The sequence below is a fragment of the Pacificimonas sp. ICDLI1SI03 genome, from assembly GCF_054740865.1.
Map to the genome: position 1 here is coordinate 114,327 of NZ_JBSQAU010000001.1, position 458,420 is coordinate 572,746.

Genomic DNA, 458,420 nt, shown 5'->3' on the forward strand with positions numbered 1-458,420 from the left:
CCGCACGCGCGGGCGGGTGGCGATCCAGACGGGGTTTTCGGATGCCGGCCGTTTCATGGGCCAGATCCCCGCTTCCCTGAGTATCGAGCGGTTGCAGGGCCGGCTGGCGCGGCTGATGGCGAAGCATGGCCTCGCCGACGTCGACGCCGTCATTTTCAACACGCACGGGGAAAGCATGGGGCGCGGCGCGCATCCGCTGAGCATGAAGGAGCGCCTGTCCTACCCATTGTCGGCATGGACGCGGCGGCGCTTTGCCGAGAACAAGGTCGGCCTGGTCGCGGAGGCGAGTTTCCAGGGCGGCGACGGCTATGTGTTTTTTGGCTCGGACGAGCTTGCGTTGGCGACATTGACGCGCATCGCCTGTGAGGAAATCGGTCTGGCGCCGGATGCATCGAAAACCGACCCCTTCTATCTGGAAACGGATGTCTCGCTCGATTTCTATCGCGATGTCCGGAGGGTGCAGGCGCGCATGTTTCACGACCGCTCCTATAATCGCGCGCTGACTGCATTTGGGCTGGGGCTGCTGCCGCAGACGGGATCGCGAAAGTCGCGCAGACAGACTGACGTTGCCGCCGACCGCGACATGACGCTGCGGCGGATCCGTGCCATTCCGCATAATGGAGTCCTGCAGCAATTGGGCTATCCGGTTAACGTGATTGCGGGGATCGGCGACGCGACGGCCAGCGACCCGGACCGTTTTGCCGCGCTGTTCGAACGCTCTCCCCGCGCGCAGGAATTGATCCGCATGGTGCTGGCGTCGGATCGCCTGGCAAGCATCAAGACATTGGTGGCCTATGGCGAAATGTTCAACGGGGCCTATTGGGCGACGCGCCCCTATCGCGGCGCCGAACCGGAGCGGGAAATCGCCTGTCTCGATCTTGCCGAACGGCTGGCCGGCGACGACCGGACCATGGCCTTCCGGGAGCTTGCGACGGCATTGCGAGTGGACGGGCTGAAGCTGCGGCGCCTGATCGACCAATTGCCGCCGGAAACGCTGCCCGACCGCGACGAGGGCATCCGCCGCATGCTGGGCGTCTTGCACGCCCTTCGCCTGGCGCTCATGCAGCATATTTTCCTGAATGCGGCGGCTATCCCGCCCTTTTCCCGGCGCAACGACATATCCCGCGACGACATCATGGAAATGATCCTGTCGCTGCGCATCGACGATGCTTTGGAGCAGTTACGCGCCGCCTATCCGGTGGAGGCACCATCCCTGGCGCGGTTCGATGTTGAGGAGCCTACCGATTATCCCGATGATACGACGCCGGAATATGGCCGTATCAACGAGGATTTCATCGATCCGATCGACAGTGCCTACGATGTGGTGGTCATGATCTCGACGGCGATCGCCCATCAGTTCGGTGCAATCGGATAGATTAGCGCGCGCGGGCGGGGGTGGCATACGTCCGAAAACAGATTATCTTCCCGGCATGAACCGTGTTCGTGTGGGTCTGACGGGTCTTGCCCTTGTCTTTCTGATGGCGCTGCTTTTTGCGGCGCTTATCGGACCTGTGGGCTTCGTCGATCCGCGGGAATCGCCGAACGACACGCTCGCGACGATAGGTGTCGTGCCGGGTGGCGAGGACAAGGATCAGGATAAGGAGGGCGAACCCGAATTCGTGCCGCCGCCGCCTATCGTTGCCGACCCGCTGACGCCGCCCGGTTCGCGCGAATTTCCGCTAATCCCGGAAGATCCGAATGCGGAGCCGCTGCCCAAATTATCGACCGATGGGGAAGTGACGGAGATCTAATCCGTCACGGCGAAATACAGTCGTCTCCGCATAAATTCTAACAGACTTATCCACAGGCAATGGTTAAGCTGCGGCTTGGCCGGGGCTTTCACCGTCTTGCGCCTAAGTCATTGTATTCGTTATCGCGCCCACAGAAAACATTTTCATTCCCATGGATTCCAGTTGAATTCCCATGCCTACCCATATAGTCCCTTGTGCACATGGGATGTGGTGCGTTCCCCTTTGATAAGGGCAGTGAACAGGGGGCCTGACGGCAGGCCGCTGTTTTCACGGGCGTTTTACCATTGTCCCGGCCATTGGGAGGGTAATGCGCGTGGCCGCGGGTCGTTATGAAGGCATCTTTCTGGGCAGCGTGGACGGCAAGGGGCGTATTTCTATCCCTGCGGCTTTCCGCGACGTGATCCAGCAAAATGCCGGCGACCGCCGCGTCGTGTTCATGCCCAGCCGTTCCGACAAGGATTGCCTTGATTGTTTTGACAGCGCGGGCATGGCGCGTATCGACGCCGCCCATGCGGAGCGTTTTCCCGCCGACGAGATTTCGGAAGAGGAGGAGGAGGCGCGCTTCGGCACGTTCGGCCTCGCCCACAATCAGGGCTATGAGGAAACCGGGCGCTGCGTCATTCCCGAAGAGCTGCGCGAAATCGCCGAAATCGACACACTTGTGCTGTTCGTGGGCGGCGGCAGCCGCGGGTTCCAGGTGTGGAACCCCGATCTGTTCCTGCAGTACAATAAGCGGCCGATCTTCGATAAGCTGGTGCGTAACAAGCTGAAAAAGGCGCGCGCGAAATGAACGCTGCCGCTTTCGATGCCCCGCACACGCCCGTCCTTCTGGATGAAGTGATGGCCGCGATCTCGCCGCTGGACGATGCCGTCGTCGTCGATGGTACCTTTGGTGCCGGCGGCTATTCGCGCGCGGCCCTGTCTGCCGGTGCGGCGCATGTGTATGGATTCGACCGTGATCCCGATGCCATCGCGGCAGGTCGCGCGCAGGAAACCGATCGTCTGACGCTGATCGAGAGCCGCTTTTCGGCCATGACCGAGGAGCTTGCCGCGCGCGGCGTGAGCCACGTCGATGCCATCATGCTGGATGTGGGCGTGTCGTCCATGCAGATCGATCAGGCGGCGAGGGGCTTTTCCTTCAAGGCGGACGGGCCTCTCGACATGCGTATGGCGCAGTCGGGGCCGAGCGCCGCCGATCTGGTGAACGAGGCCGATGAGGAAGAATTGGCCGACATCATCTTTCACTATGGCGAAGAGCGCGCCGCCCGCCGGGTCGCCCGTGCACTGGTCGGCGCGCGCCCATTAACGCGCACGCATGAAACGGCCGAGATCGTGCGGCGCGCGGCAGGGCAAAAGCCCGGTGCCAAAACCGACGCCGCGACCAAGACATTCCAGGCCCTGCGCATCGCCGTCAATGACGAGCTTGGCGAACTGGAAATGGCGCTTGAAGCCGCTGAGCGCCTGTTGGCGACTGGCGGGCGCCTGGCCGTGGTCAGTTTTCATTCGCTGGAGGATCGTGTCGTCAAACGATTCCTGCGTACGCGCAGCGGCGGTGATCCGGGCGGGTCGCGTCACCAGCCGCAGGTAGAAGATAGCGCGCCGTCGCCGACGTTCGCAAAGCCTGCGCGCGCCGTTCGCGCAGGTGCGGCCGAGATGGCCCGCAATCCCCGCGCGCGCTCGGCAACCTTGAGATCAGCCGTCCGCACCGATGCGCGTGCCTGGACCGATGAAAATGATGGCGGGACGCCAGCAAGGGCCCTTTGGCGGCCAGGGAGAGCAGCATGAGCAGGTTCGGAACCATCGGATTGGGAGTGCTCACCGTCGGTGCGACGATGGGGCTTTACCTGTCGAGCTATCATGTCGCCGAAAAGCGCGAGGACATCGCCAAGCTGCAACAGCAGATTGACGAGGATGCCGAACTGGTCGCGAAGCTGGAGCGCGAGCTGGGCACGCTTGCCAATCTCGACAGGCTGGAGGCGATCAACGCCAGCGTCTGGCGCTACCACGCGCCCAAGCCCGGTCAGATTGTCGGCGGTCCGGTCCAGTTCGCTGCCGTAATGGCGGGTGAAGCTGCCCCTGAAATGCAGCTGGCCGTCATCCGCGATGGCGAGGATTCAGCCGTTACCGACAAGCCCGTAGTGCGCTCCATCGCGCTGGCGGACCGCAAGCCGGAGGTGCCGCAGCCGCTGACCGACAGCAAGCCGGCCAGTGCGCCCGCTCGCGCCAAGGCAAAGACGCCCGCCAACGTTGTCCTTGCGTCCTCCGACCCGGCGGACCTGCCGCCGCTGTCCACGCGAGCGCCGTCCGCATCGACGGCGTCGACGGCGGCGCCCGCGTCCGCCGACCTCTTCTCTGACGGGTTCATTACCGAAGTCGAGACCGCCGCCACTCTGGAACGCGCCGGTTTCCGCAAGGTCGTGCTAAGGTGAGTCCAGGTGCGCTTCGCACTTTAAGGATTCAGCTTGCGGGGAAACGGCAGGCACAGCTGCAGCGCGCCCGTCAAAGAATGGTGGTGGGGCTCGCTTTGTTTGGCGGGCTGACCCTGCTGACCGGCGCGCGTCTTGCCGATCTTGCCCTCACCTATCCGGCGGGCAGCGCACAGGTGGTCAATCAATGGCAGGGGGTGCGCCCCCGTGCGCCCATTCTCGATCGCAACGGCGTTGTCTTGGCGCAAAGTTTCGAGGCCTATTATCTCGCCGTCCGGCCGCATGACCTGCTGTCGGATCCGGCACAGCTGTCGCGCCAGATTGCCGCAATCATCGGTGAACGCGATCCCGCCGATATCGAACGCAAGCTGCGGCACGAAGGGAAGTGGCGTTATGTCGAGCGCCGCGTCCACCCCGACGATGCCATGGCGCTGCAGGCGCTGGGTGATCCCGGCCTTGAAATCGAGCGGGAATGGGAGCGTGTCTATCCAAACGGAACGCTTGCCGCGCATACGATCGGCTATGCCAATATCGACGGCAAGGGCGCCGCAGGACTGGAACAGCAGCTGGATACGCGCCTGCTTGATCCGGAACGGCTGGAACAACCGGTAAGCCTCAGTATCGACACGCGCGTGCAGCATGCCCTGGTACAGGAACTCGCCGCGCAGATGCAGAAGCACTCTGCTATTGGCGGCAGCGGAATCGTCATGGACGTACGTACCGGCGAACTGATTGCCATGACGTCGCAGCCGGTCTTCGACCCCAACTCCCCCGACGCGACCGGATCGGGCGGAGAGGATGATGTGCGGTTCAACCGGGCGACCTATGGCGTCTATGAGCTTGGCTCGACCTTCAAAGCGCTGACGATAGCCATGGCACTGGAAAGCGGCGTCGTCACCTCCATGGCACAGGGATATGATGCCAGCGCGCCCATCAAGGCCGGACGGTTCCGCATCACCGATTTCCACGGGGAGAACCGCTGGTTGAGCGTCCCAGAGATCTTTATGTATTCGTCCAATATCGGCACGGCTCGAATGGCGCTGGAAATCGGCCCGGGACGGCAACAGAAATATCTCGCCAGCCTGGGCCTTTTGGACAAGCCGGTGATTGAACTTGCTGAGCGCGGAATGCCCCTGAGGCCGGACAATTGGGGTGACATTTCGACGATGACCATTGGCTATGGCCATGGTCTGGCGGTGACGCCGCTGCACCTTGCGGCGGCCTATAGCGCACTTGTCAATGGCGGCATCTATTATCAGCCGACGTTGATGAAGCTGGGCGCCGACGACAAGCCGAAGGGGCGCCGGGTTTTTTCTGCCGAAACCTCAAAAAAGATGAACGCCCTGCTGCGTCTGGTGGTGATGCAGGGCACCGGCGGCAATGCAGAGGCGGAAGGCTATCGCGTCGGTGGCAAGACGGGCACAGCGGAAAAGCCTAAGAATGGCGGTTATGCACGGCGATCCCTCATAACGACCTTCGCGGGCGCGTTTCCCATGGACAATCCGCGCTATGTCGTGCTGGCAATGCTGGACGAACCGCAGGGAATAAAGGAAACATACGGCTATGCGACGGCGGGCTGGACCGCCGCGCCGGTCGTGAGCAGGGTGGTCAGCCGTATCGCGCCGATCCTGGATGTGGCGCCGTCCACGACGAAGGACGTCGACATGGCAGAAGTACTGGCGCAGGTGCGCGACGTGAAGGAAGCGGGGTAGAGCGGTGCAACTGGGAAAACTTCTCGGCAACGAAGATGAAACCCAGATCACCGGCTTCGCCATCGATCATCGCAAGGTCGCGCGCGGTGCAGTGTTTGGGGCGTTCCGGGGTGCGCGTTTCAACGGAGAGGATTTCATCGCCGATGCGGTGGCATCCGGCGCAGCGGCGGTGGTCGCGCGGCCGGAAGCCACGGTCGAAGGTGCCGTACATATAAAAGCTGACGAACCGCGCGAGCGTTTCGCCCGGCTGGCTGCGCGGTTTTACGGCCCGTTTCCGGAATACACGGTGGCTGTCACGGGTACGAACGGCAAGACCTCTACGGTGGAACTGGTGCGCCAGTTGTGGCGCTTTGCCGGACATAATGCCGCCAGCATCGGCACGCTGGGCGTCACGACCAGCGAAGGACAGGTTTCGACCGGCCTGACGACGCCCGACATCGTCACCTTCCTTTCCAACATGGCCGGTTTGCAGCGGGAGGGCGTGACCCACGCCGCCTTTGAGGCGTCAAGCCATGGCCTGTCGCAATATCGCACTGAGGGCCTGCCGGTCGCTGCTGCTGCATTTACGAACCTGTCGCGCGATCATCTGGACTATCATGGTACGATGGACGCCTATTTTGAGGCAAAGATGCGCCTGTTCCAAGAGGTTGTCGGCGATGGCGGCGCGGCGGTGATCTGGGCCGACGACGATCGCTCCGCCCAGGTGGCGCGGATCGCGCAAGAGCGTGGCCTTCACATCATTTCCGTGGGACGACATGGCGATACGTTAAAGCTGCGCGAACAGACACCGACGCACCTGGGGCAGATGCTGAAGATCGAGGCAGGGGGCGACGTTCACACCGTCAATCTGCCGCTGATCGGCGCATATCAGGCCGCCAACGCGCTCGTCGCCGCTGGATTGGCCATCGCGTTGGGAGCGGATGTTCGGTCAACGCTGGCCAATTTGCAACGTGTCGTGCCGGTGCGCGGTCGTTTGGAGCGGGTCGCGCTGTCTAAGGCCGGTGTGCCGATCTATGTCGATTATGCTCATACGCCGGACGCCATCGCTGCTGCGTGCGAAGCGCTGCGGCCGCATACCGACGCCCGGCTGCACCTGGTATTCGGTGCTGGCGGGGACCGCGACCCGGGAAAGCGCGGCCCGATGGGTGCGATTGCGCGGGAAAAAGCAGACGAGCTTTACGTAACCGATGACAATCCACGTGGGGAGGATCCTGCCACTATAAGGGCGGCAATACTGGCTGAGACCGGGCCGGCGCAGGAGTTTGCCGACCGTCGGGAGGCAATCCGCGCCGCCATCGTGTCCGCCGCAACTGGCGACGTCGTGCTGATCGCCGGTAAGGGACACGAGCAGGGACAGATCGTCGGCGATCGTGTCCTGCCCTTCGATGATGTGGCCGTCGCCCGGGAAGTGGCGTCATGAGCCCTGACCTGTGGACCTCCACCGAAATCGCTGCGGCGACGGGTGGGACCGCACACGGAGATTTTAGCGTCGATGCCGTGACCTTTGACAGCCGTGAAGTCATCGGCGGTGAATTGTTCGTCGCGATGAAGGGTGCCGAGACGGACGGTCATCGCTTTGTCGCCAGCGCGGTATCCCGTGGCGCCGCCGGATGTCTTGTGTCTCAACCCATTGAAACGCCTCATGTCCTGGTAGAGGATGGCTTTGCCGCGTTGCAGGCACTCGGCAGGGTGGCCCGCGCGCGCACGGATGCGACGATCATCGGCGTAACCGGCAGCGTCGGTAAGACGAGCGTGAAGGAAGCGCTGAAAATGGCGCTTACGGAGGCGGCGCCCGCTGCGACGCATGCCTCGGTTAAAAGCTATAATAACCATACCGGCGTGCCGCTCAGCCTCGCGCGCATGCCGACGGATACCAGGTTCGGCATATTCGAGATGGGAATGAATCATGCTGGCGAACTGGCCGCTCTGACCCGCCTTGTTCGGCCCAACATTGCAATCGTCACCGCCATCGCCTCTGCACACCGGGAATTTTTCGACAGCGAAGAAGCTATTGCCGATGCGAAGGCCGAGATATTCGAGGGGCTGGAACCCGGCGGTACGGCGATCCTTCCGTTCGACAGTCCGCACTTTGCACGGCTGAAGCAGCATGCCGAACGTTATGCCGCCCGCATCCTGACCTTCGGCCTGAATGAGGGGGCCGATGTGCGTCCGCTGCGGTCGGCGGAAATCGACACGGGAACGGTTTTGCAGATATCGATTAACGATCAGCAGATCGGCTTCACGCTTAGGCAACCGGGTCTTCACTGGCAGCGCAATAGCCTCGCCGTGCTCGCCACCGCTTATGCCGCAGGTGCCGATTTGACCGCCGCCGCGCTGGGACTGGCGCAGATGCGCGGGCTGCAGGGGCGCGGCGCCCAGCATGTCATCAATTGGCAGGGCGGCGAGGTGCGACTGTTGGACGAAAGCTATAATGCGAACGACGCCTCCATGCGCGCGGCCCTTGAGGTCTTGCGGGACGCACCAACGCCGGGACGCCGCATCGCCGTCCTCGGCGCGATCGGTGAACTGGGCACGGAATCGGAGAAGATCCACGGCGCGCTGGCAGAGCCGATTGCAGATTCCGGCGCCAGTCCCGTTCTGCTGCTGGGCGAGGAAATGCGCGCGCTGGCGGATGAGATTGGCGCCGAGCATCTGGAGAGCGCGGTAGGTGCGGAAGACTGGTTGCGCGATACGCTGAAGGCTGGTGATACGGTACTGATAAAGGGGTCGAACTATCACGGCCTCTCCCGCCTCGTTGCGGCATTCACGGGGGCCGATGCCTGATGTTCTACCACATTGCCGACGCGTTTCAGTTCGAGGGGGTATGGAACCTCTTTCGCTATATCACCTTCCGCAGTGGTGCGGCGGTGATGACGGCGCTGGCGATAGGGCTGTTGATCGGGCCGCGAATGATCCGCTGGCTGGCCTCCAAGCAGGGTAAGGGACAGCCGATCCGCGAAGACGGGCCGGCGAGCCATCTGCTTACGAAGCGCGGCACGCCCACCATGGGCGGCCTGATGATCCTGGTGGCCTTGACCGTTTCGACGCTGCTGTGGGCGCGGCTCGACAGTCTCTTCGTTCTGACATCCCTATTCGTCACGCTGGGCTTTGCGCTGATCGGCTTCTCCGACGATTACAGCAAGGTTTCCAAGGGAACGCACAAGGGCGTCAGCGGCCGGACCCGCTTATTGTTCGAATTCATTATCGCCGGGATTGCCTGCTGGCTGATCGCGGACAAGACCGACACGGCGCTTTATCTGCCCTTCTTTTCCGTGGGTCTCGAAATGGGGCCGTTTTATATCCTGTTTGCGGCCTTCATCGTAACCGGCTTTGGCAATGCGGTGAACCTGACGGACGGCCTTGACGGCCTGGCGACATTTCCTGTGATCATCGCGGTTCTGACATTTGGCGTCATCGCTTACCTGGTGGGGAATACCAGATTTTCTGACTATCTCGGCATTCTTTACGTAGAGGATGCGGGGGAACTCATCGTCTTCTGCATGGCCATTATCGGGGCATGTCTGGCCTTTCTTTGGTACAATGCGCCGCCCGCTGCCGTCTTCATGGGCGATACGGGCAGTCTGGCATTGGGCGGCGCACTTGGGACGGTAGCGGTCGTGACCAATCACGAACTGGTCCTTCTGGTCGTCGGTGGGCTCTTCGTGCTGGAAACGGTCAGTGTCATCGTGCAGGTCGCCAGCTTCAAGATGACCGGCAAGCGCGTATTCCGCATGGCTCCGATCCATCACCATTTCGAGGCGCTTGGCTGGGCGGAATCGACGGTCGTCATCCGTTTCTGGATCGTTTCCATTGTGCTTGCGCTGGCGGGCCTCGCGACTCTGAAGCTCAGATGATTACCAGCGCGGTCTTTTCCGGAAAGAGCTTTCACGTTCTCGGCCTGGCGCGCACGGGCCTCAGCACAATTGAGGCGCTGACGGCATCGGGTGCGAGCGTCGATGCGTGGGACAGCCGGGAGGAGGCGCGCGCTGCGCTGCCTGAGGGCGTCGATGCCGTCGATCCGATGGAGGCGGATTTGCGCGCGTACGATGCGCTGGTCGTCTCACCGGGTGTGCCGCTGAACACGCATCCGCTCAGCGACCGCGCGCGCCGCGCGGGTGCGCCGATCATCGGCGACATAGAATTGTTCGCCCAGGCGCGCGCTGACCTGCCGCCGCACAAGGTGGTCGGTATCACCGGCACGAACGGCAAGTCGACCGTCACTGCCCTTATCCATCATGTGGTGGCAGAGGCGGGGTTTCCGGCAATCATGGGCGGCAATATCGGGCTACCAATCCTGTCGCAGGAGCCGCTGACCCCGAATGCGGTGGGCGAGGGCGTCTATGTGCTGGAACTGTCCAGCTACCAGATCGACCTGACGCGCAGTCTGGCGTGCGATATTGCCGTGCTTTTGAATATCACACCCGATCATCTGGATCGTTACGATGGATCTGTGGCCGCCTATGCCGCGTCGAAGGCGCGCCTGATCCAGATGCTGAGCGGTAAGGGTAGGGCAGTGGTGGCCGGCCGCGATCCGTTCTCCACCTCTATCGCGCGCGCACATGACGATCGCATCCTTCCGGTGGGCGAGGCGCTTCTTGATCGGCAAGAGGACTGGCCCGGCCTGGCCGGGCCGCACAATCGACAGAATGCCGCTGCGGCGATAGCGGCGCTGCGTGCGCTGGGGCTTTCAGATCAGGAGATACTGACTGGATTTTCCAGCTTTTCCGGTCTGCCGCACCGGATGGAGCAGCTCGGCGTCGTCAACGGCGTTCGCTACATAAACGATTCCAAGGCGACGAACCCTGAAAGCGCGGCACCTGCGCTCGCTGCGTTCGAGCATGTCCACTGGATTGCCGGCGGACGGGCGAAGGGTGCCGATCTCGATGCTTGTATCCCGTTCCTGGGGAATGTCGGCACTGCTTATCTGATCGGCGAATCCGTGCCGGTTTTCGCCGAGGCGCTGCGGGGCAAGGTGCCAGAGATCGTAGAGGCGGGGACACTCGCCAATGCCTTTCAGATCGCGACTGCCAAGGCCGACGCCGGCGACACGATCCTACTGTCGCCTGCCGCAGCCTCCTTCGACCAGTTTCGCGATTTCGAACATCGCGGCGATGAATTCAGGACTCTCGTGGAAAGGTTGGGGGCGTGAAGCCGGGGGATATTTTCAGTCGCAGCGACCGGACGGTGTTGGGGCGGTGGTTCTGGACCATTGACCGGCCGCTGCTCGGCATGGTGCTTATTCTGATTGCGATTGGCATGATTGCCGTCGCCGCCGCGTCGCCCGCCGCGGCCGAGCGGCTGTCGGGCGCCAATTTCACCTATGACGCCATGTTCTTCCTGAAGCGGCAGATCATGTGGGTGCTGCTGGGCCTGCCCGTCCTGCTGGGTGTTTCCATGCTGCCAAAAGCCTGGACAAAGAGGCTGGCCATCATCGGCACGGGGCTTGGCATGCTGGCGCTGGCTGTGCTTCCGTTCGTGGGGGCGGAGGTGAATGGCGCGGTACGCTGGCTGACCATCGGCGGTCAGAATGTGCAGCCGTCGGAATTTCTGAAACCGATGTTCATCGTTGCGTCCGCCTGGATCCTGGCGCTGCGGTTCGACGATCCGAAGGTGCCTGCCCTGCCTGCCTCCGCTCTGGCGCTGGTGCTGGTCGCCGCGTTGCTGATGCTGCAACCCGATGTGGGGCAAACCGCCCTGTTTTCCGCCGTATGGATCGCGCAGGCCTTCATTGCCGGTCTCAGCCTGACCCTGCTGGCCGTGCTGGGCGTTCTGGCGGTGGCGTGCCTTGGCCTCGCATATTTGTTTGTGCCGCACGTCACCAGCCGTATCGACCGGTTCCTGACGGGGGAGGGCGACAATTATCAGGTCGAACGTGCCGTCGACGCCATTCGCTCCGGGGGATTTTTCGGTACTGGCCCCGGTGAGGGACAGGCTAAGTTCAGCCTGCCCGAACCGCACACCGACTATATCTTCGCGGTGATCGGTGAAGAGTTCGGCATGATTGCCTGCCTGCTGATCGCCTGCCTGTTCCTGGCAATCGTCGTGCGCGTGCTGACGCAATTGTTCGAGGAGGATGATCCCTTTGTGACGCTGGCGGCGACTGGTCTGGTAGTGCAGATCGGCCTGCAGGCCTTCATCAATATGGGTGTCGCGACGAATCTGTTGCCGTCGAAGGGCATGACCCTGCCGTTCATATCACATGGCGGCTCCAGCTTTATCGCGCTTTGTATTGGGACCGGCATGTTGCTGTCACTGACCCGGCGCAGCCGATTCATGAAGCCGATTTCCTCCGTCCGACTTGCGCCTGCATGAGTGGCGGCCATTTCCTTGTCGCCGCCGGGGGTACGGGGGGACATATGGTGCCCGCCCATGCCGTTGCCCGCGAACTGGAAAGACGCGGGCATCGTGTCAGCCTGATTACCGATGCGCGTGGAGCGCGCCTGCCGGGCCTGTTCGAGGGTAACGCCCGTCACATCGTCGATGCCGCTACCATCGGTCGCAATCCGCTGAAATGGCCAGGTGCCATGTGGAAAATCGCCAGCGGACGGCGCCAGGCGAAAAAGATTCTGTCCGACGATCCGGCGCTCGCCGTTATCGGGTTTGGCGGATATCCGGTTTTGCCTGCCATGTTGTCGGCTGCCAAGGCGGGCGTGCCGACGCTGATTCACGAACAGAATGCCGTTCTTGGCCGCGTCAATCGCGTCCTGCAGTCGCGCGTCGATGCCATCGCCACCAGCTTTGCAGAAACACGGCAATTGGCGGCGGTCGAAAAGGCGACGCTGACCGGCAACCCCGTGCGCGCGGACGTGGCCGCTCTCGCGGATGCGCCGTTTCCGCCCTTCGACGACTTGCTGCCTTTGCGCATATTGGTACTCGGCGGATCGCTGGGGGCGACCATCCTTTCGCAGGTGGTGCCGCAGGGGCTGGCGCTGCTGCCGCTGCCGCTGCGTCAGCGCCTGACCGTGACACAGCAGGCAAGGGAAGAGGATATTTCCGATGTCGCCGCCGCCTATCGCGACAGCGGCATCCCCGCGGACCTTTATACCTATATGGAGGATGTGCCCGCCGCGCTTGCGCGGGCGCATCTGTTCATAGGCCGCGCGGGCGCATCGACCATTGCGGAATTGACGGCGGCGGGGCGGCCTGCGATCCTTGTGCCGCTGCCGATAGCCACCGATGACCATCAGGCTGCGAATACAGCGGAAATGGTTGCCGCGGGCGGTGCTGCCATGCTCAGGCAAACAGCATTCACGCCAGAGGCGCTGGCTGCCCAGATTGCTGCGATGGTGGCACAGCCAGAGGCGCTGGCGAATGCCGCCGCCTGCGCCAAGTCGGTGGGACGGCCGGATGCGGCGTCGCGTGTCGCCGATATTGCCGAAGCGCTCGGCCAGTAAATGAAGGATAGATTGTGACCACTGCCGCACCCATTGTCGAACGCCGCGCCCAGGCGCGCTTTTCAAAGGCGATCGGAACGATCCATTTCGTCGGCATTGGCGGTATCGGCATGTCGGGCATTGCCGAGGTAATGAAGAATCTGGGCTATGACGTTCAGGGATCGGACATAGCCGAAAGCTCGAAGGTCGAATCCTTACGCGAACTAGGCATTCACGTTCATATCGGCCACCAGGCGGAGAATATCGACGGTGTTAGCGTCGTCGTGGTGTCGACGGCGATCAAGCGCGGCAATCCAGAGATTGTGGCGGCGCTGGAAAAACGCATCCCTGTCGTTCGCCGCGCGGAAATGCTTGCCGAGCTGATGCGCCTGAAATCGAATGTCGCAATTGCCGGCACACATGGCAAGACGACGACGACGTCCATGGTGGCAGCGCTGCTCGATTCCGGCGGCATGGACCCTACGGTCATCAATGGCGGTATCATCAACGTATACGGCACCAATGCCCGAGTCGGGAAATCCGACTGGATGGTGGTGGAGGCGGACGAAAGCGATGGGTCGTTCCTGCGGCTGCCGCCGACGCTGGCCATCGTTACCAACATCGATCCCGAACATCTCGATCATTACGGCGATTTCGACACGATCAAGCGGGCCTTCGTCGAATTTGTGGAGCACGTGCCCTTTTACGGGGCTGCATTTCTCTGCATCGATGACAAGGATGTGCAGGCCGTTCTGCCGCAAGTGCGCGATCGCCGCGTGGTGCCCTATGGTTTCAGCGCGCAGGCGGATATTCGAGGCGAGAATATCCGCCCTGAGCCCGACGGCAATCGCTTCGATGTGATCATCCGCGAACGTGACGGAGAATCACGAAAGCTGGAGGATATTTTCCTGCCCATGCCGGGCCGGCACAATGTCCAGAATGCTCTCGGCGCAATCGGCGTCGCGCTGGAACTGGGTCTGACTGACGAGGCAATCCGGGAGGGTTTCGCGCGCTTTGGCGGCGTGAAACGGCGCTTCACCCGCGTCGGGGTCGTCGATGGCACGCTGATCATCGACGATTATGGCCATCATCCTGTGGAGATAAAGGCCGTGCTGCAGGCCGCGCGCGAATCCGCGAAGGGCCGCGTCATCGCCGTGTGCCAGCCGCACCGCTATACGCGGCTGCGCGATCACATGGATGACTTCGCGACCTGCTTCAACGATGCCGACATCGTCTATGTCACGCCCGTTTACGAGGCGGGAGAGCAGCCCATCGAGGGAATATCCGCCGAAACGCTGGTCGAGCGACTGAAGCAGGCGGGACATCGCGAAGTGGCCATCGTTCAGAACGCCGAAGATCTTGCGAAAACGCTTGCTGGCGTCGTGCGACAGGACGACCGGGTTATCTGCCTTGGCGCGGGCGACATCACCAAATGGGCCGCCGGTCTGGCCGACACCATTCGTCTCGCGCGCGCCGGAACGATTTGAAGAGGGAGGGCGAACCGCACATCATGGCCACCCTTCCCCCCGTACGCGGCACGCTGGAGGCAAAGGCGGACCTGTCGGGTTTCATCTGGTTCCGGACAGGTGGACCGGCCGAACATTTGTTCCGTCCCGCCGATCTGGATGACCTCAGCAGCTTTCTGCGCGCGCTCGATCCCGCAGTCCAAGTCATGCCGGTAGGCGTCGGCTCGAACCTCATCGTCCGATCCGGCGGCGTTCCGGGGGTCACCATTCGTTTGCCAAAGGCGATGGGAAAGATCGCGGTCGATAACATGCTGGTCCGGGCGGGCGGCGCGGCGATGGGCATTTCCGTCGCATCGGCCGCGCGCGACGCAGGTGTTGCGGGGCTGGAATTTCTGCGGGGTATCCCCGGCACCGTTGGCGGCGCGGTCCGCATGAACGCCGGTGCCTATGGCAATGAGGTTGCCGATATTCTGGTGGAGGCGAAGATCGTGCGACGCGATGGCAGCGTCGATACGCTGGCCGCGGCGGGGCTCAATTATGAATATCGCCATTCCAATCTCGGCGCCGGGGACATCGTCGTAGAGGCGGTTTTCCAGGGGCGGCCCGGTGATCCTGCCGCTATTGGCGCCCGCATGGACGAAATCCAGCAACAGCGGGAAGCCTCTCAGCCGACACGCACGCAAACGGGCGGCTCGACCTTCAAGAACCCCCATGGGCGCAAGGCGTGGCAACTGGTCGATGCCGCCGGTTGTCGCGGTCTTGAGGTTGGCGGCGCTCAGGTCAGTGAGAAACATGCGAATTTCCTGATCAACACCGGAACGGCGACCGGCAATGCCATCGAGGATCTGGGCGAGGAGGTGCGCGCCCGCGTTCGCGATGAGTTCGGCGTCGATCTGGAATGGGAAATTCAACGGGTAGGGACGCGATGACTGCGAAGCTGAAGGTATGCGTCCTGATGGGCGGTTGGTCCGCAGAGCGAGAGGTGTCGCTATCGTCCGGGAAGGGCGTTGCAGATGCGTGCCGTTCGCTTGGCCACGATACGCATGAAGTGGATATGGGGCGCGACGTGGCGCGCACATTGTCCGACCTGGCCCCCGACATCGTTTTCAACGCGCTTCACGGAGTTCCGGGGGAAGACGGCGCCGTGCAGGGCATGCTGGACATGCTGGGCCTGCGGTACACGCATTCGGGCCTCGCCGCCTCGGTCGTTGCCATTGACAAGGAATTGACGAAGCGCGTTCTGGTGCCGGCCGGCATCCGCATGCCGCAGGGAAAACTGGTCCGTTCGGAAACCCTCTTCGCGGCTGACCCGCTGCCGCGCCCCTATGTTCTGAAGCCGGTCAATGAGGGGTCGTCGGTGGGGATCGCCATCGTCACCGATGAATCGAATTATGGTCAGCCGATCGCTCGCGGTACGCCCGGGCCCTGGCAGGATTTCGCGACACTGCTTGCGGAGCCGTTCGTCGGCACGCGCGAGCTGACGGTCAGCATTCTTGGCGACGAGCCGCTGGCCGTTACAGAGCTGGTGCCCGTGCGCGGGTTTTACGATTATGAGGCGAAATATACAGAGGGCCTGACCGACCACCGTTGCCCCGCCGACCTGCCCGCAGAGGTTCGCGATCGTGCGATGGCCGATGCCCTGAAGGCGCATCGCCTGCTCGGCTGCGCCGGGGTCAGCCGTTCCGACTTCCGCTATGATGATACCGGGCCAGAGGGGCTGTTCCTTCTGGAAACGAATACACAGCCGGGCATGACGCCGCTTAGTCTGGTGCCCGAACAGGCGCGCTATCGCGGTATCAGCTATGAACAGTTGGTTCAGCGCATCATTGACGAGGCGCTAAAGAGTGAAAACGCCTCATGAGCGAGCGCGTCGTCCTGAAACGCGGAAAGCCCGCACCGAAATCGCGCCGCGCGCCCGCTGCGGCGAAACGACCGCCGGTGCGCCGCAGGGTGAAGTCGCCGCGCCCCTGGCTGGCGCCGACGGTCGCCACCATCGTCGCCTGCGGCGCGCTGGGCGCGGCATGGCTGTATCAATTGCCTGAAAGGCTTTGGCTGGGGGCGGCGCGCGGGGTTGCGCTGGCAGGTTTCGAAGTCCGCGAAGTCGAAGTGACGGGCACCAAGGAAATGTCGCAGCTGCCGTTTTACACGGCCGCGCTCGATGGCGCATCGGATTCCATGCTGCTGGTCGATCTGGACAACGTGAAATATCAGGTCGAGCTGCTGCCGTGGGTCGATCAGGCAAGCGTTGGCCGCGTGCTGCCCGACCGCCTGCTGATCGACATTACCGAACGCAAGCCTGCTGCCATCTGGCAGAATGACGGTAAATACCGGCTGATCGATTTGGACGGGCAGGTCCTGCCGACCGATCATCTGGAGCGTTTCACGCACCTGCCTTTGATCGTCGACGATGGCGCGGACAAGCATGTGCGCGGTCTGGTGACGATACTGGCGCAATATCCGGCCCTTGCCGAACATTTCGAAAGCGCGGTGTGGCGCAGCGGTCGCCGCTGGGACATTATCCTGAAATCAGGCGAAACGGTCATGCTACCCGAGGGAGACGGATCAGTTCGCAGGGCGCTGGATGCATTCGTCCGCCTGGAACGCGACACGGGCCTGACCGGACGCGGCTTTCGGTCGCTCGATTTTCGGGTGGCCAAGCAGATGATCGTACGCCGCGGAGATTCCGACAGCGATCCGCTGATGACGGTAGAAGGTACGGAGATATGAGCCGCAAGGCACCCAAGCTGCGCGGAGAAAAAACCGTCGCGGTGCTGGATGTTGGTTCCTCGAAGGTCGCCGCCCTCATCGCGCTGGTGGGGCCGGAGGAGGATGCCCCCCGCGTGATCGGCGTGCATCAGCTTGCCTGTCGGGGCATGAAGAACGGCCTCGTTTCCGACCTTGGCGCCGTCGAGGCCGCCGTCAGGCAGGCAATGGCCAAGGCCGAGCAGAATGCCGGCGTTACCGTCAGCGATGTGACGGTGTCAGTATCGGCAGGCGGCATCGACAGCGATCTGGCGACGGTAGAGGTCGATATTGGCGGGCAGCGGATCGAGCGTGCTGACCTCGATCATGTCCACGCAGAGGCGAAGGCAGAGATCGAACCGGGTGGCAAGATCATCCTGCATGCCGAGCCCGCTCTCTATACGCTCGACGGACAGAATGCCGTAATGAACCCGCTCGGCCTGCACGCGGAGACGCTGGGCGTTGCAATCCACATTCTCAGCGCCGACCGGGCGCCCATGCAGAACCTGGAAACGGCGGTCAGAAGCGCGGACCTGAATGTCGCGCGACTGGTAGTGGCGCCGGTCGCTGCGGCCCGCGCTTGCCTGTCGGCGCAGGAGCGCGATCTTGGCTGCGCCCTGATCGACCTGGGTGCCGGCCGCACAAACATCGCGATTTTTGCGCAAGGGATGATGGCGGGGTTTTCCTCGATTCCGATGGGCGGTGAGGATGTGACGGCGGACATCGCGAGCGCGCTTGGCACGCCGCTGGTGGCGGCGGAACGGCTGAAGGCGCTGAAGGGCTCCGCCAATTCGGTCCCGCGCGACAATCATGAACGGATCGACGTAGAAGGGCTGGAGGGCGGCGGCGCGCTGTATCAGCGGCCGCGCGCCGAACTGATCCAAGCCATTCGCGGGCGTCTGGACGTGCTGTTCGGGCTGGTCGAGGACAGATTCGACGAACTGGGGTTCAAAGGACCGCGTGCACGGCAGGTGGTCCTGACCGGTGGCGGGGCGGCCCTTGCGGGTATCGACGATTATGCCGAAGGTGTGCTTGGCCGTCACGTGCGGGTAGGTTCTCCGTCTGGTCTGACGGGATTTCCGGAACAGCAGCGGGCCAGCGCATTCAACGTCCTGACCGGGCTTGCGCTGATAGCATCGGAGGAGGCGCCCCGTTTCTGGGATCGCCAGCAGACCAGTTTCGCACCCGTCGAAGGTACGGGCTTCCGGAAAATGCTGAAAATGCTGAAGCAAAACATTTGAACAGGCTCACTTTAGGGATTCACGGCGACTCGCGGAATTGCTACGGTTGCCAGGACAGGAAACGAGGAGCGCATCATGGTTGAGTTCGAGCGTCCGGAACTTACGGAATTGAAGCCCCGCATCGCGGTCGTCGGCGTCGGCGGAGCGGGCGGAAACGCGGTAGCGAACATGATCGATTCCGGCCTGGAAGGCGTCGAATTCTGTGTTGCGAATACAGATGCACAGGCGCTTGCCGCCAGCGCGGCTGCCACGCGGATTCAACTGGGGCACAAGATTACCCAGGGTCTTGGCGCAGGTGCGCGCCCGGAAATCGGCCGCGCCGCCGCAGAGGAAAATCTCGACGAGATCGAGGCGGCTCTCGGCTCCGCGCATATGTGTTTCATCACGGCCGGCATGGGCGGCGGTACCGGTACGGGCGCGGCGCCCGTAATCGCACAGCAAGCGCGTGAACGCGGCATCCTGACCGTGGGTGTCGTTACCAAGCCATTCAACTTCGAAGGCGCGAAGCGCCAGCGGGCGGCGGAAACCGGCATTGCCGAACTGCAAAAGCATGTCGACACGCTGATCGTCATTCCCAACCAGAACCTGTTCATGATCGCCAGCCCATCGACAACGTTCAAGGAAGCGTTCCAGATGGCGGACCAGGTTCTGCATCAGGGCGTTCGCGGCATTACCGACCTGATGATGATGCCGGGCCTCATCAATCTGGACTTCGCCGACGTCCGCACGGTCATGTCCGAAATGGGCAAGGCCATGATGGGTACGGGCGAGGCAGAGGGCGAAGGCCGCGCGATCGAGGCAGCGAACAAGGCCATTTCGAACCCGCTGCTGGACGAGGTTTCGCTTCGCGGTGCGAAGGCGCTGTTGATCAATATTACGGGCGGCGACGATATGGGCCTGATGGAGGTCGACGAGGCCGCCAATCATATTCGCGACATGGTCGATCCGGACGCCAACATTATTTTTGGGTCCGCGTTCAATGCCGAGCTTAACGGCAAGCTGCGCGTATCCGTCGTTGCCACGGGTATCGACGCCGAGGCGCGTGACGAGGCGGCGCCGGCGGCAACGCCGAAGCCTGCCTTTGGCACCGTGGCGGGAAGCTTTGGCGGGATGGCGCCCGCTAGCAAGGCGAGTTCGCCCACGCCCGCGCCGAAACCTGCGGAACCGGCGGTGGCCGAGCCTTCCGCTGCTGAGGACATGCCAGATCGGGATGATGTAGAGACGCTGCCAGAAGCAGCTTCCATGGCAGCTCCGACAGTGACCGCCGAGGAAGAACCGCTGCCTCTCGAAGCCGCGGTCGATCAGGCTGTTTCCGAGGAAGAGATTGTGCTGGAGGCACCGCCCTCCATTGCGGATGCTCCCCTCGTACACACCAATGTTACCCCGCTGCGCGCTTCCGAAGATGAGGTCGCAAACGAGGAAGCGGCGGCAGCCGAGCGCCCCTATTCCGAGGATATTCGTCCCACGCGTGAGGCCCCTCCCGCCGCGCCAACCCGCGGTCCCAGCCTGTTCGAGCGCATGACGTCGATCGGCAAGGGTAAGACGGAAGCGAAGCGTTCCCGCGACGACCTTTTTACAAGTGAAGGTGAAAAGGAAGAATCAAAGGGTGATGATCCGCTGGAAATCCCCGCATTCTTCAAGCGGCAGGTGAACGACTAGTTCGCCCTGTCTATTTTGCTCCCTCTCCGGAAGGGGAGGGGGTGTGCCGCGTAACCCGTGCTAATTGAGATGGGCGGCCCCTGATCGGGCCGCCGTTTCGTATTTTGTTTCAGGGAGCGCACCATGCCCGGCCCCCTTTCCGGTCTTCGCATCATTGAAATTGCCGGCATCGGCCCGGGGCCATTTTGTGGCATGATGTTGGCGGATCACGGTGCAGACGTCATCCGCGTCGAACGTGCCGGTGCCAGGCCTGAGCCTCTTCTGGGCCGCAATCGCCGCTCCATCATTGTCGATTTCAAGTCGCCCGAGGGCGCGCAATTGGTCCGCCGCCTGGCGGCGAGCGCGGATGGTTTGTTCGAGGGGTTTCGCCCCGGCGTCATGGAAAGACTGGGCCTCGGTCCCGCCGCCCTGCTGCAGGATAATCCCAGGCTGGTTTACGGCCGGGTGACCGGCTGGGGCCAATATGGCCCATATGCAGATGTCGCGGGCCATGACATCAACTACATCGCCCTGTCCGGCGCGCTCCATGGCTATGGGCGCGCTGGTGAAAAGCCGACGCCGCCCGCGAATATAGTGGGCGATTTTGGGGGCGGGGGCATGCTGTTGGCCTTCGGCATGGTATCGGCCCTGCTGCATGCCGGCAAAACGGGCAAGGGCCAGGTCATCGACGCAGCCATGACGGATGGCTCCGCGCTGCTTTCCAGCATGATCTGGGAATTCAGGGGCACGGGATTCTGGCGCGACGAACGTGGCGTCAATCTGCTCGACACCGGGGCGCATTTTTACGACACATATGAAACCGCCGATGGCAAATATATCGCCGTGGGTGCGATAGAACCGCAATTCTACGCCGAACTGCGCCGCATCACCGGCCTAGGGGATGACGCCGTGCTGGACGATCAAATGAATCCGGCCCACTGGCCTGCGCTAAAGGAGAAGCTGGCGGCGGTGTTCCTGACGAGGACGCGGGACGAATGGGAGAGTCTGTTTGGCAAAACCGACGTTTGCGTCGCCCCCGTCCTGTCGATGGAGGAGGCTGCAGCTCATCCTCACAATGTCACGCGTGAAACCTTTGTAGATGTTGGCGGCATAATGGGCCCGGCGCCCGCGCCGCGTTATTCGTCGACGCAGGTCGACGCGCCGACGCCGCCGACAAAACCCGGCAGCGCTACCCGCGAGATATTGTCGGAGGCAGGGGTGAGCGAAGAAGAATATCACGCGCTGCGTGCGTCGAAAGCGATAGAATAGCTCACCGGTCCGATCAGGCGCTGCTGTTGCTGGTGTCGCAAAGACGACCTGATGGGTCATAGCGTGGCCATGCCATTGCGGTGCCGCTTTCTACCATGGCGCAGTTGAGTTCTGTACCGTCGGGTCGCCAGCACCAGGCGTTGACGCGCCCATAGCTGCGACCGGTCGCTTCACACTGCAGGCGCTGCCTGCCCGCAAGTTCGTTCAAAGCGGCCTTTGCGGCGGCGCCGCTGGCGGTTGGGCAAGGATGTCCAGGACGGCAGGTTTCGTCTAATTCCCTAGCGGCAATTGCCGTCAGCCGTATCTTGGCTCCATTCGCGCAGTAGATCGGGCCATCGCCATCATGAACGCCAGTCACGTCGCAGGTGAAGCGGCCCGGCACCGACGCCTCGGCCGGGTTATCGAAGCGGACCGGCGTCAGCAGCAGAATGAGCGCGAACGTCAGCAGCGCCAGGGGCAGGGCGACGGCAACTGCAAAGCGCGACGTAGACATGGCTTTCGCCTGTGACAGACGTGCCTTAAGACTTCGCAAATGATTCCAGCCAGATTGAACCTGTCGCGCACCCGCGTGCGGCTTCGTTCGTCGTCGGCAAAGGTGGCGCTGGCACCTGCCAACAGGGCAGTGCCGCGAGTTTTGAAGGATGTGCCGAATGAGCAATATCGTGACGCGTTTCGCACCCAGCCCGACGGGCCGCCTGCATGTCGGCAATGTGCGTACTGCGCTGATCAACTGGTTGTTTGCCCGCGCGAATGCGGGACGCTTCATGCTGCGCCTCGATGACACGGACCAGGCGCGATCCCGCCCGGAATATGTCGATGCCATTCGCCAGGATCTGGACTGGCTGGGCCTGTCGCCGGATGGTGAAGTGCGTCAGTCCGATCGTTCGGCGCTTTACGATGCTGCCTTCGATCGTCTGGCGGCGGCGGGGCGCATTTACCCGGCCTATGAAACGGCGGAAGAGCTGGACGTAAAGCGGAAGGTGCAATTATCGCGCCGGCTGCCGCCGGTTTACGACCGTGCCGCCCTTCGCCTGTCGGAAGAGGATCGTGCGCAGTTGGAAGAGGCGGGCACGAAACCGCATTGGCGCTTTCGGTTGGATACCGACGCGGCGATCGAGTGGACCGACCTGGTCCGCGGCCCAGCGCATGTCGATCCGGCCTCGCTAAGTGACCCCGTCGTGCGCCGCGCCGACGGATCCTATCTCTACATGCTGCCAAGTGTCGTCGACGACATTGACATGGGCATTACGCATGTCGTGCGGGGCGAAGATCACGTCACCAATTCCGGCGTTCAACTACAGATGTTCGCGGCCCTGGACGCCCCGCCACCTCGGTTCGCCCATATAAGCCTGCTGACAGGCGCGGAGGGTGGTAAGCTGTCGAAACGTGCCGGCTCCCTCGGCATGGACGAAATCCGTGCTCTGGGAGTCGAGCCGGTAACGATTGCTGCTTTGCTGGCGCGCATCGGCACATCCCGGTCTATTGAACCGGTCGACGATCTGAGCGCGCTGGCGGAGGGTTTCGATTTCACCACCTTCTCTCGCGCGGCGGCCAGGTTCGATGTTGCCGATCTGGTCCCGCTGAACGCAAAGATTGTTCACGGGCTGAATTATGACCGGGTAGCGGACCGCCTGCCAACCGGCATGGATGAACCGGCATGGATGGCGCTGAGGTCGAATGTAGAGATTGTCGGCGACGCCGCCGCGCTTTGGCAGCTCGTGACCGGCCCCGTTAATGCGCAATTTGCGGCGGAGGATCGTGAATTCTTGACCGCTGCGCGCGAGACACTCGCAGCGCTCGATTGGTCCCATGACATATGGCAGCGGTGGACCACCGAGCTGAAGGCGAAAACCGGCCGTAAGGGCAAAGGTTTGTTCATGCCGCTGCGTCAGGCACTGACCGGGCAGGACCACGGTCCGGAGATAGCGGCGCTATTGCCCTTGATTGGCTGCGAGCAGGCGCTGGAGCGACTTGGGAAAGCAGGAGCGTAACGGGGAGCGCCCTTATATCCGGTGATCTCCGCCTATGTGAGAATGACCGGATATAAGGCTTATGCGGTGATAAGCTCAGTAGCCACCGCAGGTGGTGCTAGAGATCTAGCACAAGCCGCGTCGGATCTTCGATGGCTTCCTTCACGCGCACCAGAAACGTTACGGCTTCGCGTCCATCGATCAGGCGGTGATCGTAGCTGAGCGCCAGATACATCATCGGCCGGATGACGACCTGGCCGTCAATGGCAACCGGGCGGTCCTCAATACGATGCATTCCCAGAACGGCCGATTGCGGTGCGTTCAGAATGGGCGTCGACATCAGACTGCCGAATACGCCGCCATTTGAAATGGTGAACGTACCGCCCTGCAGTTCGTCCAGCTTCAGTTCGCCATCGCGGGCACGGCGGCCAAAATCGCCGATTGCCTTCTCGGTTTCGGCAAAGGTGAGAGCATTGGCGTTCTTCAGGATCGGAACGACAAGGCCGCCCGGAGAGGAAACGGCAATGCCGATATCTGCATAGTCGCGATAAACGATATCGTCGCCGTCGATCATCGCATTGACGCTGGGCACGTCCTGCAGCGCCAGGGAACATGCCTTCGTGAAAAACGACATGAAGCCCAGCCGGACGCCGTGTTTTTTCTCGAACGTGTCCTTGTACTTCTCGCGCGCCTCCATGACGGCGGTCATGTCAACATCGTTGAAGGTTGTCAGCATGGCTGCTGTATTCTGCGCTTCCTTCAGGCGGGATGCGATTGTCTTCCTGAGGCGCGACATGCGCTTGCGTTCTTCGTTGCGGCCCCCGTCAGGGGCGGGTGCAGCCGAGGAAGAGCTAGAACTAGAGGCTGCCGGCGCGGATTTCTTCGCCTCTGCGCCCTTGTCTCCACCGGCGATGGCGCGCTGCACGTCTTCTTTCAGCAGGCGGCCTCCCTTGCCGGTGCCCTTTATGTCGGCAGCGTCAAGCTGATGTTCGGAAAGGAGGCGCTTCACCGCCGGCGACAGGGTGTCGTCGCCCGCAGCGCTGTCGTCGTCCTCGGCTGCTTTTGTCTCCGCATCGACCTCCGGAGAGGATGTCGATTTCGCAGGTGAATCCGCTTTCTTCGCGGAGGCGGACCCATCCTTGCTGCCGCCAGCGCCTTCCTCGACGCGCGCGATGATGGCGCCCACCTCGACCTCGTCGCCGACCTCAGCCAGCTGTTCCGACAGGGTGCCGGCGACAGGCGACGGGACCTCGACGGAGACCTTGTCGGTTTCCAGGCTGACGATCGGCTCATCCACCGCCACGCTATCGCCCGGCTGTTTCAGCCATTCGCCGACGGTGGCTTCGGTAACGGATTCGCCGAGGGCGGGGATGGAGACATCGATGGGCATTTTCGAATTCCTTGGATCGGTTGCCATATTCTGGATCAGGCGGTCAGCGCGTCTTCGACCAGTTGTTTCTGTTGTGCGGCATGACGGCTGGCAATGCCAGTGGCGGGCGCCGCGGATGGCTTGCGGCCGGCATAGATCGGCCGCTGGGGCTTACTGTCCGCGCCGTCGAGCGCACGTTCGATATAATGTTCGGTAAAGAACCAATAGCCTTGGTTCTTTGGTTCCTCCTGCGCCCAGACCACGGTTTTCAGGTTCTTCATCCGTCTCAGGCGAATGACCAGCGGGTCGAGCGGGAAGGGATATAGCTGCTCGATCCGAACGATGCTGGTATTTTCAAGCCCGAGTTCGTCGCGGCGTTCCGCAAGGTCGTAATAGACCTTTCCGGTGCACAGGATCAGTCGCTCGACCTTTTCATCGGGAATGTCCATGCGGTCGGACATGATACGCTTGAAATGCGTATCGCCGGAAAGCTCGTCGAGCGTTGAGGTCGCCGCTTTGTTACGCAGCAGCGATTTTGGCGTGAAGATCACCAAAGGTTTACGGAAATCGCGGTGCAACTGGCGCCGCAGGACGTGGAAGTAGTTTTCCGGCGTCGTGGCGTTGACGACCTGCATATTGTCCTCTCCGCACAGCTGCAGGAAGCGCTCGGGCCGGGCGGAACTATGTTCCGGTCCCTGACCCTCATATCCGTGCGGCAGCAGCAGAACCAGACCGTTGGAACGCAGCCATTTGGCCTCGCCCGAGGCGATGAACTGGTCGATGATGATCTGCGCGCCATTGGCGAAATCGCCGAACTGCGCCTCCCACATGACGAGGGACTTGGGATCGGTCAGCGCATAGCCATATTCAAAACCAAGGACGCCATATTCGGACAGCGGACTGTCATAGACCTTGAAGGCGTCATCCACCTCCCTAAGCGGGACGTACTTCTCTCCACTTGCCTGATCGGTCCATACGGCGTGACGCTGGCTGAATGTACCACGGCCGGAATCCTGCCCCGACAGCCGGACGCCATAGCCTTCCGTCAGCAGCGATGCGAACGCCAGGGATTCCGCCGTTGCCCAGTCGATCCCGGCATTTTCCTTCACCGCTTTCACGCGCGCATCCATGACGCGTTTCAGGGTTTTGTGAATGGTGAAATTTTCCGGCACCGCACTGATCTTCGCCATCAGGTCGCGCAGCTTGTCGGCATCAACGCCGGTTATGGCCGCGCGGCGATCGCCTTCCTCTCCGCCCGGTAGTCCAAGACCGACCCAGCGCCCTTCGAACCAGTCCGCCTTGTTGGGCTTGTATCCCGGCGCAGCCTCGAAACTCTCTTCCAGTGAAGCCGAAAACTGATCTTTGACGCCCTGAATCCAGCTGTCGTCGATCAGTCCTTCTTCCTTCAGGCGGTCGGCGTACATCTGGCTGACATGGGGTTTGTTCTTGATCGATTTGTACATCAGCGGCTGGGTAAAGCTGGGTTCGTCGCCCTCATTGTGGCCAAAGCGGCGATAGCACCACATGTCGATGACGACATCGCGGTTGAAGCGGGTGCGAAATTCGGTCGCGACCTTTGTGACGAAGGTCACCGCCTCCGGATCGTCGCCATTTACATGGAATATCGGCGCCTGCACGATCTTGCCCATGTCCGACGGATAGGGGCTGGACCGACCGAATTGCGGGCTGGTCGTAAAGCCGATCTGATTGTTGATGACGAAGTGGATGCAGCCGCCGGTATTATAGCCCTCAACGCCTGAAAAGCCGAAACATTCCGCCACGACCCCCTGCATGGCAAAGGCCGCATCGCCATGCAGCAACAGTGGCACAACCTCGTCGCGCGTCAGATCGCCCCGCAACTGCTGAGCGGCGCGCGTCTTGCCCAGGACGACAGGATCGACAGCCTCCAGATGCGACGGATTTGGCGTCAGCGACAGATGCACCAGATTGCCGTCAAATTCCCGGTCGGTTGAGGTGCCCAGATGATATTTCACATCGCCGGAGCCGCCGACGTCCTCCGGGTTCGATGATCCGCCGGCAAATTCATGAAAGATTGCCTGGAACGGCTTTTGCATGACATTGGCGAGCACGTTCAACCGGCCGCGATGCGACATGCCGATGATGATTTCCTTGGCACCGCCAGCGCCGCCATATTTTATGATGGATTCGAGCGCGGGGACCATCGCCTCGCCGCCGTCCAGGCCAAATCGCTTGGTGCCGACATATTTTCGGCCCAGAAACCCCTCAAACTCTTCGGCTTCGATAAGCTTGTTGAGAATGGCCTTCTTGCCCTGTGGCGTGAAAGTGATTTCCGTGTCGCGGCCTTCGATACGCTCCTGAATGAAGCGGCGCTCCGTCCGGTCGTTTATATGCATGTATTCGGTGCCGACATGGCCGCAATAATTTGACTGCAGGATAGGCACCAACTCGGCAACGGTCGTCGCCTCCAGCCCCATGACACCACCAAGGTGCACGACGCGATGCTGATCGGCGCCGATGAAGCCGTGATGTTCCGGCGTCAGTTCCACCGGCATTTCCCGCTCCGTCAGGCCCAGCGGATCCAGGTCGGCCGCCAGATGTCCGCGTACACGATAGGTGCGGATCAGCATCATCGCGTTCAGGCTGTCGGTTGCCGCTCGCCGGATATCCTCATGGCTGATTTCCCGCCTTTGCGGGTCAGCCTCCGCCACGGCGCCGGTCAGTTTTGGCTTGGGTGCTGCTTCCGGCGTCATTTGCGTGGGGTCGAGCGCGGCAGTCAGCTCGTCGGTCGTCGCGACCGGCCAGTTTTTCTTCTGCCAGGATGGACCAGTCGAATCGGCGACCTTTTCCAGTCCGGCAAAGTATTCTTGCCAGCCCGCATCGACCGAGACAGGATTTTCCGCATATTTGCGATACAGCGCCTCGATAAACCCCGCACCGACGTTTTCCAGACGTTCGTCGAGGGGTGGATTGTCGTCCAGGGCCATATTCGCAATCTGCCTTTCAATTGGCTGGTCGGGCGCGTTCCGCCCTTTATTTCCGGGCGTCGCAATTCGTGGGTTCACTTAGCGTAAGGGGGGTCTGCTTCAACCGGGTTAATCGCCTTTTGATCACGCATCGGGCGTTACCCGGACACGCTCGACGCGGCGCTCATCCGCGGCCAATATCTCAAATCTCCAGCCCTCCGGGTGTTTCAGCGTCGTACCGACGGAGGGAACCTCTCCCGCCAGCATAAAGATCAGGCCACCAAGTGTGTCGATATCGCCGTCGACGGCATCGACTAAATCGCTGCCCAGCCGCTCCTCCAACACGTGAATATCCAGGCGTGCATCCGCCTCATACGCGCCATCCGGCAGTGCGACGATGGATTCCTCTTCCGGATCGTCATGCTCATCCTCGATGTCGCCGACGATTTCTTCGACGATATCCTCTACTGTCACGAGGCCGTCCGTGCCGCCATATTCGTCGACGACGATAGCCATGTGCGTCCGCCCCGCCCGCATCCGCGCGAGAAGATCGAGCACGCGCATGGCGAAGGGAACAAAGAGGACGGGCCGAATGATGGCGTCGAGACGCTGGTCCGCATTGCGTCCGTGCGCAGCCAAAACATTATAGGCGTCCTTGACATGTATCATGCCCAGGACGCTGTCATAATCGCCATTATAAATGGGCAGGCGGCTGTGACCTGCCTCGGCAAAGGCCTGCACCAGCCCGGCAAAGCTGCCGGACGCATCAAAGCCCATGATGTCGCTGCGCGGCACCATGATATCGCCCGCGCGACGCTCGCCGAAATCGAGCAGGTTGCGCAGCATGGTGCGTTCGTCGGAACTGAGGTCGCCGGCGACGGATGTATCGTCGGCGCCATGTTCGTCCAGCGCCTCCTCAATGGATTCGCGAAGCGTTGCATCGCGTCGCCCGAACAGCAATGTCTTCAGGAACCGCATCGCGGGGCGATTGGGGGTCTGGTCAGGCGGTGACGATGCCATGTCTATTGGTCCTCTGCCTCGTCCGGCGCGGCAGGGCGTTCGGCATAGGGGTCGGCAATATTAAGTTTTTTCAGAATGTCCGTTTCCAGCCGCTCCATCACGAGCGCATCAGGCTCATTCTCATGATCATAACCGATCAGATGAAGCGTCCCATGCACGATCAGGTGCACAGCATGATGTTCCAGGGAAACGTCCTTTTCCGCCGCTTCGCGTGCGCAGGTTTCATAGGCCAGGATGATGTCACCCAGCAGGACCTCGCCATCGTCCGAATTGGTCATCGCGGGCAGCAGATCCGCCTGTACCAGCGGAAAGGACAGGACATTGGTCGGCTTGTCCTTGCCGCGATATTGCGAATTGAGTGTCCTGACCTCCGCATCCGTTGACAGCTTCACGGAAACCTCAGTGGTCAGCCGCCCCTCCACCAGATGGGGGTGCTGACTGGCGAGGAGAGCCGCACGCACTGCGGTCGCCGCGCGTTCCCGCCACGCTAAATCGGGCCAGTCATCGCCCTCCGTACTCGCTTCCACCTCAAGCATCATTGCCCTCATATGCGGCGACGATGCGTGCGACGATGGGAGCGCGAACGACGTCAGCCGCGCCGAAGCGAACCGTCGCAGTGCCCTCTATCCCCTCCAGCTTTGACACGGCGTCCGCTAGGCCGGAGCGGCCTGGGTCGGACAGATCGACCTGCTTCGGATCGCCGCACACGACCATGCGGCTGTTTTCTCCGAACCGCGTCAGGAACATCTTCATTTGTTGCGGCGTCGTATTCTGCGCCTCGTCGAGAATTATGAACGAATTGGCAAGTGTGCGGCCACGCATGAAGGCCAGCGGCGCGATCTCTATCTCGCCAGAGGCGATGCGGCGCTCTACCTGATCGGACGGCAACATATCGTAAAGCGCGTCGTATAGCGGCCGCAAATAGGGATCGACCTTTTCCTTCATGTCGCCCGGCAAAAAGCCCAGGCGCTCGCCGGCCTCGACGGCGGGGCGCGACAGGATCAGCCGGTCGACGCTGCCGGTGATCAACTGTGAAACCGCCTGAGCGACGGCGACATAGGTCTTGCCGGTACCGGCTGGCCCCAGGGCAAAGATGATCTCCTCTGCCGCGAGCGCCTGCATATAATGCAATTGCATCGGCGTGCGCGGCACGATGGTTTTCCGGCGCGTGCGAATGACCACTTGCGGGCGTTTTTCCCGCTTTCTCTCAATACCTCCCAGCAAGGGAGCGTCCGCCATGGCAATGGCCGTTTCCACATCGGTTACCGACACGTCGCTGCCCTGCATCAGCTTCTGGTGTAATTCTGTCAGCACGTCGCGCGCCCGCGCAATGGCTTCGGCATTGCCCTCGATCGTGACCTTATCGCCGCGCGCGGCGATATAGACACCAAGCCGGTTCTCGATGGCGATCAGATTCTGATCATATTGGCCAAACAGCGGGCCGAGCAGTTCTGGCCGATCAAATGCGATGTCGAGCCGTGCCGCATCATTTGCCGTAACGACGTCGGGAGAAGAGGCCTTCCGCTTTGGCATTATCGGCCTCGTCCCGCACAAGGGCGGGCGTAACCACGGCCGTTCTGCCGAGGAGCGCTGCTCTTTCCTGACACTGTTCGATGCTGAAGCCGGTCCAGCATGACCACAGATATTGTCACTACGCCGCCTTTCTTTCCGCAAGAACGCCCGACAGGGAATTGGGTCCCGCGCTTTCAATGCGAACGTCGACAATCTCTCCTGTCTTCGCGCCGTGCGCGTGCAGGTGAACCGACTGCAACCAGGGGGTCTTTCCGATCAACTGTCCCGCATGCTTGCCGGCCCGTTCCAGTAGCACGCTTGTCCGCGTACCGACGCTGGCCGCGTTAAAGGCAAGCTGCTGTTCGTTCAAAAGCGCCTGAAGTCGCTGCAAACGGTCCGATTTCACCTCCTCGGCAATCTGATCGTCCATGTCTGCGGCCGGCGTTCCGGGACGCGGGCTATATTTGAAGCTGTAGGCCTGCGCGTAGTTCGTTTGGCGGACGATCTGCAGCGTATCCTCGAATTCCGCCTCCGTCTCTCCGGGAAAGCCGACGATGAAGTCGCCGGAAATCGCCATGTCCGGGCGCACCCGGCGCAGGGCAGCGATGCTTTCCAAATAGCTCTCAGCCGTATGGCTGCGGTTCATAGCCTTCAGGATGCGATCATTCCCCGACTGCACGGGCAGGTGCAGATAGGGCATGAGTTCCGGGATTTCGCCGTGGGCAGCGATCAGTTCCCCGGTCATGTCGGCGGGGTGGCTGGTGGTATAGCGGATGCGGTCGATGCCGGAAATGTCCGCCACCTTCGCGATCAAATCGGCAAAGCCGGTGCCCGCGCCGTCATCATAGGCATTCACATTCTGGCCGAGCAGCGTGATTTCCCGCGTGCCGCCGTCCGCCAGCTTGCGCGCCTCCTCCAGCAGGGTTGCCGCCGGGCGCGAAACTTCCGCGCCGCGTGTGTAGGGCACGACGCAATAGGTGCAGAATTTGTCGCACCCCTCCTGAATGGTCAGAAAGCTGGAGGGCGCCGCCTTGCGCGCGGTGCCGAGCGCGCGGAACTTCGCCAGCGTCGGCAGGTCGGTATCGACCGGACGCTCGCCGCGCGTCGCGCTGCCGACCATGGCGGGCAGTCGGTGATAGGCTTGCGGTCCGACGATCAGGTCGACGCCGCGCGCGCGGGCTGCAATCTCCGCGCCCTCCGCCTGCGCAACACATCCCGCCACGGCGATCATCGCCTTGCCGCCTTCGCGCGACCGGCCCGCCTTCTCGATACGCCCGATTTCGGAATAGACCTTTTCCGACGCCTTTTCACGGATGTGGCAGGTGTTCAGGACGATAAGGTCCGCTTCGCCCTGTGTCGACGCGCGCGACAGGCCGTCCGCCTCCAGCAACTCGCCCATGCGCTCCGCGTCATAGACATTCATCTGGCAGCCGTAGCTTTTGACAAAATAGGATTTGGGGGCAGTCACGGGTGCCGCGCGGGCTCCGTCGAAATAGGGTGATTCGTCATGCAGGCTTAATATAGTCGCGCATTGCCCGCCTGTAACCCCTTGCGACCGTAGCTGAGACGGCACGTGTCAATTGCTTGCGATCTTCAAACGCGGCGGGGTCCAGCGGTTCATGAAAGATGATGTCCACGCGCACGGCACGCAGGCGGAGAAATTGCTTCACCGAATCCTCAATGGCGAAATGCCCCAGCCAAGCGATTTGAGGGAAGCGGCCGCGCACTACCGGCATGGACCTGACGCGCGTATAGGCGATGGAGACAGGCTGGATGCGTACATGTTCCAGCTGCCCCTCGGTCAGACCGGAAAGCAGCGAGGATTTGAAGGGCAGGGGGCGTCGCAGGTCCCCCGTCGTCCCTTCGGCGAATACAACAACGCTGTCGCCTGCATGCAGTGCGGCGGACAGTTCGCTTGCCTGCCGCGCAGCGTCGCGGCGGCTCTCCCGCTTCACGAACAGCGTGCGCTGCTGCTCGCAAAAGAAGCGCATCATTCGGCTCTCGCCGATTTCCTCTTTTGCGACGAACCGCGCACGCATCAGGCAGCCGAGCGCAGGGATGTCCGCCCAGCTGATATGGTTTGGAAGATAAAGGACGGTTCGACGCGCGCGGCGGCCGTGCGTTTTCACGGTGATGCCGCAGGCCCAGCATATCAGGCGATGAAACGCCTTCGGCAACCACGGCTGGTGTTGCGGAAACAGTTTCCTGATCAGCCAGTTGGGAGGCACGAGAAGCAGTGCGATGAAGAGAAAAGGCGCAATCCTCTCCCAAGGGATGCGATGATGCGCCTCACTATCGTACGCCACAGGATCAGAAGGATGGTCCATCAAAAGATCGGTCGTGTCGGTCAGAAGGGCTTCCGATTCTTGACGTCTGGGCGGTCGTCATTTCGCTAGGATAAGCACAGGATAGCCCGGCGGCGGGGCGCAGGACAGTCCCTTCGCTCAACGCACAATGTGTTCAGGTCGATCCCTTTTTCAGCGCCCCGATGCGGGGAGGGCTGCTTCTTAGTCCGGCAGAAAAGCGTGGCTTTTTCTGCAGCGCATCCGGCCAGGGATAAATCCGCGCCCCAAACCCGGACGGTTAGGGGCGCGAGATGCGGCTACTTCTTGGGGGCGGCGCGGCCGCGCGTCTTTTTCGTGCCCAGGCCGATCTTCTTGGCCAGTTCGCGGCGCTGCTTCGCATAATTGGGGGCAACCATGGGATAATCGGAGGGCAGGTTCCATTTGCGACGATAATCGTCGGGGGTCATGCCGTAGCTTGTCATCAAATGCCTTTTAAGCATCTTCAGCTTCTTGCCGTCTTCCAGGCAGACAATATAGTCGGGTTTGACGGATGCACGCACAGAAACAGCGGGCTCCTGCTGAACTTCTTCCTGCGTTTCACCACCAAGTTTCGCCAGCGTCGTGTAAACCTGTTCGATAAGTGTAGGCAGGTCGCTAACTGCAACCGTATTGTTTCCGACATGGGCGGAAACGATTTCCGCGGTTAGTCCCATCATATCTTCGTGCGCGTTCAGTTCGTCGTCCATTGCAATTTCCTGTATTCAATTTGATGGAGGCGGGTAAGGCCCATAATGGGCGCATATGTCTCCATCAGAGAAAAAACGCAAATATTAATTCAAGCAGAAATGATCGGCAGTTCACGTTTCATCGTTACCGCATCATGTGCACGCCCATCCATGCCCCGGTAATAGGCAGTACGATGACCAACTTCGCAAAATCCTGCTGCACGATAAATATTGAGGGCAGGCAAATTATTCTTTCTGACTTCCAGGTGCATGAACCGGGCACCATTATTTACGGCGTGACCTGCAGCACGCAGTAATAGTTCACGACCAAGGCCTTGGCCGCGTTCCTTCGGGTGTACGGCAACAAGTAACAATTCGGCCTCATCCGCAGCAATACGGCTGAGGGTGAAGCCGAGGGGGGTATCGTTTCTGCTTGCGATTTCCGACCACGCGTGAGGCTGCGACAATGTGCCCGTCAATTGGGAGCTGGACCAGCCCTCCCCAAACATTGGATCAAAGGCCTCCCGGGCGAGAGACGCCAGCAACAGGGTGTCGCGGGCTGTGGCGGGGCGGAATTGCATGGTCATCGGGCGGCGGGGGGCTTCGCGTCCGGCGGGCGCACATAAACTGGCGTCGCATCGCGCGTCGACAGCCGGCCGGGTACTAGCAATCGTACATCGGCGGCGTCGGGAATATGTGCACCGAGATTGCGCACGCCAGCAGGCAGCATGATCAACGGTACACCCGTACCAATCGTCGCCTCTGCATCGATCGCGACGGAAGCCGCCGGTACGGCGCGGATATCGCCGATGGGGGACGTGCCCGTAAAATATTGCAGGAATACTTCGCCCCTGCCGCCGTCAAGCACGACGGCGATGCGGCTATCCCGGGCGAGTTCTGACGCAGCGCGGGCCGCCAGCACCTCCGTCGACAGAAATCCATTAACCGGCACGCCCCAAGCGAAGGCGAGCGCCTTTGCGGCGGCGATCCCGACGCGGATCCCGGTAAAGCTGCCCGGCCCTACCTCGACGGCAATGTGGGCGATGGCATTGCCACCAACCAGATCCGCAATCATTGGCACCAGCTTTTCGGCGTGTCCGCGTCCGATGATGTCGTGAACGCGGGCCGCGACGCAGCCATTCTGGATCAGCGCCAGAGAGCAGGCCCGATGTGCGGTGCCAATCGCAAGAATCATCCTTCCGGCTACTGAATCTCGCAGGCTTCGTTGAAGCTGAGGCGCGGCGACCGGGGGAAAAGGTTTTCCGTCGTGCCGTGCCCCAGCGAGCAGAGGAAGTTGGGGCGAATGGTGGTGCCGTCAAAGAAGGCCTGCTTCACCTTGTCCTTGTCGAACCCGGACATGGGGCCGCAATCGAGGCCCAGCGCCCGAGCGGCAATAATCAGATAGGCGCCCTGCAGGCTGGAATTGCGGAATGCGGTTTCCTCGATCAGCTCGGGGCTGCCGGTAAACCAGCTTTTCGCATCGGCATGGGGGAAGAGCTGGGGCAGCTTTTCATAAAATTCCATGTCCTCGCCGATAATGACGGTGACCGGCGCCGACCGGATTTTCTCCTGATTGCCTTCGGAGGCGCACTGAGCCAGTTTTTCCCGCGATTCCTCGGACTGGCAGAAAACCAGACGCGCCGGAGAGGAATTGGCGGATGTCGGCCCCATGCGCATCAATTCGTAAATGGCGTGCAATTCCACCTTGCTGACCGGCTTGTCAGACCAAGCATTATAGGTACGCGCCTCCCGAAAGATCAGGTCTAGGTCGCGGTCGCTCAACAGATGATCGGACATGAAAGCCTCCGTTTCGATTTTGCATCGCGGATAGCCACAGGTTCCGACACAGGCAACCGGCTTGGTCCAGATTTAGACGACCGGACCTAAACGGCGCGCACTTCCTCCACCTCTGGAACGTAGTAACGCAGAAGATTCTCGATGCCATTCTTCAATGTCGCCGTGGACGAAGGGCAGCCGTCGCAGGCGCCCTGCATCTTCAAATAGACGATACCATCCTGAAACCCGTGGAAGACGATGTCGCCACCATCGCCTGCGACGGCGGGCCGCACACGCTCGTCCAGCAGTTCGGTAATCTGATTGCGGATATCGGCCGTGTCTGGATCCTCGGCGATCGCGGGCGCTTCATAGCTTTCGCTTTCGATGATAACCGGCGCGCCGCTTGCAAAATGATCGACGATGATCGCAAGAACTTCTGGCTTAAGCTGTGCCCAGTCGGCACCCGCCGGGTCGCGGGTGACGGACACGAAATCGGCGCCCAAGAATACCCCGGTCACATCTCCGAGAGAAAAAAGCGCATTGGCCAATGGCGACGAGGCCGCATCCTCGGGGGAGGTGAAGTCGTGGGTTCCTGCCGGGCTGACTTGCCGGCCTGGCTGGAACATCAGGGTGGCGGGGTTCGGTGTGGTCTGCGTCTGGACGTGCATGATGAAATCTCCGTTCGCCCCGATGTGGCGATTTGGCAGGGCGGCTTCAAGCGGGCGGGTGCTGTGCGCCTTCCGCACGTCCGGTGTTTAGGCGCGGTGTCCGGTCAGACGATCAATCGCCTCCTCGTCGAGGGCGCCCGGCACGATGATGACGACGGCGGGCAGGGCGCCAGCACGTTCGCCGGAAAAATGCTGTACCAGTGTACCGGGGGCGCCCTTCGCCGCTGCGCCCAGCACCAGTGCGGACAGGGTTGGGTCGTCGGCGAGAGCCTTTGTCACCTCATCGACCAGCTTGCCTTCGCGGATCAGCAAAGACGGACGAATGCCGGACATGGCGATGACCTGCTCGGCGGCGCGGCCCAGCACCGCTTCGGCGTCTTCCTGCGCTTCCGCCTTGATCATTTCCTGAACACTGCCCCATTGCAGGAATTCCGGCGGCGCGATGACGTGCAGTAATGTGATGGAACCTGACATGGTCTTCGCTCGGCCTGCGGCATAGCGCAACGCGCGGGCCGATTCCTGGCTGCCATCCACGACCAGCAGATATCCCGGCCCCGTCAGGCTGGGGGCGGCGGGGTGCAGAACGTCATCCTCGCTCATTGCAGGCCGGCCCGGATTTGCGACAGGGAGCTTACCGCGCTACGCACCAGATAGGCCTGCTCGGTACGGTCGGCGTCGGTGAGAAACATCGGATCCTCGCTCGCGACGCGGTCCAGCGTTTCTATGGCTTCCACCAATACGGAGGTCAGTTCGCGGTCGCGCAGAACGGGTTCGAAATCGCTCTGGACGCCGCGCAGCAGGATTGCCGCAGCATAGGCCTTGCCGCGCACCTCTTGATAATCGACCGCAGCGATGCCGGCATCGCTGCGCAGGGCTGCGTCGAATTTCCGAATGTCGTTGGCCAGGCGCCCCCCGATCATTGTGACCAGCTGGCGTGCATTATTTGCCCCGGTCAGCCGTTCCGCATCGCCCTCCGACAGTCGGCTATTATAGCGGATCAGTGCCTCGGCTGCGTCGCGCATATGCCCTTCCGTGCTGCCGCCGATGAAGGGAAAATCACCGTGTAGCCAATCCCGGTCGGGGCCGACCGAAAAATCGTCGGCCACATCCATGAGATCTTCGTCGCCACTGGACCCCAGCACGGTCGCGACACCGGCAAGGACTGGATAGATTCCCCTTTGCAGGGCGGGCATCTCGGTCTGGAAAGCGGTTGGGCGCAGCCAGCTATTGTTCGGGCTCCATCCTGCACGACCCAGCTCCGCCTCAGTCAGCGCCGCCAGCGATCCAACGGTGACGCTGCCGCCGGGCGGCAGGGCATCTACGGAGGGGCGGAGCGTCAGGTCAGTCGACGTGTCCTCCAATATCCACCCCAGAATGCCCCAATAGAAAATAAGGAACAGGATCAGGGCTGCGAGGCCCAGTAGCCATCTTGGCACCCCCGCCACCCGCGCGGGCAGGCGCGACCGCCCGGTTTTTTCCTGCCGCTCCAGCGACCCGGCGAGCCATTTTCGGCGAAGATCGGCAAACATGGCCATCAGGCGTACTGCGCCGCTTGCTCGGCATAGGCCGGAATGATCCAATCCGCCGGCTCCTCGGCGGCTGCGGCGCACCATTCGACCAGCCATGGATGGTCCAGGACCGCGTGCATATACCCCTGCGCCTCGCCAGACGGTTTTACATCATAAGTCCGAAACCGCATGACGACGGGGGCGTACATCATGTCCGCTGCGCCAAAATCGCCGAACAAAAAGTCGCCGTTCTGACCGAATCTGCTCCGGGCCTCTGACCAGAGAGCCACGATCCGCTCCACGTCCAGTTGCGTACCGTCCGTCAGGCGATAGCTGGGATAATGGGCGAGCACGTCCATCGGGCATTGCTGTCTGAGGGAGGTAAAGCCGGCGTGCATCTCCGCCGCGATTGAGCGGGCAAATGCGCGAGCCGCTTCATCGGTCGGCCAGAAGTGGCGGTCGGCATGGCGCTCGGCCAACCAGTCGATAATGGCCGAGGACTCCCACACGGCGATGCCGTCATCCCAAAGCGTAGGCACACGCCCGGACGGCATCACATTCGGATCTGCGGCCTTTTCCTGCCATTCGGGCGTACGCAGCGGAATCACCATTTCCTCAAACGCCTGGCCGGATTGCTTGGCGGCCAACCAGCCGCGCAGGCTCCAACTGGAATAACGTTTGTTGCCGAGGATGATTTTCATGGCGGTAACGTCTAACTTGCTTTCGGGGACATGGAAACGCCGTTCGGGCGTTCCTGATTCAGTTTAGGCCCGTGTCTCAGGCCAGGGTTTTAGATGACAGGTGGACGGAAATGGTAGATTCCACATTTGACGCGCGTTCGTTTCGCGACGCTCTCGGCAGCTTTGCTACCGGCGTCACGGTGGTGACGACGGTCGACGCCCAGGGTCACGACGTCGGCCTGACGGCGAACAGCTTCAATTCCGTCTCGCTGGACCCGCCGATGATATTATGGAGCCTGGCGCGAGCCTCCCGCAACCTTCCCGCATTCAAGCAGGCGGATCATTTTGCGGTTCACATCCTGTCCTCGCAGCAGCAGTCTCTGTCGAACAGGTTCGCGACCAGCAAGGCGGACAAGTTCGCGGGGCTGGATTTATCGCGGGGTGACGGTGGCGTGCCCCTGATCGACGGATGCGCCGCACGTTTCGTATGCCGCACGGCGCATCAATATGATGGCGGCGATCATGTCATCTTTGTCGGGGAGGTGCTGGAGTTCACGCAGGCCGGGTCGGCGCCGCTGATTTACCATGGCGGCGATTACGTCCTGGCAGCGCGCATTGCCGACGCCCTTTCGGCGGACGGCATGTCGACCGAGGATTATAGTTTCGATCAGGATTTCGTCGGCCATTTGCTCGGTCGGGCACGGTTCCAAATATATCAGGATGTTCGTGTCGTTCTCGACCATCATAAGCTCAGCGAGGCGGATCATGTGCTGCTATCTGCGCTGTCTGCGCGGGATGGCTGGGCAGAGGCGGATATGGACGATCTGATTGAGGCCGCCGCCGCGACAGAAGGGACAGCGGAAATCGACAGGCTGGTCTATCGCGGCATGATTGAGCGGCGTGGCGATGCCCTGTGGATCACGGACGCCGCACGGGAGGCGCTCAAGGAGCTATCCGACGCCGCAAAGTCCGTTGAGGCCCACGTAGCAGACAGCATGACGGTTCACGAATTGCTCGCCCTCAAGAATCGCTTGAGAAACCTGATCCATGCGACGTCGGCAGAGGGATAGGCGACGTGCCCCCCTTTTCCGGAAAAACGTGGTCATAAGCGATATGATTTTTCCGAACGGCGGGTAAATTTTTGGCAGGCAGAGACGTCGGTTCGTGGAGGCGATCAGACCGACCTCCCCTGTCTTTTGTCCGGTCGCGCTGCCTTCGGCTATTCGTCCCGTCCTACGACGACCCTCATATCCGAGAGTGTGAAACAGAATGGGCCACCTTCCCCGAAGGAAAGATGGCCCATTGAAGTAAGGCTGTTTTGTTGCCGTTAGCTGGCGATCGCCTTGCGACGACGACGTGCGGCGGCAATGCCGAGTACGCCGAGGCCAAGGAGGCCGAGGCTGGCGGGTTCAGCGACTGGCAGTTCGAACGGGCCACCCGGAACATCCAGGAGGAGCTCGCCAATCTGCAGGTCGAGCGCATCGCCAGGGCTGATGCCAGCGCCCGAGTCGAGCGTCAGCGTGAAAACATCCGAACCCGTCAGGAAGGACGTGTCGAATTCCAGCATGACGTCGCGAACGAAACCGAATTCCGTATCTACGAGCGCGGCATCAGTATCCTGCTCGACGCCATTCAGGCTGAGCGTGAAGGTGCGCGGGCGATCCGCGAACAGTTCGCTAAGCGTCAGGACGCCGGTGGGGCCGGTCACGCCAGCCGAAAACAGGCCGGCCACATCATAGGACAGCGACAGGATCGACGTAACGCCGGTGTCGTTGGACAAGGAAAATTCGAAGCTGCCATCCCGCACGACCGTACGCGCCGACGCTTCGGAGGGCGCGCCATTCGCGTTGCCGTCGACCGTCAGCTGCGTCGTGCGATCAAACTGATTGCCACCAACGGTGATCATCTCGTTCGACGTAACGGTGGAGCCGCTCGTTGCCAGCGGAGAATTGGAAAGCTCGGTTTCGAAATCGTCCAGCGTGACGACTGCGGATTGAGCGGCGGTTGAAGCGGCAAGTGCCGCGGCTACGCTAATCAAATACTTCATTTTTCGCACCCTTTTGGAAAGCTATTATTACTCGGTCAAACATTTACCAGGCGAGTCGAAGCCGAGGGTTGGTAACGAAAGGTAAACGAAACGTTTACGTTTTCCAAGCGATAAATTCGGTAGTTCGCCTTGTTAACACGAGTTAAAGTGCTGTTCAGAAAGTGGGCAGCAGCCCGTGCCAAATCTGTCCCATGTTTTTTCCACGGCCCCCGTCTAGTGAAACCGCAGTGTCGCCGTTAAAGCGTTCATCCCATGGGCGAAGCGACCATTCACGATGAACGAACCGATGAGGGGCGACGGCTGACGCTGCACGGACGATTGACCGTGCGTTTCATTGAAAAGATTTCGCCGCGCCTTCGGGAAATGGAAGATGATCCTGTTCCCATCGTTCTCGACCTGAAAGACATGAAGCGCGTCGATACGACCGGTGCGTGGGTGCTTTATCGACTTATCGAAAATCGCCGCGAGCACGGGTATGAAACCGAACTGGCCGGCGCAGATGACCGCATTCAGGGCCTGATCGAGCAGGTCGGCAAGGCGAATCAGACCGTAAAGATCCGACCGCCCCAGATGCAGCGCCGATATGCGGTGCTGGCCCGCATCGGCGGGTGGATAGAGGGAGGCGTCCACCAGTTCGGGACGTTCCTTGCTTTCTTAGGCATGACGATGCTCGCGCTGGTCAAGAATCTGCGCCATCCCCGACGGCTACGCTGGCTTGCCATCATGCGGCAGGCCGAGGTGGTAGGGGTCAGCGCGCTCGGCATTGTCGGTCTGATGAGCTTCCTCGTCGGGATCGTTATCGCGCAGCAGGGGGCGGTACAATTGAGGCAGTTTGGTGCCGAAGTGTTCGTCATCAATCTCGTCGGCCGCATTACCTTTCGCGAACTTGGCGTTCTAATGACGGCCATCATGGTTGCCGGCCGCTCCGGCAGTGCATTTGCCGCACAAATCGGCTCAATGAAGCTGGCCGAGGAGGTGGATGCCATGCGCACCATCGGCATGCCGCCAATAGAGGTCCTGGTCCTCCCCCGGCTTCTGGCGACGACGATCGCCATGCCGCTGCTGGCGTTTTATGGTGCCATCATGGCAATTATCGGCGGCACGTTGATCAGTTGGTTGCAACTTGGCATTCCACCGGTGACGTTCATTCTTCGTATTCAGGAGGTGGTACCGATCACCGATGTGTGGGTTGGCCTGATCAAGGCGCCGGTGTTCGGAATCATTATCGCGGTCACCGGCTGTTTCCAGGGAATGCAGGTTTCCGGGAATGCCGAGGAAGTCGGCTCTCGAACCACGGCCGCGGTGGTGCAGGCGATCTTCCTTGTCATCGTGCTCGATGCCTTCTTCGCGATTTTCTTTTCGGTGCTGGGTTGGCTTTGATCATGGCAGCCGAAACAGCCGACATCGAGGATCATGAGGGGCCGATCATCGAGGTGAAAGGCCTCGTCAACAAATTTGGCGAACAGGTCGTGCATGACGGCCTCGATCTGACTGTGGAGCGCGGGGAAATCATCGGCGTCGTCGGGGGGTCCGGTACCGGCAAGACGGTGCTGATGCGGTCGATCCTCGGTCTGCAAAGCTTTACGGCAGGCGACGTGCACATTTTTGGAAAGCCTGTGAAAGGACTTGGCGAACAGGAGGAGCTGGAGGTTCGCCGGCGTTTTGGCGTCCTGTTCCAAAATGGCGCGCTCTTTTCCACTCTTACGGTTGCCGAGAACGTACAGGTGCCCCTGCGCGAATTTCACAAAATGTCGCAGGAATTGATGGACGAAATCGCCGGCTATAAAATTGGCCTGACGGGTCTGGGGCCGGAGGCGGGTCCGAAATATCCCAGCGAGCTGTCGGGCGGTATGCGAAAGCGCGCCGCTTTGGCCCGCGCGCTGGCGCTCGATCCGCGCTTGCTTTTCCTCGATGAGCCCACGGCGGGGCTCGATCCGATCGCCGCTGCGGCGTTCGACGAATTGATCCTGGAATTGTCGGAGGCGCTGGGGCTGACGGTGTTTCTCATAACGCACGATCTCGACACACTCTATACGATATGCGACCGCGTCGCGGTGCTGGCGGACAAGACCGTCCTTGCCGCTGCACCGATTGAGGAACTGCTTGAAATCGACCATCCTTGGATACAGGAATACTTTAAGGGCCCGCGCGGACGTGCGGCATCGGCCGCCAAAACGGCCAATCGCAACAGGGAAGCGGCAACCGCCTGATGGAAACGAAATCCAGCCATATCCTCGTCGGCGCGACGGCGCTCGTCCTCTTCGTCGCGCTCTTCGCGTTCATTCTGTGGATCGCCCGCGTCGATACCGGCAATGAGAAAAGATACGACATCTTCTTCGCCTCCGTCAGCGGTTTGGCGCAGGGCAGCGCAGTCAATTATTCCGGCGTCCCTGTGGGCAGCGTGCGGGAAATCGCGATACTTCCCAATTCACCGGAATTCGTCCGCGTCCGCATTTCCATTCGCGGGGACACCCCCGTCCTTGAGGGTACGACCGCAACGCTCTCCTCCGTGGGTTTCACCGGTGTAGCCATCGTGTCGCTGGAGGGCGCGGTAAAGGGTGCGCCTCCCATTACCGGTGACGGGCCGTTCGGCGTTCCCGTCATCCCGACAGCGCCCGGCACGCTTGATTCGCTGCTGAACGCGGCCCCGCAATTGCTGGAACGCGTATCGACGCTGACGGAGCGACTGGCCCTAATTCTGGACGAACAGAACCTTGAAACGATTTCCGGCATTTTGAAGAATACGGAAACGATCACCGGCGCAATCGCCTCGCGTGATGGAGATATAGCGCAGACGGTGACAGAGGCGCGCGCCGCCGTGGCGAGCATGTCGCGCGCCGCAGACGAAATCGCCACGCTTTCCGCAACCACCAACGAGCTGCTCGAAAGCGAAGGCCGGCCGATGATGGCGGACCTGCGCCAGACGCTTGCCAGTGCAAACACAGCCCTTGCCGAGATCGAAAGCGCCGCGGCCACCGCCAATGGCAGCCTGGATCAGGTGAACCAGCAGACCCTGCCGCAGGTCAACCTGCTCGTCCGTGATCTCAGGCAGGCGTCCACGTCCTTAGGCGCGATTGCGGCCAAGCTGGACGAAGATCCAGCCGGGGCGCTTCTGGGCGGCCGAACCCTACCCACATATGAACCGCAGGAGGCGGAATGATGCGCGCCGTTCGATGTCTTCCCGTCATTCTGGCTGCCGGCATCGCCACCGCCTCTTGCGGGCCGTTGGTTCAGCTGGGCGGCAATAATCCCGTACCAGATAGTCTGCTGACGCTTGCGACGACCGCGCCAGCCGTTGCGGAGCCGACCGGTGCACCGGTCCTGATCACACTGCCAGACGTACCCGGAAAACTCCGGACGACGCGGGTGGCCGTACTGACCACAAACAATGAGATCCAATATCTGCCTGCCGCTGGCTGGATCGAGCAGCCGAATATCCTCTTTCAACGTGTGCTACTCGACACGTTCGAAGCGCGGACCAGCCGCCCCGCGCTCGATGAGCGCAGCATCGATATCGTTCCGGCGGCGCGGCTGTCAGGTAATCTTGCTGCATTCGAACTCGATGTACGCGGCGCACCGCAAGTGCGTGTCGGGTACAACGCCACGCTGACCACTCCCGATGCGGGTTTGATCGCGACGCGCCGGTTCGAGGTGGTTGAGCCGGTTTCCGTAGAAACAGGGCCTGCCGTTGCTGCGGCATTGACCGTGGCCGCGAACCGGATTGCTGTTGAAATTTCCGATTGGGCTGGCGCCGCGACGTCGACGGCTCCTTAGGGAACCAGCCGCCACCCTGGCCGGTTGCTGCTTCAACAAATTCGTACAGGGAGAGTATCGTCATGTCCGCACCCCGTCAGCAGGGCCGCAAAGCCCGGCTCGTTGCCCTCGCTGCTGTGTCATCCCTGGCGCTGTCCTCGTGCGTGGGCAATTTCGATCCAAACAACCCGCGCCAGATCAGTGCGTCCGAGCGCCAGTCGGGCGCGCAGGCGCATCCACAGATCCTCGCCGAATTCGGCGGTGCCTATGATGGCCCGGGCACCGACATGGTGCAGCGCGTCGGGAAGCAGGTTTCGGTAGCATCCGGCCTCGCCACGACCGGCGAGGAATGTACCGTGACACTGCTGGATAGCCAGGTCGTCAACGCCTTCGCTATCCCCGGCTGCTACACATATGTCACGCGTGGCCTGCTCGCTATAATGGAAAACGAGGCGCAGCTTGCCTCCGTCCTGGGACATGAGGTTGGGCACGTCGCTGCACAGCATTCGCAGAGGCGCCAGAACGCGGCCCTTGGCGCTGGATTGCTTTCCGTTCTGGCGGGTGTCCTGACCGGCTCCGGCCAGCTGGCGCAGCTCGCGGGGCAGGTGGGCCAGGTCGCCACGCTGAAATATTCGCGTGATCAGGAATACCAGTCAGACGATCTGGGCATCCGATATATGTCGGAGGCGGGGTATGATCCCTATGAATCCGCAGACATTCTGGCGTCGCTTGGGGAACAGTCTGCGCTGGAGGCCCGCATCCGCGGCCAGGATGAAGCGGCGCAGATTCCTGCCTGGTCGCGCTCTCACCCGCTCAGTTCCGACCGCGTCGCGCGTGCAAACCAAAAGGCTCAGGAAACCGGGCTGTCTCCCGATCAGCTGGAGGAGGGCACGGCGCCCTTCATGAATGCGATCGACGGAATGCTTTATGGCGACTCGCCTACTCAGGGTTATGTGGACAAGCATCGCTTCCGGCATCCGCAATTGAAACTGGCGTTTGAGGTTCCGGACGGTTTTTATCTCAACAACAGTTCTCAGGCCGTTGTGGGAACCAGCGGATCTTCACAGACGCAGATCCAGTTCTCCGGCGGTCGCCTGGCTTCAGGCGCTAGTATCTCCAACCATGTGGATCAGGTGTTCCAGGGCCTTCTGGGGCAATCGGCGTCGCAGGCGCAGTTTACCAATGTGCAGACCACGACGATCAATGGGATGTCGGCGGCCACGCGTCAGGCGCGCGTGCCGGTGCAGGGCGGTCAGGCAAATGTGACCGTCGTCGCATATCAATTCGATGCCAATACGGCCTATCACTTCATCTTCCTCAGCCCCGCGAACGCGGATGATTCGCGCATTGTTAGCCAGACGGCGCAAAGCTTCCGGAAGCTTTCGAATGCTGAGGCGGCGCAATTGCGACCTAAAATTATCGATGTTGTGACCGTGCAGCGCGGCGACACGATTTCTTCATTGGCAGCGCGCATGGCGTATGATGATTACAAGGTCGAACGCTTCCGCGTGCTCAACAGTCTGGGCGAAGGCGACCAGTTGCAGGCGGGGCAGCGGATGAAGATCGTCGTCAACGGCTAGAGATCGGGACGACCGTTCAGGTGGTCAACGGGCCAGCGCCCTTGTGAACAGACGACGAAGAATGGGGCGCCCGGTTTTCCGGACGCCCCTTTTTTTATTTGGCCCCTAGGGTTCGATAATACGCCAGGCGTTAAGGCCCTGCGTTTTCGCCCTTAGCTGCCAGCGTTGGTCATGGCGGAACTTGCGTTGGTCATGGTGCCGCTGATCGAGCTGCCCAGGCTGCTCATGGCGGAAATTGCGGCGACGGCGATCAGGGCGGCAATCAGGCCGTACTCGATTGCGGTTGCGCCTTCTTCGTCGCGACGGAATTTACGAATGAAAGACATCAGAGTTCTCCAACTGGTTAGTACGTACTAATTGTCTCCAACCCTGTCCTCGGCCGGGTCAGTACGTAAATCTATACGGGCCCGCTCTTACGTATCTCTTAACTCGGTTGGTTATTGAGAAGTTAATCTTGCTAAACATGGAATAGGCAGGGAATTTGGCGCTCGAATGCTTGCCCGCCCGGTCGAGCGGGGGTTCAGCCCATCCGGCTCGTCGTTTCGGTGCTGACGCGCCCCCACATGTTGAACAGCCCCTCACCAAATGAGTTGAAGCCGGCGATTGCCGCAATGCAGATCAGAGCTGCCAACAGACCATATTCAATGGCGGTGGCACCGGAATCGTCACCTGTCAGTCTTCTTAGAACGCGCCGCATGGGGCCTCCGGGGGGAATGGTCCGAACATTCGCCACAGCCATATTGCGAGTTTCTTAATATTCCTTTGGCCTTGAGGGTGGTGCTTGCGTTAAGCATAGGCATGCCCGAACTTCCGACAGTCTTGGTCAGCGCAGCCGCGCTGATAGATCGCGACGGTCGTGTGCTGCTGTGCCAGCGCCCTCCGGGAAAGCACTTGGCCGGCACATGGGAATTCCCGGGTGGCAAGGTCGAGGCCGCCGAAACGCCAGAGGCTGCGCTGATACGCGAATTGTCCGAGGAACTGGGCGTCGACACGCAGGAATCCTGTCTCGCGCCGACAGGGTTCGCCAGTCATGGCTATGACAGCTTCCACCTTGTCCTGCTATTGTTCGCGTGCCGCAAGTGGACGGGGACTCCGCGCGGGCTAGAGGGGCAGGCGCTGCAATGGGCGCGCGTGCCGCAGATGTTCTCGCTCGACATGCCGCCCGCGGATCGGCCGCTGCTCGGCATATTGGACGCGCTGATCTAGGCCGTCGCCAATTCCAACAGAATGTCCCACTGCTCTTCGCTTACCGGCATGACGGACAAGCGAGACTGACGGACGAGGGCAAGATCGTCCAGCCTCCCATCGGCCTTTACCTGTTTCAGTGTGACGGGCGCGGGCATGTCGCGCTCTGTCTTCAGGTCTACCAGACCCGATTTCGGATCATCGACATCGTCATAGAATTCGCGCGCGACCGAACAGATGCCTACGATCTCCAGCCCTTTGTTCGAATGATAGAACATGACCTCGTCGCCCTTTTTCATGGCGCGCATATTATTCAGCGCCTGCGGCGAGCGGACGCCATCCCAGGACTCGACCCCCTTCTTTTTCTGGTCGTCCCAGCTCCATTTGAAGGGTTCCGATTTTACCAGCCATTTCGCCATCAGCTTGCATCCTCCTGCGCTTCCGGGCGGGCGGCCTGAAAGGCGTCCAACTGCATCAGGCGCTTGTCCATTTCGACGAGCGCCGGATAGGGCTCCAGGTTCATGCGAAACCGCCGTGCATTGTACATTTGCGGCGACAGGCACACATCCGCCAGTGTCACGGTATCGCCGAACAAATATGGTCCCTTTGACGCGCTCGCCAGTTCCTCCAGCGGTCGTAGCCCGGTATCGATCCAATGGTGATACCAGGCGTTCAGGGCGTCCTCCTCCTGGCTCAGGTCGTTTTTTAGATAACGCAAAACGCTCATATTATTCAGCGGGTGCACGTCGCAGGCGATGATCTGCGCTGCTGCGCGAATATGCCCACGGCGGGCGGCGTCACCCGGCAGGATCGAGGGTTCCGGGTGGCGTTCCTCCAGATATTCGCAGATAGCAAGGCTCTGGTTCAGGCCGGTGTCGCCGTCGATCAGATAGGGCACGCGACCGTGCGGGTTCAACATCTTGAACCCGACGCCGGACTGGGCGCCCGCCGCCAGGTCGATGCTTTTCTGTTCGTACTCCAGCCCCTTCAGGTTCAGAACGATACGCACCCGATAGGCAGCGGAGGAGCGCCAGTAATCGTAAAGGAGCCGATCGCCGCTCATTGGCCGCCCATTGCGCTCGTTTCCAGGGGGACGACGTTCTGCTCGATAGTGCCGAATATCGGCTTGCCGTCGTCGCCATCTACCCAGATGCGCACCGTGTCGCCGATCTTCATGAATTCGGTGGCTGGCTTGCCGTGGGCAATGGTTTCCACCATGCGCTGTTCGGCGATGCAGCTATAGCCCTTACCGCCATCGGCGACCGGCCGACCGGGGGAATTGTCGGGATCGCGGTTGGATACCGTGCCCGATCCGACGATGGTTCCCGCACACAGGCTGCGCGTCTTCGCCAGATGGGCGATCAGGACGCCCATGTCGAAGGTCATCTCCTCGCCTGCCTCGGCACGGCCAAAGGGACGGCCATTATAATCGACCTTCAGCGCATGGTGCAGCTTCCCGTCTTTCCAAGTATCGCCGAGTTCATCCGGCGTCACGAAGACGGGTGACATGGCGCTGGCGGGCTTCGACTGGACGAAACCGAAGCCCTTGCCCAACTCAGCGGGGATCAGGTTCCGCAACGACACATCGTTGGTCAGGCCGATCAGCGCCACATGGTCCAGCGCCTTTGCGGGGGTGATGCCCTGGGGCACGTCGGTCGTGACGACGACGACCTCCGCCTCCATGTCCAGGCCCCATTCCTCGTCGGCCAGGGGGATCGGATCGCGTGCAGCCAGAAAGCCATCGCTGCCGCCTTGATACATCAGGGGGTCAGTCCAGAATGTTTCGGGCATCTTTGCGCCGCGTGCCTGGCGGACAAGTTCGACATGATTCACATAGGCTGAACCATCCGCCCATTGATAGGCGCGGGGCAGGGGGGCATCGGCTTCGCGTTCGTGGAAACGTTCGCGCGGGATGGCCTCATGCTCCAGGTCCTCCGCCAGCTTTTCCAGCTGTGGCCGGATTTCATTCCAGCTATCCAGCGCCTGCTGCAGGGTTGGCGCTATGTGAGTGGCGTCTGCATACCAGGCCAAATCGCGGGAAACGATCACCAGGCGTCCGTCCCGTCCCTGCTTCAAACTTGCGAGCTTCATTCGCTATCCCCTCCGGCAAGAAATCGATGTATCGGCTTTGACGGCCATTATCGTCCCAGCCTAGCACCCGTTTTCACACAACGCACGTCGCCACCTGTTGGCACCGACACATGTGCGCGAACTATAAGTCCACTTTACCTTGGCGTAATTAGTTTCATTTGTCACCATTTGCATTGCCCACGGTGAAACTCACGCCGGCCGGGAACCGCTGATAGGCTCCAGCGCTATTCCTGCATGGCAACGCTCGGCGATTGGATCAAACCTCACCCCACCGGAATTTATGTGGAACCGGGCGATTTCTGGATCGATCCGTCGGAGCCGCAGCCGATGGCTGTCGTCACCCATGGCCATGCGGATCATGCGCGGTCCGGCCACGGGCATGTGCTGGCGACGCCTGAGACCCTGGCCATCATGGAAACGCGCTACGGTACCTATCCCGCTGCAACTCCTGCGGAGGTGGGGGAGGTGCAGCGGATCGGCGAGGTGGACGTCAGCCTTGTGCCCGCCGGCCACGTCCTCGGTTCCGCGCAGATCGTCATGGATTATCGCGGAGAACGAATCGTCGCATCGGGCGATTACAAGCGGCGGCCCGATCCGACCTGCGCGCCGTTTCAGCCCGTGCCCTGCGACGTTTTCATAACAGAAGCGACCTTTGGCCTCCCCGTCTTTCGCCATCCGGATACGGAGGAGGAGGTGGGGAAGGCGCTGGACGCCCTTCATTCGAATCCTGAGCGCTGCGTCCTGGTCGGCGCCTATGCGCTCGGAAAGGCGCAGCGAGTCATCCGCCATTTACGGGATCTGGGTCATGAAGATCCGATCTATATCCATGGCGCGCAGGAGCGGCTTTGCACGCTCTATCAGGATCTGGGCGTGGATCTTGGCCCGCTTGTTCTGGCGACGGGCAAGAAGAAGGACGAATTGAAGGGCAGGATCATCGTCTGTCCACCCGGTGCGCTGAACGATCGCTGGTCCAGACGCCTGCCCGATCCGATCACCGCCATGGCATCAGGGTGGATGCGTATTCGCCAGCGCGCGCGGCAGCGCAACGTCGAGCTGCCGCTTATCATTTCGGATCACGCCGATTGGGACGAACTGACCGAGACGATATTGGAAATTGCGCCGAAGGAGGTGTGGGTAACTCACGGGCGGGAGGAGGCGCTGCTGCACTGGTGCATGACGCGCCAGATAAGGGCGCGGGCGCTCAGCCTTGTGGGACGGGAGGACGAAGATGACTAGTCCTTGCGCGCGGTTCCGACTAGGATAGTTACTGGACTTGCAAGGGGTTGCGGTATGTTAACCGCGGGGGTGGCGATGTTTCTGAACTTTTTGACTGGTCTTGAACCCGCCTGATGAAGCGGGTTGGTGAACTCGATATCCCGGATCGCTTCGCGCCCCGGGTTCCCGTGGTGGTCACGCAAATTCTCGTTGCGCTTGCGGCCACGGTAATGGCGTTCGCCGTCCGCGAAAGCATTGATCTTGTCATGCCTACCGCTGGCCCGTTCGCCCTGATCTTTCCGTCGGTTCTTTTCGCCGCTTTGTTTGCACGCTGGTTGTCCGGTCTCCTCGCTCTCATCATGTGCGTAGTGTTCGTTTGGTATTTCGTTTTGCCCGTGCAGGGCAGCTTTACCCTAGAGGATCCGTGGAATCCGCTGCGCGTGGCGGTAAATGTCGTTTCCGGCGGGCTGATGCTGATCCTTGCGGAAGTCTTTCGCCGCGCTGTGCGTCGCGCCGTTCAGGAGCGCACCGACGCACTGGAAAAGCGCGACCTCTACCTTCGCGAATTCGACCATCGGGTAAAGAACAGTTTCAGCATGATCGTTTCGCTGCTGGAATTGCAGCGGCGGGAACTGGACGATGATGACCCCGCCGCCGATGCACTGGGTAAGGCCGCGATGCGTGTCGGCAGTTTCGCCCGTGCGCATCAGTCGCTCTATCGCGGCGATGGCTTGCCCGACCGCGTCGATATGAAGAGCTATATGGAGGAGCTTTGCGCTTCCCTTGAGGCGAGCTTGACCCTGCCGGAGGGCATCGTTTTCCAATGCTCGGCGGAGCAGATATGGCTGCCGCGCGACAGGGCTATTGCGGTAGGACTGATCCTGAACGAGCTTGCGACAAATGCGGCGAAATATGCGTTCGTGGGGCGGGAGACCGGACACATAGAAATCGTGTTCCGGGAAAATGAGGACAGGGAGATCTGCCTGGTGATGACCGACGACGGCGTCGGCATCCAGGATGAAGAGAGCGGCGGCGGCGGCCTGGGCCAGCGCCTGATCGACGCCTTCGCGCGGGAAGCGCAGGCCACACTGTTCCGGGAAAGCTCCGCCCGCGGCACCCGCTTCGTTCTCACTCTCGCGCCGGAGCGGGAGGAATAAGTGCGGCGGAAACGAAGCGGCGTTTCACGCATTGATCGGCGGTGAAAAGAAAACGACCCGACCGCATTACCCGCCGCGCCACCGCTGACACCCGCGTTGAGGGTCCCGGCGCATTTGCAGCAGCGTGAAGGCCTTTGCGGATCTTCTGGAGCGCTTGGTCTATACCCGATCGCGTAATGCCAAGATAAAGTTGATCGCCGATTATCTGCGCGGCAGCCCCGATCCTGATCGCGGTTGGGCGCTTGCCGCCCTTACCGGCGATCTTGATTTCCGTTCCGTAAAGGCAGGCCTTATCAAGACGCTGACAGAACAGCGTGTCGACCCGGTGCTTTTCAAGATGAGCCGGGCCTATGTCGGCGACATGGCCGAGACCGTCAGCCTGCTGTGGGAGCCGCCGCCGGGGGAGCAGGCGCAGGTGGAGGATGTGCGCCTGGCGGAGGTCGTTGACCGGCTGATGCACCTTGGCCGCGCCGAAGCCCCTGCCGCGATGGCGCATTATCTTGATGTGCTCAATCCCAGCGAACGTTTTGCGCTGATAAAACTGGCGACCGGCGCATTGAGGATTGGCGTGTCGGCGCGTCTGGCAAAAACCGCTCTGGCGCAGGCGTTCGATCTGGACGTCGATGCGGTTGAGGAGGTCTGGCATGGCCTGGCGCCCCCCTATCCGGAACTGTTCGACTGGGGGGAAGGGCGGACAGCGCAGCCGACGCACGAGGATATTCCCGTCTTTCGCCCTTTCATGCTCGCGCACCCGCTTGAGGATCTGCAGGTCGACCTCGCCGATTATGTGGCAGAGTGGAAATGGGACGGCATTCGTGTGCAGCTCAACCATGTAAAGGGCGACACGAAGCTGTTCAGCCGCACCGGCGACGATGTGACCGGCAGCTTTCCGGACGTGGCGGAGGCGTTCACCGAACATGGTGTGATCGACGGAGAACTGCTGGTTCGGGGCGAGGCTCAGGGCGGTGTGGAGGGCGGCGCAGCCAGCTTCAACGCGCTGCAACAGCGACTAGGCCGCAAGACAGTGACGAAAAAGATGCTGGCAGAGGCCCCGGCCTTTGTGCGCGCCTATGACATTCTTTTCGACGGTGCGGAGGATTTGCGCGATCTGCCGTGGACTGCGCGGCGGGAGCGGTTGGAGGCATTCGTGGCGCGGCTGCCGTCCGACCGGTTCGACATATCCGCAGTCGTAGCTGCCGATCATTTCCAGCATCTGTCCACCATTCGCGAGGGCGCGCGCGACGCGGCCATCGAAGGGTTGATGCTGAAACGCCGCGACAGCCGCTATGTGGCGGGCCGTAAGACCGGTCTGTGGTACAAATGGAAGCGCGATCCCCTGCTGGCCGACTGTGTGATGATGTATGCACAGCGCGGCTCTGGACGCCGCTCTTCTTTCTTCAGCGACTATACGTTCGGATGCTGGACGGAGGAGGGCGAGCTTGTCCCTGTCGGCAAGGCTTATTCCGGCATTACCGACGAGGAGTTGCGGCAACTCGACAAATTTGTGCGCGGGAACACGATCGCCCGTTTCGGCCCGGTCAGGGAAGTGGAAAAAAGCTTCGTTCTGGAAATCGCCTTTGACAGCATTCATCATTCGACCCGTCACAAGAGCGGCATCGCCATGCGATTTCCCCGCATCCATCGCCTGCGCACCGACAAGCCTGCGGAGGAGGCGGACAAGGTCGCCACCTTGGAAGCGATGATCGTCTGATCTGCGGAGAAGTCCAAGCGCAACTTCCCCTTTCCGCCGACAGCCCGGAGTCCTACGTCGTCCCGATGCCCCTTCTTGCCCCCTATGCCGCCGATCCTGCCTTCTCGCGTGGGCGGCAATATGCGACGGACCCGTCGAACCTGCGAGACGCCTTTGAACGCGACCGCGACCGGATCGTACACGCCGCCTCATTCCGTCGCCTGAAGCACAAGACGCAGGTGTTCGTTGCGCCCGACGGCGATCATTTTCGTACCCGTCTGACGCACAGCCTGGAGGTTGCGCAGATCGGCCGCGTGCTCGCTCGTGCGCTCAACCTGCATGAGGGACTGACAGAGGCGATCTGTCTTGCCCATGATCTCGGCCACCCGCCCTTCGGCCATGTCGGGGAGGAGGCGCTGGACGCGGCGATGCAAGCCTATGGCGGCTTCGATCATAATGCTCACACCTTGCGTGTGCTGTGCGTGCTCGAATCCGCCTATGCCGACCATGACGGTCTCAATCTCAGTTGGGAGGTGCTGGAGGGGCTGGCCAAGCATAACGGCCCTGTGACGGCTCCGACCTGGGCGCTGGCGCAGATCGACGCCGCCTGTCCGCTCGACCTTGGCACACGGGCGGGGCTGGAGGCGCAGATCGCCGCGCTCGCCGATGATATCGCCTATGATAATCATGATTTCGAGGATGGCCTGCGCGCAGGCCTGTTCAGTCTGGAGGCGGCGCTGCAGGTGCCCTTCATCGCCGCCAATTGGCGCACCGTCGAACAGCGCCATCCCCGCGCCCCGCAGGACCGTCTGATCGCCGAAATGAAGCGCCGGCAAATCGGCCTGATGGTGGAGGATGTGCTGCGCCAGACACAGCATAATCTCGCCGACTACGGTGAGGCTGGCCATGCCGACATCATTCGCGCCGCGCCGGAGCAGACGGCGGCATTCTCGCCGGAAATGGCGGCGGCCGAGCGTGACATGAAAGCGTTTCTTTACGCCAACATGTATCGTCACCCCGCCAGCATCGGTCCGCGGACAGAGGCGGCGGACACGATGACGCGCCTCTTTACAGAAATAAGCGCCAACCCCGCCCGCCTGCCGGAAAGTTGGGAACGAACCCTGCCAAAAGCGCAGCCCGAACGCGCCCGCCACATCGCCGACTTCATCGCCGGCATGACTGACCGCTATGCCCTACGGTTCGGCGAAGAGTTGCAGATGTTTCGCTAAGGGTCGCCGCTCTTGCGCGCTGCTCAGCCCAGATCGAACAACAGCAGTTCGGCGGGGGTCTTGGCCTTTACGGCAACCTCGGCCACTTGCTCAATTTCGGCGCCATCTCCTGCGGACAGGGACTGGCCGTCGATCTGCACGTCACCCTTCATCACCTGAACCCAGGCGCCGCGTCCGCTGCCCAGCCCGTGCGTCGCCGTTTCGCCCTCCCCCAGGCGGGCGAGCAGCAGCCGTGTGTCGGATTGCAGAGGCACGTTGCTGCCCTCCCCTGCAATCACGCCAAAGCGGTTCTCGACCGAGGGGGCATCGATCTCATGCTGGCTATAGCTTGCATTCGTGACAGGCCGGTCCGGCTGGATCCAAATTTGCAGCAGATGCACGGATTCGTCCGCTGGGTTAATTTCGGAATGTGTGATGCCCGGCCCGGCATACATGTGCTGGATTTCGCCGGGATGGATGATCGACCCGTTGCCGAGAGAATCGCGATGCGCCAGACCGCCGGCCAGGACGATGGTAATGATGTCCATATGCGCATGATTATGCGGCGGAAAACCGTTTTTGCCGGCGATATGGTCCTCGTTGATCACCCGCAGTGCGCGAAAGCCCATACGCGCTGTGTCGTGAAAATTGCCGAAGGAGAAGCTGTGTCGGCTATCCAGCCAGTCGATTCGCGTGCGGCCCCGCAACGAGGATTCATGGATCTTCATCATGTTACCTTGCTCCTCTTTGCAAAGCGCGGGTCCCGCCATCGGCCCGAATCCATGATTCCGGCCAGAACGGCAACCGCCCGCTCGACATCGTCCATCGAGTTATAAAGCGGTGCAAAGCCAAAGCGAAGTGCATCGGGGGTACGAAAATCGCCAACGACGCCTTCGGCAATCAGGGCCTGCATGATCTCAAAGGAGTGGTCATGGGCGAAACTGACATGGCTGCCGCGCTGTGTCGCATCGCGCGGAGAGATCAGCGTCAGATCGGCGCATTTGGCCTCCACGCCCTCAATAAAGGCATCGGTCAGGATATGCGAACAATGCACGAGATCGCTGAAATCCGCCTCTCGCATCAACTTCACCGCTGCTTCCAGCGCCGTCAGGCTCAGCATGGGCGGCGTCCCGGCGCGCCAGCGGGCAATATCGGCTGCCGGTTCATAGGCGTCGGTAAAATCAAAGGGCGCGGCATGCCCCATCCAGCCGGACAGCGGCGAGGCAAGCTTCTCCTGAAGATGTCTCGCAACATACAGAAATGCTGGCGCCCCTGGTCCGCCGTTCAGATATTTATAACCGCAGCCTACCGCCAAGTCGGCGCTCGCATGGTTCAGATCGACAGGTACGGCCCCAACGCTGTGGCTGAGATCCCACAGTGTTAGCGCGCCGACCGCTTGCGCAGCCTTCGTCAGGCGGTCCATATCGAAAATTTCTGCCGTCTTGTAATGCACATGCGTCAGCAGCAGCAGCGCGACCTCGTCTGACAGCGCGTCTGCCATGTTTTCCCGCCGGACGAGGCGCAGTTCCACATCAGGCCGCAGCCGCTTCAGCCCCTCGATCATGTAAAGGTCGGTGGGGAAATTGCCGGGCTCCGACAGGATGATGCGGCGCCCGGGCAGGGCGACGAGCGCCGCGGCCGCCAGCTTGAAGATATTTACCGAAACGGAATCCGCGACGACGACCTCCCCGTCCGTCGCGCCGATCAGCGGGGCGATCAGGTTACCGATGCGTTCGGGGGCGCCGAACCAGTCATGCTTGTTCCAGCTGGCGATCAGATCCTTGCCCCATTGGTTCCAGGTCATTTCCCGGATCGCCAGGGCAGCGTCCCTGGTCAGCGGGCCAAGGCTGTTGCCGTCCAGATAGGTGACGCCCTCTGGCAGTTCGAACCGGTCGCGAAAGGCGGCGGCGGTCACCACAAGCCTTCCTGTTGCATGGTTGACTTCACAGCGCGGTCCTTACCGTCAGCAATTCCGGAAAGAAGGTCTTTGCCACGACCTCGGCCAGATAGGGCACGCCCGGTGTTCCGCCCGTCCCCGGTTTAAAGCCGATGACCCGCTCGACTGTCTTCAAATGGCCAAAACGCCACAATTGGAAATGATATTGCAGGTCGACCAGCTTTTCCGCCAGCTCGTACAGGTCCCAATAGCGATCCGGCTCGCGATAGATGGCCAGCCATGCCGCCTCTATTTCCGCCGATGCCTGATAGCCTTGGGTGAAGTCGCGCTGCAGATGCGTCCCCGGAATATCTAGCCCGCGACGTGCGAGCAGGCGCAGCGCCTCGTCGTAGAGGCTCGGTTGCCGCTCCGCTGCGCGCAGCAGTTCGTAATCGGTGCCGCGCCCTTCATGCACTGCCGTCATCTTCGGGTTCTTGTTGCCCAGCAAATACTCGATCAGCCGGTATTGCGCCGATTGAAAGCCGGAGGAGGTGCCCAGATGCGGACGTACGACGGAATAATCCGACGGCGTCATCGTCGACAGTACCTCCCAGCTCTGGATCAACTGATGCTGAATCCGGCTGACACGGGCCATCATCTTGAACGCAGGGTCCAGATTGTCCGCAATAATCGCAGCGCGGGCGGCATTCAGTTCGTGCAGGGTCAGCTTCATCCACAGCTCGGACGCCTGGTGGATGGTGATGAACAGCATCTCGTCATGCGCGTCGGAACGGGGCTGGGTAGCCGATAATAGCTGGTCCAGACCCAGATAGTCGGAATAGGTCGTGTCGGCGCTACTCATGTTCGCAGGGCCTATTGCAAAACACGTCCATGCGAAAGAGGACGGGGCCATCCGTCCGGTCATTCCAGCCCGTTCTCGAGAAAGAGTATAATGTCCCGCAAGAGCCCCGCAAAATTGGAAGTCCGGAACGCCATACCGTCCGACGTGCCAGGCATCGTAGACCTGATCGGCCAAGTCTATGTCGGTGTCGAGAACTACACGCCCGGCATGATCCGCGGGCAGATCAACAATTTTCCAGATGGCCAGTTTCTGGTCATCATGGAGGGTAAGATCGTCGGATATTGCGCGTCGTCGCGCATCGACGAGGCGGTGGCTCTGGCGCCGCATGACTGGGAAACCATTTCGGGCAATGGCTATGGCAGCCGCCATGATCCCACCGGCGACTGGCTTTACGGCATCGAAATGGTGGTGGCCGCAAAGCAGCGCGGCCTGCGTATCGGCAGACGGCTTTACGAGGCACGCCGGTCTCTCGTCGAACGGCTTGGCCTGAAGGGTGTGGTCTTCGCAGGACGCATGCCCGGTTATGCCCGCGCGAACCGACGCTCGCGCAATCCCGTTGCCAGCCCCGCCGACTATCTGGCCGGCGTCGAGGCCGGAAAGTTGCGTGACACGACGCTGGGATTCCAGCTGAAGAACGGCTTCGAACCCATCGGCGTTCTGGAAAATTACCTGCCCGAGGATAAGCCGTCGGGCGGACACGCGGTCCACATGGTGTGGCGCAACCCATATCTGACGCCGGGTGAGGATCCCAAGTTCCGCATTCAGCGCAGCGTGCGCGGTGTCCGCCTGGCGACCGTGCAGCTGCAGGCGCGGGCGGTAAAGGATTTCGAGGAATTCGTCTCCAACATCGAATATTTCGTCGATGTCGCGGCTGATTACGATGCAGATTTCGTCGTCTTTCCCGAACTCTTCACCCTTTCCCTGCTCAGCTTCGAAAAGAACAAGCTGACCCCGATGCAGGCCATCGACAGGCTAAGCCAGCATACCGAACCCTTGGTAGAGGCGCTGTCGACACTGGCGCTCGCCTATAATGTGAACATCATTGGCGGCTCGCACCCCACGCGCACGGCCGACGGCGATATCCAGAACGTCGCCTATGTCTGCCTGCGCGACGGCTCCGTCCATGCCCAGGAAAAGGTACACCCCACCCCCGACGAAGCTTATTGGTGGAAGATAAAGGGCGGCGACGAGGTCGGCGTCATCCAGACCGATTGCGGCCCCATCGGCGTCCTCATCTGTTATGACAGCGAATTCCCCGAACTTGCCCGCCGCCTGGTCGACGAAGGCGCGCAGATCATCTTTACTCCCTTCTGCACCGACAGCCGGCAGGGTTATATGCGCGTGCGTTATTGCTGCCAGGCGCGCGCCATCGAAAACCAGTGCTTTGTGGTTCTGTCCGGCAATGTTGGTAATCTGCCCGGGGTGGACAATATGGACATTCAATATGCGCAGTCCTGCATATTGACGCCGTGCGATTTCCCCTTTGCGCGCGACGGCATCGCGGCGGAGGCGAGCGAAAATATCGAGACGCTGACGATTGCCGACGTCAATCTTGACGATCTGACATGGGCACGCGCGGAGGGGACTGTGCGAAACCTCGCCGACCGCCGCTTCGACCTTTACCGGATCGACTGGACGCGAAAGAGCAAGGCCGCGGCCCCGCCCGCGCATGGCCATCATTCACCGCACCGCGCGCCCGGCGGCGGTTGACGACCGGCAGGGGTTCAGTCGGCGTCCAGCGTATCAAGAAAATCCTGAATACGCTTGGCGTTGACGCCGAAGTCAGACTTCCCTTTGCGGGACTTGGACCTCATATCGACGCGGATCTCTCCATTGTCTGGGCTTAGTCGGATGACGATATCGTCCTTGAAGCGCAGGAAAGGCGTTGTTGCGACAGCCTCGATCTGCCCGCGCGCCGCATCGCTGGCGACTATATTCCACCCCTTTCCCCGCGCGGCCGCCAAAGCCCGCGCATAGGCCGTTGCGGCGTCGACATTCAGGCAGATGGGACCCAGCGTCTCATGTCGTTGCGCATGCTCTGTTACCGTCGCCGGATCGAAGTCCGCAGGCGGATCGTCCTGCAGGAAGAAGCGCGGCGGGTCTGCCAGATCAGTGGTTATGTCATTCAACATCTTATCTGATCCATTCAATCGCCCCTGATCTCGGCAAGCAAGTTGCGGATGCGCGCTGCATTTGCTCCTAGATCGCTCATACCCATCCGCGATTTCGAACGAACGTCAACCAGTGAAGAGCCGTCGTCCCCGGGTCGCACGCGGATCACCACATCGTCCTTGAATCCGAACCAGGCCGTCGTCGCGGTCGCCTCTATGCGGCCTGCGACGGGATCGCTCGCCACTAGTTCAAGCCCTTCTTCCTCGACCGCCGCCATCGCATCGCCGTAAGCGGCTTCAGGTGCCCTTTGCAGGCGCAGCGGCTCGATATCGGGATATGCCTCCAATTGTTGCGCCGTAAAGGCGGTTTCATATTCCGCCTTGTTGGGCGCATCGGCGCGTAGTGGCAGGATTTCCACGAACTGTGGCGGGTCTTGCGTATCGGTCGTTATATCGTGGATCGGCGGTACGTTCGCGCCTGTGCGAACGATCGACATCATGAACAGGAAAGGTGCGCCTGCAATCAGCAGGGCCAGCACCGCCAGGCCCGTACCCCGCCGCGCACGCCGGTCGATAATGATGGCGACAATGGCGAGCAGAGCGATCACCCCGGCTGCCAGCGTGCCGAATTGCAGCGGCGCCATGACGCTGCGGAACGGAACGCCCGCAAAACGTACCAGCGGTCCGCAAAGAAGGATGACGAGGGCTGCGACGATTGCCGCGACCAATAGTGTTTTGGTGAATTTTCCCGCCCGCTTCATATCGCGCCCTCTCGTGCTGGGCGGACATGCCGGCCCTTTGCATCCTGCCTCGTTGCGATGGGCCGTCGGATCCCGATCGTCAACATGTCCTATGTTATAATTTGTATCAATTTTAGCCATGCAATTCGCTATGAAACCAAACAAATAATGGTATGTTGTGGGTAAGGGCAATGAGGGGCAAAAAAATGGGTCCGACGCAGGGGGATCAAAGCTGCCTCGTCAGCAAATTACGCCATTTCGTTGAGCTTTCGGAGCAGGACAACGAACTGCTTATCCGGTTCGAGGAAGAGCAGCGCGAGTATAAGAAGCGCGATCTCGTTCGGGCGGAGGGAGACCCGATTGAGGATCTGTTCGTCGTCAAGAAGGGCTGGTTCATCGGCTATACGACATTGCAGAATGGAAAGCGGCAGGTGCACCGCCTGTATCTGCCAGGCGACCTGATCGGTACGCATGAGGTCGTGTGCGAGCGGGCGACCTATGATGTTGCCGCGACATCCGACGGCATTCTGTGCCCTTTTCAGAAAATCGGTCTTCGCCATGTGTTCAGTAACAGCCCGCGTCTGACCGCGCTCCTTTACTCGATCGAGGCGCTGGAGCAGGTCGCGCAGGATGATCGTTTCCGCGCAGTCGCCCGCATGGATGCAACCGGACGGCTATCCTACCTGCTGCTGCAGATCGTCAGCCGCCTTCGCCTGACCGAGGACAATATGCATGACCGGCTGAAGCTCCTCATCAATCAGGAACTGATCGGGGATATGCTCGGACTGACCGGTATTCATGTGAACCGGACCCTGAAGTATATGAAGGAAATCGGCCTGATCGATCGCACCGGCAGTGTCATCAACTTACTGCAGGAGGACCGCATGAAGGAACTCGCCAGTTTTGACGACCGCCATTACAAGATCGATACAAGTTGGTTCCCACCCCTCATCGAGTAGGCGGCCCGCGTCGGCGTTCTGGCGCCTGTCTTCAGATGCCCGCCCACCATTCATAGTTGGCGCGGTCTTCCCAATATCCGCCCTTGCCGCCGCCGATTGATGTGAAGTCCTCAACAGCCTGAATGGCCATCACATATTTGGCGTGCTTGTATCCCAATTGCCGCTCCGACCTCAGGCGCAGTGGCGCGCCGTGGGCGACAGGCAGGGTGCGGTCGTTCATGCCATAGGCAAGGATTGTCTGCGGGTGACGCGCCTCGACCATGTCGATGCTCTCATAATAGGGGACGCCGCCAATCTCGTCGGCGCAGCGGAACATGACATAGCGGGCACGGTTCGACACCTGAGTCAGGTCCAGCAGCCGCGACAATTGCACCCCCGTCCATTTGCCGATGGCGCTCCAGCCCTCGACGCAATCGTGACGTGTAATCTGCGTCCGGGCGGGCAGGGCGCGTAGCTGCGACAGCGAAAGATTCAGTGGTCTGGTGACCAGCCCTCCAACGCTCAGCCGCCAATTTGCGAACCCCTCTGCCTCGTGGCGTGCATAGCTAGCCGACGCCGGCTGTCTCGTGCCATTGGCGCGAAAGACGGGTGACATTTCCGCCTCGGTATATTCCCGTGCCAGTGCGCCGCGCGCTGTCACCAGGCGTTGCGCGTCAAGCGTTAGCCGTTCGACCGAAGAGAGAAGATTGTTCACCGGCTTCGTCGCGCCAATGCGTTCGCATCCGGGCAGCAGCAGGCTGGCACCCAACCAGGCAAGGATCGTACGTCGGTCAGTCATGCGGAGCCTCCTTGGGCATTTTCAGCCTTCCGGTGATCATCGACCGGATCTCGTTTATCGGCCCCGCCAGAATGACGAGCGCGATATGGATGAAGATGAACCCCACCAGCAGGAATGCCGCGATGAAGTGGATTGATCGCGCGGATTGCCGCCCGCCGAATATGTCCAGCAGCCAGGGCCAGGCCGCGTTCATATTCGGCGACATGGTCAGGCCCGTACCCACCAGCAGCGGCAGGATGACCAGAACGATGCCGGCATAGCTGAGCTTTTGCAGCAGGTTATATTTCTCGTTCCCGCCATGCAGGAAATTCAGCCGCAAATGCTGCCTTATGTCGTGCCACAATGCAGCGGGGGTCAGTTGTGACCTGCGCGGAATCAGGTCGCGCCAGATGTGACCGTTGAACAGGCTCCAGATGAAATAGAGGAGGCCCGCCACGCCAAAGATCCACGCGCCCAGGAAGTGAAACCGGCGCCCCGCGCTCAGGCTGTATTCCGCCGGAATGGTGATCCAGTGGGGAAATGCGCGGGTTCTCACCTCCCCGTCCTTCTCGAACACCCCAAGCACGCCCGTCGTGTCGATCTCGATGCCGGCGATATTGACGAACCCCTGCCGCTCGCCCGCATCGGCACGCGCACCGATGGTTAGCCAGGGCGTGTCGAAATTGGCGCCATAGTTGCCCCAGTAAAGTTGCGGGTGCGCGTTGAAGATGCTGGCGCCGCTGCCGATGAGCAGGAATACCGCGATCACGTTGACCCAATGCCAGATGCGCGTCGACAGACGGTGTCGCTTTACCAGGCCGCCCCCGGTCGTCCTCTTCGCCATCGCCGCTGCTCCCATAGGCCCGGCGCTTGATTTAACTGAGCGCCGAGGGTGACCACAAGTGCGGACGCCGGTCACATGTACGCGAGTGCCCGGGCAGAGCCCCTGTATTGCTTTGGTATGACACCTTGGTTAGTGTGCCCGTATGATATCTAACCATTGGAGTCGTATCGGCATGTTGCGCAGTTTCCGTCGTTCTTGCATGTCTGCGGTCGCATCCGTGGCTCTTGCCGCCTCACTTGGCCAGGCCGGTGCGGCGCAGTCCGCCAGGGCCGCCGCACAAGATGCAGACCTCATTCCGCGCCATGCCCTTCTGGGCAATCCCACGAAGTCGCAGGGACGAATCAGCCCCGACGGCAAGTGGGTCAGTTGGCTCGCACCGCGCGACGGGGTGATGAATGCATGGGTCGCGCCTGCCAACGACCCCGCCTCGGCCAGGGCAATCACGGACGACGCGAAGCGCGGCATCGCCAGCCACAGTTGGACCCCCGACAGCCGTTTCGTCCTGACACAGCAGGACAAGGGCGGCGATGAGAATTTCCACGTATATGCAACCGACGTGGAAAGCGGCACTACGCGCGACCTGACGCCGGTCGCGGACGGGGTCCGTGCCGCGGTCCAGTCCGTCAGCCGCGAGCGGCCGGGTGTCGTGCTGGTCGCCCTGAACGACCGCGATCCACAGCTGATGGACCTGTATGAAATCGATTATGCTACAGGCGAGAAGAGGCTGGTGGCGGAAAATCCCGGCTTTGGCGGCTGGGTCGTCGATCATCAGAACCGGCCGCGATTGGGCATGGTCAGCAGCGCCGGGGGCGGTGCCGACTATTTCCTCGTCGACGAACAGGGCGGCAAGGGCGAAAAGTTCATGTCCGTTGGCAGCGAGGACTATTTCAATACCCAGCCCTTCGCCTTTTCGAAGGACGGAACGCAGCTATACCTTGCGGACAGTCGCGACCGGAACACGTCGGCGGCCGCCATAATGGATCTGGAAACCGGAAAGCAGGTGGTTCTGGCAGCAGACGAGCGCGCAGACATTTCCGATATCCTGTTCGACCCGACGACGTACGAGCCGCTGGCTTACGCGGTAAACTATGAGCAGGAGGAATGGACCGCGCTCGATGATAGCGTGCGGGCCGACCTGGAATTTTTGCGATCGCGATTCGACGGACAGATCAACATCGCCGCCGCAACCGACGATAATCGGAAGTGGGTGGTCGTTGACGACGCCGCGCAGCAGCCCGGCACCTACATGCTGTATGACCGCGACGCCGGGACCCTGACCGAAATGTTCACCACTCGGCCGGAACTTGCGGACGCTCCGCTGCAGCCGATGCATCCGAAGGTAATTAAGGCGCGGGACGGTCTGGACCTCGTCTCATATCTGACTCTGCCACCGGGCAGCGATCCGGAAGGGACCGGTCGACCCAATCAGCCGGTGCCCATGCTACTTTGGGTACATGGCGGCCCGTGGGCGCGCGATGAATACGGCTATAATTCGGTCCATCAGTGGATGGCGAACCGGGGCTATGCTGTTCTCAGTGTGAATTATCGCGGCTCCACCGGCTTTGGGAAGGATCATGTGAACCGCGCCATCGGCGAATGGGCGGGCGCCATGCACGACGATCTGATCGACGCCGTCGACTGGGCGGTGGATGCGGGTATCGCGATAGAGGACAAGGTCGCCATCGGCGGCGGGTCCTATGGCGGCTATGCAACCCTGGTCGGTGTCACCTTTACCCCGGACAAGTTCGCCTGCGGTGTGGACATTGTCGGTCCTTCGAACCTGATCACGCTGATGGAAAGCTTCCCGCCCTATTGGCGTCCCATGCTTGAGGGGACCTTCTACCGCCATATCGGCGATCCTGCTGAAGAGGATGCGCGCCAGGATCTGATCGCCCGTTCGCCGCTGACCCGCGTCGACGCGATCAAGGTGCCGCTTCTGATCGGACAGGGCGGCAATGATCCGCGCGTCACGAAGATAGAGGCCGACCAGATCGCGAATGCCATGCAGGAGAAGGGTCTGCCCGTCACCTACATCAATTATCCCGACGAGGGGCACGGCTTTCAGGAGCCTGCGAACAGGCTCAGCTTCTTTGCCGCCATGGAGGGATTTCTGGGTCAGTGCCTTGGTGGTCGTGTTGAACCCATCGGCCAGGATTTTGAGGGCAGCTCCGCTGAAATTATCGCCGGGTCCGAATTTGTCGAAGGGCTGGACGATGTGGCGGGGCCGAATGACGCATTGGGACAGCGCGAATGAGCGCCGGTGGGAACCGCACTGCCCTTCCGACGCGTTTGCGCGTATCTATGCTGATTTACGAAGGCGGACATGACCATGGCTAGCGACACCTCCACCGAAGCTCCCGACGCGCCTGCCGCATTGAAGCTGGATGCTCCCGATCCCGTCGTGCGGGTGGATGCGGAGAAGGCTGCCGGTCTCGTACCCATTGATGATGAGAAAAAGACGAAGCTTGAGGAAAATGTCGACAGCTTCATCGCTGAACTGAGCCAGCAGGATGCCAACTCGCCCGAATTCGGGCGCCGCGTGGATCAATTGACGGCCCTCGGCCGCGCCGAAATCGAGGAGGCGGCGAATTATTCCAACCGCTTCCTCGACCGCCCGACGCGTTCGATGAATTCGGAAAGCGATATCGGCAAGGACCTGACCGAACTGCGCCGCACGGTCGAGGATCTGGATCCCGGCAAGCGCGGCAAGATGCTGACCAAACGTAAGTTGTTTGGCATCATCCCCATGGGCAGCAAGGCGCGGCAATATTTCGCCGGCTATGAATCCGCTCAGGGGCATATTTCCGCCATCCTGAAACGGCTTGCCTCTGGCAAGGATGAGTTGCTGCGTGACAATGCCGCGATCGATGTAGAGCGCCAGAACCTGTGGAAGACCATGGGCAAGCTGGAGCAGATGATCTTCGTCGCCAAGACGCTGGACGGAAAGCTGGAGGCAAAGGCTGCCGCTTTAGGCGCCAGCGAGCCTGCAAAGGCAAAGGCGCTGCGCGAAACGGCGCTGTTCTACACCCGGCAGCGCGTCACCGACCTGTTGACGCAAATGGCGGTCACTGTGCAGGGCTATCTTGCCCTCGATCTTGTGAAGAAGAACAATATCGAGCTGATGAAGGGCGTTGATCGCGCCTCTACCACCACCGTCAGCGCACTTCGCACCGGCATCACTGTCGCACAAGCGATGACCAATCAGAAACTCGTGCTCGACCAGATCACCGCACTCAACACGACGACGGCCGGCGTGATCGATTCGACGGGCGAGATGCTGCGTACCCAGACGGGCGAGATTCACCGCCAGGCCGCATCGGCGACCATTCCTCTCGAAACGCTGAAGCGTGCCTTTGAAAATGTCTATGCCACGATGGATGAGATCGACAGCTTCAAGCTGGAGGCGCTGGGCTCGATGAAGCAGACCGTCAACCTGCTGACCGACGAGGTTGAGAAGAGCCGGGGCTATATCGCCCGAGCCGAGGGGGTGGAGCAGGGGAAGCTCAACGGTTCGAAACCCGCCTTCACGGCGATTGAGGGATAGGCACATGGCGGGCGCGGTCGATCAGGTTCTTTCCAAATATGAAGATTTCACCACCCGTGCCGACCGGCAGCTGCGCGATCTGCAACGCAGCAATGCGGGACGCGCGGCAACCCGCCGGATAGAGGCGCGCGAACGGTCACCGTTACGGACGAAGGCAAAGCGCGCCGCGTGGATTTTCACTGGCGTCTTGCTCCTTTCGCTGCTCTTCGCGATGTTTGTCGGCAGCCTTGGCATTGACGGGTTCATACTCCTGATCCTCGCGCTAGCCGCCGCGATCATCGTTCCCTTCCTGATCCCCGACCGCACGCGTCAGGAGCCGGAGGTGACGCAGGACGTGATCCGTAATGCCGAACTTGGCGCGCTCCCCGTGCGCGTCGAAAGATGGCTCGCTGCGCGTCGGCACGAACTGCCTTCGACCGCGCGCGTTCAGGTGGACGAGCTTCTCCTGCGTCTCGAGGTGCTGGCCCCACAGCTTGAAAAAGTGGGCGGCGATGCGCCGGTCGTTACGGACGCGCGCAGATTGATCGGAGAGGAACTGCCCCGGCTCGTCACATCCTATATCGACGTGCCTGCCAGCTATCGTGAAGCCGGGGGGGATGCCGACCGGCAATTGCATGAAGGGCTGGCGACGATTTCTGCCGAACTGAAACGGCTGTCTGAACAGCTTGCCGCCGGCGATCTCGACCGCCTGGCAATCGAAGGCCGATTTCTGGAGATCAAGTATAAGGCAGGCGAAGGCGTGCAATAGGCTTTGCGCTGTTCCGCCCAATCCCTGTCCGCGCGGGACTAAGTGAGCCGAAGCGAGTTCATCAGACAGGGTCGGTCGGAAAGTCGACGAGATATTGTCCGGCCTCCGCATCATGCTTGAACTTGGCGCGCAGCTGGCGGACCATGCCTTGCAGAATGCGGGCACTTGCCGTGCGTTCGCTTACCGCAAAAATATCGGCTCCTCGAAATTCCTGGCTCGTCAGGGTCAGGCGGGCGCAGGTTTCATCCGTCCGCGACAGGGCGATATTGACGCTCATCTGATGGCCATCGCCCAACCGGGTCCCCGTCGCGGCAATCAGTTCCGTGATCAGGAAGGATACCGGGACTGCGGCATCCTGCCCCACGAACACACCATCCAGCGATGTCGAAATATGGGTGCTGACGCCTTCCGTCGATTCAACGCTCGTTTCCAGGCCGGTGGACAAATCGTTTATCAGGGCGGCCAGATCCACACCCTTGGTGACATCGTCGGCATATAGCCACCGATGCACGTGGGCGAGCGCCGTAACGCGCATCTGAATGGTGCCGTAGGCGCGCTGCTGCCCCGGATCGAGCGTTGCCCGCGATTTTACGCTGATGAGACTGGTGATGATTTGCAGATTATTTTTGACCCGATGATGAACTTCCCGGATCAGGCGGGACTGGGCGGCAATTGCCGCCTCGCGCTGCTTGCGCCCTGCCTTCTGATCCGCCGCGAGCCTGTCATAGGCGGCGGCGAACTCGAGGAATTCGCCTGTTGATCCCGCCCTATCGACCAGGGTGATGGTGTCATCGCCCGCCGCTCGTCTCTCCAGCCCTGCTCGCATGTTGCGCAGCGGCCTCAGGACACTTCGCCGCAGCGTCGCCCATGAAATCAGCAGCGCCGCAAGCCACATGAACGGCGGCACGAATATACCCGCGATCACGCTCCATCTGAATGGCGACAGCGGCTCCGAATAATTCACTGCCAGCCCACCCAAGCGCGTTGGCGCGATCAGGCCATAGCTGCCATCCTCCTGCAGCGTCGGCACCGTCGATTCCTCTGTGATCTCCATGCCGTCCGCCACCTGAATGGTGAGGGTCGACCCGGATGGCCGCACGACATTAGCCAGTTCCGCCCGCAGGCTGCTGATCGGCACCACGCCGACGATGCTGTCGCCCTGCGGTGCGTCGCTGCCGCCCCTTACCGCGAAGATCATATTGTTACGCTGCTCAGAGAAGAACAACGCACTGCCCAGCTCCGAAGTCTGAAGTTCGATGGATCGAACCCTGTCGATCTCTACCGGCGAAAGCGCGCCTCCCTGTGTCGACTTACAAATCACATTTCCATCACGGTCGAGACGGTAAAGCGCGGAAAACAGCCGGTCCAGTTCCACGAAACGCGACAATTCGCGCGCGCACGCACCTTCGATCCGCTCACGCGCGGGCCGCTGCAGTACCAATGCGCGAAGGACGAGGCCCCGATCCTGAAAGACATCGCTGACGACACGGGCCAGCTGTGTTCCCCTTTCCTCGACGCGCTTGATGGCATCGTCGCGCGCATTCATGAAGCTGCTGACCGACAGCAGCGCCGCCAGCAGCCCGATGGGCAGCAGGGCAAGGCTGAGCGCCTGCAGAAACTGCGTCGACAGCGAACGTCCGTGGATCTCTGGTCCGGACGTCTCTGAATCATCATGTCCGGGCGCGGGGGAAGTGCTCATGGCAAGCAGCCAACAAATGGGTTATGGGTGCGTTCCGAACGGGGCGTCCGAATTTGTTGGTTGCCCTCAGCCGAGAACGCTAGTCTAAGGGCGGCGTTCGCCAGTTCGAAGTCCAAGTTTGACGGAGTCATATCACCTTATGTCGCTCGCTACGGAAATCGCCCCTCATCTTCCCTACCTGCGCCGTTATGCGCGCGCTCTGACGGGCTCTCAGGCGGATGGCGACGCCTACGTTCGTGCAGCGCTGGAGGCAATCGTCGCCGCGCCTGACAGCTTTCCTAAAGACGTTGATGCCCGAATGGGCCTTTACAGAACGTTTCACGCCATCTGGTCATCTGCGAGTGTAGAAGTCAGCGACGAGCCCGGCGACGGGTCGGAGTTCGAGCGTGTCGCCCATGAACGGCTGAAGAATATAACGCCCTTGTCGCGTCAGGCACTGCTGCTGACCGCCATGGAAGGTTTCTCGAATGAGGATACCGCCTTCCTGATCGACCGCGACGCTGACGAGGTGTCAAAGCTGGTGCGGGAGGCTCTGTCGGAGATCGACGCCCAGACGAAGACGACCGTTCTCATCATCGAGGACGAGCCCATCATCGCCATGGATATTGAAAGCATCGTTCTCGATCTCGGTCACGATGTGACCGGCATCGCGACGACGCGCGACGAGGCGGTAGCTGCAGCATTTGATCAGAAGCCGGGGCTCATCCTCGCCGACATTCAGCTTGCCGACGATTCAAGCGGCATCGACGCTGTCAAGGATATCCTCGAAAAGTTCAGTGTGCCGGTCATCTTCATCACGGCATTCCCCGAACGCCTGCTGACGGGGGAACGGCCGGAACCGACATTTCTGATCACAAAGCCTTTTCAGCGGTCGACGGTCAAGGCCGCGATTGCCCAGGCATTGTTCTTCCGCTCGACCGCAGCGGTCCCGGCGTAAGTTGCGAAGGGCTTTTCAAGGCCCTATCTGATTAACTGGTTTAAGAAAGAAGTGACACATGGACGAGCGCCAAGAGGAACATGAAGAAGTTGCGAAGCAGGAAGCTCGTGCGGGCGAAACCCCGGGTATTGGACGTTATGTTCTCCTTATTTCGGTTGTCCTGATCGTGATCGGCATGGGTGTGTTGCTGGTTTTCGCCAGCTAGTATTTTAAGTTTCGAACCGACCGTTGGGGGGAAGAATGTCAGCATATCCGGCTTCGGAGCCAGTTTCCAAACCGGGCGACGAGGGCAGTGCTCTCGGGTCGGACGTTGGGGGCTATCTCCGCTCAGTATTCGCCGGTTCGGCGGCAGAAGCGTTGCCGCCCATGTTCCAGCAACTGCTGGACCGCCTGCATTCCGAACCCGCAAAGGCGGCGAAGCCCGATACCGAGCAATTGTCCGACGCCGATTTCAAGGGGGAGCTTGCCCTTGTCATTCCCCATCTGCGTGCCTTTGGTCGCTCGCTTTCCGGAAATGCCGACACCGCTGATGATCTGGTGCAGGAAACCCTTTTGAAGGCGTGGGCGGCACGACATCGGTTTCAGGCCGGCACCAATATGCGTGCGTGGACATTCATCATTCTCAGGAACCTGTTCCTCAGTCAGATGCGGCGTGCCCGGTTCAAGGGAGAATGGGACGATTTCACCGCGGCGAAGATCCTTGCCGCACCGGCGGGTCAGGACCAGCAGATCGAGCTCGCTGATCTGCAGCGTGGCCTCCTAGAGCTGCCCCAGGCACAGCGCGAGGCACTGATCCTGGTGGGTGCGGGTGGTTTCGCTTATGAAGAAGCTGCCAATATTTGTGGATGCGCAGTAGGTACGATCAAGAGCAGGGTCGCTCGCGGCCGGTCGGCGCTGGAGGCGATATTGGCTGACGGGAATTTGCCGTCGCGTACCAACAGCACGATGCGGCAGGATCCCGATGGTCCCCTGAAAAGCATCATGGGGCAGGTCGACGATCTTTCCAGCCGGTAGAATTCTATGGCCCGTTTCGCCGGGATATCCCCGGCAGCGCCACCGGCGGCGCTATTTCAGTTTTGCGAGCAGTTCCTGAAATTCCTGGGTTAGCGGCTCGTCGAGGGCATCATCATATAGTCGCCGCAGCGATGCGCCGAAAATACGATCCCTGTTCTGGTTTTCCATGTCGCGTTTCCTCTCCCGCTTTTTATCGTCTTCCCGCGCATCCCGGCCTGCAGCGTCGTCGCGCTCTTCTGGAATTTCACTCGCCATGATAATGCTAACGTCATGAACAGCCGCGCGTTCCCCTCAACCGAATGGTAACGGCGGAATCCTTCGCGGACTGTTGCAGCGAAGCCGCACTGGCCGACGCCATTGCGCTGGCCGAACGTCACGCACCTTTTCTGCGGGCGCTGATGAAGCGGCATCCGCATTGGGGGCGGGAGATTGCTGACGCGGGGCTGGCCGCTTTCATCGCGGCCCCCGTGGAGGCGGAAACCGTCGCCGTGGAGTTGCGCCAACGGCGTCAGAGGGTGGCACTTGGTACCGCGCTTGCCGACCTGTCTGGCGCATTCGATCTGGTGCAGGTCACCCGCGCCCTGTCCGATTTCGCTGACGTTGCCATAGATTCAGCGGTTCGGCAGGCCTTTGTCGAGCGGGTCGGCGAACCGTCGCCTCAGGGTTTCACGGCCATCGCTTTGGGAAAGCTCGGTAGCCGGGAGCTCAATTATTCCAGCGATGTCGATCTGATTTTCATTTACGATGGCGACCGCATCGCCCGGCGAGAGGGCGACGATCCAGACAATGCGGCCGTTCGCATCGCGCGGCGTACCGCGGAATTGCTGCAACAGCCCACAAAGGACGGTTATGTCGCGCGCGTCGATTTGCGCCTGCGTCCGGACGCAGAGGTCAACCCCGTCGCGATCCCGCTTCGCAGGGCGGAGCTATATTACCAGTCGGGAGCTTTGACGTGGGAACGCGCGGCATTTATCCGCGCCCGCGCCGTGGCCGGCGATATGGAAATGGGCGAGACGTTTTTGCGCGTGATCGACCCCTTCGTCTGGCGCCGCTCCCTCGACTATACGGCGATCCGCGATATTGAGGACATGTCGCTGAGGATACGCGATCATTACGAGGACCGGCAGACGCTGGGCCCCGGCTTCGACCTGAAGCGGGGCCGCGGCGGCATTCGGGAGATCGAATTCTTTGCGCAGGTGCAGCAGCTGATCTTTGGCGGACGCGACGAGAATCTTCGCATTCCCGATACGCCTGGTGCGCTCGCGGCGCTGGCGGATGCGGGTCAGATCGATCGGGCGCTGGCCGCTGATCTGTCGGCTAGCTACGAACTGCTGCGCAACGCGGAACATCGGCTGCAGATGCGGGAGGACGCCCAAACTCATTCGATCCCGACGCGAAAGGAGGACCGTAACGCCTTTGCCGCCCTGTGTGGAGAGGCCAGCTATGCCAGGCTTGAGGCGAAATTGAAGCCACGTCTCGATCGGGTCTCGGCAGCCTATGACGAACTGACCGCTCGTGCGGAACGGCCACCCGTGCCGCGTGGCAAGGCGCTCGCGGAATATGTAGCGAAGGCGGGCGTCGGGTCTCGACAGAGTATGGTGCGCTTGATCGAAAAATGGCGCGACCGTGCCTATCCGGCGCTTCGCAGCGATGCCGCGCAGCGGGAGCTGGAGCAGGCTCTGCCACTGCTAATTGAGGCATTTGCCGCGCTCCCCAGCGTCAGCAATGCGCTTAACCGGTTCGATGATTTTCTGGGGAGGGTGCCGAGCGCACTGCGCTTTTTCGCGCTGATCGCAGCCAATCCCCGCTTGGCCGGTCTTCTGTCACGCGTCATGGGCCACGCACCATTATTGGCGGGCAAACTCGCGCGCCGACCGGATCTGTTCGACGCCATGATCGGCGGCGCATCGGCAGACCTTGCCACGCGGGACGCGCTTTGCGAGCGGGCGGCGGCGGTTGTGGGGGCGGCGCCGGATTTCGAACGTTCGCTCGATGCCGCGCGGCATTGGGCTGGCGAACAGCGGTTCACCATTGGTGTGTCGCTGCTGGAGGGCAGGGCGACTCCGGCGGAGGCCGCGCGTGCCTATGCCGACACTGCCGATGCGGCGATCGCCGCCTTGACCAATGCTGTCGTCGACGATTTCGCGGAGGCGCATGGACGCGTGGCGGATGGCGATCCGATCGTGCTCGCCTTCGGTCGCTACGGCGGCAGGGCGCTTACGGAACGATCCGATCTGGACCTCGTCTTTCTCTTCTCCGGGGCGCACGAAACCAGATCTGATGGACCCCAGGCGTTGGGTGCTACGGGGTGGTTCAATCGCATGTTCCAACGTCTGGTATCGGCTCTTACCGTGCCGACTGCAGCCGGGCCGCTTTATGAAATCGACACCCGCTTGCGGCCTTCGGGCGCGCAGGGGCTGCTGGCGGTCAGCCTCGACACTTTCGCGGCCTACCAGGTCGAAACTGCCTGGACGTGGGAGCATATGGCGCTGACCCGTGCCCGTCTCGTCGTCGGTCACCAGCATGAGGATGCGGTGCGCATTGCCATTCGAGCCGCTCTCGATCTGGAACGCGACCCAGATGTTCTCCGGCGCGACGTCAGCCAGATGCGTGCCGACATGATGGCTGCGCACCCGGAAACGGGTCCGCTGGACGTGAAACGGGGGCGCGGGGGGCTTATCGATCTGGAATTCATCATTCACTATCGGCAGTTGCTGACGGGCGTGGCGCTCTCGCCGGAACTCGGCGTAGCGCTTGATGCGCTGATCGCCGACGGCCAAGTGGACGCAGCTCTGCTCGACGCGCATCGGACCTTGTCTGCTTTCCTCGTCATGTCGCGTCTGGTCGGGGATGCGATAGAAGGACCGGGCGCCGCCGCCACGCGGGGATTGGTGGCGGCCCGTTGCGATGCCCGCGACTGGACATCTTTGAAAGCGGACATCGCGTCTGCACGCCGCACTGTCGCTGCGGAATGGAAACGGCAATTTGGAAAGGACTGACCATGGCAACCGCACCGCAAGAGGGCGAAAAGGCCCCTGATTTCACGCTGGCGGGAGAGGGTGACCGGACGTTCAGCCTGTCCGATTATTCGGGCCGAAAGCTCGTTATTTATTTCTATCCGAAGGACGACACGCCCGGCTGCACGAAGCAGGCGATTGGGTTTACCGCCGATGCAGATGCCTTTGCCGCCGCCGATACAGCCATCCTCGGAGTGTCGAAGGACACGGTCGCCAAGCACGGAAAGTTCCGGGAAAAACACGACCTCGCCATCGACCTAGGTTCCGATCCTGAAGGCGAAGTGATCGAACGATATGGCGCCTGGGTGGAAAAGAACATGTACGGCCGCAAATATATGGGCATCGAACGGTCCACCTTCCTGATCGACCGTGACGGCACCATCGCCCGCATCTGGCGAAAGGTCCGCGTGAAGGGCCATGTCGAACAGGTGCTGGAGGCGGCGCGGGCTCTGTGAGCCGGACTGCGAGCAAGCATTTGCCCGCTACGCTCTCGGAAGCGGCGCGGGCGGTTCTCGGCATTGCCGATCCGGGCAAAAAGGCAGCGGAGAGTCGGCGTCTGGCGGCGGCGTGGCGCGCCGGAGAGATTGAGTGGGCGTTTACCGGCTCGCTGCCCGACAGGCCCGCGCGTCCGCCGCAACCCACATTGCTGCCGCCATCGCAAATGCCGCGACGGGGGAAAGCGGGGTCGCTTCGTTCCCGCGTCGCGCTTCTCCATGCGCTTGCGCATATCGAGCTGAACGCCATCGACCTTGCCTGGGATGCGGCCGCCAGATTCGGTGCCACCATGCCGCGTGCATTTGCCGATGACTGGGTTTCCGTCGGCGATGACGAGGCGCGCCATTTCGATCTGCTCGCGACGCGTCTTGCAGACCTGGGCGGCGCTTATGGCGACCTGCCGGCGCACGACGGTCTATGGCAGGCGGCGATGGATACCGCGCACGATCTGCCTGCCCGCCTGGCCGTTGTACCGCAGGTGCTGGAGGCGCGCGGCCTCGATGTTTCTCCAGCGACAGCCGAAAGGCTCGAACGCGCTGGCGACACGGCAAGTGCCCGCATCGTTGGGATCATCTACCAGGATGAAATCGGGCATGTGCGAATCGGCAATTACTGGTTCCGATTTCTTTGCAAATCGAATGGCCTCGATCCCGTTTCGACGTTCCGGGCATTGGTCGAAAAGCACTTCACCGGTCGGTTGAAGCCGCCGTTCAACGACTCAGCGCGCGAATCAGCCGGTTTAACGAAGGAATTCTACGCGCCGCTTGAATCGGGTTAACCATCTGGGCAGGTTTGACCGGTAAGCCGATCCGAATGTGGGTCATTTACGATTTGTTTGAGAGGAAATGTCGCCGCCGTCTGGACCGACGTTCGCGACTTGGGGACTGCCTGTTTATGAAACATTCCATTTCGTCGCTGCTCGGCAAGGTTTTTCAGGACCGTGAATTCCTGCACTATAATGGCGAAAAGGGGATGAGTGTTCTGAAGATCAGCGCGCGGACACAAATGTCTGCTGCCGCGGTCGGCGTAGCGCTTCTGGGATCGGTAACCGGCCTGGCTGCCACCGCCGGGCCAGATGAGGCACTGCTGCAGGAACTCGCCGAGAGCCGCGCAGAAGCGCGGGCCATGCGGGCAAAGGTCGCCACCATTGAAAACGATGTGATGATGCAGACGGCGCGCATGGAACAGCGCCAGCAATTCCTCGCCAGCCTGTTCGAAGGGGACGCCAGCCTCGATCAATTGGCCGCCATCATGCCCAAATCCGGGACTGCGGTTGTTGAGTCCGCTTCTCTGATGAAGCCATTCCAGAAGCTTGAGCAGGAGCAGCTCGCCTTCGTCGAACAGGCCGCCACCGCTGCGGAGGCCAGGTATCGGGACAAGAGCGCGTCACTGCGCGATCTCGGGCTGCGTCCGGAACGCTTCATGCGCCAGTCGCAGGCCATGGGCGGACCCGAAATCGCTGCCGATGCGCAGGGCGGCCCGCTGGAAAGCGCCGAGCCGCGTTTCGCGCAATTGTTCATGAGCTGGAAAAAGCTCGATCTCCTTGAAAAGGAACTCAGCGCAGTTCCCAGTTTCAAGCCTGTGAAGGCCTACACCTACACCTCTGGCTACGGTGTCCGCTTCGATCCGTTCAAGGGCACCACCGCCATGCACCAGGGCGTCGACATGGCTGGTCCTGTCGGAGAGAAGATCTATGCCGCGGCAGAGGGCAAGGTCATTCGCGCCGGGCGAACGGGCGGATATGGCAATATGGTCGAAATTGACCACGGCAAGGGGCTGACCACCCGCTACGCGCACATGTCGCGCCTGGGCGTGAAAGCCGGCGACCGTGTCACCCGAGGTGAAGAAATCGGCGGCATGGGGTCCACAGGCCGCTCCACCGGCTCGCATCTGCATTATGAGGTTCGCATCGACGGCAAGTCCGTCAATCCCATGCCTTTCCTCGAAGCGGCCGACTTCGCCGCCAATACATCGGGCACGATGACGGGCATTGGCGGCGGCGACGAGTAACGCGCCGCCAGCGTTCTTGCCTGGCCAGATCGGTCCGGCTCGCATTGCACCTGAGGCCCCGGCACCCTAAATCTGGGCCATGTCCCATGTCAGTCTTTCCCCCGCCGCCGCGTCCCGCATTGCCACCATTGCCGCAAAGCAAAACGCTCCCGCCATGCTCCGCCTCAGCGTAGAGGGAGGAGGCTGCGCCGGTTTTCAATATAAATTCGGCCTGGAAAGCGCCGCCGAAGAAGATGATCTGATCAGCGAGACCGACGGCGTCAAGCTGGTCGTCGATCCGGTCAGCATCGACCTGATCGACGGGTCAGAGGTCGACTTTGTATCGAACCTTGGCGGGTCTTCTTTTCAAGTGAAGAACCCGCAGGCTGCCTCCGGCTGCGGCTGTGGCACGTCCTTCTCCATCTGATGCGGATTGCCACGTTCAACGTCAACGGCATCAAGGCGCGACTGCCCCGCCTGCTGGAATGGCTGGACGAGACGAAGCCTGACATCGCCTGCCTGCAGGAACTGAAGTCGGTCACGGAAAACGTGCCCGTCGCCGACCTTCAGGATGCTGGCTATCATGCGCTGGTGCACGGTCAAAAGGGGTTCAACGGCGTCGCGATCCTCAGCCGGGAACCCGCCGAGCTCGTCATGGCGGGCCTGCCGGGCGAGGACGGGCTTGAGGACGGAAAGGATGATCACGCCCGCTATATAGAGGTGGACGTATCGGGTCTTCGCGTTGCGTCCATCTACCTTCCCAACGGCAATCCCGTGCCGGGCGCGAAGTTCGATTACAAGCTGCGCTGGATGGATCGCCTGCGCGAACGTGCGGCGCACTTATGGGACGCAGAGGTGCCGACCGTCCTTACCGGCGATTTTAACGTCGCCCCTGAACCGCGCGATGTATTCTCCGTGCGCGCGATGGCGGGCGATGCGCTGACGCAGCCCGAAAGCCGGGCCGCGTGGCGGTCGATCCTTTCTCAGGGCTGGCTTGAGGCGCTGCGCGCCGTCCATCCCCACGATGAAGAACTCTATACCTTTTGGGATTATCAGGCGGGCGCCTGGCCGCGAAATGCCGGTCTTCGCATCGACCACCATCTGCTGAGCCCGACCATCGCCGACCGCCTTCTCGACGCTCAGGTCGACAAGGAATATCGCGGCCGCGAAAAAGCCAGCGACCACGCCCCCGTCTGGATCGAAATCGCGGACTAGGTCTTCCAAAACCCCGGGGGATTCCAATCGAAGCGTTAGTAAAGGGGGCGACATCCCGGCGCGCAGATCCGTGCGCGTCTTGAATATGACGGTCGGAGATCCGCGATGCCAGGCGGCCTCAAACTATTATTTGGACCTTATCCCTGCTCTTGATGGGGATGGCGGCCCCGGCGGCTGCAGTATTCCAGACCGAGCGACCGGAAGGGGGCCGTCGAAACGCCCGTCAAGTTAGGAGAGGGCGAATGGGCGGATCCCTCCGCCGCTCCCGCACGCTGAAATTTCGTCGCGTTATCCGATATGTTCAGGCCGGCCGTGCGCGCAGTAACATCGCTCCAAATCCCATGAAGATGGTCCCGGTCGCGCGGTTGAAGGCGCGCTTGAGACGCGGCTTTCTCAGTTGGCGGGATAGCGACCCACCGGCAACGCCATAAATTAGATACCACAGCATTTCGATGAGCGAGAACGTCACCACCAGCACTGCAAATTGCGGCAGTTGCGGTGCATCGGGGCTGACGAACTGAGGCAGGAAGGCTGTTGCAAAGAGAAGAAGTTTTGGATTGCTGATGCCGATGATGAAGCCGCCGCGAAACAGCTTTCCCAAGGGCTCATGCGACTTCAGCGTGTCCTCCGCTACATCCAGCGGGGCGACGTCCGCCCGCCATGCCTGCACACCCAGAAACAGCAAATAGGCTGCGCCTGCATAACGCAGTATCTCGAACGCGCCCGGCAGCGCCATCAACAGAGCCGTCAGCCCTCCCGCAGAAGCGACCAGGATCAGAACGACTGCAGCCAGGCATCCCGCCATGGCAGCAATACTTCTGCGCAACCCGAACTCGGCGCTACGGCTCATGATGTGAAGCATGTTTGGCCCCGGCGTCCCTGCCAGAAGGAACACCGTACCGAAAAATAGCCACCAGGTTTCGCTTGTCACTACACGGCTCGTAGGGGGGGAGGGCAATGTTCCGGCGGGCTATGGACCCCCTTATCCGACGCTGCAAGGTGCGAACGGAACTGGGGTCATCGGGTAGCGAAGCCAACGTAGGAAGAAGCCCCCGCCGTTACGATCCGGCATCCATGGCCCGCAGCATCTGCTTTGCGATGACGAGTTGCTGAATCTGTGTCGTGCCCTCGTAAATCCGGTACAAGCGGGCGTCGCGAAAGAAGCGCTCTGCGTCATATTCCTTCAAATATCCGGCGCCGCCGTGGATCTGTACCACCCTGTCCACCACGCGACCGCACATTTCCGACGCGAACATTTTCGCGCAGGCAGCCTCCAGGGTGACGCGCGCGCCGGTGTCGGCCTTCGCGCAGGCGTCCCTGATCATGCATTCCGATGCGTATATCTCGGCCTTCGAATCCGCCAGCATCGCTTGGATCAACTGAAATTCTGCGATAGGATTGCCAAACGCCTTTCTTTCCGTGGCATAGCGCAGGCCGCTCTCCAACGCGCGCGTTGCATAGCCTGCGGAGCAGGCGGCGATGGACAGGCGGCCATTGTCCAGGCTTTGCATTGCCGTCTGGAATCCATGGCCTTCCGTTCCGCCCAACAGGTTTTCGGCGGGAATGCGTACGTCTTCCAGTATCACATCGGCGATCTGCGCGCCGGTCTGTCCCATCTTCTTGTCCGGCGGCCCGATGGTGACGCCAGCCGTGTCGACGGGCACCAGAAAGGCCGAGATATGGGCGTTTCGCGGCAGAGTGTCCGCATTTGTCCGCGCCATCACCAGTACCATATCGGCAAAGGGCGCGTTGGTGATGTAACGTTTGGTGCCGTTCAGCACATAATGGTCGCCATCCCGAACGGCCCGCGTCTTAAGGCTGGCGCTGTCTGAACCCGAATCCGGCTCTGTTAGGGCAAAGGCGGCGATCGTCCCGCTGGATGTCTTCGGCAGCCATTCCGCCTTTTGCGCGTCGGTCCCAGCGGTTTTGAGCGCGGTGGTGATCATCCCGACATTGATGGACAGCAGCGACCGGAATGCCGGCGCCGCCCAACTGATCTGGCGCATGGTCTCGATATATTGGCTGATCGACATGTCGACCCCGCCATATTGTTCGGGCGTGGTAATACCGAACAGGCCCATTTCCACCATTTCGCCGCGCACATCGTCGGGAACGCGGTTCAGGCGAATGACCTCCGCCTCTGCGGGGACCAGCCGTTCGCGCACCCAGCGCCGCAACTGATCGATAAAGGCCGCAAAACTGTCCTCGTCCATCGCCATTGCCGTACCCCTCGAAATCTACGGCTTTTTACCGCTACGCCTATTATGACGAGCGCATCACGGGCAGGCTCCCATGCAATATGGCAGCGTCGGCTGGCGGGGTAGGAGAGCGGCGCGCGCCGGGTCAGTCGGCGTCGGAGCCGATCTTGTCCTGTGTCTTGGTATCGAAATCCGATGCATCATGGCGCTCGCGCAGTTGAGAGGACGGGTCGCCCATCATGCGGTTTACCATGCGGCCGCGCTGCACGGCAGGCCGCTTTGCGATCTCGTCGGTCCAGCGGATAACATTCTTATATTCGTCGACCGACAGAAACTCCGCCGCGTCGTAAACCAGCCCTTTCACAAGTGCGCCGTACCAGGGCCAGATCGCCGTATCGGCAATGCTGTATTCGTCGCCGGCAAAGAAATGCCGGTCCGCCAGATGCGTATCCAGAACGTGCAATTGCCGTTTCACCTCCATGGCGAAACGGTCGATGGGATATTCGAACTTTTCGGGCGCATAGGCATAGAAATGGCCAAAGCCGCCGCCAAGATAGGGTGCGGCACCCATCTGCCAGAACAGCCAGTTCAGCGCCTCTGTGCGGGCACCGTGATCGCTGGGCAGAAACGCACCGAACTTCTCGGCCAGATACAGCAGAATCGATCCGGATTCGAATACCCGCTGCGGCGGTCCGTCGACGCTATGATCCATCAGCGCGGGAATTTTTGAATTAGGATTAGCCTCGACAAAGCCGGACGAAAATTGATCGCCTTCGCCAATATTGATCAGCCAGGCATCATATTCCGCGCCCTTGTGGCCAGCGGCCAGCAATTCCTCCAGCATGATATTTACCTTTACGCCATTGGGCGTTGCCAATGAGTAAAGCTGCAGCGGATGTTTCCCGACCGGGCGTTCCTTATCATGCGTGGCGCCCGACACCGGCCGGTTGATGCTGGCGAAGCGGCCGCCGCTTTCCTTGTCCCATGTCCAGACTTTCGGGGGTGTATATTCGGACATGGAGGGCTCCTTCGCGGCTATGGGTTGCGCCGCAAATGGGCGCCCTCCGCGCGCGATTCAAGCATTTGCGGCGATACCGAATCCCTGCTCGATCTTCACGCGCCACTCATCTCCGTTCAGGCAGCGATATCTCCGGCCACCCAAGCTCAGAGACCGGGCAGGGCGACGCGCGCTTCTGGGATGATGACCATCATCTTGAGTCCAGATTGGGCCGCCTGTCGGACCGGGAACGCCCTCTGTTCGTGCGCTCCATCCGCTGATTCCCCCGACGTTCCAACCTTTGCTGGCTAGGCGGATTGGCAACGCGCTGCTGTGTTTGCGCGCGTGCGCGTGCGGCGGCTGCCGCGGCGCGGTCCACATTGGAAAGCGAGCCTCTGCGTTCGTTTCGCTGACGCTGCCGGTCCATCATCCGCTCCGGGCGGTTGTTTGCCCGTATTTGGCGTTCGTCGCGGTTACCGTTCCACCGACCCGTCCGCGTATCGCGGCGGGCGCGATCGCCGTTCAGTGCCTCTCGAACGGCGCGCCCGGCATCGCGACCGGCAGCCGACGGGTCGCGGCGGCGATCAAATCTGTCGCCCCGTCTATCCCACGCCCGGTTGGCGTCGAACCGGCGATTGCCACGCTCCAACTGTGCCATGCGCCGGTCGATTCGATCGAGTTGAACATGGGGATTGCGGCTCCGCCAGCGTCGAAATTCCGCGCGCCGGCCTTCCCAATGGCGGCGATCATTGTCGCGCCAGCGGTGCCGATCCCCGCGCCGGTCGTAGACGTAGATGCCTTGACCGGGATAATAATAATTGTCGTACCAGCCATAATAAGCGGGATACCGGTAAGTGCGGTTGTAGCCGTAATTGTCATAATAGCGGGAATCATAGCCGCTGCCATAATATCCGCCCGAGGATATGCCGACGCTGCCATGTCCCAAGTCGCCATAGGCGCAGGCGCCGAGCGACATGCCGGCAACACCAATAATCACGGCGCGGATCAGTCTTTTCATAATTTCCTCTCCGAGCGGTCCCACGAAGTTCCAGCGTCACTTCTGACAAATGCGCGTTGAACCGGCCGTGAACCGATTGGAGAGATTGAAAAACAGGGCGTGAATCATAGGGCGCGCGGCCTCCAACCGGAAACCACGCCCCCTTGACGTCGATATTATGTCCGCGCCGCGGCCCGGACGGTTGTTCGCCCTTAGGCCTTTGTCAGGTGCGGCGAGATTAGCTTGTTCATCTCGAACATCGTGACCTTGTCCTTGCCGAAAATAGGCTTCAGCTTGTCGTCGGCGATGATTTCGCGCTTGTTCTGCGGATTCTGCAGATCGTTCTTCTTGATATAGACCCACATCGCGCTAACGACCTCGGCCCGCGTCATTGTGTCTTTGCCGGTCACGGCGGCCAGTTCCGGCGAAAGTTTCATCGGCTGCTGCAGGGCGTTCGGTGCTTTTGCCATTATCGTGATGCTCCTCAGGTCAAGTTGTCCGGGCCAGATGAGCCGCGCCGCACGCGCTTTCTCCCTCGCCTGTGCGCCCTCTAGAAGCGCACTCGGGCGGCGCGGTCAATGCTGCGTCTCGAAAAAGCTGGTGAAAACATATCCACATCCGACAGGTGACAGGGGCACGTGCACATGGTTAGGCAGCGCGCGACAAAGAATAAGCGAGAGGAGGCGGTCAGGTCCCATGCAACAGGTGCTCGAACAGCTTGAGGAAAAGCGTCAGCGGGCGCGTATGGGCGGCGGACAGCGCCGCATCGACGCGCAGCATGCCAAGGGCAAGCTGACAGCGCGGGAGCGGCTGGAGGTGCTTCTCGATCCCGGCAGTTTCGAGGAGGTGGGTATGTTCGTCGAACATAATGCCATCGATTTCGGCATGGCCGACAATATCATTCCGGGCGATGGCGTCGTCACGGGTTCCGGCACGATCAATGGCCGCCTGGTCTATGTTTTCAGCCAGGATTTCACCGTTTTCGGCGGTGCCCTTTCCGAACGGCACGCGGAAAAGATCTGCAAGATCATGGATACCGCCCTGAAGGTCGGCGCGCCCGTCATCGGCCTCAACGATTCGGGCGGTGCCCGCATTCAGGAGGGGGTCGCCTCCCTCGGCGGCTATGCCGAGGTGTTTCAGCGCAATGTGCTCGCGTCCGGCGTGGTGCCGCAGATCAGTCTGATCATGGGGCCATGCGCGGGCGGCGCGGTCTATTCCCCCGCCATGACCGACTTCATCTTCATGGTGAAGGATTCCAGCTATATGTTTGTTACCGGCCCCGATGTGGTGAAAACCGTCACCAACGAGGTCGTGACTCAGGACGAGCTGGGCGGCGCTGTTACCCACACCACCAAATCGGGCGTGGCCGATCTCGCGCTTGAAAACGACATCGAAACGCTGCTGCGGACGCGCGATCTGATCGACTTCCTGCCGCTCAGCAATCGAGAGGCGCCGCCTGTCCTGCCAACGATCGGCGATCTGGAGCCGGACGAAAGCCTCGACACGCTGATCCCGGACAGCGCCAACAAGCCCTACGATATGCATGAACTCATTCGGAAAATCTGCGACGAGCAGAATTTCTTTGAATTGCAGCCCGCCCATGCCGCCAACATTATCACCGGCTTTGGCCGCGTGGAGGGGCACAGTGTCGGCTTCGTCGCCAACCAGCCGATGGTGCAGGCGGGCGTCCTCGACATAGCGTCGTCAAAGAAGGCGGCGCGGTTCGTGCGTTTCTGCGATGCGTTTGGCATCCCCGTCGTCACGCTGGTCGACGTTCCCGGCTTTTTGCCCGGCACCGCGCAGGAACATAATGGTATCATCAAACATGGTGCGAAGCTGCTGTTCGCCTATGCCGAGGCGACCGTTCCAAAGATCACCGTTATCACGCGTAAGGCCTATGGCGGCGCCTATGACGTGATGGCGTCAAAGCATCTGCGCGGCGATCTGAACTATGCATGGCCGACCGCCGAAATCGCCGTCATGGGCGCGAAGGGCGCCGTCGAGATCATCTTCCGCAACAAAAGCGAAGAAGAGATCGAGGAGCGTACCAAGGAATATGAGGACCGCTTCGCGAATCCGTTCGTAGCGGCATCAAAAGGCTTCATCGACGAGGTCATCATGCCCCATTCCACCCGCCGCCGTATCGCCATGGGCCTTCGCCGCCTGCGGTCGAAGGAGCTGGTAAACCCATGGAAAAAGCATGATAATATACCGCTCTAAACACCCCTAACTCCTATACGCACCGGCATTCCCCCTTTTTGGCAGCAGGCAGATCCATGGCGACAGGACTCGTAGCTCTTCTCGATGATGTTGCCGCGATTGCGCGCGTAGCGGCGGCTTCGCTTGACGATGTCGCCCTCGCCGCCGGAAAGGCCGGATCAAAGGCGGCGGGCGTCGTCATCGACGATGCCGCCGTCGCGCCGCAATATGTCACCGGATTCAGCCCGGATCGCGAGCTGCCAATCATCTGGAAGATCGCCAAGGGATCGATCCGCAACAAGCTTGTATTCCTGTTGCCCGGCGCACTTCTGCTCAGCTATTTCGCGCCCTTTCTGATCACGCCTATTCTGATGGCTGGCGGAGGCTATCTCTGCTACGAGGCGGCGGAAAAGATCCTTGAGGTTTTCAACGTCGACAAGACCAATGCTCCGGGCGACAAGCCCGTGGCGATGGACCCGGGGGACAGGGAAAAGACGATGGTGTCGGGTGCCATCCGCACCGACCTCATCCTGTCCGCCGAAATCATGGCAATCAGCCTGAATGAAATTGCCGGGCAGGGGCTTGCGTCGCAGGCGGGCATTCTCGTCGTTATCTCGCTCGTCATCACCGCCGGTGTTTATGGCGCGGTGGCATTGATCGTTAAGATGGACGATGCCGGTCTGGCGCTTGCACAGCGGCCGGGGGCGGCGTTGCAGGCGTTCGGGCGCGGCCTCGTCACCTTCATGCCGACGTTGCTCAATTTCATTTCCATCATTGGCACCGCTGCAATGGCGTGGGTGGGCGGTCAGCTGATCCTGCACGGGCTTGCCGAATTCGGCGTGGTCGAACCCGAACATTTCGTTCACGGCATCGCCGTCGGCGTCGCGGACGCGATGCCCGCCACGCTGCAGGGCGTTATCGAATGGATCATCTTCGCCTTCGGGTCGGCTATCCTTGGCGTCCTTTTGGGCAGCCTGATCGCGGTCGTCATGCACAAGGTGCTGGGAAGGGCAGGGCACGGTCATTGACCGCGCCGGATGCCAAGCAGGCTTGGCAGCGCGCCCGCCCTGCGTTACCCCGCGCCACGATCCCATTTCGAAAGAGCGGAGACACTCGCGCATCATGAATATCCAGACGCCCTTTCCGACGACTGTTCGCACCGATTGGACGCGCGAGGAAATCGCCGAGATCTACGGCCGGCCGCTGATGGATCTCCTGCTTGAGGCGCAGACCGTTCACCGCCGCCATTTCCGCGCGAATGCCGTCCAGGCATGCCAGCTATTGTCCATCAAGACAGGCGGCTGTCCGGAGGATTGCGGCTATTGCTCGCAAAGCGCTTTCGCGAAATCTGGCGTGAAAGCGGAAAAGCTGATGCGCGCCGAGGCGGTGATCGAGGCGGCGAAGGCGGCGAAGGCAAGCGGCGCTTCCCGCTTCTGCATGGGCGCGGCGTGGCGCGATCTGAAAGATCGCGACACCGATGCCGTGTGCGAGATGGTTGCGGGCGTGAAGTCGCTTGGCCTCGAAACCTGCATGACGCTTGGCATGCTGTCGGGGGATCAGGCGCAGAAGCTGTCCGATGCCGGCCTCGATTATTACAACCACAATCTCGACACCTCACCCGAACATTATCAGGAAATCATCTCCACGCGGACCTATGCCGACCGGCTGGATACGCTGGAAAAGGTTCGCGATGCGGGCATGAATGTCTGCTGCGGCGGTATCGTCGGCATGGGGGAGGCGGAATCCGACAGGATCGGCCTGATCCACGCGCTTGCAACACTGCCCGCCCATCCGAAAAGCGTGCCCGTCAATGCGCTCGTCCCGGTCGAGGGTACGGTACGCGGGGACGCCATGAAGGCCGGGGATTATGAATCGATCGACGGCATCGAATTCGTTCGCGCCATCGCCACCTGCCGCCTGACCATGCCGGAAAGCTATGTGCGCCTGTCGGCTGGCCGCGAAAGCATGTCGATCGAATTGCAGGCGCTGTGTTTCATGGCGGGCGCAAACTCAATCTTTACCGGTGACACGCTATTGACCGCGCCCAATGCCGGCGAGGATAGCGATGGTGCCATGCTGAAATCGCTCGGTATCGACGCTATGGAACCGGCACTCGTAGAAGCGGGATAAATCGACATATGGGTCTCTTGCGGGATGCGCGCCGCGCGGTCGGCAATGCCGTGCATGCGCGTCTGGGCCAGCCGGGCCATCGCGACTTCTATTTGTTTCAGGTCGCCGACCGGAACCGCAATGCGGCGAAGGGCTATAGCGACGAAGACCATCTGAAACGGACGGCAGCCTGGTTGCAGGCCGCGCAGGATAGTCAGCAGGACGGCGGCTTTTCGGGCCGTTACAAGTTGCACGCTGGGTGGACATCCTCCTATCCGGAGACGACGGGCTATCTGATTCCGACATGTCTCGACCTCGCGAAGCGTCTCGCGGATCCCAGCTGGGAGACCCGCGCGCAGCGAGCCATCGACTTTCTGTTGCCGCTGCAACTGGCGGACGGCGCATTTCCCGGCGGAGAGATTGCCGAGAACACCGAGAAGCCGTCACCGTTCAACACCGGCCAGATTCTTAACGGCCTCAATGTCTGGGCGGAACATACGGGAGAGGCCGATGTGGCCGAGGCTGCGCGCCGCGCCGCGCATTGGCTGATCTCCGTCCAGGACGAAGACGGGGCGTTTCGCCAGCATTTCTATGCCAACCAGCCGTCCGCCTATTCCAGCCATCTGACCTGCTGGCTGGCGGAATATGGCGTGATGTTCGACGATGCAAAGGCGCGCGCCGCCGCCGGTCGCCATCTCGACTGGGTGCTGACATTGCAGGATCCCGATACCGGCTTCTTTGCGCGATCCGGTTTCTTTGATCGGGACCACGAAAACGGCACGGCCGTTACGCATACCATTGCCTACACGATCTGGGGCGTCCTTCTGATGGGTCTGCTGCTCCAGCGTGAGGACGCCGTCGACGCTGCAGAGCGCGCCGCCACGAAGGTCCTGGAGCGTCTCGAGATCCTCAAATTCCTGCCCGGTCGGATGAATTCGAACTGGCGTATCGACGAACGCGCCCAATGCCTGACCGGGAATGCGCAAATGGCGCTGATCTGGCTGCGGCTATATGACGAACGCGGCGACCTCCGCTTTGTCAACGGCGCTTGCAAGGCCATCGATCTCGTGAAGCGGGCACAGGCCATGGACAATCCCAATCCGGGCATTCGCGGTGGTGTTGCCGGTTCCGATCCCGTCTGGGGCAGCTATCTGTTCCACGCCCTGCCGAACTGGGCAGCCAAATTCTTTATCGACGCGCTGCTGCATAAGGAACGCGTGCTGGCAAAGCTCGCGGCAGGCTGACACCATGCGGATTTTCCTGCTCAGTCACGATCGCGCCCGTCGCGGCACCACGGTCGCCCGTGCCTTGGCGGAGCGCGGCATCACTCCCGATGGCTATGTGTTCGAGGCCTATCGTCCGCCCAACCTGCGCCGCCGCGTAGAGGGGCGGCTGGCAAATGGTGGCATTCCCGTTCTGGCCCCGCCGACGCTTCGGGTTCCGGGGGCAAGCTTAGCACCCGCTCCGTCCGGCCCTGACGTTCCGACGGCCGCAGAACATGCAAAGGCCCAGGGCATAGCGGTGACACATGTTCCCGACCTGACATCAGACGGCAGCCTCGCCGCCATCCGTGCACTCAAAGCCGATATTTTCGTTCACGCCGGCGCCGGCATATTGCGTGCGCCGCTGCTGGCTATTCCGCGCCTTGGCACGATGAACGCGCATATGGGCCTCCTGCCGCGATATCGCGGCATGAACGTCGCCGAATGGTCACGACTGGAGGGGCGCCAGACCGGCTGCACCGTTCACCTGCTGGATCCGGGCATCGACACGGGCGACATCCTCGCCACGCGCGATATTGACACCTCCGAATGCAGGTCCATCGCCGCTTTGCGGGAAAAAATGGACGCGGCGCAATTATCCTTCCTTGCCGAAATCCTGGCCGAGATCGTCCGCACCGGCGACCTCCCCCCGCGCCAGCCGCAACGGCATGAGGATGGCCGCCAATATTTCACCATGCACGACGATTTGAAGCGCGTCCTGGAACGGCGCCTCTCGTAAGGCGAAGCGGGCGCTCCAGCGCTGGCCCTCGGGGCGGAACCGCACTAGGGGCCGGCGTCGTCATGACCAGCGTACCTGCCTCCGACATCCCCACCGAGCGCACCGGCCTTGCCGCGCTGCTGACGCTTGCATGGCCGGTCGTCCTTTCCCGCCTGGGAATCATGGCGATGGGCGTGACCGATGTCATCGTCGTCGGTCGCCATTCGGCGCAGGAACTCGCCTATCATTCCCTCGGCTGGGCACCGACAATGGTCATCCTGACGACGGGTGTCGGTCTGCTGCTCGGCGTGCAGGTCTATACCGCGCAATTGCTGGGGGAGCAGCGCGAGACAGAGGCAGGTGCCATATTGCGGCGCGGAATCATCTTCGCCACCATTGTTGGAATTCTGACGATGGCGGCGCTTTATTTCGGCGCTGACGCTCTGATGCGCCTGATGCGCCTGCCGGGGGAACTGGGCGCACACAGCGCCGCAGCGGCACGCATCTTTTCCCTGTCGCTGCCGCCCTATCTGATCGCTGTTGCATGTCAGATGTGGCTGGAGGCGGTGAAGCGTCCCATGCCCGCCATGTGGATCATGTGGGGTGCAAATGTCGTCAATCTGGTCCTCTGCCTCTGGCTGGTGCCCGGCACGTCTCCGTTCGGGGTCCAGGGGGCGGTTGCAGCCGGATGGGCCACGCTTGGCGCGCGCACGGCTCTTATGGCGGCGATGATCCTCTACATCCTCCTTTGGCCGGGCAGCCGCCTTCTGGGCCTCTGGACGGGGGCAGTCGAGGGGATGGGTATTCGCTACTGGCGGGAGCTTTTGCGCATCGGCTTTGCAAGTGCGGGGTCGCTGTTCGTCGAAACGGCGGGCTTTGCCGGAATGAACGTCATCGCCGGATGGATCGGCGGTCTCACCGTGGCGGCCTTCGCGATTCTCCTGAATGTTTCCGCCGTCATTTTCATGGTCTCGTTAGGCCTTGCGGCGGCGACGGCGGTATTCGTCGGCAATGGCTTTGGGGAACGTAATTTTAACAAGGTCCGCCGCTATGGCTGGCTCGGTATCGGCTTTACCGCGGCCTTGCTCAGCGGCGTGGCGGTCATCGTCTGGCTGACGGACGACCTGATCGTCGGCGGCTATGCCACGCAGCCCGAACTGATCGCGCTCACCGTTCCCGCTGTGACTCTTGCCGCGCTGTTCTTCACGATGGACGGTGTTCAGGTGGTCGCCGCCAATGCCCTGCGCGCGATGGACGACGTCTGGGTGCCCACGCTGACGCACACCATTTCCTATGTCGGAGTCATGCTTCCGCTAGGCTGGTGGCTCGCGCTTCCCATGGGTCTCGGCCTTCAGGGGCTGGTCTGGTCCATCGTTATTACCAGCTTGGTCGCGGGCGCATTCCTGGTGGCACGCTTCAAGTGGCTGACCCGTCCAGGCGCAGCCCTTCGAGCGCGTCGCGCAGGGACTTAGGTAGCGCCGCGCCGCCCGGCCCCTCGGCCGCGCGGTTGACGATGACCGTATCGCACAGCGCGATGCACGCGTCCTTCTGGAACAGCGCCAGTCCGACGACGTACGAGCTGTTGCCGAACCGTGCAATGCCGACACCCACGGTCAGCGGGTCGGGCCAGCGTCCCTCGGCCAGATAGTCTACGGTCAGATTGGCGACAATGGGCCGGAACCCCGGCATGTCCAGCCCGCCCAGGCTGGCATGCAGCCGCACGCGCCCTTCCTCGAAGAAGCGGGCATAGGCAACATTGTTCAAATGCGCGTTGACATCCAGATCGCCAAATCGCGGGTCGAACGTAAAGTGAAAGGGGTAATGGCCGGGTGCGCGCCGTTGCGGATCGTGTCTCATGCGGTGACCCTCTATCGGCATGGCGGGGCCGCGCGGCACTGTCCGTTGCGTCAGGGTCGTGATAGATGTCGTGCCATGTCGGCGCTTCTTTCCGCGATTTTGGTATTTTCCGTTATTGTCGGATTGCGCTACCTCGCGGTCTCGGGTGCCTTCGCGTGGCTGACCCGGCGAGTGCGTCCCGGCCTCATCGACACGCCTCGTTCGCTGCGTCAGCAGGTTTCAGAACGTAAATGGTCGCTCCTCGCCGCCTTCATCTACGGTGCCCCGGGCGGATTTGCCTTTTGGACATGGGAGCAGTTCGGCTGGACCCGCGTATATACCGAGTTCGAGGCCTACCCGCTCTGGTATCTGCCGGTCAGCGTGCTTCTTTATCTTCTCGCTCACGACACCTGGTTCTACTGGACGCATCGGGCAATGCATGGCCGTCGGCTGTTTCCGGTGGTTCACAAGGTGCATCATGACAGCCGCCCGCCCACCGCCTGGGCGGCGATGAGCTTTCACTGGACGGAGTCTCTGTCCGGCGCGGTTCTTATTCCTGCATTGGTCTATATTCTTCCTATTCATTATGCCGCGCTGGGCGTTGTTCTGGCGATTGCCACCTTTTTTGGGGTCACCAATCATCTGGGCTGGGAGATTTTCCCCGCTCGTCTTGTTAACGGCACATTCGGACGATCGATGATAACGGCGTCGCATCATCACAGGCATCACCAGGTCTATAACAGCAATTACGGTCTGTATTTCCGGTTCTGGGACCGGCTATGCGGTACGGATCGTGGGATATCGGGGGATTTCGGACGTGAAGAAGTTCAGGCTCGCCGCCGTACTGCCGCTCGCCGCGCTGTTGATGGGGGCGGATGCGCCGCCGGTACCATTGCAGCATCCAGGGCAGAAGCAGGGCAGTCTGCATCTGACGCTTGAGGGGCTACGGTCTGAGGACGGGCATGTGCGGATCTGCCTGTGGGCGAACGGACGGGGCTTTCCCGATTGCAAGGGCAGCGACGCTGTTGAACGCATCCAGGCGCCTGCCGCGGCCACAGTCACGCTGGATGTGAAAGATCTCACCCCCGGCGAATATGGCATTTCCGTTATTCATGATGAGAACGATAATAAGCGGCTGGACAAAAGCTTCGTCGGCCTTCCCTTCGAAGGCGTCGGCTTTTCCAACAATGCCAGCGCACCGTTCGGTCCGCCAAAGTTCGAGAAGGTTCAGTTCACCGTGGCGGAGCAGGCGCGCCAGACCATCCGCATGCGCTATTATCTGTAAAAATACTTTTCCCGATCCGCCACCCCGTGGAAAGGGACGCGCATGGTGCAATATGAACGCAGCGACGTAAATCTGGGCGGTCGCGCCATGAAGGGCGCGGCATTCCTGGCTGGCGCGCGCCTGATCGTGCGCGGCATCTCGCTGATCAATATCGTCATTTTGGCCCGGCTGCTGTCGCCGGAGGATTTCGGACTTGCCGCACTGGCCTTTGCCGCGCTGGGCCTGATCCAGGTGTTCAGCGACATGCGCGTGACCGACGGCCTGCTCGCCCTCGACGATCTGACGCCGCAACATCTCGATACCGCCTTTACGATGCAATCGCTCCGCGGTTTCGTGATGGGCGGATTGCTGTTCCTTTTCGCGGCGCAGGTGTCCGCATTCATGGGCAGTGCAGAGCTAACGCCCGTCATGCAGGCACTCAGCGTCGTGCTGATACTCGATGGCCTGCGTAACCCCGGCTACTTCATGTATCAGCGCAACATCGATTACAGCCGTGAATTTCTGCGGGATTCGGTCAGCGCGGTCGTTGCATCCGCAGCTACCATCACCATCGCGTTTATGTACGAAAGCTACTGGGCTTTGGTGGCCGGAGCGCTGATTCAACGCATGATACAGACTGCGTTGACCTATTTTCGCATTCCGCACAGCCCACGCTTTACCTTGCGCTATTGGCGAGATTTCATTGGCTTCGGCGCTTGGTTGACGTTCACCGGAATGATCAGTCAGCTTACGGACTTCGCTCCCCGCTTCCTGATCGGCCGAATGATTTCGCCCGCGGCGCTGGGTACTTTCACGGTCGGAAAGGACACGTCTTCCCTTGTCACACAGGAACTGATCGCACCGCTCCAACGAACGCTTTTACCAAGCTTCAGCGCGATCAAAAATGACAAGGAGCGGCTTCGAAGGACGATCGTGCTGGCAAATCGGGTTTTGCTCACGGCCTCTTTGCCGCTTGGTTTCGGATTAGCCCTTCTTGCTCCCAATGTGGTCCTTATTCTGCTGGGGCCGGAATGGACGGAGGCGGTTTTTGTCTTGCAGGTTCTGGCACCTACTTCAGCAATAATGTTGGGGGTTGCGGCGACGAACCCGATGTTCATGGCCTTGAAGAAAGTACGGGCCATGTTTGCCAGGACGGTGTTGGTCGGGATATTGATATGGCCATTCCTGTACATCGGAATATCTACCTATGGACTTAAAGGTGCCGTCGTCGCATTGGCGTTGTCGCGTATTCCAAGTATTTTCATTAATGCATTCGCGATGAAGAAGTACGCAGGAGTAAGTATAGTCAGCTCTCTGCTGGGTGGGTGGCGCGCGTTTATTGCAGTAGCGGTCATGTCCATCCTAATAATATTGATACCTCACGAAACTTCGTTCGATCGAGACGCGGTCACTGCCGTTTTGGACTCTGTTCCGCTCGTCGTTCTGGGCGCTGCTGTTTATTGTTTCACTCACGTCTCGATCTGGTGGCTGTCCGGAAAGCCGGATGACCTGGAGACTTTGGCAGTCCCGCGCATTTCGCGTTTGTTTCGGAAATACTTCAACAATGGCGGTGCAAGATAGGAAACCGAGGCTTTTATCAATAATCGATAGCCCCTATCTGCCGTTTCACATCGCCGGTTCCGAAGTCAGTACGGATACGACCATGTCCTTATTGGGCAAACATGGCCGCGTGGCCGTGGCGTGTGGGTTTCCCGATAATGGCTCGAAGGCCTTTTTCATTCGCGCGCGTGCAAAGTTGGCACCGTCCGGCGTCTGTCGCGGGCGGCTGAACGGTTATGAAATATTCCGTGCCTGGGATTATCAGAAGGCCGCAAACTTCGCGATACGCCGGCTGAAGCCGGATGCCTTGCTGTTCCAATATGGACGCTATGATAAGTTTTATAATAAAGTAGAGACAAGAGATATTCCAGTCTTGGTCTTCCTGAGAATGACCAATTACAAGACATATGGAATGGATGCTGAACTGATCTCAAAGGCGAAAAACTGGCGATATTTCGCGGTGTCCGACTTTGTGTCCCAACGGTTTCAGGATGACTTTGGCATTCGACCTGCGGTTTCAGGGCCATTGATAAGACCGGAAAAAGTGGCGGTCGGGTCCACCGGGTCAAAGGTGCTTGTCGTCACCACGCACGCGCAGAAGGGCGGAAAACACGCAGTGGCGGTGATCGAAAGTCTGTCCCACTTTCCATTTCTTGTCATTGCGGGACGGGGCAAGGAAAGTTCGATAACTCAGAGATTGAAGGCACTTCCCAATGTGGAGTTTATCACTCGCCTCACCGACATGAGGGAGGCGTACAGCAAGGCACGCCTGCTGCTGCTGTGCACCGGTACCGGCACCGGGCTGAAGGATCCTGACCCCATTTACGAGGCCGCGGGCCGGGTGGTCACTGAAGCACAGATTTCAGGGATACCCTGCATAGTGCCCAAGGAAAGCGGAGCTCTCGAGCGGATTAATGGCGGTGGGGTCGGCGTTTCGGTTCATGCGCCCGTGTCGGAATGGGCGGATGCCGTTTCCAGCCTAATGTGTGATGAGAAATTGTGGCAGAAAATGTCAGGCGCCGCACGCTTGTCCAGTGCTAAAGCAGAAAACCATCATGAGCATGTGTTCGCCCGGCTTCTGACATCCATCAACACCTTGATCTCGGCACGCTCCTGATAGCGGAAGGGGGGGCAGATTGCTTGTTCGGCAGCCTGCGTCGCAAATGGCGCTGAATGCTATGACAGCGTAAACCGCCGCGCCAATGCTTCCACGGTGCGGTCTGCGGCGATCTTTGCAAGCGTGTGCTTGAACTCTGCTGCGTCACCCTGAAGCTGGTCCGGCGTCAGGCTGGCAATGAAGCCTGCCATGTCCTCTCCCCGTTCGACCAGATAGCCGAACCGGCCATAGCGCCGCTGCCAGTCGCGTGTAACCGCAGTCATCGTGGTCAGGACGGGGATGCCGTAGGCGACGCAGTCCAGCAGCGTACCGCTGGCAGCCAGCGAATAGCGCTTCGCATCCAGCGGCAGGCAGATCAGGTCGCTGACGCACACGGCCGCCTCGAAGGATGGCCTGTCGAACCGCTCGATGGCCGGTGGAACGGCAAACAGGGCGTCGTCCTTGCCGTCATATTTATCCGCGCGGGCGCCGACGACGGCGAAGTCGAATCGGTCCCGCCCGGCGCGTGCGGCATCGGCGAAATGCGCGAAGCCCTTTACGACGAAGGTTCCGCCGATGAAGCTGATGCGGGGGCGCTCTGGCACGGGGCGCTCCATTGCATGGGCCACCAGGGCCGGCACGGGATGCGGCAGGACCGTAACCGGCGGTCGGGGATGCACCGTATTTTGCAGGACGTCGACGATTGCGGGTTCAAGCACGACCAGCCGCAAATTCTTCATGTCCAGCCGCTTCAACGTGCCGAACATGTCCTTGCGCCGGTGAAAGGGATTGCGTGACCGCCAATGTGCCGGTTGCGCCAGTTCGCTGTGCGTGATCGCATCGATCGGTGGCCCCGCGCGCAGTCGCTTGTCCGCCGCCAAAGCGCGCAAATGACGTGCCTGTGCGCCCAGCAGGACAATGTTGGACCCATCGACGCCGCCTGCCACAGCCTCTGCATAGGCGGCGTCACTGACAGGTTTTACCTGCTCTTCCACGGTGGTGCAGCGATCCGGCAGGCCTGCGCCGATCAGACATTCGATATGGGACGCGCTGCCGTGAAATATCAGGTCCCGGTCCGGGTGCGCCAGCCGCAGAATGTTCAGCAATGCGCTGTTGAACGGCTGATGAGTCTGGCCCGTCACCTCCATATCGAAAATGTGGATCATTTGTCCGCCCTAAAACCTCATTGCCGCCCCCGCTACTCCCTCCTTCTTGCCATTGAGTTAGGATTGGTCCGCGTATAGCGGACGAATTGGTTGTAAAAGGGTCCGATATGAGTGGTTTTGCCGGATATCTCGAACGGGCAGGCGGTGCGGTTTCCGCGACGGAGCGCGCGCACCTCGATGCAGGCCTTGCAGGGCTCAGCCGCGATTCCCGCGATACCATCCGAACGCTGCGCGCCGGGCGCGTTGCCCTGGCGGGTTATATCCTGACCCCCGGCAGCGCGCATCTGCAGCTCGGCGCGGACACCGCAACCATGATCGTTGGCGACCCGGTTTACTGCGAATCCGATGATTCCGCCGCTGCCGACCCTACGGATGGTTTTGCCCGGCTCGCCGAATGTCTGGCGGGGCAGGGGGATGCGGCGCTTCTGCGGACGCGCGGAGAATTCGTGGCGGTCAGTTTGCGCGCCGACAGCAGCCTTCGGCTGGCGTCATCCCACTGCGGCACGCGGCCGCTGCACATCTACCAGGACGACGACCTCGTCGCCTTTGCCACCAATCAGCGGACGCTGGCGGCGATGCTGCCAACGCGTTTGCGAATGGACCCTATCTATGCGTCGGAAATCCTGACGACCGGCACGCGCAGTTGCTGGGGCACGCCCTTTGCCGACACGATCCGCCTGCGCGATGCGGAAACGGTTACTGTCGACGATGCAGGGTTACGGCGCCGCCGGTGGTTTGACTGGGCCGATCTGCAGATTGCCGATCGTTCCTATGACGATACGCTGGACCTGATCGAGCGTCGTTTTCTCAACGCGGTTCGGCGCCGCCTGCGCAATGCCGATGCGCGCACCTATGCCGCCCTTTCCGGCGGTCTCGACAGCCGCATGGTCGTGACTGCGCTCAGGAAACTGGGTGTTCCGGTTCGGACGCTCGCATTGGGCGGCCCCGGCTTTGCCGACAATGAACTCAGCAAGCTGGCGGCGCAGGCCCTCTCTACCGATCATCATATCTTTGCCGTCGATGCGGGACATGCGCTGACATATGCGCCGTTTTCCGGCCTCGTCGCCGCCAATATGCCGCGCGATCCAGGTCACGAAGCCGCGCCGCTGTGGTTCGGCGATGGCGGCAGCGTCATGTGCGGTCATGTCTATATGGATACGCAGTCCATCGACCATTTCGCCACCGCGTCAGCAGAAGCGCGCGCCGAGGAAATGATGAAGGAAACGGAGGAGACGGCGAACCTTCTCGATGCGTCCACGCGCGACCGGAATCTCGCCGGTCTCGCCCGCCGCCTGCGCGAAGAATATCAGGACGCCGACCGCGCCCCGCCCGATAATCGCCAGCGCCTTTATCTGCTGCGTACCGATCAGCAATGGCATGCCGACGGCTGGTTCGAACATATCGACATCTTCCGCAGCGCGGAGTGCATGCCCTTTTTCGACGCCGATTATATCCGCGCTGTGATGGAAAGCCCGCCGGCACATTTCCTGATGCACCGGCTGCAGAACGACCTGCTGAACCGGCTCGACCCCGCCGCATATAATGTCCCATGGCAGGTCTATCCCGGACATTTGCCCGGCCCCGCGCCATTGCCTGAGGGACTTAGGAAACAGTGGGATTCCGGCGTGCGCGCGCGCGACATGTTTCGCCAGGCATGGCGGGAAAACCTCGACGCCCTCGCCGCCTCTCCGCGCCGCGACATTCGCAGGCCGATTGCCCGCACACGCCTCGCCCTCGCGCGTATCCTGGTCCGTACACCGCTTTATCACCGGTTCTTCATCGAGCGGCTGGCGCTCTACGCCCGCTTCCTGCGCATCGTCCCCTTCACGCGCGCGACGATCAGCTTCGGGCCGGAAATCCCGCACGAACATTATCCGCCGAATTGACTTCCGGCCTTCGGGGGTCCATCTCTGTTCTCACTCCAAGGGGTGTCCTTAACGGGCTGAGACCGCGAATCGCGCGGGACCCTTCGAACCTGATCCGGGTCGCACCGGCGTAGGGATGGAAGCTGTCAGAGGCCCGTCATGCGCCGCCCCGCGTCCCGAAATTTACGAGGACACGGATAGATATGGCCGACATTCCCGCACGCACCGAAATGCCCGACGCGAACGGCTCCGCTCAGATGGACGCTCAGATGAACGTCACCACCGGCCCGCTGCCCGCCAGCCGAAAGCTGTACCTGCACGGACAGCAATATCCCGACATCCGCGTCCCGGTCCGGGAGATCGAGCTGGAAAAGTCCGCGATGGAGCCGCCCGTCCGCGTCTATGACCCCAGCGGCCCCTATACTGACGCCGACGCCCGCATCGACATCATGGCGGGCCTCGCCGATGTGCGCTCCAAATGGATTGAGGCGCGGGGCGACGTCGAACGCTATGACGCCCGCGAAGTCCGGCCCGAAGACAACGGCTTGCGCGCCGGCACGCGGAAGGAGGCGGTGCGCCCCTTCCCCAATGTCGTGAAGCGTCCCCTGCGCGCCACGGGCGGCGGCGCCGTCACGCAACTGGCCTATGCCCGGCGCGGCATCGTCACGCCGGAAATGGAATATGTCGCCATCCGCGAAAATCTGGGCCGCACCCGCGCCATCGAAAACCGCGACAAGGGCGAGTCATTCGGCGCGCAGATCCCCGATCTCGTCACCCCCGAATTCGTGCGGGACGAGATCGCCCGCGGCCGCGCCATCATCCCCGCGAACATCAATCACCCGGAACTGGAACCGATGATCATCGGCCGCAATTTCCTGGTGAAGATCAACGCCAATATCGGCAATTCCGCCGTCGCCAGCGATGTCGCGGCAGAGGTGGACAAGATGGTCTGGTCCATCCGCTGGGGCGCGGACACGGTGATGGACCTGTCGACGGGCGAGAATATCCACAACACCCGCGAATGGATCCTTCGCAACAGCCCGGTGCCCATCGGCACCGTCCCCATCTATCAGGCGCTTGAGAAGGTCGGCGGCGTCGCAGAGGATCTGACCTGGGAAATCTTCCGCGACACGCTGATCGAGCAGGCGGAACAGGGCGTCGATTATTTCACCATCCACGCGGGCGTGCGCCTGCCCTATGTGCCGATGACGGCAAAGCGCGTGACGGGCATCGTCAGCCGCGGTGGCTCCATCATGGCGAAATGGTGCCTGTCGCATCATAAGGAGAGCTTCCTTTACGAACGCTTTGCCGAAATCTGCGAAATCTGCCGCGCCTATGACGTCAGCTTCTCCCTCGGCGACGGCCTGCGTCCGGGCAGCATTGCCGACGCCAATGACGAATCCCAATTTGCCGAGCTGAAGACGCTGGGCGAACTGACGAAGACCGCCTGGGATATGGATTGCCAGGTGATGATAGAGGGGCCGGGCCACGTCCCCATGCACAAGATCAAGGAGAATATGGATCTCCAGCTAGAGGAGTGTCACGAGGCGCCCTTCTACACGCTGGGGCCGCTCACCACCGATATTGCGCCCGGTTACGACCACATCACCTCGGCCATCGGCGCGGCCCAGATCGGCTGGTACGGCACGGCGATGCTTTGCTATGTGACGCCAAAGGAGCATCTGGGCCTGCCCGACCGCGACGATGTGAAGGTCGGCGTCGTCACCTACAAGATCGCCGCCCACGCCGCCGACCTGGCAAAGGGGCACCCGGCGGCAAAGCTGCGCGACGATGCGCTTAGCCGGGCACGCTTCGATTTCCGCTGGCGCGACCAGTTCAACCTGTCGCTGGACCCCGAAACCGCGCTCAACTACCACGACCAGACCTTGCCGGCAGAGGGCGCAAAGGTCGCCCATTTCTGCTCCATGTGCGGCCCCAAATTCTGCTCCATGAAGATCACCCAAGACGTCCGCGACTACGCCGCCACCCTCAACACCGACGAGATGACGGCGGTGGAGGAAGGGATGAAGGACATGAGCGAGAAGTTTAAGGAAGAGGGCAGCGACATCTATATCCCGGCGCGGGAATGACTCCGCGGCAGCGGTTCAGCAAATAGCGGCCGCTGTCAAAATCGTGGGAACCGCGCAGCGCGGGGGGCGCCCATGTAGGCAAATTTATTATTGCGTCGGTAAATAAGCTTGATCGATTTGCGAAAAAGAACGTCACTCTGAGCTTATCTTTAATCCGAACATTCCAACAAACATTTTTATTCTATTAAAAAATTCGTCGAATGTGACAATGTCAACTCCTTTTAGCTCTTGCCTAAAAACTTCGAAGGAGCGTTTTTCCTCGTCTGTTTTAAGAGATCTATAGTCACCTGCTATAATAACCCTTCGAGGATGAAAGGCGGTAACCACTCTACCATCTAGGGATTTATCCGTTAACATAGAAATTCGTAGCTGCTCTAAATAATCGTTTACTTGTACTACAGCTCCGGAAATATCAGACGATGGAGAGTAAACGCTTCCTCTGTATTTTGTTTTATTAATTAGCTTCGTGGTAGGATTTTTAATTTCAACGATAAGTGCCTGTTTTCCGGCCCCGCCAGCAAGTAAAAAGTCAGTCATTCTTGCTCCTGTGCCATCAACTCTCTGCCCCCCAACATAAGCGGATTCTTCAATTACTGTTATATCTGCCGCAAATAGATGAGTAAAAATATAAGCATGCTCAGAGAACAGTTTTTGCCAAAATGCTTCTAACGATTCATCTTGATTCGTCGTCCATGTATTATAAAGCCAAATAAACCGAGCAACAGAATTTCCCATTTCTACCACGTCGGCAAATTCAGCTTCAAAAACGCCCATGGAGCGAAATCTTTCAGCATTTCCCGCCGCCCAGGCAGCTTCAACAGGACTATTATTTTCAATTGCTTCTAAGGTTTTTCCGTAAAAAATACTTGCATAAAAATACCATACATCTTTAGATGGTTTGTTATGATCTTTAATTATTGTTTCTATCATTTTCTCGTTATCATGATCATTTAAATTTATACCTTTAAAGATTCCAGAAGAACATAACATATTGTCGATGTCATTCATCATCTTTTCGGCATGGTCAGAAAAATCCGCAGAGTGTTTAGATAGGCCTAATTTGTGATTAAATACTTGAGAGGCAAAGCTAGAAACACCCGCCCTAGTCATTCTCAAACCCGCTTTGAGTGGGTTTGCTGATAGTACAATATCCGGCATAGCCAATCGGTCTCCCTTTCGTATTTGGATCCCGTGGCCGTTTATCCCCCGTTCATGAATATGAAGATCGCGTCCACATCCGGAGCATGGACGAATTACATGAGGAATATTAGTTGGTGCATCAACATGGCTTTCGCATATATGGCATTCGTCTTGTGGGGACACTCTGATTTCCTTTACCGAAATAGTGAACTCGAAAAGGGGATTATAATAATTCGCGTGATCTGTGCCAGAAAAATCGGAATGAGTGTGTAGCTGAACTATTAAATCAAATTATCCTTCAAAAAAATCGTCATGGAAGGCGCGATAAGTCACGAAGGACTCTTAATCGTATTTATCGGTCGCGTCGCTGTTTTGAGGCCATAGGATGCCTTATTGGTACGAGTTTATCTTTCCAATGCGGAACCGTTGCTGCGCCGTTCGCTAGATATTTCGACCATTTACATGGGAGCCACGATGAACGTTCATTTTAGAACTGGTGGGGCGATGCCAACCATCTGGCCATGAATGAAGGCTGTGCGGTTACGGGTTCGGTGCGGGGAGCCCCTGCACCCGCCTGATGAAGGCTTTTCGGCGCCCGCTGAATTCAGGCAGGCGCCGTCCTCCTACTTATCCTTGATCACGGTGCCCTTGGTCGAGGGATTGGAGACGTTCGTCTTTACCTTTTCCTTCTTCGGCTTCTTGGCTTCCTTATTGCCCTTGCGATTGTCGCCCTTACCCATGTGCTGATCCTCCGCGCCGGGCGCACGGCAGATGTGCGGGCCTACGGCGTCGGACTCTCTTACGCCGGGGCGCGGGCAAAGCGCACATGATTTCTTGCTGCCGCAGGTCGTGCCCCTATCCTTTGCGGCCTCTGTCGGGGCCATGCGGACGCGCGGGATTGCGCCGGGTCCGCCGGCCCGGCCCGCCGCCATCCGCCGCATTCGGCTTGCAAAATAGGATTTTTCCTGTCTTCTGGTACGGCTCCTTCGATTGTTGCGAACAGGGAGCATCCCAATGACCTCTCATCCCAGGACCCCGGCGGCACAGCCCGGCGAACCCGACCGCTTTGCCCGTTTCAACCTGACGCCAGAGGAACGCGCACTGGTGCTGGGCGGGGCAGGGACAGACTCACAGACCGGGGAAATGGCGAGGGCCCGGGCAGGCGCGGATACGCCGCCGCAGACTCCCGAACCGCCGCACGACCATGCCGACGCGGATCTGAACCCCACGACCGGCCGCCGGGCGCGCCCTCTGCAGGAGGATGGCACCCCTTTCGCGCCCGCCACCCCGGCGCCGCGCGTCGATGGCTGGACGCCGGAACGGCAGCGGCGCTTTATTGAGGCGCTGTCCGAAACCGGCTCCGTCGCCGATGCCTGCCGCACCGTCGGCATGGGCCGCTCCTCCGCCTATGAACTGCGCCGCCGTGCGGACGGCGAACAGTTTGCTGAGGCATGGGACGCTGCCCGCGCACAGGCGTGTCATGCGCTGCTCGACACGCTGATGGACCGGGCGATGAACGGGCAAAGCGAACAGGTCTATGATGCGTCCGGTTCGCTGCGCGGGGCACGCCGCCGCTTCGACAATCGCCTGGGCCAGTGGCTGCTGCGCCATCTGGACCCTGTCCGGTTCGGCGCGCTCGCCGATGTCCAGATCGATGGCGTACAGGATTCCCCCCGCCGCGCCCGCCGCCGCTTTCCCGCCATCCTGTCCGGCCTGTTCCGCACCCCCGCCGCGCCGGAACCGGACACCCGCTCGCCCGACGCGTCCCCCACCCCTGCGCCCACCCCAGCCCGCACGCCCTCACGCGTGTACGTGCCCGGGCACACACCCCCGCCCACACCCCCACGCGCGCCCGCACACACGCGCTGAGTGTGCACTTTGTCCGGTTCGGGGCAGTGTCCGGTTCAGCTTTCGCCGTCCAGTTCGGGATAATAGCGGAATATGCCGTCGCCAAAGGGCAGGCAGCGGTCGCTGGCGAAATAATCCCTCAGCTCGGGCAGGGCGGCGATGCGGTCCCAATGGGTAAACAGGGGCGAATAATCGCCGCTCAGCGCGACCATGCGCCGGGGAAAGGCGTGGTTCAGCCCGCTCATCAGAACAAAGAACCCCGTATCGGCATAGCTCCACCGGTCGCCGCCAAAAAATTCGCCGCCGTCCAGAGCCTTGGTGAAATGGTCCAGGAATTTGGGGATGCGCTGTTCGCGAAACACGGCGGCGGCACGCTTTGCCTCCGCCTTCTGATCGTCATAATAGGCGCTGTCGTCGACCGGGTGGTGGGTGTCGTGGGCCTCCGCCGTCACGTCCATGATGGTCAGCATCAATTGGCTGGTCCAGAACCGTCCCTTCACGTCGTCGGGTGCCAGTCCGTGCCGCTCGCCCAGGAACATCAGTATATTGGCCGTCTGCGCGATCACCAATTCTCCGGTATCCAGCCAGGGCGGCGCAAAGGGCGGCGTGCGGGAATAGCTGTCCCGCTTCGCCCATACATCGGCGTCCTCCTCTCGCCCGCGCTCGCGATAGGCGATGCCGCCGGCCTCCAGCGCGATGCGCACGAACTCGCCGCGTCCCGGAATCCCGGGCCAGTACCAGAAATCATATGTCATGGGGGTGCCTCCATCTCGATTCTTGTCCATGCTAAGCCTAACGGCCGGAACCCCGATCGGTGTCCGGCGAAGGGAGGCGCGGCATGGCCATTCATATCGGTGTCGGCGGGTGGACCTATGCCCCTTGGCGGGACAATTTCTATCCCGCTGACCTCAGGCAAAAGGACGAGCTGTCCTATGCCGCGGCGCATCTTACCGGGCTGGAAATCAACGGCACCTATTACCGCCTGCAAAAGCCGGACAGCTTCGCCAAATGGGCGGCGGCCGCACCCGATGGATTTCGCTATGCGGTAAAGGCGTCCCGCTATGCCACCAACCGCAAGAACCTCGCCGAAGCGGGGGAGGCGGTGGCGAAATTCTGCGGCCAGGGGCTGGTGGAACTGGGCGATCGGCTGGGGCCGATCCTGTGGCAGCTGGCACCGACGAAGCGCTTCGACCCGGACGAGATCGCCGCCTTTCTCGATCTGCTGCCCGCGCGGCAGGATGGCTGTACCCTCCGCCATGCGCTGGAGGTGCGGCACGACAGTTTCGCCTGCGACGCCTTCGTCGATTTGATGCGCGACCGGGGCCACGCCATCGTCGTCGCCGATCACCCCGATTATCCGCAGATTGCGGATCTGTCGGCGGATTTCGTCTATGCGAGGGTCATGCGGGCAGAGGCGCAGCAGCCCGCCGGCTACACCGACGCCGCCCTGTCGGAATGGGCGCAGCGGGCACATAGCTGGGCCGATGGCCATGCGCCGCAGGGCCTCGCCTATCAATCGGCCCGCGAACCGGCCCGCTCCTCCGGCCGTGACGTGTTCCTGTTCTTCATCGGCGCCGCAAAGGAGCGCAATCCAGCCGCCGCCATGGCACTGATGGAGGCATTGTAGATGGCACCGAAACCGCGCCGCGGCGTTGCCGCCTTATGAAAAAGACACTTTTGCTGCTCTCCGCCCTTGTCCTGGCCCCCCTACTCGGCGCCTGCGCCGAAGAGGCCCCGGTCCCGGAAACCGCGTCTGTGGAAGATGCAACAGCAGAAGCGCCGCCGCCGGAATCGGAACCGGCCCCGGCCTCTGCCCCGGCCCGGGCAGACGATACGCTCTCGGTCATGGGTTGGAACGGCATCCAATTGGGCGAAGCGCCCGGCAGTGCCGCCGCCGACCTGGGCTTCGCCGATGATGGCAGCTACACCGACAGCTGCCGTATCTGGAGCGCCGAAAACGTTCCCGGCGTCTATCTGATCGTCGAGCAATTCGATGTCGGCCCGCCAGTCGTCGCCCGCATCTCCAGCTCCGGCGACCCCGAAACCTCGCTTCGCACGGCAGAGGGTATAATGGTTGGTTCGACAGAAGAGGAGGTGCGCGCCGCCTACGATCCGTTGGGTGAACAGCCACACAAATATGATCCGGCGCCCGCAAAGAATCTCGTCTGGGGGCCAGAGGGAAGCGCCTCGGCCTTGCGTTTCGAAATCGGCGAGGATGGTCGAGTTATGGCTCTTCACGCCGGCATCAGTCCGACGTTGGGTTATGTCGAGCGCTGCTCATGACCGTCCCGGTCTCCCCACACAGGGAGGCATTTTCAGCCATGGAACACTTCGCCGTGTGGCGACTTGACTGCTCTAACTAGAGGAATTTGGCATGGCGGCACGTGCAAGCTGGACGGGGCAGATCAGACTGGCGCTCGTTTCGATTCCGGTCGAGCTGTTTCCAGCAACCAAAAGCGGCGCCAGTATACAGTTCCGCCAGATCCACGAGCCGAGCGGCAAGCGCATCAAGTATGAAAAGGTCGTACCCGGCATCGGCCCGGTAGACCGCGATGAAATCATCAAGGGCTATGAATATGAAAAGGACAGCTACGTCCTTCTGAATCAGGACGAGCTGGAATCGGTAAAATTGGAAAGCAGAAAGACGCTGGAACTGACCCAGTTCGTCGAGGCGCACGAGATCCCGGTACTGTATTACGAGAAGCCCTATTATGTCGTTCCAAAAGATGACCTGGCCGAGGAGGCCTATATCGTTCTTCGAGAGGCCCTTAGCAGCAGCGGCAAGGTCGGTTTGGGACAGTTGGCGATGCGCGGGCGAGAAACCATCGTCGCGCTGAAACCCTGCGGGCGCGGGATGATCGCCGAAACCCTGCGATATGCCGATGAGGTCAGGAAGGCAGCGTCCTATTTCGACGATGTCGGCGATGCCGAGCCTGCCGAGGAACTGCTCGAGCTGGCGGCCACGCTGATCGACAAAAAAACCGTTCCGTTCGATGCTGGCAAGTTCGAGGACCGCTATATCGAGGCCTTGCATGAACTGATCGACGCCAAGCTGAAATCGAAGGGTGGAACCGTCACAATGGATGAAGAGGCGGACGCGCCCGCCGGGGGAAATGTCGTCGACCTAATGGCGGCGCTGAAGAAATCGGTCGAGGGATCTTCGAGTGGCAAAGCGCAAAGCAAGAAACGCAAGTCCGCCTGATCCCGCCACGCTGCTGGCGGATTATAATGCGAAGCGCGACTTCAAGAAAACCGCCGAGCCGAAGGGGCAGGGCGGGGCCGGAAGCGGGCGCACCTTCATGGTGCAAAAACACGATGCCACACGGCTGCATTATGATCTGAGGCTGGAAAAGGACGGTGTCCTGAAAAGCTGGGCGGTGACGAAGGGGCCCAGCCTGAATCCTGATGACAAACGGCTGGCCGTTCAGACCGAAGACCACCCCCTGTCCTATGCGACCTTTGAGGGGACCATTCCAAAGGCGGAATATGGCGGCGGCACCGTCATGCTGTGGGACCGTGGCACCTGGGAGCCCATTGAGGGCAAAAGCGCTGCGGATCTGGAAGAGGGCCATCTGCACTTCCGCCTCGACGGCGAACGGATGAAGGGCGAATGGCTGCTGATCCGGATGAAGCGCCGGGAAGGCGAGAAGCGCGACAATTGGTTGCTGCGAAAGATAGACGATGCCGAGGCGGGCGCATCGGGCGGCCTGACCGAAGCCTATCTGACCAGCGTCGAGACGGGCCGCACCATGGAGGAAATCGCCGCCGGAAAATCGCAGCGAAAGACGCGGAAGAAAGGCGCAAAGACAGCCGCGCTGCCGGCCTTTTCCGCACCGCAACTGGCAACATTGTCCGATAGCGTGCCGTCTGGATCCGACTGGCTGCACGAAATGAAATATGACGGATATCGCGCTCTGATCGCGGCACGCGGTGAGGACGTAAGGATATTCACACGCTCGGGAAAGGATTGGACCGAGCGTTTTCCCGCCGTGGCACAGGCGGTTGCTGCCGCCGGGTTCGGCAGCGTCCTGATCGATGGAGAGATTGCGGTTCTGGATAAGGATGGGCGCCCCGATTTCGGTGCTTTGCAGTCCTCCTTCGACAATAAGGGAGCGGGACAGATCCTTTTCGCCTTTGATCTGCTGGAAAGCGATGGGGAGGATCTGCGCGGCCTCACCAACATCGAGCGGAAACAAAAGCTCGCGTCCCTACTGCCACCGGGAGACAAGGTAATCCGATATGCTGACCATGTCGTTGGCAAGGGGGAGGCATTGTTCGATGCCATGTGCGCCAAGGGGCTGGAGGGGGTCATCTGCAAAAAGGCGGATGCGCCCTATCGCAACCAGCGGACGCGCAACTGGCTGAAGGTAAAATGCATCCGCAGGCAGGAATTCGTCATCATTGGCCGCTCACCCTCATCGAAGAAGGGCCGGGACTTCGCGTCCCTTCTGCTGGCGCAGAATGAAGGGGGAAAGCTGGTCTATCGCGGCAAGGTTGGGACGGGCTTCGACGAAGACACCATGTCTGCACTGGCGAGCAAGCTGGACGGCCTGTCCCGCAAGACGCCGCCAGCAGAGGTGCCGAAAACCGCTGCCCGCGGTGCTGTGTGGGCGACGCCAAAACTGGTTGCCGAAATCGCCTTTGCGGAATTTACCGGTGAGGGCGTCCTTCGCCATGCCAGCTTTATTGGGCTGCGCGAGGACAAGCCGCCGGAAGAGGTGGTTACCGAACGCGCAGTCGCTGCGCCCACGGAAGCCGTTGAGGTGGCGATCTCCAGCCCGGACCGCGTCATTTTTCCGGATGCCGGGATCACGAAGGGCGAACTTGCGGACTATTATCGCAATGCCGCGCCCTTGATGCTGCCGTGGGCGGCACGTCGGCCGATCAGCCTGGTACGCTGTCCCGGTGGGCGCGCAAAGCAGTGCTTCTTCCAAAAGCATGATCCGGGCAGCTTTGGCGAACATGTTCTGGGCGTCGCCATTCAGGAAAAGGACGGCGGTACCGAGGATTATCTGTACGTCGAGGACAAAGCCGGACTGCTTGCCTGCGTTCAGATGGGGACGATAGAATTTCATGGCTGGGGCGCCCGCGTCGACGACGTTGAGCGGCCCGATCGGATGGTTTTCGACCTGGATCCTGATGAGGGCCTGGATTTCGCGGATGTACGCCAGGCGGCACTGGATATTCGGGCTCATTTGGCCGACACGGGCCTTGAAAGCTTCGCCATGTTGTCGGGTGGCAAAGGTGTGCACGTTGTGGTGCCGTTGAAGCCCGATGCCGAATGGCCGGCGGTGAAGGATTTCGCCTCTCGCTTTTCCCGGGCGCTGGCGGCAGCCGAACCCGAACGTTTTACCGCCACCATGTCGAAGGCCAAGCGAAAGGGGCGCATCTTTATCGACTGGCTGCGTAATCAGCGCGGCGCGACGGCGATCCTGCCCTATGCCGTGCGCGCGCGGGAAAACGCACCCGTGGCCGCCCCGGTATCATGGGCGGAACTGCCGAAGATGGACAGCGGCGCTGTCTTTACCGTCGCGACGTTCGACCGCCTGAGGGGGCGGGCGGGCGGTGCCGCCCTCGCCGGGTGGGGGGAAGCGGACCAGGTGCTCCCCTCCCTGTAGGCGGGAGCGCAGCCCACCGGTCCGCTAGCCTGCTAGGCTCGCTGCAGAATGATCTGCCAGCCTGTACCGCATGGCGGATAGTGACGATGCCACTATGTCGATGGACGACGTGGTGCCCGGCCCGTTGGAAAGACCCTGCTGGCGGTGAACCTTGCGCAGAAGGTGCAAATACTGCGCCCCAACGCGGGGCCAGGTATAGGGTCGGCTGCGTTTCCACGCGTCCCGCTCCGCCGCCTGCCGCGCCTCGGCATTGTCCAACAGGTTCAGAATGGCGGATGCCATCGCTCCGCTGTCGCGGAAAGGTACCAGCTGTTTCGGCTGATGAGCGAGCAGCTCCGCCGCATGCCAATAGGGTGTGGAGATGATCGCACGGGCAAGCCCATAGGCATAAGCAAGCGTGCCGGACGTGCTTTGCTCGACATTCGGATAGGGTGTCACATAGACATCTGCCGCTGTCAGCCAATTGCAAAGCTCGTCCAGTTCGACGAACCGGTCCTCGAAAATCACAGTGTCTTGCAGATCAAGCTCGCGGACCCGCTTTTGAAGGCCGGAGCGATAGACTTCGCCCCCCTCATGCCGGACCAGATGCGGATGCGTCGCCCCCAGGATGATATATTGCACGTCGGGCTGTCCGGCACGGATGGCAGGCATTGCCTCGATCATCGTTTCCAGTCCCTTGTTCGGCGACAACAGCCCGAACGTCAGCAGGGTGGGGCGCTCAGCCAGTCCGATATGCTGTCGCGCGACGGACGATGTGACGATCGCGCGGTCTGGAACACCATGGGCGATGACGCGGATTTTTTCTGTGGGGACCGCGTAGATTCTCTCCAGGATGTCCGCGCTCCTGACGGACATGACGATCAGGCGGCTGGAGCGGGCGCAGATGGCGCGCAGAACGCGATCCTGATCGGGATTGGGCGCATCCAGAACCGTATGCAGGGTGGTGACGAGCGGCACGTCATGTCCCGAAAGAGCGTTCAGCAGCAGGTCGCCTGCGGCGCCGCCGAAAATCCCGAATTCGTGCTGTAGCAGGATAACGTCTGCTTCCTGCGCGATCTGCTGACCCAGGCGGCAATAGGCTTCCGGGTCGTTTTGCGGAATGATCGAATCGACAGGCGCAGAATATGATTGGCCGAATCCGTCGTCCATCGCCGCAACGTCGATCTCGCAATCCGGAAACGCGGCAAGCGAGTCGAAAACATCTTTCGTAAACGTAGCGATGCCACAAAGGCGGGGAGGGAAATTGCCGATCAGCCGGATTTTGAAAGCAGGGGGTACATCGTGCATAGGGCATCCCATCTCCGTAAAGACTTGTTCTTTTTATCCCCCCGGGTGAATCGACCTCCGCCGGACATTGCCGCGAAGTCCGCTTTCTCTTAGTCCACAAATACGATTCGCGCGCGTCCATAAGTTAACCAAGGCTGATATGTCTGATTTGTCCGCGATCTCCCAGCATCTAATTGATCTTTCTGATGATACGGGTGTGTTTCAGCATGCGCGTTTTCACGTGCCAAATCGGGCACACGGCTATTGTACCGACGACAATGCTCGCGCCCTAATGGCCATGGCGATGCTGTCGGCCCTGCGGCCGCTTTCCGCGGCGGAGCAGCGCAACGCCCGTCTTTATGCGGCGTTCCTTGACCATGCCTTTCAGGAGGACGAGCAGCTTTTCCGCAACTTCATGTCCTATGATCGCCGGTGGTTGCCCGATGAACCGGCGGCAGACGCGGGCGCCCGCTCCGTCTGGGCCTTGGGCTGGGTGTGCGCGTTTCCCCCGGCCCCAAATCTCGATCGCTGGGCGGGAGACCTTTTTATCCGCGCCGTCGGTCCTCTGTCGCGTTCATCGTCGCCGCGCGTCTGGGCATTTTTGCTGCTGGGGCTGGAAAAAATCCGGGGCACCCCGGCGGAATGGCCGCAGGCGCGGGATATTGCCGGCCAATTGGCGACGCGCCTGATCACTCGCTGGCACGATGCGGCGAAACCCGACTGGCAGTGGTTCGAGGATGAGCTGTCCTATGACAATGCCCGCCTTTGCGAGGCGGCGCTGATCGCCGGGCAGGCGTTCGGCATTACGGAGGCGACCGCCATCGGTCTGCAGTCGTTGGAGGCGCTGTGGAACTGGCAGATTGAGGATGGCGTGTTTCACCCTGTCGGGCATGCCTCCTTCGGAAAGAGGCATGCGCCGCCCGCCCGGTTCGACCAGCAGCCGCTCGAGGCCGCGGCGATGGTAGACGCGTGCCTGGCGGCGGCCGTCAGCGAACCGGAACGCCGACAGATATGGACGGCGCGTGCGCGTCAGGCCTTTGACTGGTTTACCGGCGCCAACGCGCTCAACGTTCCGCTGATCGTGCCCGGCATTGGCCTGTGCCACGATGGCCTGCACCCTGAAAAAATGAACGAGAATGCGGGGGCCGAGTCGACGCTCGCCTGGCTGCAGGCCCTGTTCGCCATGAAAATCCAAGATAAAGGACGGTCTTTTGAAGCAGCCTGAAACAGCTTTCGGATCCGATCTGCCCGATTTCGTCAGGCGCCTGCCGGTATCGCTGACGCCCGATCCCTCCATGGTCGTGCTGCGGCCGTTTCGTCCTGCTGTTGAACCCAGGAACGACAATCCGCTTGATAAGAACAGGATCGAACGGATCGTTTCGCGCGTGGTCAGCATGCCCGCGGCCGAGGTGAAGCGGTCGCTCGCCCATGTCATGACCGGATTTGCCGACCGCCATGTCGACGTTCAGGCGTTCTTCCTGAAAAGCTACCGCAATATCGCGGAGCCTTATCTGAACGACATGCTGATCACCTTTGACGAGCAGTTGCTGGTCGGTGCCTATTTCAGTCATGAATATAGTTATCAGGCCGCTGCCCTGTTCAATCCGTCGATCGTTGCGCATCCCGACCAGTCGGAGGTTGAGGAAGGCGGCTTGCGCTTCGTCATGTCACTGCGCGCCGTGGGGGAGGGGCATATTTCCTCAATCTGCTTTCGCACCGGCATCATCACCGCCGGGGGCGACATGGTCTTCGACGAACCGCACGACCACAGCACGATCGCCGCGGCCAATCATGTCGAAGCCGACCCGGACGGGTTGGAGGATGTGATGCTGACCTGCGACGAGGCGCCGACTGTCGACGCCACGGTGATATTCCCGACCACGCCCGCACAGTCGAATGGCCTTGAAGACCTGCGCCTTCTGGAGTTCGAGCGGGACGAGGGCGGACCGCTCTATTACGGAACCTATACGGCCTATAGTGGCCGCGCGATCCGTTCGGAAATGATGGAAACGCGCGATTTTAAGAACTTTCGCCTGTTTCCGCTGGCGGGGGATGCGTCCGTCAACAAGGGCATGGGTCTGTTTCCGCGCAAGCTGGACGGTCGTTATGCCATGATCGGCCGGCAGGATAATGAAAATCTGTGGCTGCTCTATTCGGAGGATCTACGCACGTGGAACGGCGGTGAGTTGCTCTTACAGCCGAAATATGACTGGGAATTCGTGCAGATCGGCAATTGCGGTTGTCCCATCGAGATAGAGGAGGGCTGGCTGGTCCTGCTGCACGGCGTTGGCGCAGTCAGGAATTATTCCATCGGTGCCGCCCTGCTGGACAAAAAGACGCCGTCCAAGGTTTTGAAGAGAACGGCGCGGCCGCTGGTGGCGCCGACAATCTCTGAGCGCGAAGGCTATGTACCTAATGTCGTCTATAGCTGTGGAGGTATTGTCCACCAGCGGACGCTTTACCTGCCCTATGCGATTGCAGATTCGGTGACGTCGGCGGTGGCGGTCGAACTGGATGATCTTCTCGATTTTATGCAGCCGGTTTAATCAATTTGGAAATATATACCTAAGTTAATTCCATAGCTTACTTGGTTGCTGCGGGAACTCTGCGGAGGGTGCGCGGGTTGTGCTTCCGTCAGGACAGGAGCGCAGCGAAATGGAAAAACCTCCCCTTCGAAACCAAAAGGGCCTGCTCATCGCCTTGGGCGCGGTTGTGGGCATTGCTGGCGGCTTGGCGGGCGCTTCATCCCTCGCCCAGCGTGCGCGCATGCGGCATCCCCACGACGATGCGCCAGGGCGCACAGCCCGTCGCAGTCGCTTTGGCGGTTATGCAGTTACCGGCAAGACAGTGACCATCGCGCGGCCGCGTCACGAACTCTATGCTTTCTGGCGCGATTTTCAAAATCTGCCGAAATTCATGGAAAATCTTGAGTCCGTTCGGCCCACCGGCCCCGATCGCGCCGTCTGGACCATAGCGGCGCCTGGCGGTCGCACCGTGGATGTTGAGACGAGCATAGCCGAGGAAACCGAGAACGAGATCATCGCGTGGCGCTCTGTCGACGGATCCGACATCGATACAGAAGGCCGCGTAACGTTCAGGGAGGCCCCTGGTGATCGCGGCACCCATGTCGAGTTGGTCGTGGCGTGGAAGCCACCGGGCGGGGAGGTGGGGCGCATGGCGGCGAAGCTGTTTCGCCGCGAACCCCAGGTGCAGGCACGGCACGACCTGAAACGGTTCAAGATGCTGATGGAAACCGGCGAGATCGCCACCTCCGCCCATACAAGCGAAAAGGAAGGCTGAACCCATGCGCGCACTAGCTTGGCATGGAACCCACGATGTTCGCGTCGATACGGTTCCGGATCCCGAAATCATCAATCCCAAAGATGCGATCATCAAGGTGACGTCGACCGCGATCTGCGGCAGCGATCTGCACCTATATGATGGTGTGATTCCCTCGATGAAATCGGGCGACATTCTGGGCCACGAATTCATGGGAGAGGTGGTGGAGACCGGCCCCAAGAGCACGCTGGAAAAAGGCCAGCGGGTGGTGGTGCCGTTTACGATTGCCTGCGGCTGCTGCTTCTTTTGCGACAAGGAGCAATATTCGGCCTGCGACAATACCAACCCCGCCGAAAAACAGGACATGTCGGAAACGCTGTACGGAAAGGCGATGTGCGGCATATTCGGTTATTCCCATATGACAGGGGGCTATTCCGGTGGTCAGGCGGAATATGTGCGGGTGCCTTTTTCCGACGTTGGGCCGATCGTCGTGCCCGACGGCATGGAGGATGATCAGGCCCTGTTCCTGTCCGACATCCTGCCGACGGGATGGATGGGCGCCGAAAATGCCGACATAGAACCCGGCGATACGGTCGCTGTGTGGGGCTGTGGTCCGGTAGGCTTGTTTGCCGCTCAATCGGCGCTGCTGATGGGGGCGGAACGGGTCATTTCCATCGACCATCATCCCCAGCGCCTTCAACTCGCCAAGCAGATCGGTGCGGACATTATCGATTTCCGCCGCACCGACGTTCGCGAAGCACTGATGGAAATGACGGGCGGTATCGGTCCCGATGCCGTTATCGACGCCGTCGGCATGGAAGCACACGGGTTCGCCGTCGATAATATGATGGACGTCGCCAAGCAGAAAATCGGCATCGGCGCCGACCGCGCATCGGCACTGAAGCAGGCGATCCTCGCGGTTCGCAAGGGCGGCCGCGTGTCGATGCCCGGTGTTTATGGGGGCATGACCGATAAATTCCCGCTGGGCGCCTTCATGGAAAAGGGTCTGACCCTGAAAACCGGCCAGACACATGTGCAACGCTATCTGCAGCCTCTGATGGAGAAGATTCAGGCCGGGGAAATCGACACGACTTGGCTGATCAGCCATCGTTTGCCGTTGGAGGAAGCCCCCCGCGGGTATGATCAGTTCAAGAATAATCAGAATGAGTGGACGAAAGTCGTTCTGAAACCCGGAATCTAGGAGACATCATTTAATGGCAGCCCGCTCACTCGCCGTCATCACCGGTGCCTCAACCGGTATCGGCTACGAACTGGCGAAAATCGCCGCAGGCGACGGTTATGATTTGATAATCGCCTCCGATGAAGCCGAGATCAATGATCGCCGACATGATTTCGGTGTCTTCGGCGTTGAGGTGAAGGGTGTGCGGGCCGATCTGGGGACAGAGGCAGGTGTCGACAAGCTGCTCGACTGCATAGGCAATCGGCCCGTGGCGTTGCTGATGGCAAATGCCGGGATCGGCGCGGGTGGTGCATTTCTGGACCAGGATTTCCACCGCGCAAAGGACGTCGTCGACCTGAATGTGACAGGCACGATCTCCCTGATCCACGCTGTCGGGCGGCGAATGCGCGCCCGCGGCGAAGGGCGTATTCTCATCACGGGGTCCATAGCCGATGACATTCCGGGATCCTTCAACCTCGTCTACAATGCATCGAAGGCGTTTGTGGACAGCTTTGCCCAAGGTCTGAGAAACGAGCTGAAGGATAGCGGGGTCACTGTGACCTGTCTGATGCCGGGACCGACCGACACCGAATTTTTCGAACGCGCGGACATGCTGGATACGTCTGTCGGACAGGACGAGAAAAAGGACGATCCCACCGACGTCGCGGCGGACGGCTATCGCGCCATGATGGCGGGTGAAGCGGGTGTGGTCGCGGGCAGTTTCATGAACAAGGTTCAGTCGCTGTTTTCCAACATCCTGCCTGACAATATCCTCGCCCAAATGCACCGCCAGATGGCGGAGCCGAAAAAGGACGCTGAGAAACTCTAATCGCGTCCGACATCGAAAAGAATATTGGCGACCGCCGACAGCAGGGCAGCATAGCTGTCAGGGTGGGAAAAGGCGTGGTCCGCCTCTATCTGGTTGATTGTCGCAAAACGCGCGGACAAGCGCTTCGCGACGGGCCGAAATACGTCAGCTGTTCGATCACGAGAGGACAGCAACAGGTATGCGGGCGTTGCATGCGCTGAAAGCGCCGCGACCACGCGAAGCTCCAGATCCCCGGCGGAGGAGGGGGCGGCTGCATTAAAAAGTCCCTTCAGCGCTGCCAAGGGGTTGGCACGACCCGTAATGATGCGGCGCCATGCGGCGGGCTGAAGAAGGCGGCGCCGGTAATGGGCGGTAACTGCCGCCGCAGGGGGCGGCCCTTCCTCGTCGATGATCCACGGGTTCAGCAGGATCAATTCGGCGACCGGTCCCGGCGAGAGCGTGAGGGCGGTGGCGCCATCGCAAAGACCGAGCCCAAAAATGCGCGAAACACTCGGCTGCCGCTGCCGCAGGGCGGTCGCCGCGGCCTCTATATCTTGCGACGAGGCCAGAAAGCCTGGGTCGCCGCCGCCGCTGTCGCCGACGCCGCGCCGGTCAAAGCGCAGGACCGGGAACCCCGATGCGGACAGATCTTGACCCAGCCTGGCAAACAGCCGCTGAGGCCCGGCGCGCACTTGCGTGCCGCCCGTCACGATGATCAGCCCATTTGAGTGTACCCCCTCGTGCAGTGTGCCGAACAGGGTCTCGCCCGCGCAGGGGAAGTCGATAGGGGTCATCCGGCAAGCCACTTCGCGATGCGGGAGGCGGCTTCCTCGGCCAGATGCTGCGTTGCTTCGGGATCGGCCTGTCGCCATACGGGCGGCCCCGACAGGTCTGCGTCCCTGCCAATAGAAAGCGTCAGGGACGGTCGGTTCGCAGGCGGACGAGACAATTCCGAAGCCGTCGCGGCAGAAACATCATAGCCCGCCAGATGCACATGGCGTCCCTGTGCCCATTGCGCGTCTGCGTCGCTGCGGCGAAATCCGCCGCCTCCGGCCTCTTTCGTTGCGACGGATTGCGCCCGTATCAGGTCGGTCAGCAGGCGGCCGCCATCGATGACGGGGGCCAGCGCGACATGACGGCTGGCCGCAGGGACGAGCAGCGCGCCGCCGCGCAGACTGACGAAGCAGACCGGCTCGGGCTGCGCCGATGCGAAGGCTGCAAGCGATTCCCTGGCCACGGCCATGTCGAACGGCCCGAAATCGGCATGGTCGCCGGTGCGGGGCAGGTCGGGCAGCGCGCTGGTCAGGCCCTGCATGGCCAGCGCACGGCCAAGGTCGGCGAACAGGCGGCGTGCGCGATTATGCTCCTCGAACAAGGGCTGAGCAAAGACGACCAGCGGCGCATGCGCTTGTGACGCCGGGTGGCGCCGCAGCACCGGCATTTCAAAAGACCCGGCGCGCTCCAGCTGAAAGCGGAACGTTGGCCTGCCTGCCGTCAAGCGGCGACTTTCGTCCGGATGAATGCGGAGAGCGAACCGAAGGTTTCGAACATGTCGCCATCGACTTCATCGTCGTCGATCAGGATGTCCAGCCGGTCTTCCAGTTCCGTCAGCAGCCCGGCGACCGCCATCGAATCAAGCTCGGGCAGGGCGCCGAACAGCGGCGTGTCCGCGTTCATGGCAGCGGCCGTATTGGCATCCAGTGCCAGGACGTCGCGCAACACGGCGCGCACTTCGGCTTCGACATCCGATTTGCCGAGGGCGGACTGTGGTGCGGCTGTCATCTTCTTCCCATGACTGCTTCTTTGACAGGACCGGGCTTATACTGTCAGGGCGCGAAGGTGCAATCATTGGCAAAGGGTTGGGGAAATTCTGCGTTGGCGATGGCGGACAGGGCAATGAACGGACTGGGCAGTGTTGGGACGCTTTCCTACGCCGCAGCACGCGCGACAAATGGCCGGAAGGCGGTTGGCTGGCACAGATACCGGCTGCTTGCCGTGCCGCGTGCCGGCATGCCCGCCATGCCGCGCGGGTATGAGGTATCCGCAGCCTCGGACGCAGAACTGGCAGCGCTCGCGGATGTGGGGCCAGAGGCGCGGGCGTGGCGCACCGGACAGGGTATGACCCCCCTTATTGCGCGGAGAGGAGGGGCTGTTGTGGGCATAACCTGGCTGACCGACAGGGCATTCGATGAGGACGAGGTTCGCGCCAGATGGGTGCCGCCCGCCGGGTGCGCATGGGATACGGGTCTGTGGGTCGAGCCGTCGCAGCGTCTGTCGCGCGCCTTCGCGGCCTTGTGGGCCGGCACTGCGGCATGGCTGGCGGACAGGGATCTCGACTGGTCGGTCAGTCGGATCGCGGACTATAATCTGGGCTCGCTGGGGCCGCACCGGCGGATGGGCGCAATCGAACTGGGCACGGCCGCCTTTGCCACGCTGGGAAATCTGCAGATCGCCACCCGGGGTCGTCCGAAGCTGACGGGCGGGCGCACGACGGTTCCGCTGAAGCTGCCCGCCTGATGCGCGTCGATGAACTGCACCTGGGGCATGACCTGGCACAAGAGGCCCTTGTCACAAAGGGCGGTCGGCTTTCCTATGGAGACCTGGAGGAGCAGGTGGCGCACGTCGCCGCCGCGCTGCAATCCCGGAACCTGCGGCCCGGCGACCGCGCCTGTGTGTGGGCGCCAAAGACCGTGGAAACCATCGTCAGCCTGCTTGCCATCATGCGCGCAGGCGGTATCGCAATTCCGATCAACCCGGCCCTGAAGCAGGCGCAGGCGGAGCATATCCTGCGCGACAGCGGCGCTATCATGCTGCTGGGCAACCGCGCCCGCGTCGCGTCTATCGCGGTCGACGCCACGATTCTGTCGTTCGAGGATGACTGGCCTGCCCTGACAACAGCAGCTGTCGCAGGTGTCCCCGCCGTCCCGCGCGGGCCGGATGATCTTGCCATGATCCTCTATACATCGGGCAGCACCGGACGGCCCAAGGGCGTGATGCTGTCCCACGCGAACCTTTGCCTGGGGGCGGAAAGCGTTGCGGCTTATCTGGGAACCGACAAAAGCGACCGCATCCTCGGCGTTTTGCCGATCAGCTTCGATTACGGCCTCAATCAGGTTCTGACGGCGTTCCGGCAGGGTGCGACCGCAGTACTGCTCGATTATCTGCTGCCAAAGGACGTCGTGCGTTGGGTGGAGAGAGAGCGGATCACGCAGTTGCCGGGCATACCGCCGCTGTGGATGCAATTGGATGAACTGGACTGGAGCGGCGTCGGCGGCAGCGTGCGCACCCTGACGAATACAGGCGGGCACATGCCGGAGCGGTTGACGCGCGCCTTCTCTGCCCGGTTCCCCGCCGCACGACTGTTCCTGATGTACGGCCTGACGGAGGCGTTTCGGTCCGCCTATCTCGACCCCGCGCTGGCGCTTGAAAAGCCGAACTCCATTGGCCGCGCCATTCCCAATGCGGAGCTGTTCGTGCTGCGGCCCGACGGAACCGAATGCGAGCCGGATGAGGCGGGTGAGCTTGTCCATTGCGGTCCACTGGTGGCGCAGGGCTATTGGCAGGATGAGGAGCGGACGGCGCAACGCTTTCGTCCGGCGCCGTCCTTCTCCCGCTATGGCGGCAAGGCGGTGTGGTCCGGCGACCGCATGAGGCGGGGCACTGACGGCCTCCTCTATTTCGAAGCGCGCGCCGACGACATGATCAAGACCAGCGGCAACCGCGTCAGTCCCGGTGAAATCGAGGAGGCGGCGCAGGCGACAGGCTTCATATCGGAGGCGGCGGCCTTTGGCATAGCGGATGAGCGTCTGGGGCAGGCGATCCTCCTTTATGTGGTTCCCTCCGGCGACAAGAATGAGGAGGCGTTTCGGCAGGCGCTGGCGAAGACGCTGCCTGCCTTCATGCAACCTAAAGTTCTGCTGTGGGAAGCGCAGCTGCCGCGTTCGCCCAATGGCAAGATCGACCGCGCGGCGCTGAAGAAGGACCTGACCCGCCATGCATGACGATCCCCGCATCGCCGGTCTGTTTTCCGCAGCCGAGGATGGCGAACTGCTGATCGGGGGGGATCGCGCCTCCGCCCTCGTGGAGCGTGCGGGCGATACGCCGTTGTTCGTCTATGACCGCGCCGTGATCGACCGGCAGATTGCTGCTCTCCGCGCGGCGATGCCTGCGGATTTGGAACTGCATTATGCGGTGAAGGCAAATCCCTATCAGCCGGTCGTGGACCATATCGCAGCCCAGGTGGATGGGCTGGACATCGCCTCGGCGGGCGAACTTGAAATCGCGCTCGCCAGCGGGTGCGATGTTGCCGATATCAGTTTTGCAGGGCCGGGAAAGCGCGACCGGGAGCTGGAGGCCGCAATTCGCGCCGGCGTGACGCTGAACATCGAATCGGCGAATGAGCTGGAACGCGGTATCCGCATTGCGGAGCGCGTCGGCGCGCCCTTGCGCGCGGCGCTGCGAATCAACCCGACCTTTGACCTGAAGGGATCGGGAATGCGGATGGGCGGCGGCGCAAAGCCATTCGGCATCGATGTCGATCAGGTGCCTGGGCTGCTGCAGCGAATCGGGCAGGCGGGGGTCGATTTCCGCGGCTTCCACGTCTTTGCCGGTTCGCAGAACCTGAAACCCGACGCCATTATAGAGGCGCAGCGGCAAACGGTTGCGCTGGTGGCCGACCTTGCCGCCGAGGCGCCGGGTCCCACGCCCACCGCCAACATAGGCGGGGGCTTCGGCCTTCCCTACTTTCCTGGCGACGAGCCTTTGGACATCGTCAGCATAGGCCAGGCATTGGGCGAAACGCTGGATGTCCGGCCCGCCATTTTGCGAGACACCCGGTTCATTCTCGAGTTGGGCCGCTATATCGTTGGAAATTCAGGTGTTTATCTTACGCGGGTCGTGGACCGGAAAGTTTCCGGCGGGCAGACATATCTGATCGTGGACGGCGGGCTGCACCATCAGCTTGCCGCATCCGGTAATTTCGGCACGGTCGTCCGGCGCAATTATCCGCTCACGAATGCCGGGAAGTTTTCCGCGCCCGGCATTGAGAATGTCAATGTCGTGGGGTGCCTGTGCACGCCGCTCGACCGTCTGGGCGATAAGGTCGATCTGCCGGAAACGGAAATCGGCGCCCTGATCGGGATTTTCATGGCCGGTGCCTATGGCCGCTCGGCCAGTCCGGAAAGGTTTCTTGGCCATCCCGCGGCGATGGAACTGCTTGTCTAGCCGATCGCCGCGTCGGGCGTTCCCATGCCCCAAAGAGTTCCTTATAAGCGCCGACAAATATTAGAACGTCGGAATAATGCCTGGTTAAGGCGTTCTTGTTATAAGGCGGTGATACGACCGCCACGTGTTGGATATAAAAGGGATCATCGCTCAATGAATAAGCTCGTCCTTCAGCCCGTTTTGCGGACCTTGTTTACCGGCGCCTGCGCGGCAGCCGTTGCGGCGTGCGGCGCCAGCAATTCCGGCCTGCCGGAACTTCCTTCCGCAAAAATGTCGAGCGTTAACGAGACCGAGCCGGCGCAGGATTATGTTATCGGCCCGCTCGACACGTTGCAGATCTTCGTGTGGCGTAACCCGGAACTGTCCACCAGCGTGACCGTACGGCCCGACGGACGCATTACGACGCCGCTGATCGACGACCTGAACGTGACCGGCAAGACCCCCGCTGCTTTGGCGACGGAAATCGAAGAGAAGCTGGGAACGTACATTGCCGATCCCATCGTTCAGGTGATTGTCACCGGCTTCCAGGGTCCTCTCTCAAAGCAGGTTCGCATCGTGGGAGAGGCGACTCGCCCCTCCGCGCTTCCGTACCGCAACAAGCTCACATTGCTGGACGTCATGGTACAGGTCGGTGGGCTGACGGAATTCGCGAACGGCGACGGCGCGCGTCTGGTCCGGATTGACCCGGAAACCGGCGAACAGAATGAATACAGGCTTCGCATCGAAAGCCTTTTGAAGGATGGCGATACCAGCGCGAACGTCGCCATTCAGCCTGGCGATGTTATCATCATTCCGGAGAGCTTCCTCTAAGAGAGGCTTTTTTGTCTGCACTGAAGTCCCCGGATAGGAATCGGCCAAACCCTGATGAGAAGCCTTCAAGAAGAATTGATGACCACACTTTACGGGGTGTGGCGCAAGCGCTGGCTGGCGCTGGTCCTGGCGTGGATCGTGTGTCTGGGCGGCTGGGCTTTCGTTGCGACGATTCCCGACACCTACGCCTCCTCCGCCCGTATCCTGGTGGAGAGCAGCTCTCTCATCCAGCGGGAGATGGGGGCCACGGGCGGTGCGAGGGGTGTCGACATCGTTCGTCAGACCCTGACGAGCCGGCTGAACCTCGAAAAAGTGCTGCGGCGGACCGAGCTCGATATCGGGCTGGAGGACGAGGCCCAGATCGACGCGGCTATTGCCACCCTGTCGGACAACATCACGGTCGGCAGTCAGTCGGGTAATCTGTTCACGATCTCCTACAGTTCCTCCGACCCGGATCGCACCGACCAGGAAAATGCCGACATTGCGCGCAACGTCGTCGACAATCTGCTGCAAATCTTCATGGAAGAGAACGTCACCGCGGATCGTGACGATATCAATGAGGCCATCCGGTTCTTCGAGGACCAGCTGGCCCAGCGGGAACGCGAGCTTGAGGCGGCTGAAAGGCGCCGTGCCGAGTTTGAGGAAACCTATCTCGGCCGTCTGCCAGGCGAGGGAAACATCGCCTCGCGGCTCAGCCAGGCGCGCTCTGAACTGGAAAGCGTTGAGCTTGAGCTTGCGCAGGCGAATAGCAGTCTTGCAGCGCTGCGCGGACAAATCGGCGGTACATCGCCAACCGTGGACCAGCCGGGCAGTGGTAGCAGTCGCTTCATGAGTTCGGGTATGCAGACCCCTGCACGCCAGCGCGCCAACGCCATGGAACAGGAAATCAGCGATCTTCGGGCAAGCGGTCGTCTCGATACCCATCCGGACGTGATTCTCGCCCAGCGTCAACTGGCCCGGCTGGAAGAGCAGGCGGCCGAGGAAGAAGCTGAATTGGCGAGAGAAGGCGGCAATAGGAGCGCCGCTGCATCGAACCCGGTTTACGTGAACCTTCGCTCGATGGTCTTTACCCAGCAGTCCGCCGTCGCGGCCTTGTCTGCCCGCGCGAACCGGCTGCGTTCTGCCATCAATGACCTGGAAACCAAGCAACAGGAGCAGCCGGGCATCGCGGCAGAGCAGTCGAAGCTCAATCGCGATTATGGCGTGCTTCGGAGCCAATACGAAGCGCTGTTGCGCAGCCGCGAGGAAATTCGCCTGCAATCCGACGTGCAGACGCAGACGCAGCAGGTCCGCTTCAGCGTTGTGGATCCGCCATCGCAGCCGCGCCAGCCGGTGGCTCCCAATCGTCCGTTGCTGCTTTCGGTGGTGTTCATCGTGGCGGTCGGCGCAGGCCTAGCCCTCGCCTTCCTGGCGAGCCAGCTGAGAGCAAGCTTCGTAACCGCAGGTCAGCTGGAGGGTCAGTATGACGTTGCCGTTCTCGGCTCTGTCAGCGAGATCGTCAGCGAACAGGACCGTGCACAAAATCGCCTGCGGCTTGCCGGTTTCACCGTCCTTTCCCTTGGATTGGCGGCGATTTACGGTGCCCTGCTGCTCTATGAACTGATTTAGGAATCGCCATGAGCGAAGATGATGACAAGAAAAAGCGGCGTGCTTCCCTGCTGGAAAGAGCCGCTGCGGAGTTGGGCGGCGGGCCTTCTACGCCGATAGTATCGCGTGAAAGCCAACCATTGTCCCGGCAGCCTGGTGTCGACTCCCGGGTGGACTCCCGCGGCGTCGCGGAAACGGAGCATGCGGATCTGCCCGCCGGCGCGCCGCCCGTCATGGACGCGGTCGAGGAAGAGCCGAAGACCAGTCGTCAGGGGCATATCGACCTCGCAGCGCTGCGCGATTTGGGCTATGTCGTTCCAGACAGCCCGGCCACGGCGACGGCGGAGGAATTCCGCATCGTCAAGCGGCAGCTGCTGATCAATGCCATGGCGGAGGGCGACCGCCACATTGAAAACGGCAATTTGATCCTTGTCTGCTCTTCGCAGCCGAATGAGGGCAAGACGTTCTGCGCGACCAATCTCGCCCTATCCATCGCGTCGGAACGCGATTTGACGGTTCTTCTGGTCGACGCGGATTTCGCCAAGCCCGAGATTCTCTCAACGCTTGGGCTGGAGGGCGGCAAGGGCCTGATCGACGTGGTTGCCGATCCGTCAATCGAACTCAGCGATTGCTTGATCAAGACGAATATCGAGAATTTCTCGGTCCTGCCGGCAGGACGCCAGCATAATCTGACGACGGAGCTTCTCGCATCCGAGCGTATGGGCGGCATGATCGACGAGATCGCGCGCCGCTATTCCGACCGTATCGTGATTTTCGATTCGCCGCCGTGCCTCGCATCCTCCGCGGCATCGGTGCTTGCGCTTCACGTGGGCCAGGTACTGTTCGTGGTAGAGGCGGAAACGACGCGCGACGCGGAATTGCGTGACGGTTTGCAGATGATGTCCGTGTGCGACAACGTCTCGCTGCTTTTGAACAAGGCCCGTTATGCCGGTATCGGTCGCCGCTTCGGCACCTATTATGGATACGGAACCTGACAGGTATGCGCACCTCCACCGCCATCGGGGCCGTTCTCGTGCTCGCCGCATCGCCGCTTCATGCGGAGGTGGATCTTAGCGGCTTTGGACAGGTGCGGCAGGTGATCAGCACCAACAATAATCTCGGATCCGGCACCGCGGGCTGGATCGAGACCAGCGTCGGGGGCAACGCGGACATTCAGACCCGCCGCGTCAACGGCTCCCTGAATGCTGTAGTGGCTCGCCGTTTCGAGGAATTCGGCGATATCAATCGCAATTACCGCGTCAACGGCAATGCCAACATCATCGGCGAAGTGCTGGACGATCACGTCTTTCTGACCGTGGGCGGCACAGCCCAGCAATATGACCGTGACCTGCGCGGCTTCGTCGGCGGTGATCCGGACGCATCGAACGGCAATCGCGTGCAGGCCTATGCCGGCTATATCGAGCCAAGCCTGATCGAACAGTTCGGCAGCGACTATGATCTGGCGGCCAGTTATCGGCTGGGATACACCACCGTCGATGGCATCGATGGCCGTGCCATCCTTCCCGGCAATATCGGTCTCGACGGCCGGACCAACGCGGCGCGCGGCCTGACCGACTCCGTTTCGCAAAGCGCCAATGGCAGCATCGGCAGCACGCCGGGACGGCACAAGCTGGGCATCCGCGCGCTCGGCAGCTGGATGCACGAAGACATCGAGCAGCTCGATCAAAGATACACCGCCTATAGCGGCAGCGCGCTCGCCACCTATCAGGTGGACCGTAAGCTCAGCCTGACCTTCCAGGGCGGCTACGAGGATATCAGCAATACGCAGCAGTCGATCCTGTTCGACCCGGACACAGGCTTGCCAGTCGTCGGGGAGGATGGCGAGTTCGTCGCCGATCCCGCCGAGCCGAGACGCACTGCGTTCGAAAGGACGGGGCCGTTTGGAACCGCCGGTTTCCGCTACGTGCCGAATTCGCGAATGGAGCTCAGTTTCGAGGGCGGCTATCGCTATGGCGATCCCAATTTCAATGCTTTCCTGAACTACCAATTGGGGCCACGGACGGTTGTCAGCGGGCGTTTCAATCAGGGTCTTTCCAGCTTTGGACGGCTGTTGACGCAAAGCATTGACGGCCAACTCGTCAACGTCACGAACATCAATTCTCAGCAGCCGGTCAACCAGTGCATCCTGGGCGTCGATCCGATCACCGGCGGCTGTGTCTTCGATGCGACGCAGGCTGTGCTGCCCGCCACCTTCCGAAGCCGCCGGGGCGAGCTGTCCATCGACCGCACGGGGGAGCGCCTGTTTCTGCGCGGGTCGCTATTCTATTATTCCCGCGGATATGTCGATTTGCAGCAATTGCAGGTGGCGGGCGAAGAAGACGTGACGATGCAGGGCTTTGGCGGCAGTGATGACAATTATGGTGCGCGTATCTTCGCGGGTTATGATTTGTCGGACGAGGAATCGGTGCAGGGCGGCCTTACCTACACCCGCTCTGAATTCGCGCTAAGCAATGGCCGCAGCGACAATCTGTTGGGCGGCACAGTCTCTTATTCAAAGGATCTCGGCCAGTCGCTTTCCCTGATCGCGCGCGGCAACGCCACATTCCGCCTGTCGAGCGGCGGGTTCGGGAATAATGATAGTAATTACAATGCCTCTGTCGGAATCAATTACAGGTTCTGAATGTGAGGGGCGAAGGAATGCGGCATGTATACGGACTTTTTCAACCTTAACGGCAAGCCGTTTCAGTTAACGCCTGATCCCGATTTCTATGTCGATACGCGTACCCACCACAAGGCGATGGCCTATCTAACCTACGGCCTTGCCCAGGGTGAGGGGTTCATCATCGTCACAGGTGACATTGGCGCCGGAAAGACGACGCTGGTGGCGCGCGTTCTGCAGCAGAATGCGGGCAAGGGCATCGTCATTGGCAATATCGTCACGTCGATGATCAATGGCGAGGATCTGTTGCGTCTGGCGGTCGACGCCTTTGGCATGGAACCCCGGTCAGAGGACAAGGCCTATCTTCTGAACCAGCTGGAGCAGTTCTTTCGCTCCAAGCAGCGTGAGGGCAAGCGCGTCGTCCTGATCGTCGACGAGGCGCAGAACCTGCCGTTCGCGGCATTGGAAGAGCTGCGCATGCTGTCGAATTTCCAGGAGGGCGGCACCCCCCTTCTGCAGACGGTTCTGCTGGGCCAGCCGGAGTTTCGCGCACGGCTGTCGACCGCCCCCAATCTGGAACAGCTGCGGCAGCGCATCATCGCGTCCCATCATCTGGAACCGATGAGCCGGGAGGAGGTCGATTCCTATATTGAAAGCCGTCTGGCGCGCTGTGGCTGGGCCGGCGACCCCGCCATTACCAGCGCCGCCTATGATGCGCTCTACGAGGCGTCGGGCGGCGTGCCGCGCCGCATCAACAATATCATGTCGCGCGTGCTTTTGTTCGCCGCGCTGGAAGAAGCGCACGAACTCGACCGCGACCTGGTTACCGAGGTCGTCGCCGATTACGACGCCGACAATGCCATGCCCGACCGCGCCAGTTTCCATCGACAGGTAGAGGCCGCCCGCTCCGGCAGTGCGCCGCAGAGCGGTGGCAATTCCGGCGGCACGTCCGATGCGGCCTCGACCGAACGGCTGGACCGGCTGGAGCGGCAGGCAGAGGCACATGACAAGGTTTTGAAACAGCTATTGTCGCTGATGTCGGACATGAATGAACAGTTGGAGGGGCTGTCGGCGGGCGCGGTCGTTCCCGGGAATCCAATCGCGGAATGAGTATCGTCAATGCCATGTCCGTCGATGTGGAAGAACACTTCCAGGTCGGTGCCTTCGAGCGGGTGATCCGCCGCGAGGACTGGTCCGCCCATGCCAGTCGGGTGGAGGCGAATACGCGTGCCTCGCTCGACATGTTCGAGACACATGGCGTTTTCGCGACCTTTTTCACACTTGGCTGGGTGGCGGAACGTTCGCCCGCTTTGATTCAGGAAATTGTCGCCCGCGGGCATGAGATCGCCAGCCATGGCTATCAGCATGATCGTGTGCACAGCTTCACAGCTGACGAATTTCGCGCCGACCTCAGAAAGGCGAAGCGGCTGATCGAGGATGCGGCAGGTGTTGCCGTGACCGGCTATCGCGCGCCCAGTTTTTCCATCGGCCGCGACAATGCCTGGGCGCTGGAGGTGCTGGCGGAGGAGGGCTATCGTTACTCGTCCAGTGTCGCGCCCATCCAGTCCGATCATTATGGCTGGCCAGAGGCGCCGCGCTTCCCCCACCGGCCCGTCACGGGCAGCGACATGATCGAGGTGCCGGTGACGACGGTCGAATATATGGGACGTCGCATGGCCTGTGGCGGCGGCGGATTCTTTCGCCTGCTGCCCTATAAATTTTCCACCTGGGCGATCGATCGCGTCAATCGTGTCGAGAAACAGCCCACCTTGTTTTACTTCCACCCGTGGGAAATCGACCCGGGCCAGCCGCGCATTCCGAACGCACCGCTGAAATCGCGTGTGCGGCATTATACCAACCTGTCTGTCATGCAGGCGAAGCTTGAAAAGCTGCTGAAGCGCTTTCGCTGGGACCGCATGGACCGTGTCTTTCTGCCGGAGCAGGAGCGGCTGGTCGCATGAACGCACTTGGGGGAAGTGACCTTCGCATCGTCACCGATGATGCGGCCTATGACGCGTATCTTGCGCGTGCGAAAGGCAGCAAGCCGTTCCACCGCCGGGCATGGGGCGATGCTGTCTCCGCGGCCTGCGGACACCGCACGCATAATCTGGTGGCGCTGAGGGGCGACCAGCCCGTCGGTATTCTGCCGCTGACGGAAATTCGATCTCTTCTGTTTGGCAAAAGCCTGGTGTCCAGCGGTTTCGCGGTCGAGGGCGGGCCCTTGTTTGACGACGAAGCGGCGCTCACCGCGCTGGATGACGCGGCGTGGGACATTGCCCGCCGCGCCGGCATCGCCGTACTGGAATATCGCGGGCCGGGGCGTATCCATCCGCAATGGCAGGAAAAAGCCACCACCTATGCCGCCTTCGTCCGCAATCTTGATCGGGATAGCGAAGAAAACCTGAAGGCGATTCCCCGGAAACAGCGGGCGGAAGTTCGTAAATCCCTGAAGCTTGGTCTTGAAGTCGCGATCGGGCGTGATGCGGCTGCCCTTGATGAACATTACCGCATCTACGCCACCAGCGTTCGCAATTTGGGAACCCCGGTGTTCCCCCGCGCTCTATTCCGGGGGATGCTGTCCCGTTTTGGCGAGGATGCCGATATTCTGACGGTGCGAAAGGATGGAGAGCCGGTCGCTTCCGTCCTCTCTTTCTATCATGACGGAACGGTCTATCCCTATTGGGGCGGCGGTGTCTTTGCCGCGCGGGCGCTGCGCGCGAACGAGCATATGTATTGGATGCTGATGGAGCATGCGCGGGAGCGCGGCTGCACCTCATTTGATTTCGGCCGCTCGAAGGTCGGCACCGGCCCCTATTCCTACAAGAAGAATTGGGGATTCGAGCCGCAGCCGCTTGTTTATGAATATCGCCTGGGCGAGGGGGCGACGATGCCCGACCTCAATCCTAACAGCCCGAAATTCAAGATGATGACTGATATGTGGCAGCGTCTGCCGCTGTGGGTTGCCAATGGCGTCGGGCCTTTCATCGCGAAAAATCTCGGCTGATGGCCAAGCCCGAACTTCTGTTTCTATCGCACCGGATCCCCTATCCGCCTGACAAGGGCGATAAAATCCGGTCGTGGAACATCCTGAAGCATCTGACGGAACGATTTGACGTGCATCTGGGCGCGTTCGTGGATGATCCCGCCGACCGCCAGCACGAGCCCTTTCTGCGATCCATCTGCAAGGATGTGTGCCTGCTCGACGTTGCGACGGGCAGGGCGCGCGCGTCGCGTTTGCTCGGCGGGCTTGCTTCGGCAAAGCCGCTCTCCATCGCCATGTGGGAGGACAGGGAAATGCACCGCTTCGTGCGCGCTCTGCTCGACCGGGGCGGCGTCGATCATGTGTTTCTGTTTTCGGGGCAGATGGCTCCCTATGTCCTGAAGCACACCACGCGTCGACGCCTGATCGTGATGGATTTCGTCGACATCGATTCCGACAAGTTTCGCCAATATTCCCGGCAGTCGTCCTGGCCCAAGTCAAAGATCTATGCGCGAGAGGCAAAGCTGCTGGCGCAGTTCGAAAAGAACGTCGCGCGTAATGTCGATGCCAGCCTGTTCGTTTCCGAGGCGGAGGCTGCGCTCTTCAAATCCTATGCGGGCTCATACGCCCATACCGTCTATCCGCTGAACAATGGCGTCGATCTGGATTATTTCAGCGCCGATGCGGATTTCACGCCGATGACGCCGGGGCAGCCTGCATTCGTCCTGACGGGCGCGATGGACTATAAGCCCAATATCGATGCCGCCATCTGGATGGCGAAGGATATTCTGCCGCGGGTACGCAAGACACTGCCGAAGGCCGAATTCTGGGTGGTAGGTTCCTCTCCGTCAAAAGAGGTAAAGGCCTTGGGTAAGCGTGAGGGCATCAGCGTTACCGGGCGCGTGCCAGACGTGCGGCCCTATGTTGCCGCCGCCGATATTGCCGTTGCGCCAATTCGTATCGCGCGCGGCGTTCAGAACAAGGTTCTTGAGGCCATGGCCATGGGACGCCCTGTTGTCGCGACACAGCACGCATTTTCCGGTATTCACGCGGAACCGGGAAGGGACCTGTGCATCGCCGACAGCGCGGAGGATTTCGCCGCGCAACTGATAGAATTGATGCAGGATGAGGTGCGCCGGCGTGATCTGGGCGCCGCAGCGCGCTCACGCATGGTGGCCGAATATAGCTGGCCGCACCAGATGCAGCGGCTCGATGCGATCATAGAGCGGCACAAGGTAAGCTGAGGAGCGCCTGATCATGAATGAGGCAACGGCCATCGATAGCGCGCATGCGACACCTCTCGTGTCGCAATCCCCTGCCTGGCGTCTGTCGCTGACGGTCTGGGGCGGCCTGGTGCTTGCCATCCTCGCCTTGTTCTGGCGCGACGCGCTCGGCATTTTCGACGCATGGTGGAATAATTCCATCTATCAGCACTGCCTGCTGGTGCCTCCCATCATCGCCTATCTGGTATGGCAGCGCCGCAGGGAAGTGGCCGCGCTGACGCCGCGCCCGTTCCTGCCCGCTGCGGCCCTGTTGCTGCTGGGCGGTGTCGGCTGGCTGCTGGGCGAGGTCGCGGGCGTGGCGCTCGTGCGTCACACGGCGCTCGTCGGCATGCTGATGGTCAGCGTGCCGCTGGTGCTGGGCCTGACAGTCGCGCGCGGCCTTCTGTTCCCGCTATTCTACGCGATCTTCATGATCCCCTTCGGTGATCAGCTTGTCCCGTTTCTGCAGATGATCACTGCGGAAATGAGCATTTTCTTGCTCGACCTGTTCGAGGTGCCGGCATTCATCGACGGCGTCTTTATCCAGATCCCGACTGGCGCCTTTGAAGTGGCGGAGGCGTGCTCCGGCGTCCGTTTTCTGGTCGCCATGGTGGCGTTCGCCACGCTGGTCGCGCATCTATGCTTCAAGAGCACGTTTCGGCGCATTGCCTGCGTGGTCTGTGCGGTGGCGCTGGCGATCATCGCCAATGGCATTCGTGCGTGGGGCACCATCTATATCGCCCATCTGACCACCCCGGCCTTTGCGAAGGGCGTCGATCACGTCGTCTATGGCTGGTTCTTCTTCGCCATCGTCATGGCGGTCGTGCTGGGGGTGGGCTGGTTCTTCTTCGACCGGCCGGTCGACGATCCGGCCTTCGATCCCGCCCGCCTGCAGCGTGTGGCGCCGCGTGTCCCGGCCCCGCCCGCATTCATGATTGCGGCAATTGCAGGCCTCGTCGCTATCGCTGCGGCACCCGTTTACAGCATGGTAGTGGTAGAGGGGGGCACGGACGATATCGTCGCGCGCGTCGACATGCCGGAGGTGCCTGGCTGGACCAAGGTAGCGCGCAATGGTTCAGACTGGACCCCGCTCTATGACAATTCGGATGCGCAGGCGTGGCAAAGCTATGCCGATGGGGAGGGACGCCGGGTCGACCTTTACATCGCGATCTATGACAGCCAGGGCCCGGATCACGAAATGATCGTCTATGGCAATGGTCTGATCGAACCGGATGGCGACTGGAGCTGGAGCCGCGACATCGCCAATCCCCCCGGCGGCCGTGGTGTGCAATTGCAACGGCGCCCCTGGATTCGCGACGTCTGGCAATATTATCTGATCGGGGACGAATTGATGGGCAGCGACTATGCGGCGAAACTTGCCCTGCTGAAAACGCGGCTCTTCGGCGGACCGGGCCGAGTGGCGACGTTGGTTGTTTCCACGGAGCGAACCGACGCGTCGGATCGAGGGCAGGACGCCATTGCGGATTTCGTCACCGCCATGGGTGTCCCGGACAGCGTCATCGACCAGGCGGCGATTACCGGCTGATGTGCGGCATTGCAGGCGCCTTCGACCGCCGGGACCGGCGCACCCTGCCGCCGCAGGTTCTGGACGCCATGACGGACGCGCTGGAACATCGCGGGCCAGACGGGCGCGGGACGTGGAGCAAGCCGGGCATCGCGCTCGGTCACCGGCGACTTTCCATCATCGATCTGACGCATGCAACGCAGCCCATGCCCAGCATGGACGCCCGCTTCCAGATCGTCTTTAACGGAGAGATCTATAATTTCCGGGAACTGAAGGCGACGCTGGAGGCGGCGGGGCACCAGTTTCGCTATGACAGCGATACCGAAGTGCTGATCGAGGCATATCGCGCCTGGGGACCGGACATGCTGCCGCGCCTGCGCGGCATGTTCGCCTTTGCCATATGGGACGAGGCCGAACGGTCGCTGTTCCTGGCACGCGACCGTTTCGGGGTAAAGCCGCTCTACATGGCGCATCTGGCGGACGGGCGCACCTTGTTCGGCAGCGAGATGAAGGCGCTGCTGGCCTATCCCAACTTGCCCACCGACATCGATCCGCGCGCGGTCGAGGACTATTTTGCCTATGGATATGTCCCCGACGACAAGAGCATCCTGAAGTCGGTCACGAAGCTGCCGCCAGCACATCATGTGACGCTGAAGCAGGGCATGGATGCCCCTACGCCCGTCCGCTATTGGGATCTGGAGTTTCGCCCGAAACACCGCGGATCCTCGGCGCGTCTCGCCGATGAACTCATTCAGCGGCTGGAGGTCGCCGTAGGTAGCCGGATGGTCGCCGACGTCGAAGTGGCGGCCTTTCTGTCCGGCGGCGTCGATTCATCGGCGGTCGTTGCCCTGATGGCGGGCATTTCCGAACGTCAGATCAGAAGCCTGTCCATCGGTTTCGACGAGGGCGGCTTTGACGAGACATCGCATGCGGCGGGGGTTGCCAGGCGTTACGCGACGGAACATCACACGCGGACCGTCACCGCCGATGATTACGGCCTGATCGAGACCCTGGGCCGCGCCTTTGACGAACCCTTCGCGGATGCAAGCGCGGTTCCCACATACCGCGTGTGCGAACTGGCGCGCGAACATGTGAAGGTGGCTTTGTCCGGCGACGGCGCCGACGAGGCGATGGCCGGCTATCGCCGTTACCGCCTGTTCATGAACGAGCAGAAAATCCGTGGCGTGCTGCCAGCCGGGCTGCGGCGCAGCGTCTTTGGCGCCATGGGCCGCGCCTATCCAAAGCTGGATGGCGCGCCGCGTTTCCTGCGCGCCAAAACCACATTGGAGGCGCTCGCCATGGCACCGGGGGAGGCATATTATCACGCCGTCTCCGTCACCTCGGACAATGCGCGTGCCTCCTTATTCTCGGACCGCCTGAAATCATCGCTGGGTGGGTACGAGGCGCGGCATCTTTATGCGGATACCTTTGCCGCGGCGCCGGCATCGAGCGCGCTGGGGGCGGCGCAATATACCGACATCCGCCACTATCTGCCCGGCGACATACTGACGAAGGTGGACAGAACCTCCATGTCTGTGGGGCTTGAGGCGCGCGAGCCGCTGCTGGATCACGAACTGGTCGAATGGATCGCGGGCCTGCCCCCTTCAAAGCGTCTGCAAGGCGGCGAAGGCAAATGGCTGATGAAGCGCAGCCTCAAACGGCACCTGCCGGACGATATTCTCTATCGAAAGAAAATGGGCTTCGTCGTCCCCATCGAACGCTGGTTTCGCGGCGCCCTGGCGGACCGGGTCGCATCGCTCAGCCGTTCATCGCGGGTCGCGGACAGCGGCTGGTTCGACATGCAAAACTTCTCAAAGCTTGCCGCGGATCATCGCAGCGGAAAGGCTGAACACAGCCGCACCTTATGGCAGATGATCATGCTGGAAGAGTCGCTGCGCCGCCTATAATCCACCGCCCTGCTCAACCTGATCGCAGGACCGGCTTTCGCTACATTTCCGGCACTTCGACAGGTGCGGACGATGCAGGCTCGGCATCATTGCCCGCTTCCTCGCCCGGAACGCTGACAGGATTTTCGCCGCCGTCGCCTGTGGCGGCTGGTGCGGCGTCCTGACCCTGCTGAGAGGTGTCGGCGCCCGTTTCCGTTCGCCCGGCCGCCAGGGCGGCCTGATGCGCGCGGGCTATGGCGCTTTGCGCTTCGGGCGACAAATTGCTGGCTTCCGCATCGATGCCCAGCTCCCGCAGCGAATTTGCCGTTTCGCGGGGGACGGTACTCGATGTGGACGTCGTTGATGCGGCTGCCGGGCTGGATACCGGCGAAAGGTTGCTCGCCCTAAGGGAACCGTAAAAATAAATGAAGATGCCGCCGATGACGAAGATCCCGACGCCCAGCCACAGCAGGAGGGCATTGCCGGGAAAGAAATTTCGCGGCTGCCGTTTTCGCATCACCATGGTCTCTGCCTTCCCGCCCCAATTCGGGTGGATCCGTGCTGTGGATCGCTATGCATCAATGTCCCTCAGAATTCGCCGAATCGAAGCAAGAATTAAGCCAATCTGTATAAGCGTTCGGAACCGTTAAGATTTATTCCCGTGCCGTTTAACCTCTCATGAAACCAATTACAAATCTGTCAAGGAAACCGACACTTTTCTCAATATGTTGCGCATACGAAATAAAGTCCATCCGGAGGTGCGTTAAGCCCTAGCCGGGACCGGTCGCGAGCAAGCAGCGCCTGCTTCATGTCCTCCGGCGTCCAGCGGCCGTCGCCCACCATGGCAAGGCAGCCGGTGATTGATCGAATCTGGTGGTGCAGGAAACTTGGCGCCTCCGCATCGACGATGATTCGGTCGCCCTCTCTTCGCACGGCCAGATGCGACATGGTCTTGATGGGGCTTTTCGCTTGGCACTGTGCCGCGCGAAAGGTGGTGAAATCATGTTTGCCGATCAGATGCTGGCTGGCGGCGTGCATGGCGGCCTCGTTTAGCTGTTGCGGCACGCGCCATTCGCGCCCGGTGGTCAGCGTCAGCGGCGCACGGCGATTGCGGATGACGTAGCGATAGGCGCGGGCCCTGCAATCGAACCGCGCATGAAAATCCTCTGGAACCTGGGCGCACTCCAGAATCGCGATGGGATGCGGGCGCAGCTTTGCATTCAGCGCCTCTGACAGGCGGAACGGCGTGAAGTCGCGCTGCAGATCGACATGGGCGACCTGACCCAGCGCATGGACGCCTGAATCGGTGCGGCCACAGCCGAACAGTGTCGGCGTCTCACCCGCAAACTCTCCAAAGGCATCCTCGATCGCCGCCTGCACGGTCGCGCCATGGGCCTGCCGCTGCCAGCCCATGAACGGGCGCCCGTCATATTCAATTGTCAGGCGGTAGCGGGGCACGGATCGATACGCGCGGGCATGGCAAAGCCGTTCAGGAAATCCTTTATGCCGACGGGGCGTTTCCCCGGCCGCTGCACTAGGCGCAGCCGCAGGGCATCGGTGCCACAGGCGATGACACGTCCCTCGTCCAGAACCGTACCTGCTGCACCGCGGTCGGCAACCACTGCGGCCTCCAGCACCTTGATCCGTTCGCCATTGGCGAGGAACCAGGCGCCGGGGGCGGGATTGAACGCCCTCACGGTGCGCTCCACGTCCACGGCATCGCGCGTGAAGTCCAGCTCGGCTTCCGCCTTGTCGATCTTTCGCGCATATGTCGCGCCCTCGTGCGGCTGCGGTTCGGCACGCAGCGCGGCAAGATCGCCAAGCGCCTCGACTGTCAGCTCGGCCCCGACGAGGGCCAGCTCGTCTGTCAGCATCCCTGCCGTCTTTCCCGCGATTTCCACCTGCCGCGTCAACAGCATCGCCCCAGTGTCCAGCCCCGCATCCATCTGCATGATGGTCACGCCCGTCACCCTGTCGCCATCCAGAATGGCGCGCTGCACCGGCGCCGCACCGCGCCAGCGCGGCAATAGAGATGCGTGTATGTTGATACAGCCGTGGCGGGGGGCGTCGAGGATCGCCTGCGGCAGGATCAGGCCATAGGCAGCGACGATGGCCACATCCAGATCCAGCCCTGCAAAGGCGGCCTGCTCCGCCGCCCCCTTCAGGGACTCGGGATGGCGCACCAGCAAGTCCAGTTCCTGCGCCAGTTCATGCACGGCAGAACGCTGCACCTTCTTTCCGCGCCGCGCGGCGCGGGGCGGCTGTGTGTAAACGGCGGCGATGTCATGCCCCGCCGCGTGCAGCTGCCGCAGGGCGGTCGCGGCGAAAGGAGGGGTTCCCATAAAGGCGAGGCGCATGCGCGCGGGCTACGCCGCCGGTGACTGTTGCGCAACCTTTGTCGCGGGCGGGCGGGCCTGCCGATGCCTTGCCCGCCGGGCATCAGAACGGCCGCTTCAATTGGCGCGCTTGTTCACTTTGCGTCCCGCCCTAAATGTACATCATGTCATCTCCTGAAATCGAAGCGCTGACCCAGGCTCTCTCGCGTCTCCCCGGGCTTGGCCCCCGGTCGGCCCGGCGGGCGGTCCTGCACCTGCTGAAAAGGCGAGAGACTGCGTTGAAGCCCTTGCAGGCGGCGTTGCAGGCCGTCGATCTGCGCATGTCCACCTGTTCGATCTGCGGCAATATCGATACGTCCGATCCTTGCCATATCTGTACCGATCACCGCCGCGACGAAACGTTGCTGGCCGTTGTGGAGGAGGTGGCGGACCTGTGGGCGATGGATCGCGCGCGCCTGTTCGCTGGGCGCTACCACGTCCTTGGCGGCAGGCTGTCCGCGCTGGAGGGCGTCGGCCCCGATGATTTGTCGGTGGAACCGCTGCTGGCGCGCGTTCGCGGCGGCGTCGTCAGTGAAGTGGTCCTCGCCATGAACGCCACGATGGAGGGGCAGACCACGCTGCATTATCTTGCCGAACGGCTAGAGGATGCCGGTGTGTCGGTAACCACTCTGGCGCATGGCGTTCCGGTCGGGGGCGAATTGGACTATCTGGATGAGGGCACGATCGCCCAAGCCTTGCGGGCGCGGCGGCCGCTTTCTACATAGGCCGCTATGGCTATTCTTCCTATTGTCGAGACCCCGGATCCCCGCCTGAAGCAGGTGTCGCAGCCCGTCGATGCCGTCACTGACGAGCTGCGCCGTCTGATGGACGATATGCTGGAAACCATGTACGCCGCGCCCGGCATCGGCCTTGCGGCGATACAGGTGGGCGAACCCGTGCGGGTTCTCGTCATAGACCTGCAGGAACTGCCGGAGGGCGAGGAAGACGAGGAAGACGAGGATAAGCGCGTGCGTGCGCCCCTCTATTTCGTGAACCCGGAAATTCTCGAACGGTCGCAGGAAATGACGACCTATAATGAGGGCTGCCTGTCGGTGCCGGAGCAATATGCCGAAATCGACCGCCCCTCCGTCATTCGCGCCCGCTGGCTCGATTATGACGGTAATGCCCACGAACAGGAAATCGACGGGTTCCTCGCCACCGTGCTGCAGCACGAGATGGACCATCTGGAGGGCATCCTCTTCATCGATCATCTGTCCAAGCTGAAGCGCGACATGGTCCTGAAGAAGCTGACGAAGATGCGGAAGCTGGCCGCCTGATCAGACGGCTGCCTCGCGGGCGGTTTCAATTTCCTCCTGTGCGGGAATGACGGCCTCTTGGTATTTGTAGGGAAGCGCACAGCGAACCGCACAGATTAGTGTCCGTGCCGACACGGTGTAGGATAAATCGACCGGAATTGGCTGAAATCTATTTGGAAAATAGGATTTCAAATGAGACTCTTCCGCTCGTTCCTTCTCATCGTCACGTCGGAAAAACCCCCACCTCGCTTTGCGGGCGGGCGCACCGGCCCCCGTATAGGTACGCGCGCGCGTGCGCGCACATGCGCGCTGAGTGTGCGTTTTGTCCGGTTCGCCTGATCGGTGGGGGGTGTCCGGTTTGTGCCGCCGCACCGGCGTCGGCGTGTATCGGCTCGAAAATCGACGGTTGAACTAGCGGCGCAGTTTTCCGGCGATTTCGTCCGCTACGTCCTCAGGCGACCTCAGCTTCGTCTGGTCTTCTCCGGGAAAGGCCTTTGCCCGCATCGCCGTCGCGGTACCGCCCGGATCGACGACATGGGTAAGGACGTCGGCCAGGCCGTCCATCTCTTCGCCATAGCTTTGCACCAGGGTGACCAGCGCCGACTTCGATGCCGCATAGGGTCCCCAAAAGGCGCGCGGCGTCTTTGCGACAGAGGATGTGATCGCAACCACATCCGCCTTTGGCGCGGCGCGAAGCAGTGGATCGAACGCCTTCAGCAGGCGAAAATTGGCGGTGACGTTCAGTTTGAACAGCGTCTCGAACTCGTCGGGATCGCTATGGGGCAGGGGCCCAAGGTCGCCCAGCATGGCCGCGTTCAGGATCAGGGCGTCCAGCCAGCCCCAGCGGCCGGCAACGGCCTGCGCCAACCTGTCCACAGCCTCGAAATCCGACAGGTCGAACGGCGCAAGCGTCGCGGTACCCCCGGCGGCGTGGATCTCGTCCTCGACTTCTTCCAAACCGCCTTCGGTGCGGGCGGTCAGGAGAACATGATAACCCTGTGCCGCCAGATGTTTTGCAGTGGCGGCGCCAATGCCGCGGGACGCACCGGTGACGAGCGCGAGAGCCTGGGGAGACGCGCCAGTCATTCCGCGGCCTGCGCTGCCAGCAGGCTGAACTGGTCCGGTCCCGCTTCATCCTCCTGATCGGTCAGGCTGGTGGGATAGGCGCCGGTGAAACAAGCGTCGCAAAATTGCGGCTTGGTATCATCGCGCGATGCAAGGCCGAGCGCGCGGTAAAGGCCGTCGACAGTGATGAACGACAGGCTGTCCGCCTTGATGAAGGCGCGCATCCGTTCGATGTCCATCTGCGCCGCCAGCAATTTGGAACGATCCGGCGTATCGACGCCATAGAAGCAGGGATTGCGCGTCGGCGGGCTCGCAATGCGCATGTGCACCTCCTTTGCCCCGGCATCGCGCATCATCTGCACGATCTTCAGGCTGGTGGTGCCGCGCACGATACTGTCATCGATCAGGACGACGCGCTTGCCCTCGACGACGCCGCGATTGGCATTGTGTTTCAGCTTCACCGACAGGTCGCGAATGCCCTGACCCGGCTGAATGAAGGTGCGACCGACATAATGGGATCGGATGATACCCTGTTCGAAGGGGATACCCGCTTCCTGTGCAAACCCCAGCGCGGCGGGGTTGCCGCTGTCCGGGACGGGAACGACGACATCGGCGTCGACCGGACTTTCCTTCGCCAGCTCGGACCCGATGTTCTTCCTGACCGCATAGACGCTGTTGCCGTCCAGCGTGCTGTCGGGCCGCGAGAAATAGACATGTTCGAAAATACACGGACGTGGGGCGTGATCGCCAAAGGGGCGCAGGGACCGGATGCCCTTTTCGCCGATCACAAGCAGCTCGCCGGGATCGACCTGGCGGATGAAGGTCGCGCCAACGATGTCCAGCGCCACCGTTTCGGATGCCACGATATAGGTTTCTTCCAGCTTGCCCAGAACCAGCGGGCGGATGCCCAGCGGGTCGCGACAGGCGATCAGTCCTTCCGGCGTCAGACAGGCAAGGCTGTAGGCGCCTTCCACCTGCTTCAGCGCGTCGATGATGCGGTCGAGAAGCGGCCGATACGCCGATGTCGCGACCAGGTGGATCAGAACCTCCGTGTCGCTGGTCGACTGGAAGATGGAGCCGCGCTTGTTCAGCGCCTTCCTAAGGTGCAGCGCGTTGGAGATATTGCCGTTATGCGCCACCGCGAAGCCACCCGAAGACAGTTCGGCGAACAGGGGCTGCACATTGCGCATGGCCGTCTCGCCCGTTGTCGAATAACGCACATGACCGATGGCGGCATGGCCGGGCAATTGCCGGATCGCTTCCTCCGAATCGAAATTGCCGGCGACGTGACCCATTTCCCGCTTGGTATAGAACAGCGTACCGTCCCAGCTGGAAATGCCCGCCGCCTCCTGCCCGCGATGCTGCAGCGCATGCAGGCCCAGCGCGGTCAGCGCCGCGGCCCCCTCGGCGCCATATACGCCGAATACGCCGCACTCCTCGCGCAGCTTGTCGTCGTCGAAAGGATTGGTTGTGAGCATGAACAGAGGTTCCGGACGGCTGCGGAGTAGCCCGCATATAGGCGCGTCGCATGCGAATGTCACCAAAGGGACTGCCATGCGTTGGGCGCATGGTAGCGCGGGGGTTGAAAATAGTGCCAAGCGTTTGATGAATATAGAGAACCGCCTCCCTTGGCGCTTATCCTTCCGACATTTAAATGTCGGAAGTTCCGACATTGGCGTGGGGAGCGCCGATTTTTTTGCTGCCGGTCATTCTTTTTTGGCGGTGAGGGCGGCGGTTCTTCGTGCTGCATCGGCCGTCAGTTCGGCGTGGTTCTTGAGCGCGGTGATGCGGCTGCGCGCGGCGGCGGGGATCGTCGTCGGCATGTAGGTTTTCAGGATATCGGTCACGTCGTCGAGGGAGTGGCCGGTGGTGGCGCTGATCCCCGGAACGTTGACGCCCAGGCGGTGCAGATGCACCACGGCGCTGCGCCGATAGTCGCGATATTGAATGCCGGTCAGGTCGGTCGCCAGGTCGCTGTCCCCCGACCGTATCGCGCGCTGCGCAGCGGCAATCCGGGTCGTTCTGAACAATTCCTGGAAGCGCCAGCGGTCATACATCAGCCCGGTGCGCCAGTCGCGGATCAGGAGGGTGCTTCCCGCCTGCCTAGCTTCCTGTGCCGCCATTTCGATGCGGATGCGGGCCTCTCCATCGACGGGGATGCACACCCAGGCCTCCGTCTTTTCCTGACGGATTTCGAAACCGCGCACATCCTCGTGCCCCTCGCACAATATGGCATAGTCGGCATCCGAGACGTCGGTCAGTTCATAGCGATGGATGATGCGCCATTTGCTGAGGGACATGCGGCGCACGTCTCCGGGGCGCTGGCCCAGCTTTTCGGCGATCATGCAGGCAAGGGCCATGCCCTTCTCTCCCAGCGCATCGAATTCATTGACCAGCGCATCATGGGCGGCATGGGAAATGAGCGTGCGGCGCGGGCGCGGTTTCGAGATACGCGCCTTCGCCGCCGGATTTCTGTCGATCCATCCCAGCACCTCCTGCGCATAGGTGAACAGGGTGCGCAGATCCTTGACGGTGTTGAAGGCGCGCGTGTGGCGCACCACGCCGTTCTTGTCCGGTGTGAGCAGCAGCGCCACAAGTTTCTTTACCTGGCGGTTGTCGATGGCGCTGATCGCGACGTCGCCCGCCCATGCCTCGATATAGGACCAGCTATATTTATAGGCCTCGATCGTGTTCGGTTTCAGGAAGGTGCCCGGACTGCGCACCGATGGATAGCCGGCGTCCACGAAATGGTTCCAGACGTCGCGCAGCGTGTGGCGGCGCGCGGCGGCGCGTACCTGCGGCAGGGTCAAATTGCCCTCCTGCCACGCGTCGACCTTCTCGTTCAGGCGCTTCGCCTCTGCGCAGGCACCCTCGAAATCCTTGCCGAGCGCGCGGCTTTGCCAGCCATGCTGCCGCATCGAGCGGCTGGGTTCCCAGAAATAATTGACCGTGCCGTCCTTGTTCGGCTTTGGCCGCAGGCGCGGGATGGTGATTTTCATTCAGCGGCTCCCCTGTGGGCCAATTTGCGGTAGGCGGCGGCGTCGCGGGCGTCGACGGGGCGGCGCGGGCGGGGCGGTTCGGGCAGGCTGGTGCCGTCTTTCAGGGTTTCGGCGGCGCGGGCGATGCGGCGCAGGCGCGGCAGCATGTCCTCCGCCAGCGCGCGGCGCAGGCGCTCCAGCTCCTCATCGGTGACGCGGCGGCGGCTGCCGTCCTGCACGATGCGCTGCACGTCGCGTAAGCCCAGGCCGGTCAGCTGCGCCACGCCGGCGGCGCCGATCAGGTCGCGCGCGGCGCGGACCGTATCGATGCGGGCGGCGTTGTTAGGGGCAGTGCGGGAAGGCATGGCGGGGGGTCCATGGATAGGGCTTTAGTTCAGGCGGCGGGGCTCGTCGTCCGTGTCAGCGGCTTTTGTCAGGTCGATGGCTGTATTGATCATGTTGGTGCACCAGGGCAGCAAGTCTTCCTTCGGGATGCCGAACCGGGCCTCCATATCGATGGCCCAACGGTGCGGGTTCGTACCCCGCGACATCACCGGCCCGGTATATCCCTCATCATCCATCCAAAACTGCGATGCATAAACTTTCTCGTCGGCCATCCTGAACGCCTTTCCTGTGATCAATCGTTAAAATCGGGCTCGCCCTCATCATAGGCGCCATCCTGGCGGTACGCATAGGCATCGGGATCATATTCGCGATCATGGCAGTCGGGGCACAGATCGGCATCGTCGACGTGCAGCGGCTCGCCGCATTCATCGCACAGGGGGAAGTCGTCGAAATCTTCGGGGGTCATCTATTTGCCCTCCTTCTTGGGCAGGGGCGGCAGGTCTAGGTTTGCATCCCACATCGCCCGGTAAACCCAGTACGAGGGGTTGTGGCCGAGGCGCGCGCCTAGCCAGACGATCCGGTAGGCGAGCCGAATGTGCAGCATTCCCAGCCATGCCAGTGCCCGGTCCATAAATGTTTCCGAATTCATGACGATTGCTCCTCTGTGGGGAGGGGTGGGAGAGGCATCCAGTGCGAAACAAGATTGCTGACACCCCAAATATCATTCAGAGGCTCGTCGGCAAATAACCACCAGTCTCCATCCCACTTTGCTGGGAACGGGTATTTCCACAGCGGGGAAACGCTGGTTATCAGGATGATGCTGCCATCTTTCGGCGCGTCCTCTATCGGCCTCCATCCACTGACTTGTTCGGCTGCGAGGGCTACGGGTTCATATTTATTCCTAGCAGTGTCGTACCCCGCCATGATCGCGTTGCAGAACCAGCCGAGCGCATCGTCCAGTTCGACCGATGGGAAGCGGTGGCAGAAAGCCTTTGCCCACTTCATTCCATCTATGTCGTCGTGTGCTGGAACTTCAACCTGTTCATCCGTCACCATGTCACCACTCCAATCGGCGCCGGCCAGCAGGGCAAGGCGGACACGCTTGCCGGAGGGGCGTTCGTCGACGTGCTGGCCGGTGTGGGTGTCGAGGGTGCCGGAGGTGGTGCTGATGTAGCGGGCCATCTTTCGGCGGCGGCGCTGTTCGGCGGCGATGCGGGCGCTTTCGTCGCCGTCCATGGCGGACAGGCCGTCCTGCCAGTCGTCGTTCGGATCGGGTGTGCGGGGCGTCTGGGGCATTATGCGGCTTCCTCTCTCTGGGCGCGATTTTGGCTGTTCCCGGTCGCGGCTTCATGGGCGGCGATCAGGGCGTCGCCGCGCGCGAACCATTGGCGGAACGCGACGCGGAAAAAGGCGGTGCGGACGCGGAGCCAGTCGCGCTCCGTCGCGTGGGTGGTGAGCCAGCGGCGCGCCGGGGCGCCGAAGCGGGCGCCGCAGGAACCCTCGGGCAGGTCGGCGCTGGTCCTGATCGTCTCGTCATCGGGGATCATGGCGCGCATCACGGCCTCGTCGGCCGTGCCGAGGCGGGCGAACAGCCACCAGTGCACCCCCTGCATGGCGTCGAGCCGTTCGCGCGCGGTGGCTGCGGTCATGCTGCCGCCCTCTACCAGGCGGGCATAGCCGCGGCGTTTCTGCGTGAGCGCGCGGCGCGCCCAGTCGACGCGCTGTGTCCAGGTGGAGCCGCAGGCGGCAAGGTCGATGGTGTCGCCGTCGGGATCGAGGCGCTGCAGCAATGTGCCGATGATATCGGTGTCGCGCTCCACCGCCTCTGCCGTTGTGCGGCCGAGCGAAATATCGCGGTCGCGATGTTTCAGCGCATAGCTGCGTTCATGGCCGAGTTCGTCGCGCATCGCGCGCGCCGTGACGCGCCAGGGCAGGGTCCGCGCCTTGGGCATCGCCCAATCCCAGTCCCAGGTGGGGAGGGTCACTGGTTGTCGTCCGAAGCAGGGGAAATCAGAAAGCCCGCGCGGTATGCATTGACGAGGGCGGCAACAAAGCGGGCCGTCGCGCGCGCTTCGGCTTTTGTGACGGAGTTGCCATCGAAACCCATCCAGTTGATGATTTCGCTGTCGTCGGCGTTTTTCACACATACCGTGTCGGCCTGCCCGGCGTGCCGCCAGACCTTCGCTGTCCATTTGCCAGCGGGGGCTTCCGCGTCGAGGCGTTCCAGCTCGCGGGCGGCAACCGTCGCTTTGCTCATCGCCATCAGTCGGGCCATTCGTCGGGGAGCAGGCGGTAGGTGGTGCCGCGCACGATGGCGGTGCCGGTGCGGCGCAGGGTGGTGACGGCAACCACGACATGATCGGGGGAGATGCCGGCGGCGGCGGCGAGGTCCTCGACGCTGACCGGGGCGCCGTTCGCGGCGGCGAGCGCCTCGTACAGGCGCGTTTTCGTGGGCTTTTCCAGCGGCGTGGCCGGGCCGGTGCTGCCGTGCGGCCCGTCCCCGTCCTGTACCGCCAGTTCGGGGTGGATCAGGCGGCTATGGGGGAAGCGCCAGCTGGTCATGACAGCAACAGCGCCAGCAGCAGCGCGAGCCCGGCGATCCCGATGCCGATGCGGCCCATGCGCAGGCGGCGTAGGCGGGTGTCGTCGGGGTGGGGGTGATGGTGGGGTTTTGAGAGGGTCATGTGTCCATGCCCGCAAAGCGTTCCGCCGCGACGTCTTCGTCCCAGTCGTAATTGTCCGCGTTGATGGCGGTGGCGACGGGCTGCTGTTCGACGTGTACGCGCAGCTGGTCGCCGCAGTTTTCGCAGAGCAAATAATCTGCGCCTGCGTCCTCATCTTCAATATCGTGATTGAAGTCCTGATAGCAGGACGGGCAGGTAAACCGGTCGTCGAACCCGGCATTGCCGCAGCTGTCCGAGTTGCGGCACCGCTCCTTCGCCGGGGCGCTCATCCTGCCAGCCTTTCGGCGAGGCGGCGTTCGCCCTCGGCGAGGGCGGCGGTGTCCTGGGGGGTTGCCGCCGGGGGGGCGGCGGCGGTCGCACCGCCGGGATCGCCACCGTCGCGGAAGCGGGCCAGCCATGCCTCGTACGCGTCGCGCGGCCAGCGGCTGGTGTGGTGGACGTCGCGGGTCGTCAGGCGGGCTTCGCCGCCACCGCGCACCAGGCGCGGCAGCGGCAGGGGGAAGCCTTCGTGGGCGCACAGCCCCTCTATGTAGCGGACTGCCTTCGCCGTGCTGCATTTTGGCGTGCCGGGGACGCGCTGGTCGCCCAGCAGGTCCATCTTGATGGCGCCGAAAGAGATGGTGCGCTGGCCGATGCCGCCAGTGCCGTCGGCGGCCTGTGTCAGGCGCTGGAACAGGGTTGCCGGGGTTTCCCGGCCTTCGGTGGGGGTGGTGCCGCGTCCGGGGGCCGCGCGGAAGGCGCGGGCCGGAACGGGTAATGCGTGGACGTTGGTCATGCTAGCCTCCGTTAGTTCGGAGGCCCAAATTTCACAAAAAATGTTAAATCGTCAAGTCGGAAATAACATTAAATGAAAATGACAGGAACGTTAGGCGAACAGAAATGCGGTGAGTTGAGTGATTTTCAGACGAACGGTGCCCTCCCGCGCCCGCGAGGCGGACGGAGGTCGTGGGAAAGGCGGGGGAAGCAGGCGGTTCGCGGCACACGTTTCCGGGATTGCCCGGCTTAGGCGGCGTCGGCGTCCTGTTGGTCCGCGTCGCGGCCATTGCCCTGGCCGTCGATATTTTCCGCGATGACCAGCAGATTGCTGCGCGTGCGGCCGTCCATCTGGCGGTAGCGGCGCAGCAGGCGCACTTCATCGGGCGATCTGGGGCCGTTGGGGTTGTCGGCGGGCGACAGCAGGTCGACGGGCGCCATCTCCAGCGCCTCGGCGATCTGGCGCGCATGCGACATTTTCAGTTCCGAGCCGCCGGTTTCCAGGCGGTGCAGCGTCTGCATGTGCATGCCGGTCTTTTCCGCCAATTGTTCCAGCGTCAGGCCCAGCGCCAGGCGCACTTCCCTGATGCGGTTCGGGCAGTCTTCGGGCTTCGTCCATGCGCTCATGGGGCGAATAGGTATTACATTTCCCGTCATATCCGAATTCCACTTTCCGAAATTGGTGCTTGCCCATTTTTAACAAAAAAAGTTAAAACCACAATATGAACCCTCCCTCTCCATTGCATCCGCTGGTTTCATGGCGCATCCGTAATGAATTGACAATCGGGCAGGCGGCGGCGCTGGCCGGGGTCGTCCTGACGACGTGGAGCCGGTGGGAAAAGAGCCCGTCGCCGCCGCCCATGGCGCAGCTGGAGCGCGTGGCGCAGCTGACATGGGCGGAGGATGTGGCCGGGCGCGGTGTCAGTGTTGCCGACTGGCTGGGCTGGTGCATCCGTCAGTCGACGGTGTTGCGCGCCGATCCGGGGGATGCGCCCGTGCACGAGGAACGGGCGGCGGCGCGATGAGTGGGGGCGCGACGAGCGGCGCACCTTCACGGCCGCGCGTGGAAATCGAATTGTCCGACCTGGCCGACATGCTGGCGCAGGAAGTCGATGCGCTGGTCCGCGATCTGCTGCCCGGCGGGCAGGCGCGCGGGCGGCATTATTACGCCAGCGGCTTTCATGGCGGCCCCGGCACCAGCCTGGTGGTCGACCTGTCGGGCGGCATGCGGGGGCGCTGGACCGAATTCGCGGCGTCGAAAGGATCGAAGGGCCGCGCGGGCGATATGCTGTCGCTGGTCGCGGAAGTGAATTTCGGCGGCGATCTGAAACGCGCGATCCAGTGGGCGCGCGCGCATCTGGGCGTCGACGATCGCGACCCCGACAGTATCGCCAAGGCGCGGGCGCGGCGCGTCGCGCGCAAGGCGAAGGATGATGAGGCGCGGGCGCAGCGGCAGGCATGGCTGCGCGGGCAGGCGGAGCGGATATTCCTGTCAGCCGGTTCGGGTGACGCCTCGCCGGTCGCGGCCTATCTGGCCGGGCGCGGCATCGTGCTGCCGCGCTGGCCGCGCGCGCTGCGGTTCGATCCGGCCTGCAAATGCGGCGAGCTGGCCGCCGGGGCGCATGTGCCGGCGCGCGCCTGGCCCGGCGTGCCCGCCATGGTGGCGCGGGTGCAATGGCCGGACGGTAAGTTCGCCGCGGTTCATCGCACCTGGCTGGGCGTGCCCGAGGATTGGGCGGATGGCGAGGTGGTGACGAAGGCGGCGCTGGCGCAGCCGAAAATGGTGCTGGGCGATTATCAGGGCGCGCACATCCCGCTGTGGAAGGGTGCGGCGGGCGATATGAAATTGTCCGACGTGCCGCAGGGCACGGAATTGACCGTGTCGGAAGGGATCGAGGACGGCCTGTCCTGCGCCGTGCTGGACCCGGCGCGGCGCGTGGTGGCGGGCGTGTCCGTCGGGGCGATGTTCAGCCTGGCGCTGCCGCCACCGCAGCAGATGGGGACGATCTGGTTTGCGGTGCAGAACGATGCGCCCGGCAGCGCGGCGGCAAAGGCGACCGAGGACGGCCTGCAGGCGATGCGCGCGCGCGGCTATGCCGTCGCCGCCCTGACGCCGCCGGAAGATTTCAAGGACTGGAACGACGTGCTGACCGGCAAGCGGATGGCGGTTCCTGTGGTGAGCGGAGGGGATGGGACATGATCGTTGTAAAAGTTGAATTGTGGAGCGCAATTTCCGGCCAGGTAACGACGCTGGCCAGAATGGATATCGATAATATTGGCGGTTGCCAGAACAAAGGCGACTATCGAGTTCGCACGTTTAAAGGACGTTCCGACGAAGCGTTGGCGAGGCGCACGGTCCAGCGCGAAGGGCGTGTGTTGCAGCACCCTCGGTTGCGAGAGCACGTCTGGAATCTGGTCGCCAAGGCGCTTTCGTCCATGGATTATGGCAAGAACGGCTGATCCTTGCCCACTCCACAGAATATAGACCCGAAAGATACGTTCGCGCAGGCGGCGGCGGCGGCGAAGGTGAAGCCGCCGCTGGCGGTGGCGTCGTCATCGGGGGCGGCGGAAGGGGTGGGGCGGGACGAGCGCCCCGTGCCCCCCCCGCAGGAACCGGATGAGCAGGAAGCCCCTAAGGGAGCCGCCCGCAAGGCGTCACGGGGTGGATCGAAAAGCGATCAGCGCAGCACTGTCGCGGAGGATGACCGCTGGTTTCGACCGCCAACAGAGCTGGACGATTTCGGCAAGCCGCTGTGGATCGACAGGGACGATGGCGTGCTGCCCGACAGGTGCCCGGTGAAGCCGCTGGGCCAGCTGGGCGACATCTATTTCTATCTGGACGCGATGGGGCAGGTGCGCGCGGTCAAGGACAAGGACCATAAGAACAAAATGGTTTTGCTGGGCCTGTTCGGATCGCAGGCCAAGTCGCTGCCGCAGAAGCTGTGGCCGCGATCGACGCGATTAAGCGACAAGAACGATCTGGAAACGCTGTGGAAGCACAACGGCATGGCGGTCGAGGATGCCGGCGCCGATTTGATGACCGCCTGTTCGTACCAGGGCATATGGTCGCCGGAGGACAAGGAACGCGGGCGCGGCGCGCATCGCGGGCCGGATGGCGAGCTGATCCTGCATTGCGGCGACAAGATCTATATTCACGGCGACCGGCCCCAGTGGCGCGATCCCGGCATGATCGGCGACATGGTCTATCCGGCGGCGCCGAAGGGCGCGCGGCCGCACGAGGCGCCGGTGCCGGAACGCGAACAGGTGGGGGCGGCGGCGCTGACCCTCCTCAAGACATGGCGGTTCAAGCGGGCAGAAATGGACGCCATGCTGCTGCTGGGCTGGGTCGGGGCGGCCATGCTGGGCGGCGCGCCCGACTGGCGGCCGATGATCTGGCTGACCGGATCGAAGGGGACCGGCAAGTCCAGCCTGCAAAAGCTGCTGGAACATTGGCTGGGCGGGCGCAATCGCGGATTACTGTATGCATCCGACGCGACCGAGGCGGGCATCAGGCAGATATTGGGTCACCAGACTTTGCCCGTCGCGCTCGACGAGCAGGAAAGCGAGGAGGATAATCGCAAGCTGCAGTCGCTGGTGAAGCTGGCGCGGCAGGCGGCGTCGGGCGGCAATGCCGTGCGCGGCGGGCAGGACCATAAGGGCCATAGTTTCACCATTCGCGCGGCGTTCCTGTTTTCCAGTATCCTGATCCCGCCCATGCAGGGGCAGGATCTGTCGCGGCTGGGCGTCCTTGAACTCAACCGGTTCGAGGCGTGGGATACGCCGCCGCCGACGGCGGAGCAGGACATGCTGGACATGGGCGCGAAGCTGCGCCGCCGCATGGTCGATGGCTGGGGCCGGTTCGATGCGACGCTGCGGCAATATCAGCTGGCGTTGCAGGCGAACGGCCATAATGGACGCGGCCAGGACCAGTTCGGCACGCTCCTTACCTGTTGCGACCTGATGATGTTCGACCGGCGCGACGATCCCGAAAGCCCCGCGCCCGTCGATGATCCCGACGACAGCCCGCTGTCGACCCGGTGCGAGGAATGGGCGGAAATGTTCGCGGCGCACAAGCTGGCCGAGAAGCAGGAGGATGTGGGCGACGAGGAACGCTGCGCCATATTCCTGTCGACGACGCATTTGCCGTCATCGGGCGGGCGGGAGCCGCGCCCGGTGGCCGACTGGATCGTCGAGGCGCTGACCGCCACAGACATGGACGGCCATGCCGCCACCGATGCGGCGGTGAAGCGGCTGGGCAATAATGGCATGCGGGTGATCAGCGTCGTGCGCAAGGATAATGGCCAGTACAGCTATGGCCCGCCCGTCAAAGGCGACGGATCCGAGATCATGCTGGCGGTGGCGAGCGCCGATGCGGCGCTGGCACGGCTGTTCCGCGACGAAATCTGGCAGGCGCGGTCGGGCACATCCGGCGTGTGGCGGCAATCGCTGTCGCGCCTGGACGGCGCGATCGGCGGCCGCAAGACGCGCATCGGCATGGCAGATGCGCGCGGCGCCGTGTGGGTGCCGCTGCGCCATTTCGTCGAGGTCGACGCACAGGGATGGCCGGTGGCCGACAGCGATGCGCGGCGGGAGGGGTGACATGGCGTTCGGCGGCATGGTGCGAAGCGGCTGGGACAGGGGGCCGGAGAGCGCGCGGCACATCGCGTCGGGCAAGCCATGGCTGTGTTCTGACTGGAACTGTCCCGCGCGGGTGAGTTGCGACCGTCATTTCGGCCGGTCCGAATATTATGCGGAAATGGCGCGGAAGCATCCGATGACTGCATTTCCGGATCGCGCGGCGGATGAAGATTATTGCGGGCATTACGAATATGCGCCAGCGCGGGACTGGGAGGGGTGAGATGGCGTTCGCCGTCGCCTTTCCCTAGCGCCTGCCTCTTTACGGATCGTTTCGCCTGCGGCAGAGAAATACGACAGGGGAGATTAAATATGACAGGGGTGTCACCGACGATCGAGAAATGCGCGCATTGTTCCGGCGATGCGCTGATCAATGCATGGAATGCGGCGCTGGACCAGGGCGCGGCGGGTGTGGTCCAGCACGAATATAAGGTTGGCCATCTGGCGCTCTCCCGAGAGCACCGGGAGCTGCGCACGAGAACGTGCACGGAAATGATCCGCATGCTGCGCGACATGAAGATCGCGCCGCCCGGCGTGCCGCATTTTGCGCCAATCCCGCGAATGGAAAGCGCGTTGTGCCGCCACGACCTGGAGGCGAAGCTGCGGAGTGCGGGCCATCAGGTGTTCAGGAAGCGGCTGTTCGGTCCATTTCTGGCGTTCGCCTATGGCGGCGAGTACCATGCGGTATGGCGCAAGCGGGGCAGATTTTCGTTCTCGTCCCCTAAGACGGAGCAAATCGTGCGCGGCTATGCTCGGCGAAATCCGCTGGATACCAGGTGAACGGGAGCGCGCTGGCCGCGACATTCCTGCTCGTGCTGGGCTTCTATCCGGCGTTGATCGGCATAGATAAGATTTCCTATTCCGCGCCGCATTTCAAGTCGACGCAAGAAAAACGGCAGGCGTTTCGAATATTGATGGCGATCGGTTATCTGGTGCTGGGCAGCGTGATCGTGGACGCGCTGGGCTGATCCCGCGCCCTGTCCGGGCGGCAGGCGGCTTGACAAGTGTTCGTGTAATGTTCTGGTGTCGCGCATGAGCCTTGCCGCCCTCTATCGCTTCGCCAACATGAACGGCGCCACCGTGCGATCGGAGATGCGGTTCGTGGCGCGCATCGTGCAGGTGCGGCTGCGCCTGATCCCGCTTTACGGCGATGCCGTGACGCGCGGCCTGGATGCGGCCGGGCTGCACGACCTCGATGCCACCGTCGACCGCGTGGCGGCGCTAGTGCTGCAGCTGGCCGAGGCGCAGGAGGCGGCACGGCCGGTGCCGAACGTTCACCGCAACCGCCTGGCGGAGCGCGACCAGGACAATTAGGCGCTGGCCCTCGCCCGTCAGGCGATGCGCCGCCACAGCGGCGCCACAACAGGTCGCGGCATCGCCGCGTCCTCATCCCGCGCCCCGCGCCCTCTCATATTCTCGATTTCCGCTATTTCCCTCCCGTTCCACTCCATCCCCGCGCCCGCGCCCTTTTGGTCAGTCAGGAAGGTTGGGGGTGGACGTCGGGCGATGGTTCCGGCATGGGACTAATCCGCCTCCGGGCGCGGGGGAATGCCTGCTTCCCGTACCGGAACGGGCGCAGGAACGGGCGGCGGGCACGAAAACCGCCACGCCTTTCCCCTTGATCTTCCTCTCTTCTTTTCCGTCGTTGCGCTCGTTCCGGGCTGTTCGCGCGCGCGCATTCCACACATGTGCGCGCGCGGCCATGCGCGTACATGCGCGTGGTAAAAGGGGGGGAACGACCGGAACGAGTTTTTTAATGTATATCTATCATTAAGTTAGGCGTGTCAATTTTCGTTCTTAGGCCCGTTCCGTGCGTTCCGGCAGCGGTCGAGGGCTTGCCAAGATTTAACATTAATCGTTAAACCTGCGGCTTCCTTCGATGGGACCGCAACGTGTTTTCCAATGAAAACAATAAAATAGGGGCTAGATAATGGCGACGGCCTCCGGTCTCGCCAAGGTCACTGCCGATGCGGTCGACGAACGGGCGGAACCGTTCTCCGACATGCCGACGCGGCAAGAGCCGCTGTTCGGTGATGAGCCGAAAGGCGCGAATTGCCCTTCATCGCGGGGGAAAGGGCGGCCTCCTGGCGCAAAAAATCGCGCGACCGAGGACTGGGCCGAGTTCATCCGGCGGCAGCATGGCGATGTGCGGGTCGGCCTGGCGCAGGTCGGGTTCGCCGATACGGATCATCTGGCGGCGAAGCTGTCGGGGATGGCGGCGTTCGACCAGGTGCTGGCGAAGCTCGATCTGGACGACAAGCCGCGCCTTGTGGCCGATCTGGTCGAGCGGGCGGCGCGTCGCCTGGGGCGCGGCTATCACGATGCGCTGAAGCTGAAGACGACGGCGCTGGCGCAGCTGGCGCCCTACGTCGCCAGTCGCATGCCGGCAGAGGTCGAGGTCAAATCGCAGGGCGGCGTCGTCTTCCTGATGGCCGGGACGAACGTACCCGACATGTCGAGCGAGGATCTGCGCAATGTCGTCGACAAGGCGCAGCGTCCGGTCGACGTGTTCGATATGTTGCAAGACGTGGATTATCAAAGGGTTAGCGACGACGACGACAGGGCGTCGGAAGGATGATGTCGGAAGGATTGTCCTATGCCGTTGATCCTGCACGGCTTTCCGTCCCTCGTGCCATGCTTCCGAGGTTGAAGCGGCGGGCAGGGTGGGGGGTGTCGATCGAGCCTCGCCCGGCGGCAGGGGGTGGGGCCCCCAACGCGGCGAATTTTCCCTCCGGGGCAGTCGCGCGAGACACAGGCCGGATCTTGGAAAATCGCGGGACGAATTCGCCCCCAGCCCTTCTGGTGGCCCTGCGGGATCGCCGGAAATCAAATTTTCGCCTGTCGGGGCGCGGGGAAGAGGGGCGGTTCTCCACCCGTATGAACCAGGGGCGCGGGGAGTGCGGGAGTTTCCGCCCTGGCACAACGCGCCAAGCCACGATCCCTAGCGCGCGCGCCTCGGGCTGGGAAGCCTGTCAATGACGTCAGGTGCGCCAGATTTGAAGGCGGTCCGCCCGATCGAGTTCAAGCGGGCTGGTCCGGTGGCGGACGCATATCGCACGGATTTGCGTTTCATCACCAACATCATGGGGCCAGTCGGTGGCGGAAAAACGACCGAAAACTTCAAAAAAATCATCAATATAGCGTTGATGCAGGGGCCGGGGACAGACGGTGTTCGCCGTGCCCGTTGTGTCGCGATCCGCGACACTTATCCAAATCTGGAACGCAGCGTAATGAAAAGCTGGTTCCAATGGTTTCCCAAGGGTGGGCCGGGAGAGGTTCGCTTTTCAGGTGCGACGCCGATCACGCATGTGGTGCGAATGGACTTCGGGCCGCTGGGGGTGGTGGAGCTCGAAATGATCTTCGCGGCGATCGGCGATCATGACATCGAGAATTTCATGCGCGGCTTCGAGCCGACGATCTGGTTCTTCAACGAAGTCGACACGCTGCCGCTGCTGGCCTTCTCGCTCGCACTGACCCGCACGGGCCGTTATCCGAACGGACAATGGGGCAAATGTACCTGGTCCGGCGTCCTGTCGGACATGAACGCGCCGGATACGGATAACTGGACGTACGAAAAGCTGGTCGAGGGTCGGCTGGGCCTGGACGAAATGACGGTCCAGATGCTGCAGGAAGAGCTGGGCGACCATTTTGGCGTCGGGTTCCACCGTCAACCGCCTGCCATGTTGCGCGATGCCGAAGGGCATTTGAGCGTCAACCCCGATGCAGAGAATTTGCAGAATTTGGAGAATGGCCGCGGCTATTACGCCAAGGCGCTGATGGGTCTGGCCGGTGACGAAAACATGATCCGCCGCATGATCCTGAACGAATTCGGCGCGGTGCAGAACGGGCAGCCGGTCTATCCCGAATATAAGGATGAGTTTCATCTGGGTGTTGCGCCGCCGGTCGCGAAACAGGGGCTGTTCCTGGGCGTCGACGGCGGCCTGACGCCTGCGGCGATCATCGGCCAGCGGACCAGCCTGGGGCAGATCCGCGTGCTGGATGAAATTGCCGTGCAGCCGCAGGGCAATGACAAGCACCTGAACCAGATCAGCGCCTACGAATTCGGCGTGCGGGTCGGCGAGCATTTGCTGGGCCAGTATCCCGATAATCCGCTGGACACCGCCTATTGCGATCCCGCGACGGCCGCCGACAGCGGCGTCGGCACGAACGAACGCAGCTGGATGGACTGGTTCAAGAAGGGGCTGGCGACGGCGCTGGGCCATTCGAAATTCAAGGTGCGGATTGCGCCGGGCGGGAATGGGCTGGAGGGGCGCCTGCAGGCGGTCAAGCAACCGCTGCACCGTGTCGTCGATGGCGGACAACCGGGGTTCCTGCTGGCCAGCAAATGCCGCTGGCTGCGGCGCGGGTTCAACAATGGCTATGTGTTCCAGCGCGTGAAGGTCGGCGAGGGCGACGGCCATTACAAATCCGAGCCGTTGAAGAACGACTATTCGCACGCGCACGATGCGCTGCAGTACCTGTGCCAGGGCCTGTCGAAGGCCGGGCGCACCCGCGACGATCTGGACAGCGTGCGCGCCGCGAAGGAGCGGCGGGCGTCTGCGCGGCGTCACTCTCCCCCAGTTGTCAGGAGCTATGGCTGATATGGACGTTCCCGGAAAAATTCTGACCCCGGTTCTGAAACTTACGGGTCTGGTCAAGACACCCCGCAAGCCGCCCTCGCCGCTGTCGAGCCCGACGCGGGACGATGCGCGCATCGACGCCATGGACCGTGACGAACTGCGCAAGCGGCGCGGCGGGGCGGCGGACCTGATCGCTGGTGCGGGCGGCGGCGGCGAAGCGTCGGCATCGGCGGTCGGCAAGGCGACACTGGGCAGTTGATCCCGAAAGAAACACCGAAAGAGGAGGTTATTATGGGCGGCAAGGAACAGGCGAAATCGGAATTTCCGATCAAGATCATGGAAACGACGGGCGGCTATACGCTGACCGAAACGGAGGCGGGGAAATTCGTCGTCACCGGGCCGTCGCTGGACGAACCGGAGACGTTCTCCGATCGCGAAGCGGGTAGGGTGCGCACCGAAGTGCTGTTCATCCAGGCGAAGCCGGAAGATGCGCAGCGCGAGGCTGCGTCGCTGCGGCATGATCTGTCGACCATGTGCAAGGAACGCGACGAATATCGCGACGATGCCATTCTGGCGGAGAGCGCGCGTAAATCCGCCGAAGATGCGCAGAAGGTGGCGGAGCAGGAACGGGACGATGCGCTGGCGAATGGCGACGAAGTGCTGCGCGCCCAGGTCGAGGAATTGACCAAACAGGTCGCCACGCTGGAAAAGGCGGCGAAGAAAGCGGCGTCGGTCACTGCCGCCGGCAAGGCACCGAAGGCGGCGAAGGCCGGGCCGATGACGGGCAAATCCGCGCCCGACACGGCGGCGCGCAAGGCGTTGTTCGACAGCGGCGCCGCACATTATCTGGTGCTGTCCGATGGCGCGACCGCCATTGGCGAATTCGAGCGCACCCGCATTTCCGGCAATGATGCCTGGCGCCAGCGCGGCGAGCAGTTCCTGTTGGCCAAAGACAAGAACATTACCGTGACGGGGCACCCGCAGCGCCCACTCGTCATCAAGGGGTTCGCGCTGTTCGACGAAAAGGACAATCAGGTCGATTACGGCGCGCTGCCGTCGCCGATCACCGTGCCGGCGGGCCAGCAGGTCAGCCTGGACGGGCAAATCGTCCTGTAATCACCCGATCCCCGCGAGGGGAGGGGCGGCGGTTTGTCCCTTTTTCCGCCGCCCCGCATTTCCGGTCCCGTCATTTCAGCGAAAGCGCGCATCATGTCCGACGAAAGCACTGTCACGACCCTGCTGGCCGATCAGGCGCGCATGGAAAGCGAGCGTTCGGAATATGACGCGACGAACCGGGAAATCGAATATCTGTACGATCCCGGCGCGTCGGGCGGCTATCGTCACCGGACGCCGGGGCGGAACGGGTCGCAGCTGTTCGACATGACTGGCGTTGAGGCGGCGCAGAAATATCGCGCCGCCGTCACTGGCCTGATGTTCCCGCGCGGGAGCCGCTGGGGATTTCTGACCACGACCAGCGGCGAGTTGAACCGGGATTATGAGGCGCGGCGCTGGCTGACCTATGCCAATGACCGCCTGCATTCGATGCGCGCCAGCCCCTATGCCGGGTTTCAGGCGCAGGCGGCGCAGAATGTCCACCAGGGCGGCCTGTATGGGATCATGCCGTTCCTGGCGGACGAAGTGCCGGGGCGCGGATATTATTATCGCACGCTGCACAGTTCCGCCGTGTGGATAGATGAGGATTTTCGCGGGCGTCCCGACAAAGTTCACCTGAAACGCGAATGCACATTCACCCAGCTGGAACAGGAATTCGGCCTAGAGGCGCTGCCGGATCAGGCGCGCAAGCGTATCGCGGAAAATCAGGGCCACGAAAAAACATGGGTGCTGCGCGTTATCCGCCGCAACCCGGACAGGCGTCGCGGCCAGATCGGCGCGAACGGCATGGCGTGGGAAAGCCTGCACATCGCCATGGACGAAAAGCATATTCTGCGGCGAAAGGGCTATTATTCCAAGCCGCTGATCGTGGCGCGCGCAGACGATGGCCCGAACGACGCCTATGGCCGCAGTCCGGCCATGTCGACGCTGCCGCAGGTGCGCATGTTGCAGGAAATGGCGCGATCCAATTTGCGTGCTGCGCAGCGCATGGCGGAGCCGCCGCTGCTGACATCCGACGATGACGAATTGATCGGCGTGATCGTCGCGCCGGGCCAGGCCATTCCCGGCGGCCTGGACGAACGCGGCAATCCGCTGGTGCAGGAAATGCGCAGCGCGGCCAATATTCCGATCGGTCTGGAAATGCAGGACCGCGAACGGCGGCCGGTACAGGAAATGTTCCTGTCCTCCGTGTTCGAATTGCTGATGAACAGCCGCGATCGCATGACGGCGACCGAGGTCCTGCACCTGAAAGAGCTGTCCGGCCTGCTGGTCGGGCCGGTGCTGGGCCAGCTGGAAACCGAATGGGTCGGCCCGATGATCGAACGCGAGCTGGACATCGGCCTGCGCTCCGGTGCGATCCCGCCACCGCCGCCGGTGATGCGTGAGGCGATGCGCGCGGGGCAGGCGGGCATTCGCGTCGAACTGGAAAACCCGCTGACCCGCATGGCGCGGGCGTCGGAGGCGACGGGGCTGGGCCAGCTGCTGGACATCACGACGCCGATTGCGAACATCGATCCCGGCGTGTGGGATATTTTCGATACCGAGAATATGGGCCGCGAACTGGCCGACGTTCTGGGCGTGCGGCCGACGTTCATCGCCAGCCCCGACATGGTGGCGGCTAAGAAAGCGGCGCGCGAGGACAATCAGGCGCAGGCGGTCAGCATGGAGGCGCTGGAACAGGGCGCCGGCGCGATCGAGAAACTGGCGCGCGCGCAGGCGGTGGCGGCATGATGCGCGCCACCGTTGAACGATGGCAGAAGCTGAAGCGGCAGGCGCTGCGCAAGCATTATCAGGCGCTGTTCGATCCCGAGGCGGAGGCGCCGCACCGCGCCGATGCGGAGCGGGTGCTGGCGCATCTGCGCGCCTATGCGCGGCGCGACCAATCGAAATTCTATCCCGGCGAGGGCGGGGCGCTGGAGACGGCGCGCATCCTGGGCCGCGAGGAAGTGGTGTTGCTGATCGAGGAATATCTGGGCTGGCGGCCCGAGAAACTGGCGAATTTAAACCGTGTGGAGGATGATTATGGCAGAGGAAGTGAATGATGGCGGTGCGGCGCCCGCAGCAGCGGTGGCGACCGAGATCGGCGCATCGGCGGCCGCTGCGGCAGCTGGCGGCCCGTTCGACGGGATTGGCGGGGCTGCTGCTGGTGGCAATGCTGCAGCGGGCGGAAGTGGTGCAGGTGACGGGGCAGCGGCAGCGGATGCTGGCGCGGCGGCACCGGCAGGCGATGATGCTGCGGCGGCGGACCCGAAAGGCGCTGATGCAGGCGGCTCCGAATGGCTGGACGGCCTGATCGAGGGCGCGTCGGATGACGACAAGGCCAATCTGGAATGGCTGAAAGCCAAGGGGTATAAATCCGTCTCCGGCCTGGCGAAAAGCTATCGTGAGGCCGAACGGCAAATCCGCAATGGCGGTGTCGAGGTGCCGGGAGAAAATGCCACGGATGAACAGCGCGCGGCTTATCGCGAGAAGATGGGTATTCCCGACAAGCCGGAGGGGTATGAATTCGCGATCCCGCAAAATCTGGAATTGCCCGAGGGCGCCGGGCTGAATGACGATCTGGTCGCGTTCTATGGCGATGCGGCGCACAAGCTGAACCTGCCCAAGGATCAGGCGCGGGCGCTGTTCGATGCCGTGGTCGAAAAACAGGTCAGCGACCATATGGCGGAGGTCCAACGGAATGACACGGCGGCGGCGGAATTCCTGAAATCGCAGCCGGATGGCGGCGTGGCGGCAAAGGCGCATGCGAACCGTGCCTGGCGCAATCTGGGGATCGAACAGAAATTCGGGACGGAGTTTCTGGGCAAGCTACAGGCGGGCCTGGGCGCTGCCGATACGTTTAAATTCATGTCAATGCTGGGCGAAATGACGGCAGAGGATACGTTCGGCGCCGACGGCAAGACCAAGCAGCTGGGCATGAACGCGGCAGAGGCGCAAGTGCAGCTGACCGCCTTTGAAAATGACAAGGGCAAAGCCGAGAAACTGCGGCTGCGCGACCCGGCGACCATCGCGGAACATGACAGGCTGACCCGCGCCGTGGCGGCGGGGATGCCCGCAGTTTAACGATATCTGTTATTTTTCGATTGACGGGGTGCGTCGTCTGGCTATTTTCGCATCCCACGAGGTTTGGGGGAACCTCTTCCCAATCCCCCCCTCCGGCCAAGCTGCTGCGCAGCCCCGGACCCTGGGCAGGAAAGCCTCGCCGACGCGGGCGTTAAACGTCAGACTGGCCCGGCCCCATGGTCGCCAAGCCATTCGCACCGAACCGATTTTCGCTGTGAATGAAAGGCAGGACCATGGAGAGTATCGACGCAACCTTCTACACCAAGTTTTCCAGCAATGTGCGCATGGCCCTGGGCCAGCACATGTCCCTGCTGGCGGAAAGCGTGGCGTGGGAACATGGCAGCGGTGAAAGCCAGCTGCTGACCGGCATCATCGGCCAGCGCAAGTTGACCACGATCACGTCGCGCAATGCCGACACGCCGCTGTCGCAGGGCAAGCACGACCGTATCTGGGTATTCAAGCCCGAATATGCCGCCGATGGCGAGATCGTCGACAATATCGACCAGCTGGCCAGCATCATCAGCCTGGAAAGCGCCAATGTGCAGTCGCAGGCGGCGGCGGTCAAACGCTATTGGGACGATCAGTTCCTGCAGGGCTTTTTTGGTCTGATGCACACCGGCAAGACCGGCGCGGTGCAGAAGGCGTTTCCGGCGGCGAACGTCGTGCCGAAAACGGTAGGCGCCACCACGGGCCTGAACGTGCGCAAGATCCGCACCGGCGTCAAGCTGCTGCGGCAGGGGTTCGTCAATCTGCAACAGCCGATCTACATGCCGATCACGGCGGAGGCGCAGGACGATCTGTCGCAGGATGCGAAGGCGGAAAATTCCGATTTCCTGAACGCCAACAAGGCGCGCTGGAGCGCGGACGGCAAGATGCTGGAAGGCATCGCCGGCGTCACCTTCATTCCCATGGAGCTGGGCAATCCGATGCTGGATGCCGCGCCCCTGACGTGGAACGAGGGCACGGAAGCACGCCGTCTGCCGATGTACACGAAAGACGGCATGACGATGGTGGACTGGGAGAAGGAATATTCCTCGATCCGCGTCCGCCCCGACAAGAACGACGGCATCCAGGCCTATGTCCGCAGCGCCGTGACGGCGTCGCGCACGGACCAGGCGCGTGTCGCCATCATCGAAGTGACGGAAGGTGCAGGCGGATAATTCCGCCTGAGGGACCGGGGCGGGCCGCGAGGTCCGGCCCGGCTCCTGCGGATGCCGGGGAAATCCTCACCCCCTCCGGCATCCACATGAGCCGGGAGTTTTCACGGAGTTTCCCAAGAGGAGAGAGACAATGAAGATCGATGCCGATTTCTACGCCCGCGAACAGGTGGGTGTGCTGGACGGAACCAAGCAACCGCCGACACCTGCGGATTTCCTGAAAACCGGCGGCACGCTGCACCGCCTGCAGGCGACCATCGACTATGCGGCGCAGGCATCCGGGTCGGTGATCGCGCTGGGGTCGCTGCCGTCGGGGTCGCGCGTCGTTTCCGTCAAGGAGGAAACGACCGTCACGCGCAGCACCGCCACCATGAAGATCGGCACGCAGGCCGATGACGACGCCTATTCCGCCGCCGCGGTGCTGACCACGGCCAATGCGGCGACCGAACGGCTGACCACGGCGGCCAAGGCGGCGATGGAAGAGAATGCCGAACAGGTGTTCCTGATCGCCACGACGGGCTCCGCCGCGCTGCCATCCAGCGGCACGGGCATGATCATCATCGAGTTCGTCACGCGGAACTAGCCGGGGGGCTGGACTTCGCGATGACGGGGGGCGCGGCAGCTTACACGGGGCCATGCCGCGTCCCCATCCCCTCTGAACCTGCGAGGCGCGCATGGCTACCAGCATAATCAAGGCAGACGGCACGGGCGATTTCACGTCGCTTTCGGCGTGGTATGCAAGCCTTCCTTCGGTTCTGATCGAAGAAGAGGTAGCGCAGATTTCCGGGGATCTGGGCGCGCAATCTCGTCTTACGAATATGACGAAGACCACAGCAGCCGACAAAGGGTTGGTCATCGAAGCAGCGCCTGGCGATGAATGGTTCGTCGGGGGCGAGGCCGCCGCATCCTTTTCTCTCGTGGACAGTGACGGAATTTTTATTTTGGGCGGGTCTACAAGCTCGCACCATATCACCATACGGAACCTACGGTTTTCCGCTGCTGGCGGCAATACAACGTCATCATTACTTCGCCAATCGTCAGGCGGCCTACCTGCCGATAGCAATATACTTATAGAAAATTGTCGAATTTCACTGCCCCCTCCAAGTGCAATCGTAGATAATGACGGCTCAGAAGATCTTAGAATTACTGTTCAAAATTGTATTCTCACAGGGGTGGCTTCGCAATCTAGTGGGCGTGTAAAATACTTCAATAACACGGTGCTCTATAGCCTTGCTACTAACTGGGGTGATAATGGCACAACAGGATTTCGCTACGGATTGGCGCAGAGAAATGCGATCTTCGGTTTCGGTCCAACGTCGAGCAACAAGAACTACCTCAATCTCGCCTCTGGTTCCGCCGATAATGTCGCGGACGATACGAGCGGTAACATCAATAATGTCGTGCTCGTTGATCAATATACCGATCCGCTGAACGAAGATTGGTCGCTGAAAGCAGGCAACGTGCTTCAAGGCGCGGCGGCAGGTGGTCTGAACATTGGCTTCGTAGCGCCGGGGTCCGCTGGCGCTGCGCCGGTACTGGCAAAGCCGACGATTATAGTTACCACACCCGCGCGTCCCCGCGGCTGGACGGGACTCGACGTGTTGGTGTCGTCCGCATCAACGAACTTTGCCGGCCACAAGATTTACCTGAACGGCGAACTATACGCTACGCTGACTTCTGATCAGGGAGCGGCACGGATCACGGGCTTGGCTTCGAACACGACAGATTACGAAGTCACAGCGCGGGCATTTTACGTTGACGAGGAAACCGAGCAGGATGTGCTTGGGGAGGTCAGCGACACGGCCACTGGTGACACGCTGTCTTACGTCGCGGACTTTTCGTTTACCACCGCAGGGCTCCCAGCAGCCTTCGAAACTGTGACCACACCCGCGGGGGATTTTCCGGTCCAACTAGCGTTCGATGACGGTGAATATTTCGGATGGTACTGGACCCGCACTGGCCACCCTGGCCGGACCCTCACGATCTTCCGCCGCCCGAATGCCGGTGGTGTGGGCAATGTGAACTGCCCATTCAAGATCGTCGAATGGGATGGACAGCCGTGCGGCTTTCGCTGCTTTCAGGGTGGTGGGGTCGTCTTTGGCGATGATCTTGTTCAACCAGAATATGCGCGTGTTCAAGCAGCGCTCGCCCGTTATGATTTGCCGCCCTATGATGAAGATGAATTTGCGCGCATTAAAACGTCTCAGTCCTACGACGGCATTTCTTCGCCGCCGTCCATAGTTTACCAGCCTCATGTACCGTTCGGCTCCGGGACACAGAACGGAACGCAGGACCCGGTTTTCGGCGGACACGACGGCGGCACTGGCGAGCGCGGCAGTTCCCGTGGATTTTTCTCGTCTAATGACGCCCTGGCGGCCCGGCATGCCTATAAAGGCACTCAGACGCAGTTCGATGCCTATGCGCCGACGCTTCGGTTGCAGGCTCTTTATGCCATGTCTTTGCCGAAAATGTTCATCTGGTCCCATAATCACGATCAGTTGCGAGACCCGATGAAGCCGTTCCCCGGCGATGACATCTATGTAACCAGCGGAACGCAACCGATCGCGAAGTTCGCGACTGAGCCGATGACATGGATCGTCGATCAGGACTTCACCGACGAAGAACTTGAAAACCTAGGCGGAATTTCACGCGGCGAAAGCCGCCCTGTGTCGCGCGATCTCGAACACACTTTCAACCATGGTTACGTCTATTGGCTAGCGACAGATAACCCTATCCACGCTCTGATGCACGAGGCTATGTTCGCCTTCGCGCTTGCTTATCCCTATGAGGGTGGCCCCGACGGGCTCGGACGGTACCGGATACGTCAATCAAACAATATCACGGATCGGGCAACGTGTAACCAGTTCTCCACCCTCTTCCGCGCGCGGCGCACTTTGGAGAGGATTTCCGCTGAAAATGGGAAGATCTTCTGGGAGCCCAGCCGGATCGAAACGATGGAAGAGGAATGTTTCGCCAACCATGCAGATTGGGTGGCCGATCAGCAGGCGGCGCTTGCTGATCCAAACGGGCCGGCATCGAAAGCCTACATCGCTCTTGCTCACGCGATTGATGGCGGCGGGCTCTCGCCCTTCATGTATACCACCTACGGGCAAGAAATGGCCTATCTTTGGGCGATCCATGGCCGCCCAATCTTATCCGAGAGGTTGGCCTCCCACGTCATAATCCGCGCGCATTACGGAGGCGGTGACGCCGCCTTTTCACCTCAAGGGGGTACGTCAGAAGGTTGGGGCATTCCGGCCATGAATGGCTCTGCCTATGCAACAGGGTTAACGGCTGATATGCCATATCAGACAGCTGTAGAGCTGGGTGAATATTGGCGTGATCTGGGTATCTCAAGTGGCCAGCCCGCAGATCAATATGTCTCTGGCCCCGCGTATATCTTGCAAATGTATAGTGTGCTCGCCAGCGCGAAGCAATTGCGCGACCTGGGGCTGATCGACAGCACAAATTACCTACTCGCCGATCTGGATGCTGCAGAACAGTCCATGGCGACAGCTATGGCCGCCTCCACCTATGCTGCAGGCTACACAACTCTTAACATTAAACACGCCGCCACACAATTTCCCTCAATAACTGTGGGATTAGGGACAAAGGTCGTGACGTTCAATTGTACGGCAAGCACCGGTGTTGCGCTTGCCGATGCAACCGGCGTCGATTGGTGGTTCCATCCCGGCATTTACAACCAAGATAACCTGCCGACGGAGTCGGACAGAGGGACGGTGGATACCGATGCCAGCGGAATGGCCACGGTCACCCTGGAGAATACCACCATGGATGTCGGGCAGGAGGGTACCATGCGCGCCTTCTATGATGACGGCGAGGGTGGCCTGCCCGTTCAGGTGTTCTTTGGCGAAGCGGTAATTTCCAGTGGCGAATGAATTCAAATTCGCTGCTGCTTCGCCAGCGTCCGATGCGAAATTCTGGACGTTTGAAGACGGCCCCGCGCCTGATCCGATCCTGCAAATCCAGCTCCGTCGCCGGCGGCGATATCTACTCCAGATGGGGACTTCGAGATGATCTATCTTCGTGCCGCGACCGCTTCGCAGGAAATCATGCTGGGGCCGTTCTATGACGAGACGGACGCGCTGACGCCGGAAACCGGGCTGACGATCGACGCCACCGACATTCGTGTCTGGAAGACGGGCGCCAGCGTGCTGACCGCCAAGAACAGCGGCGGTGCCACGCATGTCGAGAGCGGCCTGTATGTCGCGGTGCTGGACGCGACTGACACCGCCACGCCGGGGTCGCTGTCGATCCATGTCAATGCCACGGGCGCGCTGCCGGTGCGGGTGGACTGTCTGGTCCTGCCCGCGTCCGTCTATGACGCCATGGTCGCGGGCAGTTCGCCGCTGGGCGTCAATGTCCTGCTGATCGAGGGCGGCGATGCCACCAGCGCGATCGCGACGCATACGACGGTCGCGCTGGGCGCCTATGATCCGGCGACGACAACCGCGCTGAATGCGGGGCTGTCCGCCCTGTCGTCGAACCTGGGTAGCGTGGAAACCAGTCTGGGCGCCGCCATCGCCGCGCTGAATGTCGGATCGGGCCTGTCCGCATCGGAAATGCGCGAGGCGCTGGGGCTGGCGACCGCCAATCTGGATACGGTGCTGGGCGGGGTGAAGGCGCAGACGGACAAGCTGACATTCGGCACCGGCAATGCGATCAGTGCCAATATCACGCGCGTCGCGGGCATCGTCGTCGGTGGACTGGGCACGTCGGGATCGCCCTGGGGGCCGCAATGAGTTCGGCCTGGGCCGCCGCATGGGGCAGCAGCTGGGGCGGCGTCTGGGGAGATATTGGCGTGCCTGATGGTCCCGGTCTGCCCTTGCCCGTGCTGTCGCGCGCCTATCTGGCGGCGCCCGCGTCGGGCCGGTCGCGCGTCGACGTGCTGAATGCCGCCTGGTCGCATCTGTCGGGTGTGACGCCGATCCGCGATCCCAATGAGGACAGCGCGGCGGCGCGCGCCTTTGCCGCCATCTGGACGGTCGCGCGGCAGGCTGTTCTGCGCGAAGGGCAGTGGAATTTCGCCATGCGGCGGCTGCAGCTGCAGGCGGCAGCGGGCGTGGACCGGCCCGAAACCTATCCGTTCGAACAGGGCTATCGTCTGCCGCCGGACATGCTGCGCTTCGTCGAAATCCTGGACGAACGGGTGACGACATGCGGCTATCAGATCGAAGGGCAGTATCTGCTGGCGAACAGCGGCGGGCCGGTGCGCATCCGCTATGTCGTCGACGTGGAAGAGGTCGCCGAATGGGATGCGAGCGCGGTGGACGCGCTGGCGCTGCGCCTGGCGCACGATGCCTGTGAACCGCTGCAGTCCGACCCCGAACGCCGCGACCGCCTGTGGGGGCGTTACCAGGATACGCTGAAAGGCGCGCGGCTGCGCGATGCGCGCGAGAACCCGGCCACGGCGCGCAATGAGGGCACATGGATACGGGCGCACACGGGCTATTTTCACCCCGGTTACGATCTGAACTGGACGCATCAGTGAGGCGCGCGCGATGAGCCGAATGCATCTGAACCAGGCCAGTTTCAACGGCGGCGCCTTGTCGACGCGCATGCAGGCGCGCACCGACACCGCCGTCTATCGCATCGGCATGGCCGAGATGCTGAACTACGCGCCGACGGTCGAGGGGCCAGCGGTCAAATGTCCCGGCTTTCGCTATATCCGCCCGGCGGACCCGTCGGCGGCATGGGTGTCATCGTACATTTTTAACCGTCGGCAAGCCTATTTGCTGGAATGGTCCGACAATGCGGTCCGCTTTTACACCAATGGCGGCCGCATCGAGGGCGGGCTGAACGACCCCTACGAGGTCGCCGTGCCCTATATGGCGTCGGATGCGCCGCGCATCAGCCAGCAGAAAAGCAATGACCGGCTGTATCTGGCGCGCGCGGGATTTCCGTTCGGCGCCCTGCGCCGCGATGGCGCCACCGATTTCGCCTATGAAACCGTCACGCTGAAAAACGGGCCGTTCGGCGATCCCAATATCGACCGGACGAACCGCGTCGTCGCCTCGGCAGTGTCGGGCAGCGTCACCCTGACAGCGGATGACGATGCATTCCTGCCCGGCCATGTCGGCGCGCCGTTCCGGCTGGAGGCGGAGGATTTCGCCGACGTGCCGGCATGGGAGCCGGGCATCACGGTGACGGCGGGCCAGCGGCGGCGGTCGGACGGCAAGGTCTATCAATGCGCGCAGACGGGCCGCACCGGCAGCGTGCAGCCGATCCATGACAGCGGCACCGAATATGACGGCATGGCGACCGGCGAGGACGTCAACGAGCTGGCGGCGGGCGGGGTGCGGTGGACCTATCTGCACGGCCGCTTCGGCGAACTGACGATTACCGGCTATACCGACGCGCGTACCGTATCGGCGACCGTCACGAAGCGTCTGCCCGACAGCTGTGCGTCGACGGTCGATTATGGCGGCTATATTCCCGGCGAACCCGACATCATCTTTCCCGGCACCGGCGGATCGTGGAAATGGACGCACGGCGCCTTTTCCGACGCGGCGGGCTGGCCGCATCATTGCCTGATCTGGGCCGGGCGGCTGGTGCTGTTCGGCGAACGTGACATTTATGGCAGTGTCGCAGGCGATTATCTGAACCATCAGGATGAAACGTCCAGCGGCCTGGTGTCGGCGGATCTGGCGTTCCATTACCGGCTGGCGGCGACCGATCCGATTGTGTGGGTGGTTGCAGATACGCAGCTGATCATCGGCACGGAAAGTGAAGAATATGCCATCGGGCCGCGCGATGCGGGGCAGGCAGTCGGACCCGGAAACCTGAATGCCGTGTCGCAGGGCGCTTATGGCAGTGCGGAGGTGTGGTCCCGGCGCATCGGAAAGCATGTGCTGTTTGTGCAGCGTGGCGGGCGCAAGATGCGCGAGGCGAAATATGAATTTTCCGAGGATCGCTATGTTGCGCTGAACAAGACGATTTTCGCGCGCGACATTGCCGGGGAAGGGCCGGGCGCCGGGTTCGTGCAGATGGCCTATGCGCAGGAACCCGAGGACATGTTGTGGGCGGTGCGGAAGGATGGGCGGCTGGCCTGTCATGCCTATTCGCCGGAACAGGAAGTCAAGGGGTGGGCGGTGCGCGAACTGGGCGGCGGTGCCAGGGTGCTGTCCGCCGCCGATCTGCCCAGCGAGGATGGCAGCGTCGACGAATTGTGGATCCTGGCGGAAGACGCCAAGGGGCGCCGCTCGATCGAGGTCATGGACCCCTGGTGGATCGATGCGCGGTCGATCGAAAGCGCGTTCTTCGTCGACAGCGGCCTGTCGCGCAACACCGCGCCCTCCTCTCTGGTCGCGGCGGCGCATCTGGCGGGGGAGACGGTCAGCGTCCTGGCCGACGGTGTGGTTTATGAGAAGATCAAGCTGGACGTGAACGGCTGGGGGCAATTGCCGAAGGCACATGCAGAGGTGCATCTGGGGCGGCCCTATACGGCGCGGCTGGTGACGCTGCGCCCCGATACGCAGGATGACCGGCTGGGATTTCCGGGCGCGCGGGTGCGCAAGGTACTGAACGTCATGGCGCGGGTGCTGGAGGCTGGCGGCCTGTGGGGCGGGCCGCTGGCGGGCGCCCTGCGCAAATTCGATCCGCGTCCGCTGACCGTGCCGATGGACACGGCGCAGCGCCTGAAATCCGGCCTGCTGTACGATCTGGCGGCGCCGGGCGATCCCGCGCGCGGCGAGGGGCAGGTGGTCATCGAAAGCCGCGATCCGCTGCCCAGCATCGTTCCCAATATCGTTTCCGTGCTGGACATGCAGGGTGATTAGCGTCCGCCCCCTGCGCGTCGAGGACGCCGTGTTCTTTCAGCCGAGCGACCGCGCGCACGGCCTGGTGCATGCCGGACTGTCGCCGGATCATGCCGCCATGCTGATCGAGAACGGGTCGGCCTGGGCGATCGAGCAGGACGGTGTGCCGGTCGCGGTGGGTGGTTTCGTCGAGATGATGGCGCTGCGCGCGACGGCCTGGCTGATCCTGTCGCGGCATTTCGACCGGCGTCAGCATGGCCGCCTGCTGGCGCGCATCGCGCGCGGGAAGGTCGGGGCGTGCGGCCTGGCGCTGGATTGCGTCGTCAATGACCGTCTGCCGCTACTGCGCTTTGCCGCCTGGCTGGGCTTTCAACCGTTCGGCCCGGCGATCCCCTATGGCGATGACGATGCGCCGCACATCGTCCTGGAAAGGAGGCGCGCATGAGCGACCCCGGATCGATCATTGCGGCATTCGGCAAGATCATCGGCGGTGTGCAGGCCAATGAAATGGGCAAGCACAATGCCCGCGTCGCCGAAGCCAATGCGCAGGAAAGCCTTCGCGGCGGCGTCATGGAGGCGGCGATGCTGCGCGAACGCGCACGGCGCGCGCGCGGACAGCAGGCGGCGGCGCAGGCGGCGGGCGGTTTCGAAATCGGCATGGGCAGTGCGCGCCGCGCGCTGGAGGAAAGCGCGATCAACGAAGAGCTGGACGCGCTGATGATCGGCCGCAGCGCCATGACGCGCGCGCGCGGATACCGCATGCAGGGGAACGCGGCGAAGGTCGCGGGCCGCAATGCCATGACGGGCGGATTTTACGGGGCGGCGGCGGAAATCCAGAGTGGCATGGGGGCGTTTGCCGCCGTCGACGAACAGACGGGCTATGGGGGCGGCGGCTGATGGCGTGGGAACGGCAGGTCGGACCGGGCGGCAGCGCATTGCCGCAGGCGGGCGCGGATGCGTTCGGCGTCAATATCGGTGCAGAGATTTCCCAGATCGGTCAGCAGCTGCGCGGGACCGAACTGCGCCAATATGCGGTCGACCGGCAACGCGAGGCCGGGCGCGAAGCGGCGCGCGCGACGAAAGACCTGTCGGCGCTGCGCGCGGAGATGGACGAAGCGGCGGACATAGCCGCCAATGACGGCAGTCTGGCGGACAGCCCCGATTATCTGACCGAGCTGGACAAGACGTTCGAGGATCGCCGCGAAGCGATCATGGGGCGGGTGTCGAACAGCAATGTGCGCGAAAGCCTGGATACGAATTTCGCCAGCTATCGCGATGCGTTCATGTCGCGGCAGAAAATCGCCCGCAACGGCGCGATACGTGCCGGGCAGGTGGCGGATATCGAAGTGGCGATCGACACCAGCGCCAAGATCCTGCGCCAGGCGCCGGGCGACACGCAGGTGTTCGCGCGCGAAATGGAGGCGCTGTCGATGGCGCTGTTCGCCGCGCCGGGGGATGAGGCGACCGCCGAGCAGCTGCGCCGCGGTGCGGAAAGCGCGCTGGCGAGCAGCTGGGCCGAAGGCATGCTGGCGGCGGGGCAGGTGGAGAAGGTCGAGGCGTTGCTGTCCGGCGAGACGTTCACGCGGCATCTGGACGATGCGTCGCTGCAGCGCCTGCAGGGCCAGCTGCAGGTGGCGGCGAACCGCGTGGCGGTGCAGGCGAAATCGGAAATCAGCGCGGCGCAGGCGTCGGTGCGCGAGCAGGTGTCGATGCTGCGCGAGCGGGTCGGCGCCGGTATCGTGCCCGAGGATGGCGAGATTGAAAGCCTGATCCAGGCGACGGGCGATCTGGACCTGAAAAGCGAAGGGCAGACGCTGCAGCTGATGCGGATCGCGGCGACGGTCAACGAAACCTATGAGACGGCGGCGCCGCTGACCATGGATGCCGATATTCGCGCCCTGTCGCAGAAGGCGGGCAAGACGCCGGCGGAACAGGCGATGCTGCAGCAAATGGTGGCGAAGCGCGATGCGAACGCCGCCGCCATCGAAAAGGACTGGACCATCTGGGCGGCCAAGAGCGGCGCGCGCATCGACCCGCTGGACATGGGCGATCCGGCGACGTTCCAGCGCCGCCTGTCGGCGATGCGGGCGACGCAACAGGCGACGGGCGTGCCGCTGCCGGGGCCGCTGACCGGGGACGAAGCCGAGCTGTACCGCGCGGAGGCGGACGGCGGCGCGTCGCAGCGCGCATCGCTGGCGGCGGCATTCAGCCAGTTTGGCGACGCCGGCGGTGCGGCGGCCATGGCGCAGATCGCGCCGGACGATCTGGTGCTGCGCGGTGCGGCGACACAGGACCCGCGCACGTCGCGCGCGATGATGATGGGCGAGGAACTGCTGAAAACCGCGCCGGGGATCATGAAGAAGGCGGAGGCCGAGCTGGTCTATCTGGAGATGATGCCCGCGCTGGAGGGCTTTGACGATCACGACATGATCCGCGCGAGTGCGGAGGCGCTGTTCGCCGGCACGATGCGGCACGGTGCGCGCGAGTGGGACAGCAATAGCGAGGATCAGCTGAAACGCGCCTATGAAGTCGTTCTGGGCGGCACGGTGGAATTTCAGGGCCGCAAGGTGCTGCGTCCGCGCGGCATGCGGGAAGACGATTTCAAGCGCCGCATCGCGCGTGCCGACGATGCCGCGTTTCAGGCGGCGGGAAATGGCGTGCCCATTGACCTGGGCGGCAATCCGGTTCCCGCGCGGCGGTTGAAGGCGATGCAGATGGTGGCGCGTCCGAAGACCGACGGGTCCGGATATGCCTATCGGTTCCTGCGCGGCGGCCGGTTCGTGATGACCGGACCGGGCCAGCCCTATGAACTGGACGTGGCGAAGCTGGGGGCGGCGCGCGCGCGCGGTCGCGGGGACGGCGGCTGATGCCAGTCACCGCCGCTGCCCGTCCTGCACCCGAGACCGTCGAGGCGTTTACCCTGCCAGCGGAGGCCGGGGAATTGTTCGGCGCGGCGTGGGAAAGTGTCGCGCTGGGGGAGCGGTCGACGTCCCGCCTGGACATATTGGGCGACGCCTACGCGCCCGTCGTCGACGAGGTTATCGCCGCATCCGGCGGGCGTCTGCAAAATCCGTTCGATGCGGCACCGGCAGCCACTGTGGAGCGGCGCGGCCTGATGCGCGGCACGTCGCTGACCGAAGACACGCGGGAAGCGCGCATGGCGGCGTTCTGGGCGGAGGCGTCCCGGCTGGCGACAGCCGATCCGCAGACCTATGGCCATTTGCCACGCGACCGGGCGCAATTCGAGGAACAGGCATTCGCGTCGGCGGCGGCCCGGCGGCAGGAACTGGCGCGCACCATGGCGCGCGGCGAGGGCGCCAGCGGCACGGCGGCGACGCTGGCAGGCGGCATGGCGTCCAGTATGGTCGATCCCGTCAATGTGGCGGCGTCGCTGTTCGGCGCCGGTGGCGGCACGGTTCTGCGCGTCGCGGCGCGCGAGGCGCTGTTGAACGGCGCGGCGGAAACGGCGCTGCAGCCGTTCATCGCGCAGAATTACGAGGCGCTGGGGGAAGAGTATACGGCGGAAACATTCATGCAGAATGTGGGGTTGGCCACCGCCGGCGGCTTTCTGCTGGGCGGCGCGCTGGCGGCAGGCGGCAAGGGTGCGTCGCGGCTGTCGGAAATGAACGCCGGTCAGCTGCGCAATGTGTTTGCGCCCGCGCTGGAAAAACTGCCACAGGGTCTGCGCGATCGCTGGGCAGCGGCACCGGCGGATACGGAACCCCATGACCGGCTGGTCGCCGATACCATGCGCGCAACCGTCGACCGGGCGGACATGACGGCGGAGGAACGCGGCGCGCTGGACGCGCTGGACCGCGCCGCCGACGTCGCGGATGCCAACCCGTTCGAAGGATCGGGGGCGGCCGAAACGCACGAGGAACGGCTGGCGGCGGCGCTGGACGCAATGCTGGCAAATGCGCGCGATCCGAGCGCGACGCGGCGGGACGCGGCCATTGCGGCGAACCCCTATGTCGAAGGTGAGGTTTCGGAATTCGACAGCCTGATCGATTTTCTGATCGACGACATCGAAGGCGGTGACGAACTGATCAGCGACAGCGGCGGCCTGACCAAATTCGGTATTTCGCAAAATGCCTATCCCGATCTGGATATTGCGAACCTGACGCGCGAACAGGCTGTGGCGCTTTTCAAGCAGGATTATTGGGATGCCATCGGTGCCGATCGGCTGGCACCCGATCTTGCGGCAGCGGCATTCGATGCAGCGGTCAACCATGGCGTCGGCAAAACACGCGACCTGCTGTCCGCCGCGAACGGCGATCCGGTGCGGTTCATGGCATTGCGCCGTGTGGAATATGCCCGCCTGGCGAAGGCCAACCCGGCGAAATACGGTGGCAACGTGAATGGCTGGGAGAACCGCCTGCGCAAGGTGGAGAACCGGCTGGGTGTGCCGCGCCTGAAAGAGGGCGTGGCGGATGCTGGCGATTATGCCGATCCCGATTTCCAGCGGGATGCGGAACTGGCGGCGCTGCTGGGGGTGGAGGGCAACCCCTATGCCGGGCCGCGCGGCGGCGAACCGGAACGGGGGCCGCGCTTTTCCACGGTGATCGCGCAGCATCTGGCGGAGCTGAAAGCGCGCACGGGGCGGACGGTGCGGCTGGACGCGGAGGATGCCGAAAATATGGGCGTGCCGCGCGACATGATCTGGAAGCGGGGGCAGGGTGCCGGGCAGAATGGCCGGGGCGAAGTGCTGCGCAATCCGCTGCTGTTCGCAAGCCGCCATGGCGGCATGGATGCCGTCGACGTGGAGCGTCTGCCGCTGGACGAACTGGGCGACGTGATCGAGCGCAACGACTGGGACATGGACGGCGGCGAAGGGCCGGACGGCTATGCGTTCGGCGAGCGCGCCAGCCCCGAATGGATCGGCGAGAAGCTGGCGACCGACCTGCAGGCGGGCCGTGACAGCGACGTGCGCGGCGGACCCGATGTGGAGCGCCGCTGGCAATCCTATCATGAATGGGAGGCGGGCCGGGAGGAGTTGCTGGCGCGCATCGAGGTCGATGATCTGGACGACGAGATGCTGGCCGAATTCGCCGCGCGCGAATGGGCGGCGATTGCCGATGCGAATTATCCCGACGTCGATTTCGACGAATGGAGCGCACGTCAGACCGAGGCGGCGCGGGCTGGCGATCCGGGACCGGCCATGATAGAAAGGGCGGACGATGGCAGCGACACGATCTTCGATGACGGTCCGGCAGCGGGCGCAGAAGGCGCTGGCGAGCGCGGACGCGATGGAGCGGGCGGCGCAGACGGTGCTGGCGCACCCGAACCCCGCGCCCAACAGCGTCAGGATGGCGGAGGGCAATCTGCAGCTGGTCGCGAAAATGCGCGAGAAGTTCCAGCCATTGCTGGCACAGAGCCCCGCCTAGACGCCCCCGAAGACGCGGACATTGTGTCCGCGCTCGACAGTTTCGAACATGATCTGCGGCACCAGGCGGAGGATTTCGCCGATGTAAGTTTTGACCTGGGCGACGGCACGTCGCGCGGTGCTGCCGACATATTGGCGGACATCGACGCAGAGGCGGCAATGCTGAAAGCCGTGGAGGACTGCGCATGAGTTTACGCGCCTGCATTCCGGGCCTTGTGGCCGATGGGGCGCTGACCCGCGAGCGGGCGGCGGAGCTGACCGGCGATCTGGACCGGCTGGAGGCGGAATATGCCCGCACCTATGGCGAGGCGGCGGCACCGCACATGGCGTCGAAGGCGGTCACGGAGGCGATGGCGCGGCGGTTCGCGCGCGAGCGCAAGCAGAAACTGCTGACCGTGCAGGCGCAGGCGCAGGCGATGGCGAACGTGAAGCGGTACAAGGCGTCGGACCGCATGCGCGCGAAGGGCGACGTGATGGGCCGCGCGTTTCAGACGATGATCGAAACCGACGATCGCGCGCCCTATGGGTCGGTCGCCTATCGCATACGGTCGCTGTCATCCATGGCGCACGGCCGCATGACGGAATTGTACCAGAAACATTCGCGCAATCTGTTCGGCAAGATCCGCGACGAGGAAGGCATGAAGGACGTGCTGCGCGCCGCCAAGGGCGAGGCGACGGGCAATGCCGCCGCCAATGCCATGGCGAAAACATGGGGCGAAGTGACCGACGAACTGCGGCGGCTGTACAATGCGGCAGGCGGCGATATTGGCGAGCTGCGCGACTGGGGCATGCCGCACGTTCACAATGCCGGCGAAATCCGCCGCACCGGGTTCGAGGCCTGGCGCGCGGATATCCTGCCCCGGCTGGACCGCGAACGCATGATCGACGGCGAGACGGGCCTGCGCTTTTCCGAGGAACGGCTGGAATTCGCGCTGCGCGACGTGTTCGACACGATCACGACGGCGGGCGCGAACAAGATGGTGCCGGGTGCCGCCGGAGCAGGGGGTGGCGGCAAGCTGGCGAACGGCCGCACGGCGGAGCGGTTCCTGCATTTTCGGTCCTCGGATGACTGGCTGGCCTATCATGAGCGCTTTGGCGACGGCACGATTTTCGACACGATGGTGTCGCACATTGACGGCATGGCGCGCGACATCGCGCATATGCAGATATTGGGGCCGAACCCGGATCACACGATCCGCTGGATGCAGGACCATATCCAGAAGGAAGCCAAGATCGCGGGCCGCGACGGCAAGGGGCAGGCGGCGGTGCTGGGCCGCATGTACGACGTGACGTCGGGCCGGGCGGCGGTGCCGGAGAATGAGAAGGTCGCGCGCTACATGCAGGGCGTGCGGTCCTGGCTGACCGCCTCCTATCTGGGCAGCGCGGTCATATCGGCGGTGGGCGACCTGGGCTTTGGCGCGCTGACGCGCAGCTATACCGGGGCCAAGGGCGGCGCGGTGTCGAGCCTGTTGACGCAGGCGACGTCGGACCTGACGCGCAAGCAGGCGATGCGCATGGGGTACGGCGTCGAGGAAGCGACGCGGACAGCGGCAAGCCATGCGCGCTTTACCGGCGAGCATCTGGACCTTGGGTGGACGTCCGACCTCGCCTCGGGCGTGCTGCGCGCCAGCGGCCTGACGGCGTGGACGGAGGGCGGCAAGCGCGCCTTTGCGCTCGACCTGCTGGGGGCGCTATCGGATCAGTCGGACCGGGCATTCGCCGACCTGGAGGCGCCGCTGCGCCGCACGCTGGAGCGGGCGGGGATTGGCGCCGATGGCTGGGACGTGGTGCGCGCGGCCGAACAGATGGAAGGGCTGTATGTCTGGCCGGAAAAGGTCGGCGGCGAGCTGGGCCAGCGGCTGAACGAAATGGTGATCTACGAAGGCGATTTCGCGGTGCCGACAACGACGGTGCGGGGGCAGGCGATGTTGTCCGGCCCTGCGCCCGGCACGCTGATCGGCGAGCTGTTGCGATCGGGGGCGATGTTCAAATCGTTCGGCGTGTCGCTGGTGATGCTGCACGGGCGGCGGATGGTGGGCCAGCAGGAATGGAACCCGTGGGTGTATGGCGCCTATATGATCGGCACCACGACGCTGCTAGGTGCGCTCGCCGTGCAGGCGAAGGAAGTGGTGAAGGGGCGGGATCCGCGCCCGATGTTCACACCGGAATTTCTGGGCGCGTCATTGTTCCAGGGCGGCGGACTGGGCATTTTCGGCGATTTCCTGACATCGGCGGAGAACAGATTCGGCGGGGGATTTGCGCAGACGGTGGCGGGGCCGGGCGTGCAGCTGGCCGGGGATGTGGCGTCGATGCCGGCGGGACTGGTGATGGACCTGGCCGAGGCCGAGGATGTGCGGCTGGGCCGCGACCTCGCCAAGTTCGCGCGGCGCAACGTGCCGGGCAGCAGCCTGTGGTATGCGCGCGCGGCCTATGAACGGGTAGTGGTCGACAGTTTCCAGCAGCTGGTCGACCCCGACGCGGCGCAGTCGTTTCGCGCCATGGAGCGGCAGGCAAAGGATTTCGAGACGCAATATTGGTGGCGACCAGGCGAGACGGCGCCGGACCGCGCACCCGATCTGGCGGCGGCATCGGGCTGACGTCCGGCGTCTGACGGCTTGACAGCCTTGCGCGCCCGCGCGAAATAGCGAGACGAAACCGGGCGATGCGGCCCCGAAGCCAGCGCATCGCCCGCACCCATTCGCAGGGCCAGCCCCCCGTGGCCCCATGCGGAGACGGCGTGTGACGGTAGCAGCGGGGCCAAGTTCCTATGATTATCTGGTTGCCGGCACTGGTCCCTATGTGGCGCCGGTGCATGACGATCCCGTCAATATCGCCGTCTTTGCGCTGGAGAACGGTATTGAAGTGGCCGAGATCGGCGGCTTTGCCCTGACGGCACAGGGCGTCGTCTTTGGCGCCGCCCCCGATATCGACTATATCCGCGTTCGGCGCCGCACGCCGCGCGCGCAGACCGCCAGCTATACGCCGGGAGGCGCGTTTCCCGCAGACACGCACGAAGCGGCACTGGACCGCATGATGCTGGTCAACCAGGAGCAGGATGACGATATCGCCGATATTGGCGCTCTGCTGTCGGCGACCAGCGCGCGCGCCTTGCTGGCGCCCGTGGGCGAAACATTGTCGCTATTGCCGATCCAGTCTGCCCGCGCGGGCCGGTTCGCCGGGTTCGACGCCGCCGGAAACATGATCGGCCTGACCGGCGCCGCCTCTGCGCCCGGCGCGCTGGCGCTGATCGATGCCGCCGCCCCGACGGGCGCGCAGCTGATCGGCTATCACGGCCGCCGCGTGTCGGACAGGCTGGCCGATTTTCCCGTGCCGCAGGATTATGGCGCGCGGGGGAATGGCGTCACGGACGATACGCTGGCGATGCAGGCGTTCGTCGACGCGGCGGAAACGGGTGTGACCAACGAACTTTACGAGGGCGGGGCGCGCCTTTCCATTCCGCGCGGCCGTTATCCGGTCAGTGACCCCATCGTGCCGAAGAAGCGCGGCATGGAAATCGTCGGCAGCGGCAGGGGAACGGTGCTGTTCTGCACAGAAGATTTTCCGGATCACCGGGCGATCATCCAGAGCCGCGCCACATCGGACCGGGGCACCGGCTATACCAGCAATCTGATCGTGCGCGACCTGGCGCTGTTCGCCACCGACCCGGCGTCGGAGAGCTTTGCGGCGCCCTATAGCTCGAACCGGCGGGGGATCTGGGCAACGGGGCTGGACGGGTCGAACGGTCCCTGCGCATTTGAAAATCTTTACATGCGCGGGTTCGGCATCGGGATCGCGCTGGCCTCCGCGTTCCGTGTCGCCATCAATTATGTGTCCATCCAGGGCGGCCGCAACGGCAATCTGATCGGCACCGGCCTGTCGCTGGGTGATCCGCAGATCGTGGATGCGGAAGCCTATAATGCGTGGCAGTGCAATGCCGTATCCCTGCTGCACAACCGGTTCCAGTACCTGGCGGAGGCAATGAACTGGGATACGGGGCTGGGCGGCACGGTATTTCAGAACACGATCGAAAGCTGCTCCAGCGCCACCGGGATCGTGAAGCTGGGCGGCATCGAGGGCGTGATGTTCGCCGGAACCTATAGCGAGGCCAATGTGGGACCGCTCTTCCGCCTGGGCACCGCCTCTGTCCCGAAGAAGGTTCAGGGCTGCGAATTCGTCGCGAACTTCCACGCGTCCCGATCGGGCACGGATCTGGGGAATTGCGACTATCTCGTTCAGAACGTCGACAATGTCCGCATAGACTTCAACCGGCACCGCGACGGCGGCGCCGGCTATTCGCTGCTGACGCCCAGCACGGGCATGCTGTGCACGAACAGCGAAATCCGCCACCAGAGCATTTTCGAGAACACGGCGATCGACCGCGAAAGCAATGTGGTGGCGGCTTATGGCGCGCGCCCGACATCGCTGGCGACGCCGAACCGCTATACCCGCCTGACGCTGGGGGCCGACGTCTCGCTGTCGGCGGTCCATGCGGGCAGGATGTTCGACCATTCGTCCGCCAGCGCACATAATATCACCGTGTCGACGGGCAATGATTTTCCGACGGGCGGAACATTCCGGGTCGTGAATAGCGGTTCGGCAAACGTCGTCATCGCCCGCGACGGTATCCAGCTGCTGTTGCTGGACGGGTCGTCGTCGACCGACAAGAGCGTTGCCATCGCCCCCGGCGGCCATGCGGAGATATGGAAACGGAGCAGTTCCGTCTATGTCATCCATGGCGCCGGCCTGTCGTGAGGCGGGCGCGATGACCGGCACCCTGCATCCCATCGACCAGGAGCAGCTGGTGCTGTTTGGCCGCTCCATCGGCGAAAGCATCTATGCCAAGATGAGCCAGACCGCCTCGCATGCGGAGCGCGACCTGCAGGAGCGGGTCAACAAGCTGGAGCGCAGCCATGAACGCTTCGACGAGAAGATCGACGGCATGGCGAATACGCTGGTGGAGATAAAGACGTCTCTGGTCGCGCGCGACGCCGATCAGAAGAGGGTGGAGCGGGCAAGCCGTTTCGATATTTACAAGCTGCTGGGCACGTCCTGTTCAGTGTGCCTGGTCTTCTTTGGCATCGGCGCGGCGGTCGTTGCCGGGCCGATGGACCAGATCCGGCAGAATACAAGCCGGCACGGCGAGGTCACGCGCTTCATGGAGGCGACGCAGGCGGTCGATGCCCGTCAGACCGCGCTGATCGAACGCAACAGGGACGACATCGAGGCGCTGGCGCGATCGAGGTCCGGCGGATGAGCCGCTGGCTGATCGACAATTGGCGGCAGGCGCTGCGCTTCTGGTCCGTGCGGCTGAATGCCGTCGGCGCGCTGATCATGGGCCTCGTCTTCTGGTCGCCCGATGCGGTGCTGATCCTGTGGAACATGCTGCCCGATGCGGTCGCGGACCGCCTGCCGCAGCACATCGTGACGATGGTCGGCGCCGTGCTGTTCGCGGTCGCGATCCTGGCGCGTGTCGTCGACCAGGAAAAGGTGAAGCCGGGCAAGGGGAAGTCGCATGAGAAAAACTAGCAAAGCAGGCGTCGGCGTCTTCGTCGCGGGCGCCGTCGCGATGGCCGCTACCGTCATTGCGCCCTGGGAAGGCAAGCGCAACGATCCCTATGTCGACATCGTCGGCGTCGAGACGGTCTGCTATGGCGAAACCCGCGTCGACATGCGGTTCTATAGCGACGCCGAATGCCTCGCCATGCTGCAGGATGCCGTGAAGGGCTTCACCGCCGCCGTTCTGCAATGCTCGCCGACGCTGGCCGACAGGCCGGTGCAACTGGCGGCCGCGTCCAGCCTCGCCTACAATATCGGCACGGGCGCCTATTGCCGGTCGACCGTCGACCGCCGGTTCGACCGCGGCGATTATGCCGGCGCCTGCGATGCGTTCATGATGTGGGTGAAGGCGGGCGGGCGCACGGTGCGCGGCCTCGTCAATCGCCGCACGGCCGAGCGGGAGCTGTGCCTGACTGGCCTGAACCGCGCATGATCGGGTTCGGCCTCAAAATGCTGGGTTGGGGAAAGGCACTAGGATCGGCGCTGAAGGCGATCTGGCTATGGCTGTGGTATCGGCCTAGCCGGATGGTCGCGTTCGTGCTGCTGCTGGCGTTCCTGTGGGCGCATGGCGGCAAGCGCGCGGCGGCTGAACGCGCCGAACGCGCCATCGCCAATACCGAACATGCCATCAAATGGGCGCGCGCCGAACGCACCGCGCATCTGCGCACCAAGGAAAATTACCGCGTCGCGCAAAAGGTGGCGGCGCAGATGGACCGCGCCAATGTCGCGCGCGTCGAAAGTGAAGCCGATGCCCGGATCGAGGAGGTTCTGAATGAAAATGCTGTTCTGCGGTCACGTCTTGATGCTGACACTACTGACTGGCTGCGCCGCCGGCGGGAAGCCGGTCGCGCCGCTGGAAGTGCGGGCGGTCCAGCGCCAGTGCCCGGCGTTCCCGGCGCTGCCGAACGAACTGGCGCAGCCGCTGCCGGAACCGTCCTGGTTGAGGAAGCCGATCTCTACCGCTGCAATGCCTTCATCGCCCGTACCCGCGCGCTGCAGGATGCGTGGCGCGGTGTGGCTGCCATCGACGTAAACGCCGCCGAGGGGGCTTCCGACACGATTGCCGAAGAATAGGTAAATCGGAAGGTTTTAGCGCGCTAAGTTATTGAAACTTATTGTACGGGTAATGCGTTGGGCGCATGAAAGGAGAGAGGAAATGGCAAAGGACCACGGTTCACAGATCAAGAACGATGAGACCTATGAAGAGCTGAGGGATCAGGGCGCTTCGAAGGAGAAGGCCGCCCGCATCGCAAACGCGCAGGCCAGCGGAAGTGTGGATCAAGACAGCAGAAAATATGAGGACCGCACAAAGGACGAGCTGTACGAGGAGGCCCAGGAAATCGGCATAGAGGGCCGGTCGGACATGTCGAAGGACGAACTGATCGAGGCGCTTCGAAATCATTGACGGCTGTCATTGAAGGCTTACCCGGACGCCATTAGTCTCTCGCCATGAACATGCGCGAAGAGGGCGACACGCTCGACCTGAAATTCAATGCCGATGGCCTTGTGACCGCCGTGGCCACCGATGTGGCCACGGGCGAAGTTCTGATGCTGGCCCACATGAATGCAGAGGCGTTCCGCCTGACGCAGGAAACCGGGAAGGCGCATTTCTGGTCCCGTTCCCGCAAATCATTGTGGATGAAGGGCGAAACCAGCGGAAATGTCTTGCGTGTCCGCGAAATCCGCGTCGACTGCGACCAGGACGCGGTGTGGTTGCAGGTCGAGCCAACAGGGCCAGCCTGTCACACCGGGCGGCGGAGCTGTTTTTATCGCAGCGTCGACAAAGACGGATCGCTAACCCACGAGGCATAAAAATGGGGCGCGTCTTCGCCGCGCCCCATTTTTAACGATGGCGACCTTCAGGCGCGGCGACGGCGCGCTGCGATCAGGCCCGCGAGACCCAGGCCGAGAAGACCCAAAGCCGCGGGTTCCGGCACGTCTTCGACCGCCGGGGCGACTGCCAGACCCAGCAAACCGCCAAGACCGGCCTGCAGATCGCCGAGACGAGTTGCCTCAGCCGTCGTCAGGTTGATGCTGAACAGTTCGAAGTCGATCTCGCCGGTGTCGAGGAGCGCGTAAGCCGTATTGGACGAACCATCGACCGACAGAATATCGAACCCGGCATCTTCACCGAAATCCAGCATCATGCCGTCGATCATCAGCGTTCCGATGGTGTCGAGGATGCCCGTATTGTTCGCCAGCGTTGCCAGCGAGTTTAGGTCGGAATCGAGGACGTACTGCGTCGTGTTGCCCGCCACGCCGTTATTGGCGGCAAAGCTGTTCGTATAGGCATTGCCGACGATGGAGGGGATGACGCCTTCGTTCTCATCACCTGCGTCGTAGGCCAGCATGGTCACTCGCGTCGTGCCGCCATCATTCGGATTATATACGATATTTTCGCGGTTCGTATTGACGGTGCGCAGGCGGTCGATGGTCGGGTTGAAATCGATGTCGCCGCTCATCACCCCGGTAGGCTCTGCCGCAGGAGATGGGCTGGCCAGCGTCGCTACACCTGTCGTGGAATTGATGGTGTAGTAGCTGTCATTTTCGTCCGAATAGCCGTAAAGTTGTCCGTCCAGAGGACGGAAATCGACACCCATCAAATTGGCCGCACCCGAAATAGCCGTCTGGTTGACGGTCCCCGGCGCATCGACATCGAAGCTGACCAGCGTCGTGCCATTATTGCTGAGCGTGTAAGCGGTGGGGCCTGCCAAGGCCGAAGTGGCTATGCCGGCAAGCAGGGTGGCGGCTGTCTTTGTGATCAACTTCATTACGATACTCCCAAATCAACACTGTTCCCCGCCGTTACGAACACGCAATCATTGTGCCAGTTAGAAGTTAACCTTGGTTAGCAACCACTTCCGCCGCACTCCGCCGCTGGGTTAACCATAAGTGTAAAGCAGGCCGACAGCTACGACTCCTCTTGACGTTTACGTCAACGTAAATTAGACGAGGATGATGATGCCCGCTGCACTGCTTAGCAAAATCAGCCCCGCCGACGCCGCATCGTTCACGATCGCGGATCTTGCGCGTGAGTTCGATGTAACGGCGCGCACGATCCGCTTTTATGAGAGCGAGGGACTTCTCTCTCCGGAACGGGAGGGGCAGAACCGCATCTACTCGAAACGCGACCGTGCCCGGCTCGGGTGGATCTTGCGGGGCAAGCGTGTGGGCTTCAGCCTGGCCGAAATTCGCGAACTGCTGGATATCTATAAATCCGACGGCCCAGCGAAACAGCGAGTGGCGCTGGTCGGCAAATGCCGCGAACGTGTGGACGCGCTGAAGCGCCAGCGCATGGATATCGACGATACGATCGCAGACCTGCAGGCGTTTCTTCATGCCGTTGAAGAGATGCCGGATTTGAAGGAAAAAGCCGCAAATGCCTGAATATACCGCCCCCGTGCGTGACACGCAGTTCGTGATGACAGACGTTCTGAACCTGCAAAAATATGCCGACCTGCCGGGCTTTCGGAATGCTGACGGCGACACCATCGCCGCGGTTCTGGAAGAGGGCGGCAAGTTCGTGTCCGAGGTTCTGTTTCCGCTGAACCAGGTCGGCGACCATGAGGGGTGTACGCGGCAACAGGATGGCAGTGTTACCACACCTGCCGGTTTCAAGGCGGCATATGATCAGTTCGTCGAGGGCGGCTGGGGCACGTTGGGCCAGAATGCCGACTATGGCGGGCAGGGCCTGCCGCACGTCGTGTCGATGGCGTTCGAGGAATATATGTGTTCCGCCAACATGGCGTTCGCCATGTATCCCGGCCTGACCGCGGGGGCGATCGCCGCCATCAACGTCAAGGGCAGCGACGAGCAGAAGCAGACCTATATGCCAAAGATGATCTCGGGCGAGTGGACCGGCACCATGAACCTGACGGAACCGCATTGCGGCACCGATCTGGGCCTGATCCGCACCAAGGCAGCAGATGCGGGCGACGGCAGCTACAAGATTTCCGGTCAGAAGATCTTCATTTCCGCTGGCGAGCACGACCTTTCAGAAAACATCATTCATCTGGTTCTCGCCAAGCGCGAGGGCGCGCCCGACAATGTGAAGGGCATTTCGCTGTTCATCGTGCCCAAATTCCTGGTGAACGAAGACGGTTCGATCGGAGAGCGGAACGGCGTCATCTGCGGCTCCATCGAGGAAAAGATGGGCATTCACGGCAACGCCACCTGCGTGATGAATTATGACGAGGCGACCGGCTATCTGGTCGGCGAGCCGGAAAAAGGGCTGGCCGCGATGTTCATCATGATGAACGCCGCGCGCCTGGGTGTCGGCCTGCAGGGGCTGGCGCAGGGTGAGGTCGCCTATCAGAACGCCGTCACCTATGCGCGGGAACGCCGTCAGGGCAGGGCGCTGACCGGTCCGGAAGACAAGGATGCGAAAGCCGACCCGATAATGGTCCATCCCGACGTGCGCCGCATGTTGATGGATGCCCGCGCTTTTACGGAGGGTGCCCGGGCGCTGACGATGTGGGCGGCGCTGCAGATCGATCTGGCCCACCATGCGGAAACGGAGGAGGAACGCGAAGAGGCGGATGAGATCGTCGGCCTGCTGACCCCGGTGATAAAGGGATACTTCACCGACAAGGGGTTCGAGACGGCGGTGAACGCGCAGCAGGTATATGGCGGCCACGGGTACATCACCGAATGGGGCATGGAACAATATGTCCGCGACGCCCGCATCGCCCAGATATACGAGGGGACGAACGGCATCCAGGCGATGGACCTGGTGGGGCGAAAGCTGGGCCGGAACGGCGGCAAGGCGCTGATGCAGTTCGCGGCCATGGTCACAGAGGAAATCGAGGCGGCCAAGGCGGACGAGGTTCTGGCGCCGCTGGCTGCCAAGCTGGAAAAGGCCGGGGGCGAATTGCAGGCCGCGACCATGTGGCTGATGCAGAACGGCACCGCCAATCCAAACGATGCCGGCGCGGGGGCCGTGCCCTACATGCACCTGATGGGCGTGGTATCGCTGGGACTGATGTGGCTGAAAATGGCGCGGGCGGCGCAGGCCCGTCTGGCCGATGGCGCATCGGACGACGGTTTCTACACCGCCAAGCTGATCACCGCCCGCTATTATATGGACCGTTGTCTGCCCGACGCCGGCGCCCTGCGCCGCAAGCTGGAGGCTGGCGCGGAGAGCATGATGGCATTGCCGGAAGAGGCGTTCGCGCGCGGATAAGTAGTGCCGTCCCTCCCCTTTCGGGGAGGGGTTTGAGGCGGGGCATCGTCCCTACCTAGCGAGCAGATCGAATGAAGGCGCGCGCAGTCGCGCTACCCGCAGGCCGGATAGCGGCGCGGGTTATCGAGGAGGACCGAGATATGACCGAAGCCTATATCTACGATGCCGTTCGCACCCCCCGCGGGCGGGGAAAGTCCGACGGCGCCCTGCACGAGATTACGCCGGTCCAGTTGGCGACGCAGGTCCTGCAGGCACTGCGGGACCGTACGCAGGTCGACACGGCGGACATAGACGATGTCGTCCTGGGCTGTGTCAGTCCGGTCGGCGAGCAGGGCGGTGACATCGCCCGCACCGCCGTGATTACCGCCGATTATGCGGAAACCACGGCGGGCGTACAGGTCAACCGCTTCTGCGCGTCCGGGCTGGAGGCGACGAACATGGCTGCGGCAAAGGTGATGTCGGGCGAGGCGATGTTCGCAATCGGCGGCGGCGTTGAAAGCATGAGCCGTGTTCCAATGGGCTCAGACGGGGCGGCCTGGGCGACGGATCCGGCGGTCAATTTTCATGCCTATTTTGCGCCGCAAGGCATTTCCGCCGACCTGATCGCGACGAAATACGGGTTCAGCCGCGATGATGTGGATGCATATGCCGTTGAATCGCAGAGGCGCGCGGCGAATGCATGGGAAAAGGGTTATTTCAAAGGGTCCATCGTACCGGTGAAGGACGTGATCGGAGAGGTCGTTCTGGACCGGGACGAGCATATGCGCCCTGGCACGGACATGCAGGGCCTGGGCAGTCTGAATCCCTCTTTCGAGGCGCTTGGCACGCAAATGCCCGGATATGACGACGTCGTGCTGCAGAAATATCCCGAACTGGAGAAGATCAACCATGTGCACCATGGCGGCAATTCTTCCGGTATCGTGGACGGCGCCGCCGGTATTCTGATCGGTTCGAAGGAAATGGGTGACAAATACGGTCTGAAACCGCGCGCCCGTATCCGCGCAATGGCTTCCATCGGGTCGGAACCGACCATCATGTTAACCGGACCGGAATTCGTGACGCGAAAGGTGTTGCAGCGGGCCGGCATGGATGTGGGCGACATCGACATCTACGAACTGAACGAGGCATTTGCCGCCGTCGTCCTGCGCTACATGCAGGCCCTCGACATTGATCATGATCGTATCAACCTGAATGGCGGTGCCATCGCCATGGGGCATCCGCTGGGTGCGACGGGCGCCATGATTCTGGGTACCGTTCTGGACGAACTGGAGCGGACCGGAAAGGGCACGGCCCTCGCCAATCTCTGCGTCGGCGCCGGCATGGGCACCGCGACCATTATCGAGCGGGTATAGGACGGGAGCAGGACATGAACACCGATACGATCAAATTTGATCTGGACGCCGATGGCATTGCACTGCTGACCATCGATCTGCCGGGCCAGTCGATGAACGTCATAACGGCACAATTCCAAACCGACCTGCGCACCCTGGTCGAAAAAATCGCCGACGATGATGCGATCAAGGGCGCCGTTATTACCTCGGGCAAGCCATCCGGCTTCATGGCCGGGGCTGACCTGAAGGGCATGGGCGACTTTGGTGCGGATCAGCAGGAAAGCGGCGCGACAGCAGGCAAGTCCCGAATGGCGCAATTGTTCGAGGCGGTTTGGCCCGTGAACGAAATCCTGCGAAAGCTGGAAACCTGCGGAAAGCCAGTCGCCTGCGCCATTAACGGCCTGGCGCTGGGTGGCGGGTTGGAGGTCGCCTTGGCCTGTCATTACCGTGTCGTCGCGGATGATCCGACGATAAAGCTGGGCCTGCCAGAGGTCATGGTCGGGCTGATGCCTGGCGGTGGCGGTACGCAGCGCCTGCCGCGCCTGATCGGCGTACAGCCTGCGCTGATGTATTTGCTGCAAGGTAAAACAATGTCGCCGCAGGAGGCACAGGGTTTTGGCGTGGCGCACGAAACTGCGCCCCTGAAAGAAATCGTCGAGAAGGCAAAAGCCTGGGTAAAAGCAAATCCAAAGGGCGGCGTGCAGCCCTGGGATCAGAAGAAGTTCAAATTCCCTGGCGGCCCTGCAAGTGCCATGAGCCCCGGCTTCGCCCAGACCTTCATCGGCGGCACGGCGATGACCATCAAGCAGACCAACGGCAATATGAACGGACCCTTTGCGATCCTTTCGGCCGTTTACGAGGGCACGCAATTGCCGATGGATACGGCACTGCGCGTGGAATCGAAATATTTTACCCGGCTGGTGGCGGATCCGCAGGCCGCGAACATGGTCCGCTCTCTGTTCGTATCGAAGCAGGCGGCGGAAAAGGGCGCGCGCCGTCCCGAAGGCATTCCGCCGATGAAGACCCAGAAGTTGGGGATGCTGGGTGCCGGCATGATGGGCGCAGGGATCGCCCTGGTGTCTGCCCGTGCGGGCATCGACGTTGTCCTCCTCGACCGTACGCAGGAGGCTGCGGAAAAGGGCAAGCAATATACCGCCGACAAGCTGGGCAAGCGCATGTCAGCCGAGAAGGTGCAGCCGATCCTTGATCGCATCCACCCCACGACCGACTATGCCGACCTGGCGGGATGCGACCTGATCGTCGAGGCGGTTTTCGAGGACCGCGAGATCAAGGCGGAGACCACGAAGAAGGTAGAGGCTATCGTCGGTGCCGACACTATATTCGGGTCGAATACATCGACGCTGCCAATTACCGGACTGGCCAAGGCATGGTCGCGGCCGGAGACGTTCATCGGCATTCATTTCTTCTCCCCGGTTGAAAAAATGCCGCTGGTTGAAATCATCGTCGGCGAAAAAACCGGTCCGGAAGCCATTGCAAACGCGTTGGATTACGTCGCGCAGCTCCGGAAAACGCCTATCGTGGTCAATGACAGCCGCGGCTTCTACACTTCACGCTGTTTCGGCACCTATGTGCAGGAGGGGACGGCCATGCTGGGCGAGGGTATAAGCCCGGCGCTGATTGAAAATGCCGGCAAACACATGGGTATGCCCGTCGGCCCGCTCGCTGTATCCGACGAGGTGTCGATCGAGCTGGGCCACAGGGTGATGCAGCAGATGAAGAAGGATATGGGCGACGCCTATAAACCCGGCGCAGCCGACGACGTCGTCGAGAAGATGATGGCGGAGGGTCGCACCGGACGCAAATCGGGCAAAGGCTATTACGACTATGGCGAGGGCGGCAAGCAGCTGTGGCCTGGTCTGCGGGAGGCATTCCCGCCAGCGGATGGCCCCGCCGATCCAGAAGTGCAGGAAATACAGGAAAGGCTGAAATTCCGCCAGTTGGTCGAATGTGCACGCTGCTTTGCCGAGGATGTTCTGGAAACGCCGGAAGACGGAGATTTGGGCGCGATCCTGGGCTGGGGGTTCATGCCGTTCACCGGTGGGCCGTTCAGCCATATGGATACGCTGGGCCTGGACCGGGTCGTGCAGATACTCGACCGTTTGGCTCAGATGCATGGAGAGCGCTTTGCGCCGCCGCAGATGCTACGCGACATGGCGGAGAGGGGCGAGACCTTTTACGGTGGAAATACCCGGCGTATGGCCGCCTGACCCCTATCGGAGGGGCTTGATGTACCGCGTCTCGCCGATGCGCGCGCGCACCGGTTGTTGCCGAAGTTTCAGGCTGGTTCCCTGGCTTCTCTCGGCTCACCGCACAGGGGACTCGCTTCATCGACGGCAGGCCGCTGATTTCTTTTATATTAATGTTCCATCTGTCATGGTCGCGCGGGACAGGAGGAAAATGAAATGCGGGCAGCGGCCACCATGATGAACCACTTTAAGTTGCGGCAGACTGTGTCTGCGGCGTTTTACGTCGCGACGATGCTGCTCCTGCTTGGCATGTGGCAACCCGCCGAGGCACGCTCTCTCAGCGACATCGAAAAATATGCCGCCATCGTGGTGGACGTCGATACGAATGAAGTCCTCTATGCGCACAAGGCGGATGCCGCTCGTCATCCCGCCTCCATCACGAAGGTGATGACGATGATGCTGGCCTTCGATGCGCTCGACGCCGGCAAGATCAAGATGGACGATCGGGTCGTCATGTCGGCGCATGCGGCGGCGCAGCCCCCCTCGAAACTGGCACTGGGCAAGGGCGGATGGTTGACGGTCGAGGAGGCCATCCGCGTCCTCGCCACGAAATCCGCGAACGATGTGGCGGTTGCGCTGGGCGAACATCTGGCAGGTACGGAAGTCGCCTTCGCACAGGAAATGACGGAGAAAGCCCGATCGATCGGTATGAATGCAACGGCGTTCTACAACGCCTCCGGACTGCCTAATCCGGCTCACTCCACGACGGCGCGCGATCTGGCCACCATGTCGGCCTATCTGATTCAGCATTATCCGCATTATTATGCGTTTTTCTCGCAGCAGCAGTATAATTTCTACGGCAAGGTGTTGCCGAACCATAACCGGCTGCTCGGTAAGCTGGTGGGCCTCGATGGGATCAAGACCGGGTTTACCAACGCGTCTGGCTTCACGCTCGCGGCATCGGCTCAGCGCGACGGCAAGCGTCTGGTCGGTATTGTGCTGGGCGCACCGTCCACGAAGCTGCGCAACGACAATATGGCAAATCTGATCAATGCCGGGTTCGATGTTCTGCGGCAGCGGAAGTTTGGTCGCAACGTTACGGTCGCCAGCTATATGAGTGAACCGGATCAGGCGCTGGGTAATTGGAACCCGGTCGTCGCGCAGGGATCACTGGATGAAGCTGAAGAGCCGGACTTTCAGCCCACCGCGGGAAATTAAGCTAAACAGCCCGGGGGCAGTTAAACTTCGGGTTCCAGCAGTTCGTGCAGGTGCACGACCAGATATTTCATCTCCGCATCATCGACGGTGCGCTGTGCATGAGCGCGCCACGCCTTTTCAGCGGTCTTATAGTCGGGGAAGATGCCCACAATATCGAGTGCAGAGGAATCTTCGAACTCCAGTCCGCGTGGATCCTTGACCCGACCCCCGAACACGAGATGCAATTTGCTGTCTGAAGCGTCGTGCTGTTTCATATCCGCCGCTATAGCGCCGCCTGCTCGGCCTGCAAGCGCCTCATTGTATCCTGCATGAAAGCGTCAAAGTCCTCGCCGGTCCAGGCGCGGTGGTCGCCTTCGGCATAAGCGATGGCGTTCCGGTGATAGATGGCAGCATTCAACCGGTTCGCGAGCCAATTTTCGCGCGTACGAATGACCTTTGCCGGGCTGCCAACGACGATGCTGTTCGGCGGGACGATCGTGCCGTCCTTCACATAGGCGTGTTGCCCGACGATGGAGTTGTTCCCGATCACAGCGCCGCCGTAAATGGTGGAATTGATGCCGATCAGGCAATTATCACCTATCGTGCAATTATGAAGGGTCGCCCTGTGGGTGATCGAACAATGTTCGCCTACCGTGACAGGGCCGCCTGGATCCGTGTGGATCATGACGAAGTCCTGTATGTTCGTCATGGCGCCGATGCGGATCGACGCTGCCTCCGATCGCATGACCACATTCATCCAGACGGATGAACCACGGCCCAGCTCTATGTCGCCATAAAGCTGGGCCGACGGGTCCACATAGGCGGCCTCACCTGTCGAGAGGCGGGACCTCAACTGATGCGTTTCTTCATCAATGTGACAAGGCCGTCAAAGCCATTGCGGCTGATATAGGCGTTGAAATCCTGTTCCTGCGTCAGCGCCATATTGACGCCGGAAACCTTCAGGTTGCGGATTTTGAAATCACTGCCGCCCTTTTTACGGACCTGCCAGACGGCATCGACCGGGTTGCCCGATTTCGGCGTGATGCGCGTGTAGACTTCAACATCGCCGCGGCTTCCCCGCGGAACGGCACGCGTTACCGACAGTTCGGAATCCTCAAAAGCGAACAGATTATTCGTGTAGGTAGCGACGACCCATTGCGGGAAGACCTTCATATACTCACGATACTGTGTGTCGCTGATGTCCTGACGGTGGCGGCGGATCAGATACTGGCCAATATAGTTCACGTCGAAATTGCTGGCGAGCATCTTGCGCAGTTCTTCCTGCGTCTGCGGCGACTGCGCGTCGCCCGAGCGGATCACGCCAAATGCGTCTTCCGCCAAACCGTCGATAAAGGCCGACGCGGCCTTTGTGTCGCTATCGGTCGCGGCCTGCGCTGAAGCGGGCGTCGCAACAAGGATGCTGAGGGGGGCTGCCATCGAAACGAGGGCGGCCGCTATGAAGGGCTTATGGAATTTCATGGAAATACTCCTACTTACCGGCGCGCAGGACATAGGATATGACCGCCGCGCGCTCGTCTGGTTTCTTCAAACCGGGAAAGGCCATTGTGGTTCCCTTCACGGTCTTTCTGGGGTCGTTCAGATATTCGTCGAGGCTGTCGCGCCCCCAGACGATATTCGATGCCTTCATGGCCGGGGAATAGCGCTTGAAATCAGCGGTTCCCGCTTCGCGACCGGACAGGCGAGTCAGCGAAGGACCCAGACGTACCTTCTCTCCGGGAACGTTAGGATCCCAGTGGCAGGCGCCGCAGCGTGTCTTGAACAGCGCTGCGCCATCAGGCGCGGATAGGGCAGGGATCGACATGAAGGCCGCAATGCCTGCGGCAATGGCAAACTTTATATGACCGTACATCGAAAAGGCGATTCCTCACTCTAGGTAGCTATTCCTATCGCAAGAATCCGATGAATTCGCGGTGAATTTCTCAAATGAATTTTCGGAGTGCCACGCAGATGCCCGCGCCGGCCCCGGCGTAGCTGTATATCGCGGCCGAAAGCTCGGTCAGTACCGCCGCAGCAGTCCAACCAGCTTGCCCTGCACCTTCACCTGGCTGGCGCGGTAGTTTTGCGGCTTGTAGTCCTTATTGGCAGGATCAAGCCGGATCATGTCGCCATTCTTGTTGAGCGTCTTCAGGGTTGCATCATTATCGTCGACCAGGGCCACGACGATGTCACCCGTGCGGGCATCGTCGCACCGTTCGATAAGGGCGTAGTCGCCGTCAAAGATCCCGGCCTCGATCATGGAATCGCCGGACACCTCCAGCGCATAATGATCGCCCTTCCCCAGCAGGGACGTAGGCAGACTCAGGGTTTCCGTGGTCTCTAGCGCTTCAATGGGCTGACCTGCGGCGATACGGCCGTGAAGCGGGATGTCGACGATATCCGGTTCTGAATCGTTGGCCGCCCGAACACTCTTCGGCTTGGCGCCGAAATCGACCTTTCTTACTTCGGCTTCGGGCATACGCAGAACCTCCAGCGCACGCGCGCGGTTCGCGAGGCGGCGAATGAACTTCCGCTCCTCGAGGGCGCTGACAAGCCGATGAACGCCACTTTTCGACTTGAGATCGAGAGCTGCCTTCATTTCTTCAAAAGAAGGAGAAACGCCGGTCTTCCGCAACCGTTCGTCGATGAACCTCAACAGTTCGAATTGCTTCGCCGTCAACATCGTTCGCGCTCCGTTCCCATGAACAATAGAAGAACGGGTAGGGGGTAAATCAGGTCCTGTCAAGTATCAGGACGGGCACCGACTCGCCGGTGGTGGCGGGTTTTGCATGGGACGGACGTATGATCAGCGCATTCGCGCGTGCCAGGGCCGCCAATTGCGCACTGTCCTGTGTTGCGAGCGGCGCCACAACGTCGCCGGAGAGGGTGGCACGCAGATGATCGCGCCTGTCCCCGTTCGCCGGAAGGGGCTGGCCAAGCCGTGCATTGGTCTCGCCCAACGCTGGATCCGCACCGCGAAGGGCCAAAACCATCGGTCTGACAAAGAGAAGCATGCAGACATAGGCGGAGACCGGGTTGCCCGGTAGCCCGACCAGGCGGGCAGCGCCGAGAGTTCCTGCAATCAGAGGTTTGCCTGGCTTGATGGCGATGCGCCAGAAATCGAGCGTGGCGCCGGCGTCATCGAGAGCGTCCTTGACGAGATCATGGTCACCGACGCTGGCGCCGCCGATGGTGATGATGATGTCGAATTTAGATGCACGCATCAATGCGTCGCGGATTTGCGCGCGATCATCCGGAACGATGCCGAAATCTTCAACATCTGCGCCTGCCGCGGCCAAGGCCGCGGCGATCATTGGGCCGTTGCCGGCGACAATCTGGGATGGTCCCGGCGGCGTTCCGGGGGGCACCAGTTCGTCACCGGTGGCGATGATCGCGACGCGCGGGGCGGCGTGCACCTGAAGCCGGGCATGTCCCGCACTGGCCGCCAGACCAACGACAGGGGCAGATACGAGACTGCCGACAGGGAGCAATTCCTGGCCGTTGGAATAGTCATTGCCTTCGGGCCGTATATGTGCGCCGATTTCTGGCGGGCCGCCCCCCTTCAGGGTCAGCGTATCGCCGGATCGTTCCACATCCTCTTGAACGATCACGGTATCTGTGCCGCCCGGAACCGGAGCGCCTGTAAATATCCTGATCGCGGCGCCCTTTTCGACGGAGCCGGCAAACCCCGCCCCGGCTGCGCTTTCGCCCCGAACTGTCCATGGGCCGGGCATATCCGCCCATCGGATGGCATATCCGTCCATTGCCGAGGCGGCGAAGGGCGGTTGTGTCAGTTTTGCAATCAGCGGCGCCGCAAGAATCCGTCCCCGCGCCGCCTCAAGCGGCACATCCTCTGCGGCAAGTGGTACAATTCCCGACAAAAGCCGGTCGTACGCATCCTCGAAGCTAAGCATTCTCCGCGCGCCAGTCCCCCGACTTGCCACCGCTTTTCGATTTCAGGTGCAGGTTTTCTATCCGCATTCCCTTATCGATCGCCTTGGCCATGTCGTAGATCGTCAGGAGTGCGACCGAGCAGGCGGTCATCGCCTCCATCTCGACACCGGTGCCAAAAGTGGTGGTCGCCATTGCCTCTGCCGACACGCCGCCATCATCCACCTGCAGCTCGATGGTGACGCTGGTGAGCGGCAGGGGGTGGCACAGCGGGATGAGTTCGGATGTTTTCTTGGCCGCCATGATGCCGGCGATACGGCCCGCGGCCAGAACGTCGCCCTTTGGCACCGAACCGGAGGCGATCGCATCGCGCGCCTCCGCAGACATCGAAATCCGACCTGCCGCCACGGCGATACGCTTGGTCTGGGCCTTCGCCGAGATGTCCACCATCTGCGCCGCACCGTCCGCGTTCAGATGCGTCAGATCAGGCACCGATCAACCTCCGCGTGGCGGCGGTGACATCATCCTGCCGCATCAACGTTTCGCCAACCAGAAATGCCTTCGCACCGGCATTCGCCAGGCGGTCCAGATCATCGATGCGGGCAAGCCCGCTTTCCGCGACAATCAGCCGATCGGCGGGAACAAGGGGGGCGAGGCGCTCGGTCGTCGACAGGTCGACCTCCAGCGTTTTCAGATTGCGATTATTGATGCCGATCAGGCGCGATTTCAGGCGAAGGGCCAATTCAAGCTCTTCTTCGTTGTGCACCTCTACGAGCACATCCATGCCCTGCTCCCGGGCGAGCATTTCCAGGTCGCGCGCCTCATAGCGGTTAAGCGCCGCCATAATCAGCAGGATGGCGTCCGCCCCCATCTCTCGGCTCTCGATGACCTGATAGGGGTCGACGATGAAATCCTTGCGCAGGATCGGCAGGTCGACACCGCCGCGAACCGTACGCAGAATTTCGTCGGATCCCTGGAACCACTTATCCTCTGTCAGAACCGAAAGGCAGGCGGCGCCCCCGTTTACATAGGCGCGTGCCAGCTTTGCCGGCTCGAAATCCTCGCGGATGAGCCCCTTGGACGGGCTGGCCTTTTTCAACTCTGCGATCAATGCGTGCCGGCCGCTCACCGCTTCGAGAGCAGCGATGAAGCCGCGCGGTGGGTGTATGGTCGCCGCCTTCGCCTCGAGGATCGCCTGCGGCACGGCAGTTTTGCGGGCAATCAGTTGCTCTCTCTTATAGGCGATTATCTCCTTGAGCGTGTCGCTCATCGAAAGGCCCTCCATTGATCCAGCTTGTCGCGTGCCGCGCCCTCGTCGATGGCGGCGGCTGCTTTTGCGGCGCCGGATTTCAGGTCGCCGGAAACGCCCGCGATGCATAGGGCCGCCGCAGCATTCATGACAGTGATATCGCGATAACCACCGTGCGCACCGTCCAGCAGGCGGATGAGCGCATCGGCGTTCTCCTTCGGTGTGCCGCCGCGTATTGCGTCGATATCGTGCTGTGCCAGCCCGGCCTCGGCGGGGGTGATGGTCTTCGTCGTCACTTCGGCCTCGGTCAGGCTACTGACGCGGCTACCCGTGGTGACGGTCAGTTCGTCCAGCCCATCGCCCCCGTGGACGACACTGGCGCTGACGGCGCCCAGATCGCGCAATGCCTCTGCTAGCGGCTCTGTCCAGCCGGGGGCGAACACGCCGACCAACTGCCGCTTCACGCCAGCCGGATTGGCGATTGGTCCCAGCAGGTTAAAAATGGTTCGCCGCCCCAGTGCCCGCCGCACGGAGGCGACCCGCGCCATAACCGGATGATGACGGGCGGCGAACAGAAAGCCGATGCCGACCTCCTGGATTGAAGCCTCGACGCGGTCAGGGGCGAGATCAAGATCGAGGCCAAGGCAGCTGAGCACATCCGCGGCGCCCGACTGTGATGATGCCGCCCGGTTGCCGTGCTTTGCGACCGGAACTCCGCAGGCGGCAACGATGATCGCCACGGCGGTCGAAATGTTGCGGGTGTGCATACCGTCGCCGCCGGTGCCGCACACGTCGATGGCCCCCTCCGGTGCGTCGACGGATATCATGCGCGCGCGCAGGACGCGCGCGCCTGCGACGATTTCTGCCACCGTTTCCCCACGCTTCGCCAGTTGCAAGAGAAAGCGGCCGATTTCGGCATCGTCCAGACCGCCGGATAGGATGGTGTCGAAGGCAGCTTCGGGATCGTCGAGCGGCCGGGAAGGGTCGGGAAGCTTCATTCCGCCAGTCCCGCAAGCTCCAGAAAGTTCCTGAGCAGTGCATGGCCGTGCTCGGTCGCAATGCTCTCAGGATGGAATTGTACGCCGTGCAGCGGCAAGTCGCGGTGGCGAAGTCCCTGGATGATCCCATCGTCTGAATGGGCATTGGCGACAAAAGGTGCAGGCGTGGCCTCGACAATCAGCGAATGATAGCGCGTTGCCAGATAGGGCGAGGGCAGTCCCGCGAACACGCCGGTGCCGTCGTGGATCACGGGCGACGTCTTGCCGTGCATAACCTTTGGTGCGCGGATGACGTTGCCGCCATAATGCTGCGCCATCGCCTGATGGCCCAAGCAAACGCCTAGCAGGGGAATGCGCGCCTCTGCGAGGAGAGGAATGATGTCGAGCGAGATCCCTGCTTCGTCAGGCGTGCAAGGGCCGGGCGAGATGACGACTGCATTGGGCCGTCTTGCGACCGCCTCTGCTGCGGAAAGCGCGTCGTTGCGCTCTACCGCCACCTCGGCCCCCAATTCCTGCAGATAGTGGACCAGATTATATGTGAAACTGTCGTAATTATCGATGACGAGGATCATGACGCGGCCATTTCGTCAAAGAAGTTCAAGACGATGGTGGTTTCCGTCATTGTCCGAAGCCCGTGTCGGCGGCGCGGCGAAGCGCCTCCCGCGCTGCGGCGACCAGCGCGCCCGCCTTAGCCTCGCACTCGCGTTGTTCGGACGCTGGGTCGGAATCGGCAACAATGCCGGCGCCCGCCTGTACATGCATGCGACCATCCTTGATCACCGCAGTTCGCAGAACGATGCAGGAATCCATGTCCCCGGCAGGCGAAAAATAGCCGACGCCACCTGCATAGGCACCCCTGCGCTCTGGCTCCAGTTCGGCAATGACCTGCATTGCGCGCACCTTTGGCGCGCCCGAGACGGTACCGGCGGGGAAGCCGGCCATCAGGGCATCGATGGCATCATTACCGGGTGCCAGGTCGCCGCGAACGTTCGAAACGATGTGCATGACGTGGCTGTAAAATTCGATGGTCTCGCGCTCCGTCACTGCAACGCTGCTGCGGGCGGCGACGCGTCCAACATCGTTGCGGCCAAGATCAAGCAGCATCAGATGTTCCGAGCGTTCCTTTGGATCGGCGAGGAGGCTTTCGCGATTGGCGGCATCCTCCGCCGCATTCTTTCCGCGCGGGCGTGTACCGGCGATGGGGCGGACCGTGACCTCTCCATCCCGCACCCGCACGAGGATTTCCGGGCTGGAGCCAACCAACGCGAAGTCCGGCATGTCGAGCATGTAGAGGAAAGGCGAGGGATTGATGCGCCTCAGTGCGCGATAAAGCTCCAGCGGTGGCAGCGGGAAATCCATGGAGAAACGCTGTGCGAGGACCACCTGGAAGATATCGCCTGCGAAAATATACTCCTTTGCGGCGGCCACCATTTCGGCATAGCGTTCCGGTGCCACATTGGGGCTGAGCGCGCCATCCGGGAGGTCCGGCAGATGCGTTCGGTCCTTCAGCGGGCCAGCAAGTTGCGATTGAGCGGTTTCAATGCGCTCCACCGCCCTTTCGCGCGCTTCCTCTGCCGTCAGGTGGGATGGGTAGACGGGGGCGGCAATAAACAGGGCGTCGCGCAGACGATCGAATACCAGCAATAAGGACGGGCGCACGAACATCATGTCGGGCAGGGCCAGCCCCTCGCCTTCGGCGGGGGGAACCGGTTCAATCAGGCCGATGCTTTCATAGCCAATATGACCGACAAGCGTAGAGAAGGCGGGGGGCAGCACCTCTGGCACGTCCATCCTGCTGCCGGCAACGAGGTCGCGCAGCACGGCCAGCGGATCGCCCTCTGCGGCGGTCCACGCATCCTTGTCTTCGCCGAACCTGCGATTGATCCCGCACTGCTTTCCCTGCGCGCGAAAGGCGAGGTCGGGATCGAAGCCGAGCATCGAATATCGGCCGCGGACCGTTCCCCCCTCTACGGATTCGAGAAGGAAGGAGCCGGATTTGGCGCGACCCAGTTTCAGCATCGCGCTTACCGGCGTATCGGTGTCGGCAACCGCCTCAGTCCATAGGATTTGCGGTGTGCCGGCATCATAGGCGGCAGCAAACGTGCCCCGGTCGGGCGCGATCATTCCCATTTTTGCCGGCATATTGCGATCTACTCGCCCGTCAGTTGAACGCCGCGATATTGCGCCTCTAGCGCATTGAGGGCATTCGGAAACCGCTCGACACCCACATGTTCGGTGACCGCTCTTGCAAAGGTTTGCTGCAATTCCTGCGCGCTCACCTGCCGCAGCTGTGATCTGATGGTCGTGACGAACCCGGGGGCATCCGCGAGCTTCCCGGGCACGATGTCGCTGGTCTCCACCACGACAACCGCACCGCGTTGCGGGTCGGGAACGGCACGGACCTCTCCCTCTTCCTGCACAAAGCCGAGCGCCAGGGCTGTCGGCACCTGCCCCTCTTGTGCCGCAAGTTCCACACGCCGCAGCGTCAGATCCTGAACGGGTGGCAGGCCGCGGCTTTGCAGTTCGGTCGCCAGTGTAGCTCCGCCCTCTACCGCGGCAACGATCTCCTCGGCAGCCTCTTCCGCAGCCTCTATCTGTCGTTCAACGCGCAATTGCTGACTGACCTGTTCGCGGATCTGCTCGAGCGCAACGGGTGCTGGCGCGATCACTTCCTCCGTATGGACGAGCGCGAAGACTCCATCACCGATTTCCGCTGCGATGGGCTCCTCGTCCGGGCCATAGTCAAAGACGACGGGCAGTACGGGCGCAGCATTGTCGGGCAATGTGAATTCGGGTGCGTCCGGTGTCTGGCCGGTATCGGTAAGAGGCGGCGGCGATTGAAGTTGCAGATCCAAATCTTCTGCCACCTCGGCCAAAGATGCGCCATCGGCAAAGGCATCTTCTGCCTCTCCAACCAGGTCCGCCATTCGCGCCTCCGCCTTTTCTCTTCTGAGGCGAGTCCGGATTTCGTCGCTGACGTCTGCCAGCGGGCGCCCAGGAACAGATTCTATCGCGTCGACGATCCCGACCCGGTAGCCATATTCCGATTCGACGGGACCGAATACCTGCCCCTGCGGCGCTGCGAATGCGGTATCGGCCAGCGCCTCGTCGGCACTCGCCGTCAGTTCGATCCGGGAAAGCGTCCCCAGCTCCAGGTCCTCTGGGGTGAGTTCGAGCATGTCTGCAGCTACCTGCGCGAAGGATTCGCCGGCCTTCACCCGGTTAACGAACTCAGCCGCCTGTGCCTGACTGGGGATGATCGCCTGTCGCACTGACCGGCTTTCGCTGGCGCCGTAAAGGTCATCTCCCGCTTCATAGGCGGCAGCAATTTCCTCGTCTGAAACTGCAATCTCTTCGGCCAGCGCCGAACGGTCGATCAGCGCATAAAGGAATCTGCGTCTCTCCGGGACTGTGAAGCGCTGGAGATTTTCCTGATAATATGCCTCCACCTCCTGCTCGGACGGGGCGGGACGGTCGGCAAAATTCTGGAATGGTACAAACCCGACGTTCAGTGTGCGTTGTTCCAGTTGATACAGCGCAATCGGTTCCGCCAGGCCGCGCGGAACCTGGGGCGTCTCCGCGACCGTCGCCAGAAGATGGCGGCGTATAACGTCGTCCCCCAAATCCGTACGTAGCATTTTCGGGTCGATCCGCTGCTGGGCGAGGACCTGCTTATAGGTGGCCTCATCGAATTCGCCGGTCGGTCCCTGAAATGCCGCCATGCTCGCGATTTCGCCATCTACCAGCCTCTTCGACGTGCCGAGGCCCATTTCCTCACCAAAAATTCTGAGGGCCACGGCGCCAATCAGGCGTTCCAGCGTAGCGTTCAGTCCCCCTTCTTGCAGGATCTGTTCGGTCGTAACCTCTGGATTTTCCTGCCGTACGATCTGCAGGGTGCGATCGAACTGGTCCTGCAGCCGGGCCTGGGTAATCGGTTCGCCGCTAACTTCTGCGACCGTATCGGACGGCGGGCCACCCAGCGGATTTCCCATGCCGACGATAACGAAGGCAACGAGTACCAGTGCAAGAAGCCCCAGCATAAGGGGATTTCTAAGGGCACGGCGAAGGGCGGAAATCATCTGGGGACCTGCCTCGTGTCGATGGGTGGCGTAAAACTAGAGGTGCTTATAGACGCCATGGCCTTATCGGCAAGACGAAGGGGAATCATGCGCCATGGCGGACCGGAAATTGATCGCAGGTAATTGGAAGATGAACGGCACCCATGCCGATCTGGAGAGGTTCGGCGCCTATTCGGAATTGGCCGCAGATGCTCCGCAGCAGGTTCGCGTTGCGCTGGCAGTTCCGCACACGCTGCTGTTCTCGGCGGCGGAACGGGCGGCCGATAGCAGGCTGGGTATTGGCGGCGAGGACTGCCACGCCAATGAAAATGGTGCCCATACAGGTTGTGTCTCTGCCCCCATGCTGCGCGCGGCCGGGGCAAGCTTCACGATTCTGGGTCATTCAGAACGCCGTGCCGATCAGGGCGAAACCGACGCCGACGTGAAGGCAAAGGCCGAAGCGGCGTTGCGGGCCGGTCTGGACCTGATCATTTGCGTCGGCGAGACAGAGGCCGAACGTGATGCCGGCGATGCGGAGTCCGTCGTGGGCAGGCAATTGGCCGGGTCGATTCCCGAATGCGATTCCGCCCGGCTGACGATTGCGTACGAGCCTGTATGGGCAATCGGCACGGGTCGGACGCCTACTGTTGAGGATGTGGCGGCCATGCACGACCATATTCGCTCGGCTCTCGCAGCTCGCTTTGGCGAGGCTGGGCAGGGCGTGCTGATCCTTTATGGCGGTTCGGTAAAAGCTTCCAACGCGGCAGAGCTGCTTTCCGCCAGCAATGTCGGTGGTGCGCTGGTCGGCGGTGCAAGCCTGAAGATCGAGGATTTCCGGCCAATCGTGGAGGCGGCGGCATAATTCTGCCCCGTTTGGCGACGGCGGCGGTACGGACAGAGCGTCCCGCCGCGTCGCAAACCTTGCGTAGCATCCCAATCCCATTATATCCGCGCGCATCATGTCACCTGCCGTACACACCTTCGTCCTCGTCGTTCACGCGATGCTTGCCATCGCGCTCGTCGCTGTCATTTTGATGCAGAAGTCGGAGGGCGGTGCCCTCGGTATCGGCGGGGGACCAGGCGGGCTGATGACGGCGCGCGGTGCCGGCAACCTACTGACGAAGGCCACGGCGTGGCTGGCGGTGGTATTCATCGGCACCAGCCTGATGCTGGCAATTCTTGCTGCCCAGGGCCGCGATGTTAGCGCGATCGATACCAGCCTGGCCGCCGATCCGACGGCCCTATCGCCGGGAATCGCGGACGAGGTGCAGGGCGATCAGCCGCAGGACCCGGCACTGTCGACCCCGACAGAAGAAGTTGACGACGTTCCCTTTGCCGTACCCGGCGGTGCAGTTGACGATAATGCCGAGGACGTACCGCTGGCGCGCTAGCCAGATCGGATCGTTGCCGCAGTAAAGTTCGATGTCGCAACATTCTAGGCTAGCGAATCCCGCGCGGTCCGGACTATAGCCATCCTCCCATGGCGCGGTTCATTTTCATCACCGGCGGCGTGGTTTCCTCGCTTGGCAAAGGTCTTATGGGCGCGTCTCTCGCGGCCCTTCTGCAGGCGCGCGGCTATAAAGTCCGCATCCGCAAATTCGATCCCTATCTGAACGTCGATCCGGGGACGATGAGCCCCTATCAGCACGGCGAGGTGTACGTCACCGACGACGGTGCGGAGACTGATCTCGACCTGGGCCACTATGAGCGCTTCACCGGAGTGCCCGGCCGCCAGTCGGACAATATCACGTCCGGCCGGGTCTATTCCGACATCATAGCAAGGGAACGCCGCGGCGACTATCTGGGCGCGACGGTGCAGGTCATCCCGCATGTCACCGACGCCATTCAGTCCTTTGCAAAGAACCTGACCGACGATCTGGATTTCGTGATTTGCGAGATCGGCGGCACGGTCGGCGATATCGAATCGCTGCCCTTCATTGAGGCGATCCGGCAGCTGCGGAACGATGTTGGTGTGGAAAACACCGTCTTCATCCACGTCACGCTGGTTCCCTATATCGCGGCAGCGGGCGAGCTAAAGACCAAGCCGACGCAGCACAGTGTGCGCGAGCTGACCTCTCTGGGGATCCAGCCGGATGTGCTCGTCTGTCGCTGCGAACATGAACTGCCCGAGGAAGAACGGCGCAAGATCGCCCTGTTCTGCAATGTCAGGAAAGAGGCGGTCATTCCCGCACTCGACGCCCGATCAATCTACGAAGTCCCCCTAAACTACCATGATGAGGGACTGGACCGGGAGGTGCTGCGCTCCTTTGGCGTTGCGCCGCGCCATGCGCCGGACCTGTCGCGCTGGACGGACATATCCGACCGGTTCCGCAATCCCGAAGGTGAAGTCACGGTGGGCATCGTGGGCAAATATACCGGCCTGCAGGATGCCTATAAGTCATTGCAGGAGGCGCTGGTCCACGGCGGCTTCGCGAACCGGGTAAAGGTGAATATCCGCTGGCTGGACAGCGAACTGTTCGAAGGCGACGAACCCGACCTGGACGCACTGGAACCGCTTCACGCCATTCTGGTACCCGGCGGCTTTGGCAGCCGCGGGTCGGAGGGCAAGATCGCCGCAATCCGCTTTGCACGCGAACGCAAGGTTCCGTTCTTCGGCATTTGCCTTGGCATGCAGATGGCGTGCATCGAGGGTGTCCGCGCCGCCGGAACGATGGCTGCATCGACCACCGAATTTGGCACGACGACGGAGCCCGTAGTCGGCCTGATTACCGAATGGATGTCGGAAAAAGGCCTGGAAAAGCGCGAAGAGGGCGGGGATCTGGGCGGTACGATGCGGCTTGGCGCTTATCCCGCAATTCTGGAAGCCGGCAGCCGAATTGCGAATATTTACGGCACCACGGAAATTTCCGAACGGCACCGTCACCGTTATGAGGTGAATAATGCCTATCGTGCGCCTCTGGAGGCCGGCGGTCTGGTATTTTCCGGCAACAGCCCGGACGGCCTGCTGCCCGAGACGATCGAACGACCCGAACATCCCTGGTTCATCGGCGTACAGTTTCACCCGGAACTAAAGTCGAAGCCGTTCGAGCCACATCCGCTGTTCGCAAGCTTCGTTAAGGCGGCGGTGAAGCAGAGCCGCCTGGTATAAAACCGTTCCTGCAGCGCGCGAGCGCTTCTTCGGCGCGCAATTCATTGAAAAGGGCCGAAAAGCAAACGGGCCGCCCACTCCCCCAAGTGGACGACCCGTATCCCCCGCTCTCGCAGCGCGACGAGTAACTGTCTGTCCACAGGGGTGCCACCTGGGCCCTTGTTCATCAAGGGGAAAGATAAGAGGCGTTGCATTTCATTCGAGACCTGTGTCCTTGCAACCACACCGCTTGCGCGGCGCCGCGCGCATGCTATCAGCCGCGCACCATGAAAATGTCCCGCACCTTCGTTCCCGTCCTTCGCGAAACTCCGGCCGATGCGGAGATCGTCAGTCACCGACTAATGCTGCGCGCTGGCCTGATCCGGCAGACGGCGGCAGGTATTTATGCCTGGCTGCCCCTGGGTCTGCGTGTGCTGCAGAAAATTTCGGACGTTGTGCGCGCCGAACAGGAGAGGGCCGGTGCGGCGGAAATGCTGATGCCGACGATCCAGTCTGCCGATTTGTGGCGCAAGTCCGGGCGCTATGATGCCTATGGGCCCGAAATGCTGCGGATCGCAGACCGGTCGGGGCGGGAGATGCTTTACGGACCGACGAACGAAGAAATGATAACGCAGATCTTCATGTCCGAGACGAAGAGCTATCGCGATCTGCCGAAGACCCTGTTCCACATTCAGTGGAAATTCCGTGACGAGGTTCGCCCCCGTTTCGGCATCATGCGCGGCCGCGAATTCCTGATGAAGGACGCCTACAGCTTCGATCTGGACGAGGCGGGCATGAAGGAAAGCTATGAGGCGCAGTTCCGCGCCTATCTGCGCACGTTTGCGGCACTGGGGCTGAAGGCCGTTCCCGTGCGCGCGCCCTCGGGCCCGATCGGCGGCGACATGAGCCATGAATTTCATGTGCTGGCGGAAACGGGCGAAAGCGCGATCTTCTACGATGCTGCGCTGGAAGAGATCGATATCGATGCTCCCGATGCCGTCGAGCGGCTGTCCGCCACCTATGCGATGGAAGAGGAGGAGCACGCGAAGGTCGCTGATTGCCCCGTGCCGGCCGACCGCCTGCTGAAGCGGCGCGGCATTGAGGTCGGCCACATCTTTGCCTTCGGCACCAAATATACCCAAAGCATGGGCTTCAGCGTGCAGACAAAGGATGGCGGCACGATTCACCCGCTGATGGGCAGTTACGGTGTTGGTGTATCGCGTCTGATGGGCGCCTTGATCGAGGCCAATCACGACGATGAAGGTATCGTCTGGCCGGACCAGGTGGCGCCCTACCGCGTTGGCCTCATCAATTTGCGTCAGGGTGACGCGGATTGCGACGCCATGTGCGATGATCTTTATGAGCGCCTCTCCGCCGCCACGTCCGTGTTGTACGATGATCGGGACGAGCGGGGCGGTGCGAAATTCGCGACGATGGATATGATCGGATTACCGTGGCAGGTGATCGTCGGGCCGCGCGGCGTAAAATCCGGTGTGGTGGAGATGAAAAACAGGCGCACGGGCGAGAAGATGGAATTGTCGCCGGATGACGCCATGGCGAAAATCGCCTCCTGATGCTTGCCTCCTACGAACGGGCTCTCGCGCGTCGGTATTTGCTGCCGGGCCGGGGAGAGGGGTTCATCTTTCTAGTTGCCGTCATCAGCCTGATCGCGGTGGCGCTGGGCGTTGCTGCCCTGATCAGCGTGACGTCGGTGATGAACGGCTTTCGCACCGAATTGTTCGAAAGGATCAATGGGCTGAACGGCGATGCCGTCGTCCAGGGATTCGGCGGGCGACTGCCGGACTGGCAGCCCCTCCTTGAGGACATAGAGGCGACGCCAGGTGTCACCCAGGCCGCGCCGATAATCGAGCAGCCCCTGCTCGCCAGCTATCGAAACCGCGCCGAGGGTGTGCTGCTGCGCGGGACGCGGCAGGAGGATCTGAGCCTGGTACCACAGGTTCGCGATGGCGTGGTGGCAGGTCGGCTGGCAGACCTTTATCGCGGGGAGGAGCCGCGGGTGGCGATTGGCGCGCGCCTTGCCGAAGCAATGGGTGCAACCGTCGGCGACACGATCAGCCTGATCTCTCCCGAAGGGCAGACGACTCCGTTCGGCACCACGCCGCGCATCGTGCCCTATCAGGTGGCGGCGATCTTCGAAGTCGGCATTTTCGAATATGACAAGGCGATGGTGCTGATGTCGCTTTCCGACGCTCAGCTTTATATGCGCATGGGCAACGATGTCGGCGCGATCACCATTAACACCGTCGACAGCGCAAGGGTGGACGAGATTCTGGCCCCCATTCCCGCCCTGCTGCAGGGCAGGGGGGTGATGATGGATTGGCGGCAGATGAATGGCGTCCTTTTCCAGACGCTGCAGATCGAACAGACGGTGATGTTCGTCATCGTCGGTTTCATCATCCTGGTTGCCTGTTTCAACATCCTGACCAGCCTGATCATGCTGGTACGCGCCAAGACCAAGGACATCGCAATCTTGAGAACGATGGGGGCGGGGCGCGCGGCGATCATGCGTGTGTTCGTTACAGTGGGTACGCTGATCGGCACCGCTGGAACCGGGCTGGGCGTTATATTGGGATTCGGCTTCCTGACATTTCGTCAGAACGTGGTGGACGGGATCGGCACTTTGACGGGCGTGGACCTGTGGGACCCCTCGATACGCTATTTGACGGAGCTGCCAGCGCGCACCGATCCAGTCGATGTGACGGTTACAGTGGTTGCCGCGATCGTGCTCAGCTTCCTTGCGACCCTCTATCCCGCGTGGAAGGCGGCAAACACCGATCCGGTCGAGGTGCTGCGGTATGAATGACGGAAACGCCATCCTGCAGGTCCACGATCTTGCCCGCAGCTTCAGGCAGGGAACTGCAACGATCGAAGTGCTGCGTGGAGTCGACCTGTCAATCGCACCCGGCGAGATCATTGCGCTGCTGGGCCCGTCTGGCAGCGGAAAATCGACCATGCTGCAGGCAATCGGCCTTCTGGAAGGCGGGTTTCAGGGGACAATCCGCATCGCGGGCGAGCAGGTAGAGAAGGCGGACAGCGCAACGCGAACGCGCGTGCGCCGCGAGCGGCTGGGCTTCGTTTATCAATTTCATCATCTGCTGCCGGATTTCACCGCTGAAGAGAATGTGATCATGCCGCAGTTGATTGCGGGCATCGACCGTACGGCGGCGAAATCGCGCGCCCGTTCCCTGCTGACCGAATTGGGACTGGGCGAACGCCTTACCCACCGTCCCAGCCAGCTATCGGGCGGAGAGCAGCAACGCGTTGCGGTTGCGCGCGCGCTTGCGAACAATCCCGCACTGATTCTGGCCGATGAGCCCACGGGAAATCTGGACGAAGCCACGGCGGGGCGCGTGCTTGCCGAATTCCTTAAAGTGGTGCGCGATCGCGGTCATTCAGCTCTCGTCGCGACGCATAATGTCGCACTTGCCCAGCAGATGGACAGGGTAGTGGAACTACATGAAGGGCGGCTCGCCTGACGCGTTGCAGCAACGGTGACTGGCTCACCTCGTCGTGTCGTGAGCAACCTTTACCTCTAGTTACTTGACGACGAACTCTTTGCGTGATTCAAGGCACTTGAGATGAACGTTTCAATCCGCTTCGCAGACGCTTACCAAAGCTATGTGCGCCCCATTCTGGCGCCGACCATCTGTCTGCTGACCATCTTGTTTTTCGGATGGCATACGCTGGCTGGCGAGACGGGTTTGCTGGCGCTGGGTGGATATCAGGAGCAGCAGGTGCAGCTTCAGAAACAGGCGCAGGCGCTGGCAGATCGCCGCGCCGATCTGGAGCGCAAACGCGCCATGCTGGGCGACCGGATAGAGCCGGATTATGGCGAGGAACTGGTCCGTGAAAAGCTCGGCCTGGTGCATGACGACGAGATCATTGTCCGTCTGGAAGATTGATCGCGGCAAGCTGCACCGCATCCGCAACTTCGCCCGCTTTTTTGCGTTGGCCCCTCGCAATCATCGAAACGGCGCGTTACAGCCGGGACGGTTCCTCGATCCGAAAGGCTTCTAATGGCGGCTAAGAAGACGGCAGCAACACCGGAGAAGGATGCACCCCGCGTCCGTGTCAGCGATGCGCGTCCAGGTCTGGATCCCATCTCCGCACCCGACCGGTACGAGGCAAACCGGGAGGAACTGACCGAATTCTACCGTCAGATGCTGACCATCCGCCGTTTCGAGGAGAAGGCGGGTCAGATGTACGGTATGGGCCTGATCGGCGGGTTCTGTCACCTTTACATCGGTCAGGAGGCCGTCGTCGTTGGCCTTCAGGCTGCGGCAAAGGAACAGGATAGCGTCATCACCGGCTATCGCGACCATGGCCATATGCTTGCCTGCGGCATCCCGCCGAAGGTGGTGATGGCGGAACTTACCGGCCGCGCCGCCGGCATTTCAAAGGGCAAGGGCGGCTCCATGCATATGTTCAGCGTGGAGCACGGGTTCTACGGAGGCCACGGTATTGTCGCGGCTCAGGTGCCGCTGGGCACCGGTTTGGGTTTCGCGCACAAATATAAGGAAGATAATGGCGTCTGCGTCACCTTCTTTGGCGACGGCGCCGCCAATCAGGGGCAGGTGTACGAGAGCTTCAACATGGCGGAGCTGTGGAAGCTGCCCGTGCTCTACGTCATCGAGAATAATCAATATGCGATGGGAACGTCCGTCAATCGCGCCAGCGCCGAGAACGAACTGTTCCGTCGCGGCGAAAGCTTCCGGATCGAGGGGATGCAGGTAAACGGCATGGACGTGCTCGACGTTCGCGGCGCCGGCGATGCGGCCTTTGAATGGGTTCGCAGCGGCAAGGGGCCGCTGTTGATCGAGATGATGACCTATCGTTACCGTGGACATTCCATGTCCGACCCGGCGAAATATCGCAGCCGAGACGAGGTGACCGACGTGCGGACAAAACGCGATCCCATCGAGGCGGCAAAGCAGCTTCTTCTGGAGATGGGAGAGAATGAAGACGGTCTGAAAGAGATTGAAAAGGGCATCCGCGCGGAGATCAACGAGGCGGCGGACTTTGCCGAACAGACGCCGGAGCCTGAGCTGAAAGAGCTTTATACCGACGTGCTGGTGGGGACATATGGATCATGATGAAAGCCGATCCACGTTCCCGCCATGCTGAAGCAATTTTTAAGGTCTGCATCTGATGCCCATCGAGATCAAACTGCCCGCAATGTCCCCGACCATGGAGGAAGGGACGGTTGCGAAGTGGCTGGTGGAAGAAGGGGATCAGGTCGAACCCGGCGCGCTGCTCGCGGAGATTGAAACCGACAAGGCCACCATGGAATTGGAAGCCGACGAGGGTGGCACGGTTGCCAAGATCCTCGTCGAGGCCGGTACTGAAGACGTGAAGGTCGGAACGCTGATCGCGATCATCGCGCGGGAAGACGAAGATGCCGACACGATCGAGGCACCCTCTGGAACATCGGATGACACGTCCCCTGAGGAGGATAACGAAGCATCGAAAGAGGAAACCTCCGCCGCCACCGCGGATGCGGAAACCGTGAAAGCGAAAGACGAGGAACCCGCCAGCCTGGCCGTCGACCCGGAGGTTCCCGAGGGCACCGAGATGAAGCGCCAGTCAGTGCGCGAAGCCCTGCGCGACGCGATGGCCGAGGAGATGCGCGCGGACGACACGGTCTTCGTCATGGGCGAGGAAGTCGCGGAATATCAGGGCGCCTATAAGGTGACGCAGGGCCTGCTGGAGGAATTCGGCGGCAAGCGAGTTATCGATACGCCGATTACGGAATATGGCTTTGCCGGCGTCGGCACGGGCGCGGCAATGGGCGGATTAAAGCCCATTGTGGAGTTCATGACGTTTAACTTCGCCATGCAGGCGATCGACCACATCATCAATTCCGCCGCGAAGACGAACTATATGTCCGGGGGTCAGATGCGTTGCCCCATCGTGTTCCGCGGCCCGAACGGTGCGGCATCGCGTGTTGGTGCGCAGCACAGCCAAAATTACGCGGCATGGTATGCCAGCGTGCCCGGCCTGGTGGTAATCTGCCCTTATGACGCTGCAGATGCGAAAGGGTTGCTGCGCGCCGCGATCCAGTCGCCCGACCCGGTGGTTTTCCTGGAAAACGAACTGCTTTATGGCCAAAGCTTTGACGTTCCCGCAGTGGACGACTGGGTATTGCCGATCGGCAAGGCCCGCGTCATGCGCGAGGGCAGTGACGTATCGCTGGTCAGCTATTCAATCGGTGTCGGCGTTGCCCTCGACGCGGCTGCGAAGCTGGCAGATGAGGGTATCGAGGCGGAAGTCATCGACCTGCGTACACTGCGGCCGCTGGACCGGAAGGCTGTCTTGAAATCCCTGAAAAAGACGAACCGCATGGTCGTTGTCGAGGAGGGATGGCCGACATGTTCGATCTCGGCGGAAATACAGGCACTGTGCATGGAAGAGGGCTTCGACGATCTTGATGCCCCGGTCCTGCGCGTTACGAACGAGGATGTGCCGCTACCCTATGCGGAAAATCTGGAAAAGGCCGCGCTCGTGAAGGTCGCTGACGTGGTCAAGGCGGCGAAACGGGTTTGTTACAAGGATTGATGGCCGCCGCCTCCTTCCGACTGTCCGTCTCGCCCCGAACGTGCCGGGCGACGATGCCAATTGAGGTGATATACTGATGCCGATTACCATCACCATGCCTGCACTGTCGCCCACGATGGAACATGGCACGCTGTCCAAATGGGTTGTGAAGCCAGGCGACAGCGTTGCACCAGGCGACCTGCTGGCGGAAATCGAAACCGACAAGGCCACCATGGAAGTGGAAGCCGTCGACGAGGGTACGGTGGCCCAGATCCTGGTCGAGGAGGGGACCGAAGAAGTCGCCGTGGGAACCCCGATCATGCTGTTGGCCGAAGAGGGTGAGGACGCCGAGGGGATCAGCGCGAATGATGCCGAGGCAAAGGCGCCTAAGGACGATGCGTCCGATAAGGAGCAGCCGCCTGCGAAGAAAACAAAAGATGCAGAGCCCAAACCTGAGCCGCAGCCTTCGAAATCAAAGGCCGCAAGTAGCGACGCCGACAAAGCTGGCAAGTCTGCCGCCAAGAAAGACGAGGATTTGCCGCCTGCAGGACCTGCACCGGAAGTGGACGGTGAGCGCGTCAATGTCACACCGCTTGCCCGCCGTATTGCGGAAGCAAAGGGCCTAGACCTATCGGCGGTCAAGGGAAGCGGTCCGAAAGGACGGATCATCAAGGCGGACGTAATGGATGCGCAGCCGACTGCTGCTGCGCCCCGGGTCGGCGCATCCGATGCTGCGGCGCCCAAGCCCACCACCCAGGATGCCGGTTCCGACGCGCCACATGAGGCGATCAAATTGTCGAACGTTCGCAAGGTCACGGCGCGCCGCCTGACCGAATCAAAGCAGACCGTTCCGCATTATTATCTGACCATCGACTGCAACCTCGACAGGCTGCTGAAATTGCGCAGCGAGCTTAATGCCGGGCTGGAAAGTCGCGGCGTGAAGCTGAGCGTGAACGACCTGCTGATCAAGGCGCTGGCGGTGGCGCTGACGGAAGTTCCGGATGCCAATGTTCAGTTCGCGGGCGATACACTGATCAAATATAGCCGCGTCGATGTTTCGATGGCGGTTGCGATCGAAGGCGGCCTGATCACGCCCATCATCCGTGATGCCGCAGAAAAGCGTCTTTCATCGATTGCGACGGAATCGAAGGACCTTGCGACGCGCGCACGGGACGGCAAGCTGAAGCCCGAAGAGTTTCAGGGCGGCACCTGCTCGATCTCGAATTTGGGCATGTATGGGATCAAGCAGTTCGATGCCGTCATCAATCCGCCGCAGGGCATGATCCTGGCGGTTGGTGCGGGCGAAAAGCGCCCCCATGTCGTGGGTGATGCCATTTCTATTGCGACCGTTATCACCGCCACCGGCAGCTTCGATCACCGGGCCATTGATGGTGCCACTGGTGCACAGCTGATGGCGGCGTTCCAGCGGCTGGTGGAAAACCCGATGGCGATGCTGGCCTAGGCGGGTGGCTGACAGCACTTCCCCAACCAGGGACCCCGCCATCCGCGTCACAGCCATGCCCGCCGATGCCAATGTCTATGGTGACATCTTTGGCGGCTGGCTGATGAGCCTGATGGATTCCGGGGCTGGATTGATTGCGGCGCGTCGGTCCAGCGGGCGTGCGGTTACGGTCGCCATGAACGGCATGCAATTTCATCATCCCGTAGGCGTGGGTGATGAGGTTTCGGTCTATGGCGAGATCGAGAAAGAGGGTCGCTCATCGATGACGATTACCGTCGAAGCGTGGCGTCGGCATCGGCATGAGGAGGAAGCGGTGAAGGTGACGCAGGCCGTCTTTATCTTCGTGGCCGTGGACGACGACGGGCGGCCGCGTCCGCTTGAAGACTGAAGGAGCTCGCAATGGCGAATAGCTATGACCTGATCGTTCTCGGTTCCGGCCCCGGCGGCTATGTCGCCGCCATCAGGGCTGCGCAGCTGGGCCTAAAGACAGCGATTGTCGAGCGTGAGAAGCTGGGGGGCATTTGCCTGAATTGGGGCTGCATCCCGACAAAGGCGCTGCTTCGCTCTTCCGAGGTCAAGCACATGATGGACAATGCGAAGGACTATGGCCTCAGTGCGAAAGACGTTGGCTTCGACCTCGCAGCCGTCGTCAAGCGCTCTCGTGGTGTGGCAGGGCAGCTGAATTCCGGCGTCAAGCATCTGATGAAGAAGAACAAGATCGACGTTCACGAGGGCGAGGGAAAGATTGTCGCGAAGGGCAAGATCGCCGTGACGAAGGATGGCAGCAAAACGGACCTTGCCGCCAAGCACATTATCGTCGCTACGGGTGCGCGGGCGCGGGAACTGCCCCATCTGAAGGCAGATGGAAAGCGCATCTGGACCTATCGACATGCCATGACACCTGAACAAATGCCCGGCAAGCTGCTGGTCATCGGATCTGGTGCGATCGGCGTGGAATTCGCCAGCTTCTATAGCGACATGGGCGCCGATGTCACCATTGTCGAAATGTTGGACCGTATTGTCCCGGTCGAGGACAAGGACATTTCCGCGCACATGCTGAAGCGCCTGGAGAAGGACGGCATCAAGATACTGACCGAAGCGTCGGTCGAAAAACTGGATGCATCCGGCAAGGGCGTGACGGCATCGATCAAGGACAAATCAGGCAAGACCGCGACGACGGAATTCAGCCATGTGATCCTCGCCATCGGCATCGCCCCGAACAGTGAAGATATCGGCCTGGAGGATCTAGGCGTGAAAACGGATCGCGGCCACATCGTCAACGATGCTTTTGGCAAGACGAACATTGACGGCATTTGGGCGATTGGCGACGTCACCGGGCCGCCCTGGCTGGCACATAAGGCAAGTCACGAGGGGGTTGTCGCGGCGGAAAGCATCGCCGAGGCACTGGGCAAGGGATCGGGGCATGCACCGCACCCGATGGACAAGTCGAACATTCCCGGCTGCACTTATTCTCGCCCCCAAATTGCGAGCGTTGGCCTGACCGAGGAAAAAGCCAAGGAGGCCGGCCATAAGCTGAAGATCGGCAAGTTCCCCTTTATCGGCAATGGCAAGGCAATTGCGCTGGGCGAAGCGGACGGTCTCGTGAAAACCATCTTCGACGCGGAAACCGGTGAATTGCTGGGTGCCCATATGATTGGCGCCGAAGTTACCGAGCTGATCCAGGGATTTGTCGTGGCCCGGCAGTTGGAGACGACCGAAGAGCAACTGATGCAGACGATCTTTGCGCACCCCACCCTGTCAGAGATGATGCATGAAAGCGTCCTCGACGCCTATGGCCGCGCGATCCATTATTGAAGATTCAAACCTGGCTCGTGGAACGAGTAGCGCTCGTGACACGTTCGTCGCAAAGTTCCAGATTTCGGAGACGTTTATGCGGCATGTCCTTGGTTATACGCTTCCCTCCGTGTTGCTATTGTTAAGTGCCTGCAATTCCGAGCCGGAACCTGCCCAGCAAACTTCGGACGAGTTGGTTGCCGATGCGGAAGCGGATCAGGCCGAAGCACTGGAAACGATCGCCAGCTCCGAAGAGCTTACAGACGCACAGTCATTTCTGGACAATGTGGTGGCGATCAACACGCTACAGATGGGTCTTGCCGATATTGTAAAGCGCGACGGCGAACGCGAGGATGTACGTGCCTTTGCCGAGATGATTGTCGCCGACCATCGGCGATTGCTGACTGATCTGAAAGAGGCGGCTGCCGAAACGTCACCCGACCTGGTGTTCAACACCTCCCTGTCGGACGATCAGCAGGAGGCACTTGCTGAAATGCGTGGAGCACGGAGCGCCGATGATATGTTTTTGGAGCGGGTTCGCGAGGGTAACCGCGAGATAGCCGCGTCCATTGACGAAGAAATCGCGACTGGCACCTATCCGGCGCTTATTGATTGGGCGAACGCGGCAAAAACGGATGTGACCGCGCATGCGGAAGCATTATCGGCCCTCTAAGGGTCGGAAAATCAAATAGTCCGGGATGGGCCTCGTTAGACGCCAGGGTAGCGCAGTCTGCCGAGAAAACGCACCAGGCTGGGGCGTCGCCCGCGTGCACCGGTCAGGCGGGCTTTGGCTTTTTCGAATTGCATAACGTTCTCGATCCGTCGGGCCAGGAATGCACGCGTATCGGCAAAATTCTCGCTATCGTCTTGTAACCAGTACAAGAGCGTCGTCGAATAGACGCCGGACAGCGTGGTTCGCTTTGTGTAATGACTCAGGTCGGTGGCGCTGTCCCCGGCGGCGCGCCACATGGCATCGGCGGTTGTCCACAATGAGCGAATGGACGTTAGTGCATTTTGCGGCATCGCCAGCAGTTTCGATGCCTCTCGCACAGCCTCCTTATGCGGCTGCGCCTGTTCCAGGCGAATTTCGACCGCACGGCGGATTCGGTCGCGAATGGGCATGTCCGTGATTTTTTCGTCGTGCAATCCTGAAAGCATGTCGCTGTCGGCCACTCGCAGCCACGCCTGTACCATGTCGATGGCGCCGGCGGGATATACCAGCCGCACCCGCTCCGCCGGCACATCCAGACGCGCTGAGGCGGCGTCGGCCGCCGTCCAGCCCCAGCCATCGAACACGACGTCGGTCAGCATCTCTCGCACCAGAACCGGACGCAGTTCGTCCAGCGTCATTTCAGAGGGTGGTATTGGGTCTGTCTTCATCTTTTCGGCTTGGGTCATGCCCCATGATGCGCCACGCGCAGCCGCGACTCAAGGCTGGCGCGGCAATGCGTAGCGGCGCCGGTTGCCCTAGCCGCCATATTTCACCGAACAGCCATAGGCGCGGGTGGCCGCGGGTGAGGGCGCCTTGCCGGCTGCAACGGCGGTAAGCGCGCCCGACACGTAATTGGTCGCGCCTTTCACGTCCTCCAGCTTCGCGGTCGGCTTATCGTCGATGGCGCCCATATAGCGGAGTACGCCTTTCCCATCGATGACATACATGTGCGGGGTTGCGCTGGCATCATAGGCGCGCCCGACCTTTCCGTCATGGTCGAGCAGATATGCGGCCTGCGTCGTGTCGTTTTCGGCCATCTCCGCCTTTGCGGCGGCGCCGTCGACATATCCCTGCTTTCCGGCCGAAGACGAGTTCACCGTCAGCCAGACAGTGCCGTTCGCGGCCGCATCCTTTTGCAGGGCCTGCATATTGCCAGACTTATAGTGCTTTTGCACATAGGGGCAGCCCTTGTTGGTCCACTCCAGAACAACTGTTTTTCCGCGATAATCGGATAGCGAGACGGTTTCGCCCGACGCGGAGGTCGCGGTGAACGCGGGGGCAGGGGCGCCGACGCGGGGGGCGGCAAACGCAGGTGCCGCGATCAAGGCGGCGCATAGCAACATGGTCCTCATTTCGGTCCTCTCCTCCAGCTTTATGCGGCGCTACGCCGCTCCTCCATCATCCTTCGCGAGCGCTGTCAGCATGTCGGCACTCAACAATTGCGGCAGAATCTGCGCATCTTCGCCCGGAGCGAAGTAAACGTAAAGGGGCACGCCGGCGCGGCCATATTGTGTCAGGAATTCCGTGATAACGGGATCTGCGCGGGTCCAGTCACCCATCAGGGTGACGATCCCCGCATCATCAAATGCCTTATGTACGCTCGCCTCGGACAGCGCGCCGTTTTCGTTAACCTTGCACGTGATGCACCAGTCAGCGGTAAAATAAAGAAAGGCGGGCGTCTGCTCGGCGCGCAACTCCGAAAGGCGGTCAGGAGAATAGGGGCTGCTTGCGAGAAGCCGCCCGCTCGCTGCTTCAGTCACTGCCTCGGTTCTTTCAGCGGGCACCAGCAGGATAACGGCCAGCGAGGCGAGGACGGCCCCCATCGGTGCGGGTGTCCTGCGCGCATTACCCAGCCACCACAGGGCAAGCCCGATAAGAACGGCGCCGGACAGCCCGATGATCAAGCCATCTACGCCTGCCTGTTGCCCCAAGACCCATGCGAGTGCGAGCGCCGTTGCAAACATCGGCAAGCTGAGCAGTCGCCGCATCCGCTCCATCCACGGGCCGGGCCGTGGCAGGCGGTCGCGCAAGGCCGGTACGAAACCGATCAGCAGGAAGGGCAGCGCCAGACCCAGGCCCAGGCCCAGAAAGATCATCATGGCTGCCGGTGCGGTCATGATCAGCGCCGCGCCAAGTGCGGCGCCCATGAAGGGGCCTGTGCACGGCGTTGCGACCACGGCGGCGAGTGCGCCGGTCCAGAAGGCGCCGGATTTTCCGCCGGCGGCAGCGCGACCGTCCCCGGAGAAGGACAGGCTGGGAAGCTCGAACAGGCCTGCCAGATTGAGCGAGATTGCGGTGACGAGCAGCAGCAGGAAGGTTACGACGCGCGGGTCCTGCAGCTGAAAGGCCCAGCCGATGCTGGCGCCGCCAGCGCGCAGGGCGAGCAGTGCGCCGCCCAACAAAAGAACCGTCAGGACAACACCTGCGGAATAGAATGTCGCCTCTTCCCGCGCGGCCTTGGGAGACGCGCCCCCCTTGGCAAGACTCAAGGCCTTCAGGCTGAGGATCGGGAAAACGCATGGCATGACGTTGAGGAACAGTCCGCCCAGAAGGGCCAGGCCGAAAGCCAAGAGCACCGGGATGGTTCCAGATGTCGGAGCCGCCGCAGGGTTGTCTCCAGCGGCGAGGGGGATGCCAGCGGCGGGGACATCCCCGGGGGTGAGAATGATTTCGCTGCCCACGGATTCCTGACCATAGGTCAGCTTCAGCACGCCGGGAATCTCCGCCACATCCGGATTGAACCCGTTGATCGTTTCCACAATCAGGCGAGAATCGTCCAACGTCACCGCCTGCGGCGCGTTATAGTCAATGGCGCCATCGACAGCCGGGAAGAAATAGGCGTCGGTGACGTCTTCCGCCCGAGGCACCTCGACGGCAAAGCGGATCTGGTCCTGATCGATGGAGAAACTGGCGGGCCAATCGGCGGGCGCGGGCAGGGCGCTGCGATACTCCCCCAACTGACGTTCGCCAATGGCGACATCGTTCAAATCAACCGAAAACTGCGCATTTTCCGGCACGCAGATGCTATCGTCGCACACCAGATAGTCGAATGTCACCTCGGCGGGTTGTGCGCCCGTTTCAGGCAGCCCGGTGATGTTGACCAACAGCGCCGCTGGCTGTTCGAAAACATAGTTCATGATGCCGGAAACGACAAAGCGGGAAGGTGTGGGATAGACGATCCCGCCCGCGCTGGCGCCCGACGGCAGCGTCCATTCAGCGGTGGATTCGACCCCTGCCGCGCCGGGGTTCTTCCAATAGGTGTGCCAGCCCTCCTCCGGCGTGACCAGGATCACGGCTGTGCGAGCGTCGCCGGTCTGCGGCCCCGCCTGCAGTTCCACGCGTGCGTGAGGGTTGCTGACGATCTGTGCCGCCACCGGGAAAGCGATCAGCGCCAAAAGCGCGGCCAGCAAAGGACGAAGTACCCGCATGTCGGCCATGCTACCTGTTTCAGCGTACCGCTGCAAAGCGTTCAGTAGCATGGGCGCGGTTTATGACGTTCACTACGCCGACTGTTCACACGAGGGGGCCTTGCCAGTAGCAGCCCTCTCGTCCGGTTTCACGAATTTTCGAAAGGGTCGGTTTCTTCGGCGCCGCTACGGGCGTTGAGCTTGTTCAAAAGGTGAATAGCCTGATCTATTTCCGCATCGGAGAGCGAGACGAACATATTATCGACGATCTCCTCATGCTGTGCGGCAAGTTTGTTAAAGGTGGCATGGCCCTGGGGCGTTAGTGAGACATAGAAGGTCCGGCGGTCGTTCGGCGCCGTCCGCCGCGCAACCAGCCCATCTTCCACCAGCCGGTTAATGATGCCCGTAACGTTCCCGTTCGACACCAGCATCAGCTGGGAAAGTTCGCCCATAGACAATTCCGCCTGAGCGCGGTCGAGCGCGGCGAGCACGTCGAAACGGGGCAGAGTGCTGTCGCAATTGGCCCGCAGGTGCGAACGAATCTTCTTTTCAATAATTCTGGTGGAGGCGAGCATGCGCAGCCACAACCGCAGAGACTGTTTCGAGTGTGGCTGGGGGGCCTCGAACTTCAATATCTCGGCGTCTGTCATCGAACCCGCTTTCCTTACCTACCTGCAATCCAACCCATGCCGTGCGTAGCCTTTCTTGTCACTAAGGCTACGACGTCAATAGGCTGGGTTTGGCAAACGCAGGCAGTCAGCGCGTTATTCGGGTACCACCGCCGTTGTTTCGATTTCGATCCTGGCGGCCGGTTCCATCAGTCCTGCCACACAGACCACCGCCATTGGTGGAAAGTGATTGCCGATCAGCTCCCGGTAGACGGCGCCGACTTCACGTGCCGCATTTATATATTCGTCGCGGTCCAGAATGTACCAGGTCATCCGGACGATGTGTTCCGGCTTCGCCCCGGCCTCGGCAAGTATGGCGAGGGTATTCTCGACTGTCTGCCGGAACTGTCCCACAAAATCTTCAGCTGCGAAGCGCTCTTCCTTGTTCCAGCCTATGACGCCCGCCGTAAAGACGAGGCGACCCGACGCGGCCATGCCATTTGCATAGCCCTTGGGCCGTACCCAACCCGGCGGCTGCAGGACCTGATGTGCGCTCATCGACCGTTCCCCTTGCAGACAGCCTGTAGAACATCACGCCATTCCTGCGGCCAATTGGTCGATTTGGTTTTACTCATGTCGATAAGCACCTGCTTGTAATGAACCACGAACCGCGTCTCTCCGCCGGAGGTCACGGTAATGACGAACTGGACCGAACTGTTGCCGTATCCTTCCACCAGCAATTCGAAGTCGAGAATGTCGCCCAGCCTGCTGACGGCGGTAAATTGCGCGCGGACGTCAACGGTGGGTAGCCCCATGCCGAGTTCGAGATGAAGCCGCCGGCGGGACACGCCCAGCACCTGCTCGCACCAATCTTCGATGACATGATCGCACAGCTCGAAATAGCGGGGATAATAGGCGATACCCGCCGGGTCGCAGTGGGAAAAGCGCAACGGCAAGGAGACGTGAAAGGATTGCTGTGAAGCCTCGCTCACGCCTTATATCCCGCCAGATGCTGGCGCGCGATGACGATCTTCTGAACCTCTGATGCGCCTTCGTAGATGCGCAGGGCGCGCACTTCGCGATATAGTTTTTCGACCACGGCCCCGCGTGTGACGCCAAGGCCGCCGAAGATCTGCACGGCCTTGTCGACAACGCTCTGGGCGCTTTCGGTCGCGTCGAGCTTCGCCATGGCGGCTTCGCGGCTATTGCGCTGTTCTTTTACGTCGCGCAGCCAGCCAGCACGATAAATGAGCAGCGCCGCGCTATCGACGTCCAGCGCCATATCGGCGAGCATCGTCTGAATGACGGCATTGTCGGCCAATACGCCGCTGCCGAGCCGTCGCTCGATCGCACGCTCCGTTGCTTCGTCCAGCGCGCGTCGCGCAAACCCAAGTGCGGCGGCGCCCACCGTGGTACGGAATATGTCCAGCGTCGCCATGGCCTGGGCAAAGCCCCTGCCGCTCTCTCCCAGAAGGGCGCTTTGCGGCAATTGCATATCCGTGAATTCAAGCGTGGCCAGCGGATGCGGGGCAATGACATCGATCCGCTCCGTAACTGCCAGGCCGGGGCTGTCGGCGGGAACCAGGAAACAGGAAATGCCGCGTGCGCCGGGCGCTTCGCCCGTGCGGGCGAAGAGGACGTAATAATCCGCGATCCCACCGTTGGAGATATAGGTCTTGGCGCCGTTGATGCGGTACCCGCCGTCAACCTCCTCAGCCGCGGTTTCCATCGATGCGACGTCGGACCCGGCCACGGGTTCGGTTAGTGCGAACGCGGCGATTTTTCGGCCAGCGGCAACATCCGGCAGATATTCACGCTTCTGCTCGTCCGTGCCGAACAGGCTGATCGTCCCGGAACCCAGACCTTGCATGGCGAAGGCAAAATCGGCAAGGCCGGAATGTCGTGCCAGCGTTTCGCGGATCAGCGACAATGAGCGTACGTCGAGCGCTTCGTGAATGCCGCCCTGCGAGGCGGGCACGCAATATTTCAGCCATCCCCCCTTTCCGAGTGCGGCGACGAGGTCACGGCAGGCCCGGTCCGTATCGGTCTTGTCGATATGTCCCAATTCGGCCTGGCACCAGTTTTCCAGGCGTTCGGCGAGCGCGACGTGCTCGGCGCTGAAGAAGGGCCATTCGAGGAAGCTGCGGTCCACGGCTAATCTCCTTGAAAAACGGGCTTTTTCTTCGCCGCAAAGGCCTCAAAGGCGCGCCGGAAATCTTCGGTTTTCATGCAGATCGCCTGCGCCTGCGCCTCCATCTCGATGGCGGTCTCCAGGCTGACGTTCCATTCCGTGTTCAACTGGGTCTTTGTGATGCCATGCGCGAATGTCGGCCCCTCGGCGATGGACCTCGCCAAAGCAAGTGCATCGTCCATGAGCGTATCCGACGCAACGAGGCGGTTGTAAAAGCCCCACCGCTCGCCCTCGTCCGCGCTCATGGATCTACCGGTAAACAACAAGTCCGATGCGCGTGTCTGGCCGATGATCCTGGGCAGGATCGCGCAGGCACCCATGTCGCAACCGGCAAGACCAACCCGCGTGAACAGGAATGCCGTTTTCGCCTCTGGCGTAGCGAGACGGAGGTCGGATGCCATCGCCATGATCGCGCCGGCGCCGACGCAGATACCGTCCACCGCGGCGACGATCGGCTGCGGGCAGTTGCGCATTGCCTTGACCAGATCGCCCGTCATTCGTGTGAAGGCGAGAAGTTCAGGCATGGTCTGTTCAGTGAGGGGGCCGATAATTTCATGCACGTCGCCCCCGGAGCTGAAATTTCCGCCTGCTCCCGTGACGACCACGGCCTTCACGGTGGGTGTCGCGGTCAGTGCACGGAACGTATCGCGCAGCTCTGCATAGGAATCGAACGTTAGAGGATTCTTGCGCTCTGGCCGGTTCAGGGTCACCGTCGCGACGCCTGCGTCAAAGCTCCAGCGGAAATGTTCGGGCGTAAAATTTTCGGGGGTCACATGATCTCTCCACCGGCCACCATGATCGATTGTCCCGTCACCGACTGGGATGCGGGCAGGCACAGCCATAGCACGGCTGACGCTACCTCCTGAGGCATGATGAGCCGCTTTTGCGGGTTATGGGATGCGAGCGCTTTACGCGCTTCTTCTTCGCTGCGGCCTGTCTTGGCCGTGATGTTCTTGACGGCGTCTGCGACGATGTTGGTATCCGTAAAGCCGGGGCAGACCGCGTTGACCGTCACGTTCGTATTCGCCAGTTCCAGCGCGAGCGCGCGGGTAAGACCAATCGCGCCGTGTTTCGCCGCAACATAGGGCGCGGTGTAGCGATAACCCCGGTGACCGGCCGTGGAGGCGATGGTGACGATCCGTCCCGCGTCCGCCTGCAGCAGGTCGGGCAGGGCGGTCTGGCTGCACGTGAACACGGCATCCAGATTGACCGCCATCGCATCGCGCCACTGCTGCTGGGTAACGGACGCAATCCCGGCGCTCATCGCCGCCCCGGCATTGTTGATCAGGATTGTGGCCGGGCCATGGGCATTCCGCGCCTGCGCGAATGCAGCCTCGACATCCTGGGGCTGGGTGACGTCTGCCTGGGCAAGGCAGGCACCGTTGATCTGTTCGCCCACCGAACGCAGCTTCTCCCGGTCTCGGCCGACGATGGTGATCGCGGCGCCCGCCTGTGCGAGTTCCAGCGCGATGGCGGCACCGATCCCGGAATTGCCTCCGGTGACAATGGCATGATGGCCAGAAAGAGAGGTCATGCTTTCAGCGCGGCTTCCTGCTCTGCGGCCCGCTGAAGATTGCGGGTCAGTTGGCTCTGACCGCCGGTATAGGGCTTCGGGACGAAAATGCCGCGATAATCCTGTTGGGCAGCGGCACGCAGCGTCCAACTGGGCTCTATCAGATGCGGCCTGGCGAGGGCCACCAGATCAGCACGTCCCGCCGCGAGGATCGAATTCGCGTGGTCGGTTTCATAGATATTGCCTACCGCCATTGTCGTCAGGCGTCCCTCGTTACGGATCTGGTCCGCGAAAGGCGTCTGGAACATGCGGCCATAGATAGGCTTGCAATCGGCCCAGGTTTGTCCCGCTGATACGTCGATCAGATCGGCGCCCGCTTCTGAAAAGGCGCGGGCGATCTGCACGGCTTCATCGGGTGTTACGCCCAGATCGCCCATCCAGTCATTTGCCGATATGCGCACCGACATGGGCCGCTCGCCCGGCCATGCCGCGCGCATCGCCGTGAACACTTCCAGCGGAAAGCGCAGGCGATTTTCGAGGCTTCCGCCATATTCATCCTCTCGCTTATTATGCAGCGGGGTGATGAAAGACGAGAGCAGATAGCCGTGGGCAGCATGCATCTCGACCATGTCGAAGCCGGCCTGAACGGCCATTTCGGTTGAAGCGACGAACTGGTCGCGCACCATGTCCATGTCTTTGCGGCTCATGGAATGGGGGACCTGATTGCCCTCAGCCCACGGGATGGTCGACGCTGACAGGAGCGGCCAGTTGCCGGAATCGAGCGGCATGTCATACCCCTCCCAGCCGACCTTGGTGGAACCCTTGGGTCCCGAATGACCCAACTGCAGGCAGAATTTCGCTTTGCTTTGTGCGTGGACGAAATCGGCGATTCTGCGCCAGGCGTCGACATGTTCCGGTTCATACATGCCGGTGCAACCTGGCGTGATCCGTGCCTCCGGCGAGACGCAGGTCATCTCGGTATATATCAGGCCCGCGCCACCCAGGGCGCGCGCGCCATAATGCACCAGATGGAAATCGTTGGGCAGGCCGTCCTCGGCTGAATACATGGCCATGGGAGAAACGACGATGCGGTTTTCCAGCTTCATTTCACGCAGCGAGAACGGCGCGAACATCGGTGCCGCGGGCTGCGTCACCTCTTCGCCACGGGCGCGAGATTGGAACCAGCATTCAACCGATTCCAGCCATTCCGGGTCTCGCAGGCGCAGGTTTTCGTGACTGACCCGCTGTGACCGCGTCAGCAGGGAATAGGCGAATTGCAGCGGATCGAAGTGAAGATAGCGATCCAGGGTCTCGAACCATTCTGTCGAGTTGCGTGCGCTGTTCTGAAGCTTCAGGACTTCCAGATTGCGCTCCTCCTGATATTCATTCAGCGCGCTCTGCCGGTCGAGACCAGGGCGATGCAGCACCTCCGCCAATTTTATCGCGTCCTCCAGCGCCAGCTTCGTGCCCGATCCGATCGAGAAATGCGCTGTATGGGCCGCATCACCCAACAGGATCAGATTTTCATAATGCCAGCGGTCGCAGATGATGCGATGAAAATTCAGCCAGGCAGCAGATCCAACCAAATGCTTTGCATTGGTCATCAGGGCGTTGCCGTCGAGATATTTCGCAAAGATCTCCTCGCAGCGGGCGATGGACTCATCCTGGTTCATATTCTCGAAGCCGAGCTTTTCCCAGGTATCGGGTTCCATCTCGACTATGAAGGTCGAAAGGTTGTCATCGAAGCGATAGGCGTGTGCCCAGACCCAGCCTGCTTCCGTTTCCTCAAACGCAAAGGTGAAGGCGTCGAATACCTTGTGCGTGCCCAGCCAGATGAACTTGTTCTTGCGCACCTGATCGTCGACGCTGAAATGTTCTTCATAACGGTTGCGGATCGCGCTGTTCACGCCATCGGCCGCGATGACGAGATCATATCCCTTCCAGTCGGCGAGATCGGAACTCGCCTGGTGTCCGAAATGCAGATTTACGCCGAGCTCGCGGGCGCGTTCCTGCAGGATCTGGAGCAGCCGCTTGCGGCCGATACCGATGAAGCCATGGCCGGACGATCTGATACATTCGCCGCGAAGGTGAACGTCGATATCGTCCCAGTGGGTGAACTCATCGCGAATGCGCTCGCCGCTTATCGGGTCGTTCGCCAGCAGGTTTTCCACCGTCTGATCGGAAAAAACCACACCCCAGCCGAATGTGTCGTCCGCCTGGTTCCGTTCAAACAGGTCGATGACATGATCCGGATTTCGGAGCTTCGCCGAAATCGCAAAATATAAGCCCGCAGGCCCTCCGCCCAAACATGCAATCTGCATCGGTTGCCTCCAATTTGTTTTAGTCTTAAAATAAAATCTGAGCCTTGGCAAGATTGTCCAGATATTTGGGAGCAAACCGATGGAAAACAAAATAAATGCATATGACTGGGAAGACGCGCTCGGGCTCGAATCCGGCCTCGAGGAAGTCGAACGCATGGTTTTCAAAACCGCGCAGGACTATGCGCAGGCCTCTCTCGCGCCGCGTGTAACTGACGCATATCTGAATGAAGAATTTGATCGAGAGATCATGCGTGAGATGGGCGAACTCGGTTTGCTGGGTGCCACGGTGCCAGAGGAATATGGCGGCGCAGGTTTGGGATATGTTTCCTACGGCCTGATCGCCCGTGCCGTCGAAGCGGTGGACAGCGGTTATCGTTCGGCACTTTCCGTGCAGTCCTCGCTGGTGATGCATCCGATCAACGCCTATGGCTCCGAAGAGCAAAAGCAGCGTTGGTTGCCCGGTCTGGCAAGCGGGGAACTGGTGGGCTGTTTCGGGCTGACCGAGCCCGATGCCGGTTCGGATCCAGGCTCAATGAAAACGCGCGCGCAAAAAAGCGCTGGCGGCTATCGCCTGAATGGCGCGAAGATATGGATCACCAACGCGCCGATCGCGGATGTTTTTGTTGTCTGGGCCAAGTCCGAAGCGCATGACGGTCGTATCCGCGGCTTCCTGCTGGAAAAAGGCATGAAGGGACTGTCCGCGCCCAAGATCCCGCAGAAATTGTCGCTGCGCGCCTCGATTACGGGCGAGATCGTCATGGATGATGTGGAGGTCCCGGAGGAAAACATGTTACCGAACGTTTCCGGACTATCGGGTCCGTTCGGCTGTCTGAACCGGGCACGCTATGGCATCGCCTGGGGCGCTATGGGCGCGGCGGAGGCCTGCTATCGCGCGGCACGCGGTTATACGCTGGAGCGTTTCCAGTTCGGCCGCGCACTCGCGTCCAACCAGCTCGTGCAGCTGAAACTTGCCAATATGGCGACCGAGATCGCACTGGGGCTGGAGGCCGCCCTGCGTGTCGGGCGCCGCATGGACGACGGTATTCTGGTCCCGGAAACAATCAGCATGATTAAGCGCAACAATGCTGGCAAGGCGCTCGACATCGCGCGCACGGCGCGCGACATGCATGGGGGAAATGGCATCAGCGCCGAATATCATGTCATGCGCCACGCGGCGAACCTCGAAACCGTGAACACATATGAAGGGACGCATGACGTTCATGCGCTAATCCTCGGGCGCGCGATTACGGGGATTCCGGCGTTTTAGCGTGAAATGAGCCCTGTGGGGGAGAGGAAGCCACTTACCCATAGCGGCCGTTCCCACGCTTAGCCGGAGGCGATTTAGGGGTGGCGGGCGCATTATTGCGACCGCCACCCCTAGGCGACGAGCCGCCTTTTCGAGGCTTCAAGAAGCTCCGGAATCTTGTCAGCCCCGACGGGCCTGCCAAAGTAGAATCCCTGACCCAGCGGGCATTTTTCCTCGATGAGCATGTGTGCCTGCTGTTTGTTTTCGATGCCTTCGGCCACGACGTCGATCTTCAGGCTGCTTGCCAGGTCGACTACGGCAGACACAATGGCCCGCACCTCCCTGTCGCTGGTCATCTTCTGGACGAAGGACCGATCGATCTTGACGACGTCAACCGGATAGTCCCGCAAATGGGTGAGCGAGGAGTGGCCGGTGCCGAAATCGTCCAGCGCAATTTTCACTCCTGCTTCATTGAGAAGCCTGAGCGCACCGGCCACGTAATCCGCGCCCTGCTGCAGAAATACATGTTCGGTTATTTCTACCTCGACCATGGCTGGTGGAATCGAACATTCCTGCAGCCTGCCTAACAGGCGTTTTGCAAAGTCATCGCGCAGGAATTCGGCCGGTGCGGCATTGATCGCCACGAAGCCGACATCCAGTCCGCGATCAAGCCAGCCACGCAGGTCGCCAAAAACCTTCCGCTGCATGAGGTCACCAATCTTCGTGGCGAGCTCGTAATCCTTGAACGCCTCGGAAACCGTGTCGGGAAACTGAAGGCCGCGAACGGCATGACGCCATCGCAGCAGCGCTTCCAACCCTGTGATCCGTCCGGTCTCCAATTCGACCTTCTGTTGGTAATGAGGTTCGACCGACGTTTCTGAAAGCGCCACTCGCGCCATCCTCAGTTGCGAGGCCACGAGCTGCGCGTGTTCCCGCATGTGGCTATGGAACATCTGCGTGCCGCCGCGGCCACTGTCCTTCAGGGCGTAGAGGGCAATATCCGCATTTTTCAACAGCTCGTGCGCGTTGTCAGCGTCGACTGGAAACACGGCGCCGCCAATGCTCGCCCCGGCCCTTAGATACCGGCTTTCAAAACGAACCGGTTGCTGCACGCGGCTCACCAGCTCTGCGCCGACGCGCAATGGATCCAGGTCTCCCTGGGGAGCTTCCAGGATGACGGCAAACTCGTCGCCGCCAAGCCTCGCCACGAAATCGTCAGGGCTGAGGGCTTCCCGGAGGCGCCGGGCGAAGACAGTCAACAGGTGGTCGCCCGCCGCATGGCCCAGCGTGTCGTTGACATGTTTGAAATGGTCAAGATCCAGCAGAAGCAGGGCCATCTCTCCCCCCGACTGCATCGTGCGTATCGCTGCCGCCTGCAGATGAGCCTCGAACGCCCGGCGGTTTGGCAGGTTCGTCAGGCTATCATGCTCGCTGGTCCATTTTAGCTGCTGTGCTGTCTGCCGTTGTACCGTGATGTCGCGGGCAATGGACAGAAGACGTCTGACCTTGCCTGCCTCGTTCTTGATCGGTGTGATGACGACGTCCAGCCATTTCGGATTGCCGGTGACGGTGGGGCAAAACCCGGTAAAGCGGGCGGGTCGGTCGGAAAGGGCATCCTCGATGGCCTGCTGTACGAGGCCGCGACCCTCCGGCGGCCAGAAGGAGTCCCACTTCTGTTCCAACACTGATTCCATGGAGGCGAGGTCCATGGCGCGCATGCCGGGTTCATTTATGAACTCAATCGTGCCGTCCGGGAGAAGAATCTGAATGCAGTCTGCGCTCGCCTCGAGCACGCTTTGCTGCAGCGTCCGGCTTTCATATAAGGCATTTTGAGCGCAAACCCGGTCGTGGATGTCCGTGCAGGTGCCGTACCATCGAACGCTTTTTCCGTTCGCGTCCTTTTGTTGCCAGGCGCGCCCGAGGACCCAGCGATACTCCCCACTATGGTGCCGCAGACGGTATTCTATATCATATGGTTCGCCTGTGCGCAGAGAGCGCCGCCACACCTCCCACGCGCGTTCCCGATCCTCGGGGTGGAACATGTCATTCCACCCCGCGCCATCGGTTGCACCTACCGGCATGCCGGTGAATTCATACCATAGGCCGCTATAATAGTCGTGATAGCCGTCCGCGCCGGTAGACCACACCATTTGTGGAATATGATCCAGCGTATTTCTCAGTTGAGATTCGCGCTCTCTTAGTGCCTCTTCTGCCTGTTTGCGGCCATCGATATTACGGAAGAAGATTGTGATTCCGTCGTCTATTGGGGCTGCGTGAACGTCGTACCAATGATCGAGGCCGGGCAGGAATGCCTCGATCTGCCGAGGCTTACGTTCGCTCATCACCTCCCGATATGCGTCCCAGAAGGGAGTTTTTTCCAACTGCGGGAACGCATCCAATATGTGGCGTCCCACCAGATCTTCTGTTGAAGACAGTTCGTCCTGAGCTCTTTTGTTCAGATAGATCAGCTGCCAGTCAGAATTCAGGACGAAAACACAATCAGTCGTACTTTCAAGAACCTGCGCTAACCGGGCAGCGTAACCTAGGGCCTCCGACTGAGCTGCAGCACTCCTCTGCCGAAGCTTTTGTTCCTCGGTGACATCCGCAATCATGCCCTCTAGATAAAGAGCTTCGCCATTCGCGCCGAAGACGGCCTGACCCTGCTCCCGTACCCAGCGTAATTCCCCGCTTTGATGACGCAGCCTATAGGTGACTGAGAAAGGCCACTTGTTCGCGACGGCGCTCGCTACCTGCGCTTCTACACCCGCCACGTCGTCGGGGTGCATGAGACGTTCCCAGCCGAGCGTTTTTATCGTCTCCAGGTCGAAACCTGTGAGTGCCTTCCCTCCTTCGCTGACGAAAGTCATTCGCCAGGGCGACGAGACCTCGCAACGATAGAAGGTGCCGGCGAGAATATCGAGTAACGACCAAAATTCTCGGCGACTTTCCATGAGTGCTGCCGCGTCGTCATCCGTCTGGCGCTCTTCGTTTATCAGGCGGTATTGGCGCGCGGAGACTTTCTCCGAATGATAATCATCCCGCTGTTCGGCGGCAGCGTGAGCTGAGGTCTCATCGTGCATTCTGCGTCTCCCCGAGATGCAGCTGTTACCTGCTTCGACGTAAAAATCCCGTATATCTTTACCTGCGGCCAATGCCGGCTTTGGAATTAGTCCGTACGCACGCGTTGGCTGACACATTTGATCAAGCGGATAAGATCCTAGCCGCTATGCTGCGAAAGACGCTATGAAATATTGATAGCGGACCCCAACTGACAATACCCAATCGGGATCAGGAAAGACTGCGTCTATCGGCCGCGCCGCAACATGATGCGGGAGAAGGCGGCGGCAATCAGGCTCTCATTGGCCGCGAATACTGCTGATTCTTTCTCGCGTACCATCCGCAATGGCTTGAAATCCCATCAGATAAGCATCGAATTCTGCATCACTTACGCTTTTGCCGTCCAGGAATCTCTTCAAAGCCAGGGGCGGCGTGTTCCGGAAATTCAAGCCCGCCACACATGTGGTCGCGGACCGAACACCCCGCTGCTGCAGGACGTTGAAATGTTCAGTTCGGTAATTTCCGCTGGGATAGCAGAAATGCTCCAGCCGGTTATTCTCAAAACCCAAGCGGGCGAGAGCGTCTGCATTATCCTCAAGCTCGCTGGCCAGATTGTTCATATTATGCCGATGTGTGTGCAACTGGATGTCCATGCCCAGCGCCGAGACCCTTGCGAGTTCGTCCGGCGTCATCAGGTGAAATTGTCTTATTCCGTGCCAGTCGCCTGGCACGGCCGCGTCCTTCCCGAAGCGCAAAAGAGCCGCTTCACGCTGATTCCGGGGCAGGAACATCAGATCGTCGGGAACTGGTTGGCCCGATATCGACGAGATGTAATCCGCGGCTACCTGGATGATCGGCGCGGGGTTATCGATGTACCAGGTGGTGACGTAAACTGTGGAGGGCAGCCGATATCGCGCCAGTATCTCCGCCATGCGCACGGTTGATGCCCATCCGTCGTCGATGGTGATGACGGTTGCCCCTCTCGGCAGAGTGCCGGCGCCGAGGCGGCGCACCGCATCATCCAGTGAAAGAACCGGTCGACCAGAGCGCGCCAGATACTGCATTCGCGCCTCGAACTGCGCGACAGGCATGAACAGCCTGTCCCCATAACCCAGGCCGGGCGTTTCCCACAGGCCGTGGTAACACAGGATGCGAAGGCCATTTCGTGTCAGGTGATTGGATAGCTTGAAGAGGCCGCTTGCACGCAGCGCGCTGTAAATTGCGTCTTTAGCCATTTAGCGCACCGCAACACGGGTCTGCATGTGCGCGTTTCCCAGAGGGAAAGTAGATTAAAGTTGTGCCCTTATCGGCCGCGCGTCGAACGCGTCGAGCAATCAAGAACTTGTGATTTATATCCGATAAGTACTCGGCATAAAAGAAACTTAGAAAGTACAGAATAGGAATTCCATGTATTTGCTAAGTGAGCAAATATTATATCAAGAAAATATCTGTCTTTCTGTCGTAACCATGTCCAATTTGGATATATATTGAATGATCTGTCGAGGGGTCTGCCGCTTGCGCCCACGATGGGGGGAGCCATCTACATCCGTTACGGGGGCCTGGCTGCGTTCCCGCAGGCCAATTGGGGAACCAACGACATCGCCAGCAGTAGGGTGAATGCGACCCTTGCACAGACCAGACGGGCGATCCGCGTATGCCGAAGCCGATAGTTCTGATCACTGGCGCCGCCGGCAATATCGGACGCACGCTGGCCGCTGCATTCAAGGACGATTATCGCGTCGTCGGGCTGGATATGCAGGCCGGGGACACTGACTATCCAATTCTGGAAGTGGACCTGACCAGCCAGACCAGCGTCGAAGAGGCAGTCCGGCGCGTGAGAGAAGAGCATGGCGCCCGCATAGCGAGCGTCATTCATCTGGCGGCGTTTTTTGATTTCAGCGGAGAGGACAAGCCGCAATATCGTTCCGTCAACGTTGAGGGCAGCCGCAATCTGGTGCGGGCGCTTCAGGCGCTAGAGGTGGAGCAGTTCGTCTATTCCGGCACGATGTTGGTCCATGCTGCTACTCGGCCGGGGGAGCGCATCAGTGAGGATACTCCAATCGAGCCAGGTTGGGCCTATCCCAAGTCGAAGGCGGAGACAGAGGCGGCGATCCGCGCAGAGCGCGGCGACATACCCGTCGTCTTTCTGCACCTGGCCGGCATTTACGATGCGCAGACGTCAGTACCCACTTTCGCAAACCAGGTCGCGAGGATCTATGAGCGCGACCTACAGGGTCATTTCTATTCCGGAGATACCGACGCCGGGCAGTCAATGGTGCACCGCGACGACATGGTCGATGCATTTGTCCGCACTGTCGACCGGCGCGAGTTCTTCTCTGGAGAAACCGTTATCCTTGTCGGCGAGGAAAACGCGCTGGGCTATGCAGATCTTCAGGACAGACTTGGCCGTCTGATCCACGGAGAAGATGAATGGAAAACCCTTCGGCTGCCGGCGCCCCTCGCCGAGGCTGGAGCCTGGGCGCAGAACAAGGCCGAACCCGTCATTCCCGACGCCATCGACCATGGCGAAAAGCCATTCATCCAGCCTTTCATGACGCGCATGGCCAGCGATCATTACGCGCTGGACATTACTCGCGCTCGTGAATTGCTCGGTTGGGAACCGAAGCACCGGTTGGCAGAAGAACTCCCCGCCATCGTCGAGACGCTAAAAGCGGATCCCGCAGCCTGGTACGAGGCGAACAAGATTCCCGCCCCCGCCTTTGTCGAGGAGACGGAGGCCGCCGGGCCGGACCCGGAGGCGCTGCGAAACCGTTACGAAGAATGGCGTCAGGCCGAACATGCCGGTTCACGGTGGGCGCATTTCGTCAACATTGCCCTAGGCTGCTGGATATTGGCGCAGCCGGTCATGATTGAAGTGAACGACCCTTGGCTATTCTGGTCCGAGGTTCTGCTGGGGGCGGCGCTGATCCTTTTTGCCAGCCTGTCTCTTTCGTGGCGCTTTACCTGGGCACGCTGGGCGTCGGCGGGGGTCGGCGCCGCAATCATGGCTGTGCCATTCCTGTTCTGGACGGAGAATCCGGCGTCCTACCTTTCCGACACGCTGGTCGGCGCCCTGGCATTTGGCCTGGCGGTTGGCACCCGGCCCGAACCTGGACCGTCAATGGTCGCGAGCATGACGGGGCCAGAGGTGCCGCCCAATTGGTCGTTTAACCCGTCCGCCTGGACGCAGCGCATCCCGATCATCTTCCTGGCCCTGATAGGGCTCCTCGTGTCGCGCTACCTTACAGGATATCAGCTCGACCATGTGAGTGGCGTTTGGGATCCGTTTTTTTCCGGTTTGCCGGGGGAGCCGGCGAAGAACGGCACCGAAGCGGTCGTCACCTCCTCCGTGTCCGAAGCCTTTCCCGTTCCAGATGCTGCGCTGGGAGGGTATACCTACGCGCTTGAAATCGTAACCGGCCTCGTCGGTTCGCGCGCACGCTGGCGAACCATGCCCTGGCTGGTGTTTCTCTTTGGGCTGATGATCGCTCCGCTCGGTATCGTATCAATCGCTTTTGTGATCATCCAGCCGATTGTGATCGGCACCTGGGCGACCCTGACTCTAGTGGGGGCGGCAGCGATGCTGATCCAGATTCCCTATTCGCTCGACGAATTGCTGGCGACGATCCAGTTCATTCGCCGACGCGCGAAGGCCGGTCGCCCGTGGCTGCGCGTGTTTCTCTTTGGCGATACTGATGAAGGGGCTCGTACTTCACCAGAAGATGAATTCGCCCAAGGTCCGCGCGCCGTTCTAGCGGATATGTGGGCGGGCGGCGTCAGTGTGCCGTGGAACCTGGGACTGGCCGGCATGGTGGCCCTGTCGCTGTTGTTCACGCGTCTGACCTTCGGTGCTGAAGGCGGAATGGCGGATGCGGATCATGTGATCGGTTTCCTTGCCCTTACCGTTATTTCGATTGCTGCAGCAGAGGTGGCGCGGGCGCTACGTTATCTGCTTGTGCCCCTGGGTGCCGCCCTGTTTGTCACACCCTTCGCCTACGAAGCGTCGGCCCCCCATATGATTGGCAGCATCGTTGCGGGCGTCGCCCTTATCGCACTCAGCTTCCGGCGCGGAGCGGTGCGTCAATCCTATGGGCAATGGGACAGTCGCATCGTCTAAGATAGTGCAGAGCCTGGCTTTCGGACTGTTGTCAGAGGATGGGCGGGAGTAGCGATTGTCCGTGGTCCAGCTAGCCAAGAGCCGGGCCCGGGGATACTAGACCGTCATGAAAATCGAGCAGGCCAGCAAGGTGATGGATCAAACCATGCCGAATGCCTTGGGGGCGTTGGTTCGCAGGCTTCGGAAGCGTCAGAAGATGACGTTGGGACGGCTCTCGGAACTGACGGGCATTTCGGTCTCTTCGCTATCTCGCATCGAAAACACGCAGCTTCGCTTGACGGTCGACAGGATCGAGGTGCTGGCATCCGCCTTAGGCGTCCTTCCGGAAGACCTGGTTTCCGGCAACATGCTGAGGATCCGTGAACGGATGCGGCCTGAGAAGCCTGTTTCCGGGTCGGGGCCGCGTATGGTGGTCGACCGGGCCAATAAGCGAAAACCCGTCATCGATCGGGAGTTGAGCTTCAATTATCTGTTCGGAAAGGACAGCGACCGCTCGTTCGAGTGCATGCATCTGGTGGTTCAGGCGGTCAGTATCTGGGATACCGATTTCGTACGGCATCCATGCGAGAAGATGATTTACGTGATTCGGGGCGATGTGGTGCTTTACTGTCAGGACAGGGAACCTGTCATCTTGCAGCCTGGCGATGCGCTTTTCATGGACGGCGCCGTTTGGCACAGCGTCGTTGCAGGGAATAATCAGGAGGCGGAATTGCTCTCCGTCTATTTTCACGGCGTGGAGGCCCAGGAAGGGCTGCTGGAATCGCGACCTTTTACTCCTGAAAGCTGGAAAGCTGTTCAACGCAACTGAGCCGGGCGGAGTGCTATCTTTATCATCGCAAATCCACCGGATCGTTGAGCGCTGCTCGCGCAATTTTTTTGCTTGATCTGCAAACTTTGTTCTTTATTGCTTGATGTGCAAATATGGCTGTGGGGGCGGCCTCTGGGGGAATGCCGGACCGGATATCGGTTTGAAAGCACCCGAATACATTCGCGATGTCGCTCCTCGACCAAGGCTGCAAAGCTCATCCAAGGGAGACTTACGTCATGTTTTCGAGGCATCTGGTGGCACGCGCGTCCTTGTCGGCTTCTGCTGCAGGCATTGCTATAATTGCCGGCACGGCAGCTATTGCTCAATCGACCGCCATCATCGCACAGCCTGATGACACGCCCGCCGAAGAAGCCGGCGTGGTCGACCAGGAAACGATTGTCGTGACTGGGTCGCGAATCAATCGCGCCGGCTTTGACCAGCCGACGCCTACGACCGTTATTGGCGATGCCGAGATCCGCCAGGCGGCACGGCAGAACCTGCAGCAGGTGCTCAACGACCAGCCACAGTTTCGCAACACCATATCACCCAGCGGAACGATCGCTGATTTGAGGAGCGGAACGGCCCCGGCCGATCTGCGGGGTCTGGGCGCGGATCGGACGCTTACGCTTCTCAATGGCCGGCGCTTCGTCGGTGATAATAATCTCAACTATGTCCCAACCAATCTGGTCGAACGTCTCGAGGTGGTCACCGGGGGTGCGTCGGCTGCCTGGGGCTCTGACGCGGTAGCAGGCGTCGTCAACATCATCCTGAACGAGGATCTGGACGGATTTTCGGTCGGCGGCCAAACGGGAATCTCGTCCCGCGGGGACGGTATGCGCTATGGCGTCGACGCGTCGTTCGGCACCGATTTCGCCGATGGCAGAGGCCACTTCATGATCGGCGCCGAATATCTGGACGATAAGGGGATCGGCATTACCGGGCGGGGAGACCGTCCGTGGCTGGGCGCCAATCTTGTTCCGATTGAGGGTGGTCAGGTAGAGCTGCAACCCGACGTAAATGGCCTCGGCCTTACCTTTCCGGGCAATATTCTCAGCGGCTCGCTGGCCGGGCAGGTCTTCAATCCTGACGGCAGTCTGCGGCCCTTCCAGGCGTCGGACGATTTTGGATTTTACGATACTCTGATCGTAGGCAGTCCGCTGAAGCGCCTCGCGAGCTATGCACGGCTCAGCTACGATGTCGGCGGCGCCACGATCTGGCTCGATGGGACCTATGGCCGCGCAGATGTGAATCAGCCGTTCCTGCCCGATACGGCACAGAGCATTCTGGTGTCGCCCATCAGCGCGACGAACCCTTTCCTGTCGGCCAATATTCGGCAGCAACTGGCCGCTGCGGGAGAGCCGTCGTTCCTTCTCGGTCGCGTATCTCGCGATGCGTTTCTGCTGCAATATGACCATCTTCGCGAAAACAAGGAGGTCGCTGTCGGCGTGAATGGAGAGTTCGGCGCCGGCTGGCAGTACGATGCCCATTTCAGCCATGGCGAAGTCGACAGCGACGCGAAATTCTACAATTCATCGATTCCCGCCAACTTTTCACGCGCCCTGGACGCGGTGCGGTCAGGCGGTGAGATCGTCTGCGCAGTCAATGCCGATGCCGATCCCACGAATGACGATCCGGCATGCGTGCCCTTCAACCCCTTCGGTGAAAATGCAGCCTCTGCCGCAGCCGTGGATTACGTCAGCGGCACGCAGATGCAGCACACGGTTAACAAGCTCGACTCGGCTGCAGTACGGCTTCAGGGCGAGCCGTTCTCGCTTTGGGCAGGGCCGGTAAGTATCGCGGTGGGCGCAGAATCCCGTTGGGAGGAACAGCAACAGGACGTCGGCGAACTGGATGCAGCCGGTGTCTTTGGAACGGCAATTTACGCGAACCCGGTCGAGGGCAATATCGATGTGCAGGAAGGCTTTGGCGAACTGCTGCTGCCGCTGCTTGATGTGGAACAGATGAATGTCGAGTTCAACGGCGCTGCCCGCTATTCCGACTACAGCCAGTCCGGCGGGATCTGGTCGTGGAAACTGGGCGGAACCGCGCGCCTGTTCAACGATATTTTGCTGCGAGTTACCCGCTCCCGCGATATACGGGCGCCTGGCCTCAGCGAACTGTTTTCAAGCTCCCAGATCGGCATCATTACGGTTAACGACAGCGATAGCGCAGGTCGCAACGACCCTGATTACAATCCAAATCCCCGCATCACGAGGTTAAGCAGCGGTAATCCGAACCTTGTGCCAGAGGTCGGCAAGACGTGGACCGCCGGCATCACACTGTCTCCATCGTTTCTCTCAGGCTTCAACCTGTCAGTCGACTATTATGACATCAAGATCGGCAACGCCATCACAACGCCCGAAGCGACGGACGTCACTGCGGCTTGTGCAGCGGGCGACTCTGCGGCGTGTGACCTGATCGTTCGCGACGATACGGGAACGATCACGACCTTTTTTGCCCCGTCGCAGAATATTGCTCAATTTCAGACATCTGGCGTAGATGTTGAAGCATCTTACAATATGCCCCTGTCGCGCATTTCAAACCTACCGGGAACTCTGGGCGTCCGGGCACTTGCAACCTATGTGGACGAGCTGGCGTTCAATAATCGGGATGTCGCCGGGGACGTAGGCGACACGGTGCTGGACGGCGTACCGAAATGGCGTGGCAATCTGAGTTTGACATATCAGAGCGATACGATCGGCCTCGACGCGCGCATCCGCTATGTGGGCGGAGGCGATTTCGACAGCAGCCAGCCGATCGTCAACAACGATATAGACGCACGGACCTATGTGGATCTCGGCGCGCAGTTCAAGGTCGATGAAAGATTCACTGTTTTCGGTAACGTCAACAACCTCTTTGATGTTGATCCGCCGCTCGTCATCCAAACGACCAATACCCATTATAATGGTGTAGGTACCTACTACACGTTTGGCGCTCGTATCAGCCTCTGATCTGGTTGGGGCGCTGAACCGTGCTGCCGCGTTCCCGAAAATGGGGCCGGCAGTGCGGTCTCGCCTACGCTCTGCGGCTACGCTGGCAATGGCGTTCGCCCCAAAGGTATTTTAGACACGTCGCCGCCGCCGAGTACGTCGTCACCGCGCTGGCCGGGGGCAATGCCAAGAAAATCCAGCCAAGTCAGTGGCGGGCTTGCCCACCTTACTTTTCTCTGTGGCAGAGCGCCGCTATGGGTGTCGCCTCGATGTAAAGGGTGTCCCCATGAACCGTTCTGTCATTTCCCTGCTGGCTGCCTTGCTGAGCAGCAGCGCCAGCGCTCAGGCCCCCGCTCCCGAAGGCGAGCCCCGGCCGGTGGAGCAGAGCGAGGCACCCGAGGACCAAAACACGCGCGAGGTTCTGCCGCCAGATGCAGCGCCGCGCCCCGCGCCTGAGGATGACGCGACCGTAGCTGCCTCCGACAATGACGGGCAGGGCGCGCCCGATGCGGATGAGCAAGAACCGGAGTGGGACGTCAATAATCCTCCTGGCGCCACGATCAGGCAGGTGCCGATCCGCGTCGACGAAGGCACGTGGATGGACCTGGATGTCTCCCCCGATGGAGACATGATCGCGTTTGCTCTTCTCGGCGACATTTACACCATGCCCATTGCCGGCGGTACGCCGAAACGCATTGCTGAGGGCCTGGCGTGGGAGGTGCAGCCGCGGTTCTCCCCCGATGGCACGCGCATCGCCTTTACCTCCGATCGGGGCGGCGGCGACAATATCTGGCTGATGAATGCCGACGGGTCGGACAAGCGGCAGCTAACGAACGAGGAGTTTCGCCTGCTGAACCAGCCGACCTGGTCGCCCGATGGCCAATTCATCGCGGCCAAGAAGCATTTCACCACCGGCCGCTCGCTCGGAACGGGTGAGGTGTGGCTCTACCATGTATCCGGTGGCAGCGGCGTGGCACTGGTGGAGCGACCCGACGAGCAGCATCAGAAGGAACTGGGCGAACCGATCTACGCCCCCGATGGCAGCGCCATTTATTATACGCGCAACATCACGCCGGGGCCGATCTTTGAATATGCGCAGGATTCCAATCAGGACCTGTTCAACATCGAACGTTATGACCTGAATACGGACAAGGTCACCACGGCGATCAGCGGCTATGGCGGCGCGGTCCGCCCCACGCCTTCGCCAGATGGAACGAAGATCGCCTTCGTCCGGCGCGAGGCGACGCAGTCGCGCCTGTACGTCAAGGATCTGGCGACCGGGGAAGAGCGCAAGATCTATGATGACCTGGACAAGGATGTTCAGGAGACCTGGGCCGTTACAGGTGTCTATCCGAACATGGGCTGGACCCCGGACAGCCGATCAATCCTGTTCTGGGCGGGCGGCAAGATCAGACGGATCGATGCGGATGGATCGCGCGCGGGCGTAATCCCATTCGCTGTAAATGACACGCGCGGCATCGCCAACGCACCGCACCCGGTGATTCCAGTTGAGCAGGATCAGGTGCAGGCGACCATGCCGCGCTTCGCCGAAGTCTCGCCCGACGGCAGCACGATCGTGGTCGAGAGCCTGGGCAAGTTGTACACCATGCCAGCCGGCGGCGACACGATGCGGCGACTGACAAATGGTGAAGATGGCATGGAGCTGTTCCCCAGCTGGTCGCGCGACGGATCACGCATCGTCTATGTCAAATGGACCGATGCGGGCCTGGGCGAGGTGCGAACGATTGGGGCAAATGGGCGTGGTGCACAGTCCGTCACCAGCGTGCCAGGCCATTATGCGCGGCCGCACTTTTCTCCCGATGGCGAAATGATCGTTTTTGAAAAGGGCGAGGGCGGCTTTCTGACCGCGCCAGAATTCAGCGACAATCCCGGCGTCTATCGCATCGCCGCGTCCGGTGGCGATGCCGTGCTGATCAGCCGCGACATGGCCCGCCCGCACTTCGGTGCCGATAATGACCGCATTTTCATGACCGGTTCGCGGGAGGGAGCTCACATTCTCGTTTCCACCGACATGAACGGCAGTGACGAACGTGTGCATGCAAAGGGCGATCTCGTCACCGGCTATATGGTGTCGCCGACCGGGCGATATGTCGTCTTCACCGAAAATTACGACGCCTATGCCATGCCGCTGATGCCGGGCGGGCAGGCGATCACCATATCGGCAGAGGCAAAGAGCCTGCCGATGGTCGAAATCTCTGACTCCGGCGCAGAATATGTGCATTGGTCCTCTGACGGCGACCGGCTGCACTGGTCGCTTGGCCCGACGCTCTACACGGCGCCGCTGGCGGACCTGTTTGCTTCGGCCCCTCCTGCGCAGGGGGAAGAGCCGGCAGCGTATCAGCCGCCCCAGACCGGGGTGTCCATGCGGCGCAGCATGCCGGCGGGAAAAGCCGCGGGCACACTCGCCATTACCGGGGCGCGGATCATTACCATGGCCGGGAGTGATGGGGCCGTTGCGGACGGAGGTATCATCGAAAATGGCACGATCCTAATCGAAGGCAACAAGATCGCCGCTATCGGACCGACCGCTGCGATGACCTATCCCGCCGGAACGCCTACCATCGATGCAGCGGGCAAAACGATCATCCCCGGCCTGATCGATGCACACGCTCATGGTAGCTATGATGAGGACGAGCTGGTTCCGCAGCAGAATTGGAATCTGGTTCAGAATCTGGCGCTTGGCACGACCACGCTTCACGATCCGTCGAGCGACACCGCCTTTTTCGTGGGCGCGGCGATGCAAAAGGCCGGGATGATGCTGGCCCCGCGCATGTTCTCCACGGGGCGGATCATCTATGGCGCACGCAATCCCTACGCCTATGCGCAGATCGATACGCTGGAAGATGCGCTGGACCATGTCCGCCGGCTGAAGGCGCAGGGCGCCCCCAGCGTTAAGAATTACAACCAGCCGCGCCGCGACCAGCGGCAAATGGTCGTGGAGGCGTCACGGCAGGAAAATATGCTGGTGGTCGCCGAGGGCGGGTCCCTGTTCGGGATGGACATGAACCTGATCGCCGACGGTAATTCTACGCTGGAGCACAATGTGCCGGTGATGGTCATGTACGAGGATGTTTTGCAGTTCTTCGAACAATCGGACAGCAATTACACACCTACGCTGGTGGTGGGCTATGGCGGGCTGGCCGGTGATCCCTATTGGCGGCAGGCGACGAATGTGTGGGAACAGCCGCTGCTGGCGGCGCACACGCCGCCGGCCATCTTGCGCGCTCAGACGGCTCGCCGCGTGACAGCGCCCGAAGATGATTTTGTCGATGACGAGGTCGCTCGCGAGGCGGCGAAGCTCGCACGGCGCGGGGTAGAGGTGTCGATCGGCGCGCATGGGCAGCAGGCCGGGATCGGCGCACATTGGGAGATCTGGTCATTCGTGCGCGGCGGCATGACCCCGCTGGAGGCGCTGCAGGCCGCGACGATCGTCCCCGCGCGGTCTCTTGGCATGGACCGGGAAATCGGCTCGCTGGAACCCGGCAAGCTGGCCGATCTGGTAATCCTCGACGGCAATCCTCTCGATAACATCCGTAATACGGAACGGGTCGAGACGGTAGTCCTGGGCGGCCGCGCCTATGACGCTCCGACAATGAATGAGATCGTCACCGGCGATGCCCGGCGCGCCGCTTATTGGTGGGAATAGCAAGAACCGCCCTGCCTACGATATTAGCATTGGCAGGCATCGACGCCGGTCTGCTTTCATCGGCGCTGCAAGAAAGCCATGCAGCGCCGTATGAAGGTTCACTCAGCCGGCGCTCACATCGGCGGTAAACATGTATCCAACCCCGCGCACCGTCCGAATGATCTCTCCCCCCTCAGCCGCACCCTCCAACTTCCGTCGCAGTCGGCTGATCAGAACGTCGATACTGCGATCAGTGGTATTGCCGATCCGCTGGCGCGACAATTCCAGCAGACGCTCACGCCCCAATGTACACTGGGGGTTGCGCAACAGTACCAGAAGCAAATCGTTCTCTGCCGCCGTCAAGACCACCCGGACGTCGCCGGGCGCGTAGAGCTGCTGACGCCCGACGTGGTATCTCCAGCCTGCAAAGCACAGCCATTTGCAACCCGGCCCCTGCTGCGGCGTGGCCATGGCTGCGCGGCGCAGTACGGCGCGCACGCGTGCGAGGAGTTCGGAGCGGCTGAAAGGTTTTGCTAGATAATCGTCCGCTCCCGCGTCCAGGCCGGCGACCCGGTCTGCCTCTTTCCCACGCGCACTGATCATGATGATGGGCATAGGACTGGTGGCGCGAATACGCTGGCACAAGGTCAGTCCGTCCTCACCTGGCAGCATGATATCCAGCAGCAACAGATCAATCTGATGGTCGGCGGCACGGTTCATCAGCCTGCTTAATTGGCGACCGTCCGCCACACCTGTGACGCGATGGCCGCCCTCTCTCAACAGACGCGCGATTAAGGCCCTTAGGGGCGCATCGTCTTCAACAACTACAATGTGGGCAGGGGTCGAGAGATCGGCGGCAAGCGCATTACCAGCCGCCTGAAGCAGCGCGGACGCCGGGCTTTGTAACGAAGTGTTGCGCCCGCCTTTCTCCGATTGACCGTAGCAAATCATTCCGCTCATTGCGCCCCAAATTTAAATGCGAACCATTAGCAATACAGGGGGCTTCATGATCTATTCCTTTACGCGGCGCAACATGCGTCTGGCCGGGGGTGCTGCGCTCAGCACATTGGCACTTTGCCTCGGCGCACCTGCCATTGCGCAGGATCCGTCCTTGGATGAGGAGATCGTCGTCACCGCTTCTGGGTTTGAACAGAAGATTACCGATGCTCCGGCTAGCATCAGCGTCGTCACGCAGGAGGAGCTGAAGCAGCGCCCCTATATCACCTTGATTGACGCCGTGCGGGATCTGGAGGGCGTCGATGTGGGCGAAACATCCGACAAGACCGGACAGCGCACAATCAGCATTCGTGGCATGGGGTCCGACTACACGCTGATTCTGATCGACGGGAAACGTCAGAACAATCACGGCGACATCTATCCGAATAATTTCGGGGGCAACCAGTTCAACCATATCCCGCCGCTCGACACGATCGAGCGGATAGAGGTCATTCGCGGGCCTGCCTCCACGCTTTACGGTGCAGATGCGCTGGGCGGCGTCATCAACATCATTACCAAGAAAGTCGCGGACCGCTGGAGCGGATCCGCGACTTTCGGCCGTAACTTTCAAGAGGACGACAATTTCGGCGACGACACGACCATCGATGCCGGCATCAGTGGTCCGATCGTCCCCGGCTTGATCGGGATCAGCCTGCGCGGATCGATCTATGAAAGAAATGCATCTACACCTGATTTCGAACCTGCCGTCGACCCGGCCGGCGTGGTGCACGTGCGCGGACTTGGCTTTGGCGGCGGCGGCAAGACCACCGATAATACAAATAAGAGCGTGGGTTTCACGCTGGGCTTCACGCCCACCGACAATCAGAGCCTGAGCATTGATTTCGACATTTCGAAGCAAGAGTATGATAATACGCCCATTACCGACCCGGCCACCGGTACGACCAGCTTTCCGCTCGGCGCGGTCGACAGCATCGACACCATTTGGCAGGCGCGCGGAGGAATGGTCGCACCGCGGGTAGGCTACAGCGCGGATCAAACCTTCGAACGGATGAATTGGGCGTTGACGCATCAAGGCGACTGGGGCTTCGGCAACAGCTTCATCTCACTGGCCTATGTCGAAACCGACAATAATGGCCGCACCGTACCCTTTTCCGTCGCCGAGCGTGTGTTGTTGCAGGATATGTATGACGGCACGGGCGAGTATGCCGGCCTGCCCGAAGAGGAGCGCAGGGGAATTGCCGAGGAAACGTTCCTCCCGCGGCCGAAAAGGACGCTGCAGAGCAGTCAATATACGCTAGACGCCCGGCTGGACATTCCGCTTGAAGACTTGGCAGGGACGCATCGTTTCGTGGTCGGCGGGCAATATATCGACGGCGAACTGGAAGACAGCGTGTTCGGTCTGGAGGCGAGCGCCGAAGGGTTGAGTGCGGTTCAGCCGCAAAAGCAATGGTCGGTATTCGCAGAGGATAATTGGTCGCCGATCACGCCGCTGACCATCACCGGCGGTGTCCGTTATGACGAGCATGACGTGTTCGGCGGTCAGGTCAGCCCCCGCTTATATGCCGTGTTCAGCGTTACGCCGACGCTGACTGTCAAGGGCGGGGTGAGCACTGGCTACAAGACACCCAAAACCACCGATCTCTATGATGGAATTACCGGTTATGGCGGCCAGGGAACCAATCCATGGGCCGGCAATCCTGATCTGGAGCCCGAAACCAGCGTCAACAGCGAAGTCGCCGTCTATTGGAACCCGACGAGCGCAAGCGGTATCAACATCACGTTGTTTCAGAACGATTTCGAAGACAAGATCATGCGGCAGGCTGTCACTGGCACCTGTTCAGAAACCGGCGGTGTGCGTCCCTGCGCCAATTTGGGCGCGTATTGGGAAATTCTGGGCATTGGCGGACTGTCCCAGCCGGTCAATATCGACAAGGCCAAGATCAAGGGTGTCGAGGTTGCCGGGCGCTATCAGTTCCTGCGCGGCCTGTCGCTGCGAGCAAATTACACCCTGACCGACAGCGAGCAGAAAAGCGGTGCCGATCAGGGGCTGCCTCTGGCCAATACGGCGCGCCACATGGCCAATGCCACGTTGGACTGGAACGTAACCAGCCGCCTGAGTGTCCAATTGGTAGGCGAATTGCGCTCCCGCCGGTATCGGGGTGTCGATGCGATCACAGGCCGACAGCTATATTTCCGCGACTATGAGGTTTTGCATCTGGGCGCACAGTACCGCCTGAACGATTTCGTCACAGTAGGCGGACGGATAAACAATCTGCTCGACCAGGATTTCACCAGCTATTCCGTGGATTTCGCCGATAATGGCGATGGGACATGGACGCCCAGCTTCACCGATCACTACAACAACAAGGATAGAACGCGCAGCTATTGGGTGAATCTAACCGCGCGATTTTGAGAAAGGCCGTCTGGTTTACCCCGTAGAGGGCGATGGCCCTGCGAAAGGCGTGGGGGACGTTCGTATATGGCGAAGTCTCGGAGACGATGAGGACGAGATGAACACCGGAGCATGCTGTGCCGGATCTGGTCTTGCACTCTCGGTTCCAGCAATTAATGACACTCCTGCTAATGAAAATGCGAATGAGTCGCACAGAAGGGGGGTGGCATGAAATCCTTGTTGGTCGGGACGAGTACGATCGTTCTCAGCGTATGCGCGCAGGGTCTCTACGCGCAGGAGATGACGGCCTCTGATCTGCGCCGGGATGGAGGCGATACCCGCGAGGAAGAAGTCGCGGAAGACGAAACGATCGTCATATCCGGGAAATTTCAGAATTCGCTGATCAACCGGCTGCCGATTGAACCGGTCGAACTGCCATTCAGCCTGGAAACTATTGACGCCGATACGATCAGGGAGCGTGGGTTCATCAACCCGTTAGATTTCCTGGAAACTCTACCGAACGTGGTCCGTCGGCAGACGCAATTGCTGCCGGGCGGCGGCTCATATCTTATCCGCGGTTTGTACGGCACGGTTCTCACCGACAACCGGCCGGAAAATGACAGCCGCGGGGCTGGTCGCCGTGACATCTCGCAGATCGAGCGGATCGAGGTCATCAAGGGGCCAAGTTCCATCTTGTTAGGGCCGGTCATCCCCGGCGGCGTCATAAACCAGGTTACAAAGGCGCCAAGGCCGGGCAATTTCGTGAATCTCGTCGCCCGGGGCGGCAGCTTTGGAACCTATCGCTTGGAGGGCGATGCCAATACGGGGGCGCTGCTGGGTTCGGACGTCTTCAGCGGCCGGGTCACGCTGGCCTATGAAGACCAGCAAAGTCCGCAGGATCCTGAGCATACCGAGACGATTGCGGTACGACCCGTGCTGGAAGCCAGTTTTACCGACAGAACGCGTGTGCACGCGTCTGCTTCCTATACAAAGAGGGACAGTGTCCCGGGCTCCGTATTCCCGGTCTTTACCGACGGCACGGTGCCCGATGAAATTACCGCCGAGACCTATATTGGCATACCGGGCAATCAGAGCGGCGAAGACACCTATCTGGAAGCCGAGTTCCAGCATGAGTTTCTGGACAATCTGAAACTTGTCATGCGGGGAAGCTATCAGGATACCAACTTCGATTATCAGACCAGCCAGGGCGCATATAATTATAGCGGCGGAAGGGGCTTCGATCCTGGTGAAACCAGCGCCTATGTCTATTTCTCGGAAGGCTATCGCGACACCAACGTCACCTATGGCGACGCCCAGTTGGTGGGGGATTTCCAATTATTCGGTCAGCGGCAGGATTGGGTAATTGGAGCGACGGCACAGAAAACGAAATTCGCCAGCTTTTTTGCATTTGGCGGGGTGCTCGGCATCGTCGACATCACCGATCTGGAGGCAGCAAACTACGCCGTTCCCGATTTCAGCACGCCGCTGGCGCCCTTTTCCGACACGGAGGACGAGCTTCTTTCGACTTATGCCGAGGCAAGCCTGCGTCCCACAGATCGTCTGACGATCGTCGCGGGCCTTCGTTATGACGATTATAAGCGCCGCAATCTCACAACAGGGGAATCGGCACCGGACGACCATGTTTCGCTGCGTGTCGGTGGAAGCTACCAATTGGTCGATGGTCTGAACGGCTATGCCAGCTATGCAGAAAGCTTCATTCCGCAAACGGGCGTGCAAAGCAGCGGCGATCTGATCGATCCTGAAACCGCAGTAAATTACGAGATCGGCATAAAGGGCAGTCTGCTTGACGGCCGCGTCAACCTGACCGCCGCGGCATTTTCCCTTACGCGTCAGAACGTGTCCACTCCGGATCCGAACAACGTGCCTGGCGGACCGTTCTTCGTAGTCGCCACCGGCGAGCAGAAGCACGAAGGCTTCGAAATCAACGCGGGCCTCGAACTGACACGTGCCTTGTCGCTGGATCTGTCCTACGGATATGTCGACGCAAGTATCACGGAAGTGATCAATAGCAGCAGCGGAGAAGATGTCGGCGATCCGGTGGCGCTCGTTCCCAGCCAGACGTTCAGTGTCTATGGGTCCTACACGGTCCAAGAGGGCGCGCTTTCCGGCTTCAGGACCGGTCTCGGCGTGAGAGGTATCAGCGAGCGACCGGCACCCCGCTTCGGAATCGATTATGAAGGATACACGCTGGTGGACGCGTCGATCGCCTATCCCGTGTCGGAATCGTTCGAGGTGCAGCTGAACGTCCTGAACCTGTTGGACGAGGAATATCGCGATAGCATTGGATTTAACTCCGGCACGCCGGCGGGTGGGCACCGCTTTGGCAATCCGCGCGCTGCCTACGTTACCTTGCGCGCGAGTTTATAGATTGATGACATGAGCGAAGCGGGACGTGAATTGTACGAGGCGGCTGTCGCCTGCGAGAGGGCAGGGGACATGGCGGGCGCGTTCGAAGCGTTTCGCGATGCGGCCAAGGCGGATGAGAACGTCGCGGCGCCCTATGTCGGCCTGGCGCGGATCCTGACGCGCAATCACCAGCGCGTCGACGCGATCGCATGTCTTTGGCGTGCTTCTGCATGTGAACCGCGCAATGTGTCCGTCTGGAATGCGCTTGGGCAGACATTGGCCAGCGAAGGAAGGCTCGATGAGGCCGAGCAGGCCTACCGGCGGGCCCTGGACTTGCAACCGGAGGCGCTGGTGCCCGCGCTGCGGCTGGCGCAACTTTACGAGGATAAGGGTGATCGCCGTGCCGCGAAGGAAGCATATGAACGGCTGCTGCGAGGTCATGCGGATGAGGCGGAAGGGCTCGTCGGCCTGCTGGCCGTCGCCGAGGGAGCTTCGCTGGCCTCTGCAATTGAAAGCGCACGCAGGCGCATCGCCAAGGTAGATGAGCGCGACGCGGCGCTGATCGGCTATGCGCTGGGCAAGGCTTTGGCGCGAAGCGGCGAACATGAAGCGGCCTTTGCTGCATGGCGTGCCGCAAATCAGGCGCGACAGCGGCAGGCCGGACTTTTTGACCGGAATGGCTTCGACAGGCGGATCGACCGCCTGATTGAGCTTTTTTCTTCCGAATTCTTTGCCGCGAGGGAGGGTTGGGGTACGGCATCGGAGCGCCCCGTTTTCATCGTCGGCCTCCCGCGGTCCGGCACCACCCTCACCGAACAGGTGCTGGCCAGTCACCCCCTGATCCACGGAGCGGGTGAACTCGATGTGCTGACAGATATGGCGACAGGAACGCCTGACCGTTTGGGCGGGAACGAACTGTCATGGCCGGAAACCGCTCCACATCTTTCGAGGGAACATGTGGACGCGATTGGTGCAGATTATCTTCAGCGACTCGCTGCAGTTTCGGATCCCGGCGCGGCTCATGTAGTCGACAAGCAACCGCTTAATTTTTGGCATCTGGGGCTGGTGGCGCTGGCGCTGCCCGGTGCCCGGATCATCCATTGCACGCGCGATGTTCGCGACAACGGCCTCTCCATCTATGTCGAGAACTTTGCGCTTGACCAGCGGTGGGCGACCGACCTCGACGACATTGCCCATTATTGGCGCGGCTATCGGCGGTTGATGGGGCACTGGCAGGAGGTGCTCGGCCCGCGGATGGTCGAAGCGCGGTACGAGGATATGATTGACGGGTTGGAGCCGCAATCGCGGGCGCTGCTGGATTTCTTGGACGTGGAGTGGGACGAGCGGGTCCTCTCCTTTCACAACAGTAAACGTGCAGTGCAGACGCCCAGCCGCTGGCAGGTGCGTAGGCCGATCTACGCAAGTTCACAGGGACGCTGGCGTCGATACGCGGCCAATCTGCAACCGCTGATCGACGTTGCTGAGCCGGGGAAGCAGTGATCATGACCCTTCCCGCGCCCCTGCGCACCACGATCCGTTGTCTTGCCGCAATCATCCTTGGATATTTTGTCACGGCGGGAACAGCCGCGCTTGCCGCAGTGCTGATGGTTCGATTTGCAGGATGGGACAGGACGGACGCTTTCGTCGTTGCGGGCAGCTATTCGTGGATCGTCTGGGTGGCCTGTTTCATGTGGGCCTTTGCCGCACGGCAGCTTTGGTTCATGCCGCTGGGCATGGCGATAATGGCGACCGGCACGATGGCGGGGGCGAAGGCCATCGAACCCTATCTGCCTGTGCTGGGCGCTCTTTGAGATGGCGGCGCCCGCGCAGCCTGACGAGCCCGGCGGTGTTCGGCTGGCGTTGAACTGGCTTCACACGTGGTTTGGGCTGCTCAGTTGCCTGCTCCTGCTGGTGATTTTCTGGACTGGGACGCTCGCCGTGTTCGATTGGGAGATCGATCGATGGATGAAGCCCGCCACGCGATTTACAGCACCCACGGAAATGTCCATCGATGCCTTTCGCCCTGTCGCAGAGGCGTCGGCGCCAGGAGCCGAATTCTGGCAAGTGCAGTTTGCCACGGACCGGGCGCCCGCGGAATTCTATGCTCAGTTAAATGATGGGACACACTTTTACCGCACCATCGGTCCGGATGGGCTGACCCTGCTGCCGGACCAGGGGACCTATGGCGGCACCCAATTCTTCTATCCATATCACTTCACCCTCAACATCGGCTTTGCGAACATCGGCCTGATCCTCTGTGCCTTTGCAGGCATAATGATGATGGTGTTGTGCGTCTCAGGCGTGATCATTCATCGCCGTATATTCGCCGACTTCTTCACCTTTCGAAAATCGAAAAAAAGCCAGCGTAGCGTCCTCGACCTGCATAACCTCACCGGCGTGCTCGCTTTGCCGTTCCACTTCGTCATCTCGCTGTCAGGCGTGGCGCTGTTCAGTGCAATGTATCTACCCACCGCGCAGGAAGCCGTCTTTGCGAGCGATCCGACCGCCTTCGATCAGGATTATTTCAGCCGTCCTGCGACAGGCGAAGCTGGCCAGAATTCGGCGTCTCTGGACGTGATGGCGGAGGAAGCGGCGCGGCGCTGGGATGGCGTCCGGCCGGGTCATCTGCGCATATATTATCCCGGCGACGCCAACTCCTATGTCGAAGCGCGGTGGCCGCTCCATGGTTCGCTGGCCGCGCGATACCATAGTATCTGGTTCGATGCGGCGACGGGCGACGTCTTAGCTGCGCCTCAGCCCAGTGCCGCCAGTGCGGGCTACGCCGTACTGTGGGGTCTGCACGTTGTGCAGTTCGACCATCTCACCATCCGCTGGCTATACTTCCTGTCCGGTCTGGCTGGTTGCGTGCTGATCGCCACCGGGCTTCTGTTCTGGTCGCAGTCTCGCCGGAAGCGCCACGCGAAAACGGGAAAGAAGGGTGCGGAAATCGTCGCGGTGATTGCGATCGGTGGGACGACCGGGCTGATTCTGGCGACGCTCGCCTTTCTGATTTCCAACCGACTGCTGCCGTTAGATATGGAAGGGCGCGCAACGCTCGAAACCTGGTGTTTTCACGCCGGTTGGCTGGCGGCGTTCGCCCATGCAGGGGTTCGCCGGGGGGCGGCTTGGCGAGAGCAGTGGATCGCGATCGCCATCGGCGGCGTTGTCGCCGTCGCTCTGAATGCGGTGACGACCGGCGATGCGATTCCCGTGGCGATCGCGCGCGGGCAATGGGGTGTTGCGGGGATCGATATCATGCTCCTGCTTGGCTCCTTTTTGGCGATTGCCGCCGCCTGGCGAATGCGCAATTCGCAAGTCAGGACAAGAGAAGGGCATGAGAAGCAATTCTTACCGGCGGAGAAGAGCTGAATGTCGGGACTGCCAAGCTTTATCGTGGTATTGGCGCTGACCTACGTCGGCTTTTTACTGTTGGCGCGAAGCCAGGCAAAATACCGCCCGCCGCCGGTTTGGGCAGCTCGGATCCCGCCATATCGGCTGCGGCTATTCGGGGGCTTCTTGCTTGTCCTCGCTCTTGCCGTAGCCCTGCAAATGCAGGGGGTCGGCTTTGGCAGTCTTTTATGGGTCCTGACGCTCGCCGCAGGAGCCGGAATGGTGGTGCTCCGGCTCGCTACCTCGGCGCGCTAGGAGTGTTAAGCTCTTAGTTGAGTTTGGTGACAGGTCGACGGCTTCCCTGGTCTCGCTAAATCGCTGACAAGCTGAAGCGATGGCGCGTATGCCCGTCAAAGTGACAGCGGTGTACAAGATATTGAAATATATGGAATGGTGACCCCTACGGGAATCGAACCCGTGTTTCAGCCGTGAGAGGGCCGCGTCCTAACCGCTAGACGAAGGGGCCGTCTGCGAGAGCGCGCGAGATATTGCGGGGAAGGGCCGGTGTCAACCGAAGAGCCCTCTCCCTTTTCCGCTGCGTGGATGCCAGACCCGTGCGGTCAAGCAGCGGCGGCTATCTGATCCTTGTCAATTTCCTCGCGAATGCCCTCGGCCAGCAGGAAGGCAAGTTCGATAGACTGACTGGCGTTCAGCCTTGGGTCGCAATGGGTATGATACCGATCAGCCAGCGTTTCGTCCGTCACTGCCGCCGCGCCGCCCGTGCATTCCGTCACGTTCTGGCCGGTCATTTCGGCGTGGATACCGCCCGCATGGGTGCCCTCGGCCCGGTGCACGGCAAAGAAGCCGCGAACTTCGGCAAGGATACGTTCGAAGGGGCGCGTCTTGAACCCGGATGCAGCCTTGATGGTATTGCCGTGCATGGGGTCGCAGGACCAGACGACGTGACGGCCCTCTGCCTTCACACGGCGGACGAGCCGGGGCAGACCGGCCTCCACCTTGTCATGGCCGAACCGCGCGATCAGCGTCAGGCGGCCGGGATCGTTCGTGGGGTTCAGGACATCGATCATGCGGATGAGGTCGTCAGGCTCCAGCGAGGGGCCCGCCTTCATTGCAATTGGATTATTGACGCCGCGCAGGAATTCGACATGCGCCGAGCCCGGAAAACGCGTCCGGTCCCCAATCCACAACAGATGCGCGCTGGTATCGAACCAGTCGCCGGTCAGCGAATCCTGCCGCGTCATCGCCTGCTCATAACCCAGCAGGAGCGCCTCGTGGCTGGTATAGAAGTCGGTGCCCTTCAGTTGCGGCACGCTTTCTGGATTGACGCCGCACGCCTCCATGAACGCAAGCGCCTCGCCAATGCGGGTTGCGACGTTCTGATATTTCGCACCCGCTTCTGACGCGCCAACGAAATCCAGGTTCCATTTATGGACCTGGTGCAGATTGGCATATCCGCCCTGCGCCAGTGCACGCAGCAGGTTCAGAGTGGCAGCAGCCTGCATATAGGCACGCTGCATCCGCGCTGGGTCGGGCTCCCGTCCAACTTTGTCGAAGCCCATGTCGTTGACGATATCGCCGCGATAGCTGGGCAGGGAGACGCCGCCCTGTTCCTCGGTCGGGCTGGAGCGGGGCTTTGCGAACTGCCCGGCCATGCGGCCCACCTTAACGACCGGCATCTGGCTGCCGAAAGTCAGGATAACCGCCATCTGCAAAAGTACGCGGAACGTGTCGCGAATATTATTCGGATGGAATTCCTTGAAACTTTCGGCGCAGTCGCCGCCCTGCAACAGGAAGCCCTTGCCCGCCGCAACCTGAGCGAGGTCGGCGCGCAGCCGGCGCGCCTCGCCCGCAAAAACCAGCGGCGGATAGGAACCAAGTAGCTGTTCGGTTTCTGCCAGCGCGGCACCATCGCGATATTCCGGGATGTGCAACGCCTCGAAGTCGCGCCAGCTGCCCGGCGTCCAGTTTGAAGAATGGGTCATAGGGTCATTCTGCCTTATAGAGGCGGCTGCGGCAACTGCGCCGGGCACTCGCCCAATGCTAGCGCATCAGCACCAGTTCTTCCGCCATCGTCGGGTGGATCGCAATTGTCTCGTCCACCTGCTTTTTGGTGAGGCCCGCCTTCACAGCAATCGCCAGCCCTTGCATGATTTCCGGGGCATCCGGGCCAATCAGATGCGCACCGACCAGCTTGTCTGTCGCGGAATCGACGATCAGCTTATAGAGGCTGCGTTCGTTCCGATCGGCAAGAACGTTCTTCATCGCGCGAAAATCCGATGTGAATATCTCAACCCCGCCCAGCGTGTCGCGCGCCTGCGATTCGGTCAGCCCCACGGAGGCGATCGGTGGGTGAGAAAAAACTGCGCTTGGTACGCAGCTATGGTCCACCGTCCAGGGATTGTCGCCGAACAATGTGTCCGCGACGGCGTGGCCCTCTCGGATCGCAACCGGGGTCAGCTGGACGCGGTCGGTGACGTCGCCCACCGCATAAATATTGTCGATATTGGTGCGGCTTGCTTCGTCGACCTTGATGGCACCGTTGTCTTTCAGTTCGACGCCGACTTCCTCAAGTCCAAGTCCCTTCGTATTGGCGGGCCGTCCGATCGCCGCCAGCAGCAGGTCCGTCTCCAGCACTTGTCCCTCTTTCTCGCCCTCACCAGGGATGTCGATGCGGATAACGCCGTCCGCGTCCCGGGTGATCTTCTCGAACGGGGCATTGTAGAGGAATTTTATGCCCTTCACGGTTGAGATGTGCTGTAGCCGCTCGACCACGGAGTGATCATAGCCGCGTAGCAGTCTGTCGGACCGATTGGCGATCGTGACGTCGACACCCAGTTCGTTGAAGATTCCGGCGAATTCGTTGGCGATATAGCCACCGCCTGCGATGATGATGCGCTTGGGTAGCTTTTCCAGATGGAAAACGTCGTTCGATGTTATGGCCAGTTCGCTGCCTTCGCACGGGAAGGTACCCGGATGCGATCCGGTGGCGATCAGTATATATTTTGCCGTGAAGCTTTTGCCGTCCACCTCGACCGTGTGTTTGTCGGCAAGAATGGCGCGCCCCTCGTGAAGGGAAACATCGTGGCTGGTGAGGGTCGACTTGTAGGCGTCTTCGAGTCGGTCAACTTCAGAAAGTACATTGTCACGCAGGCAGTCCCAATCGAAGCTCTTGCCTTCGATGTTCCAGCCAAAGCGGCGCGCGTCGACCAGATCCTCTGCGAAGTGCGCGCCGTAAACGAGCAGTTTCTTTGGTACACAGCCGCGGATGACGCAGGTGCCGCCGACACGATGTTCTTCCGCCAGGCCAACGCGCGCACCATGACCAGCTGCGATCCGGCTCGACCGAACGCCACCGGAGCCTGCGCCAATTACGAAATAATCATAGTCGAATTCTGCCAAGGGGGACCGCCATCCTGATTAGGGGAAACATGAAAATAGGTTCGTAATTGCGCCTAGCAAGATGACAATGGCTTTGCGATAGCCGCCTCGCATCACTAGAGGCGTAGGCGGGGACGGAGCGGAATAAGAGTAAAGGGGGTAATGCGTATGGCCGACCCACGTCGTGTGTTCGTCGCCGAGGATAATGGACTTGTAATGATGTCTCTGGAGGGGCTGATCGAAGACATGGGGTGGGAGCTTGTCGGACCAGCCACCACGGTCCCCGAAGCGCTGGAACTGGCCGCCGCGTGCGAGGTGGATGTTGCGCTGTTGGACGTCAATCTTGCCGAGGAACGCAGCTATGCCGTCGCGGCGCTGCTGCAGGAAAGGGGCGTCCCCATCCTGTTTGCCACGGGCTATGACAATGATCTCGGCATGCCGGAATCGTTGAAGGGCGCGCCTGTCATCATGAAGCCCTATGCGTTGGATGACATGGAGGAGAAGCTGCGCGAACTGGCCGGCTAGTTATTGAGCCGCGCCCCTCCCGGCCGCAATATCCAAACTGGCTGGTGCAGGAGGGGCGCGGCGCAAGCGGGCATTTCATGCTAACCTCGCGAGACGTCGGCGTGGCGGTGCCTCCCGCCCAAGCCTCGTTGGCGGGGCAAGTTCAGGCAAGTCAGGTATAAGGTATATGGCCCGCAAACATTCGAAACATGGTCCTATTGAGGAAGTGCGGGACGAGGAGGAGAATACCCCGCCAGCGGAGGTGTCCTGCTGGTTATGTGGTCGGCCCACCGGGAAGATCATCGTGTGGCACCATCCTGTGCCCAAGAGCCGCGGCGGGCGCGATGTCGTTCCCATGCATCCAATTTGTCAGCAGACCTTAATCGCCAATTTTACCAATTCCGAACTGCAGCGGCATGCGATGGATGTGGACGCGCTTTTGGCCAATCCCAGCGTTCGGAAGTTCGTCGACTGGGTAGCCAAGAAAGATCCGGATTTTACCGCCACTATGGCGAAAAAGCAGCGCTGATAAGCGTATATCGTCGGTGACGAACCGTTTTATCCTTGCAAGCCCAGCCTGGCGGGAGAGCGGTGCGCTTGCACGAGATCATCTGGTGGGCGGCGTATGGGCTGATCATATTCCTTGCTAAATGCGCAACGCACTGATTGGCATCTCTTGCAATGACTGAAGGATAGACGGCTGAAGTATTCAAGGGATTGAGGCGGATAGGCGGACGGGGTGACGCACGTTTTCCATGGTTTGACGTATATGACTATGCGTGCGCCTACCTGTTCAGAGGTGACGACAAGTTGACCGGCCCCACCGCCGCTCTATCACTTCGAAACCCTTATACTTGAAAGGAGTCTTCGGAGCATGCTGTTTGACACCTTGAGTGCGAAGTGCGGATGTTCGAGGGATGGCAAGAGCCAGGCGATGCTGCGACCGGTTGTCAGATCGCTGGCGGCCGTGGCGTTCCTTCTTTCGAGCCTGACCGTGGCGGGGGCGCCCAGCGTGGCGCAGGCGAATCTTTCGGATCAGGTTGATCTTTCGGACGCAGCCTGTTCCGAACTGTCAGACGCGGCATTTAATTTGCCCAGGGAAGTTGCGGTTTCCATCGGAGACGCCCGGCGCGTTGCTGCAACATCGGACCGACCTGAACTTTGCCGGGTGCAGGGTTATGTTACGCCGAACACCGGTTTTGAATTGGTTATGCCCATTTCGGGGTGGAATGGTAAGTTCTTTCATGCCGGCTGCACAGGCTCTTGCGGTTTTGCGGCCGAGTCCGTCTGGACAAAGGAATGCGACTATCCGCTGACGCGCGGCTATGCCTGCGTAATTTCCGACATGGGGCACCGGGGCACTCCTGCTGACGGCCTGTGGGCATGGAAGGATCTTCAGGCGAAGCTGGACTTCGCTTACCGCGCCACCCATCGTACCACGCTTGCGGGCAAAGCCATCGCCTCGAAATTCTATGGTCAATTGCCGCGCCACTCCTATTTCATGGGCTGTTCGACTGGCGGCCGACAGGGACTTGTTTCAGCTCAGCGTTTCCCCGACGATTTCGATGGCATCATCGCCGGCGCTCCCGTCGTAAGCGAGGCGGGAACCTCGATGAGCTTTGTGTGGACCCTGCAAAGCCTTCAGGATGAAGATGGCTCACCAATATTCGACGATCGCAGCCTTGGCGTGCTCCATCGCGGGGCGATTGCAACGCTGGACGCGCAAGATGGACGGCGCGATGGCGTTATCGATGATCCACTTGGCGGCTTTGATCCTGTGGACCTGCAATGCCGGGACGGCGCTGCCGATGACTGCCTGACCGCCGAACAGGTGGCGGCTGCTCGCGCCGTTTATCAGGGGCCCGTTAATTCGGACGGTCGCCCTGTTTATTTCGGCGGCGGTTTCCTTCCCGGATCGGAAATGACCTGGCGCAGCTTTCTGCCGATCGATGGGCCTGCGGAGGCGACGCAATCGGGCACGGATACGACCCGCTTCATCCAGTCCGACTTTGGCCCAGGCTGGAATGCCATGGACTTTGATTTCGACAAGGACCCTGATCGCCTGCGCGAATATGAGGTGCTTTACTCCGCCTCCCACCCGGACCTGCGAGCCTACCGTCAGGCGGGGGGCAAGCTGCTGATTTATCATGGCTGGGCCGATGCCCGGGTCGCACCGCTGAACAGCGTAGATTATTATCGGATGCTGACGCGCACCATGGGTGGCGCACAGGAAACACGCGCCTTTGCAAGGTTGGTGATGGTGCCGGGAATGAACCATTGCTGGGGCGGCAACGGCGCCTTTGCGATCGACTATATCCGCGCGATGGAGGATTGGGTTGAGCGCGGGCAGGCCCCCGACACGCTCAGGGCGGCACATCGCGTGGCGCAGGAGGCGAGCGAGGAGGGGCCGACGTTCATCCATGCATTTCCTGCCCCCGCAGAGACGGAGCGTGACGTCCGCATGCTGCCGACCTGGAACGAGGCAGATTAGACGCCCGAAAACGGGCGGGCTCTCGTCACACGGCTATCCGGTATTTCCCCAGGCAGCGCTGCCCGCCATGAACGCCAGCTCAAACAGGCCGTTTTTTGGGTTTGCGAGGCTTGGGCTTTTTACCCGGAACCGCGTTCCGCTCCGGCGAGTTTGCGGGCCGGTCTTTATGGGGCTTCTTGGCGTAGGAAGCTCCCTTCTTTCGACCCGCAGACGGACCGTTGTTGCGCGAAGGGCGAGTGGAATCCTGGGGAGCGTCGGGAGACAGTTCGATATGGACATCCCCGCCGTTCTCATCTCCCGCAGTTCGCCCTAGCGCATCTGCAAACTTGTCCGCAGCGGCGCGCGGTATCTGGAAGTGGGTCACCCTCGGCCCGATGCGGATTGCGCCGATCTGGTTGCGGCTAATGTGCCCGCGGCGGCACAGCAGGGGCAACAGCCAGCGCGGATCGGCCTTCTGTTGTCGGCCGATATCCATGCGAAACCAAACCACGTCGTCAAACCCCGGCCTTTGACGCTCTTTTCTTGCTGCGGCCTGCGCTTCCGGTGAATTGATCAGCAATTCCTCAGGCTCCGGCATTTTGGCCCGGTGCGCCTGGATTAGCATCGCGGCGAGTTCCTGCGGCGTACGCTCGCTCAGCAGGCGTTCGGCCAGTTTCCGATCGGTCTCGTCCACTTCGACAGGCATTAGCAGCGTCTTCAGCAGACGCTCGCGATCCATTGCCAGGATCGCCTCCCGGTCGGGCGCGTCGATCCATTCGGCATTGATGCGGGCGTTGCGCAACATGGACTCTACCCGGCGGCGGCGGGGAAACGGGACCACGATGACCGCCGTGCCCTTTTTTCCCGCGCGGCCGGTTCGGCCAGATCGGTGTTGCAGCGTCTCTGCATCGCGTGGAATTTCGACGTGAATGACCAGGCTGAGGTTCGGCAAATCGAGACCACGGGCGGCGACATCTGTCGCGACGCACACGCTTGCCCGTCTGTCGCGCAGGGCCTGCAGCGCCTGATTGCGCTCTGACTGGGAATGTTCACCGGACAGAGCCACGGCTGAAAAGCCGCGTTCCTGCAGGGTTGCATGCAGATGCCGCACGTTCTCTCGCGTGGCGCAAAAAAGGATTGCGGTGTCCGCTTCGTGAAAGCGGAGCAGATTGATTACTGCGTTCTCGATCTCGGAAGGCGCCACCGTTACAGCCTGATAGGCTATGTCATTATGGCCGCGCTCGCCGCCGCCGGTCGCGATCCGCAGGGCATCGCGCTGATAACGACGCGCCAGTGCCTCCATGGGGCGCGGCATTGTCGCCGAGAACAGCAATGTGCGCCGGGTTTCCGGCGCGGCGTCGAGAATTTCCTCAAGTTCTTCGCGGAAGCCCATGTCGAGCATCTCGTCGGCTTCATCGAGAACGACAGCGGCCAGTTCCGAAAGGTCAAGCGCACCGCGCTCCAGATGGTCGCGCAGACGGCCCGGCGTACCGACGACGATTGTTGCGCCCGATTTCAATTCCCTGCGTTCCTGCGAGGGGTTCATTCCGCCGACGCAGGAAACGACGCGAGCCTTCGAATTTTGATACAACCATGTCAGTTCGCGACTGACCTGCAGTGCGAGTTCACGCGTGGGCGCGATCACCAGCGCACCCGGCTTACCGGTCGACTGCACCTGTCCATCACTGCCCAGGATTTGCGCTGAAAAGGCAAGCCCGAATGCCACGGTCTTGCCCGAACCCGTTTGTGCGGAGACGATCAGATCGCGTTCCCGCAGATCCGGATCCAGTACGGCGGCCTGGACCGGGGTTGGCGCTTCGTAGCCTCGTTCCGCCAGGGCATTGGCAAGGCCGGCGGGCAAATCGGAAAATGTCATGAACTTGGCTTTCGGAAGGCAAAAGGGGTGCCGGCTTCGCGGCGCGCAAGACGCTGCTCATTTCGGAATCGCATCTGCGGGATCGGCCCGCATCGCGGGATGACGCGCCCCTATAGCCGATTAATTCGTATTTGGCTGCGATTATTATACGCAGCCCAGCGCAGCCACCCGCGATCCGGCTCCGCTGCTGCCGATCAGTCGGCCCTTGCAGATTCCAGCGAGCCGAGCGGTGTAATGGGTCGGAGGGAAACGAGAGAGCTTTTCGGCCGAAGAAAGCTCATTCCTGCCGTCACTCCACGGTAACGGACTTCGCCAGATTGCGTGGTTGGTCGACATCCGTGCCCTTTGCCACCGCGACGTGATAGGCGAGGAGCTGCACCGGGATTGCGTAGACCAACGGCGCGATCAGCGGATGCACTTTCGGCATGCGGATCGTCGCAAGCAGGCCGTCACCGGCCTCCGCAAGCCCTTCGGCATCCGAAATCAGCACTACCTGCGCACCGCGTGCCTGCGCCTCATGCATGTTCGAAACCGTCTTTTCGAACAGCGGGCCGGATGGCGCGATCACGATCAGCGGGACACTCTCGTCAATAAGAGCGATCGGACCGTGCTTCATTTCGCCCGAAGCGTAGCCTTCTGCATGGATATAGCTGATTTCCTTCAGCTTCAGCGCCCCCTCCAGCGCCATGGGATAATCCGGCCCGCGGCCCAGATAGAGGACGTCTCGCGCCTTGGCGATGGTGCCTGCCATCGCCTCAATCTCGTCATCATGGTCCAGCGCCTCGTTCATCGCCGCAGGAACTTCGGATAGGTGACGAACGATATCGCGTTCTTCTTCCGGCGACAGTTTCCCCTTTGCGCGAGCGAGGTTAGTGGCGAACGCCGCCATGACCGCAAGTTGGCAGGTGAACGCTTTTGTAGACGCAACACCGATCTCGGGTCCGGCATGCGTTGGCATCAGAAGGTCGGCCTCTCGCGCCATGGTGGAGGTCGGCACGTTGATGATGCCCGCCGTGGTCGCCCCCGCGTCGCGGCAGTGGCGCAGGGCGGCCAGCGTATCGGCGGTCTCCCCCGATTGAGAGATGAAGAGCGCGAGTTGCCCCTTCTCTATGACCGGATCGCGATAGCGGTATTCCGACGCGACATCGACCTCGACCGGGACGCGCGCCAATTGTTCGATCCAATATTTGCCGACCATGCCGACATAGGAGGAGGTGCCGCAGGCGACGATGGTGACGCGGGTGACGGAGGAAAGATCGAATTCCATGTCGGGCAGGGCGACCTGCTCTTCCAGCGGGCGCAAATAGCTTTTCAGGGTTTGCGCCACCACGATCGGTTGTTCGAAAATCTCCTTCTGCATGAAATGCCGGTAATTGCCTTTTTCAACCGCCGCCGCGCTTGCGCCGCTTGTCGAAATGGCACGTGTTACAGGCTTGTTTTCAGAGTCGAAAATCTGTGCGCCATCGCGGCGGACGACGCACCAGTCGCCCTCTTCCAGATAGCAAATGCGCTGCGTCAGGCCAGCCAGCGCCAGCGCATCGGAGCCGAGATACATTTCGTCGTCGGCATAGCCCAGCACCAGCGGCGATCCCAACCGTGCGCCGATCATCATGTCGGGGTGGGATTTGAAAATGATCGCCAGTGCAAAGGCACCGCGCAGCAGCGGCAATACGGCCTTCACCGCCTCTTCCGGCGATGCGCCGTTCTCAACCTCGCGGCTGAGGAGGTGCGCGACGACCTCGCTGTCCGTCTGACTTGTGAAGGTGCGCCCATCGGCGATCAGTTCATCACGCAGCGGCTTGAAATTTTCGATAATGCCATTGTGCACCAGGGCGACGTGATCGGTCGCATGTGGATGGGCGTTGCCAACCGTCGGCGCGCCGTGCGTAGCCCAACGGGTATGGGCAATGCCCACCTGTCCAGGCAGCGGGTCGGTACGCAGCTTTTCTTCCAGATTGCGCAGCTTGCCTTCGGCGCGGCGGCGTTCCAGCTGATCATTGTGCAGGGTGCATATCCCCGCACTGTCATAGCCCCGATATTCCAGCCTTTTCAGGCCATCAAGCAGGTCCTGGGCAACGTCGCGTTCGCCAATGATACCAATGATTCCGCACATGGAGCTTAGCCTGCTTTCTTCTGTTCCTGGATGGCACGGAAACGCGCCGCCCAGCCGTCTTTCATTTTCTGCTCGCCGCGCGTCAGGCCGAGCGCATCCTGTTCTACATCACGCGTCACCACAGAGCCGGCGCCGATAATCGCACCGTCGCCGATGCTCACGGGCGCAACCAGTGACGAATTGGACCCGATGAACGCGCCTGCACCGATCCGGGTCCGATATTTGAAAAAGCCATCATAATTACAGGTAATCGTGCCCGCTCCGATATTCGCGCCGGCCCCGACATCCGCATCGCCCAGATAGGTCAGGTGGTTGGCCTTGGCGCCTTCCCCCAGCGTGGATTTTTTCATCTCCACAAAGTTTCCGACCTTTGCCTCTGCCTTCATGATGGCGCCGGGGCGCAGGCGCGCGAACGGGCCGACCTCGCAATCCCGCCCTACATGCGCCCCCTCAAGGTGCGAATGCGCGCGGATTCGTGCGCCCGTCTCGACGACGACACCGGGGCCAAAAACAACATTGGGTTCGATCAGCACATCGGGTGCAAGCTGTGTGTCGTAGGAGAAGAACACGCTGGAGGGATCGCGAAGCGTCACCCCTTCGCGCATGGCGTCGGCGCGGCGTTCCTCCTGCCACAGCGCCTCCGCAGCGGCGAGATCCGCGCGGTCATTAACGCCGACGACTTCGCGTTCTGGAGCCTCCACTACGGCGGAATGGCGCCCATCGCCCCCGGCTACAGTGACAACATCCGGCAGATAATATTCACCTTGCGCATTATCATTGCCGATGCGCTCCAGCAGCTCGAAGACGTCCTTGCCGCGCGCGAGAATCGGACCGGCATTGCACAGGTCTACGGCCCGTTCGGCTTCATCTGCATCCTTATATTCTACCATCTTTGAGATCCGGCCATCACCGTCCGCGATGATTCGGCCATAGGCTTTTGGATCTGCGGGGCGGAAGCCCAGCACCACGGCGGCCGGGCTGTCCCCATCGTGCAGGCGCGCCTGCATGTGTCCGATGGTATCGGCCCTCAGCAGGGGGACGTCGCCGAAGCAGATCAGCACGTCGCCATCAAAGTCGACAAGTGACTGCTTTGCCTGCAGCGCTGCATGAGCGGTACCGAGCTGCTCGTGCTGATGGGCGAAAACGACGTTCATGTCGGCCATTTCTGCCGCGACGCTCTCGGCGCCGGCGCCGACGATGACGACAGTCTGTTGCAGTTGCAGTCGGCCAAGTTCCGTGACCAAACCCTTCAGCATTGGTCGGCCACCAATTGGATGCAGCACCTTGTGCAGGGCGGATTTCATGCGCGTGCCCTTGCCGGCGGCGAGAATGATGGCGGCAATGGGGTAGGGGGTCATCTGTAACAATCTCCAGCAATTGTGGCGCGTTTAGCGGAGAGTCCTTGCCAATTCTACAAAGCTGCGAAAGGGAGTGCGGGATGACCGTTTCCCGCCCCTGCATCGCCTTCGACCTTGATGGAACCCTCGTCGATACCGCCCCTGATCTCAGTGCCGCCATGAACGCCGTCTTAAGGCATTTTGGCCGCAGGGAGGTCGATGCGGCGCAGGTACGCGACATGGTGGGGCATGGCGCCAGGCGTACGATTGAAAAGGGTCTTGCGCTGACCGGCGGCGCCACCGAGGCGATGGTGGACGAGGGGCAGCCGATCTTCCTGCAGCACTATGCGGACCACATTTGTGATCTGTCCCGACCCTGGGACGATGTGGAATCGGTGCTGGACGAACTTTCGGAACATGCCGTCCTCGCCATTTGTACGAACAAGCCGATCAGACTGGCCGAATCCCTGATCGCCGCGCTTGGTTGGCAAGACCGGATTGCTGCGATCCTCGGCGCCGACAGCCTGGACGTTAAGAAGCCGCATCCGCGCCATTTGACGGAAACGATCCTGCGGGCAGGCGGATCGGTGTCACGTTCCGCCTATGTCGGCGATTCGGGGACAGATATGAAGGCCGCGCGGGGCGCAGGTGTGCCATCCGTATTGGTCAGCTTCGGTTATCTGGATGCGCCCATTCACGAACTTGACGCGGACATCGTCATTGATCGTTTTCGCGACCTGCCTGCCGCGCTTCAGCGCGTCGCGCCCGCCATTTGGTAAACAGGTGCCGGGTTAGCATTGGTAGCGGCATTCTCAGCCAATGACCGCGCAGAAACAGGATGAAATTGCTGATCGGAGTCGTCGGTGCGCCGTAGCGATCGTGCCCGCGAAGCTTTCCTAGCGCCAGTCGATCGATGAGGTCCGGCTTGCCTCTTAGCGCCGCCGGAGACGGCGTCCCATAAAGGCGGTGGGACAGCCGCAATGCCCGCGCCAGCGGCTGCGTCAAATCATGTGCCATCGCGGCGGATTTCAGATCGTCCCAGAAATCCGGCTGCTCCGCAAAATGCCGCACCAGGCGATCAATATCCCACAAGTTGCGCGCACCGCCCTGAAGGTCGCCGTCATAGGCGAGATGGGTCGCCGAGTGCAGCAGCATTTCCGCCGGCGCCATGATGTAGGCGCCGCAATTCGTCGGAATGGCGTTTGCCAGCATACGCTCTGGCCGCGGCGTCAGGCGCGCAGTGCGCGGCAGGATGGTGTGGTGCAGATCGATGACTCCCCCGCGCGTTTCGTGCGCGAGCGGGGGCAGTTCGTGCATCCACTCACGATAATAGCTGTCGTCATAGGTGCCCTTCGCCTTGATCGACTGCCAGCCATGGCGTTTCAGGGCAGTCTCGGCCTCGTTCAGGCGGTCGAACGGCACCATGATGTCTAGATCGCCGATATTCCTGCCGGGGCAGGGTGGCAGGTCCGCCATCAGATAGGCGGACCCTTTCATCAGGACGACCGGCATTCCTGTGGGTGCCAGCGCCTCTACCATTCGTTGCACTTCATAGCGGGCGGCGTTCTGCCGGACGCTTGCGATGGCTGCGGCCTCGTCCAGCAGCAGGCGCGCCTTGTCCGGCACGTGCATTCCAGTGGACAGCATGCCGATGGTGCCCATCAGCATTTCGACGCGGGCGACACGGATGAGCGCGTTCCACTGTTCATCGGTGAGGCGCTCCATCCTCTGCGGTTCGCGCAGAACGGAGTGCAGCAGAGTAGAGGGGGTCACTCGACATCACCCCATAATTTTTCCACCAGCTGCAGCCCCTCCTCGCTGGTGCCATAGGTTATGTCATAAGCAGGAACCGACCGGATCAAACGTACCAGGGCGTCAAAGCCCGGCTCCCCCAGGGTCAATTGGTTCGTCGAGGCGACGGAGAGGCGGAGATATGCTTCCGACTGCGTCATGCGACGTATCTCGGGTGAGGCGCCCACCGTAAAATGCGGCGACACGATAAGCGCCGGGCGCGCGGGCCGGTCCATGGCCTGTATTGCGTCCACAGGCGGCAGCAGATGCTGCACCGTACCCTTCATCGTCCCTTCCAGGCGGGGACCGAAGCGGTCGGCCGATACGCGTTCGCGCATGACGGGGATGGATTGATTCTTCAGGCCGATCGGGCGGGGGTAGGGCGTCAGCGAATAATCGTCTGCCAAGCCGATCAGGGCCAGTTCGTCACCGCAATGACGCCATCCCGCGCTCCACGACAGAAGCGCCGAGAGAGTGCTCTTGCCCGATCCTGAGTCGCCGACGATTACGACAGCCCGGTCATCGCGTGCGGCACTTGCCGCGTGCAGGATGATATCGCGCCGATAACCCAGCGCCATCTGCATGTTCACGCCCATTTCGAACGCCAGCAGTGCATGGCGCAGCGCGACGGGAACCGCCTCCTCAACAGTAAAGTCCGCTTGCAGCCGGATCGATGGGCGAAACCACCGCCGCCATGGCGTTGTCGGCAGGGCAGCCACGGCGAAATCATAGATTTCATCCGGCATTCCCTGGGGGTAGTCGCGATAAAGGTGCCCTAATGAGGCAATGGCCCCTCGAAAAGGGGAGCGGATGTCGAAGATTGCGGGGCCAATTCGCAACCGCATGTGCCCCATCGTCATGAAATATGTCGAACGATACCGAGTTCTGTCAATTGATCGAGCCGCAAGCAAAGCGCGCTGGCGGGGTCGCCTTCCTCCGCCTCGACCAGTCCGTGCACAGCTTCCAACCGAAGGAGGATTTGCTCCGCATCGGCGCCCCCGGCGGGGATAGCTTCGTAAATGGCTTCCATCTCAGGCGACAATATATGTGTCTCACCTGACAGGCGATGGAAAACCAGACTCAGATCGTCCAGCTTCTCGTACCGTACGGCTTCGACCGGCACATAAAGCGCCATTTCGACCGTTCAGGTTTTATAAGAGCTGTTGGTGATGGACATCAGGCAACTGATGCCCGCGCCCCCCGTGCCGCTATTCCGCATCTTCTGCAGATACTCGACATGCGCCTTGAACTGAGCGTCGTGAATATAGCGCCGGTTGATATAGCCGTCCTTAATTTCCTGACCGCTATAATGACCTTGAGATGGCGCATTAAAGACATCCACCTTTTTGCCATTCTTATAGTAATAAGCTTGGCCCCTATAATCAGTCTTTAACTGTTTATTCGGCGGAACTTGCTCACCATTTTCATCGATATAGTCGGGAATAGGAACCTGACACGCAAGGATTGAAATATTAGCCCCGCCGACACCACCGCCCGTCGCCATCGCCATTGATGGCGTCAGCGTGGCGATGGCCGGAACTGCAATGGCGCCCAGCTTCAGGACGCGACGGCGCGCATTCACCTCTGGCTCTTGCGGCTGCATCATGCCTTCCTGATCGCTATTTTGGTCGGTCATGTCATTCACCCTGCCTGCATTCTGTCCGTTCGCAATTCCGGAAATAGTCACGAAACGTGAACGGAACAAGTTTTCTCAGTCTAAGCAATAATCGTACCAGACCGCTAAGCGATTGAAACCACAACCTACGCCGGCACCTGGCACGAAATGATGTAAAATAAATCGACACATCGCCGCTCGTAAGGCATCCAGATCCCCGTAGGTTCTGCGTCGTGACGCGGCGGACTCAGTTGGTAGGAAGAAGTGACGGTCATGATCCGGCGCGGTCCACGCATTTATCTTATCGGCCTCTGCTGCCTTGGTCTCGGATATGGACTCGGCGTGGGAGAGATGATCCTGGCGGTCGTTTCGCTGGTCGCAGCGATTTGTCTGCTGCCGGGCATGATCGCTGCGGAGCCCAGGCGATCGCCTGCGGAGCAGCCATCCGAGGTGGCCGCATTATCGGAGTCGTCCGCAAGCGGGCAGATTTCGCTTTCCGATCTGGAGCCTGCCGCGGTCCTATTGAGCGGCGCCGGCATCATTACCGCGATGAATGCGGCGGCCGTTGACCTGCTGGGGCAGGGGACGGGCGAAACCGTAAGGCTGGTTCTGCGCGAGCCCTCCTCACTTGATGCGGTTCAACTCTCCCTTGCCGAGGGGCGCGAGATGGTACGCGAGGTGGAGGGGATCGGGCGCGGCAATACCGTCTATCGCCTGCGCGTCGCACCGGTGGAACGCGGCGGTTATCTTCTGACCCTTGCCGATATTTCGCCTGCGCGCGCAGCGGAACGCATGCGCGTCGACTTTGTCGCCAATGCCAGCCACGAACTGCGCACCCCGCTCGCCACCCTGGCCGGCTTTATAGAAACATTGCAGGGACCTGCTGCCGACGACCCGGAGGCAAGTAAGCGATTCCTGGGCGTAATGGCGGACGAGGCGGCACGCATGACGCGGCTGATCGACGATCTGCTCTCTTTGTCACGAATCGAACTGGATAAGAGCCTTCGCCCCCGCACGGCCGTCGACCTTGCAGAGACGGTGGATGAATTCTCGAAAACCGTCGACCTGAAGATGAAGGAGGCGCGTCGGCCCCTCCTTGTAGAGATTCAGCCGGGACTGCCTCCCGTCCTTGCCGATCGTGACCAGCTGCTGCAGGTTCTCAACAATCTCGTCTTCAACTCCATGAAATATGGTCGACCGGAAACGGCCATCAAACTGGCGGTGAAAACCGTCGGTTCTGCTGCCTCTATCAGCGTGCAGGACGAGGGGGACGGTATAGAGGCCGAGCATCTGCCGCGCCTGACCGAACGATTTTACCGGGTAGATGCTGGCCGCTCACGCAAGATGGGGGGGACGGGTCTCGGTCTTGCTATCGTAAAACACATCGTCGAGCGGCATCGCGGTCGCCTGGAAATTCGGTCTGTGCCCGGCGTCGGCACCCGCATCGCTTTCTCGGTTCCGCTGGCAGACATTCCGGCGTCAAACGGGGAGTCACAAAACTGACAAATCTGCGTGGCAAGGGGCCGCCACGGCGCGTTGAAGTGATGCGGGCGCCGACGCAGTTTCTATTGCAACGCCCGGCTTGCAGTCGTTGCCAATCAACCGGAGGACGCACATGTCGCTAGGCGCGCTCGCCCTGGTCCTTTTGGGGCTGACGGCGGTCACCTTCGCGATGACGCGAATGCGCGCGAATGCATTTGCATCCGGTGCACGTCCCAGGGATGTGCATTCCCGACCTGCTTATCACGCCGTGCGCGCGGGACTTCTTGCCCTTGTCCCCGCGCTTTTCCTATTGCTCGTATGGCTGGTCATCGGCGACGGTATCGTTGCGGACCGAGCCCTCGACCAACTACCGCAGGCGGCCCAGCCGGAAGCGGGCATCGAGCGCCAGGCATTTCTTACCGAAATGCGGTCCGTTGCCAGGGGGGATCTGCCCGCGGCGTTCAACCCAGCGGTAAATGAAGCGGTACCCATCTATCGCGAAACGCAGGCAAGCTGGACATGGCTGATCGGTGGGCTGGTCGTTTTGCTGGCCCTGATCGGTGGTGGGTATGGCTGGTTGAAGACGGCACCCGATCTGCGTGCCCGCACGCATGTGGAGCGTTTTGCAACGATCATCCTCGCGCTGGCTTCGCTCATTGCCATTCTCACGACATTCGGGATTGTTCTTTCCCTTCTCTACGAAAGCCTCGACTTTTTCAGCCGCGTGAACCCGCTTGAGTTTATTTTCGGCACACACTGGAGCCCGCAAACGGCGATCCGTGCTGATCAGGTCGGATCGTCCGGCGCATTCGGTGCTGTCCCCCTGTTTTGGGGCACAATATTCATCGGCGCGATCATTGCGATGGCGGTGGCTGTTCCATTGGGGCTGATGTCGGCAATCTTCCTGACGCAATATGCCCGTCCTACGGCGCGGAAAATCCTGAAGCCGTTGTTGGAAATTCTCGCCGGCGTACCTACGGTGGTCTATGGCTATTTCGCTGCACTGACCGTCGCACCGGCCGTTCGTGACGCCGCCATCGCAATCGGGATCGACAGCGCCTCCTCGGAAAGCGCCTTGGCCGCGGGGGTGGTGATGGGGATCATGATCATTCCGTTCGTATCGTCCATGGCCGATGATGCCCTGTCGTCGGTTCCTGGCGCGATGCGGGACGGTAGCCTGGCCATGGGGGCGACCCCCTCTGAGACGATCAAGAAGGTGCTCGTACCGGCTGCTCTGCCTGGTATCGTGGGCGGCATCCTGCTGGCCGTCAGTCGAGCGATCGGCGAGACCATGATTGTCGTCATGGCGGCGGGCCAGGCGGCGCGTCTGACCATCAACCCCCTGGACAGTGTAACGACCGTGACGGCGCAGATTGTCCAGCTGCTCACAGGCGATCAGGAATTTGACAGCGCCAAGACGCTTTCGGCCTTCGCGCTGGGCCTCGTTCTGTTCGTGGTGACGCTGCTTTTGAATATCTACGCTCTTGCGATCGTGAAGAGATACCGGGAGGCGTACGAATGACCTCTGCGGACGTCGCCCGCACCGGCACCGTGGACTGGCGCTCTGCGCAGATGCAGGCCCGTATTCGCAAACGTTATGCGAAGGAGCGCCGGTTCAGGTTCCTTGGCCTCGGCGCGCTGGTTTTCGCGGCAGGATTTCTGTTGTTCCTGCTGACGACCATCGTTTCGGATGGTATTGGCGGGTTTCAGAGGGCGGAAGTGCCGCTGGATATCGAATATTCCGCCACCACACTTGGTCTCGATCCCGCGCAGATGTCTGGCGATGGGGCAGATTATGCCATTAACCGCGCCGACTTCCGATCCTTGGTGAACGCTGCGGCGGAAGCGCAATTGGGCACGAGCGAGATGATCAGTGAAGGGGCATGGCTGGATGTCCGCGATCGGCTCCGCGACGACCCTTCGCTGCTCGGTAGCCGGGAACGCGTTTGGGTGGTCGCCGCACCAGAGGTAGACTTGCTTGCAAAGGGTCAGATTTCCTTCGACGTGCCTGCTCAGCGCAGAGCGGTCTCCCAGGAGATGATCAATCAATATGTCGTTCTGAATGATCGGGGCGATGTTCAGCTGTCTCTCAATACCGGGTTTCTGACGAAGGCCGATTCGACGAGTGCCGAACTGGCGGGGATCTGGGGGGCGCTGCTCGGCTCGCTTTTGACGATGGCGATCACCTTGGCGCTCAGCTTCCCAATAGGTGTCATGACGGCTGTCTATCTGGAGGAATATGCGCCCCGGAACCGATTTACGGACATGATCGAAGTATCCATTAACAATCTGGCCGCGGTCCCCTCCATCATTTTCGGCCTGTTGGGTTTGTCCGTATTCCTGAACACCTTTGGCATGCCGCGGTCCGCCCCCGTCGTGGGCGGCGTCACGCTCGCGCTGATGACCCTGCCTGTCATCGTCATCGCGTCGCGTGTGTCGCTGCAATCCGTTCCCCCCAGCATTCGCGACGCCGCGTTGGGAATCGGCGCATCGCGGTTGCAGGTCATTCTTCATCATATCCTTCCCGTGGCCTTGCCAGGTATCCTGACGGGAACGATCATCGGGTTGAGTCGGGCGCTTGGCGAAACTGCACCACTATTGCTGATCGGCATGCGCGCATTCGTATCCGACGTGCCGGGCGGGGTAACGGATCCTGCGACCGCATTGCCCGTCCAGATATTTCTGTGGTCGGACGAAGTGGGGCGCGGCTTCGTCGAGAAAACAAGTGCCGCAATCATGGTGCTCTTGGCCGTCCTCCTCAGTATGAACGGCGTGGCAATCTATTTGAGAAACAAGTTCGAGAGGCGCTGGTAATGGCGACGCAAGTGAAGGAAGCGGCAGCCGAGGAGGCGCATGTCAGGGAGCAGACGCTGGTCCACGACGAGATCGCGTTCGCCAATGACGCGAAAATGACAGCTCGCGATGTCGATGTGTTCTATGGCGAAAAGAAAGCCGTAGACAGCGTCTCCATCGACGTCGATTCCCATTATGTCACGGCTTTCATCGGCCCCTCCGGCTGCGGCAAGTCGACCTTTCTTCGCTGCTTCAACCGGATGAACGACACAATCGATATTGCGCGGGTGCAGGGGCGGATCGAACTGGATGGCGAAGATATTTATGATCCCCGCATGGATGTAGTGCAGCTGCGCGCCCGGGTCGGCATGGTATTCCAGAAACCGAATCCCTTCCCGAAATCGATCTACGAAAATATTGCCTATGGCCCCCGTATTCACGGGTTGGCCAGCAACAAGGCGGACATGGACGGCATTGTGGAGGCCAGCCTGACGCGAGCGGGCCTTTGGAATGAGGTAAAGGATCGCCTGGACGACAGCGGCACCGCCCTTTCCGGCGGGCAGCAGCAGCGTCTCTGCATCGCGCGCGCCATTGCTGTGGATCCCGAAGTGATCCTGATGGACGAGCCCTGTTCGGCGCTTGATCCCATCGCAACGGCGAAGATCGAGGAACTGATTGAGGAGTTGAAGGGGCGCTTTGCGATTGTCATCGTGACCCATAATATGCAGCAGGCGGCGCGTATCTCGCAGCGAACGGCCTTCTTTCACTTGGGCAATCTGGTTGAATATGGCGATACGGAGACCATCTTTACAAATCCCCGTGCGGATCGAACGCGCGACTATATTACTGGTCGTTTCGGGTAATTAGGATACCAGCATGAACAGTACGACGGCCCATACGGTAAAATCTTTCGACGACGACCTGCGCCTTCTCCGGTCGATGATCGGCGAAATGGGCGGTCTGGCGCGTTCGCAGGTGAACGAGGCGATTACGGCGCTTCTTTCGCATGATGTGGAACTCGCAAAGCGCGTGGTCGAGGCGGACAAGCGCATCGACGAATTGGAAATGGAGGCCGAGTCCTTCGCAATTTCGATTATCGCGCGCCGCAGCCCGCTGGCTCAGGACCTTCGCGAGGTTATCGCAGCCCTGAAGATTGGCGCCGTCATCGAACGTATTGGCGATTACGGCAAGAATATTGCCAAGCGTGTGGAAGCGCTTTCATCGAGCGGATATCGCGGGGCAAGCGCCGGTGTGGAACAGATCGGCAGCATGGCATCGGCGCTGGTGGACGACGCCATGCGCTCTTTTGCCGAACGCGATCCTTTCCTCGCCCGCGCAGTCAGCGATGGCGATGAGGCCATTGACGATTATTATGAAAGCCTCTTTCAGACCCTGTTGGGCGAAATCGCCGAGGATCCGGAGAACACCGCCCCGGCGACGCACCTGATTTTCATCATCAAGAATCTTGAGCGCATCGGCGATCATGCGACGAACATAGCGGAAATGGTACATTACAGCGCCACGGGCGAGCATCTTGAGGACAGACCAAAGGGCGGCGACGCGACCGGCCTGTCGCTGCCTCTCTGAGCCAGAAGCAAGGAGTGCGGAAATGAACCCGAAAGTGCTGATCGTCGAGGATGATGCAAACCTCGTCGAACTCCTGACCTATAATTTTCGGAAGGAAGGGTTCGATACCGTTCAGACCGAGGATGGCGAAGAGGCGCTCGTTTTGGCGCTGGAAGAAGCGCCAGACATCATCATCCTAGACTGGATGATCGCAAATCTGTCGGGCATCGAGGTATGCCGCCGCCTGCGGCGTGATCCGGAAACCGCAAACCTGCCTGTCATCATGCTGACGGCGCGGACGGACGAGGCGGACCGTATTCGCGGGCTCGATACCGGTGCCGACGATTACATCACCAAGCCGTTCAGCCCGCGCGAGCTGATTGCACGCGTCAACGCCGTATTGCGGCGGCTGCGTCCCGCCATTGCCGGGTCCACACTTGAATATGCCGATATTGAGATGGATCTCGGCGCGCATAAGGTGACGCGTGGCGGCCAGCGTGTGCCCCTGGGCCCCACTGAATTCCGGCTGTTACGCCATTTCCTTGAGCATCCCGGGCGTGTGTTCAGCCGCGAACAATTGCTGGACAGTGTCTGGGGCCGCGACGTTTATGTCGAGCAGCGCACGGTCGACGTTCACATTCGCCGACTGCGCAAGGCGATCAATGAAGGCGGACGCCCCGACATGATCCGGACCGTCCGCTCTGCCGGATACGCCCTCGATGAGGCCGCCAAGGTCGGCTAGTCTGCTGCCGGGGGCAGTAAATTATTGCATATAAAAGCTGACTAGGCGCGACGGGGGTTGCTGCGCTAATATGTGCCGGTAGCGTATGTATGGGGGGAGTTAATTTGATGGGTTGCAGCAACCGTCTTGCGGGTGCCGTCAAAGTGACGGACCTGCATTCTTCCCACAGGGACCAACTGAATTAGCATCGCCATGCGTGATGGGCGCGATCCCTCTTCGCACGGATTCTGCTCTTGCGTGGCGGTTTTCATGGCGCTGCTCATGCTGTTCTATTTTTCCGGCCCCTATTGGACCCTATGGCGCATGGGAGCAGCGCTGCAGGCGGAGGACGAGGACGAATTTTCCAACTATGTCGACTATGAGGCTATCCGCGCCTCGCTGAAGCGGGACATACTCGCCGACATCGAAAAACGCAGCGGTCTGCGCGGCAGGACTTTCTCGCCCGGCCAAATGGCCATGGCGGAAAATATGGTCGATCCGATTCTCAACCGCTTCGTTAGTCCGACGAGCATCGAGATCCTCCTTGCCGAAGCACAGAAGGCCAATTTGGCGGCTGGCGCATCGGACAGTTCCTGGAGCGGCATCTGGAACTTGGTTGATGTCGAACGCATAGGCCTGATCGGATTTTCGGTGGGAACCGAAGAACGGCGGCCCCTGATCTTCGAACGCCGCGGATTCGGCTATCGCCTTGTCCGCATCGATCTTAGCGGGGCCGCTCTTCAGTCTGACTGAGCCATGGGTATGACGGGCGAAAACGTGTCGTCGTCACGAAGCAGATGCAGCATGCCATGCGCGACAGCGAAATGCCCACCGTGCAGGCGCAGCCGCCCATCAGCCATGCGCTCCTGGATAAAGGGGAAGCTTTTCAGGTTCTTCAGACTGACGCGCACCGCCTCATGTTCCAGGGCGAGCAGCGCCTCTGCATCGTGACGGCCGTCATGGGCTTTCAGCACGCGATCGCGCGCCTCGTCCAAAAGGGCGATCCAGCTTGCAATGAAATATCCTTCGCCCGGCGCATTCCCCGCGAAATGATCCGTCAGCGATGCCTGGCAACCGCCACAGCCGCCATGCCCAAGAACCAGAATGTCCTGTACTTCAAGCTGGGTAACGGCGAATTCCACCGCGGCTGAAACGCCGTGCAGACCGCCGCCCGGATCGAAGGGGGGCACAAGATTGGCGACATTGCGGACGGTAAATATCTCGCCAGGGCCCACGTCGAAAATCAACGACGGAGAAACGCGGCTGTCCGCACAACTGATAACCATCGTTCCCGGATTCTGGCCCTTCGACAAGGTATCGTAGCGCGCCTTCTGTTCAGGATAGGCAGATGTACGAAAGCGAGCGTAGCCGTTCAGCAACTGTGTAAATTCTGTCATGCGTGACGCCCTACCGCAGTTGTTTCCCGCGCTCCAGCCGCTATCTGTCCCTCATGGCAACAGTACCCGAAACAACTTCCGAGCCTGCCCGGCGCGCCCGCAAACCTGACTGGCTGCGCGTCAAGGCGCCCACAACCGTCGGTTTTGCGGAGACGCGCAAGCTGATGCGGCGGCTGAATCTCAATACTGTATGCGAAGAGGCGGCATGTCCGAATATCGGTGAATGCTGGACCCAGAAGCACGCAACGGTGATGATCCTGGGCGACACCTGCACCCGGGCATGCGCTTTTTGTAATGTAAAGACGGGCATGCCGCAGCCGGTCGATCCGCTTGAGCCGGAGCATGTAGCCGTTGCCGCGGGCGAACTTGGCCTGGAACATATCGTCATAACCTCCGTCGACCGCGACGATCTGCCGGACGGCGGCGCGCGGCAATTTGTAAAGGTTATCGAGGCGCTGAGAAAGAATGCGCCGAACACGACGATCGAGATTCTGACGCCAGATTTTCGTAATAAGGCCGACGAAGCGGTGAAAATGATCGTCGAAGCGCGGCCCGACGTTTACAATCATAATCTGGAAACCGTTCCACGGCTGTACCCCACGATCCGGCCAGGTGCGCGCTACTACCATTCGCTGCGCCTGCTGGAGCGTGTGAAAACCCTCGACCCGACCATCTTCACGAAATCCGGCATGATGATGGGTTTGTCGGAAGAGCGTCTGGAGGTTCATCAGGTGATGGACGACATGCGGTCCGCCGATGTCGATTTTCTGACGCTGGGACAATATCTGCAACCGACGCCGAAACACGCCAAGGTTATGGATTTCGTGACGCCTGATCAGTTCAAATCCTATGGCGACATTGCGCGGGCGAAGGGATTCTTGCTGGTATCGTCGACGCCGCTGACGCGCTCCAGCTATCACGCGGGCGATGATTTCGCGAAGCTGAAGGCCGCACGAGAGGCGAAGCTCGCCAGGCGCTGACCGTTAGGCGGCCAGCACCTGCAGGAACGTTCCCACCCTTTCATGCAGGCCGCCAAGCTGTTCGTCGACGGTGCCGCTGGCGCTTTCCACGCTGGCCATATGTCCGCTCATCGCTTCGGTCGTTTGGCGGATGCTCGCGATGGCGGCCGACATTGAATCAGCGCTAAGCGCCGTTTCGTCAACTGCGCCGGTGATCATGGTGACCGTTTCGGACTGACGGTCCATCGCCTCGCGTATGCGGGCCGCGGAACCGCGTACGCTTTCCACCGTATCGAGAATCGAGCGATTTGCGTCGACGGCCAGCCGTGTGGACTGCTGAATCGCGCCGATCTGCTTGGCGATGTCATCCGTAGCCTTCGCTGTCTGACCGGCAAGGTTCTTCACTTCGCTTGCAACTACGGCAAAGCCGCGTCCGCTTTCGCCTGCTCGCGCGGCCTCGATCGTGGCATTTAGCGCCAGCAGGTTCGTCTGGCCCGCAATGCTGCGGATCAGGCTGACGCAGGATTCAATGGATTTGGCATGATCCGCCAGAGTATCGGCGGTCTGCATGGCACTACGCGCTTCCTCGCTGGCTTTTTCGATGACCAGCGTGGCGCCGTCGACTTCCCTGCGGGTGTCTTCGATGGCGTGGATCAAGCCTGTGGACGTTTCCGCCGCCTCGCGCATGGCCGTTGCCGATTGTTCGGCGGCTGCGGCGACTTCGGCGGCCTTGCCCAGCATACCTCGCGTCTGATCTGCGGCCGAGCCGGCCTGCTGGCGCGCGCCCCGGCTCTGGACAGAGGCGCTCTCCACAACCGTCGCGATCTGCTCGCGGAAGGCGATGCTCTGCTCGGCAATGCGGTGTTTGGCATCGCGCATCATCAACGTTCGCATGAACGTCATGATTACTTCGACCTCCATCATGTTGATTCGCGCAAAGGACTGCACCAACCGCGCCGCCTCTGCGGGGTTTTCCGCCCGCTCCAGCAAATATTGGGTGGCCAGCTGATTCGCGGCTGCGAAGGCGCCGATCATCTCCAGTGGCTCATAGCCGCCCCGGTCGATCTCGCCGCCCAGATTAGCGGTCCGCTTCATCCATGCGGCATCGATGGGCGGCGATAATTTTTGCCGGATATAGGCAATGCTCCTGTCATAGGCGCGTTGCTGTTCGGCCCCTTCCAGATTTTTTCGCAGGGAGGATGAGCGTGCGAAATGCTCCCAGAAGGCCGTGGCGAGCTCTTCCGTGGAATCGATCAGCAGGTCGCAGATGATCGCGAAATCGGCCTGTGCCGCGCCATCGATCTGATAGGCAAGCATCCGTTCGGGCAGGAAGATCTTGCTTCCGAGAATATGATCGGGATCTTCGTGATGGAGATAATCCATATCGGCGGCCATTGCCGTCATACTCCTATTGATGACGCTCGCGTGTCGGTGACATTCGCGCCCTATATGCCTAGGGTTAAGACCATCTAACCAAAGCGGAGGAGCTGATTTTTTGTACGTAGAATGATGCATCCTTTTCAAGTTCATCGTTGCTTCCCGCACGATTGCGGCGCTTTGACGGTTGCGATGAGCCGTGCCCTCGGTAAAGACGGGGCGTTCAAAGTCTAAGGGATCATGTTCATGGCTTCACGGCCGACAGTCGGGGCACGGCCCCGGCCACTTTCGCCGCATCTCTCTATCTGGCGGTGGCGCGTCCACACGGTCACGTCGATCATGCATCGCGCGACCGGTGACGGTCTCGCCATTATCGGCGGCAGTCTTTTCACCTGGTGGCTGGTTTCCGCCGCCATGGGTCCAGAGGCGTATGCCAGCTTTCTTTCGATTGCGACGGGGCCGATCGGTCTGGTGGTGGGCATCGGGCTGACCTGGGGCGTTTTCCAGCATGCGTCGTCCGGCGTGCGTCACCTTGTCATGGATACGGGCGCAGGTCTTGAAATCCATACATCCAAGACGACGGCCACGCTGACCTATTTCGTGTCCACACTTCTCACCGTCGCCCTTTGGGCGTTTATTCTGCTGGGGTAATCATGGCTGTTTCTCGAGGTACGGAACTCGGCCGCGTGCGCGGCCTCGGCTCGGCGAAGGGCGGGGCGCACCATTGGTGGGTGCAGCGCCTGACGGCGGTATCTAATCTTCTTCTGCTCACATGGTTCATCGTGTCCCTGGTGACCCTTCCCCGGCTTGACCATTTCACGATGGTGGAGTGGCTGCGGCAACCGTGGGTCGCGGTGCCGCTCGCTTTGATGACGATCAGCATCTTCTATCATCTGCGCCTGGGCCTTCAGGTGCTTGTGGAAGATTATTCCGACGGTGGGACGCGCATCGCGCTGCTGCTCCTCATCAGTGCTTTTGCCATCGTGGGCGGCGCCCTTTCACTTTTCTCCATCTTCACCATCGCGCTCGGCGCGTAGGATTACGAGACCTTCATGGCCAGCAAGTTTAACGAAACCTATCCCATAACCGATCACACCTACGATGCGGTCGTCGTCGGCGCCGGCGGTTCCGGCCTGCGTGCCGCGATGGGCATTGCAGAAACCGGTCTGAAAACCGCCTGCATTACGAAGGTGTTTCCGACGCGCTCGCACACGGTGGCGGCACAGGGCGGCATTGCTGCCAGCCTGGGGAATATGGGGCCGGATCATTGGACCTGGCACATGTTCGACACGGTGAAGGGCTCCGATTGGCTGGGCGATCAGGATGCCATCGAATATCTGTGTCGGGAGGCTCCTGCCGCGGTTTTCGAGCTGGAACATTACGGTGTGCCATTCAGCCGTACGGAGGAAGGCAAGATCTATCAGCGCGCGTTCGGCGGCATGACCCAGAATATGGGCGAGGGGCCGGCTGCCCAGCGCACATGTGCCGCCGCCGACCGTACCGGCCACGCCATGTTGCACGCGCTCTATCAGCAGAGCCTGCGCTACGACACGGATTTCTTTATCGAATATTTCGCGCTCGACCTGATCATGGATGCCGATGGGACCTGTCGCGGCGTCCTGGCAATGGACATGGAGACGGGCACGATCCACCGCTTCCGCGCTCACAATACCGTACTTGCGACGGGTGGCTATGGTCGCGCCTATTTCAGCGCGACCTCGGCTCATACATGCACCGGTGATGGCGGCGGCATGGTACTGCGTGCCGGTCTGGCGATGCAGGACATGGAATTCGTGCAGTTCCATCCGACGGGAGTTTACGGTGCCGGTGTTCTCATCACCGAGGGCGCGCGCGGCGAGGGCGGCTATCTGACAAACTCCGAGGGCGAACGCTTTATGGAGCGCTATGCCCCCTCGGCAAAGGATCTTGCCAGCCGCGACGTCGTGTCCCGCTCCATGGCGATGGAAATGCGGGAGGGGCGTGGCGTCGGTTCCGAAGGCGACCACATCAACCTTCACCTCGATCATATCGACGCGGATATTCTGGCCGAGCGTCTGCCGGGTATTTCGGAAACCGCGAAGATCTTTGCTGGTGTCGACGTAACGAAGGGACCGATCCCTGTTACGCCGACTGTCCATTATAATATGGGCGGAATACCGACGAATTATCATGGCGAAGTCGTTACCAAACGCGACGGAAATCCCGACAGTGTCGTACCGGGGCTGTTTGCCGTGGGTGAGGCAGGGTGCGTGTCCGTCCATGGTGCCAACCGACTAGGTTCCAACAGCCTAATCGATCTGGTCGTCTTTGGCCGTGGCACGGCGCACCGCATTCACGAAATCACCAAGCCCGGAACAAAGCATGGTGATATCGACACGGCAGCGGACGAAAAGGCGCTGACGCGTCTCGACGGGTTCCGAAATGCAAAGGGCGGATCACCGACGGCGGAAGTTCGGCTGGCGATGCAGAAAACGATGCAGGCCAATTGTGCGGTTTTCCGTACTTCCGAGGTGCTTGAGGAGGGCAAGACCAAGATCAACGCCGTTTATCAGCGGATGGCTGATCTTGCGATTACGGACCGCAGCATGGTGTGGAATACCGATCTGATCGAGACGTTGGAACTCGACAATATGATCGGCCAGGCCGTTCTGACCATGAACATGGCGGCAAATCGTACCGAAAGCCGCGGTGCCCACATGCACGAGGACTTCCCGGATCGGAATGACGACGAGTGGATGGTCCACAGCCTTGGCTGGTTCCGCGATGGTCAGGTGGAACTGAACACCAGGCCGGTGCACAGCTACACGCTGACCGACGACATCGACTACATCAAACCGAAGAAGCGGGTCTATTAAGCTGCGGAGGCCGGGTGCCTCCGTAGCTTAGCCATCCTGACTTCTGGCGCTGCGGCGGGCAGGTGATGCTGTTGCGGGGACGTTGTTTCAATTTAGTTATGGCTTGCGAATGGATTTGTTTCAAAACCGTTAATTCTCAATAATATACCGTTGCCTATGCAATGCCTGCATGGCTGATGCATGTTTAGACGCTCTGCTCAAACGCGGTTGTTGCCCCCAATTAGGCTGCAGTCGCCGCGGCTCTCCCCTCTCTCCCTCCCCGGGCCGCGGCGACATTCGCAAGGAGACGAGATATGCAACCGCAGAACAACCAGACGATCGACGCCGCGACGGCCAGCGTCCGTGTGAAGCCGAGCCGCCGTATGACCACCCCGCGTCCGACGGCGAACATGCCGCTGTTCCACGCATGGCGCCCGTAACGCGGGCCAGCGAAGAGGCGGGCGCTAGCCTGTAGGGCGTGACAGAACGAGAATCGGCCATCCGACGTTCTCGTCTGCGCCCGACAGAACAAGGCCCGCTTCTTCATAGGCGGCCTGTACAGCCGCCGCCTGATCCGCGAGCAGACCCGCCAGGATCAGCGTACCACTATCTGCCAAGGCTCCGGAAATATCCGCTGCCATGTGGATAAGCGGCTGCGCCAGAATATTTGCCAGGATCAGGTCATAGGGCGCCCGTTCCGACAGGGAAGGGTCCTGCAGCCCGTCGGCCACGACCAGCGCAATCTCGCCGGCACCGTCGCCCTCCCGCTCCGCATTGATGTCGATATTTTCCCGTGCCACATCGATGGAGCAGGGATCAATGTCGCTGGCGATGACGCGCGCGGTGGGAAACGCCTTCAACGCGCCCAGCGCCAGCAACGCCGTACCGGTTCCCAGGTCGAGAACGTTCTTCGGTGATGCCGACAGGCGGTCGATTGCCCGCAGGCAACCTGCCGTTGTCGGATGATGACCGGTACCGAATGCCTGACTCGCTTCGATCTGCAGGCCGATGGCGTCGGCGGGTCGTCGATCAGCATCCTTCGCGGCATGTACGAAGAACCGCCCGGCCCGTATCGGGTCCAGCCCGGTTTGGCTGAGCGTCACCCAATCCTCGTCAGGAAGCAACTCTACTACCGCGTCCACATTTGGCGATCTGGGCAGAAGCGTCCGCACCAACGCGACGAAGTCTCCGTCCGGCCTGTGCTCCAAATAGACGTCGAGCTGCAATTTCGCGGGGTCGTTTGGGTCGATCTCCACAATGGTCACGGCTGGTGGCGGGTCCATGTCGGCAAAGGCCGGGATATCCGCTTGCAACTCATCTGCATCGGCCTTTGCGACCGGGAAGGTCAGTTTCCAAGTTTCTGGCATGCCGCGCCTTATCGTGGGGATCGCAGCAGGAAAAGCATGATCAGGCGCGCAGGAAGGCGACCATGTCCTCTGCCAGTTTTTCATGATGGGTGGCGGTCAGGCCATGTGGGGCGCCGTCATATTCAATCAGCTTTGCATTGCTACCGATCATCTTCGCCGTCTGGCGGCTTGACACATCGATGGGGACGATCTTGTCGCCCGTCCCGTGCAGCACGAGTGTAGGGACGTTAAATGCTCTGAGATCGCTACGAAAATCCGTGTGAGCGAACGCATCGCCGCATGCCAGGGTGGCCCTGGGGCTGGCCATCATGGCCATCATCATCGTCCAATCCAGTGCAGCATCGCTAAGCGGGTGCTTGACCATGCCGATGCCATAGAAATCCTTGAAGAAGGAGCGAAGGAAGCCCGGGCGGTCATCCTTCAGGCCGTCGGTAATCTCCTTGAAAGTCTCCTCTGGAACACCATCGGGATTGTCGTCGGTTTTCAGCATGTAGGGAACGACGGAGGAAATCAGCATGGCCTTTTCGACGCCCTTGCCGCCATGGCGGGACATATAGCGGGCGACTTCGCCGCCACCCATGGAAAAGCCGGCGATCGTCGCTCTCGTCACGCCGCATCCGCTCATCACGTCTGCCAAATCGTCCGACAGCGTATCATAATCATACCCCTGCCATGGCTGTTCGGAACGTCCGAAGCCGCGCCTGTCGTAGGAGATGACGCGATAGCCTGCATTGGCGAGCGGTACGGCCTGATACTCCCAACTATCCGCGTTGAGGGGCCAGCCATGGATAAGGACGATCGTTCCTTCTGTCCCGCCGCTATTCCAGTCCTTTACGTAAAGGGAAGTTCCGTCGCGCGTTTCGATCATTGGCATGTGCCATTCCTTCCATCTGCTGGGACATTCGTTAACCAAACGAGCGGGACGCCTGCTTGTTTCGTCCATCGCCCCGATCGTCGCACCGTCCGAGGGGGTTGCGTCGATCTCGTCCTGAATAGATGGTGCCGCCTGAAATCAATTATCCGGGCCTGAACATGAGCGATCTTCGCACCTTCTATCCTCCGATCGAACCGTACGATGCAGGGATGCTGGACGTGGGCGATGGCCATAGTGTCTATTATGAGCGGAGTGGCACCAGGGGTGCGAAGCCGGTTGTATTTCTGCACGGGGGGCCGGGGGGAGGGTTCGCGCCAACCCATCGCCAATTGTTCGATCCGGCGCTTTACGACGTCATGCTGTTCGACCAGCGCGGGTGCGGCCGCTCTCGTCCGCACGCGGAGCTTCGCGCGAACACCACCTGGCGTCTGGTGGAGGATATTGAGCGGCTCCGGCGCCTGATGCAGGTCGACAAATGGCAGGTGTTCGGCGGCTCCTGGGGTTCGACGCTCGCCCTTGCATACGCCGAAACGCACCCGGAACGGGTCAGTGAACTGGTGCTGCGCGGCATCTATCTGCTGACGCCCGCAGAGATGCACTGGTATTATCAAATCGGTGCCTCCGAACTGTTTCCGGCGGAGTATGAGGCGCTGATCGCGCCGATTCCGTCAACTGAGCAGGGCGACATTCTGGGGGCTTATTATCGCCGGTTGACTGGTGATGACGAGGCGGTGCGGCTGAGCGCGGCAAAGTCATGGTCGGTGTGGGAAGGAAAGACGATTACCCTTCTGCCCGATCCGACTCTCGCCGATTCTTTCGAGGACGGCCATTTCGCGCTCGCCTTCGCACGGATCGAAACACATTATTTCACCAATGGCGGCTGGCTGGAGGAGAACCAGTTGTTGAGAGATGCCGGCAGGCTGGCGGATATCCCTGGAGTCATCGTTCACGGCCGGTACGACATGCCATGCCCGGCGTCGAACGCGTTCAAATTGCACAAGGCCTGGCCGAAATCCGAACTGCACCTGATCGAGGGGGCGGGCCACGCATTCAACGAACCCGGCATTCTGGATCGCCTGATCCGGGCAACCGACATGTATGCGGGGAAGGGCGGCTGAAATCAGGCCGCCCTTCTGGGGCTATTTCATGACCCAGCCATGGCTGACCAGAAAGGATTGGCCCGTCAGCGCATTGGTGTCGAAACCGGCCAGGAAGACGGCCATGTCGGCAACATCCTGAACCGTGGTAAACTCACCGTCGACCGTGGCGCCGAGCATGACATTCTTCACGACTTCCTTCTCGGTAATTCCAAGGTCACGCGCCTGTTCGGGAATTTGTTTATCGACGAGGGGTGTTCTGACGAAGCCGGGGCAGATCACATTCGATCGAACACCGTGCTTTGCGCCTTCCTTGGCCATAGTGCGGGCCAGGCCCAAAATGGCGTGTTTCGCCGACACATAGGCGGTTTTCAGGGGCGATGCCTCATGTGAGTGCACCGATCCCATATAGATCAGCGATCCGGATTTTTGCGGATACATATGTTTCACGGCGGCTTTGGTCGTCAGGAATGCGCCGCCCAGATGGATATCGATGATCTTCTGGAACTCTGCATAGGGGAAGTCCTCAATCGGGTGGACGATCTGCACGCCAGCGTTGGAGACCAACGTGTCGAGACGACCGAAGCGTTCAACGGCCGCATCGGTGGCACCGTTCACCTGATCCTCGTTCGTGACGTCCATTTCAAAGGGAGCAGCCTCTCCGCCGGCCTCTTCGATCATCTTCACCGTCTGCGCGGCACCGTCCATATCGATATCACAAATGGCGAGGCGGCCACCGGCCTTTGCCATTTCAATGGCAATTTCTCGCCCGATCCCCGAACCTGCGCCGGTGACGAGCGCGACATTATCCTTCAATTTTGCCATGGTGATGCGTCCTTCTTCAACATTCCAGCTTTTGCGTGCCGGCGCGGCGTTCCTGATGCGCGGGATCGGACAGATCGTAAACAGCAATTGCTTCCTCGGGCGGCGGGGGCGTCCGCCATTCGTCGCTGGCGAGCGTCGTGGCGGCGTCGGCGCGCCCCGCCTCCCAATGCTGCAACATAGACCCGCGTGAGAATTCGAAATCCTTCGACGCCCCACCCCATCCCTGGTGGCGATAGATCAGTTGCACGACAGAGATGGCATTCCACTCGGCCAGCTCCTCCGCTTCCTTGAACTCGGCGGAGGCGCGCACATCTTCGGGCAGCGCGTCCAGCACCCGCCGGAGCGTTGATTTCAACACATGGCGAGTACGAAACGCATCGGTATTCATGCGCGTGCGGCTGGAATAGACGATGTCCTTTCGCCGCTCCTCCACCTCCACCATGGTTTGCGGCAAATGGCCCCGTGCGGGAAACAGGTCGACCTGAAAGATCAGCGTGTCGCGGCGCGACCGGTTCATCACATAGCTGAGCGGGGTATTGGAGACGAGGCCGCCGTCCCAATAAAGCGTTCCATCGACCTCTACCGCAGGCAGGCCGGGCGGCAGCGCGCCGGACGCCATGACATGTTCCGCCTCTATGCGCATGTCGGACGTGTCGAAGAATGCGAAATTGCCTGTTTCGACCTGAACCGCGCCCAGGCTGACACGGATGTCGCCGTCGTTCAGCCGATCGAAATCGACAAATTCCAGCAAGGTCTGGTGAAGGGCGGAGCTGTCGTAGAAGCTGGTCGCTCCCTCCGCTCCAGGTGCCTGGAAAAACGGCGGGACCAGCCTTGGTTTAAAGAAATGCGGCGCGCCCATGACCAGGCTGCTCCACGTCGCGGTCAACGCCCTGATATGCTCGCTGAGTGTGTTGGTCCGGGTGGGGAAAAGTTCTGGCAGGCGGTTGGTGATTGTCTGCCAGAAATCTCGCAGCTTCGCGACGCGCTGGTCGGGTGGATTTCCCGCGATGATCGCGGAATTGATAGAACCGATGGAAATCCCCGCGAGCCATTGCGGCACCATGGCCGCACCGGCCAGCGCCTCATAGGCGCCCGCCTGATATGAGCCGAGCGCACCACCGCCCTGCAGAACGAGTGCTATCTGATCGTGAGAATGCCCCTTTGTCATAACCAGCGAACAGACCGGCGAAGCGATCGTTCCGGCGCTGAACCGCGGCATTTGGTGCCGGCCACGACAGGGGATAGCAGCTAACCGGACACCCGCGTGGCGCGAACCGGACAGACCAGAACCGGACTAACCGCACATTCCTGCGTGCGTGCGCGCGGCCACATGCGCGAATCTAAGGTCGACGATCGGACGGAACAGCAGCGAAAATGTGGAATTATCTCCTATTTCGCAACCGACACCGGCAATCGAACTGTCGATTTATCCTACAGCGTGTTTTTTCGGTACCGCCATCTTCATGCGCCGGCTGGCTCGACGAAGCTGTCCAACACACGCTTGCTGCCGGCCTTGTCGAATGAGATTTCCAGCTTGTTGCCTTCGATGCCGACGATCTCGCCATTGCCAAATTTCTGATGAAAGACGCGCTGGCCGATTTTCAGGTCGGTGCGGGCGCGCTGGCCGACGGTTACGCTGACGGGTTTCGATTCTATCTGATGCGTACCGCGCGGCACTTTTCCCATGGCGGCGGCGCGTTGCCAGCCCGGACCCCTGGTGCCGCGGCGCTCCACCTTTGCAAAGGGGTCCGCATCGTCGAGGGCGGCCCGCCACAGGCTGGCGCCGCCCGACATGGTGGTTTCCTGGTCGACATGATCCTCTGGCAGTTCGGCGACGAAGCGGCTGGGGATGCTGGACGTCCACTGACCATAGATGCGGCGATTGGCGGCGTGGGTAATCTGTGCGCGCTGTTTTGCGCGGGTAATGCCGACATAGGCGAGGCGGCGTTCCTCCTCCAGGCTCTTCGTCCCGCCCTCATCGAGGCTGCGCTGCGACGGGAAGACCCCCTCCTCCCAGCCGACGAGGAAAACATGATCATATTCAAGCCCCTTGGCGGCATGCAGCGTCATGATGGTCACCTTCGGCTCTTCCCGCGCGGCATCGTTTTCCATGACGAGCGCGACATGCTCCAGGAAGCTTTCCATGGAGTCGAAATCTTCCATGGCGCGGGTGAGCTCGTTCAGGTTTTCGACGCGCCCCTGCGCCTCCGCGCTGCGGTCGGCCTGCCACATGGCGATATAGCCGGATTCCTCCAATATGATTCGCGCCAGTTCCGCGTGAGGCAGGGTGCTTAATTGCTCGCGCCAGCGGCGGAAATCCTCGACCAGCTGGGCCAGCGCCTTGCGCCCGGCGCCGGGCAGATCGTTGGTCTGAACGATCCGCCCGGCCGCCACGGATAGCGGGACGCCTTCCGCGCGGGCTAGCTGGTGGACCTTTGCAATGCTCTTGTCGCCCAGGCCGCGCTTTGGCGTATTGACGATGCGTTCAAAGGCAAGATCGTCGGCTGGCTGGGCGAGCACGCGGAAATAGGCCAGCGCGTCGCGGATCTCCGCCCGCTCATAAAAGCGGAAGCCGCCGACGATGCGGTAGGGTAGCCCGATATAGATGAAGCGATCCTCGAACTCCCGCGTCTGGAACTGGGCGCGGACGAGAATGGCCACATCGTCCAGAGAGACGCCGCGGCGTCGCAGGGCTTCTATGTCTTCACCGACGCGGCGAGCCTCCTCCGGCCCGTCCCATACGCCGACGATCTTGACCGGCGAACCGGCGTCGTCCTCTGTCCAAAGGGTCTTGCCGAGGCGTCCCGAATTGCGGGAGATGAGGCCACCCGCCGCCGCGAGAATATTGCCGGTGGAGCGGTAATTCTGCTCCAGCTTCACGACGGTGGCGTCCTCGAAATCCTTGTCGAAGCGCAGGATGTTCGCGACCTCTGCCCCGCGCCAGGAATAGATGGACTGGTCATCGTCGCCGACGACGCAGATGTTGCGGTGTCCCTGTGCCATAAGGCGCAGCCAGAGATATTGGACGGTGTTGGTGTCCTGATATTCGTCGACCAGAATGTAGCGGAAACGCTGCTGATATTCCCGCAGCACATCGGGGTGGCGGCGAAAGATCGTCAGCGGCGCGAGCAGCAGATCGCCGAAATCGGCCGCGTTCAGCTCCCGCAGGCGGGCCTGGTAGGCGGTGTATAGCTGGGCGCCCTTGCCATCGGCATAGGCATAGCTTTCCTCTCGCGGCAAATCGGTGGGGTTGAGGCCGCCATTCTTCCACCTGTCGATCAGGCCGCCGAGCATTTTCGCCGGCCAGCGCTTTTCATCCACGCCGGCATCGCGGATCAGCTGCTTCAACAGGCGCAGCTGATCGTCCGTGTCGAGGATGGTGAAATTGGATTGCAGCCCGGCCAGCTCCGCATGTTTTCTGAGCATGCGGGCGCCGATGGAGTGAAACGTGCCGAGGTATCGCAGCCCCTCTACCATGTCGCCAATCATCGCGCGCATGCGTTCCCGCATTTCGCGCGCGGCCTTGTTTGTGAACGTCACCGCGAGGATCTCGGACGGCCATGCGCGCTGCGTGTAGATGATATGCGACAGCCGCGCTGTCAGTGCCCGCGTCTTGCCCGTGCCCGCGCCGGCCAGCATCAGGACCGGCCCCTCCGTCGTCAGTACGGCCTCCCGCTGGGGCGGATTGAGACCGTCCATATAAGGTGGCTCGGTGTTTTCTGGGGCAGGAACGGTCATGCTGATAAAGTGGGTCCGGTCGGGCACGGGGTCAACTCGGCGGCATAGAACACAGCGCGAACGAAGCGACAATGCGCGAAATCAGGCTGGTGCGCGCAGCAATGTGATCTTTGCCTTGCCGTAGGCCTTTTCAGCGACGGTCGTCAGGTCACCATGTTCCAGAACCTCCGCGCGTGATGTTTCGACTGCGAGCCAGGCATCGGGCGCCAGCCAGCCGCCGGTGGTCAAAGCGTGCAGCGTCGGCGCACTGGCGCCGCTATCATAAGGGGCATCGAGAAAGACGAGATCGAATCGGCGCGGGGCAACCGCCGGACGTGTGGCGTCGCGCTGCAGTACTTGCGCGTCGGCACCCAGGCGCGAGATATTCTGCTGCAGCAGGCGCACAGCCGCGGCATCGCGCTCTACAAACAGCGTGTGCGCCGCCCCGCGCGACAGCGCCTCCAGCCCGAGCGCGCCGGTGCCGGCAAAAAGATCGAGCACCTGCATGTCGGCAAAGGAGCCGATGCGGCTGGTCAGCATGGAAAACAGCGCTTCGCGCGCGCGGGCGGAGGTGGGCCGGGTGGCCAGACCCTCCGGTGCGAGCAGGGGTCTGCCACGCCATTTTCCCGCGATGTTCCGCACGCTGCCTTCGCCCCTCCGTCAGGGACGCCAGGGCGCTGCGGTCGGGTCCACAGCCGAATCGGCATCACCTTCGGCCTTGCCGCGCGTTGACTCCCACGCTGCCTGAACAGCCTGCTGGTTCAATTGCGCGATCTGGCCGACGGGCAAATCCTCCAGCTCGAAAGGGCCATAACCGGTGCGAATCAGGCGCGCGACCTGCAAGTCCAGATATTCCATGACGCGCCGGATTTCGCGATTCTTTCCCTCCGTCAGCGCGACGGACAACCAGGCATATTTGCCCGACTTTCGATCCAGATTCGCCTCTATGGAGCGGTAGCGGACGCCTTCTATAGTGACGCCGTCCGCCAGATGTTCGAGCGAATCCTGATGCACGTCGCCAAACACGCGGACGCGGTAGCGCCGCTCCACGCCGTGTTTCGGCAATTCGAGCGCGCGCTTCAATTCGCCGTCATTGGTAAAGATCAGCAGCCCCTCTGTATTATAGTCGAGGCGACCGACGGTGAGGAGGCGCGGCAGGTCGGGCGGCAGCAAGTCGTACACCGTTTTCCGCCCCTTCGGATCCTGTCCGGTGGTCAGGCAGCCGGCGGGCTTGTGGAACAGCCAGAGGGAGGTATTTCGTTTCTGCTGTAATGGTTTGCCGTCCAGCGTAACGCCGCTTAACGATGTCACGTTCAGGGCGGGGGATGTCAGCACCTTGCCATTGCGGGCGACGCGGCCCTCCGCGATCATGCGCTCCACCTCTCGCCGCGAGCCGGCGCCCGTGCGGGCCATCAATTTTGCAATGCGTTCACCGTCAGACATGATTTGATCCCTACGCCCAAACGCCGTATCACGCCACCTGCCGATGGCAGGCCCCCGTGGCGGAATTGGTAGACGCGCTCGACTCAAAATCGAGTTCCTACGGGATTGCCGGTTCGATTCCGGCCGGGGGTACCAGAATGCGCGGCGCGCCCGTGTCTGGACGAGTGCGCCGGACGTCCTTATTGTCCACCAGAAATCGTGTCCAAGCCAGGGGTGACCCACCAAATGTTGAAATTTCTGACGAAGTCCGTCGCCCCGATCGCGATCGTCGCGGCCCTTGCCGCGTGCGGTGAAGCAAATGACGGCGCCGCCACGGCGCCGACGGCGGGGGGCGATGCATCCGGTAGCGCCGCCGCAGCCCAGACAGGCGCGTCGGCGGAGAAGAGCTGGGTACGGACGATGACGAAGACCGCAGAAGGCGGATATCGCATCGGCAATCCGGATGCGCCGGTGAAGCTGGTAGAGTTCGGTTCGCTGAGCTGTTCGCACTGTGCCACATTCCACGAAGAGGCGATGCAGGAACTGAAGGGCGAATATATCGCGTCGGGCGACGTGTCGTATGAATTGCGGACGTTCGTCCTCAATCCGCCTGATCTGCTGGCGACTCTGCTGGCGCGGTGTTCCACCCCCGAAGCCTTCTTCGCATTGTCAGATGCGTTCTTTGAGAATCAGCAAAGCTGGTTCGAGCCGTTCACCCAGCTGACCGAAGCGCAGCAAAATGAGCTGCAGTCGATGGATCCGAAAGCGGGCCGCGTCCGTTTTGCCGAGATGGGGGAACTGGACGAGTTCGTTCGCGCGCGTGGCATTCCGGCATCGAAATTCCGGTCCTGCATCGATGACGAATCGGGCCTTGAGGAGCTGGATGGTATCCGGCAGTCCGCCATCGAGGACTATGAGCTGACGGGAACACCTACCTTTGTCCTGAACGGTGAGCGCATTGATGCGAACCGCTGGGATCAGGTGAAGACGGCGATCGACGGAGCGCTGTAGGACGGCGAATGCAGGCAAGCCCCCCGATCCCCAGGGCTGACAGCCGGTGAAATTCCGGCGCCTGCGCGTTTCCGGCTTCAAGTCGTTCGTCGACCCGGCGGAACTGCGTATAGAGGAGGGGCTGACGGGTGTCGTCGGCCCCAATGGCTGCGGCAAATCCAATTTGCTGGAGGCGATCAGGTGGGTCATGGGCGAAAGTTCGCCCAAAAGCCTGCGCGGCGGCGGCATGGAAGATGTCATCTTTGCCGGTACGGACCGCCGGCCCAGCCGCGACGTTGCGGAAGTGCAACTGAAACTGGACAATTCGGCCCGCAAGGCCCCCGCCCAGTTCAACGAATCCGATGAAATCGACGTCAGCCGCCATATCGAGCGCGACCTAGGCAGCGCCTATCGCATCAACGGACGCGATGTGCGGCAAAAGGATGTGCAATTGCTGTTCGCGGACGCCGCGACAGGCGCGCATTCCCCCGCCCTCGTCAGCCAGAATCGCATCGGCGCGATCATCAGTGCGAAACCGCAGGACCGGCGGCAGCTGCTTGAAGAAGCCGCGGGCATTTCCGGGCTGCACGTGCGCCGCAAGGATGCCGAGCAGCGCCTGAAGGCCGCGGAAACCAATCTCGACCGGCTGTCTGATCTGCTGAGCACGATGGAGGCGCAGGCCGCGTCGCTGCGCCGCCAAGCGCGCGCAGCCGAACGATATCAGCAAATATCGGAGCGCATCGCCCTGGCGGAGGGGATGCTGCTATTTGCGAAATGGCGGTCTGCCAAGGCGGATGCCGATGCGGCGCGCGAAGAACTGAACGGCCTGGCCCGGAAAGTGGAAAATGCGGTTCGCGATTCGGCGCGGCTGACGGCGCTGCAGGAGGAAGCGAAGTCCGGCTTGCCGGCGCTGCGCGCTGCGGAAGCGCACGCCGCCGCCCAGTTGCAGGCGCTGGCCCACCGGGCGGACACGCTGACTGCGGAACTACGGGATGTCGAACGGCGGCAGCGGGAGACGGGGGTCGCCATTCGTACCGCCGAAGCCGATATCGAACGGGAGGGGGAGGCGCACGCCGATGCACAGTCGGCCATGGCGCGGCTGGTCGCGGAGCGGGGGGAAATCGAGGCGCAGCTGGACGAAAACAGGGCCGCCATTCCAGAGGCCGAGGAGCGGGTTGCGCAGCTGGAGGCGGGCGCCGCCGAGAAAGAGGCGGCGCTGAGCGAGGCACTGACCGCGCATGCGGATGCCCGTGCCCGACGCCAAGCGGCAGTGGCGGCGGCATCGGCGGCGACGGACCGGCTGAAGCGGGCGGACGAGGATGTGGCGAAGGCGGCGGCAGCCTGGTCTGCGCTGGCACCCGTGGAGGCGCTGGTCGCCGAACAGGAAGAGGTCGAGCAGAAGCGTGTGAGTGCGGAGGCGGCGCTTTCCTCCGCTATCAGCGAGATCGAAACTGCTGAGGCCGCGCGGGAAAGCCGGGAAGCCGAAAAAGAGGATGCGCAGGCTGAGCTGGCGGCGGCACGCGCAAAATTGAGCGCGTTGAGGGCGGAACGGGATAGTCTGCAGCGTTTGACCCGCAGCGAGGAGAGTGCCGCGACGGCGCCGTTGATCGATGCCGTCATAGTCGCGGAAGGATATGAAGCCGCCTTCGCCGCTGCGTTTGCGCACGTAGCGCAGGCGGATCTGGAGGGAGACGCGGCGCGGCTGCAATGGCGGTCGCCCGGAAATGCGGCAGATGACCCTGTGTTGCCGTCATTTGCCCATCCGCTGGCCAAACATGTCGATGCGCCGGAGCAACTCGCGCGTCGCCTGGCGCAGATCGGTGTCATCGACGAAGCCCCCGAGCCGGCAATCGTCGCCCAGCTGGCGGCGGGGCAGTCGCTGGTAATGCGCGATGGCAGATTATGGCGATGGGACGGTCTGGTCGCCGCGCCTGACGACAGCGATGACACGGCGAGCCTGCTGGCGCGGAGAAACCGCCTGAAGGTGCTGGAGCAGGCTCTGCCCGGCGCGGAACAGACCGAAGTCGACGCGACCGCGAAGGTAGAAGCCTTGCGGGCCGATCTGGCTGAAATGGCCGATGCAATTGCCGCCGCACGCCGCGCCCGCGTCGATGCCGAACAGGCCCGCAGTGCGGCAGGTAGTCGCCTGGCGCAGCTGGAGGGGAAGATCGAGCGCGCCCGGGCACAGGCCGATGCCGCAGAGGATCGGCACAAAAGGGCGCTGACCGAAAAAGACGAAGCCGCAAATGCCGCGTCGAGCGCATCGGCGGCGGTGGAGGCGTTGCCCGGTCTGGATGGGCTGGCAATCGCCGCGGAGGAGGCACGCCGCGCCTCTGAGTCGCTGCGCGCGAAGCTGGCCCAGTCCCGCGCCGACCATGTCACCCTGCTGCGCGGGCTTTCCGGCGGGGAGGCGCGCCTGAACGCCATTGCCGCGGAAAGTGCCGACTGGACGCGCCGCCTGGAAACCAGCGGCGCGCAGACGCATGCGCTCGCGGAGCGGATGAATTCCGCACGCGAGACGCTGGCAAGGCTCGCCGCACGACCGCCGGAGATCGAGGCGGCGCAGGTCGAGCTGACGGGGGAGCGGCAGGCTGCAGAGGCGCGGCGGCAGCAGGCGGCGGACGTGCTGGCGCAGGCAGAACGTGCGGCATCGCTGTACGATACAGATGCACGCGAGGCGGCCGAGCTGATGGCGGAACTGAAGGAAAGCCGTGGCCGCATCGAGGCACAGGCCGAAAACCACGATCAGCGGCGGATGGAATTCGCGCGTACCGCGGCTGAGAAATTTCGCGGCCCCCCACATATCCTGCCCGCAAAACTGGGGTTCGACGAGGATGAGGTCGACGATCAGGAGACCGTGTCAGCAGCGCTGTCGAAACTGCAGACGGAGCGGGAGCGCATGGGACCGGTCAATCTGCGCGCCGAGACCGAACTGGCGGAGATACGCGGGGAGCTGGACGCGTCCAATGCGGAGAGCGAGGACCTGCATGCGGCGATCGCACGCCTGCGCGGGTCCATCGGGGCGCTGAACCGCGAAGGCCGGGCACGCCTGCTGACCGCGTTCGAAGAGGTCGACCGGCATTTCCGCAGCCTGTTCAGCGGGCTGTTCGGTGGCGGTGAAGCGCGGCTGGAGCTGGTTGAATCCGACGATCCATTGCAGGCCGGCCTGGAAATCATGGCGCAGCCACCGGGAAAGAAATTACAGTCGATGAGCCTTTTGTCGGGCGGCGAACAGGCATTGACCGCCGTTGCGCTGATCTTTGCAATCTTTCTGACCAATCCCGCGCCCATCTGCGTGCTGGACGAAGTGGATGCGCCGCTGGATGATGCGAATATCGAACGATTCTGCGATTTGCTGGACCGTATGACCACGCTGACCAACACGCGGTTCCTGATCGTCACGCATAATGCGGTCACGATGAGCCGCATGCACCGTCTATACGGTGTGACCATGGCGGAGCGGGGCGTCAGCCAGCTGGTCAGCGTCGATCTGGGCGGGGCGGAGACCCTGCTGGCGGCGGAATAGAGCCACAGGCTGCGCCAGCTTGAAAAGGCGCGGAACCTTCCTACTTCAACCACTTGACCGAATAAGACCGGGAAAGCGAAAGATGGCGACGGGTTGGGCGCGCGATGGCGCGGTACAGGACCAGATAGACGATACGGTGAAGGATGCCGTCACCGCTGCGCGCGCGCGGATTGGCGGCGGCGAGAGCCGTGAATTCTGTGAGGATTGCGGAGAGCCGATCCCCGAACGCCGACGTGCCGCCCTTGCAGGCGTTCGCACCTGCGTCGCCTGTCAATCGGTACGCGACAGCGATCGGCGTGCCAGCGGCATCAATCGCCGTGGCAGCAAGGACAGCCAGCTGCGCTAGGTCAGCTGCGCCGTAAAAGCGGGCGCAGGCGGGCAGGTGCCCCCGTACCTATCGAACGAAACTGGCGCCGTTGACGTCTATCACTGACCCGGTCATCGATGCTGGTGCCTCCAGCGCGAGATAGCGGACGAGAGATGCCACCTCCTCTGGATCGGCGACGCGACCAAGCGGGATGTCGGCAAGCAATTTTTCACCGCCGCGCGAGGCAAGATAATCCTCTGCCATGCCCGTCATCACATATCCCGGCGTGACGGTGTAGACGAGGATCTCCTCCGCCGCCAATCCACGTGCGAGCGTCTTTGACAAGCCGACAAGACCGGCCTTTGCGGCGGCATAATGGCCATATTGAATGCCATCGCCGCGATAGGCGGCCCGGCTGGCGATGTTGACGATCCGTCCGCCCACGCCGCGTTCCCGCCAATGGGCGATTGCCAGACGGCAGAGGTCCGCCGGTGCCTGCAGATTGATGGCGAGGCCACGCGCCCAGCCCGTCGACCAGTCGGCATCGTCTGCATCGAGCGGCACCTGGTCGAACAGTCCGGCATTATTGACGAGAACGTCAATCTGGCCGCCGGCGGCGTCGACGGCGGCGTCCCACAGCGACGCCACGGCCTGTGGATCGGTGAAATCCCCCCCCAGGATTCCGTCGCCATCGCGGGTGCCGTGCCGGATGACGGTTTCCGATGCCAGTCCGTCGGCAATGGCGACGCCGATTCCGCGTGTGGAGCCCGTTACTAGAATTCTTTTTGCCATCAGCGTTCTCCTCGGTTCGTCGTTCGCGGGTTTCGGCCCCGGCGCAGCTACAAAGACAAACGCGGGGCGTAAACAGCTGATGTTTTGCGCCGATGCTACCCGAACTCGATGCCGTATGTTAATCAAAGGGGTGCTTTACTGCTTGGTGGCAGGCCGCGTGCGGAACTGCACATGGCGAACGGCTTTGGCAGAGGGCGAGTTTTTGGAAATGAATCTGATCGCTGAGGATGACGAGGAAAGGGGGCCCGCTCTATCAGAGGCCGGGGCAGCGCCGGGCGGTGCCTTGGCTGCGAAGCCTGCCGCCTCTCGCCGGGTGGAGAGCCGCCGCATCGCGCATCGCCGTGACCGGCTGCTCAGCGCCCTGAACCTGATCACCGCGATGGCCCTGCTGCTTGCCCTGCCATTTGCGCTGCAGGCGGGATCCGCCTTTTTCCTGCCGCTGACCACGGGCCTGACGCTGGGGCTGATGCTTGTTCCATTGCAGATGAAGCTGGAGCGTTTTCTGCCCAGCGTCGTCGCGGCAGTGACGAACCTGGTGTTGTGCCTGGGGGTTGTGTCGGCGATCAGCTATATCATCCTGACGCCCGCGCTCGTGTGGCTGAACGATCTGCCGTCGCGCATGTACAATGTGCGGACCAATCTCGATCCTCTTCTGGATCTGTTCGACAGCGTCGATCAGTCCGTGGACCGGCTGTCGCGCGAGTTGGGCGTCAACACGTCTGCAGGGCAGGAACCGACGATGGTGGTGGATGCGCCGCGTTCGGTGTTCGAGGCGGCGTCCACTGCGGCGCCCAGTGCGATCATTCAGACCTTCTTCGCGCTTTTGATCATGGTGTTCTTCCTGTCCAGCTTTAGCCGGATGCGCGGCGCCCTGATGCGCAGCGCCGACACGAAACTGGGCGGCGACACCGCGAACCGGCTGCTTAGCGACGTTGCCAGCGATACCGGCCGCTATGTCGGCATGATTTCCATCATCAATATCATTCTGGGCATCGTGGTGACGGGCATTTTCTGGGCTTTGGGCGTCGAGACGCCGTGGATGTGGGGCGGCCTTGCGGCGCTGTTGAATTTCGTGCCCTATGCGGGGCCAGTGGTGTTCTTTTTCCTGGCCATTCTGGGCGGGATGACGGTTGCGACGGACCCGCTGGCGGGCATGATACCGGCGCTCGCTTATCTGGGCATCAATCTGGCCGAGGCCTATGTCTTGACCCCGCTGATCCTGGGGCGGAAATTTCTGGTCAATCCCCTCCTTATCATGGTGGCGCTCAGTTTTTGGGGATGGGTCTGGGGAACCGTCGGGGCGCTGCTGTCGGTGCCCCTGCTGATCATCACGAAGTCCCTGATCGAGCGCATTGGCGGCCCGAATATTGCAGGCTTTCTGCTGGACCAGACGACGCTGATCCGCGAGAGTCCCGGCCGTCAGCGCCGTAATCTGGACAGGGAGCCGTCATGACAGTTCTGAGAACGCCTGAAAGTCGGTTCGAAGGGCTGGCAGGCTTCGACCATTCGCCGCATTTTACGGAAATAGAGGATGAGGCGCTGGGGACGATCCGCATCGCTCATGTCGCGGCGGGTCCGAAGGACGGGCCGGTTGTCCTGTTGCTGCATGGGGAACCCAGCTGGTCATATTTGTACCGCGACATGATCCCGCCGCTGGCGAAGGCCGGCGCGCGCGTTCTGGCGCCCGACCTGGTCGGCTTTGGCCGCTCCGACAAGCCGGACCGCATTGACGATTACAGCTATGCCAAACATGTCGCGTGGATGCAGGCATGGTTCGACAAGCAGAAGATCGGTAACGTGACGCTGTTCTGCCAGGACTGGGGCGGGCTGATCGGCCTGCGGCTGGTTGCGGCACAGCCCGATGCCTTCGCCGCCGTCGCCGCGTCCAATACCTTCCTCCCGACGGGGGATCGGGAACCGTCCGAAGCCTTCCTGAAGTGGCGGGGCTATTCCCAGAAAATTCCCGAGTTCGATTCGGGGCAGATCATTCAGGGCGCCACCGTGAGCGACCTGAGCGCCGAAATCGTCGCCGCCTATAATGCGCCTTTTCCAGACGATAGTTTCAAGGCCGGCGCGCGCGTTTTTCCGATGTTGGTGCCGATCAGTGCCGATGATCCCGAATCGGCGGCCAATCGACAAGCGTGGGAGGTCCTGGAATCTTTCGAAAAGCCGTTTCTGACCCTGTTTGGCGACAGCGATCCGGTCACCCGGGGCGGCGATCAATTGTTTCGCGCCAAGATACCGGGATGTGCGGGACAGCCGCACCAGATCGTCGAAAAGGGGGGCCATTTCATTCAGGAAGACGCCGCTCCGCAGCTTGCAGAAGCAATCATTTCACTGATGCAGCTGAAATAGGCGTTCGACCGCTTGACAGATTCGGGTGCGCCTCATAGGGACGCGCCTTCGCTTCACCGCCCAGCGCGGTGTATGCGACCCCAGGATGCGCGGGTGTAGCTCAGTTGGTTAGAGCGCCGGCCTGTCACGCCGGAGGCCGCGGGTTCAAGTCCCGTCACTCGCGCCATCCTTTCCCTTTCATTTTGCCGCATTGCCCGCCGCCATGGCGCGGCTAATCGGCATGGCATGAAGCTTGTCTATATTCTCGGCGATCAGCTGACTCGTACGCTTGCGAGCCTGCGGGGATGCCGCAAGGACGACACCATCATTCTGATGGCGGAACTCGACGAGGAAACCACCTATGTCGGCCACCACAAGCAGAAACTGATCTTTATCCTTAGCGCGATGCGGCACTTTGCCGAGGAATTGCGCGCGGACGGCTGGTCGGTGGACTATGTCGACCTGGAGGCGCCCGGAAACAGCGGGACGTTCAGCGGCGAACTGGCGCGGGCGCTGGAGCGGCACCGCGTCGACGAAGTACGTGTCGTAAAGCCCGGCGAACGGCGCGTGCAGGCGGCCATGGATGAATGGTCGGGCAAGTTCGACGTATCCATTCGTTTCTTCGACGATGATCGCTTCGTCTGCTCGTTGGCGGAGTTCAACGACTGGGCGGAGGGCAGGTCCGCACTGACGATGGAATATTTCTATCGGCAGATGCGGCGCAAAACCGGCCTGTTGCTCGACGGGGAGGCCGAACCCCTTGGCGGGCGCTGGAATTACGACAAGGACAATCGCAAGCCCGCCAAGCCCGACATGTTCATGCCGCAAGCGCTGCGCTTTGCGCCGGATGACGCGACCAAGGCCGTCATGGGCATGGTCGCGCGCCGCTTCCCAGACAATGTCGGCAAGCTGGAGCCGTTCGGATTTGCGGTGACGCGCGCCGATGCGGAAAAGGTGGTGGATCATTTCATCACTCATGCTCTGCCGCGCTTCGGCGATTTTCAGGATGCCATGCTGACCGGCGAGGCCTTCCTGTATCACGCGGTCATATCGCCCTATCTGAATATCGGGCTGCTCGACCCGCTCGACCTCTGCCGCCGGGTGGAGGCCGAATATGTGGCGGGCAGGGCGCCCCTGAACGCAGTAGAGGGATTTGTCCGCCAGATCATTGGCTGGCGGGAGTTCGTGCGCGGCATCTACTGGCGGGAAATGCCGGATTATGTGACGCGCAACTTCCTGGCGGCAGACCGGCCACTGCCACCCTTTTACTGGACCGGCGAGACCGACATGCACTGTCTGGCGGAGGCGATTGGCCAGACACTGGATCACGCCTATGCGCATCATATTCAGCGTTTGATGGTCACGGGCAATTTCGCCCTTCTGATCGGCGCCGACCCGCGGCAGGTGCATGAATGGTATCTGGAAGTTTATGCCGACGCCTATGAGTGGGTGGAGCTGCCCAATACGCTGGGCATGAGCCAGTTTGGTGATGGTGGTCTGCTGGGAACAAAGCCCTATGCGGCGTCAGGCGCCTATATCGACCGAATGTCGGATTATTGCACAAGCTGCCGCTATGATGTGACGGAAAAAACAGGTGAAAATGCGTGCCCATTCAACACGCTCTACTGGCACTTTCTGGACCGGAACCGGCAGAAGCTGAAAGGCAACCGGCGGCTGGCCATGCCCTACGCGACCTGGGACAAGATGGAGCCGTCGCGGCGCCGGCAATATTTGGAACGGGCGGAAAGCTTCCTCGCAAGCCTGTAGGGACCGCCCAGGCTTCGTGTCGCCAAGGGTCGATGCCTTGACGCGCGCCATTGCGAATTGGGCAGCGGTAGGTGAAAGGTAGGACAAGCCAAAGAAGGAACGCCCGTGCATCATAGTGCCCCCCTGATAGCCATGGTTGTGGCGGGTTTGGTGGGCGCCTTTATCATGGGAGCGCTCGCACACCGGCTGAAGGTGTCGCCGATTGCAGGTTATTTGCTGGCAGGTGTGCTCGTCGGTCCGTTTACGCCCGGCTATGTCGCCGACATGGGGCTGGCGAACCAACTGGCCGAACTGGGTGTGATCCTCCTGATGTTCGGCGTTGGCCTGCACTTTTCCTTGCGCGACCTGCTATCCGTCAAGAATATCGCCATTCCAGGCGCCATCGGACAGATCGCATTGGCGACGCTGCTCGGCATGGCGCTGTCATGGGCCTTGGGATGGAGCCTCGCCGGCGGTTTTGTTTTCGGCCTTGCCCTGTCGGTTGCAAGTACGGTCGTGTTGCTGCGTGCGCTACAAGCACGGAACCTGGTCGAGACGGAGCGGGGTCGCATCGCCGTCGGATGGCTGATCGTCGAAGATCTCGTCATGGTTATGGCTATGGTTCTGCTGCCGGCGCTCGCCGACATCCTGAATGGCGGCGGCGCCGGGGCGGGATCGGGTGCGATCCTTATTCCCATCGGCATCACCTTCCTGAAGGTGGCGGGCTTTTTCGCTTTCATGCTGCTGATCGGGCGACGCCTGATCCCGCTTCTGTTGCATTGGGTTGCACATACCGGCTCGCGGGAGCTGTTCCGTCTGGCGGTTCTGGCTATTGCGCTAGGCGTGGCCTTTGGCGCTGCATATATTTTCGATGTATCCTTTGCACTGGGGGCGTTCTTTGCGGGCATGATCCTGGGCGAAACGCCGCTCAGCCGCCGGGCGGCAGAGGAGACGCTGCCGTTGCGCGATGCATTTGCGGTGCTGTTCTTCGTATCGGTGGGAATGTTGTTCAATCCGGCGGTCGTGATGGAACAGCCGCTTCCTCTGATCGCGACGGTTGCCATCATCATCGTCGGCAAGTCGCTGGCGGCGTACTTCATTGTCCGTGCCTTCGGACATTCCAAGGGCAAGGCGCTGACCATCGCGGCCAGCCTTGCGCAGATCGGCGAATTCTCCTTCATCCTCGCCGCGCTGGGTACCAGCCTGAACCTGCTGCCCGCCGAAGGACGCGACCTGATCCTGGCAGGGGCGATCATTTCGATCTTCGTCAACCCGTTCATCTTTGCCGCCATTATGCGCCGGCCAGAGGTGGCTGCCGCTGCAAGCGCGGAAGCCGCCGAAGGCGCTGGTCCGGCGGAGCATGTCATCCTTGTCGGTTATGGCCGCGTGGGTCGGCTGATAGCCGTAAAGCTGAAGGCGGGCGGCATACCGTTCGTCATCATCGAGGATCAGATCGACACTGCGCGGCAGGCGGAAGAGGACGGTTTCGATGTCGTGCGCGCAAACGCGCTGGAGCCCGGCGTGCTGCAACTGGCGGGGATTGACCGTGCACAAACGCTGCTGATCGCCATTCCGGAAGGGTTTGAGGGCGGCGCCATCTATGCGCGCGCGCGCTCGCTCAATCCCCAGATCCACGCCATCGCGCGGGCGCATTCAGACGCGGAGGTGGAGCATCTGGAGAAGCTGGAGCTACCGGACGTCGTTATGGGCGAAAGAGAGATTGCGGCACGCATATTGGAACTGCTGGGCCGTGTACAAAGGCGCTCCACGAATGTGGCGGCACATTAAGCGCAGGTGCACGTAAGCTGAATTTAAAAAGGGGTAAGCAAGGTCCCGCGCTCCTTAACGAGAGGTGTCTTCGTCAAAGCGTTCAAATTCGTGCGCAATGGAGCGTTCGACGAGGAGTTCGTAGAGATCCTCGACCAGATTGGTGTCCAGCCCGCTCGCCTCGGCGGTGCGGCAGGCATTTGCAATGACTGCGGCCTTGCGCGCTTCATCGCGCACAAGGTCGCGCTGTTGCTTTACGCGCGCTGCCGCCTCGATGTAGCGCATGCGTTCTGCAAGCAGCGTCACGATATGCTGATCCAGCGTATCAATGCCGTGACGGATGTCCTCCATCCGTGCGCAGTCTTCAGGCGGCACGCGTTCTTTCATCCGGCTTTCCATTGTCCCGTTTCGATCCATCGGATGAGAGGTTTGGCTGGGAATATCCATAGGATGCCAAGGAAAATCCAGATGGGGAGTTGTACCAGAATGGGTAGGCCGGCGATCGGATCGGCAAGGGCGGTTACGATCAGGGCGTAAATCGCAATCAGGACGATCATCAGCAATATGCCGAGCGGCTTTCTGAGCTTTGGGGTAGGGTCCGTCATCGGCATCTATATAGCGCTGTCGGTGTCGCAACGTAATCGAGCGTTTCGTCCCAGGGGTCCGTCGGCAACGCTTCGACGATCTGGCAATCCCAGGCAAGGCCGACCGTCGTCAGCGACCCGCCGGAGCGCAAATCCGCGATGCATCGGTCGAAATGACCCTGACCCTGTCCAAGGCGGTCACCCGCCCGCGTCGCACCGACCAGAGGGACAAGAATCACGTCCGGGCGTGCCAGTGGCGCGGCAAAGGGCGGCTGCTCGACGCCCCACGGGCCGGATTCGCGAAAGTCACCCTCCATTCGGAATTCCATGTTTGTGGACCGGTCGGAGAACCAGGGCAGGGCAACATTTCTGGCCGCGCGCTCAATAGCGGCGGGGTCGATTTCGTTCCCCATGGGTGCATAGCTGGCGATACAATCCATCCCCTCGATTACGGCGGCAATCTGTCCGGCAAGATCATCTTCCGCGCGGCGGCGCTGCTCCGGCGCCAGCGACCCGACATATTCGGAACGGGCTTTTCGCAGGTCGCGCCGCATGCGGCCCTTCGCGCTGAGATCATGCATGAAGGGGGCAGGCTTTCATCTGGTAGTGAGAAGGGTGACGGAACCACCCTGGCCGTTGCCGGAAGATCCTCTGACGCCTAGAACGTCAGGTGGGCGCCATGTGCGTCGGGGCAAGACCCCGGGCAGGGATAGCTCCCTATGTATCCTTATCGCCTCAGGGATGTTCGCTACGCTCGTACCGGGCAGTGTCCGTCGCTCTTCTACTTAGGTACTTGCGTCGGCTTTCTCAAGCGCGGCTGCGGCGGCCTCTACCTTTTCCGTTGCACGCAGCACAGCCTGCGCGGCGCGCGCCTCTGCGTCAGGAGATTCTTTGTTGGCCTGGACCTTCCCGCCCGCTGCCAGTTCGGCATTCTCGTCTGCCAGCATGATTGCCGACATCAGCAGCAGGCGCGTTTCCGGCAAATGCCCAAGCTGGCGTGAAAGCTTCTCTGCCTTTTCATTAACATGGGAGGCGAGGCTCTGAAGCAGCTTCTCCTCCCCATCCTTGCATGTGAGGGAATAGGAACGGCCGCCGACCTCTACGCGAACCTGTGCCATCAGTCGCCACCTGCCGTTGCGAGCAGCCGGTCAAGTTCCTGTAGCGCGCCTTCAGTCTCTCGCACCAGATCGCCGTGCTTTTGCTTAATCAGGTCGCGCTCCGCCATTATGCCGGCCGCATCCGCGGTCGATCCAGACGCAGCATCAGAGGCAAGTGTCTTGCCTGCGCTCTCGAGTCGCGCCAGCGCCGCGTCCAACCGTGCCACAGCCTCGTCCAGGGTAACCGCATCTTCCGCCAACGAAAACCCTCACGAAACAGTGATTTGAAAGGGAACCATAAGACGCCCTGTGACGATTCGTCAAATCCAGCGGGCGCCTGTGGTTGACGCTTTGCGACGCTCCCTCCAGAAGGCGCCGAGCACAGCCGCGAAGGGCCCCTCTTGACCGTCACGAATACCGATCTCGCCAACGCCATCAGAGCGCTTTCCATGGACGCCGTCCAGGCCGCGAACAGCGGGCATCCCGGCATGCCGATGGGCATGGCCGACGCTGCCACCGTTCTGTTCACCAAGCATCTGAAATTCGACCCAAAACAGCCGGACTGGGCAGACCGAGATCGGTTCGTGCTGTCTGCCGGCCATGGATCGATGCTGATCTACAGCCTTCTCTATCTGACCGGCTACGCGCATCCCACGCTGGATGACATCCGCAATTTCCGTCAGATCGGCAGCCCCTGTGCCGGCCATCCGGAAAACTTCCTTCTCGATGGCGTAGAAGCAACGACCGGCCCGCTGGGCCAGGGCCTTGCCATGGCCGTTGGCATGGCGATGGCGGAGCGCCATTTGAACGCTGAATATGGCGATGCACTGGTGGATCACCGCACCTGGGTCATTGCCGGTGACGGATGCCTGATGGAGGGTATTAATCACGAGGCCATCGGCCTGGCCGGCCATTTGCGGCTCGGTCGTCTGAATGTGATCTGGGACGACAATAATATCACTATCGATGGCCCCACTGGCTTGTCGACCAGCGAGGACGTGAAGGCGCGTTTCGCCGCCGCAGGATGGCACGTCGCGGAATGCGATGGGCACGATCCGGAGGCACTGGACGCTGCAATGAAGGCGGCGAAGACGGATCCGCGGCCCAGCCTGATCGCCGCCCGCACCATCATCGGCTATGGCGCGCCGAACAAGCAGGGGACGTCCGGGGTGCATGGCGCGCCCCTTGGTGCCGAGGAAATCGGCCGCGCACGTGAATCGCTTGGCTGGACAGCCGAACCCTTCGTTATTCCCGACGAGATTCTCGCCGCATGGCGAAAGGCAGGCGAGCGCGGCACAGACATGGCGACCGCGTGGCAAGCCAAGGCCGAACGCCAGCCGGAATTTGCCGAATTTTCTGCCCGCATGGCAGGTGAAATCCCCGCCGCGCTGGAAAGCTCGATCGAAACGCATGTCGCCGCCTTGATCGACAGCCCCGTCAAGGAAGCAACGCGTAAGTCGAGCGAAGGCGCACTGAAGGCCATCAACCCGGCGATGCCTGCGACGATGGGCGGCTCGGCAGACCTCAGCGGTTCCAACAATACCAAGACGCCGGACCTGGGCGTTTTCGACCGGGATGATTATTCCGGCCGTTATGTGAATTACGGCATTCGCGAATTCGGCATGGCCGCCGCGATGAACGGCATGGCGCTGCACGGCGGCGTCGTTCCCTATGGCGGCACGTTCCTGATCTTCAGCGATTATATGCGTGCGGCGATCCGGCTGGGTGCGCTGCAACAGGTGCGCGTGGTTCATGTCCATACGCATGATTCCATCGGCGTCGGCGAAGATGGCCCGACGCATCAGCCGATCGAGCAGGTCATGTCGCTGCGCATGATCCCCAATTTGAACGTCTTCCGCCCCTGCGACGCGGTGGAAACGGCGGAATGCTGGCAGTTGGCCCTGTCCACGCCGAAGACGCCGTCGGTCATCGCGCTGACGCGGCAGAACCTGCCGCAGATGCGGACGGAGGGCGCGGTCGGCAATCTGTCCTCGCGCGGGGCATACAGGCTGAAGTCAGCGGATGCCGCGCGGAAGGTCATCTTCCTGGCCACGGGCTCGGAGGTGCATGTCGCCGTGGAAGCGGCCGCGAAGCTGGAGGCCGATGGCATTGGCTGCGATGTCGTCTCCATGCCCTCATGGGAATTGTTCCGTGAACAGCCAGACAGCTATCGCGAAGACCTGCTGCCCAATGTCAATCCCGGCGACGTACTGCGTGTCTCGATCGAGGCAGGTGTCACGATGGGCTGGGCGGAGTTCACCATGGCCAATGGCCTGAATATCGGCCTCGACCGTTTCGGCGCATCCGGGCCGGGGGATCAATTGTTCGACAAGTTCGGCTTTACCGCCGAGGCAGTCGTGAAACGCGTAAAAGATAAACTGAACAAAAGCTAAGCGAGCGGAGTTTTCTATGAGTGTAAAGGTTTCGATCAACGGGTTTGGCCGCATCGGCCGACTGGTAGCCCGCGCCCTTCTGGAACGCGACGACCATGATTTCGAACTCGTCGCCATTAACGATTTGGCGGACGCAAAGGCGAACGCGCTGCTGTTCAAATATGATTCGACGCATGGCCGTTTCCCCGGCGAAGTCACCTCAGACGGTGACAGCATCACGGTGAACGGCAAGAAGATCGCCGTCACGAAGGAGCGTGAGCCGGGCAACCTGCCGCACAAGGCGATGGGCGTCGAACTCGTTCTGGAATGCACCGGCTTCTTCCAGTCGAAAGATGCCGCAAGCCCACACCTGGACGCAGGCGCGAAGCGCGTCCTGATCTCTGCCCCCGCAGGCGGCGTCGACAAGACCATCGTCTATGGCGTCAACCATGACACGCTGACGGCGGACGACATCGTCGTTTCCAACGCCAGCTGCACCACGAATTGCCTGGCGCCGGTTGCGAAGGTCCTGCACGAAACCGTCGGTATCGAGCGCGGCTTCATGACGACGATCCACAGCTATACCAACGATCAGCGCATGCTGGACCAGATGCACAGCGACATGCGCCGTGCCCGTGCCGGCGCGCAGAACATGATCCCGACGACGACGGGCGCTGCGCGCGCGGTTGGCCTGGTCCTGCCGGAACTGAACGGCAAGCTGGACGGCAGCTCTGTCCGCGTGCCGACGCCGAACGTCAGCCTGATCGATCTGGTCTTCACGCCCAAGCGCGACACCAGCAAGGACGAGCTGAACAATGCGCTGAAGGCAGCAGCCGAGGGCGCAATGAAGGGCGTGCTGGACTACACCGACGAGCCGCTCGTCAGCAGCGACTTCAACCATTATCCGGCCAGCTCCACCGTCGACAGCCTGGAAACCGCGGTCATGGAAGGCAAGCTGGCCCGCGTCGTCAGCTGGTACGACAATGAATGGGGCTTCTCAAACCGCATGATCGACACCGCCAAGGTGATGTCGAGCTTCTGATCAGCGCCGGCGGGGTTTTGGACACTAGGCCGTTTCTACGGACGCAGTCAGAACCCCGCAGCCATCAGCATGGCCTTATGAAATTGGCACGGCAGCCTGCTGGAATGCGCTGTTTTCGCTTGGGCGGGACGCCATAGGCGCGCGGCTATTCGGATGTGCCGGTCTTTTCGCAAACTGCGAACTTTTGAGAGAGATGGAATGGCCAACTTCAGGACCCTGGACGACCTTGACGATCTGAACGGCAAGGTTGCGCTCGTTCGTTGCGATCTGAATGTGCCGATGCAGGAAGGGAATGTCAGCGATGACACCCGCCTGCGCGCCGCCATTCCCACGCTGACGGAACTCGCAGACAAGGGCGCGAAGGTTCTGGTACTGTCGCATTTCGGGCGGCCCAAGGGCGAAGATCCGATGCTGAGCCTGTCGCCGATCTCAAGTGCGCTGGAAAAGGTTCTGGGCCGCCCGGTGACTTTTATCACCGATACATATGGCGATGCGGCAGAGCAGATGGTCGGCCTGATGGCCGCTGGCGATATTGCCGTGCTGGAAAATACGCGCTTCAATCCGGGCGAAACGAAGAACGACCCGGAACTGGCGAAAAAGATTGCGGCGCTGGGCGATATCTACGTCAGCGACGCCTTTTCCACCACGCATCGCGCCCATGTGTCGACCGAGGGTCTGGCGCGCCTGCTTCCTGCCTATGCCGGGCGGGCCATGGAGGCGGAACTGAAGGCGCTGGAAGCGGCACTGGGTGACCCCGAACGTCCTGTCGCGGCGGTTGTTGGTGGTGCAAAGGTATCGACCAAGCTGGACGTGCTGACCAATTTGGTCGCAAAGGTCGATCATCTGATCATCGGTGGCGGCATGGCGAATACCTTCCTGGCGGCAAAGGGCGTCGATGTCGGCAAGAGCCTGTGCGAACATGACCTGACGGACACGGCGCTGAGCATTCTTGCCAGCGCCGATGCCGCCGGCTGTACCGTGCATTTGCCCTATGATGTCGTGTGCGCACGCGAATTTGCCGCCAATGCCGATAATCGCACCGTCAATGTCCATGAAGTTGCCGAGGATGAAATGATCCTGGACATCGGCCCGGCGGCGGTCGAAGCACTGGCGGATGTGCTGAAGAACTGTCGCACATTGGTGTGGAACGGACCACTGGGCGCGTTTGAGATCGAGCCATTCGACCGCGCTACGGTTGGGTTGGCGAGGACGGCGGCGGCCTTGACCCGTGACGGATCCCTCGTGTCGGTCGCGGGCGGTGGCGATACAGTTGCCGCCCTTAACCATGCGGGCGTTGCCGATGATTTCAGTTTCGTGTCGACGGCTGGCGGTGCGTTTCTGGAATGGATGGAAGGCAAGGACCTGCCGGGCGTCGTCGCCCTGAGCGCCTGATCCCGACCATCAGCCCTTTGTCTTTAGGCAGCGTCAACCATAGCGGTTAAGGCTGAATCCTAGGCGGACGTTAAACACGCGCGCGCAATAGTGGCGCATGGTGAATCTTGCGCGCATTCCTGCAATTTTATCGGCGATGGCCTGCATGAGCGCTGCGTCCGTCGCGCATTCCACGATCACCGACCGCATGAACGATCAGGCCGCGCAGTGCGCCCTATCTGGCGATGACCTTCAGTCGCTGACGGCGGAGGTCAATCGCCTGCGTGCGCATCATGGTTTGAGCGCGCTGGCGACCGACGGCTCCCTGAGCGAATCTGCCTTTGATCATGCACGCGACATCGCGGCCATGAAACGCCTGTCGCATGAGGGCAATGATGGCGCGACCTTCGATATCCGGGCGGAGCGCCGCGGCTATGACGCCTTTCCGCTGGCCGAGAATATTGCCTATAATCAGCGCGACGTGCCGCATGTCGTTCGGGCGTGGCGTGACAGTCCCCCGCATTTGAAGGCATTGTTGGTCGATGGCGCGGACGATGTCGGTTTCGGACGCGCATGCAGCGACGATGCCGAACCCTATTGGGTGATGGTCGTGGGCGGCTAAGCCGCCGTCTGCATTCTCATCCTTGTTGCGCGTCCTATGCCCGCGCTCGCCGATAGGCGACGGCGGGTATCGCGAAGGCGAGGGCAAGGCCGAACAATCCGATGGTCCCTGGCGCCGATACTGCGGCGTCGGGCAGGACGCAAAGTTCACTGGCGTTGGACTTATTGACCCCCACCGACCCGTCCAGATTCCCTTCTATGGTGCAATAGACCCCGCCATCGGCCTGCCCCGTGAAGGAAACCTCATATGAGAAGCTGCGCGTTATATTCGTATCGAGCTGAAGCGGCGGCAGTTCGCCCGCTATGAGTTCGTAGGAGCCCACCGCAACCACGAAATTGCCCATGGCAAGCAGAATATCGTCGAAACCGACGAAATTTTCATTCGGCATGCCGGGCAGGCTCGCGATCAGGGCGCCGGGCGCGCCGCCCGCAGTAACCTCGTAAAGGTTCATCCCGACCGCTTCGTCAGTGATGACGTCGCACAGACCGCAGCGGGCCACGAATCCGATATCACTGGTCCCGGCGGCTTCGGTCCGAAAAAAGACAAGGTCCACGGTACCCGCATTTCCTGCGGTTTCGATTGTGCCGCCGACGATGGTGACGGCGTGAGCGGTAACGGGAACAAAGGCAAACGCAACAGCACAAAAGGATGTCAGAGCGCGCTTCATGGCGACTCTCCCTGGGGATTGCTGTCTGGCCATCATAGCAAAAACGGCGGGCGCGCGCGAGTCCACGCGTTGTCCTGCGACTCATTCCGTTGCCGTCCGTCGGACAGTTAGGTAGAGGCGCCGGGAACTTAGCACGGCAACCCCGGAGACAGATTCGATGCACGACCCGATCATGATGGCGCAGATTGTCGGCGGCGCAGGCTTTATCGCCGCGCTCGACCAGAGTGGCGGGTCCACGCCAAAGGCGCTGAAGGGCTATGGTCTGGAGGAGGACGCCTGGTCCACCGAGGACGAAATGTTCGATTTGATCCACCAGATGCGCAGCCGCATCGTCACCGCGCCGTGCTTTTCCGGCCAGAAGGTGCTGGGTGCGATCCTGTTCGAAAAGACGATGGACGGCGATGCGGATGGCAAGCCCCTTCCTACATTGCTGTGGGAACGCGGCGTCGTGCCGTTCCTGAAGATCGACAAGGGCCTGGAGGACGAGGCGGACGGCGTTCAGCTGATGAAGCCCAATCCCGGCCTGGAGGATCTGCTGGACCGCGCGAAGGCGAAGGGCGTCTTTGGAACGAAAATGCGGTCCGTCATCAACAGCGCCGATGAAAAGGGCATTGCCGCCATCGTCGATCAACAGTTCGAGGTTGCGAACCGGATCATCGACAAGGGGCTGATGCCGATCGTCGAGCCAGAGGTGAACATCAAGAGCGATACGCGCGCAGAGTGTGACAAGATCCTGCTGAAGGAACTGACCCGCGCGCTTGATGCGCTGCCGGATGGCCGCCGCGTTATGCTGAAACTTTCCATTCCGGCCACTCCCGACCTCTATGCGCCGCTGGTTGCGCATCCTCGCGTCGCGCGCGTCGTGGCACTGTCCGGCGGTTTCTCTCAGGACGAGGCGTGCGCCAACCTGGCCAAGAACCGCGGCATGATCGCCAGCTTCAGCCGCGGCCTGTTGCAGGATCTGCGGCACCAGATGGATGACGGGGAATTCGACCGCACACTTTCGGGCGCTATCGATCAGATCTATTCCGCTTCAGTCGCGAACGGAGTTTAAGTGATCCCGGTCACTCCTCTGCCGCTCTATGCGCTCCACTGGTCGTGTCCGTGGAGCGCTGATGGCGGGATCCGCCTGAAATGACGGCCGTGGAGTTGGACCCGGCATTTGCCGACCGCTTTGGCGGCGCGATGAAGAACAAGGGCGGCGAGGGCCGGCCGCCCTGTCAGCTGTACCTGATTTCTCCCCCTGCTTACGATCCCGGCTTTCCGGAGGTTTTGAAGGCGGCGCTGGATGCGGGACCGGTGGCCGCGTTCCAGCTGCGTCTGAAGGGCGCCAGCGACATGGAAATCCTGCGCGCCGGGGGCGTGCTGAAACCCATCCTGCAGGCTTATGATGTCGCGCTGATCATCAACGATCGTGCGGATTTGGCATCCAGCCTGGAGGCGGACGGCGTGCATCTGGGGCAGGGCGATGGCAGCGTTGCCGAGGCTCGCACCTTGCTGGGTCATGAGGCTCAGATCGGCGTTACCTGTCATGCCAGCCGGCACCTTGCCCTGGAGGCGGGCGATCAGGGTGCCGACTATGTCGCCTTTGGCGCGTTTTACGATACGGCGACCAAGGAGACCGCACACCGGCCGGATCCGTCATTGCTGGGCTGGTGGACCACGATCAGCGAGGTTCCCTGTGTTGCCATCGGCGGCATAACGCCGGGCAATGCCGGACCGCTGATCGAGGGCGGCGCGGATTTCCTTGCTGTCAGCGGCTCGGTCTGGAATGCGGCGGATGGCCCGGCGTCGGCAATTCGTGCGTTCGCAGGGCTGCTTGAGGCGGACCGGGCGGCCTGATAAGGCGGCGCCATATCTCCAACATTCAGGTGACCCCATGAAAATCTCCGGCGTGGACATTCGTCCGGGCAATATCATCGAGTTTGAGGGCGGCCTGTGGCGCGCCGTGAAGATCCAGCATACGCAGCCCGGCAAGGGCGGCGCCTATATGCAGGTGGAAATGAAGAATCTGATCGACGGGCGGAAGACAAATAACCGCTTCCGTTCTTCGGAGACTGTCGAGAAGGTACGTCTGGATACGAAGGACTTTCAGTATCTCTATGCAGAGGGCGACATGCTGACCTTCATGGATACGGAAACCTATGAGCAGGTGACCTTGCCGACCGACCTTCTGGGTGACCAGGCCGCTTATCTGCAGGATGGCATGCAGGTCATGCTGGAAATGTACGAGGAACGGCCATTGTCGGTCCAATTGCCGGAGCAGGTCGAAGCCGAAATCGTCGAGGCGGATGCAGTGGTGAAGGGGCAGACGGCCTCCTCCAGCTATAAGCCGGCCGTGCTGGACAATGGCGTCCGCATCATGGTGCCGCCGCATATTACCACCGGCACCCGCGTCGTGGTCGACACCACGTCAAACGAATATGTTAAGAGGGCTGAATGATGCGCAAACCCCTGATATCCTTAATCGCCCTTGCCGTGTTGTCCGCTCCGGCAGCCGCGCAGGAAGCCACGCCGACACAGCCGACACAGCCGACAAAGGCCGAGGTCGAGGCGGCGACGGCAACATTTTCCCTTATCGCGAGCGCCCTCAATTCCGAGCAGGTGCCCGGCCCGGTCAAAAGCGCGCTGTTCGGTTGCATGTATCAGGCCCCGCTGGGCGAGATCAGCAAGGCGCTGACCGCCGCCACAGAGCAGGCGGATATCGCCGCCGACGATCATAATAAGCGCCTGGTCGCCCTCGCCGCGATCTGCGGCGCGCGTGATCCGTCACAGACGCCCCCGGCAGAATAAGTGCCCGCACGTCCCGCACTCGTTACCGTCATGGACAAGGCGGCGCGCAAGGCTGCGCCGAAACTGCGTCGCGATTTCGGTGAGATTTCGCAATTGCAGGTCAGCCGCAAGGGGCCGTCCGATTTCGTGTCCAATGCCGATCGTGAGGCAGAGGATACGATTGTCGAGATCCTGCAGCAGTCGCGGCCCGAATGGGGATTCGTGCTGGAGGAACGCGGCATTATCGAAGGCAAGGAGGGGGAGCCGCGCTGGATCATCGATCCCATCGACGGCACGTCCAACTTCCTGCACTCGATCCCGCATTTTGCAATTTCCATTGCCGCCGAAATCAGGGGCGAGATCGTTGCGGGCTGCGTCTATCAGCCGCTGACGGACGAGTTCTTCTGGGCCGAGCGCGGCAAGGGCGCCTTCTTGCATAACCGCCGCATGCGTGTTTCCGCGCGCCGCGACCTCGGCGAAGCGCTGATCGCGACCGGCATTCCCTATCGCGGGCATGGTGATTTTTCGGTGTGGGACCGGCAGGTGAATGCCGTCGCCCCGGAAGTTGCCGGCATTCGCCGTTTTGGCAGTGCCGCGCTTGACCTCGCCTGGGTGGCCGCCGGACGCTATGAAGGCTTCTGGGAAAAGGATTTGAGCATCTGGGATGTTGCGGCGGGCGTCTTGCTGGTGCGGGAGGCCGGCGGCTTTGTCACCGACTATCGCGGCGGCGACGCCAAGGTGATGGAGGGTGAGATCGTTGCCGCCAACGGCGCGCTGCATTCGAAGCTGCACAAGCTGGTCGCCGGGGCGCTGCGTAAGGGCTGAGCCTTGATCCCGCGCGGTGGCAACCCCATCCTTGCACCTATAGCCATGGCCTTCTATTAGCGGGCCAGCCTGAAAAATCGAAAGTGAATCCATGGCCTCGGTCGCGGCGGAATATCTGCCGATCCTCATATTCCTCGGTATCGCCGTCGCGCTGTCCTGCGTGTTCGTCGGTCTGCCGGTGCTGGTCAGCAATCTGACCGGCACGAACCGCCCCTATGATGCAAAGCTGGCCGAATATGAATGCGGCTTTCCGGCATTCGAGGATGCGCGGCGGCAATTCGATGTGCGCTTCTACCTGGTGTCGATCCTGTTCATCATTTTCGATCTGGAGGTCGCGTTTCTGTTCCCCTGGGCAGTGTCGCTGGGCGTGACGGGCGTCTTTGGCTGGGCGTCGATGATGGTGTTCCTGGGGATCCTGACCATCGGGTTCATTTATGAGTGGAAGAAGGGAGCGCTGGAATGGGAGTAGACGCACCGGTCATTCGCGTTCCCGAAGATCAGCATGTCATTCCGCACGACCAGTTTGTCGAGGATGTGAAAAGTGAGCTGGACAATAAGGGGTTCCTGACCACCACCACGGAAGATCTGTTCAACTGGGCGCGCACGGGGTCGCTGTGGTGGATGACATTCGGCCTGGCCTGCTGCGGTGTTGAGATGATGCACACCAATATGCCGCGCTATGACATGGAGCGCTTCGGCGCGGCGCCGCGCGCCAGCCCGCGCCAGTCGGACGTGATGATCGTCGCCGGTACGCTGTGCAACAAGATGGCGCCCGCTTTGCGTCGCCTGTACGACCAGATGCCAGAGCCGCGCTACGTGATCTCTATGGGCTCGTGCGCCAATGGCGGAGGCTATTATCATTATAGCTATTCGGTCGTGCGCGGTTGCGATCGTATCGTGCCCGTCGACATCTACGTGCCCGGTTGTCCGCCGAGTGCAGAGGCGTTGCTGTACGGCATCATGGCGCTGCAACGCAAAATCCGCCGCGTAGGGACGTTCGAACGGTGATCCATTCTGCGCCGAAGATGAATCCTGCCGGCGATCTGGCATCGCACTTCGGTGCGGCGGAAGTGGTCGAACATCGCGGGGAGACGACCCTGATCGTCACGCGTGAGGATCTGTACGCGACAATGAAGGCGCTGCGCGACGAGCATCAGTTCCAGCAATTGATTGAGATTGCGGGCTGCGATTTTCCGGAGCACGCGGAGCGGTTTGAGGTGAATTACCACCTGCTGTCGCTGACCAAGAATGCGCGCGTGCGCGTTAAGGTCTCCACGAACGAAAAGACGCCCGTGCCCTCCATGACAAGCCTTTGGCCGGTCGCGAACTGGTTGGAGCGAGAGGTATGGGACCTTTACGGTGTAATGTTCGAGGGGCACCCCGACCATCGCCGCATCCTGACCGACTACGGCTTTTCCGGTCATCCTTTCCGCAAGGATTTCCCGCTGACCGGCTATGTCGAATTGCGATGGTCCGAGGAGCAGAAGCGGGTCGTTTACGAACCCGTCAAGCTGCAGCAGGATTTCCGTACGTTCGATTTCGAGAGCCCTTGGGAGGGGCCGGACTATAATATCTACAACCTTCCCGGTGACGAGAAGGCGGAGGAACAGACGTGAGCGACGACGCGACGCTTCTCGAAAAGACAGCGGCCGAGGACGATCCCAACGTCGGCACCGTGACGTTTGATACCGAGACGGGCGACCCCACGGAGGGTGACGTCGAGATTCAGAATTATTCCATGAATTTCGGGCCGCAGCATCCTGCTGCCCACGGCGTTCTGCGCCTGATCATGGAAATGGACGGCGAAATCATCGAGCGGGTAGACCCGCATATCGGCCTGCTGCATCGCGGCACCGAAAAGCTGATCGAATATAAAACCTATTTGCAGGCGCTGCCCTATATGGACCGCCTGGATTACGTGTCACCGATGTGCATGGAGCACAGCTATGTGCTGGCCATCGAAAAGCTGCTGGATCTGGAGGTGCCGATCCGGGCGCAATATCTGCGGGTCCTGTTCGCGGAACTGACGCGCATCACCAACCACATCATGAACACGACCGCGCATGCGATGGACGTTGGCGCGATGACGCCGATGCTGTGGCTGTTCGAAGAGCGCGAACATATCTGCGAATTTTATGAACGCGCATCGGGCGCGCGTTTTCACGCAGCCTACTTCCGTCCCGGCGGCGTGCACCAGGATGTGCCGCCCGCGCTGATCGCGGATATCGCCGATTGGGCCGATCGCTTCCCTCAAGTTCTGAAGGACTTCGAGACGCTGGTTGTGGGCAACCGCATCTTCAAGCAGCGCAATGTCGGCATTGGCATGATCAGCAGGGACGATGCCATCGCGTATGGTTTTTCAGGCCCCTGCCTGCGCGCCTCCGGCGTCGCCTGGGACCTCAGAAAATCGCAGCCCTATGACGTCTATGATCGGATGGAATTTGACGTTCCGATCGGTACACAGGGCGACTGCTATGACCGGTTCATGGTACGCATGCAGGAAATGCGCGAGAGCCTGAAAATCGTGAAGCAGTGCATCGCCGAACTGCCGGAAGGTCCGGTGATGTCGTCGAATCCAAAGATCAGTCCGCCGAAACGGGGCGAGATGAAGCGGTCGATGGAAGCGCTGATCAACCACTTCAAGCTCTATACCGAGGGCTTCCACGTCCCCAAGGGCGAGGTTTACGTCGGCACGGAAAGCCCCAAGGGCGAGTTCGGCATCTATCTCGTTTCCGACGGCTCGAACAAACCCTATCGCTGCAAGATCAGGCCAACGGCCTTTTCCCACCTTCAGGCGATGGAGTTCCTGTGTAAGGGACACATGCTGGCCGATGCGCCTGCCGTGCTGGGCAGCCTCGACATCGTGTTTGGCGAATGCGACCGGTAATTTCGGCGGTATTATTCGGAAGCATGGCTCTCGCGGCCTGTGACAATGCGGAACCCGGCCCGGCCCGATATGCCGACACGGGTATAGCCCTTCGCGATGTTCCCCCCGCCTTTCGCGGGCCGCTTGCCGCCATGAGCGCCATCGGGCGCGGCGGTATGACGGCCAGCATGGATATTTGCGATGACTTCGTCCTGCGGCACGATGGCGTTCCAGTGGAAGGTGAAGGGCTGACTGCGTTCCGCCGCGACGTGAACCGGCGGCTGGGTGAGCGCGCGGGCGTCGCCACCGATATCTCCGCCATCGACCGCAACCGCGCGACCGTGACCATCCTTTCGCGCGCCATTGGCGGGGACGAGGCCATGTTGCAAACGGACTGGGCCTTGCGCCTTTATGACAATGATCGGCTGAATTGCGTTGCGGGCGTCAATCTGCGCCAGACGGCGTGAGCGCGCCCCTGGCCATTCGTCTAGCGGATAAGCTGGCGAGCTTTTCCGATCATTGGAACCCACGTATCGTCGGCCGCTATAATGACAGCGAGCTGCGCGTCGTGAAACTATCCGGCGAATTCAGCTGGCACGCTCACGATGCGACGGATGAGCTGTTTCTGGTCATTCAGGGCGTCATGTACATTGATTTTCGGGACGGATCCCAAAGGCTGCAACAGGGTGACGCCATCATCGTGCCCGCCGGGGTCGAACATCGCCCGCGGGCGGAGGCGGAGTGTCATGTCCTGTTGATGGACCGTGCGGGCGAGCCGAATACGGGCAACACGCCTTCCGCGTTGACAGCCGGCGACCTCAAGGCCATCTGAAGGCGGCCGTTGCGGCAGGATATCCCAACCGGCAGACTATGTTCGGACTTCTTAAACATGGACGTCTGCGCGATCAGACGTTAGGGCGGCGCCAAACGCCGGCACCGCCCGCTATCGGCGCCGGGCATTGACGCGAAATTACGGAATCGACCCGAATGACATCTGCAACCTATTCCAGCGTTGCCCACACGCACGACCTGGCTCCGGACCGGCCGGATCACAGGGCCTTTGACGGCTTTCGCTGGACGGACGAGAATGCGGAAACGGCAAGGGCGCACATCGCGAAGTATCCGGCGGGGCGCCAGGCATCTGCCGTGATGCCGTTGCTCGACCTGGCGCAACGCCAGATTGGCGCGCAGACCGATACTCAAGGGTGGCTGCCGATTCCGGTCATCGAATATGTCGCGAACCAGTTGGAAATGCCGTACATGAGAGTGTACGAGGTCGCGACCTTCTACACGATGTACAACCTTGCACCCGTGGGCAAATTTCACGTCCAACTGTGCGGTACGACGCCCTGCATGTTGCGCGGATCGGACGATGTCATGCGGATCCTGAACGAAAAAGGTATCCACAAGGGCAAGACGACCCCCGATGGGCTGTTCACGCTGACCGAGGTTGAATGCATGGGCAATTGCGCCAACGCGCCCATGCTGCAGATCAACGACGATAATTATGAGGATCTGGATGCGGAGAGCACGGCGCGCGTCATCGATGCGCTGGCCGCCGGAGAGCAGCCGAAGCCGGGGTCGCAAGTCGGCCGCCGGTCATCCGAGCCCGTGGGCGGTGTGACCAGCCTGCACGAGTTTGCCGCATGAGCGATGTTGTCACCATCGTTGTCGCACTTTTGGCTGTCCTGCTCGTCTGGAAACTGTTGAAGGGGGCTGCGAAGACGATCGCGCTTCTCGTTATTCTGGCCGCAGCTGCGCTTTTCATTTTCGGAGTTGGCGCATGACCTTCCTTGAAGACAAGGACCGCATCTTTACCAACCTTTACGGATTCCAGTCTCCCGGACTGGATGCGGCGAGGAAGCGCGGTGATTGGGACGATACGAAGAAGCTGCTGGCGATGGGCCAGGATGCGATCGTCGATGCGATCAAGGCGTCCGGCCTGCGCGGGCGTGGCGGCGCCGGCTTCCCGACCGGGGTCAAATGGTCCTTCATGCCGAAGGAGCCGACACCGGAGCGGCCCTCCTATCTGGTTATCAATGCCGATGAATCCGAACCTGGATCGTGCAAGGATCGCGAAATCCTGCGGCACGATCCGCATAAATTGCTGGAGGGGGCGCTGGTCGCCTGCTTCGCGATGCGGGCGAGCGCGGCCTATATTTATATTCGCGGCGAATATATTCGCGAGGCGCAGGCAATGCAGGCCGCGATTAACGAGGCTTATGATGCGGGCCTGATCGGCAAGAATGCCTGCAAGTCCGGTTATGACTGCGATGTTTATCTGCATCGCGGCGCCGGTGCCTATATTTGCGGCGAAGAGACCGCGATGATCGAAAGCCTTGAAGGCAAGAAGGGCCAGCCACGCCTGAAGCCGCCTTTTCCCGCGGGCGCCGGACTTTACGGTATGCCGACGACGGTCAACAACGTGGAAAGTATCGCGGTCACGCCCACCATCCTGCGGCGCGGCGCCGAGTGGTTCTCAAGCTTTGGGCGGGAGAATAATAAGGGCACGAAGCTTTTTCAGATTTCCGGTCATGTCGAGCGCCCCTGCGTTGTCGAAGAGGCGATGTCGATTCCGTTTCGCGACCTGATCGAAAAGCATTGCGGCGGCATTACGGGGGGCTGGGGCAATCTGCTGGCAGTGATCCCTGGCGGGTCGTCGGTGCCGCTGGTTCCTGCAAAGGACATCATGGATTGTCCGATGGATTTTGACGGTCTGCGCGAACAGGGCTCCGGCCTTGGCACGGCTGCGATCATCGTCATGGATAAATCCACGGACATCGTGCGCGCGATCAGCCGTATCAGCTATTTCTACAAGCATGAAAGCTGCGGTCAGTGCACGCCATGCCGCGAAGGCACGGGTTGGATGTGGCGCGTGATGGAGCGCCTCGTCACCGGTCAGGCCGAAATCGAAGAAATCGACATGCTGCACGACGTGACGAAAGAGGTTGAGGGGCACACGATCTGCGCCTTGGGCGACGCGGCGGCCTGGCCTATCCAGGGACTTATCCGCCATTTCCGCCCGGAACTGGAGCGCCGCATCCGCGATTATCGCGGAGAGGCGATGCTGGAGGCGGCGGAATAATGGCGCATCCCGTTATCTTGGGCGTTGCGGGAATCACGGTCGTTGGCCTGGCCGCCTTCCGCGTGCTGTTCCCCTCCGATGATTCCCGTCACAGCAATGAATCCAATGGCTGGATGAATGCGGATCACGCCGCACGTCTGAAGGCCCAGAAAAAAGCGGAGCGCAAGGCCGCTCGCAAGGCGAAGGGGCGTACCGATGCCTAAGCTTACCGTTGACGGTATCGAGGTCGAGGTTCCGGCCGGCGCAACCGTGTTGCAGGCGTGCGAGATGGCAGGGAAGGAAATTCCCCGCTTCTGCTACCACGAGCGGCTGTCCATTGCCGGTAATTGCCGCATGTGCCTGGTGGAAATGGAGAAATCGCCCAAGCCCATCGCCTCTTGCGCGATGCCGGCCGCGGATGGGCAGGTGATCAAGACGGATAGCGCGACGACGAAGAAGGCGCGCGAAGGCGTCATGGAGTTCCTGCTGATCAACCATCCGCTCGACTGTCCGATCTGCGATCAGGGCGGTGAGTGCGACCTGCAGGATCAGGCGCTGAATTACGGGCGCGGGCGTTCTCGCTATCAGGAGAATAAGCGCGCCGTCACAGAAAAATATATGGGTCCGATCATCAAGACGGTGATGACGCGCTGCATCCACTGCACCCGCTGCGTGCGCTTTGCCGAAGAAGTCGCCGGCGTTGAAGAAATTGGCGCGGTCGGTCGCGGCGAAAACATGCAGATCACCACCTATCTGGAAAAGGCGGCGACGTCGGAACTGTCCGGCAATGTCATCGACCTGTGTCCGGTGGGTGCGCTGACGTCGAAACCCTATGCGTTCGAGGCGCGGCCCTGGGAGTTGGTGAAGACAAACGGCGTGGATGTGATGGACGCCGTCGGCTCCAACGTCCGCTACGACGCGCGCGGGCCGCAGATCCTGCGCGTACTGCCGCGCGTCAATGACGACATCAACGAAGAGTGGATTTCGGACAAGAGCCGCTATGGCCCCCTCGGCCTGATGAAACGCCGTCTGGACACGCCTTATGTGCGCGAAAATGGCAAGCTGAAGCGGGCGACCTGGAACCAGGCCTTTGCTGCGGTGGAGGCGGGACTTTCCGGTCTTTCCGGCGATCAGATCGGCGCGATAGCCGGCGACCTGCTCGACGTTGAGAGCATGGTGGCCATGAAGGATTTGCTGGGGAAACTGGGATCGAGCCGCCACGATTGCCGCCAGGACGGCGCCCAGCTGGGCGGCGAGATCAGCGGCGCACGGGCAAGCTATTTGTTCAATGTCGGCATTGCCAATTTGGAAACGGCGGATGTCGTGCTGCTGATTGGCACCAATCCCCGCTGGGAGGCGCCGCTTGTTAACACCCGCATCCGGAAGGCGGTTCGCAGGGGTCGCGCAAAGGCTTATTCCATCGGCCCCGACATCGACCTGACCTATCCGGTTGAATTCCTCGGCACGGACCTGACGCAGGTCGGCAACCTTCCGGCGGCAGTGATGGAGGCGCTGAAGGGCGCTGAACGTCCCGCGATCATCGTTGGCCCGGGCGCCTTTGCCCGCGCCGATGGGGCGGCAGTTCTGGGCGCAGCGCAGAAGCTGGCGACAAATGTGAATGCGGTGCGTGATGGATGGACGGGGTTTGGCGTGCTGCACACTGCGGCGTCGCGCGTCGGCGGCCTCGACATCGGTTTTACCAGCAAGGGCGGTGTGGATGCCATGCTGACCGAGGCGGAGAATGGTACGCTGAAGGCGCTGTTCCTGCACGGCGCGGACGAGATTGATACCGGGCCACTGCCCGGTGTGTTCAAAGTCTATATCGGACATCATGGCGATCGCGGCGCCCATGTCGCCGACGTGATCCTGCCGGCCGCAAGTTTTGCGGAAAAATCCGGTACCTATGTCAATATGGAGGGCCGTGTGCAGCGATCCCTGCGCGCCGTGTTCCCGCCGGGCGACGCGCGCGAAGACTGGGCAATCCTGCGCGCCCTGTCCGATGTTCTGGGGCAGACGCTGCCCTATGACGATCACGATGCCTTGCGTGAGCGCATCGCGGGCGAGTGGGCGCATCTCGGCCGGACGGCGCTTGCCGCTGCCGAGTGGACGGATTTTGAAATTTCGGCGTCCGGCACGATCGGCGATACGCCGGTCGCCTATGCCATCGACAATTTCTATATGACGAACCCCGTCGCGCGTGCTTCGGAGGTTATGCAGGAGTGTGCCGCCATCGTCCTGGGCGACGGCGAGACCGTGCGGGAGGCGGCGGAATAATGACCGAAGCCTTCCAGAACAGCTTCCTGGGGCCGATTGCCGGCTATTTGCTGGCGAACATCCTCCTGATCCTGGCCATCGTGCTGCCGCTCCTTATTGGCGTCGCCTATGCCGTCTATGCCGACCGCAAGATCTGGGCCGCGGCCCAGATGCGGCGCGGCCCCAATGTGGTCGGGCCATTCGGCCTGTTGCAGAGCTTTGCCGACGGTCTGAAGGTATTCCTGAAGGAAACCATCATCCCGGCCGGCGCGAACAAGGGCGTTTTCCTGCTGGCGCCGGTCATCATGTTCACCGTCGCGCTGCTGGGCTGGGCGGTGATTCCGTTCAGTGCTGAGATGGTTCTGGCGGATATCAATGTCGGCATTCTCTACATTTTCGCCGTTTCCTCGCTCGGCGTTTACGGCATCATCATGTCGGGCTGGGCCTCGAACAGTAAATATCCGTTCCTGGGTGGCTTGCGCTCGGCGGCTCAGATGGTTTCCTATGAAGTTTCCATCGGCTTCATCATCATCTGCGTCGTCCTCTGGGCATCGTCGTTCAACCTGAACGCCATCGTGCTCAGCCAGAAGGGAACGATCCTCGGTATCGTCAACATGCACCTGTTCAATCCGCTGCTGTTCCCGATGGCGATCATGTTCTTCATCTCGGCGCTGGCGGAAACGAACCGGCCGCCGTTCGACCTTCCTGAGGCCGAGGCGGAACTGGTCGCCGGCTATCAGACGGAATATTCGTCCATGGCCTTTGCGCTGTTCTGGCTGGGCGAATATGCGGCGATCCTGCTAATGTGTGCGCTGATGAGCGTCCTGTTCCTGGGTGGCTGGTTGCCGCCCATCGACTGGGCACCGCTTTATTATATTCCCGGTGCGATCTGGCTGATCCTGAAGATCTGCTTCATGTTCTTCTGCTTCGCCTGGGTGTTCGCCACGGTGCCGCGCTTCCGCTATGACCAGCTGATGCGGCTGGGATGGAAGGTTTTCCTGCCCCTCTCGCTGTTCTGGGTCTTCATCGTCTCCGGCTATTTGATGTTCTTCACCGACAGGTTTTCCACATGAGTCTCGCACAAGCCGCGAAATCGCTGCTGCTCCTCGAATTTATTCGGGGAATGGGGCTGACACTGAAATATATGTTCAAGCCGAAGGCGACGCTGAACTATCCCTATGAAAAGGGTCCGGTCAGCCCGCGCTTTCGCGGCGAGCATGCCCTGCGGCGCTATGCCAATGGTGAAGAACGCTGCATCGCCTGCAAACTGTGCGAGGCTGTGTGCCCGGCGCAGGCAATCACCATCGAGGCGGAACCGCGCGAAGATGGCAGCCGCCGGACAACGCGCTACGACATCGATATGACGAAGTGCATCTATTGCGGCTTCTGTCAGGAGGCGTGCCCGGTCGATGCCATCGTCGAGGGGCCGAATTTCGAATATTCGACGGAAACGCGCGAAGAACTGATCTACGACAAGCAAAAGCTGCTGGAAAATGGCGAGCGCTGGGAACCAGCACTGGCGGCGAATCTTGCGGCGGATGCGCCCTACCGTTAGGGGCGCCACCATTCATGGGGGCGGCTGGCCCGGCGCAGACCGGAAGCCATCTCCAAATCTGAAAAGCACGGAAGAGGCGAGGGAGCGAATTTCCCGCCGCATCCGGGAAGAACGATAGAGAAGAGGACTGAAGTCGCAGCATGGTTGAAGCCATTATCTTCTACATGCTGGCCGGGATCATCCTCCTGAGCGGGACGGCCGTGATCCTATCCAGAAATCCCGTGCACAGCGTGCTCTGGTTGATCCTCGCCTTTTTCAACGCGGCGGGGCTGTTCCTGATGCTGGGGGCGGAGTTTCTGGCGATGATCCTGGTCATCGTTTATGTCGGCGCGGTCGCGGTTCTTTTCCTGTTCGTGGTCATGATGCTCGACATCGATTTTTCGAAATTGCGGGAAGGCTTCGTCAGCTATCTGCCGTTCGGCCTGATCCTCGCGGGCGTCCTGGCGGCCGAACTGATCGTCGCGGCGACGGCAGCCGTGGTCATGGGGTCTCCAGCCGAACCGCTGGCACCCGCCATCGCCACCGTTACCCAGGTTTCCAATACGGAGGCGCTCGGCGCGTTGATCTATACGCGCTATGTCTATGTTTTCCAGGCAGCGGGCATGATCCTCCTGACCGCCATGATCGGCGCCATCGTCCTGACCCATCGCCAGCGTGGCGGCGTCAAGCGGCAGAATATCGGCGATCAGGTTAACCGCCGTCCAGAGGATGCAGTCGTCATTACAAAGCCTGGCATCGGGCAGGGGGTCGAGCTGTGATCGGTCTCAACCATTATCTGGTCGTCGCGGCGATCCTGTTCGTGCTGGGTGTGATCGGCATTATTCTCAATCGCAAGAACGTCATCATCATTCTGATGTCGATCGAACTGATCCTGCTGGCGGTGAATATCAATATGGTGGCCTTTTCCAGTTACCTTGGTGACCTGAAGGGGCAGATCTTCGCGATGTTCATCCTGACCGTCGCAGCCGGTGAAGCCGCCATCGGCCTTGCCATTCTCGTTCTTTATTTCCGCAATCGCGGCACCATCGCCGTCGACCAGATCGACCAGTTGAAGGGGTGATGACGGACATGCGTTGCGATCGCCACATCGTCGTTTCGGCGCAGGCCGGGATTCGGTTCCGGTATCTTCTCGCAGGGGAAGCGGTTTCAAACCGCGCTACCTGTGCGGGCCTGACGGGGGCGCGCGCCTGACATGCTTCAGATCATTGTCTTTCTGCCGCTGCTCGCAGCGATCATCGCCGGCCTCGGCAATCGGGCTCTCGGCAATAGCGTCGCGAAGTCGCTGACGACCGGCGCGCTGTTCATTTCCGCGATTCTGTCCTGGATCCTGTTCTTTCAGGTGGGATTTGGCGACACCAGCTATACCCAGCCCGTTTTCGAATGGTTTCGCTCGGGCGACCTGATCGTCAATTGGAGCCTTCGGCTCGATACGCTGACGGCCGTCATGCTGATCGTCATCACGACGGTCTCGGCGCTCGTTCACCTCTACAGCTGGGGGTATATGGCGGAAGATCCCGACCAGCCCCGCTTCTTCGCATATCTCAGCCTGTTTACCTTCGCGATGCTGATGCTGGTGACCGCGGACAATCTGGTGCAGATGTTCTTCGGCTGGGAAGGGGTCGGCCTCGCCTCCTACCTGTTGATCGGTTTCTGGTATCATAAACCCTCCGCAAACGCCGCCGCCATCAAGGCATTCGTCGTCAACCGCGTCGGCGATTTCGGCTTCTCGCTCGGCATTTTCGGCGTGTTCCTGGTGTTCGGCACAACCGACCTTTCGCTGATCAACGGCACGGCTGCGGAATGGCAGAGGCAGACCTTCGAATTCCTCGGGTATCAAGTCGATATTCTGACGACGCTCTGCTTGCTGCTGTTCGTCGGCGCGATGGGCAAGTCGGCGCAGTTGGGTCTGCACACCTGGCTGCCGGACGCCATGGAGGGCCCGACGCCGGTATCCGCGCTGATCCACGCCGCGACCATGGTGACGGCGGGCGTTTTCATGGTCTGCCGCCTGTCCCCTCTGTTCGAGGCGGCCCCCGCCGCCCTGACCGTCGTGACCTATGTGGGCGCCGCAACGGCGTTGTTCGCGGCCACCGTGGGCACTGTCCAAAACGATATCAAGCGCGTGATCGCTTATTCCACCTGTTCGCAGCTGGGGTACATGTTCTTCGCCGCGGGCGTCGGTGCCTACAGCGCGGCGATGTTCCACCTTTTGACCCACGCATTCTTCAAGGCGCTGCTGTTCCTGTCCGCAGGCTCGGTCATCCACGCCATGCACCACGAACAGGACATGCGCTATTATGGCGCCCTTCGTAAGGAGATCCCGGTCACCTTCTGGGCAATGCTGATCGGCACGGTGGCGATCACGGGCGTTGGCATTCCCTTCACGCTGTTCGGCTTTGCAGGCTTCTTCTCGAAGGATCTGATCATCGAAAGCGCGTTCGCCTCCGGCACGGATGCGGGCACCATCGCCTTCGTTGTTGGCGTGCTCGCGGCGCTTCTGACCAGTTTCTATTCATGGCGACTTATGTTCCTGACCTTCTGGGGCAAGCCGCGCTGGGCGGGCAGCGAGCACATCGCCCATCACCATGACAGCGATCATGCCGACCCAGTGGCCGAGGACAGCGGCCACGCACCTCATGCGCCGGTCGAACCGGTCGTTGCTACGGGCACGGGTGGGTATCATCCGCACGAAAGCCCGCTGTCCATGCTGATCCCCTTGGCGGTTCTGTCGCTGGGCGCGATCTTTGCCGGCTTTGCATTTCATGGTGCCTTTGGCGAACCCGCTGAAGCGCTGGAATTCTGGCGCGGCAGCATTGCGTTTTCTCCCGCTCTTGCAGAGGCGGCGCATCATGTTCCTGCCTGGGTGAAACTGTCGCCCTTCATTGTGATGCTGCTGGGCCTTTTCATCGCATGGAATAATTATATTCGCCGGCCAGAGGCACCGTCCGCCTTCGTCGCGCAGTTCCGCGGCCTGCATAATTTCCTCGCTCACAAATGGTATTTCGACGAGCTGTACCACTATGTCTTCATCGTCCCGTCCATGTGGCTGGGCCGCATGTTCTGGAAGCGGGGCGACCAGGGTACGATCGACCGCTTCGGGCCGAACGGGCTTAGCAGCCTTGTCGTGCGGGGTTCTGGCGTCGCACGCAGCCTGCAATCCGGATATGTTTATACCTATGCTCTCGTCATGCTGATCGGTCTTGCCGCTGCGGCCGCCTGGTTCCTGCCGCAAATGATGGGAGGGGCGTAACCGACATGCCTATTCTTTCCATCATGATCCTGTTGCCGCTGCTTGCGGGCGCGGCTTTGTTGTTCATTCCCGGTGAGGAAGGCGCGCGCGCTGCCCTCGCACGCACGATCGCACTTGGCACCACGCTCGTCATGTTCGTGCTGGGCCTGATCCTGTGGATAGGCTTCGACAATTCGACGGCAGCTTTCCAGTATCAGGAAAATGTGCCGTTGTTCGCGCCCTATTTCAGTTGGGCGCTGGGCATTGACGGCATCAGTCTGGTTCTGATCATGCTGTCGGTGTTCCTGATGCCGATATGCATCCTTGCCAGCTGGGAAAGCATCAAGACGCGCGTGCCGGAATATATGGCGGCGTTCCTGTTGATGGAGGCGCTGATGATCGGCGTCTTCGCGGCGACCGACCTTTTCCTGTTTTATGTGATGTTCGAGGGCGGCCTGATCCCGATGTACCTGATCATCGGTATCTGGGGCGGCGTTGAGCGTATCTACGCCAGCTATAAATTCTTCCTCTACACGCTGCTCGGTTCGGTGTTGATGCTGCTCGCCATGATGTACATGGTGTCGGTTGCCGGAACGACGGACATTCCGACGCTGCTGACCTATGATTTCAGTGAGACGGCGCAAACCTGGCTGTGGCTGGCATTCTTCGCCAGCTTCGCCGTGAAGATGCCGATGTGGCCGGTCCACACCTGGTTGCCCGATGCGCACGTGCAGGCGCCAACCGCAGGCTCGGTCATTCTGGCCGGTGTGCTCCTGAAAATGGGTGGCTATGGCTTCATCCGTTTCTCGCTGCCCATGTTCCCGGACGCCAGTGTCGACCTGACCTGGCTCGTATGGGGACTGTCGATGGTTGCCGTCGTCTACACCAGCCTTGTCGCGCTGGTGCAGACCGACATGAAGAAGCTGATCGCCTATTCATCCGTCGCGCATATGGCGTTTGTCACCGTTGGCCTGTTCGGCTTCAACGCGCAGGCGATTGAGGGCTCCATCGTCGTCATGCTGTCGCATGGTCTGGTATCTGGTGCGCTATTCCTGTGCGTTGGCGTTGTCTACGACCGGCTCCACACGCGGGAGATCGCGAAATATGGCGGCGTTGCCAATGTGATGCCGCGCTATGCGATCTTCTTCCTGCTGTTCACCATGGCGGGCGTCGGGCTGCCGGGCACCTCCGGCTTTGTCGGCGAATTCATGGTCATGCTGGGCGCGTTCCAGGCATCGACCTGGGCGGTCTTCATCATCTGCACTGGCATCATTCTTGGCGCGGCCTATATGCTGTACCTGTATCGCCGCGTGGCCTTTGGCGTCATCACAAATGATGCGGTGCGCACGATGAAGGACCTGTCGTTGCGCGAATATGCGACGCTCGTTCCCATTGCGATCGCCGTGCTGTGGATGGGCATTGCCCCGAATATCTTCATCGACCCCGTCAGGGCGCCTGTAGAACGCATCGTCGCCCGGCTCGCCGCGGCGCAGGCACCGCAGCAGGTCGTCACGATGAATCCAAATCTCCGGCCGGTCGCTGCCGCGCCGGCACCGATCAGCGAAGGGACGGCACACTGATGCAGCCGCTAGCCGACTCAATCCGCATCGCGGCGCCGGAACTGGTCCTTGCGACGGGGACGATGGTCCTTCTCATGCTGGGCGTATTCCGCGGCAATAAAAGCCTTCATGGCCTGACGTGGGGCGCGGTGATCATCTATGCCATTGCGGGCCTGTCGCTGTTGAACGATCCGGCCAGCCGCGTGGCATTTGACGGTTTGTACGTCGCCGACAATTACAGCGCCTTTCTGAAGGTTCTGATCTTTGCCGCCGCAGCCGTGTGCAGCATCATCGCGCTGCCCTATCTGGTGCGTGCGCGTTCGGACAAGTTCGAATATCCGGTGCTGATCATGCTGGGCGCGCTCGGCATGTCGATGATGGTTTCGGCAGCCGATCTTTTATCGCTTTATATTGGCCTGGAGCTGCAGAGCCTCGCGGCCTATGTGCTCGCGGCCTTTCATCGCAATGAAGCGCGCTCATCGGAAGCAGGCCTGAAATATTTCGTGCTCGGCGCGCTCGCATCGGGAATTCTGCTGTACGGCATCAGCCTGGTCTATGGCTTCAACGGCACGACGGATTTCCGCGTATTGCAGGCCGTTCTGATAGAGGCGCCGTCCATTGGCACCGTCATCGGACTTGTCTTCATTCTTGCCGGTCTGGCGTTCAAGGTCAGCGCTGTTCCATTCCACATGTGGACACCGGACGTCTATGAAGGCGCCCCGACGCCCGTCGCAGCCTTTTTTGCCAGTGCGCCCAAGGCGGCGGCCATGGGTCTGCTGGTTCGCGTCTGCATGGATGCGTTTGGCGGCATGGCTGGGGAATGGGTGCAAATTATTGCCTTTGCGGCAGTCGCGTCGATGATCCTGGGCGCCGTGGGCGCAATCGGACAAACATCGATCAAGCGTCTGCTTGCCTATTCCTCGATCAACAATATCGGCTTCGCGCTGATTGGCCTTGCCGCGGCTTCGGCTGCGGGAGTGTCCTCCGTGCTGTTCTATATGGCGGTTTATCTGCCGATGACGATCGGCGCGTTCCTGGTCGTTTTGGGGCTGCGCGATGCGAGCGGACGGCCGCTTGACACGATGGACAGCCTTGCCGGTCTTTCCAAAAGTCGGCCGGGCATGGCCGCCGCCATGGCAATCTTCATGTTCTCACTGGCAGGCATTCCGCCGCTGCTGGGCTTTTGGCCGAAATTCAGCGTCTTCAATGCGGCGATTGAATCCGAAATGTATGTCCTCGCCGTGATCGGCGTGGTGACATCGGTTGTCGGCGCCTTTTATTATCTGCGGATCATCAAGCTGGCCTATTTCGATGAGCCCAACGCACCGCTCGCCCCCTCCGAAAGCCGAGTGAATGGTGTGGTTCTGGCGGCGGCGGCGATCTTTTGCTCGCCCATAGGGATGCTGGCTATTCCGCTGATCGTCCCGGCTGCCCAGGGCGCCGCACAGGCGATGCTCGCCTTTTGACGCTCATCCACCTGGAAGAGGTGGGCAGCACCAACGACTGGATCGCCAGCGCAGCAGCGCGCGGTGAACCGGACGGCCTGTGGGTGCGCGCCGACCGGCAGACGGCGGGCCGGGGGCGGCGGGGCCGTGCCTGGACCTCGGACACGGGCAATCTGTTTACGTCGACGCTGGTGCGTCCCCAGCCGGGCGAAGGCCCGCCGCAGCAGCTTAGCTTTGTGGCGGCACTGTCGCTTCACGACATGGCCACGCAATATGTGGCGGCGGAGCGTCTGGCGCTGAAATGGCCGAATGACCTGTTGCTGGACGGCGTAAAATGCGCCGGCATTCTGGTCGAGGGCAAGGACGGTACTGTAGTGGTCGGCATGGGTGTGAACCTGTCGCACCACCCGGCGGCGACGGAGCGTCCCGCAACCTCCTTTCCGGCAGCAGGCATCGCAGCCCCGCCCCTTGCCGAAGCGGCGGAATGTCTCGTCGCCGCCTTTGGCCGTCGCCGGTCTGAATGGCATCAGAAGGGATTTACCGCGACCCGGGCCGCATGGCTGTCGCGCGCTGCGAACCTGGGCGATGTTATAGAGGCGCGTCTGGGTACGGAGACGCTGACCGGTACCTTTGAAACTATCGACGAAGCGGGTGCGCTCATGCTTAGGCTGTCGGACGGTTCTGTACGCTCCATTCACGCGGGCGAGGTTTTTGCGCTCGCCCTTTGAACGCGTCTGCTAATCGGGAAGGATGACCGGGCATGCTGCTTGCCATTGATGTCGGCAATACGAACACGGTTTTCGCGCTTGTGGAGGAGGGCGAGATCCTTCACCGCTGGCGCATCTCGACGCACGCCCAGCGGACGAGCGACGAATATATGGTCTGGCTGTCGCAATTGATGGAGGTGGCGAGCGCGGACGGACGCCGGATTAATCGCGGCGATGTAAACCGCATCATCATCGCCAGCGTGGTGCCGCCGACGCTGTTCAACCTTGTTCGGCTCGCGCAGACCTGGTTCAACGTGGAGCCGCGGATCGTTACAAAGGACCTGGATCTGGGCATCGGCGTCGACGTGCCGAATCCGTCCGAGGTAGGCGCCGACCGTCTGGTGAACAGCGCGGCGGCCTATCACGAACATGGCGACGGCCTGATCCTGCTGGATTTCGGTACGGCGACGACGTTCGATGTCATTCTGAATGGCAGTTACTCTGGCGGCATTATTGCGCCGGGTATCAACCTGGCCGTCGATGCGCTCTATTCCGCCTCTGCCCAGTTGCCGCGCGTGGCCGTTGCGCCGCCGCAAAATGGCCGCGCCCTTGCCAAGGGAACGGTCGACGCGATGCAGTCCGGCATTTTCTATGGTTACATTGGCCTGATCGAAGGGCTATGTACACGCCTGAAGCAAGAGGCGGGCCGCGACATGAAGGTCATTGCGACCGGCGGCCTCGCTCCCATATTCGATAAACACACAGATGTGATCAGCCTGGTCGATACCGACCTGACCGTGCGCGGTCTGATGCTGATCGAACAGAGGAATCCCTTTTGAAACCTAAAAAAGAACTGATCTTCCTGCCGCTTGGCGGCTCAGGAGAGATCGGCATGAACGTAAATCTCTACGGCTGCGACGGCAAATGGATCATGGTCGACCTGGGCATGACCTTTGGCGACCCCAGCTATCCGGGCGTCGAGCTTGTCCTTCCCGACCTGACTTTCATCGAAAAGCACCGCAAGGATTTGCTGGGCGTCGTACTGACGCACGCGCATGAGGATCATATCGGCGCCATCCCCTATCTGATTCAGGATCTCAACGTCCCCCTTTACGCGACGCCGTTCACAGCAGGGCTGATCGCCAAGAAGCTGCAGGAAGAGGGCATAGAGGACGAGATCGAACTGAACATCATCGAGAATGAGGGCAGCGTTGAAATTGGGCCGTTCCATTGCCGCTACGTCCCGCTTGCCCACTCCATCCTTGAGGGTAATGCGCTGCTGATCGACACGCCCTATGGCAAGATTTTCCATACCGGCGACTGGAAACTGGACGAAAACCCCGTCACGGGCGAGCCGACGACGCCTGCAGAACTGAGCGCCATCGGCGACGAAGGCATCCTCGCCCTGGTCGGTGACAGCACCAATGTCTTCAACAAGGAAGCGAGCGGCAGCGAAACCGGCGTCCGGGAGGGTCTGGAAGCTGTCGTGCGGGAGCAGACGGGCCGGGTGCTGATCACCACCTTTGCCTCGAATGCGGCGCGGGTGAAAACGATCGGCGACATCGCGAAGGCGACGGGCCGCCAGCTGTGCATGGTGGGCAGGTCGCTGCACCGCATTGTCGAGGTCGCGAAGGCCAATGGCTATCTGAAGGACTTTCCGACCTCCATTCGCGAAGACGACGCCATGAAGCTGCCGCGCGATCAGGTCCTGATCCTGTCCACCGGCACACAGGGCGAACCGCGCGCCGCGCTAAGCCGTATTTCCGACCGCAGCCATGCCCGCATTCAGCTGCAGGAAGGCGACACGGTCATCTATTCGTCGAAGCAGATCCCCGGAAACGAAGTCGGCATCAGCGTCGTGCAGAATGCGTTGGCGGAACAGGGCGTCCACATTGTTACCGAGCGTCAGGCACATGTCCATGTGTCGGGCCATCCCGGCGTCCCCGAACTGGAAAAGATGTACGGCTGGATCCGTCCGCAAATCGCCGTGCCCGTTCATGGTGAGCGGCGGCATATGGAAGAACATGCGCGCCTTGCCGCGCGCGTCGGCGTTCCGCAGCAGATCGTCCCGATCAATGGGTCAGCCATCCGCCTGGCCCCCGGTGCGCCAAAGGTGATCGATCATGTCGAACATGGACGACTGGTCCTCGATGGCGATGTCATCGTTCCCGCCGACGGCCAGACGATGGTCGAACGCCGGCGCCTGACCCATGGCGGTTTCATCGGCGTCGTGCTTGCCATGAAGGGCGGCAGGCTGGCCGCCGACCCGCTCATCCAGATTCAGGGCGTGCCCGTCGAGGATGAGGTCGAGGACTTCATCGAAGACTGCAAGGACGCCGCCAAGGCGGCAGTGAAAAAGACCGCTGGCAAGCCGGTACATGCCCTTTCAGAGGCGGTGCGTGTTTCCGTACGCCGGATCGCCCGCGAATGGACCGGCAAGAAGCCCGTAACGAAGGTCGATATTCTGGAGGTTTGACACCATGGGACTGGGCAGCGCCTTTGCCATCTACTTTCTGATCTGGACCGTCACCTTTTTCATGGTCCTGCCCTTCGGAGTGAAAACGAGCGAGGAGGCAGGTCAGGAAATCGGCAAGGGACATGCGGAAAGCGCGCCCACCCATCCCATGCTGCTGAAGAAATTGCTGTGGAACAGCCTGGTTGCGGCGATCGTCTTTGGCATATTGTGGCTGAACTATACTTTTGGCTGGATCACCCCCGCCGACCTGCCGCAATTCTAGCGCGGCGCTTGCCTCTTGGTTGCCGCTTTGTTCTGCCCTAGACAGCACCCATGCTGACGGCGCTGACCATCGACGACGTGCTTCTGATACAGGAGCTCGATCTGGAATTCGGCACCGGCCTTTCGGTGCTGACCGGGGAAACGGGGGCAGGCAAGTCGATCCTGCTGGATTCGCTGGGGCTGGCGCTGGGCGCGCGGGCAGATAGCGGCTTGGTGCGCAGCGGTGCCGATCGCGCACAGGTGTCGGCCTCTTTTCATGTCGCTGTCGATCATCCTGCGAACCAGCTTCTGGTTCAGCAGGATGTTGAGGCTAGCGAGGATCTTGTCCTGCGACGAACCGTAAAGGCGGATGGCGGCAGTCGCGCCTGGATAAACGATCAGCCCGTCTCTGCTGCCCTGCTGAGAGAGGTGGGCGCCAGCCTCGTCGAAATTCACGGCCAGCATGATGAGCGCGGCCTGCTGGATCAGAAGGGCCACCGCGCTTTGCTGGACCTATATGGCGGCCTGCAGCCGCAGCTGGATGAAACCGCCGCCGCCTATCGGGCCTGGCGGCGTGCCGTGGCCGACCTGAATGGCGTGCGCGAGGCGCTGGCGAGGGCTGCCGAGGACCGCGAGTGGCTGGACCTTTCCATTGCAGAGATAGAGGCGTTCGCGCCGGTCGCGGGCGAAGAGACCGATCTGGCAAAGGAACGCTCCGACATGCTGGCGGGGCAGAAGATTGCCGAGGACCTGGCGCAGATTGACAGCGAGCTGAACGGATCGAAGGGCGCGCTAGCGGCGCTGCGTGCGGTTGCGCGCCGCATGGAGCGGGTCGCAGAGGTGCACGAGGCGCTGGCAGAAGCGCTCGCGGCACTCGACAGGGCATTGATCGAAACGGACGAGGTGGAGCGCCAGCTGACCCGGGGTGCCGAGGCGATGCACTATGACGAGGCGCGGCTGGACGATGCGGAGGAGCGCCTGTTCGCCCTGCGCGCGCTGGCCCGCAAGCATCAGGTGGCGCCAGAGGGGCTGTCGGATCTGCTGACGCAGTTGATCGCACGGCGGGCTGCCCTTGATGAAGGCGATGCGAACCTGGCGGCGGCAGAGGCGAAAGCGTCGGCAATGCGGGTGGCGTTCGAGGAAATTGCCACGTCCCTTACCCGCGCCAGAATTGCGGCGGCCGAACGGCTGGATGCGGCAATGGCGTCGGAGCTTCCGCCGCTGAAGCTGGATGCGGCGAAATTCCGGACCGTCATAGACACGTTGCCAGAGGCATCGTGGAGTGCCCAAGGGGCGGATTCGGTGCAGTTCGAAATTTCCACCAATCCCGGTGCCCCCTTCGGGCCGTTGATCAAGATTGCGTCTGGCGGAGAATTGTCGCGCTTCATCCTCGCGCTGAAGGTGGCGCTGGCCGCGACGGGCGCCGCCGGAACGATGATCTTTGACGAAATCGACCGGGGCGTCGGCGGTGCGACCGCCAGCGCCATCGGTGATCGTCTGGCGCGCCTGGCTGCGGACAGCCAGGTCGTGGTGGTGACGCATTCTCCCCAGGTTGCAGCGCGCGGCGCTGGCCATTTCCGCATATCGAAGCGTCAGGAGGAACAGGGAACGTGGACCAGTGTCGTGCCGCTCGCACCGCATGATCGCCAGGAAGAAATCGCGCGCATGTTGTCGGCGGCCGATGTGACGCAAGAGGCGCGCGCGCAGGCCGCCCGCCTGTTGGGATCAATGCCATGAGCAAGAATGGAGGCGCTTTGCAGGGTGCTGAGGGCCGCCTGAGCGAAGCCGAGGCCAGGCGCCAACATGCGCGGCTAAGCGATGAAATCCGCGCCGCGAATATCGCCTACCACGCCGAGGATGCGCCCGAGATTTCCGACGCCGCCTATGACGGGTTGCGTGAGGAGCTGCGCCAGCTGGAGGCGGACTGGCCGAAACTGACGGAAGCAGGCTCGGCACTGGAGGAGGTGGGCGCGATCGCGTCCTCCAGCTTTGCGAAAGTCACCCATGCCCAGCCGATGCTGTCGCTGGACAATGCCTTTTCGGACGAGGACGTGACGGAGTTCGTGGCGCGTGTCCGCCGCTTCCTCTCCCTTGGCGAAGATGAGCACGTGACGATCCTTGCCGAACCGAAGATCGACGGTCTGGCGGTGTTGCTTCGCTACCAGAACGGCGAGCTCGTTCAGGGGGCGACGCGTGGAGATGGCCGCGTGGGCGAAAATATCACCGCCAATTTGAAAGCAGTTTCGGACATTCCGCAGCGGCTGCAGGGCGCCCCTGAAACGCTGGAGGTGCGCGGCGAGGTCTATATGGCGCGGGCGGATTTTATCGCCCTGAACGCGCGTCAGGCGGCGGCGGGGGAGAAGCAGTTCGCGAATCCGCGAAATTCCGCCGCGGGATCGCTGCGACAGCTCGACGTGTCGATCACCGCGTCGCGCCCGCTGCGCTTCTTTGCCTATGGCTGGGGCGAAATGACGGAATTGCCCCGGGAAACGCAGAGCGGGGTCATGACATGGCTGCGCGACCTGGGGTTCAAAACGACGGACAGCCGGTTGGGCGACGCCGGTGCCGCATTGGAATTCTATCATGAGGTGGAACGCCAGAGGGCGGACATGGCCTATGATATTGACGGCGTCGTCTACAAGCTGGACCGGCTGGACTGGCAGCAGCGGCTGGGCAGCGTGGGACGATCGCCGCGCTGGGCGATCGCACATAAATTCGCTGCCGAACGGGCGGTCACACGGCTGAATGCCATCGACATTCAGGTGGGGCGCACAGGAAAACTGACGCCGGTGGCGCGGCTGGAGCCGGTCACGGTTGGCGGGGTCGTCGTTACGAATGCGACGCTGCATAATGAGGATGAGATCGAGCGGCTGGACGTGCGGGTAGGCGACCGGGTTGAGCTGCAGCGCGCCGGCGACGTCATTCCGCAAATACTGGCGCAAGTCAGCGATCCGGACGAACATGCCGCCCTGTCCAAATTCGAGCCCCACGAGACCTGCCCGGTCTGCGATTCGCTCGCGGTACGAGAACCGGGAGAGGTCGACCGGCGCTGTACGGGCGGCCTGACCTGCCCGGCCCAGCGCGTGGAACGCTTGAAGCATTTCGTGCAACGCCGCGCCGTGGATATTGATGGTCTGGGCGAACAGTCGATCCGGCTTTTCTTCGAAAGGGGCTGGCTGGAGGGGCCGGCGGACATATTTCGGCTGAAGGACAAGGCGGAGGAAATCGCTGCACTGGAGGGATGGGGTGAGCAGTCGGCCGCGAACCTGATGCACAGCATCGAGACGAGCCGCAGCGCCCCCCTGTCACGTGTGCTGTTCGGGCTGGGCATCCGTCATATTGGCGAGATCACGGCCCGCGACCTTGCCCGTGCTTATTCGGACTGGCCGGCCTTCTCTTCACTTCTGCAGCGCCTGGTCGACTTGCGCGAGAGCTTTGGGCCCGCTGTCGGCGAAGCTGAGGAGAAGGCTAAAAAGCGGCTGAACGACGCCCTTGCAGCTGAAATTTCCGTGTCGGGCATAGGTCCCGAGGTCGCAGCTGCTCTGGCCGATTTCTGGGCGGAGGGGCACAACAGGTCGGCGGTTGGCGAACTGATGGACCTGATGGACGTCCAGACGGAGGCGTTCAAAACGATCGCCTCGTCCGTTTCGGGCAAGACCATCGTCTTCACTGGCAAGCTGGAGGCGGTGTCCCGCGACGAGGCAAAGGCGCAGGCCGAGCGGCTGGGAGCGAAGGTGGCGGGTTCCGTCTCCTCGCGCACGGACATATTGGTCGCGGGCCCGGGGGCGGGATCGAAACTGAAAAAGGCGGAAAGCCTTGGCATCGAGACGATGGACGAGGCCGGGTGGCTGCGCATCGTCGCACAGGGGCAGGGATAGCGGACCCTCTTGTCCGTTCGTCCGTTCAGGCTGCGGGATGCCAATATAGAAGGATAAGCGGCGGGCAGATGAAAAGACCGGGATTTGTGGATTCACTCGGGGAATCGCTGACCGCCGACGATCCCATAGCGCGTAACCTGTTTTTGTGGGCGCCGCTGGTACTGGCGGGGATCATCGTGCTTTCGGCGCGCTACTGGCCCCCCATCCTCATGCTGCTCCTGTTCGTGCTGCCGCCATTCTTCGTGGCGATCTACGATCTGTTTCAGCGCAAGCACACCTTGTGGCGCCTTTATCCGTTTGCCGCGCGATTTCGTTGGTTTTTCGAGGATCTGCGGCCGTTCTTGCGTTCCTACATGGTCGAGGGCGACCATGAGGGAATGCCGTTCAGCCGTGACCAGCGCGCGCTCGTCTATGCGCGGGCAAAGGGGCAGTCCGACGATCAGCCGTTCGGCACGGAACTGGATGTTTACGGCCCCGAATTCGAATGGCTGTCGCATTCCATGGCACCCGACATCGACGCGGTACACGATCCCCGCGTACAGGTGGGCAATGGACAGTGCAGCCGCCCCTATTCGGCAAGCTGCCTGAATATATCCGCGATGAGCTATGGCTCGCTGGGCAGCCATGCCATTCAGGCGCTGAACCTGGGTGCCAAGGCGGGCAATTTCTATCACGACACGGGCGAGGGCGGCATCAGCCCCTATCATCGCCGTGGCGGCGACCTCGTATGGGAATTGGGCACCGGCTATTTCGGCGCGCGAACGCCGGATGGTGCTTTCGACCCTGATCAATTCGCGGATAAGGCGCAGGACGATCAGGTGAAGATGGTCGAGATAAAACTCTCACAGGGCGCGAAACCGGGAAAGGGCGGTATGCTGCCCGGCCCCAAAGTCACGAAGGAAATTGCCGAAATTCGCGGTGTTCCCGAACAAAGGGATGTCCTTTCCCCCGCCGCGCATTCGGCATTTACGACACCGATAGAGTTGCTGGAGTTTGCCGCGAGGATGCGTGATCTTTCCGGCGGCAAGCCCGTCGGGCTGAAGTTCTGCGTCGGTTATCCGCATGAGCTGTTCGCCCTTTGCAAGGCGATGCTGCAGACCGGTATTCGGCCCGATTTCATCATCGTCGACGGCGGCGAAGGTGGCACCGGCGCCGCACCGCGGGAGATGTCGGACAGGGTCGGAATGCCCCTTCGCGAAGGGCTGATCATGACCCGCAACGCGCTGGTGGGATGCGGCCTGAAGGATGATATCCGGCTCGCCGCCGCCGGGAAGGTCTATTCTGCGGCTGCTTTGGCGATGAACTTCGCGCTGGGTGCCGACTGGTGCAATGCGGCCCGCGCCTTCATGTTTTCATTAGGCTGTGTGCAGTCCCAGCAGTGTCATACCGATAAATGCCCGACGGCCGTGGCAACGACATCTCTTGCTCGTCAACGGGGTCTTGTGATCGACGAGAAGGCGCCGCGCGTCGCCCAATTCCACTTGAAAACGGTACAGGGACTGCGGGATATCATGGTTGCGTGCGGGGTTCGCGAGCATACCGACTTCCGGCCTTTCCATCTGAGGATGAGGCTCAACCCGGCAGAGATGCGCTCAATAGATATGATCTATGAGTTCCTCGAACCCGGACAGTTATTGGCGGAGCCCGGCGGCACCCGCTATGCACGGCACTGGAAAATGGCCCAGGCAGAAAGTTTTCGCCCGGTCGTTTAGGGCGGGGACACGCTATCCGCCGCCAACGTCTTCCCTAGTGCGGGTGTGCACATTAAGTGCCCGTCCATGACCTCAACCAACGATATCCGCGCCAGCTTCCTCGACTATTTTGCAAAGCACGGCCATGCGCGCGTGCCATCTTCACCGCTGGTGCCGCAGAATGATCCGACGCTGATGTTCGTCAATGCGGGCATGGTACCGTTCAAGAACGTTTTCACGGGGCGGGAGACGCGGGATTATTCCCTGGCGACCTCTGCCCAGAAATGCGTGCGAGCGGGTGGCAAGCATAATGATCTGGAAAATGTCGGCTTTACCGCCCGGCATCACACCTTCTTCGAAATGCTGGGAAATTTTTCCTTTGGCCAATATTTCAAGGCTGAAGCGATCGAGCATGCATGGAATCTCGTCACGCGGGAATGGGGCCTGGATCCGGCACGTCTGACCGCCACCGTTTTCCACACGGATGACGAGGCGTTCGACCTGTGGAAGAAGATCACCGGCCTGCCGGAGGAGCGCATTATCCGTATCGCCGGCGCGGACAATTTCTGGTCCATGGGCGATACAGGTCCGTGCGGTCCCTGTTCGGAACTGTTCTACGATCATGGCGATCACATTCCGGGCGGCCCCCCGGGATCGCCAGACGAGGATGGCGATCGCTTCGTCGAGATCTGGAACCTGGTCTTCATGCAATACGACCAGGCCCCGGGCGGTGTACGTACTGACCTGCCTAAGCCCAGCATCGACACGGGCATGGGACTGGAGCGCGTCGCGGCGGTCATGCAGGGCACGCACGACAATTTCGAAATCGACCTTTTCCGCGCCCTGACCGATGCAGCGTCCGAACTGGCGCACACGCCGCGCGAAGGGGAGTTCAAGACGTCTTTGCGGGTAATCGCCGACCATGTGCGCGCAGGTGGCTTTCTGATCGCGGACGGTGTTCTGCCCGCGAATGAGGGACGGGGTTATGTGCTGCGTCGTATCCTTCGCCGCGCCATCCGGCATGCCCATATCGCGGGCGCGAACGATCCCCTGCTGCATCGCCTGGTGCCAACGCTGACGGGACAGATGGGCGCCGCCTATCCGGAACTGGTCCGCGCACAGCCGCTGATCGAACAGACGCTGGAGCAGGAGGAGGTCCGCTTCCGCCAGACACTGGATCGCGGCCTGAAACTGCTCGACGAGCGCGCCGGCGATCTGGGGCAGGGCGACACGCTGGATGGCGGCGTCGCCTTCCAACTATATGACACTTACGGCTTTCCCTACGACCTTACCGAGGATGCGCTGCGTATGAAGGGCGTGTCCGTCGACCGGGCGGGCTTCGACGCGGCGATGGCCGAGCAGAAGGCTGCCGCGCGCGCGGCATGGGCGGGTAGCGGCGGCGCGGTTGAAGAAACGCTCTGGTTCGACATTGCGGATCGGGAGGGTTCAACGGAATTCACCGGCTACGCGTCTGACAATACCGACGGCAAGATCGTCGCCCTGGTGCGCGACGGTGTCGAGGTCGACAGCGCGTCGGCGGGGGACGAGGTGCTGATCATCGCCAACCAGACGCCCTTCTACGGCGAAAGCGGCGGCCAATCGGGCGACGCCGGTACCATCGAAGGCCGCAACGGTGCCCGCGCCGAGGTGTCATCCACGTCGAAGCCGCTGGGCCGCCTGCATGTGCATGAGGCCAAGATAATTGAGGGCACGCTAAGCGTTGGCGACACGGCACATTTTGCCGTCGATGCGGAGCGGCGCGCGCGCATTCGTGCCAATCACAGCGCGACGCATCTGCTGCACGCGGCGCTGCGCCACGCTCTGGGGGATCATGTCACGCAAAAAGGGTCTCTGGTTGCAGAGGAACGCCTGCGCTTCGACTTCAGCCATCCCAAGGCGCTGACTGCCGAAGAGATCGGCGCTGTCGAAGCGGAAGTGAACGCGCAGATTCGCGGCAATGAAGCAGTTCTGACGCGCCTGATGACGCCCGACGCTGCAATAGAGGCAGGCGCAATGGCGCTGTTCGGCGAGAAATATGGCGATGAGGTTCGCGTACTGTCGATGGGCAGGCGGGACACGGGCGACTATTCCGTCGAACTATGTGGCGGCACGCATGTGAACGCGCTCGGCGATATCGGCCTGTTCAAGGTTGTTGGCGAAAGCGCGGTTTCGTCAGGTGTCCGCCGTATCGAGGCACTGACCGGTGAGGCGGCCCGCCTTCATCTGCAGCGGCAGGAAGATCGCCTGCTGGAGGTCGCAAATGCGTTGAAGGCATCGCCCACCGACGTTCCCACGCGCATCGCTGCGCTCGTCGAGGATCGCAAGCGTCTGGAAAAGGAACTGTCCGACGCAAAGAAGGCGCTTGCCCTTGGTGGCGGCAATGGGGCCGCCCCAGGGCCGGAAATTGAGACTGTGGGAACCGTCAAGTTCATCGGCCAGGTTGCGGACGGCCTGGATCCAAAGGGGCTGCGCGGTGCCATCGACGATGCAAAGTCGAAGCTGGGGTCCGGCGTCGCGGCGATCGTCGCCGTGAACGATGGCCGCGCGAGCGTTGCGGTCGGCGTGACAGACGATCTGAAGGGCACTCATAATGCCGTCGACCTGCTGCGTACCGCGGTGGAAATTCTGGGCGGCAAGGGCGGCGGTGGACGACCCGACATGGCGCAGGGCGGCGGCCCGGATGGTGCGAAGGGCGCCGAGGCGCTGGGCGCGATCAAGGCAGCGCTGGCCGCCTGATCCGATCCGGTCAGACCGTCTCGGCGCCGTCGACGTTACCGATGCGGCTGGCAGCCTTTAGCGGGCTCTTGGCCAGGCCGGGGACGGCAGCCTTGATCCGCTCTCGTTCCTGTTCCCGTATTTCATGAATGCTGGCGATGACCGGGCCCATCGGGCGGCCAATGTCCACCAGGACGGCTTCGGCAAGCTGAAGGGAGCTTTCCAGCGTTTCGGGAACCGCGTCGGTCGCGCCCGCCCGATATAGCTCGGCGGCATGGGCAGTGTCACGTGCGCGTGCGACGATGCAGAGATCGGGATATTCCTTACGCACGGCGCGCGTCGTTTTTACCACCTGAACCGGATCATCCATGGTCAGGACAAGCGCTTTTGCAGTGTCGAGGCCCATCAGTTCCAGGATCTCATGCCGTTCCAGGTCGCCAAAGGCAGTTTCATAACCTGCGGCTCGGGCGGCGCGGACGACATCGATATTCGCATCGACGATCGCGAATTCCTCGCCATGTTCGGTCAGCATATCGGCCACCAAACGGCCGACGCGGCCATAGCCGGCGACGATGGTGCGCGGGCGGTCTGGATCGGCGCTCAACATCACCGGCGTCTCGTCCTTCTCGCCCCCCAATTGGCGCTCGGTGTCACGCCCCAGCCGCGCCAGCAATGGTGTCGCGGTCAGGCCGATGGCGGTGACAATCTGCCAAAATGCGGCGGTATCCGAATCGATGATCTGCGCTGAGGCAGCAGCGGCCAGGACGATCAGGGTGGTTTCCGACGGCGATGCCATCAGGATGCCGACATTGGCGGAAATACCCTTGGGCGCTCCGCCAAGACGCAACAGAGCCGCCGTCACCACGGCCTTCAGCGGAATGATGGTAACGACCGCAGCCAGGATCAGCAGCCATTCGGAAAATGAAAAAGCGAACGACACGCTCATGCCGACGGTGATCAGGAATATACCGAGCGCCAGGTTCTTGAACGGCTCCATCAGCATCTCGACCTGCTCGCGATACTCCGTTTCCGCGATAATCAGCCCGGCGACGAGGGCGCCCATGATCGCGCCGATGCCGGCGACGCTCGTGGCGAGACTGGCGGCCATGACGATGACGAGGGTAGCCGCCAGAAACAGCTCCGGCCGCTTCGTCAGTGCGGCCTGATGGAACAGCCGCGGCAGAATGAACCTGCCCGCCAGCCAGATGACCGCCACTGTAATACCGCCCGTGATGACGGCAGACATCAGGCCACCCATGGCGCTGTCCTCGGCCATGGATGTGCCAAGAATGCCGATCACGAAAACAATGGGAACCAGCGCCACATCCTCGAACAGCAGCATGGAAAATGCCGCCCGTCCCACAGGGCTTTTCGTACCGGTCATCGGCAGCACGAGTGCAGTGGAGGAGAGAGCGAGCGCCAGGCCGAGGGCGACCGCCGCAGTGGTTGGATAGCCGAACATGATCAGCGCGAAACCGATGATGCTCGAACCCACCAGCACTTCGCCTGTGCCGAGCAGGAATACGAGCTTTCGAAGCTCCCATAGCCTTGCGATGCTTAGTTCCAGGCCGATGCCGAACAGCAGCAGGATGATGCCGAACTCCGCAAAGGGTTCGATCACCTCGGGATCGCTGATCGTCACATAATGAAGTGGATTGAAGAAGGGCTGCAGCTGGGCCAGTCCCGACGGGCCGAGCAGTAGCCCGACCAGAATAAATCCAATGACCGGGTTTACCTTGAAGCGGGCGAAGGCCGGAATGATCAGCCCCGCCGCGCCCAGAATTAACAGGGCGTCACGAAATCCGGCGGAATCGAGGGAATCAGCTGCCATGTAGTATTATTGGCAGACCGATAGGGATGCGTCAGGCATTTTCTTGACGGATCCCCAACCGGTGCAGCTTCGCCCTGCCACGCAGGTACAGCTCGCCAATCCCGATGCGGATGGGCGGCGGCCGGCGTACCGGACCGCCGCTAGAATGTTCAGGCCATCGCCTTTTCGAGATTGCGGACGATCGCCTCGAAGAACTGCTCCGTCGTCATCCAGCTCTGATCGGGACCGATCAGCAGGGCGAGATCCTTTGTCATCTCGCCGCCCTCGACGGTCTCTACGCAGACGCGCTCCAGCGTTTCGGCGAACTCGGTCACTTCCGGCGTCTCGTCGATTTTACCGCGATGCTTCAGACCGCCGGTCCAGGCGAAGATGGAGGCGATCGGGTTGGTGGAGGTCGCCTTCCCCTGCTGGTGCATGCGATAGTGGCGGGTGACGGTGCCGTGCGCCGCTTCTGCTTCGACCGTGTTACCATCGGGCGTCATCAGCACACTGGTCATCAGGCCGAGCGAGCCAAAGCCCTGCGCGACCGTGTCGGACTGTACGTCGCCGTCGTAATTCTTACACGCCCAGACAAACTTGCCCGACCATTTCATCGCCGCAGCGACCATGTCATCGATCAGGCGGTGCTCGTAGCTGATGCCCGCAGCCTCGAACTGCGCCTTGAAATCCTTCTCATAGATTTCCTGGAACAGATCCTTGAAGCGACCGTCATAGGTTTTCATGATCGTGTTCTTGGTGCTGAGATACACCGGCCATTTACGCATCAGGCCATAATTCAGACAGGCGCGCGCGAAATCGCGGATGCTGTCGTCCAGATTGTACATGCCGAGCGCGACGCCCGCGGACGGGAACTGGAAGATTTCATGTTCGAACTCTTCGCCGTCCTCACCCTCGAACTTCATGGTCAGCTTGCCGGGGCCGGGAATATACATGTCGGTCGCACGGTACTGATCGCCAAATGCGTGACGGCCGATCACGATGGGATCGGTCCAACCCGGAACCAGGCGTGGTACCGATTTGATCACGATGGGTTCACGAAAGACGACACCGCCCAGAATGTTGCGGATCGTGCCGTTCGGCGATTTCCACATTTTCTTCAGGCCAAATTCCTCGACCCGGTCCTCGTCGGGTGTGATCGTCGCACATTTGACGCCGACACCATATTCGCGGATCGCATTGGCCGCGTCGACGGTGATGCGGTCGTCAGTTTCATCGCGCTTCTGAATGGAGAGGTCGTAATATTTCAGATCGACATCGAGATAGGGAAGTATCAGGCGCTCACGTATCCATTCCCAGATGATCCTGGTCATCTCGTCGCCGTCGAGTTCGACGATAGGGTTCTTGACCTTGATCTTTGCCATGGGGGTTGGCTCCTTTATCTTGCAAACGTCTGAATTTTGTCACCGCCCTATGCGGACCGGCGGCGGGAATCAACGCTGTTGCGGTCTGTGATTGCGGTAAGGCGTATGTCCCTGCTACAACGGGACGGATGGATGACAAGACACCCCCGACCGAGCCCGTGCCGCCACGCCCTGCGTCGCCCGCGGTGGAAACGTCTGCCGCTCCTGCGTCTGCGCCGGCGACGTCCGCGCAACGAGATCCGACGGGCGAGATGCCGCCCGCCAATGATCTGCAGGCAGCGAAGTACGAGTTTCCGCGCATGCATCCGGAGGGGACGAAATTCGTCATTATTGCCGCCGCGATCACGCTGTTCCTGTGGTTCGTTGTTGATTGGGACATTCTGGGCTGGCTGATGGCCGGTCTTACCGTCTGGGTATTTGCATTTTTTCGCGATCCGAAGCGCGTGACGCCGGTGGGCGAGGGCATGCTCGTTTCACCCGCAGACGGCATGGTTTCCCATATCGTCACCGTTCCCGCGCCGCGCCAATTGGCGGCAAGCGGCCTGCTGGAGCAGGAAACCTATGTGCGGATCAGCGTTTTCATGTCCGTATTCGATGTGCACGTGAATCGCGCGCCGGTCGCGGGAAAGATCAGCCGCGTTGTCTATGTTCCCGGCAAATTCGTGAATGCCGAGACGGACAAGGCGTCGGAAGATAATGAACGGCAATATTTCGTCATAGAGACAGAGGACGGTACCCGGATCGGCATGACGCAGATCGCTGGTCTGGTGGCGCGCCGTATCGTCAAGTTTGTGCGCGAGGGGCAAAGCGTCGGCGTGGGAGAGCGCATCGGCCTGATCCGTTTCGGCAGCCGCGTCGACGTCTTCCTGCCGCAAGGATATGCGCCAAAGGTTATCGTGGGGCAGCGCGCCGTTGCCGGTGAGACAATATTGGCCGCAAAGGGGGGCAGCGCGCCCGTCGGCATCGTAAATTGAGGATCGACACGCCAGAAGGCCTTCGGCCGGTCCGTAAAGTCCTGCCGATAAGAGCCTTGATTCCCAACGCGATCACGATTGCGGCGCTTTGCACTGGCCTGACGGCCGTGCGCTTTGCGATCACCGGAGAGTTTGAAAAGGCCCTGCTGGCGATCTTTCTAGCCGGCGTTCTTGATGCGCTGGATGGGCGGATCGCACGTTTGCTGAAGGGCTCGACGCGTTTTGGCGCGGAACTCGATTCGCTGTCCGACAATGCCGCCTTCGGCGTGGCGCCGGCCCTGATCATATATTTCTGGATCCTGCAGGAACTGCCGGGTTTCGGCTGGTTGGTGGCCTTGGCACATGCCATATGCGCGGCGCTGAGGCTTGCGCGTTTCAATTCGCAACTGGACATGGATGATCAGCCGCACAAGCGGGCAGGTTTCTTGACGGGCGTCCCCGCCCCCGTGGGCGCTGGACTGACGCTTGCGCCGATGTTCGTCTATTTCTGGCTGGAACCAACAGGTATCAATTACCCGACCATTGGGGCCGGGTTCACGGCAATCGTGGTCGCGGTGTCCGCATTCCTGATGATCTCGAACCTGCCGACCTACAGCTGGAAATCGGTCAGTATCCCACGCAGCCTGCGGCTGTTCGCCCTTGTCGTCGTCGCGCTGGTGCTGGGCGCGTTGCTGTCTGCCCCGTTCATGACGCTGTCGCTGATCACCATCGCCTATGCGGCAACAATCCCGTTCAGCATTCGCGCCTATTCGAAGGTCAAGCGGCGCGAAGCCGCGTCCCAGCAATAGGCATTGCCAGGATGACCGGCCAACGCGGCCCGCGCCGCCGCACAGGCCGCACGGGTGTTGCGGTCGGTCGCAGTTCGGAAAGCGAATCTGACGCGAGCGGAACGAAAGCGGCTGCCATCACGTGACGTGCCTGCCACAGCATGAACATGATCGCGCATGCGGAAAGAGCAAGAAGCAGCAGACTGGCTGCGGAAACGGAAATGTGCATATTGCGAACTCCCTTTGTTCGTTTCATGTTCCACAAATGTTCCAACCTGTCAAGTTGCGGGGTGTGCTCTCTTTGCGCGTTGACCGCTCTCCGCCGGTTCGCCTAGCTGTCGGCAAGAGGATCGGGAGGAGTATATAATGCTGGGAGGCATGCAGGACTGGCCGTTGCTGGTCTGGAAACTGATTGATTTTGCAGCGCTGAATCACGGCAGCAGAGAGATTGTGTCGCTGACCTGCGAGGGCGGCGAGCACAGATCCAATTGGGCGGAGGTACACCGCAGGTCGAAGGGGGTCGCCCAGGCGCTGTCGCGCCTGGGATTGAAGCAGGGGGACCGCGCCGCCACGCTGGCCTGGAACACGCACCGCCATATCGAATGCTGGTACGGCATCAGCGGCATGGGAGCCGTCGCCCATACGGTGAACCCGCGCCTGTTCGAAGATCAGATCGTCTATATCATCAATCACGCCGGCGACCGTGTCCTGTTTCTGGACCTGACCTTTGTCGGTCTGATCGAGAAGCTGGCCCCAAGACTGAACAGCGTCGAGCATTTCGTTCTGATGACCGATGCGGCGCACATGCCGGCAAATGCGAGCGTGCATTTCCTGTGCTATGAAGAGCTGGTGGCCCAATCCGACGGAGATTTCGCCTGGGCGCGGGTCGAGGAAACGACCCCGGCAGGGCTATGCTACACCAGCGGGACCACAGGCAATCCGAAGGGTGTTCTGTACACGCACCGGTCGAACGTGCTGCACACGCTGGGGTCCATCACGAAGGACGCGATGGGCGTGGGGTCGGAGGATGTCGCCCTGCCGGTCGTGCCCATGTATCACGCCAATGCCTGGGGCCTGCCCTATAGCTGCGCCGCCGTCGGGGCGAAAATGGTGATGGGCGGCCCGCATTTCGATGCGCCGACATTGCACAAGCTGCTGATGAAGGAGGGGGTGACGTTCACGGCGGCGGTTCCGACGATCTGGCTGGGAATGCTGCAGCACCTGGAAGAGACCGGCACGGATCTGGGCGCCCTGAAACGCGTGGTCATCGGCGGCAGCGCGGCGCCGCGTTCCATGATCGTGGATTTCAAGGAAAAATATGGCGTCGAGGTCATTCATGCATGGGGGATGACGGAGATGTCGCCCCTGGGCACTGTGGGATCGCTTTCAGCCGAGGCAGCGAAGCTTTCTCAGGAAGAGCAGTTCGACCTTAAAACAAAGCAAGGCAGGGCGATCTTTGGTGTTGAACTGAAGGTCACAGACGATGCCGGCGCGACACTGCCACGGGATGGCGAATCCTTCGGTCATCTGATGGTACAAGGCCCCTGGTGTGTGGGCGAATATTTCGGCGGCGAGGGCGGGCACATCCTGGACGCGGAAGGGTGGTTCGATACCGGCGATGTCGCGACCATCGACCAGGGCGGCTATATGCAGATCACCGACCGCGCGAAGGACGTCATCAAATCCGGGGGCGAGTGGATTTCCTCCATCGAGCTGGAAAATGAGGCAATCGGTGCCGCGGGCGTTGCGGAAGCGGCAGTCATCGGCATGCCCCATCCGAAATGGGACGAGCGACCGCTATTGGTGATCGTGCCAAAGGCGGGTGCGACGCCTCGGAAGGAGGATGTGCTGGCGCATCTGGAAGGGCGAATCGCCAAATGGTGGATGCCGGACGATGTCGTTTTCGTCGACGAAATCCCCCATACGGCCACCGGCAAGATCCAGAAAACCACGCTGCGCGAGCAGTTTGCCGATTATTCCTTTCCAGCGGTGGACGGCTAGAGAAGACGCAACTGGGCGCCCGGCGGCGCGAAGAGGTCGGTCCGAAGGTTGATGGAGCGCCCCTTCAGCCCCAGCCGGGAGGAGGCTTTGTCAAAGCGAGCCTTCAGCATGGCGGCATAGGCCCCCTTCGGTTGATAGCGTTCGAAGAAGCGCGATTCATTGTCCTTGCCGCCGCGCATTTCCTGCAAATGGTTCATCACGCGGCGGGCGCGATTGGGAAAATGGGTGGCCAGCCATTCGCGGAAAATCGGCGATACCTCGTGCGGCAACCGGACAACGATCGAGAAAGCGCCCACCGCACCCGCAGCGGCGGCAGCCTCTAATATCGCCTCTATTTCATGGTCGTTGATGGCGGGAATCACCGGTGACACGGATACGTGGACGGGAATGCCCCGCTCGCTGAGCCGTCGAATCGCCTCTATGCGGCGCGCGGGGTAGGAAGCGCGGGGCTCCATCTTTCCGGCAAGGCGCGGGTCCAGCGTCGTGACGGACAGCATGACGGCGGCAAGGCTTTGTTTCGCCATGCGTGCGAGAATGTCGATGTCGTCGCAGACGCGGGCGGATTTCGTTGTGATGGTAACGGGGTGGGAGGTCGATTCCAGAACCTCAAGGATGCCGCGCGTGATTCGATAGCGTGCCTCTATGGGCTGGTAGGGGTCCGTGTTGGTACCAAGCGCGATCGGGCGGCATTCGTAGCCAGGCCGGGCAATCTCCCTTCGCAGCAGATGCGGCACGGTCGGTTTTGCGGTCAGCCGCGTTTCAAAATCCTGACCCGGAGAAAGGCCAAGATAGGCGTGCGTGGGGCGGGCAAAGCAGTAGACGCAGCCATGTTCACAGCCGCGATAGGCATTGATGGAACGGTCAAAGGGAACATCCGGCGATTTGTTGCGGGTGATCGCGGTCTTCGGGCTTTCCAATGTTACCTGGGTGCGAAGTTGCCGAAGTTGTCGCGGATTCGCATCGCTATTTTCGGCATCGAGAAAATCGCCGTCGGCGTCGCGCTCTATGTGGTCGAAGCGCTGGCTGAGCCGGTTCGCGACCGCGCCACGGCCGGGGGCAAGAGAGGGGGGTGGGGGTGAGTCCATGGCAAGAACATAACACGAACGATATGGCGACGGGAAGCCCGGTACAAGTTCGTGCCAGGGTAAATCGAAGTTGGTTGGGAGCCGCCCCCGGCGCGGTACCCCAACTCAGCTTTCCTGCAGGCGCGGCATCAGTTCGACGAAATTGCAGGGCTTGTGACGATTGTCGAGCTGGTCCTTCAATATGCCGTCCCAGCCATCCTTTACCGCGCCGGTGGAGCCGGGAAGCGCGAAGAGATATGTGCCCGCCGCCACGCCGGCAGTGGCGCGCGACTGCACGGTCGACGTGCCGATCGTCTGATAGCTGAGCATACGAAACAGCTCTCCAAAGCCGGGAATATGTTTCTCGCACACCTGGTCAAATGCCTCTGGCGTGACATCGCGCCCGGTCACGCCGGTCCCGCCCGTGGTAATGATGCAGTCGATGGCAGAATCGTCGATCCATGCCTGCAATTGCTGGACGAGGGCGGGGACATCGTCCCTGACGATTGTTCGGGTGGCGAGAGCATGACCGTAATCCGTAAGGCGCGCCGCGAGAATATCGCCCGAGCGGTCGTCTGCGGCGGTGCGGGTATCGCTGACCGTCAGGATCGCGATGTTGATCGGCGTGAAGGGCAGGGTTTCGTCAATGGGCATGGCGCAGCCTTAGCGCCAATTAAGGGACGATCCCAGCGCCCCCTTGGTTTCAGCCGGGGGCGGCGCCGATATGCGGATGTATCACCCGGCGACTGAGCGCACGGCGTATCGCGGGGCGCAGGCGCCGCCCGACCCGGTGCGTGGCGATGGTCACGAAAATGACGGCGCCATACACGTGAACAAGCCGCGCTATGCTGCCCGCCGGTGCGGGGCTGATGGCAGCAATGAAATAGACGGTTGGGATGTGAACGAGATAGAGTTCGAACGTGTGATCCGCGACTGTGCGTATCCGGCGGACGAGGCCGTCTGAAGGGCGCCAATAGTGGCTGAGCGCCCCGACGCCGGCGATGATCAGGATCGTGAACAAACCAGCCCAATATTCACGCAGCAGGGGGCCATAGGACATCCCCTGGTCAATCCCGGCAATCCACGGCTTCAGCGCGGCGTAGGCAATGGCAAGCGCAGTCCCGCCCAACAGGCAGACGGCGCCCCGGAAAGGCGAAATGCGCGGCCGCTGCTGCCAAAGGGCAACGCCCGCGAACCAGATCGGCGCAAGAAGGGCGATGCGCGGGCCGGCGGCGAGCAGCAGGAGCGCAATTCCAGCCCATGCCAATTTTGGCCGCAGAAAGACGAGCATTCCGAACATGGCGTAATAGGCCGCCTCGTACGACAGTGACCAGAAGGGGCCGTTCGACCCCGGCGTGCGCGGGCCGCTGACCGTCCAGAATTCCTGGATGTGCAGGAGGTTGATGAGGTAACGCCAGGCCGGTGCCGTGGTCAGGTCCGTGCCGCCGCCGGTCGCCTGTGGCGCCGTGACCAGATAAAATTCTGCATTGGCCCAAAGACCGATGCTGTCGAGGAGCGCCGTGACCGCGAGAGCCGGGATCACCACGGAAAGCAGGCGCGAAATGCGCGCCGCCGAATAGGCCGAACCGCCACGCGCGCGCTGCGTGGTTGCCGCAACGACATATCCCGAAAGCACGAAGAAAATCATCACGGCGGCATGCAGATAAATGCCCGCCTGCCAGAAATATCCACCGGTCAGCCAGCCGCCGGACGCATGGCCGACACAGACGACAAGCGCGGCCAAAAAGCGGATGATGTCCAGCGACACCGACAGTCCGGGATCGATGGTCTGCGGCGCTTCGGCTTGGCCTACCGCTTTCTGTCTATTTGGTGCCCCCACCATGAATTGCGGGTGCCCCGTTTCGTGCGCCAGGTCAAGGTTTTGTAGCGACCGGAATCGGCGAGGCGGTCTGCGTGACGATCAGGGCCTTCGCGAATTGCGTTTGTTCCTCGTCGGCGACAGGGGCGCGGCGGGTCATGCGGAACATGGTGAAGGCGAGAAGGACGAGGTGCACCCCCAGCGTCCAGGCGAACAGCGCATCGAGGCTGCTGGCGTTGATGAGAACGGAGGCCGCGATGGGACCGACAACGGCACCAATGCCGTAAAGGAGAAGAACGCCGCTGGCCGTTTCAACGAAGCCGGATGGTTCCGCATGGTCGTTCAGATGGGCGGTGGCCAGCCCGTTGATGGGAAAGCCGAAAAACCCGTAGAGAAATCCGGCGATGAAAACACCGTTGGTGATGAGCGGTGCACCGAACAGCATGAAGAGCGCCGCGCCGATGGACCCGAGCGTTGCGATGATCAGTACCTGCCGTCTGTCGATGCGGTCCGACAGCAGACCGAGGGGCGCCTGTCCGGCAGCGCCACCCACGACCACCACGCTCATGAAAATAGCGACGGATGCGGCCGCGCTGGCGGCGTCGGCCCTGCCGGCGGCATAGATGGGCCCCAATGCCCAAAAGCTGCCATTGGCGAGTCCGACGGCGAGAATGCCGGCCGCGCCGACGGGCGATTGACGGTAAAGCTTTCTGAGATTCACGCGCGTCTCGACAATAGGCGCGGGCGCGTCGGAAGCGCTGAGCGTCAGCGGGATCGCTGACAGGGAAACCAGGATGGAGGCGATGGCAAACAGGGGAAATTGCGCCGGGTCGCCGAGCAGCAGCATCATCTGGCCGAGCGTCAGAACGGTAAGATTGATTACGGTATAGACGGAAAAGATCGCGCCCCGGTTTTCAGCGGTCGCCTTCTCGTTCAGCCAGCTTTCGATGACGGTGTAGAGAATGGCGAAGCAGAAGCCGGTCGTTCCCCGGAGCAGCCACCAGATGACGGGATCGTCAATCAGGGCGTGTACGAGGGTCATTGTGGAGGCGAGCGCCACGGCCGCGGCGAATACGCGGATATGACCCGCCCTGCGCATGAAGCGGGCTGCTGTCAGACAGCCGACCCCGAACCCCAGGAAGTAGGACGACCCAAGGATGCCGATTTGCACCGCCGTCTGCGCATTTATGTCCGCGCGCAGCGGCAGCAGCGCCCCCTGCAGGCCGTTGCCCATCAAAAGCAGCGCGACCGACATCAGGAGCGCCCCGACGGAGGCCAGTGTAGCGCGCATGGTCAACGAAGCTTTTGATGGGCGGACATGCCGCCGAACTTAGGTTGCGCGGCGACGAATTCCGAGGGCCAATGCGCCAATTCCGAAAAGAAGCAGCGCACCGGGGGCGGGAACCTCCTCAGTCAGTCCGACCAGCAGGCTGACCTCGTCGGCCAGCGCCCGATGGATGGGCGCCGTAAAATGCGTGCCGTCGAAGGAGAAAATCCCGGTGCAATCGATATCGCCGTTCACCACCGGGCGAACGTCGATGCAGCTGTCCGTCAGATTCTGCGCCGGAAGGCCAAAGACGCTGGGGTCGGTCATCAGGGTGCCGAAGAAACTGAAATAGTCGAACGAGAAGATTTCTGCCTCCAGGCTGGCGGTCGCAAGGCCGGCGAGGATCGCGCTTTCAAGGTCGGCCGCGACCGGCGTGGTCGCATTGGGAACGCCCATGACGAGAATGTGCCGGGCGCCGGCTGCATCGAGCGCCGCGACATTCGCCACCAGGCGTGTGGCGGCAAGCGCGATATATTCTTCCTGAGTATATGGCCCGGTTTCGCCGCGTCCGATCGCGAAAATGTCATTGCCCGCCGCGCTGATCGTATAGAGCGCGTCGGGGTCGGCATTTCCGCCCACCGCCGCCAAATAAGTCCCTACCTGAAAATCGAGGTCGGGGATGGGGTCGCCGCCTGCGGAGAAACCCGAATTGTTGACGATGCGGGCGCCGCCAAAGGCATAATTATCGCCGCCAAGAAGCGATGGGCTGGTAAAGCCTCCCTCAATCGGGACATTTATCAGGTCGGTGAAATCCGGGCCGTTGGTGAAACGCCCCTGGAAATAGCCGGTCGAGGGGTTCGGAGTCGCCCCGCCCGTAAGGGTGAAGATGTTGCCCGCGTCGACCAGACTGTCGCCAAAGACGATCTGGTTTGAATAGGCCATCGTTGCCGCAGTTGCGGGTAGAGCGAGGGCGGCAGCGCCGAGCGTGCCAGCCGCGCCAAGAAGGCAAAGCTTTACGTAGTTCATCGTTTTCATCCTCCCAAGGAACGGGCAGGATTAGCGCAGTTTCGCCGAATTATGTTAGCTGTTTGTTTACCAAGGTTCTTCTTTGGATCGGGCGGCTTTTTACGTGTCGCGCAATAAGGTCAGCCCTGGTCGAGGGACCTTAGCGCCGACTGGAATGCGAGAAGGTCGATCCATGCAAGTCGTTTCTGTTCCGGCTGCCTGAGCAGATAGGCGGGGTGGAATGTGGGCATCACCCGGTAGCGTTCCCCCTCTATCTCCACATCGGCCCAGCGGCCGCGCAGGCGCATGATGCCCGCATCCGTCCCCAGCAGCGCCTTGGCACTGGTGCCGCCGACGCAGAGGATCAGGCGCGGCCTGTGGATCGCGATGTGCCGGTGAAGCAGCGGCAGGCATTCCGCCGCCTCCTGCGGGCTGGGCGTGCGGTTGCGCGGCGGGCGCCAGGGGCTGAGATTGGTGATGTAAACGCCGTTTTCTTCGTCGGTCCGGTCAAGGCCGATGGCGGCGAGCATTCGGTCGAGAAGCTGGCCGGCGGGACCGACGAAGGGCTTGCCCTCGCGCTCCTCCTGCTGTCCCGGTGCCTCTCCGACGATCATGACTTTCGACCGCGGATTGCCGTCTGCAAACACGAAGGCGGAATTGGGCGCATTGAGGCTGCTTGCAAAACCGCGCGCCTCTGTCGCCAATTCGTCCAGAGTGCGGGCGCTGAGCGGCGCGGCGGGGGCGGTCTGTGGAGCAGGGGACCCGCCCTGAAGTGGAAGGGGCGGGGGCTGGTCCTGGGGTGCGGGTCTTTCCCCTGGCGCCGGCTTTGCCGGCCGTGGGGACAGGGAAGGGGCGGGCGCCTGCAGCCAATTGCCCGGCCGGTCGGCAATCAGGGCGTCGGCACCGGCATCGACAAGCCAGGCAAGTGTGGCTGCGGCCTGTTGAGGGGTAAGGGAAGCAGGACCAGTCATTGCCCCCCCTTATGTGCGACTGTGCACCATCTGGCAAAGTTCGCCGGGAACCCCTAGGTAACGTGACTGAATTTTATAAAGGGGACTTGGGCGTGAGCGAACCCGAACGCGAATCGATGGAATATGATGTCGTCATCGTCGGCGGCGGACCAGCAGGCCTGTCAGCGGCCATCAGGCTGAAGCAGCAGGCTGCCGCCGAGGGAAAAGACATTTCCGTCTGCGTTCTGGAAAAGGGGTCCGAGATTGGCGCCCACATCCTGTCGGGCGCGGTCGTCGATCCGCGCGCGCTGGACGAATTGCTGCCCGAATGGCGCGAGGAGGACGGCCACCCGCTGACCGTGGAGGTCGAGGACAACCACCACTGGGTGCTGACGAAAAAGGGCAAGTTCGAATTTCCCCATATCCTGTTGCCGCCGTTCATGGGGAATGAGGGTTGCTATACGCTGTCGCTGGGCAATTTCTGTCGTTGGCTCGCCGAAAAGGCAGAGGCGATGGAGGTGGAGATATTCCCCGGCTTTGCAGGCGCGGAAGTGCTGTTCAACGAGGATGGCAGCGTCCGCGGCGTGGCAACCGGCCCGTCCGGCATCGCAAAGGATGGCGAGAAGAAACCCACATATGAAGACGGCATGGAGCTGCACGCGAAATACACCCTGTTCGCAGAGGGCGTGCGCGGACATCTGTCGAAGGAGCTGAAGCGCATCTTCAGCCTGGATACCGATTGCGAGCCGCAGATCTATGGGCTGGGCGTGAAGGAATTGTGGGACATTGACGATGACAAGCACGTCCCCGGTACCGTCATCCACACGCAGGGCTGGCCGCTGGACGATGCCAATGGCGGCGGCTTCATCTATCATCAGGACGACGGGCAGGTCGCGCTGGGGTTCGTCACCTGGCTAAGCTATAAAAATCCGCACCTTTCGCCGTTCCAGGAAATGCAGAAGTGGAAGACGCACCCGGCGATCGCCGAACTGCTGAAGGGCGGCAAGCGCGTCAGCTATGGCGCGCGGGCGATCAACGATGGCGGGTTCCAGTCCGTGCCCAAGCTGGCATTCCCGGGGGGCGCGCTGATCGGCTGTTCGGCAGGCTTCGTCAACGTGCCGCGCATCAAGGGCACGCATACGGCCATGAAGTCGGGCATGATGGCGGCGGAGGCGGCGTTCGAGGCGGTGATGGCGGGTCGCCAGCATGACGAGCTGACCGCCTATCAGACCGCTTATGACAATAGCTGGGCGCGCAAGGAATTGTCGAAGGTTCGCAATACCCTGCCGCTGGTGAAGAAATTTGGCGAGGTCTTTGGAACGGGGCTGGCCGGGTTGACCATGTGGCTGGAGCATCTGAACATCAAGATGCCGTTCACCATGGGCCACAAGCCGGACCACGAGCAGATTGGTCGCAAGGAACATTATAATCCACCCGTCTATCCGAAGCCGGACGGCGTCCTGACCTTTGACCGTCTATCCTCTGTTTTCCTGTCGAACACCAATCACGAGGAGGATCAGCCGCCGCACTTGGTGCTGAAGGACAAGTCGATCCCGATCGAACATAATCTGCCCCTCTATGACGAGCCGGCGCAGCGTTACTGTCCGGCGGGCGTCTACGAAGTGGTGGGCGAGGAAGAGGGCAACCCCCAGTTCGTCATCAACGCGCAAAATTGCGTGCACTGCAAAACGTGCGACATCAAGGATCCCACCCAGAATATTAACTGGGTCGTGCCTGAAGGCGGCGGGGGACCGAACTATCCGAACATGTAAGAAGGGGTAGGGCGCGCCGGTCTGCGTGCCGCCCCTGTCCAAGTGGAGTCAATATGCGCGGTCTCATCTTCCTTTCTCTGCTGGCGGGTACAGCTGCGCCCGCGGCGGCCTCGACGATCATCGTCGAGGAACGCGGCCTGTCCGATTATGTGCAGGGGCGTTACGCCGCCGCGACAGGCGAACTGGAACAGGCCGCCGACCTTTACGAAGGCGCGCTCGGCTATGCGCCCGAAGATCCCTATTTGCTGAAACGAACGTTCGACCTGGCTGTCGAGGCGGGTGACGAGAAACTGGCGGTCGGCGTGGCACGGCGGCTGGTCGATGAAGCGCCGTTCGACAGCGCGGTTGCCATGCTGCTGACGGCGGATGCGCTGCAGCGTAAGGACTGGGACGATTTGAACAGCCGGCTGGACGGGCTGGCATCGTCTGGATTTGGTTCCCTGGTCGCGCCCATCGCACGGGCCTGGGCGCTGGAGGCGCGAAGCAAGGAAAAGGACGCGCGCGCGGCGCTGGCCGGTGCGTCGCCGGAAGGACTTGCAGAAAGCTATTGGGTGGAACATCGCGGCCACGTCGCGCTGGCGACAGGCAAGGAGGAAGAGGCGATTGCCGCCTATCAGCCCCTGATCGAGGGGGATGAGGGTGCCAATGTTCGGATCCGCCTGGCACTGGCCGAAGCCCTGCAAAAGGACGGGCAGGATGCCGAGGCGAAGGTCGTGCTGGATGCGGCGCTGGACCATCCCGACGTACTGGCGGCGCGAAAGCTGCTGGCCGATGGCAAGAAGCTGCGCTTCGCGCCTCAAGATGCGCGCGAGGGGGTGGCGACCATGTTGCTGCGGATCGCCGCCGATCTGTCGAACCAGCGGACGGTGCCCATCGCGTTGACCTTTGCGCGGATCGCCACCTGGCTGGCGCCAGATAATTCAACCGCCTGGCTGATGACGTCGCAATTGCTGGCGCGTAGCGAAGAATTGGCACCGGCGCTTGCCGCCGCACGGCAGATCGATGACGAGGATCCCTCCGCCGGTATGGCACGCGGACAGGAAGCGGCCCTGCTGTCCGGGCTGGACCGAAAGCCCGAAGCGCTGCAGATGCTGGAACTGGCCGCATCGGCGCCGGGAGCGACGGCGCGCGATCACATGCTGCTGGGCGATGCCTATCAGGATGCGGACCGCTTCGACGACGCGCTGGTGGCGTACCGCACGGCGCAAACCATGCCCATCGAGAGCGACGATGTTCGCTGGCAATTGTTTTTCCTGATCGGCGCGGCGGAAGAGCAGCGCGGCGACTGGCAGGCGGCAGAAGTGGCGCTGCGGCAGGCGCTGGCAATTGCGCCCGACGAAGCGATCACGCTAAATTATCTGGGCTATACCCTGCTGGATCGTGGCATGAAGATGGACGAGGCCGTTGCCATGATCGAGGAGGCGCACCGGCTGGAGCCGAATGACGGTCATATCACCGACTCTCTCGGCTGGGCACAATATCGCGTCGGCGATTATGAGAAGGCGGTTGCGACGCTGGAAGAAGCGATTCGAAGCGTACCGGGAGACGCGACCATCAACGACCATCTGGGCGATGCCTATTGGCAGGTGGGCCGTCGGATCGAGGCACGCTTTCGCTGGCAAGCCGCGCTGGAGGGCGAGCCGTCGGATAAGCAGATCGCGGCCATCAACGCGAAGCTGCGCTATGGCTATGAACGCGGGGTTGCGCTGGCGCAGGCGGACGGCGAACCGCGTTTGTGACGCGCGGGCGTGACAGCTCTTTGCACGAGATAGCCTATGCAAAGCTGAACCTGGCCCTGCACGTCAGGACCAGGCGCGAAGACGGATATCATGACATTGAAACGCTGTTCGCCTTTTGCGCGGACGGCGATGTGCTGCGCGTTTCCCCCTCAGACGATCTGACGCTGGACATGGAGGGGCCGTTCGCGGCCGTGCTGGCAGGCGATGCAGACAATCTGGTACTGCGCGCCGCGCATATTCTGTCGGAGGCATGTGGCGAACGTCGCGGCGCGGCGCTGACGCTCGACAAGCGCCTGCCAGTCGCCAGCGGCATTGGCGGAGGTTCTGCCGATGCGGCGGCTGCGCTGCGATTGCTGAACCGGCATTGGGGGTTGAACTGGTCATTGTCGCGGCTGGCGGAGATCGGCTTTTCCCTGGGCGCCGACGTGCCCGCCTGCGTCCATAGCGTCGCCGTGCGGGGAGAAGGCGTCGGAGAGCGGTTGGACCCCGGCGCCAGGCTGACGGATTTGACGGACCTGCCGGTGCTGCTGGTGAATCCGCTGACCGAGGTTTCGACAGCAGCGGTGTTCCGAAACTGGGACGGCGTGGATCGGGGGGCGCTGGGGGGCGGGCCGGCGCTGCCGACGGCGCTGGCGGGGCGGAACGACCTTGCCGCCCCCGCCAGAAAGATCGCCCCTGTCATCGACGATGTCCTGAACATGCTGGAGGCGGCGCCCGGCGCCACGCTGGTCCGCATGTCGGGGTCGGGGGCGACCTGTTTCGCGCTGTTCGAGTCCGGCGCCGCACGCGATGCGGCACAAACAGCAGTTCGCAGCCAGGCGCCGGAATGGTGGTCAATGGCCAGCCACCTGCATAATTTTTGCGAATGAGTTGCAGCAAAAGCCGCGTAAAGGCCAAAAGCTGTATGTAGATCGGATTGTGAATGTCGCGTAAAATTAAGGCGTTAGGGGCGGCGCTGCTGCTGGGCTCCGCGCCCTCCGCCTGGGCCCAGGAAGTCGACGAAGTCGTGGTGCCGGACGATTCCGAAACCATCGTGGTCAGGGCCTATAGCTCTCGCGGGACAGTGCGCGGAAATATACCCTCCGAACTGGAACTGGATGCGGAAGATATCGCCGCCTATGGCAGCAGCTCCATCGACGAGCTGCTGGAGGCGCTGGGGCCGAGCGTTTCGTCGGCAAGAGGACGCGGCGACGGCGGAAGGCCCATTATCCTGATCAACGGCCAACGGATTTCGGGCTTTCGCGAAATCCGGGATTTGCCGCCGGAGGCAATCGAGCGTGTGCAGGTATTCCCGGAGGAACTGGCACTTGCCTACGGATTCCGGCCCGACCAGCGCGTGGTCAATTTCATCCTGGTAGAGAATTACCGCTCCATCGCAGTAGAGGGGGAGCATGGCGAATCCACCGCAGGCGGCTATGCCGTCAGCGAGATCGATACCACCCTGACGCGGATCAGCGATGCGGGACGGCTGAATCTGGATGTCGAATATCAGCGGTCCAGCGAGTTGACGGAGGCGGAGCGCGATATTGTGCAGCCGCGAACGTCAGATTTCGGCATTGTCGACGATGGGCAGTTCCGGTCCCTGATCGCATCGTCAGACCGGCTGGAGCTGACTGCCAGCTGGTCCAGCAAGCTGTCCGATACAACCAGCCTGTCGTTAAGTGGCGAATTTCAGCATCAGGAAAGCGAAGACCGACTGGGCCTGACCGACGTAGACCTTCTCGTGCCCGCAGACAGCCCGTTTGCGCAGGGGGCGCAGGATCAATCGGTCTATCGATTCCTGCCCGCCGCTGGTGCGTTGCAGCGTAACGTGTCGCAGGACGGCGGCGAACTGGGCGTGACGGTCAATGGCCTTCTGTCCGACTGGGCATGGACATTAACGGGAAATTATACCCGCAATGAAACCAGAACCCGCACGGATCGCGAGCCCGATACCAGCGGCCTGGCCGCCGCCATTCTGGCCGGGGATGCGGCGGTAGACCCGTTCGATCCTGCACTGGGCGCCGCGCTGGTCCCGGATCTCGATACGGCGCGGAGCACCAGTCAGACGGCCGACGGAGAGCTGACCGTGTCGGGATCGCCGCTGATCCTGCCGGCGGGCGAGGTTTCGGTATCGGCGACGACGGGCGTGGAATGGCTGGCCGTGGATAGCCGCGCGGTCCGAAACGGCATCGAGACGAGCACCGATCCGGAGCGGTCCCGCGCCTTTGCCCGGGGCAATGTCGACATTCCCCTGACCAGCCGCCGGGATGACGTGCTGGCCGGCATTGGCGACCTGTCCGTCAATGCCAATGCGGGCTATGCCGAGCTGAGCGACTTTGGCGGGCTGACCGAATATGGCTATGGCCTGACGTGGGAGCCGACGGAAAGTCTGACACTGATCGCCAGCGTCATCGGAGAGGAAGTCGCGCCCAGTGTACAGGATCTGGGCGGTCCGCTGATCGTGACGCCGAACGTGGCGACGTTCGATTTCACCCGCGGCGAAAGCGTGCTGATCGACCGGATCAGCGGCGGCAATTCCGCACTGATTGCGGAATCGCGCAAGGATCTGAAAATCTCTGCAAGCTATGCGCCCGGTGGATCTCGTGATCGGCGCTTTTCCATTGAATATGTGAGCAATCGCAGCGACGATGTGACGAGCGCGTTTCCTGCCCTGACCGCCGAAATCGAGGCGGCCTTTCCGGACCGGGTCGTGCGCGATGCGGGGGGCGGGCTGGTATCGGTAGATGCGCGGCCGGTAACATTCTCTGAAGTCCGCAGCGAGCGGTTGCGTACGGGAATCGATTTCAGCGGACGTATCGCTGGCGGCGGAGAGAACGAACGGAGCAGCGGTGCGGCACGCCCTGGCCGGACGCGGGCGGCACCCCCCACGCCCCCGCAGCGATCAGCGGCGGCAGCTGACGGAGCCGACGCGACACAAGACGAAGAACCGCCGACCAACCGCGGAAATCGGGGAGAGGGCACCCCCACCGAACCTGGCAGATCGTCCGAGGATCAACCATCCTCCGATGGTGCCGCACCCGCTGCGCCTGCACCCAATCCGCGGGCCGCCATGTTCGGCGGTGGCGATCGGGGACGGGGCCGCTGGCAATTGTCGCTGTATCATACATGGCGCCTGTCGGAGACAGTGTTGATCCGTCCCGGAGTTGCGGAGCTGGACCTGCTCGGCGGATCGATTACGGACGGCAGAACACCGTTGGCCGAACATTCGGTGGAGCTGACCGGCGGCGTGTTCATGGACGGTTTCGGCGCGCGGCTGTCGGGTAATTATACCGGATCGGCGCGCATCGACGGCAGTGAGGTAACGGGATCGACCGACCTGTCGTTCGGCGACATATTCACCATGGATCTGCGCACTTTCTACACGCTGGACCGCGATCCGGAGTGGGTGGAGAGATTCCCGTTCCTCGCAAATAGCCGCATCTCCTTGAACATAGAAAATATATTCGGCGGCGTCAGGCGCGTCGAGGATGGGGCCGGCAACGTGCCGCTGAATTTCCAGCCGGGATTTCTGAACCCCGAGGGGCGCTTCGTGGAACTGAGTTTCCGCAAGCGATTCTAGCCTGCCACCTGTTCCGGCTGTGCCAATATGGCACAGGAGAAGCGGGGCGGGCCGCGCCGGCGGGAGGGCCGCACCTCGGGCAAGTCCAATTGGCATAAGGATTGCTAAGTGATTGTTGCGGCTGAATCTCCGCATACACGTTGGGGATTTGGCGTCGCGCCGGTCACGTACGTCCGTCAGGACGTGACGCATCGGCGGACTTGCGGCGGCGGACCCAGGCGGGCGCCGCCGCTTTTTTTATCTAGTGTCGGCAGGCGGGCAATATCGCTATAGCGTGCAACATGACTAATGTGATGGAAACCCAAACGCCCCCGCCCGCAGCGCCGCTGGAAAAAAGCCCCGCCTTTGACTGGGCGGACCCCTTTGGCATGGAAGAATTGCTGACCGAAGATGAGGTGATGATCCGCGACACCGCGAGATCCTTTGCACAGAAGGAACTGGCGCCCATCGTGCGGGAGGCGAACCGCAAGGAAAGCTTCGACCCCGCACTGATGCAGGCGTTCGGCGCGGCGGGCCTGCTGGGGTCTACCATAGAGGGCTATGGCTGCGCCGGGGCCAGCTATGTCGCCTATGGCCTGATCGCGCGGGAGATCGAGCGGGTCGACAGCGCCTATAGGTCCGCAATGTCGGTGCAGTCGTCATTGGTGATGCACCCGATCCACGCTTATGGCACAGAGGAGCAGCGGCAACGCTATCTGCCGAAGCTGGCGTCCGGCGACTGGATCGGCGCCTTTGGCCTGACCGAACCCGATGCAGGGTCGGATCCCGGCAGCATGAAGGCTCGGGCACGCAAGGATGGTAGCGGTTATATCCTGAACGGTGCCAAGATGTGGATCACGAATTCACCGATCGCACATGTCTTTGTCGTGTGGGCCAAGGATGATGAGGGCGATATTCGCGGCTTTATCCTGGAACGCGGCGACGAGGGACTGAAAACGCCGAAGATCGAGGGTAAATTTTCCCTGCGCGCCTGGGTCACGGGCGAAATCGTCATGGAGGACGTGCGTATCCCCGCCGACCGCCTGCTGCCCGGAGTAAAGGGCCTGAAGGGGCCGTTCGGATGCCTGAACAAGGCGCGCTACGGCATCGGCTGGGGCGCGATGGGCGCGGCGGAATTCTGCTGGCACGCGGCGCGGCAATATGGGCTGGACCGCCATCAGTTCGGCAAACCGCTGGCGGGAACGCAGCTGTTCCAGAAAAAGCTGGCCGACATGCAGACGGAGATCACGCTGGGCCTGCTTGGATCGTGGCGTGCGGGCAAGTTGATGGACGAGGGCCGGCTGGCGCCCGAGGCGATCAGCATCCTGAAACGCAATAATTGCGGCAAGGCGCTGGCCATTGCGCGGGAGGCGCGCGACATGCACGGCGGCAATGGCGTTTCCGACGAATATGGCGTTATTCGCCACGTTATGAACCTGGAGGCGGTGAATACCTATGAAGGGACGCACGACATTCATGCGCTGATCCTTGGGCGGGCACAGACGGGGTTGCAGGCGTTTTTCTGATGCGGAAGATTTTGTGCGTTGCGTTGCTGCTGGCTGCCTGCGGGAACGAGCCGGATTCCGAAGAGGCCATAACGCCGGAGCCTGAGCCGTCGCAGGATCGCCTTGACCCCGCGCCCATTCCCGTGGAGCCCGAAGGCTGGACGATGATCGGCATTGGGGCTGTCGCGGAACGTATAGGCTATTCATCCGGTACCGGCGGCATGGCGATGGAGCTGAGTTGTCTGTCCGATCCCGCACGGCTGGAGGTGGAGGCAACGGCCCTGACGCGGGTTGGCAGCGAGGAACGCCTGGTCCTGCGGCTGGGGAGCCGGCAGGTGCCGCTGACCGCCGTGCTGGAAGACGGGGCACCGGTCGCCGCGGATGTGCCCCTGACCGCCGATCTGATCGCCGCGCTGGAAGCTGCGAACGAGATCACGTTGGGCTATGGGGCGACCTGGAACGACCCACTGCCCGCCCCGCCAGAGGATTTGATGGACAGTTTCGCGACTGGCTGCTCCGCCGCAATGAATGATGGCGCGGCAGAGGCGCAGCGCGAGGACCTCTAAGGCCGCGCGACGGCTTCGAACTAGCCCAGGCGGCGTTCGAACTCCGTCCAGTCGAAAGCGCGTACCCTTTCCAGCTTGTCCGTGCCTGAATCCCACAAATAGATCGACGGCAGGGGAACGCCGTTGAACGTCGTCGTTTTCACCATGGAATAATGCGCCTGGTCGAGAAAGGCGAAGCGCACGCCGGGTTCAGGGGCCTGCGCGAAGGCATAGTCGCCGATGACGTCGCCCGCCAGACAGGACGGCCCACCAAGGCGATGCACCTGTCCCGATGTCGCCTCCCCCAGCATGGCGGGACGATAGGGCGCCTCGATCACGTCGGGCATGTGGCAGGTCGCGCTGATATCCGTAATGGCGATGTCGGTATCGCCGTTGCGGAATGTATCGAGCACCTGGCCAACGAGGATTCCTGCGTCGAGAGCGACCGCTTCGCCCGGTTCCAGCCAGACCTGTAGATCATATTTATCGGCAATGGCAGTGAGCAGGCGCACGAGGCCGTCACGGTCATAATCGGCGCGGGTAATGTGATGACCGCCGCCCAGATTCAGCCAGTCGAGACGCGCGAGATAGGGCGCGATCTGCGGTTCCAGCCGCTCCCATGTTTCAAGAAGCGGCTCGAATCCCTGCTCGCACAGGCTGTGCATGTGAAGACCGCTGATCCCGGAGAGATGCTCCTCCCGCAGCTGGCTGACCGGGAAGCCAAGACGGCTGCCGGGGCTGGCCGGGTCGTATTTGGGAATATCGCCGGTGGAATGCTGGGGGTTGATGCGCAGGCCCACATCGAAATCCTCGCCCGTCCGGGTCAGCAGGTCGCGGAAGCGGGCATATTGCATCGGCGTGTTGAACACGATGGTATCCGACAATGCGGCGATTTCCGGCAAATCTGCGGCCTTATAGGCGGGGCAGAAGGTTTCAACGTGGCCGGGATAATGTTTGCGGGCGAGGCGCGCCTCCCACAGCCCCGATGCGCACGTACCGTCCAGCGCGGCCTGCGTCAGCGGCGCGGTCTGCCACATGCTGAACGCCTTCAGGGCAAGAAGGATTCTGGCGCCGGAACGTGCCTTTATATCGGAAAGTATGGCGAGGTTTCGCCGCAGCGCTGCTGCATCCACCACGAAGGCGGGGGTTTCGACACGCGTAAGGTCGAAGCGAGCGAAGGCGGCGGGATCGCCGGCCTGAGTGGCCATCATCGCGGTCATGGTCAGCTCCCCCGCGAGCGCGAGAAGGAGAGGGCGGAAGACATAAGAAAAGAACGCATGCGGAGAGTGTCGCCGATCATACGGGAAGAAGAAAGCGCTTTCCTGTCGTCAGTCATGCCTCTGGTGGGTCGATCGCGTGACGGCGGCGAAGAATATAGGCACCGAGGGAGAACAGGGCGGCCAGTGCGGCGCCGACGCTCCAGCCTGCAAGAACGTCACTGGGATAATGGACGCCCAGCCAGACGCGGGAAATGCCGATCAACAGGGTCAGGGCAATGGCAGCGCTGAGAATATAGATACGCTCAATGAAGCGGGCATGGGTACCGGCGATGATGGCACCCAGTGTCAGATAGACAATGGCGCTGTTCATCGCATGGCCGCTGGGAAAGCTGGCCGAACTGACCTCTACCAGATGCGGGACCACATCAGGCCTGGCACGAATGAAGATGTCCTTCAGAAAGGCGCTGGACATAGCGCCGGCGACAACGGCGAACACCGTGTAGAGTGCGGTTGCGGCGCGGCGTGTGACGAGAAGGTAAAGCGCGCTCCCCATGGTGATGAGCGTCAGGAGAGACACGCCGCCAAGTGCGGTGACGTCGATCATCGCCCGCGTCAGCCAGCGCGGGCCGATCGGCGTACCGGGATCCGCGACGCTGCGAAGTCCCGAAAGGATTTGCCGGTCGAGCGCCAGCGTGTCCCCCTCTGCCATTTCGGAAGCGAGTTGCAGGAATGCGAGCGCGGCAAGCATCACGACCGTCAGGAGGACAAGCAGACGGCTGTCGCGGCGCGCGAAGGCGCGGAGTCGCGTGATAAGCGGCGTGTGTGAATGGGGCAGGGTAGGCAGTCTTTCGGCCGATGAAACTGACCCCCGCGCTGTCACGACAAAGGCCAGGGTGCAAGGGGGGACGTCGCAAGTGGTAGGTGCGCTGGTTCGCCTTACGGTCAGGCAGTTATGCTGAGCGCACCCTGAAAGGCGGCGACAGCAGGATCGTTGAAGCAGACGAACAGGATGCGGTCGAACGGATCCGGATCATCGTGGACCGAATCCATAACTGCCTGCGTTGCGACCTGTGCCGCCTGGTCCAGGGGATAGCCATAGACGCCCGTCGAAATCGCCGGGAAGGCGATGCTGCGCGCGCCCACCTGCCGCGCGCAATCCAGGGCGTTCCAGTAACAGTTCGCCAGCAGATTCGGCTCGCCATGATCCCCGCCCTGCCAGACCGGACCGACCGTATGGATCACATGGCGCGCGGGAAGGCCGTACCCCCGCGTCAGCATCGCCTCGCCCGTCGGGCATCCGCCCAGCAACCGACATTCCGCGAGCAATTGGGGTCCGGCCGCCCGGTGAATCGCTCCATCCACGCCGCCGCCACCCAGCAGAGAGGAATTGGCGGCATTGACGATGGCGTCGACGGAAAGGGTCGTGATATCCGCTTGAAGGACTTCGAGTTGGGGGCGCGGGCGGGTGATCGTCGACATCCGGAATTGTGAGGGCAGGATATTAATCCAATCCCCGACCATCATTGCAGTTCCGTCAGCTGCAATTTTAGGATCACTGCGGCGCCGAGGACCGCCTTCTGTGCGAAGATAGCGCGCTCAGAGGGAAAGAGCCGCTCCAGCCCCGCCCGAGGGCGAATTAGCCGGGATGAAATTCGTCGAGCCGCCAGCGTGCCCACCCAAAGCGGTTCTAAAACTCCAGCGGTCCGTTCAGCTCTACCAACTGCCATGGCAGGCCGTGCCGGTTCAGCATTTGCATGAAGGGGTCCGGGTCGAACTGTTCCATGTTGAACACGCCCGCGCCCGACCAGTCGCCACGCAGCATCATGGCGGCACCGATCATGGCGGGGACACCGGTAGTATAGCTGACTGCCTGATTGCCGGTTTCCCGATATGCTTCTTCGTGGTCGCAGACATTGTAGAGGTAGACCGTCTTTTCCGCCGCGCCGTCCGCCTGCTCTCTGGGTGTGCCGGTCGCGATGTCGCCGATGCAGGTCTTGCCCTTCGTCGTGGCGCCGAGGCCCGCGGGTTCGGGCAGGACCGCCTTCAGGAATTGCAACGGGACGATTTCGCGCCCCTCGTACATGATCGGCTGAATGCTGGTCATGCCGACATTCTGCAGGACCTCCAAATGGGTCAGATAGGCATCGCCGAAGGTCATCCAGAAACGCGCGCGCTCCAGCTCCGGCAGGTGCTTGGCGAGGCTTTCCAGTTCCTCGTGATACATCAGGTACATGTTGCGGGCGCCGACTTCTGGAAAGTCGAACGTCTGCTTGTGGCTGAGGGCGGGGGTTTCTACCCATTTGCCGCCTTCATAATGGCGCGCGGGGGCGGTCACTTCGCGGATGTTGATTTCCGGATTGAAATTGGTGGCAAAGGCCTGACCGTGATCGCCGCCATTGCAGTCGAGAATATCGAGCGTGCGGATGCTCTCGAGATAGTGTTTCTTGATATAGGTGGCGAAAACGGACGTTACGCCGGGATCGAAGCCGGAGCCGAGCAGCGCCATAAGGCCGGCCTTTTCGAAACGGTCATGATAGTCCCACTGCCAGCTATATTCGAACTTGGCGGTGTCGAGCGGCTCGTAATTGGCGGTATCGAGGTAATTGGTGCCGATTTTCAGGCACGCCTCCATCAGGTTCAGATCCTGATACGGCAAAGCGAGATTGACGAGGAGGTCGGGCTTTACCCGGTCGATCAGCGCGCTGGTCGCGTCCACGTCATCAGCGTCGATCGCGTGGGTTTCGACGGTCTGGCCGGTGCGCTCGTGGACCGATTTCGCGATCGCGTCGCACTTTGAAATCGTGCGGCTCGCCAGCGTGACCTTGCCGAAAATATCAGGGTTCATCGCCATCTTGTGCACGGCAACGGAGGAGACGCCGCCCGCGCCGATGACGAGCGTGTGACCGGGAATTGGCATTGGAGGGCTCCTTTGTCTTGCGCCCCTCTAAAGGAGGGGGCGGGGTGGGGCCATGCGGCCATGACCCGTGTTTTGCAACGCGGGACGTGCCGTCCACGGGGGAACCCACCCCTGCCCCCTCCCCCGAAAGGGAGGGGAGGTTCTAGTTTTGCCCGAAAATGGGAACCACGTCGCCGGTTCCGGGCCGTTCGGTCAGGTCAACGTAGAGACTGGCCATCGGTTCATCCTCGACCTCGACAGTTTCGGAATCACCGAAGCCGTTAAAGGCCGTGCGCATGGCCGCGCCATATGCGCCCAACATGCCGATTTCGATATAGTCGCCTGCGCGAACATCCTCTGGCAGCAGGAAGGGACCCGCCATGAAATCGATATCGTCGCAGGTCGGGCCGAAGAAGCTGAATTCCGCCTCTGGCGCGTCGCCGCCCTCAGGCCGGATCAGCCGGGTCGGGAAACGCCAGTTCACATGTGCGGCATCGAACAGCGAGCCATAGGCGCCGTCGTTGATGTAGAGGATTTCGCCCTTCTTCTGCTCCACGCGGACCAGAACGCTGGCATATTCGGCCGAAAACGCACGGCCGGGTTCGCACCAGAGTTCCGCCGAATAGCTGATCGGCATATCTTCATATTCGCGCTCGATGACGTCGAAATAATGCTGCAGCGCCGTCGGCTCCATACCGGGATAGACGGATGGGAAACCGCCGCCGACATCGACGACGTCGACGGTGACCGCCGCTTCTGCAATCGCCTTCCTGACGGTGCGGATCGCATCGACATAGGCCTGCGGTGCCATTGCCTGGCTGCCGACGTGGAAGCAGACGCCGAGCGCGTCGGATGCCTGGCGCGCAGCCATCAGAAGCGGTGCGGAATCCTCTGGCCGGATGCCGAATTTTGATGCCAGGCTGAGCTTTGAATGTTCCGAAGATACACGCATGCGAACGCAGAGCCACAGATCGTCGGCGGCCACGCCCTCAGCCGAACTGGTGGCGGCTACGATCTTGTCGAGCTCCTCCTGGCAATCGAGCGAGAAGGTGCGAACGCCATGTTCGAAATAGGCCTCTGTCACAGCCTCCGCCGATTTGACGGGGTGCATGAAGCACAAAGTCGCCTCTGGCAGGACAGCGCGAACCAGGCGCACCTCGTTGATCGACGCCACGTCAAAATGCGTGACGCCCGAGGACCAGAGCGTGCGCAGCAGGTCAGGCGACGGATTCGCCTTTACCGCATACAGGCACTTGCCCGGGAAGCGTTCGGTAAAGAAACGTGCTGCGCGCGCCGCCGCGTGCGGGCGAACGAGCGTTACTGGCGAAGTCGGCCGCGTCGCGGCCGCTACACCGAGTGCGTTATGAAACTTTCGCAAGGCAAGGGACCTCCAAGGGGCGTAAGGGAACATGTACGCCGCCTTGCCGGAGGAAAGGCCCTTGAGGCAGCGAGCGCGATATAGGAACCAACGAGGGGCAGGTAAAGATGCAGAATGATGCAGACGTGCAGGCGGCCGCCGCCCGAATTGCGGGAAAGGCCGTTCGTACGCCCTTGCTAAGGTCGGACATGTTGGATCAGCGCACCGGCGGGCGCATATTCCTGAAGGCGGAATGTCTGCAGATTACCGGGTCTTTCAAATTCCGTGGTGCGTACAACCGTTTGTCCGCGCTTTCCGAGTCGGAACGCGAAGCCGGCGTGGTCGCGTTTTCGTCCGGCAATCATGCCCAGGGGGTTGCGCGCGCGGCGCGGATGCTGGGGATGCCGGCGGCCATCGTGATGCCCGCAGATGCCCCCCGCGTGAAGGTGGATCGCACCCGCGCCGATGGAGCGGACATCGTCACCTATGACCGACTGTCGGAGTCGCGGGAGGATATAGCGCGCGGTCTGGCCGCCGCGCGGGGGGCGGTGCTGGTCCCATCCTTCGACGATCCGTTCATCATTGCCGGGCAGGGTACGGCGGGAATGGAGATCGTCGAGCAACTGTCCGCGTTGGGCGAGGAAGCAGACCTGGCGGTGGTGTGCTGCGGTGGCGGTGGGCTGTCGAGCGGGATTGCGCTGGCCATGCCGCGCGCGGAAATCGTGCTGGCGGAGCCTGAAGGCTATGGCGATGCGGGCGAATCGATGCGGACCGGGCGAATCGAGCGCCTCACCAATCCGGGGCCAACGCTGTGCGATGCGCTGCAGACATTGGAAATTGCGCCCTCCACCTTCGATATTCTGGCCAGCAGAGGCGCACGCGGTGTGACCGTCAGCGATGCCGATGCCCTCGCAGCCATGCGATTCGCGTTCGAGGAGCTGAAGCTGGTGGTGGAGCCGGGCGGCGCTGCTGCACTGGCGGCGATCCTGGCGGGGAAGCTGAGCGTCGAAGGGCGTACCGTCGCGGTGACGCTGTCGGGGGGTAATGTGGACGCGGCGATATTCGCAAAATGCCTGGCGTGACCGCTGGTTAGCGCCCCCCGCCTAAAAGCCCTTAGTCCAGGGAGTGTTGCGGCTCGATCTGCATGAGAAGCGCGCCCTCGGCGACCTGATCGCCCTTCGCAACCGCGATCTTCGTGACAGTGCCCGCGAAAGGTGCGGACAGCCGGTTTTCCATCTTCATCGCCTCCAGCACGCAAAGGCGCTGCCCGGCGGTGACGCCCTTGCCCTCTGCCACGTCCAGCGACAGGATGCGACCGGGCATGGGCGCGCGGATGCTGCCGTCACCGCCGCTGCCGGCTGCAACCGCGTGGTTGGACAGGGCAAAAACATAGGTTGCACCCGACAGACGAACCTCGATCCGGTCGTCTTCGCGAATGACGGCGGCGCGGATGGGGGTTTCATCGACGACAGCGTGAAAGAGCGTTTCGCCGCGCCATTCGCCGCTGGCGGTAAATTCCTCCCCCAAGCCGCCGATGAGCCAGGTTTCCCCTTCGCGGCGCAGATGCAGGGTACGGATGTTTCCGCCCGCATCGAACAGGTCCACATAGCGAATCGCGGGCAGGTTCATGCGCCAGCCCGGGAAGCGCCCGAACATGGTTTGGGGGGCGGAGGGTTTCTGCGCGACGACCTCCGATAACGCGGCGATCACGACCGCCTGTGCCGGGATGCGTGCGGGCGGCGCGATGTCGTCGGCATGGTCATCTATGAAGCCGGTAGTGATGTCGCCCGCACGGAAAGCGTCGGTGTCGAGCAGCCGGGCAAGGAAGGCGCGATTCGTTTTGACGCCCTCCACGACCGTTTCATCGAGAGCGGCAATCAGCGTGTCGATCGCATCCTGTCGAGTCGGCCCATGCGAAACGATCTTCGCAATCATTGGATCGTAATGGACGCTGACCTCGCCCCCCTCGATCACGCCTGCATCGATGCGCAGACGGGAGGTTTGCGATGGTATGCCAAGGCGCGAGAGCGTCCCGGTTGAAGGGAGGAAGCCGGTGTCGGGGTCCTCCGCATAAAGCCGCGCCTCGACGCTATGGCCGGATAGCTCGATCTGGTCCTGCGTAAGGGGCAGGGGCTCTCCGCGGGCGACGCGAATCTGCCATTCGACGAGGTCGGTGCCCGTAATGAACTCGGTCACCGGATGCTCCACCTGCAGACGGGTGTTCATCTCCATGAAGTAGAAAGGATGATCGCCACTTTCATCGGTGGCCTCTGTGTCGAGAATGAATTCGATGGTCCCCGCGCCGCGATAGTCGATGGCGCGAGCGGCCTTGACCGCGGCCTGACCCAGCGCCGCCCGCGCGCGTTCGCCAAGACCGGGGGCGGGCGCTTCCTCGATCACTTTCTGGTGGCGCCGCTGCAGCGAGCAGTCGCGTTCGAAGAGGTGGACGACATTGCCGTGATTATCGGCAAATATCTGAACCTCGACATGGCGGGGGCGCCGGATCAGCCGTTCGATCAGGATCTTTTCATTGCCGAAGCTCGCTTCTCCCTCTCGCTTTGCAGCGATCAGTGCCTCTGCGAATTCGGCAGGCGAATCGACGCGGCGCATGCCCTTGCCGCCGCCGCCCGCCACAGCCTTGATGAGAAGCGGATAGCCGACAGCCTTCGAGGCCTGTTCGAGACGGGGTAGAGACTGGTCGTCCCCCTGATAGCCGGGAGTTACGGGAACGCCCGCCTTTTTCATCAGGACCTTGGCGGCATCCTTCAGCCCCATGCTGCGAATCGCGGCGGCGGGCGGGCCGACGAAGATTATGCCTGCATCCGCAAGTTTGCTGGCGAAACCGGCATTTTCCGACAGGAATCCATAGCCCGGGTGAATCGCGTCGGCACCTGTCTTGCGCGCAGCCTCTATGATGCGGTCGGGCAGCAGATAGGATTTCGCGGCCTCCGAAGGGCCGATGTGGATCGCCTGCGTCGCCTCTTTCACATGCGGGGAATGGGCATCGGCGTCGGAATAGACGGCGACGGTTTCTATGCCCATTGCATGCGCGGTGCGGACGATGCGGCGCGCAATCTCTCCGCGATTGGCGATCAGGAGTTTGCGGATCGGTTTCACCACCGGGGTCGGCGCTTCTCGAAAAAGGCGGTCAGCCCTTCCTTCCCCTCATCGTCCGCGCGGCGCGCGGCGATGCGACGGGCGCTGTCGGTGCGCAGATCCTGCGTGATCTCTCGGCCAGCATAATCGAGCACCAGCGCCTTTGAATCGCGCACGGCACCCGGTGCCGCCTCTATGATCAGCTTTGTCCACTCGGCAATCTGTTCGTCGGCCTCTGCCTCCGTCATCACGGCGGCGTGAACGAGGTCGATACGCAGCGCCTCAGCAGCGCCAAAGGGTTCGGCAGCCGTGAAATAACGGCGGGCATGCCGCGCGCCCATGGCCGCGATCACATAGGGGCTGATGGTGGCCGGCGTCAGGCCCAGGCGAACCTCTGACAATCGGAACGTCGCGCCCTCAATCGCCATCGCCATGTCGGCGCAGGCGATGAGGCCGACACCGCCGCCATATACGCCGCCCTTTGCCACGGCGATGACCGGGACGGGGCAGGTGGCGATGGCGTTCAGCATGTTGGACAGCCGCTCTCCGTCGGCGATGTTTTCCTCCGCCGACCAGCCGCCCGCCGCCTTCATATAGCCAAGGTCGGCGCCCGCGCTGAAGCTCTTGCCCGCGCCCGTGAGGACAACGGCGCGAACGGCGCGCATATCGGCAATGGCGGTAAAGGCAGCATGCAGGGCGGCGATCAGTTCCGGCGTAAAGGCATTGTGCCGTTCCGGACGGTTCATCGTCAGGCGGACGACATTATGTTCGTCAATATCCGCAAGGAGGACGTCGGAGGTCGGTAGCTGGGCAAGGTCATTGTCGTTCATGATTACATCCGGAACACGCCGAAGCGCGTCTTCTCGATCGGTTGTTGCAGGGCTGCGTCGAGGCACAGGGCGATAATCGTGCGCGTATCGGCAGGGTCGATGATGCCGTCGTCCCATAGCCGCGCGCTGGAATAATAGGGGTGGCCCTGCGCCTCATATTGGGCGCGGATCGGCGCCTTGAAGGCTTCGCGCTCTGCTTTGCCGGCAAAGCCGCCACGCTTTACCTCGGCCAGGACGGATGCTGCCTGTTCGCCGCCCATTACGCTGATACGGGCATTCGGCCACATGAAAAGGAAGCGCGGTTCATAGGCGCGTCCGCACATCCCATAATTGCCGGCGCCATAGCTGCCGCCGATGATGATCGTCAGCTTCGGAACGGCGGCGCAGGCAACGGCGGTGACCAGCTTTGCGCCGTGCTTCGCGATCCCTTCATTTTCATATTTGCGGCCGACCATGAAGCCCGAGATATTCTGCAGGAACAGCAGCGGGATCTTTCGCTGGCAGCATATCTCTATGAACTGGGCGCCCTTTTGCGCGCTCTCGGAAAAAAGGATGCCGTTATTGGCCAGAATGCCGACGGGCAGCCCCTCAATATGGGCAAAGCCGGTGACCAGGGTTTCGCCGTAGAGCGGCTTATATTCATCGAAGGCGCTGTCATCGACCAGCCGGGCGATAATCTCGTGCACATCGACCGGGTGGCGCGCGTCGGTCGGAACCAGACCGTAGAGATCCTCGGCGGGAAAGCGGGGCGGCTGCGGTGCCTGGCGGTTCACGCCGGCGCCGGGGACGGGGGGGAAGGTTGCAACGATCTCTCGCATGGTACGAAGCGCGTCCGCCTCGTCGCGGGCGAGATGATCGACCACGCCCGACAGCCGCGCATGAACGTCGCCGCCGCCAAGATCCTCTGCCGTCACCTCCTCGCCCGTCGCCGCCTTTACGAGCGGCGGGCCACCCAGGAAGATCGTGCCCTGATCCTTCACGATGATGGACTGGTCGGACATGGCGGGAACATAGGCGCCGCCTGCGGTGCAACTGCCCATCACGGCGGCGATCTGCGGAATATCCTCTGCGCTCATCCGCGATTGGTTGAAGAAGATGCGGCCGAAATCGTCCTTGTCGGGAAAGACTTCGTCCTGGTTCGGCAAATTGGCGCCGCCCGAATCAACCAGATAGAGGCAGGGCAGGCGGTTTTCGCGCGCGATTTCCTGCGCGCGCAGGTGCTTCTTCACGGTCAGCGGATAATAGGTGCCGCCCTTCACCGTTGCATCGTTGCAGACTATGACGCAGGTGCGCCCTGCGACCTGTCCCACGCCGGTGATGATGCCTGCGGCGGGAACGTCCCCATCGTACATGTCATGGGCGGCGAACAGGCTGAGCTCTAGAAAGGCACTGCCCGGATCGAGGAGGCGTTCGACCCGCTCCCGCGGCAGCAGCTTGCCGCGTTCCACATGGCGGCTGCGCGCATTCTCCGACCCGCCAAGCGCGATGGTGGCGGAACGGTCTCGCAGGTCCGACAAGAGATCCGCCATTGCGCTGGCATTGGCCTTCGCGTCGGTGTCGGTCTGGGCAAGGGGGGTGCCGATATGGCGTGTCATGGGGGGTGCATAGGTCGCGCCTGCGCGCGCCTCAAGCATGTTACGGGCAGGATCTCTGCGCCTTGCGTCGGGACGGCTGAACTTGCATCTGCCCGCCCAGCGGATTATGGGGCCGCCATCTCGCAATTACGCGATCCATTTTGGCTGGCCGGTCTGCAATCGGCGGGCGCACGGAGAATATTCACGCCATGAAGACCGACATTCATCCCGACTACCACCTGATCAACGTCGAAATGACCGACGGCACCACGTATCAGACCCGCTCCACCTGGGGCAAAGAGGGCGATACGCTGAAGCTGGAAATCGATTCGGCATCGCACCCGGCATGGACCGGCGGCAATAAGAAGTTGCTGGATACCGGTGGCCGCATGGCGCGCTTCAACAAACGTTTCGGCAATATCTCGCTGGGCAAGAAGGGCGGCTGAACCCCGTCCTTGCTCCCGCTCGACACGGGAAGCGGTACGCGATTTTAGGGGAGTGTCGGCGATCCAGTCGACGCTCCCCTTTATCTGTGTGCGTTCAGATATGATCCGGCATGAAGCTGAGGTCAGTGTCGTCGGGCGTCATTCCGAAAGAGGTCAATATCGCGTGCGCCTGACCGCGATGATGCGTCTGGTGATTGAAGACATGTGCCACCACGATCCACATGGGCTTTGAAACGTCACGCTTCAGAATACCGGAATACCAGCTGAGATCGCCGAGAAGATCGGCGTCCTCCAGCCTGTCCGCCCATTCGGCGATGCGCCGGTCGGCCTCTGCCCGCGCCGCCTTCAGCCCCTCCCAGTCCAGCCATTGCTCTCCGTCGGCGGGGCCGGCTGCCGGCTTTTCCCAACCGTCCAGGCGCGACATCCACATCATGTCGCCCCAGAGGATGTGCGCCAATGTGGCGTGGAGGGAACCGAAAAAGGCACCGCGATTGGCCCGCCTTTGATCATCGTCAAGGCGGTTGGCCTCGCGATATAAGGAGCGGTTCTGCCAGAGATTGTAGCGCGCCATCGTGCGGGCATATTCAGAATCGATCATGCGCTTTAACCTTATGAATGGGACCGCGACCCAAGGGGCGAGTCAGTCCTTTCGTTCCAGCAGATACATCTGCCGCCCGCCATCTGCCAAGGAAGTGACGATGATACGTTGGCCATCAGCCGCCGGGTAGGGATGCAGGTCACAGCGAAATGGCCCCTTCTTGGGCTGGTGCCCCGTGAACTGCGCGATCTTACGCCTTGTCCCCTGTCGGCTGTCGAAGAGGATAAGGTCGATGTCTTCGCGGTATGGCGTGTCGAACACATAGTGCCCCTGCGTGCCGGGGACAGGCTGTATATGAACATTGTCGCGCGTAAGTTCCGGCGCGATTGTCTCAATGGCTTTCCCCTCCGGCGCGCTATCCTTGTAAATGCTGACGCCGCCGGGCTGCCAGAGGCAGGCGCTGTCGCCGCTCAGCCAGATAACGTGCGATGCACCGCGCGCCAGCAGGCGAAGATCGCCGCCATCGACATCGGCGGTCAGGCTGACCCCCATTTGGTCATTCCAGGATTTCGATAAATCCGGTGAACGGAACCGCAGCTTTACCGTGAAGCGCCGTCCGTCTGGCGATATTTTGGCGTGATTGAACCAATAAATGTAGCGCGAGACGGCATGCTTCGCCCGCTGGCGCAGGGAAAGCCGCGACAGCAGAAAACGCTTGGCATCGTGCAATGACAGGACGAGGCGCCGTTCCCCGCTATGGAAATCGTAGCGCCACACACCGTCATCATGTGGCGCGCGGCTTTCGATGCCGCCGCCATGTACTGCATAGCCATAGCCAGGACGTACCGTCTGCAATCGCGCCATGTTGAGCGAAAGCGCGAAGCGTCCGTCCGGAGAAAGCGCGTAGAGCGGGATCGGAATGGTATCTGTGGCGCCCGTTTCCACATCGAACAGGCGGGCGACGAAGCCGTCGCCGTCGCCCGCGCGGTCGTTCCATACGGCCCTCAGAGAGGGGCCGGGCAACCATTGGCTCATCGCGCCCTGTTGCCAGCTCCAGGCGTGGCTGCTTCCCAATGGCCGCCACTGGCGGTCGCCGTCCAGATCGATCATGCCAATTTCCAACGGATCATTCGGCGTCGGATGCCGACCCTGAAACCCGACGCGATGGCCGATCAGGAAGCGGCCCGATGCGTCCAGTACCGGAATGTCGTAATAGGCGTGGGAATGAAACGAGCCGTCGCCGGATCCGTGGGTCAATTGATGGCATTGCCATTCGGTCATGTTGAAAACCCCAACCTTTTTCGCGCCGAGCGCACCTTGTCTACGACCCCGGCGAGAGCCCGCAAAATGCATATGCGGGTGTGCCACGGTATCGGGCGGAGCGCGGTGGTGCGCCGCGCCGAGGACACCACGTCGAAACGACCCTTCGACTGAAACAGGTCGATAAGTTGACGGCCATAGGCGCTGCCAGCCGGGCTGGCCCCTGGCGTCGCCAGCCGGCGTTTCGATGAACGTAACATTGCGTCGGTCCATTTATAGTGGTGGACTGCGGTCGGCAGGGCAAAGCGCATCGCAAGCCGGATGATGAACGGCAATTCAGCAAGCGGGCGACCATAAAGGTAAGCCGGTTCCTGCCCGCCACCCTGTGGATGATGACCGCCGCGGCTGGGGAATATGTCGCCGCGCATTAGCATCAGTTTCACCGTTCCGTACCACCAGCCAGGCGCGGGGTCGCGGCTTCGCGTCGCACAGATGACGTCGGTCTGGATTGGAAATTGTTCATTGATGGGGGGCGAGGGCATGACTGCGGCAAGGCTGCCATCCGGGCTGAGCCGATCGATGAAGGGCCCCTGGACGCAGTCGACCCCGCGTTTTTCGCAAGCGCGGATGAAGTCGAGTAGCGGGAGAGGATATTCATGAAATTCGTCTATATCCGCAGTGACGATCCAGTCCGCTGGCGCCGCGACGCGCGCCTGCACTTCCCGGCGCTTCTGCCACATTGCGTCGCTCGTATAGGGTTCGATCCAGACCTCAAACGGCTCCACGCCGAATTCGCGCAGGGTTTCAATAGCCGTTGCGATTTCAGGTTGATCCTGCCGCGGTGCGTTGATGATGATGTGGATGTGTTCCGGGCGGAGGCCGAGCGCCAGATAATGGCTTAGGAAATGTGGCAGGACGGGCAGGTCGAATTCCGCACCCAGGCAGGAAATGAGCCGAATTTCCTTCGCGCTTTCAATCGTTTTCGGCATAGGCCCTCAGGAAAGAAAAACGCCGCGTCATTGCCGCCACACGCGTTTTTTGCTGCGCAGACCAGACAACGTCGTCACGACTGCGGCGACGGCTTTCTCTGACGATCGACGCTGCCGATGTAACGAAGGTGGGGTCCGCGTTCAGGCCAAGAAAGGTAAGAAGATCCTCGATTGCGCCAAAAGGGTGTTTCGTGAAGCGTTCATAGACGATTTCATGCCAATCGCCGTCTGGCAGGCGCGTTTTCATCTGTTCCGTCGTCTCGCACAGCGTCTCGTAATCGTCGATCATCTCGTCCAGAGCCGAGGCCGACACTCGGCCCCTTTCCTGGGCCTCCCTCAGCGCACGACGAAAAGTGTCAGCAGAGTTTGCAATGCGCAGCCGATCATACTCACGCCCCTTTCGAAGCGACATCGTTGCGATATTGTCGAAGGGATTGCGTGCAACGAGGATCCATCGACACCCAGAGCCGAGAAGGCGCTGCGCGCGATCAAGAAGGCCGGGGTCCTCCGCACACCAGCGAACGGCCCAATCGCCCTTCTTGTCGCCAACGACGAGGGGGCGGTCCTTTATCCCGTGGGCGTATCCGGGAACTTGATAGCGGAGGCCATTCCAATAGCGCCCCGCTTCACTGAAAGCGCGGCTGTTGTCCGCGACCATGGCATGCAGGAGCGACAGGGGAACACCCTTCCTGATCAGACCCATCGCATCCAACTCGTGCGAAATGACCGCCGATGGATGCGCATCTATGATCGATCCGATCAGGGAATGGCCGGAGCGGGGAAATCCGGCAAACTGCACGAAGGAGCGCACCTGCGAAAAGGCACGAGGACTGGCCGTCAGGGTTGGAAGAGAATTCCATGCAAGCCGCCAGAGCGGTACGTCATGGTGGCGGCGCGACCCCTCCCCCTCGAAGCGCGGCACGCTGTGGGTTGCGAACGGCCTCACGCGGTTGTCCTCCGCTTGCCCAGATACATGCTGGCCAGGCGGACGAGGACAAAGCGGCGCATCTGCCAGGACAGGGAGGCGGCGGTATATTGCCTGGCACGGGCCAGGCTGGTTGAGCCGCTGAATTCCGCCTGACGGAGAAGTGCGTTGGCCGTACGTTGACGCAGATAAGAGACGATGGCGGGCGATTCACGGCGGCGCGCGACCTGCAGCAGGCTGCGAAGATCGCGTTCGCCGGCAATGATATCTTCGAAGACCAGCGCTTCATGCCCCTGATACAGGCGCACCATGGGGCGGACAGACTCCGGCGTGAAGTTCACGCCCAGATATGCGGACAATTCGCGCGCGGGAACCTTCAGGCTTATGCGTTCCCCCTCGCTGCCGCGCCGCCGGGTTACGGATCGTGGATGCACACGATAGCGAACCAGTTCCGGCGGCAGATTTTCCATTCGCGACGTCATCCGCATCCGCGCCCACAACTCGCTATCCTGCGCGTTGGGAAAGGCCGTGTCATAGCCGCCGGCCGCACGAACCGCGTCAGCGCGAAACATCACCCCCGGGTGCAACAGACAATTGCTGAGCAGCATTTCGAACCGGATCGTTTCAGAGCCGGTCACGAGGCTGGTGGTCTTCGCAAGGGGCTGGCCCGATGCGTTGATTCGCCCAAAGGCACAGGAGACCACGTCGACGTCTGGCGTAGCGCGCATGAAGGCAAGTTCGGCCGCCAGCCGTTCAGGGTGGTGCAGATCGTCGGCGTCTGCGCGCGCGACAAGAGGCGCCCGGCAGGCTGCAAGCCCACGGTTCAGACTTTCCGTCACGCCGATGCCTGCATCGTTCCTGAGGACCCGAATCCGGGCGTCGTGGGCCGCTGCGGCGTGGAGGATTTGCGGGGTTCCGTCGCGGCTGCCGTCATCAACTACGATCATCTCGAAGTTGCGCTCTGTCTGGGCCTGCAGGGATGCAAGCGTTTCAGGCAGGAAGGCATCGCCATCCCGCACCGCCATCAGGACACTGATTTCGGGATGTTCGGGCCAGTTGCCGCTCATTGCGATCTCGTCAGGTACGCAGAGACGTTCCGGCGCATGTCAGGGGCCGTTCGTTGCAGGGCCGGTCATCGCCGACTGCGCTTCCCAATGATGTTCGACAAGAACACGCCCGTGCCGACGTGGGGGTGTCTGGCCACCGGGGAAGAAGGTCGACCCGTCGACGGAAAATGCCAGCGCATTTGGCATCGCATCGCTGAGATCGTGCGACATCGTGATGACGGCGACCGCAACATTGTAGCTGCCCGGCAGCAGGGGCAGTTTCGGAACGATTGCACGCACCACGCCCTCGCCCCCGAAGTCCAGGCTAGCGCCCGCTATGCCGGAATGCAGTGCGAACAGTTCGATGCCATCGCTGTCCCGGATGATCAGGCGTACGCGAAAGGATGCAGGTGGCCCCTTGTTGACGAAGCCGAATTCGAAGCGGGCTTCCTCCCCGGAGACCATGCTTTCGACAGGTGATCCGTTGCCGTCGAGACAGCGACCGAATGTCAGGTGGATCGGGCCCTTTGTCTGCCGATGCTCATTTTCCTTGGTGAAGGCGTCGCTGCCGGCCTGTGTGAATGCGGCCAGGTAGTTGCGCACGACAGTTCTTGGGTCACCGTCCTCTACCATCCGGCCGTCACGTAGCGAAATGACGCGCGAACATAGATTCTGCACCGCGCCCATATTATGGCTGACAAACAGCACGGTACGACCGCCGCCCGCCACGTCCTGCATCTTGCCGAGGCAGCGACGCTGAAACTCTGCGTCGCCGACGGCCAGCACTTCGTCGATGATGAGAATTTCCGGTTCGAGATGGGCAGCGACGGAAAAGCCGAGGCGCACTTTCATGCCTGACGAATAGCGCTTTACCGGCGTGTCGAGGAATCGCTCGACGCCGGAAAAGGCAATGATTTCGTCGAACTTCCGCTTTATCTCCGCGTGCGACATGCCGAGCACAGTGCCGTTCATGTAGATGTTTTCGCGGCCCGTAAGCTCCGGGTGAAATCCGGTGCCAACCTCAAGCAGGCTGCTCACGCGGCGCTGAATGCGGATGCGTCCCTGTGTCGGCGGCGTGATCCGCGACAAGAGCTTCAGAAGCGTCGACTTGCCCGCGCCGTTGCGGCCGACAAAGCCGACCACTTCACCCTCCTTGATGGTGAAGGACAGATCTTTCAGCGCCCAAAGTATATCCGCGCCGTCCGTGTCTGACCCGAACGTATTCAAGCGGCTGAGACTGCGAAACTTCTTGAACGGCTTCGACAGCGATCCTGCAAGCGCCCCGACGAACGTATCGGAGCGTTCCGCCTCCTGCCCGATGCGGTAGGCCTTGCCCAGATTTTCAACGCTGACAGCAACATCGCCCATGGACTAGCCCACATCCGCGAACAGATGTTCGCGCCTGACGAAATAGGAAAGTCCGAGTGCAAACAGGACCGTGGCCGACACCGCACCCATGGCGATATAGTCCCACGGCATGGGCGAATCGGCGAAGAGGGCCGCCCGGAACCCCTCCACGACGCCAACCATGGGGTTGATCGCGTAAAGGAGGCGCCACTCTTCTGGCACCAGGGTGATCGGGTAGACGATCGGTACGGCGAATTTCAGCAATTGCACCATGAAACCCACAGCATAATTCACGTCGCGATATTGGATTGCCAACGCGGCCAGCCCCAGTCCCACACCCAGCCCAGCGACCATCAGAATGAGAATAAGGAGAGGAAGCCAAAGGATATTCAGCGATGGGACGACGCCATAAGCAAGCAACAGCGCAATGAGGATCACGAAGGCGATGGTAAAGTCGACAAGCCGGGTTCCGACGTTGGAGATTGGCAGGATGATGCGGGGGAAATAGACCTTGCTAAGCAGGTTTGCGTTCTGGCTTAGACTTTCCGTTGCCTGGGTCAGCGCGTTTGAAAAGAAGGTCCACGGCACCAGACCGACGAAAACGAACAGGAAATAGGGCTGCTCCGTCGCCACGCGCACGCCAATTACGTAGCCGAATATCAAGGTGTAGATCAGAACCTGCGCCAGCGGCTCCATGATGGCCCAGCCGACGCCGAGCGCACTTTGCGCATAGCGGACTTTGACGCCGCGCCAGATAAGGAAACGTGTCAGGTCGCCATAGCTTCTCAACTCTCTCAAATCGAGAGAGTGCCGGTGCTTACCTGCTTCTATAAGGATGGTTTCGCTGGGGTCGGTCATCATCTGATACCCTTGCGAAAAACCCCGAAAAACCAATGCTGCATTGCAGTAAAGAAGATAAAATCATCGCGCTAGGAAAAATTACAAATTGTTTCTGGCTGCCATGGCGGAGCGTTGAAGCAGGCTGCGGAAGGACGTCCGCCCGGCGGAACGACAGCCGCTGCCGGCACCCGTGAAAATGGGGGGCTTCGCAAAGATGTAGCCGAGCCACTGGCGGGCAGGGTGGGATTCGAACCCACGGAGGGCTTGCACCCTCGACGGTTTTCAAGACCGTTGCCTTCAACCACTCAGCCACCTGCCCGGAGAGCGGGCCGGTCCTTTAGCGGGCGCCGCGCGCCGCGCCAAGGTACCGGCGCATGCCAATTGCAACGAGGCCGAGCAGGATGAGCGCGACGGGCGGCGGTGCGGGGATCGGCGTTGGCGGGATATCGGGGCCAGGGGGCGTTTCCCCGCCCGGCGTGCCGGGTGTTCCGGGTTCCCCGGGCGGGATCGGCGGGAAAGAGCCGCCGGGGCCGGGCATGCCCGGAACTCCGCCGTTGCCGGGAATACCGGGAAGAAGCGGCAGAGGGCCGCCGCCGAAGCCGCCCGGCCCACCGGTCGCGGGAATGGTCAGTGCGGGACCAATGCCGTTCCATATGTCGTTCGTCGCCGTATCGACGACATTGTCCAGAAGGGCCGGCGGCGTGCGGGTTGCGGACAGCACGTCCTCAGAAACAATGGGGCCGCCATCGCGAAAGGGGCGCTCGGCCGCGCGAATGGCGCTCGCCACAGCCTCCTGCTCCTTGTCCCAGCAGTCCTTGGCGCAGGTTACGCCCTGATCGGAGAGGTCGTGTTCCTTTACGTCGACGCCGCCGCCCCTGGCGCCGTCAATCATGGACCAAACTGCGCGTTGCGGAATTTGCGAGGCAAGCGACGTCGATAGCATCGCGACCCCGCAAAGTCCCACAACCAGGACCCCGCAGATCATAGCTAGTGAACGGGTGAGCCGCGGACGACGCAAAAACAAAACCCCCAAAGTTGCTTAAGCTATCACCAAGTTACGTATGCCTCCCCCCGGAGGTTGCCGTTCGTTCAGCGCCGATGCACAATACGCGCCTTAGATTTCGGGCGTTAGCACGAGAATCGTTAAAAGTCAGGAAGCGTTGCGATGATCCGTAAATATTGGTTCGGCGGGATGGTTTCTCTTGCAATTTTGGCAGGCGCGGTTCCGGTGCAGGCGCAAAGCAGGGAAGATCCGAATCGTGCCGCGCGCGCCGATGCGGCGACGGGTTTTCAAAGCTGGCTGCAGGGTTTCCGTGCCCGCGCCATCGAGGCGGGTGTCGCGCCGGCAACGCTGGATCGCGAGCTGGACGGCCTGACCTATAATCCCCGCGTCGTGCAACTGGACCGCGACCAGCCGTCCAGCCGTACATCGTCGGGGCCGATTCTGCCCGGCTATCTGGAGCGGCGGCTGGTGCCATCCCGTATCGAACCGGGGCGCAGGCTGGCCGTGTCGCTGAACGATCAACTGCTGCGCGCGGAGCGTGAAACCGGGGTGTCGGGCGACACTATTCTGGGCATTTGGGGCATGGAAACCAATTATGGCGGCTATACTGGCGATTTCGACGCCGTTCGGTCGCTGGCGACGCTGGCGTTCGATGGCCGCCGCGAGGAGCTGTTCACGGATGAATTGCTGGCCGCACTGAAGATGATCGACGAAGGCCGCGCGCGGCGCGATCAGATGATCGGGTCCTGGGCCGGCGCGCTGGGGAATCCTCAGTTCCTGCCCACCAGCTATTTGCAGCATGCAATCGATTACGATGGCGATGGACGGGCCAATATCTGGGGCAGCCGCGCCGACACGATCGGGTCGATTGCAAATTACCTGAAGGCGCATGGCTGGATCGCGGGCGTGCCCTGGGGTGTGCATGTCACTGTGCCGGCCGGTCTGGATCGCGAGGCGATCCGCGAGACGACGCCGCCATCAGAGTGTCCCGCCGTTTATGCAAAGCACAGCCGCATGCTGCCGATTTCGGAATGGAAGGCGATGGGGATAATGCCTGCGCCGAATCATGAGGGCGCACAGGGATTCCCATCGGACGATGTTCTCGCTAGCCTGGTTGAAGTCGACGGACGGGGAACCGATGCCTATCTTGCCACACAGAATTATCGCGCGCTGCTGGGCTATAATTGCTCCAACTATTACGTCATCAGCGTGGGCACGCTTGGCGATATTGTCGGGACTAGCCGCCCTTAGCGCCTGTGCGGGTGCGCCGGACCGGGGCATCCAGACGGCGTCGGGGGCTGGGACGGTAAAGATCGGCAAGCCGTACCGGATCAACGGCAGGCTCTATACGCCGCGCGACGAACGCAATTATCGGGAGACGGGGACCGCATCATGGTATGGCCCGAACTTCCACGGGAAGCCCACCGCCAATGGGGAGCGCTTCGATCAGAACGGCATCAGCGCCGCACACCGGACGCTGCCCCTGCCGAGCTTCGTGCTTGTCGAAAATCTGGACAATGGCCGCCAGCTGACGGTGCGAGTCAATGATCGGGGGCCGTTCGCGCATAATCGCATCATCGACCTGTCGCGCCGGGCGGCGCAGCTGCTTGATATGCAGCGGGCCGGAGTGGCGCGCGTCCGGGTGACGCGCATTTATCCCGATGGTGAGGACCAGCCCGGGCCGAAGCCGTTGCCGCGCGTGACGATTGCGGCCGCCCCGCAGGCCAAAGTGCGATCTGCGCCGGTGAGGACTGCTGCCGCGCCAGTGCCTGTGCCAGTACCAGTACCGGCCGCACCGCCCGCCTTGCCGGAGCGGATATTGTTGGCCCAGTCTGAGATGGGCCCGGACGGGCCGATCCCGTCCACCCTTCCCGACACCAGAAAGACAATTCGTTCGGTCGATGTGCCGCAGCCGGGGGAGGCACCGCAGACGGACGGTTCGGCTGATTGGCTGGATGGCGGGGTAGACACGGCGGCAGAGAGTGCGCCGCCCGCCAAGGACCAGGGGGTCGCCGCCGGGCGGATGATACAGGTCGCCGCCCTGTCGCAATCGTCCAGCGTTGTGCGCCTGAGCGCGGCCCTGGGCAACATTCCAGGGCTGGGCCCTGTCAGCACGGAAATGACGGCCAGCGGACTGATCCGGGTGCGCGTCGGACCCTTTGCCACGGCAGAGGAGGCAGAGAGCATGCTGGCGAAGCTGAAGGCGGCAGGCTATGAAGAGGCGCGCCTCGTCGGCGATCCAGTTTCCTAAAGACTCCCTTAAAGACAGAAGGCAGGTTTTCATGCGTATCGCCGCCATTACGGCCCCCCTGACCGCTATCGCCCTTATGCTCTCCACCGCTGCAGGCGGCCAGAGCCTGGAGACGGCGGCCCCCTTTGCCTATGTAAAGGACCTCTCGTCGGGTCTGGTGCTGTTCGAGCGGGGCGCCGATGAGCCGATGCCGCCAGCGTCCATGGCGAAAATGATGACCGTGCTGGTTGCGTTCGATCTGATCGACAAGGGCAAGCTGTCGCTGGACCAGAAGATTCGCGTGCAACCCGACACCTGGGCCAAATGGCATTCCCAGGGCTCGACGATGTTCCTGTCTGCAAATGAAGAGGTGAGCGTCGAGAATCTGCTGCATGGCATCGTCACGGCGTCCGGCAATGACGCCTCCATCGTGCTGGCGGAGGGAATTGCGGGAACGGAAAGCGCCTTTGCAGATGTGATGGATGCGAAGGGCAAGGAAATCGGCCTGACCGGTTCCAATTTCGAGACGGCGAATGGCTGGCCGCATGAAGGCGAACATGTGACGCCGCATGACCTGGCCGTCATCGCGGAACGAACGATCCTGGATCATCCGAAGCTGTACCAGAAATTCTATCCGCAAAAGGACTTCACCTGGGGCCGCACGCTGGGGGGTGGTGATCCCATCACGCAGCCCAACCGCAACCCCATCCTGAACACCGTCGAGGGCGCGGACGGCCTGAAAACTGGGCACACAGAGGCAGCGGGCTATGGCTTCACCGGGTCGGCAGAGCGGGATGACCGCCGCATCGTCGCCGTTATCTCCGGCCTGACCAGCGAGGGCCAGCGCAAGGCCGAGGCCACGCGTATCATGGAATGGGCATTCGGTGCATGGGAAGGAAAGGCGCTGGACGGCGCCAAGGCCGTCGCGGAACTGCAGGTCGCCAACGGCGATCAGGACACGATTGCCGCCGTTCCGGCCGAGGGCGCGATGATTACCGTGCCGCGTGCCATCGTTTCCGAGGTCAAGGCAAAGGCGGTCTATAAAGGGCCGGTCGTGGCCCCGATCGCGAAGGGCGATCAGATCGGTGAACTGGTGGTGACCGTCGAAGGCCTTCCGGAGCAGCGGGTGAAGCTGGTCGCGGCCCAGGATGTCGGCGGTGCCGGATTCTTCTCTCGCGTTGCGGCCGGATTCTCGCGGCTGCTCAACTGAACCATGGCGAAGCTGGTGCCAAAGGTGGGGACGGAGTGAGAGGCAGGTTTCTCTCGTTCGAAGGTGGTGAAGGGGCGGGTAAGACGACGCAGATCGCGCGACTGGCTGCGCGTCTGCAGGCGGAGGGCGAGACCGTCATCGCCACCCGCGAACCGGGCGGCACGCCGGGCGCCGAGACGATCCGCGACCTGCTGGTCAGGGGCGAGACCGACCGCTGGCACGGCAAGACCGAGGCCCTGTTAATGAATGCCGCGCGGGCGGACCATGTGGCGCGCCTGATCCTGCCGGCGTTGCAGGCAGGGCAATGGGTGATTTCCGACCGTTTCGCCCATTCGACACTCGCCTATCAGGGCGTCGCGCGCGGTATGGACCTGGAGGAGCTGATGGCGCTGCACAATATCGCGACGGACGGCCTGTGGCCGGCACGGACGATATTGCTGGACCTGCCGGTGCGCGACGGGCTGGCGCGGGCAAAGGGACGCGGTGGCGAGGATGCGCGGTTCGAGGGGGAGGCCATCGCCTTTCACGAAAAAGTGCGCGCAGGGTTCCTGGCCCTCGCGAAGCAGGACGCGTGCATGACCGTAATCGATGCGGCGCAAGATGCGGATCGAGTGGCCGCCGACGTCTGGCGCTTGGTCGAACCGATGTTGCGGCCGCTGCCATGACGGCGCTGGTGGGCCACCAAGAGCAGCGCGCGGCGTTCGAGGCGGCGTTTGCGTCGGGAAAGATGCACCACGCCTGGCTGCTGTCCGGGCCGCGCGGCATTGGCAAGCGAACCTTCGCAACCGCCGCGGCGCGCATGGTGCTGGCGGGTGCCACCAGTTTCGATGTGGACAAGAGCGATCCGCAGGCGCGCGCATTCGATGCCGACGCCCATCCGGATTTTCGCAAATTGCAACGTGGCCTGACGAAAACCGGCGACAAGCTGGCGCAGAATATCGTCGTCGATCAGGTGCGCGCATTCCTGCCGGTGCTGAACCAGACGCCGTCACTGTCCGAATGGCGCGTCGTCCTGATCGATTCCGCCTGCGAGATGAATACGGCGTCGGCCAACGCCTTCCTGAAATCCTTGGAAGAGCCGCCAAAGCAGACGATTTTTCTGCTGGTCTGTCATTCGCCGGGGCGGCTGTTGCCGACGGTCAGATCGCGGTGCCGGACACTGACGTTCAGGCCGCTGCCCTCTTCACAAGTGCGGGAAGTGCTGCAGAGCGAGCTGGACGATCATTCCGATATGGATGCCCTCGTTCAAATAGCGGACGGTGCGCCGGGCCGGGCACTGCGTTTCGCAGGCCTGGAGGTCGCCGAGCTGATGTCGACGCTCGCCCGGCTGGAGGCGGTGGACGATAATGATGCGCGTGACCTGGCCCTGACCCTGGGTCAGCGACTGGCGCTGAAGGCCGCGCAACCGCGATTCGAGGCGTTTCTGGAACTGGCGGTCACGCATCTTGCCGATGCCGCGAAACGCGCGCAACCGGATCAGCTTGCGGCGCGGCTGGCGCTGTGGGATGAGGCGCGGACATTGGCTGGCGACGCGCTGGCAAAGTCGCTCGACCCCAGTGTCGTCGCCTTTCAGATCGCGCGTCTTGTCGGCCGCCTCTCTACAGCGGAACAGCGGGCAGCATGACGCAGAATTATTATATCACGACGGCCATCGCCTATCCGAATGGCGCGCCGCACATGGGCCATGCCTATGAGGCGATTGCGACGGACGCGCTGGCGCGGTTCCACCGCCTGACCGGCAAGAACGTGTTTTTCATGACGGGCACGGACGAGCATGGATTGAAGATCGCTCGCGCCGCCGAAAAGGCCGACCTGACGCCGAAAGTCTATGTCGATGGAATGGTGGCGCAGTTCAAGGGAATGTGCGCCGCGCTGAACATCAGCAATGACAGGTTCGTGCGCACGACAGAGCCGCTGCATTATGAATGTGTGCAGGATTTGTGGCGCAAGATGGCGGCAAAGGGCGACATATACCTGGACCGCTATGAAGGCTGGTATTCGGTCCGCGACGAGGCCTTTTATGACGAGAAGGAGCTGAAGCCCGGTCCCGACGGTACCAAATTGTCGCCGGAGGGCACGCCGGTCGAATGGACCGTCGAGGAAAGCTATTTCTTTCGCCTGAGCGCGTATCAGGACAAATTGCTGGCCCTGTACGAGGCGCAGCCGGACTTCGTGCAGCCGCAGAGCCGTATGAATGAAATGAAGAATTTCGTGGCGGGCGGTCTTAGGGATCTGTCGATCAGTCGGACGAGCTTCGATTGGGGCGTGCCGGTTCCCGATGCACCCGACCATGTCATGTATGTATGGCTGGACGCGCTCGCAAATTATCTGAGCGGTGTTGGCTATCCTAATGAAGACTATAAGAAACGCTGGCCCGCAGATGCGCATGTCATCGGCAAAGATGTGGTGCGGTTCCACGCGATTTATTGGCCCGCTTTTCTGATGTCCGCCGATCTGGAGCTGCCGAAAACGGTATTCGGCCATGGTTTTGTCCTGCTGGACGGGGAACGCATGTCGAAATCCTCCGGCAATGTGGTGGATCCGCTAGCGCTGGCGGAGAAATACGGCACCGACCAATTGCGCTATTTCCTGCTGCGCGAAGTACCGTTTGGGGGTGACGGCTCCTATTCCGAACCGGCCATCGTCACCCGCTCCAACGCCGACCTTGCCAATGATCTTGGCAATCTGGCGCAGCGCTGCCTGTCGATGATTGCCAAGAATTGCGACGGGATCCTGCCCGAGCCCACCGCCGCGACCGAGGCAGACAGCGCGTTGCACGCGAAGCTGTCGGCCTTGCCCGGCGACTATAATCGGGCCTTTGACCGGATGGCCATTCACAATGCGCTGGAAACGCTGTGGAAGGCGGTCGGCGAGACAAACCAGTATTTCGCCGGGCGCGAACCCTGGGCGCTAAAGAAGACCGATCCTGCTGCAATGGGGTCTGTGCTGTATCGCACCGCAGAGGCCGTCCGCCAGCTTGCCATTCTGGCGCAGCCCGCCATTCCGGAGGGTGCGGCCAAATTGCTGGATCTGCTGGGCGTAGCGGAAGATGCGCGTGACTTTGCGGCGCTGTCGACGCCGCTGTCGCCGGGGGCAGCCCTGCCTACACCGCAGGGCGTCTTCCCGCGTTTCGAGATGCCCGCCGCGGCCTGAAAACCGGCGGGATCGCGCCCCTTCCAGCTTTACAAGCGAGCGACTTCTCCTATTCATGCGGGGGCTTGGGAAGAGGAGAGTGCAGGCGTGATCCACATCGCGATTATCGGATCGGGTCCGGCGGGATATTACACTGCGGAAGCCGCTCAGAAAGCGTTCGGTGAAACCGCGCGAATTGACATTATCGACCGGCTGCCGACTCCGTTCGGTCTGATCCGTTCCGGCGTGGCGCCAGATCATCAAAGCCTGAAGGCGGTAGCGCGGCGCTATGAAAAGACCGCTCTGACCGAGGAGGTGCGTTTCGTCGGAAATGTCCCCATCGGCGATGACGGCGTGACCATCGCCGAGTTGCAGGACATTTACGATGCCGTCGTGCTGGCGACCGGCGCACCGCATGATCGCAAGCTGGGTATCCCCGGTGACAATCTGCCCGGCGCGTTCGGCTCCGCAGCCTTTGTCGGCTGGTATAATGGACATCCCGATTTCGTCGCCGCCCAGCCGCCGCTCGACCATTCCACGGCGGTCGTTATCGGTAATGGCAACGTCGCCATAGACTGCGCCCGGATTCTTGCGAAGACGTCTGACGAGCTGGCCAGCAGCGATATCGCCGCGCATGCCGCCGAGGCGCTGGGCACGTCCAGGATTACACATATTCATATAGTTGGGCGGCGCGGACCGCATCAGGTAAGCTTCACGCCCAAGGAACTGGGCGAGATGGGGCGGCTGGAGCGGGCGGCGGCGGTCGCCAATCCGGTGGCGTTCCCGCCGGAAACCGAGGACGAAGCCCTCGACCCCGGCCAGCGTAAGGTCGTCGGCTTCCTCCGCGAATTTGCCGGCAATGCGGCGGACAAGCCCGTTACCGTCAGCTTTGATTTCTTCACGCGGCCGGTTGCCATCGAAGGCGATCTGGCGGTCGAAGGCATCGAAGTGGAAAGGACGCGATTGACCGATGATGGCCGCGCCGAAGGCACGGGCGAGATGCGAACGATTCCCTGCGGTCTGGTCATCAGCGCCATCGGTTATCGCACCAGCCCCATTGCGGGCGTCCCCTATGATGAGGGGCGCGGCCGCTTCGTCAATGAGGAGGGGCGGATCGCCCCCGGCCTGTACTGCGTGGGGTGGGCGCGTCGCGGACCGACGGGCACGATCGGCACGAACAAGCCGGATGGCTATGCCATTGCGGAGTTGTTGCAGAGCGACCTGTTCGACACCGGAAAGTCGGGGCGGAAGGGCCTCGATGCCTTGATCGAGGAGCGGGGGCTGCAGGCTGTCCGCTTTACCGACTGGCAGAAGATCGATGCGGCGGAGGTGGCGCGGGCGCGCGTAGGGGCGCCGCGAGAGAAGTTCGTCCATGTCGAAGAAATGATTGCCGCCGCCACAACGCCGTGACGAAATCGGGTGATCACGACGCTTGCCGCGTGGTGGCGCCACGGCTATATGCGCCGCTCGCCAGCGCGTCGGAGAGTAGCTCAGCCTGGTAGAGCACTGTCTTCGGGAGGCAGGGGCCGGAGGTTCGAATCCTCTCTCTCCGACCATTGCGCCTCATTCAATGGAGAGCGCCGAATGTATCGTCTGTTCATTCTCGCCAAGTGCGATCTGGGTCATGCGGAGGAATGCGGTAACGCGATCGCCCAGTTGGAAGACGTGAGCGAAGTCTATTCGGTCACTGGCGAACACGATCTGCTGATCAAGGTAAATTTCGACGATCTGCCCTCGATCAGCGATTTCGTGCAGGACCATCTGCATCGCATTCCGCACTTGAGGGAGACCGTCACGATGACAAGTTTTCGTGTCTATGGTCAGGATATTGGTGACTTTGTGAATTAAGCTGGCCGCGGCTAACGAGCGGTGGCGCCGAGGTGGGCAGGGCGCTAAAGTCCGGCGCTTCCTTACACAGTCGATTGTCGTCCCTTGCCCAGCCTGTTCGATCATTATCTGACCGCCGTTCACACCGCCCTCGACACCCTGCAAGCGCGCGGCGATTTGCACGCCGATCTGGATTGGAGCAATGTGACGGTGGAGCCGCCGCGCGACGCGTCGCACGGGGATCTGTCCACCAACGCAGCAATGGTGCTGGCAAAGCCTGCGCGGATGAACCCGCGCGCGATCGCCGAGGCGCTGAAAATTGAGCTGGAGCGCGCCGACGGCGTTGCGTCCGTCGACGTGGCGGGGCCGGGATTCCTTAATCTGTCGCTGACCGACTCCGTATGGCTGGAAGAGCTGAAGTCTATCGAGACGGCGGGCAATGAATATGGGCGCTCCGACTTTGGCGCGGGACGACGCGTCAATGTGGAATATGTCAGCGCCAATCCGACCGGCCCCATGCACATGGGGCATTGCCGGGGCGCTGTCATAGGCGATGCCCTCTCTAGCCTGCTTGCCTTTGCAGGGCACGAGGTTACGCGGGAATATTACGTCAATGACGCAGGTGGCCAGGTCGATACGCTGGCCCGGTCGGTGCACCTGCGCTATCGCGAGGCGTTGGGCGCGGACATCGGCGAGATTCCGGAGGGGCTTTATCCGGGTGACTATCTGGTCCCGGTAGGGCGCAAGCTGGCCGAGCAATATGGCGACGCCTACGTCAATGCGCCGGAGGCGGATTGGCTGCTGAAATTCCGCGCGGAAGCGGTCGCCGCCATGATGGACCTGATCCGGTCGGATCTGGAAACGCTGGGCATCCATCACGATTTGTTCGCGTCGGAGTGGGAACTGCAACAGGCGGGGGCGGTCGACCGCGCGGAGGCGACGCTGCGGCAGATGGGCTATGTCTACGAAGGCGTGCTGGAGCCGCCGAAGGGTGAACTGCCCGACGATTGGGAAGCGGTCGAGATGACGCTGTTCCGGGCATCCGAATTCGGCGACGATGTCGATCGTCCGCTGAAAAAGTCGAACGGTACATGGACCTATTTTGGCGCCGACGCCGCCTATCATTTGCAGAAGTCGGAGGCGGCGGATGAACTGATCGACATCTGGGGCGCCGATCATTCGGGGACGGTGAAGCGGATCAAGGCCGCGGTAAAGGCGCTGACCGGCGGTGACGTACCGCTGGACGTGGTGCTGGTGCAGATGGTGCGGCTGTTCCGAAACGGTGAGCCTGTCAAAATGTCAAAGCGTTCCGGTAACTTCGTGACGCTGGCTGAAGTGGTGGAAGAGGTTGGTAAGGATGCCGTCCGCTTCATCATGCTGACCCGGCGCGCCGATGCGCCGCTCGATTTCGATTTCGCCAAGGTCGTCGAACAGTCGAAGGACAATCCGGTCTTTTACGTTCAATATGCCCATGCCCGCATCCAGTCGATGCGGCGCAAGGCTGCCGAGGCCGGGATCGGCGATGCCGCGGCGACGGCCGGAATGATGGCACATCTCGACACGACGGACCGCGCCCTTTTGAAGCAGGCGGCGCAATGGCCGCGCATTGTCAGGCTGGCCGCAAGCGCGCGGGAACCGCACCGGGTTGCCTTCTACCTGGGCGAACTGGCAGCGGCATTTCACGCGAACTACAATCGGGGGAATGACGATCCCGCGCTGCGCTTCTTCCTGCCGGAGAAGCCGGAACAAACGCAGGCAAGGCTGGCCCTGGCGCGCGCGGTCGGGCAGGTTATCGCCAGCGGGCTGCGTGTCGTGGGAGTCGAGCCGGTGGAGGAGATGTAGGAGGATGGCTCGTATACGCGACGATGCCGATTTCGAAGAGACGCCAGGCGAACATCTGCCCTGGCTGGAGCCCGCGGAACTGGAATATACGGAGACCGGCGGCGGCTTTCTGAACGGCCGTACCATCCTGATCGCCGCGCTGGTCATCATTGCGGCGGTGGCCCTCTTGTGGTGGCTGGCCGAGTATCTGGGCGGCGGCGACATCGAAATACCGGAAGGCGGCACGATTCCCCTGGTGGAAGCGCCCACGGGACCGTATCGAATTCCGCCCGATGAAGCCGGTGGCAGGGAGTTCGACCTGGCCGAGGCAAGTGTGCATGCGCGCGCATTGGGCGAGAGCCGCCCGGGCGAGGTTGATTTGTCGAAACAGCCGGAAACGCCCGTCCCGGTAGTCGGACCGGCAGGCACTGGCAGGGCGGATGGCCCGCCACGCAATTTGATGCCTGGCGAGGCGGCGCCCGATGACGCCGAGGAAGGGCAGGCAAAAGCCGCATCGGAAGAAGCGAACACCAGAGCACCAGCCGCCGCCAAACCAGAGGCCGACCCGGCACCTGCGCCCGCACCGGCCGCGGGCGGCAATGCCGCCGTGCAATTGGGCGCCTTTTCCACGCGCAGCAAGGCGAATGAGGTTTGGGACACGATATCGGAGCGCTACGATTATATCGGCGCGCTTTCCAAGTCGGTGGAATCGGTCGAGGCAGGTGGCAAAACCCTGTACCGGCTGCGCGCCACAGGCGCCGGCAGCCGCGCAGCGGCCAATGATTTGTGTGCACGCCTGAAGCTGGCCGGCGAAAGCTGCGTCGTCCCGTGAGGCAGCATTGACGCCCTTGATCCTGGGCCTTTCCGGCCCGTCGTTGACGGAGAACGAGCGCGCCCTTTTCAGGGATATGCAACCGGCAGGTTATATTCTGTTCGCGCGCAACATTCAGGATCCGGCGCAACTTATTACACTGACGACAAGCCTTCGTGATCTGTCGGGGCGCGAGGATGTGCCGATCCTGATAGATCAGGAGGGCGGGCGCATACAGCGCATGGGTCCGCCGCATTGGCCGCAGCATCCCCCCGCCGCCACATTCGGTGCCGTGTGGCAAACGGCGCCAATGACTGCGATAGAGGCGGCGCGTTACCACGCCATCGCCATCGGTCAGGAGCTCCGCCACATCGGCATCTCGGTCGATTGCCTGCCGTTGATCGACGTGCCGGTGGCGGGCGCACATGACGTCATAGGCGACCGCGCCTTTGGCAGCGAGGCGAATATGGTGGCGTCACTGGGCGCAGCCGTTCTGACCGGCCTGCGTGAGGCAGGGATCTGCGGCATCATCAAGCATATCCCGGGGCACGGCCGAGCAGAGGCGGACAGCCACGAGGCGCTGCCCGTTGTGTCGGCGAGGCGGGACGAACTGGAGCAGGATTTCGAACCTTTCCGGAAGCTGGCGGAGGCGCCGATGGCGATGACCGCTCATGTCACCTACACGGCCATCGATGCCGCCCGCTGCGCATCCGTGTCCCCGGTGGTGGTGGATGCCGTCATCCGTCAGGAGATCGGTTTTAAGGGCCTTTTGATGTGCGACGACCTGGGTATGCAGGCTCTGTCCGGTTCGCTCGCAGAAAGATTGTCGGCAACGTTGAATGCGGGTTGCGATGTCGGCCTGCATTGCTCCGGAGATTTCAGTGAGATGCAGGAACTCGCCGAGGCTGCACCCGAGATAAGCCCGCCTGCATGCGAACGGCTGACGGCGGCGATGGCCTGGCCGGTGCAGTCCCCTGAAATACTGGCAGAGGCGGCGGTGCGCCGCGACGAACTGCTCGCTGCGGTGACGTGACTGACCTCGTTGATCTGGTAAGGCCCTCAACGCGAGAGGAGCAGCTGAACCTCGACATAGAGGGCTGGGAAGGGCCGCTCGACCTGCTGCTACAGCTGGCGCGACAACAGAAAGTCGATCTGACGCATATTTCCATCCTGCAACTGACCGAACAATATCTCGATTATATCAATGCCGCGAAGAAGCTGAGGTTGGAGCTGGCGGCGGATTATCTCGTCATGGCGGCGTGGCTCGCCTATCTGAAATCGGCGCTCCTGCTTCCCAAGGAAGAGGGGGAGGAGCCGTCCGCCGAGGATTTGGCCCTACGCCTGCAACTGCGCCTGCAAAGGCTGGAGGCGATGCGGGAAGCGGGCGCGCGCCTGTTTGCCCGCGACCTGATGGACGAGGATGTCTGGCGGCGCGGCATGCCGGAGGGGCTTGCCTCGATCACGCGCGCGGAATGGGATTGTACGCTTTACGATCTGATGCGCGCCTATGGCGGGCTGGCGGGGCGAGGAAAAGCGATCAGCTATGCCGTTCACCGACGGCCGGTTTTTTCGCTGGATGAAGCGATCTCCTGGCTGGAGGGGGTAGTCTGTACGGCGGTGGACTGGGCCGTCCTGCACAGCTTTCTGCCGGCGACGCAGGATCCTCAATATCGCCGGTCGGTCATTGCCTCCAGCTTTGTGGCGGCGTTGGAACTGGCGCGGACGGGCAAGCTGCAGCTGGATCAGGCAGATGCGGATTCTCCGCTGCGGATCAAGGCGCTGTGAACGAGGCACTGCGCATGTTGGAGGCGGTGCTGTTCGCGGCGGAAGAACCGCTGGGGCTGGACGCCTTGGCCCGGCAATTGCCCGATGACATGCCGGTGAAGGCGTTGGTTGAAGAGCTGGCCGCAAGCTATGAAATGCGCGGCATCAATCTGGTGGAGCGGGGCGGAAAATGGCTGTTTCAGACCGCCCCCGACCTGTCGCATATCCTGCGGCGGGAGGAGAGCCGCCCCCGCAAACTGTCGCGTGCGGCCATCGAAACACTGGCGGTGATCGCCTATCATGAGCCGGTGACGCGCGCCCAGGTCGAGGAGATCAGGGGCGTGTCGCTGTCAAAGGGTACGCTGGACGTGCTGATGGAACTGGGCTGGGTGCGCCCGGCGGGCCGGCGGGAGGCGCCGGGGCGGCCGCTGCTTTATGCGACCACGAACGGATTTCTGGTGCATTTCGGCCTGACCAGTCGCCGCGATCTGCCAGGTATTCAGGAACTGAAGGCCGCTGGGCTGCTGGACCCGATGGCGGAGGCGCTGGAGGCGGCCCAGCAAGACGCGGGGCAGGGTGATCTGCTCGCGATAGAGCCGGAAGCCGAGTCCGAACCGGACTGAGGCAAAGAACGCTGGAGCGGGTGAGGGGAATCGAACCCCCGTCATCTGCATGGGAAGCAGAAGCTCTGCCATTGAGCTACACCCGCGCGAGAGATCATCTAGCGGAAGCCTGATTTTCTAGAAAGCCCGAATTAACGGGCCGACGGATCAGGCGCTCATATCGCGCGAACAGGTCCGTGAAATGATCTTCGAGTGTCGGTACCGGAAGCGCGCGGGCAGCACGCCGCGCAGCGCCGAGATCTTGACATGCGGCGATGATGGCGTCGGCTGCGCTGTCCGTGTCGCCTGTACGGTAGGTGAAAGAGGCACCCGGCTGGGCGAGGTCGACGACGGCGCCCTCGTCCGGTGCGATCAGTGGCAGGCCGCTGGCAAGCGCCTCGGCAGCGGCAAGTCCGAATGTCTCGGCATTGCTGGCGTGCAGAAGGGCATCGGCGCTGGCGATGAACCGGGCATATTCGCTGCGGTCCGGAATCGGCGGCTGCAGCAGGATGTGCGGCGTCTGGCCGATCAAACGTGTGACGCGTGCATTTGCGTGGCCGCCGCCCAAGGCGACGAGGCCGAGCGGCAGGTGTTGGGCCGCTTTCAGCGCGGCCCCTATGATGACGGGCCAGCGTTTTTCCGCGGTCATGCGTCCGATTGCGATCAGAAGCAGGGCGTCAGGCGGCAGCTTCATGCTGGACAGCAGCCGGGCGCGCAGGGCCTCGTCGCGATTCGCGGCTGAGAAGATGCCGTCCTCGACACCCATTGGAATGGTCGCTGTGTTGGGAATGCCCGCCTGTTGCAGGCGCGCTGCGACGCTGGGGGCGGCGCAGACCAACTGATCGAAATGGCCGTAGAGGCGCTTCAGATGGCGCCAGAACCACGGTACCACGCGGCTGTCGATCGTCGCTCGTTCGAACCAGCGGTCGAAGATGCCATACGCCCATTTCATTACGGGCTCTTCGTGCATGAACATCGTTTTTGGCATGCGTCCGGGATAGGACGCGACCAGCCAGGCGCCGCGCCAGGGCGAACTCGCCTCTATGATGTCGGGGCTGACGCGGTCGAGCGCGGCATGGACCGGCGCGGCGCTCCAGAAGATGTGATAGCGCGGGTCGACGGGATGGCGGGGCGCCTTTACCTCGACCAGCTCGCCCCCTTCGCAGGGGGTGACATGATCCCGGTGGCTGGGTGCGATGACGCTGACATGATGGCCGGCGGCGGCGGCGGCACGCCAGCGGGCGTTTACATAGGTTTTCACCCCGCCGCCGTCGGGTGAATAGAATTCGCAGACGTCGGCGAGGCGCATCAGGGCCAAAGGCCGGCGGTCACGCGCGCCGCTGGCCGATGAAATCCGTTCCCGTCAACAAAATGCCGAGGGCGAGATTGGTGGCCAGGAACAGACCCGCGCTCATTGCGACGACAGCGCCCATGGCGTCGCCCTTGTCGGTCAGGAACACGGCAGCGGCGGCGAACAGCAGGTCCTTTGACGGGATCAGCGGCAGGCGATTGATCACCATCCTCAGGGCAGCGAACAGCACCCAATATTCGACCCCGACCTGAGGCAGGGCGAAATACCACGCGATGGCAAGGAACAGCGTGGAAATCATGCTGCGAAGCATATGCAGGGAAAAGGTGGCACCAAGATCGCGGCGTGAGAGCGAAAATATCCGCTTTCCGAACAGCAGGATGGCGAAGCTGATCCCGATGATGATCGCGCCCGATCCCAGCAGCAGCTGCGGTTCGACGGCAAGCGTAACGCCTTGCAGCATGGGCCAGGCGAGGAGGAGCAGTACCAGTGTCATCACATTGCCCGCCAGTGCCGACAGGATGCTGACATCCTTGATGGCTGCAAAAGGCCGCGCGGTGAGGGCGGGACGCTCCCGCACCCACAGGTAAAAATATGCCTCGCCCGAATAGCCGAACATGACATCATTCGACACGCGCTTTTTCAGCAAGGGGATAAGGCCCGCAAAAGGGAGGCCCCATAATCGCCGGAAAATGATCCAATCAAATAGTGGCAGGACAATGTAGCCGGCGGCAAAGGCAAGATAGAAAGCCGGCATCGAGGGTAAAGCGCGCGTCAGGACGTCGAAACCGCCGTCGTGAAGCTCTACCACGATGGCGATCAGCAGCGCGGTCGAGAAGGCCAGCGCTGCCCACCGCTTCCACCCGCGCGCGGTCGGCGCGAGAGAGGAAAAATCATCGCGGGGCAGGGTGGCGGCTTCGGTCGTCATGCAAGCGCCCGTTTGGCGGTCTTGCGAAAATCCGCAAGCCCCTCGAACAGGCGAATATAGGCGGGTGCCGCCTCCTCTGCGGTAAAATGAAGCGCGGCGGCATACATTGCCGGCCTGTCGGGCCGGAATGTACGGAGCCGTTGCAGTGCCCCGGCCATCGCCTGAACGTCGTTTACGGGCGTCAACAGGCCAAGCTGCTCCTCGTTCAGCAAGGCAGTGACCGCAGGGGAACTCGCCGTGGCGGCGATAGGCAGTCCAACAGCCAGCGCCTCGATCAGGACGGCGGGTAAGCCTTCGAAATCAGACGTGCTGGCGAAGGCGTTGGCGGCGGCAAGTTCCGCAGCCGGATCGGCACGGAAGCCGGGCAGGCGGATGTCGAGACCCGAAGCATTGGCCTGCCGCTCAAGACGGCCTCGCTCTGGTCCCTCACCCAAAACGGTGAGTTGGTCGGCGGGAGTTGCGATTTTGCAGAAGGCCTCGATCAGCAGGGCAAAATTCTTCTGCGGGACGAGGCGACCGATTGCCAGCAGACGCAAGGGACCAGCGGCGGCGGGCTTGATTGCGTGCAGATGCGACAGGTGGCCGCGTTCAGCGGCTGGGTTGGCGACGAACGCAAACCGGTCGACGGATCCCCCGATCATCCGGTGCAATTCATCCTGGCTGGCACGGTCCGGAGCGACCATCTTCGTTGTCCAGCGCTTCTGCAAGGACAGCCAGTGCAGCGCCCACCGATCTGCCGGGCTTGGCATATTGCTGATTTTTGTGACGAGTGGGGGGGCATGTCGATGCCCCGGCCGCGCCAGGACGTGCGCAAGAGCGAAGGGAAGGGCGTAGGTTTGACCGGGGGCGAACAGAATGTCGGGAGGTCCCTGGTGACCGTGCCTCACAATCTGGCGGGCAAGGGACAGCGGCCGCGCGGCGCCGTCGCCTGCTTCACCAAGAACAGTCACCCTGTGCCCCAGATCGCGCCAGGCGGCGACCAGCCGCAGGGCCGCGCGCTCGGAGCCGCCCCGGGCGGGGCCATAAATCGCTGTCAGAATGTCCATTCGATGCGCGGGTTAGGACGCCTGCGCACTCACCTCAAGCGGAACGCTGGCGGGATGCCGCGCGTAGACAGCGAGACCCAGAGTTGAAATGGAATTCATATGTCGCCTTTGCTTACTGCCCCTTTCCTTGCCCTGTCGCTGATCGCAGCCCCGCTCGCAGCCATGCAAAGCCAAAGCGGCGACGAGAACCCCGCCGTCCGCAATGGGAAAATATCCGCCGCGATCTTTCAGGAGGAGCGGACGCCGCAGAAATTGTCTGCGCAGATTCTCCTTGATCGTGCCGGCTTTTCCCCCGGCGTAATTGACGGCTATGGCGGCGGAAATACCGAGGCGGCAGTCAGAGCGTGGCAAGAGGCCAATGGCAAGACTGCCGACGGAAAGATAACGACGGACCTGCTGAAGGCGCTCCGCGACGACGATTCCCGATCTTACCTGAGAAAAATTGAATTGTCGCAGGAGGATGTCGGTCGCAATTATGTGCAGATCCCAGATGGTATGGCCGCGCAGGCGGAAATGGACAGCCTAGGCTATTCCTCCGTCGAGGAGATGCTGGCCGAACGCTATCACATGGATGTCGACTTTCTGAAAGCGCTGAACCCCGATGCTGATTTTTCGAGGGCGGGGGAATCCATCATGGTCGTTCGCGCCGGTCCAGCCAAGCTGGACAAGACGGTTGCGCGCATCGAAATCTCACGCAGCAATAACCGGTTGCGTGCCTATGATGACAATGACGAGCTGTTGGCGGTATATCCCGCCACCGTTGGATCATCGGGCATGCCCAGCCCCAGCGGCAATATGAGCGTACGCACGATTGCGCCGGAGGCGACCTATCATTTCGACCCGGAGACGAACGACTGGGGTGGCGACGAGGCGCTGACCTTGGCGGCCGGGCCGAACAACCCCGTCGGCGGAGTGTGGATAGACCTGACCAAGGATACCTATGGCATTCACGGTACGCCGGACCCCGCCCTCATCGGAAAAACCGCGAGCCACGGGTGCGTCAGGCTGACTAATTGGGACGCCCGCGAACTGGCTGCGGCGGTCCGTCAGGGCACGAAGGTCGCCTTCGTCAATTAGCCGTTTTCTGCTCGAACGCCGCCTGCAATGTCAGCTCCACTTCGTCGCCCAGCGCAGGAAGGAAAGTGGTCAGGCCCCACTCGCTGCGGTTGATGGTGGTGGTGGCTGTGAAGCCAAGGCTGGGTGCCTTGCTCATCGGATTTTCGCCGGCGCCGAACAGCGTCACGTTCAGGGTGACGGGCTTCGTGACGCCATGCATCGTCAGATCACCGGTAACCGTCGCCTTTGCACCGTCCACTGAGACGTTGGAGGAAACGAAGCGGATATTCGGGTGATTGGCCGCATCGAAGAAATCATCCGACTGCAGATGTTCGTCGAGTTCGGAACTGGTCGTCGACACATCGGCAACCGGAAAGGTGATATCGACGCTGGCCTGCGCAGGATTGGCAGGATCGATCGTCAGCGAACCGGACGGGTTCCCGAACTGGCCCGTATAAGAGCTTATGCCGAGATGATTCAGCGTGAATGATGCCAGGGTATGGCCGGGATCGACACTATATGTCCCGGACGCCATGGACTGGGCAGTTGACAGGGTCTCGCTCGCGGCGGCTACGGCAGCTTCGCTATCGCCCTCATGGTGATTTCCCTGTGCAGGAAGAGCGAGGGTAAGCAGGATAGCGGCGCTGGAGGCGATGAAGGCGCTGCGCATGTTGCGGGACTCCCGATTTCTAAATGGAAGCCGAACAATGAGGGAGATTTATGCTTTCCGCAAGAGGGCGTAACGGCACAGGCACGGACACTTCCTGGGCCACCATTCACCAATCCTGGAGAATAGCGGCCCAAAAAGGAATTAGACATGACGGTCTTAGTTGACGTCCTTGTCCACCAGCTTGTTCTTGCCGATCCAGGGCATCATGGCGCGCAAGCGGGAGCCGACCTTCTCGATTGGATGCGCTTCCTGCCGCTTGCGTGCAGCCTTCATCTCGGGGTTGCCGACGCGATTGTCGCTAATGAAATCCTTTACGAAACGGCCTGACTGAATGTCGTCGAGGACGCGCTTCATCTCCGCCTTGGTTTCCGGCGTGATGATGCGTGGACCGGTCTTGTAGTCGCCATATTCGGCGGTGTTGGAGATCGAGTAGCGCATGTTCGCGATGCCGCCCTCGTACATCAGGTCGACGATCAGCTTCACCTCGTGCAGGCACTCGAAATAGGCCATTTCCGGCGCATAGCCCGCTTCTGTCAGCGTTTCGAAACCCGCCATGACGAGTTGCGTCACACCACCGCACAGAACCGCCTGCTCACCGAAAAGGTCGGTTTCGCATTCTTCGCGGAAATTGGTTTCGATGATGCCGGAGCGGCCGCCGCCAATGGCGCTGGCGTAGCTGAGGCAGAGGTCGTGTGCATTGCCGGACGCGTCCTGTTCTACAGCCATCAGGCAGGGAACGCCTCCGCCGCGCTGATACTCACTGCGAACCGTATGGCCCGGCCCCTTGGGCGCGATCATGATGACGTCCAGGTCGGCGCGCGGTTCGATCAGGCCGAAATGCACGTTCAAGCCATGGGCGAACGCAAGTGCGGCCCCCTGCTTCATATTGGCGTGCAAATGATCATTGTAGATGCCAGCCTGATGCTCATCGGGGGCAAGCATCATGATGATATCGGCCCATGCGGCCGCTTCGGCATTGGTCATCACCTTGAAACCGGCGCTTTCCGCCTTTTTCGCGGTGGAGGAACCTTCGCGCAGCGCAACGGCGACGTCGGCGACGCCGGAATCACGCAGGTTCATTGCGTGAGCGTGGCCTTGCGAACCATAGCCGATGATGGCGACCTTCTTGCCCTTGATCAGGCCGATGTCCGCATCGCTGTCGTAATAGACTTTCATGGCTTACTTTCCTTGAGGCTGTATTTGTTCGAATATCGCGGAGGCAAACGGCGGAGATATTCCGTCCGTTCGGTTGTAAATTCGGACAGGCACGTGGGCGCGCTGAGCGCTCTGCCCGCGCTACCATGCTGTTCCATGTCGTAGAACCGCTCGCACACCGTGTCCTTATGTGCGATCCACGCCCGCTGCTCCTGCAACAGGGCATTGCCGATTTCGGTCTTGCTGCCACCGGCGGCGCGAAGCGCTTGCTTCCAGGCCTGGGTCAGTTGTTCGGTATCGCGCGTCAGCTGTGCGCCCGTGCATGCGCTCATATCGCGGGTAGTGTCGGCGGTCTCCAGACACTGCTGAAGGTCGTCGGCAGCCGATGCGGGCGCTGCCAGCGCGAAAAATGCGCACGGCACGCAGAGCCGCAGAAACCGAGAGAGTTTCATCATCCCGCCTCGCTTCCGCGAGAAATGGCGACAATGCCGGACTTGCCGATTTCGACGAGCCCGATCTGGCGCATCAGGGCGATGAACTGATCGACCTTTTCTGCGCTGCCGGTGATTTCGAAAACGAAGCTTTCCATCGTCGCATCGACGACGCGCGCGCGATAGATTTCCGCAAGGCGCATGGCCTCTACACGGTTTTCGCCCGCGCCTGCGACCTTCACGAGCGCCATCTCGCGCTCCACATGATTGCCCGCCGCGGTCAGGTCAGTGACCTTGTGCACCGGAATCAGCTTTTCCAGCTGCGCGGTGATCTGTTCGATGACGTGCTGCGTGCCGCATGTCACGATGGTAATGCGGCTGACGTCGTGCTGTTCGGAAATGTCGGCGACGGTCAGGCTTTCGATATTATAGCCGCGCGCCGACAGAAGGCCGACGATACGCGCGAGGGCGCCCGATTCATTGTCGACCGTGATGGCCAAAGTGTGGGGAAGCGGCGTCTCGTCCACCATCAGACCAATGCCTCCGCCTGCTTGTCAACGCGACCGATCGTCTCCTCGGTCGAGAAGATCATTTCCGTGTGGGCTGCACCCGACGGGATCATGGGGAAGCAGTTCTCGATCTTGGAGACGAGGCAGTCGACGAAGACGGGACCGTCATAGGCCAGCATTTCCTCTATGCCGGCATCGAGATCTTCCACATTTTCGATGCGTATGCCCTTCCAGCCATAGGCTTCGGCCAGCCTGACGAAATCGGGAAGGCTTTCCGAATAGCTGTGGGAGCGGCGCCCCTCATAGGTCAGATCCTGCCACTGCCGGACCATGCCCATATGACCATTGTTGAGAACGAAGACCTTCACCGGCAGATTGAACTGCGTACAGGTGGCCAGCTCCTGTATGTTCATCTGGATACTCGCCTCGCCCGCAATGTCGATGACAAGCGATTTCGGCATGCCGATCTGTGCGCCGACGGCAGCGGGAAGACCATAGCCCATGGTGCCGAGGCCGCCGGAGGTGAGCCACTTGTTTGGCGATGCAAAGCCGAAATATTGCGCGGCCCACATCTGATGTTGGCCTACCTCAGTCGTGATGATCGGCTGCTGCTTGTGCGTCATGGCGTGCAAGCGGGAAATCGCATGCTGTGGCAGGATAGCGCCCTTCGCCGGCTGGTCATATGACAGGCAGCTCTTTTCGCGCCATTTTTCGATCCTCTGCCGCCATTCTGTGTGGGTGGCGGTCTTGTGACCAGCCGCACGCCAGACCTTCAGCATGTCCTCAAGGACGTGGCCGACATCGCCGACAATCCCGAGGTCGACGCGGATAGTCTTGTTTATGCTCGATTTGTCTATGTCGATGTGGATTTTCTTCGACTGCGGCGAGAAGGCGTCGGTGCGGCCCGTGACACGGTCGTCATAGCGGGCACCGACGCACAGCATGACGTCGCACTGGTTCATCGCCATATTGGCTTCGTAGGTGCCGTGCATACCCAGCATGCCCAGCCAATCGGGATGATCATACGGAAACGCGCCGAGGCCCATCAGCGTGGATGTCACGGGCGCCCCCGTGACGCGTTGTAACTCGCGAAGCAACTGGCTCGCCTGCTTACCCGAATTGATGACGCCGCCGCCGGAATAGATGATCGGCCGTTCTGCCCCGGCCAGCATCTCGACAGCTTCCCTGATGGAATCGAGGTCGCCCTTCAGCGTTGGATTATAGCCGCGGTGGCGGGACTCATTCTGCCGGTAGGGGGCGTCGTGAACCTGAATATCCTTGGGAATGTCGATGACGACGGGGCCGGGGCGACCGGTCGTCGCGATGCGGAAGGCCTCGTGCACCGTGTCGCCCAGGCGGTCGCCATGCTTCACAAGATAATTATGCTTCGAACAGTGGCGCGTGATGCCGACGGTGTCGCATTCCTGAAACGCATCGGTGCCGATCAGTTGCGAGGCGACCTGGCCAGAAATGACGACCACGGGAATGGAGTCCAGCAGCGCGTCCGTAATGCCCGTCACGGTATTGGTGGCGCCGGGGCCGGAGGTGACCAGCGCAACGCCGCACTTTCCGGTCGCGCGGGCATATCCCTCGGCCGCGTGCACGGCGCCCTGTTCGTGGCGAACGAGGATATGGCGAATTTGCGGATGCTCGAATAGGGCGTCGTAAATGGGAAGGACGGCGCCGCCCGGATATCCGAATACGGTGTCGACGCCCAGTTCGATGAGGGCGCGTACGAGGTTGTCGGCGCCTGAAGCGCGTGCATCTGCCATAATAAGCCGTCTCTAGCGTATGAAGACGGCGCTGTTAATGGCGGTTAGATTTCAATACAAGCCATTTCTGTGTTATTTTATGTCGTTTTTGGTACTTTTCAAGAAATTTAACACCCGCCCTAGTGTTTGCCTCCACTGAGAAACATATCTAAAGGCACTTGGGATGCGGGCGGAACGAGAACCCAGGACGGAACGGCTTTGGCTGTGGGCTCTTGCCTTCGGCGTATTGTCGGCAGCCTTGTTCGGCGTTGCCCTGATGGCCGCCGCGGCCTATCGCCAGGCGTTGGGGACGGACCACGAACGAACCCAGGCCAGCGATCTTTACGCGGAAAGCTACCAGACGATATTGGCGGCCGAAGCGGTCTACAATGCGCTGCAGGATGCGGAGCGAGGTCAACGCGGCTACGCGTTGACACAAAATCCTGTGTTCCTGGACCCGTATAACGAAAATGCCGCGCATGTCGGGCCGCGTCTCGCCGAGCTTGAGGGCTTTGCAGCAAGAAATGAGGGGCAGGCTGCGCGCGTTGGAGCGCTGAAGCGCATCTCCGACCTGAAACTGCAGGAGATGGCGGACGTCGTAACCATGATCGACGCCGGGGAAACAGCGCGCGCCGAGAGGGAAATCGCGTCGGGCTATGGCCGACGGCTGATGAACGACATTCGCGACCTCATGGATGAGGTAAGGACCGAAGAACAGCGGTTGCTCGACGAGCGTCGCAATGCGGTGCAACAATCTGCGGCGGAGGTAACGGCGTCCATCTCCCGGCTGGCGGAACTCGGCATTGCGCTTTTGCTGGTGGCTTTCATTGCGACGATCAGCGTTGCCATCATGCTTCTGCGTGCTCGCCAGTCATTACAGCGGGAACGCGTCGTAGAAGAGGAAAATTTCGTGCTGGAGGAGGCTGTGGCGGCGCGTACCCGCGAACTCGTCGATGCCAACCAGCGGCTGATTTCCGAGGCGCAGTCGCGAGAAAGCGCCGAGAACCGTCTGCGCCAGGCACAACGTATGGAAGCCATAGGTCAATTGACCGGCGGCATCGCGCACGATTTCAACAATATGCTCGCAGTCGTCATCGGCAGTCTCGATTTGTTGCGGCGGCGGACGAAGGAGGAGCCGAAGCTGCATCCTCTGATCGATAATGCGCTGGAGGGCGCAAACCGGGCGGCGACCCTGACGGCGCGCCTGCTGGCCTTTTCCCGCCAGCAATCGTTGAAGCCGCAGGTCACGGATCTGAACGAATTGATTGCCGGCATGGATGAGTTCCTGCGCCGCACGCTGAACGAGGCCATTCGTATCGAGACGGTGCTGGCGGACGATACGCCGAAGGTCTTCGTGGACGCGGCGGAGCTGGAAAACGTCATCATCAATCTGGCCGCCAATGCGCGCGATGCCATGCCGAACGGCGGATCGCTGCAGATATCGAGTGGGCGCCGTGTCATCGCACAGGAAGAGCATCATCACGGCCAGACGCTTATGCCCGGTAACTATGCCGTGGTATCGCTGACCGACACGGGTGAAGGAATGCCGCCGGAAGTTCTGGCGAAGGTTTACGAACCTTTCTTCACCACCAAGCCGGTTGGCAAGGGGACCGGCCTTGGCCTGAGTCAGGTTCACGGCTTTGTGTTGCAGTCCGGCGGCTCCATCGAAATCGATTCCACCGTAGGCCAGGGGACACGCATCGACCTGCTGTTGCCGGAGGGGGCGGAGGAAACCCAGATCGTGCGTCCGGAAACCAGTAATTCCGGCGACCTGCCGGAGGCGCGGGAGGGTGAAACCATTCTCGTTGTAGAGGACCAGGCGCAATTGCGGGCGCTGACCGTCGATGTGTTGCGTGATCTGGGGTACGAGGTGCGGCAGGCATCTTCTGCGGGGGAGGCGCTGATCGCGCTGGACGAGAAGCCCACGCCGGTATTGCTGTTCACCGATATTGTGATGCCGGATCAGTCGGGCGAGGAACTGGCGCGTATTGCGCGCGGTGTGATGCCGGGCCTGAAGCTGCTTTATACCAGCGGCTACACCCAGGCGGCCGGAGTCGACGCGGCAAAGCTGAACCCGTCGGCGGAGCTGTTACGCAAACCCTATACTGTGGAGGCTCTTGCCCTGGCGGTTCGGCGCGCGTTCGACGGCTAGGGCGGAGCCGTTAAGGCACCTGCGTCAGGGCTGTGCCGCCCGCCACCTCCGTCACATAATGGCGCGCAATTCTGCCAGAGCGCGCACCGCGCTGCGTCGCAAAGCGTATCGCGGCGGCATCGTCGACGGCCACGCCAACTTCCCTCGCAAGACTGTGACAGATGGCCAGATAATCGTCCTGACTGCACGCATGAAAGCCCAGCGACAACCCAAAGCGTTCGGCGAGCGCCAGCTTGTCGTCCAGGGTATCGCGTGGATTGACGCTAGCCGCAGCTTCGTTTTCAGCCAGATCGCGTTTCACCAAATGGCGGCGGTTGGACGTGACGATCAGGCGGCAACGGTCGGGCCGCGCCTCTACCCCTCCGTCGAGGACAGACCGCAGCGCGCGGAGGCTGGCCTCCTCATCGATACCCAGGTCGTCAATAAACACCAAAAATGCACGCTCGGCGCCGTCAAGCAAACGAAATAGCTCGGGCAGATCGGCAATGCGGTCAGCGTCCACCTGAACAAGGCCCAGCGACAGCTCTGCCGCTACGGCCCTGACCAATGCGCTTTTGCCCATCCCCCGCGCCCCCCACAGCAACACGTCATGTGCCGGTGCGCCAGCGGCGAGCCGCCGGGCATTTTCGAACAGCGCAGTTTTTTGTATCTCGATTGCCGCAAATGCCGACAGCGGCATGGCATCCAAGCGGTTGATGCCAGTCAGACCACCGGCCGACCAGTGATAGGCGGGAAAGGCGGCCAGGTCTGCCCGCGCCGGCGCCGGCGCCAATCTCTCCAGTGCCTCGGCGATACGCGTCAGGGTCGTCGAATTCATGGTCTGCATTGCACCTCCCGTACCGGGCGCCTAAGTAGCGCCCGCACGATCATAGCCAAGAGATTTTCATGTTTTCCTTTCCTGCATATGCCCAAGCCGCCGGAGCCTCGGGTGGTGCTGGTGGTTTTTTGAACGCCATCATGCCTCTGCTGCTGATCATTCCGATTTTCTATTTCCTGCTGATCCGGCCTCAGCAGAGGCGCATGAAAGCCCATAAGGCCATGATCGACGCCGTAAAAAAGAACGACACGGTCGTGACCGGCGGCGGGCTGATCGGCAAGGTGAAACGCGTTACCGAAACCGAGATCGATGTCGATCTGGGTAATGGCAACGTCGTCAAAGTGGTCAAGGGAACGCTTTCGGAGGTGCGCCAGCCGGGAACCCCGGCCGCAGCCGCGAACGATTAGACCGCGTTCATGCTGAACTTTTCAAAGGCTAAAATCTGGTCCATTTTCGCGGTCCTGATTGCGGGAGTGGTATTCGCGCTGCCAAACGCGTTTCCGGAAAATCAGGTTGCTGCGTGGCCGGATTTTCTGCCCAAAGCCCAAATGAACCTGGGCCTGGATCTTAGGGGCGGTAGCCACATCCTGCTGGAAGCGAACTCGGACAGCCTGTTCGAAACGCGCCTCGAAACGCTGGAAACGAATGTCCGCGAAGAAATGCGCCGCGCCGAAGGTGGCCCGATTGCAATTGGCGACGTGTCCCTGCGCGGCGGACAGCTGCGCTTCATGGTACGCGACGTCACCCGCGTGGATCAGGCTGTCGACATTGCACGCGGCCTGACCACCGCCGTCGGCGTCACGGGGGCACGTGATTATGATGTCACCGTTCAGGATGGCAATCGCATCGTCTTTACGCCGACCGAAGCAGGGCAGGCCGATGCCGTGGACGCCGCCATGCTGCAGGCGGTCGAGGTCATTCGCCGCCGCATCGACGAAATGGGCACGCGCGAACCGACGATCATCCGGGAGGGCGTGGACCGCGTCGTTGTTCAGGTTCCCGGCCTAGATGATCCGCAGGCGTTGAAGGACCTCCTCGGTCAGACGGCAAAGCTGGAATTCAAGATGGTGGATGTGGAGGCCGATCCGGCGCGCATCGCCGCTGGCCGTGCACCGCCAGGAAGCGAAATCCTGCCGGATGCCGAAACCGGCCAGCCTATCGTTGTGAAGCGGCGCGTCATTATTTCGGGCGACCAGCTGACCGATGCGCAACAGACCTTTCAGCAGGGCTCGGCCGTCGTCAGCTTCAACTTCGATTCGACCGGGGCGCGCCGTTTTGCGCGCGTGACCCAGCAGAATACCGGCAAGCCCTTTGCCATTATCCTTGACGATGTTGTCATTTCGGCTCCGCGTATCAACGAGCCGATCTTGGGCGGCGCGGGCGTCATTTCCGGGAATTTCACAACCGCGAGCGCCAACGAACTTGCCATCTTGCTCCGTTCGGGCAAGCTACCTGTTGAACTGACCGTCATCGAAGAACGCACCGTGGGTGCCGACCTGGGCCAGGATTCCATCGATGCCGGCATCTATTCTTCGATCCTCGCCGTAGCCCTCGTGATGGTTTTTATGCTCGTCACCTATGGCAGGTTCGGCTGGTATTCGAACGTTGCGCTGGCATTCAACATCATCCTGATGGTGGGCATAATGAGCCTGCTTGGCGCGACGCTTACCCTGCCGGGCCTTGCCGGTTTCGTCCTGACTGTCGGTGCGGCGGTGGACGCCAACGTGCTGATCAACGAACGAATACGCGAGGAATTGCGAAAGGGCAGGCGTGTCATGGATTCCGTGGCGACGGGGTACAAGGAGGCGTCGACGACGATCTTCGACGCGAACATCACGAATATCATCGCCGCCATCATTATGTTTTGGCTCGGGTCCGGTCCCATCAAGGGATTTGCCGTCGTCCTGACGATCGGCATTGCCACGAGCGTCTTCACGGCCGTGACGGTGACCAGGATGTTCGCGCATTTCTGGTTTGAGCGTCAGCAGGGTCGCGTGCAGGAGATTACGATATGAAACTCCTGAAGATGGTCCCTGACAATACCAATATCGGCTTCGTCCGGTGGCGGTTTGTCGGTGTGGGTGTCACCCTGTTGCTCGTGGTTCTGTCGATCGTCGGCCTGCTGACGCACAATCTGAACTATGGCGTCGACTTTGCCGGCGGGCTGAAAATGGAGGTGGGTTTTGAAGAGCCTGCTAATGTCGACGATATTCGCCAGCGTATCGATGCCCTCGGGATCGGTAGCTCCAGTATTCAGGAATTTGGTTCCCCCGAAGTCGTGTCCATTCGGCTCCCCCTCAGCGAGACGGAAAATCCGGACGAGGCAAAGGCGGTCGAGGAGCAGGTGCTGGCGGCGATTACAGAAGGATATCCAGAGGCAAACCTGCGCAGTCAGGACGTCGTATCGGGGAAAGTTTCCGATGAGCTGATCCGCGATGGCACATTGGCCGCGGTCATCGCGATGATCGGTGTTGCGGGCTTTATATGGCTGCGTTTCGAATGGCAGTTCGGCGTCGGCGCACTCATCTCCCTCGTGCATGACGTGGTCATTGCGTTGGGGCTATTTGCCTGGACCGGGCTGGAATTTAACCTGAACATCATCGCGGCGCTGCTGACGATTATCGGCTATTCCCTGAACGACACCATTGTGAACTATGACCGAATTCGCGAAAACCTTCGCAAATATCGGAAGATGGACATGACGTCATTGCTTGACCTGTCGATCAACGAGATGTTGGCGCGGACGGTCATGACTTCCGTCACGATGGCGATTGCGTTGCTCGCGTTGATCTTCTTTGGCGGGGAGGTTCTTTTCGGCTTTACGCTCGCCATGCTCGTTGGAGTCGTAATTGGCACATATTCCTCCATCTATGTCGCGGGCCCGATCCTGCTGTGGCTGGGCGTTGGGCCAAACAGCTTCCTGACCGATGACAAGCCGGGCGCGGAGCGGGTTTCCGCCCGTTCCTGACGTGCACTGATGGCCTTTGAAGAGGTCCGAGGTCCTGAAGGCGCGCCGCGTATCGAGGCGGTTCGCGACAACCGCTTCGTCGTGGCCGGCGAACGGCGCGACGGCGCCTTCCTGATCTGGCCCGACGGCGTCGAGGCCGTCGATATTGAAAAGGTCGATGACCTGTCTTTCGCCGATTTTACGTTGGCAACAAATCTCCAGCCGCCACGGGACGTGCTTCTGATAGGCAGCGGCGCGAAGATGGCCTGGCCGGATTTCGAGATGCTGGAGCACCTGCGCGAGCGCGGCCTTGGGCCGGAGGTGATGGATTCGCGAGCCGCCGCGCGAACCTATAATCTGTTGCTGGCGGAGGAGCGGATGGTGGCCGCCCTTATCCTGCCGCCTGCCTGATCAATTTCGTCCCGCCAATCGGACCAGGTGCGCATAGAGCGCATCCGTATTTGCCTGCCACGAAAATGGCAGGACCGCCTCTCGAATCTTGGCGCGATCTGGCGGCGACGCCAGCAGTTCCTGAACCGCATGAGCCATGGCGACGGCGCTGCTGTCTTTGGGGAGGAGCGCGCCCGTTGCGGGGGTCACGACCTCTGCCGCCCCGCCCACATTGGTCGTAACGACCGGAGTCCCGCTCGCCATGGCCTCTATCCACACATTGGCAAGCCCCTCGCGTTCCGATGCGTGGACCAGCGCATGCGCCGCAGCGAGCCGGGCGGGAAGTTCATCATGCGGCAATCGCCCCAGCAGCCTGACGCGGTTGCCAAGGTTCAGCCGTTCGATACGACGCGCGATGCTGTGTCGCTCCGGCCCCTCGCCAATGATTTCCAGCGCCACATCAGGTAAATGCACCATCATGTCGACCAGTAGATCATGCCGCTTCAGAGGAACGAGATTGCCGACGGAGATGAGCAGGGGCCGCTCCGCCTTTGGCGCAGCATTCGGCGAAAATCGCTCCAGTTCGACACCGGTATAGTGAACGTCGATCCTCTCTCGTGACAGGCCGAAACGGCTCATGTCGCGCTTCAGGGCAGAGGAGACGGAGAGAATGCCATTGGCGTGTCGTCCGGCGCCGATGATCTGCCGCCGGGCGCGTGTACGTGCTCCCCAGAAATGAATGTCGGACCCGCGCGCTTTCAGCGAATAGGGAATATGCAGCGTCCGGCTGATCTGGTGCGCGGCCACCGCGTCCGGAAACATGAATTGGCAATCGACCACGTCAAACGGACGCTCAGCATGCAATTGCCGGGCAAGCGGCAAGACGGCGCGTGCCATTGCCTCGGCGCTCCAGCGCCAGCCGACCACCGGTACGTTGGTGAAGCGCGGATGATGAACAGTAAGGCCGCCTCTCTGTTCTTGAAGGGGAACCGACCGTAGGGCGGAATAGGGCGCACCGGGCAAGGATAGCGGAAATTTCGCGACCGGCGAAATGACCTGCACCTCGACATCCGGGCGGGCGCCCAGGCGCTCCGTCTGGCGCGCGCAAAAGCCGCCCAGTCCGGGCTGCACGGGATTGGGATAGAGGGTGGAGAGTGTCAGAACGCGTAACATCGCGGGCGAGATTAGCGGGGGAGAACGGCCACCGCCAGCGTAGGCGACGTGTCGACGCATTGAGGTTGGCGAAACGGCGGCCAGAGGCTAGATCACCGATATGAACACACGCTATACTTTCGTACGCCCGCTGGCGGCGGCCACGGTTTCCGCCCTCCTTCTGTCTGCTTGTGCGGGGGGTAATGATAATGGCGTGATCGATCGCAAATATGTCGCCCGCGACGTCTCGACGCTCTACACGCTGGCAAAGGACACGCTGGACCGCGGCCGCGCAAAGCAGGCCGCGGCCATCTTTGACGAGGTGGAGCGGCAGCATCCCTATTCGGTCTGGGCACGCCGCGCCCAGTTGATGAGCGCATTCAGCTATTATTCCGCGCGCGAATATAATGACGCCATTTCGGCGGCGCAGCGGTTCCTGTCGCTGCATCCGGGCAATAGCGACGCGCCCTATGCCTATTATCTGATTGCGCTAAGCTATTACGAGCAGATCGAGGATGTGGAACGCGACCAGCAGACCACCTTGCAGGCGCTGTCCGCCCTGACGGAGCTAACGCGTCGTTATCCCGACACGAAATATGCCGCCGATGCGCGGCTGAAAATCGATCTTGCCCGGGATCATCTGGCGGGTAAGGAAATGACGATCGGCCGTTTCTATATGGAACGTCGCCAATTTATCGCAGCCGTGAAGCGCTTCGAAAACGTTATCGAGACATATGAAACGACCAGCCACACGCCGGAAGCGTTGCACCGGATCGTGGAGTGTTATCTGCTGCTCGGAATCCCGCAGGAGGCGGAACGTACCGCTGCCGTTCTGGGTGCAAATTACCCCGGCTCGAAATGGTATGAGCGGTCATATGACCTGATACAGAAGCACACCTGAGCTTCTGCCGCGGGGCTACCTGGCAGCAACCCCTGAAGGTAGTCATGAAGACCCGCCGTGGGGTTCCACGGTTCCTACCTCTTTTTTGCAGCTTTTCACTTTTCGAGGCGTTGGTTCAGTGCCTTCCTTTCCACGGAAAGAGAAGAACTGAAATAGCTGGGAAGCATGCATGAAAGAGCAAAATGACTCGCCAGACCGAACGTCCGTATCAGGCCGGGATGCGCGCGGCGCAGAGATAATCCTGCGCACGAAACGCAGGCGTGCGGTTTTCATGGCCGGACTTGTGGCGGTGGTGTTGCTGGGTCTCGTCCTTTCGCTGGCCGGCTTCGCCTGAGCCTTAGCGCCGCGCTGTCATCTTCACTGACCTCATGCGTGGCGACTGCACTTTCAGGGACGATCTGTAGGAAGATCGCCGTTCGTTGAAACGGTCCGTCTGCACGCCCCAGCTGCCTGGGTGCGCTGCTGCCATCGTCCATGCGCGTGTTGACCTCCCGCATCAGTCGCGCGGGCGGAAATCCTGCAAAGTAGGATAGAGGAGAGTAGAAAAGGCGAAGGCAGACCGTGGCAGCCTGTTTGCAAGAGCGCCGACAACCATACGGCCTGCTACGGCCCGTTCGCCAGCGCCCTTGCCCGAACAAGCGGGTGCTCAGGGCCGCGTCTGACCCTGTCCGTGTACCTGATATTTGAATGTTGTCAGCTGTTCCAGACCCACGGGGCCGCGCGCATGGATCTTGCCGGTGGCGATACCGATCTCTGCGCCCATGCCGAATTCCCCGCCGTCGGAAAATTGCGTCGACGCATTGTGCATGACGACTGCGCTGTCGATGGTGGCGAGATACCGGTCGGCGGCGGCCTCGTCTTCCGTCAGGATCGCATCCGTGTGGCCGCTGCTGTGCTGGCTGACCCAGTCGATACCGGCGTCGAGGCCTGGGACGATCTTAACCGACAGGATGTTATCGAGATATTCCGTCGTCCAGTCGGATTCGTTCGCAGGGATGATCCTGTCGTCGATGGCACGTGCAGCCGGGTCGCCGCGCACTTCACAACCGTCAAGCGCGTCCAGCAGTTTTGGCAGCAGGGCGGATGCTACGGCCTCGTCCACAACCAAGCTCTCTGTCGCGCCGCAGACGCCGAACCGGCGCTGCTTCGCATTGGTGACAATATCCACCGCCTTTTCCAGGTCCGCCGCTTCGTGGACATAGGTGTGGCAATTGCCATCAAGGTGCAGCAGCGTCGGCACACGCGCTTCGTTACGGACCAGTTTTACAAGGCTCTTGCCACCGCGTGGGATCACGAGATCGATCACTTCAGTCGCTCTCAGCAGCGCGCCTACCGCGGAACGCTCTGGCGTGTCGATCATCTGCACGGCGCTTTCGGGCAGGCCGGCCTTTTTCAGGCCGGACGCTACGCACTCCACGATCGCGCGCGAACTGCGCCGACTGTCGGAACCGCCCCGCAGAATGATGACATTCCCGGATTTCAGGCATAGCGCGCTCGCATCGGCGCCGACATTGGGACGCGATTCGTAAATCATGCCGATGACGCCGATCGGAACCGCAACACGCTCGATGTTCAGCCCATTGGGCCGCTCGAACTGCGCCAGCTTGCGTCCAACCGGGTCGGGCAGGGCGGCGACGGTGCGCATACCCTCAGCCATGCCGTTAATACGCGCTTCGTCCAGCATCAGGCGGTCGATGAATGCGTCGGGCTTGCCTGCCTCGCGCGCTTCGGCGACGTCTTCTTTATTCGCTGCGATGATTTCGTCTGTACGCGCAAGCAGCGCTTCGGCGGCGGCCTCGATTGCGGCGTTCTTGTCTGCGGTACTGGCGGTCGCGATGATACGAGCGGCAGCGCGCGCCTGTTGTCCCAGCTCGGCGATATATTTGTCGGCGTCGAAGGGTTCGGTGTCAGCCATATATTTGTCCTCTATTTCAAATTCGTGCATTCCTTCACGCTGAAGGTCAACGCAGTTCGCAGGCGCGGCGATACGCGGCCTCAGTGGTCTCGCGCAGAAGATCCGCAAGGTCCCCGCCGCGGCGGAGAACGTCCAGGCCAGCCTGGGTCGTGCCGTTCGGGCTGGTGACGTCATCGCGAAGATCGGCCAGCGCACGTTCGTCGTGGGAGGCCATATGGGCAGTGCCAAGCACGGTTTCCACCGCCAGCATGCGGGCCTCCTCCGCATCGAATCCCAGTTGCGTGGCGGCCGAAGCAAAGCTGTTCATGAATTCGAACACATAGCCCGGCCCGGATCCGGCAATCGCCGTAAACCGGTCTATGCGATCCTCTTCCTCCACCGTGATGAACTTGCCCGTCGCCTCGATCAGCGTTTCGACATGGCCCGCCTGCGCCTTTGAAACACCCTTTCCCTTATAAATGGCGCTCATGCCAACGCCGTACGCGGTCGGCAGGTTCGGCATTACCCGAACGACTGGTCTGCCGCCGAGAAGGGTTGCGACATGGTCCGCCGGAACGCCTGCCGCGATCGACAGGGCAAAGCCGTCGTCGGCCATTACAGATTTATATTGCGGCAGGATATCGTTCACCATCTGCGGCTTGATGCCAACGATCAGCAGATCGAATTTCTGATCTTCTACGTCTGGAAATCCGGCATGAAGCCGAACCCCCTCCGGCGCGCGTTCCAGCGCTGGGTCGACGATGGTAAAGCTGTACTTTTCAAGATCTTGCCAACGGCGCAGCATCGAGCCCGCCATTTTTCCGCATCCGATCATCAGGATGTTCATCAAAAGCTCCCTCGCTGCTTGTCATGAAACGAACAAGCAAACTATCTACAAATTATCATGTGAGGGCGAAGGTAACAAAAATAATATTGCAGCGCAACCGGATGAAGTTCAATAATAGTTTTCGGAACGTCACAGCCGGTATTAGAATAAGGTCCGATTATAACGTGAAATTAACGCTCCATTGCAAATAAGCATGTAGCTGTGCTTTATCATGGATCAATGGATATATGTTGCAGTGCAGCAGGTTTGGTCTATGTAAGGCGCAAAACAGAAAGCGGAGTTTATAGTGAGCTTGGAAAAGCGTGTTGTCGTTAAGGTTGGAAGCGGATTGATCGTCAATCAGCAGGATCTGAATTTCAGATATGCGTTCTTGCACGGCCTGCTGTCCGACATCGCCGACCTGCGAAGAGAAAATTATCAGGTGGTTCTCGTCTCCTCGGGCGCGGCGGCCATCGGGCTTGGCGCTCTTGGCATGCGGCCGGAAACGGCGGGCGTGCAGGACAAACAGGCCGCAGCTGCCTGCGGACAGCCTCTCGTCATGAACATGTACAAGCAGATCTCGATGGAATTCGGCATGAACATCGCGCAGGTGCTGCTGACGTCGGAAGAAATGGAAAACCGCAGGCGCTATCTCAATACGAAGAACACAATTGAGAAACTGCTGGAAAACAACATTCTGCCGATCGTGAACGAAAACGATACGGTGACGACCGAAGAAATTCGTGTCGGCGACAATGACCGTCTGGCCGCGAAGGTTTCCCAGATGGTCCGTGCCCCGAATTTCGTCATGCTGACAGATATTGACGGTCTTTACGATCGCCCGCCCAGCGAGCCGGGGGCAGTATTCGTCGATGAGGTTGAGGATGTCAGCGTCTATCTGGACGCGACGAAGAGCAAGGGCGCGCTCGGTAGTGGCGGTATGCTGACCAAGATGCAGGCCGCCAATATGGCGCAGAATGCCGGCGCCACGGCTTTCATCGCGAAGGGCATTGTAGAACGCCCGATCAGCTCCATCCTGAAGAACGAGCGCCGTCATACGCGTTGCATTGCGATCGGTGATCCAGAATCATCCTGGCGCGTATGGCTGACCGACCGCCTGCAAATGGCGGGCAGCCTGGTCGTTTCCGCCGAGGCCGCAGAAAAACTCGTGGCCGGTGGCCGGGGCGTCGACGCAATGGACGTGGTCGCCAGCCATGGCGAATATAGCAAGGGCGACGTCCTCCACATTTACGACGAGGATGGCGTGGAAATCGGTCGCGGTCTGACCAATTTCTCTTCCAAGGAGACCGTCTTGCTTGTGCGGTGTCCGGAAGACGAGGTGACGGCCGTACTGGGCTATCACAGCAAGTCCGATCTTATCGCCGCCGACAATTTCGTCGTCCTCGGAAAGCATCATCTCCTTTGGGATCAGCCGACGCCGGAGCCCATGGAGCGCGCTGCGCAAGCCGCAGACTAAACCGGACGCAAAGATGCTTTATAGGGCAGGTCGCGGGCGCGCGGCCTGCCCTTTTGCGTTGTCGTTGCGGTTTGTACCGAAAATTCTCGCACATTGCCATTTTCGGTCAAATACGGGATATGCGGGCGCAAAGGGAGAATATGCACATGAAGAAAATGCTGTTGCTCGCATCCGCAGTGCTGGCGCTGGCCGCGCCGGCGCACGCCGTGGCTCAGGAACCTGCTACGCCCGCCGTTACCGCTCCTGACGCCAGCGGGCCTCTGGCAACGTATGAGACACCGGAAAACTGGACGACAAACACGTCCGGTCAGGTAACCACCTTGACCGCACCAGAAGGAGATTTGAAAATCGCGATCGTCGACGTTGGCGCGGCGGCAGACGCCACGGCAGCGGCCACCGCGGCCTGGTCTCTCTTCGGTGTCGCGGAGCGCCCGGTGGCGCTGGTTGTGCCCGCCGCTGCACGAGATGGCTGGGACGAACGAAAGAACATCAATTATGAAGTGTCGCCCAACGAGGAAAAGGTGGCGCGCGCCACGACACTGCGAAAGGGTGACGACTGGACGGTTTTGATCGTTGAGGGCGCCACCTCGACCGCTGTGAAGCGTTCGGCCGCTGTCGGGCTGGTCGGCGAGACCGTCCGACCTGTCGGCTATACGCCTGAAACTTTCGCGGGTCGCGAAGCCAATCAACTGGATGAGGCGCGCATCGCCGAAATGCGGCGCTTCGTTGAAGAGTCCATCCGGCAGCTGGGCGTTCCGGGCGTTGGCTATGCACTGATTGACGATGGCAAGGTCGTTTATGAAGGTGGCGCCGGTGTGCGTGATGTGACCACCAACGAGCCTGTGGATGCAGATACGCTGTTCATGATCGGTTCCAATACCAAGGGCATGACAACTCTGCTGTTTTCCAAGCTGGTCGACGAAGGTCGTCTGGAGTGGGATCAGCCGGTCACCGAAGTTTATCCGGAATTCCGCCTCGGCGATGACGAAACCACGAGGCAGGTGCTGATCCGCCATCTGGTTTGCGCGTGCACGGGCCTGCCGCGAAAAGACTATAACTGGATCTTCAACACCAGCCGCGAAACGCCGGCTGAAGAGACATTCACGCAACTGGCCGACACGATGCCCACCAGCGGATTCGGTGAGGTCTATCAGTATAATAATCTGGTTGTATCGGCGGCTGGCTTTATCGGTGGCCACATCGTTGATCCTGATATGGAGCTGGGCGCGGCCTATGACGCCGCGATGCAGGAAAAGGTGTTTGATCCTCTGGACATGTCGGACACGCTGTTCGACACGACGGAGGCCATCACGCGCAATTACGCCGCCCCGCATGGTTTCGACGTGGATGGCAATATGGGCGTCAGCGATATCGATATCGAATATATCGTCGTTCCCTACCGGCCCGCTGGCGGCGCCTGGTCGAGCGCACATGACATGGCGAAATATGTCATGAACGAATTAACTCTGGGCGTGTCCCCCGATGGTGAACGCCTCTATTCAGAAGCCAGTGTGCTGAAGCGGCGCGAGCCCAACGTCTCCGTTGGCGAGGACAAAAGCTATGGCATGGGACTGCAGGTCGACAATTCCTACGGTACGCCCATCGTCTATCACGGTGGCGCCATGCCTGGCTTCCTCAGCAACTGGTATATCTTGCCGGAAGCAGGCGTGGGTGCTGTTCTTTTGACCAATGCCGATGCAGGCGGCGCGCTGTTCCAGCCGTTCCTGCGGCGCCTTCTGGAAATCGTATATGACGGTAAGCCGGAAGCCGCAGAGGATGTGGCTATGACCGCCGAGCGTATGAAAACGGCTCGCGCGGCCCAGCGGCAGAAGCTGATGGTGCCGCCCGAAGCGCAACTCGCGGATCGTTTGGCACCATCATATACCAATGATGAATTGGGCAAACTGACCGTTCGTCGCGATGGCGACCAAGTGGTCTTGAGCACTGCGAGTTGGAGCACGCGCTTGGCATCGAAGGAGAATGCCGACGGCACAAGCTCCTTCGTTGCGATCGACCCGGCGCGGTTGGGTTTTGAATTCCTGGTGGGCCAGGAAGCAAACCCGGCGACGCTGACCGTACGCGATGGCCAGCATGAATATGTCTTTACGCCTGCGTCGTAACGACGAACAAAGAATAATGTGGCGGCCGCGGGACAAGGAGTCCGCGGCCGCATGTGTTTTCGGAGTGGGCAGCGCCACTAACTGGCCACTGAAAAGAGACTGAAGGTTAGCGCGGCAGATCGTCTGCGACGCGCTTATGCTGGGACGGCTATCCCGGGCTTAGCGGTCATGTCTGCACTGATCGTTATGCCCGAACAGGCGCTTGGCATCGGGTAACGAACGGGGAGCGGGGAAGGGAAAACCCCAGCCTTGGCGCCGACGTTCTGCCGCTTCTTGAGCAGGTCAGGCGCCGATGCAGCCGGACCCGGGCATTGCTGGCGAGACGCCGCACCCGGATCCGGTTGTCTGTAGAAAAATTAACGCTTCGAGAACTGGAAGCTGCGGCGAGCCTTTGCCCGGCCGTACTTCTTACGCTCCACCACGCGGCTGTCGCGGGTCAGGAAGCCAGCGCGCTTAATTTCGCTGCGCAGCTCTGGCTCCATCCGCGTCAGCGCCTGTGCGAGACCGTGCAGAACCGCGCCGGCCTGACCGCTGAGGCCGCCGCCGGAAACCGTTGCGACGACGTCATACTGACCCTTGCGCTGTGCGACTTCGAACGGCTGGTTGATAACCAGACGCAGCGTCGGACGGGCGAAATACTTGCCCTGATCCAGGCCGTTGACGGTGATCTTGCCCGAGCCCGGCTTCAACCAGACGCGCGCGACGGCATCCTTACGGCGACCGGTCGCATAGGAACGGCCATATTCGTCGACCTTCTTCTCGCGAAGGGGGGCGGCGTTGACGTCGTTCGGATCGCTTGCCGGGGCAGCGGGAGCGGCGGTCGACTGCGCGGCGTCATTGTCCGTCGCGGCAGTGCCTGCCTGTGCCGTCGGGGCAGCAGCCTTCTGTTCGGCTGCGGCTTCCTTCTGCAGGTCCTTCAGGTCCTCAAGACCCTTTTTCTCTTCTGCCATCTTACTTGCCTACCTTGTTCTTGCGATTCATGCCGGCGACGTCGAGCACTTCGGGCGACTGCGCTTCATGAGAATGTTCCGTGCCGGCGAAGACGCGCAAATTGCGCATCTGCTGGCGCCCCAGGGGGCCCTTCGGGATCATGCGCTCGACGGCTTTCGTCAGCACGCGCTCGGGGAAACGGCCCTGCAGCACCTTTTGCGGCGTCGTTTCCTTGATGCCGCCTGGATAGCCGGTGTGCTTGTAATACACCTTGTCGGTCATCTTGTTGCCGGTGAAGCGCACCTTGTCCGCATTGATGACAATGACATTGTCACCGCAATCCATGTGCGGAGTATAGCTGGCCTTGTGCTTGCCGCGCAGGCGCAGCGCGATAATGGAGGCGAGGCGCCCGACGACCAGATCCTGGGCGTCGATCAACACCCACTTCTTGTCGATCTCGCCCGCCTTCAGCGAAGGGGTCTGTTTGCCGTACATTCGGGAAATTCCTTGTTTAAAAACAAAAGGCGGACAGCCGAGGCTGCCCGCTTTGTTGCGATGATGTGCAGGAATGGCCGAAAAAAGTCAAGGATTGAGGAGGCTTGCCGATGTGGTAAACTGTTACCACGAGCTAAGAACGATCGCTGGGTCGACCGGCCGATTAATTTTACCTAGACGAACTTGAAACGGAGGGTTGCGGAAATTGCAGTATCGGCGCGAGATTGACGGCTTGCGAGCCTTGGCAGTTATGCCAGTGATTTTTTTCCATGCAGAGCTGAGCAGCTTTTCTGGCGGATTTATCGGGGTAGACATTTTTTTTTAATCAGCGGTTATCTAATTACATCAATTCTGGCACGCGATCTAGATCGGGGGAACTTTTCTTTTATTGACTTCTATGGACGGCGTTTAAAACGTATAATTCCTGCACTAATCGTAGTTGTCGGCTGCTGCTTTCCGTTGGCTTGGGCGACCATGCTCCCCTTTCAACTTGTCGACTTTTCAGAAAGCGTTATAGCGACTGCACTTATTGTATCAAATATTCTATTTTTTAGTGAAAGCGGATACTTTGCTGAAGCTTCTGAATTAAAACCATTATTGCATACATGGAGCTTGGCAGTTGAAGAGCAGTTTTATTTAATATTTCCATTAATATTATTAATCATATGGAGAGGGTCATCTCGTCAGAGATGGAGGAATTTGGTTTTAATATCAATAGTAAGTTTTATTTTATGTGAGTATGCGTCTGGCAGGTTTTCGTCCGCAAACTTTTTCTTACTTCCTACTCGCGCGTGGGAATTCTTAATTGGGTCTCTCTGTGCCTTGCATGAAAGGACCCGTGGGCGCCAGAGCCGTGGTGATTTCACTCTATTAGGTTTAGTTATCATTATAACAGGCATCTTTTTATTCGACGAGGCAACAAGATTTCCATCCATTTATACGATAGTGCCGGTTTTTGGTGCAGTTTTAGTAATTATTTTTGGGGGCGAAGAAGGTTTTGCTGGTCGCATACTAAGCAACAGATTAACCGTTGGTATTGGTCTTATAAGCTATAGTGCTTACCTTTGGCATCAGCCTGTTTTGGTATTTTCTCGATTAGGATTTGGACAGAGCCTGTCTTCCTCAACGATATTTGTTTTGAGCATGATGTCGTTACCACTCGCATGGTTGAGTTGGCGATACATTGAGCAACCATTTAGAAATGCTAGTTGGTCGCAATTTCAAGTATATTTCATAGCGTTTTGTGCGACAGGACTTCTTATCATATTTGGTCTTCTTGGTACTTTAACTTCCGGGGGATTATGGCGATATAAGAAGGAAGATCAATATTTAGTTTCAATGAATGTGGCTGATATGGGCGAGTATACGAGAGCTCTTTTTACAGAATTTGAAGGACAGGAATTTCCTGATAATGAAAAGAAAAATGTGGTAATTATTGGAGATAGTTTTGCGCAGGATTTGACCAATATGATATTTGCGTCGCAGATTCATGATAAAGCGAATGTTTCAACATTTTATATATCAGCGAATTGTGGTAATCTAGATATCAGTAGTGATATGTCTCTGCTGATAGAACCGATTGATCGAAGAAAATGTGCTTTTTCAGAGCGATACAATCGTCCTTTGTTGCTTAATAGAATGCGCGACAGCGACGCCGTTTTGTTGGCATCGTCTTGGCGTGATTGGCAGATACCGCTATTAAAAGAAAGTGTCGATAATATTAGGCGAAAAACAAAAGGGCGTGTTCTAATCTTTAACCGGAAAGCTTTTGCGGAAATAGACCAGAGAGCTTTAGTGGAGGTGCGACCTCACGAACGGCCAGACTTTAGAGCGAAGGCGGACCCAATCAACGTCGAGTTGAACCAGAAAATAGCAAATATTGAGGGAGTTGATATTATCGATATATATGCGAATCTCTGTGGCGTGGAGGATTGTCCAGTTTTTACTCCTGCAGGAAACTTGATAAGTTACGACGGAGCCCATTTGACACCGGAAGGCGCTGCTTGGGCGGGACGGCGCTTAGCGCAAGATGCGAAAATGAAGTTTCTATTGCAAGCGCGTTAGGTGTCTTCTTCGTCAACCGCGTGGGCCTGCAAATGACCGAGTTGCAGAACTTCCAGGGCGCGCTCGTGTGTCGCCTCCAGCCGTACCAGCGGCGCCGCGCCGCCGGCACGCGCCTGTTCCCAGCGGGCGGCGCAGATGCACCATTGATCTCCGGGTTTCAGGCCCGGAAACAGGAATTGTGGTCGGGGCGTCGACAGGTCGTTCCCCGCCGCCTTTGAAAAGGTCAGAAATTCATCGGTCATGACGGCGCAGACGCTGTGATTGCCGACATCGTCGGGTACGGAATTGCAGCAGCCGTCGCGATGCCATCCGGTCTTGGGATCATGGCTGCAGTCGACGAGCTCGCCGCCCAGAATATTTTTCACGTGCGCTCTCCGATGGCCGGTTCTCCAATCCGGTGCGCGCAGGCTGCGGCGTACCAGACGATCAGGGCCGCAACCCCTTGGTGTGTCGCGGCAATCCACAATTCAACGCCAGACAACAGGGTCATGACGCCCAGAACGATCTGCGTTACGATCAATAGCTTCAACGCAATGGGCGTCCTTCGGGATCCACGCTTCATGGCGGTAACGCCCAGCCAGACCAGCAGGGCCGCCGCGACAAAGGCCCACCAGCGGTGAACGAACTGAACGATGACCGGATTATCGACAAGGTTACGCCAGGCGGGTTCGATCCACTCAGGATAAGCCGGAAAGAAATGCCCGCCCATTGTGGGCCATTCCGCATAGGCATAGCCGGCGTCCATGCCGGCAACGAAGGCCCCCAAAATGGTCTGAACGAACAGACCCAGCAGCGCCACTCTGGCAAGTGCCGTCAGCCGTGCCCGGCCGCGGAGCAGGTCGCTGGCGGTCCAGATCAGGGCGGCGATGATGAAAAAGGCCAGGTTCAAATGCACCGCCAGCCGAATGTGCGAGACATCGGGAACGTCGGCCAGCCCGGACGTCACCATCCACCAGCCGATAACGCCCTGCAATCCGCCAAGTCCCAGCAGGGCGACTAGCCGCGGCTTGTAACCGGGGGGGATCTGACCTCTGACCCAGAACCACAAGAGCGGCAGTGCGAAGGCAAGGCCGATGATCCGGCCCAACAGCCGGTGTGTCCATTCCCAGAAATAGATGTTCTTATATTCAGACAGGGACATGCCGGCATTCTTGTACCGATATTCGGGCGAGGCCTGATAATCTGCGAATTCGGCGCGCCACGCCTCCTCCGTCAGGGGCGGCACCGCGCCGGTCACCGGTTCCCAGCGTACCATGGAAAGGCCGCTTTCGGTCAGCCGTGTAATGCCGCCGACGACCACCATCAGGACGACGAGAGCCGCGACGGCACTTAGCCATATGGCGATAGGGCGCGCTGCTGCGGGCTGTGATGATTGGGTCATGGGCAGCGTCTATCCCTTTGCGGCCCGCCCTCCAACCCGCAGACGGTCGCACGCGCGTGCGACATGGTTGCGCGGAATGAATCGCTTGTCCGGCAGTTCATGTAACACTATATCCTTCTGCGTGATGGCGCACAAACTCAACTCCATGTTCGACAGGATCGCGATCGGCCTCAGCGGGCTTTGCTTGGTGCATTGCCTGTTCGGGGCGTTGTTCGTTGCAATCATGTCGGCATCGGGATCCGCCTTTTTCGGCCATGAGGTTCATCGATGGGGCCTGGCAATTGCGGTGCCTCTCGCGATCCTCGGCCTTGTGGGCGGAGCGCTCGGCCATGGTCGTTGGGAGGCCGTAGCAATCGGCTGTTTCGGCGTGGGCGCGATGGGTGGCGCATTGATCGCGGGGCATGGCGCGCGCGAGGTAGTTCTGACGGTTCTGGGCGTAATTCTCGTTGCGATCGCACATGCGCTCAACATGCGTTGGGCCACCCGCCGCCACGCCTGAACCTTGCGGATCGGATGAAAAAGACCGATATTCGATGGATGACCGGTCACCATGAGTATCAGGGCCAGGCGCTTGCCGAGGCCGCGAAGGGCGCCCTTGTTAATGCGGGCGAGCAATGGACGGAAATGCGCGCGCAAATCTTTGATGCGCTGGCGCAAGCCGGCGGTCCGGCGAGTGCCTATGACGTCGCCGATGCCGTTTCCAAAAATCGCGGCAAGCGTGTGGCGCCCAACAGCGTCTATCGCATTCTCGACCTCTTTGTCGCGAACAACATTGCCAAGCGTGTCGAAACCCAGAATGCCTATATCGCCAATGCCCATCCCGAATGTGTGCATGACTGCATATTCCTGATCTGTCAGGATTGCGGCGGCATCACGCATCTGGACGATGACGATTTGGCGAATTCCATGCGCGCGCGCGCGGCCGGTACGGGGTTCCGTCCCGACAATCCGGTGATGGAGGTTCGTGGTACCTGCGAAAGCTGTGCGGCATAGGCCTGAAACGGGAAGCCCCCGAACCGCCTGCACCCTTTCGCCGCACATGTCGCGTTCGACAAAGCCGCCAGTCGCGGATAACTATAGCATAAACATTTGGGGAATTTTGTGACGTCCCGTCCCGATACGCCGCTGCTCGACACCGTCGACACGCCGAAACAGCTTCGCCGGTTGAAGTCCGAACAACTGCGCCAGCTTTCCGATGAACTGCGCGCGGAAATGATCGATGCGGTCAGCCAGACCGGCGGCCATCTTGGCGCCGGCCTGGGCGTTGTGGAGCTGTCGGTCGCGCTGCATTATGTGTTCAACACGCCGGATGACCGGCTGATCTGGGACGTCGGCCATCAGGCCTATCCGCACAAGATACTGACCGGTCGGCGCGACCGCATGCGCACCATCCGCCAGGGTAACGGCGTTTCAGGATTCACCAAGCGGTCGGAGAGTGAATATGACCCGTTTGGCGCAGGACATTCCTCGACATCGATCTCCTCGGCGCTGGGCTTTGCCATTGCGAACAAGCTGAACAATCAGCCGGGCAAGGCCATTGCCGTTATCGGCGATGGGGCGATGTCGGCCGGCATGGCCTATGAGGCAATGAACAATGCCGAACAGGCCGGCAACCGGCTGGTCGTCATCCTGAATGACAATGACATGTCGATCGCGCCGCCGGTTGGCGGGCTTAGCGCCTATCTGGCGCGTGCGGTTTCCTCCTCGGAATATCTCGGCCTGCGCAATCTGGCGAAAAAAGTCGCGAAGAAGCTACACAAGCGCGTTCATGCCGCCGCTGAGAAGGCGGAGGAATATGCCCGCGGTATGGCAACCGGCGGAACTCTGTTCGAGGAACTGGGCTTTTACTATGTCGGCCCCATCGACGGCCACAATCTCGATCATTTGATTCCCGTTCTGGAAAATGTCCGCGACAGCGAGCAGGGGCCGATCCTGGTCCACGTCGTCACGAAAAAGGGGCACGGCTATGCGCCGGCAGAGGCGAGCGCCGACAAATATCACGGCGTCACCAAGTTCGATGTGGTGTCCGGCGAAATGGCGCCAAAGAAAAAGGGGCCGCCCAGCTATACCGGCGTCTTTGCGGATGCTTTGATCGCAGAGGCGACGCGCGATCCAAAGATTTGTGCGATTACGGCGGCGATGCCGTCGGGGACGGGTCTGGACAAATTCGGCCGCGCCTTTCCCGACCGAACCTTCGACGTCGGCATTGCGGAACAGCACGCGGTGACGTTCGCGGCCGGGCTCGCCGCGCAGGGGATGCGCCCCTTTGCGACGATCTATTCGACCTTTCTGCAGCGGGCCTATGATCAGGTCGTACACGACGTCTGTATCCAGAATTTGCCCGTGCGCTTTGCGATCGACCGTGCGGGTCTGGTCGGCGCCGACGGCTCGACACATGCGGGCTCATTTGACGTGACGTATTTGTCCACTCTGCCGAATATGGTCGTCATGGCTGCCGCCGATGAGGCCGAGCTGGTGCACATGACCCACACGGCGGCCCTCTATGACAAGGGGCCGATCGCCTTTCGTTATCCACGCGGCAACGGGACCGGGGTTAACCTGCCAGAAACGCCGCAACAGCTGGAAATCGGCAAGGGCAGGGTGGTCCGGGAAGGGCGCCAGGTGGCGATCCTTTCGCTCGGCACGCGCCTGGGCGAAGCTCTGACTGCCGCAGACGAACTGGAAACCAAGGGGCTGTCAACGACGGTGGCCGATCTGCGTTTCGTAAAGCCGCTTGATGAAGCGCTTATCCGGAAACTTGCCACCACGCATGATGTGGTGATCACCATCGAGGAAGGCGCGATTGGCGGGCTTGGGGCGCATGTGCTGACCCTGGCGAGCGACACCGGCCTTCTGGATACGGGTTTGAGAATTCGTACCATGCGGCTGCCCGACGTTTTTCAGGACCATGACGATCCTGCAAAACAATATGCGCAAGCCGGGCTGGATGCGGACGCTATCGTGCGAACAGCCCTGACGGCGTTGCGTCACAACAGCGTTCAAGTGGAAAACGCACGCGCCTGACAGCGCGTCGGCTGTCCTGTCTTGGCCCCGATTGTGTCGGGAAATTTTACATTTTCGCGTCCATATCGCTGACGTAATATTCATTTTGGTTCGAATTTTGGATTGGGATTCAGGCAATTGGGAGAGCCATTTAAATAGTGGCACGGGAATTGCTTAACTTCGTCTAACTGTCTGTTGCGTATCCGTAAGTTTTCTTACTTTTGGAGACGTAAAATGAAACCGACAATGCTCGCGGGGGCGATGCTCGCGCTGATGGGCGGTACGGCCGCCAACGCAGCCGCCCTTTACTTCGACTTTAACCGGAATCTCGTGACGCCAGACGCCTCGGTATTTCTGTTCGGTGCGCCCGGGCAGAACGCAACCATTATGAACGCGGCTGGTTTCAACGAGAATGTCGTTCTGAATGCGGACGGCTTTTTTAATCAGGCTCTTAGCAACACATTTCAACAATCTGGCACGGCAACCGTTAACACCGGTTTTCAGATTACGTCGGCAGGCCCTCTTGGGGCGTATTTCGTCAACCGTGCCAATGCCAGTACCGACATGTCGTATCTTTTGGAGCGTGAGTCCCTCGGCACCGATTATGTCGTGGCCAGCCAGGGACAGGGGTTCGGTGAAGGCAGTCAGGTGATGATCCAGGCCGTGGAAAATAATACCACGGTTACCTTCTCGCCAAAGGGCGGCGCACCGATCAACGTGACGCTGCAGGCGGGGGAGACCTATAAATATTCCGGCGGCTCGACCGACCTGACCGGTTCCTTTGTTTCGGCGAACAGGGACGTGGCAGTGTCCGCGGGCCATGAATGCGCGCAGGTACCCGCAGGGCGTGTCGCATGTGACACCTTGATCGAGCAGATGATCCCCACCGATCGCCTTAGCCAGGATTATTACGTAACTGCGTCGGAGGCTGCAGGTGGCCTCGTCGGACAGGACCTTGTGCGTGTCATCGCGACGACCGCCAATACCCAGGTTCGGGTGGATGGGGTTCTGGTCGCAACGCTTGGCGCGGGCGACGTCCATGAATTCAGCGTTGTCGGGGGATCGGGTGCGCGGGTGCAGACCAGCCAGCCCGCTGCCGTCGCCCAATATCTGATCGGAACCGGCAGCACCGGACAATTGACCGACCCCGCCATGTCCCTGGTGCCTGGTGCCGATAGTTGGCTGGCGGAATACCGTCTGGCCACGCCAAGCGGCGGACAGGCATTCAGCGTGAATTACGCATCCATCGTCATCGACCTTGGCGATCTGTCATCACTGGCATTGGACGGTGCTGTGGTCGATCCGTCAGGCTTCACTCAAATCGGTTCATCCAGCTTCTACAGGGGCATTCTTGACTTGCCGCTCGGTTTGTTCGACCTGACGGCCGCTGGTGAATTCCTCGTGATGCTGGGCGGTGGTGATCAGGCCGACAGCTATCTGACATATGGCGGCGCCACCTTCGCACCAGGCATTTCCCCGCCACCACCGCCGCCGCCACCGCCGCCGCCTTTGGACATTCCCGCCCCTGGAGCGATCGGACTTCTGGGCCTCGGTGTTCTTGCGCTCAGCATGCGGAAACGCCGTTCGCAGGCCTAGGCGCTAAAGAGAGAGGGGGCGGGCCGAGGCGAACGGCCTGGCCCCCGATCTCTGCGATTATCGACATGTTCAAGGCTTGAAAGCGGGATCAAATATCGGTGTTGGCCCAGGCTATCACCAATATTGAAAATCTAGGCGGTTTTCTCGACCCGTACCGGTACGCCCTTGCTGGCAGGAGTCTTCGATAATTCTTCGTGGTACCAAAGCGGAATAAGCGGGTTCAGTTCAGGAAAATAACCGGCCAGCGTTCCGCGGGGCAGGTCGTAGGGCACGACACGAAACCCGCTCACGGCGCGACGTGAAACATCCGCACTTTCGTGATCAGTGGGAACGTCGGTAATCAGATCGATACGATCATTTTCTGCCAGCCCTTCCTTCACCATGTCTTCGGGCCGCATCATGATGATCCGCCGGTCGCCGGACAGGCCGCGCAGCCGGTCGGAATGGCCATAGATGGTCGTGTTGAACTGGTCGTTCGACCGCAGGGTCGCGAGGTGATAGCGCCCCTCCGCATCTCCGATCCCGCAGGCGTTCAGAACCGTGGGGTCGGTAAATTCGGCCTTGCCGCTGTCTGTCTTCCAGATCCGTTCCCGCGCGGCATTGCCGCGGTAAAAGCCGCCAGCCTGGTTCATGCGCGCGTTCATATCGTGAAATTCCGCCGGAAAAGTAGCGGCGATCAGATCGCGGACGCGTGAATAATCATCCGCCCATTCGTCCCATACGAGCGTAGGATTCTCGCTACCCAGCGTTGCCTTTGCCAGGGCGCAGACGATTGCGGTCTCGCTTTTCAAATGTTCGCTTGCGGGACTGCGATGGGAACGGCTGCCGTAAATATGGCTGAAACTGTCCTCCATACTGACCCACTGGCTGCCGCTTCCCTGGAGATCCTCTTCCGCCCGCACCAGGCAGGGCAGGATCCAGCTTTCCTTGCCGGGCATGCAATGCGTGGTGTTCAGCTTTGTGGCGACGTGAACGGTCAGTTCCATGTCCCCCCAGGCGCGATGCACCTGCTCGTGGTCCGGTACCGCGTGGGCCAGATTGCCGCCAAGGCCGATATAGCCCTTGTTGGTCCCCGCGATCGTCGCCTCCAGAAACTCTACCGTGGTGTGGCCGTCCTCCTGCGGGGTTTCGAGGTTAAACAGCTCGCGGTATTTTTCGACGGGCGCGAGGCTCACTTTTTCTGTGATGCCGACAGTGCGCTGGCCCTGTACGTTGGAATGTCCGCGAATGGGTGAGCAGCCAGCGCCCCTCCGCCCGATATTTCCGCCTAGTAGCAACAGGTTGACCAGAATGCCGATGGTCTGTGCGCCGTGGACGTGCTGGGTGACACCCATGCCGTAAATGCCCATCACATTGTCGGCATCGGCATAAATATCGCCCGCTTGTTCCATTTCCGCGCGCGTGATGCCGCTGGCGCGCTCAAGCTCTTCCCAGTTGGAAGCGCGCACTGTTTCGATGAAGGTGTCGAAGCCATGGGTGTGTTCTGCAATGAACGCCGTATCAAGGATGCGGTCGGCGCCGGATGCTTGGGCCTCCGCGTCACGCTGCAGTACGCGTTTGCACACGCCCATCAGCGCCGCAATGTCGCCGCCTGCGCGAACCTGGCAATACATGTGGTCCAGCTTGGTGGGCGAACCCACTGTCATCTGCACTGGATTCTGGGGATTGATGAATTCGCGTAAGCCCTTTTCCTTCAGCGGGTTGAACGCCAGGATCTTGCATCCGCGCTCTACCGCCTTCTGCAGCGTATGCAGGATACGCGGGCTGTTCGTGCCGGGGTTCTGGCCCATGTAGAAAATCACGTCGACATGGTCGAAATCGTCCATCTGACAGGTGCCGACGGATGACCCAATGACCTTTTTCAGGCCGACCGACGTCGTCTCGTGGCACATGTTCGAACTGTCGGGCAGATTGTTGTGGCCATAGGCGCGGGCGAACAGGGCATAGAGATAGGATGGCTCCAGCGCCGCCTTACCGCTGGCGTAGAAAGTAACCGCTTTTGGCTCCATCCTTTGCAATTTGGCGCCGATGGCGGCGAATGCATCGTCCCAGGACGCGCGCTCATATTTATCGGTTTGCGGATTGTAACGGACCGGCTCGGTCAGCCGACCTGCCTTTTCCAATTCGTAATCGCCCCACTCCCGCAGCTCCGACACGCTGTGCTGCGCGAAAAATTCCGGGGTGCAACGTGCCGTGGTCAGATCCCACAGCGTCGCCTTCGCGCCATTCTCGCAAAATTCGAAGACATGCGGATCCTCGGGCTTTGTCCACGCACAGGACGAACACATATAGCCGCCCGGCTTGTTCTGCGTTTTCAACGTCAGCGCCGCGCTGGGGCTGGCCTTTGCAGTTAGTTCGACGCGGGTAATGCCCTCCAGAGACCCCCATCCGCCAGTGGCGCGTTTATAGCCTTTTGGTTCGGGCAGATCTGCAGCCATGTCAGGGCTCCTTCGATAACAGATGCGAATGTTCGTTGAACGCCCGAAGCCGTTCCAAGTCTGCGAGGGTATTGATATTACTCAACTCGCTGGGAAGCGTAACCCCGCGCGCGCCGCACGCGTCGGCAAAGTTGCGCACAGACCGGCGTCCAGGGCCGGTAAGGATCACTTCGAGCGCAGGTAACGCGGCGGTGCGCCAAAGGCCCGCCACGGGAAGGTTCAGCAGATAGGCAGGGGCGGGGCTAAGCTGCTGCCGCAAATCGGGCGGCAATTCCACGACGTCGACCGGGATGCTCAGTACCTGGTCGAAATCATGGGAAAGGGCGTAACGAAGAGCGCCGGCCATGCCGCCCAGGGGGCCGCAGTCCGCCTGGGGCCAGTCAGCGATTGCGGTCACCGGGGCATCGCTCCTGCCCACGACGCAGATGTCGTCGCATTGCGGGCGCAGAGCGGCGATCGCCCCCTCCATCAATGTGCGCCCGTTCCATTCTGCCAGCGCCTTGTCGCTGCCAAAACGGCTCGACCGTCCGCCTGCAAGCACAGCGCCCAATATCCTCATCCCAGCACCCCGTGCGGGTCGTTCATGATCAGCGCGCCGTCATCACGCACCAGCGCCACCAAAGTGAGGTTCGCCTCGCGCGCCCGCGCCGCCGCCAGATCGGTCGCCGCCGAAACCGTCGCCAATGCAGGGCAGCGCGCCCGCACCGTCTTTTCCACCAGTTCATAGCTGCTGCGTGAGGAGAGCAGGATGAACCCGTCCGCCGGGTCGATAGCTTCACGCGCCAAATGCCCGATCAACTTGTCCAGCGCATTGTGGCGCCCGACATCTTCTCGTGCGGCAATGATTGCGCCGTCCGGTCCGCAAAAGGCGGCGGCGTGCATTGCACCGCTCGCCCGGCCCAGCGGCTGATGATCGCGCAACGCGCCCGCCGCCGCCGCCAATGCCTGCGCGTCCATGCGCGGTGGGGCCGTCAGGACGGGCAGGGGGCGCAGCACCTCCTCGATGGATTCCAGGCCGCACAGGCCGCAACTTCCCTCAACCAGCCGCAGGCGCAGGCGCTCTCGCAAGGGCTCGGCGCGTTCGTCTGGCACCATGGCGCGAACAACGGTGCCGTTTTCGACCGTCGCCACGTCGATCGAACGAAGGTCCTCGGCGCGATCTGCAAGTCCTTCGGCGAGCGCGAAACCAACCGTGAAATCTTCCAGATCTCTGGGCGTTGCCATCATCACCGCATAGGCGAGGCCGTTGAACTCGAAAGCGACCGGCCGTTCTTCCGCGAGTGCCCGGTCATATGACGCTGTACGCATAGTGGCGACATTAAGCCGGGTTGCGGGGGGCGGAACAGGTTGAACCATCATTACCTTCTTAACGCGCTTCGGCCTCGCCGCCCATTCGCCGAGCCATCTAATTCAACGGGCCAGCGAAATGCGCATCGTCGTACGCAGGCCAACATATGGGCAGGACAGCTGCTGCCTTGTGCTGCAATATGCGCTCTGCCAGATTGAGCAGCATAGAATACATGAACGATGTCAGGACTGGCCTTGAAAAAATTGCTCATTTCCGCCGCCTTTTCCGCGCTGCTGCTGTCCGCCTGCGCGCCTGAGGAACTGCAGGAGGATGCCGCAACCTCGCCGGAGATCGCCGTGCCCGATCTATCCGAACAAACCATGAAAGACGTAACGCGTCAGTTGGCCTCCGACGAATTCGAGGGGCGGGCACCGGGCACTGCCGGTGAAGAAAAGACCAAGGCGCTCCTGACGCAGAAATTCGCGGCGGCAGGACTGCAGCCCGGCAATGACGGCAGCTGGTTTCAGGAAGTACCCCTGATCGAGATTACCGCCAGCGAGTTTTCCCCGCTGACGATCAGCGGCGGCACAGAGCCGCTAAGCTATGATTTCGGCAAGGACTATGTGGCGGTAACCTATCGTGAGACACCCGCCATCGACGTTGCGAACAGCGAAATGGTGTTCGTCGGCTATGGCGTGAATGCGCCAGAGCGGGGCTGGAACGATTATGAAGGCGTCGACGTCAAGGGAAAGACCGTGGTCATTCTGGTGAACGACCCCGATTTCGGTACGGAAAGCCTGGAGGGAGATTTCGGGGGTCGCGCCATGACCTATTATGGTCGCTGGGCCTATAAATATGAGGAGGCGGCACGCCAGGGCGCGGCTGCCGCCCTGATTATCCACGATACAGCACCGGCCGCCTATGGCTGGAACGTCGTGGAATCGAGCTGGAGCGGACCGCAATATCTGGCCCAGTCGGACGATAAGGGTGCCGACCAGACGGTGGCCAATGGCTGGATTCAGAAGAACGTAGCCACAGAGATTTTCGCGGCGGCGGGTCAGGATCTGGACGCGATGATGACGGCGGCGCGGCGCCCGGATTTCCAGGCCGTACCGCTGGGGCTTAGCGCGTCGCTGTCTTTCCAAAATGACTTCGAACGCACCGTGTCGGACAATGTCATCGGCATATTGCCGGGCGCGGAACGCCCGGACGAATATGTGCTCTATACCGCACATTGGGATCATCTCGGCAGGTGCAAGGCGGCGCCGGATGGTGACGACATCTGCAATGGCGCGGTGGATAATGCCACCGGCACCGCAGCGCTCGTCGCGCTTGCCGAGGCCCATGCCAAGGCGGGGACGCCCGATCGCTCGATCGTCTTTCTGGCTGTGACAGCCGAAGAAAGCGGCCTGCTGGGTTCGCAATATTACGCCGACAACCCCGTCTATCCGCTGGCGCGTACCGTCGGCGGCGTCAATATGGACGCGTTTTCGATGGCCGGCCCAGCCAGCAATCTGACCGTCATCGGCATGGGCAAGAGCGATCTTGACGCATATCTCGCCAAGGCCGCGGAAGCCGAAGGGCGCATGCCAGAACGGGAACCCACGCCCGAAAAAGGCTATTACTACCGCTCAGACCATTTCAGTCTGGCCAAGAAGGGCGTGCCCATGGCCTATTTCAAGGGTGGCGAGGATCTGATCGAGGGCGGGCGTGAAGCCGGAAAAGCCGCCGCCGCCGATTACACCGACAATCATTATCACGGCCCCAAGGACGAATTTGACGAAAATTGGGACTGGTCTGGTGTGATGGCGGACCTGAGGCTCTACTATCGCATGGGCCGCGCCCTCGCCATGAGCAGCGATTGGCCCAATTGGAACGAAGGCGACGAATTCCGTGCGCTCCGCGACGAAACGGCAGACCAGCGAACCGGGGACGCGACTGGAACACAGTGATGGAAATGGTGAGGTCCTGAGGAAAGGAATTCATTCCCGCCCACACAGGCATTGGCCGCTAATCGACCGGACGCCGCCGTTGGTCGACGCGCGCGCTATTCCGCCGGAGCACGAGCATTCGAGGTGCGCCGCCGCGACAATTCGCGTGCATATTCCTGAAGATCCGGCACCTCATCCAGTTCGTCGATGATTTCGAACCCGAAGATCGTTTCCAGCACGTCCTCCAACGTGACGAGGCCGAGGAACGTGCCATATTCGTCCATCACTGCCATGATGTGATGACGGTCGGTAATCATCTTGTGGAACAGCTTGTCCACGGGCAGCTTGTTGAGAACGCTTGGGAGCGGGCGCACCAGATTTTCGAGGCCCTCGTCGGCGCGGCCGTCAGAAAGTTGTCCCAGCACCTCATGCTTGATGACGAACCCTCGGATTTTTTCCGGTTGGCCTTCGAAGACCGGAATTCGTGTGTGAGGGGCTTCCCTGATCTTCGCAAGATCCGCCGGCGTGGCCCGTATAGGGATTGAGAAAACGACGGTTCTGGGCGTCATCACGTCGGATGTGGCGACGGCGTGCAATTGCAGCATATTCTTCATGAAGCGGACTTCGCCACTCTCGATTTGGCCGGAATCCAGCCCCAAATTTGCGATTGCCAGCAATTCCTCCCTGTGACGGGGACGGTCGGCGGGCTTTCCGCGGGTGATCAGGCGGGTCAGTTGCCGTGAAGCCCATACCAGCGGCGCCAGCGCCTTGATCAGAATTGGCAGTACCCACGTGGTAAAGGGCGCCAAGCTGCCGGCGTAGCGCGCGCCGATCGTCTTCGGGATGATCTCGGTAATCACAAGGATGGCCACTGTCAGTATTGCCGCGAAGATCGCCTCGCCGCCCGCGCCGTAAAGCTTCGCATATTGCGCGCCCGCTCCGGCAGCGCCCATCGTGTGCGCCACGGTATTGAGCGTTAGAATCGCCGCCAAAGGGCGTTCAACGTCATTCTTCAACTTTTTCAGCTGTGGTGCCCACGCAGCACCCTTTTCCTCGGCCGAACGAATTGTGGAGGGGGTGATCGTAAGAAGGGACGCCTCCAGCAGTGAACAAAGGAAAGAGATAACGAGCGCAAGCGCGACGTAGAAAATGAGTAAGGTCATGATCCCGATCTATAGACGGCTCTTCAGGATCGGGAAACAGCTCCGCCGCATTTGCTGCGCGAAGGACTCGATCGCTTAATCGATCAGAATATCAGGACTAATAGTCCGCTCACAATCAGAAGGCCGATCAGGAAGATCACGCCAATGGTACAGCTTAGAACGTCAGCCTTGTTTTTTTCCCTCTTCACCAAGGAGAATTGTTAAGCCGCGTGTGAGTTCTCTCGATGCCTTACGGGACGGTGTTTTCTCAAAGCGGATGTTCAGGACGCCTTGATTGACGCACCTGCGGCAGGCCTTACCAGGATGATTGTGTCAGGCTGAGGGCAATACGCTCCAGGCCCACGGCCGGGCGGTGCGATCCGCGCTTTCATGTGCGGTGATCGCAGGTTCATCGCGCAGTGTAAGGGCGATGGGGTCGAGGCCCTCAAGCAGCATCATCTTGCTTTCGGGATCGATCTCAAAGGTCCATTCGTGATCGTTCGCGCTGACAGTTTGCGAGGCGAGGTCGATTTTCACGACCAGCCCCGCTGCCGCAATCGGCCCGGGCTCCATCACGATGGGAAGCATGCCGTTGCGCACGCAATTGCCATAAAAAATCGGGCTGAAACTGGGGGCGATGACGGCACGAAATCCATATTCGGCCAGCGCCCATACGGCATGTTCGCGGCTTGAACCGCTGCCGAAATTGCTGCCACCCAACATGATCTGCGCGCCGTCATACTCGGGGCGGTTAAGAGCAAATTCCGGGTTGGGCACACGCGCATCGACATCGGTGTAGCGCCAGCCGGCAAACAACCCGTCCGACAATCCGGTCTTGCCGACCCCCTTCATCTCGCGGGAGGGGATTATGATGTCGGTGTCGATATTATCGCGGATCAGCGGCACCGCGATAGAGCGAAGGGTCGTGAACGGCTCCATCAGGCAGGCTCCTCCTCCAAGGGCGGAAGCATCGCGGGCGCGGCGATTGATCCGGCGATGGCGGATGCGGCAACGGTTGCCGGCGAGGCGATATGGGTGCGTGTGCGCGGGCCCTGCCGATTTTCGAAATTGCGGTTGGTCGTGCTGATCACCCGTTCCCGGTCGCCAAAGCTTTCTCCGCCAGCAAAAAAGCACATGGAGCAGCCGGCCTCGCGCCATTCAAATCCGGCATCGCGGAACACTTGGTCCAGTCCTTCTTCCTCGGCCGCAGCCTTCACCATGGTAGATCCGGGGACACAGATTGCGCGAATTCCGGGCGCTACCGTCCGCCCCTTCAGGATTTCGGCTGCCGCACGAAGGTCGGAAAGGCGGGAATTGGTGCACGATCCGATGAAGGCAGCATCTATGGGGAGGCCGACGATCTCCTCGCCTTCGGACACTCCCATATACTCGCTGGCCCGGCTGTGTGCTTCGTCGCTGGTCTCGGCGGCCCCTGCGGGCATTTGGTTCCGGCTTGGCACGGCGGCGCCCAACGCCACCGATTGCTGCGGACTGGTGCCCCAGCTGATCATCGGGCTCACGTCGGCGGCATTGATGTGTACTTCTTGCGCAAACGCCGCATCGCTGTCGCTGCAGAGACTTTGCCATGCGCTGACGGCCGCGTCCCAGTCCGCGCCTTCGGGTGCGTAGCGCCGCCCTTTCATGAATTCGATCGTCTTCTCATCCGGCGCGATTACCGCGGAAAAGGCGGCCAGTTCCGTCGCCATGTTGCACAAAGTCATTCGTTCATCGATGGACAGTGCGGCGATCGTCGAACCGGCATATTCAACCACATGTCCGCGCGCGCCGCCTGAACCGAGCCGGGCAATAATATAAAGTGCCAGATCCTTGGCGGTTACCCCTGTTTCAAGGACCCCGTTGATGGTGATGCGCATTTCTGCGGGACGCTTCACGCGCAAGGTGCCGGTTGCCAGCGCATGTTCCGCTTCGCTGGACCCAATGCCCCAGGCCATGGCCCCCAGCGCCCCCTGTGTACAGGTATGGCTGTCGGGGCAGATCAGGGTCAGGCCGGGCAGCACGATCGCGTTTTCAGGTGAAATTACGTGCACAATTCCCTGCCGTGGATCGCCCAGGTCGAACAAGGTGGCACCGGCCCGATTGGCTGCATCGCGCGTGACGGTGATGAAATCCCGCCCGGTCGGCATGATGGTCTTGTCGGTTCGACCGGGTAGCGTATCGACGACATGATCCATGGTGACGAACACGCGCGAGGGATCCCGCACCGGAACGCCGCTTTCCTCCAGCGTCTTCATGGCGATGCCGCCGGTGCGTTCATGCAGTAAGATCCGGTCGATCAGCAACAAGGCGGCGCCCTCGCCTAGGTCGCGAACCTGATGCTGATCCCAGAGTTTCGAAAAGAGCGTGGAGGGCATCGCTATTTTCCGGCTTTGGCGGTCTGATCGCGTATTTCGGATCCATGTTCGTCGATGCCGGGAAGGTCGCGGAACAGGCCCGGCCTGCTGCCGTTGATTTCCAGCGGAAGCGCGGGCAGGCTGGCAAGTGTGCCATCGGCCAGGTGCACATTCACCATGCCGCCTGCAGCATTAAGGTGCGCGTCGTCGACCAGCTCGTCGGGCCTCACGATGGGGGCAAAGGGCAGGCCAATCTTTTCCAACTTGGCGACCAGCGCGTCGCGGTCCATGGTCTTGAATAGGGCAGACACGGTCGAGATGATTTCGTCCCGTGCCAGTACGCGTTCATTGTTTGTGGCCCATTCCTCGCGCGCGGCGAACTCGACCAGGTCAAAGGCATTGCAGAAGGTCTGCCACTGACCATCGCTGACAACGCCGACGAACAGCTGCTCGCCTTCGTTGGCGGTTTCAAAGACGTCGTAAATCGCCCAGGCCGATACGCGTACCGGCATTGGCCGTGCCGCCTCTCCGGTTACCGCCTTTTGTGCGATATGTTGGCCGACCAGGAACGCGGTGGTTTCATAGAGGCTGCACTTGATCTCGCTGCCCTTTCCGGTGCGGTGCCTTTGTTCCAGTGCCGCCAATATGCCGATGACCCCGAACATGCCGCCGGTAATGTCCACCACCGACGATCCAGCGCGCAGCGGACGTCCTGGCGGTCCCGTCATATAGGCGAGGCCCCCCATCATTTGCGTGACCTCGTCCAGCGCAGTGCGGTTTTCATAGGGGCCCTTCAGAAAGCCCTTCGCCGAACAATAGATCAGCCGTTCGTTGACCTGGGATAACTCTTCATAGCCAAGCCCCAGCCGTTCCAGCGTGCCCGGGCGGAAATTTTCGATTACGATATCGGCATCGGCACATAGATCCTGGGCCGTCTTCAGTCCTTCGGGATCCTTCAGGTCCAGACAGATGCTGCGCTTGTTGCGGTTGAACATCGGGAAATAGCCTGATCCCGACCCCAGCAGCGTGCGTGTCTTGTCGCCGTTTGGCGGCTCCACCTTTATCACGTCCGCGCCCAGGTCTGCCAGGATGACACCCGCCGAAGGCCCCATGACCATGTGGGTAAATTCGATCACCCGGATGCCATCCAGCGGCGCGGGAGAATCTTCGATATGCGGATTTGGCGTGTTCATCATGATCCCTGCTGCGAAAGCCGTCCGGGCCAAGGCGCGACGAATGACGTCGAAACAAATGGCTTTGCGGCATATTGATATAGAGATAATACAAATGGTCCGAATTGCGCAACCCGCAGTTCTCTGGACTGATTCAATCCATCCGCTTGGTGATCAAACGCTCTTGCTTGATTGAAAGGCTGGAGGCCCGGCGGACAGATGCTGGATGACATGAACAAAATGGCGATACGGCAAGAAGAACCAGCGGATCCGCCGCGCACCCGCGCAGGGGCCATTCCGCTTTATCATCAGATATATGTGGGTTTGCGGGACGAAATCGTCCGCGGCATTCGCGCCCACGGTACTTCGCTTCCGACGGAAATGGAGCTGGCCAAGAATGAGGGTGTGTCACGCATCACCGCCCGACGCGCGCTGGATGAGCTTGCGGCAGGTGGCTTCGTCGAACGACGACGACGACATGGCACGCGCGTTACGTATCGGACCCCAAATACGTTGGTGGAATCCGACATCGACCAGGCGGTGGAATCGCTCATCGCGTTCGGCCAGAATACAAAGGTAAAGGTGCTCGAGGTCGCATTGGTTGCCGCTGGTGCGGCGCTGGCGACCCAGCTCGGCGTAAAGGAAGGGGATCAGCTGATCCGCGCTGTGCGCCTGCGCTTCAGCAAAGGCGGACCGTTAGGCCTAATTGTCAGCCATATGCGCAGCGATCTCGGCATAGAGGTTACGCCGGAAAGACTGATGAAGGCGCCCATCCTCTCGCTTCTGGTCGACGCGGGTCTCGGCATCGGGGGCGCGGTGCAGACGATTGAGGCGACTGTGGCCGAAAGTGACATGGCAGAATTGCTCGAATGCGAACCGCTTGATCCGATCCTCATCATCGAACGACAAGTCGAGGATGGTCAGCAGCGGCCAGTACTCGTCACCCGGGCGAGTTATCGCGCTGATCGTTATCGAATCACGCTGGATATGCATCAGCATGGACAGTTTTCTCCCCGGTTCAGCTGATCCCTGGATTTGCAGCCTTCGCTGGTGTCGAGAGAGATGGGAGCTGTGCTTGCGTTTCGTCTCATTTGATATATTTGTAGTACAAATGGAGTGAAGTGGAGTCAGGTCAGCGGTCATGGATATTCTCGTCAGCGAAGTGGGGCCGCGAGATGGCCTGCAGAACGTAAAACGTACTATGCCGACGGAGGCGAAGAAGGCCTGGGTCGACGCCCTCGTCGCGGCTGGCGTCGCAGAGATCGAGGTCGGCAGCTTTGTGCCGCCCAAATTAATCCCACAACTGGCTGACACCGCGGAGGTGGTGCGCCATGCGTCCAGACATGATGGACTGGCCGTGGCGGTTCTCGTGCCCAACAGCCGGGGCGCGGCCGATGCCATTGCTGCGGGCGCGGATAAACTCACCCTGCCGCTTTCGGTTTCGGAGACACACAGTCTCGCGAACCTGCGAAAGACGCACGATCAGGTGATTGAGGAGGCAACGGCTATCGCCGCACTGATCCGCGAATTGCCCCATGACCGCCGCCCTCATTTCGAAGGCAGCCTTTCGACGGTGTTCGGATGCACGCTGGAAGGGGCGATTCCCGATCGTCAGATTCTTACCCTTGCGGAACGGCTGATGAAGGCCGGCTGCGATGAAATCGGCATGTCGGATACCACCGGCTATGCAACGCCGGGCGAAGTGCGGCGGCTCGTGAAGCTGGTACGGGGGGTGGCGGGATCGGACGCGGTCACTGGTCTTCACCTTCACAATACACGAGGGCTCGGCCTCGCCAATGTGCTGGCTGGGCTGGATGTCGATATCACGACGTTCGATGCCTCCCAGGGCGGCTTGGGGGGATGCCCCTTTGCCCCCGGCGCCAGTGGCAATATTGCCACTGAAGATCTCGTCTTCATGCTGGAATCCATGGGCCTCTCCACTGGTATCGACATCGGGAACCTGATCGCGGCGCGTACCATCGTGGAACAGGCTCTGCCGGAAGAACCGCTTTACGGCTTTGTTGCTGATGCGGGTCTGCCGAAGGGCTGGACCCCGGCGGTGGAAAATATCGAAAAGACAAGGATGGCCATATGAGCATTGTCGGCACCCGCATGACAGAAGACAATCGAACCGCGCGGCAGATTTTTGAAGACGTAATGGCAAATCCCGCGCGCGCGCGTTTTGGTTTTGGCCAGAAGGTGGCGATCGTGAATGTCGATCTACAGAATGTCTATACGCGGATCGACCGATACAAGACCGCCTATGAAACCGATCCGCGCCAGATCGAATATGTGAATATGATCTCCGCAGCCGCGCGCGAAGCGGGGATGCCGGTGATCTGGACCCACGTTGCCTTTATGGACAGTGCTGCCGATGCAGGCGTCTGGGGCACGCGCACCAACACGCCCGACAGCCTGCAGAATATCAAACTGGATAGCGACCGCCACGCCTTTGACGAGCGCTGCGCGATCGATGAAAGCCGGGACGCGATTTATACCAAACGCATGCCCAGCGCCTTTTTCGAAACGCCTCTGCAAAGCCTTTTGGTCTGGCACAAGGTCGATACGGTTGTGGTAACCGGCGGGTCGACCTCGGGCTGTATTCGCGCCACCGCGGTCGATAGCCTGAGCCGGGGATACCGCACAATCGTCCCCATTGAGACCTGCGCCGACAAGCATGAAAGCTATCACTTCGCCAATTTGACCGACCTGCAGCTTAAATATGCCGATGTCGTACCGGTGCAGGAGGTGATCGACTGGTTCGCGAAATCGGGGGATTCGGCATGAGGGAAGGAGAGCGCGATCCCGGGCTCTATGGCTTTCGTCCCTGGCGCGACCGCCCGGAAATCGCTTGGCCCAGCGACAAGAGAGTGGCGGTCTGGGTATCACCCAACATCGAATATTACGAGATAGATCCGCCCGCCAATCCGCATCGGAAGGCATGGCCCAAGGTTCATCCCGACATAATTGGCTACGGCCACCGCGATTATGGCAACCGCGTCGCCCACTGGCGCATGGCCGATGTCATGACGAAGCACGGCTTTCCCGGTTCTGTTAGCCTCTCGGTTGCGATGTGCCAGCATCTGCCCGAAATCGTGGCGGATGCCGATGCGCGGGGCTGGGAGTTCTTTAGCCACGGGATTTACAACACGCGCTACAGCTATGGCATGGATGAGGCGCAGGAGCGTGCGATCATAGAGGATTCCATCCGCACCGTGCGCGATGCGACCGGCCAGACGATAAAGGGTTGGTTGGCCCCGGCGCTGACCCACACGCCGCGCACCTTGGACCTGATCTCAGAATATGGGCTTTCCTATACCTGCGATCTTTATCACGATGATCGACCGAACCCCGTAGAGGTCCGGAACGGAAAGCTGATCTCCATGCCCTATAGTCTGGAGGTTAACGACCATTACGGCTTCTTCGTCTATAATATGAGCCCGCGCGAATATGCCGATACGCTAATTCGCCAATATGACCGGCTTGCTGCGGAAGGAGGCACGGTCATGTGCATCCCGCTGCACGCCTATCTGATCGGCCAGCCCCACCGCATTGGCCCGTTCGAGGAGGTGCTGCGCCACATTGCGGCTGACGGGCGCGCATGGATTACCCGCAGCGGCGACATCGCCGATCATTTCATGGCCAGCGGTCAATATGAAGAAGCTATGGCCGACGTCGCGAAGTACGAAAGTGCGAAGGCATGACCATCGTTCCGGAATATCTAGAATATCCTATGCGACGCAAAGGGATGGATCACGACCTTTATCCGTGGTCCGCAATGAAGGACCGCCCGTCGCTTGACCTGCCGGGCACGTCGAACGTCGCCGCGGCGATTCTGGTAAGCCTGGAATGGTTTCCCATCGTTCCGGGCAGGGCCCCCTTCACGGCGCCTGGGCACATGCAAACCGCCTATCCCGACTATCGTCACTATACTGCCCGCGAATATGGTACGCGCGTCGGGTTTTATCGGCTGCTGGATGCATTCGATCGCTTCGGGGTCAAGGTGACCGTGGCGGCCAATGCCATTATCGCGTCCCGCTATCCTGCCATTATCGACGATATTCTTGCGGCAGGGCACGAGATCGTCGCCCATGGCTATGATATGGATAGCACGATCGACAGCACCGTTGCGGAGGCAGACGAACGGGCGATGATCGTGAAAAGCCGTGATCTGCTCGCCTCTGCCATCGGCAGCGTGCCGCGCGGATGGATGTCGATCGCCCGGCAGGAAAGTTTCAACACGCCGCGCCTGCTGGTGGAGGAAGGCTTTCATTATTGTTTGAACTGGGTGAACGATGAACTGCCCTACCGGCAGAATACGCCGGCGGGTGAACTGATGGCAATTCCCTATAATCACGAATTGTCGGACCGGCAGATCATCACGGTTCAGCAGCATTCGGCGGAAAGCTATGCCACACAGATGCAGGACGCCTTCGCATGGCTGGAAAGCGAAAAGGACCAGCGCGTTCTGCCGCTCCATCTTACGCCCTATATTATGGGCCTGCCTTTCCGCATGAACGCATTGGAAGAACTGATCGCCTGGATGGCGCATAGGGGCGCAGGCTTTGTCACGGCCGCCGATCTCTACAAGGCCGCTGCGCGCGACGCTGGTCTCTGACCAGACCCCACATCCTATCAGGGGCGAATTATATGGCCGCACGCAGCGTTGCGCAGGAATTTTCGGACGATTGGCCTGTGGTCCTTCTTGCCGCGCTGGCGATCAGTGTCGGCATGATGGGCATCGGTTTTTATTCGCTAGGCCTTTTCGTCGCGCCGCTGCAGGCGGAATATGGGTGGAGCAGGGCGGCCGTGTCGGGCGCTGCCACGTTCGAGCAGCTGGGCATTTTTCTATCTGCTCCGATCGTGGGGCGTCTCGCGGACCGGTACGGCGCACGGCCGATCGCCATTATCAGTTACATACTAACACCCGTGGCGTTCGTGGCACTCTCGATGACGGGACCGTCGGTCGTCGCCTGGTACGGCCTTTGGTTGCTCGCCGCGATGGCCGGGTGCGGCACGACTCCTGCCATTTGGGCACGGGTCGTGTCGGTGCGGTTCGATGCGGGACGCGGCCTTGCGCTGGGGCTGATGCTGGTGGGGACGGGGGTGGCCTCGATCCTTGCGCCGGCTTTGCTGGGGCAGGTAATCGCGGAGCATGGATGGCGTTCGGCAATGCTCGTGATGGGCGGGGCGATCCTCGCCATCGGCCTGCCGGTAAGCCTGTTAATGCCACGCGACGACGTCAGCGCCGGGGCCGGTGATGCGACCAGCCCTCGTAAAAAGGGACGGTTCGAGGCGAATAGATCATCAGTCCTTTTGACCCTGATCGCATTTCTGCTGGGCTTGGTCGTCGCGGGTTTGATCGTCCACCTTGTTCCCATGCTGATCGATGGCGGCATGGATGTCCGGGGCGCGGCCAATGTCGCCGCGCAATTGGGCGTGGCGATTCTGGTGACCCGGATCATCGCGGGATATTTGTTCGACCGTTTCCACGCGCCTTATGTGGCCGCGATCCTGCTGCTGTCTCCGGTGGCCGCCAGTCTCATTCTCCTGAACGGCGGACCGGTAATCGTTGCTGCCCTGCTGCTGGGTGTGGCGGCAGGGGCCGAAGTGGACATGCTTGCCTATCTGACGGGCCGCTATGTCCAGATGGAAAATTATGGCGCGTCCTATGGCACTATATTGGGATTGTTCTGCCTTGGCGCCGCGATCGGTCCGATGCTGTTCGGGTGGACCGTCGACATAACGGGCGACTATGACCTGATCCTGACGATCTCGACCGGGGTCCTGCTTCTGGTCGTTTTCGGCATCGCAGTGCTGGGCCCTTACCGATCGCAAGACACTGGGTTCGCGAAGACGCTATAGGCGACTTTCTTGCGGGCATGTCTGCCCAACCCCTGGCATTCTCGGTACAGCGCGTTCACTCTAATAATATGAACTTATGGCGGCTTGATGGGGCGTTCGTTCACGGAAGGCGGAACGACACAAACAAGCCGCTGGCGGACACGGAGGGATTCGAACCCTCGGTACGGGATAAACCGTACGGCGGTTTAGCAAACCACTGGTTTCAGCCACTCACCCACGTGTCCGCGCTTGGCCGTGCCCTTCGGAAAAGGGCCAGGGCGCGCGCTATACCGGACGGCTGCCGGGGTTTCAACGGGGTTTCGGTGGATCTTCTGTTTCGCGGCGGGCGTCCGCCTTCAGCCGCTCGACGATCTTCTTCACCTCTTGCGCGCGGGTGCGGGGCAGGGCGACGACTGCATCCTCCGTTGCGACCAGCACGATATCGTCCAGGCCGACTGCAGCGGCCAGCGTTCCTTCGGCCCAAACGAGCGTGTTGCGGCAATCCTCCACCATGGCGTCGCCGATGACCGCGTTGCCGTCCGCGTCCTGTGGCAAGACGGCGTGCAGTGCTTCGAAGCCGCCAATATCCGACCAGCCCATGCTGACCGGAACCACGGCCTTCCTGTCGGCTGGCTCCATGACGGCATAGTCGATACTTTGTGACGCGCAGGCAGAAAAGCGCTCCGCATCTGGACGGATGACGCCCTCGGTGGTGGTTGCGCCGCTCCAGGCGGCGGCGGCGTCTTCCGCAATATCCGCCGCGTTCGCGCCGAGCGCGTCGAGATAGGTTTGGGCCCGCATCAGGAATATGCCGGCATTCCAGTAATAGCCGCCGGCCTTCACATAGGCTTCCGCCTTTTCAAGGGCCGGCTTTTCGTGAAATTTTGCCACACGCATGCCCCGCTCGGACAGTGCCTCTGCCGCCTCGATATAGCCATAGCCGGTTTCCGGTCGATCAGGTTCGATCCCGAAAGTGACGAGCCAGCCATCCTCCGCAAGCGGCGCCGCCGATGCGACGGCAGAACGAAACGCATCCTCGTCGGCGATCAGATGGTCTGACGGCATCACCAGCATCAGATCGTCGGGGGCGCTTTCGGCGATCATATGGGCGGCCAGCGCGATGGCGGGGGCGGTATTGCGCGCCGTGGGTTCCAGGATCAGCGCCTGAAGGGCAGTTCCGGCCAGCGCATCTTTCACCAGGACTTCATGAGCGTCGCCGGCCACGATGATTGGGTCGGCAAAATCCGACCCCGACGCGCGGGCGACCGTGGCCGCGATCATGCTGATGTCCTGGCCCAGATTGAGCATCTGCTTCGGGCGACGCGTCCGTGACAATGGCCATAAACGGGTGCCACTGCCCCCGGACAGGATGACGGGCCAGATCTTCTTCATATCGCAGCTATCCTATTCGTGGTGTCGATGCCCCAATAGCAAGTTCATCGCCAGCGCCAAGCCAACGCATGGAAATCGTAACCTTTGCAAACTAGGGGACGGATAAATCGCTTAACCCTATAACGCCCAAACCCGCGTCAAGATTCAGCCAGGGACCTCCCCATTACGTGATTCGCCTGTTTAAACATTATCTGCCGCGGCCATTGCTGATCCTGGGCCTGTTCGAGATGGTACTGGTGTTCGCCGCCGCGGTGCTCGCCTGGAAGGTCGCGTGGAACCTGGCCGATGCGGATATGCCGCCGATGCGCGACCATCTGCTGGAAAGCCTGATCTATACCATCACCGTCTACATGATGATGCTGGGTTTTGGCGCATATCAGCTTTCGTCTTTCCGTTCGTTCCGTATGACCGGCGCCCGCCTGAGCGCGGCGATGCTGATGAGCATCGTCATTTTGTCGCTACTGCTTCTGGTGGCGCCCACATTGGACGTCTGGCGCAGCGTTCTGTTCTTTGCAGTCGTCTTTTCGTTTTTATTCATTGTCCTTACGCGGATCCTGTTCCTGGCCATCATCGGCTGGCGCAGGTTTCGGGAGCCTATCATCGTGATCGGCACCGGCGCACAGGGCAGGCGCATGGTGGAGCGGTCCGAGGACCCCACCGCCGGGTTTCGAATCGTCAAGCAGCTCAGCCTTTCCCGGGTAAATGCGGAAGAAGGATCCGAAACGCTTCAGGATATTCCTTCGCTGGCCGATTTTTGCGCGCGCAACGAGGTGGAAGAAATCGTTCTCGCCCTCGATGAGCGGCGCGGGTCCTTGCCGACGGATACGCTGTTGAAGGCGAAATTGTCGGGTGTCCGCGTGACTGATATGTCTACCTTTCTGGAGCGGATGACGGGCAGGGTCGATCTTGAATCGGTGCGACCGTCCTGGCTTATTTTCTCGGACGGATTCCTGGGGTCTTCCACCGGTGCGGTCGTGTCGAAGCGGCTGTTCGATCTGATCGCGAGCGGCCTCCTTTTGTTGCTTTCGTCTCCGATCCTGCTTGTCAGCGCGCTTGCGGTACGGCTCAGCAGCCCCGGACCGATCTTCTACCGGCAGGAGCGGGTCGGCCAGTTCGGCAAGGTGTTCGAAGTCATGAAATTCCGGTCCATGGTTCAGGACGCGGAAAAGGATGGCGCCGTCTGGGCGCAGAAGGGGGATGCGCGTGTCACCTCTGTCGGCCGTATCATTCGGGCCACGCGCATTGATGAAATTCCGCAGATATTCAATGTGTTCAAGGGTGACATGAGCTTTGTCGGGCCCCGACCGGAGCGCCCCGTTTTTGTCGAACAGCTTAGTCGCCAGATCCCCTTTTACGATGAACGCCATGTCGTGAAGCCGGGTATTACCGGCTGGGCGCAATTGAATTATCCCTATGGGGCGAGTGTCGAAGATGCTCGTCACAAGCTTGAATACGACCTATATTATATCAAGAATTACAGCCTTTTCCTGGACATTGTGACCCTGATCCAGACTGTCAGGGTGGTCGTCTGGCAGGATGGCGTCAGATGACAGGGCGTTCGCTGCGGAGTGATGGCCCGTGACGGGCGCCGGCGCAGCCCTCAGCCACTGGGTCGCGGCGGGTGCGTTCGCATTCATGGCGATCATGCTGCTGCTGTCGCGCAAGGCCGTCGCCACATGGTGGCTGGCGTTCGCTGCCGCGGTCACGGCCCTTTGGGCGGCGGCCTTCGCCAACGGCGCAGCCACCGGCCAGTTTTTCGCCCTGACGCTGTCCCTTGGCGAAACCCTGCGCACGGGCACCTGGATCGTCCTGATCGCCGTGCTGATGCGGCTGGGCTGGCAGGACGAGCAGCAGAATCCGTCGCGCAACGTGATCCACGTTATGCTGGGCATCGTCGTAGTTCAGCTGGCGGTGGACATTGCCCTGGCGGGGGGCCTGGGTCTGTCGGGCGCACTAGGATTTCTTGCGGGCATGTGCCGCGTTGCCATTGCGATTGGCGGCCTTGTCCTGGTGCACAATCTGTTCGTGTCCAGCGCGCCCGCCAACCGCTGGAGCCTGAACCTTCTCTGTCTCGCTTTGGCGGGGATTTTTGGCTATGATCTCAACCTCTTCACGCTCAGGCTGCTCGATGCACCGCTGGCTGCCGATTTCTTCGATGCGCGCGGCTTTGCGAACGCAGTGACGGTGCCGCTGTTTCTGATCTCGACCCTCAGGAACCGAAGTCTCAGCATGCAATTGTCGCGGCAGGCCGCTTTCCAGACCTTCGCGCTGGGTGCGGTCGGTTCCTATCTGGTCGCCATGTCGCTGGCAGCGTGGGGCCTCGGCATCGTCGGCGGCGATTGGGGCCGTCTGTTTCAGATCGTGCTCATATTCGGCGCCATGCTGGCCGGTGCGGTGGTTTTGTTTTCCGGTCGTGCGCGCGCATGGCTGCGCGTCAAGATCAACAAGCACTTCTTTGCCTATAAATATGATTATCGGGAGGAATGGCTGCGTTTCATCGCCACCGTCTCGCGCTCGGGACCCGGCTTTGGCGAACTGCCGGCGCGCGTTGTGGAGGCGGTTGCTTCAATCGTCGATTCGCCAGGCGGCGCGCTCTATGTGCGTCGGGAGGGAAATAATTTCGTTCCGGAGGCGCGGTGGAATTTCCGCAGCCTGGATCTGGCGGCTGTCGATCTGGACCCGGCAATCATCGACTCGCTTGAAACGACCAGCCGAATTGTCGAATGCGAGGCGACGTCTGACCTGCCGCGTCAAATCGCCGCCAATCCGCGTGCCTGGCTGATCGTGCCTTTGGGCCATGTGGACGCACTGACCGCCATTATCCTGTTGGAGCGGCCGCGCGCGCCGCGAACGCTGAATTGGGAAGATTACGATATTCTTCGTACGGTGGGGCGGCAGGCGGCCAGCTATATCGCCGAACAGTCGGCGCTGGAGAGCCTGGAAGAATCGAAGAAATTCGAAGAATTCAACCGTCGCTTCGCCTTCATCATGCATGACATAAAGAACCTCGTTTCCCAACTCAGTCTCGTTGCCCGCAATGCGGAGCGGCACGCGGATAATCCTGACTTTCGCGCGGATATGGTCGCGACGCTGCAAAGCTCGGTTGGAAAGATGAACGACATGCTGGCGCGGCTTTCTCAGGAGACAGCGGCACCTCCGGCGGCTCACGAACGTGATGATAGTTTCGATCTCCGCGCGCTGTTGCAGGAAATTACAGACGACAAGAACCGAACCGGTGCCAATGTTCGGCTCGATGCAGACAATTATCCGCTCGAGATCGGCGGAACTCGTGCCAAAATGGAGCAGGCGATAGGACATCTCGTGCAGAATGCGATAGACGCGAGTCCGGCGGGTGCGCCCGTTGACCTGAGGTTGAGGAACGAGGCGGGGGCGGTGAAACTGATTGTGGATGATCGCGGCTGCGGCATGAGCTCGGAGTTCATCGAGCGCGAATTGTTCAAACCGTTCAGGTCCACCAAGGTTTCGGGCTTTGGGATCGGTGCCTATGAATCGCGCGAGATCATTCGCGCGGCCGGCGGTCGACTCGACGTCCAGTCGACGGAGGGAGAAGGAACCAGCTTCATCGTTCACTTCCCAGTAAGCCCAACACGTCAGAGACGGGGCTGAACAGATGGCAGATACACGAACCCGCAAACTTCTCGTCGTTGAAGATGACGAAGGCCTGCAGCGACAGCTGAAATGGGCCTATGAAGACTATGAAACCATAATTGCCGGCAGCCGTAAGGAGGCCGTGGAGGCCCTGCGACTGCACGAGCCCGATGTGGTTACCCTGGACCTGGGGCTGCCGCCCGATCCCGATGGAGCGACCGAAGGGTTCGCGACGCTGGAAGATATCATGCGGATGAAGCCCGATACGAAGGTGATCGTCGCCTCGGGTCATGGTGCGCGTGAAAGCGCGCTGAGGGCGGTATCCATGGGCGCCTATGATTTCTATCAGAAGCCGGTCGATATCGACACATTGGGTCATATCGTCGGCCGTGCCTTTCACCTTTACGATATCGAAGCGGAAAACCGCGCGCTCGCCACGAAGCAGGCGACGACGGAGCTTGGCGGTCTCGTCACGGCGGCCGATTCGATGCAGAAAGTCTGCCGCATGATAGAGCGTGTGGCATCGACCGACGTTTCCGTGATGCTGCTGGGCGCGTCCGGCACCGGCAAGGAACTGCTTGCCCGTGGACTGCACGACGAATCCAATCGTTCCGACCGTCCGTTCGTTGCGATCAATTGCGCGGCTATCCCCGAAAACCTGCTCGAATCCGAATTGTTCGGTTATGAAAAGGGGGCATTTACGGGCGCCGCGAAGACGACCGAAGGCAAGATAGAGTTGGCCGAGGGCGGGACACTGTTCCTGGATGAGGTTGGCGACATTCCGCTGCCTCTGCAGGTGAAACTTCTCCGCTTCCTACAGGAGCGCGTGATCGAGCGCATTGGCGGTCGCAAAACCATCCCGGTCGACGTCCGCATTGTCTGCGCCACGCACCAGAACCTTGAAGAGATGATCGCTGCAGGGTCCTTTCGCGAAGATCTGTGGTATCGGGTTGCAGAGGTCGTCGTGCGCATCCCGTCTTTGGCGGAGCGGGCAGGCGATCCAGTACTGCTTGCAAATTTTTTCCTGCAGAAATTCGCGGCCGAGCTGAAGCGCCCGTTAAAAGGCTTCGACGCGGCGGCGCTGGACGCCATTGAAAAATGGGAATGGCCGGGAAATGTGCGTGAGCTGGAAAACCGCGTAAAGCGTTCCGTTATCATGGCCGACGATCGTTATGTCAGCGCGGCGGACATGGATCTGGAAGAGCCGGAAGACAGCCAGCCCTTCAACCTGAAGCAGGTACGGGAAAATGCGGATCGCCATGCGATCAAGCTCGCACTCGCAAGGACCAAGAATAATGTCTCCGGCGCATCGAAGCTGCTGGGTGTGTCGCGTCCAACGCTCTACGATTTGATGAAGCAATATGATATTGAGACATAGCAAGCGACGTTTCCCAGGCGCTGGTTCGCGTGGGACAATGGAGGGAACGATATGACAAGCCGAAAAGACTGCACTGCCCGCGCGCCGTTTTTGCGCAGCCTGAAGACGGCTGCCGCTTTTGCCATCCTGACGCCGCTTGCGGCAACGCCGGCGTTTGCCGACGCGGAAAGCGATTCAAACAGCGCATATGTCGAGGCCTTCAAAAGCTTCTACGGCGGCGATTACCGCACCGCGCGCATTCGTCTGCTGAACGCGTTGAAGGAAAATCCCAATAACAGCCTCGCTCGTGTGCTGCAGGCGCGCGTCGCGCTGGAGCTTGGCGGCGGCGTAGAGGCGCAGACGGAGCTGGAACGTGCCGTGCAGGCGGGCGTGGCGCCGGAAAAGGTACGCCATTTGCGGGCACATGCCCTGCTGTTGCAGGGCAAGCCATCAGAGGCGGCCGACCTGCTGGAACCGTCCACAATCGAACCGCAGTTCGAGGCCTATGCCGCGCGTCTTCGCGGCCTCATCGATTTTCAGAATCGTGACCTGCAGTCCGCGGAACGCGAATTCAACCGCGCGCTGGCGCTGGCGCCGAACGATCCGTCCACCGTCAATTCGGTCGCGAAGTTCATGGGATCCATCGGACAGCATGAGCAGGCACGCGGGCTGGTGGGTGATATCCTGGAGAAGCGCCCTGACCATGTGAAGACGCTTGTCACCATGGCCGACCTGACCCGCAGCGCCAAGGGACTTGAGGAGGCGCTGCCTTACCTCAATCGGGCGCTGGAGGTGGATAAGAACAATATCGAAGCGCTGCTGGAGCGCGCCGCGACGCTGGGCGATCTGCGCAAGGAGAAGGAGGCGCGTGTCGACATCGCGCGCGTCAACAATCTGGTCGAGAAGCACCCGCTCGCGCTATATCTGGAGGCGGTCCTCGACACGCGCGAAGGCAAGACGGATCAGGCACGCTCCCTGATGACGGAAACCCGCGGGGCTCTGGACGATTTTCCCCCCGCCATCATGCTGCAGGGGCTGCTTGCGCTGGATGCCGGAAACGTGGAGCAGGCGAACAGCTTCCTCGGCTCTCTCGTAGGCAAGGCGCCTAACAGCATCACGGCCCGTAAGCTTTATGCGACTGCACAGTTGCAGAAGGGCGATGCCGAAGGTGCCTTCGCAACCCTGAAGCCGATCATTGATGCCGGGGCCGCCGATGCGCGCGTCTACGCCATTGCCGGGTCCGCGCGCGCGCGGTCGGGCATGCCGTCGGAGGCGCAGGAATATCTGCAAAAGGCGCAGGAGGCCGGTGGAGAGCCCGCCATCCAGAACCAGCTGGCCATGACGCAATTGCTGCAAGGCAAGACGGAGGCTGCCGAGGAAACCGTCAGCCAGGTACTGTCGGATGATCAGGATTCGCTGAGCGGCCTGATGATGAAGACGCTGATCGACATGAGGCAGGGGCAGTTCAAGGGCGCGCTTGCCTCCGCCACGCAGATCGCGAAGAAATATCCCGACCTTCCCATTGGCTGGAACTTGCGCGGCGGGGCCTATTTGGGCCTTGGCGACAGGGACAAGGCGGAATCCTCGTTCAGGTCCGCTCTCAAGCGGAAGCCGGATTATGCCGAGGCGCGCCGAAATCTGTCGCAATTACTGATCGCAAAGGGTGACGCCCGGGGCGCAAAGGCGCAACTGCGGCGGGTAATCGCTGATAATCCCAAGGATACTCAGGCGCTGATGGTGCTGGGTGAGCTGGCGGGTATGGAGGGGGACCGAAAGGAGCAGCTGGAATGGTTGCGCCAGGCAGCCACGATTGATCGTGGCGCCGCCGGTCCGCGCATCGCCCTGACGGAGGCCTACATGGCCGCGAATCAGGAGAGCAATGCCTCTAACGAAGCCAATGCGCTGCTGCGTGATTTTCCCCAAAATGGCGACGCCTTGCTGACCGCGGCGCGGGTCTATGAGGCGACCGGTCGCCAAGCACAGCTGGTATCCCTGTTCGACCGGATGGTGTCGGTGCAGCCAAACGCTCTCCTTCCCCGGGTTCTGCTGGGTCGGTCGCTGCAGGCGAATGACCGCATCGACGAGGCGCGCAATACGTTCCAGCGTGCGCTGACGATAACCGGTGAACCCACGACGCCCGCCTATCTGGAACTGATCGCGCTGGAGGCGCGCCAGGGCCGCATGGAGCAGGCACGCGAATGGGCGATTCGTCTGCGTAAGGAAACGCCGAATTCGAACGTCGCCGAAAACGCGCTGGGCCGGGCATATTTGCTTGCCAACCAGCCACAGGACGCGCTCGCCTCCTTCGCGGCTGCTCGCAAGAAAAGCTTCGATCTGGCGACCGCGCGCGGACTGGCGGATGCCTATGTGCGGCTGGATCGCAAGGCGGATGCCATCAAGGTCCTGCAGGCCTATCAGCGTGAAAACAAATCCGATGCAGGTGCGCTTGCGTCGATCGCCGAACTGCAACTAGGCGAAGGGCAGTATCGTCAGGCGATCGCGAATTATGAGCGTCTGCGTAAAGTTGTCGGCAATCGCGACCCGTCGATTCTCAACAATCTGGCGTGGGCCTATATCCAGCTGGAGGATCCGCGCGCGATCCCGGTTGCCCGCATGGCATATAATTTCTCGTCCCGGAATCCCAGTATCGTCGATACTTATGGTTGGGCTTTGCTAAAGGCTGGTGGCAGCAAGTCCGATGCGCTGAAATTGTTGCAGCGTGCATCGAAAACACTGCCTAAAAACGCAGAGATCCGCTACCATTTGGCAGAAGCTCTGCTGGCCAATGGCAAGCGTGCCGAGGCGCTGAAGGAAGTGCAGAGGTCATTGCAGTCCCGCGAACAATTCGCCGAGCGTACACAGGCGCAGGTTTTGTTGCGGAACCTCAGCGGCGGTTGAGTTTCGGCAAGCCGGCTTCGAACCGGCTTGCCTTGTGGCGGGGCGCCGATTAAGGCCCCCGCCACGGTCGGAGCGTGGCGCAGCCTGGTAGCGCACTACACTGGGGGTGTAGGGGTCGCAGGTTCGAATCCTGTCGCTCCGACCAGCTTATTCAGGCGCAGCGCCGTTCCGGCGCCTTGCGTCCTTTCCCAAAATACAAATGAAGTCGCCTTGAGAAGCGCCATGCAAAAATATGCCGACACGATTCTGCTTGCGGAATAGGAATTTTCCTGTCTTCTAGTCTGGCTCCTAAAATGAAGGAGCGACAAGAATGGCAAATTCGATCGACCGCCTGCTGGACGAACTGATCCAGCGTGAGGGCGGCTTCGTCAATCACCCCGACGATCGTGGCGGCCCAACCAAATTCGGCATCACCCGCCAGACCGCTTCTGCAAATGGATATAATGGTGCGATGCGTGATTTTCCGCGCGCCCTGGCGCTGGAAATTTACACACAGCGCTATTGGGAGGCGCCGCGTTTCGATCGCGTCGCAGAGATCGCCCCGCATGTCGCGGAGGAACTGTTCGACACCGGGGTCAATATGGGCCCGGCCGTCGCCACGGCCTTCCTTCAGCGGGCGTTGAATGCGCTCAACCGCAATGCGCGCGATTGGCCGGATATCAGCCTATCGCGGCATGTCGACGAGGCCACCCTTGCCGCGCTGCGGTCGTTTATCGCACGTCGCGGCCAAGGCGGGGAACGGGTACTGGTTCGCGCGCTCGATGCATTGCAGGGCGCGCGCTACATCGAACTGGCGGAGGGCAGGGCCGCCAATGAAAGCTTCGTCTATGGCTGGCTGGCGCATCGACTGGGCAACGCGATGGAGGCCACGGTATGAGTGTCATCGGAACCCTGGTCGGTCCTCTGGCCGGCCTGATCGATAAGGTTATTCCCGATCCGGAGGCGCGTGACCGCGCGAAGCTGGAACTGCTGCGTCTGGAGGGTAGCCAGGAGCTGGAATCCGTCCGCACGCAACTGACTGCCATCGTTGCGGAGGCGCAAAGCAGCGATCCATGGACCAGCAGGGCACGCCCCAGTTTTCTTTACGTCATGTACGTGCTGCTGTTGTGGTCGATCCCCATGGGGATGATCAGCGCAGTCCGACCGGAAACCGCGGCGGCGATTGCCCGGGGCATGACGGCCTATCTGAGCGGTATTCCAGAGCCACTCTACATGCTCTTCGGCACGGGTTACCTCGGCTACACAGCCGCCCGTAGCTGGGGCAAGGCGAAGGGAAAGGACTCCTGAACCATGGTGGCCGGGGTGGGGGCTGCAGCATGTCCTCCACCCCGGCACTCGGTCTGTCGTTCTTCACTGGCAATTAAGGTGCTTCCGGCGATAAAGCAGGCGGATGCCGGAAGAGATCGACGAACCCACCACCCGCCGCCCGTGGCCGCGCAGGCTCGCTTATGCGCTTGGCGGCTTTGCGCTTGTGGGCCTGGCCGTTCTTGTGGGCGGCTATTTCTGGCTGGCCGCAGGCTTGCCTGACGCCGCAAAACTGTCGGAATATGAACCGCCGCTTCCCAGCCACGTTCGTGATATTTACGGACAGCCCTTTGCCACTTTCGCGCGCGAACGGCGTATCTATGCGAATTTCGAGGATCTGCCGACACCGTTGATCGAGGCGTTTATTTCCGCTGAGGACAAGACCTTCTTCGATCATGGCGGCATCGACCTGACCGGCTTCATCAATGCGGTGGCCGATTACACGTTGAAGATCGGATCGGGCGACCGCGCGGTGGGCGGGTCGACGATCACGCAGCAGGTCGCGAAGAACCTGCTTCTGTCCGACGAATATTCGGTTACGCGCAAGCTGAAGGAGATGATCCTCGCTACGCGCATCGAGGATGCCTTTACGAAGGAACGCATCCTCGAATTATATCTCAATCAGATATTTCTTGGCCGGAACGCCTACGGCGTTCAGGCGGCCAGCTTTGCCTATTTCGACAAGCCGGTAACCGAGCTGAACACGGAGGAGGCGGCGTTCCTCGCTGCCCTGCCAAAGGCGCCAAGCAATTATAATCCCGGAACGGACGAGGGGCTGCGACGCGCCACCATCCGCCGTGACTGGATCCTCGGGCAGATGGCCGCCAATGGCTATATCACTGCGGCAGAGGCGCAGGCGGCTCGTTCCCGGCCCATTTCCGTGATCGACCGCCGACGCCAACTTGCCCCTTCCGGTACGTTGGGCAATTATTTCGTCGAGGCGATCCGCCGTGACCTGATCGATCGCTATGGCGAGGAGGGCAAGAACGGCGTCTATACCGGCGGCCTTTGGATACGCTCCACCATCGATCCCGATTACCAGGCGGCGGCGGAGACTGCGGTGCGCGACGCGCTGGTGCGTTATGACCGCGGCCGTGGCTGGCGCGGTGCCACCGATACGATAGAATTGGGCGATGGATGGCAGCAGCGTCTGATCGCCATCAATCTTCCCGTCGGTTATGATGACTGGCGGGCTGCGGTTGTCTTATCGAAGGGGTCAGGCCGCCTCGATTTGGGGTTTGAGGATGGGAGCGAGGGTGTGCTCGTTTCCGGCAATGCGGAGCTTCGCGACGCCGGCGGGGCCGGGACCGCCTATAACGAGATCACGCCCGGTGACGTCATCCCGGTAAAGAATGTTTCCGGCGACGAATATACGCTGCGCCAGATCCCTGAAGTTTCCGGCGGCATGGTCGTGCAGGAGGTGGCAACGGGCCGCGTCCTTGCCATGGTCGGCGGCTTCGATGCGCGCAAATCCTCCTTCAATCGCGCGACTCAGGCGAAGCGGCAGCCGGGTTCGACGATCAAGCCGTTCGTTTATGCAGCAGCGCTGGAAAATGGCTTCACGCCCGCATCCATCGTCGTGGACGCACCCTATTGCGTTTACCAGACGCGCTCACTCGGGCGAAAGTGCTTCCGCAATTTCTCCGGCCGTTCGGCGGGTGCGCAGACGATGCGCTGGGGCCTTGAACAATCCCGCAATCTGATGACTGTTCGCCTCGCGTCCAAGACAGGAATGGAAAACGTCGTCGAACTGATCGAGAAGATGGGTATCGGCAGCTATGAACCGTATCTCGCCTTTTCCCTTGGCGCCGGTGAGACCACCGTCATGGACCTCACCAATGCATATGCCATGCTGGCAAATCACGGAAAGCGGCAGCGGCCCATCCTCTACGATCTGATCCAGGATCGCCGGGGCAACGCCATCTACCGCGCGGACGATCGGGAGTGCGGCGGCTGCAATCAGCAGAGCTACGATCCGGACCGGCCCATGCCGACGCCCGCCGACCAGCGCCCGCAGGCGATGGATGCGCGAACAGCCTATCAGGTCGTGCATATGCTTGAGGGGGTCGTGGAACGCGGAACCGCCGTGGCGCTCAGCCGTCTGGGCCGACCGATGTTCGGCAAGACCGGCACCAATAACGGACCGACCAACGTGTGGTTCGTCGGCGGCACGCAGGAAATTGTCGCCGGGTTTTATATGGGATTCGACCAGCCCAAGAACATGGGTGGTTATGCCCAGGGCGGCACTCTGGCTGCTCCTGCGGTGCGGGAATTTTTTGAACTTGCACTCGACGAGGACGAACCCTCGCCGCCATTCCGTATCGCGCCTGGTGTGCGGATGGTTCGTGTCGATCGCCGGTCGGGCAAGCGTGTCTATGGCGCATGGCCCGGCCCCGGCCCGAAGCCGGCCGTCATATGGGAGGCGTTCAAGCCCGAGAACGAGCCTCGCCGTGTCATCGCAAAGGCAGAGGATCCGTTCACGCAGCGACCGGCGCGAGAAGTGCGGTCGGATGCGGACTTCCTGCAGCAGGAGGGCGGCATATATTAGCCCTTTGCAGGCGCTCTTTGATGGCGACCGCTTTGGCTAGACGCACATAATGCTGAAAGAGGGGGAAAACGTCTGGAAGGTGGCGCTGGCTGACCGCGCCGCGCTCGTCGTAGACGCGGAAAATTATTTCGTTCATGCCCGGTCTGCCATGTCGCAGGCTACGAAGTGCATCATGATGGTGGGCTGGGATTTCGATGCACGCATAGAGTTGGTTCCAGGCAGGGACGATATTCCCGATGAGAAGCTTGGCGACTTTGTCTACCGCCTGGTGAAGGAGAACCCCGACCTCGACATCTATCTGCTCCGCTGGCGGTTTGGTGCATTTAAGGTGTTTGCCCGCGGGACGACGATCTTCACGATCATCAAATGGCTGTTGCATCCGCGCATTCATCTGCGCCTCGATGGTGCGCATCCTTACGGATCCAGCCATCATCAGAAAATCGTCGTTATTGACGACAGCTTCGCCTTTTGCGGCGGCATCGACATGACCGGCGACCGCTGGGATACCCGGGATCATGCCGACGAGGATCCCCGCCGCCGTCGTGCCAATGGCGTAGCCTACGGTCCATGGCATGACGCAACGGCTGCGCTGCACGGTCCCGTCGCCAAATTACTGGGCGACCTGGTGCGTTTGCGCTGGCAAAGGGCAGGCGGCCGCACGCCGCCACCAAAGGTCGAAAAGGATAATGACTGCTGGCCAGAAGAGCTGGAGCCGCAATTTAGGAACGTCCAGGTAGGCATCGCCCGGACTTTGCCCGCCATGCCCGACTGGGACGGGGTTCACGAAATCGAGGCGCTGTTCCTGGATCAGATCGCCCGCGCCAAAAGCCATATCTTTATGGAAAGCCAGTATTTTGCGTCTCGCGCCGTGGCTGAGGCCATGGCGGAGCGGCTGGAGGAGCCGGGCGGACCTGAGATTGTCATCGTCAACCCGCTGACCGCGGAGGGATGGCTGGAGCCTATGGCCATGGACAGCGCGCGTGCGCGTCTGTTTCAGGCATTGAAAGCTGTGGATTTCGAGGATCGGCTGCACCTCTACCATCCCTACACGGCGGGTGGCACGCCAATCTACGTTCACGCCAAAATTACGATCATCGACGACGAGCTTGTGCGGGTCGGATCTGCCAATCTGAACAACCGTTCGATGCGCCTCGACACCGAATGCGACATCGTGATCGACGATCTGCAGGACGGCAATGACGATAATGCAGAGACAATTTGCAGGATGATGTGTGATCTGATCGGCGAACATCTGGGCGTAGGGCCGGACCGGGTGCTGGAAGAGCGTAATGCCGCGGGTTCGCTGATCGCCGCGATTGAAAAACTGCGTGTTTCAGAGCAGGTCGGCGAACGCACACTCCGACCCTACAACGTTCCGCAACTCGATACGGTAGAGGCATTTCTAGCAGACAATGAAGTTCTCGACCCCGAAGGTCCGCAAGACATGTTCGAGGATTTTGCGAAGCGGCAATTGCTGCGCGGCTTTGTATCCCGGGTCAAGCACCGCGCAAAGCGGGGCAAACAGCGGCTGAAGGATCGGCGCACGGCACGGCACGAACGCAGAGGTCACTAGCGGGCAGACCGGCGCCGGCATTTAATCCCAGCGCCGGTCCGCAGTTCAAGGTGAAAGGGGGGACGCTACTGTCTTCAATATCGCTCCCCCGGCATTTGAATCAGCCGTTCATCTTCGCCTCGCGGTCCCAGAAGCGCAGGTCACCGCAGCTTTTCAGGAACGACTTCGCATCAGCCTTGCTGCCGAGCTTTATGAAGCCATCGTCCATCCGCGATGCCACACCAGCACCTTCCAGCAAGGGCTTCACTGCCGGATCGTAGCCGATGAATTTTAGATGCGCGAAAGCGTCGGATACAAAATCCAGGCTCGGCTTGTTCAAGGCAAGCTTCTTGGCGCTGGCTTCTGACATGACGAGCGCGACGGCATCGAAGACCACCGACGGACCGCCATCGATCTTTTCGTCGGCCTCCATCATCTTGCCGTCGGACAATTTTGCACCGGCCACGTGCGGCGCGACGATGGCCACCATCGCACCCACTGCCTCCGCAGCTTCCTTCAATGCTGCCACCAGATCGGCGTCGCCACCTTCGGCAATGTAGATGCCAAGCTTCCTGCCCTTAAAGCTCGAAGGGCCATTCTTGATGATGGACAGCGCGGGCGATTCCTTCAGGTCCATGATCGGCTTGCGTGCGGCCGGCACTTTCTCCGGTAGCTCGGGCAGCCCGATGCCATCCGCCACTTCCTGCGCCAGCCCCTCGTCAATATTGCGGAGATGACCGACCATTCGTTGGCGAATATCCATGCGCTCGACTTTCGAGAGCTCGAAGGTGAGGGCGCTCGCCATATGATCCTGCTCATTGGGCGTCTGCGAAATATAGAATTGCCGCGCCTGACTATAATGATCGGCAAAGGTTTCCGAACGCACACGTTCTTTGACGCCTTCAACTGGCTCTGGATAACTGGTGAAGCCCTTCTGGGGGTTTTCGCGCGGACCTTCGCCATGGTCCCAACTGTTTGGCTCGTAATTGACGCGGCCCTTCGGGTTCGTCATCGCCATATGGCCGTCCTGTTGGTAGTGCCGCACTGGGCATTTCGGCGCATTGATCGGGATATGGGTGAAGTTCGGCCCGCCCAGACGTTTCAGCTGCGTGTCGAGATACGAGAAATTCCGGCCCTGCAGCAGCGGGTCGTTTGTGAAATCGATGCCGGGCACGACGTTCTGTGTGCAAAACGCGACCTGCTCGGTCTCGGCAAAGAAATTGTCGACATTGGCATCCAGCGTCAGCGTGCCGATGATCCGCACCGGCACTTCTTCCTCGGGAATGATCTTCGTCGCGTCCAGAATGTCGAAGTCGAACTTGTCGGCAAATTCATCGTCGAACACCTGAATGCCCAGATCCCATTGCGGGAAATCGCCGGCGTCGATTGAGTCCCACATGTCGCGCCGGTGGAAATCGGGATCCATGCCGTTCACCTTCAGCGCCTCGTTCCATACGACCGACTGCAGGCCCTGCTTTGGCTTCCAGTGGAATTTGACATAGTGCGATTTGCCTTCGGCATTGACGAGCCGGAAACTGTGGACGCCGAAGCCTTCCATAAATCGGAAAGACCGCGGGATGGTCCGGTCGGACATGATCCACATGACCATGTTCATCGATTCCGGCGACAGCGAGATGAAGTCCCAGAAATTGTCATGCGCCGTCTGGGCCTGAGGAAAGCCACGGTCGGGGGCGGGCTTTGCGGCGTGGATCAGGTCGGGAAATTTGATAGCGTCCTGGATGAAAAAGACGGGAATATTGTTCCCGACCAGATCCCAATTGCCCTCTTCGGTATAGAATTTGGTCGCAAAGCCGCGAACGTCACGCGCCAGATCCGGCGACCCCTTATTGCCGGCCACCGTTGAAAAGCGCGTAAATGTGGGCACCTTCTTGCCCACTTCGTTGAAGATTTTCGCGCGGGAGAGTTCCGGGATCGCCTCCTTCAGTTCGAAATGACCATGAACGCCATAGCCGCGGGCGTGGACGACGCGCTCAGGGATCCGCTCATGATCGAAGTGAAAGATCTTCTCGCGCGCGATCTGATCTTCCAGCAGGGAGGGGCCGCGCGGTCCTGACTTCAACCAATTCTGATCGTCGGCAACCGGTGCACCCTGCGCCGTCGTCATCGTGTCGTCGTCGCCCTTGGCGGTCTGGTGCGGCGCGCCGCCCTTTGAAAGATTGAGGTCGGTCATTGTGCGGCCCTTTGATGATGTGCAGTTCCTAGATGAACGTGCACAGGCCGGGATCGTTGCAAGCCGCTGATAAAAATGAAGTCTTAACATAGATTACAGGGTTAATTCCCGCTGTAGTCAGGATGGTACCCAAATTATTTGTTGCAAATGCTATTGCGATCCATTCTCACCGGGCTTACAAGATGAGGTGTGAGGGAATCGCATGTACGTATGTATCTGTAACGCCATTAAGGAAACCGATCTTCGCGCCGCGGCCCGGCAGTGCCGCAGCGACGCGGAGACGATTTATGCGTCCATGGGTCGACCGCCGCAGTGTCGTCAGTGTTTGGACGATGCCGAAGAAATCCTGGCCGAGGCACGCAGTCCGCAGAATCCACCGATCCGTCCCGCATTCGCTTGTCCTCGACTGGCACTATCTGCATAGTCGCCGCTCACAAGAGCAGGAGACACGCGCCATGAAGGGCGACCAGCAGGTAATCCAATATCTCAACAAGGCTCTTTTGAACGAGCTGACGGCCATCAACCAATATTGGCTGCATTACCGTATGTTGGATAATTGGGGAATCTCCAAGCTTGCCGAATATGAACGGCATGAATCCATCGACGAGATGAAGCATGCCGACACGCTATCGGAGCGTATTTTCTTTCTCGACGGGCTGCCAAATTTCCAGGCGCTCGGAAAGTTACGCATCGGCGAGACTGTCGAAGAAATCCTGAAAGCCGACCTCGCTTTGGAGGAGGAGGCGATCCCTCTGCTGCGAGAGGCGATCGCCCATTGCGAGCAGGTAAAGGATTATGTCAGCCGAGAGGTTTTCGAGCGTATTCTCGAAAATGAGGAAGAGCATGTCGACTGGATCGAGAAGCAGTTCGACCTGATCGAACGGATGGGCATCCAAAATTACGTCCAGTTGCAGAGCCAGGCGGCTGGCGAGGGCAATTAACGCCCGCCGGAGCCGCAGGGGAGGGGCCGCGCCCGTCGCCCACCCCCTCCGTACCGCTAATCTGCGTCCTCAACCTCCACGGTTTCGCCCGTGACGCGCTGGGCGAGGGCGGCGGCCATGAATTCGTCCAGGTCGCCATCCAGTACCGCAGTGGGATTCCCTTTTGTTATCCCGGTCCTCAGGTCTTTCACCATCTGATAGGGTTGCATGACATAGCTGCGAATCTGGTGCCCCCAGCCAATGTCCGTTTTGGCGGCGTTGGTCGCATGCGCCTCTTCCTCGCGGCGCCGTAATTCCGCTTCGTAGAGCCGCGCCTTCAACTGTTGCATCGCCTGCGCACGGTTCTTGTGCTGCGACCGCTGGTTCTGGCACGCGACGATGATGCCGGAGGGGACGTGCGTGATCCTGACGGCACTGTCCGTCGTATTGATGTGCTGTCCGCCCGCGCCAGACGCCCGATAGGTATCGATCTTCAGGTCGGATTCGTTGACCTCGATGTCGATATCGTCGTCGACGACGGGATAGACCCAGACCGATGCGAAGCTGGTATGCCGCCGCGCTGCCGAATCATACGGGCTGATCCGAACCAGCCGGTGAACGCCCGATTCCACCTTGGCATAGCCATAGGCGTTCTGCCCCTTCAGCATCAAAGTTGCCGATTTGATGCCCGCCTGTTCGCCGGCATGATAATCGACCACCTCCACCTTCATGCCACGCTTCTCGCCCCAGCGCGCGTACATGCGCTGTAGCATTTCGGCCCAGTCCTGCGACTCCGTGCCGCCGGCACCGGCGTTGATCTCGATATAGGTGTCGTTGGGGTCGGCCTCGCCCGACAGCAGTGCAGCGACCTTGTCGCGGTCCGCGCGAATGGCGAGCTGTTCCAGCGCCTTTTCGGATTCCGTGATCAGGTCCGCATCGCCCTCTGCCTCGGCGAGCTCGATCATCTCCGCCGCGTCCTCCATCTCGGACTTGATCTCACGCGCGGCGGTCACGGCCTCCTCCAGGCGGCCGCGCTCCTGCATCAGTGCCTGTGCGTTCTTTGGGTCGTCCCACAGGGAGGGGTCCTCGGCGAGCGCATTCAGCTCGTCGAGGCGCCGGGTTGCTACATCCCAGTCAAAGAAACCTCCGGATCAGGGCGAGTGCTTCGTTGATACGGTCGATGTGGGCGAGGGCTTCAGCGCGCATGGGAACTCCGCAAGAATGAAAACACGATTTTGGGGACCATGTAACGCCTGGCTTCATTTTTTGCGATAGGCCCGTCCGGCGGGCTCAGCGTTCGATCACATCCTCCCGCATGGGCGCCAGCTTCGACAGGAAGCGGTTCTGCAGGCGAAAGGGCACGCCCTCCGCCGCCATGGCCGCCTGCAGATTTTCGACGAGAGCGTTCATGTCCGCATGCTGCAGACCCATATGCTCATGCGCCGCCTTCATGTCCCGGCCGCTATAGTCGCAGTCGCCCCCCAGAATATAGCAGAACTGCTCCCCCAATGTCCGGTGCAGGCGTACCATGTCCTGACCCCGAAAAATGTCCGCGACGCGTGGGTCCTGCTGGTTGCGAGCGACCAGATCGGCGACGATGCGTGTGATCCCTGGCTTGCCGCCAAACGCCTCGAACATCCTCTCCCCTTCAAAGGGGTCTGTGCCCGCATTGGCATTTGACTGCGTATAAGCGTCCACCGGCAGTTCGCCGGGTCCGTGCACCTCTTGCGGCGGTTCCGCACCGGCCAGCAGCAGCGCGCATAGTGAGATGATCATGCGGATGATCCTTGTCTGATTAGAAGGCGGTCTGAATCTGGAACAGGGCGCCGCGTTGTGGTTCCGACGTGGCGATCGATCCCAAATCGACATAGGCCGCCGTCACCGTCAGATGATCCGTGACGGCGTAGGCCGCGAAAATGTCGAACCAGTCGGATTCGGCGGCAAAGCCTAGCCGGTCGGGCTTGGTTCGGAACTCGCCCCCGACAACCAGACCTCTCGACAGCTGATAGGCGGCGGAGCCCTCGAACTGGACGCTGCGATCTTCGTCATGGCCCAAGAGGCCGGTTTGATTCGCGCGGGTCAGGCGTACTGTCGCATCCAGCAGCAGGCTATGGGCCAGGAACAGCTTCGTCGCGCTCAGATATATATCGGTGCCTTCGGTCCGGTCGGCGCCGACGGCAGTTACCAGGGCGTCATTGGCGCTTTTCTTATGTTGGATGCCGACAGCGATCTGCGGCTTCAACGGCGGCCCATAGACAAGATCGCCGGTCAGGCGGACCTTTGCCGAGAAGACGTCCTGGCTAAAGACATAGCCCCTGCCGATCCCCAGCGCTTCGCCAAGCTGCTGCGTGTCCAGATTCTGCCGCGCATAGGAAAGCTCTACACGGTTTCTGACACCGATGGCGGCACCATAGCTGTGCCAGTCATAGTCGGGCAGGGCGATCGCGGTCAGATGGGCGGACACGCCAACTCCGTCACGGGTTTCGTTGCCGGCAATGACCGACCAACTGGCCAATCCACCGCCGGAGCTGCCCTCGATGCTCGTGATGCCATTCGTCAGCAGCAATTTGCCGCCATTGCGCAGATCAGCGGCCTGCGACGTGCCAGCGGCGGCAGCGGAAAGAGCGGCAAGCAAGAAGCGCACTGTCTGTCTCATGCAGACAGTGCCTAGACAGTGAAAACGAAAAAAGCGTTTACAGGATATTCACGAGATCGGTTCAGATGTTCCGTTATGTTCAGGATGGTGCAAATTTGCGTCGGCATATTCTTCGCCGTTTCGGGCGTACCCGCAGCGGCCGCGGACTTTCAGGCGCGTATCGTTGATCAACAGGGCCAGCCGGTTCCGAATGCGGTCGTCATGCTCTACCCTGCCGATTTCTCAATGCCGGCGCGGATCGATTTCGACTGGCAATATCAGGTCGCGCAGAAGGATCAGCAGTTCCAGCCGCATGTCCTGATCGTGCCGGAGGGGGCGACAGTCGCCTTTCCGAACCTCGATCGTGTGCGCCATCATGTCTATTCCTTTTCGAAACCAAATGATTTCGAAATGAAGCTTTACGGTCGAGAGGATAAGCGGGGACAGAAGTTCGATACGCCGGGCGCTGTCGCCATGGGTTGCAATATTCATGACGAAATGCGCGGCTTTGTACGCGTGGTCGACACGCCCTTCGTTGCGAAGTCGGACAAGCAGGGCGCCGTGTCTGTCGACAATTTGCCGGTCGGGGCGGCGCGGCTGGTCGTATGGCATCCGCTGTTGCGCGCGAAGAAGAACGAGCTGCATCTGGAACTGTCGCTTCCCGCGAATCCGAAACAAATTAGTGTGAAGATGCGACCACGGGAATGACGCGGCTCGTGCGGCTTCCAAGCACGCTCTCCGGGAAATTGACGGCAACCTACGGCGCCATGTGCGCCCTTGTGCTGGTCTCGCTGTACCTGATCCTGCGCATCGGCATCATTACCTACGCAGAAGAGGTCGCGACCCGCGACATGGCGGTCAGTGCCGATGCCTATCAGAATGAACTGCGCAAAAGCGGCGAACGCATGCAGGCCAGCGCGGATTTGCTTGCGCGCGATTTCGGCTTCCGCCGCGCTGCCGCGACCGAGGATGGCCCTACCATCGTATCGGCGCTGCAGAACCTATCGTCCCGCAATGATCAGCCTCTCGCGCTATATATTTCCGATGCCGGATTTGTCGTCGGCACCGTTTCCGTAACGCGGGGTGAGGCACGGGCCTTGCAGCACGCACTTGCGGAGGGCAGGTCTACGGAAATCCTGACGATTGGCGGGCGCACCTATCGTTTCGTCACGGTGGGCGTCTCGGCGCCCACCCATATTGGCACCGTCATCTTCGGATCGGCGGTAGCGGACGGCGAGTTGCCATCGGTGCGGGAGTTCCACAATCAACATCTGACCGCCCGCATTGTCCGAATGGATAGCCTGCCGGCACAGCTTCGCAGCCCGGCAGCGGCGGCAAGGACCGTCCAAGCGCCATGGCCCTTTGACGAGCACGGTAAGGAGAT

At 61.4% G+C, this 458,420-nt stretch carries 426 protein-coding genes, 8 tRNA genes, 1 other RNA gene, 2 pseudogenes and 1 riboswitch (2 of these 438 cut by a window edge); of the genes and pseudogenes, 265 read left to right on the top strand and 172 right to left on the bottom strand.

Annotated features, from left to right (window positions below):
• From ACSMXM_RS00515 to ACSMXM_RS00605, 19 genes are all read left to right on the top strand, one after another.
• Positions 1–1,375, top strand: partial view of a phosphoenolpyruvate carboxylase gene (locus ACSMXM_RS00515; RefSeq protein WP_460313003.1) — the 3' portion only. Its footprint begins 1,379 nt before the window's first position; 1,375 of the gene's 2,754 nt are visible here — the last part of the coding sequence; its start codon lies beyond the left edge, outside the window; it ends in the stop codon at positions 1,373–1,375.
• A 55-nt stretch (positions 1,376–1,430) separates the two neighbouring features.
• On the top strand, positions 1,431–1,751 hold the full coding sequence (locus ACSMXM_RS00520) for a hypothetical protein (protein ID WP_460313005.1): 321 nt from the start codon (positions 1,431–1,433) through the stop codon (positions 1,749–1,751).
• A 313-nt stretch (positions 1,752–2,064) separates the two neighbouring features.
• A complete protein-coding gene (locus ACSMXM_RS00525) occupies positions 2,065–2,541 on the top strand; it encodes a division/cell wall cluster transcriptional repressor MraZ (protein WP_460313007.1) in 477 nt (158 codons plus the stop codon).
• Entirely contained in the window at positions 2,538–3,536 is a 999-nt protein-coding gene (gene rsmH, locus ACSMXM_RS00530; protein WP_460313009.1) for a 16S rRNA (cytosine(1402)-N(4))-methyltransferase RsmH, read from the top strand. The genes ACSMXM_RS00525 and rsmH overlap by 4 nt, the downstream gene beginning before the upstream one ends.
• Positions 3,533–4,180, top strand: coding sequence for a hypothetical protein (locus ACSMXM_RS00535; protein ID WP_460313011.1), 648 nt, complete (start codon positions 3,533–3,535; stop codon positions 4,178–4,180). The genes rsmH and ACSMXM_RS00535 overlap by 4 nt, the downstream gene beginning before the upstream one ends.
• Positions 4,181–4,257: 77 nt before the next feature.
• Complete coding sequence (locus tag ACSMXM_RS00540) at positions 4,258–5,889, top strand: peptidoglycan D,D-transpeptidase FtsI family protein (RefSeq protein ID WP_460313013.1); 1,632 nt, start codon at positions 4,258–4,260, stop codon at positions 5,887–5,889.
• 4 nt (positions 5,890–5,893) lie between these two features.
• Positions 5,894–7,309 (top strand): UDP-N-acetylmuramoyl-L-alanyl-D-glutamate--2,6-diaminopimelate ligase, encoded by a 1,416-nt coding sequence (locus ACSMXM_RS00545; RefSeq protein WP_460313015.1) that lies wholly within the window; start codon positions 5,894–5,896, stop codon positions 7,307–7,309.
• Entirely contained in the window at positions 7,306–8,673 is a 1,368-nt protein-coding gene (locus ACSMXM_RS00550) for a UDP-N-acetylmuramoyl-tripeptide--D-alanyl-D-alanine ligase (protein ID WP_460313017.1), read from the top strand. Before ACSMXM_RS00545 ends, ACSMXM_RS00550 begins: the two co-directional genes overlap by 4 nt.
• Positions 8,673–9,743, top strand: coding sequence for a phospho-N-acetylmuramoyl-pentapeptide-transferase (gene mraY, locus ACSMXM_RS00555; protein WP_460313019.1), 1,071 nt, complete (start codon positions 8,673–8,675; stop codon positions 9,741–9,743). The genes ACSMXM_RS00550 and mraY overlap by 1 nt, the downstream gene beginning before the upstream one ends.
• Positions 9,740–11,038, top strand: a complete 1,299-nt coding sequence (gene murD, locus ACSMXM_RS00560; protein ID WP_460313021.1) for a UDP-N-acetylmuramoyl-L-alanine--D-glutamate ligase — start codon at positions 9,740–9,742, stop codon at positions 11,036–11,038. The genes mraY and murD overlap by 4 nt, the downstream gene beginning before the upstream one ends.
• On the top strand, positions 11,035–12,201 hold the full coding sequence (locus ACSMXM_RS00565) for an FtsW/RodA/SpoVE family cell cycle protein (RefSeq protein WP_460313023.1): 1,167 nt from the start codon (positions 11,035–11,037) through the stop codon (positions 12,199–12,201). The genes murD and ACSMXM_RS00565 overlap by 4 nt, the downstream gene beginning before the upstream one ends.
• A complete protein-coding gene (gene murG, locus ACSMXM_RS00570) occupies positions 12,198–13,283 on the top strand; it encodes an undecaprenyldiphospho-muramoylpentapeptide beta-N-acetylglucosaminyltransferase (RefSeq protein WP_460313025.1) in 1,086 nt (361 codons plus the stop codon). The genes ACSMXM_RS00565 and murG overlap by 4 nt, the downstream gene beginning before the upstream one ends.
• Before the next feature lie 110 nt (positions 13,284–13,393).
• Positions 13,394–14,749 (top strand): UDP-N-acetylmuramate--L-alanine ligase, encoded by a 1,356-nt coding sequence (murC, locus tag ACSMXM_RS00575; RefSeq protein WP_460316320.1) that lies wholly within the window; start codon positions 13,394–13,396, stop codon positions 14,747–14,749.
• A gap of 23 nt (positions 14,750–14,772) precedes the next feature.
• Positions 14,773–15,657 (top strand): UDP-N-acetylmuramate dehydrogenase, encoded by an 885-nt coding sequence (gene murB / locus ACSMXM_RS00580; RefSeq protein ID WP_460313027.1) that lies wholly within the window; start codon positions 14,773–14,775, stop codon positions 15,655–15,657.
• Positions 15,654–16,589: a D-alanine--D-alanine ligase gene (locus ACSMXM_RS00585; RefSeq protein ID WP_460313029.1), complete on the top strand. Its 936-nt coding sequence runs from the start codon at positions 15,654–15,656 to the stop codon at positions 16,587–16,589. Before murB ends, ACSMXM_RS00585 begins: the two co-directional genes overlap by 4 nt.
• A complete protein-coding gene (locus tag ACSMXM_RS00590) occupies positions 16,586–17,455 on the top strand; it encodes a cell division protein FtsQ/DivIB (RefSeq protein WP_460313031.1) in 870 nt (289 codons plus the stop codon). Before ACSMXM_RS00585 ends, ACSMXM_RS00590 begins: the two co-directional genes overlap by 4 nt.
• Entirely contained in the window at positions 17,452–18,711 is a 1,260-nt protein-coding gene (gene ftsA / locus ACSMXM_RS00595; RefSeq protein ID WP_460313033.1) for a cell division protein FtsA, read from the top strand. Before ACSMXM_RS00590 ends, ftsA begins: the two co-directional genes overlap by 4 nt.
• A gap of 75 nt (positions 18,712–18,786) precedes the next feature.
• Positions 18,787–20,370, top strand: coding sequence for a cell division protein FtsZ (ftsZ, locus tag ACSMXM_RS00600; protein ID WP_460313035.1), 1,584 nt, complete (start codon positions 18,787–18,789; stop codon positions 20,368–20,370).
• 123 nt (positions 20,371–20,493) lie between these two features.
• Positions 20,494–21,618 carry a CaiB/BaiF CoA transferase family protein gene (locus tag ACSMXM_RS00605; RefSeq protein WP_460313037.1) on the top strand — a complete coding sequence of 375 codons (1,125 nt, stop codon included), beginning with the start codon at positions 20,494–20,496 and terminating at the stop codon, positions 21,616–21,618.
• 13 nt (positions 21,619–21,631) lie between these two features.
• Here ACSMXM_RS00605 and ACSMXM_RS00610 read toward each other — a convergent pair whose 3' ends face one another.
• The gene (locus tag ACSMXM_RS00610) at positions 21,632–22,111 is read right to left on the bottom strand and encodes a thermonuclease family protein (RefSeq protein WP_460313039.1); all 480 of its coding nucleotides are present in this window, start codon (positions 22,109–22,111) and stop codon (positions 21,632–21,634) included.
• 157 nt (positions 22,112–22,268) lie between these two features.
• On the opposite strand from ACSMXM_RS00610, the gene gltX reads away from it, so the two are divergent.
• Entirely contained in the window at positions 22,269–23,609 is a 1,341-nt protein-coding gene (gene gltX / locus ACSMXM_RS00615; RefSeq protein ID WP_460313041.1) for a glutamate--tRNA ligase, read from the top strand.
• 97 nt (positions 23,610–23,706) lie between these two features.
• Here the strand turns inward: gltX and odhB are convergent, their stop codons facing one another.
• From odhB to ACSMXM_RS00690, 15 genes are all read right to left on the bottom strand, one after another.
• Positions 23,707–24,978, bottom strand: a complete 1,272-nt coding sequence (odhB, locus tag ACSMXM_RS00620; RefSeq protein WP_460313043.1) for a 2-oxoglutarate dehydrogenase complex dihydrolipoyllysine-residue succinyltransferase — start codon at positions 24,976–24,978, stop codon at positions 23,707–23,709.
• Between the two features lie 35 nt (positions 24,979–25,013).
• Positions 25,014–27,923, bottom strand: coding sequence for a 2-oxoglutarate dehydrogenase E1 component (locus ACSMXM_RS00625; protein ID WP_460313045.1), 2,910 nt, complete (start codon positions 27,921–27,923; stop codon positions 25,014–25,016).
• A 123-nt stretch (positions 27,924–28,046) separates the two neighbouring features.
• Positions 28,047–28,922, bottom strand: coding sequence for a hemolysin family protein (locus tag ACSMXM_RS00630; RefSeq protein ID WP_460313047.1), 876 nt, complete (start codon positions 28,920–28,922; stop codon positions 28,047–28,049).
• A 2-nt stretch (positions 28,923–28,924) separates the two neighbouring features.
• On the bottom strand, positions 28,925–29,458 hold the full coding sequence (gene ybeY / locus ACSMXM_RS00635; protein WP_460313049.1) for an rRNA maturation RNase YbeY: 534 nt from the start codon (positions 29,456–29,458) through the stop codon (positions 28,925–28,927).
• Positions 29,451–30,455 (bottom strand): PhoH family protein, encoded by a 1,005-nt coding sequence (locus ACSMXM_RS00640; protein WP_460313050.1) that lies wholly within the window; start codon positions 30,453–30,455, stop codon positions 29,451–29,453. Before ACSMXM_RS00640 ends, ybeY begins: the two co-directional genes overlap by 8 nt.
• A 118-nt stretch (positions 30,456–30,573) precedes the next feature.
• A complete protein-coding gene (miaB, locus tag ACSMXM_RS00645) occupies positions 30,574–31,902 on the bottom strand; it encodes a tRNA (N6-isopentenyl adenosine(37)-C2)-methylthiotransferase MiaB (protein ID WP_460313052.1) in 1,329 nt (442 codons plus the stop codon).
• Between the two features lie 37 nt (positions 31,903–31,939).
• Positions 31,940–32,563 (bottom strand): lysophospholipid acyltransferase family protein, encoded by a 624-nt coding sequence (locus tag ACSMXM_RS00650; protein WP_460313054.1) that lies wholly within the window; start codon positions 32,561–32,563, stop codon positions 31,940–31,942.
• Between the two features lie 473 nt (positions 32,564–33,036).
• Positions 33,037–33,465: a Ros/MucR family transcriptional regulator gene (locus ACSMXM_RS00655; protein ID WP_460313056.1), complete on the bottom strand. Its 429-nt coding sequence runs from the start codon at positions 33,463–33,465 to the stop codon at positions 33,037–33,039.
• A gap of 89 nt (positions 33,466–33,554) precedes the next feature.
• Complete coding sequence (locus tag ACSMXM_RS00660) at positions 33,555–34,031, bottom strand: GNAT family N-acetyltransferase (RefSeq protein WP_460313058.1); 477 nt, start codon at positions 34,029–34,031, stop codon at positions 33,555–33,557.
• Positions 34,028–34,639: a tRNA (adenosine(37)-N6)-threonylcarbamoyltransferase complex dimerization subunit type 1 TsaB gene (gene tsaB / locus ACSMXM_RS00665; protein ID WP_460313059.1), complete on the bottom strand. Its 612-nt coding sequence runs from the start codon at positions 34,637–34,639 to the stop codon at positions 34,028–34,030. The genes ACSMXM_RS00660 and tsaB overlap by 4 nt, the downstream gene beginning before the upstream one ends.
• Positions 34,640–34,647: 8 nt before the next feature.
• Positions 34,648–35,241: a malonic semialdehyde reductase gene (locus ACSMXM_RS00670; protein WP_460313061.1), complete on the bottom strand. Its 594-nt coding sequence runs from the start codon at positions 35,239–35,241 to the stop codon at positions 34,648–34,650.
• 86 nt (positions 35,242–35,327) lie between these two features.
• Positions 35,328–35,888, bottom strand: coding sequence for a NifU family protein (locus tag ACSMXM_RS00675; protein WP_460313063.1), 561 nt, complete (start codon positions 35,886–35,888; stop codon positions 35,328–35,330).
• Between the two features lie 87 nt (positions 35,889–35,975).
• Complete coding sequence (locus ACSMXM_RS00680; protein ID WP_460313065.1) at positions 35,976–36,488, bottom strand: universal stress protein; 513 nt, start codon at positions 36,486–36,488, stop codon at positions 35,976–35,978.
• Positions 36,485–37,468 carry a hypothetical protein gene (locus ACSMXM_RS00685; RefSeq protein ID WP_460313067.1) on the bottom strand — a complete coding sequence of 328 codons (984 nt, stop codon included), beginning with the start codon at positions 37,466–37,468 and terminating at the stop codon, positions 36,485–36,487. Before ACSMXM_RS00685 ends, ACSMXM_RS00680 begins: the two co-directional genes overlap by 4 nt.
• A complete protein-coding gene (locus ACSMXM_RS00690; RefSeq protein ID WP_460313069.1) occupies positions 37,423–38,097 on the bottom strand; it encodes a glutathione S-transferase family protein in 675 nt (224 codons plus the stop codon). Before ACSMXM_RS00690 ends, ACSMXM_RS00685 begins: the two co-directional genes overlap by 46 nt.
• 110 nt (positions 38,098–38,207) lie before the next feature.
• On the opposite strand from ACSMXM_RS00690, the gene ACSMXM_RS00695 reads away from it, so the two are divergent.
• A complete protein-coding gene (locus ACSMXM_RS00695) occupies positions 38,208–39,146 on the top strand; it encodes a flavin reductase (protein WP_460313071.1) in 939 nt (312 codons plus the stop codon).
• A 257-nt stretch (positions 39,147–39,403) separates the two neighbouring features.
• On the opposite strand, the gene ACSMXM_RS00700 is transcribed toward ACSMXM_RS00695, so the two are convergent.
• Positions 39,404–40,123 (bottom strand): PEP-CTERM sorting domain-containing protein, encoded by a 720-nt coding sequence (locus ACSMXM_RS00700; RefSeq protein WP_460313072.1) that lies wholly within the window; start codon positions 40,121–40,123, stop codon positions 39,404–39,406.
• A gap of 252 nt (positions 40,124–40,375) precedes the next feature.
• Between ACSMXM_RS00700 and ACSMXM_RS00705 the strand changes: the two genes are divergently transcribed.
• The 5 genes from ACSMXM_RS00705 (at position 40,376) to ACSMXM_RS00725 (ending at position 45,456) form a co-directional block, all read left to right on the top strand.
• On the top strand, positions 40,376–41,503 hold the full coding sequence (locus ACSMXM_RS00705; protein ID WP_460313074.1) for an ABC transporter permease: 1,128 nt from the start codon (positions 40,376–40,378) through the stop codon (positions 41,501–41,503).
• A 2-nt stretch (positions 41,504–41,505) separates the two neighbouring features.
• The gene (locus ACSMXM_RS00710; RefSeq protein WP_460313076.1) at positions 41,506–42,333 is read left to right on the top strand and encodes an ABC transporter ATP-binding protein; all 828 of its coding nucleotides are present in this window, start codon (positions 41,506–41,508) and stop codon (positions 42,331–42,333) included.
• Positions 42,333–43,283, top strand: coding sequence for an MlaD family protein (locus tag ACSMXM_RS00715; protein ID WP_460313078.1), 951 nt, complete (start codon positions 42,333–42,335; stop codon positions 43,281–43,283). Before ACSMXM_RS00710 ends, ACSMXM_RS00715 begins: the two co-directional genes overlap by 1 nt.
• Positions 43,280–43,897, top strand: a complete 618-nt coding sequence (locus tag ACSMXM_RS00720) for an ABC-type transport auxiliary lipoprotein family protein (RefSeq protein ID WP_460313079.1) — start codon at positions 43,280–43,282, stop codon at positions 43,895–43,897. The genes ACSMXM_RS00715 and ACSMXM_RS00720 overlap by 4 nt, the downstream gene beginning before the upstream one ends.
• A gap of 62 nt (positions 43,898–43,959) precedes the next feature.
• The gene (locus tag ACSMXM_RS00725) at positions 43,960–45,456 is read left to right on the top strand and encodes a M48 family metalloprotease (protein WP_460313081.1); all 1,497 of its coding nucleotides are present in this window, start codon (positions 43,960–43,962) and stop codon (positions 45,454–45,456) included.
• 152 nt (positions 45,457–45,608) lie between these two features.
• Here ACSMXM_RS00725 and ACSMXM_RS00730 read toward each other — a convergent pair whose 3' ends face one another.
• Entirely contained in the window at positions 45,609–45,782 is a 174-nt protein-coding gene (locus tag ACSMXM_RS00730; RefSeq protein WP_460313083.1) for a Flp family type IVb pilin, read from the bottom strand.
• Between the two features lie 194 nt (positions 45,783–45,976).
• Positions 45,977–46,153, bottom strand: coding sequence for a Flp family type IVb pilin (locus ACSMXM_RS00735; protein ID WP_460313085.1), 177 nt, complete (start codon positions 46,151–46,153; stop codon positions 45,977–45,979).
• Positions 46,154–46,254: 101 nt separating this feature from the next.
• Here ACSMXM_RS00735 and ACSMXM_RS00740 point away from each other — a divergent pair, with 101 nt between their 5' ends.
• On the top strand, positions 46,255–46,662 hold the full coding sequence (locus ACSMXM_RS00740; RefSeq protein WP_460313087.1) for a (deoxy)nucleoside triphosphate pyrophosphohydrolase: 408 nt from the start codon (positions 46,255–46,257) through the stop codon (positions 46,660–46,662).
• Here the strand turns inward: ACSMXM_RS00740 and ACSMXM_RS00745 are convergent.
• The 3 genes from ACSMXM_RS00745 to ACSMXM_RS00755 are packed head-to-tail and all read right to left on the bottom strand — an operon-like array spanning position 46,659 to position 48,732.
• Entirely contained in the window at positions 46,659–47,060 is a 402-nt protein-coding gene (locus tag ACSMXM_RS00745) for an EVE domain-containing protein (RefSeq protein ID WP_460313089.1), read from the bottom strand. The two genes, ACSMXM_RS00740 and ACSMXM_RS00745, sit on opposite strands and share 4 nt — an antisense overlap.
• Complete coding sequence (gene maiA / locus ACSMXM_RS00750; RefSeq protein WP_460313091.1) at positions 47,060–47,704, bottom strand: maleylacetoacetate isomerase; 645 nt, start codon at positions 47,702–47,704, stop codon at positions 47,060–47,062. Before maiA ends, ACSMXM_RS00745 begins: the two co-directional genes overlap by 1 nt.
• Positions 47,701–48,732 (bottom strand): fumarylacetoacetate hydrolase family protein, encoded by a 1,032-nt coding sequence (locus ACSMXM_RS00755; protein WP_460313093.1) that lies wholly within the window; start codon positions 48,730–48,732, stop codon positions 47,701–47,703. The genes maiA and ACSMXM_RS00755 overlap by 4 nt, the downstream gene beginning before the upstream one ends.
• Positions 48,733–48,966: 234 nt before the next feature.
• Here ACSMXM_RS00755 and ACSMXM_RS00760 point away from each other — a divergent pair, with 234 nt between their 5' ends.
• The 4 genes from ACSMXM_RS00760 to ACSMXM_RS00775 all read left to right on the top strand — a co-directional run bounded on the left by ACSMXM_RS00760 (position 48,967) and on the right by ACSMXM_RS00775 (position 54,023).
• Positions 48,967–49,968, top strand: coding sequence for a ligase-associated DNA damage response exonuclease (locus ACSMXM_RS00760; protein ID WP_460313095.1), 1,002 nt, complete (start codon positions 48,967–48,969; stop codon positions 49,966–49,968).
• A gap of 113 nt (positions 49,969–50,081) precedes the next feature.
• Positions 50,082–51,104 carry a sensor histidine kinase gene (locus ACSMXM_RS00765; RefSeq protein ID WP_460313097.1) on the top strand — a complete coding sequence of 341 codons (1,023 nt, stop codon included), beginning with the start codon at positions 50,082–50,084 and terminating at the stop codon, positions 51,102–51,104.
• 124 nt (positions 51,105–51,228) lie between these two features.
• A complete protein-coding gene (locus ACSMXM_RS00770) occupies positions 51,229–52,815 on the top strand; it encodes a cisplatin damage response ATP-dependent DNA ligase (protein WP_460313098.1) in 1,587 nt (528 codons plus the stop codon).
• Positions 52,816–52,880: 65 nt separating this feature from the next.
• Positions 52,881–54,023: a deoxyguanosinetriphosphate triphosphohydrolase gene (locus tag ACSMXM_RS00775; protein WP_460313100.1), complete on the top strand. Its 1,143-nt coding sequence runs from the start codon at positions 52,881–52,883 to the stop codon at positions 54,021–54,023.
• Between the two features lie 23 nt (positions 54,024–54,046).
• Here ACSMXM_RS00775 and ACSMXM_RS00780 read toward each other — a convergent pair whose 3' ends face one another.
• Genes ACSMXM_RS00780 through ACSMXM_RS00790 form a run of 3 tightly spaced genes read right to left on the bottom strand, consistent with a single transcriptional unit; the run spans position 54,047 to position 56,740 of the window.
• Positions 54,047–54,733 carry a pirin family protein gene (locus ACSMXM_RS00780; RefSeq protein ID WP_460313102.1) on the bottom strand — a complete coding sequence of 229 codons (687 nt, stop codon included), beginning with the start codon at positions 54,731–54,733 and terminating at the stop codon, positions 54,047–54,049.
• Complete coding sequence (kynU, locus tag ACSMXM_RS00785; protein ID WP_460313104.1) at positions 54,730–55,917, bottom strand: kynureninase; 1,188 nt, start codon at positions 55,915–55,917, stop codon at positions 54,730–54,732. Before kynU ends, ACSMXM_RS00780 begins: the two co-directional genes overlap by 4 nt.
• A gap of 28 nt (positions 55,918–55,945) precedes the next feature.
• Positions 55,946–56,740 carry a tryptophan 2,3-dioxygenase gene (locus ACSMXM_RS00790; protein WP_460313106.1) on the bottom strand — a complete coding sequence of 265 codons (795 nt, stop codon included), beginning with the start codon at positions 56,738–56,740 and terminating at the stop codon, positions 55,946–55,948.
• A 90-nt stretch (positions 56,741–56,830) separates the two neighbouring features.
• On the opposite strand from ACSMXM_RS00790, the gene ACSMXM_RS00795 reads away from it, so the two are divergent.
• Complete coding sequence (locus ACSMXM_RS00795) at positions 56,831–58,450, top strand: nitrilase-related carbon-nitrogen hydrolase (protein WP_460313108.1); 1,620 nt, start codon at positions 56,831–56,833, stop codon at positions 58,448–58,450.
• A gap of 14 nt (positions 58,451–58,464) precedes the next feature.
• Here the strand turns inward: ACSMXM_RS00795 and ACSMXM_RS00800 are convergent, their stop codons facing one another.
• Together ACSMXM_RS00800 and ACSMXM_RS00805 are read right to left on the bottom strand one after the other, a co-directional pair.
• On the bottom strand, positions 58,465–58,872 hold the full coding sequence (locus ACSMXM_RS00800) for a DUF1499 domain-containing protein (protein WP_460313110.1): 408 nt from the start codon (positions 58,870–58,872) through the stop codon (positions 58,465–58,467).
• 14 nt (positions 58,873–58,886) lie between these two features.
• A complete protein-coding gene (locus ACSMXM_RS00805; RefSeq protein WP_460313112.1) occupies positions 58,887–59,612 on the bottom strand; it encodes a DUF1499 domain-containing protein in 726 nt (241 codons plus the stop codon).
• Between the two features lie 170 nt (positions 59,613–59,782).
• Between ACSMXM_RS00805 and ACSMXM_RS00810 the strand changes: the two genes are divergently transcribed.
• Positions 59,783–60,550 carry a Crp/Fnr family transcriptional regulator gene (locus ACSMXM_RS00810; RefSeq protein WP_460313114.1) on the top strand — a complete coding sequence of 256 codons (768 nt, stop codon included), beginning with the start codon at positions 59,783–59,785 and terminating at the stop codon, positions 60,548–60,550.
• A gap of 31 nt (positions 60,551–60,581) precedes the next feature.
• Here the strand turns inward: ACSMXM_RS00810 and ACSMXM_RS00815 are convergent, their stop codons facing one another.
• Positions 60,582–61,328: a molybdopterin-binding protein gene (locus ACSMXM_RS00815; RefSeq protein WP_460313116.1), complete on the bottom strand. Its 747-nt coding sequence runs from the start codon at positions 61,326–61,328 to the stop codon at positions 60,582–60,584.
• On the bottom strand, positions 61,321–62,151 hold the full coding sequence (locus ACSMXM_RS00820; protein WP_460313118.1) for a cytochrome b/b6 domain-containing protein: 831 nt from the start codon (positions 62,149–62,151) through the stop codon (positions 61,321–61,323). Before ACSMXM_RS00820 ends, ACSMXM_RS00815 begins: the two co-directional genes overlap by 8 nt.
• A 199-nt stretch (positions 62,152–62,350) precedes the next feature.
• Here ACSMXM_RS00820 and ACSMXM_RS00825 point away from each other — a divergent pair, with 199 nt between their 5' ends.
• The 3 genes from ACSMXM_RS00825 to ACSMXM_RS00835 all read left to right on the top strand — a co-directional run bounded on the left by ACSMXM_RS00825 (position 62,351) and on the right by ACSMXM_RS00835 (position 66,443).
• A complete protein-coding gene (locus tag ACSMXM_RS00825) occupies positions 62,351–64,405 on the top strand; it encodes a S9 family peptidase (RefSeq protein ID WP_460313120.1) in 2,055 nt (684 codons plus the stop codon).
• 75 nt (positions 64,406–64,480) lie between these two features.
• Entirely contained in the window at positions 64,481–65,695 is a 1,215-nt protein-coding gene (locus tag ACSMXM_RS00830; protein ID WP_460316321.1) for a toxic anion resistance protein, read from the top strand.
• Between the two features lie 4 nt (positions 65,696–65,699).
• Positions 65,700–66,443, top strand: coding sequence for a hypothetical protein (locus tag ACSMXM_RS00835; protein ID WP_460313122.1), 744 nt, complete (start codon positions 65,700–65,702; stop codon positions 66,441–66,443).
• Positions 66,444–66,504: 61 nt separating this feature from the next.
• Here the strand turns inward: ACSMXM_RS00835 and ACSMXM_RS00840 are convergent, their stop codons facing one another.
• A complete protein-coding gene (locus tag ACSMXM_RS00840) occupies positions 66,505–68,142 on the bottom strand; it encodes a sensor histidine kinase (protein ID WP_460313124.1) in 1,638 nt (545 codons plus the stop codon).
• A 139-nt stretch (positions 68,143–68,281) separates the two neighbouring features.
• Between ACSMXM_RS00840 and ACSMXM_RS00845 the strand changes: the two genes are divergently transcribed.
• The 3 genes from ACSMXM_RS00845 (at position 68,282) to ACSMXM_RS00855 (ending at position 70,093) form a co-directional block, all read left to right on the top strand.
• Positions 68,282–69,079 carry a response regulator gene (locus ACSMXM_RS00845; protein ID WP_460313126.1) on the top strand — a complete coding sequence of 266 codons (798 nt, stop codon included), beginning with the start codon at positions 68,282–68,284 and terminating at the stop codon, positions 69,077–69,079.
• Between the two features lie 58 nt (positions 69,080–69,137).
• Positions 69,138–69,284: a hypothetical protein gene (locus ACSMXM_RS00850; RefSeq protein WP_460313128.1), complete on the top strand. Its 147-nt coding sequence runs from the start codon at positions 69,138–69,140 to the stop codon at positions 69,282–69,284.
• Positions 69,285–69,445: 161 nt separating this feature from the next.
• Positions 69,446–70,093 carry a sigma-70 family RNA polymerase sigma factor gene (locus tag ACSMXM_RS00855; protein WP_460316322.1) on the top strand — a complete coding sequence of 216 codons (648 nt, stop codon included), beginning with the start codon at positions 69,446–69,448 and terminating at the stop codon, positions 70,091–70,093.
• Positions 70,094–70,144: 51 nt separating this feature from the next.
• On the opposite strand, the gene ACSMXM_RS00860 is transcribed toward ACSMXM_RS00855, so the two are convergent.
• Positions 70,145–70,348: a NepR family anti-sigma factor gene (locus tag ACSMXM_RS00860; protein ID WP_460313129.1), complete on the bottom strand. Its 204-nt coding sequence runs from the start codon at positions 70,346–70,348 to the stop codon at positions 70,145–70,147.
• Between the two features lie 44 nt (positions 70,349–70,392).
• Here ACSMXM_RS00860 and glnE point away from each other — a divergent pair, with 44 nt between their 5' ends.
• The 6 genes from glnE (at position 70,393) to xth (ending at position 76,809) form a co-directional block, all read left to right on the top strand.
• The gene (gene glnE, locus ACSMXM_RS00865; RefSeq protein ID WP_460313131.1) at positions 70,393–73,092 is read left to right on the top strand and encodes a bifunctional [glutamate--ammonia ligase]-adenylyl-L-tyrosine phosphorylase/[glutamate--ammonia-ligase] adenylyltransferase; all 2,700 of its coding nucleotides are present in this window, start codon (positions 70,393–70,395) and stop codon (positions 73,090–73,092) included.
• Between the two features lie 2 nt (positions 73,093–73,094).
• Positions 73,095–73,565, top strand: coding sequence for a thioredoxin-dependent thiol peroxidase (gene bcp / locus ACSMXM_RS00870; RefSeq protein ID WP_460313133.1), 471 nt, complete (start codon positions 73,095–73,097; stop codon positions 73,563–73,565).
• 20 nt (positions 73,566–73,585) lie between these two features.
• Positions 73,586–74,383, top strand: coding sequence for a ferritin-like domain-containing protein (locus ACSMXM_RS00875; RefSeq protein ID WP_460313134.1), 798 nt, complete (start codon positions 73,586–73,588; stop codon positions 74,381–74,383).
• 116 nt (positions 74,384–74,499) lie between these two features.
• A complete protein-coding gene (locus tag ACSMXM_RS00880) occupies positions 74,500–75,615 on the top strand; it encodes a M23 family metallopeptidase (RefSeq protein WP_460313136.1) in 1,116 nt (371 codons plus the stop codon).
• A gap of 79 nt (positions 75,616–75,694) precedes the next feature.
• On the top strand, positions 75,695–76,021 hold the full coding sequence (locus ACSMXM_RS00885) for a HesB/IscA family protein (protein ID WP_460313138.1): 327 nt from the start codon (positions 75,695–75,697) through the stop codon (positions 76,019–76,021).
• On the top strand, positions 76,021–76,809 hold the full coding sequence (gene xth, locus ACSMXM_RS00890) for an exodeoxyribonuclease III (RefSeq protein ID WP_460313140.1): 789 nt from the start codon (positions 76,021–76,023) through the stop codon (positions 76,807–76,809). The genes ACSMXM_RS00885 and xth overlap by 1 nt, the downstream gene beginning before the upstream one ends.
• Before the next feature lie 301 nt (positions 76,810–77,110).
• Here the strand turns inward: xth and ACSMXM_RS00895 are convergent, their stop codons facing one another.
• The 5 genes from ACSMXM_RS00895 to ACSMXM_RS00915 all read right to left on the bottom strand — a co-directional run bounded on the left by ACSMXM_RS00895 (position 77,111) and on the right by ACSMXM_RS00915 (position 81,471).
• The gene (locus tag ACSMXM_RS00895) at positions 77,111–77,740 is read right to left on the bottom strand and encodes a LysE family translocator (protein WP_460313141.1); all 630 of its coding nucleotides are present in this window, start codon (positions 77,738–77,740) and stop codon (positions 77,111–77,113) included.
• 127 nt (positions 77,741–77,867) lie between these two features.
• Positions 77,868–79,022 carry an acyl-CoA dehydrogenase family protein gene (locus ACSMXM_RS00900; protein WP_460316323.1) on the bottom strand — a complete coding sequence of 385 codons (1,155 nt, stop codon included), beginning with the start codon at positions 79,020–79,022 and terminating at the stop codon, positions 77,868–77,870.
• Between the two features lie 130 nt (positions 79,023–79,152).
• Entirely contained in the window at positions 79,153–80,025 is an 873-nt protein-coding gene (gene yghU, locus ACSMXM_RS00905) for a glutathione-dependent disulfide-bond oxidoreductase (protein ID WP_460313143.1), read from the bottom strand.
• Between the two features lie 190 nt (positions 80,026–80,215).
• Positions 80,216–81,022, bottom strand: coding sequence for a hypothetical protein (locus tag ACSMXM_RS00910; protein WP_460313144.1), 807 nt, complete (start codon positions 81,020–81,022; stop codon positions 80,216–80,218).
• 191 nt (positions 81,023–81,213) lie between these two features.
• Positions 81,214–81,471, bottom strand: a complete 258-nt coding sequence (locus tag ACSMXM_RS00915) for an SWIB/MDM2 domain-containing protein (RefSeq protein ID WP_460313145.1) — start codon at positions 81,469–81,471, stop codon at positions 81,214–81,216.
• A gap of 226 nt (positions 81,472–81,697) precedes the next feature.
• Between ACSMXM_RS00915 and ACSMXM_RS00920 the strand changes: the two genes are divergently transcribed.
• From ACSMXM_RS00920 to ACSMXM_RS00945, 6 genes are all read left to right on the top strand, one after another.
• The gene (locus ACSMXM_RS00920) at positions 81,698–83,221 is read left to right on the top strand and encodes an acyl-CoA carboxylase subunit beta (RefSeq protein ID WP_460313147.1); all 1,524 of its coding nucleotides are present in this window, start codon (positions 81,698–81,700) and stop codon (positions 83,219–83,221) included.
• A gap of 56 nt (positions 83,222–83,277) precedes the next feature.
• The gene (locus tag ACSMXM_RS00925) at positions 83,278–84,228 is read left to right on the top strand and encodes a DUF808 domain-containing protein (protein WP_460313149.1); all 951 of its coding nucleotides are present in this window, start codon (positions 83,278–83,280) and stop codon (positions 84,226–84,228) included.
• 94 nt (positions 84,229–84,322) lie between these two features.
• A complete protein-coding gene (gene bioB / locus ACSMXM_RS00930) occupies positions 84,323–85,330 on the top strand; it encodes a biotin synthase BioB (RefSeq protein ID WP_460313151.1) in 1,008 nt (335 codons plus the stop codon).
• A gap of 8 nt (positions 85,331–85,338) precedes the next feature.
• Positions 85,339–86,553 carry a prenyltransferase/squalene oxidase repeat-containing protein gene (locus tag ACSMXM_RS00935; protein WP_460313153.1) on the top strand — a complete coding sequence of 405 codons (1,215 nt, stop codon included), beginning with the start codon at positions 85,339–85,341 and terminating at the stop codon, positions 86,551–86,553.
• Between the two features lie 4 nt (positions 86,554–86,557).
• Positions 86,558–87,310, top strand: a complete 753-nt coding sequence (locus ACSMXM_RS00940) for a formyltransferase family protein (protein ID WP_460313154.1) — start codon at positions 86,558–86,560, stop codon at positions 87,308–87,310.
• A 62-nt stretch (positions 87,311–87,372) separates the two neighbouring features.
• A complete protein-coding gene (locus ACSMXM_RS00945; protein WP_460313156.1) occupies positions 87,373–88,761 on the top strand; it encodes an MATE family efflux transporter in 1,389 nt (462 codons plus the stop codon).
• Here ACSMXM_RS00945 and ACSMXM_RS00950 read toward each other — a convergent pair.
• Together ACSMXM_RS00950 and ACSMXM_RS00955 are read right to left on the bottom strand one after the other, a co-directional pair.
• Positions 88,706–89,053: an acyl-CoA thioesterase gene (locus ACSMXM_RS00950; RefSeq protein ID WP_460316324.1), complete on the bottom strand. Its 348-nt coding sequence runs from the start codon at positions 89,051–89,053 to the stop codon at positions 88,706–88,708. The genes ACSMXM_RS00945 and ACSMXM_RS00950 overlap by 56 nt on opposite strands.
• Positions 89,054–89,167, bottom strand: a pseudogene (locus ACSMXM_RS00955) (hypothetical protein); the annotation flags it as partial.
• 54 nt (positions 89,168–89,221) lie between these two features.
• On the opposite strand from ACSMXM_RS00955, the gene ACSMXM_RS00960 reads away from it, so the two are divergent.
• From ACSMXM_RS00960 to ACSMXM_RS00975, 4 genes are all read left to right on the top strand, one after another.
• Positions 89,222–90,064, top strand: a complete 843-nt coding sequence (locus ACSMXM_RS00960; RefSeq protein ID WP_460313158.1) for a sterol desaturase family protein — start codon at positions 89,222–89,224, stop codon at positions 90,062–90,064.
• A 25-nt stretch (positions 90,065–90,089) separates the two neighbouring features.
• The gene (locus tag ACSMXM_RS00965) at positions 90,090–90,410 is read left to right on the top strand and encodes a DUF2141 domain-containing protein (RefSeq protein ID WP_460313160.1); all 321 of its coding nucleotides are present in this window, start codon (positions 90,090–90,092) and stop codon (positions 90,408–90,410) included.
• A 45-nt stretch (positions 90,411–90,455) separates the two neighbouring features.
• A complete protein-coding gene (locus tag ACSMXM_RS00970; RefSeq protein ID WP_460313162.1) occupies positions 90,456–91,970 on the top strand; it encodes a lipopolysaccharide biosynthesis protein in 1,515 nt (504 codons plus the stop codon).
• 82 nt (positions 91,971–92,052) lie between these two features.
• Complete coding sequence (locus ACSMXM_RS00975) at positions 92,053–93,066, top strand: glycosyltransferase (protein WP_460313164.1); 1,014 nt, start codon at positions 92,053–92,055, stop codon at positions 93,064–93,066.
• Between the two features lie 59 nt (positions 93,067–93,125).
• Here ACSMXM_RS00975 and ACSMXM_RS00980 read toward each other — a convergent pair whose 3' ends face one another.
• The gene (locus ACSMXM_RS00980) at positions 93,126–94,211 is read right to left on the bottom strand and encodes a hypothetical protein (protein ID WP_460313165.1); all 1,086 of its coding nucleotides are present in this window, start codon (positions 94,209–94,211) and stop codon (positions 93,126–93,128) included.
• Positions 94,212–94,318: 107 nt separating this feature from the next.
• On the opposite strand from ACSMXM_RS00980, the gene ACSMXM_RS00985 reads away from it, so the two are divergent.
• Complete coding sequence (locus tag ACSMXM_RS00985; protein ID WP_460313167.1) at positions 94,319–96,097, top strand: asparagine synthase-related protein; 1,779 nt, start codon at positions 94,319–94,321, stop codon at positions 96,095–96,097.
• Between the two features lie 28 nt (positions 96,098–96,125).
• Positions 96,126–96,230: riboswitch (TPP riboswitch) on the top strand.
• 49 nt (positions 96,231–96,279) lie between these two features.
• On the top strand, positions 96,280–98,166 hold the full coding sequence (gene thiC, locus ACSMXM_RS00990; protein ID WP_460313169.1) for a phosphomethylpyrimidine synthase ThiC: 1,887 nt from the start codon (positions 96,280–96,282) through the stop codon (positions 98,164–98,166).
• 132 nt (positions 98,167–98,298) lie between these two features.
• Here thiC and ACSMXM_RS00995 read toward each other — a convergent pair whose 3' ends face one another.
• Positions 98,299–99,324: a Shedu immune nuclease family protein gene (locus ACSMXM_RS00995; protein ID WP_460313171.1), complete on the bottom strand. Its 1,026-nt coding sequence runs from the start codon at positions 99,322–99,324 to the stop codon at positions 98,299–98,301.
• Between the two features lie 996 nt (positions 99,325–100,320).
• Between ACSMXM_RS00995 and ACSMXM_RS01000 the strand changes: the two genes are divergently transcribed.
• Positions 100,321–101,175: a terminase small subunit-like protein gene (locus ACSMXM_RS01000; protein ID WP_460313172.1), complete on the top strand. Its 855-nt coding sequence runs from the start codon at positions 100,321–100,323 to the stop codon at positions 101,173–101,175.
• Positions 101,176–101,210: 35 nt separating this feature from the next.
• Here ACSMXM_RS01000 and ACSMXM_RS01005 read toward each other — a convergent pair whose 3' ends face one another.
• The gene (locus ACSMXM_RS01005) at positions 101,211–101,909 is read right to left on the bottom strand and encodes a glutathione S-transferase (protein WP_460313174.1); all 699 of its coding nucleotides are present in this window, start codon (positions 101,907–101,909) and stop codon (positions 101,211–101,213) included.
• 83 nt (positions 101,910–101,992) lie between these two features.
• On the opposite strand from ACSMXM_RS01005, the gene ACSMXM_RS01010 reads away from it, so the two are divergent.
• From ACSMXM_RS01010 to ligD, 4 genes are all read left to right on the top strand, one after another.
• Entirely contained in the window at positions 101,993–102,781 is a 789-nt protein-coding gene (locus ACSMXM_RS01010) for a DUF72 domain-containing protein (protein ID WP_460313175.1), read from the top strand.
• Between the two features lie 35 nt (positions 102,782–102,816).
• Positions 102,817–103,437 (top strand): hypothetical protein, encoded by a 621-nt coding sequence (locus tag ACSMXM_RS01015; RefSeq protein WP_460313177.1) that lies wholly within the window; start codon positions 102,817–102,819, stop codon positions 103,435–103,437.
• Between the two features lie 91 nt (positions 103,438–103,528).
• The gene (gene ku / locus ACSMXM_RS01020; protein WP_460313179.1) at positions 103,529–104,356 is read left to right on the top strand and encodes a non-homologous end joining protein Ku; all 828 of its coding nucleotides are present in this window, start codon (positions 103,529–103,531) and stop codon (positions 104,354–104,356) included.
• Positions 104,319–106,772, top strand: a complete 2,454-nt coding sequence (ligD, locus tag ACSMXM_RS01025) for a DNA ligase D (protein ID WP_460313180.1) — start codon at positions 104,319–104,321, stop codon at positions 106,770–106,772. Before ku ends, ligD begins: the two co-directional genes overlap by 38 nt.
• A 24-nt stretch (positions 106,773–106,796) precedes the next feature.
• Here ligD and ACSMXM_RS01030 read toward each other — a convergent pair whose 3' ends face one another.
• Positions 106,797–108,059, bottom strand: coding sequence for a glycosyltransferase family 4 protein (locus ACSMXM_RS01030; protein ID WP_460313182.1), 1,263 nt, complete (start codon positions 108,057–108,059; stop codon positions 106,797–106,799).
• A gap of 220 nt (positions 108,060–108,279) precedes the next feature.
• On the opposite strand from ACSMXM_RS01030, the gene ACSMXM_RS01035 reads away from it, so the two are divergent.
• The 5 genes from ACSMXM_RS01035 (at position 108,280) to ACSMXM_RS01055 (ending at position 113,326) form a co-directional block, all read left to right on the top strand.
• Positions 108,280–109,263 (top strand): hypothetical protein, encoded by a 984-nt coding sequence (locus tag ACSMXM_RS01035; protein ID WP_460313184.1) that lies wholly within the window; start codon positions 108,280–108,282, stop codon positions 109,261–109,263.
• Complete coding sequence (locus tag ACSMXM_RS01040; RefSeq protein ID WP_460313186.1) at positions 109,250–110,584, top strand: glycoside hydrolase family 130 protein; 1,335 nt, start codon at positions 109,250–109,252, stop codon at positions 110,582–110,584. The genes ACSMXM_RS01035 and ACSMXM_RS01040 overlap by 14 nt, the downstream gene beginning before the upstream one ends.
• A 109-nt stretch (positions 110,585–110,693) precedes the next feature.
• Positions 110,694–111,338 carry an SRPBCC family protein gene (locus tag ACSMXM_RS01045; RefSeq protein ID WP_460313188.1) on the top strand — a complete coding sequence of 215 codons (645 nt, stop codon included), beginning with the start codon at positions 110,694–110,696 and terminating at the stop codon, positions 111,336–111,338.
• Positions 111,339–111,342: 4 nt separating this feature from the next.
• Entirely contained in the window at positions 111,343–112,518 is a 1,176-nt protein-coding gene (locus ACSMXM_RS01050) for a zinc-dependent alcohol dehydrogenase (RefSeq protein ID WP_460313190.1), read from the top strand.
• A gap of 13 nt (positions 112,519–112,531) precedes the next feature.
• Positions 112,532–113,326, top strand: coding sequence for an SDR family NAD(P)-dependent oxidoreductase (locus ACSMXM_RS01055; protein ID WP_460313192.1), 795 nt, complete (start codon positions 112,532–112,534; stop codon positions 113,324–113,326).
• Here the strand turns inward: ACSMXM_RS01055 and ACSMXM_RS01060 are convergent.
• Genes ACSMXM_RS01060 through ACSMXM_RS01070 form a run of 3 tightly spaced genes read right to left on the bottom strand, consistent with a single transcriptional unit; the run spans position 113,323 to position 115,087 of the window.
• Entirely contained in the window at positions 113,323–114,099 is a 777-nt protein-coding gene (locus tag ACSMXM_RS01060; RefSeq protein ID WP_460313194.1) for a hydrolase 1, exosortase A system-associated, read from the bottom strand. The genes ACSMXM_RS01055 and ACSMXM_RS01060 overlap by 4 nt on opposite strands.
• Positions 114,096–114,803: an alpha/beta hydrolase family protein gene (locus ACSMXM_RS01065; RefSeq protein WP_460313196.1), complete on the bottom strand. Its 708-nt coding sequence runs from the start codon at positions 114,801–114,803 to the stop codon at positions 114,096–114,098. The genes ACSMXM_RS01060 and ACSMXM_RS01065 overlap by 4 nt, the downstream gene beginning before the upstream one ends.
• Complete coding sequence (locus ACSMXM_RS01070; RefSeq protein ID WP_460313198.1) at positions 114,800–115,087, bottom strand: phosphopantetheine-binding protein; 288 nt, start codon at positions 115,085–115,087, stop codon at positions 114,800–114,802. The genes ACSMXM_RS01065 and ACSMXM_RS01070 overlap by 4 nt, the downstream gene beginning before the upstream one ends.
• A gap of 99 nt (positions 115,088–115,186) precedes the next feature.
• On the opposite strand from ACSMXM_RS01070, the gene ACSMXM_RS01075 reads away from it, so the two are divergent.
• The 13 genes from ACSMXM_RS01075 to ACSMXM_RS01135 all read left to right on the top strand — a co-directional run bounded on the left by ACSMXM_RS01075 (position 115,187) and on the right by ACSMXM_RS01135 (position 131,219).
• Positions 115,187–115,822, top strand: coding sequence for a hypothetical protein (locus ACSMXM_RS01075; protein WP_460313199.1), 636 nt, complete (start codon positions 115,187–115,189; stop codon positions 115,820–115,822).
• Positions 115,822–117,306 carry an acyl-CoA ligase (AMP-forming), exosortase A system-associated gene (locus tag ACSMXM_RS01080; RefSeq protein ID WP_460313201.1) on the top strand — a complete coding sequence of 495 codons (1,485 nt, stop codon included), beginning with the start codon at positions 115,822–115,824 and terminating at the stop codon, positions 117,304–117,306. Before ACSMXM_RS01075 ends, ACSMXM_RS01080 begins: the two co-directional genes overlap by 1 nt.
• Positions 117,299–118,528 (top strand): pyridoxal-dependent decarboxylase, exosortase A system-associated, encoded by a 1,230-nt coding sequence (locus tag ACSMXM_RS01085; protein ID WP_460313203.1) that lies wholly within the window; start codon positions 117,299–117,301, stop codon positions 118,526–118,528. Before ACSMXM_RS01080 ends, ACSMXM_RS01085 begins: the two co-directional genes overlap by 8 nt.
• Positions 118,529–118,681: 153 nt before the next feature.
• The gene (locus tag ACSMXM_RS01090) at positions 118,682–119,338 is read left to right on the top strand and encodes an XrtA/PEP-CTERM system exopolysaccharide export protein (RefSeq protein ID WP_460313204.1); all 657 of its coding nucleotides are present in this window, start codon (positions 118,682–118,684) and stop codon (positions 119,336–119,338) included.
• A gap of 78 nt (positions 119,339–119,416) precedes the next feature.
• Complete coding sequence (locus tag ACSMXM_RS01095) at positions 119,417–120,946, top strand: XrtA system polysaccharide chain length determinant (protein ID WP_460313206.1); 1,530 nt, start codon at positions 119,417–119,419, stop codon at positions 120,944–120,946.
• Positions 120,947–120,954: 8 nt separating this feature from the next.
• A complete protein-coding gene (locus ACSMXM_RS01100; protein WP_460313207.1) occupies positions 120,955–121,920 on the top strand; it encodes an XrtA-associated tyrosine autokinase in 966 nt (321 codons plus the stop codon).
• 5 nt (positions 121,921–121,925) lie between these two features.
• A complete protein-coding gene (locus ACSMXM_RS01105) occupies positions 121,926–123,566 on the top strand; it encodes a porin family protein (protein ID WP_460313209.1) in 1,641 nt (546 codons plus the stop codon).
• Between the two features lie 24 nt (positions 123,567–123,590).
• Entirely contained in the window at positions 123,591–124,655 is a 1,065-nt protein-coding gene (locus tag ACSMXM_RS01110; protein WP_460313210.1) for an XrtA/PEP-CTERM system-associated ATPase, read from the top strand.
• Entirely contained in the window at positions 124,652–125,506 is an 855-nt protein-coding gene (locus tag ACSMXM_RS01115; protein WP_460313212.1) for an XrtA system polysaccharide deacetylase, read from the top strand. The genes ACSMXM_RS01110 and ACSMXM_RS01115 overlap by 4 nt, the downstream gene beginning before the upstream one ends.
• Complete coding sequence (locus tag ACSMXM_RS01120; RefSeq protein ID WP_460313213.1) at positions 125,503–126,549, top strand: FemAB family XrtA/PEP-CTERM system-associated protein; 1,047 nt, start codon at positions 125,503–125,505, stop codon at positions 126,547–126,549. The genes ACSMXM_RS01115 and ACSMXM_RS01120 overlap by 4 nt, the downstream gene beginning before the upstream one ends.
• Entirely contained in the window at positions 126,549–127,769 is a 1,221-nt protein-coding gene (locus ACSMXM_RS01125) for a TIGR03087 family PEP-CTERM/XrtA system glycosyltransferase (RefSeq protein WP_460313215.1), read from the top strand. Before ACSMXM_RS01120 ends, ACSMXM_RS01125 begins: the two co-directional genes overlap by 1 nt.
• A 13-nt stretch (positions 127,770–127,782) precedes the next feature.
• The gene (gene xrtA, locus ACSMXM_RS01130) at positions 127,783–129,333 is read left to right on the top strand and encodes an exosortase A (RefSeq protein WP_460313217.1); all 1,551 of its coding nucleotides are present in this window, start codon (positions 127,783–127,785) and stop codon (positions 129,331–129,333) included.
• Positions 129,333–131,219, top strand: a complete 1,887-nt coding sequence (locus ACSMXM_RS01135) for an XrtA/PEP-CTERM system amidotransferase (protein ID WP_460313219.1) — start codon at positions 129,333–129,335, stop codon at positions 131,217–131,219. The genes xrtA and ACSMXM_RS01135 overlap by 1 nt, the downstream gene beginning before the upstream one ends.
• A 40-nt stretch (positions 131,220–131,259) precedes the next feature.
• On the opposite strand, the gene ACSMXM_RS01140 is transcribed toward ACSMXM_RS01135, so the two are convergent.
• The 3 genes from ACSMXM_RS01140 to fmt form a co-directional block, all read right to left on the bottom strand.
• A complete protein-coding gene (locus ACSMXM_RS01140) occupies positions 131,260–131,721 on the bottom strand; it encodes a hypothetical protein (protein ID WP_460313221.1) in 462 nt (153 codons plus the stop codon).
• A gap of 197 nt (positions 131,722–131,918) precedes the next feature.
• On the bottom strand, positions 131,919–132,656 hold the full coding sequence (gene truA, locus ACSMXM_RS01145) for a tRNA pseudouridine(38-40) synthase TruA (protein WP_460313222.1): 738 nt from the start codon (positions 132,654–132,656) through the stop codon (positions 131,919–131,921).
• A complete protein-coding gene (gene fmt, locus ACSMXM_RS01150) occupies positions 132,638–133,555 on the bottom strand; it encodes a methionyl-tRNA formyltransferase (protein ID WP_460313224.1) in 918 nt (305 codons plus the stop codon). The genes truA and fmt overlap by 19 nt, the downstream gene beginning before the upstream one ends.
• A gap of 143 nt (positions 133,556–133,698) precedes the next feature.
• Here fmt and recR point away from each other — a divergent pair, with 143 nt between their 5' ends.
• Positions 133,699–134,298: a recombination mediator RecR gene (gene recR / locus ACSMXM_RS01155; protein WP_460313226.1), complete on the top strand. Its 600-nt coding sequence runs from the start codon at positions 133,699–133,701 to the stop codon at positions 134,296–134,298.
• A 6-nt stretch (positions 134,299–134,304) separates the two neighbouring features.
• Complete coding sequence (gene def, locus ACSMXM_RS01160; RefSeq protein WP_460313227.1) at positions 134,305–134,850, top strand: peptide deformylase; 546 nt, start codon at positions 134,305–134,307, stop codon at positions 134,848–134,850.
• A 390-nt stretch (positions 134,851–135,240) separates the two neighbouring features.
• On the opposite strand, the gene ACSMXM_RS01165 is transcribed toward def, so the two are convergent.
• The 15 genes from ACSMXM_RS01165 to ACSMXM_RS01235 form a co-directional block, all read right to left on the bottom strand.
• Positions 135,241–135,915, bottom strand: a complete 675-nt coding sequence (locus ACSMXM_RS01165; protein ID WP_460313229.1) for an SDR family NAD(P)-dependent oxidoreductase — start codon at positions 135,913–135,915, stop codon at positions 135,241–135,243.
• Positions 135,912–137,372 carry an amidophosphoribosyltransferase gene (gene purF / locus ACSMXM_RS01170; RefSeq protein WP_460313230.1) on the bottom strand — a complete coding sequence of 487 codons (1,461 nt, stop codon included), beginning with the start codon at positions 137,370–137,372 and terminating at the stop codon, positions 135,912–135,914. The genes ACSMXM_RS01165 and purF overlap by 4 nt, the downstream gene beginning before the upstream one ends.
• Before the next feature lie 228 nt (positions 137,373–137,600).
• Positions 137,601–138,893 (bottom strand): hypothetical protein, encoded by a 1,293-nt coding sequence (locus ACSMXM_RS01175; RefSeq protein ID WP_460313231.1) that lies wholly within the window; start codon positions 138,891–138,893, stop codon positions 137,601–137,603.
• On the bottom strand, positions 138,890–139,237 hold the full coding sequence (locus ACSMXM_RS01180; RefSeq protein WP_460313233.1) for a hypothetical protein: 348 nt from the start codon (positions 139,235–139,237) through the stop codon (positions 138,890–138,892). The genes ACSMXM_RS01175 and ACSMXM_RS01180 overlap by 4 nt, the downstream gene beginning before the upstream one ends.
• A 24-nt stretch (positions 139,238–139,261) precedes the next feature.
• Positions 139,262–139,489, bottom strand: coding sequence for a hypothetical protein (locus tag ACSMXM_RS01185; RefSeq protein WP_460313235.1), 228 nt, complete (start codon positions 139,487–139,489; stop codon positions 139,262–139,264).
• A gap of 20 nt (positions 139,490–139,509) precedes the next feature.
• Positions 139,510–139,683 carry a hypothetical protein gene (locus tag ACSMXM_RS01190; protein ID WP_460313236.1) on the bottom strand — a complete coding sequence of 58 codons (174 nt, stop codon included), beginning with the start codon at positions 139,681–139,683 and terminating at the stop codon, positions 139,510–139,512.
• Positions 139,684–139,866: a hypothetical protein gene (locus ACSMXM_RS01195; protein ID WP_460313238.1), complete on the bottom strand. Its 183-nt coding sequence runs from the start codon at positions 139,864–139,866 to the stop codon at positions 139,684–139,686.
• Entirely contained in the window at positions 139,863–140,513 is a 651-nt protein-coding gene (locus ACSMXM_RS01200; protein ID WP_460313240.1) for a hypothetical protein, read from the bottom strand. Before ACSMXM_RS01200 ends, ACSMXM_RS01195 begins: the two co-directional genes overlap by 4 nt.
• Positions 140,513–141,202 carry a hypothetical protein gene (locus ACSMXM_RS01205; RefSeq protein ID WP_460313242.1) on the bottom strand — a complete coding sequence of 230 codons (690 nt, stop codon included), beginning with the start codon at positions 141,200–141,202 and terminating at the stop codon, positions 140,513–140,515. The genes ACSMXM_RS01200 and ACSMXM_RS01205 overlap by 1 nt, the downstream gene beginning before the upstream one ends.
• Complete coding sequence (locus tag ACSMXM_RS01210) at positions 141,199–141,480, bottom strand: hypothetical protein (RefSeq protein WP_460313244.1); 282 nt, start codon at positions 141,478–141,480, stop codon at positions 141,199–141,201. The genes ACSMXM_RS01205 and ACSMXM_RS01210 overlap by 4 nt, the downstream gene beginning before the upstream one ends.
• A complete protein-coding gene (locus ACSMXM_RS01215; RefSeq protein WP_460313246.1) occupies positions 141,480–141,779 on the bottom strand; it encodes a hypothetical protein in 300 nt (99 codons plus the stop codon). The genes ACSMXM_RS01210 and ACSMXM_RS01215 overlap by 1 nt, the downstream gene beginning before the upstream one ends.
• On the bottom strand, positions 141,776–141,901 hold the full coding sequence (locus tag ACSMXM_RS01220; protein WP_460313248.1) for a hypothetical protein: 126 nt from the start codon (positions 141,899–141,901) through the stop codon (positions 141,776–141,778). Before ACSMXM_RS01220 ends, ACSMXM_RS01215 begins: the two co-directional genes overlap by 4 nt.
• A complete protein-coding gene (locus ACSMXM_RS01225) occupies positions 141,898–142,170 on the bottom strand; it encodes a hypothetical protein (RefSeq protein ID WP_460313250.1) in 273 nt (90 codons plus the stop codon). Before ACSMXM_RS01225 ends, ACSMXM_RS01220 begins: the two co-directional genes overlap by 4 nt.
• Positions 142,167–142,676: a hypothetical protein gene (locus ACSMXM_RS01230; RefSeq protein WP_460313251.1), complete on the bottom strand. Its 510-nt coding sequence runs from the start codon at positions 142,674–142,676 to the stop codon at positions 142,167–142,169. Before ACSMXM_RS01230 ends, ACSMXM_RS01225 begins: the two co-directional genes overlap by 4 nt.
• Positions 142,677–142,903: 227 nt before the next feature.
• Positions 142,904–143,311: a helix-turn-helix domain-containing protein gene (locus tag ACSMXM_RS01235; RefSeq protein ID WP_460313253.1), complete on the bottom strand. Its 408-nt coding sequence runs from the start codon at positions 143,309–143,311 to the stop codon at positions 142,904–142,906.
• Between the two features lie 65 nt (positions 143,312–143,376).
• Here ACSMXM_RS01235 and ACSMXM_RS01240 point away from each other — a divergent pair, with 65 nt between their 5' ends.
• The 33 genes from ACSMXM_RS01240 to hisI all read left to right on the top strand — a co-directional run bounded on the left by ACSMXM_RS01240 (position 143,377) and on the right by hisI (position 177,731).
• Positions 143,377–143,679: a hypothetical protein gene (locus ACSMXM_RS01240; RefSeq protein WP_460313255.1), complete on the top strand. Its 303-nt coding sequence runs from the start codon at positions 143,377–143,379 to the stop codon at positions 143,677–143,679.
• Positions 143,676–144,854, top strand: a complete 1,179-nt coding sequence (locus ACSMXM_RS01245; RefSeq protein ID WP_460313257.1) for a DUF7146 domain-containing protein — start codon at positions 143,676–143,678, stop codon at positions 144,852–144,854. Before ACSMXM_RS01240 ends, ACSMXM_RS01245 begins: the two co-directional genes overlap by 4 nt.
• Positions 144,851–145,114: a hypothetical protein gene (locus ACSMXM_RS01250; protein ID WP_460313258.1), complete on the top strand. Its 264-nt coding sequence runs from the start codon at positions 144,851–144,853 to the stop codon at positions 145,112–145,114. The genes ACSMXM_RS01245 and ACSMXM_RS01250 overlap by 4 nt, the downstream gene beginning before the upstream one ends.
• 3 nt (positions 145,115–145,117) lie before the next feature.
• Positions 145,118–147,253: a hypothetical protein gene (locus tag ACSMXM_RS01255; protein ID WP_460313260.1), complete on the top strand. Its 2,136-nt coding sequence runs from the start codon at positions 145,118–145,120 to the stop codon at positions 147,251–147,253.
• Position 147,254: 1 nt separating this feature from the next.
• A complete protein-coding gene (locus ACSMXM_RS01260) occupies positions 147,255–147,512 on the top strand; it encodes a hypothetical protein (protein WP_460313261.1) in 258 nt (85 codons plus the stop codon).
• 89 nt (positions 147,513–147,601) lie between these two features.
• Complete coding sequence (locus ACSMXM_RS01265; protein WP_460313263.1) at positions 147,602–148,069, top strand: hypothetical protein; 468 nt, start codon at positions 147,602–147,604, stop codon at positions 148,067–148,069.
• On the top strand, positions 148,066–148,257 hold the full coding sequence (locus ACSMXM_RS01270; RefSeq protein WP_460313265.1) for a hypothetical protein: 192 nt from the start codon (positions 148,066–148,068) through the stop codon (positions 148,255–148,257). Before ACSMXM_RS01265 ends, ACSMXM_RS01270 begins: the two co-directional genes overlap by 4 nt.
• Before the next feature lie 55 nt (positions 148,258–148,312).
• Positions 148,313–148,603 (top strand): hypothetical protein, encoded by a 291-nt coding sequence (locus ACSMXM_RS01275; protein ID WP_460313267.1) that lies wholly within the window; start codon positions 148,313–148,315, stop codon positions 148,601–148,603.
• A 616-nt stretch (positions 148,604–149,219) separates the two neighbouring features.
• Positions 149,220–149,867: a hypothetical protein gene (locus tag ACSMXM_RS01280; RefSeq protein WP_460313269.1), complete on the top strand. Its 648-nt coding sequence runs from the start codon at positions 149,220–149,222 to the stop codon at positions 149,865–149,867.
• A gap of 397 nt (positions 149,868–150,264) precedes the next feature.
• On the top strand, positions 150,265–151,890 hold the full coding sequence (locus ACSMXM_RS01285) for a hypothetical protein (RefSeq protein ID WP_460313271.1): 1,626 nt from the start codon (positions 150,265–150,267) through the stop codon (positions 151,888–151,890).
• A gap of 1 nt (position 151,891) precedes the next feature.
• Positions 151,892–152,128 (top strand): hypothetical protein, encoded by a 237-nt coding sequence (locus ACSMXM_RS01290; protein ID WP_460313272.1) that lies wholly within the window; start codon positions 151,892–151,894, stop codon positions 152,126–152,128.
• 32 nt (positions 152,129–152,160) lie between these two features.
• Entirely contained in the window at positions 152,161–152,985 is an 825-nt protein-coding gene (locus ACSMXM_RS01295; protein WP_460313274.1) for a hypothetical protein, read from the top strand.
• A 93-nt stretch (positions 152,986–153,078) separates the two neighbouring features.
• Positions 153,079–154,713 (top strand): portal protein, encoded by a 1,635-nt coding sequence (locus tag ACSMXM_RS01300; protein WP_460313276.1) that lies wholly within the window; start codon positions 153,079–153,081, stop codon positions 154,711–154,713.
• Positions 154,710–155,024: a Bbp19 family protein gene (locus tag ACSMXM_RS01305; RefSeq protein WP_460313278.1), complete on the top strand. Its 315-nt coding sequence runs from the start codon at positions 154,710–154,712 to the stop codon at positions 155,022–155,024. Before ACSMXM_RS01300 ends, ACSMXM_RS01305 begins: the two co-directional genes overlap by 4 nt.
• Positions 155,005–156,045 carry a hypothetical protein gene (locus ACSMXM_RS01310; RefSeq protein WP_460313280.1) on the top strand — a complete coding sequence of 347 codons (1,041 nt, stop codon included), beginning with the start codon at positions 155,005–155,007 and terminating at the stop codon, positions 156,043–156,045. Before ACSMXM_RS01305 ends, ACSMXM_RS01310 begins: the two co-directional genes overlap by 20 nt.
• A gap of 233 nt (positions 156,046–156,278) precedes the next feature.
• The gene (locus tag ACSMXM_RS01315) at positions 156,279–157,205 is read left to right on the top strand and encodes a phage capsid protein (RefSeq protein WP_460313282.1); all 927 of its coding nucleotides are present in this window, start codon (positions 156,279–156,281) and stop codon (positions 157,203–157,205) included.
• 130 nt (positions 157,206–157,335) lie between these two features.
• A complete protein-coding gene (locus tag ACSMXM_RS01320; protein WP_460313283.1) occupies positions 157,336–157,785 on the top strand; it encodes a hypothetical protein in 450 nt (149 codons plus the stop codon).
• A gap of 91 nt (positions 157,786–157,876) precedes the next feature.
• Complete coding sequence (locus tag ACSMXM_RS01325) at positions 157,877–161,101, top strand: hypothetical protein (protein ID WP_460313285.1); 3,225 nt, start codon at positions 157,877–157,879, stop codon at positions 161,099–161,101.
• A 135-nt stretch (positions 161,102–161,236) separates the two neighbouring features.
• A complete protein-coding gene (locus tag ACSMXM_RS01330; protein ID WP_460313287.1) occupies positions 161,237–161,965 on the top strand; it encodes a hypothetical protein in 729 nt (242 codons plus the stop codon).
• Entirely contained in the window at positions 161,962–162,714 is a 753-nt protein-coding gene (locus ACSMXM_RS01335) for a hypothetical protein (protein WP_460313288.1), read from the top strand. The genes ACSMXM_RS01330 and ACSMXM_RS01335 overlap by 4 nt, the downstream gene beginning before the upstream one ends.
• Before the next feature lie 10 nt (positions 162,715–162,724).
• A complete protein-coding gene (locus ACSMXM_RS01340; RefSeq protein WP_460313290.1) occupies positions 162,725–165,001 on the top strand; it encodes a phage tail protein in 2,277 nt (758 codons plus the stop codon).
• Positions 164,994–165,425, top strand: a complete 432-nt coding sequence (locus ACSMXM_RS01345) for a hypothetical protein (RefSeq protein ID WP_460313291.1) — start codon at positions 164,994–164,996, stop codon at positions 165,423–165,425. The genes ACSMXM_RS01340 and ACSMXM_RS01345 overlap by 8 nt, the downstream gene beginning before the upstream one ends.
• Complete coding sequence (locus ACSMXM_RS01350) at positions 165,422–165,877, top strand: hypothetical protein (RefSeq protein ID WP_460313293.1); 456 nt, start codon at positions 165,422–165,424, stop codon at positions 165,875–165,877. The genes ACSMXM_RS01345 and ACSMXM_RS01350 overlap by 4 nt, the downstream gene beginning before the upstream one ends.
• Positions 165,877–167,847, top strand: a complete 1,971-nt coding sequence (locus ACSMXM_RS01355) for a hypothetical protein (protein WP_460313295.1) — start codon at positions 165,877–165,879, stop codon at positions 167,845–167,847. Before ACSMXM_RS01350 ends, ACSMXM_RS01355 begins: the two co-directional genes overlap by 1 nt.
• Complete coding sequence (locus tag ACSMXM_RS01360) at positions 167,847–170,552, top strand: glycosyl hydrolase 108 family protein (RefSeq protein WP_460313297.1); 2,706 nt, start codon at positions 167,847–167,849, stop codon at positions 170,550–170,552. Before ACSMXM_RS01355 ends, ACSMXM_RS01360 begins: the two co-directional genes overlap by 1 nt.
• The gene (locus tag ACSMXM_RS01365; protein WP_460313299.1) at positions 170,549–172,960 is read left to right on the top strand and encodes a hypothetical protein; all 2,412 of its coding nucleotides are present in this window, start codon (positions 170,549–170,551) and stop codon (positions 172,958–172,960) included. Before ACSMXM_RS01360 ends, ACSMXM_RS01365 begins: the two co-directional genes overlap by 4 nt.
• Before the next feature lie 142 nt (positions 172,961–173,102).
• Positions 173,103–175,115 (top strand): glycosyl hydrolase family 28-related protein, encoded by a 2,013-nt coding sequence (locus ACSMXM_RS01370; RefSeq protein WP_460313301.1) that lies wholly within the window; start codon positions 173,103–173,105, stop codon positions 175,113–175,115.
• A 10-nt stretch (positions 175,116–175,125) separates the two neighbouring features.
• The gene (locus ACSMXM_RS01375; RefSeq protein WP_460313303.1) at positions 175,126–175,617 is read left to right on the top strand and encodes a hypothetical protein; all 492 of its coding nucleotides are present in this window, start codon (positions 175,126–175,128) and stop codon (positions 175,615–175,617) included.
• Positions 175,614–175,889 (top strand): DUF7940 domain-containing protein, encoded by a 276-nt coding sequence (locus tag ACSMXM_RS01380; RefSeq protein WP_460313304.1) that lies wholly within the window; start codon positions 175,614–175,616, stop codon positions 175,887–175,889. Before ACSMXM_RS01375 ends, ACSMXM_RS01380 begins: the two co-directional genes overlap by 4 nt.
• Positions 175,876–176,352, top strand: coding sequence for a lysozyme (locus ACSMXM_RS01385; RefSeq protein ID WP_460313305.1), 477 nt, complete (start codon positions 175,876–175,878; stop codon positions 176,350–176,352). The genes ACSMXM_RS01380 and ACSMXM_RS01385 overlap by 14 nt, the downstream gene beginning before the upstream one ends.
• Entirely contained in the window at positions 176,325–176,993 is a 669-nt protein-coding gene (locus ACSMXM_RS01390) for a hypothetical protein (RefSeq protein ID WP_460313307.1), read from the top strand. The genes ACSMXM_RS01385 and ACSMXM_RS01390 overlap by 28 nt, the downstream gene beginning before the upstream one ends.
• A gap of 82 nt (positions 176,994–177,075) precedes the next feature.
• Complete coding sequence (locus ACSMXM_RS01395) at positions 177,076–177,324, top strand: DUF7218 family protein (protein ID WP_460313308.1); 249 nt, start codon at positions 177,076–177,078, stop codon at positions 177,322–177,324.
• A 44-nt stretch (positions 177,325–177,368) separates the two neighbouring features.
• Positions 177,369–177,731, top strand: coding sequence for a phosphoribosyl-AMP cyclohydrolase (hisI, locus tag ACSMXM_RS01400; protein ID WP_460313310.1), 363 nt, complete (start codon positions 177,369–177,371; stop codon positions 177,729–177,731).
• Positions 177,732–177,778: 47 nt separating this feature from the next.
• Here hisI and ACSMXM_RS01405 read toward each other — a convergent pair whose 3' ends face one another.
• Positions 177,779–178,690 carry a DUF4394 domain-containing protein gene (locus tag ACSMXM_RS01405; protein ID WP_460313312.1) on the bottom strand — a complete coding sequence of 304 codons (912 nt, stop codon included), beginning with the start codon at positions 178,688–178,690 and terminating at the stop codon, positions 177,779–177,781.
• 190 nt (positions 178,691–178,880) lie between these two features.
• Between ACSMXM_RS01405 and ACSMXM_RS01410 the strand changes: the two genes are divergently transcribed.
• From ACSMXM_RS01410 to ACSMXM_RS01430, 5 genes are all read left to right on the top strand, one after another.
• Positions 178,881–179,306: a MerR family transcriptional regulator gene (locus ACSMXM_RS01410; protein ID WP_460313314.1), complete on the top strand. Its 426-nt coding sequence runs from the start codon at positions 178,881–178,883 to the stop codon at positions 179,304–179,306.
• Positions 179,299–181,101 (top strand): acyl-CoA dehydrogenase C-terminal domain-containing protein, encoded by a 1,803-nt coding sequence (locus tag ACSMXM_RS01415; RefSeq protein WP_460313316.1) that lies wholly within the window; start codon positions 179,299–179,301, stop codon positions 181,099–181,101. Before ACSMXM_RS01410 ends, ACSMXM_RS01415 begins: the two co-directional genes overlap by 8 nt.
• A gap of 140 nt (positions 181,102–181,241) precedes the next feature.
• A complete protein-coding gene (locus tag ACSMXM_RS01420) occupies positions 181,242–182,453 on the top strand; it encodes an acetyl-CoA C-acetyltransferase (protein WP_460313318.1) in 1,212 nt (403 codons plus the stop codon).
• Positions 182,454–182,467: 14 nt separating this feature from the next.
• On the top strand, positions 182,468–184,660 hold the full coding sequence (locus ACSMXM_RS01425; RefSeq protein WP_460313320.1) for a 3-hydroxyacyl-CoA dehydrogenase NAD-binding domain-containing protein: 2,193 nt from the start codon (positions 182,468–182,470) through the stop codon (positions 184,658–184,660).
• 195 nt (positions 184,661–184,855) lie between these two features.
• Positions 184,856–185,857 (top strand): D-alanyl-D-alanine carboxypeptidase family protein, encoded by a 1,002-nt coding sequence (locus ACSMXM_RS01430; RefSeq protein ID WP_460313321.1) that lies wholly within the window; start codon positions 184,856–184,858, stop codon positions 185,855–185,857.
• Positions 185,858–185,877: 20 nt separating this feature from the next.
• On the opposite strand, the gene ACSMXM_RS01435 is transcribed toward ACSMXM_RS01430, so the two are convergent.
• The 12 genes from ACSMXM_RS01435 to ACSMXM_RS01490 form a co-directional block, all read right to left on the bottom strand.
• A complete protein-coding gene (locus ACSMXM_RS01435) occupies positions 185,878–186,111 on the bottom strand; it encodes a DUF4170 domain-containing protein (RefSeq protein ID WP_460313323.1) in 234 nt (77 codons plus the stop codon).
• An 8-nt stretch (positions 186,112–186,119) separates the two neighbouring features.
• Positions 186,120–186,689, bottom strand: coding sequence for a gamma carbonic anhydrase family protein (locus ACSMXM_RS01440; RefSeq protein WP_460313325.1), 570 nt, complete (start codon positions 186,687–186,689; stop codon positions 186,120–186,122).
• Positions 186,686–187,315 carry an MlaC/ttg2D family ABC transporter substrate-binding protein gene (locus tag ACSMXM_RS01445; protein ID WP_460313326.1) on the bottom strand — a complete coding sequence of 210 codons (630 nt, stop codon included), beginning with the start codon at positions 187,313–187,315 and terminating at the stop codon, positions 186,686–186,688. The genes ACSMXM_RS01440 and ACSMXM_RS01445 overlap by 4 nt, the downstream gene beginning before the upstream one ends.
• A gap of 10 nt (positions 187,316–187,325) precedes the next feature.
• Positions 187,326–187,706, bottom strand: a complete 381-nt coding sequence (locus ACSMXM_RS01450) for a c-type cytochrome (protein ID WP_460313328.1) — start codon at positions 187,704–187,706, stop codon at positions 187,326–187,328.
• 147 nt (positions 187,707–187,853) lie between these two features.
• Positions 187,854–188,516, bottom strand: a complete 663-nt coding sequence (gene lexA, locus ACSMXM_RS01455) for a transcriptional repressor LexA (protein ID WP_460313330.1) — start codon at positions 188,514–188,516, stop codon at positions 187,854–187,856.
• Between the two features lie 49 nt (positions 188,517–188,565).
• Positions 188,566–189,747 (bottom strand): molybdopterin molybdotransferase MoeA, encoded by a 1,182-nt coding sequence (locus ACSMXM_RS01460; RefSeq protein ID WP_460313332.1) that lies wholly within the window; start codon positions 189,745–189,747, stop codon positions 188,566–188,568.
• On the bottom strand, positions 189,740–190,216 hold the full coding sequence (moaC, locus tag ACSMXM_RS01465) for a cyclic pyranopterin monophosphate synthase MoaC (RefSeq protein ID WP_460313334.1): 477 nt from the start codon (positions 190,214–190,216) through the stop codon (positions 189,740–189,742). The genes ACSMXM_RS01460 and moaC overlap by 8 nt, the downstream gene beginning before the upstream one ends.
• Positions 190,209–190,994 carry an indole-3-glycerol phosphate synthase TrpC gene (gene trpC, locus ACSMXM_RS01470; RefSeq protein WP_460313335.1) on the bottom strand — a complete coding sequence of 262 codons (786 nt, stop codon included), beginning with the start codon at positions 190,992–190,994 and terminating at the stop codon, positions 190,209–190,211. Before trpC ends, moaC begins: the two co-directional genes overlap by 8 nt.
• On the bottom strand, positions 190,991–191,971 hold the full coding sequence (gene trpD / locus ACSMXM_RS01475; protein ID WP_460313337.1) for an anthranilate phosphoribosyltransferase: 981 nt from the start codon (positions 191,969–191,971) through the stop codon (positions 190,991–190,993). Before trpD ends, trpC begins: the two co-directional genes overlap by 4 nt.
• A complete protein-coding gene (locus tag ACSMXM_RS01480; RefSeq protein ID WP_460313339.1) occupies positions 191,968–192,543 on the bottom strand; it encodes an anthranilate synthase component II in 576 nt (191 codons plus the stop codon). The genes trpD and ACSMXM_RS01480 overlap by 4 nt, the downstream gene beginning before the upstream one ends.
• Before the next feature lie 46 nt (positions 192,544–192,589).
• Entirely contained in the window at positions 192,590–194,113 is a 1,524-nt protein-coding gene (gene trpE, locus ACSMXM_RS01485; RefSeq protein WP_460313340.1) for an anthranilate synthase component I, read from the bottom strand.
• A gap of 8 nt (positions 194,114–194,121) precedes the next feature.
• Positions 194,122–196,050, bottom strand: coding sequence for a SurA N-terminal domain-containing protein (locus tag ACSMXM_RS01490; RefSeq protein WP_460313341.1), 1,929 nt, complete (start codon positions 196,048–196,050; stop codon positions 194,122–194,124).
• 94 nt (positions 196,051–196,144) lie between these two features.
• Here ACSMXM_RS01490 and tpiA point away from each other — a divergent pair, with 94 nt between their 5' ends.
• From tpiA to ACSMXM_RS01555, 13 genes are all read left to right on the top strand, one after another.
• Positions 196,145–196,891 carry a triose-phosphate isomerase gene (tpiA, locus tag ACSMXM_RS01495; protein WP_460313343.1) on the top strand — a complete coding sequence of 249 codons (747 nt, stop codon included), beginning with the start codon at positions 196,145–196,147 and terminating at the stop codon, positions 196,889–196,891.
• 97 nt (positions 196,892–196,988) lie between these two features.
• Entirely contained in the window at positions 196,989–197,420 is a 432-nt protein-coding gene (secG, locus tag ACSMXM_RS01500) for a preprotein translocase subunit SecG (RefSeq protein WP_460313345.1), read from the top strand.
• 89 nt (positions 197,421–197,509) lie between these two features.
• Positions 197,510–199,138 carry a CTP synthase gene (locus tag ACSMXM_RS01505; RefSeq protein ID WP_460313346.1) on the top strand — a complete coding sequence of 543 codons (1,629 nt, stop codon included), beginning with the start codon at positions 197,510–197,512 and terminating at the stop codon, positions 199,136–199,138.
• Positions 199,139–199,404: 266 nt separating this feature from the next.
• Positions 199,405–200,691 (top strand): proline--tRNA ligase, encoded by a 1,287-nt coding sequence (proS, locus tag ACSMXM_RS01510; protein ID WP_460313347.1) that lies wholly within the window; start codon positions 199,405–199,407, stop codon positions 200,689–200,691.
• The gene (locus ACSMXM_RS01515) at positions 200,688–201,941 is read left to right on the top strand and encodes a lipoprotein-releasing ABC transporter permease subunit (RefSeq protein WP_460316326.1); all 1,254 of its coding nucleotides are present in this window, start codon (positions 200,688–200,690) and stop codon (positions 201,939–201,941) included. The genes proS and ACSMXM_RS01515 overlap by 4 nt, the downstream gene beginning before the upstream one ends.
• Positions 201,934–202,614, top strand: coding sequence for an ABC transporter ATP-binding protein (locus tag ACSMXM_RS01520; protein ID WP_460313349.1), 681 nt, complete (start codon positions 201,934–201,936; stop codon positions 202,612–202,614). Before ACSMXM_RS01515 ends, ACSMXM_RS01520 begins: the two co-directional genes overlap by 8 nt.
• A 102-nt stretch (positions 202,615–202,716) precedes the next feature.
• On the top strand, positions 202,717–203,040 hold the full coding sequence (locus tag ACSMXM_RS01525) for an FtsB family cell division protein (RefSeq protein WP_460313351.1): 324 nt from the start codon (positions 202,717–202,719) through the stop codon (positions 203,038–203,040).
• A gap of 114 nt (positions 203,041–203,154) precedes the next feature.
• Positions 203,155–204,231, top strand: coding sequence for a pyruvate dehydrogenase (acetyl-transferring) E1 component subunit alpha (pdhA, locus tag ACSMXM_RS01530; protein ID WP_460313352.1), 1,077 nt, complete (start codon positions 203,155–203,157; stop codon positions 204,229–204,231).
• A 55-nt stretch (positions 204,232–204,286) separates the two neighbouring features.
• Positions 204,287–205,693: a pyruvate dehydrogenase complex E1 component subunit beta gene (locus tag ACSMXM_RS01535; RefSeq protein WP_460313354.1), complete on the top strand. Its 1,407-nt coding sequence runs from the start codon at positions 204,287–204,289 to the stop codon at positions 205,691–205,693.
• A gap of 76 nt (positions 205,694–205,769) precedes the next feature.
• Positions 205,770–207,134 (top strand): pyruvate dehydrogenase complex dihydrolipoamide acetyltransferase, encoded by a 1,365-nt coding sequence (locus ACSMXM_RS01540; RefSeq protein WP_460313356.1) that lies wholly within the window; start codon positions 205,770–205,772, stop codon positions 207,132–207,134.
• 55 nt (positions 207,135–207,189) lie between these two features.
• Entirely contained in the window at positions 207,190–207,522 is a 333-nt protein-coding gene (locus tag ACSMXM_RS01545) for an acyl-CoA thioesterase (protein WP_460316327.1), read from the top strand.
• 11 nt (positions 207,523–207,533) lie between these two features.
• On the top strand, positions 207,534–208,949 hold the full coding sequence (gene lpdA, locus ACSMXM_RS01550) for a dihydrolipoyl dehydrogenase (protein WP_460313357.1): 1,416 nt from the start codon (positions 207,534–207,536) through the stop codon (positions 208,947–208,949).
• The gene (locus tag ACSMXM_RS01555; protein ID WP_460313358.1) at positions 208,927–209,601 is read left to right on the top strand and encodes a DUF4142 domain-containing protein; all 675 of its coding nucleotides are present in this window, start codon (positions 208,927–208,929) and stop codon (positions 209,599–209,601) included. Before lpdA ends, ACSMXM_RS01555 begins: the two co-directional genes overlap by 23 nt.
• A gap of 35 nt (positions 209,602–209,636) precedes the next feature.
• Here ACSMXM_RS01555 and ACSMXM_RS01560 read toward each other — a convergent pair whose 3' ends face one another.
• The 10 genes from ACSMXM_RS01560 to ACSMXM_RS01605 form a co-directional block, all read right to left on the bottom strand.
• Positions 209,637–210,326 (bottom strand): COQ9 family protein, encoded by a 690-nt coding sequence (locus ACSMXM_RS01560; RefSeq protein WP_460313359.1) that lies wholly within the window; start codon positions 210,324–210,326, stop codon positions 209,637–209,639.
• A gap of 69 nt (positions 210,327–210,395) precedes the next feature.
• Positions 210,396–210,992 carry a thioredoxin family protein gene (locus ACSMXM_RS01565; RefSeq protein WP_460313361.1) on the bottom strand — a complete coding sequence of 199 codons (597 nt, stop codon included), beginning with the start codon at positions 210,990–210,992 and terminating at the stop codon, positions 210,396–210,398.
• A 30-nt stretch (positions 210,993–211,022) separates the two neighbouring features.
• Entirely contained in the window at positions 211,023–213,068 is a 2,046-nt protein-coding gene (locus ACSMXM_RS01570) for a protein-disulfide reductase DsbD family protein (protein WP_460313363.1), read from the bottom strand.
• Between the two features lie 128 nt (positions 213,069–213,196).
• Positions 213,197–213,697, bottom strand: coding sequence for a MarR family winged helix-turn-helix transcriptional regulator (locus tag ACSMXM_RS01575; protein WP_460313365.1), 501 nt, complete (start codon positions 213,695–213,697; stop codon positions 213,197–213,199).
• A 114-nt stretch (positions 213,698–213,811) separates the two neighbouring features.
• Complete coding sequence (locus tag ACSMXM_RS01580) at positions 213,812–214,213, bottom strand: RidA family protein (protein ID WP_460313367.1); 402 nt, start codon at positions 214,211–214,213, stop codon at positions 213,812–213,814.
• On the bottom strand, positions 214,210–214,647 hold the full coding sequence (locus ACSMXM_RS01585; protein WP_460313368.1) for an acyl-CoA thioesterase: 438 nt from the start codon (positions 214,645–214,647) through the stop codon (positions 214,210–214,212). Before ACSMXM_RS01585 ends, ACSMXM_RS01580 begins: the two co-directional genes overlap by 4 nt.
• Entirely contained in the window at positions 214,644–215,807 is a 1,164-nt protein-coding gene (locus tag ACSMXM_RS01590; RefSeq protein WP_460313370.1) for an acyl-CoA dehydrogenase family protein, read from the bottom strand. Before ACSMXM_RS01590 ends, ACSMXM_RS01585 begins: the two co-directional genes overlap by 4 nt.
• Before the next feature lie 2 nt (positions 215,808–215,809).
• A complete protein-coding gene (locus ACSMXM_RS01595; RefSeq protein WP_460313372.1) occupies positions 215,810–216,619 on the bottom strand; it encodes an enoyl-CoA hydratase family protein in 810 nt (269 codons plus the stop codon).
• Positions 216,616–217,380 (bottom strand): SDR family NAD(P)-dependent oxidoreductase, encoded by a 765-nt coding sequence (locus tag ACSMXM_RS01600; protein ID WP_460313373.1) that lies wholly within the window; start codon positions 217,378–217,380, stop codon positions 216,616–216,618. The genes ACSMXM_RS01595 and ACSMXM_RS01600 overlap by 4 nt, the downstream gene beginning before the upstream one ends.
• Positions 217,377–219,680, bottom strand: coding sequence for a bifunctional salicylyl-CoA 5-hydroxylase/oxidoreductase (locus tag ACSMXM_RS01605; protein WP_460313375.1), 2,304 nt, complete (start codon positions 219,678–219,680; stop codon positions 217,377–217,379). The genes ACSMXM_RS01600 and ACSMXM_RS01605 overlap by 4 nt, the downstream gene beginning before the upstream one ends.
• Positions 219,681–219,759: 79 nt before the next feature.
• Between ACSMXM_RS01605 and ACSMXM_RS01610 the strand changes: the two genes are divergently transcribed.
• Positions 219,760–220,947 carry an acyl-CoA dehydrogenase gene (locus ACSMXM_RS01610; protein WP_460313378.1) on the top strand — a complete coding sequence of 396 codons (1,188 nt, stop codon included), beginning with the start codon at positions 219,760–219,762 and terminating at the stop codon, positions 220,945–220,947.
• 110 nt (positions 220,948–221,057) lie between these two features.
• On the opposite strand, the gene ACSMXM_RS01615 is transcribed toward ACSMXM_RS01610, so the two are convergent.
• Together ACSMXM_RS01615 and ACSMXM_RS01620 are read right to left on the bottom strand one after the other, a co-directional pair.
• Complete coding sequence (locus ACSMXM_RS01615; RefSeq protein ID WP_460313380.1) at positions 221,058–224,006, bottom strand: EAL domain-containing protein; 2,949 nt, start codon at positions 224,004–224,006, stop codon at positions 221,058–221,060.
• Positions 224,007–224,282: 276 nt separating this feature from the next.
• Positions 224,283–225,047, bottom strand: a complete 765-nt coding sequence (locus ACSMXM_RS01620; protein ID WP_460313382.1) for a polysaccharide deacetylase family protein — start codon at positions 225,045–225,047, stop codon at positions 224,283–224,285.
• A 590-nt stretch (positions 225,048–225,637) separates the two neighbouring features.
• Between ACSMXM_RS01620 and ACSMXM_RS01625 the strand changes: the two genes are divergently transcribed.
• The 4 genes from ACSMXM_RS01625 (at position 225,638) to ACSMXM_RS01640 (ending at position 235,505) form a co-directional block, all read left to right on the top strand.
• Positions 225,638–228,100: an NAD-dependent epimerase/dehydratase family protein gene (locus ACSMXM_RS01625; protein ID WP_460313383.1), complete on the top strand. Its 2,463-nt coding sequence runs from the start codon at positions 225,638–225,640 to the stop codon at positions 228,098–228,100.
• A 106-nt stretch (positions 228,101–228,206) separates the two neighbouring features.
• Entirely contained in the window at positions 228,207–228,908 is a 702-nt protein-coding gene (locus ACSMXM_RS01630; protein WP_460313385.1) for a helix-turn-helix domain-containing protein, read from the top strand.
• 236 nt (positions 228,909–229,144) lie between these two features.
• Positions 229,145–231,859 carry a TonB-dependent receptor domain-containing protein gene (locus tag ACSMXM_RS01635; protein ID WP_460313387.1) on the top strand — a complete coding sequence of 905 codons (2,715 nt, stop codon included), beginning with the start codon at positions 229,145–229,147 and terminating at the stop codon, positions 231,857–231,859.
• 265 nt (positions 231,860–232,124) lie between these two features.
• Entirely contained in the window at positions 232,125–235,505 is a 3,381-nt protein-coding gene (locus ACSMXM_RS01640; RefSeq protein ID WP_460313389.1) for an amidohydrolase family protein, read from the top strand.
• A gap of 102 nt (positions 235,506–235,607) precedes the next feature.
• On the opposite strand, the gene ACSMXM_RS01645 is transcribed toward ACSMXM_RS01640, so the two are convergent.
• Entirely contained in the window at positions 235,608–236,444 is an 837-nt protein-coding gene (locus ACSMXM_RS01645) for a response regulator (RefSeq protein WP_460313390.1), read from the bottom strand.
• A gap of 46 nt (positions 236,445–236,490) precedes the next feature.
• On the opposite strand from ACSMXM_RS01645, the gene ACSMXM_RS01650 reads away from it, so the two are divergent.
• The 6 genes from ACSMXM_RS01650 (at position 236,491) to ACSMXM_RS01675 (ending at position 244,845) form a co-directional block, all read left to right on the top strand.
• Positions 236,491–238,854, top strand: a complete 2,364-nt coding sequence (locus ACSMXM_RS01650) for a TonB-dependent receptor domain-containing protein (protein ID WP_460313392.1) — start codon at positions 236,491–236,493, stop codon at positions 238,852–238,854.
• Positions 238,855–239,061: 207 nt separating this feature from the next.
• The gene (locus ACSMXM_RS01655; RefSeq protein ID WP_460313393.1) at positions 239,062–241,221 is read left to right on the top strand and encodes a TonB-dependent siderophore receptor; all 2,160 of its coding nucleotides are present in this window, start codon (positions 239,062–239,064) and stop codon (positions 241,219–241,221) included.
• A 9-nt stretch (positions 241,222–241,230) separates the two neighbouring features.
• The gene (locus ACSMXM_RS01660; RefSeq protein WP_460313395.1) at positions 241,231–242,700 is read left to right on the top strand and encodes a sulfotransferase family protein; all 1,470 of its coding nucleotides are present in this window, start codon (positions 241,231–241,233) and stop codon (positions 242,698–242,700) included.
• A gap of 2 nt (positions 242,701–242,702) precedes the next feature.
• Entirely contained in the window at positions 242,703–243,011 is a 309-nt protein-coding gene (locus tag ACSMXM_RS01665; protein ID WP_460313397.1) for a hypothetical protein, read from the top strand.
• Position 243,012: 1 nt separating this feature from the next.
• Positions 243,013–244,569, top strand: a complete 1,557-nt coding sequence (locus ACSMXM_RS01670; RefSeq protein WP_460313398.1) for a PepSY-associated TM helix domain-containing protein — start codon at positions 243,013–243,015, stop codon at positions 244,567–244,569.
• Positions 244,570–244,845: a DUF3325 family protein gene (locus ACSMXM_RS01675; protein WP_460313400.1), complete on the top strand. Its 276-nt coding sequence runs from the start codon at positions 244,570–244,572 to the stop codon at positions 244,843–244,845. It begins immediately after the preceding gene.
• A 136-nt stretch (positions 244,846–244,981) separates the two neighbouring features.
• Here the strand turns inward: ACSMXM_RS01675 and ACSMXM_RS01680 are convergent.
• From ACSMXM_RS01680 to gorA, 3 genes are all read right to left on the bottom strand, one after another.
• Positions 244,982–245,056 (bottom strand) — tRNA-Glu (locus ACSMXM_RS01680).
• 94 nt (positions 245,057–245,150) lie between these two features.
• Positions 245,151–246,533, bottom strand: coding sequence for a class II 3-deoxy-7-phosphoheptulonate synthase (locus ACSMXM_RS01685; protein WP_460313402.1), 1,383 nt, complete (start codon positions 246,531–246,533; stop codon positions 245,151–245,153).
• Between the two features lie 58 nt (positions 246,534–246,591).
• On the bottom strand, positions 246,592–247,950 hold the full coding sequence (gorA, locus tag ACSMXM_RS01690; RefSeq protein ID WP_460313404.1) for a glutathione-disulfide reductase: 1,359 nt from the start codon (positions 247,948–247,950) through the stop codon (positions 246,592–246,594).
• A gap of 147 nt (positions 247,951–248,097) precedes the next feature.
• Between gorA and ACSMXM_RS01695 the strand changes: the two genes are divergently transcribed.
• From ACSMXM_RS01695 to ACSMXM_RS01705, 3 genes are all read left to right on the top strand, one after another.
• Positions 248,098–248,454, top strand: a complete 357-nt coding sequence (locus tag ACSMXM_RS01695) for a response regulator (RefSeq protein WP_460313406.1) — start codon at positions 248,098–248,100, stop codon at positions 248,452–248,454.
• A 166-nt stretch (positions 248,455–248,620) separates the two neighbouring features.
• Positions 248,621–248,962: a hypothetical protein gene (locus tag ACSMXM_RS01700; RefSeq protein WP_460313408.1), complete on the top strand. Its 342-nt coding sequence runs from the start codon at positions 248,621–248,623 to the stop codon at positions 248,960–248,962.
• Between the two features lie 405 nt (positions 248,963–249,367).
• A complete protein-coding gene (locus tag ACSMXM_RS01705) occupies positions 249,368–250,924 on the top strand; it encodes a tannase/feruloyl esterase family alpha/beta hydrolase (protein WP_460313409.1) in 1,557 nt (518 codons plus the stop codon).
• A gap of 79 nt (positions 250,925–251,003) precedes the next feature.
• On the opposite strand, the gene ACSMXM_RS01710 is transcribed toward ACSMXM_RS01705, so the two are convergent.
• From ACSMXM_RS01710 to glmU, 3 genes are all read right to left on the bottom strand, one after another.
• Positions 251,004–252,779: a DEAD/DEAH box helicase gene (locus ACSMXM_RS01710; protein ID WP_460313411.1), complete on the bottom strand. Its 1,776-nt coding sequence runs from the start codon at positions 252,777–252,779 to the stop codon at positions 251,004–251,006.
• A 289-nt stretch (positions 252,780–253,068) separates the two neighbouring features.
• A complete protein-coding gene (gene glmS, locus ACSMXM_RS01715) occupies positions 253,069–254,892 on the bottom strand; it encodes a glutamine--fructose-6-phosphate transaminase (isomerizing) (protein ID WP_460313413.1) in 1,824 nt (607 codons plus the stop codon).
• 5 nt (positions 254,893–254,897) lie between these two features.
• A complete protein-coding gene (gene glmU / locus ACSMXM_RS01720) occupies positions 254,898–256,250 on the bottom strand; it encodes a bifunctional UDP-N-acetylglucosamine diphosphorylase/glucosamine-1-phosphate N-acetyltransferase GlmU (RefSeq protein WP_460313415.1) in 1,353 nt (450 codons plus the stop codon).
• A gap of 80 nt (positions 256,251–256,330) precedes the next feature.
• Here glmU and ACSMXM_RS01725 point away from each other — a divergent pair, with 80 nt between their 5' ends.
• Positions 256,331–257,008: an HAD hydrolase-like protein gene (locus ACSMXM_RS01725; protein WP_460313416.1), complete on the top strand. Its 678-nt coding sequence runs from the start codon at positions 256,331–256,333 to the stop codon at positions 257,006–257,008.
• On the opposite strand, the gene ACSMXM_RS01730 is transcribed toward ACSMXM_RS01725, so the two are convergent.
• Genes ACSMXM_RS01730 through ACSMXM_RS01745 form a run of 4 tightly spaced genes read right to left on the bottom strand, consistent with a single transcriptional unit; the run spans position 256,947 to position 259,656 of the window.
• Positions 256,947–258,002 carry a nucleotidyltransferase domain-containing protein gene (locus ACSMXM_RS01730; protein ID WP_460313418.1) on the bottom strand — a complete coding sequence of 352 codons (1,056 nt, stop codon included), beginning with the start codon at positions 258,000–258,002 and terminating at the stop codon, positions 256,947–256,949. The two genes, ACSMXM_RS01725 and ACSMXM_RS01730, sit on opposite strands and share 62 nt — an antisense overlap.
• Positions 257,999–258,880: an HprK-related kinase A gene (locus ACSMXM_RS01735; protein WP_460313420.1), complete on the bottom strand. Its 882-nt coding sequence runs from the start codon at positions 258,878–258,880 to the stop codon at positions 257,999–258,001. Before ACSMXM_RS01735 ends, ACSMXM_RS01730 begins: the two co-directional genes overlap by 4 nt.
• A complete protein-coding gene (locus tag ACSMXM_RS01740) occupies positions 258,877–259,143 on the bottom strand; it encodes an HPr-rel-A system PqqD family peptide chaperone (protein WP_460313422.1) in 267 nt (88 codons plus the stop codon). The genes ACSMXM_RS01735 and ACSMXM_RS01740 overlap by 4 nt, the downstream gene beginning before the upstream one ends.
• Positions 259,144–259,164: 21 nt before the next feature.
• A complete protein-coding gene (locus ACSMXM_RS01745) occupies positions 259,165–259,656 on the bottom strand; it encodes a hypothetical protein (protein ID WP_460313424.1) in 492 nt (163 codons plus the stop codon).
• A 252-nt stretch (positions 259,657–259,908) separates the two neighbouring features.
• Here ACSMXM_RS01745 and ACSMXM_RS01750 point away from each other — a divergent pair, with 252 nt between their 5' ends.
• The 7 genes from ACSMXM_RS01750 to ACSMXM_RS01780 all read left to right on the top strand — a co-directional run bounded on the left by ACSMXM_RS01750 (position 259,909) and on the right by ACSMXM_RS01780 (position 266,950).
• Positions 259,909–261,138 (top strand): ATP-binding protein, encoded by a 1,230-nt coding sequence (locus tag ACSMXM_RS01750; RefSeq protein ID WP_460313426.1) that lies wholly within the window; start codon positions 259,909–259,911, stop codon positions 261,136–261,138.
• A 112-nt stretch (positions 261,139–261,250) separates the two neighbouring features.
• The gene (gene pstC / locus ACSMXM_RS01755) at positions 261,251–262,639 is read left to right on the top strand and encodes a phosphate ABC transporter permease subunit PstC (protein WP_460313428.1); all 1,389 of its coding nucleotides are present in this window, start codon (positions 261,251–261,253) and stop codon (positions 262,637–262,639) included.
• Positions 262,636–263,931, top strand: coding sequence for a phosphate ABC transporter permease PstA (gene pstA, locus ACSMXM_RS01760; protein ID WP_460313430.1), 1,296 nt, complete (start codon positions 262,636–262,638; stop codon positions 263,929–263,931). Before pstC ends, pstA begins: the two co-directional genes overlap by 4 nt.
• Before the next feature lie 95 nt (positions 263,932–264,026).
• Positions 264,027–264,773: a phosphate ABC transporter ATP-binding protein PstB gene (gene pstB / locus ACSMXM_RS01765; protein WP_460316328.1), complete on the top strand. Its 747-nt coding sequence runs from the start codon at positions 264,027–264,029 to the stop codon at positions 264,771–264,773.
• A 13-nt stretch (positions 264,774–264,786) separates the two neighbouring features.
• Positions 264,787–265,497 carry a phosphate signaling complex protein PhoU gene (phoU, locus tag ACSMXM_RS01770; protein ID WP_460313432.1) on the top strand — a complete coding sequence of 237 codons (711 nt, stop codon included), beginning with the start codon at positions 264,787–264,789 and terminating at the stop codon, positions 265,495–265,497.
• Positions 265,498–265,519: 22 nt separating this feature from the next.
• Positions 265,520–266,218 (top strand): phosphate regulon transcriptional regulator PhoB, encoded by a 699-nt coding sequence (gene phoB, locus ACSMXM_RS01775; protein WP_460313433.1) that lies wholly within the window; start codon positions 265,520–265,522, stop codon positions 266,216–266,218.
• Positions 266,219–266,467: 249 nt separating this feature from the next.
• Complete coding sequence (locus ACSMXM_RS01780; RefSeq protein WP_460313435.1) at positions 266,468–266,950, top strand: DUF2939 domain-containing protein; 483 nt, start codon at positions 266,468–266,470, stop codon at positions 266,948–266,950.
• Here ACSMXM_RS01780 and ACSMXM_RS01785 read toward each other — a convergent pair.
• On the bottom strand, positions 266,938–267,594 hold the full coding sequence (locus ACSMXM_RS01785; protein WP_460313437.1) for a carbonic anhydrase: 657 nt from the start codon (positions 267,592–267,594) through the stop codon (positions 266,938–266,940). The genes ACSMXM_RS01780 and ACSMXM_RS01785 overlap by 13 nt on opposite strands.
• A 53-nt stretch (positions 267,595–267,647) precedes the next feature.
• On the opposite strand from ACSMXM_RS01785, the gene lipA reads away from it, so the two are divergent.
• Entirely contained in the window at positions 267,648–268,574 is a 927-nt protein-coding gene (gene lipA, locus ACSMXM_RS01790; protein ID WP_460313439.1) for a lipoyl synthase, read from the top strand.
• Between the two features lie 3 nt (positions 268,575–268,577).
• Here lipA and ACSMXM_RS01795 read toward each other — a convergent pair whose 3' ends face one another.
• Positions 268,578–269,948 (bottom strand): methyl-accepting chemotaxis protein, encoded by a 1,371-nt coding sequence (locus tag ACSMXM_RS01795; RefSeq protein WP_460313441.1) that lies wholly within the window; start codon positions 269,946–269,948, stop codon positions 268,578–268,580.
• 228 nt (positions 269,949–270,176) lie between these two features.
• Between ACSMXM_RS01795 and sdhC the strand changes: the two genes are divergently transcribed.
• The 4 genes from sdhC (at position 270,177) to ACSMXM_RS01815 (ending at position 273,204) form a co-directional block, all read left to right on the top strand.
• Positions 270,177–270,581, top strand: a complete 405-nt coding sequence (gene sdhC / locus ACSMXM_RS01800; RefSeq protein WP_460313442.1) for a succinate dehydrogenase, cytochrome b556 subunit — start codon at positions 270,177–270,179, stop codon at positions 270,579–270,581.
• Positions 270,582–270,583: 2 nt separating this feature from the next.
• Positions 270,584–270,967, top strand: a complete 384-nt coding sequence (gene sdhD / locus ACSMXM_RS01805) for a succinate dehydrogenase, hydrophobic membrane anchor protein (protein ID WP_460313443.1) — start codon at positions 270,584–270,586, stop codon at positions 270,965–270,967.
• Between the two features lie 15 nt (positions 270,968–270,982).
• On the top strand, positions 270,983–272,785 hold the full coding sequence (sdhA, locus tag ACSMXM_RS01810; protein ID WP_460313445.1) for a succinate dehydrogenase flavoprotein subunit: 1,803 nt from the start codon (positions 270,983–270,985) through the stop codon (positions 272,783–272,785).
• A gap of 293 nt (positions 272,786–273,078) precedes the next feature.
• Entirely contained in the window at positions 273,079–273,204 is a 126-nt protein-coding gene (locus tag ACSMXM_RS01815; RefSeq protein ID WP_460313447.1) for a hypothetical protein, read from the top strand.
• A 24-nt stretch (positions 273,205–273,228) separates the two neighbouring features.
• Here the strand turns inward: ACSMXM_RS01815 and ACSMXM_RS01820 are convergent, their stop codons facing one another.
• Positions 273,229–274,131, bottom strand: a complete 903-nt coding sequence (locus tag ACSMXM_RS01820; RefSeq protein ID WP_460313449.1) for a 50S ribosomal protein L11 methyltransferase — start codon at positions 274,129–274,131, stop codon at positions 273,229–273,231.
• 40 nt (positions 274,132–274,171) lie between these two features.
• Complete coding sequence (locus tag ACSMXM_RS01825; protein WP_460313450.1) at positions 274,172–275,005, bottom strand: alpha/beta fold hydrolase; 834 nt, start codon at positions 275,003–275,005, stop codon at positions 274,172–274,174.
• A gap of 158 nt (positions 275,006–275,163) precedes the next feature.
• Here ACSMXM_RS01825 and pip point away from each other — a divergent pair, with 158 nt between their 5' ends.
• The gene (gene pip, locus ACSMXM_RS01830) at positions 275,164–276,123 is read left to right on the top strand and encodes a prolyl aminopeptidase (protein ID WP_460313452.1); all 960 of its coding nucleotides are present in this window, start codon (positions 275,164–275,166) and stop codon (positions 276,121–276,123) included.
• A gap of 21 nt (positions 276,124–276,144) precedes the next feature.
• On the opposite strand, the gene ACSMXM_RS01835 is transcribed toward pip, so the two are convergent.
• The 5 genes from ACSMXM_RS01835 to ACSMXM_RS01855 all read right to left on the bottom strand — a co-directional run bounded on the left by ACSMXM_RS01835 (position 276,145) and on the right by ACSMXM_RS01855 (position 282,087).
• Positions 276,145–276,927: a 3-hydroxybutyrate dehydrogenase gene (locus tag ACSMXM_RS01835; RefSeq protein WP_460313454.1), complete on the bottom strand. Its 783-nt coding sequence runs from the start codon at positions 276,925–276,927 to the stop codon at positions 276,145–276,147.
• Positions 276,928–276,943: 16 nt separating this feature from the next.
• On the bottom strand, positions 276,944–278,146 hold the full coding sequence (locus ACSMXM_RS01840; RefSeq protein WP_460313456.1) for a patatin-like phospholipase family protein: 1,203 nt from the start codon (positions 278,144–278,146) through the stop codon (positions 276,944–276,946).
• 242 nt (positions 278,147–278,388) lie between these two features.
• Positions 278,389–280,665, bottom strand: a complete 2,277-nt coding sequence (locus ACSMXM_RS01845) for an ATP-dependent helicase (RefSeq protein WP_460313457.1) — start codon at positions 280,663–280,665, stop codon at positions 278,389–278,391.
• 81 nt (positions 280,666–280,746) lie between these two features.
• Positions 280,747–281,286, bottom strand: a complete 540-nt coding sequence (gene rsmD / locus ACSMXM_RS01850; protein ID WP_460313459.1) for a 16S rRNA (guanine(966)-N(2))-methyltransferase RsmD — start codon at positions 281,284–281,286, stop codon at positions 280,747–280,749.
• Between the two features lie 18 nt (positions 281,287–281,304).
• Positions 281,305–282,087, bottom strand: a complete 783-nt coding sequence (locus tag ACSMXM_RS01855) for a pseudouridine synthase (protein ID WP_460313461.1) — start codon at positions 282,085–282,087, stop codon at positions 281,305–281,307.
• Positions 282,088–282,137: 50 nt separating this feature from the next.
• Here ACSMXM_RS01855 and ACSMXM_RS01860 point away from each other — a divergent pair.
• The 4 genes from ACSMXM_RS01860 to ACSMXM_RS01875 all read left to right on the top strand — a co-directional run bounded on the left by ACSMXM_RS01860 (position 282,138) and on the right by ACSMXM_RS01875 (position 286,928).
• A tRNA-Leu gene (locus tag ACSMXM_RS01860) sits at positions 282,138–282,222 on the top strand.
• A gap of 90 nt (positions 282,223–282,312) precedes the next feature.
• Complete coding sequence (locus tag ACSMXM_RS01865) at positions 282,313–283,077, top strand: thioredoxin domain-containing protein (protein ID WP_460313463.1); 765 nt, start codon at positions 282,313–282,315, stop codon at positions 283,075–283,077.
• Positions 283,078–283,123: 46 nt separating this feature from the next.
• Positions 283,124–286,582: a chromosome segregation protein SMC gene (gene smc, locus ACSMXM_RS01870; RefSeq protein ID WP_460313464.1), complete on the top strand. Its 3,459-nt coding sequence runs from the start codon at positions 283,124–283,126 to the stop codon at positions 286,580–286,582.
• Between the two features lie 82 nt (positions 286,583–286,664).
• Positions 286,665–286,928 carry a DksA/TraR family C4-type zinc finger protein gene (locus tag ACSMXM_RS01875; RefSeq protein ID WP_460313465.1) on the top strand — a complete coding sequence of 88 codons (264 nt, stop codon included), beginning with the start codon at positions 286,665–286,667 and terminating at the stop codon, positions 286,926–286,928.
• 48 nt (positions 286,929–286,976) lie between these two features.
• Here ACSMXM_RS01875 and ACSMXM_RS01880 read toward each other — a convergent pair whose 3' ends face one another.
• On the bottom strand, positions 286,977–287,681 hold the full coding sequence (locus tag ACSMXM_RS01880; protein ID WP_460313467.1) for an SDR family NAD(P)-dependent oxidoreductase: 705 nt from the start codon (positions 287,679–287,681) through the stop codon (positions 286,977–286,979).
• Between the two features lie 208 nt (positions 287,682–287,889).
• Between ACSMXM_RS01880 and ACSMXM_RS01885 the strand changes: the two genes are divergently transcribed.
• From ACSMXM_RS01885 to ACSMXM_RS01905, 5 genes are all read left to right on the top strand, one after another.
• On the top strand, positions 287,890–289,134 hold the full coding sequence (locus ACSMXM_RS01885) for an AI-2E family transporter (RefSeq protein ID WP_460313468.1): 1,245 nt from the start codon (positions 287,890–287,892) through the stop codon (positions 289,132–289,134).
• Positions 289,131–290,036, top strand: coding sequence for a haloalkane dehalogenase (locus tag ACSMXM_RS01890; RefSeq protein WP_460313469.1), 906 nt, complete (start codon positions 289,131–289,133; stop codon positions 290,034–290,036). Before ACSMXM_RS01885 ends, ACSMXM_RS01890 begins: the two co-directional genes overlap by 4 nt.
• Before the next feature lie 89 nt (positions 290,037–290,125).
• Positions 290,126–290,202: transfer RNA gene (locus tag ACSMXM_RS01895), tRNA-Asp, on the top strand.
• Between the two features lie 59 nt (positions 290,203–290,261).
• Positions 290,262–291,782, top strand: coding sequence for a cryptochrome/photolyase family protein (locus ACSMXM_RS01900; protein ID WP_460313470.1), 1,521 nt, complete (start codon positions 290,262–290,264; stop codon positions 291,780–291,782).
• Positions 291,783–291,887: 105 nt separating this feature from the next.
• Entirely contained in the window at positions 291,888–293,549 is a 1,662-nt protein-coding gene (locus tag ACSMXM_RS01905; RefSeq protein ID WP_460313472.1) for a cation:proton antiporter domain-containing protein, read from the top strand.
• Between the two features lie 54 nt (positions 293,550–293,603).
• Here the strand turns inward: ACSMXM_RS01905 and ACSMXM_RS01910 are convergent, their stop codons facing one another.
• The 6 genes from ACSMXM_RS01910 to ACSMXM_RS01935 all read right to left on the bottom strand — a co-directional run bounded on the left by ACSMXM_RS01910 (position 293,604) and on the right by ACSMXM_RS01935 (position 295,469).
• Positions 293,604–293,915 (bottom strand): chorismate mutase, encoded by a 312-nt coding sequence (locus tag ACSMXM_RS01910; protein ID WP_460313473.1) that lies wholly within the window; start codon positions 293,913–293,915, stop codon positions 293,604–293,606.
• Entirely contained in the window at positions 293,912–294,133 is a 222-nt protein-coding gene (locus tag ACSMXM_RS01915; RefSeq protein WP_460313475.1) for a DUF2842 domain-containing protein, read from the bottom strand. Before ACSMXM_RS01915 ends, ACSMXM_RS01910 begins: the two co-directional genes overlap by 4 nt.
• Positions 294,130–294,693: a 5-formyltetrahydrofolate cyclo-ligase gene (locus ACSMXM_RS01920; RefSeq protein ID WP_460313477.1), complete on the bottom strand. Its 564-nt coding sequence runs from the start codon at positions 294,691–294,693 to the stop codon at positions 294,130–294,132. Before ACSMXM_RS01920 ends, ACSMXM_RS01915 begins: the two co-directional genes overlap by 4 nt.
• Positions 294,694–294,730: 37 nt before the next feature.
• A non-coding RNA gene (ssrS, locus tag ACSMXM_RS01925) (6S RNA) lies at positions 294,731–294,885 on the bottom strand.
• Between the two features lie 12 nt (positions 294,886–294,897).
• Complete coding sequence (locus tag ACSMXM_RS01930) at positions 294,898–295,230, bottom strand: cell division protein ZapA (RefSeq protein WP_460313478.1); 333 nt, start codon at positions 295,228–295,230, stop codon at positions 294,898–294,900.
• Positions 295,230–295,469, bottom strand: a complete 240-nt coding sequence (locus ACSMXM_RS01935) for a hypothetical protein (protein WP_460313480.1) — start codon at positions 295,467–295,469, stop codon at positions 295,230–295,232. Before ACSMXM_RS01935 ends, ACSMXM_RS01930 begins: the two co-directional genes overlap by 1 nt.
• Positions 295,470–295,610: 141 nt before the next feature.
• Between ACSMXM_RS01935 and tkt the strand changes: the two genes are divergently transcribed.
• From tkt to ACSMXM_RS01955, 4 genes are all read left to right on the top strand, one after another.
• Entirely contained in the window at positions 295,611–297,602 is a 1,992-nt protein-coding gene (gene tkt, locus ACSMXM_RS01940; protein ID WP_460313482.1) for a transketolase, read from the top strand.
• A gap of 16 nt (positions 297,603–297,618) precedes the next feature.
• A complete protein-coding gene (gene gap, locus ACSMXM_RS01945) occupies positions 297,619–298,623 on the top strand; it encodes a type I glyceraldehyde-3-phosphate dehydrogenase (RefSeq protein ID WP_460313484.1) in 1,005 nt (334 codons plus the stop codon).
• A 198-nt stretch (positions 298,624–298,821) separates the two neighbouring features.
• Complete coding sequence (locus ACSMXM_RS01950; RefSeq protein WP_460313485.1) at positions 298,822–300,015, top strand: phosphoglycerate kinase; 1,194 nt, start codon at positions 298,822–298,824, stop codon at positions 300,013–300,015.
• Positions 300,016–300,160: 145 nt separating this feature from the next.
• On the top strand, positions 300,161–300,616 hold the full coding sequence (locus tag ACSMXM_RS01955; RefSeq protein WP_460313487.1) for a CAP domain-containing protein: 456 nt from the start codon (positions 300,161–300,163) through the stop codon (positions 300,614–300,616).
• 34 nt (positions 300,617–300,650) lie between these two features.
• Here the strand turns inward: ACSMXM_RS01955 and ACSMXM_RS01960 are convergent, their stop codons facing one another.
• A complete protein-coding gene (locus ACSMXM_RS01960; RefSeq protein WP_460313488.1) occupies positions 300,651–301,283 on the bottom strand; it encodes a hypothetical protein in 633 nt (210 codons plus the stop codon).
• 157 nt (positions 301,284–301,440) lie between these two features.
• Between ACSMXM_RS01960 and ACSMXM_RS01965 the strand changes: the two genes are divergently transcribed.
• The 31 genes and pseudogenes from ACSMXM_RS01965 to alaS all read left to right on the top strand — a co-directional run bounded on the left by ACSMXM_RS01965 (position 301,441) and on the right by alaS (position 332,579).
• Positions 301,441–302,337 carry a fructose bisphosphate aldolase gene (locus ACSMXM_RS01965; RefSeq protein WP_460313490.1) on the top strand — a complete coding sequence of 299 codons (897 nt, stop codon included), beginning with the start codon at positions 301,441–301,443 and terminating at the stop codon, positions 302,335–302,337.
• Between the two features lie 80 nt (positions 302,338–302,417).
• Positions 302,418–303,125, top strand: coding sequence for a thiamine phosphate synthase (gene thiE, locus ACSMXM_RS01970; RefSeq protein WP_460313491.1), 708 nt, complete (start codon positions 302,418–302,420; stop codon positions 303,123–303,125).
• Between the two features lie 37 nt (positions 303,126–303,162).
• Complete coding sequence (efp, locus tag ACSMXM_RS01975) at positions 303,163–303,726, top strand: elongation factor P (RefSeq protein ID WP_460313492.1); 564 nt, start codon at positions 303,163–303,165, stop codon at positions 303,724–303,726.
• Positions 303,723–304,076: a hypothetical protein gene (locus tag ACSMXM_RS01980; protein WP_460313493.1), complete on the top strand. Its 354-nt coding sequence runs from the start codon at positions 303,723–303,725 to the stop codon at positions 304,074–304,076. The genes efp and ACSMXM_RS01980 overlap by 4 nt, the downstream gene beginning before the upstream one ends.
• Positions 304,077–304,880, top strand: coding sequence for an inositol monophosphatase family protein (locus ACSMXM_RS01985; protein WP_460313495.1), 804 nt, complete (start codon positions 304,077–304,079; stop codon positions 304,878–304,880).
• A 91-nt stretch (positions 304,881–304,971) separates the two neighbouring features.
• A complete protein-coding gene (locus tag ACSMXM_RS01990; RefSeq protein ID WP_460313497.1) occupies positions 304,972–305,349 on the top strand; it encodes an NADH-quinone oxidoreductase subunit A in 378 nt (125 codons plus the stop codon).
• The gene (locus tag ACSMXM_RS01995; protein WP_460313499.1) at positions 305,340–305,888 is read left to right on the top strand and encodes a NuoB/complex I 20 kDa subunit family protein; all 549 of its coding nucleotides are present in this window, start codon (positions 305,340–305,342) and stop codon (positions 305,886–305,888) included. Before ACSMXM_RS01990 ends, ACSMXM_RS01995 begins: the two co-directional genes overlap by 10 nt.
• Positions 305,889–305,905: 17 nt before the next feature.
• Positions 305,906–306,484, top strand: a pseudogene (locus tag ACSMXM_RS02000) (NADH-quinone oxidoreductase subunit C); the annotation flags it as partial.
• 71 nt (positions 306,485–306,555) lie between these two features.
• A complete protein-coding gene (locus ACSMXM_RS02005) occupies positions 306,556–307,767 on the top strand; it encodes an NADH-quinone oxidoreductase subunit D (protein WP_460316330.1) in 1,212 nt (403 codons plus the stop codon).
• A gap of 23 nt (positions 307,768–307,790) precedes the next feature.
• Entirely contained in the window at positions 307,791–308,213 is a 423-nt protein-coding gene (locus tag ACSMXM_RS02010) for a hypothetical protein (protein WP_460313500.1), read from the top strand.
• Entirely contained in the window at positions 308,210–308,578 is a 369-nt protein-coding gene (locus tag ACSMXM_RS02015; RefSeq protein WP_460313502.1) for a cupin domain-containing protein, read from the top strand. Before ACSMXM_RS02010 ends, ACSMXM_RS02015 begins: the two co-directional genes overlap by 4 nt.
• A 155-nt stretch (positions 308,579–308,733) precedes the next feature.
• Complete coding sequence (nuoE, locus tag ACSMXM_RS02020) at positions 308,734–309,396, top strand: NADH-quinone oxidoreductase subunit NuoE (protein WP_460313503.1); 663 nt, start codon at positions 308,734–308,736, stop codon at positions 309,394–309,396.
• A complete protein-coding gene (locus ACSMXM_RS02025; protein WP_460313505.1) occupies positions 309,393–309,533 on the top strand; it encodes a hypothetical protein in 141 nt (46 codons plus the stop codon). Before nuoE ends, ACSMXM_RS02025 begins: the two co-directional genes overlap by 4 nt.
• Positions 309,530–310,831, top strand: a complete 1,302-nt coding sequence (gene nuoF / locus ACSMXM_RS02030; protein WP_460313507.1) for an NADH-quinone oxidoreductase subunit NuoF — start codon at positions 309,530–309,532, stop codon at positions 310,829–310,831. The genes ACSMXM_RS02025 and nuoF overlap by 4 nt, the downstream gene beginning before the upstream one ends.
• Entirely contained in the window at positions 310,831–311,034 is a 204-nt protein-coding gene (locus tag ACSMXM_RS02035) for a hypothetical protein (protein ID WP_460313509.1), read from the top strand. Before nuoF ends, ACSMXM_RS02035 begins: the two co-directional genes overlap by 1 nt.
• On the top strand, positions 311,027–313,084 hold the full coding sequence (nuoG, locus tag ACSMXM_RS02040) for an NADH-quinone oxidoreductase subunit NuoG (protein ID WP_460313511.1): 2,058 nt from the start codon (positions 311,027–311,029) through the stop codon (positions 313,082–313,084). The genes ACSMXM_RS02035 and nuoG overlap by 8 nt, the downstream gene beginning before the upstream one ends.
• Positions 313,084–314,136, top strand: a complete 1,053-nt coding sequence (gene nuoH / locus ACSMXM_RS02045) for an NADH-quinone oxidoreductase subunit NuoH (RefSeq protein ID WP_460313513.1) — start codon at positions 313,084–313,086, stop codon at positions 314,134–314,136. Before nuoG ends, nuoH begins: the two co-directional genes overlap by 1 nt.
• The gene (nuoI, locus tag ACSMXM_RS02050) at positions 314,133–314,618 is read left to right on the top strand and encodes an NADH-quinone oxidoreductase subunit NuoI (RefSeq protein ID WP_460313515.1); all 486 of its coding nucleotides are present in this window, start codon (positions 314,133–314,135) and stop codon (positions 314,616–314,618) included. The genes nuoH and nuoI overlap by 4 nt, the downstream gene beginning before the upstream one ends.
• 140 nt (positions 314,619–314,758) lie before the next feature.
• Positions 314,759–315,376, top strand: coding sequence for an NADH-quinone oxidoreductase subunit J (locus ACSMXM_RS02055; RefSeq protein WP_460313517.1), 618 nt, complete (start codon positions 314,759–314,761; stop codon positions 315,374–315,376).
• On the top strand, positions 315,373–315,678 hold the full coding sequence (nuoK, locus tag ACSMXM_RS02060; RefSeq protein WP_460313518.1) for an NADH-quinone oxidoreductase subunit NuoK: 306 nt from the start codon (positions 315,373–315,375) through the stop codon (positions 315,676–315,678). Before ACSMXM_RS02055 ends, nuoK begins: the two co-directional genes overlap by 4 nt.
• A 132-nt stretch (positions 315,679–315,810) precedes the next feature.
• On the top strand, positions 315,811–317,868 hold the full coding sequence (nuoL, locus tag ACSMXM_RS02065; RefSeq protein ID WP_460313520.1) for an NADH-quinone oxidoreductase subunit L: 2,058 nt from the start codon (positions 315,811–315,813) through the stop codon (positions 317,866–317,868).
• A 5-nt stretch (positions 317,869–317,873) separates the two neighbouring features.
• Positions 317,874–319,427: an NADH-quinone oxidoreductase subunit M gene (locus tag ACSMXM_RS02070; protein WP_460313522.1), complete on the top strand. Its 1,554-nt coding sequence runs from the start codon at positions 317,874–317,876 to the stop codon at positions 319,425–319,427.
• Complete coding sequence (nuoN, locus tag ACSMXM_RS02075; RefSeq protein WP_460313524.1) at positions 319,427–320,872, top strand: NADH-quinone oxidoreductase subunit NuoN; 1,446 nt, start codon at positions 319,427–319,429, stop codon at positions 320,870–320,872. The genes ACSMXM_RS02070 and nuoN overlap by 1 nt, the downstream gene beginning before the upstream one ends.
• Positions 320,869–321,579 carry a biotin--[acetyl-CoA-carboxylase] ligase gene (locus ACSMXM_RS02080; RefSeq protein WP_460313526.1) on the top strand — a complete coding sequence of 237 codons (711 nt, stop codon included), beginning with the start codon at positions 320,869–320,871 and terminating at the stop codon, positions 321,577–321,579. Before nuoN ends, ACSMXM_RS02080 begins: the two co-directional genes overlap by 4 nt.
• Positions 321,580–321,611: 32 nt before the next feature.
• The gene (locus ACSMXM_RS02085) at positions 321,612–322,397 is read left to right on the top strand and encodes a type III pantothenate kinase (protein ID WP_460313528.1); all 786 of its coding nucleotides are present in this window, start codon (positions 321,612–321,614) and stop codon (positions 322,395–322,397) included.
• A complete protein-coding gene (locus ACSMXM_RS02090; protein ID WP_460313530.1) occupies positions 322,394–324,034 on the top strand; it encodes a ribonuclease J in 1,641 nt (546 codons plus the stop codon). Before ACSMXM_RS02085 ends, ACSMXM_RS02090 begins: the two co-directional genes overlap by 4 nt.
• Before the next feature lie 4 nt (positions 324,035–324,038).
• Complete coding sequence (locus ACSMXM_RS02095) at positions 324,039–324,296, top strand: DUF1467 family protein (RefSeq protein ID WP_460313532.1); 258 nt, start codon at positions 324,039–324,041, stop codon at positions 324,294–324,296.
• Positions 324,297–324,346: 50 nt separating this feature from the next.
• A complete protein-coding gene (gene recN / locus ACSMXM_RS02100) occupies positions 324,347–326,011 on the top strand; it encodes a DNA repair protein RecN (protein WP_460313533.1) in 1,665 nt (554 codons plus the stop codon).
• On the top strand, positions 326,008–328,152 hold the full coding sequence (gene ligA, locus ACSMXM_RS02105; RefSeq protein ID WP_460313535.1) for an NAD-dependent DNA ligase LigA: 2,145 nt from the start codon (positions 326,008–326,010) through the stop codon (positions 328,150–328,152). Before recN ends, ligA begins: the two co-directional genes overlap by 4 nt.
• 68 nt (positions 328,153–328,220) lie before the next feature.
• Positions 328,221–329,864, top strand: a complete 1,644-nt coding sequence (locus ACSMXM_RS02110) for an FMN-binding glutamate synthase family protein (RefSeq protein ID WP_460313536.1) — start codon at positions 328,221–328,223, stop codon at positions 329,862–329,864.
• A gap of 66 nt (positions 329,865–329,930) precedes the next feature.
• Positions 329,931–332,579 carry an alanine--tRNA ligase gene (gene alaS, locus ACSMXM_RS02115; RefSeq protein ID WP_460313539.1) on the top strand — a complete coding sequence of 883 codons (2,649 nt, stop codon included), beginning with the start codon at positions 329,931–329,933 and terminating at the stop codon, positions 332,577–332,579.
• Between the two features lie 10 nt (positions 332,580–332,589).
• On the opposite strand, the gene ACSMXM_RS02120 is transcribed toward alaS, so the two are convergent.
• Positions 332,590–334,389, bottom strand: coding sequence for a cation:proton antiporter domain-containing protein (locus tag ACSMXM_RS02120; protein WP_460313541.1), 1,800 nt, complete (start codon positions 334,387–334,389; stop codon positions 332,590–332,592).
• A gap of 149 nt (positions 334,390–334,538) precedes the next feature.
• Positions 334,539–335,750: an NADP-dependent isocitrate dehydrogenase gene (locus ACSMXM_RS02125; RefSeq protein ID WP_460313543.1), complete on the bottom strand. Its 1,212-nt coding sequence runs from the start codon at positions 335,748–335,750 to the stop codon at positions 334,539–334,541.
• A 251-nt stretch (positions 335,751–336,001) separates the two neighbouring features.
• Here ACSMXM_RS02125 and ACSMXM_RS02130 point away from each other — a divergent pair, with 251 nt between their 5' ends.
• From ACSMXM_RS02130 to ACSMXM_RS02140, 3 genes are all read left to right on the top strand, one after another.
• Positions 336,002–336,724 carry a phosphatidylserine decarboxylase gene (locus ACSMXM_RS02130; RefSeq protein WP_460316331.1) on the top strand — a complete coding sequence of 241 codons (723 nt, stop codon included), beginning with the start codon at positions 336,002–336,004 and terminating at the stop codon, positions 336,722–336,724.
• 56 nt (positions 336,725–336,780) lie between these two features.
• A complete protein-coding gene (locus ACSMXM_RS02135; RefSeq protein WP_460313544.1) occupies positions 336,781–337,512 on the top strand; it encodes a CDP-alcohol phosphatidyltransferase family protein in 732 nt (243 codons plus the stop codon).
• 345 nt (positions 337,513–337,857) lie between these two features.
• Positions 337,858–339,492 (top strand): long-chain-fatty-acid--CoA ligase, encoded by a 1,635-nt coding sequence (locus ACSMXM_RS02140; protein ID WP_460313545.1) that lies wholly within the window; start codon positions 337,858–337,860, stop codon positions 339,490–339,492.
• Here the strand turns inward: ACSMXM_RS02140 and ACSMXM_RS02145 are convergent.
• The 6 genes from ACSMXM_RS02145 to ACSMXM_RS02170 form a co-directional block, all read right to left on the bottom strand.
• Entirely contained in the window at positions 339,489–340,577 is a 1,089-nt protein-coding gene (locus ACSMXM_RS02145; protein ID WP_460313547.1) for a PA0069 family radical SAM protein, read from the bottom strand. The two genes, ACSMXM_RS02140 and ACSMXM_RS02145, sit on opposite strands and share 4 nt — an antisense overlap.
• A 105-nt stretch (positions 340,578–340,682) precedes the next feature.
• Positions 340,683–341,210: a molybdenum cofactor biosynthesis protein B gene (gene moaB, locus ACSMXM_RS02150; RefSeq protein ID WP_460313549.1), complete on the bottom strand. Its 528-nt coding sequence runs from the start codon at positions 341,208–341,210 to the stop codon at positions 340,683–340,685.
• A gap of 49 nt (positions 341,211–341,259) precedes the next feature.
• Positions 341,260–342,399, bottom strand: coding sequence for an acyltransferase family protein (locus ACSMXM_RS02155; protein WP_460313550.1), 1,140 nt, complete (start codon positions 342,397–342,399; stop codon positions 341,260–341,262).
• Positions 342,400–342,430: 31 nt separating this feature from the next.
• Entirely contained in the window at positions 342,431–343,666 is a 1,236-nt protein-coding gene (locus tag ACSMXM_RS02160; protein WP_460313552.1) for an MFS transporter, read from the bottom strand.
• Positions 343,667–343,705: 39 nt separating this feature from the next.
• A complete protein-coding gene (locus ACSMXM_RS02165; protein WP_460313553.1) occupies positions 343,706–344,668 on the bottom strand; it encodes an SGNH/GDSL hydrolase family protein in 963 nt (320 codons plus the stop codon).
• A 119-nt stretch (positions 344,669–344,787) separates the two neighbouring features.
• Positions 344,788–345,618, bottom strand: a complete 831-nt coding sequence (locus ACSMXM_RS02170; protein WP_460313555.1) for a uracil-DNA glycosylase — start codon at positions 345,616–345,618, stop codon at positions 344,788–344,790.
• Positions 345,619–345,734: 116 nt separating this feature from the next.
• Here ACSMXM_RS02170 and ACSMXM_RS02175 point away from each other — a divergent pair, with 116 nt between their 5' ends.
• The 6 genes from ACSMXM_RS02175 to ACSMXM_RS02200 all read left to right on the top strand — a co-directional run bounded on the left by ACSMXM_RS02175 (position 345,735) and on the right by ACSMXM_RS02200 (position 354,720).
• Positions 345,735–347,369 (top strand): electron transfer flavoprotein-ubiquinone oxidoreductase, encoded by a 1,635-nt coding sequence (locus tag ACSMXM_RS02175; RefSeq protein WP_460316332.1) that lies wholly within the window; start codon positions 345,735–345,737, stop codon positions 347,367–347,369.
• Between the two features lie 53 nt (positions 347,370–347,422).
• Positions 347,423–349,108, top strand: a complete 1,686-nt coding sequence (locus tag ACSMXM_RS02180; protein ID WP_460313556.1) for a tetratricopeptide repeat protein — start codon at positions 347,423–347,425, stop codon at positions 349,106–349,108.
• Positions 349,105–349,977, top strand: a complete 873-nt coding sequence (locus ACSMXM_RS02185; protein ID WP_460313557.1) for a 4-(cytidine 5'-diphospho)-2-C-methyl-D-erythritol kinase — start codon at positions 349,105–349,107, stop codon at positions 349,975–349,977. Before ACSMXM_RS02180 ends, ACSMXM_RS02185 begins: the two co-directional genes overlap by 4 nt.
• 53 nt (positions 349,978–350,030) lie before the next feature.
• On the top strand, positions 350,031–352,670 hold the full coding sequence (locus ACSMXM_RS02190; protein WP_460313558.1) for a TonB-dependent receptor: 2,640 nt from the start codon (positions 350,031–350,033) through the stop codon (positions 352,668–352,670).
• 293 nt (positions 352,671–352,963) lie between these two features.
• Entirely contained in the window at positions 352,964–354,175 is a 1,212-nt protein-coding gene (locus ACSMXM_RS02195) for an acyl-CoA dehydrogenase (RefSeq protein ID WP_460316334.1), read from the top strand.
• Complete coding sequence (locus ACSMXM_RS02200) at positions 354,175–354,720, top strand: hypothetical protein (RefSeq protein WP_460313559.1); 546 nt, start codon at positions 354,175–354,177, stop codon at positions 354,718–354,720. The genes ACSMXM_RS02195 and ACSMXM_RS02200 overlap by 1 nt, the downstream gene beginning before the upstream one ends.
• 20 nt (positions 354,721–354,740) lie before the next feature.
• On the opposite strand, the gene ACSMXM_RS02205 is transcribed toward ACSMXM_RS02200, so the two are convergent.
• The 5 genes from ACSMXM_RS02205 to ACSMXM_RS02225 form a co-directional block, all read right to left on the bottom strand.
• Complete coding sequence (locus ACSMXM_RS02205) at positions 354,741–355,907, bottom strand: carboxynorspermidine decarboxylase (RefSeq protein ID WP_460316335.1); 1,167 nt, start codon at positions 355,905–355,907, stop codon at positions 354,741–354,743.
• A 124-nt stretch (positions 355,908–356,031) separates the two neighbouring features.
• Positions 356,032–356,799 (bottom strand): phosphatase PAP2 family protein, encoded by a 768-nt coding sequence (locus ACSMXM_RS02210; protein ID WP_460313560.1) that lies wholly within the window; start codon positions 356,797–356,799, stop codon positions 356,032–356,034.
• A gap of 62 nt (positions 356,800–356,861) precedes the next feature.
• A complete protein-coding gene (locus ACSMXM_RS02215; protein ID WP_460316336.1) occupies positions 356,862–357,398 on the bottom strand; it encodes an O-acetyl-ADP-ribose deacetylase in 537 nt (178 codons plus the stop codon).
• Positions 357,399–357,606: 208 nt separating this feature from the next.
• Entirely contained in the window at positions 357,607–358,836 is a 1,230-nt protein-coding gene (locus ACSMXM_RS02220; RefSeq protein ID WP_460313561.1) for a saccharopine dehydrogenase family protein, read from the bottom strand.
• A 142-nt stretch (positions 358,837–358,978) separates the two neighbouring features.
• Positions 358,979–360,193: a type III PLP-dependent enzyme domain-containing protein gene (locus ACSMXM_RS02225; protein WP_460313562.1), complete on the bottom strand. Its 1,215-nt coding sequence runs from the start codon at positions 360,191–360,193 to the stop codon at positions 358,979–358,981.
• Positions 360,194–360,300: 107 nt separating this feature from the next.
• On the opposite strand from ACSMXM_RS02225, the gene ACSMXM_RS02230 reads away from it, so the two are divergent.
• Positions 360,301–361,254, top strand: a complete 954-nt coding sequence (locus tag ACSMXM_RS02230; RefSeq protein WP_460313563.1) for a threonine ammonia-lyase — start codon at positions 360,301–360,303, stop codon at positions 361,252–361,254.
• Positions 361,255–361,285: 31 nt separating this feature from the next.
• On the opposite strand, the gene ACSMXM_RS02235 is transcribed toward ACSMXM_RS02230, so the two are convergent.
• Genes ACSMXM_RS02235 through ACSMXM_RS02245 form a run of 3 tightly spaced genes read right to left on the bottom strand, consistent with a single transcriptional unit; the run spans position 361,286 to position 365,693 of the window.
• On the bottom strand, positions 361,286–363,292 hold the full coding sequence (locus ACSMXM_RS02235; protein WP_460313565.1) for an acetyl/propionyl/methylcrotonyl-CoA carboxylase subunit alpha: 2,007 nt from the start codon (positions 363,290–363,292) through the stop codon (positions 361,286–361,288).
• A complete protein-coding gene (locus tag ACSMXM_RS02240) occupies positions 363,286–364,098 on the bottom strand; it encodes an enoyl-CoA hydratase-related protein (RefSeq protein WP_460313567.1) in 813 nt (270 codons plus the stop codon). Before ACSMXM_RS02240 ends, ACSMXM_RS02235 begins: the two co-directional genes overlap by 7 nt.
• A 2-nt stretch (positions 364,099–364,100) precedes the next feature.
• Positions 364,101–365,693 carry a carboxyl transferase domain-containing protein gene (locus tag ACSMXM_RS02245; RefSeq protein WP_460316337.1) on the bottom strand — a complete coding sequence of 531 codons (1,593 nt, stop codon included), beginning with the start codon at positions 365,691–365,693 and terminating at the stop codon, positions 364,101–364,103.
• Positions 365,694–365,881: 188 nt separating this feature from the next.
• Here ACSMXM_RS02245 and rpmE point away from each other — a divergent pair, with 188 nt between their 5' ends.
• Positions 365,882–366,118 (top strand): 50S ribosomal protein L31, encoded by a 237-nt coding sequence (gene rpmE, locus ACSMXM_RS02250; RefSeq protein ID WP_460313569.1) that lies wholly within the window; start codon positions 365,882–365,884, stop codon positions 366,116–366,118.
• Between the two features lie 94 nt (positions 366,119–366,212).
• Here the strand turns inward: rpmE and ACSMXM_RS02255 are convergent, their stop codons facing one another.
• From ACSMXM_RS02255 to ACSMXM_RS02295, 9 genes are all read right to left on the bottom strand, one after another.
• Entirely contained in the window at positions 366,213–366,716 is a 504-nt protein-coding gene (locus tag ACSMXM_RS02255; protein WP_460313571.1) for a DinB family protein, read from the bottom strand.
• Positions 366,717–366,758: 42 nt separating this feature from the next.
• Positions 366,759–367,937 (bottom strand): hypothetical protein, encoded by a 1,179-nt coding sequence (locus tag ACSMXM_RS02260; RefSeq protein ID WP_460313573.1) that lies wholly within the window; start codon positions 367,935–367,937, stop codon positions 366,759–366,761.
• Positions 367,934–368,905 carry a glycosyltransferase family protein gene (locus ACSMXM_RS02265; protein WP_460313575.1) on the bottom strand — a complete coding sequence of 324 codons (972 nt, stop codon included), beginning with the start codon at positions 368,903–368,905 and terminating at the stop codon, positions 367,934–367,936. The genes ACSMXM_RS02260 and ACSMXM_RS02265 overlap by 4 nt, the downstream gene beginning before the upstream one ends.
• The gene (locus tag ACSMXM_RS02270; RefSeq protein ID WP_460313577.1) at positions 368,889–369,851 is read right to left on the bottom strand and encodes a sulfotransferase; all 963 of its coding nucleotides are present in this window, start codon (positions 369,849–369,851) and stop codon (positions 368,889–368,891) included. Before ACSMXM_RS02270 ends, ACSMXM_RS02265 begins: the two co-directional genes overlap by 17 nt.
• Positions 369,848–370,897, bottom strand: a complete 1,050-nt coding sequence (locus tag ACSMXM_RS02275) for a glycosyltransferase family 2 protein (protein ID WP_460313579.1) — start codon at positions 370,895–370,897, stop codon at positions 369,848–369,850. Before ACSMXM_RS02275 ends, ACSMXM_RS02270 begins: the two co-directional genes overlap by 4 nt.
• 39 nt (positions 370,898–370,936) lie before the next feature.
• Positions 370,937–372,244, bottom strand: a complete 1,308-nt coding sequence (locus ACSMXM_RS02280; RefSeq protein ID WP_460313581.1) for an ABC transporter ATP-binding protein — start codon at positions 372,242–372,244, stop codon at positions 370,937–370,939.
• A gap of 3 nt (positions 372,245–372,247) precedes the next feature.
• Positions 372,248–373,081 carry an ABC transporter permease gene (locus ACSMXM_RS02285; RefSeq protein WP_460313583.1) on the bottom strand — a complete coding sequence of 278 codons (834 nt, stop codon included), beginning with the start codon at positions 373,079–373,081 and terminating at the stop codon, positions 372,248–372,250.
• Positions 373,082–373,292: 211 nt separating this feature from the next.
• A tRNA-Ser gene (locus tag ACSMXM_RS02290) sits at positions 373,293–373,382 on the bottom strand.
• An 18-nt stretch (positions 373,383–373,400) separates the two neighbouring features.
• Positions 373,401–373,955, bottom strand: coding sequence for a hypothetical protein (locus tag ACSMXM_RS02295; RefSeq protein WP_460313584.1), 555 nt, complete (start codon positions 373,953–373,955; stop codon positions 373,401–373,403).
• A 273-nt stretch (positions 373,956–374,228) separates the two neighbouring features.
• Here ACSMXM_RS02295 and ACSMXM_RS02300 point away from each other — a divergent pair, with 273 nt between their 5' ends.
• The 14 genes from ACSMXM_RS02300 to scpB all read left to right on the top strand — a co-directional run bounded on the left by ACSMXM_RS02300 (position 374,229) and on the right by scpB (position 387,484).
• Complete coding sequence (locus ACSMXM_RS02300; RefSeq protein WP_460313586.1) at positions 374,229–375,317, top strand: lytic murein transglycosylase; 1,089 nt, start codon at positions 374,229–374,231, stop codon at positions 375,315–375,317.
• A complete protein-coding gene (locus ACSMXM_RS02305) occupies positions 375,295–376,317 on the top strand; it encodes a septal ring lytic transglycosylase RlpA family protein (RefSeq protein ID WP_460313587.1) in 1,023 nt (340 codons plus the stop codon). The genes ACSMXM_RS02300 and ACSMXM_RS02305 overlap by 23 nt, the downstream gene beginning before the upstream one ends.
• Before the next feature lie 31 nt (positions 376,318–376,348).
• Positions 376,349–377,506 carry a D-alanyl-D-alanine carboxypeptidase family protein gene (locus tag ACSMXM_RS02310; protein ID WP_460313588.1) on the top strand — a complete coding sequence of 386 codons (1,158 nt, stop codon included), beginning with the start codon at positions 376,349–376,351 and terminating at the stop codon, positions 377,504–377,506.
• 35 nt (positions 377,507–377,541) lie between these two features.
• Entirely contained in the window at positions 377,542–378,171 is a 630-nt protein-coding gene (tmk, locus tag ACSMXM_RS02315; protein ID WP_460313590.1) for a dTMP kinase, read from the top strand.
• Positions 378,168–379,130: an AAA family ATPase gene (locus tag ACSMXM_RS02320; RefSeq protein WP_460313592.1), complete on the top strand. Its 963-nt coding sequence runs from the start codon at positions 378,168–378,170 to the stop codon at positions 379,128–379,130. The genes tmk and ACSMXM_RS02320 overlap by 4 nt, the downstream gene beginning before the upstream one ends.
• Positions 379,127–380,659, top strand: a complete 1,533-nt coding sequence (gene metG, locus ACSMXM_RS02325; RefSeq protein WP_460313594.1) for a methionine--tRNA ligase — start codon at positions 379,127–379,129, stop codon at positions 380,657–380,659. The genes ACSMXM_RS02320 and metG overlap by 4 nt, the downstream gene beginning before the upstream one ends.
• 87 nt (positions 380,660–380,746) lie before the next feature.
• Positions 380,747–382,048, top strand: a complete 1,302-nt coding sequence (locus tag ACSMXM_RS02330) for an FAD-dependent oxidoreductase (protein ID WP_460313596.1) — start codon at positions 380,747–380,749, stop codon at positions 382,046–382,048.
• A gap of 69 nt (positions 382,049–382,117) precedes the next feature.
• A tRNA-Pro gene (locus ACSMXM_RS02335) sits at positions 382,118–382,194 on the top strand.
• A 28-nt stretch (positions 382,195–382,222) separates the two neighbouring features.
• Positions 382,223–382,486, top strand: a complete 264-nt coding sequence (locus tag ACSMXM_RS02340) for an Lrp/AsnC ligand binding domain-containing protein (RefSeq protein WP_460313598.1) — start codon at positions 382,223–382,225, stop codon at positions 382,484–382,486.
• 84 nt (positions 382,487–382,570) lie between these two features.
• Positions 382,571–384,307 (top strand): arginine--tRNA ligase, encoded by a 1,737-nt coding sequence (argS, locus tag ACSMXM_RS02345; protein ID WP_460313600.1) that lies wholly within the window; start codon positions 382,571–382,573, stop codon positions 384,305–384,307.
• Between the two features lie 4 nt (positions 384,308–384,311).
• Positions 384,312–385,118 carry an SPOR domain-containing protein gene (locus tag ACSMXM_RS02350; protein ID WP_460313601.1) on the top strand — a complete coding sequence of 269 codons (807 nt, stop codon included), beginning with the start codon at positions 384,312–384,314 and terminating at the stop codon, positions 385,116–385,118.
• A 7-nt stretch (positions 385,119–385,125) separates the two neighbouring features.
• The gene (gene nagZ, locus ACSMXM_RS02355; RefSeq protein ID WP_460313603.1) at positions 385,126–386,130 is read left to right on the top strand and encodes a beta-N-acetylhexosaminidase; all 1,005 of its coding nucleotides are present in this window, start codon (positions 385,126–385,128) and stop codon (positions 386,128–386,130) included.
• Positions 386,127–386,882, top strand: coding sequence for a segregation and condensation protein A (locus ACSMXM_RS02360; RefSeq protein ID WP_460313605.1), 756 nt, complete (start codon positions 386,127–386,129; stop codon positions 386,880–386,882). Before nagZ ends, ACSMXM_RS02360 begins: the two co-directional genes overlap by 4 nt.
• A gap of 14 nt (positions 386,883–386,896) precedes the next feature.
• A complete protein-coding gene (gene scpB / locus ACSMXM_RS02365) occupies positions 386,897–387,484 on the top strand; it encodes an SMC-Scp complex subunit ScpB (RefSeq protein WP_460316339.1) in 588 nt (195 codons plus the stop codon).
• A 12-nt stretch (positions 387,485–387,496) separates the two neighbouring features.
• On the opposite strand, the gene ACSMXM_RS02370 is transcribed toward scpB, so the two are convergent.
• The 4 genes from ACSMXM_RS02370 to ACSMXM_RS02385 form a co-directional block, all read right to left on the bottom strand.
• Positions 387,497–387,570, bottom strand: a tRNA-Gly gene (locus ACSMXM_RS02370).
• Between the two features lie 8 nt (positions 387,571–387,578).
• The gene (locus ACSMXM_RS02375; RefSeq protein ID WP_460313607.1) at positions 387,579–388,772 is read right to left on the bottom strand and encodes a glycosyltransferase; all 1,194 of its coding nucleotides are present in this window, start codon (positions 388,770–388,772) and stop codon (positions 387,579–387,581) included.
• Between the two features lie 19 nt (positions 388,773–388,791).
• The gene (locus tag ACSMXM_RS02380) at positions 388,792–389,700 is read right to left on the bottom strand and encodes a hypothetical protein (RefSeq protein ID WP_460313609.1); all 909 of its coding nucleotides are present in this window, start codon (positions 389,698–389,700) and stop codon (positions 388,792–388,794) included.
• The gene (locus tag ACSMXM_RS02385; RefSeq protein ID WP_460313611.1) at positions 389,697–390,746 is read right to left on the bottom strand and encodes a glycosyltransferase; all 1,050 of its coding nucleotides are present in this window, start codon (positions 390,744–390,746) and stop codon (positions 389,697–389,699) included. Before ACSMXM_RS02385 ends, ACSMXM_RS02380 begins: the two co-directional genes overlap by 4 nt.
• Positions 390,747–390,845: 99 nt before the next feature.
• Here ACSMXM_RS02385 and ACSMXM_RS02390 point away from each other — a divergent pair, with 99 nt between their 5' ends.
• Entirely contained in the window at positions 390,846–391,823 is a 978-nt protein-coding gene (locus ACSMXM_RS02390) for a L,D-transpeptidase family protein (RefSeq protein ID WP_460313612.1), read from the top strand.
• Here ACSMXM_RS02390 and ACSMXM_RS02395 read toward each other — a convergent pair.
• The 5 genes from ACSMXM_RS02395 to ilvB form a co-directional block, all read right to left on the bottom strand.
• Positions 391,816–392,472, bottom strand: coding sequence for a YceI family protein (locus ACSMXM_RS02395; RefSeq protein WP_460313614.1), 657 nt, complete (start codon positions 392,470–392,472; stop codon positions 391,816–391,818). The genes ACSMXM_RS02390 and ACSMXM_RS02395 overlap by 8 nt on opposite strands.
• 156 nt (positions 392,473–392,628) lie before the next feature.
• Positions 392,629–393,648 carry a ketol-acid reductoisomerase gene (gene ilvC, locus ACSMXM_RS02400; protein WP_460313616.1) on the bottom strand — a complete coding sequence of 340 codons (1,020 nt, stop codon included), beginning with the start codon at positions 393,646–393,648 and terminating at the stop codon, positions 392,629–392,631.
• Positions 393,645–394,082 carry a lysozyme inhibitor LprI family protein gene (locus tag ACSMXM_RS02405; RefSeq protein ID WP_460313618.1) on the bottom strand — a complete coding sequence of 146 codons (438 nt, stop codon included), beginning with the start codon at positions 394,080–394,082 and terminating at the stop codon, positions 393,645–393,647. Before ACSMXM_RS02405 ends, ilvC begins: the two co-directional genes overlap by 4 nt.
• Complete coding sequence (ilvN, locus tag ACSMXM_RS02410; protein ID WP_460313619.1) at positions 394,079–394,588, bottom strand: acetolactate synthase small subunit; 510 nt, start codon at positions 394,586–394,588, stop codon at positions 394,079–394,081. The genes ACSMXM_RS02405 and ilvN overlap by 4 nt, the downstream gene beginning before the upstream one ends.
• Positions 394,588–396,339, bottom strand: a complete 1,752-nt coding sequence (gene ilvB / locus ACSMXM_RS02415; protein WP_460313620.1) for a biosynthetic-type acetolactate synthase large subunit — start codon at positions 396,337–396,339, stop codon at positions 394,588–394,590. Before ilvB ends, ilvN begins: the two co-directional genes overlap by 1 nt.
• Before the next feature lie 163 nt (positions 396,340–396,502).
• Between ilvB and ACSMXM_RS02420 the strand changes: the two genes are divergently transcribed.
• Positions 396,503–398,470, top strand: a complete 1,968-nt coding sequence (locus tag ACSMXM_RS02420) for a CHASE3 domain-containing protein (RefSeq protein ID WP_460313621.1) — start codon at positions 396,503–396,505, stop codon at positions 398,468–398,470.
• A gap of 10 nt (positions 398,471–398,480) precedes the next feature.
• Here the strand turns inward: ACSMXM_RS02420 and ACSMXM_RS02425 are convergent, their stop codons facing one another.
• Positions 398,481–399,287, bottom strand: coding sequence for an ATP-binding protein (locus ACSMXM_RS02425; RefSeq protein ID WP_460316340.1), 807 nt, complete (start codon positions 399,285–399,287; stop codon positions 398,481–398,483).
• Positions 399,288–399,355: 68 nt separating this feature from the next.
• Between ACSMXM_RS02425 and yajC the strand changes: the two genes are divergently transcribed.
• Genes yajC through ACSMXM_RS02445 form a run of 4 tightly spaced genes read left to right on the top strand, consistent with a single transcriptional unit; the run spans position 399,356 to position 402,645 of the window.
• A complete protein-coding gene (gene yajC, locus ACSMXM_RS02430) occupies positions 399,356–399,694 on the top strand; it encodes a preprotein translocase subunit YajC (RefSeq protein ID WP_460313623.1) in 339 nt (112 codons plus the stop codon).
• A 9-nt stretch (positions 399,695–399,703) separates the two neighbouring features.
• Positions 399,704–401,302 (top strand): protein translocase subunit SecD, encoded by a 1,599-nt coding sequence (gene secD, locus ACSMXM_RS02435; protein WP_460313625.1) that lies wholly within the window; start codon positions 399,704–399,706, stop codon positions 401,300–401,302.
• A complete protein-coding gene (gene secF, locus ACSMXM_RS02440) occupies positions 401,299–402,255 on the top strand; it encodes a protein translocase subunit SecF (RefSeq protein ID WP_460313627.1) in 957 nt (318 codons plus the stop codon). The genes secD and secF overlap by 4 nt, the downstream gene beginning before the upstream one ends.
• A 9-nt stretch (positions 402,256–402,264) precedes the next feature.
• Positions 402,265–402,645 carry an Mth938-like domain-containing protein gene (locus tag ACSMXM_RS02445; protein WP_460313629.1) on the top strand — a complete coding sequence of 127 codons (381 nt, stop codon included), beginning with the start codon at positions 402,265–402,267 and terminating at the stop codon, positions 402,643–402,645.
• Here the strand turns inward: ACSMXM_RS02445 and ACSMXM_RS02450 are convergent, their stop codons facing one another.
• Positions 402,646–403,797, bottom strand: coding sequence for a glycosyltransferase (locus ACSMXM_RS02450; RefSeq protein WP_460313631.1), 1,152 nt, complete (start codon positions 403,795–403,797; stop codon positions 402,646–402,648).
• A gap of 100 nt (positions 403,798–403,897) precedes the next feature.
• Between ACSMXM_RS02450 and ACSMXM_RS02455 the strand changes: the two genes are divergently transcribed.
• Together ACSMXM_RS02455 and ACSMXM_RS02460 are read left to right on the top strand one after the other, a co-directional pair.
• Entirely contained in the window at positions 403,898–404,677 is a 780-nt protein-coding gene (locus tag ACSMXM_RS02455) for an outer membrane protein assembly factor BamD (protein WP_460313633.1), read from the top strand.
• Positions 404,678–404,846: 169 nt separating this feature from the next.
• Positions 404,847–405,011, top strand: a complete 165-nt coding sequence (locus ACSMXM_RS02460) for a peptide ABC transporter permease (RefSeq protein ID WP_460313635.1) — start codon at positions 404,847–404,849, stop codon at positions 405,009–405,011.
• A gap of 312 nt (positions 405,012–405,323) precedes the next feature.
• Here the strand turns inward: ACSMXM_RS02460 and ACSMXM_RS02465 are convergent, their stop codons facing one another.
• Both ACSMXM_RS02465 and proC read right to left on the bottom strand, forming a co-directional pair.
• A complete protein-coding gene (locus tag ACSMXM_RS02465; RefSeq protein ID WP_460313637.1) occupies positions 405,324–406,592 on the bottom strand; it encodes a glutamate-5-semialdehyde dehydrogenase in 1,269 nt (422 codons plus the stop codon).
• 46 nt (positions 406,593–406,638) lie between these two features.
• On the bottom strand, positions 406,639–407,418 hold the full coding sequence (gene proC / locus ACSMXM_RS02470; protein WP_460313639.1) for a pyrroline-5-carboxylate reductase: 780 nt from the start codon (positions 407,416–407,418) through the stop codon (positions 406,639–406,641).
• A 286-nt stretch (positions 407,419–407,704) separates the two neighbouring features.
• Here proC and proB point away from each other — a divergent pair, with 286 nt between their 5' ends.
• Positions 407,705–408,874: a glutamate 5-kinase gene (gene proB / locus ACSMXM_RS02475; RefSeq protein ID WP_460313641.1), complete on the top strand. Its 1,170-nt coding sequence runs from the start codon at positions 407,705–407,707 to the stop codon at positions 408,872–408,874.
• A 146-nt stretch (positions 408,875–409,020) separates the two neighbouring features.
• Positions 409,021–410,994, top strand: coding sequence for a serine hydrolase domain-containing protein (locus ACSMXM_RS02480; RefSeq protein WP_460313643.1), 1,974 nt, complete (start codon positions 409,021–409,023; stop codon positions 410,992–410,994).
• A gap of 356 nt (positions 410,995–411,350) precedes the next feature.
• Here ACSMXM_RS02480 and rpsI read toward each other — a convergent pair whose 3' ends face one another.
• Entirely contained in the window at positions 411,351–411,944 is a 594-nt protein-coding gene (gene rpsI / locus ACSMXM_RS02485) for a 30S ribosomal protein S9 (RefSeq protein ID WP_460313645.1), read from the bottom strand.
• 1 nt (position 411,945) lies between these two features.
• Positions 411,946–412,419, bottom strand: coding sequence for a 50S ribosomal protein L13 (gene rplM, locus ACSMXM_RS02490; RefSeq protein WP_460313647.1), 474 nt, complete (start codon positions 412,417–412,419; stop codon positions 411,946–411,948).
• A gap of 324 nt (positions 412,420–412,743) precedes the next feature.
• Between rplM and ACSMXM_RS02495 the strand changes: the two genes are divergently transcribed.
• The gene (locus ACSMXM_RS02495; RefSeq protein WP_460316341.1) at positions 412,744–414,483 is read left to right on the top strand and encodes an acyltransferase family protein; all 1,740 of its coding nucleotides are present in this window, start codon (positions 412,744–412,746) and stop codon (positions 414,481–414,483) included.
• Here ACSMXM_RS02495 and ACSMXM_RS02500 read toward each other — a convergent pair.
• Together ACSMXM_RS02500 and ACSMXM_RS02505 are read right to left on the bottom strand one after the other, a co-directional pair.
• Positions 414,480–414,848, bottom strand: coding sequence for a DUF2237 family protein (locus ACSMXM_RS02500; RefSeq protein ID WP_460313649.1), 369 nt, complete (start codon positions 414,846–414,848; stop codon positions 414,480–414,482). The genes ACSMXM_RS02495 and ACSMXM_RS02500 overlap by 4 nt on opposite strands.
• Positions 414,845–415,864 (bottom strand): COX15/CtaA family protein, encoded by a 1,020-nt coding sequence (locus ACSMXM_RS02505; RefSeq protein ID WP_460313651.1) that lies wholly within the window; start codon positions 415,862–415,864, stop codon positions 414,845–414,847. Before ACSMXM_RS02505 ends, ACSMXM_RS02500 begins: the two co-directional genes overlap by 4 nt.
• A gap of 145 nt (positions 415,865–416,009) precedes the next feature.
• On the opposite strand from ACSMXM_RS02505, the gene ACSMXM_RS02510 reads away from it, so the two are divergent.
• The 4 genes from ACSMXM_RS02510 to ACSMXM_RS02525 all read left to right on the top strand — a co-directional run bounded on the left by ACSMXM_RS02510 (position 416,010) and on the right by ACSMXM_RS02525 (position 420,463).
• Complete coding sequence (locus tag ACSMXM_RS02510) at positions 416,010–416,363, top strand: MerC domain-containing protein (RefSeq protein ID WP_460313653.1); 354 nt, start codon at positions 416,010–416,012, stop codon at positions 416,361–416,363.
• Between the two features lie 14 nt (positions 416,364–416,377).
• The gene (locus tag ACSMXM_RS02515; RefSeq protein WP_460313655.1) at positions 416,378–416,857 is read left to right on the top strand and encodes a Fur family transcriptional regulator; all 480 of its coding nucleotides are present in this window, start codon (positions 416,378–416,380) and stop codon (positions 416,855–416,857) included.
• A 108-nt stretch (positions 416,858–416,965) separates the two neighbouring features.
• Positions 416,966–418,888 carry a 1-deoxy-D-xylulose-5-phosphate synthase gene (dxs, locus tag ACSMXM_RS02520; RefSeq protein WP_460313657.1) on the top strand — a complete coding sequence of 641 codons (1,923 nt, stop codon included), beginning with the start codon at positions 416,966–416,968 and terminating at the stop codon, positions 418,886–418,888.
• Between the two features lie 213 nt (positions 418,889–419,101).
• Positions 419,102–420,463: an IgGFc-binding protein gene (locus ACSMXM_RS02525; RefSeq protein WP_460313659.1), complete on the top strand. Its 1,362-nt coding sequence runs from the start codon at positions 419,102–419,104 to the stop codon at positions 420,461–420,463.
• Between the two features lie 131 nt (positions 420,464–420,594).
• Here ACSMXM_RS02525 and ACSMXM_RS02530 read toward each other — a convergent pair whose 3' ends face one another.
• The 3 genes from ACSMXM_RS02530 to fdhD are packed head-to-tail and all read right to left on the bottom strand — an operon-like array spanning position 420,595 to position 424,209.
• Complete coding sequence (locus tag ACSMXM_RS02530; protein WP_460313661.1) at positions 420,595–422,901, bottom strand: FdhF/YdeP family oxidoreductase; 2,307 nt, start codon at positions 422,899–422,901, stop codon at positions 420,595–420,597.
• A 1-nt stretch (position 422,902) separates the two neighbouring features.
• On the bottom strand, positions 422,903–423,460 hold the full coding sequence (gene mobA / locus ACSMXM_RS02535; RefSeq protein WP_460313663.1) for a molybdenum cofactor guanylyltransferase: 558 nt from the start codon (positions 423,458–423,460) through the stop codon (positions 422,903–422,905).
• On the bottom strand, positions 423,457–424,209 hold the full coding sequence (gene fdhD, locus ACSMXM_RS02540; protein ID WP_460313665.1) for a formate dehydrogenase accessory sulfurtransferase FdhD: 753 nt from the start codon (positions 424,207–424,209) through the stop codon (positions 423,457–423,459). The genes mobA and fdhD overlap by 4 nt, the downstream gene beginning before the upstream one ends.
• 219 nt (positions 424,210–424,428) lie before the next feature.
• Here fdhD and ACSMXM_RS02545 point away from each other — a divergent pair, with 219 nt between their 5' ends.
• On the top strand, positions 424,429–426,141 hold the full coding sequence (locus tag ACSMXM_RS02545) for a M28 family metallopeptidase (protein WP_460313666.1): 1,713 nt from the start codon (positions 424,429–424,431) through the stop codon (positions 426,139–426,141).
• A 95-nt stretch (positions 426,142–426,236) separates the two neighbouring features.
• Here the strand turns inward: ACSMXM_RS02545 and ACSMXM_RS02550 are convergent, their stop codons facing one another.
• From ACSMXM_RS02550 to ACSMXM_RS02570, 5 genes are all read right to left on the bottom strand, one after another.
• The gene (locus ACSMXM_RS02550) at positions 426,237–427,283 is read right to left on the bottom strand and encodes a CNNM domain-containing protein (RefSeq protein WP_460313668.1); all 1,047 of its coding nucleotides are present in this window, start codon (positions 427,281–427,283) and stop codon (positions 426,237–426,239) included.
• A gap of 83 nt (positions 427,284–427,366) precedes the next feature.
• Positions 427,367–427,471 (bottom strand): small membrane protein YohP, encoded by a 105-nt coding sequence (locus ACSMXM_RS02555; RefSeq protein ID WP_460313670.1) that lies wholly within the window; start codon positions 427,469–427,471, stop codon positions 427,367–427,369.
• A gap of 124 nt (positions 427,472–427,595) precedes the next feature.
• On the bottom strand, positions 427,596–428,201 hold the full coding sequence (leuD, locus tag ACSMXM_RS02560) for a 3-isopropylmalate dehydratase small subunit (protein ID WP_460313672.1): 606 nt from the start codon (positions 428,199–428,201) through the stop codon (positions 427,596–427,598).
• On the bottom strand, positions 428,201–429,634 hold the full coding sequence (locus tag ACSMXM_RS02565) for a 3-isopropylmalate dehydratase large subunit (protein ID WP_460313674.1): 1,434 nt from the start codon (positions 429,632–429,634) through the stop codon (positions 428,201–428,203). Before ACSMXM_RS02565 ends, leuD begins: the two co-directional genes overlap by 1 nt.
• Positions 429,635–429,636: 2 nt before the next feature.
• The gene (locus tag ACSMXM_RS02570; protein ID WP_460313676.1) at positions 429,637–430,809 is read right to left on the bottom strand and encodes a CaiB/BaiF CoA transferase family protein; all 1,173 of its coding nucleotides are present in this window, start codon (positions 430,807–430,809) and stop codon (positions 429,637–429,639) included.
• Between the two features lie 207 nt (positions 430,810–431,016).
• On the opposite strand from ACSMXM_RS02570, the gene ACSMXM_RS02575 reads away from it, so the two are divergent.
• The 6 genes from ACSMXM_RS02575 (at position 431,017) to ACSMXM_RS02600 (ending at position 436,650) form a co-directional block, all read left to right on the top strand.
• Positions 431,017–431,811, top strand: a complete 795-nt coding sequence (locus ACSMXM_RS02575; protein ID WP_460313678.1) for a GntR family transcriptional regulator — start codon at positions 431,017–431,019, stop codon at positions 431,809–431,811.
• Positions 431,812–431,926: 115 nt separating this feature from the next.
• Positions 431,927–432,880 carry a hydroxymethylglutaryl-CoA lyase gene (locus ACSMXM_RS02580; protein ID WP_460313680.1) on the top strand — a complete coding sequence of 318 codons (954 nt, stop codon included), beginning with the start codon at positions 431,927–431,929 and terminating at the stop codon, positions 432,878–432,880.
• Positions 432,877–433,572, top strand: a complete 696-nt coding sequence (locus ACSMXM_RS02585; RefSeq protein WP_460313682.1) for an isochorismatase family protein — start codon at positions 432,877–432,879, stop codon at positions 433,570–433,572. Before ACSMXM_RS02580 ends, ACSMXM_RS02585 begins: the two co-directional genes overlap by 4 nt.
• Complete coding sequence (locus ACSMXM_RS02590; RefSeq protein ID WP_460313684.1) at positions 433,569–434,489, top strand: polysaccharide deacetylase family protein; 921 nt, start codon at positions 433,569–433,571, stop codon at positions 434,487–434,489. The genes ACSMXM_RS02585 and ACSMXM_RS02590 overlap by 4 nt, the downstream gene beginning before the upstream one ends.
• A complete protein-coding gene (locus ACSMXM_RS02595; protein ID WP_460313686.1) occupies positions 434,486–435,403 on the top strand; it encodes a polysaccharide deacetylase family protein in 918 nt (305 codons plus the stop codon). The genes ACSMXM_RS02590 and ACSMXM_RS02595 overlap by 4 nt, the downstream gene beginning before the upstream one ends.
• A 32-nt stretch (positions 435,404–435,435) precedes the next feature.
• Positions 435,436–436,650 carry an MFS transporter gene (locus tag ACSMXM_RS02600; protein WP_460313688.1) on the top strand — a complete coding sequence of 405 codons (1,215 nt, stop codon included), beginning with the start codon at positions 435,436–435,438 and terminating at the stop codon, positions 436,648–436,650.
• Positions 436,651–436,782: 132 nt separating this feature from the next.
• Here the strand turns inward: ACSMXM_RS02600 and ACSMXM_RS02605 are convergent.
• Together ACSMXM_RS02605 and ACSMXM_RS02610 are read right to left on the bottom strand one after the other, a co-directional pair.
• A tRNA-Ser gene (locus ACSMXM_RS02605) sits at positions 436,783–436,874 on the bottom strand.
• A 64-nt stretch (positions 436,875–436,938) separates the two neighbouring features.
• A complete protein-coding gene (locus ACSMXM_RS02610; protein ID WP_460313689.1) occupies positions 436,939–438,021 on the bottom strand; it encodes a mannose-1-phosphate guanylyltransferase/mannose-6-phosphate isomerase in 1,083 nt (360 codons plus the stop codon).
• A gap of 167 nt (positions 438,022–438,188) precedes the next feature.
• On the opposite strand from ACSMXM_RS02610, the gene ACSMXM_RS02615 reads away from it, so the two are divergent.
• From ACSMXM_RS02615 to ACSMXM_RS02655, 9 genes are all read left to right on the top strand, one after another.
• On the top strand, positions 438,189–439,571 hold the full coding sequence (locus tag ACSMXM_RS02615; protein ID WP_460313691.1) for a TIGR03013 family XrtA/PEP-CTERM system glycosyltransferase: 1,383 nt from the start codon (positions 438,189–438,191) through the stop codon (positions 439,569–439,571).
• A 28-nt stretch (positions 439,572–439,599) separates the two neighbouring features.
• Positions 439,600–441,648, top strand: coding sequence for an XrtA/PEP-CTERM system histidine kinase PrsK (prsK, locus tag ACSMXM_RS02620; RefSeq protein WP_460313693.1), 2,049 nt, complete (start codon positions 439,600–439,602; stop codon positions 441,646–441,648).
• Positions 441,649–441,652: 4 nt separating this feature from the next.
• Entirely contained in the window at positions 441,653–443,008 is a 1,356-nt protein-coding gene (prsR, locus tag ACSMXM_RS02625) for a PEP-CTERM-box response regulator transcription factor (protein WP_460313695.1), read from the top strand.
• A gap of 51 nt (positions 443,009–443,059) precedes the next feature.
• Positions 443,060–445,885 (top strand): XrtA/PEP-CTERM system TPR-repeat protein PrsT, encoded by a 2,826-nt coding sequence (gene prsT, locus ACSMXM_RS02630; protein ID WP_460313696.1) that lies wholly within the window; start codon positions 443,060–443,062, stop codon positions 445,883–445,885.
• A 68-nt stretch (positions 445,886–445,953) separates the two neighbouring features.
• Positions 445,954–446,030: transfer RNA gene (locus tag ACSMXM_RS02635), tRNA-Pro, on the top strand.
• A 165-nt stretch (positions 446,031–446,195) separates the two neighbouring features.
• Positions 446,196–446,762 carry a glycoside hydrolase family 108 protein gene (locus ACSMXM_RS02640; RefSeq protein ID WP_460313698.1) on the top strand — a complete coding sequence of 189 codons (567 nt, stop codon included), beginning with the start codon at positions 446,196–446,198 and terminating at the stop codon, positions 446,760–446,762.
• Positions 446,759–447,172 (top strand): holin family protein, encoded by a 414-nt coding sequence (locus ACSMXM_RS02645; protein ID WP_460313699.1) that lies wholly within the window; start codon positions 446,759–446,761, stop codon positions 447,170–447,172. Before ACSMXM_RS02640 ends, ACSMXM_RS02645 begins: the two co-directional genes overlap by 4 nt.
• Before the next feature lie 103 nt (positions 447,173–447,275).
• Positions 447,276–449,738 (top strand): penicillin-binding protein 1A, encoded by a 2,463-nt coding sequence (locus tag ACSMXM_RS02650; protein WP_460313701.1) that lies wholly within the window; start codon positions 447,276–447,278, stop codon positions 449,736–449,738.
• Positions 449,739–449,787: 49 nt separating this feature from the next.
• Positions 449,788–451,311, top strand: coding sequence for a phospholipase D-like domain-containing protein (locus ACSMXM_RS02655; protein ID WP_460313703.1), 1,524 nt, complete (start codon positions 449,788–449,790; stop codon positions 451,309–451,311).
• A 100-nt stretch (positions 451,312–451,411) separates the two neighbouring features.
• Here ACSMXM_RS02655 and ACSMXM_RS02660 read toward each other — a convergent pair whose 3' ends face one another.
• Positions 451,412–453,481 (bottom strand): catalase, encoded by a 2,070-nt coding sequence (locus ACSMXM_RS02660; protein ID WP_460313704.1) that lies wholly within the window; start codon positions 453,479–453,481, stop codon positions 451,412–451,414.
• A 202-nt stretch (positions 453,482–453,683) separates the two neighbouring features.
• Between ACSMXM_RS02660 and ACSMXM_RS02665 the strand changes: the two genes are divergently transcribed.
• Positions 453,684–453,905: a (2Fe-2S)-binding protein gene (locus ACSMXM_RS02665; protein ID WP_460313706.1), complete on the top strand. Its 222-nt coding sequence runs from the start codon at positions 453,684–453,686 to the stop codon at positions 453,903–453,905.
• Between the two features lie 31 nt (positions 453,906–453,936).
• Positions 453,937–454,422 (top strand): bacterioferritin, encoded by a 486-nt coding sequence (bfr, locus tag ACSMXM_RS02670; protein WP_460313708.1) that lies wholly within the window; start codon positions 453,937–453,939, stop codon positions 454,420–454,422.
• 56 nt (positions 454,423–454,478) lie between these two features.
• Here bfr and prfB read toward each other — a convergent pair.
• The 3 genes from prfB to ACSMXM_RS02685 form a co-directional block, all read right to left on the bottom strand.
• Positions 454,479–455,607 (bottom strand): peptide chain release factor 2 gene (gene prfB / locus ACSMXM_RS02675; RefSeq protein ID WP_460313710.1). Its coding sequence is split into 2 segments (ribosomal slippage): positions 454,479–455,537 and positions 455,539–455,607, totalling 1,128 coding nucleotides; the frame shifts between segments, so codons are not numbered across the junction.
• Positions 455,608–455,691: 84 nt separating this feature from the next.
• Positions 455,692–456,177 (bottom strand): group I truncated hemoglobin, encoded by a 486-nt coding sequence (locus tag ACSMXM_RS02680; protein WP_460313712.1) that lies wholly within the window; start codon positions 456,175–456,177, stop codon positions 455,692–455,694.
• A gap of 19 nt (positions 456,178–456,196) precedes the next feature.
• On the bottom strand, positions 456,197–457,057 hold the full coding sequence (locus ACSMXM_RS02685) for a DUF3034 family protein (RefSeq protein ID WP_460313714.1): 861 nt from the start codon (positions 457,055–457,057) through the stop codon (positions 456,197–456,199).
• Between the two features lie 75 nt (positions 457,058–457,132).
• On the opposite strand from ACSMXM_RS02685, the gene ACSMXM_RS02690 reads away from it, so the two are divergent.
• Both ACSMXM_RS02690 and ACSMXM_RS02695 read left to right on the top strand, forming a co-directional pair.
• Entirely contained in the window at positions 457,133–457,744 is a 612-nt protein-coding gene (locus tag ACSMXM_RS02690; RefSeq protein ID WP_460313716.1) for a cupredoxin domain-containing protein, read from the top strand.
• Positions 457,741–458,420, top strand: partial view of a putative bifunctional diguanylate cyclase/phosphodiesterase gene (locus ACSMXM_RS02695; protein ID WP_460313718.1) — the 5' portion only. 1,639 nt of this gene lie beyond the right edge of the window; 680 of the gene's 2,319 nt are visible here — the first part of the coding sequence; it begins with the start codon at positions 457,741–457,743; its stop codon lies beyond the right edge, outside the window. Before ACSMXM_RS02690 ends, ACSMXM_RS02695 begins: the two co-directional genes overlap by 4 nt.

Bases quoted from the DNA above. Each gene is read 5' to 3' on its own strand.
- ACSMXM_RS00520 (WP_460313005.1), top strand. From the start codon at position 1,431: ATGAACCGTGTTCGTGTGGGTCTGACGGGTCTTGCCCTTGTCTTTCTG.
- rsmH (WP_460313009.1), top strand. From the start codon at position 2,538: ATGAACGCTGCCGCTTTCGATGCCCCGCACACGCCCGTCCTTCTGGAT.
- ACSMXM_RS00535 (WP_460313011.1), top strand. From the start codon at position 3,533: ATGAGCAGGTTCGGAACCATCGGATTGGGAGTGCTCACCGTCGGTGCG.
- ACSMXM_RS00540 (WP_460313013.1), top strand. From the start codon at position 4,258: ATGGTGGTGGGGCTCGCTTTGTTTGGCGGGCTGACCCTGCTGACCGGC.
- ACSMXM_RS00550 (WP_460313017.1), top strand. From the start codon at position 7,306: ATGAGCCCTGACCTGTGGACCTCCACCGAAATCGCTGCGGCGACGGGT.
- mraY (WP_460313019.1), top strand. From the start codon at position 8,673: ATGTTCTACCACATTGCCGACGCGTTTCAGTTCGAGGGGGTATGGAAC.
- murD (WP_460313021.1), top strand. From the start codon at position 9,740: ATGATTACCAGCGCGGTCTTTTCCGGAAAGAGCTTTCACGTTCTCGGC.
- murG (WP_460313025.1), top strand. From the start codon at position 12,198: ATGAGTGGCGGCCATTTCCTTGTCGCCGCCGGGGGTACGGGGGGACAT.
- murC (WP_460316320.1), top strand. From the start codon at position 13,394: ATGTCGGGCATTGCCGAGGTAATGAAGAATCTGGGCTATGACGTTCAG.
- murB (WP_460313027.1), top strand. From the start codon at position 14,773: ATGGCCACCCTTCCCCCCGTACGCGGCACGCTGGAGGCAAAGGCGGAC.
- ACSMXM_RS00585 (WP_460313029.1), top strand. From the start codon at position 15,654: ATGACTGCGAAGCTGAAGGTATGCGTCCTGATGGGCGGTTGGTCCGCA.
- ACSMXM_RS00590 (WP_460313031.1), top strand. From the start codon at position 16,586: ATGAGCGAGCGCGTCGTCCTGAAACGCGGAAAGCCCGCACCGAAATCG.
- ftsA (WP_460313033.1), top strand. From the start codon at position 17,452: ATGAGCCGCAAGGCACCCAAGCTGCGCGGAGAAAAAACCGTCGCGGTG.
- ftsZ (WP_460313035.1), top strand. From the start codon at position 18,787: ATGGTTGAGTTCGAGCGTCCGGAACTTACGGAATTGAAGCCCCGCATC.
- ACSMXM_RS00605 (WP_460313037.1), top strand. From the start codon at position 20,494: ATGCCCGGCCCCCTTTCCGGTCTTCGCATCATTGAAATTGCCGGCATC.
- ACSMXM_RS00610 (WP_460313039.1), bottom strand. From the start codon at position 22,111: ATGTCTACGTCGCGCTTTGCAGTTGCCGTCGCCCTGCCCCTGGCGCTG.
- gltX (WP_460313041.1), top strand. From the start codon at position 22,269: ATGAGCAATATCGTGACGCGTTTCGCACCCAGCCCGACGGGCCGCCTG.
- odhB (WP_460313043.1), bottom strand. From the start codon at position 24,978: ATGCCCATCGATGTCTCCATCCCCGCCCTCGGCGAATCCGTTACCGAA.
- ACSMXM_RS00625 (WP_460313045.1), bottom strand. From the start codon at position 27,923: ATGGCCCTGGACGACAATCCACCCCTCGACGAACGTCTGGAAAACGTC.
- ACSMXM_RS00630 (WP_460313047.1), bottom strand. From the start codon at position 28,922: ATGGCATCGTCACCGCCTGACCAGACCCCCAATCGCCCCGCGATGCGG.
- ybeY (WP_460313049.1), bottom strand. From the start codon at position 29,458: ATGCTTGAGGTGGAAGCGAGTACGGAGGGCGATGACTGGCCCGATTTA.
- ACSMXM_RS00640 (WP_460313050.1), bottom strand. From the start codon at position 30,455: ATGCCAAAGCGGAAGGCCTCTTCTCCCGACGTCGTTACGGCAAATGAT.
- ACSMXM_RS00655 (WP_460313056.1), bottom strand. From the start codon at position 33,465: ATGGACGACGAACTGAACGCGCACGAAGATATGATGGGACTAACCGCG.
- ACSMXM_RS00660 (WP_460313058.1), bottom strand. From the start codon at position 34,031: ATGACCATGCAATTCCGCCCCGCCACAGCCCGCGACACCCTGTTGCTG.
- tsaB (WP_460313059.1), bottom strand. From the start codon at position 34,639: ATGATTCTTGCGATTGGCACCGCACATCGGGCCTGCTCTCTGGCGCTG.
- ACSMXM_RS00670 (WP_460313061.1), bottom strand. From the start codon at position 35,241: ATGTCCGATCATCTGTTGAGCGACCGCGACCTAGACCTGATCTTTCGG.
- ACSMXM_RS00675 (WP_460313063.1), bottom strand. From the start codon at position 35,888: ATGCACGTCCAGACGCAGACCACACCGAACCCCGCCACCCTGATGTTC.
- ACSMXM_RS00680 (WP_460313065.1), bottom strand. From the start codon at position 36,488: ATGAGCGAGGATGACGTTCTGCACCCCGCCGCCCCCAGCCTGACGGGG.
- ACSMXM_RS00690 (WP_460313069.1), bottom strand. From the start codon at position 38,097: ATGAAAATCATCCTCGGCAACAAACGTTATTCCAGTTGGAGCCTGCGC.
- ACSMXM_RS00695 (WP_460313071.1), top strand. From the start codon at position 38,208: ATGGTAGATTCCACATTTGACGCGCGTTCGTTTCGCGACGCTCTCGGC.
- ACSMXM_RS00700 (WP_460313072.1), bottom strand. From the start codon at position 40,123: ATGAAGTATTTGATTAGCGTAGCCGCGGCACTTGCCGCTTCAACCGCC.
- ACSMXM_RS00705 (WP_460313074.1), top strand. From the start codon at position 40,376: ATGGGCGAAGCGACCATTCACGATGAACGAACCGATGAGGGGCGACGG.
- ACSMXM_RS00710 (WP_460313076.1), top strand. From the start codon at position 41,506: ATGGCAGCCGAAACAGCCGACATCGAGGATCATGAGGGGCCGATCATC.
- ACSMXM_RS00715 (WP_460313078.1), top strand. From the start codon at position 42,333: ATGGAAACGAAATCCAGCCATATCCTCGTCGGCGCGACGGCGCTCGTC.
- ACSMXM_RS00720 (WP_460313079.1), top strand. From the start codon at position 43,280: ATGATGCGCGCCGTTCGATGTCTTCCCGTCATTCTGGCTGCCGGCATC.
- ACSMXM_RS00725 (WP_460313081.1), top strand. From the start codon at position 43,960: ATGTCCGCACCCCGTCAGCAGGGCCGCAAAGCCCGGCTCGTTGCCCTC.
- ACSMXM_RS00730 (WP_460313083.1), bottom strand. From the start codon at position 45,782: ATGTCTTTCATTCGTAAATTCCGTCGCGACGAAGAAGGCGCAACCGCA.
- ACSMXM_RS00735 (WP_460313085.1), bottom strand. From the start codon at position 46,153: ATGCGGCGCGTTCTAAGAAGACTGACAGGTGACGATTCCGGTGCCACC.
- ACSMXM_RS00740 (WP_460313087.1), top strand. From the start codon at position 46,255: ATGCCCGAACTTCCGACAGTCTTGGTCAGCGCAGCCGCGCTGATAGAT.
- ACSMXM_RS00745 (WP_460313089.1), bottom strand. From the start codon at position 47,060: ATGGCGAAATGGCTGGTAAAATCGGAACCCTTCAAATGGAGCTGGGAC.
- maiA (WP_460313091.1), bottom strand. From the start codon at position 47,704: ATGAGCGGCGATCGGCTCCTTTACGATTACTGGCGCTCCTCCGCTGCC.
- ACSMXM_RS00755 (WP_460313093.1), bottom strand. From the start codon at position 48,732: ATGAAGCTCGCAAGTTTGAAGCAGGGACGGGACGGACGCCTGGTGATC.
- ACSMXM_RS00760 (WP_460313095.1), top strand. From the start codon at position 48,967: ATGGCAACGCTCGGCGATTGGATCAAACCTCACCCCACCGGAATTTAT.
- ACSMXM_RS00765 (WP_460313097.1), top strand. From the start codon at position 50,082: ATGAAGCGGGTTGGTGAACTCGATATCCCGGATCGCTTCGCGCCCCGG.
- ACSMXM_RS00775 (WP_460313100.1), top strand. From the start codon at position 52,881: ATGCCCCTTCTTGCCCCCTATGCCGCCGATCCTGCCTTCTCGCGTGGG.
- ACSMXM_RS00780 (WP_460313102.1), bottom strand. From the start codon at position 54,733: ATGATGAAGATCCATGAATCCTCGTTGCGGGGCCGCACGCGAATCGAC.
- ACSMXM_RS00790 (WP_460313106.1), bottom strand. From the start codon at position 56,740: ATGAGTAGCGCCGACACGACCTATTCCGACTATCTGGGTCTGGACCAG.
- ACSMXM_RS00795 (WP_460313108.1), top strand. From the start codon at position 56,831: ATGTCCCGCAAGAGCCCCGCAAAATTGGAAGTCCGGAACGCCATACCG.
- ACSMXM_RS00800 (WP_460313110.1), bottom strand. From the start codon at position 58,872: ATGTTGAATGACATAACCACTGATCTGGCAGACCCGCCGCGCTTCTTC.
- ACSMXM_RS00805 (WP_460313112.1), bottom strand. From the start codon at position 59,612: ATGAAGCGGGCGGGAAAATTCACCAAAACACTATTGGTCGCGGCAATC.
- ACSMXM_RS00810 (WP_460313114.1), top strand. From the start codon at position 59,783: ATGAGGGGCAAAAAAATGGGTCCGACGCAGGGGGATCAAAGCTGCCTC.
- ACSMXM_RS00815 (WP_460313116.1), bottom strand. From the start codon at position 61,328: ATGACTGACCGACGTACGATCCTTGCCTGGTTGGGTGCCAGCCTGCTG.
- ACSMXM_RS00820 (WP_460313118.1), bottom strand. From the start codon at position 62,151: ATGGCGAAGAGGACGACCGGGGGCGGCCTGGTAAAGCGACACCGTCTG.
- ACSMXM_RS00825 (WP_460313120.1), top strand. From the start codon at position 62,351: ATGTCTGCGGTCGCATCCGTGGCTCTTGCCGCCTCACTTGGCCAGGCC.
- ACSMXM_RS00830 (WP_460316321.1), top strand. From the start codon at position 64,481: ATGGCTAGCGACACCTCCACCGAAGCTCCCGACGCGCCTGCCGCATTG.
- ACSMXM_RS00835 (WP_460313122.1), top strand. From the start codon at position 65,700: ATGGCGGGCGCGGTCGATCAGGTTCTTTCCAAATATGAAGATTTCACC.
- ACSMXM_RS00840 (WP_460313124.1), bottom strand. From the start codon at position 68,142: ATGAGCACTTCCCCCGCGCCCGGACATGATGATTCAGAGACGTCCGGA.
- ACSMXM_RS00845 (WP_460313126.1), top strand. From the start codon at position 68,282: ATGTCGCTCGCTACGGAAATCGCCCCTCATCTTCCCTACCTGCGCCGT.
- ACSMXM_RS00850 (WP_460313128.1), top strand. From the start codon at position 69,138: ATGGACGAGCGCCAAGAGGAACATGAAGAAGTTGCGAAGCAGGAAGCT.
- ACSMXM_RS00855 (WP_460316322.1), top strand. From the start codon at position 69,446: ATGTTCCAGCAACTGCTGGACCGCCTGCATTCCGAACCCGCAAAGGCG.
- ACSMXM_RS00860 (WP_460313129.1), bottom strand. From the start codon at position 70,348: ATGGCGAGTGAAATTCCAGAAGAGCGCGACGACGCTGCAGGCCGGGAT.
- glnE (WP_460313131.1), top strand. From the start codon at position 70,393: ATGGTAACGGCGGAATCCTTCGCGGACTGTTGCAGCGAAGCCGCACTG.
- bcp (WP_460313133.1), top strand. From the start codon at position 73,095: ATGGCAACCGCACCGCAAGAGGGCGAAAAGGCCCCTGATTTCACGCTG.
- ACSMXM_RS00880 (WP_460313136.1), top strand. From the start codon at position 74,500: ATGAAACATTCCATTTCGTCGCTGCTCGGCAAGGTTTTTCAGGACCGT.
- ACSMXM_RS00885 (WP_460313138.1), top strand. From the start codon at position 75,695: ATGTCCCATGTCAGTCTTTCCCCCGCCGCCGCGTCCCGCATTGCCACC.
- xth (WP_460313140.1), top strand. From the start codon at position 76,021: ATGCGGATTGCCACGTTCAACGTCAACGGCATCAAGGCGCGACTGCCC.
- ACSMXM_RS00900 (WP_460316323.1), bottom strand. From the start codon at position 79,022: ATGGACGAGGACAGTTTTGCGGCCTTTATCGATCAGTTGCGGCGCTGG.
- yghU (WP_460313143.1), bottom strand. From the start codon at position 80,025: ATGTCCGAATATACACCCCCGAAAGTCTGGACATGGGACAAGGAAAGC.
- ACSMXM_RS00910 (WP_460313144.1), bottom strand. From the start codon at position 81,022: ATGAAAAGACTGATCCGCGCCGTGATTATTGGTGTTGCCGGCATGTCG.
- ACSMXM_RS00915 (WP_460313145.1), bottom strand. From the start codon at position 81,471: ATGGCAAAAGCACCGAACGCCCTGCAGCAGCCGATGAAACTTTCGCCG.
- ACSMXM_RS00920 (WP_460313147.1), top strand. From the start codon at position 81,698: ATGCAACAGGTGCTCGAACAGCTTGAGGAAAAGCGTCAGCGGGCGCGT.
- ACSMXM_RS00925 (WP_460313149.1), top strand. From the start codon at position 83,278: ATGGCGACAGGACTCGTAGCTCTTCTCGATGATGTTGCCGCGATTGCG.
- bioB (WP_460313151.1), top strand. From the start codon at position 84,323: ATGAATATCCAGACGCCCTTTCCGACGACTGTTCGCACCGATTGGACG.
- ACSMXM_RS00935 (WP_460313153.1), top strand. From the start codon at position 85,339: ATGGGTCTCTTGCGGGATGCGCGCCGCGCGGTCGGCAATGCCGTGCAT.
- ACSMXM_RS00940 (WP_460313154.1), top strand. From the start codon at position 86,558: ATGCGGATTTTCCTGCTCAGTCACGATCGCGCCCGTCGCGGCACCACG.
- ACSMXM_RS00945 (WP_460313156.1), top strand. From the start codon at position 87,373: ATGACCAGCGTACCTGCCTCCGACATCCCCACCGAGCGCACCGGCCTT.
- ACSMXM_RS00960 (WP_460313158.1), top strand. From the start codon at position 89,222: ATGTCGGCGCTTCTTTCCGCGATTTTGGTATTTTCCGTTATTGTCGGA.
- ACSMXM_RS00975 (WP_460313164.1), top strand. From the start codon at position 92,053: ATGTCCTTATTGGGCAAACATGGCCGCGTGGCCGTGGCGTGTGGGTTT.
- ACSMXM_RS00980 (WP_460313165.1), bottom strand. From the start codon at position 94,211: ATGATCCACATTTTCGATATGGAGGTGACGGGCCAGACTCATCAGCCG.
- ACSMXM_RS00985 (WP_460313167.1), top strand. From the start codon at position 94,319: ATGAGTGGTTTTGCCGGATATCTCGAACGGGCAGGCGGTGCGGTTTCC.
- thiC (WP_460313169.1), top strand. From the start codon at position 96,280: ATGGCCGACATTCCCGCACGCACCGAAATGCCCGACGCGAACGGCTCC.
- ACSMXM_RS00995 (WP_460313171.1), bottom strand. From the start codon at position 99,324: ATGCCGGATATTGTACTATCAGCAAACCCACTCAAAGCGGGTTTGAGA.
- ACSMXM_RS01000 (WP_460313172.1), top strand. From the start codon at position 100,321: ATGACCTCTCATCCCAGGACCCCGGCGGCACAGCCCGGCGAACCCGAC.
- ACSMXM_RS01005 (WP_460313174.1), bottom strand. From the start codon at position 101,909: ATGACATATGATTTCTGGTACTGGCCCGGGATTCCGGGACGCGGCGAG.
- ACSMXM_RS01010 (WP_460313175.1), top strand. From the start codon at position 101,993: ATGGCCATTCATATCGGTGTCGGCGGGTGGACCTATGCCCCTTGGCGG.
- ACSMXM_RS01015 (WP_460313177.1), top strand. From the start codon at position 102,817: ATGAAAAAGACACTTTTGCTGCTCTCCGCCCTTGTCCTGGCCCCCCTA.
- ku (WP_460313179.1), top strand. From the start codon at position 103,529: ATGGCGGCACGTGCAAGCTGGACGGGGCAGATCAGACTGGCGCTCGTT.
- ACSMXM_RS01030 (WP_460313182.1), bottom strand. From the start codon at position 108,059: ATGCACGATGTACCCCCTGCTTTCAAAATCCGGCTGATCGGCAATTTC.
- ACSMXM_RS01045 (WP_460313188.1), top strand. From the start codon at position 110,694: ATGGAAAAACCTCCCCTTCGAAACCAAAAGGGCCTGCTCATCGCCTTG.
- ACSMXM_RS01050 (WP_460313190.1), top strand. From the start codon at position 111,343: ATGCGCGCACTAGCTTGGCATGGAACCCACGATGTTCGCGTCGATACG.
- ACSMXM_RS01055 (WP_460313192.1), top strand. From the start codon at position 112,532: ATGGCAGCCCGCTCACTCGCCGTCATCACCGGTGCCTCAACCGGTATC.
- ACSMXM_RS01060 (WP_460313194.1), bottom strand. From the start codon at position 114,099: ATGACCCCTATCGACTTCCCCTGCGCGGGCGAGACCCTGTTCGGCACA.
- ACSMXM_RS01070 (WP_460313198.1), bottom strand. From the start codon at position 115,087: ATGACAGCCGCACCACAGTCCGCCCTCGGCAAATCGGATGTCGAAGCC.
- ACSMXM_RS01075 (WP_460313199.1), top strand. From the start codon at position 115,187: ATGGCGGACAGGGCAATGAACGGACTGGGCAGTGTTGGGACGCTTTCC.
- ACSMXM_RS01080 (WP_460313201.1), top strand. From the start codon at position 115,822: ATGCGCGTCGATGAACTGCACCTGGGGCATGACCTGGCACAAGAGGCC.
- ACSMXM_RS01085 (WP_460313203.1), top strand. From the start codon at position 117,299: ATGCATGACGATCCCCGCATCGCCGGTCTGTTTTCCGCAGCCGAGGAT.
- ACSMXM_RS01090 (WP_460313204.1), top strand. From the start codon at position 118,682: ATGAATAAGCTCGTCCTTCAGCCCGTTTTGCGGACCTTGTTTACCGGC.
- ACSMXM_RS01095 (WP_460313206.1), top strand. From the start codon at position 119,417: ATGACCACACTTTACGGGGTGTGGCGCAAGCGCTGGCTGGCGCTGGTC.
- ACSMXM_RS01100 (WP_460313207.1), top strand. From the start codon at position 120,955: ATGAGCGAAGATGATGACAAGAAAAAGCGGCGTGCTTCCCTGCTGGAA.
- ACSMXM_RS01105 (WP_460313209.1), top strand. From the start codon at position 121,926: ATGCGCACCTCCACCGCCATCGGGGCCGTTCTCGTGCTCGCCGCATCG.
- ACSMXM_RS01110 (WP_460313210.1), top strand. From the start codon at position 123,591: ATGTATACGGACTTTTTCAACCTTAACGGCAAGCCGTTTCAGTTAACG.
- ACSMXM_RS01115 (WP_460313212.1), top strand. From the start codon at position 124,652: ATGAGTATCGTCAATGCCATGTCCGTCGATGTGGAAGAACACTTCCAG.
- ACSMXM_RS01120 (WP_460313213.1), top strand. From the start codon at position 125,503: ATGAACGCACTTGGGGGAAGTGACCTTCGCATCGTCACCGATGATGCG.
- ACSMXM_RS01125 (WP_460313215.1), top strand. From the start codon at position 126,549: ATGGCCAAGCCCGAACTTCTGTTTCTATCGCACCGGATCCCCTATCCG.
- xrtA (WP_460313217.1), top strand. From the start codon at position 127,783: ATGAATGAGGCAACGGCCATCGATAGCGCGCATGCGACACCTCTCGTG.
- ACSMXM_RS01135 (WP_460313219.1), top strand. From the start codon at position 129,333: ATGTGCGGCATTGCAGGCGCCTTCGACCGCCGGGACCGGCGCACCCTG.
- ACSMXM_RS01140 (WP_460313221.1), bottom strand. From the start codon at position 131,721: ATGGTGATGCGAAAACGGCAGCCGCGAAATTTCTTTCCCGGCAATGCC.
- fmt (WP_460313224.1), bottom strand. From the start codon at position 133,555: ATGCGCCTCGCCTTTATGGGAACCCCTCCTTTCGCCGCGACCGCCCTG.
- recR (WP_460313226.1), top strand. From the start codon at position 133,699: ATGTCATCTCCTGAAATCGAAGCGCTGACCCAGGCTCTCTCGCGTCTC.
- def (WP_460313227.1), top strand. From the start codon at position 134,305: ATGGCTATTCTTCCTATTGTCGAGACCCCGGATCCCCGCCTGAAGCAG.
- ACSMXM_RS01165 (WP_460313229.1), bottom strand. From the start codon at position 135,915: ATGACTGGCGCGTCTCCCCAGGCTCTCGCGCTCGTCACCGGTGCGTCC.
- purF (WP_460313230.1), bottom strand. From the start codon at position 137,372: ATGCTCACAACCAATCCTTTCGACGACGACAAGCTGCGCGAGGAGTGC.
- ACSMXM_RS01175 (WP_460313231.1), bottom strand. From the start codon at position 138,893: ATGAAAATCACCATCCCGCGCCTGCGGCCAAAGCCGAACAAGGACGGC.
- ACSMXM_RS01180 (WP_460313233.1), bottom strand. From the start codon at position 139,237: ATGCCTTCCCGCACTGCCCCTAACAACGCCGCCCGCATCGATACGGTC.
- ACSMXM_RS01185 (WP_460313235.1), bottom strand. From the start codon at position 139,489: ATGGCCGACGAGAAAGTTTATGCATCGCAGTTTTGGATGGATGATGAG.
- ACSMXM_RS01190 (WP_460313236.1), bottom strand. From the start codon at position 139,683: ATGACCCCCGAAGATTTCGACGACTTCCCCCTGTGCGATGAATGCGGC.
- ACSMXM_RS01195 (WP_460313238.1), bottom strand. From the start codon at position 139,866: ATGAATTCGGAAACATTTATGGACCGGGCACTGGCATGGCTGGGAATG.
- ACSMXM_RS01200 (WP_460313240.1), bottom strand. From the start codon at position 140,513: ATGCCCCAGACGCCCCGCACACCCGATCCGAACGACGACTGGCAGGAC.
- ACSMXM_RS01210 (WP_460313244.1), bottom strand. From the start codon at position 141,480: ATGGCGATGAGCAAAGCGACGGTTGCCGCCCGCGAGCTGGAACGCCTC.
- ACSMXM_RS01215 (WP_460313246.1), bottom strand. From the start codon at position 141,779: ATGACCAGCTGGCGCTTCCCCCATAGCCGCCTGATCCACCCCGAACTG.
- ACSMXM_RS01220 (WP_460313248.1), bottom strand. From the start codon at position 141,901: ATGACCCTCTCAAAACCCCACCATCACCCCCACCCCGACGACACCCGC.
- ACSMXM_RS01225 (WP_460313250.1), bottom strand. From the start codon at position 142,170: ATGAGCGCCCCGGCGAAGGAGCGGTGCCGCAACTCGGACAGCTGCGGC.
- ACSMXM_RS01230 (WP_460313251.1), bottom strand. From the start codon at position 142,676: ATGACCAACGTCCACGCATTACCCGTTCCGGCCCGCGCCTTCCGCGCG.
- ACSMXM_RS01235 (WP_460313253.1), bottom strand. From the start codon at position 143,311: ATGACGGGAAATGTAATACCTATTCGCCCCATGAGCGCATGGACGAAG.
- ACSMXM_RS01240 (WP_460313255.1), top strand. From the start codon at position 143,377: ATGAACCCTCCCTCTCCATTGCATCCGCTGGTTTCATGGCGCATCCGT.
- ACSMXM_RS01245 (WP_460313257.1), top strand. From the start codon at position 143,676: ATGAGTGGGGGCGCGACGAGCGGCGCACCTTCACGGCCGCGCGTGGAA.
- ACSMXM_RS01250 (WP_460313258.1), top strand. From the start codon at position 144,851: ATGATCGTTGTAAAAGTTGAATTGTGGAGCGCAATTTCCGGCCAGGTA.
- ACSMXM_RS01260 (WP_460313261.1), top strand. From the start codon at position 147,255: ATGGCGTTCGGCGGCATGGTGCGAAGCGGCTGGGACAGGGGGCCGGAG.
- ACSMXM_RS01265 (WP_460313263.1), top strand. From the start codon at position 147,602: ATGACAGGGGTGTCACCGACGATCGAGAAATGCGCGCATTGTTCCGGC.
- ACSMXM_RS01280 (WP_460313269.1), top strand. From the start codon at position 149,220: ATGGCGACGGCCTCCGGTCTCGCCAAGGTCACTGCCGATGCGGTCGAC.
- ACSMXM_RS01285 (WP_460313271.1), top strand. From the start codon at position 150,265: ATGACGTCAGGTGCGCCAGATTTGAAGGCGGTCCGCCCGATCGAGTTC.
- ACSMXM_RS01290 (WP_460313272.1), top strand. From the start codon at position 151,892: ATGGACGTTCCCGGAAAAATTCTGACCCCGGTTCTGAAACTTACGGGT.
- ACSMXM_RS01295 (WP_460313274.1), top strand. From the start codon at position 152,161: ATGGGCGGCAAGGAACAGGCGAAATCGGAATTTCCGATCAAGATCATG.
- ACSMXM_RS01300 (WP_460313276.1), top strand. From the start codon at position 153,079: ATGTCCGACGAAAGCACTGTCACGACCCTGCTGGCCGATCAGGCGCGC.
- ACSMXM_RS01305 (WP_460313278.1), top strand. From the start codon at position 154,710: ATGATGCGCGCCACCGTTGAACGATGGCAGAAGCTGAAGCGGCAGGCG.
- ACSMXM_RS01310 (WP_460313280.1), top strand. From the start codon at position 155,005: ATGGCAGAGGAAGTGAATGATGGCGGTGCGGCGCCCGCAGCAGCGGTG.
- ACSMXM_RS01315 (WP_460313282.1), top strand. From the start codon at position 156,279: ATGGAGAGTATCGACGCAACCTTCTACACCAAGTTTTCCAGCAATGTG.
- ACSMXM_RS01320 (WP_460313283.1), top strand. From the start codon at position 157,336: ATGAAGATCGATGCCGATTTCTACGCCCGCGAACAGGTGGGTGTGCTG.
- ACSMXM_RS01325 (WP_460313285.1), top strand. From the start codon at position 157,877: ATGGCTACCAGCATAATCAAGGCAGACGGCACGGGCGATTTCACGTCG.
- ACSMXM_RS01330 (WP_460313287.1), top strand. From the start codon at position 161,237: ATGATCTATCTTCGTGCCGCGACCGCTTCGCAGGAAATCATGCTGGGG.
- ACSMXM_RS01335 (WP_460313288.1), top strand. From the start codon at position 161,962: ATGAGTTCGGCCTGGGCCGCCGCATGGGGCAGCAGCTGGGGCGGCGTC.
- ACSMXM_RS01340 (WP_460313290.1), top strand. From the start codon at position 162,725: ATGAGCCGAATGCATCTGAACCAGGCCAGTTTCAACGGCGGCGCCTTG.
- ACSMXM_RS01350 (WP_460313293.1), top strand. From the start codon at position 165,422: ATGAGCGACCCCGGATCGATCATTGCGGCATTCGGCAAGATCATCGGC.
- ACSMXM_RS01355 (WP_460313295.1), top strand. From the start codon at position 165,877: ATGGCGTGGGAACGGCAGGTCGGACCGGGCGGCAGCGCATTGCCGCAG.
- ACSMXM_RS01360 (WP_460313297.1), top strand. From the start codon at position 167,847: ATGCCAGTCACCGCCGCTGCCCGTCCTGCACCCGAGACCGTCGAGGCG.
- ACSMXM_RS01365 (WP_460313299.1), top strand. From the start codon at position 170,549: ATGAGTTTACGCGCCTGCATTCCGGGCCTTGTGGCCGATGGGGCGCTG.
- ACSMXM_RS01375 (WP_460313303.1), top strand. From the start codon at position 175,126: ATGACCGGCACCCTGCATCCCATCGACCAGGAGCAGCTGGTGCTGTTT.
- ACSMXM_RS01380 (WP_460313304.1), top strand. From the start codon at position 175,614: ATGAGCCGCTGGCTGATCGACAATTGGCGGCAGGCGCTGCGCTTCTGG.
- ACSMXM_RS01385 (WP_460313305.1), top strand. From the start codon at position 175,876: ATGAGAAAAACTAGCAAAGCAGGCGTCGGCGTCTTCGTCGCGGGCGCC.
- ACSMXM_RS01395 (WP_460313308.1), top strand. From the start codon at position 177,076: ATGGCAAAGGACCACGGTTCACAGATCAAGAACGATGAGACCTATGAA.
- hisI (WP_460313310.1), top strand. From the start codon at position 177,369: ATGAACATGCGCGAAGAGGGCGACACGCTCGACCTGAAATTCAATGCC.
- ACSMXM_RS01405 (WP_460313312.1), bottom strand. From the start codon at position 178,690: ATGAAGTTGATCACAAAGACAGCCGCCACCCTGCTTGCCGGCATAGCC.
- ACSMXM_RS01410 (WP_460313314.1), top strand. From the start codon at position 178,881: ATGCCCGCTGCACTGCTTAGCAAAATCAGCCCCGCCGACGCCGCATCG.
- ACSMXM_RS01415 (WP_460313316.1), top strand. From the start codon at position 179,299: ATGCCTGAATATACCGCCCCCGTGCGTGACACGCAGTTCGTGATGACA.
- ACSMXM_RS01420 (WP_460313318.1), top strand. From the start codon at position 181,242: ATGACCGAAGCCTATATCTACGATGCCGTTCGCACCCCCCGCGGGCGG.
- ACSMXM_RS01425 (WP_460313320.1), top strand. From the start codon at position 182,468: ATGAACACCGATACGATCAAATTTGATCTGGACGCCGATGGCATTGCA.
- ACSMXM_RS01430 (WP_460313321.1), top strand. From the start codon at position 184,856: ATGCGGGCAGCGGCCACCATGATGAACCACTTTAAGTTGCGGCAGACT.
- ACSMXM_RS01435 (WP_460313323.1), bottom strand. From the start codon at position 186,111: ATGAAACAGCACGACGCTTCAGACAGCAAATTGCATCTCGTGTTCGGG.
- ACSMXM_RS01445 (WP_460313326.1), bottom strand. From the start codon at position 187,315: ATGAAATTCCATAAGCCCTTCATAGCGGCCGCCCTCGTTTCGATGGCA.
- ACSMXM_RS01450 (WP_460313328.1), bottom strand. From the start codon at position 187,706: ATGTACGGTCATATAAAGTTTGCCATTGCCGCAGGCATTGCGGCCTTC.
- lexA (WP_460313330.1), bottom strand. From the start codon at position 188,516: ATGTTGACGGCGAAGCAATTCGAACTGTTGAGGTTCATCGACGAACGG.
- ACSMXM_RS01460 (WP_460313332.1), bottom strand. From the start codon at position 189,747: ATGCTTAGCTTCGAGGATGCGTACGACCGGCTTTTGTCGGGAATTGTA.
- trpC (WP_460313335.1), bottom strand. From the start codon at position 190,994: ATGAGCGACACGCTCAAGGAGATAATCGCCTATAAGAGAGAGCAACTG.
- trpD (WP_460313337.1), bottom strand. From the start codon at position 191,971: ATGAAGCTTCCCGACCCTTCCCGGCCGCTCGACGATCCCGAAGCTGCC.
- ACSMXM_RS01480 (WP_460313339.1), bottom strand. From the start codon at position 192,543: ATGATCCTCGTCATCGATAATTACGACAGTTTCACATATAATCTGGTC.
- trpE (WP_460313340.1), bottom strand. From the start codon at position 194,113: ATGCCGGCAAAAATGGGAATGATCGCGCCCGACCGGGGCACGTTTGCT.
- ACSMXM_RS01490 (WP_460313341.1), bottom strand. From the start codon at position 196,050: ATGATTTCCGCCCTTCGCCGTGCCCTTAGAAATCCCCTTATGCTGGGG.
- tpiA (WP_460313343.1), top strand. From the start codon at position 196,145: ATGGCGGACCGGAAATTGATCGCAGGTAATTGGAAGATGAACGGCACC.
- secG (WP_460313345.1), top strand. From the start codon at position 196,989: ATGTCACCTGCCGTACACACCTTCGTCCTCGTCGTTCACGCGATGCTT.
- ACSMXM_RS01505 (WP_460313346.1), top strand. From the start codon at position 197,510: ATGGCGCGGTTCATTTTCATCACCGGCGGCGTGGTTTCCTCGCTTGGC.
- proS (WP_460313347.1), top strand. From the start codon at position 199,405: ATGAAAATGTCCCGCACCTTCGTTCCCGTCCTTCGCGAAACTCCGGCC.
- ACSMXM_RS01520 (WP_460313349.1), top strand. From the start codon at position 201,934: ATGAATGACGGAAACGCCATCCTGCAGGTCCACGATCTTGCCCGCAGC.
- ACSMXM_RS01525 (WP_460313351.1), top strand. From the start codon at position 202,717: ATGAACGTTTCAATCCGCTTCGCAGACGCTTACCAAAGCTATGTGCGC.
- pdhA (WP_460313352.1), top strand. From the start codon at position 203,155: ATGGCGGCTAAGAAGACGGCAGCAACACCGGAGAAGGATGCACCCCGC.
- ACSMXM_RS01535 (WP_460313354.1), top strand. From the start codon at position 204,287: ATGCCCATCGAGATCAAACTGCCCGCAATGTCCCCGACCATGGAGGAA.
- ACSMXM_RS01540 (WP_460313356.1), top strand. From the start codon at position 205,770: ATGCCGATTACCATCACCATGCCTGCACTGTCGCCCACGATGGAACAT.
- ACSMXM_RS01545 (WP_460316327.1), top strand. From the start codon at position 207,190: ATGCCCGCCGATGCCAATGTCTATGGTGACATCTTTGGCGGCTGGCTG.
- lpdA (WP_460313357.1), top strand. From the start codon at position 207,534: ATGGCGAATAGCTATGACCTGATCGTTCTCGGTTCCGGCCCCGGCGGC.
- ACSMXM_RS01555 (WP_460313358.1), top strand. From the start codon at position 208,927: ATGGCCGCGCGATCCATTATTGAAGATTCAAACCTGGCTCGTGGAACG.
- ACSMXM_RS01560 (WP_460313359.1), bottom strand. From the start codon at position 210,326: ATGACCCAAGCCGAAAAGATGAAGACAGACCCAATACCACCCTCTGAA.
- ACSMXM_RS01565 (WP_460313361.1), bottom strand. From the start codon at position 210,992: ATGAGGACCATGTTGCTATGCGCCGCCTTGATCGCGGCACCTGCGTTT.
- ACSMXM_RS01570 (WP_460313363.1), bottom strand. From the start codon at position 213,068: ATGCGGGTACTTCGTCCTTTGCTGGCCGCGCTTTTGGCGCTGATCGCT.
- ACSMXM_RS01575 (WP_460313365.1), bottom strand. From the start codon at position 213,697: ATGACAGACGCCGAGATATTGAAGTTCGAGGCCCCCCAGCCACACTCG.
- ACSMXM_RS01580 (WP_460313367.1), bottom strand. From the start codon at position 214,213: ATGAGCGCACATCAGGTCCTGCAGCCGCCGGGTTGGGTACGGCCCAAG.
- ACSMXM_RS01600 (WP_460313373.1), bottom strand. From the start codon at position 217,380: ATGACCTCTCTTTCTGGCCATCATGCCATTGTCACCGGAGGCAATTCC.
- ACSMXM_RS01605 (WP_460313375.1), bottom strand. From the start codon at position 219,680: ATGCAGATTGCATGTTTGGGCGGAGGGCCTGCGGGCTTATATTTTGCG.
- ACSMXM_RS01610 (WP_460313378.1), top strand. From the start codon at position 219,760: ATGGAAAACAAAATAAATGCATATGACTGGGAAGACGCGCTCGGGCTC.
- ACSMXM_RS01615 (WP_460313380.1), bottom strand. From the start codon at position 224,006: ATGCACGATGAGACCTCAGCTCACGCTGCCGCCGAACAGCGGGATGAT.
- ACSMXM_RS01620 (WP_460313382.1), bottom strand. From the start codon at position 225,047: ATGCAGTATCTGGCGCGCTCTGGTCGACCGGTTCTTTCACTGGATGAT.
- ACSMXM_RS01625 (WP_460313383.1), top strand. From the start codon at position 225,638: ATGCCGAAGCCGATAGTTCTGATCACTGGCGCCGCCGGCAATATCGGA.
- ACSMXM_RS01630 (WP_460313385.1), top strand. From the start codon at position 228,207: ATGAAAATCGAGCAGGCCAGCAAGGTGATGGATCAAACCATGCCGAAT.
- ACSMXM_RS01635 (WP_460313387.1), top strand. From the start codon at position 229,145: ATGTTTTCGAGGCATCTGGTGGCACGCGCGTCCTTGTCGGCTTCTGCT.
- ACSMXM_RS01640 (WP_460313389.1), top strand. From the start codon at position 232,125: ATGAACCGTTCTGTCATTTCCCTGCTGGCTGCCTTGCTGAGCAGCAGC.
- ACSMXM_RS01645 (WP_460313390.1), bottom strand. From the start codon at position 236,444: ATGAGCGGAATGATTTGCTACGGTCAATCGGAGAAAGGCGGGCGCAAC.
- ACSMXM_RS01650 (WP_460313392.1), top strand. From the start codon at position 236,491: ATGATCTATTCCTTTACGCGGCGCAACATGCGTCTGGCCGGGGGTGCT.
- ACSMXM_RS01655 (WP_460313393.1), top strand. From the start codon at position 239,062: ATGAAATCCTTGTTGGTCGGGACGAGTACGATCGTTCTCAGCGTATGC.
- ACSMXM_RS01660 (WP_460313395.1), top strand. From the start codon at position 241,231: ATGAGCGAAGCGGGACGTGAATTGTACGAGGCGGCTGTCGCCTGCGAG.
- ACSMXM_RS01665 (WP_460313397.1), top strand. From the start codon at position 242,703: ATGACCCTTCCCGCGCCCCTGCGCACCACGATCCGTTGTCTTGCCGCA.
- ACSMXM_RS01670 (WP_460313398.1), top strand. From the start codon at position 243,013: ATGGCGGCGCCCGCGCAGCCTGACGAGCCCGGCGGTGTTCGGCTGGCG.
- ACSMXM_RS01675 (WP_460313400.1), top strand. From the start codon at position 244,570: ATGTCGGGACTGCCAAGCTTTATCGTGGTATTGGCGCTGACCTACGTC.
- ACSMXM_RS01685 (WP_460313402.1), bottom strand. From the start codon at position 246,533: ATGACCCATTCTTCAAACTGGACGCCGGGCAGCTGGCGCGACTTCGAG.
- ACSMXM_RS01695 (WP_460313406.1), top strand. From the start codon at position 248,098: ATGGCCGACCCACGTCGTGTGTTCGTCGCCGAGGATAATGGACTTGTA.
- ACSMXM_RS01700 (WP_460313408.1), top strand. From the start codon at position 248,621: ATGGCCCGCAAACATTCGAAACATGGTCCTATTGAGGAAGTGCGGGAC.
- ACSMXM_RS01705 (WP_460313409.1), top strand. From the start codon at position 249,368: ATGCTGCGACCGGTTGTCAGATCGCTGGCGGCCGTGGCGTTCCTTCTT.
- ACSMXM_RS01710 (WP_460313411.1), bottom strand. From the start codon at position 252,779: ATGACATTTTCCGATTTGCCCGCCGGCCTTGCCAATGCCCTGGCGGAA.
- glmS (WP_460313413.1), bottom strand. From the start codon at position 254,892: ATGTGCGGAATCATTGGTATCATTGGCGAACGCGACGTTGCCCAGGAC.
- glmU (WP_460313415.1), bottom strand. From the start codon at position 256,250: ATGACCCCCTACCCCATTGCCGCCATCATTCTCGCCGCCGGCAAGGGC.
- ACSMXM_RS01725 (WP_460313416.1), top strand. From the start codon at position 256,331: ATGACCGTTTCCCGCCCCTGCATCGCCTTCGACCTTGATGGAACCCTC.
- ACSMXM_RS01735 (WP_460313420.1), bottom strand. From the start codon at position 258,880: ATGACGATGGGGCACATGCGGTTGCGAATTGGCCCCGCAATCTTCGAC.
- ACSMXM_RS01745 (WP_460313424.1), bottom strand. From the start codon at position 259,656: ATGACCGACCAAAATAGCGATCAGGAAGGCATGATGCAGCCGCAAGAG.
- ACSMXM_RS01750 (WP_460313426.1), top strand. From the start codon at position 259,909: ATGATCCGGCGCGGTCCACGCATTTATCTTATCGGCCTCTGCTGCCTT.
- pstC (WP_460313428.1), top strand. From the start codon at position 261,251: ATGTCGCTAGGCGCGCTCGCCCTGGTCCTTTTGGGGCTGACGGCGGTC.
- pstA (WP_460313430.1), top strand. From the start codon at position 262,636: ATGACCTCTGCGGACGTCGCCCGCACCGGCACCGTGGACTGGCGCTCT.
- pstB (WP_460316328.1), top strand. From the start codon at position 264,027: ATGACAGCTCGCGATGTCGATGTGTTCTATGGCGAAAAGAAAGCCGTA.
- phoU (WP_460313432.1), top strand. From the start codon at position 264,787: ATGAACAGTACGACGGCCCATACGGTAAAATCTTTCGACGACGACCTG.
- phoB (WP_460313433.1), top strand. From the start codon at position 265,520: ATGAACCCGAAAGTGCTGATCGTCGAGGATGATGCAAACCTCGTCGAA.
- ACSMXM_RS01780 (WP_460313435.1), top strand. From the start codon at position 266,468: ATGGCGCTGCTCATGCTGTTCTATTTTTCCGGCCCCTATTGGACCCTA.
- ACSMXM_RS01785 (WP_460313437.1), bottom strand. From the start codon at position 267,594: ATGACAGAATTTACACAGTTGCTGAACGGCTACGCTCGCTTTCGTACA.
- lipA (WP_460313439.1), top strand. From the start codon at position 267,648: ATGGCAACAGTACCCGAAACAACTTCCGAGCCTGCCCGGCGCGCCCGC.
- ACSMXM_RS01795 (WP_460313441.1), bottom strand. From the start codon at position 269,948: ATGGCCGCCGATATGGATTATCTCCATCACGAAGATCCCGATCATATT.
- sdhC (WP_460313442.1), top strand. From the start codon at position 270,177: ATGGCTTCACGGCCGACAGTCGGGGCACGGCCCCGGCCACTTTCGCCG.
- sdhD (WP_460313443.1), top strand. From the start codon at position 270,584: ATGGCTGTTTCTCGAGGTACGGAACTCGGCCGCGTGCGCGGCCTCGGC.
- sdhA (WP_460313445.1), top strand. From the start codon at position 270,983: ATGGCCAGCAAGTTTAACGAAACCTATCCCATAACCGATCACACCTAC.
- ACSMXM_RS01815 (WP_460313447.1), top strand. From the start codon at position 273,079: ATGCAACCGCAGAACAACCAGACGATCGACGCCGCGACGGCCAGCGTC.
- ACSMXM_RS01820 (WP_460313449.1), bottom strand. From the start codon at position 274,131: ATGCCAGAAACTTGGAAACTGACCTTCCCGGTCGCAAAGGCCGATGCA.
- ACSMXM_RS01825 (WP_460313450.1), bottom strand. From the start codon at position 275,005: ATGCCAATGATCGAAACGCGCGACGGAACTTCCCTTTACGTAAAGGAC.
- pip (WP_460313452.1), top strand. From the start codon at position 275,164: ATGAGCGATCTTCGCACCTTCTATCCTCCGATCGAACCGTACGATGCA.
- ACSMXM_RS01835 (WP_460313454.1), bottom strand. From the start codon at position 276,927: ATGGCAAAATTGAAGGATAATGTCGCGCTCGTCACCGGCGCAGGTTCG.
- ACSMXM_RS01840 (WP_460313456.1), bottom strand. From the start codon at position 278,146: ATGCCGCGGTTCAGCGCCGGAACGATCGCTTCGCCGGTCTGTTCGCTG.
- ACSMXM_RS01845 (WP_460313457.1), bottom strand. From the start codon at position 280,665: ATGACCGTTCCTGCCCCAGAAAACACCGAGCCACCTTATATGGACGGT.
- ACSMXM_RS01855 (WP_460313461.1), bottom strand. From the start codon at position 282,087: ATGTCTGACGGTGAACGCATTGCAAAATTGATGGCCCGCACGGGCGCC.
- ACSMXM_RS01865 (WP_460313463.1), top strand. From the start codon at position 282,313: ATGTTGAAATTTCTGACGAAGTCCGTCGCCCCGATCGCGATCGTCGCG.
- ACSMXM_RS01875 (WP_460313465.1), top strand. From the start codon at position 286,665: ATGGCGACGGGTTGGGCGCGCGATGGCGCGGTACAGGACCAGATAGAC.
- ACSMXM_RS01880 (WP_460313467.1), bottom strand. From the start codon at position 287,681: ATGGCAAAAAGAATTCTAGTAACGGGCTCCACACGCGGAATCGGCGTC.
- ACSMXM_RS01885 (WP_460313468.1), top strand. From the start codon at position 287,890: ATGAATCTGATCGCTGAGGATGACGAGGAAAGGGGGCCCGCTCTATCA.
- ACSMXM_RS01890 (WP_460313469.1), top strand. From the start codon at position 289,131: ATGACAGTTCTGAGAACGCCTGAAAGTCGGTTCGAAGGGCTGGCAGGC.
- ACSMXM_RS01900 (WP_460313470.1), top strand. From the start codon at position 290,262: ATGAAGCTTGTCTATATTCTCGGCGATCAGCTGACTCGTACGCTTGCG.
- ACSMXM_RS01910 (WP_460313473.1), bottom strand. From the start codon at position 293,915: ATGAAAGAACGCGTGCCGCCTGAAGACTGCGCACGGATGGAGGACATC.
- ACSMXM_RS01915 (WP_460313475.1), bottom strand. From the start codon at position 294,133: ATGACGGACCCTACCCCAAAGCTCAGAAAGCCGCTCGGCATATTGCTG.
- ACSMXM_RS01920 (WP_460313477.1), bottom strand. From the start codon at position 294,693: ATGCATGATCTCAGCGCGAAGGGCCGCATGCGGCGCGACCTGCGAAAA.
- ACSMXM_RS01930 (WP_460313478.1), bottom strand. From the start codon at position 295,230: ATGGCACAGGTTCGCGTAGAGGTCGGCGGCCGTTCCTATTCCCTCACA.
- gap (WP_460313484.1), top strand. From the start codon at position 297,619: ATGAGTGTAAAGGTTTCGATCAACGGGTTTGGCCGCATCGGCCGACTG.
- ACSMXM_RS01950 (WP_460313485.1), top strand. From the start codon at position 298,822: ATGGCCAACTTCAGGACCCTGGACGACCTTGACGATCTGAACGGCAAG.
- ACSMXM_RS01955 (WP_460313487.1), top strand. From the start codon at position 300,161: ATGAGCGCTGCGTCCGTCGCGCATTCCACGATCACCGACCGCATGAAC.
- ACSMXM_RS01960 (WP_460313488.1), bottom strand. From the start codon at position 301,283: ATGAAGCGCGCTCTGACATCCTTTTGTGCTGTTGCGTTTGCCTTTGTT.
- ACSMXM_RS01965 (WP_460313490.1), top strand. From the start codon at position 301,441: ATGCACGACCCGATCATGATGGCGCAGATTGTCGGCGGCGCAGGCTTT.
- thiE (WP_460313491.1), top strand. From the start codon at position 302,418: ATGACGGCCGTGGAGTTGGACCCGGCATTTGCCGACCGCTTTGGCGGC.
- efp (WP_460313492.1), top strand. From the start codon at position 303,163: ATGAAAATCTCCGGCGTGGACATTCGTCCGGGCAATATCATCGAGTTT.
- ACSMXM_RS01980 (WP_460313493.1), top strand. From the start codon at position 303,723: ATGATGCGCAAACCCCTGATATCCTTAATCGCCCTTGCCGTGTTGTCC.
- ACSMXM_RS01990 (WP_460313497.1), top strand. From the start codon at position 304,972: ATGGCCTCGGTCGCGGCGGAATATCTGCCGATCCTCATATTCCTCGGT.
- ACSMXM_RS01995 (WP_460313499.1), top strand. From the start codon at position 305,340: ATGGGAGTAGACGCACCGGTCATTCGCGTTCCCGAAGATCAGCATGTC.
- ACSMXM_RS02010 (WP_460313500.1), top strand. From the start codon at position 307,791: ATGGCTCTCGCGGCCTGTGACAATGCGGAACCCGGCCCGGCCCGATAT.
- nuoE (WP_460313503.1), top strand. From the start codon at position 308,734: ATGACATCTGCAACCTATTCCAGCGTTGCCCACACGCACGACCTGGCT.
- ACSMXM_RS02025 (WP_460313505.1), top strand. From the start codon at position 309,393: ATGAGCGATGTTGTCACCATCGTTGTCGCACTTTTGGCTGTCCTGCTC.
- nuoF (WP_460313507.1), top strand. From the start codon at position 309,530: ATGACCTTCCTTGAAGACAAGGACCGCATCTTTACCAACCTTTACGGA.
- ACSMXM_RS02035 (WP_460313509.1), top strand. From the start codon at position 310,831: ATGGCGCATCCCGTTATCTTGGGCGTTGCGGGAATCACGGTCGTTGGC.
- nuoG (WP_460313511.1), top strand. From the start codon at position 311,027: ATGCCTAAGCTTACCGTTGACGGTATCGAGGTCGAGGTTCCGGCCGGC.
- nuoH (WP_460313513.1), top strand. From the start codon at position 313,084: ATGACCGAAGCCTTCCAGAACAGCTTCCTGGGGCCGATTGCCGGCTAT.
- nuoI (WP_460313515.1), top strand. From the start codon at position 314,133: ATGAGTCTCGCACAAGCCGCGAAATCGCTGCTGCTCCTCGAATTTATT.
- ACSMXM_RS02055 (WP_460313517.1), top strand. From the start codon at position 314,759: ATGGTTGAAGCCATTATCTTCTACATGCTGGCCGGGATCATCCTCCTG.
- nuoL (WP_460313520.1), top strand. From the start codon at position 315,811: ATGCTTCAGATCATTGTCTTTCTGCCGCTGCTCGCAGCGATCATCGCC.
- ACSMXM_RS02070 (WP_460313522.1), top strand. From the start codon at position 317,874: ATGCCTATTCTTTCCATCATGATCCTGTTGCCGCTGCTTGCGGGCGCG.
- nuoN (WP_460313524.1), top strand. From the start codon at position 319,427: ATGCAGCCGCTAGCCGACTCAATCCGCATCGCGGCGCCGGAACTGGTC.
- ACSMXM_RS02085 (WP_460313528.1), top strand. From the start codon at position 321,612: ATGCTGCTTGCCATTGATGTCGGCAATACGAACACGGTTTTCGCGCTT.
- ACSMXM_RS02095 (WP_460313532.1), top strand. From the start codon at position 324,039: ATGGGACTGGGCAGCGCCTTTGCCATCTACTTTCTGATCTGGACCGTC.
- recN (WP_460313533.1), top strand. From the start codon at position 324,347: ATGCTGACGGCGCTGACCATCGACGACGTGCTTCTGATACAGGAGCTC.
- ligA (WP_460313535.1), top strand. From the start codon at position 326,008: ATGAGCAAGAATGGAGGCGCTTTGCAGGGTGCTGAGGGCCGCCTGAGC.
- ACSMXM_RS02110 (WP_460313536.1), top strand. From the start codon at position 328,221: ATGAAAAGACCGGGATTTGTGGATTCACTCGGGGAATCGCTGACCGCC.
- alaS (WP_460313539.1), top strand. From the start codon at position 329,931: ATGACCTCAACCAACGATATCCGCGCCAGCTTCCTCGACTATTTTGCA.
- ACSMXM_RS02120 (WP_460313541.1), bottom strand. From the start codon at position 334,389: ATGGCAGCTGATTCCCTCGATTCCGCCGGATTTCGTGACGCCCTGTTA.
- ACSMXM_RS02125 (WP_460313543.1), bottom strand. From the start codon at position 335,750: ATGGCAAAGATCAAGGTCAAGAACCCTATCGTCGAACTCGACGGCGAC.
- ACSMXM_RS02130 (WP_460316331.1), top strand. From the start codon at position 336,002: ATGCCGCCCGCCAATGATCTGCAGGCAGCGAAGTACGAGTTTCCGCGC.
- ACSMXM_RS02140 (WP_460313545.1), top strand. From the start codon at position 337,858: ATGCTGGGAGGCATGCAGGACTGGCCGTTGCTGGTCTGGAAACTGATT.
- ACSMXM_RS02145 (WP_460313547.1), bottom strand. From the start codon at position 340,577: ATGGACTCACCCCCACCCCCCTCTCTTGCCCCCGGCCGTGGCGCGGTC.
- moaB (WP_460313549.1), bottom strand. From the start codon at position 341,210: ATGCCCATTGACGAAACCCTGCCCTTCACGCCGATCAACATCGCGATC.
- ACSMXM_RS02155 (WP_460313550.1), bottom strand. From the start codon at position 342,399: ATGGTGGGGGCACCAAATAGACAGAAAGCGGTAGGCCAAGCCGAAGCG.
- ACSMXM_RS02160 (WP_460313552.1), bottom strand. From the start codon at position 343,666: ATGCGCGCTACACTGGCCTCCGTCGGGGCGCTCCTGATGTCGGTCGCG.
- ACSMXM_RS02165 (WP_460313553.1), bottom strand. From the start codon at position 344,668: ATGAACTACGTAAAGCTTTGCCTTCTTGGCGCGGCTGGCACGCTCGGC.
- ACSMXM_RS02170 (WP_460313555.1), bottom strand. From the start codon at position 345,618: ATGACTGGTCCTGCTTCCCTTACCCCTCAACAGGCCGCAGCCACACTT.
- ACSMXM_RS02175 (WP_460316332.1), top strand. From the start codon at position 345,735: ATGGAATATGATGTCGTCATCGTCGGCGGCGGACCAGCAGGCCTGTCA.
- ACSMXM_RS02180 (WP_460313556.1), top strand. From the start codon at position 347,423: ATGCGCGGTCTCATCTTCCTTTCTCTGCTGGCGGGTACAGCTGCGCCC.
- ACSMXM_RS02190 (WP_460313558.1), top strand. From the start codon at position 350,031: ATGTCGCGTAAAATTAAGGCGTTAGGGGCGGCGCTGCTGCTGGGCTCC.
- ACSMXM_RS02195 (WP_460316334.1), top strand. From the start codon at position 352,964: ATGGAAACCCAAACGCCCCCGCCCGCAGCGCCGCTGGAAAAAAGCCCC.
- ACSMXM_RS02200 (WP_460313559.1), top strand. From the start codon at position 354,175: ATGCGGAAGATTTTGTGCGTTGCGTTGCTGCTGGCTGCCTGCGGGAAC.
- ACSMXM_RS02205 (WP_460316335.1), bottom strand. From the start codon at position 355,907: ATGGCCACTCAGGCCGGCGATCCCGCCGCCTTCGCTCGCTTCGACCTT.
- ACSMXM_RS02215 (WP_460316336.1), bottom strand. From the start codon at position 357,398: ATGTCGACGATCACCCGCCCGCGCCCCCAACTCGAAGTCCTTCAAGCG.
- ACSMXM_RS02220 (WP_460313561.1), bottom strand. From the start codon at position 358,836: ATGCCAATTCCCGGTCACACGCTCGTCATCGGCGCGGGCGGCGTCTCC.
- ACSMXM_RS02230 (WP_460313563.1), top strand. From the start codon at position 360,301: ATGCAGAATGATGCAGACGTGCAGGCGGCCGCCGCCCGAATTGCGGGA.
- ACSMXM_RS02240 (WP_460313567.1), bottom strand. From the start codon at position 364,098: ATGAACGACAATGACCTTGCCCAGCTACCGACCTCCGACGTCCTCCTT.
- ACSMXM_RS02245 (WP_460316337.1), bottom strand. From the start codon at position 365,693: ATGACACGCCATATCGGCACCCCCCTTGCCCAGACCGACACCGACGCG.
- rpmE (WP_460313569.1), top strand. From the start codon at position 365,882: ATGAAGACCGACATTCATCCCGACTACCACCTGATCAACGTCGAAATG.
- ACSMXM_RS02255 (WP_460313571.1), bottom strand. From the start codon at position 366,716: ATGATCGATTCTGAATATGCCCGCACGATGGCGCGCTACAATCTCTGG.
- ACSMXM_RS02260 (WP_460313573.1), bottom strand. From the start codon at position 367,937: ATGACCGAATGGCAATGCCATCAATTGACCCACGGATCCGGCGACGGC.
- ACSMXM_RS02265 (WP_460313575.1), bottom strand. From the start codon at position 368,905: ATGCCGAAAACGATTGAAAGCGCGAAGGAAATTCGGCTCATTTCCTGC.
- ACSMXM_RS02275 (WP_460313579.1), bottom strand. From the start codon at position 370,897: ATGAGCGGCAACTGGCCCGAACATCCCGAAATCAGTGTCCTGATGGCG.
- ACSMXM_RS02280 (WP_460313581.1), bottom strand. From the start codon at position 372,244: ATGGGCGATGTTGCTGTCAGCGTTGAAAATCTGGGCAAGGCCTACCGC.
- ACSMXM_RS02285 (WP_460313583.1), bottom strand. From the start codon at position 373,081: ATGACCGACCCCAGCGAAACCATCCTTATAGAAGCAGGTAAGCACCGG.
- ACSMXM_RS02295 (WP_460313584.1), bottom strand. From the start codon at position 373,955: ATGATTGACGGCGCCAGGGGCGGCGGCGTCGACGTAAAGGAACACGAC.
- ACSMXM_RS02300 (WP_460313586.1), top strand. From the start codon at position 374,229: ATGATCCGTAAATATTGGTTCGGCGGGATGGTTTCTCTTGCAATTTTG.
- ACSMXM_RS02310 (WP_460313588.1), top strand. From the start codon at position 376,349: ATGCGTATCGCCGCCATTACGGCCCCCCTGACCGCTATCGCCCTTATG.
- ACSMXM_RS02320 (WP_460313592.1), top strand. From the start codon at position 378,168: ATGACGGCGCTGGTGGGCCACCAAGAGCAGCGCGCGGCGTTCGAGGCG.
- metG (WP_460313594.1), top strand. From the start codon at position 379,127: ATGACGCAGAATTATTATATCACGACGGCCATCGCCTATCCGAATGGC.
- ACSMXM_RS02340 (WP_460313598.1), top strand. From the start codon at position 382,223: ATGTATCGTCTGTTCATTCTCGCCAAGTGCGATCTGGGTCATGCGGAG.
- ACSMXM_RS02350 (WP_460313601.1), top strand. From the start codon at position 384,312: ATGGCTCGTATACGCGACGATGCCGATTTCGAAGAGACGCCAGGCGAA.
- scpB (WP_460316339.1), top strand. From the start codon at position 386,897: ATGTTGGAGGCGGTGCTGTTCGCGGCGGAAGAACCGCTGGGGCTGGAC.
- ACSMXM_RS02375 (WP_460313607.1), bottom strand. From the start codon at position 388,772: ATGCGCCTCGCCGACGTCTGCGAATTCTATTCACCCGACGGCGGCGGG.
- ACSMXM_RS02380 (WP_460313609.1), bottom strand. From the start codon at position 389,700: ATGACGACCGAAGCCGCCACCCTGCCCCGCGATGATTTTTCCTCTCTC.
- ACSMXM_RS02385 (WP_460313611.1), bottom strand. From the start codon at position 390,746: ATGGACATTCTGACAGCGATTTATGGCCCCGCCCGGGGCGGCTCCGAG.
- ACSMXM_RS02390 (WP_460313612.1), top strand. From the start codon at position 390,846: ATGTCGCCTTTGCTTACTGCCCCTTTCCTTGCCCTGTCGCTGATCGCA.
- ACSMXM_RS02395 (WP_460313614.1), bottom strand. From the start codon at position 392,472: ATGCGCAGCGCCTTCATCGCCTCCAGCGCCGCTATCCTGCTTACCCTC.
- ilvC (WP_460313616.1), bottom strand. From the start codon at position 393,648: ATGAAAGTCTATTACGACAGCGATGCGGACATCGGCCTGATCAAGGGC.
- ACSMXM_RS02405 (WP_460313618.1), bottom strand. From the start codon at position 394,082: ATGATGAAACTCTCTCGGTTTCTGCGGCTCTGCGTGCCGTGCGCATTT.
- ilvN (WP_460313619.1), bottom strand. From the start codon at position 394,588: ATGGTGGACGAGACGCCGCTTCCCCACACTTTGGCCATCACGGTCGAC.
- ilvB (WP_460313620.1), bottom strand. From the start codon at position 396,339: ATGGCAGATGCACGCGCTTCAGGCGCCGACAACCTCGTACGCGCCCTC.
- ACSMXM_RS02420 (WP_460313621.1), top strand. From the start codon at position 396,503: ATGCGGGCGGAACGAGAACCCAGGACGGAACGGCTTTGGCTGTGGGCT.
- ACSMXM_RS02425 (WP_460316340.1), bottom strand. From the start codon at position 399,287: ATGAATTCGACGACCCTGACGCGTATCGCCGAGGCACTGGAGAGATTG.
- yajC (WP_460313623.1), top strand. From the start codon at position 399,356: ATGTTTTCCTTTCCTGCATATGCCCAAGCCGCCGGAGCCTCGGGTGGT.
- secD (WP_460313625.1), top strand. From the start codon at position 399,704: ATGCTGAACTTTTCAAAGGCTAAAATCTGGTCCATTTTCGCGGTCCTG.
- secF (WP_460313627.1), top strand. From the start codon at position 401,299: ATGAAACTCCTGAAGATGGTCCCTGACAATACCAATATCGGCTTCGTC.
- ACSMXM_RS02445 (WP_460313629.1), top strand. From the start codon at position 402,265: ATGGCCTTTGAAGAGGTCCGAGGTCCTGAAGGCGCGCCGCGTATCGAG.
- ACSMXM_RS02450 (WP_460313631.1), bottom strand. From the start codon at position 403,797: ATGTTACGCGTTCTGACACTCTCCACCCTCTATCCCAATCCCGTGCAG.
- ACSMXM_RS02455 (WP_460313633.1), top strand. From the start codon at position 403,898: ATGAACACACGCTATACTTTCGTACGCCCGCTGGCGGCGGCCACGGTT.
- ACSMXM_RS02460 (WP_460313635.1), top strand. From the start codon at position 404,847: ATGAAAGAGCAAAATGACTCGCCAGACCGAACGTCCGTATCAGGCCGG.
- ACSMXM_RS02465 (WP_460313637.1), bottom strand. From the start codon at position 406,592: ATGGCTGACACCGAACCCTTCGACGCCGACAAATATATCGCCGAGCTG.
- proC (WP_460313639.1), bottom strand. From the start codon at position 407,418: ATGAACATCCTGATGATCGGATGCGGAAAAATGGCGGGCTCGATGCTG.
- ACSMXM_RS02480 (WP_460313643.1), top strand. From the start codon at position 409,021: ATGAAGAAAATGCTGTTGCTCGCATCCGCAGTGCTGGCGCTGGCCGCG.
- rpsI (WP_460313645.1), bottom strand. From the start codon at position 411,944: ATGGCAGAAGAGAAAAAGGGTCTTGAGGACCTGAAGGACCTGCAGAAG.
- rplM (WP_460313647.1), bottom strand. From the start codon at position 412,419: ATGTACGGCAAACAGACCCCTTCGCTGAAGGCGGGCGAGATCGACAAG.
- ACSMXM_RS02505 (WP_460313651.1), bottom strand. From the start codon at position 415,864: ATGACCCAATCATCACAGCCCGCAGCAGCGCGCCCTATCGCCATATGG.
- ACSMXM_RS02510 (WP_460313653.1), top strand. From the start codon at position 416,010: ATGTTCGACAGGATCGCGATCGGCCTCAGCGGGCTTTGCTTGGTGCAT.
- ACSMXM_RS02515 (WP_460313655.1), top strand. From the start codon at position 416,378: ATGAAAAAGACCGATATTCGATGGATGACCGGTCACCATGAGTATCAG.
- ACSMXM_RS02525 (WP_460313659.1), top strand. From the start codon at position 419,102: ATGAAACCGACAATGCTCGCGGGGGCGATGCTCGCGCTGATGGGCGGT.
- ACSMXM_RS02530 (WP_460313661.1), bottom strand. From the start codon at position 422,901: ATGGCTGCAGATCTGCCCGAACCAAAAGGCTATAAACGCGCCACTGGC.
- mobA (WP_460313663.1), bottom strand. From the start codon at position 423,460: ATGAGGATATTGGGCGCTGTGCTTGCAGGCGGACGGTCGAGCCGTTTT.
- fdhD (WP_460313665.1), bottom strand. From the start codon at position 424,209: ATGCGTACAGCGTCATATGACCGGGCACTCGCGGAAGAACGGCCGGTC.
- ACSMXM_RS02545 (WP_460313666.1), top strand. From the start codon at position 424,429: ATGTCAGGACTGGCCTTGAAAAAATTGCTCATTTCCGCCGCCTTTTCC.
- ACSMXM_RS02550 (WP_460313668.1), bottom strand. From the start codon at position 427,283: ATGACCTTACTCATTTTCTACGTCGCGCTTGCGCTCGTTATCTCTTTC.
- leuD (WP_460313672.1), bottom strand. From the start codon at position 428,201: ATGGAGCCGTTCACGACCCTTCGCTCTATCGCGGTGCCGCTGATCCGC.
- ACSMXM_RS02565 (WP_460313674.1), bottom strand. From the start codon at position 429,634: ATGCCCTCCACGCTCTTTTCGAAACTCTGGGATCAGCATCAGGTTCGC.
- ACSMXM_RS02570 (WP_460313676.1), bottom strand. From the start codon at position 430,809: ATGATGAACACGCCAAATCCGCATATCGAAGATTCTCCCGCGCCGCTG.
- ACSMXM_RS02575 (WP_460313678.1), top strand. From the start codon at position 431,017: ATGAACAAAATGGCGATACGGCAAGAAGAACCAGCGGATCCGCCGCGC.
- ACSMXM_RS02580 (WP_460313680.1), top strand. From the start codon at position 431,927: ATGGATATTCTCGTCAGCGAAGTGGGGCCGCGAGATGGCCTGCAGAAC.
- ACSMXM_RS02585 (WP_460313682.1), top strand. From the start codon at position 432,877: ATGAGCATTGTCGGCACCCGCATGACAGAAGACAATCGAACCGCGCGG.
- ACSMXM_RS02590 (WP_460313684.1), top strand. From the start codon at position 433,569: ATGAGGGAAGGAGAGCGCGATCCCGGGCTCTATGGCTTTCGTCCCTGG.
- ACSMXM_RS02595 (WP_460313686.1), top strand. From the start codon at position 434,486: ATGACCATCGTTCCGGAATATCTAGAATATCCTATGCGACGCAAAGGG.
- ACSMXM_RS02600 (WP_460313688.1), top strand. From the start codon at position 435,436: ATGGCCGCACGCAGCGTTGCGCAGGAATTTTCGGACGATTGGCCTGTG.
- ACSMXM_RS02610 (WP_460313689.1), bottom strand. From the start codon at position 438,021: ATGAAGAAGATCTGGCCCGTCATCCTGTCCGGGGGCAGTGGCACCCGT.
- prsR (WP_460313695.1), top strand. From the start codon at position 441,653: ATGGCAGATACACGAACCCGCAAACTTCTCGTCGTTGAAGATGACGAA.
- prsT (WP_460313696.1), top strand. From the start codon at position 443,060: ATGACAAGCCGAAAAGACTGCACTGCCCGCGCGCCGTTTTTGCGCAGC.
- ACSMXM_RS02640 (WP_460313698.1), top strand. From the start codon at position 446,196: ATGGCAAATTCGATCGACCGCCTGCTGGACGAACTGATCCAGCGTGAG.
- ACSMXM_RS02645 (WP_460313699.1), top strand. From the start codon at position 446,759: ATGAGTGTCATCGGAACCCTGGTCGGTCCTCTGGCCGGCCTGATCGAT.
- ACSMXM_RS02650 (WP_460313701.1), top strand. From the start codon at position 447,276: ATGCCGGAAGAGATCGACGAACCCACCACCCGCCGCCCGTGGCCGCGC.
- ACSMXM_RS02655 (WP_460313703.1), top strand. From the start codon at position 449,788: ATGCTGAAAGAGGGGGAAAACGTCTGGAAGGTGGCGCTGGCTGACCGC.
- ACSMXM_RS02660 (WP_460313704.1), bottom strand. From the start codon at position 453,481: ATGACCGACCTCAATCTTTCAAAGGGCGGCGCGCCGCACCAGACCGCC.
- ACSMXM_RS02665 (WP_460313706.1), top strand. From the start codon at position 453,684: ATGTACGTATGTATCTGTAACGCCATTAAGGAAACCGATCTTCGCGCC.
- bfr (WP_460313708.1), top strand. From the start codon at position 453,937: ATGAAGGGCGACCAGCAGGTAATCCAATATCTCAACAAGGCTCTTTTG.
- ACSMXM_RS02680 (WP_460313712.1), bottom strand. From the start codon at position 456,177: ATGATCATCTCACTATGCGCGCTGCTGCTGGCCGGTGCGGAACCGCCG.
- ACSMXM_RS02685 (WP_460313714.1), bottom strand. From the start codon at position 457,057: ATGAGACAGACAGTGCGCTTCTTGCTTGCCGCTCTTTCCGCTGCCGCC.
- ACSMXM_RS02690 (WP_460313716.1), top strand. From the start codon at position 457,133: ATGTTCAGGATGGTGCAAATTTGCGTCGGCATATTCTTCGCCGTTTCG.